439 protein-coding genes, 4 tRNA genes and 9 pseudogenes (2 of these 452 cut by a window edge) are annotated in these 453,508 nt (G+C 60.9%); 192 read left to right on the forward strand and 260 right to left on the reverse strand.

The annotated features are described in order from the left end of the window. The 5 genes from rluB to ACPFMA_RS20405 form a co-directional block, all read right to left on the reverse strand. Positions 1-61 carry the 5' portion of a 23S rRNA pseudouridine(2605) synthase RluB gene (gene rluB / locus ACPFMA_RS20385; protein ID WP_279900542.1) on the reverse strand. It extends 1,001 nt beyond the left edge of the window, so only the first 61 of its 1,062 coding nucleotides appear in the window; its start codon is at positions 59-61; its stop codon lies beyond the left edge, outside the window. A gap of 150 nt (positions 62-211) precedes the next feature. Next, a complete protein-coding gene (gene scpB, locus ACPFMA_RS20390; protein ID WP_064301960.1) occupies positions 212-997 on the reverse strand; it encodes an SMC-Scp complex subunit ScpB in 786 nt (261 codons plus the stop codon). Between the two features lie 15 nt (positions 998-1,012). Then, on the reverse strand, positions 1,013-1,711 hold the full coding sequence (locus ACPFMA_RS20395) for a segregation and condensation protein A (protein ID WP_205884583.1): 699 nt from the start codon (positions 1,709-1,711) through the stop codon (positions 1,013-1,015). A gap of 128 nt (positions 1,712-1,839) precedes the next feature. Next, entirely contained in the window at positions 1,840-2,469 is a 630-nt protein-coding gene (locus ACPFMA_RS20400; RefSeq protein ID WP_009405114.1) for an L-threonylcarbamoyladenylate synthase, read from the reverse strand. 13 nt (positions 2,470-2,482) lie between these two features. Next, complete coding sequence (locus ACPFMA_RS20405; protein ID WP_064301958.1) at positions 2,483-3,346, reverse strand: PHP domain-containing protein; 864 nt, start codon at positions 3,344-3,346, stop codon at positions 2,483-2,485. Positions 3,347-3,413: 67 nt separating this feature from the next. On the opposite strand from ACPFMA_RS20405, the gene ACPFMA_RS20410 reads away from it, so the two are divergent. The 6 genes from ACPFMA_RS20410 (at position 3,414) to ACPFMA_RS20435 (ending at position 7,472) form a co-directional block, all read left to right on the forward strand. Continuing rightward, positions 3,414-4,010, forward strand: coding sequence for a septation protein A (locus tag ACPFMA_RS20410; protein WP_064301957.1), 597 nt, complete (start codon positions 3,414-3,416; stop codon positions 4,008-4,010). 1 nt (position 4,011) lies between these two features. Beyond that, positions 4,012-4,311, forward strand: a complete 300-nt coding sequence (locus tag ACPFMA_RS20415; RefSeq protein WP_009405117.1) for a YciI family protein — start codon at positions 4,012-4,014, stop codon at positions 4,309-4,311. 123 nt (positions 4,312-4,434) lie between these two features. Then, on the forward strand, positions 4,435-4,827 hold the full coding sequence (locus tag ACPFMA_RS20420; RefSeq protein ID WP_037061779.1) for a hypothetical protein: 393 nt from the start codon (positions 4,435-4,437) through the stop codon (positions 4,825-4,827). Between the two features lie 7 nt (positions 4,828-4,834). Further along, positions 4,835-5,512 carry a response regulator transcription factor gene (locus tag ACPFMA_RS20425; protein ID WP_009405119.1) on the forward strand — a complete coding sequence of 226 codons (678 nt, stop codon included), beginning with the start codon at positions 4,835-4,837 and terminating at the stop codon, positions 5,510-5,512. Positions 5,513-5,638: 126 nt separating this feature from the next. Beyond that, complete coding sequence (locus tag ACPFMA_RS20430) at positions 5,639-6,076, forward strand: LTXXQ domain protein (RefSeq protein WP_425928549.1); 438 nt, start codon at positions 5,639-5,641, stop codon at positions 6,074-6,076. A gap of 61 nt (positions 6,077-6,137) precedes the next feature. Next, on the forward strand, positions 6,138-7,472 hold the full coding sequence (locus ACPFMA_RS20435) for a sensor histidine kinase (RefSeq protein WP_425928550.1): 1,335 nt from the start codon (positions 6,138-6,140) through the stop codon (positions 7,470-7,472). A 118-nt stretch (positions 7,473-7,590) separates the two neighbouring features. On the opposite strand, the gene ACPFMA_RS20440 is transcribed toward ACPFMA_RS20435, so the two are convergent. Continuing rightward, the gene (locus tag ACPFMA_RS20440) at positions 7,591-8,145 is read right to left on the reverse strand and encodes an NAD(P)H nitroreductase (RefSeq protein WP_009405122.1); all 555 of its coding nucleotides are present in this window, start codon (positions 8,143-8,145) and stop codon (positions 7,591-7,593) included. Positions 8,146-8,276: 131 nt separating this feature from the next. Here ACPFMA_RS20440 and ACPFMA_RS20445 point away from each other — a divergent pair, with 131 nt between their 5' ends. Continuing rightward, positions 8,277-9,731, forward strand: a complete 1,455-nt coding sequence (locus ACPFMA_RS20445) for a TrkH family potassium uptake protein (protein ID WP_009405123.1) — start codon at positions 8,277-8,279, stop codon at positions 9,729-9,731. Here the strand turns inward: ACPFMA_RS20445 and ACPFMA_RS20450 are convergent. Beyond that, positions 9,688-10,767 (reverse strand): AraC family transcriptional regulator, encoded by a 1,080-nt coding sequence (locus tag ACPFMA_RS20450; RefSeq protein WP_425928551.1) that lies wholly within the window; start codon positions 10,765-10,767, stop codon positions 9,688-9,690. The genes ACPFMA_RS20445 and ACPFMA_RS20450 overlap by 44 nt on opposite strands. A gap of 145 nt (positions 10,768-10,912) precedes the next feature. On the opposite strand from ACPFMA_RS20450, the gene ACPFMA_RS20455 reads away from it, so the two are divergent. After that, positions 10,913-11,224, forward strand: coding sequence for an Mpo1-like protein (locus ACPFMA_RS20455; RefSeq protein WP_425928552.1), 312 nt, complete (start codon positions 10,913-10,915; stop codon positions 11,222-11,224). A gap of 106 nt (positions 11,225-11,330) precedes the next feature. Here the strand turns inward: ACPFMA_RS20455 and ACPFMA_RS20460 are convergent, their stop codons facing one another. Continuing rightward, positions 11,331-12,152: a UDP-2,3-diacylglucosamine diphosphatase gene (locus tag ACPFMA_RS20460; protein WP_009405126.1), complete on the reverse strand. Its 822-nt coding sequence runs from the start codon at positions 12,150-12,152 to the stop codon at positions 11,331-11,333. Positions 12,153-12,284: 132 nt separating this feature from the next. On the opposite strand from ACPFMA_RS20460, the gene ACPFMA_RS20465 reads away from it, so the two are divergent. Both ACPFMA_RS20465 and ACPFMA_RS20470 read left to right on the forward strand, forming a co-directional pair. Further along, complete coding sequence (locus ACPFMA_RS20465) at positions 12,285-13,049, forward strand: AraC family transcriptional regulator (RefSeq protein ID WP_425928553.1); 765 nt, start codon at positions 12,285-12,287, stop codon at positions 13,047-13,049. Positions 13,050-13,127: 78 nt separating this feature from the next. Continuing rightward, entirely contained in the window at positions 13,128-14,009 is an 882-nt protein-coding gene (locus tag ACPFMA_RS20470; protein ID WP_064301951.1) for a DMT family transporter, read from the forward strand. On the opposite strand, the gene ACPFMA_RS20475 is transcribed toward ACPFMA_RS20470, so the two are convergent. Further along, positions 14,006-14,287 (reverse strand): SelT/SelW/SelH family protein, encoded by a 282-nt coding sequence (locus tag ACPFMA_RS20475; protein WP_064301950.1) that lies wholly within the window; start codon positions 14,285-14,287, stop codon positions 14,006-14,008. The genes ACPFMA_RS20470 and ACPFMA_RS20475 overlap by 4 nt on opposite strands. Before the next feature lie 68 nt (positions 14,288-14,355). Between ACPFMA_RS20475 and ACPFMA_RS20480 the strand changes: the two genes are divergently transcribed. After that, the gene (locus ACPFMA_RS20480) at positions 14,356-16,545 is read left to right on the forward strand and encodes a patatin-like phospholipase family protein (RefSeq protein WP_425928554.1); all 2,190 of its coding nucleotides are present in this window, start codon (positions 14,356-14,358) and stop codon (positions 16,543-16,545) included. A 99-nt stretch (positions 16,546-16,644) separates the two neighbouring features. On the opposite strand, the gene ACPFMA_RS20485 is transcribed toward ACPFMA_RS20480, so the two are convergent. Both ACPFMA_RS20485 and recQ read right to left on the reverse strand, forming a co-directional pair. Further along, complete coding sequence (locus ACPFMA_RS20485; RefSeq protein WP_009405134.1) at positions 16,645-17,085, reverse strand: MarR family transcriptional regulator; 441 nt, start codon at positions 17,083-17,085, stop codon at positions 16,645-16,647. Positions 17,086-17,199: 114 nt separating this feature from the next. After that, positions 17,200-19,335, reverse strand: a complete 2,136-nt coding sequence (gene recQ, locus ACPFMA_RS20490) for a DNA helicase RecQ (RefSeq protein WP_425928555.1) — start codon at positions 19,333-19,335, stop codon at positions 17,200-17,202. Positions 19,336-19,577: 242 nt separating this feature from the next. Between recQ and ACPFMA_RS20495 the strand changes: the two genes are divergently transcribed. The 3 genes from ACPFMA_RS20495 to ACPFMA_RS20505 all read left to right on the forward strand — a co-directional run bounded on the left by ACPFMA_RS20495 (position 19,578) and on the right by ACPFMA_RS20505 (position 21,973). Further along, on the forward strand, positions 19,578-20,165 hold the full coding sequence (locus tag ACPFMA_RS20495; RefSeq protein ID WP_009405136.1) for a YecA family protein: 588 nt from the start codon (positions 19,578-19,580) through the stop codon (positions 20,163-20,165). 10 nt (positions 20,166-20,175) lie between these two features. Next, positions 20,176-20,541, forward strand: coding sequence for a YbaN family protein (locus ACPFMA_RS20500; RefSeq protein ID WP_064302006.1), 366 nt, complete (start codon positions 20,176-20,178; stop codon positions 20,539-20,541). A 130-nt stretch (positions 20,542-20,671) separates the two neighbouring features. Further along, on the forward strand, positions 20,672-21,973 hold the full coding sequence (locus ACPFMA_RS20505; protein WP_425928556.1) for a transposase: 1,302 nt from the start codon (positions 20,672-20,674) through the stop codon (positions 21,971-21,973). Positions 21,974-22,013: 40 nt separating this feature from the next. Here the strand turns inward: ACPFMA_RS20505 and ACPFMA_RS20510 are convergent, their stop codons facing one another. Further along, the gene (locus tag ACPFMA_RS20510) at positions 22,014-32,030 is read right to left on the reverse strand and encodes a retention module-containing protein (RefSeq protein WP_425928557.1); all 10,017 of its coding nucleotides are present in this window, start codon (positions 32,028-32,030) and stop codon (positions 22,014-22,016) included. A gap of 510 nt (positions 32,031-32,540) precedes the next feature. On the opposite strand from ACPFMA_RS20510, the gene ACPFMA_RS20515 reads away from it, so the two are divergent. From ACPFMA_RS20515 to ACPFMA_RS20525, 3 genes are all read left to right on the forward strand, one after another. Further along, positions 32,541-33,914, forward strand: a complete 1,374-nt coding sequence (locus ACPFMA_RS20515; protein ID WP_064301947.1) for a TolC family outer membrane protein — start codon at positions 32,541-32,543, stop codon at positions 33,912-33,914. A gap of 35 nt (positions 33,915-33,949) precedes the next feature. Next, positions 33,950-36,103, forward strand: a complete 2,154-nt coding sequence (locus ACPFMA_RS20520; protein ID WP_425928558.1) for a type I secretion system permease/ATPase — start codon at positions 33,950-33,952, stop codon at positions 36,101-36,103. A gap of 140 nt (positions 36,104-36,243) precedes the next feature. Then, on the forward strand, positions 36,244-37,590 hold the full coding sequence (locus ACPFMA_RS20525) for an HlyD family type I secretion periplasmic adaptor subunit (protein ID WP_425928559.1): 1,347 nt from the start codon (positions 36,244-36,246) through the stop codon (positions 37,588-37,590). A gap of 89 nt (positions 37,591-37,679) precedes the next feature. On the opposite strand, the gene ACPFMA_RS20530 is transcribed toward ACPFMA_RS20525, so the two are convergent. The 5 genes and pseudogenes from ACPFMA_RS20530 to ACPFMA_RS20550 all read right to left on the reverse strand — a co-directional run bounded on the left by ACPFMA_RS20530 (position 37,680) and on the right by ACPFMA_RS20550 (position 42,420). Further along, positions 37,680-39,037, reverse strand: a protein-coding gene (locus ACPFMA_RS20530; RefSeq protein WP_425928249.1) for an IS3 family transposase whose coding sequence is annotated in 2 segments (ribosomal slippage) — positions 37,680-38,561 and positions 38,564-39,037 — 1,356 coding nt in all. Because the reading frame shifts where the segments join, the coding sequence is not laid out codon by codon here. Positions 39,038-39,145: 108 nt separating this feature from the next. Next, the gene (locus ACPFMA_RS20535) at positions 39,146-39,745 is read right to left on the reverse strand and encodes a tRNA-uridine aminocarboxypropyltransferase (protein WP_425928560.1); all 600 of its coding nucleotides are present in this window, start codon (positions 39,743-39,745) and stop codon (positions 39,146-39,148) included. 76 nt (positions 39,746-39,821) lie between these two features. Continuing rightward, positions 39,822-40,850, reverse strand: a complete 1,029-nt coding sequence (locus tag ACPFMA_RS20540) for a methyl-accepting chemotaxis protein (RefSeq protein ID WP_420058385.1) — start codon at positions 40,848-40,850, stop codon at positions 39,822-39,824. A 255-nt stretch (positions 40,851-41,105) separates the two neighbouring features. After that, positions 41,106-41,387, reverse strand: a pseudogene (locus tag ACPFMA_RS20545) (PAS domain-containing protein); the annotation flags it as partial. A gap of 139 nt (positions 41,388-41,526) precedes the next feature. After that, positions 41,527-42,420 carry a LysR family transcriptional regulator gene (locus ACPFMA_RS20550; RefSeq protein ID WP_009405144.1) on the reverse strand — a complete coding sequence of 298 codons (894 nt, stop codon included), beginning with the start codon at positions 42,418-42,420 and terminating at the stop codon, positions 41,527-41,529. Between the two features lie 232 nt (positions 42,421-42,652). On the opposite strand from ACPFMA_RS20550, the gene speB reads away from it, so the two are divergent. Together speB and ACPFMA_RS20560 are read left to right on the forward strand one after the other, a co-directional pair. Beyond that, positions 42,653-43,603, forward strand: coding sequence for an agmatinase (speB, locus tag ACPFMA_RS20555; protein WP_009405145.1), 951 nt, complete (start codon positions 42,653-42,655; stop codon positions 43,601-43,603). Between the two features lie 146 nt (positions 43,604-43,749). Next, on the forward strand, positions 43,750-45,129 hold the full coding sequence (locus tag ACPFMA_RS20560) for a sodium:solute symporter (RefSeq protein WP_064301942.1): 1,380 nt from the start codon (positions 43,750-43,752) through the stop codon (positions 45,127-45,129). A 164-nt stretch (positions 45,130-45,293) separates the two neighbouring features. Here ACPFMA_RS20560 and ACPFMA_RS20565 read toward each other — a convergent pair whose 3' ends face one another. Both ACPFMA_RS20565 and ptrR read right to left on the reverse strand, forming a co-directional pair. Continuing rightward, on the reverse strand, positions 45,294-45,416 hold the full coding sequence (locus ACPFMA_RS20565) for a PA1414 family protein (protein WP_256721154.1): 123 nt from the start codon (positions 45,414-45,416) through the stop codon (positions 45,294-45,296). A 112-nt stretch (positions 45,417-45,528) separates the two neighbouring features. Next, positions 45,529-46,422: a putrescine utilization regulator PtrR gene (ptrR, locus tag ACPFMA_RS20570; protein WP_064301941.1), complete on the reverse strand. Its 894-nt coding sequence runs from the start codon at positions 46,420-46,422 to the stop codon at positions 45,529-45,531. A 109-nt stretch (positions 46,423-46,531) separates the two neighbouring features. On the opposite strand from ptrR, the gene ACPFMA_RS20575 reads away from it, so the two are divergent. Continuing rightward, complete coding sequence (locus ACPFMA_RS20575) at positions 46,532-47,713, forward strand: MFS transporter (protein ID WP_425928561.1); 1,182 nt, start codon at positions 46,532-46,534, stop codon at positions 47,711-47,713. Here the strand turns inward: ACPFMA_RS20575 and ACPFMA_RS20580 are convergent. Further along, a complete protein-coding gene (locus ACPFMA_RS20580) occupies positions 47,658-48,590 on the reverse strand; it encodes a DMT family transporter (protein ID WP_064301939.1) in 933 nt (310 codons plus the stop codon). The genes ACPFMA_RS20575 and ACPFMA_RS20580 overlap by 56 nt on opposite strands. 109 nt (positions 48,591-48,699) lie before the next feature. Continuing rightward, positions 48,700-49,095 (reverse strand): hypothetical protein, encoded by a 396-nt coding sequence (locus ACPFMA_RS20585; protein ID WP_009405153.1) that lies wholly within the window; start codon positions 49,093-49,095, stop codon positions 48,700-48,702. Positions 49,096-49,213: 118 nt separating this feature from the next. Here ACPFMA_RS20585 and ACPFMA_RS20590 point away from each other — a divergent pair, with 118 nt between their 5' ends. Further along, positions 49,214-49,483: a hypothetical protein gene (locus tag ACPFMA_RS20590; RefSeq protein ID WP_009405155.1), complete on the forward strand. Its 270-nt coding sequence runs from the start codon at positions 49,214-49,216 to the stop codon at positions 49,481-49,483. 132 nt (positions 49,484-49,615) lie between these two features. Here ACPFMA_RS20590 and ACPFMA_RS20595 read toward each other — a convergent pair whose 3' ends face one another. Further along, positions 49,616-50,953 carry a DEAD/DEAH box helicase gene (locus ACPFMA_RS20595; RefSeq protein ID WP_037061786.1) on the reverse strand — a complete coding sequence of 446 codons (1,338 nt, stop codon included), beginning with the start codon at positions 50,951-50,953 and terminating at the stop codon, positions 49,616-49,618. Between the two features lie 128 nt (positions 50,954-51,081). On the opposite strand from ACPFMA_RS20595, the gene ACPFMA_RS20600 reads away from it, so the two are divergent. Continuing rightward, entirely contained in the window at positions 51,082-52,392 is a 1,311-nt protein-coding gene (locus ACPFMA_RS20600) for a mechanosensitive ion channel family protein (RefSeq protein WP_420058353.1), read from the forward strand. Here the strand turns inward: ACPFMA_RS20600 and ACPFMA_RS20605 are convergent. From ACPFMA_RS20605 to ACPFMA_RS20615, 3 genes are all read right to left on the reverse strand, one after another. Beyond that, positions 52,330-53,208 (reverse strand): carboxylate/amino acid/amine transporter, encoded by an 879-nt coding sequence (locus ACPFMA_RS20605; RefSeq protein WP_064301937.1) that lies wholly within the window; start codon positions 53,206-53,208, stop codon positions 52,330-52,332. The genes ACPFMA_RS20600 and ACPFMA_RS20605 overlap by 63 nt on opposite strands. A gap of 272 nt (positions 53,209-53,480) precedes the next feature. Continuing rightward, positions 53,481-54,080, reverse strand: a complete 600-nt coding sequence (locus tag ACPFMA_RS20610) for an FMN-dependent NADH-azoreductase (RefSeq protein ID WP_009405166.1) — start codon at positions 54,078-54,080, stop codon at positions 53,481-53,483. 100 nt (positions 54,081-54,180) lie between these two features. Beyond that, complete coding sequence (locus tag ACPFMA_RS20615) at positions 54,181-54,510, reverse strand: hypothetical protein (RefSeq protein ID WP_064301936.1); 330 nt, start codon at positions 54,508-54,510, stop codon at positions 54,181-54,183. 50 nt (positions 54,511-54,560) lie between these two features. Here ACPFMA_RS20615 and ACPFMA_RS20620 point away from each other — a divergent pair, with 50 nt between their 5' ends. The 4 genes from ACPFMA_RS20620 to ACPFMA_RS20635 all read left to right on the forward strand — a co-directional run bounded on the left by ACPFMA_RS20620 (position 54,561) and on the right by ACPFMA_RS20635 (position 58,762). Next, positions 54,561-55,484, forward strand: coding sequence for a LysR family transcriptional regulator (locus ACPFMA_RS20620; RefSeq protein WP_009405168.1), 924 nt, complete (start codon positions 54,561-54,563; stop codon positions 55,482-55,484). 12 nt (positions 55,485-55,496) lie between these two features. After that, the gene (locus ACPFMA_RS20625) at positions 55,497-56,312 is read left to right on the forward strand and encodes an alpha/beta fold hydrolase (protein ID WP_425928562.1); all 816 of its coding nucleotides are present in this window, start codon (positions 55,497-55,499) and stop codon (positions 56,310-56,312) included. Beyond that, positions 56,306-56,863: a peptidylprolyl isomerase gene (locus ACPFMA_RS20630; protein WP_425928563.1), complete on the forward strand. Its 558-nt coding sequence runs from the start codon at positions 56,306-56,308 to the stop codon at positions 56,861-56,863. The genes ACPFMA_RS20625 and ACPFMA_RS20630 overlap by 7 nt, the downstream gene beginning before the upstream one ends. 63 nt (positions 56,864-56,926) lie before the next feature. Next, positions 56,927-58,762, forward strand: coding sequence for an ABC transporter ATP-binding protein (locus tag ACPFMA_RS20635; RefSeq protein ID WP_009405171.1), 1,836 nt, complete (start codon positions 56,927-56,929; stop codon positions 58,760-58,762). A gap of 9 nt (positions 58,763-58,771) precedes the next feature. Here the strand turns inward: ACPFMA_RS20635 and ACPFMA_RS20640 are convergent, their stop codons facing one another. Beyond that, on the reverse strand, positions 58,772-59,896 hold the full coding sequence (locus ACPFMA_RS20640; RefSeq protein WP_425928564.1) for a GNAT family N-acetyltransferase: 1,125 nt from the start codon (positions 59,894-59,896) through the stop codon (positions 58,772-58,774). Positions 59,897-60,184: 288 nt separating this feature from the next. Then, the gene (locus ACPFMA_RS20645) at positions 60,185-61,498 is read right to left on the reverse strand and encodes an OprO/OprP family phosphate-selective porin (RefSeq protein WP_064301932.1); all 1,314 of its coding nucleotides are present in this window, start codon (positions 61,496-61,498) and stop codon (positions 60,185-60,187) included. 375 nt (positions 61,499-61,873) lie between these two features. On the opposite strand from ACPFMA_RS20645, the gene ACPFMA_RS20650 reads away from it, so the two are divergent. The 7 genes from ACPFMA_RS20650 (at position 61,874) to ACPFMA_RS20680 (ending at position 67,797) form a co-directional block, all read left to right on the forward strand. Continuing rightward, the gene (locus ACPFMA_RS20650) at positions 61,874-62,614 is read left to right on the forward strand and encodes an SDR family NAD(P)-dependent oxidoreductase (RefSeq protein ID WP_037061793.1); all 741 of its coding nucleotides are present in this window, start codon (positions 61,874-61,876) and stop codon (positions 62,612-62,614) included. 4 nt (positions 62,615-62,618) lie between these two features. Further along, positions 62,619-63,818: a hypothetical protein gene (locus ACPFMA_RS20655; RefSeq protein WP_279896807.1), complete on the forward strand. Its 1,200-nt coding sequence runs from the start codon at positions 62,619-62,621 to the stop codon at positions 63,816-63,818. Then, on the forward strand, positions 63,818-65,047 hold the full coding sequence (locus ACPFMA_RS20660) for a hypothetical protein (RefSeq protein ID WP_425928565.1): 1,230 nt from the start codon (positions 63,818-63,820) through the stop codon (positions 65,045-65,047). The genes ACPFMA_RS20655 and ACPFMA_RS20660 overlap by 1 nt, the downstream gene beginning before the upstream one ends. A 2-nt stretch (positions 65,048-65,049) precedes the next feature. Next, positions 65,050-65,673 (forward strand): 2OG-Fe(II) oxygenase, encoded by a 624-nt coding sequence (locus ACPFMA_RS20665; RefSeq protein WP_425928566.1) that lies wholly within the window; start codon positions 65,050-65,052, stop codon positions 65,671-65,673. A 65-nt stretch (positions 65,674-65,738) separates the two neighbouring features. Further along, a complete protein-coding gene (locus ACPFMA_RS20670) occupies positions 65,739-66,638 on the forward strand; it encodes a DMT family transporter (protein WP_425928567.1) in 900 nt (299 codons plus the stop codon). A 64-nt stretch (positions 66,639-66,702) separates the two neighbouring features. Then, complete coding sequence (locus ACPFMA_RS20675; RefSeq protein ID WP_420058361.1) at positions 66,703-67,464, forward strand: class I SAM-dependent methyltransferase; 762 nt, start codon at positions 66,703-66,705, stop codon at positions 67,462-67,464. Positions 67,465-67,506: 42 nt separating this feature from the next. Continuing rightward, the gene (locus tag ACPFMA_RS20680) at positions 67,507-67,797 is read left to right on the forward strand and encodes a hypothetical protein (RefSeq protein ID WP_158467721.1); all 291 of its coding nucleotides are present in this window, start codon (positions 67,507-67,509) and stop codon (positions 67,795-67,797) included. On the opposite strand, the gene ACPFMA_RS20685 is transcribed toward ACPFMA_RS20680, so the two are convergent. The 3 genes from ACPFMA_RS20685 to hrpA all read right to left on the reverse strand — a co-directional run bounded on the left by ACPFMA_RS20685 (position 67,748) and on the right by hrpA (position 74,565). Continuing rightward, the gene (locus ACPFMA_RS20685) at positions 67,748-69,160 is read right to left on the reverse strand and encodes a PLP-dependent aminotransferase family protein (RefSeq protein WP_009405184.1); all 1,413 of its coding nucleotides are present in this window, start codon (positions 69,158-69,160) and stop codon (positions 67,748-67,750) included. The genes ACPFMA_RS20680 and ACPFMA_RS20685 overlap by 50 nt on opposite strands. 205 nt (positions 69,161-69,365) lie before the next feature. Then, entirely contained in the window at positions 69,366-70,487 is a 1,122-nt protein-coding gene (locus tag ACPFMA_RS20690; RefSeq protein ID WP_279896817.1) for a beta-ketoacyl-ACP synthase III, read from the reverse strand. 166 nt (positions 70,488-70,653) lie between these two features. Next, entirely contained in the window at positions 70,654-74,565 is a 3,912-nt protein-coding gene (hrpA, locus tag ACPFMA_RS20695) for an ATP-dependent RNA helicase HrpA (protein ID WP_425928568.1), read from the reverse strand. 268 nt (positions 74,566-74,833) lie between these two features. On the opposite strand from hrpA, the gene ACPFMA_RS20700 reads away from it, so the two are divergent. From ACPFMA_RS20700 to ACPFMA_RS20710, 3 genes are all read left to right on the forward strand, one after another. Beyond that, positions 74,834-74,992 carry a hypothetical protein gene (locus ACPFMA_RS20700; RefSeq protein WP_170394921.1) on the forward strand — a complete coding sequence of 53 codons (159 nt, stop codon included), beginning with the start codon at positions 74,834-74,836 and terminating at the stop codon, positions 74,990-74,992. 79 nt (positions 74,993-75,071) lie between these two features. Continuing rightward, positions 75,072-76,436: a glutamine synthetase family protein gene (locus ACPFMA_RS20705; RefSeq protein WP_425928569.1), complete on the forward strand. Its 1,365-nt coding sequence runs from the start codon at positions 75,072-75,074 to the stop codon at positions 76,434-76,436. A 32-nt stretch (positions 76,437-76,468) separates the two neighbouring features. Then, positions 76,469-77,776 carry an NAD(P)/FAD-dependent oxidoreductase gene (locus ACPFMA_RS20710; protein ID WP_425928570.1) on the forward strand — a complete coding sequence of 436 codons (1,308 nt, stop codon included), beginning with the start codon at positions 76,469-76,471 and terminating at the stop codon, positions 77,774-77,776. Positions 77,777-77,878: 102 nt separating this feature from the next. Here the strand turns inward: ACPFMA_RS20710 and fadD1 are convergent, their stop codons facing one another. Continuing rightward, a complete protein-coding gene (gene fadD1 / locus ACPFMA_RS20715; RefSeq protein ID WP_064301924.1) occupies positions 77,879-79,576 on the reverse strand; it encodes a long-chain-fatty-acid--CoA ligase FadD1 in 1,698 nt (565 codons plus the stop codon). A gap of 297 nt (positions 79,577-79,873) precedes the next feature. Continuing rightward, positions 79,874-81,562, reverse strand: a complete 1,689-nt coding sequence (fadD2, locus tag ACPFMA_RS20720) for a long-chain-fatty-acid--CoA ligase FadD2 (RefSeq protein WP_009405195.1) — start codon at positions 81,560-81,562, stop codon at positions 79,874-79,876. A gap of 198 nt (positions 81,563-81,760) precedes the next feature. Between fadD2 and ACPFMA_RS20725 the strand changes: the two genes are divergently transcribed. Both ACPFMA_RS20725 and ACPFMA_RS20730 read left to right on the forward strand, forming a co-directional pair. Beyond that, entirely contained in the window at positions 81,761-82,705 is a 945-nt protein-coding gene (locus ACPFMA_RS20725; RefSeq protein ID WP_425928571.1) for a lysophospholipase, read from the forward strand. Between the two features lie 38 nt (positions 82,706-82,743). Further along, the gene (locus ACPFMA_RS20730) at positions 82,744-83,214 is read left to right on the forward strand and encodes a MaoC family dehydratase (RefSeq protein ID WP_009405197.1); all 471 of its coding nucleotides are present in this window, start codon (positions 82,744-82,746) and stop codon (positions 83,212-83,214) included. On the opposite strand, the gene ACPFMA_RS20735 is transcribed toward ACPFMA_RS20730, so the two are convergent. From ACPFMA_RS20735 to ACPFMA_RS20750, 4 genes are read right to left on the reverse strand one after another with little or no spacing between them, the layout of a single operon-like run. Next, positions 83,201-84,454, reverse strand: a complete 1,254-nt coding sequence (locus ACPFMA_RS20735; RefSeq protein ID WP_425928572.1) for an RNA polymerase sigma factor — start codon at positions 84,452-84,454, stop codon at positions 83,201-83,203. The two genes, ACPFMA_RS20730 and ACPFMA_RS20735, sit on opposite strands and share 14 nt — an antisense overlap. Continuing rightward, a complete protein-coding gene (locus tag ACPFMA_RS20740; protein ID WP_425928573.1) occupies positions 84,454-84,945 on the reverse strand; it encodes an SRPBCC family protein in 492 nt (163 codons plus the stop codon). The genes ACPFMA_RS20735 and ACPFMA_RS20740 overlap by 1 nt, the downstream gene beginning before the upstream one ends. 18 nt (positions 84,946-84,963) lie before the next feature. Then, positions 84,964-85,308, reverse strand: coding sequence for a YciI family protein (locus ACPFMA_RS20745; protein WP_425928574.1), 345 nt, complete (start codon positions 85,306-85,308; stop codon positions 84,964-84,966). Between the two features lie 19 nt (positions 85,309-85,327). After that, positions 85,328-85,753 (reverse strand): YybH family protein, encoded by a 426-nt coding sequence (locus ACPFMA_RS20750; RefSeq protein ID WP_425928575.1) that lies wholly within the window; start codon positions 85,751-85,753, stop codon positions 85,328-85,330. Between the two features lie 196 nt (positions 85,754-85,949). Here ACPFMA_RS20750 and ACPFMA_RS20755 point away from each other — a divergent pair, with 196 nt between their 5' ends. Further along, complete coding sequence (locus tag ACPFMA_RS20755) at positions 85,950-86,756, forward strand: AraC family transcriptional regulator (RefSeq protein WP_425928576.1); 807 nt, start codon at positions 85,950-85,952, stop codon at positions 86,754-86,756. Here the strand turns inward: ACPFMA_RS20755 and ACPFMA_RS20760 are convergent. The 4 genes from ACPFMA_RS20760 to ACPFMA_RS20775 form a co-directional block, all read right to left on the reverse strand. Further along, positions 86,734-87,378 (reverse strand): LysE family translocator, encoded by a 645-nt coding sequence (locus ACPFMA_RS20760; RefSeq protein ID WP_064301918.1) that lies wholly within the window; start codon positions 87,376-87,378, stop codon positions 86,734-86,736. The genes ACPFMA_RS20755 and ACPFMA_RS20760 overlap by 23 nt on opposite strands. A gap of 86 nt (positions 87,379-87,464) precedes the next feature. Next, on the reverse strand, positions 87,465-87,797 hold the full coding sequence (locus ACPFMA_RS20765) for a type II toxin-antitoxin system HicB family antitoxin (protein WP_420058371.1): 333 nt from the start codon (positions 87,795-87,797) through the stop codon (positions 87,465-87,467). Further along, positions 87,794-88,048 (reverse strand): type II toxin-antitoxin system HicA family toxin, encoded by a 255-nt coding sequence (locus ACPFMA_RS20770; RefSeq protein ID WP_425928577.1) that lies wholly within the window; start codon positions 88,046-88,048, stop codon positions 87,794-87,796. Before ACPFMA_RS20770 ends, ACPFMA_RS20765 begins: the two co-directional genes overlap by 4 nt. Before the next feature lie 57 nt (positions 88,049-88,105). Next, complete coding sequence (locus ACPFMA_RS20775; RefSeq protein ID WP_420058372.1) at positions 88,106-89,062, reverse strand: threonine dehydratase; 957 nt, start codon at positions 89,060-89,062, stop codon at positions 88,106-88,108. Between the two features lie 92 nt (positions 89,063-89,154). On the opposite strand from ACPFMA_RS20775, the gene ACPFMA_RS20780 reads away from it, so the two are divergent. The 3 genes from ACPFMA_RS20780 (at position 89,155) to ada (ending at position 92,431) form a co-directional block, all read left to right on the forward strand. Then, on the forward strand, positions 89,155-90,516 hold the full coding sequence (locus ACPFMA_RS20780; protein WP_425930614.1) for a PLP-dependent aminotransferase family protein: 1,362 nt from the start codon (positions 89,155-89,157) through the stop codon (positions 90,514-90,516). A 5-nt stretch (positions 90,517-90,521) separates the two neighbouring features. Further along, positions 90,522-91,181 carry a DNA-3-methyladenine glycosylase family protein gene (locus tag ACPFMA_RS20785; protein ID WP_420058373.1) on the forward strand — a complete coding sequence of 220 codons (660 nt, stop codon included), beginning with the start codon at positions 90,522-90,524 and terminating at the stop codon, positions 91,179-91,181. Positions 91,182-91,369: 188 nt separating this feature from the next. Further along, a complete protein-coding gene (gene ada, locus ACPFMA_RS20790; RefSeq protein WP_420058374.1) occupies positions 91,370-92,431 on the forward strand; it encodes a bifunctional DNA-binding transcriptional regulator/O6-methylguanine-DNA methyltransferase Ada in 1,062 nt (353 codons plus the stop codon). 107 nt (positions 92,432-92,538) lie between these two features. On the opposite strand, the gene ACPFMA_RS20795 is transcribed toward ada, so the two are convergent. Further along, the gene (locus ACPFMA_RS20795) at positions 92,539-92,784 is read right to left on the reverse strand and encodes a DUF2790 domain-containing protein (protein WP_009405210.1); all 246 of its coding nucleotides are present in this window, start codon (positions 92,782-92,784) and stop codon (positions 92,539-92,541) included. Between the two features lie 264 nt (positions 92,785-93,048). Between ACPFMA_RS20795 and ACPFMA_RS20800 the strand changes: the two genes are divergently transcribed. After that, a complete protein-coding gene (locus ACPFMA_RS20800) occupies positions 93,049-93,504 on the forward strand; it encodes a GNAT family N-acetyltransferase (RefSeq protein ID WP_420058376.1) in 456 nt (151 codons plus the stop codon). On the opposite strand, the gene def is transcribed toward ACPFMA_RS20800, so the two are convergent. The 4 genes from def to ACPFMA_RS20820 all read right to left on the reverse strand — a co-directional run bounded on the left by def (position 93,456) and on the right by ACPFMA_RS20820 (position 95,790). Then, entirely contained in the window at positions 93,456-93,995 is a 540-nt protein-coding gene (gene def / locus ACPFMA_RS20805) for a peptide deformylase (RefSeq protein ID WP_064301914.1), read from the reverse strand. The two genes, ACPFMA_RS20800 and def, sit on opposite strands and share 49 nt — an antisense overlap. Then, positions 93,985-94,959 (reverse strand): YihY/virulence factor BrkB family protein, encoded by a 975-nt coding sequence (locus ACPFMA_RS20810; RefSeq protein WP_420058377.1) that lies wholly within the window; start codon positions 94,957-94,959, stop codon positions 93,985-93,987. Before ACPFMA_RS20810 ends, def begins: the two co-directional genes overlap by 11 nt. 136 nt (positions 94,960-95,095) lie before the next feature. Continuing rightward, the gene (locus ACPFMA_RS20815) at positions 95,096-95,275 is read right to left on the reverse strand and encodes a CsbD family protein (RefSeq protein WP_420058378.1); all 180 of its coding nucleotides are present in this window, start codon (positions 95,273-95,275) and stop codon (positions 95,096-95,098) included. 92 nt (positions 95,276-95,367) lie between these two features. Further along, a complete protein-coding gene (locus ACPFMA_RS20820) occupies positions 95,368-95,790 on the reverse strand; it encodes a hypothetical protein (protein ID WP_425928578.1) in 423 nt (140 codons plus the stop codon). 165 nt (positions 95,791-95,955) lie between these two features. Between ACPFMA_RS20820 and ACPFMA_RS20825 the strand changes: the two genes are divergently transcribed. Next, positions 95,956-96,333, forward strand: a complete 378-nt coding sequence (locus ACPFMA_RS20825) for a hypothetical protein (protein ID WP_064301911.1) — start codon at positions 95,956-95,958, stop codon at positions 96,331-96,333. Between the two features lie 15 nt (positions 96,334-96,348). On the opposite strand, the gene ACPFMA_RS20830 is transcribed toward ACPFMA_RS20825, so the two are convergent. Continuing rightward, positions 96,349-97,185, reverse strand: a complete 837-nt coding sequence (locus tag ACPFMA_RS20830; RefSeq protein ID WP_425928579.1) for a CvfB family protein — start codon at positions 97,183-97,185, stop codon at positions 96,349-96,351. Between the two features lie 166 nt (positions 97,186-97,351). Here ACPFMA_RS20830 and ACPFMA_RS20835 point away from each other — a divergent pair, with 166 nt between their 5' ends. Further along, positions 97,352-98,218, forward strand: coding sequence for a DUF6279 family lipoprotein (locus tag ACPFMA_RS20835; RefSeq protein WP_009405217.1), 867 nt, complete (start codon positions 97,352-97,354; stop codon positions 98,216-98,218). Here ACPFMA_RS20835 and aceK read toward each other — a convergent pair. Then, positions 98,215-99,936, reverse strand: a complete 1,722-nt coding sequence (aceK, locus tag ACPFMA_RS20840) for a bifunctional isocitrate dehydrogenase kinase/phosphatase (RefSeq protein ID WP_425928580.1) — start codon at positions 99,934-99,936, stop codon at positions 98,215-98,217. The genes ACPFMA_RS20835 and aceK overlap by 4 nt on opposite strands. Positions 99,937-100,035: 99 nt before the next feature. On the opposite strand from aceK, the gene ACPFMA_RS20845 reads away from it, so the two are divergent. Then, positions 100,036-100,944 carry a DMT family transporter gene (locus tag ACPFMA_RS20845; RefSeq protein WP_425928581.1) on the forward strand — a complete coding sequence of 303 codons (909 nt, stop codon included), beginning with the start codon at positions 100,036-100,038 and terminating at the stop codon, positions 100,942-100,944. Here the strand turns inward: ACPFMA_RS20845 and ACPFMA_RS20850 are convergent. The 3 genes from ACPFMA_RS20850 to cysK all read right to left on the reverse strand — a co-directional run bounded on the left by ACPFMA_RS20850 (position 100,901) and on the right by cysK (position 104,333). Beyond that, positions 100,901-101,770: a DMT family transporter gene (locus ACPFMA_RS20850; protein WP_425928582.1), complete on the reverse strand. Its 870-nt coding sequence runs from the start codon at positions 101,768-101,770 to the stop codon at positions 100,901-100,903. The two genes, ACPFMA_RS20845 and ACPFMA_RS20850, sit on opposite strands and share 44 nt — an antisense overlap. A gap of 400 nt (positions 101,771-102,170) precedes the next feature. Continuing rightward, a complete protein-coding gene (locus ACPFMA_RS20855; protein WP_064301907.1) occupies positions 102,171-103,106 on the reverse strand; it encodes an aspartyl/asparaginyl beta-hydroxylase domain-containing protein in 936 nt (311 codons plus the stop codon). 252 nt (positions 103,107-103,358) lie between these two features. Next, positions 103,359-104,333 (reverse strand): cysteine synthase A, encoded by a 975-nt coding sequence (gene cysK / locus ACPFMA_RS20860; RefSeq protein WP_064301906.1) that lies wholly within the window; start codon positions 104,331-104,333, stop codon positions 103,359-103,361. 127 nt (positions 104,334-104,460) lie between these two features. Here cysK and ACPFMA_RS20865 point away from each other — a divergent pair, with 127 nt between their 5' ends. The 3 genes from ACPFMA_RS20865 to ACPFMA_RS20875 all read left to right on the forward strand — a co-directional run bounded on the left by ACPFMA_RS20865 (position 104,461) and on the right by ACPFMA_RS20875 (position 107,714). Beyond that, positions 104,461-105,534 (forward strand): DUF748 domain-containing protein, encoded by a 1,074-nt coding sequence (locus ACPFMA_RS20865; RefSeq protein WP_425928583.1) that lies wholly within the window; start codon positions 104,461-104,463, stop codon positions 105,532-105,534. Between the two features lie 137 nt (positions 105,535-105,671). Then, positions 105,672-106,517 (forward strand): AAA family ATPase, encoded by an 846-nt coding sequence (locus ACPFMA_RS20870; RefSeq protein ID WP_009399561.1) that lies wholly within the window; start codon positions 105,672-105,674, stop codon positions 106,515-106,517. Between the two features lie 18 nt (positions 106,518-106,535). Next, a complete protein-coding gene (locus ACPFMA_RS20875; protein ID WP_009399562.1) occupies positions 106,536-107,714 on the forward strand; it encodes a vWA domain-containing protein in 1,179 nt (392 codons plus the stop codon). Positions 107,715-107,801: 87 nt separating this feature from the next. On the opposite strand, the gene ACPFMA_RS20880 is transcribed toward ACPFMA_RS20875, so the two are convergent. The 6 genes from ACPFMA_RS20880 to ACPFMA_RS20905 are packed head-to-tail and all read right to left on the reverse strand — an operon-like array spanning position 107,802 to position 111,995. Next, positions 107,802-108,722, reverse strand: coding sequence for a biotin-dependent carboxyltransferase family protein (locus tag ACPFMA_RS20880; RefSeq protein WP_425928584.1), 921 nt, complete (start codon positions 108,720-108,722; stop codon positions 107,802-107,804). Then, positions 108,719-109,414 carry a 5-oxoprolinase subunit PxpB gene (pxpB, locus tag ACPFMA_RS20885; RefSeq protein WP_425928585.1) on the reverse strand — a complete coding sequence of 232 codons (696 nt, stop codon included), beginning with the start codon at positions 109,412-109,414 and terminating at the stop codon, positions 108,719-108,721. Before pxpB ends, ACPFMA_RS20880 begins: the two co-directional genes overlap by 4 nt. Continuing rightward, positions 109,411-110,163 carry a 5-oxoprolinase subunit PxpA gene (locus ACPFMA_RS20890; protein WP_009399565.1) on the reverse strand — a complete coding sequence of 251 codons (753 nt, stop codon included), beginning with the start codon at positions 110,161-110,163 and terminating at the stop codon, positions 109,411-109,413. The genes pxpB and ACPFMA_RS20890 overlap by 4 nt, the downstream gene beginning before the upstream one ends. 25 nt (positions 110,164-110,188) lie before the next feature. Then, positions 110,189-110,710 carry a DUF2937 family protein gene (locus ACPFMA_RS20895; RefSeq protein ID WP_064301902.1) on the reverse strand — a complete coding sequence of 174 codons (522 nt, stop codon included), beginning with the start codon at positions 110,708-110,710 and terminating at the stop codon, positions 110,189-110,191. 11 nt (positions 110,711-110,721) lie between these two features. Continuing rightward, positions 110,722-111,498: a class II glutamine amidotransferase gene (locus tag ACPFMA_RS20900; RefSeq protein ID WP_009399567.1), complete on the reverse strand. Its 777-nt coding sequence runs from the start codon at positions 111,496-111,498 to the stop codon at positions 110,722-110,724. A 14-nt stretch (positions 111,499-111,512) separates the two neighbouring features. Further along, positions 111,513-111,995 (reverse strand): hypothetical protein, encoded by a 483-nt coding sequence (locus ACPFMA_RS20905; RefSeq protein WP_064301901.1) that lies wholly within the window; start codon positions 111,993-111,995, stop codon positions 111,513-111,515. Between the two features lie 82 nt (positions 111,996-112,077). Here ACPFMA_RS20905 and ACPFMA_RS20910 point away from each other — a divergent pair, with 82 nt between their 5' ends. Then, positions 112,078-114,135: a S9 family peptidase gene (locus ACPFMA_RS20910; RefSeq protein ID WP_425928586.1), complete on the forward strand. Its 2,058-nt coding sequence runs from the start codon at positions 112,078-112,080 to the stop codon at positions 114,133-114,135. On the opposite strand, the gene ACPFMA_RS20915 is transcribed toward ACPFMA_RS20910, so the two are convergent. After that, complete coding sequence (locus tag ACPFMA_RS20915) at positions 114,132-114,413, reverse strand: hypothetical protein (RefSeq protein ID WP_009399570.1); 282 nt, start codon at positions 114,411-114,413, stop codon at positions 114,132-114,134. The genes ACPFMA_RS20910 and ACPFMA_RS20915 overlap by 4 nt on opposite strands. A gap of 129 nt (positions 114,414-114,542) precedes the next feature. On the opposite strand from ACPFMA_RS20915, the gene ACPFMA_RS20920 reads away from it, so the two are divergent. From ACPFMA_RS20920 to ACPFMA_RS20930, 3 genes are all read left to right on the forward strand, one after another. Continuing rightward, entirely contained in the window at positions 114,543-114,917 is a 375-nt protein-coding gene (locus ACPFMA_RS20920) for a YajD family HNH nuclease (RefSeq protein ID WP_009399571.1), read from the forward strand. A gap of 60 nt (positions 114,918-114,977) precedes the next feature. Next, positions 114,978-115,448, forward strand: a complete 471-nt coding sequence (locus ACPFMA_RS20925; protein ID WP_425928587.1) for an RNA methyltransferase — start codon at positions 114,978-114,980, stop codon at positions 115,446-115,448. Between the two features lie 67 nt (positions 115,449-115,515). Beyond that, positions 115,516-115,878 carry a YgaP family membrane protein gene (locus ACPFMA_RS20930; protein ID WP_009399573.1) on the forward strand — a complete coding sequence of 121 codons (363 nt, stop codon included), beginning with the start codon at positions 115,516-115,518 and terminating at the stop codon, positions 115,876-115,878. A 93-nt stretch (positions 115,879-115,971) separates the two neighbouring features. Here the strand turns inward: ACPFMA_RS20930 and ACPFMA_RS20935 are convergent, their stop codons facing one another. Together ACPFMA_RS20935 and ACPFMA_RS20940 are read right to left on the reverse strand one after the other, a co-directional pair. Then, complete coding sequence (locus tag ACPFMA_RS20935; RefSeq protein ID WP_425928588.1) at positions 115,972-117,192, reverse strand: hypothetical protein; 1,221 nt, start codon at positions 117,190-117,192, stop codon at positions 115,972-115,974. A gap of 36 nt (positions 117,193-117,228) precedes the next feature. Continuing rightward, on the reverse strand, positions 117,229-117,678 hold the full coding sequence (locus ACPFMA_RS20940) for a YcgN family cysteine cluster protein (RefSeq protein ID WP_009399575.1): 450 nt from the start codon (positions 117,676-117,678) through the stop codon (positions 117,229-117,231). Between the two features lie 154 nt (positions 117,679-117,832). Between ACPFMA_RS20940 and ACPFMA_RS20945 the strand changes: the two genes are divergently transcribed. Continuing rightward, positions 117,833-118,426 (forward strand): nitroreductase family protein, encoded by a 594-nt coding sequence (locus ACPFMA_RS20945; protein ID WP_009399576.1) that lies wholly within the window; start codon positions 117,833-117,835, stop codon positions 118,424-118,426. 94 nt (positions 118,427-118,520) lie between these two features. On the opposite strand, the gene ACPFMA_RS20950 is transcribed toward ACPFMA_RS20945, so the two are convergent. From ACPFMA_RS20950 to ACPFMA_RS20970, 5 genes are all read right to left on the reverse strand, one after another. Then, positions 118,521-119,453 (reverse strand): D-2-hydroxyacid dehydrogenase, encoded by a 933-nt coding sequence (locus ACPFMA_RS20950; protein ID WP_420058004.1) that lies wholly within the window; start codon positions 119,451-119,453, stop codon positions 118,521-118,523. A gap of 62 nt (positions 119,454-119,515) precedes the next feature. Continuing rightward, positions 119,516-119,809, reverse strand: coding sequence for a YcgL domain-containing protein (locus tag ACPFMA_RS20955; RefSeq protein WP_009399578.1), 294 nt, complete (start codon positions 119,807-119,809; stop codon positions 119,516-119,518). After that, complete coding sequence (gene rnd / locus ACPFMA_RS20960; protein WP_425928589.1) at positions 119,806-120,939, reverse strand: ribonuclease D; 1,134 nt, start codon at positions 120,937-120,939, stop codon at positions 119,806-119,808. The genes ACPFMA_RS20955 and rnd overlap by 4 nt, the downstream gene beginning before the upstream one ends. Positions 120,940-121,047: 108 nt before the next feature. After that, positions 121,048-122,682, reverse strand: a complete 1,635-nt coding sequence (locus tag ACPFMA_RS20965) for a phosphoethanolamine transferase (RefSeq protein WP_420058003.1) — start codon at positions 122,680-122,682, stop codon at positions 121,048-121,050. 195 nt (positions 122,683-122,877) lie between these two features. Continuing rightward, positions 122,878-123,243, reverse strand: a complete 366-nt coding sequence (locus tag ACPFMA_RS20970; protein WP_009399581.1) for a 5-carboxymethyl-2-hydroxymuconate Delta-isomerase — start codon at positions 123,241-123,243, stop codon at positions 122,878-122,880. A 113-nt stretch (positions 123,244-123,356) separates the two neighbouring features. Here ACPFMA_RS20970 and ACPFMA_RS20975 point away from each other — a divergent pair, with 113 nt between their 5' ends. Beyond that, on the forward strand, positions 123,357-123,587 hold the full coding sequence (locus tag ACPFMA_RS20975) for a YdcH family protein (protein WP_009399582.1): 231 nt from the start codon (positions 123,357-123,359) through the stop codon (positions 123,585-123,587). A 27-nt stretch (positions 123,588-123,614) separates the two neighbouring features. Here ACPFMA_RS20975 and ACPFMA_RS20980 read toward each other — a convergent pair whose 3' ends face one another. Then, positions 123,615-124,403: an aspartyl/asparaginyl beta-hydroxylase domain-containing protein gene (locus ACPFMA_RS20980; protein WP_425928590.1), complete on the reverse strand. Its 789-nt coding sequence runs from the start codon at positions 124,401-124,403 to the stop codon at positions 123,615-123,617. 145 nt (positions 124,404-124,548) lie between these two features. On the opposite strand from ACPFMA_RS20980, the gene ACPFMA_RS20985 reads away from it, so the two are divergent. The 3 genes from ACPFMA_RS20985 to ACPFMA_RS20995 are packed head-to-tail and all read left to right on the forward strand — an operon-like array spanning position 124,549 to position 127,737. Continuing rightward, a complete protein-coding gene (locus ACPFMA_RS20985; RefSeq protein WP_425928591.1) occupies positions 124,549-125,862 on the forward strand; it encodes a glycosyltransferase in 1,314 nt (437 codons plus the stop codon). A 55-nt stretch (positions 125,863-125,917) separates the two neighbouring features. Continuing rightward, a complete protein-coding gene (locus tag ACPFMA_RS20990; protein WP_425928592.1) occupies positions 125,918-127,039 on the forward strand; it encodes a DegT/DnrJ/EryC1/StrS family aminotransferase in 1,122 nt (373 codons plus the stop codon). Continuing rightward, positions 127,036-127,737, forward strand: coding sequence for a WbqC family protein (locus ACPFMA_RS20995; RefSeq protein ID WP_425928593.1), 702 nt, complete (start codon positions 127,036-127,038; stop codon positions 127,735-127,737). The genes ACPFMA_RS20990 and ACPFMA_RS20995 overlap by 4 nt, the downstream gene beginning before the upstream one ends. Before the next feature lie 3 nt (positions 127,738-127,740). Here ACPFMA_RS20995 and ACPFMA_RS21000 read toward each other — a convergent pair whose 3' ends face one another. The 5 genes from ACPFMA_RS21000 to ACPFMA_RS21020 are packed head-to-tail and all read right to left on the reverse strand — an operon-like array spanning position 127,741 to position 131,619. Continuing rightward, a complete protein-coding gene (locus ACPFMA_RS21000) occupies positions 127,741-128,469 on the reverse strand; it encodes a class I SAM-dependent methyltransferase (RefSeq protein WP_425928594.1) in 729 nt (242 codons plus the stop codon). Positions 128,470-128,471: 2 nt separating this feature from the next. Continuing rightward, positions 128,472-129,251 carry a phytanoyl-CoA dioxygenase family protein gene (locus ACPFMA_RS21005; RefSeq protein ID WP_425928595.1) on the reverse strand — a complete coding sequence of 260 codons (780 nt, stop codon included), beginning with the start codon at positions 129,249-129,251 and terminating at the stop codon, positions 128,472-128,474. An 8-nt stretch (positions 129,252-129,259) separates the two neighbouring features. Continuing rightward, on the reverse strand, positions 129,260-130,039 hold the full coding sequence (locus tag ACPFMA_RS21010) for a class I SAM-dependent methyltransferase (RefSeq protein ID WP_009399589.1): 780 nt from the start codon (positions 130,037-130,039) through the stop codon (positions 129,260-129,262). Next, complete coding sequence (locus ACPFMA_RS21015) at positions 130,032-130,955, reverse strand: hypothetical protein (RefSeq protein WP_425928596.1); 924 nt, start codon at positions 130,953-130,955, stop codon at positions 130,032-130,034. The genes ACPFMA_RS21010 and ACPFMA_RS21015 overlap by 8 nt, the downstream gene beginning before the upstream one ends. A 7-nt stretch (positions 130,956-130,962) precedes the next feature. Then, positions 130,963-131,619 carry an acetyltransferase gene (locus ACPFMA_RS21020; protein ID WP_064301885.1) on the reverse strand — a complete coding sequence of 219 codons (657 nt, stop codon included), beginning with the start codon at positions 131,617-131,619 and terminating at the stop codon, positions 130,963-130,965. 117 nt (positions 131,620-131,736) lie between these two features. On the opposite strand from ACPFMA_RS21020, the gene ACPFMA_RS21025 reads away from it, so the two are divergent. The 4 genes from ACPFMA_RS21025 (at position 131,737) to ACPFMA_RS21040 (ending at position 135,524) form a co-directional block, all read left to right on the forward strand. Next, positions 131,737-132,585, forward strand: a complete 849-nt coding sequence (locus tag ACPFMA_RS21025; RefSeq protein WP_064301884.1) for a phytanoyl-CoA dioxygenase family protein — start codon at positions 131,737-131,739, stop codon at positions 132,583-132,585. Further along, complete coding sequence (locus ACPFMA_RS21030) at positions 132,582-133,421, forward strand: hypothetical protein (protein ID WP_425928597.1); 840 nt, start codon at positions 132,582-132,584, stop codon at positions 133,419-133,421. The genes ACPFMA_RS21025 and ACPFMA_RS21030 overlap by 4 nt, the downstream gene beginning before the upstream one ends. 58 nt (positions 133,422-133,479) lie before the next feature. After that, the gene (locus ACPFMA_RS21035) at positions 133,480-134,958 is read left to right on the forward strand and encodes a PLP-dependent aminotransferase family protein (protein ID WP_420057992.1); all 1,479 of its coding nucleotides are present in this window, start codon (positions 133,480-133,482) and stop codon (positions 134,956-134,958) included. A 101-nt stretch (positions 134,959-135,059) separates the two neighbouring features. Next, positions 135,060-135,524, forward strand: coding sequence for a GNAT family N-acetyltransferase (locus ACPFMA_RS21040; RefSeq protein WP_420057990.1), 465 nt, complete (start codon positions 135,060-135,062; stop codon positions 135,522-135,524). 104 nt (positions 135,525-135,628) lie between these two features. On the opposite strand, the gene ACPFMA_RS21045 is transcribed toward ACPFMA_RS21040, so the two are convergent. After that, positions 135,629-136,861 carry an FAD-dependent oxidoreductase gene (locus ACPFMA_RS21045; RefSeq protein ID WP_425928598.1) on the reverse strand — a complete coding sequence of 411 codons (1,233 nt, stop codon included), beginning with the start codon at positions 136,859-136,861 and terminating at the stop codon, positions 135,629-135,631. Positions 136,862-136,971: 110 nt separating this feature from the next. Here ACPFMA_RS21045 and ACPFMA_RS21050 point away from each other — a divergent pair, with 110 nt between their 5' ends. Beyond that, a complete protein-coding gene (locus ACPFMA_RS21050) occupies positions 136,972-137,916 on the forward strand; it encodes a cupin domain-containing protein (protein ID WP_425928599.1) in 945 nt (314 codons plus the stop codon). A 61-nt stretch (positions 137,917-137,977) separates the two neighbouring features. Here ACPFMA_RS21050 and ACPFMA_RS21055 read toward each other — a convergent pair whose 3' ends face one another. The 8 genes from ACPFMA_RS21055 to dapA form a co-directional block, all read right to left on the reverse strand. Further along, positions 137,978-138,583, reverse strand: coding sequence for a hypothetical protein (locus ACPFMA_RS21055; protein WP_425928600.1), 606 nt, complete (start codon positions 138,581-138,583; stop codon positions 137,978-137,980). Positions 138,584-138,679: 96 nt separating this feature from the next. After that, positions 138,680-139,384 carry a hypothetical protein gene (locus tag ACPFMA_RS21060; protein WP_425928601.1) on the reverse strand — a complete coding sequence of 235 codons (705 nt, stop codon included), beginning with the start codon at positions 139,382-139,384 and terminating at the stop codon, positions 138,680-138,682. Continuing rightward, on the reverse strand, positions 139,381-140,025 hold the full coding sequence (locus ACPFMA_RS21065; protein ID WP_420057984.1) for a hypothetical protein: 645 nt from the start codon (positions 140,023-140,025) through the stop codon (positions 139,381-139,383). The genes ACPFMA_RS21060 and ACPFMA_RS21065 overlap by 4 nt, the downstream gene beginning before the upstream one ends. Positions 140,026-140,241: 216 nt before the next feature. Continuing rightward, a tRNA-Ser gene (locus tag ACPFMA_RS21070) sits at positions 140,242-140,331 on the reverse strand. Positions 140,332-140,424: 93 nt separating this feature from the next. Beyond that, positions 140,425-141,135, reverse strand: coding sequence for a phosphoribosylaminoimidazolesuccinocarboxamide synthase (gene purC / locus ACPFMA_RS21075; RefSeq protein WP_009399599.1), 711 nt, complete (start codon positions 141,133-141,135; stop codon positions 140,425-140,427). A gap of 29 nt (positions 141,136-141,164) precedes the next feature. Further along, positions 141,165-141,923, reverse strand: a complete 759-nt coding sequence (locus ACPFMA_RS21080; protein ID WP_064301879.1) for an MBL fold metallo-hydrolase — start codon at positions 141,921-141,923, stop codon at positions 141,165-141,167. Then, positions 141,924-143,036 carry an outer membrane protein assembly factor BamC gene (gene bamC / locus ACPFMA_RS21085; protein ID WP_009399601.1) on the reverse strand — a complete coding sequence of 371 codons (1,113 nt, stop codon included), beginning with the start codon at positions 143,034-143,036 and terminating at the stop codon, positions 141,924-141,926. A 17-nt stretch (positions 143,037-143,053) separates the two neighbouring features. Next, positions 143,054-143,932, reverse strand: a complete 879-nt coding sequence (dapA, locus tag ACPFMA_RS21090) for a 4-hydroxy-tetrahydrodipicolinate synthase (protein ID WP_009399602.1) — start codon at positions 143,930-143,932, stop codon at positions 143,054-143,056. Positions 143,933-144,190: 258 nt separating this feature from the next. Here dapA and ACPFMA_RS21095 point away from each other — a divergent pair, with 258 nt between their 5' ends. Both ACPFMA_RS21095 and ACPFMA_RS21100 read left to right on the forward strand, forming a co-directional pair. After that, positions 144,191-144,751, forward strand: coding sequence for a glycine cleavage system protein R (locus ACPFMA_RS21095; protein ID WP_009399603.1), 561 nt, complete (start codon positions 144,191-144,193; stop codon positions 144,749-144,751). An 11-nt stretch (positions 144,752-144,762) separates the two neighbouring features. Further along, on the forward strand, positions 144,763-145,236 hold the full coding sequence (locus ACPFMA_RS21100) for a peroxiredoxin (RefSeq protein WP_009399604.1): 474 nt from the start codon (positions 144,763-144,765) through the stop codon (positions 145,234-145,236). 52 nt (positions 145,237-145,288) lie between these two features. Here ACPFMA_RS21100 and ACPFMA_RS21105 read toward each other — a convergent pair whose 3' ends face one another. Then, positions 145,289-146,359 (reverse strand): AI-2E family transporter, encoded by a 1,071-nt coding sequence (locus ACPFMA_RS21105; protein WP_425928602.1) that lies wholly within the window; start codon positions 146,357-146,359, stop codon positions 145,289-145,291. A 10-nt stretch (positions 146,360-146,369) separates the two neighbouring features. Next, a complete protein-coding gene (locus tag ACPFMA_RS21110; protein WP_009399606.1) occupies positions 146,370-146,609 on the reverse strand; it encodes a sulfurtransferase TusA family protein in 240 nt (79 codons plus the stop codon). Positions 146,610-146,731: 122 nt separating this feature from the next. Here ACPFMA_RS21110 and ACPFMA_RS21115 point away from each other — a divergent pair, with 122 nt between their 5' ends. After that, positions 146,732-148,165 (forward strand): M48 family metalloprotease, encoded by a 1,434-nt coding sequence (locus ACPFMA_RS21115; protein ID WP_064301878.1) that lies wholly within the window; start codon positions 146,732-146,734, stop codon positions 148,163-148,165. 140 nt (positions 148,166-148,305) lie between these two features. Here ACPFMA_RS21115 and nadA read toward each other — a convergent pair whose 3' ends face one another. Together nadA and ACPFMA_RS21125 are read right to left on the reverse strand one after the other, a co-directional pair. Further along, positions 148,306-149,364, reverse strand: a complete 1,059-nt coding sequence (gene nadA / locus ACPFMA_RS21120) for a quinolinate synthase NadA (protein WP_064301877.1) — start codon at positions 149,362-149,364, stop codon at positions 148,306-148,308. A gap of 220 nt (positions 149,365-149,584) precedes the next feature. Continuing rightward, the gene (locus ACPFMA_RS21125) at positions 149,585-151,048 is read right to left on the reverse strand and encodes a YdgA family protein (RefSeq protein ID WP_425928603.1); all 1,464 of its coding nucleotides are present in this window, start codon (positions 151,046-151,048) and stop codon (positions 149,585-149,587) included. 191 nt (positions 151,049-151,239) lie between these two features. Between ACPFMA_RS21125 and ACPFMA_RS21130 the strand changes: the two genes are divergently transcribed. Then, positions 151,240-152,583, forward strand: coding sequence for a UDP-glucose dehydrogenase family protein (locus ACPFMA_RS21130; RefSeq protein ID WP_425928604.1), 1,344 nt, complete (start codon positions 151,240-151,242; stop codon positions 152,581-152,583). 20 nt (positions 152,584-152,603) lie between these two features. Here ACPFMA_RS21130 and ACPFMA_RS21135 read toward each other — a convergent pair whose 3' ends face one another. Then, positions 152,604-153,473 carry an isocitrate lyase/PEP mutase family protein gene (locus tag ACPFMA_RS21135; RefSeq protein WP_425928605.1) on the reverse strand — a complete coding sequence of 290 codons (870 nt, stop codon included), beginning with the start codon at positions 153,471-153,473 and terminating at the stop codon, positions 152,604-152,606. A gap of 422 nt (positions 153,474-153,895) precedes the next feature. Here ACPFMA_RS21135 and ACPFMA_RS21140 point away from each other — a divergent pair, with 422 nt between their 5' ends. The 3 genes from ACPFMA_RS21140 to ACPFMA_RS21150 all read left to right on the forward strand — a co-directional run bounded on the left by ACPFMA_RS21140 (position 153,896) and on the right by ACPFMA_RS21150 (position 156,973). Beyond that, positions 153,896-154,894: a response regulator gene (locus tag ACPFMA_RS21140; protein WP_037060347.1), complete on the forward strand. Its 999-nt coding sequence runs from the start codon at positions 153,896-153,898 to the stop codon at positions 154,892-154,894. Between the two features lie 3 nt (positions 154,895-154,897). Next, on the forward strand, positions 154,898-155,851 hold the full coding sequence (locus ACPFMA_RS21145; RefSeq protein ID WP_425928606.1) for a diguanylate cyclase: 954 nt from the start codon (positions 154,898-154,900) through the stop codon (positions 155,849-155,851). 339 nt (positions 155,852-156,190) lie between these two features. Beyond that, a complete protein-coding gene (locus ACPFMA_RS21150; protein ID WP_425930615.1) occupies positions 156,191-156,973 on the forward strand; it encodes an EAL domain-containing protein in 783 nt (260 codons plus the stop codon). 128 nt (positions 156,974-157,101) lie between these two features. Here the strand turns inward: ACPFMA_RS21150 and ACPFMA_RS21155 are convergent, their stop codons facing one another. The 13 genes from ACPFMA_RS21155 to ACPFMA_RS21215 form a co-directional block, all read right to left on the reverse strand. Next, positions 157,102-158,532, reverse strand: coding sequence for an aldehyde dehydrogenase family protein (locus ACPFMA_RS21155; protein ID WP_420057976.1), 1,431 nt, complete (start codon positions 158,530-158,532; stop codon positions 157,102-157,104). A 74-nt stretch (positions 158,533-158,606) separates the two neighbouring features. After that, positions 158,607-160,106, reverse strand: a complete 1,500-nt coding sequence (locus ACPFMA_RS21160; RefSeq protein WP_425928607.1) for a CoA-acylating methylmalonate-semialdehyde dehydrogenase — start codon at positions 160,104-160,106, stop codon at positions 158,607-158,609. A gap of 41 nt (positions 160,107-160,147) precedes the next feature. Next, positions 160,148-160,507, reverse strand: coding sequence for a RidA family protein (locus tag ACPFMA_RS21165; protein WP_009399638.1), 360 nt, complete (start codon positions 160,505-160,507; stop codon positions 160,148-160,150). Between the two features lie 46 nt (positions 160,508-160,553). Continuing rightward, complete coding sequence (locus ACPFMA_RS21170; protein ID WP_420057970.1) at positions 160,554-161,588, reverse strand: zinc-dependent alcohol dehydrogenase; 1,035 nt, start codon at positions 161,586-161,588, stop codon at positions 160,554-160,556. A 103-nt stretch (positions 161,589-161,691) separates the two neighbouring features. Beyond that, positions 161,692-162,483, reverse strand: coding sequence for an IclR family transcriptional regulator (locus ACPFMA_RS21175; RefSeq protein WP_009399642.1), 792 nt, complete (start codon positions 162,481-162,483; stop codon positions 161,692-161,694). Positions 162,484-162,575: 92 nt separating this feature from the next. Continuing rightward, entirely contained in the window at positions 162,576-163,745 is a 1,170-nt protein-coding gene (locus ACPFMA_RS21180) for an NAD(P)/FAD-dependent oxidoreductase (protein WP_425928608.1), read from the reverse strand. After that, the gene (locus ACPFMA_RS21185) at positions 163,742-165,223 is read right to left on the reverse strand and encodes a 2Fe-2S iron-sulfur cluster-binding protein (RefSeq protein ID WP_425928609.1); all 1,482 of its coding nucleotides are present in this window, start codon (positions 165,221-165,223) and stop codon (positions 163,742-163,744) included. The genes ACPFMA_RS21180 and ACPFMA_RS21185 overlap by 4 nt, the downstream gene beginning before the upstream one ends. Further along, on the reverse strand, positions 165,220-166,035 hold the full coding sequence (locus ACPFMA_RS21190; protein ID WP_420057966.1) for an ABC transporter permease: 816 nt from the start codon (positions 166,033-166,035) through the stop codon (positions 165,220-165,222). Before ACPFMA_RS21190 ends, ACPFMA_RS21185 begins: the two co-directional genes overlap by 4 nt. A 4-nt stretch (positions 166,036-166,039) precedes the next feature. Further along, positions 166,040-166,921 (reverse strand): ABC transporter permease, encoded by an 882-nt coding sequence (locus tag ACPFMA_RS21195; protein WP_009399650.1) that lies wholly within the window; start codon positions 166,919-166,921, stop codon positions 166,040-166,042. Then, on the reverse strand, positions 166,918-168,000 hold the full coding sequence (locus ACPFMA_RS21200) for an ABC transporter ATP-binding protein (RefSeq protein ID WP_425928610.1): 1,083 nt from the start codon (positions 167,998-168,000) through the stop codon (positions 166,918-166,920). The genes ACPFMA_RS21195 and ACPFMA_RS21200 overlap by 4 nt, the downstream gene beginning before the upstream one ends. Before the next feature lie 93 nt (positions 168,001-168,093). Beyond that, positions 168,094-169,104: an ABC transporter substrate-binding protein gene (locus ACPFMA_RS21205; RefSeq protein ID WP_425928611.1), complete on the reverse strand. Its 1,011-nt coding sequence runs from the start codon at positions 169,102-169,104 to the stop codon at positions 168,094-168,096. Positions 169,105-169,142: 38 nt separating this feature from the next. Further along, positions 169,143-170,174 (reverse strand): polyamine ABC transporter substrate-binding protein, encoded by a 1,032-nt coding sequence (locus tag ACPFMA_RS21210; RefSeq protein WP_420057961.1) that lies wholly within the window; start codon positions 170,172-170,174, stop codon positions 169,143-169,145. A 144-nt stretch (positions 170,175-170,318) separates the two neighbouring features. Beyond that, positions 170,319-171,656, reverse strand: a complete 1,338-nt coding sequence (locus tag ACPFMA_RS21215) for an NAD(P)/FAD-dependent oxidoreductase (RefSeq protein WP_425928612.1) — start codon at positions 171,654-171,656, stop codon at positions 170,319-170,321. 678 nt (positions 171,657-172,334) lie between these two features. Here ACPFMA_RS21215 and ACPFMA_RS21220 point away from each other — a divergent pair. The 22 genes from ACPFMA_RS21220 (at position 172,335) to ACPFMA_RS21325 (ending at position 192,726) form a co-directional block, all read left to right on the forward strand. Further along, complete coding sequence (locus ACPFMA_RS21220) at positions 172,335-173,219, forward strand: AAA family ATPase (RefSeq protein WP_009399663.1); 885 nt, start codon at positions 172,335-172,337, stop codon at positions 173,217-173,219. Further along, positions 173,212-173,961, forward strand: coding sequence for a hypothetical protein (locus ACPFMA_RS21225; RefSeq protein WP_425928613.1), 750 nt, complete (start codon positions 173,212-173,214; stop codon positions 173,959-173,961). The genes ACPFMA_RS21220 and ACPFMA_RS21225 overlap by 8 nt, the downstream gene beginning before the upstream one ends. Then, on the forward strand, positions 173,958-174,329 hold the full coding sequence (locus ACPFMA_RS21230; protein WP_009399667.1) for a hypothetical protein: 372 nt from the start codon (positions 173,958-173,960) through the stop codon (positions 174,327-174,329). The genes ACPFMA_RS21225 and ACPFMA_RS21230 overlap by 4 nt, the downstream gene beginning before the upstream one ends. A gap of 112 nt (positions 174,330-174,441) precedes the next feature. Beyond that, complete coding sequence (locus ACPFMA_RS21235) at positions 174,442-175,140, forward strand: DUF2786 domain-containing protein (protein ID WP_425928614.1); 699 nt, start codon at positions 174,442-174,444, stop codon at positions 175,138-175,140. Next, positions 175,137-176,483 (forward strand): replicative DNA helicase, encoded by a 1,347-nt coding sequence (gene dnaB / locus ACPFMA_RS21240; protein WP_425928615.1) that lies wholly within the window; start codon positions 175,137-175,139, stop codon positions 176,481-176,483. The genes ACPFMA_RS21235 and dnaB overlap by 4 nt, the downstream gene beginning before the upstream one ends. Next, positions 176,480-176,668, forward strand: a complete 189-nt coding sequence (locus tag ACPFMA_RS21245) for a hypothetical protein (RefSeq protein ID WP_080604760.1) — start codon at positions 176,480-176,482, stop codon at positions 176,666-176,668. The genes dnaB and ACPFMA_RS21245 overlap by 4 nt, the downstream gene beginning before the upstream one ends. Further along, entirely contained in the window at positions 176,658-177,185 is a 528-nt protein-coding gene (locus tag ACPFMA_RS21250) for a hypothetical protein (protein WP_425928616.1), read from the forward strand. Before ACPFMA_RS21245 ends, ACPFMA_RS21250 begins: the two co-directional genes overlap by 11 nt. Continuing rightward, positions 177,178-177,411: a hypothetical protein gene (locus tag ACPFMA_RS21255; RefSeq protein ID WP_425928617.1), complete on the forward strand. Its 234-nt coding sequence runs from the start codon at positions 177,178-177,180 to the stop codon at positions 177,409-177,411. Before ACPFMA_RS21250 ends, ACPFMA_RS21255 begins: the two co-directional genes overlap by 8 nt. After that, on the forward strand, positions 177,411-178,436 hold the full coding sequence (gene yejK, locus ACPFMA_RS21260; RefSeq protein ID WP_425928618.1) for a nucleoid-associated protein YejK: 1,026 nt from the start codon (positions 177,411-177,413) through the stop codon (positions 178,434-178,436). Before ACPFMA_RS21255 ends, yejK begins: the two co-directional genes overlap by 1 nt. Continuing rightward, complete coding sequence (locus ACPFMA_RS21265) at positions 178,433-179,314, forward strand: DNA adenine methylase (RefSeq protein ID WP_425928619.1); 882 nt, start codon at positions 178,433-178,435, stop codon at positions 179,312-179,314. Before yejK ends, ACPFMA_RS21265 begins: the two co-directional genes overlap by 4 nt. A 27-nt stretch (positions 179,315-179,341) precedes the next feature. Continuing rightward, on the forward strand, positions 179,342-179,689 hold the full coding sequence (locus ACPFMA_RS21270; RefSeq protein ID WP_009399681.1) for an Arc family DNA-binding protein: 348 nt from the start codon (positions 179,342-179,344) through the stop codon (positions 179,687-179,689). Between the two features lies 1 nt (position 179,690). After that, a complete protein-coding gene (locus ACPFMA_RS21275) occupies positions 179,691-181,397 on the forward strand; it encodes a ParB family protein (protein ID WP_425928620.1) in 1,707 nt (568 codons plus the stop codon). Between the two features lie 32 nt (positions 181,398-181,429). Next, positions 181,430-182,125, forward strand: coding sequence for a DUF2857 domain-containing protein (locus ACPFMA_RS21280; RefSeq protein ID WP_425928621.1), 696 nt, complete (start codon positions 181,430-181,432; stop codon positions 182,123-182,125). Then, entirely contained in the window at positions 182,122-183,435 is a 1,314-nt protein-coding gene (locus ACPFMA_RS21285; protein ID WP_425928622.1) for an STY4528 family pathogenicity island replication protein, read from the forward strand. The genes ACPFMA_RS21280 and ACPFMA_RS21285 overlap by 4 nt, the downstream gene beginning before the upstream one ends. Continuing rightward, positions 183,428-184,147 carry a prepilin peptidase gene (locus ACPFMA_RS21290; RefSeq protein ID WP_425928624.1) on the forward strand — a complete coding sequence of 240 codons (720 nt, stop codon included), beginning with the start codon at positions 183,428-183,430 and terminating at the stop codon, positions 184,145-184,147. The genes ACPFMA_RS21285 and ACPFMA_RS21290 overlap by 8 nt, the downstream gene beginning before the upstream one ends. Before the next feature lie 1,161 nt (positions 184,148-185,308). Beyond that, the gene (locus ACPFMA_RS21295) at positions 185,309-186,034 is read left to right on the forward strand and encodes a PFL_4669 family integrating conjugative element protein (protein WP_425928625.1); all 726 of its coding nucleotides are present in this window, start codon (positions 185,309-185,311) and stop codon (positions 186,032-186,034) included. After that, positions 186,031-186,576 (forward strand): DUF3158 family protein, encoded by a 546-nt coding sequence (locus tag ACPFMA_RS21300; RefSeq protein ID WP_425928626.1) that lies wholly within the window; start codon positions 186,031-186,033, stop codon positions 186,574-186,576. Before ACPFMA_RS21295 ends, ACPFMA_RS21300 begins: the two co-directional genes overlap by 4 nt. Positions 186,577-186,589: 13 nt before the next feature. Then, positions 186,590-187,096 carry a single-stranded DNA-binding protein gene (locus ACPFMA_RS21305; RefSeq protein WP_425928627.1) on the forward strand — a complete coding sequence of 169 codons (507 nt, stop codon included), beginning with the start codon at positions 186,590-186,592 and terminating at the stop codon, positions 187,094-187,096. Between the two features lie 199 nt (positions 187,097-187,295). Next, positions 187,296-187,682 (forward strand): hypothetical protein, encoded by a 387-nt coding sequence (locus ACPFMA_RS21310; protein WP_425928628.1) that lies wholly within the window; start codon positions 187,296-187,298, stop codon positions 187,680-187,682. Between the two features lie 411 nt (positions 187,683-188,093). Beyond that, a complete protein-coding gene (locus ACPFMA_RS21315) occupies positions 188,094-188,291 on the forward strand; it encodes a CrpP family ICE-associated protein (RefSeq protein WP_023660706.1) in 198 nt (65 codons plus the stop codon). Positions 188,292-188,411: 120 nt separating this feature from the next. Then, a complete protein-coding gene (locus tag ACPFMA_RS21320) occupies positions 188,412-190,322 on the forward strand; it encodes a DNA topoisomerase (protein WP_425928629.1) in 1,911 nt (636 codons plus the stop codon). A gap of 436 nt (positions 190,323-190,758) precedes the next feature. Further along, positions 190,759-192,726 (forward strand): DEAD/DEAH box helicase, encoded by a 1,968-nt coding sequence (locus tag ACPFMA_RS21325; protein ID WP_425928630.1) that lies wholly within the window; start codon positions 190,759-190,761, stop codon positions 192,724-192,726. A 99-nt stretch (positions 192,727-192,825) separates the two neighbouring features. Here ACPFMA_RS21325 and ACPFMA_RS21330 read toward each other — a convergent pair whose 3' ends face one another. The 3 genes from ACPFMA_RS21330 to ACPFMA_RS21340 all read right to left on the reverse strand — a co-directional run bounded on the left by ACPFMA_RS21330 (position 192,826) and on the right by ACPFMA_RS21340 (position 196,368). Then, positions 192,826-194,154, reverse strand: a complete 1,329-nt coding sequence (locus ACPFMA_RS21330; protein WP_425928631.1) for a jacalin-like lectin — start codon at positions 194,152-194,154, stop codon at positions 192,826-192,828. 541 nt (positions 194,155-194,695) lie between these two features. Further along, positions 194,696-195,976 carry an SH3 domain-containing protein gene (locus ACPFMA_RS21335; protein WP_425928632.1) on the reverse strand — a complete coding sequence of 427 codons (1,281 nt, stop codon included), beginning with the start codon at positions 195,974-195,976 and terminating at the stop codon, positions 194,696-194,698. A gap of 29 nt (positions 195,977-196,005) precedes the next feature. Beyond that, positions 196,006-196,368 (reverse strand): histone-like nucleoid-structuring protein, MvaT/MvaU family, encoded by a 363-nt coding sequence (locus tag ACPFMA_RS21340; protein ID WP_425928633.1) that lies wholly within the window; start codon positions 196,366-196,368, stop codon positions 196,006-196,008. Between the two features lie 839 nt (positions 196,369-197,207). On the opposite strand from ACPFMA_RS21340, the gene ACPFMA_RS21345 reads away from it, so the two are divergent. The 14 genes from ACPFMA_RS21345 (at position 197,208) to ACPFMA_RS21410 (ending at position 212,813) form a co-directional block, all read left to right on the forward strand. Further along, positions 197,208-198,239: a hypothetical protein gene (locus ACPFMA_RS21345; RefSeq protein WP_425928634.1), complete on the forward strand. Its 1,032-nt coding sequence runs from the start codon at positions 197,208-197,210 to the stop codon at positions 198,237-198,239. Positions 198,240-198,470: 231 nt separating this feature from the next. Continuing rightward, positions 198,471-199,610: a TcpQ domain-containing protein gene (locus ACPFMA_RS21350; protein WP_425928635.1), complete on the forward strand. Its 1,140-nt coding sequence runs from the start codon at positions 198,471-198,473 to the stop codon at positions 199,608-199,610. Then, a complete protein-coding gene (locus ACPFMA_RS21355; RefSeq protein ID WP_425928636.1) occupies positions 199,607-201,439 on the forward strand; it encodes a PilN family type IVB pilus formation outer membrane protein in 1,833 nt (610 codons plus the stop codon). The genes ACPFMA_RS21350 and ACPFMA_RS21355 overlap by 4 nt, the downstream gene beginning before the upstream one ends. A gap of 9 nt (positions 201,440-201,448) precedes the next feature. Beyond that, entirely contained in the window at positions 201,449-202,777 is a 1,329-nt protein-coding gene (gene pilO2 / locus ACPFMA_RS21360) for a type 4b pilus protein PilO2 (protein WP_425928637.1), read from the forward strand. After that, positions 202,767-203,312 carry a type IV pilus biogenesis protein PilP gene (gene pilP / locus ACPFMA_RS21365; protein WP_425928638.1) on the forward strand — a complete coding sequence of 182 codons (546 nt, stop codon included), beginning with the start codon at positions 202,767-202,769 and terminating at the stop codon, positions 203,310-203,312. The genes pilO2 and pilP overlap by 11 nt, the downstream gene beginning before the upstream one ends. 9 nt (positions 203,313-203,321) lie before the next feature. Continuing rightward, positions 203,322-204,878 carry a GspE/PulE family protein gene (locus ACPFMA_RS21370; RefSeq protein ID WP_425928639.1) on the forward strand — a complete coding sequence of 519 codons (1,557 nt, stop codon included), beginning with the start codon at positions 203,322-203,324 and terminating at the stop codon, positions 204,876-204,878. After that, positions 204,871-206,037: a type II secretion system F family protein gene (locus tag ACPFMA_RS21375; protein ID WP_425928640.1), complete on the forward strand. Its 1,167-nt coding sequence runs from the start codon at positions 204,871-204,873 to the stop codon at positions 206,035-206,037. The genes ACPFMA_RS21370 and ACPFMA_RS21375 overlap by 8 nt, the downstream gene beginning before the upstream one ends. A 34-nt stretch (positions 206,038-206,071) precedes the next feature. Then, positions 206,072-206,587 (forward strand): type 4 pilus major pilin, encoded by a 516-nt coding sequence (locus ACPFMA_RS21380; protein ID WP_009399124.1) that lies wholly within the window; start codon positions 206,072-206,074, stop codon positions 206,585-206,587. Positions 206,588-206,602: 15 nt separating this feature from the next. Further along, complete coding sequence (locus tag ACPFMA_RS21385) at positions 206,603-207,547, forward strand: ATPase, T2SS/T4P/T4SS family (RefSeq protein ID WP_009399122.1); 945 nt, start codon at positions 206,603-206,605, stop codon at positions 207,545-207,547. Beyond that, positions 207,537-208,886, forward strand: a complete 1,350-nt coding sequence (pilV, locus tag ACPFMA_RS21390) for a shufflon system plasmid conjugative transfer pilus tip adhesin PilV (RefSeq protein ID WP_425928641.1) — start codon at positions 207,537-207,539, stop codon at positions 208,884-208,886. The genes ACPFMA_RS21385 and pilV overlap by 11 nt, the downstream gene beginning before the upstream one ends. A gap of 116 nt (positions 208,887-209,002) precedes the next feature. Further along, positions 209,003-209,443, forward strand: coding sequence for a type IV pilus biogenesis protein PilM (pilM, locus tag ACPFMA_RS21395; RefSeq protein WP_425928642.1), 441 nt, complete (start codon positions 209,003-209,005; stop codon positions 209,441-209,443). An 887-nt stretch (positions 209,444-210,330) separates the two neighbouring features. After that, the gene (locus tag ACPFMA_RS21400; RefSeq protein WP_009399117.1) at positions 210,331-210,687 is read left to right on the forward strand and encodes a hypothetical protein; all 357 of its coding nucleotides are present in this window, start codon (positions 210,331-210,333) and stop codon (positions 210,685-210,687) included. Positions 210,688-210,795: 108 nt separating this feature from the next. Further along, a complete protein-coding gene (locus ACPFMA_RS21405; RefSeq protein ID WP_425928643.1) occupies positions 210,796-211,146 on the forward strand; it encodes a hypothetical protein in 351 nt (116 codons plus the stop codon). Positions 211,147-212,252: 1,106 nt separating this feature from the next. Then, a complete protein-coding gene (locus ACPFMA_RS21410) occupies positions 212,253-212,813 on the forward strand; it encodes a GNAT family N-acetyltransferase (RefSeq protein ID WP_425928644.1) in 561 nt (186 codons plus the stop codon). Between the two features lie 92 nt (positions 212,814-212,905). Here ACPFMA_RS21410 and ACPFMA_RS21415 read toward each other — a convergent pair whose 3' ends face one another. Beyond that, entirely contained in the window at positions 212,906-213,793 is an 888-nt protein-coding gene (locus ACPFMA_RS21415; RefSeq protein ID WP_425928645.1) for a LysR substrate-binding domain-containing protein, read from the reverse strand. A 90-nt stretch (positions 213,794-213,883) separates the two neighbouring features. Here ACPFMA_RS21415 and ACPFMA_RS21420 point away from each other — a divergent pair, with 90 nt between their 5' ends. Next, on the forward strand, positions 213,884-214,801 hold the full coding sequence (locus tag ACPFMA_RS21420) for an NAD(P)-dependent oxidoreductase (protein ID WP_425928646.1): 918 nt from the start codon (positions 213,884-213,886) through the stop codon (positions 214,799-214,801). Between the two features lie 206 nt (positions 214,802-215,007). On the opposite strand, the gene ACPFMA_RS21425 is transcribed toward ACPFMA_RS21420, so the two are convergent. From ACPFMA_RS21425 to ACPFMA_RS21525, 21 genes and pseudogenes are all read right to left on the reverse strand, one after another. Continuing rightward, positions 215,008-215,250, reverse strand: a complete 243-nt coding sequence (locus tag ACPFMA_RS21425) for a DUF2274 domain-containing protein (RefSeq protein ID WP_425928647.1) — start codon at positions 215,248-215,250, stop codon at positions 215,008-215,010. Then, positions 215,247-216,530 carry a TrbI/VirB10 family protein gene (locus ACPFMA_RS21430; protein ID WP_425928648.1) on the reverse strand — a complete coding sequence of 428 codons (1,284 nt, stop codon included), beginning with the start codon at positions 216,528-216,530 and terminating at the stop codon, positions 215,247-215,249. The genes ACPFMA_RS21425 and ACPFMA_RS21430 overlap by 4 nt, the downstream gene beginning before the upstream one ends. A 2-nt stretch (positions 216,531-216,532) precedes the next feature. Beyond that, positions 216,533-217,537, reverse strand: coding sequence for a P-type conjugative transfer protein TrbG (gene trbG / locus ACPFMA_RS21435; RefSeq protein WP_425928649.1), 1,005 nt, complete (start codon positions 217,535-217,537; stop codon positions 216,533-216,535). Next, on the reverse strand, positions 217,534-218,238 hold the full coding sequence (trbF, locus tag ACPFMA_RS21440) for a conjugal transfer protein TrbF (protein ID WP_425928650.1): 705 nt from the start codon (positions 218,236-218,238) through the stop codon (positions 217,534-217,536). The genes trbG and trbF overlap by 4 nt, the downstream gene beginning before the upstream one ends. 24 nt (positions 218,239-218,262) lie before the next feature. Beyond that, entirely contained in the window at positions 218,263-219,657 is a 1,395-nt protein-coding gene (trbL, locus tag ACPFMA_RS21445) for a P-type conjugative transfer protein TrbL (RefSeq protein WP_425928651.1), read from the reverse strand. Continuing rightward, positions 219,654-219,956, reverse strand: coding sequence for a hypothetical protein (locus ACPFMA_RS21450; protein ID WP_425928652.1), 303 nt, complete (start codon positions 219,954-219,956; stop codon positions 219,654-219,656). The genes trbL and ACPFMA_RS21450 overlap by 4 nt, the downstream gene beginning before the upstream one ends. Positions 219,957-219,967: 11 nt before the next feature. Beyond that, positions 219,968-220,705: a P-type conjugative transfer protein TrbJ gene (gene trbJ / locus ACPFMA_RS21455; protein WP_425928653.1), complete on the reverse strand. Its 738-nt coding sequence runs from the start codon at positions 220,703-220,705 to the stop codon at positions 219,968-219,970. Continuing rightward, positions 220,702-223,152, reverse strand: a complete 2,451-nt coding sequence (trbE, locus tag ACPFMA_RS21460; protein ID WP_425928654.1) for a conjugal transfer protein TrbE — start codon at positions 223,150-223,152, stop codon at positions 220,702-220,704. The genes trbJ and trbE overlap by 4 nt, the downstream gene beginning before the upstream one ends. 11 nt (positions 223,153-223,163) lie before the next feature. Continuing rightward, positions 223,164-223,448 carry a VirB3 family type IV secretion system protein gene (locus tag ACPFMA_RS21465; protein ID WP_425928655.1) on the reverse strand — a complete coding sequence of 95 codons (285 nt, stop codon included), beginning with the start codon at positions 223,446-223,448 and terminating at the stop codon, positions 223,164-223,166. Beyond that, a complete protein-coding gene (locus ACPFMA_RS21470; protein WP_425928656.1) occupies positions 223,445-223,828 on the reverse strand; it encodes a TrbC/VirB2 family protein in 384 nt (127 codons plus the stop codon). Before ACPFMA_RS21470 ends, ACPFMA_RS21465 begins: the two co-directional genes overlap by 4 nt. Continuing rightward, positions 223,825-224,871 (reverse strand): P-type conjugative transfer ATPase TrbB, encoded by a 1,047-nt coding sequence (gene trbB / locus ACPFMA_RS21475; RefSeq protein ID WP_425928657.1) that lies wholly within the window; start codon positions 224,869-224,871, stop codon positions 223,825-223,827. Before trbB ends, ACPFMA_RS21470 begins: the two co-directional genes overlap by 4 nt. Beyond that, a complete protein-coding gene (locus ACPFMA_RS21480; RefSeq protein WP_288511166.1) occupies positions 224,868-225,344 on the reverse strand; it encodes a CopG family transcriptional regulator in 477 nt (158 codons plus the stop codon). The genes trbB and ACPFMA_RS21480 overlap by 4 nt, the downstream gene beginning before the upstream one ends. Then, positions 225,341-227,350, reverse strand: coding sequence for a conjugal transfer protein TraG (locus tag ACPFMA_RS21485; RefSeq protein ID WP_425928658.1), 2,010 nt, complete (start codon positions 227,348-227,350; stop codon positions 225,341-225,343). Before ACPFMA_RS21485 ends, ACPFMA_RS21480 begins: the two co-directional genes overlap by 4 nt. Before the next feature lie 235 nt (positions 227,351-227,585). Next, entirely contained in the window at positions 227,586-227,849 is a 264-nt protein-coding gene (locus tag ACPFMA_RS21490) for an EexN family lipoprotein (protein ID WP_425928659.1), read from the reverse strand. Beyond that, positions 227,849-228,789: pseudogene (locus tag ACPFMA_RS21495) on the reverse strand (LysR family transcriptional regulator). Before ACPFMA_RS21495 ends, ACPFMA_RS21490 begins: the two are co-directional and overlap by 1 nt. Before the next feature lie 73 nt (positions 228,790-228,862). Continuing rightward, positions 228,863-229,789, reverse strand: coding sequence for an alpha/beta fold hydrolase (locus ACPFMA_RS21500; RefSeq protein ID WP_425928660.1), 927 nt, complete (start codon positions 229,787-229,789; stop codon positions 228,863-228,865). A 14-nt stretch (positions 229,790-229,803) separates the two neighbouring features. Next, the gene (locus ACPFMA_RS21505; RefSeq protein WP_425928661.1) at positions 229,804-230,250 is read right to left on the reverse strand and encodes a DUF1330 domain-containing protein; all 447 of its coding nucleotides are present in this window, start codon (positions 230,248-230,250) and stop codon (positions 229,804-229,806) included. A 4-nt stretch (positions 230,251-230,254) separates the two neighbouring features. Continuing rightward, positions 230,255-230,908, reverse strand: a complete 654-nt coding sequence (locus ACPFMA_RS21510) for a DUF2239 family protein (protein WP_425928662.1) — start codon at positions 230,906-230,908, stop codon at positions 230,255-230,257. A 12-nt stretch (positions 230,909-230,920) separates the two neighbouring features. After that, entirely contained in the window at positions 230,921-231,271 is a 351-nt protein-coding gene (locus ACPFMA_RS21515) for a GIY-YIG nuclease family protein (RefSeq protein ID WP_425928664.1), read from the reverse strand. After that, complete coding sequence (locus ACPFMA_RS21520; protein ID WP_425930616.1) at positions 231,271-231,654, reverse strand: DUF2239 family protein; 384 nt, start codon at positions 231,652-231,654, stop codon at positions 231,271-231,273. The genes ACPFMA_RS21515 and ACPFMA_RS21520 overlap by 1 nt, the downstream gene beginning before the upstream one ends. 225 nt (positions 231,655-231,879) lie before the next feature. Further along, positions 231,880-232,107, reverse strand: a pseudogene (locus ACPFMA_RS21525) (DUF3363 domain-containing protein); the annotation flags it as partial. Positions 232,108-232,170: 63 nt separating this feature from the next. Between ACPFMA_RS21525 and ACPFMA_RS21530 the strand changes: the two are divergent. Beyond that, positions 232,171-233,288 (forward strand): IS3 family transposase gene (locus ACPFMA_RS21530; protein WP_425928665.1). Its coding sequence is split into 2 segments (ribosomal slippage): positions 232,171-232,432 and positions 232,432-233,288, totalling 1,119 coding nucleotides; the frame shifts between segments, so codons are not numbered across the junction. A 26-nt stretch (positions 233,289-233,314) separates the two neighbouring features. Here the strand turns inward: ACPFMA_RS21530 and ACPFMA_RS21535 are convergent. From ACPFMA_RS21535 to ACPFMA_RS21565, 7 genes and pseudogenes are all read right to left on the reverse strand, one after another. Next, a pseudogene (locus ACPFMA_RS21535) lies at positions 233,315-234,763 on the reverse strand (relaxase/mobilization nuclease domain-containing protein); the annotation flags it as partial. After that, positions 234,762-235,493 (reverse strand): annotated as a pseudogene (locus ACPFMA_RS21540) (type IV secretory system conjugative DNA transfer family protein); the annotation flags it as partial. The pseudogenes ACPFMA_RS21535 and ACPFMA_RS21540, both read right to left, overlap by 2 nt. Before the next feature lie 233 nt (positions 235,494-235,726). Beyond that, positions 235,727-235,984 (reverse strand): EexN family lipoprotein, encoded by a 258-nt coding sequence (locus ACPFMA_RS21545; RefSeq protein ID WP_425930617.1) that lies wholly within the window; start codon positions 235,982-235,984, stop codon positions 235,727-235,729. Then, positions 235,985-236,941 (reverse strand): IS30 family transposase, encoded by a 957-nt coding sequence (locus tag ACPFMA_RS21550; protein WP_425930618.1) that lies wholly within the window; start codon positions 236,939-236,941, stop codon positions 235,985-235,987. 103 nt (positions 236,942-237,044) lie between these two features. Further along, the gene (locus ACPFMA_RS21555) at positions 237,045-237,989 is read right to left on the reverse strand and encodes a LysR family transcriptional regulator (protein ID WP_425928666.1); all 945 of its coding nucleotides are present in this window, start codon (positions 237,987-237,989) and stop codon (positions 237,045-237,047) included. Between the two features lie 90 nt (positions 237,990-238,079). Then, a complete protein-coding gene (locus ACPFMA_RS21560) occupies positions 238,080-238,958 on the reverse strand; it encodes an alpha/beta fold hydrolase (protein ID WP_425928667.1) in 879 nt (292 codons plus the stop codon). Next, complete coding sequence (locus tag ACPFMA_RS21565; protein ID WP_425928668.1) at positions 238,955-239,380, reverse strand: helix-turn-helix domain-containing protein; 426 nt, start codon at positions 239,378-239,380, stop codon at positions 238,955-238,957. The genes ACPFMA_RS21560 and ACPFMA_RS21565 overlap by 4 nt, the downstream gene beginning before the upstream one ends. A gap of 74 nt (positions 239,381-239,454) precedes the next feature. Between ACPFMA_RS21565 and ACPFMA_RS21570 the strand changes: the two genes are divergently transcribed. The 3 genes from ACPFMA_RS21570 to ACPFMA_RS21580 all read left to right on the forward strand — a co-directional run bounded on the left by ACPFMA_RS21570 (position 239,455) and on the right by ACPFMA_RS21580 (position 242,020). Next, complete coding sequence (locus ACPFMA_RS21570) at positions 239,455-239,838, forward strand: hypothetical protein (RefSeq protein WP_425928669.1); 384 nt, start codon at positions 239,455-239,457, stop codon at positions 239,836-239,838. A 435-nt stretch (positions 239,839-240,273) separates the two neighbouring features. After that, complete coding sequence (gene blaOXA, locus ACPFMA_RS21575; RefSeq protein ID WP_425928670.1) at positions 240,274-241,080, forward strand: class D beta-lactamase; 807 nt, start codon at positions 240,274-240,276, stop codon at positions 241,078-241,080. Positions 241,081-241,093: 13 nt separating this feature from the next. Further along, a complete protein-coding gene (locus tag ACPFMA_RS21580) occupies positions 241,094-242,020 on the forward strand; it encodes a polysaccharide deacetylase family protein (protein ID WP_425928671.1) in 927 nt (308 codons plus the stop codon). Positions 242,021-242,066: 46 nt separating this feature from the next. Here the strand turns inward: ACPFMA_RS21580 and ACPFMA_RS21585 are convergent, their stop codons facing one another. After that, complete coding sequence (locus ACPFMA_RS21585; RefSeq protein ID WP_425928672.1) at positions 242,067-242,312, reverse strand: hypothetical protein; 246 nt, start codon at positions 242,310-242,312, stop codon at positions 242,067-242,069. A gap of 100 nt (positions 242,313-242,412) precedes the next feature. Between ACPFMA_RS21585 and ACPFMA_RS21590 the strand changes: the two genes are divergently transcribed. Continuing rightward, positions 242,413-242,919, forward strand: a complete 507-nt coding sequence (locus ACPFMA_RS21590; RefSeq protein ID WP_425928673.1) for a 2-dehydropantoate 2-reductase N-terminal domain-containing protein — start codon at positions 242,413-242,415, stop codon at positions 242,917-242,919. A gap of 123 nt (positions 242,920-243,042) precedes the next feature. On the opposite strand, the gene ACPFMA_RS21595 is transcribed toward ACPFMA_RS21590, so the two are convergent. Genes ACPFMA_RS21595 through parA form a run of 6 tightly spaced genes read right to left on the reverse strand, consistent with a single transcriptional unit; the run spans position 243,043 to position 247,579 of the window. Further along, entirely contained in the window at positions 243,043-245,046 is a 2,004-nt protein-coding gene (locus ACPFMA_RS21595) for a DUF3363 domain-containing protein (protein WP_425928674.1), read from the reverse strand. Beyond that, positions 245,043-245,510 carry a hypothetical protein gene (locus tag ACPFMA_RS21600; protein WP_425928675.1) on the reverse strand — a complete coding sequence of 156 codons (468 nt, stop codon included), beginning with the start codon at positions 245,508-245,510 and terminating at the stop codon, positions 245,043-245,045. Before ACPFMA_RS21600 ends, ACPFMA_RS21595 begins: the two co-directional genes overlap by 4 nt. After that, the gene (locus tag ACPFMA_RS21605; protein WP_425928676.1) at positions 245,507-246,106 is read right to left on the reverse strand and encodes a S26 family signal peptidase; all 600 of its coding nucleotides are present in this window, start codon (positions 246,104-246,106) and stop codon (positions 245,507-245,509) included. Before ACPFMA_RS21605 ends, ACPFMA_RS21600 begins: the two co-directional genes overlap by 4 nt. Then, a complete protein-coding gene (locus ACPFMA_RS21610; protein WP_425928677.1) occupies positions 246,103-246,660 on the reverse strand; it encodes a DUF2840 domain-containing protein in 558 nt (185 codons plus the stop codon). Before ACPFMA_RS21610 ends, ACPFMA_RS21605 begins: the two co-directional genes overlap by 4 nt. Next, entirely contained in the window at positions 246,657-246,944 is a 288-nt protein-coding gene (locus tag ACPFMA_RS21615; RefSeq protein WP_425928678.1) for a chromosome partitioning protein ParB, read from the reverse strand. Before ACPFMA_RS21615 ends, ACPFMA_RS21610 begins: the two co-directional genes overlap by 4 nt. After that, on the reverse strand, positions 246,941-247,579 hold the full coding sequence (gene parA / locus ACPFMA_RS21620) for a ParA family partition ATPase (RefSeq protein ID WP_425928679.1): 639 nt from the start codon (positions 247,577-247,579) through the stop codon (positions 246,941-246,943). The genes ACPFMA_RS21615 and parA overlap by 4 nt, the downstream gene beginning before the upstream one ends. On the opposite strand from parA, the gene ACPFMA_RS21625 reads away from it, so the two are divergent. Beyond that, positions 247,578-247,718 (forward strand): hypothetical protein, encoded by a 141-nt coding sequence (locus ACPFMA_RS21625; protein ID WP_425928680.1) that lies wholly within the window; start codon positions 247,578-247,580, stop codon positions 247,716-247,718. The genes parA and ACPFMA_RS21625 overlap by 2 nt on opposite strands. Positions 247,719-247,880: 162 nt before the next feature. On the opposite strand, the gene ACPFMA_RS21630 is transcribed toward ACPFMA_RS21625, so the two are convergent. The 4 genes from ACPFMA_RS21630 to ACPFMA_RS21645 form a co-directional block, all read right to left on the reverse strand. Further along, positions 247,881-248,738, reverse strand: coding sequence for a replication initiator protein A (locus ACPFMA_RS21630; protein WP_425928681.1), 858 nt, complete (start codon positions 248,736-248,738; stop codon positions 247,881-247,883). Between the two features lie 26 nt (positions 248,739-248,764). Further along, a complete protein-coding gene (locus ACPFMA_RS21635; RefSeq protein WP_073646489.1) occupies positions 248,765-249,061 on the reverse strand; it encodes a helix-turn-helix domain-containing protein in 297 nt (98 codons plus the stop codon). A gap of 115 nt (positions 249,062-249,176) precedes the next feature. Further along, a complete protein-coding gene (locus ACPFMA_RS21640) occupies positions 249,177-249,944 on the reverse strand; it encodes a DUF2285 domain-containing protein (protein WP_425928682.1) in 768 nt (255 codons plus the stop codon). 369 nt (positions 249,945-250,313) lie between these two features. Then, positions 250,314-250,661: a DUF2958 domain-containing protein gene (locus ACPFMA_RS21645; RefSeq protein WP_425928683.1), complete on the reverse strand. Its 348-nt coding sequence runs from the start codon at positions 250,659-250,661 to the stop codon at positions 250,314-250,316. 265 nt (positions 250,662-250,926) lie between these two features. On the opposite strand from ACPFMA_RS21645, the gene ACPFMA_RS21650 reads away from it, so the two are divergent. The 3 genes from ACPFMA_RS21650 to ACPFMA_RS21660 are packed head-to-tail and all read left to right on the forward strand — an operon-like array spanning position 250,927 to position 252,270. Next, entirely contained in the window at positions 250,927-251,229 is a 303-nt protein-coding gene (locus ACPFMA_RS21650; RefSeq protein WP_425928685.1) for a helix-turn-helix domain-containing protein, read from the forward strand. Positions 251,230-251,266: 37 nt separating this feature from the next. Next, positions 251,267-252,034, forward strand: coding sequence for a hypothetical protein (locus ACPFMA_RS21655; protein WP_425928686.1), 768 nt, complete (start codon positions 251,267-251,269; stop codon positions 252,032-252,034). A 44-nt stretch (positions 252,035-252,078) separates the two neighbouring features. Next, positions 252,079-252,270, forward strand: a complete 192-nt coding sequence (locus ACPFMA_RS21660) for a helix-turn-helix domain-containing protein (protein WP_425928687.1) — start codon at positions 252,079-252,081, stop codon at positions 252,268-252,270. 11 nt (positions 252,271-252,281) lie between these two features. Here ACPFMA_RS21660 and ACPFMA_RS21665 read toward each other — a convergent pair whose 3' ends face one another. The 10 genes and pseudogenes from ACPFMA_RS21665 to ACPFMA_RS21710 all read right to left on the reverse strand — a co-directional run bounded on the left by ACPFMA_RS21665 (position 252,282) and on the right by ACPFMA_RS21710 (position 265,018). Next, positions 252,282-254,435, reverse strand: a complete 2,154-nt coding sequence (locus ACPFMA_RS21665; protein ID WP_425928688.1) for a DEAD/DEAH box helicase — start codon at positions 254,433-254,435, stop codon at positions 252,282-252,284. Continuing rightward, on the reverse strand, positions 254,435-255,289 hold the full coding sequence (locus ACPFMA_RS21670) for a HamA C-terminal domain-containing protein (protein ID WP_425928689.1): 855 nt from the start codon (positions 255,287-255,289) through the stop codon (positions 254,435-254,437). The genes ACPFMA_RS21665 and ACPFMA_RS21670 overlap by 1 nt, the downstream gene beginning before the upstream one ends. 13 nt (positions 255,290-255,302) lie before the next feature. After that, a complete protein-coding gene (locus ACPFMA_RS21675; protein WP_425928690.1) occupies positions 255,303-255,662 on the reverse strand; it encodes a M48 family metallopeptidase in 360 nt (119 codons plus the stop codon). Next, positions 255,659-258,607, reverse strand: a complete 2,949-nt coding sequence (locus ACPFMA_RS21680; RefSeq protein ID WP_425928691.1) for a type I restriction endonuclease subunit R — start codon at positions 258,605-258,607, stop codon at positions 255,659-255,661. The genes ACPFMA_RS21675 and ACPFMA_RS21680 overlap by 4 nt, the downstream gene beginning before the upstream one ends. Continuing rightward, positions 258,604-259,896: a restriction endonuclease subunit S gene (locus ACPFMA_RS21685; protein ID WP_425928692.1), complete on the reverse strand. Its 1,293-nt coding sequence runs from the start codon at positions 259,894-259,896 to the stop codon at positions 258,604-258,606. Before ACPFMA_RS21685 ends, ACPFMA_RS21680 begins: the two co-directional genes overlap by 4 nt. Beyond that, a complete protein-coding gene (locus tag ACPFMA_RS21690; protein ID WP_425930619.1) occupies positions 259,893-261,440 on the reverse strand; it encodes a type I restriction-modification system subunit M in 1,548 nt (515 codons plus the stop codon). The genes ACPFMA_RS21685 and ACPFMA_RS21690 overlap by 4 nt, the downstream gene beginning before the upstream one ends. A gap of 123 nt (positions 261,441-261,563) precedes the next feature. Beyond that, positions 261,564-261,725, reverse strand: a pseudogene (locus ACPFMA_RS21695) (helix-turn-helix domain-containing protein); the annotation flags it as partial. Between the two features lie 84 nt (positions 261,726-261,809). Then, positions 261,810-262,319, reverse strand: coding sequence for a RadC family protein (radC, locus tag ACPFMA_RS21700; RefSeq protein ID WP_425928693.1), 510 nt, complete (start codon positions 262,317-262,319; stop codon positions 261,810-261,812). Positions 262,320-262,655: 336 nt separating this feature from the next. Then, positions 262,656-263,822 (reverse strand): PDDEXK nuclease domain-containing protein, encoded by a 1,167-nt coding sequence (locus ACPFMA_RS21705; protein ID WP_425928694.1) that lies wholly within the window; start codon positions 263,820-263,822, stop codon positions 262,656-262,658. After that, entirely contained in the window at positions 263,819-265,018 is a 1,200-nt protein-coding gene (locus ACPFMA_RS21710; protein WP_425928695.1) for a tyrosine-type recombinase/integrase, read from the reverse strand. The genes ACPFMA_RS21705 and ACPFMA_RS21710 overlap by 4 nt, the downstream gene beginning before the upstream one ends. A 346-nt stretch (positions 265,019-265,364) precedes the next feature. Between ACPFMA_RS21710 and ACPFMA_RS21715 the strand changes: the two genes are divergently transcribed. The 10 genes from ACPFMA_RS21715 to avs3b all read left to right on the forward strand — a co-directional run bounded on the left by ACPFMA_RS21715 (position 265,365) and on the right by avs3b (position 280,072). Beyond that, positions 265,365-265,490, forward strand: a complete 126-nt coding sequence (locus ACPFMA_RS21715) for a hypothetical protein (RefSeq protein WP_425928696.1) — start codon at positions 265,365-265,367, stop codon at positions 265,488-265,490. Between the two features lie 323 nt (positions 265,491-265,813). Continuing rightward, positions 265,814-266,359: an STY4534 family ICE replication protein gene (locus ACPFMA_RS21720; RefSeq protein WP_425928697.1), complete on the forward strand. Its 546-nt coding sequence runs from the start codon at positions 265,814-265,816 to the stop codon at positions 266,357-266,359. A gap of 293 nt (positions 266,360-266,652) precedes the next feature. Continuing rightward, positions 266,653-266,973 carry a hypothetical protein gene (locus ACPFMA_RS21725; protein WP_425928698.1) on the forward strand — a complete coding sequence of 107 codons (321 nt, stop codon included), beginning with the start codon at positions 266,653-266,655 and terminating at the stop codon, positions 266,971-266,973. 540 nt (positions 266,974-267,513) lie between these two features. Continuing rightward, the gene (locus ACPFMA_RS21730; protein WP_425928699.1) at positions 267,514-268,119 is read left to right on the forward strand and encodes a DUF3275 family protein; all 606 of its coding nucleotides are present in this window, start codon (positions 267,514-267,516) and stop codon (positions 268,117-268,119) included. A gap of 64 nt (positions 268,120-268,183) precedes the next feature. Then, positions 268,184-268,438, forward strand: a complete 255-nt coding sequence (locus ACPFMA_RS21735; protein WP_009399102.1) for a hypothetical protein — start codon at positions 268,184-268,186, stop codon at positions 268,436-268,438. A 60-nt stretch (positions 268,439-268,498) separates the two neighbouring features. Next, complete coding sequence (locus ACPFMA_RS21740) at positions 268,499-269,101, forward strand: hypothetical protein (protein ID WP_425928700.1); 603 nt, start codon at positions 268,499-268,501, stop codon at positions 269,099-269,101. A 37-nt stretch (positions 269,102-269,138) separates the two neighbouring features. Then, complete coding sequence (locus tag ACPFMA_RS21745) at positions 269,139-270,578, forward strand: DUF6094 domain-containing protein (protein ID WP_425928701.1); 1,440 nt, start codon at positions 269,139-269,141, stop codon at positions 270,576-270,578. A 105-nt stretch (positions 270,579-270,683) separates the two neighbouring features. After that, positions 270,684-272,933, forward strand: coding sequence for an SNF2-related protein (locus ACPFMA_RS21750; RefSeq protein ID WP_425928702.1), 2,250 nt, complete (start codon positions 270,684-270,686; stop codon positions 272,931-272,933). A 235-nt stretch (positions 272,934-273,168) separates the two neighbouring features. Continuing rightward, positions 273,169-279,447, forward strand: coding sequence for a hypothetical protein (locus ACPFMA_RS21755; protein WP_425928703.1), 6,279 nt, complete (start codon positions 273,169-273,171; stop codon positions 279,445-279,447). Continuing rightward, positions 279,329-280,072, forward strand: coding sequence for an AVAST type 3 anti-phage proein Avs3b (gene avs3b, locus ACPFMA_RS21760; RefSeq protein ID WP_425928704.1), 744 nt, complete (start codon positions 279,329-279,331; stop codon positions 280,070-280,072). Before ACPFMA_RS21755 ends, avs3b begins: the two co-directional genes overlap by 119 nt. Positions 280,073-280,203: 131 nt before the next feature. On the opposite strand, the gene ACPFMA_RS21765 is transcribed toward avs3b, so the two are convergent. The 7 genes and pseudogenes from ACPFMA_RS21765 to ACPFMA_RS21795 all read right to left on the reverse strand — a co-directional run bounded on the left by ACPFMA_RS21765 (position 280,204) and on the right by ACPFMA_RS21795 (position 284,306). Beyond that, positions 280,204-280,599, reverse strand: coding sequence for an SOS response-associated peptidase family protein (locus tag ACPFMA_RS21765; protein WP_425930620.1), 396 nt, complete (start codon positions 280,597-280,599; stop codon positions 280,204-280,206). A 98-nt stretch (positions 280,600-280,697) separates the two neighbouring features. Further along, on the reverse strand, positions 280,698-281,246 hold the full coding sequence (locus tag ACPFMA_RS21770; RefSeq protein WP_425928705.1) for a GNAT family N-acetyltransferase: 549 nt from the start codon (positions 281,244-281,246) through the stop codon (positions 280,698-280,700). Positions 281,247-281,359: 113 nt separating this feature from the next. Further along, a pseudogene (locus ACPFMA_RS21775) lies at positions 281,360-281,512 on the reverse strand (transposase); the annotation flags it as partial. Positions 281,513-281,527: 15 nt separating this feature from the next. Beyond that, entirely contained in the window at positions 281,528-283,078 is a 1,551-nt protein-coding gene (gene tnpC, locus ACPFMA_RS21780; protein ID WP_425928706.1) for an IS66 family transposase, read from the reverse strand. A 63-nt stretch (positions 283,079-283,141) separates the two neighbouring features. Continuing rightward, positions 283,142-283,477 (reverse strand): IS66 family insertion sequence element accessory protein TnpB, encoded by a 336-nt coding sequence (gene tnpB, locus ACPFMA_RS21785; protein WP_003189483.1) that lies wholly within the window; start codon positions 283,475-283,477, stop codon positions 283,142-283,144. Beyond that, positions 283,474-283,794, reverse strand: a complete 321-nt coding sequence (gene tnpA / locus ACPFMA_RS21790) for an IS66-like element accessory protein TnpA (protein ID WP_425928707.1) — start codon at positions 283,792-283,794, stop codon at positions 283,474-283,476. Before tnpA ends, tnpB begins: the two co-directional genes overlap by 4 nt. Positions 283,795-283,853: 59 nt before the next feature. Further along, positions 283,854-284,306, reverse strand: a complete 453-nt coding sequence (locus ACPFMA_RS21795; protein ID WP_425928708.1) for an SOS response-associated peptidase family protein — start codon at positions 284,304-284,306, stop codon at positions 283,854-283,856. A gap of 41 nt (positions 284,307-284,347) precedes the next feature. Here ACPFMA_RS21795 and ACPFMA_RS21800 point away from each other — a divergent pair, with 41 nt between their 5' ends. From ACPFMA_RS21800 to ACPFMA_RS21840, 9 genes are all read left to right on the forward strand, one after another. Further along, on the forward strand, positions 284,348-284,776 hold the full coding sequence (locus ACPFMA_RS21800; protein WP_425928709.1) for a LexA family protein: 429 nt from the start codon (positions 284,348-284,350) through the stop codon (positions 284,774-284,776). Next, positions 284,766-286,040: a translesion error-prone DNA polymerase V subunit UmuC gene (gene umuC / locus ACPFMA_RS21805; protein ID WP_425928710.1), complete on the forward strand. Its 1,275-nt coding sequence runs from the start codon at positions 284,766-284,768 to the stop codon at positions 286,038-286,040. Before ACPFMA_RS21800 ends, umuC begins: the two co-directional genes overlap by 11 nt. Before the next feature lie 945 nt (positions 286,041-286,985). After that, positions 286,986-287,630 carry a hypothetical protein gene (locus ACPFMA_RS21810; protein WP_425928712.1) on the forward strand — a complete coding sequence of 215 codons (645 nt, stop codon included), beginning with the start codon at positions 286,986-286,988 and terminating at the stop codon, positions 287,628-287,630. Positions 287,631-288,060: 430 nt separating this feature from the next. After that, complete coding sequence (locus ACPFMA_RS21815) at positions 288,061-288,756, forward strand: methyl-accepting chemotaxis protein (RefSeq protein ID WP_425928713.1); 696 nt, start codon at positions 288,061-288,063, stop codon at positions 288,754-288,756. 10 nt (positions 288,757-288,766) lie between these two features. Beyond that, positions 288,767-289,522 carry a TIGR03759 family integrating conjugative element protein gene (locus ACPFMA_RS21820; protein WP_425928714.1) on the forward strand — a complete coding sequence of 252 codons (756 nt, stop codon included), beginning with the start codon at positions 288,767-288,769 and terminating at the stop codon, positions 289,520-289,522. Next, positions 289,507-290,067 (forward strand): lytic transglycosylase domain-containing protein, encoded by a 561-nt coding sequence (locus ACPFMA_RS21825; RefSeq protein ID WP_425928715.1) that lies wholly within the window; start codon positions 289,507-289,509, stop codon positions 290,065-290,067. The genes ACPFMA_RS21820 and ACPFMA_RS21825 overlap by 16 nt, the downstream gene beginning before the upstream one ends. Beyond that, positions 290,064-290,594 (forward strand): integrating conjugative element protein, encoded by a 531-nt coding sequence (locus tag ACPFMA_RS21830; RefSeq protein WP_425928716.1) that lies wholly within the window; start codon positions 290,064-290,066, stop codon positions 290,592-290,594. The genes ACPFMA_RS21825 and ACPFMA_RS21830 overlap by 4 nt, the downstream gene beginning before the upstream one ends. Positions 290,595-290,852: 258 nt before the next feature. Continuing rightward, the gene (traD, locus tag ACPFMA_RS21835) at positions 290,853-293,069 is read left to right on the forward strand and encodes a type IV conjugative transfer system coupling protein TraD (protein WP_425928717.1); all 2,217 of its coding nucleotides are present in this window, start codon (positions 290,853-290,855) and stop codon (positions 293,067-293,069) included. 10 nt (positions 293,070-293,079) lie between these two features. Further along, positions 293,080-293,829: a TIGR03747 family integrating conjugative element membrane protein gene (locus tag ACPFMA_RS21840; RefSeq protein ID WP_425928718.1), complete on the forward strand. Its 750-nt coding sequence runs from the start codon at positions 293,080-293,082 to the stop codon at positions 293,827-293,829. 402 nt (positions 293,830-294,231) lie between these two features. On the opposite strand, the gene ACPFMA_RS21845 is transcribed toward ACPFMA_RS21840, so the two are convergent. The 3 genes from ACPFMA_RS21845 to ACPFMA_RS21855 form a co-directional block, all read right to left on the reverse strand. After that, the gene (locus ACPFMA_RS21845; RefSeq protein WP_425928719.1) at positions 294,232-295,158 is read right to left on the reverse strand and encodes an FCD domain-containing protein; all 927 of its coding nucleotides are present in this window, start codon (positions 295,156-295,158) and stop codon (positions 294,232-294,234) included. Between the two features lie 347 nt (positions 295,159-295,505). Then, entirely contained in the window at positions 295,506-295,805 is a 300-nt protein-coding gene (locus ACPFMA_RS21850; protein ID WP_425930621.1) for an ATP-binding cassette domain-containing protein, read from the reverse strand. Between the two features lie 189 nt (positions 295,806-295,994). Next, the gene (locus tag ACPFMA_RS21855) at positions 295,995-297,317 is read right to left on the reverse strand and encodes a CitMHS family transporter (RefSeq protein ID WP_425928720.1); all 1,323 of its coding nucleotides are present in this window, start codon (positions 297,315-297,317) and stop codon (positions 295,995-295,997) included. A gap of 293 nt (positions 297,318-297,610) precedes the next feature. On the opposite strand from ACPFMA_RS21855, the gene acnA reads away from it, so the two are divergent. From acnA to ACPFMA_RS21885, 6 genes are all read left to right on the forward strand, one after another. Further along, entirely contained in the window at positions 297,611-300,238 is a 2,628-nt protein-coding gene (acnA, locus tag ACPFMA_RS21860) for an aconitate hydratase AcnA (RefSeq protein WP_425928722.1), read from the forward strand. Further along, positions 300,238-301,386: a 2-methylaconitate cis-trans isomerase PrpF gene (prpF, locus tag ACPFMA_RS21865; RefSeq protein WP_425928723.1), complete on the forward strand. Its 1,149-nt coding sequence runs from the start codon at positions 300,238-300,240 to the stop codon at positions 301,384-301,386. The genes acnA and prpF overlap by 1 nt, the downstream gene beginning before the upstream one ends. Before the next feature lie 71 nt (positions 301,387-301,457). Then, positions 301,458-302,678 (forward strand): lactonase family protein, encoded by a 1,221-nt coding sequence (locus tag ACPFMA_RS21870; protein ID WP_425928724.1) that lies wholly within the window; start codon positions 301,458-301,460, stop codon positions 302,676-302,678. 68 nt (positions 302,679-302,746) lie between these two features. Beyond that, on the forward strand, positions 302,747-304,000 hold the full coding sequence (locus tag ACPFMA_RS21875; RefSeq protein ID WP_425928725.1) for an OprD family porin: 1,254 nt from the start codon (positions 302,747-302,749) through the stop codon (positions 303,998-304,000). Between the two features lie 13 nt (positions 304,001-304,013). Next, a complete protein-coding gene (locus ACPFMA_RS21880; RefSeq protein WP_425928726.1) occupies positions 304,014-304,739 on the forward strand; it encodes an ABC transporter substrate-binding protein in 726 nt (241 codons plus the stop codon). Positions 304,740-304,827: 88 nt separating this feature from the next. Beyond that, positions 304,828-305,850, forward strand: a complete 1,023-nt coding sequence (locus ACPFMA_RS21885) for an alpha/beta hydrolase fold domain-containing protein (RefSeq protein WP_425928727.1) — start codon at positions 304,828-304,830, stop codon at positions 305,848-305,850. Between the two features lie 782 nt (positions 305,851-306,632). Here the strand turns inward: ACPFMA_RS21885 and ACPFMA_RS21890 are convergent. From ACPFMA_RS21890 to ACPFMA_RS21900, 3 genes are read right to left on the reverse strand one after another with little or no spacing between them, the layout of a single operon-like run. Continuing rightward, entirely contained in the window at positions 306,633-307,493 is an 861-nt protein-coding gene (locus tag ACPFMA_RS21890) for an SMP-30/gluconolactonase/LRE family protein (protein ID WP_425928728.1), read from the reverse strand. A gap of 39 nt (positions 307,494-307,532) precedes the next feature. Beyond that, complete coding sequence (locus tag ACPFMA_RS21895) at positions 307,533-308,006, reverse strand: DMT family transporter (protein ID WP_425928729.1); 474 nt, start codon at positions 308,004-308,006, stop codon at positions 307,533-307,535. 11 nt (positions 308,007-308,017) lie between these two features. Further along, the gene (locus ACPFMA_RS21900; RefSeq protein WP_425928730.1) at positions 308,018-309,418 is read right to left on the reverse strand and encodes an amidohydrolase family protein; all 1,401 of its coding nucleotides are present in this window, start codon (positions 309,416-309,418) and stop codon (positions 308,018-308,020) included. 143 nt (positions 309,419-309,561) lie between these two features. On the opposite strand from ACPFMA_RS21900, the gene ACPFMA_RS21905 reads away from it, so the two are divergent. Continuing rightward, positions 309,562-310,485 (forward strand): LysR substrate-binding domain-containing protein, encoded by a 924-nt coding sequence (locus ACPFMA_RS21905; RefSeq protein WP_425928731.1) that lies wholly within the window; start codon positions 309,562-309,564, stop codon positions 310,483-310,485. Positions 310,486-310,491: 6 nt separating this feature from the next. Here the strand turns inward: ACPFMA_RS21905 and ACPFMA_RS21910 are convergent. Both ACPFMA_RS21910 and ACPFMA_RS21915 read right to left on the reverse strand, forming a co-directional pair. After that, positions 310,492-310,625, reverse strand: a pseudogene (locus tag ACPFMA_RS21910) (hypothetical protein); the annotation flags it as partial. A 178-nt stretch (positions 310,626-310,803) separates the two neighbouring features. Further along, the gene (locus tag ACPFMA_RS21915; protein ID WP_064302250.1) at positions 310,804-312,012 is read right to left on the reverse strand and encodes an MFS transporter; all 1,209 of its coding nucleotides are present in this window, start codon (positions 312,010-312,012) and stop codon (positions 310,804-310,806) included. A gap of 88 nt (positions 312,013-312,100) precedes the next feature. On the opposite strand from ACPFMA_RS21915, the gene ACPFMA_RS21920 reads away from it, so the two are divergent. Continuing rightward, on the forward strand, positions 312,101-312,895 hold the full coding sequence (locus tag ACPFMA_RS21920; RefSeq protein ID WP_425928732.1) for an AraC family transcriptional regulator: 795 nt from the start codon (positions 312,101-312,103) through the stop codon (positions 312,893-312,895). A gap of 199 nt (positions 312,896-313,094) precedes the next feature. Here the strand turns inward: ACPFMA_RS21920 and ACPFMA_RS21925 are convergent, their stop codons facing one another. After that, positions 313,095-313,466 (reverse strand): histone-like nucleoid-structuring protein, MvaT/MvaU family, encoded by a 372-nt coding sequence (locus ACPFMA_RS21925; RefSeq protein ID WP_064302252.1) that lies wholly within the window; start codon positions 313,464-313,466, stop codon positions 313,095-313,097. 703 nt (positions 313,467-314,169) lie between these two features. Between ACPFMA_RS21925 and ACPFMA_RS21930 the strand changes: the two genes are divergently transcribed. After that, positions 314,170-315,444 carry a Vps62-related protein gene (locus tag ACPFMA_RS21930; RefSeq protein ID WP_276204504.1) on the forward strand — a complete coding sequence of 425 codons (1,275 nt, stop codon included), beginning with the start codon at positions 314,170-314,172 and terminating at the stop codon, positions 315,442-315,444. Positions 315,445-316,261: 817 nt separating this feature from the next. On the opposite strand, the gene ACPFMA_RS21935 is transcribed toward ACPFMA_RS21930, so the two are convergent. The 4 genes from ACPFMA_RS21935 to ACPFMA_RS21950 form a co-directional block, all read right to left on the reverse strand. Further along, positions 316,262-318,685, reverse strand: a complete 2,424-nt coding sequence (locus tag ACPFMA_RS21935; RefSeq protein WP_064302262.1) for a TonB-dependent siderophore receptor — start codon at positions 318,683-318,685, stop codon at positions 316,262-316,264. 106 nt (positions 318,686-318,791) lie between these two features. Next, positions 318,792-319,715: a FecR domain-containing protein gene (locus tag ACPFMA_RS21940; RefSeq protein WP_425928733.1), complete on the reverse strand. Its 924-nt coding sequence runs from the start codon at positions 319,713-319,715 to the stop codon at positions 318,792-318,794. Further along, positions 319,712-320,227 carry a sigma-70 family RNA polymerase sigma factor gene (locus ACPFMA_RS21945; protein WP_064302260.1) on the reverse strand — a complete coding sequence of 172 codons (516 nt, stop codon included), beginning with the start codon at positions 320,225-320,227 and terminating at the stop codon, positions 319,712-319,714. The genes ACPFMA_RS21940 and ACPFMA_RS21945 overlap by 4 nt, the downstream gene beginning before the upstream one ends. A 274-nt stretch (positions 320,228-320,501) precedes the next feature. Further along, a complete protein-coding gene (locus ACPFMA_RS21950; protein ID WP_425928734.1) occupies positions 320,502-324,125 on the reverse strand; it encodes a hypothetical protein in 3,624 nt (1,207 codons plus the stop codon). A 364-nt stretch (positions 324,126-324,489) separates the two neighbouring features. Between ACPFMA_RS21950 and ACPFMA_RS21955 the strand changes: the two genes are divergently transcribed. Genes ACPFMA_RS21955 through ACPFMA_RS21965 form a run of 3 tightly spaced genes read left to right on the forward strand, consistent with a single transcriptional unit; the run spans position 324,490 to position 327,070 of the window. After that, complete coding sequence (locus ACPFMA_RS21955) at positions 324,490-325,230, forward strand: hypothetical protein (RefSeq protein ID WP_425928735.1); 741 nt, start codon at positions 324,490-324,492, stop codon at positions 325,228-325,230. Positions 325,231-325,289: 59 nt separating this feature from the next. Next, positions 325,290-326,102 carry a hypothetical protein gene (locus ACPFMA_RS21960; RefSeq protein WP_425928736.1) on the forward strand — a complete coding sequence of 271 codons (813 nt, stop codon included), beginning with the start codon at positions 325,290-325,292 and terminating at the stop codon, positions 326,100-326,102. Further along, positions 326,048-327,070 carry a hypothetical protein gene (locus ACPFMA_RS21965; protein WP_425928737.1) on the forward strand — a complete coding sequence of 341 codons (1,023 nt, stop codon included), beginning with the start codon at positions 326,048-326,050 and terminating at the stop codon, positions 327,068-327,070. Before ACPFMA_RS21960 ends, ACPFMA_RS21965 begins: the two co-directional genes overlap by 55 nt. Positions 327,071-327,575: 505 nt before the next feature. On the opposite strand, the pseudogene ACPFMA_RS21970 reads toward ACPFMA_RS21965, so the two are convergent. Then, positions 327,576-327,872 (reverse strand): annotated as a pseudogene (locus tag ACPFMA_RS21970) (AraC family ligand binding domain-containing protein); the annotation flags it as partial. 26 nt (positions 327,873-327,898) lie between these two features. On the opposite strand from ACPFMA_RS21970, the gene ACPFMA_RS21975 reads away from it, so the two are divergent. Together ACPFMA_RS21975 and ACPFMA_RS21980 are read left to right on the forward strand one after the other, a co-directional pair. Then, complete coding sequence (locus ACPFMA_RS21975; RefSeq protein ID WP_425928738.1) at positions 327,899-328,039, forward strand: hypothetical protein; 141 nt, start codon at positions 327,899-327,901, stop codon at positions 328,037-328,039. Then, complete coding sequence (locus ACPFMA_RS21980; protein ID WP_425928739.1) at positions 328,036-328,638, forward strand: cytochrome b; 603 nt, start codon at positions 328,036-328,038, stop codon at positions 328,636-328,638. The genes ACPFMA_RS21975 and ACPFMA_RS21980 overlap by 4 nt, the downstream gene beginning before the upstream one ends. 51 nt (positions 328,639-328,689) lie before the next feature. Here ACPFMA_RS21980 and ACPFMA_RS21985 read toward each other — a convergent pair whose 3' ends face one another. From ACPFMA_RS21985 to ACPFMA_RS22055, 15 genes are all read right to left on the reverse strand, one after another. Continuing rightward, positions 328,690-329,676, reverse strand: a complete 987-nt coding sequence (locus ACPFMA_RS21985; RefSeq protein WP_064302266.1) for an amidohydrolase family protein — start codon at positions 329,674-329,676, stop codon at positions 328,690-328,692. Beyond that, positions 329,673-330,245, reverse strand: a complete 573-nt coding sequence (locus tag ACPFMA_RS21990) for a 3-hydroxyanthranilate 3,4-dioxygenase (protein ID WP_064302267.1) — start codon at positions 330,243-330,245, stop codon at positions 329,673-329,675. The genes ACPFMA_RS21985 and ACPFMA_RS21990 overlap by 4 nt, the downstream gene beginning before the upstream one ends. A gap of 19 nt (positions 330,246-330,264) precedes the next feature. Next, on the reverse strand, positions 330,265-330,690 hold the full coding sequence (locus ACPFMA_RS21995; protein ID WP_064302268.1) for a RidA family protein: 426 nt from the start codon (positions 330,688-330,690) through the stop codon (positions 330,265-330,267). Further along, complete coding sequence (locus ACPFMA_RS22000) at positions 330,683-331,477, reverse strand: 2-keto-4-pentenoate hydratase (RefSeq protein WP_064302269.1); 795 nt, start codon at positions 331,475-331,477, stop codon at positions 330,683-330,685. The genes ACPFMA_RS21995 and ACPFMA_RS22000 overlap by 8 nt, the downstream gene beginning before the upstream one ends. Continuing rightward, a complete protein-coding gene (gene mhpE / locus ACPFMA_RS22005; protein ID WP_425928740.1) occupies positions 331,474-332,502 on the reverse strand; it encodes a 4-hydroxy-2-oxovalerate aldolase in 1,029 nt (342 codons plus the stop codon). The genes ACPFMA_RS22000 and mhpE overlap by 4 nt, the downstream gene beginning before the upstream one ends. After that, positions 332,499-333,431 (reverse strand): acetaldehyde dehydrogenase (acetylating), encoded by a 933-nt coding sequence (locus tag ACPFMA_RS22010; protein WP_425928741.1) that lies wholly within the window; start codon positions 333,429-333,431, stop codon positions 332,499-332,501. The genes mhpE and ACPFMA_RS22010 overlap by 4 nt, the downstream gene beginning before the upstream one ends. A gap of 9 nt (positions 333,432-333,440) precedes the next feature. Continuing rightward, entirely contained in the window at positions 333,441-334,250 is an 810-nt protein-coding gene (locus ACPFMA_RS22015; protein WP_425928742.1) for a 2-keto-4-pentenoate hydratase, read from the reverse strand. A gap of 15 nt (positions 334,251-334,265) precedes the next feature. After that, positions 334,266-335,726 (reverse strand): 2-hydroxymuconic semialdehyde dehydrogenase, encoded by a 1,461-nt coding sequence (locus ACPFMA_RS22020; protein ID WP_425928743.1) that lies wholly within the window; start codon positions 335,724-335,726, stop codon positions 334,266-334,268. Between the two features lie 217 nt (positions 335,727-335,943). Then, positions 335,944-336,663 (reverse strand): SDR family NAD(P)-dependent oxidoreductase, encoded by a 720-nt coding sequence (locus tag ACPFMA_RS22025; RefSeq protein ID WP_425928744.1) that lies wholly within the window; start codon positions 336,661-336,663, stop codon positions 335,944-335,946. Further along, a complete protein-coding gene (locus ACPFMA_RS22030; protein ID WP_064302275.1) occupies positions 336,660-337,895 on the reverse strand; it encodes a dienelactone hydrolase family protein in 1,236 nt (411 codons plus the stop codon). The genes ACPFMA_RS22025 and ACPFMA_RS22030 overlap by 4 nt, the downstream gene beginning before the upstream one ends. 94 nt (positions 337,896-337,989) lie before the next feature. Continuing rightward, entirely contained in the window at positions 337,990-339,333 is a 1,344-nt protein-coding gene (locus ACPFMA_RS22035; protein WP_064302276.1) for an OprD family outer membrane porin, read from the reverse strand. Between the two features lie 130 nt (positions 339,334-339,463). Further along, a complete protein-coding gene (locus ACPFMA_RS22040) occupies positions 339,464-339,778 on the reverse strand; it encodes a Zn-ribbon domain-containing OB-fold protein (RefSeq protein WP_425928745.1) in 315 nt (104 codons plus the stop codon). Then, complete coding sequence (locus tag ACPFMA_RS22045) at positions 339,766-340,947, reverse strand: thiolase family protein (RefSeq protein ID WP_425928746.1); 1,182 nt, start codon at positions 340,945-340,947, stop codon at positions 339,766-339,768. The genes ACPFMA_RS22040 and ACPFMA_RS22045 overlap by 13 nt, the downstream gene beginning before the upstream one ends. Further along, positions 340,944-342,194, reverse strand: a complete 1,251-nt coding sequence (locus ACPFMA_RS22050; protein WP_240500612.1) for an MFS transporter — start codon at positions 342,192-342,194, stop codon at positions 340,944-340,946. Before ACPFMA_RS22050 ends, ACPFMA_RS22045 begins: the two co-directional genes overlap by 4 nt. Before the next feature lie 204 nt (positions 342,195-342,398). Beyond that, positions 342,399-344,012 (reverse strand): ATP-dependent acyl-CoA ligase, encoded by a 1,614-nt coding sequence (locus tag ACPFMA_RS22055; protein ID WP_425928747.1) that lies wholly within the window; start codon positions 344,010-344,012, stop codon positions 342,399-342,401. 114 nt (positions 344,013-344,126) lie between these two features. Here ACPFMA_RS22055 and ACPFMA_RS22060 point away from each other — a divergent pair, with 114 nt between their 5' ends. From ACPFMA_RS22060 to ACPFMA_RS22150, 19 genes are all read left to right on the forward strand, one after another. After that, a complete protein-coding gene (locus ACPFMA_RS22060; RefSeq protein ID WP_064302281.1) occupies positions 344,127-345,032 on the forward strand; it encodes a LysR family transcriptional regulator in 906 nt (301 codons plus the stop codon). Between the two features lie 175 nt (positions 345,033-345,207). Next, entirely contained in the window at positions 345,208-345,393 is a 186-nt protein-coding gene (locus ACPFMA_RS22065; protein ID WP_425928748.1) for a hypothetical protein, read from the forward strand. Positions 345,394-347,090: 1,697 nt separating this feature from the next. After that, entirely contained in the window at positions 347,091-347,408 is a 318-nt protein-coding gene (locus tag ACPFMA_RS22070; protein WP_425930622.1) for an RAQPRD family integrative conjugative element protein, read from the forward strand. 2 nt (positions 347,409-347,410) lie between these two features. After that, positions 347,411-347,644: a TIGR03758 family integrating conjugative element protein gene (locus ACPFMA_RS22075; RefSeq protein ID WP_240160536.1), complete on the forward strand. Its 234-nt coding sequence runs from the start codon at positions 347,411-347,413 to the stop codon at positions 347,642-347,644. Positions 347,645-347,662: 18 nt separating this feature from the next. After that, on the forward strand, positions 347,663-348,013 hold the full coding sequence (locus tag ACPFMA_RS22080; RefSeq protein WP_064302284.1) for a TIGR03745 family integrating conjugative element membrane protein: 351 nt from the start codon (positions 347,663-347,665) through the stop codon (positions 348,011-348,013). 13 nt (positions 348,014-348,026) lie between these two features. Continuing rightward, complete coding sequence (locus ACPFMA_RS22085) at positions 348,027-348,410, forward strand: TIGR03750 family conjugal transfer protein (RefSeq protein WP_064302285.1); 384 nt, start codon at positions 348,027-348,029, stop codon at positions 348,408-348,410. Positions 348,411-348,418: 8 nt separating this feature from the next. Next, a complete protein-coding gene (locus tag ACPFMA_RS22090) occupies positions 348,419-349,069 on the forward strand; it encodes a PFL_4703 family integrating conjugative element protein (RefSeq protein ID WP_425928749.1) in 651 nt (216 codons plus the stop codon). Further along, positions 349,066-349,965, forward strand: a complete 900-nt coding sequence (locus tag ACPFMA_RS22095; protein WP_425928750.1) for a TIGR03749 family integrating conjugative element protein — start codon at positions 349,066-349,068, stop codon at positions 349,963-349,965. Before ACPFMA_RS22090 ends, ACPFMA_RS22095 begins: the two co-directional genes overlap by 4 nt. Further along, the gene (locus ACPFMA_RS22100; protein WP_425928751.1) at positions 349,892-351,445 is read left to right on the forward strand and encodes a TIGR03752 family integrating conjugative element protein; all 1,554 of its coding nucleotides are present in this window, start codon (positions 349,892-349,894) and stop codon (positions 351,443-351,445) included. The genes ACPFMA_RS22095 and ACPFMA_RS22100 overlap by 74 nt, the downstream gene beginning before the upstream one ends. Then, on the forward strand, positions 351,423-351,872 hold the full coding sequence (locus ACPFMA_RS22105; RefSeq protein WP_009402040.1) for a TIGR03751 family conjugal transfer lipoprotein: 450 nt from the start codon (positions 351,423-351,425) through the stop codon (positions 351,870-351,872). The genes ACPFMA_RS22100 and ACPFMA_RS22105 overlap by 23 nt, the downstream gene beginning before the upstream one ends. Next, a complete protein-coding gene (locus ACPFMA_RS22110; RefSeq protein WP_425928752.1) occupies positions 351,872-354,865 on the forward strand; it encodes a conjugative transfer ATPase in 2,994 nt (997 codons plus the stop codon). Before ACPFMA_RS22105 ends, ACPFMA_RS22110 begins: the two co-directional genes overlap by 1 nt. Continuing rightward, on the forward strand, positions 354,862-355,179 hold the full coding sequence (locus ACPFMA_RS22115) for a hypothetical protein (protein ID WP_064302290.1): 318 nt from the start codon (positions 354,862-354,864) through the stop codon (positions 355,177-355,179). The genes ACPFMA_RS22110 and ACPFMA_RS22115 overlap by 4 nt, the downstream gene beginning before the upstream one ends. Beyond that, a complete protein-coding gene (locus tag ACPFMA_RS22120; protein WP_425928753.1) occupies positions 355,176-355,835 on the forward strand; it encodes a DsbA family protein in 660 nt (219 codons plus the stop codon). Before ACPFMA_RS22115 ends, ACPFMA_RS22120 begins: the two co-directional genes overlap by 4 nt. Next, positions 355,835-356,158: a hypothetical protein gene (locus ACPFMA_RS22125; protein ID WP_425928754.1), complete on the forward strand. Its 324-nt coding sequence runs from the start codon at positions 355,835-355,837 to the stop codon at positions 356,156-356,158. The genes ACPFMA_RS22120 and ACPFMA_RS22125 overlap by 1 nt, the downstream gene beginning before the upstream one ends. 140 nt (positions 356,159-356,298) lie before the next feature. Beyond that, positions 356,299-356,718 (forward strand): TIGR03757 family integrating conjugative element protein, encoded by a 420-nt coding sequence (locus ACPFMA_RS22130; RefSeq protein ID WP_425928755.1) that lies wholly within the window; start codon positions 356,299-356,301, stop codon positions 356,716-356,718. Next, positions 356,715-357,653, forward strand: coding sequence for a TIGR03756 family integrating conjugative element protein (locus ACPFMA_RS22135; RefSeq protein ID WP_425928756.1), 939 nt, complete (start codon positions 356,715-356,717; stop codon positions 357,651-357,653). The genes ACPFMA_RS22130 and ACPFMA_RS22135 overlap by 4 nt, the downstream gene beginning before the upstream one ends. A gap of 20 nt (positions 357,654-357,673) precedes the next feature. Further along, complete coding sequence (locus tag ACPFMA_RS22140) at positions 357,674-359,035, forward strand: integrating conjugative element protein (protein WP_425928757.1); 1,362 nt, start codon at positions 357,674-357,676, stop codon at positions 359,033-359,035. A gap of 2 nt (positions 359,036-359,037) precedes the next feature. Beyond that, a complete protein-coding gene (locus ACPFMA_RS22145) occupies positions 359,038-359,394 on the forward strand; it encodes a hypothetical protein (protein WP_425928758.1) in 357 nt (118 codons plus the stop codon). Continuing rightward, positions 359,391-360,932, forward strand: a complete 1,542-nt coding sequence (locus tag ACPFMA_RS22150) for a conjugal transfer protein TraG N-terminal domain-containing protein (RefSeq protein ID WP_425928759.1) — start codon at positions 359,391-359,393, stop codon at positions 360,930-360,932. Before ACPFMA_RS22145 ends, ACPFMA_RS22150 begins: the two co-directional genes overlap by 4 nt. A 48-nt stretch (positions 360,933-360,980) precedes the next feature. On the opposite strand, the gene ACPFMA_RS22155 is transcribed toward ACPFMA_RS22150, so the two are convergent. Next, entirely contained in the window at positions 360,981-361,307 is a 327-nt protein-coding gene (locus ACPFMA_RS22155; RefSeq protein WP_425928760.1) for a hypothetical protein, read from the reverse strand. Positions 361,308-361,419: 112 nt separating this feature from the next. Here ACPFMA_RS22155 and ACPFMA_RS22160 point away from each other — a divergent pair, with 112 nt between their 5' ends. The 6 genes from ACPFMA_RS22160 to ACPFMA_RS22185 all read left to right on the forward strand — a co-directional run bounded on the left by ACPFMA_RS22160 (position 361,420) and on the right by ACPFMA_RS22185 (position 366,965). Beyond that, the gene (locus ACPFMA_RS22160) at positions 361,420-361,698 is read left to right on the forward strand and encodes a type II toxin-antitoxin system ParD family antitoxin (RefSeq protein WP_425928761.1); all 279 of its coding nucleotides are present in this window, start codon (positions 361,420-361,422) and stop codon (positions 361,696-361,698) included. Between the two features lie 8 nt (positions 361,699-361,706). Then, positions 361,707-362,054, forward strand: a complete 348-nt coding sequence (locus tag ACPFMA_RS22165; protein ID WP_425928762.1) for a type II toxin-antitoxin system RelE/ParE family toxin — start codon at positions 361,707-361,709, stop codon at positions 362,052-362,054. Positions 362,055-362,177: 123 nt separating this feature from the next. Further along, positions 362,178-362,870 carry a hypothetical protein gene (locus ACPFMA_RS22170; protein ID WP_425928763.1) on the forward strand — a complete coding sequence of 231 codons (693 nt, stop codon included), beginning with the start codon at positions 362,178-362,180 and terminating at the stop codon, positions 362,868-362,870. 117 nt (positions 362,871-362,987) lie between these two features. Next, positions 362,988-363,614, forward strand: a complete 627-nt coding sequence (locus ACPFMA_RS22175) for a hypothetical protein (RefSeq protein WP_425928765.1) — start codon at positions 362,988-362,990, stop codon at positions 363,612-363,614. A gap of 127 nt (positions 363,615-363,741) precedes the next feature. Then, positions 363,742-365,625, forward strand: a complete 1,884-nt coding sequence (gene mobH, locus ACPFMA_RS22180; RefSeq protein WP_425928766.1) for a MobH family relaxase — start codon at positions 363,742-363,744, stop codon at positions 365,623-365,625. Further along, positions 365,622-366,965 carry a tyrosine-type recombinase/integrase gene (locus tag ACPFMA_RS22185; RefSeq protein ID WP_425928767.1) on the forward strand — a complete coding sequence of 448 codons (1,344 nt, stop codon included), beginning with the start codon at positions 365,622-365,624 and terminating at the stop codon, positions 366,963-366,965. Before mobH ends, ACPFMA_RS22185 begins: the two co-directional genes overlap by 4 nt. A 321-nt stretch (positions 366,966-367,286) precedes the next feature. On the opposite strand, the gene ACPFMA_RS22190 is transcribed toward ACPFMA_RS22185, so the two are convergent. The 18 genes from ACPFMA_RS22190 to ACPFMA_RS22275 form a co-directional block, all read right to left on the reverse strand. After that, positions 367,287-367,362: transfer RNA gene (locus ACPFMA_RS22190), tRNA-Lys, on the reverse strand. 61 nt (positions 367,363-367,423) lie between these two features. Beyond that, the gene (queC, locus tag ACPFMA_RS22195; protein ID WP_064302302.1) at positions 367,424-368,098 is read right to left on the reverse strand and encodes a 7-cyano-7-deazaguanine synthase QueC; all 675 of its coding nucleotides are present in this window, start codon (positions 368,096-368,098) and stop codon (positions 367,424-367,426) included. A 14-nt stretch (positions 368,099-368,112) separates the two neighbouring features. Next, complete coding sequence (gene queE, locus ACPFMA_RS22200; protein WP_064302303.1) at positions 368,113-368,760, reverse strand: 7-carboxy-7-deazaguanine synthase QueE; 648 nt, start codon at positions 368,758-368,760, stop codon at positions 368,113-368,115. A gap of 157 nt (positions 368,761-368,917) precedes the next feature. Then, positions 368,918-369,745: a tol-pal system protein YbgF gene (gene ybgF, locus ACPFMA_RS22205; protein WP_425928768.1), complete on the reverse strand. Its 828-nt coding sequence runs from the start codon at positions 369,743-369,745 to the stop codon at positions 368,918-368,920. 6 nt (positions 369,746-369,751) lie between these two features. Beyond that, positions 369,752-370,249: a peptidoglycan-associated lipoprotein Pal gene (pal, locus tag ACPFMA_RS22210; protein ID WP_003178634.1), complete on the reverse strand. Its 498-nt coding sequence runs from the start codon at positions 370,247-370,249 to the stop codon at positions 369,752-369,754. Between the two features lie 52 nt (positions 370,250-370,301). Beyond that, positions 370,302-371,552: a Tol-Pal system beta propeller repeat protein TolB gene (tolB, locus tag ACPFMA_RS22215; protein ID WP_205346411.1), complete on the reverse strand. Its 1,251-nt coding sequence runs from the start codon at positions 371,550-371,552 to the stop codon at positions 370,302-370,304. Between the two features lie 47 nt (positions 371,553-371,599). Next, the gene (tolA, locus tag ACPFMA_RS22220; RefSeq protein ID WP_009402101.1) at positions 371,600-372,688 is read right to left on the reverse strand and encodes a cell envelope integrity protein TolA; all 1,089 of its coding nucleotides are present in this window, start codon (positions 372,686-372,688) and stop codon (positions 371,600-371,602) included. Then, the gene (gene tolR, locus ACPFMA_RS22225; RefSeq protein WP_009402103.1) at positions 372,688-373,140 is read right to left on the reverse strand and encodes a protein TolR; all 453 of its coding nucleotides are present in this window, start codon (positions 373,138-373,140) and stop codon (positions 372,688-372,690) included. Before tolR ends, tolA begins: the two co-directional genes overlap by 1 nt. A 14-nt stretch (positions 373,141-373,154) precedes the next feature. Next, positions 373,155-373,850: a protein TolQ gene (gene tolQ / locus ACPFMA_RS22230; RefSeq protein WP_009402105.1), complete on the reverse strand. Its 696-nt coding sequence runs from the start codon at positions 373,848-373,850 to the stop codon at positions 373,155-373,157. Positions 373,851-373,852: 2 nt separating this feature from the next. Beyond that, on the reverse strand, positions 373,853-374,308 hold the full coding sequence (gene ybgC, locus ACPFMA_RS22235) for a tol-pal system-associated acyl-CoA thioesterase (protein ID WP_009402107.1): 456 nt from the start codon (positions 374,306-374,308) through the stop codon (positions 373,853-373,855). A 124-nt stretch (positions 374,309-374,432) separates the two neighbouring features. After that, a complete protein-coding gene (gene ruvB, locus ACPFMA_RS22240; RefSeq protein WP_009402109.1) occupies positions 374,433-375,485 on the reverse strand; it encodes a Holliday junction branch migration DNA helicase RuvB in 1,053 nt (350 codons plus the stop codon). Beyond that, positions 375,486-376,094: a Holliday junction branch migration protein RuvA gene (gene ruvA, locus ACPFMA_RS22245; protein ID WP_009402111.1), complete on the reverse strand. Its 609-nt coding sequence runs from the start codon at positions 376,092-376,094 to the stop codon at positions 375,486-375,488. Between the two features lie 66 nt (positions 376,095-376,160). Then, positions 376,161-376,685: a crossover junction endodeoxyribonuclease RuvC gene (gene ruvC, locus ACPFMA_RS22250; protein WP_009402113.1), complete on the reverse strand. Its 525-nt coding sequence runs from the start codon at positions 376,683-376,685 to the stop codon at positions 376,161-376,163. A gap of 80 nt (positions 376,686-376,765) precedes the next feature. Beyond that, positions 376,766-377,512, reverse strand: a complete 747-nt coding sequence (locus tag ACPFMA_RS22255) for a YebC/PmpR family DNA-binding transcriptional regulator (RefSeq protein WP_009402115.1) — start codon at positions 377,510-377,512, stop codon at positions 376,766-376,768. 122 nt (positions 377,513-377,634) lie between these two features. Further along, positions 377,635-379,410 carry an aspartate--tRNA ligase gene (aspS, locus tag ACPFMA_RS22260; protein ID WP_064302372.1) on the reverse strand — a complete coding sequence of 592 codons (1,776 nt, stop codon included), beginning with the start codon at positions 379,408-379,410 and terminating at the stop codon, positions 377,635-377,637. Between the two features lie 119 nt (positions 379,411-379,529). Next, positions 379,530-379,745 carry an FmdB family zinc ribbon protein gene (locus ACPFMA_RS22265; RefSeq protein ID WP_009402119.1) on the reverse strand — a complete coding sequence of 72 codons (216 nt, stop codon included), beginning with the start codon at positions 379,743-379,745 and terminating at the stop codon, positions 379,530-379,532. Between the two features lie 113 nt (positions 379,746-379,858). Continuing rightward, positions 379,859-380,212, reverse strand: a complete 354-nt coding sequence (locus tag ACPFMA_RS22270) for a ribbon-helix-helix domain-containing protein (RefSeq protein WP_009402121.1) — start codon at positions 380,210-380,212, stop codon at positions 379,859-379,861. Between the two features lie 259 nt (positions 380,213-380,471). After that, a complete protein-coding gene (locus ACPFMA_RS22275; RefSeq protein WP_009402123.1) occupies positions 380,472-380,945 on the reverse strand; it encodes a Dps family protein in 474 nt (157 codons plus the stop codon). 302 nt (positions 380,946-381,247) lie between these two features. On the opposite strand from ACPFMA_RS22275, the gene ACPFMA_RS22280 reads away from it, so the two are divergent. Further along, on the forward strand, positions 381,248-381,838 hold the full coding sequence (locus tag ACPFMA_RS22280; RefSeq protein WP_037061086.1) for a cold-shock protein: 591 nt from the start codon (positions 381,248-381,250) through the stop codon (positions 381,836-381,838). A gap of 70 nt (positions 381,839-381,908) precedes the next feature. Here ACPFMA_RS22280 and ACPFMA_RS22285 read toward each other — a convergent pair whose 3' ends face one another. Both ACPFMA_RS22285 and ACPFMA_RS22290 read right to left on the reverse strand, forming a co-directional pair. Then, on the reverse strand, positions 381,909-382,115 hold the full coding sequence (locus tag ACPFMA_RS22285; RefSeq protein WP_009402128.1) for a SlyX family protein: 207 nt from the start codon (positions 382,113-382,115) through the stop codon (positions 381,909-381,911). Positions 382,116-382,118: 3 nt separating this feature from the next. Beyond that, a complete protein-coding gene (locus ACPFMA_RS22290; RefSeq protein ID WP_064302307.1) occupies positions 382,119-382,544 on the reverse strand; it encodes an HIT family protein in 426 nt (141 codons plus the stop codon). Positions 382,545-383,325: 781 nt separating this feature from the next. Between ACPFMA_RS22290 and ACPFMA_RS22295 the strand changes: the two genes are divergently transcribed. The 3 genes from ACPFMA_RS22295 (at position 383,326) to ACPFMA_RS22305 (ending at position 387,482) form a co-directional block, all read left to right on the forward strand. Then, the gene (locus ACPFMA_RS22295; RefSeq protein ID WP_420057943.1) at positions 383,326-384,627 is read left to right on the forward strand and encodes an OprD family porin; all 1,302 of its coding nucleotides are present in this window, start codon (positions 383,326-383,328) and stop codon (positions 384,625-384,627) included. Between the two features lie 165 nt (positions 384,628-384,792). Further along, a complete protein-coding gene (locus ACPFMA_RS22300; protein WP_009402134.1) occupies positions 384,793-386,508 on the forward strand; it encodes a proline--tRNA ligase in 1,716 nt (571 codons plus the stop codon). A gap of 20 nt (positions 386,509-386,528) precedes the next feature. Further along, complete coding sequence (locus tag ACPFMA_RS22305; protein WP_064302309.1) at positions 386,529-387,482, forward strand: hypothetical protein; 954 nt, start codon at positions 386,529-386,531, stop codon at positions 387,480-387,482. Between the two features lie 45 nt (positions 387,483-387,527). Here ACPFMA_RS22305 and dinB read toward each other — a convergent pair whose 3' ends face one another. Next, positions 387,528-388,592, reverse strand: a complete 1,065-nt coding sequence (gene dinB, locus ACPFMA_RS22310; protein ID WP_064302310.1) for a DNA polymerase IV — start codon at positions 388,590-388,592, stop codon at positions 387,528-387,530. Positions 388,593-388,804: 212 nt separating this feature from the next. On the opposite strand from dinB, the gene ACPFMA_RS22315 reads away from it, so the two are divergent. The 4 genes from ACPFMA_RS22315 (at position 388,805) to ACPFMA_RS22330 (ending at position 393,247) form a co-directional block, all read left to right on the forward strand. Further along, positions 388,805-388,881: transfer RNA gene (locus ACPFMA_RS22315), tRNA-Met, on the forward strand. 135 nt (positions 388,882-389,016) lie between these two features. Beyond that, positions 389,017-389,093, forward strand: a tRNA-Met gene (locus tag ACPFMA_RS22320). 219 nt (positions 389,094-389,312) lie between these two features. Then, positions 389,313-391,952 carry a bifunctional lysylphosphatidylglycerol flippase/synthetase MprF gene (mprF, locus tag ACPFMA_RS22325; protein WP_425928770.1) on the forward strand — a complete coding sequence of 880 codons (2,640 nt, stop codon included), beginning with the start codon at positions 389,313-389,315 and terminating at the stop codon, positions 391,950-391,952. Further along, positions 391,952-393,247, forward strand: coding sequence for a virulence factor family protein (locus ACPFMA_RS22330; RefSeq protein ID WP_064302312.1), 1,296 nt, complete (start codon positions 391,952-391,954; stop codon positions 393,245-393,247). The genes mprF and ACPFMA_RS22330 overlap by 1 nt, the downstream gene beginning before the upstream one ends. 138 nt (positions 393,248-393,385) lie before the next feature. Here the strand turns inward: ACPFMA_RS22330 and ACPFMA_RS22335 are convergent, their stop codons facing one another. Next, positions 393,386-395,284, reverse strand: a complete 1,899-nt coding sequence (locus ACPFMA_RS22335) for a potassium transporter Kup (protein WP_420057939.1) — start codon at positions 395,282-395,284, stop codon at positions 393,386-393,388. 267 nt (positions 395,285-395,551) lie between these two features. Here ACPFMA_RS22335 and rimO point away from each other — a divergent pair, with 267 nt between their 5' ends. The 4 genes from rimO to tsaA all read left to right on the forward strand — a co-directional run bounded on the left by rimO (position 395,552) and on the right by tsaA (position 398,902). After that, positions 395,552-396,889, forward strand: coding sequence for a 30S ribosomal protein S12 methylthiotransferase RimO (gene rimO / locus ACPFMA_RS22340; protein ID WP_009395167.1), 1,338 nt, complete (start codon positions 395,552-395,554; stop codon positions 396,887-396,889). Between the two features lie 93 nt (positions 396,890-396,982). Next, the gene (locus tag ACPFMA_RS22345; RefSeq protein WP_425928771.1) at positions 396,983-397,693 is read left to right on the forward strand and encodes an rRNA pseudouridine synthase; all 711 of its coding nucleotides are present in this window, start codon (positions 396,983-396,985) and stop codon (positions 397,691-397,693) included. A 41-nt stretch (positions 397,694-397,734) separates the two neighbouring features. Beyond that, the gene (locus tag ACPFMA_RS22350) at positions 397,735-398,196 is read left to right on the forward strand and encodes a DUF1456 family protein (RefSeq protein WP_064302318.1); all 462 of its coding nucleotides are present in this window, start codon (positions 397,735-397,737) and stop codon (positions 398,194-398,196) included. 7 nt (positions 398,197-398,203) lie between these two features. Beyond that, positions 398,204-398,902, forward strand: coding sequence for a tRNA (N6-threonylcarbamoyladenosine(37)-N6)-methyltransferase TrmO (gene tsaA / locus ACPFMA_RS22355; RefSeq protein ID WP_425930623.1), 699 nt, complete (start codon positions 398,204-398,206; stop codon positions 398,900-398,902). A gap of 125 nt (positions 398,903-399,027) precedes the next feature. Here the strand turns inward: tsaA and fpr are convergent, their stop codons facing one another. Beyond that, positions 399,028-399,807: a ferredoxin-NADP reductase gene (gene fpr, locus ACPFMA_RS22360; RefSeq protein ID WP_009395171.1), complete on the reverse strand. Its 780-nt coding sequence runs from the start codon at positions 399,805-399,807 to the stop codon at positions 399,028-399,030. Between the two features lie 123 nt (positions 399,808-399,930). Between fpr and ACPFMA_RS22365 the strand changes: the two genes are divergently transcribed. Further along, positions 399,931-400,857, forward strand: coding sequence for a LysR family transcriptional regulator (locus tag ACPFMA_RS22365; RefSeq protein ID WP_425928772.1), 927 nt, complete (start codon positions 399,931-399,933; stop codon positions 400,855-400,857). Positions 400,858-400,873: 16 nt separating this feature from the next. Here the strand turns inward: ACPFMA_RS22365 and ACPFMA_RS22370 are convergent, their stop codons facing one another. The 3 genes from ACPFMA_RS22370 to ACPFMA_RS22380 all read right to left on the reverse strand — a co-directional run bounded on the left by ACPFMA_RS22370 (position 400,874) and on the right by ACPFMA_RS22380 (position 402,750). Continuing rightward, a complete protein-coding gene (locus ACPFMA_RS22370) occupies positions 400,874-401,236 on the reverse strand; it encodes a diacylglycerol kinase (RefSeq protein ID WP_009395173.1) in 363 nt (120 codons plus the stop codon). Positions 401,237-401,311: 75 nt separating this feature from the next. Next, complete coding sequence (gene erdR, locus ACPFMA_RS22375; protein ID WP_009395174.1) at positions 401,312-401,962, reverse strand: response regulator transcription factor ErdR; 651 nt, start codon at positions 401,960-401,962, stop codon at positions 401,312-401,314. Positions 401,963-402,039: 77 nt separating this feature from the next. Continuing rightward, entirely contained in the window at positions 402,040-402,750 is a 711-nt protein-coding gene (locus ACPFMA_RS22380; RefSeq protein WP_009395175.1) for a tRNA-uridine aminocarboxypropyltransferase, read from the reverse strand. Between the two features lie 216 nt (positions 402,751-402,966). Here ACPFMA_RS22380 and ACPFMA_RS22385 point away from each other — a divergent pair, with 216 nt between their 5' ends. Then, the gene (locus tag ACPFMA_RS22385) at positions 402,967-403,386 is read left to right on the forward strand and encodes a quorum-sensing-regulated virulence factor family protein (RefSeq protein WP_009395176.1); all 420 of its coding nucleotides are present in this window, start codon (positions 402,967-402,969) and stop codon (positions 403,384-403,386) included. Here the strand turns inward: ACPFMA_RS22385 and ACPFMA_RS22390 are convergent, their stop codons facing one another. Next, positions 403,387-403,587 (reverse strand): hypothetical protein, encoded by a 201-nt coding sequence (locus ACPFMA_RS22390; RefSeq protein WP_009395177.1) that lies wholly within the window; start codon positions 403,585-403,587, stop codon positions 403,387-403,389. Between the two features lie 300 nt (positions 403,588-403,887). Here ACPFMA_RS22390 and ACPFMA_RS22395 point away from each other — a divergent pair, with 300 nt between their 5' ends. Beyond that, on the forward strand, positions 403,888-405,006 hold the full coding sequence (locus ACPFMA_RS22395) for a TIGR00730 family Rossman fold protein (protein WP_064302321.1): 1,119 nt from the start codon (positions 403,888-403,890) through the stop codon (positions 405,004-405,006). A 6-nt stretch (positions 405,007-405,012) separates the two neighbouring features. On the opposite strand, the gene recX is transcribed toward ACPFMA_RS22395, so the two are convergent. The 21 genes from recX to ACPFMA_RS22500 all read right to left on the reverse strand — a co-directional run bounded on the left by recX (position 405,013) and on the right by ACPFMA_RS22500 (position 421,343). Further along, positions 405,013-405,480 (reverse strand): recombination regulator RecX, encoded by a 468-nt coding sequence (recX, locus tag ACPFMA_RS22400; protein WP_064302322.1) that lies wholly within the window; start codon positions 405,478-405,480, stop codon positions 405,013-405,015. Positions 405,481-405,488: 8 nt separating this feature from the next. Beyond that, on the reverse strand, positions 405,489-406,556 hold the full coding sequence (gene recA, locus ACPFMA_RS22405; protein WP_009395182.1) for a recombinase RecA: 1,068 nt from the start codon (positions 406,554-406,556) through the stop codon (positions 405,489-405,491). A 104-nt stretch (positions 406,557-406,660) separates the two neighbouring features. Continuing rightward, positions 406,661-407,143: a CinA family protein gene (locus ACPFMA_RS22410; RefSeq protein ID WP_009395184.1), complete on the reverse strand. Its 483-nt coding sequence runs from the start codon at positions 407,141-407,143 to the stop codon at positions 406,661-406,663. Between the two features lie 38 nt (positions 407,144-407,181). Beyond that, positions 407,182-407,679 carry a lysis protein gene (locus ACPFMA_RS22415; RefSeq protein ID WP_425930624.1) on the reverse strand — a complete coding sequence of 166 codons (498 nt, stop codon included), beginning with the start codon at positions 407,677-407,679 and terminating at the stop codon, positions 407,182-407,184. Continuing rightward, the gene (locus tag ACPFMA_RS22420) at positions 407,676-408,227 is read right to left on the reverse strand and encodes a glycoside hydrolase family 19 protein (RefSeq protein WP_425928773.1); all 552 of its coding nucleotides are present in this window, start codon (positions 408,225-408,227) and stop codon (positions 407,676-407,678) included. Before ACPFMA_RS22420 ends, ACPFMA_RS22415 begins: the two co-directional genes overlap by 4 nt. Continuing rightward, complete coding sequence (locus tag ACPFMA_RS22425; protein WP_420057930.1) at positions 408,224-409,279, reverse strand: phage late control D family protein; 1,056 nt, start codon at positions 409,277-409,279, stop codon at positions 408,224-408,226. Before ACPFMA_RS22425 ends, ACPFMA_RS22420 begins: the two co-directional genes overlap by 4 nt. A 58-nt stretch (positions 409,280-409,337) precedes the next feature. After that, positions 409,338-409,544, reverse strand: coding sequence for a tail protein X (locus ACPFMA_RS22430; protein WP_425928774.1), 207 nt, complete (start codon positions 409,542-409,544; stop codon positions 409,338-409,340). Next, complete coding sequence (locus tag ACPFMA_RS22435) at positions 409,519-410,364, reverse strand: phage tail protein (protein WP_425928775.1); 846 nt, start codon at positions 410,362-410,364, stop codon at positions 409,519-409,521. Before ACPFMA_RS22435 ends, ACPFMA_RS22430 begins: the two co-directional genes overlap by 26 nt. Positions 410,365-410,373: 9 nt before the next feature. After that, complete coding sequence (locus ACPFMA_RS22440) at positions 410,374-412,617, reverse strand: hypothetical protein (protein ID WP_425928776.1); 2,244 nt, start codon at positions 412,615-412,617, stop codon at positions 410,374-410,376. A 137-nt stretch (positions 412,618-412,754) separates the two neighbouring features. Then, positions 412,755-413,054, reverse strand: coding sequence for a phage tail assembly protein (locus ACPFMA_RS22445; RefSeq protein ID WP_009395200.1), 300 nt, complete (start codon positions 413,052-413,054; stop codon positions 412,755-412,757). Between the two features lie 17 nt (positions 413,055-413,071). Next, the gene (locus ACPFMA_RS22450) at positions 413,072-413,581 is read right to left on the reverse strand and encodes a phage major tail tube protein (RefSeq protein ID WP_279897019.1); all 510 of its coding nucleotides are present in this window, start codon (positions 413,579-413,581) and stop codon (positions 413,072-413,074) included. 13 nt (positions 413,582-413,594) lie between these two features. Beyond that, a complete protein-coding gene (locus ACPFMA_RS22455) occupies positions 413,595-414,761 on the reverse strand; it encodes a phage tail sheath subtilisin-like domain-containing protein (RefSeq protein WP_425928777.1) in 1,167 nt (388 codons plus the stop codon). Positions 414,762-414,850: 89 nt separating this feature from the next. After that, positions 414,851-415,282 (reverse strand): phage tail assembly chaperone, encoded by a 432-nt coding sequence (locus ACPFMA_RS22460; RefSeq protein WP_064302331.1) that lies wholly within the window; start codon positions 415,280-415,282, stop codon positions 414,851-414,853. Between the two features lie 9 nt (positions 415,283-415,291). Beyond that, entirely contained in the window at positions 415,292-416,809 is a 1,518-nt protein-coding gene (locus tag ACPFMA_RS22465; RefSeq protein WP_081263122.1) for a phage tail protein, read from the reverse strand. Next, complete coding sequence (locus ACPFMA_RS22470; protein ID WP_064302332.1) at positions 416,806-417,411, reverse strand: phage tail protein I; 606 nt, start codon at positions 417,409-417,411, stop codon at positions 416,806-416,808. Before ACPFMA_RS22470 ends, ACPFMA_RS22465 begins: the two co-directional genes overlap by 4 nt. A gap of 1 nt (position 417,412) precedes the next feature. Next, positions 417,413-418,294, reverse strand: coding sequence for a baseplate assembly protein (locus tag ACPFMA_RS22475; protein ID WP_420057924.1), 882 nt, complete (start codon positions 418,292-418,294; stop codon positions 417,413-417,415). Beyond that, positions 418,291-418,617, reverse strand: coding sequence for a GPW/gp25 family protein (locus ACPFMA_RS22480; protein ID WP_425928778.1), 327 nt, complete (start codon positions 418,615-418,617; stop codon positions 418,291-418,293). Before ACPFMA_RS22480 ends, ACPFMA_RS22475 begins: the two co-directional genes overlap by 4 nt. 121 nt (positions 418,618-418,738) lie before the next feature. Next, the gene (locus ACPFMA_RS22485) at positions 418,739-419,299 is read right to left on the reverse strand and encodes a phage baseplate assembly protein V (RefSeq protein ID WP_420057922.1); all 561 of its coding nucleotides are present in this window, start codon (positions 419,297-419,299) and stop codon (positions 418,739-418,741) included. Then, entirely contained in the window at positions 419,296-419,793 is a 498-nt protein-coding gene (locus ACPFMA_RS22490; RefSeq protein WP_064302336.1) for a hypothetical protein, read from the reverse strand. Before ACPFMA_RS22490 ends, ACPFMA_RS22485 begins: the two co-directional genes overlap by 4 nt. Then, positions 419,790-420,125 carry a phage holin family protein gene (locus ACPFMA_RS22495; RefSeq protein ID WP_009395213.1) on the reverse strand — a complete coding sequence of 112 codons (336 nt, stop codon included), beginning with the start codon at positions 420,123-420,125 and terminating at the stop codon, positions 419,790-419,792. Before ACPFMA_RS22495 ends, ACPFMA_RS22490 begins: the two co-directional genes overlap by 4 nt. Before the next feature lie 474 nt (positions 420,126-420,599). Continuing rightward, positions 420,600-421,343, reverse strand: coding sequence for a LexA family transcriptional regulator (locus tag ACPFMA_RS22500; protein WP_064302374.1), 744 nt, complete (start codon positions 421,341-421,343; stop codon positions 420,600-420,602). A gap of 175 nt (positions 421,344-421,518) precedes the next feature. Between ACPFMA_RS22500 and mutS the strand changes: the two genes are divergently transcribed. After that, positions 421,519-424,095 (forward strand): DNA mismatch repair protein MutS, encoded by a 2,577-nt coding sequence (gene mutS, locus ACPFMA_RS22505; protein WP_425928779.1) that lies wholly within the window; start codon positions 421,519-421,521, stop codon positions 424,093-424,095. A 140-nt stretch (positions 424,096-424,235) separates the two neighbouring features. Next, the gene (fdxA, locus tag ACPFMA_RS22510) at positions 424,236-424,559 is read left to right on the forward strand and encodes a ferredoxin FdxA (protein ID WP_009395216.1); all 324 of its coding nucleotides are present in this window, start codon (positions 424,236-424,238) and stop codon (positions 424,557-424,559) included. A 486-nt stretch (positions 424,560-425,045) separates the two neighbouring features. Here the strand turns inward: fdxA and rpoS are convergent, their stop codons facing one another. The 8 genes from rpoS to ACPFMA_RS22550 form a co-directional block, all read right to left on the reverse strand. Further along, positions 425,046-426,053 (reverse strand): RNA polymerase sigma factor RpoS, encoded by a 1,008-nt coding sequence (rpoS, locus tag ACPFMA_RS22515; RefSeq protein ID WP_009395217.1) that lies wholly within the window; start codon positions 426,051-426,053, stop codon positions 425,046-425,048. A 105-nt stretch (positions 426,054-426,158) separates the two neighbouring features. Next, positions 426,159-427,019, reverse strand: a complete 861-nt coding sequence (locus tag ACPFMA_RS22520) for a peptidoglycan DD-metalloendopeptidase family protein (protein WP_158467775.1) — start codon at positions 427,017-427,019, stop codon at positions 426,159-426,161. A 187-nt stretch (positions 427,020-427,206) separates the two neighbouring features. Then, positions 427,207-427,845: a protein-L-isoaspartate(D-aspartate) O-methyltransferase gene (locus ACPFMA_RS22525; protein ID WP_009395221.1), complete on the reverse strand. Its 639-nt coding sequence runs from the start codon at positions 427,843-427,845 to the stop codon at positions 427,207-427,209. Positions 427,846-427,883: 38 nt separating this feature from the next. Continuing rightward, positions 427,884-428,633: a 5'/3'-nucleotidase SurE gene (gene surE / locus ACPFMA_RS22530; protein WP_425928780.1), complete on the reverse strand. Its 750-nt coding sequence runs from the start codon at positions 428,631-428,633 to the stop codon at positions 427,884-427,886. Beyond that, on the reverse strand, positions 428,621-429,679 hold the full coding sequence (truD, locus tag ACPFMA_RS22535; protein ID WP_064303300.1) for a tRNA pseudouridine(13) synthase TruD: 1,059 nt from the start codon (positions 429,677-429,679) through the stop codon (positions 428,621-428,623). Before truD ends, surE begins: the two co-directional genes overlap by 13 nt. After that, positions 429,676-430,149, reverse strand: a complete 474-nt coding sequence (ispF, locus tag ACPFMA_RS22540) for a 2-C-methyl-D-erythritol 2,4-cyclodiphosphate synthase (RefSeq protein ID WP_009395225.1) — start codon at positions 430,147-430,149, stop codon at positions 429,676-429,678. Before ispF ends, truD begins: the two co-directional genes overlap by 4 nt. Before the next feature lie 71 nt (positions 430,150-430,220). Beyond that, positions 430,221-431,075 carry an S-formylglutathione hydrolase gene (gene fghA, locus ACPFMA_RS22545; RefSeq protein ID WP_425928781.1) on the reverse strand — a complete coding sequence of 285 codons (855 nt, stop codon included), beginning with the start codon at positions 431,073-431,075 and terminating at the stop codon, positions 430,221-430,223. Between the two features lie 8 nt (positions 431,076-431,083). After that, positions 431,084-432,196 carry an S-(hydroxymethyl)glutathione dehydrogenase/class III alcohol dehydrogenase gene (locus tag ACPFMA_RS22550; RefSeq protein ID WP_064303302.1) on the reverse strand — a complete coding sequence of 371 codons (1,113 nt, stop codon included), beginning with the start codon at positions 432,194-432,196 and terminating at the stop codon, positions 431,084-431,086. 106 nt (positions 432,197-432,302) lie between these two features. On the opposite strand from ACPFMA_RS22550, the gene ACPFMA_RS22555 reads away from it, so the two are divergent. After that, on the forward strand, positions 432,303-433,199 hold the full coding sequence (locus tag ACPFMA_RS22555; RefSeq protein ID WP_009395231.1) for a LysR substrate-binding domain-containing protein: 897 nt from the start codon (positions 432,303-432,305) through the stop codon (positions 433,197-433,199). 136 nt (positions 433,200-433,335) lie between these two features. Here ACPFMA_RS22555 and ispD read toward each other — a convergent pair whose 3' ends face one another. The 17 genes from ispD to ispC form a co-directional block, all read right to left on the reverse strand. Then, positions 433,336-434,043, reverse strand: a complete 708-nt coding sequence (ispD, locus tag ACPFMA_RS22560) for a 2-C-methyl-D-erythritol 4-phosphate cytidylyltransferase (RefSeq protein WP_064303303.1) — start codon at positions 434,041-434,043, stop codon at positions 433,336-433,338. Next, positions 434,040-434,318 carry a cell division protein FtsB gene (ftsB, locus tag ACPFMA_RS22565; protein ID WP_009395237.1) on the reverse strand — a complete coding sequence of 93 codons (279 nt, stop codon included), beginning with the start codon at positions 434,316-434,318 and terminating at the stop codon, positions 434,040-434,042. Before ftsB ends, ispD begins: the two co-directional genes overlap by 4 nt. A 156-nt stretch (positions 434,319-434,474) precedes the next feature. Continuing rightward, positions 434,475-435,764 carry a phosphopyruvate hydratase gene (gene eno, locus ACPFMA_RS22570; protein WP_009395240.1) on the reverse strand — a complete coding sequence of 430 codons (1,290 nt, stop codon included), beginning with the start codon at positions 435,762-435,764 and terminating at the stop codon, positions 434,475-434,477. Between the two features lie 149 nt (positions 435,765-435,913). Then, positions 435,914-436,759 (reverse strand): 3-deoxy-8-phosphooctulonate synthase, encoded by an 846-nt coding sequence (gene kdsA / locus ACPFMA_RS22575; protein ID WP_064303305.1) that lies wholly within the window; start codon positions 436,757-436,759, stop codon positions 435,914-435,916. A gap of 3 nt (positions 436,760-436,762) precedes the next feature. Beyond that, positions 436,763-438,391, reverse strand: coding sequence for a CTP synthase (locus tag ACPFMA_RS22580; protein ID WP_420057916.1), 1,629 nt, complete (start codon positions 438,389-438,391; stop codon positions 436,763-436,765). Positions 438,392-438,663: 272 nt separating this feature from the next. Next, on the reverse strand, positions 438,664-439,962 hold the full coding sequence (gene tilS / locus ACPFMA_RS22585) for a tRNA lysidine(34) synthetase TilS (protein ID WP_064303306.1): 1,299 nt from the start codon (positions 439,960-439,962) through the stop codon (positions 438,664-438,666). A gap of 66 nt (positions 439,963-440,028) precedes the next feature. After that, the gene (accA, locus tag ACPFMA_RS22590; protein ID WP_009395248.1) at positions 440,029-440,976 is read right to left on the reverse strand and encodes an acetyl-CoA carboxylase carboxyl transferase subunit alpha; all 948 of its coding nucleotides are present in this window, start codon (positions 440,974-440,976) and stop codon (positions 440,029-440,031) included. A 97-nt stretch (positions 440,977-441,073) separates the two neighbouring features. After that, entirely contained in the window at positions 441,074-444,598 is a 3,525-nt protein-coding gene (gene dnaE / locus ACPFMA_RS22595) for a DNA polymerase III subunit alpha (RefSeq protein ID WP_064303307.1), read from the reverse strand. 105 nt (positions 444,599-444,703) lie between these two features. Further along, entirely contained in the window at positions 444,704-445,333 is a 630-nt protein-coding gene (rnhB, locus tag ACPFMA_RS22600; protein ID WP_064303308.1) for a ribonuclease HII, read from the reverse strand. Next, a complete protein-coding gene (lpxB, locus tag ACPFMA_RS22605; protein WP_009395251.1) occupies positions 445,333-446,460 on the reverse strand; it encodes a lipid-A-disaccharide synthase in 1,128 nt (375 codons plus the stop codon). Before lpxB ends, rnhB begins: the two co-directional genes overlap by 1 nt. A 1-nt stretch (position 446,461) precedes the next feature. Continuing rightward, positions 446,462-447,238 (reverse strand): acyl-ACP--UDP-N-acetylglucosamine O-acyltransferase, encoded by a 777-nt coding sequence (gene lpxA, locus ACPFMA_RS22610; protein WP_009395252.1) that lies wholly within the window; start codon positions 447,236-447,238, stop codon positions 446,462-446,464. Next, positions 447,235-447,675 (reverse strand): 3-hydroxyacyl-ACP dehydratase FabZ, encoded by a 441-nt coding sequence (fabZ, locus tag ACPFMA_RS22615; protein WP_009395253.1) that lies wholly within the window; start codon positions 447,673-447,675, stop codon positions 447,235-447,237. The genes lpxA and fabZ overlap by 4 nt, the downstream gene beginning before the upstream one ends. Positions 447,676-447,786: 111 nt before the next feature. Further along, positions 447,787-448,842: a UDP-3-O-(3-hydroxymyristoyl)glucosamine N-acyltransferase gene (lpxD, locus tag ACPFMA_RS22620; RefSeq protein ID WP_064303310.1), complete on the reverse strand. Its 1,056-nt coding sequence runs from the start codon at positions 448,840-448,842 to the stop codon at positions 447,787-447,789. A gap of 1 nt (position 448,843) precedes the next feature. Further along, a complete protein-coding gene (locus ACPFMA_RS22625; protein ID WP_064303311.1) occupies positions 448,844-449,347 on the reverse strand; it encodes an OmpH family outer membrane protein in 504 nt (167 codons plus the stop codon). Between the two features lie 45 nt (positions 449,348-449,392). Further along, the gene (bamA, locus tag ACPFMA_RS22630; protein WP_064303312.1) at positions 449,393-451,744 is read right to left on the reverse strand and encodes an outer membrane protein assembly factor BamA; all 2,352 of its coding nucleotides are present in this window, start codon (positions 451,742-451,744) and stop codon (positions 449,393-449,395) included. Positions 451,745-451,819: 75 nt separating this feature from the next. Then, positions 451,820-453,172 (reverse strand): RIP metalloprotease RseP, encoded by a 1,353-nt coding sequence (gene rseP, locus ACPFMA_RS22635; protein WP_425928782.1) that lies wholly within the window; start codon positions 453,170-453,172, stop codon positions 451,820-451,822. 42 nt (positions 453,173-453,214) lie between these two features. After that, a protein-coding gene (ispC, locus tag ACPFMA_RS22640) for a 1-deoxy-D-xylulose-5-phosphate reductoisomerase (protein ID WP_064303313.1) crosses the window boundary here: on the reverse strand, positions 453,215-453,508 show its 3' end. It continues 897 nt past the right edge of the window; only the last 294 of its 1,191 coding nucleotides appear in the window; its start codon lies off the right edge, out of view; it ends in the stop codon at positions 453,215-453,217.

Here is a 453,508-nt window from a genome sequence, read left to right on the forward strand (position 1 = left end):
CTTTTTGCAGTTTTTCCCCGGCCGGACGTGGCGGGCTGTCTTGCAGGTCTTGTTCACTCATCTGGGCACCTCCCGGTGTAAAAAGTCGAATCTGGGTTCCTGATGCTGCGAGCACCAAAAAGGCCGCGAATCATACGCTGATCGCGGCGCAAACGCATCAGAGAGTAGACCGATATCGCGTTGCACGCCGGGCTTTGCGCCCGGCGGCGGTTCAGTTCCTCGGTTCTTCAGGCTCGGCCTCGGCCGGCTGCTCTTCGTCGCCGGCTTGCGGGAGATCGCGCAGCAGGTCGTCGAAGTCGGTTTTCAACCCTTCTTCCATGGCATCCAGCTCCACCAGCAGCGAACGGAAACTGGTTTCCTCCGCCGGCTGCTCGTCCGGGTCGGCGCTGGCGTCAGCGAGCGCCTGCAGATGGGCCGGAACCGGCAAATCGTCGAGATCGACCGGCGGCATGGGCGACGGCTCCATCTCGCGCAGCTCGGCCAGCGGTGGCAGTTCGTCGAGGCTTTTCAGGTTGAAGTGGTCGAGGAAGGCCTTGGTGGTGGCGAACATCGCCGGGCGCCCGGGCACCTCGCGGTAGCCGACGATGCGCACCCACTCGCGTTCGAGCAGGGTCTTGATGATGTTGCTGTTGACCGCCACGCCGCGCACATCTTCGATCTCGCCACGGGTGATGGGCTGGCGGTAAGCGATCAGCGCCAGGGTTTCCAGCAAGGCGCGGGAATAGCGCTGCGGACGTTCTTCCCACAGGCGGCCGACCCAGGGCGCGTAGTCTTCGCGGATCTGCAGGCGATAACCGGAGGCCACTTCCTTGAGTTCGAAGGCCCGGCCTTCGCAGGACTCGCGCAGCAGCTCCAGGGCCTGCTTGAACACTTCGGGCTCGGGACGCTCGGCTTCTTCGAACAGCTCGAACAGGCGATCCAGGGATTGCGCCTTGCCGGAAGCCAGCAGGAAGGCTTCCAGCAATGGCGCCAGGTCGTGGGGGTCAGTCAGGTTCATGGGGATGCTCGTGGATTACTCTGCCCGGGCCCGGACATGGATCGGCGCAAAGGGCTCATTCTGCACCAGTTCGACCAATTGTTCCTTGACCAGCTCGAGAATCGCCATGAAGGTCACCACCACCCCGAGCTTGCCCTCCTCGGCCTTGAACAACTCGCCGAAAGCAACGAAGCCAGCGCCGCGCAGGCGCTCCAGCACTTCGCTCATGCGCTCGCGGGTGGACAGCGCCTCGCGGCTGACCTGATGGCTTTCGAACAGGTCGCTGCGCCGCAGCACCTCGGCCATGGACATCAGCACTTCCTCGATGATCACATCAGGCAGCAGCTTGCGCGCCTTGGCCTGCGGGGCTTCCAGTTGCGGCACCAGCACATCGCGACCTACCCGCGCGAGCTGGTCGATATCCTCGGCAGCGGCCTTGAAACGCTCGTACTCCTGCAGGCGGCGGATCAGCTCGGCACGAGGATCGTCCTCTTCCTCCTCGGCGGTCTCGGCCCGTGGCAGCAACATGCGCGACTTGATCTCGGCGAGCATGGCCGCCATCACTAGGTATTCGGCGGCCAGCTCAAGGCGCACGGTCTTCATCAGCTCGACGTAGCCCATGTACTGGCGGGTGATTTCCGCCACCGGGATATCGAGGATATCCACGTTCTGCTTGCGGATCAGGTAGAGCAGCAGGTCCAGCGGCCCCTCGAAGGCTTCGAGGAAGACCTCCAGGGCATCCGGCGGGATGTACAGGTCCACCGGCATTTCGGTCAGGGCCTGGCCATAGACCATCACCAGCGGCAGTTCCTGCTGGGCGCCGGCCTGGGGATCGAGCGGCGCCTCGACGGTTTCGACCGCGCTCACGCTTCGACCATGAACGGGGTCGGGTCGCCGCAGCCGACCCGCACCACTTCAGGCTCGCCGTCGGCCAGGTTGATCACCGTGGAAGCCTTGAGGTCGCCGTAGCCGCCGTCGATGATCAGGTCGACGTGATGTTCGAGGCGCTGACGCATCTCGTAGGGGTCGGTCATCACTTCCTCGTCACCGGGCAGGATCAGGCTCACGCTCATCAGCGGCTCGCCCAGTTCCTCCAGCAACGCGAGGGTGATCGGATGCCTGGGTACACGCAGACCGATGGTCCGGCGCTTCTCGTGCAGGAGCAGGCGCGGCACTTCGCGGGTGCCGTTGAGGATGAAGGTGTACGGCCCCGGCACATGGGCCTTGAGCAGGCGAAAAAGCCCGGTATCGATCTTGGCGAACAGCCCCATTTGCGACAGGTCGCAGCAGATCAGGGTGAAATTGTGGTTCTTGTCCAGCTGGCGCAGTCGGCGCACCCGGTCGATGGCGCCCTTGTCGCCGATCTGGCAACCCATGGCGTAGGACGAGTCGGTGGGAAACACCACCACCCCGCCCTTGCGGATGATCTCCACCGCCTGCTTGATCAGGCGCGGCTGTGGATTCTCCGGGTGTATCTGGAAAAATTGACTCACGTTGTCTTCCTGTTCAGGCGTCCGCGGATGGCTGCTCATGTTTGAATCGACGCCACAGAGGTGGCAGATCCTCCGGCAAGGGCCGGTAGACACCGATTTCCGACCAGGTGCCCGGGCCATGGAAGTCGCTGCCGGCGCTGGCCAGCAGACCGAACTCGCGGGTCAGGATGGACAAGGTGCCGACCTGTTCCGCCGGCTGCATACCGTTGACCACCTCCAGAGCCTGGCCCCCCGCTTGAATATAGTCGGCAATCAGGCGGCGGCGCTTGCTGCGGGTAAGATCGTAATGCATCGGATGGGCCAGGCTGACCCAGGCTCCGGACTTGCGCAGGGTCTCGACGGTGTCGTCGAGGGTCGGCCAGTGCAGCTTGACGTCCCCCAGCTTGCCGGCGCCGAGCCATTTGCGGAAGGCCTCGGCGCGGTCCTTGACATGCCCGGCGCTGACCAGGAAATCGGCGAAATGCGGACGGGCCGGCGCGTTGCCGCTGTCGCCCAGGGCCTGCTGCAGCGCCCGCGCGCCGTCCAGCGCACCAGGCATGCCCTTGGCCGCCAGGCGCCGGGAGATCTCTTCGGCACGCAGCCAGCGGCCGCGGTGCAACGACTCCACCGCCTCGAGCAAGGGCGGCGCGTCCAGCGGGAAGCCGTAGCCCAGCACATGGATGGTGATGCCCGACCAGGTGCACGACAACTCGACCCCGCTGACCCACTGCATGCCGCGCTCGTGCATGGCCTGGCGGGCTTCGGGCTGGCCTTCGAGGGTGTCATGGTCGGTGAGCGCCATCACCCGCACACCCTGCTCGTAAGCGCGTGCGACCAGTTCGGTGGGGGTCAGCGAGCCGTCCGACGCGGTGCTGTGGCAGTGCAGATCAACATTCATGGGGTGACGCTTTTCCTCTCATTGAGGTTTGTTATTATGCCGGGACATCCCGCTCCTGGCTGCCACTGTGAAACAATTCATCGATTTCATCCCGCTGTTGCTGTTTTTCATCGTCTACAAGACCGAACCGCGACTGGTCGAGTTCGCCGGCCAGCACTTCGAGCTGGGGGGTATCTACAGCGCCACGGCGGTGCTGATCGTCAGTTCGCTGGTGGTCTACGGCGCCCTGTTCATTCGCCAGCGACGCCTGGAAAAAGGCCAGTTGCTGACCCTGGTGGCCTGCCTGGTGTTCGGCGGCCTGACCCTGGCCTTCCATAGCGAGACCTTCCTCAAGTGGAAGGCGCCGGTGGTCAACTGGCTGTTCGCCCTGGCCTTCCTCGGCAGCCACTTCATCGGTGACAAGGTGCTGATCAAACGCATCATGGGCCACGCCCTGACCCTGCCGGACGCCGTGTGGAACCGTCTCAACCTGGCCTGGATCGCCTTCTTCCTGTTCTGTGGCGCGGCCAACCTGTTCGTCGCCTTCACCTTCCAGGACTACTGGGTCGACTTCAAGGTCTTCGGCAGCCTGGGCATGACCGTGCTGTTCCTGGTCGCCCAGGGTATCTACCTGTCCCGACACCTGCACGACAGCGATCCCACCACTCCCAAACCCGAGGAATGACATGCTCTACGCCATCATCGCCACCGACGTCGCCAACTCCCTGGACGCCCGCCTGGCCGCGCGCCCGGCGCACCTTGAGCGCCTGCAGCAACTGAAGGCCGAGGGGCGCATCGTCCTCGCCGGCCCGCACCCGGCCATCGACAGCAACGACCCGGGCGCCGCCGGTTTCAGCGGCAGCCTGATCGTCGCCGAATTCACTTCCCTGGAAGCCGCCAAGGCCTGGGCCGAGGCCGATCCGTTCGTGGCCGCCGGCGTCTACGCCAACGTCATCGTCAAGCCGTTCAAGCAAGTCCTGCCGTGACGGGTGCGACGCGCCGCCCGGCGGCGGTGCGTCGTCGACGCTTTAAATCTTCCCTGTTGCTCATTATTCTCATCGCCCTGCCGACAACGTCCTGAACATTCGTCTTGAATTACAGGAGTCATGATGCGTCAAGGTCCGTTGTCCCTGCTGCTGTGCCTGTCATTGCTGAGCCCGCTCGCCCAGGCCGAAGAGTCCACGCCGTTGTCACTGAGTGCCGGCAGCCAGATCACCGAATTGCAGCAGCGCCTGCAGGACAGCGAACGCCAGCGCGAGGCCCTGGCCCAGCAACTGCACAGCGCCGACAACGAACGCGAAAGCGCCCAGCTGGCGCGCCTGCGCCAGGAAAACCAGCGCCTGAAGCTGGCGCTCAAGGAAGCCCAGGCCAGCATCGCCCCGCGCCTGCTGACCGAACAGCAGCAATGGTTCGTGACCGGCGGCGCAGTGGCCCTGATCGCCGTGCTTTGCGGTATCTTTGCCAGCGGCAGCCACAGACGGCGCAAGCAATGGTTGAACTGAGTAAGACATGAGCGAACTGCTACTGATTGACGATGACCAGGAACTCTGCGAACTGCTCGTCCACTGGCTGGGCCAGGAGGGCTTCCAGGTCCGCGCCTGCCACGACGGCCTGAGCGCACGCAAGGCCCTGGCCGAACAGGCCCCCGCTGCCGTCGTGCTGGACGTCATGCTGCCCGACGGCAGCGGCCTCGAATTGCTCAAGCAGTTGCGCAGCGAGCACGCCGAGCTGCCGGTCCTGATGCTGTCTGCCCGCGGCGAGCCGCTGGACCGCATCCTCGGCCTCGAACTCGGCGCCGATGACTACCTGGCCAAGCCCTGCGACCCACGGGAACTCACCGCCCGCCTGCGCGCCGTGCTGCGCCGCAGCCATGCCCCGGCGACCCCGACCCAGGTGGAGCTCGGCGACCTGAGCTTCAGCCCCGCCCGTGGCGTGGTCGAGATCGACCAACGCGAGCAGACCCTGACCCTTTCCGAAAGCCGCATCCTCGAAGCCCTGCTGCGCCAGCCCGGCGAGCCGCTGGACAAGCAGGAACTGGCGCAGATCGCCCTGGGGCGCAAGCTGACCCTGTACGACCGCAGCCTGGACATGCATGTCAGCAACCTGCGCAAGAAGATCGGCCCGCATGCCGACGGACGCCCGCGCATCGTCGCCCTGCGCAGCCGGGGCTACTACTACAGCTTGTGATGGCTATGTCAGCAGCAAGGCTCGTCCTCTTTACCCAGGCTTTACCGTCACCTGACCGCCGCTGACCTTGATCTCCATAAACTGGCCACATCCGGTAACGACCGGCCTTCAGAAAGGAGATACACCATGCGCAAGACCCTTATCGCCCTGATGTTCGCTGCCGCCCTGCCGACCGTCGCCATGGCCATGCCGGACGCCGGCCCAGGCCCGGGCCCTGACCACGGCCCACGCTTCAGCGAACATCACCGCGGTGGCGACCCGCTTGCCAGGCTGGACCTGACCCACGAACAGCGCCAGCAGATCGGCAAGCTGATGGGCCAGGAAATGAAAGACCGCCGCGACCTCACCCAGAAATACCTGGACAAACTGCCAGCCGCTGAGCAGAAAGCCATGAAAGACGAGCTCAAGGCCAAGCAGGACAAGACCCAGGCCGATATCCGCGCCCTGCTCAAGCCTGAACAGCAAAAGCAGTTCGACGAGATGAAGAAAAAACGTGAGGAACGCCGTGCCGAATGGCAGGAGTTCCAGGCCTGGAAAGCCGAACATGGCAAAAAGGCCCAATAATCCATGAACCCCGCCCGGCCTGCGCAAGCAGGCCGGGCTTTTCCTGTTCGAGGGACTGCCCTTGCGTTCATTGTTCTGGCGTATCCTGGCCAGCTTCTGGCTGGCCATCGCCCTGGTTGCCGGCCTGTCGATCCTGCTCGGGCACATCCTCAACCAGGACGCCTGGATCCTCAGCCGCCACCCCGGCCTCAATACCCTGGCGCAGAACTGGACCCAGCGCTACGAAACCCAGGGTCCGGAAGCGGCCCAGCAGTACCTGGAGCAACGCAAGCGGCGCTACCACATCGACACCCAGGTGCTCAACGAGGCCGGCGACTCGGTGGTGCCCGGCACCTTCCCGCGGCGGGCTGCGGTGTTCGAAGCGCGCCAGGGCAACGATCATCGGCCCCTGCCCTGGCGCCGCCTGACCGAGGAGTACACCAGTGCCAGCAGCGGCGAAACCTACCTGCTGATCTACCGCATACCGCATCCGGAGCTTGACGCCTGGCACCGCGACAGCCTGATCTGGCCGTTCAGCGCCCTTGGCATCGCGCTGGTGGTCCTGACCCTGTTCAGCCTGCTGGTGACCCTGTCCATCACCCGCCCGCTCAGCCGCCTGCGCAGCGCGGTGCATGACCTGGGCCAGACCACCTACCAGCAGAACAGCCTGGCCCGGCTGGCCGCGCGTCGGGACGAATTCGGCGTGCTGGCCAACGACTTCAACCGCATGGGCTCGCGCTTGCAGAGCCTGATCGGCAGCCAGCGCCAGTTGTTGCGCGACGTTTCCCATGAACTGCGCTCGCCCCTGGCCCGCCTGCGTATCGCCCTGGCGCTGGCCGAACGTGCCGAGCCGCAGCAGCGTGACACCTACTGGCCGCGCCTGACCCGCGAATGCGACCGCCTGGAGGCCCTGATCAGCGAGATCCTCGTGCTCGCCCGGGTCGATGCCGAGCAGGCACACGCCGAACCGGTGGACATCAATGCGGTGGTCAATGGCGTATGCAAGGATGCGCAACTGAGTGCGCCGGAGCAGTTGATCGAACTGCGGGAAACCCCGGGCTTGAGCCTGCACGGCTGGCCGACCCTGGTGGAGCGGGCGCTGGACAACCTGCTGCGCAATGCACTGCGCTTCAATCCTGAAGGCCAACCGATCGAAGTGGCGGCCGGGCGCGACGGTGACAGGATCATGCTCAGCGTGCGTGATCACGGGCCCGGGGTGGCGCCGGAGCACCTGGAGCAGTTGGGCGAGCCATTCTTCCGCGCGCCGGGGCAGACGGCGGCGGGGCATGGTCTAGGGCTGGCGATCGCGCGCAAGGCGGCGGAGCGGCATGGCGGGGTGTTGCAACTGGGCAATCATCCGCAGGGTGGGTTTGTGGCTACCCTGGTGCTGCCGATTCAGGGGAGCGCGAGCGCCTGAAACTGCAACGCCGCAGACCCTGTGGGAGCGGGTTTACCCGCGATCGCGATAGTGAATTCACCGACGCAATCGCGGGTAAACCCGCTCCCACAGGGTCTGCGGCGCGTTCAGAACTATCTCAGCCCCAGGCGCTGACGAAATCCTCGGTCTTGAGCACCGGCGCCGTGCGCGGCTCACCGATCGGCGTGCCCAGGTACAGGAAGCCGATCAGTTCCTCTCCCGCTTCCAGCCCCAGCCCCTTGGCGACATGCGCCGAATAGGCCAGCTCGCCGGTGCGCCATACTGCGCCGATACCCTGGGCATGGGCTGCCAGCAGGATCCCATGGGCCGCGCAGCCCGCCGCCAGTACCTGCTCCGACACCGGCACCTTGGGGTGTTCGCGGGTCCGGGCAATCACCAGCACCAGCAAGGGGGCGCGCAGCGGCATGGCCCGGGCCTTGTCCAGCGCGGCCTGTTCGGCATCGCCCTTCTGCGCTACCGCTTCGGCGAACAGCTCGCCCAGGCGGTTGCGCCCTTCCCCTTCGACGGTGATGAAGCGCCATGGCCGCAATTGCCCGTGGTCCGGCGCACGCAAGGCCGCCTGGAACAGCCCCTCGCGCTGCGCCGCATTGGGCGCGGGTTCGGTCAGGCGCGGAACGGAAACACGGTTGAGCAAAGCGTCGAGAGCCTCCATCGGCTACCCTCCAGTGGAAAAATGAGCGGCCATTCTAGGGTGCTCTTCGGCAAAGCGCACAGCGCCGTTTACTTAAAAGGGGCCGCAGGTAGAATGGCGCCCTTCCGTTTCGAGTCAGGGCTGAGTACATGGTGGCGTTGCCGACCTTAAGGATCATCGGTTTCATTATCGGCATCTTCCTGATCACCCTGGCGATCAGCATGACGGTCCCCATGGCCACGCTGATCATCTTCGAGCGCACCGGCGACATGCCGTCGTTCCTGTGGTCGAGCCTGATCACCTTCGTCGCCGGCCTGGCCCTGGTCCTGCCGGGGCGTCCGGAACACGTGCACCTGCGCCCTAGGGACATGTACCTGCTGACCGTCAGCAGCTGGCTGGTGGTATGCATCTTCGCCGCCCTGCCGTTCCTCCTGACCCAGCACATCAGCTACACCGACGCCTTCTTCGAGAGCATGTCGGGGATCACCGCCACCGGCTCCACGGTGCTCAGCGGCCTGGACAACATGTCGCCCGGCATCCTCATGTGGCGCTCGCTGCTGCACTGGCTCGGCGGCATCGGCTTCATCGGCATGGCGGTAGCGATCCTGCCGCTGCTACGCATCGGTGGCATGCGCCTGTTCCAGACCGAATCCTCGGACCGCTCGGAAAAGGTCATGCCGCGCTCGCACATGGTGGCCAAGTACATCGTGCTGGTGTACGTCGGCATCACCATCTTCGGCAGCCTGGCCTTCTGGTGGGCGGGAATGAGCCCGTTCGATGCGATCAACCATGCCATGTCGGCGATCTCGACCGGCGGTTTCTCCACCTCGGACATGTCCCTGGCGAAATGGGACCAGCCGGCAGTGCACTGGGTCGCGGTAGTGGTGATGATCTCCGGCAGCGTGCCTTTCACCCTGTACGTCGCCACCCTGCGCGGCAACCGCAGGGCGCTGATCCGCGACCAGCAGGTCCAGGGCCTGCTGCTCCTGCTGGTAGTAACCTGGATCGTGCTCGGCACCTGGTACTGGGCGACCACCAAGCTGCACTGGCTGGATGCCTTCCGCCATGTCGCCCTGAACGTCACCTCGGTCGTCACCACCACCGGTTTCGCCTTGGGCGACTACAGCCTGTGGGGCAATTTCTCGCTGATGCTGTTCTTCTACCTGGGCTTCATCGGCGGCTGCTCGGGCTCCACTGCCGGGGGCATCAAGATCTTCCGCTTCCAGGTCGCGTATATCCTGCTCAAGGCTTCGCTCAACCAGCTGATCCACCCGCGCGCGGTGATCAAGCAGAAATACAACGGTCACCGCCTCGATGAAGAAATCGTGCGCTCGATCCTGACCTTCTCGTTCTTCTTCGCCATCACCATCTGCGTGATCGCCCTGCTCCTGTCGCTGCTCGGTGTCGACTGGATGACCGCCTTGACCGGCGCGGCGAGTACCGTATCCGGCGTTGGCCCGGGGCTGGGCGAGACCATCGGCCCGGCGGGCAACTTCGCCACCTTGCCGGACGCGGCCAAGTGGATCCTGGCGGGCGGCATGCTCCTTGGCCGCCTGGAGATCATTACCGTATTTGTTCTCTGTATGCCGGCGTTCTGGCGGCACTGACAGCGTCCGGTTCCGCGTCGTCGTGGCTCAGGCCATGGCGACGGGCGCGATACTCGCCGGGAGTGAGGCCGAACCAGCGACGAAATGCGCGGAAGAAGTTGCTCGGGTCGGCGAAGCCCAGCAGATAGGCGGTTTCCAGCAAGGTCATGCCCGGCTGGGAGAGGTACTGCTCCGCCAGTTCGCGACGGGTGTCGTCGAGCAGCGCCTGGAAACTGGTGCCCTCTTCCTGCAAGCGTCGCTGCAAGGTGCGCTGGGACAGGTGCAGCGCCTGGGCCACCAGCTCGCGCTTGGGCTCGCCCTGGGGCAATACGCGACACAGCACCTGCCGCGCCTGGTGGGTCACCCGGCTTTCCGAGAAACGCGCCAGATATTCCCCGGCAAACCGGTCGTGCAACACCGCCATCGCCTCGTTGGCGGTAGGCAACGGGGATTGCAGGTCGGACGGCTCGAAGATCAGCGCATCGTAGGGTGCGTTGAACACCAGCGGCGAGTGGAAAGCGATACGGTAGGGCTCGATATCCTCGGGCTGCGGGCCCTGGATCAGCACCCGGCGCGGCTGGATGGTACGCCCGCTGAGCCAGCTGCACAGGGCCAGCGCGCAGGCCAGGGATGCTTCGGAACTGTGCCGGGTCGGTGGCAGGTGATCACCATGCACGGTGAGAATCAGGGCATGCCCCTCGGGGCCGAGCTGCAGGCTCAGGTCGGAGCTCTCGGCGATGATCCGCTGGTAGCGCACCAGGCGCTCGAAGCCTTCGGCCAGGGTGCGGCTGGACATCAGTGCATAACCCACCACATGGAAGGATGCCGGGCGCACCACCCTGGCCATGTTCAGGCCGATGGCGCGGTTGCCGGAAAGCTCCTCGGCGAGCAGCCAGAGGCGGGTCATGGAGTCCTGGGTGAAGCGCGCATCCGGGTCGCTCAGCGCGGCAAAGTCCAGGCCAAGCTTGTGGAACAGGGCCGGGCAGTCCAGCCCTTCGAGCTCGAGAGCCTTGACAATACCCGAGGCCCAGCTTGCTGAGGTGGTTCGCTCGTTCATTGGCTGGCTCTGGTTTGGGATAAGACGCAAGGATACTAAAGTGGCGCTTATTGTCACTTGCCGATACAGCAATTGACTCTAGACTGGGTTCAGGCTCCACGCCGTACCCGTTGAAAATCTACAAGAACAAGGAGGCATCAGCCCCGTGGAAAGCCCCCGCCGATTCGACAATTTCGCGCAGTTCTACCCCTACTACCTGAACGAACACGCCAACTCCGCCTGCCGTCGCCTGCACTTCATCGGTACCACGCTGGTCATCGCCCTGCTTGCCTACACGATCGGCAGTGGCACCTGGGTGCTGCTGCTGGCAGTGCCGTTCGCCGGGTACGGCTTCGCCTGGATCGGGCACTTCTTCTTCGAAAAGAACCGGCCGGCGACCTTTCAGCATCCGTTCTACAGTTTGCTGGGGGATTTCGTGATGTATCGGGACATGTTGCGCGGGAAAGTGAGTTTCTAAAGGCTTGCACCACACCCTGTGGGAGCGGGTTCACCCGCGATTACGATAGTGAGCCCTCCATCGCAATCGCGGGTGAACCCGCTCCCACAGAGGTCGCGGTGGCCCCTCAGCCTTGCACGGATTCGGCCACCCTGGCGGCTTCCTCCTCCGCCATCCGCGCCTGATCCTCGGCCAGCCGGTACAGCTCGATGGTCCCATCCCAGTGCTCGATCAGCGCCGTGCACGATTCCACCCAGTCCCCGCAATTGAGGTAGTCCACCTCCCCCACCTTGCGGATCTCGGCATGGTGGATATGCCCGCAGACCACGCCGTGGAAGCCCTGCTTCACGCATTCATGGGCGATGGCTTCTTCGAAATCGCTGATGAAGTTCACCGCCGTCTTGACCTTGTGCTTCAGGTACGCCGACAGCGACCAATAGCCATAGCCGTAGCGCGCCCGCCAGTGATTGAGCCAACGATTCAGGGTCAGGGTGAATTCGTAGGCCGAATCACCGAGGAACGCCAGCCAGCGGTGGTAGCGGGTGATCACGTCGAACTGGTCGCCATGGATCACCAGCAGGCGGCGCCCATCGGCGGTCAGATGCTCGGCCTGGTCCACCAGGTGGATATTGCCGAGGATCAGCCTGGAGTAGCGACGCAGGAACTCGTCGTGGTTGCCGGTGACATAGATCACCTCGGTGCCGCGCTTGCTCATGGTCAGCAACCGGCGGATCACATTGGTATGTGCCTGCGGCCAGTACATGCCGCCGCGCAGTTTCCAGCCATCGATGATATCGCCGACCAGGTAGATGCGGTCGGCGTGGTAGCGCTTGAGAAACTGCGACAGGTGCTCGGCCTGGCAATCCCGCGTGCCCAGGTGCACGTCGGAAATCCACAGGGTGCGGACACGCCGCTTGCGCGTGGGCTTTAGAAACGCGGCACTGTTCATGGGCGAGGCTCCGGCTGACTTTGGTCGACCTTGCCAGCCAGCGGTTAATCCGACATGACAGCCATGCGGCAATCCCATGACAGCCGCCGGGGCGTACAATGGCAGCTTTCGCCCAGCCGGACACCACGCCAGATGAGCAACGGCCCGATTCTTTCCCTGCGCCATTACCGCGACGACCTGATCGCCCACGCCCACGACCACCCGCAACTGGTGTTCGGCCTCGGCGGTCGCCTGGATTTCGAGGTGGACGGCCGTGGCGGACGGGTCGAGCGCCAGGACCTGATGGTGATTCCCGCAGGTGCCCACCACACCTGCGGCAGCCCTGTCGGCAGCCATTGCCTGGTGCTGGATGTGCCGGCGGAAAACTGGCTGGCGCAGAGCCTGGGCGAGCGCAGCAGCGACTGCCTGCGCCTGCTGGACCGTCCTGGCCCGCTGCTGCTGGACAACCGCCAGCAACAGTTGGTGGACTGGCTGGCCCATGGGCCGATGGACGATCCACTGATCACCCGCCAGGGCGCGGTACTGCTGCTGGCCAGCCTGAATCGGGGCAACAGCCCGCTGCCGCCGTCGCGGGAGCTGCCCTACGCGTCCTTCGACGCGCATATCGAGCAATACGCCGCCTATCCCTTGCAAGTCGCCGACCTGGCCCGTCTCGCCGGCCTGTCCGGCGCCCGCCTGCATGCACGTTTCATGGCCGAACGCGGGATCACGCCGATGGAGTACATCCGCCAGCGCCGTTTGCTGCGCGGCCGCCAGTTGCTGCAAGGCAGCAGCCTGCCCATCGGCGAGATCGCCAGCCGGGTCGGCTACAGTTCCCAAAGCGCCTTCGCCGCCGCCATGCTCAAGGCCTTCGGTCGCAGCCCCGGCGCATTGCGCCGCGAGTCCGGCGACAACTGACGCGAGTCCGGCGACAGACAGCCCCGCTGTCGGCGCCGTAGACTGGCTGTGTCGATACCGGACCCCGCAAGGACTTCCATGAACCACCGCACTGCCCTCGGCGCCCTGCATATCGGCGCGCTGTTCTTTGGCCTGACCGGCGTCTTCGGCAAGCTGGCCAGCGCCTCGCCGTCGATCATCGTCTTCGGTCGGGCCGCCTTTGCGGTACTCGCCCTGGGCCTGTTCGCCCGCCTCGCCGGGCCGGGCTGGAAAGCGCTGCAAGCACAGGACTGGCGTCGCCTCGGGCTGGGCGGCGTATTGCTGGCCGGGCACTGGGTAAGTTTCTTCATTTCGGTAAAAGTCGGCGGCGTAGCCATCGCCACCCTCGGTTTCGCCAGCTTTCCGGCCTTTACCGTGCTTCTGGAAGGTGTGCTGTTCCGCGAGCGGATTCGCAGCAACGAGCTGCTGCTGGTGGGGCTGGTGACCGTCGGCCTGATCCTGGTGACACCGGAATTCAACCTGGCCAGCGAGGCCACCGGCGGCCTGCTCTGGTCGCTGCTGTCCGGCCTGCTGTTCTCACTGCTGTCGCTGACCAACCGTGCCGGCTCCGGACGGATTCCCGCAGTGCAGGCGGCGATGTGCCAGAACCTGGTGGTTGCCCTGTGCCTGCTGCCTTTCGCCGCGCCCGGCCTGGGCCAGGTGCCGGCCCTGGACTGGCTGTGGATCGGCCTGCTCGGGGTGTTCTGCACCGGCGTCGCCCATAGCCTGTTCGTCGCTGCCCTCGGCGTGATCAAGGCGCGCACCGCCGCCGTGGTGTTCGCCATGGAGCCGATCTACGGCATCGCCGTGGCCTGGATGCTGTTCGCCGAAACGCCCACGCCGCGCATGCTGCTGGGCGGCGTACTGATCATCTTCGCCATCGTCGTTTCCAGCCGACTGGCGGCCAGTGGCGGATCAACAAAGGTGGCTGCGGAGCATTAGCGATCGTTGTGGCCCAGGTCGCGTTGCGGGTCGATCCGGTCACGCACACGCTGCTTCAGCACCTTGGCCTCGGGGAAGCCGCCATCGGCCTTGCGCTCCCAGATCTGCACACCGTCGCAGGTAATGCGGAAAGTGCCGCCGGTGGCCGGCTCCAGGGCCACACGGGCCAGGTCGTCGCTGAAAGTGCTGAGCAGTTCCTGGGCCAACCAGGCGGCGCGCAGCAGCCATTGGCACTGGGTGCAGTAGGTGATGACGATCTCGGGCTTGGAGGTGCTCACGGTGGCGGTCTCAAAGGAAAGTAAGTGGCGCTTATACTAGCGGTTTGCCCTTGGCTTCGAGAATCGCGATGCGCTGCCTGCTGCTGTTTTTGCTTTTCCTGCTCCCGTCCCTGCATCTGGTCGCCGCCGAAACTGCCCGGCCCAAGGTCGGCCTGGTATTGTCCGGTGGCGCAGCCCGCGGGCTGGCGCATATCGGCGTGCTCAAGGCCCTGGAGGAACAGGGGGTGAAGATCGATGCCATCGCCGGCACCAGCATGGGCGCGGTGATCGGCGGGTTGTATGCCTCCGGCTACAAGGTCGAGGAGCTCGAAAAGCTGGCGCGCAGCATCGACTGGCAGCAGGCACTGTCCGACGCCCCGCCGCGCAAGGACGTGCCGTTCCGGCGCAAGCAGGACGACCGCGACTTTCTGGTGAAACAGAAACTCAGCTTTCGCGACGACGGCAGCCTCGGCCTGCCGCTGGGCGTGATCCAGGGCCAGAACCTCGCCTTGCTGCTGGAAAGCCTGCTGGCCCATACCAGCGACACCCGTGACTTCGACAAGTTGCCGATTCCCTTCCGCGCCGTAGCCACCGATATCGCCAGCGGCGAAAAGGTAGTGTTCAGCCGCGGCCACCTGCCCCAGGTGATTCGCGCCAGCATGTCAATTCCGGCGGTGTTCGCCCCGGTGGAGCTGGATGGCCGGCTGCTGGTGGATGGCGGCATGGTCGACAACATCCCCCTGGATATCGTGCGGCAGATGGGGGTGGACGTGGCGATCGTCGTCGATATCGGCACCCCGCTGCGCAACCGCAAGCAATTGGGCACAGTGGTGGACGTGCTCAACCAGTCCATCACCCTGATGACCCGGCGCAACTCCGAGGAACAACTGGCGGCCCTGCACCGCGATGACATCCTGATCCAGCCGTCGCTGGCCAGCATCAGCGCCACCGACTTCGGCCGCGCCGAGGAAATGATGGACGCCGGCTACCGGGCCACACGGATCCTCGACAATCGCTTTGCCGCCCTGCGTCCGCCCGAAGGCAGCGGCATCGAGCTGGCAGTAGCGCGCTCGCCGGACCAGCGCACGCCGATCATCACCGCGATCAAGGTGGAAAACGACTCCAAGGTCAGCGATGACGTGGTTCGCTACTACATCCGCCAGACCATCGGCCAGCCGCTGGACCTGGGGCGCCTGCAGACCGACATGGGCACCCTCTACGGCCTGGATTACTTCGACCGGGTGCAGTACCGCGTGGTGCACAAGGGCAAGGACAACACCTTGGTGATCACCGCCCGCGGGCGGCGTGGTGGTACCGATTACCTGCGCCTGGGGCTCAACCTTTCCGATGACATGCGCGGTGACAGTGCCTTCAACCTCGGCGCCAGCTATCGGGTCAACGGCATCAACCAGCTCGGCGCCGAATGGCTGACCCGGGCGCAGATAGGTGATGTGCAGGAGCTGTACAGCGAGTTCTACCAGCCGATGGACGTAGGCTCGCGGTACTTCGTCGCGCCGTTCCTGGAGCTGGGCTCGCAGAATATCGAGGCGACGCTGGACAACGATCCGATCGCCGAATACCGCCTGGAACGCTACGGATTCGGTCTCAATGTCGGTCGGCAGATCGGCACCAGCGGCGAGGTGCGCCTGGGGGTAGGCCAGGCCTGGGGCCAGGCGAAAGTGCGGGTCGGCGACCAGGACCTGCCGGAGATCAACTTCAACGAGGGCTACTACGACCTCAAGTACTCGTTCGACACCCTGGACAATGTCTACTTTCCCCACAGCGGGGAAGACATCCGCCTGACCCTGCGCCAGTTCGAGCCCGCCCTGGGGTCGGACCAGCGTTATCGGCAGTGGGATCTGAAGCTGGACAAGGCCTTGAGCAGCGGACCGGATACCTGGGTACTGGGCGGTCGCTATGGCCGTACCCTGGATGATGCCGACGTAGTGGTGTCGAGCTTGGTCATGGGCGGGGCGCGGCAGCTCTCGGGCTTCCGGCAGAATTCGCTGTCGGGGCAGAACCTCAGCCTGATGCGCATGGTGTACTACCGCCGGCTGACCCCGCGGGCCTATCTGCCGCTGGATTTCCCGTTATACCTGGGCGGATCGCTCGAGCGCGGGCGGGTGTGGAACAACGACAACGAATTCGACAGCGGCTATATCAACGCGGCGAGCATCTTCCTCGGCTTCGACACACCGCTGGGGCCGCTGAGCTTCAGCTATGGGTTCAATACCGAGGATGAGAAGGCGGTGTACCTGAATCTTGGGCAGACATTCTAGGGCCTCATCGCCGGCAACGCCGGCTCCCACAAGGTTCGGCGATGCACGCGATCCCTGTGGGAGCTGGCGTTGCCAGCGATGAGGCCAGTGACTTCGAAATCAAACCTTGGACTTGTCCAGGTTCGCCAGGATCCGCGTATGCACCCGCATGCACACCGCCAGGTCCTCTTCATCGACACCGGTGAACAGTTCCACGCGCAGGGCATTGGCGATGGTTTCGATCTGGTCGATCAATGGCTTGGCCGGAGGGCACAGGACGATCTTCTTGGCCCGCCGGTCTTCCAGCACCGCATGGCGTTTCACCAGCCCCTGTGCTTCCAGGCTGTCGAGCAATCGGGCCAGGGTCGGGCCTTCGACGCCCACGCTTTGGGCCAGTTCACGCTGGGTCGGGGCTTCGTCGAAACGGGCAAGGTGCAGCAGCACCAGCCAACGCGCCTGGGACAGGTTCAGGCCCGCCAGGCGGCGGTCCAGCTCGGCGCGCCAGCCTCGAGACATGTGGGCAAGCTGCATCCCGAAGCGGTGTTGATCGGTCAATGGCATGGAAAACTCATGGTCAGAACTAATTATTAGTCAGCTAACCATGGCCTTTGCGCTTAGGCAAGGTTCATCTTGACGACGATCTTGACCAAACGTAAGAAATAGTGACAACCCTCGCTACATCTCGAATTCGGCCGCCAGGGCGGCACGCACGCAGTAGAGCACCCCGTCCGGTACCCGCGAACCGAACAGCGGCTGGATCTCGGACACCGGCGGCAGTTCGCCTTCACCATCGAGGAAGGCATCCTGCACTTCCATCATCAGGTCTTCGGGCAGGTCCAGGGCCTGCTCCAGCGACAGCTCCTGACGACCAATCGCCTCGGCCAGCAGGCTGTAGACGTTCTTCTCGCTGCATTTCAGTTGCCCGGCAATCTGCGCAGGCGTCATGCCAGCGCGGGCCAGGCTGACCAGCTCGTGGCGCAGGTCGGTGACCACAGGTGGCGTTCCGGCCTCGCCGCCGAGTACCTCGAGGAAGGCCTCGCCGTAGCGTTCCAGCTTGCGTGCACCGACGCCGCTGACCCGCGCCATCTCGGCCAGGGTGGTGGGCTGGCTGCGGAGCATCTCCAGCAGGGTCGAGTCGGGGAAGATGACGTAGGGCGGCACGCCGTGTTCCTCGGCCAGCTTGCGCCGCAGGGTACGCAGGGCTTCCCATTGCTCGCGCTCGTCACCACGCACCAGTTGGCTGGCCGGACTGCCACCGCTGCTGCTGCCCTTGCTGGTGGTCTGCGGCTTGAGGTCACGGCGCAGTTCCAGGGTCACTTCGCCGCGCAACAGCGGACGGCAGGTATCGGACAGGCGCAGGCCGCCATAACCGTCCAGGTCTACATCCACCAGGCCGCGGGCCACCATCTGGCGGAACAGCGAGCGCCATTCGCCTTCGGCGCGGCCTTTGCCGACGCCATACACGGAGAGTTTTTCGTGACCGAAGTTGCGGACCTTCTCGTTGTCCTTGCCCAGCAGCACATCCACCAGATGACCGACGCCATAGCGCTGGCCGGTACGGTAGATCGCCGAGAGGGCCTGGCGCGCCGGCTCGGTGGCGTCCCAGGTCTGCACGCCATCGACACAGTTGTCGCAGTGACCGCAGGGGTTGGGCAGCTCTTCATCGAAGTAGCGCAACAACGCCTGGCGACGGCAGCGGGTTTCCTCGCACAGCGCAAGCATGGCATCGAGCTTGTGCTGCTCGACGCGCTTGTGCCGCTCGTCGCCTTCGGAGTTCTGCAACATCTGCTTGAGCATGACCATGTCCTGCAGGCCATAGGCCATCCAGGCGTCGGCAGGCAGGCCGTCGCGACCGGCGCGACCGGTTTCCTGGTAATAGGCTTCCAGCGACTTGGGCAGGTCGAGGTGAGCGACGAAGCGCACGTTGGGCTTGTCGATGCCCATGCCGAAGGCGATGGTCGCAACCATGATCAGCCCTTCCTCGTTGAGGAAGCGACGCTGGTTGGCGGCACGGGTCTCGGCAGGCAGGCCGGCATGATAGGGCAGCGCCGGGAAGCCTTCGCCGCACAGGAACGCGGCGACTTCGTCGACCTTCTTGCGCGACAGGCAATACACGATGCCGGCATTGCCGCGACGCTCGCCGAGGAACGCCAGCAACTGCTTGCGCGGCTGCTCCTTGGGCACGATGCGATAAAAAATGTTGGGTCGGTCGAAACTGGAAAGGAACCGCTCGGCATTCTGCAGATGCAGGCGGTTGACGATCTCTTCGCGGGTGCGCATGTCCGCGGTAGCGGTCAGGGCGATGCGCGGCACATGCGGGAAGAGCTCGGCCAACTGGCCAAGTTGCAGGTACTCGGGACGGAAATCGTGACCCCATTGCGAAACGCAGTGGGCCTCGTCGATGGCGAACAGGGCGATGTCCAGGTCACGGAGGAAATCCAGCATGCGTGGCTGGACCAGGCGCTCCGGTGCGAGATACAGCATCTTCAGCTCGCCGCGACGAATGCGTCCGGCCAGCTCGCGCTGCTGTTCCGGGCTCATGGTCGAGTTCAGGGACGCGGCAGCGACCCCTAGCTCGTCGAGGGTCGCGACCTGGTCTTCCATCAGCGCGATCAGCGGCGACACCACCACCGCCAGGCCGTTGCGCAGCAGCGCCGGAACCTGGAAGCACAGGGACTTGCCGCCACCGGTAGGCATCAGCACCAGCGCATCGCCACCCTTAGCCACGCACTCGATGATCGCCCCCTGGCGACCGCGGAAGCTGTCGTAGCCGAAGATATCGCGCAGAACGCGCTGAGCCTGTTCGAGCATAACCACTCCAAAATCGTGAACCCATCCTGGCCATACAGGCTGGATCAAAACCCTTCGCCTCTCACGGAAAAAAACGCAAGCAGCTTTTACCGGGCAAATTCCGCACCCGGCGGAAAAAAGCCGAGAGTATACCCGAGCCCCTGCCTGCGCAGGGCGACCGCGCGATAGAGCGTCATCCTTTGCCTTGCGAGGCCCGCACAATGCTAGAATTCAATATTGTTCCATTTTCAAGGTAGCCCCTAATGTCCTTCGCTGAGCAATTGACCCGCCTGCAAGTCTTCCTCGACGCCGACGAGCTGCATGAAGAGGCGTTGGACTACGTTGCCGCCCACGGCTACCTGACCGCGCTATCGATCTGCGCCGAAGAGGTGCCCGAGCGGGAATGGATCGACGCCCTGTTCTCCGAGGAGCCCCACTACGCCAGCGACGCCCAGCGCGCCGAGATCGAAGCCACCCTGGTCCAGCTCAAGGGCCATATCGCCCGCCAGTTGGCCAGCGACGAGGAATTCGAGCTGCCATGCGACCTCGACCTTGGCGACGAGCCGGACGATTCCGACCTGCGCGGCTGGTGCATCGGCTTCATGGAAGGCGTGTTCCTGCGCGAGGAAGCCTGGTTCGAAAGCGCCGAAGAGGAAGTCAGCGAGATGCTCCTGCCGATCATGGTCGGTTCCGGCCTGTTCGACGAGCAGCCCGAGTTCGCCGACATTGCCAGTGATGCGAACCTGATGGACGACATGATCGTGCAGATCCCCGAAGCGCTGACTGCCCTGTACCTGCTGTGCCACGCGCCAGACGAAAAACCGGCCCTGCTCAAACCGCGCCACCACTGATTCCGTGGTGGTGCGCTACCTGCTGCTGGCCACTGGCTGGCTCAGCGTCGCGTTGGGGGTGATTGGCATTTTCCTTCCGGTATTGCCAACCACCCCTTTTCTATTGCTCGCGGCAGCCTGTTTTGCCCGCAGCTCTCCGCGCTTTCATGACTGGCTGGTAAATCACCCGCGGCTCGGGCCGTGGATTCGTGATTACCTCAGTGGCGAGGGCATTCCGCTCAAGGGCAAGGTCTACGCCATCGGCCTGATGTGGGCGAGTATCGGCCTCTCCTGCTACCTGGTGCCATCACCTTGGGCCCGGGGCTTCATGCTGACCAGTGCGGTGCTGGTTTCGATCTATATCCTCAGGCAGAAGACCCTGCGTCGGCGGGACTAGGTTGAGGGCCTCATCGCTGGCAAGCCAGCTCCCACAGGGATCCAACCTGTGGGAGCTGGCTTGCCAGCGATAGGCATAGGTATCTACACAACTCCCATCATGGTCTATAAAAGGACCGCATGGATTCGAAATGACCGGGCTCGATGCCCGACTGATCAAGCGGTACGACGAGTTAGTGATGGGACATACCAACGCACTGGCGGGCTTGGCCGCCGGAATGAAGGCCCTGCCGCGTAGCGACAGGGCCTTTGCGCAAACACAGGCCATGTGGCGGTTTCTGGGAAACGATCGGGTTAAACCCAGTGATCTGGTGAAACCCTTGCTGGCATTGGCTCATGAGGGATGCAGCGAGGATTGCGATGAGTACGCATTGGTCATGCATGACTGGTCGCGTATCAACTTCATGCACCACCACAGCAAGACTGATCGACTGCAGATGACCCACAAGGGCGATGTCGGTTACGAACTGCAAAGCAGCCTGCTAGTGAGTGATCGTAATGGATCACCCATCTGCACGCCCGCTCAAAACCTGTCTGTGAAGGACGGAATACTCAGCACCCGTACTGATGAGCTCATTGCTCATGGCAAGCACATGGACGAGTTGGTGGACCGTGCTGCATGGCTTGAACAGCAAGGCTTTACCAAACCGCTGGTGCATATCGTCGATCGCGAAGCAGACTCGGCGGGACATCTGAGGCAACTGCAAGCTGGCAACCATCTTTGGTTGGTGCGGGCCAGGATGAACTCCACGGCTCAGTACCAGAATCGATCCCTCTCACTGAAGCTCATCGCTGAAGACTTGCCCTTCAGAGCCGCCCGAGGCGTCGTTTTCAAGGGAAAGCCGGCGATACAGTGGGTCGCAGAAACAGACGTAGTACTGACCCGAAAAGCCCAGCCAGCGGCTAAAAGCAGAGCAGAACGATTCAAGCTCCGCCAGCCAGGAACGCCTCTTCCTGCGCGCCTGGTTGTCAGCCGAGTCATGAGCGAGGCAGGAGAGCTGCTAGCCACCTGGTATCTGCTGAGCAATGTGGGCGAGGACGCAAATGCTGAGCAGATTGCGCTTTGGTACTACTGGCGGTGGCGAATCGAGTCCTACTTCAAACTGCTCAAGGAAGGTGGACAACAGCTCGAAAGCTGGCAGCAGGAAAGTGGTGAGGCCGTGTTCAAGCGACTGCTTATCGCAAGTCAGGCCTGTGCAGTAGCTTGGCGACTGATGCGTGCCGAGGGTCAGTTTGCCGAGCAAACCCGAACATTCCTGGTGCGGTTATCTGGCCGCCAGATGAAACGATCCCAGCCTGTGACTGCTTCAGCGTTGTTGGCAGGGTTGTACATGCTGTTAGCCATGACAGAAACGCTGGAGCAGTACAGTCCTCAGGAGCTTGCCGCATTTGCAAATGAAGCTGTTGGCTGGCTACCGAGGCAAAGGCGTTAGAGATGTGTAGATACCCATGCAGCGATAGGGCCCTGAAGCCTTACACGCTATCCACCTTCAACGACTGGTCATTCAGCATCCCGTTGATGACGGTCGCCGTATCCGCCCCCGCCGCGATCATCCCGCCCGAGCCTGCCGTCACCCCGTAATGCTGGGCCAGGTCCACTCCTGCCAGGTCGATGGTCTGGGTAGCCGCCGCCCCGGCCACCGAACTGACCTCGATGGTCGACACCACACTGGCGCCACTGCCGGTCACCTTGAAGTGCAGGTAATCGTCCAGTGAAGCACTGGTGGCGTTCTCCCCCTGCAGCAGTTGGGAGAGATCCAGGTGATCGGTGCCAGGGGTAAAGTCGCTCACAACATCATGCCCGTTGTCGCCCAATTGCCACTGGAAGGTATCGGCCCCCGGGCCGCCGGTCAGGGTGTCATCCCCGCGCCCGCCGATCAGCAGGTCGTCGCCACCACCGCCACTGAGCACATCGTTGCCGAGGCCGCCGCGTAACACGTTGGCGTTGCCGTCACCGGTCAAGGTGTCGTTGTAGTCCGAACCGACCAGGTTCTCGATCGATACCAGGGTATCCAGCCCGGCACCGACGGTATTCTGCTGAGCGGCGATGGACAGGTTGACCGTGACCCCGGCGGTGGCGCTGGCATAGCTGGCCGTGTCGATACCGGCGCCGCCGTCCAGCAGGTCGTTGCCGGGACCGCCGATCAGCAGGTCATTGCCATTGCCGCCATACAGCGCATCGTTGCCGTCACCGCCGATCAACACATCGTTGCCATCGCCACCATTGAGCGTGTCATTGCCGCTGCCGCCAAGCAGGGTGTCGGCATTGACGGTACCGGTGAGGATCGAGCTGTCCTGGTAGTTGATATCCACAGCCCCGGTCGCCGTGCCGCCATGACCGTCGCTGACGGTGTAGGTACCGTTGTATTGCGGCGTGTTGTTGGCGGCGCCGGAATAATCGATGGTCATGGTCAACTGATAGTTTTCCGCGTTGTTGGCATTGCCTCCGCCACCGCTGTTGGTGAGATTGACCACATGGATGCTGTAGACCCCGTCATGGCTGGCGATGAAGGTTCCGCCATCGGCAATGGTCTGGTAGCTGCCGGTGGCGTCCTTCCACTCCATCAGCACATTGCCAGCCGGCCGGTCATGGTCGAGATTGAGAGACTCGCCCTGCTTGAGGGTAACGGTGATGGTGTCTTCGTCGTTGGCATTGGCCGTAGTCACCGCGCCCAGGTAGCCGCTGACAATGACCGCGGCGGTCATGGAAGAGGCTGTTCCGGTGAAGGTGCTGCGGGCGATGTCCTTCAACTGGTTCGCCGCATTATTGTTGGTCCCGTTGAATACGACCGTAGGCGTTGTATTACCCACGGTGAAGTCCGCGCCCCGCGCCGTCCAGCCGGTATTGAAGGAAATCGGGGAAGCACTCAGTCGGTCGTTGTTGGCATCGGTGTCGTTGGCCACCAGCGCCTCGGACGGCACAGTGATAGTGGCCGACAGGATATTGGTGATGACATGGTCGGCCCCGGCCACCGGCGCGGCATTGGTGTAGACATTGACCAGCAGGGTGGCATTGCTCAGGTCACCATCGTTGTCGCTGACCACAAAGCCGATGTTCTCCACCTGGCTGCTGCCATTGTCTTTCGGCGGCGTGTAGGTGAATTCGCCGGTGTCCATGTTCACCACGATCGAACCGCCGAGTACCGTCTTCACCGTGATGCTGTTGCTCGCGGTATCGAACATGCCGCGATCGGTTCCCCCGCTGGCAGCATAGGATCCCTGGTTGGAATTACCCTTCGGATCGTAGGTATAGGTGGTGCCATCGGTTACCAGTGACTTGATGAAACCGCCGTCGGCCCCGAAGTAGCCGCCAGTCATAAGGCTGCCAGTGACCGGTGCGCCCTGCACCGTGCCGGAAAGTACCGAGTTGAGCTGGTTGAGATCGGTGACAACGGTGGAGTTGGTGTCGGTGTGGGTGCTGCCGTCATAGGCCAGTGGGTTGAGATTGCTGGTATTGACCCCACTGCCCAGGCCGATGGCGTAGGACTTGATCCCGTTGGCATCCAGGAAGTTGGTCCAGGTGGTTTCGCGGGTACCGGAGATGGCATGACCAGACGTAGGCTCGCCGTCGGAGAAGAAGTAGGTAATATTCTGCGCGCCTACGATTTTTCCTGCGGTGGCAAACGCCGCCTGGGCCGTGGTGGTGGCGGAGTCATAGTAGGTGTTGCCGCCAGCGCTCAGGCCATTGACGATGGTCTTGGCATCCGCCACCGAAACCCAGACGGAAGACGGCTGGGAAGCACCACTCGAGAAGGTGACGATCTGCACCTTCACATCACCCAGGTCGTCATATTTGTCCAGCAACTGCGCGATGGCCTGCTTGGCCAGCTGGATACGGGTCAGTCCCGGTACGCCGGAGGCATCGTTCATGCTGCCGGACACGTCGATCACCAGCAGCAGGTTGGAATCCACCTGGCCCGGAGTGACAGAACGGGTCGCACCCACGGCCTTGGGTACGTCGTCGACGATGTTGATCTGGATGGTGCTGGTGGTGAAGTTGCCGAGCGCATCCGTCGCCTTGTAGGTGAAGGTCTCGCTCATCACATTGGCGCCATCGTTGGCACCACTCGGGGTCTTCGGCGCGGAGGTCAGGGTGTAGGTGTAGGAGCCGTTCGCCAGCAATTGGATCTGGCCGTAGGCACCCGTCGGACTGCCCAGCAGGCTGTAGGTAATGGCGCCGGAACCACCCGACACCGACCCCACCAGGGTCCCGCTGCCGGTTTCCGCGGTATTGCCCGGATCGCTGCCGATCACAGTCCCTGCGGCCAGGTCCTGGCCATCTTTCGTCAGGTCCAGTGCTTTTTCATACACCGTAATGTCCTGATCCTGTCCGGCGACCAAGCCGCAATCCTGCACATTGATGGTCAACGTCGTGGTGCTTTCATCACCATCGGAGTCGCGAATGGTGTAGGTGAATACATCCTGCGCCCCGGGCGGCGCCACCGAGTTCGGGTTGGCGTGATAAACCGCATTGCCTGCGGCATCCAGGGTCAAGGTCCCGTAGATGCCCGCAACGTTGGTGTTCAGCGAACCGATGGCTGCAGTCGCAGTGTTGGCGCCGGCGCGCACGCCCACCACCACATTGCTACCCGGATCGTCGGCGCCTCTGGTGTCATTCACCAGCACATTGCCACTGACCGTGCCGCCCTCCACCACCGAGGCCGAGTCCGCTCGCGCCGTCGGTACGTCATCGACGATGTTCACATCCAGGCTGCCACTGCTGGTACTGCCATCCGTATCGGTGGCAGTGACGGTGAAGCTTTCGGTCAGGTTGTTGATGCCTCCGCCCGTTGGATGGGCTTCGTTATCCAGCAAGGTGTAGCTGTAGGACACGACACCCGTACTGGCGTTGTACCCGGTGACCGTCAGGGTATTGCCCAACAACGTCGTGGTGCTTTGCGGGAAGGTTGCTGCCACGCCACCGCTGATTACATTGATACCGCCGACACTCAGGGTTTGCAGGCCGTCCGGTGCGGTAACCGTAAAGGTGCCGGATTGGGTTAGCGCTACTGCGTTGGGGCTGCTGCCGTCGCTCAGGTTCTTCTCGTAGACAGTTAGCTCACCACCAGACACGTCAAGACCGTTGAGGGTCACCGGATCGTTGAGGTTCTTGATGTTCAGCACCAGATTGGCGGTGCTGGTGTCGCCATCGGCATCGCTCAGCGTGTAGGTAAAGGTCTCGGTGCCCGTACCGCCGCCATGCAGGTTGTAGAAGTCCGGATCCGAAGGATTCAGCGTATAGGTGTAGGAGCCGTCCGCCGCCAGCACCAAGGTGCCGTAGGTTCCGGTGAAGGTACCTGCGGTGATCGGTCCGGTGACACGGTCGGCGCCCTGGACATCGTTGGTCAGCACATTACCCGTCAGTACAGTTGCTGCCTCGGTAGCCACCGATGCATTGGTGTCAGCCACCGCCGTCGGCACATCATCGACGATGTTCACGTCCAGGCTGCCGCTGCTGGTGCTGCCGTCGGTGTCGGTGGCGGTGACCGTGAAGCTTTCTGTCAGGTTGTTAATGCCACCGCCCGTTGGATGGGTTTCGTTGTCCAGCAAGGTGTAGCTGTAAGAGACCACGCCGGTACTGGTGTTGTACCCGGTGACCGTCAGGGTATTACCCAACAACGTCGTGGTGCTTTGCGGGAAGGTTGCTGCCACGCCACCGCTGATTACATTGATACCGCCCACACTCAGGGTTTGCAGGCCGTCCGGTGCGGTAACCGTAAAGGTGCCGGATTGCGTCAGCGCTACTGCGTTGGGGCTGCTGCCGTCGCTCAGGTTTTTCTCGTAGACAGTTAGCTCACCACCAGACACGTCAAGACCGTTGAGGGTCACCGGATCGTTGAGGTTCTTGATGTTCAGCACCAGATTGGCAGTGCTGGTATCCCCATCAGCATCGCTCAGGGTGTAGGTGAAGGTCTCGGTACCCGTGCCACCGCCATGCAGGTTGTAGAAGTCCGGATCCGAAGGATTCAGCGTGTAGGTGTAGGAACCGTCCGCCGCCAGTACCAGGGTGCCGTAGGTTCCGGTGAAGGTACCTGCGGTGATCGGCCCGCTGACACGGTCGGCGCCCTGGACATCGTTGGTCAGAACATTACCGGTCAACACGGTTGCCGCTTCCGTCGCCACGCTGGCGTTGGTATCCGCGACGGCTGTCGGCACGTCATCCACGACATTCACGTCCAGGCTGCCGCTACTGGTGCTGCCATCCGTATCGATGGCAGTGACGGTGAAGCTCTCGGTCAGGTTGTTGATGCCACCGCCCGTTGGATGAGATTCGTTATCCAGCAAGGTGTAGCTGTAGGAGACAACGCCGGTACTGGCGTTGTACCCGGTGACCGTCAGGGTATTACCCAACAACGTCGTGGTGCTTTGCGGGAAGGTTGCCGCCACACCGCTGCTGATTACGTTGATGCCGCCCACGCTGAGGGTTTGCAAACCATCGGGTGCCGTAACCGTGAAGGTGCCGGACTGGGTCAGGGCAGCAGCATTCGGACTGCTGCCGTCGCTGAGGTTTTTCTCGTAGACCGATAGCTCACCACCAGAAACGTCCAGCCCGTTGAGGGTGACTGGGTCGTTGAGGTTCTTGATGTCCAGTACCAGGTTGGCAGTGCTGGTGTCGCCATCGGCATCGCTCAGCGTGTAGGTGAAGGTGTCGGTGCCCGTACCGCCGCCGTGCAAGTTGTAGAAGTCCGGGTCTGACGGATTCAGCGTATAGGTGTAGGAGCCGTCCGCCGCCAGCACCAAGGTGCCGTAGGTTCCGATGAAGGTACCTGCGGTGATCGGTCCGGTGACACGATCGGCGCCCTGGACATCGTTGGTCAGCACATTACCCGTCAGTACGGTTGCTGCCTCGGTAGCCACCGATGCATTGGTGTCAGCTACTGCCGTCGGCACATCATCGATGATGTTCACGTCCAGGCTGCCGCTACTGGTGCTGCCGTCGGTGTCCGTCGCTGTGACCGTGAAACTCTCGGTCAGGTTGTTAATGCCACCGCCCGTTGGATGGGTTTCGTTGTCCAGCAAGGTGTAGCTGTAAGAGACCACGCCGGTACTGGTGTTGTACCCGGTGACCGTCAGGGTATTACCCAACAACGTCGTGGTGCTTTGCGGGAAGGTTGCTGCCACGCCACCGCTGATTACATTGATACCGCCCACACTCAGGGTTTGCAGGCCGTCCGGTGCGGTAACCGTAAAGGTGCCGGATTGCGTCAGCGCTACTGCGTTGGGGCTGCTGCCGTCGCTCAGGTTTTTCTCGTAGACAGTTAGCTCACCACCAGATACGTCAAGACCGTTGAGGGTCACCGGATCGTTGAGGTTCTTGATGTTCAGCACCAGATTGGCAGTGCTGGTATCCCCATCAGCATCGCTCAGGGTGTAGGTGAAGGTCTCGGTACCCGTGCCACCGCCATGCAGGTTGTAGAAGTCCGGATCCGAAGGATTCAGCGTGTAGGTGTAGGAACCGTCCGCAGCCAGCACCAGGGTGCCGTAGGTCCCGATGAAGGTACCAGCGGTAACAGGACCAACCACCCGGTCAGCCCCTTGCACATCGTTGGTCAGAACATTACCGGTCAACACGGTTGCCGCTTCCGTCGCCACGCTGGCGTTGGTATCCGCGACGGCTGTCGGCACGTCATCCACGACATTCACGTCCAGGCTGCCGCTACTGGTGCTGCCATCAGTGTCGGTAGCAGTGACCGTGAAGCTCTCTGTCAGGTTGTTGATACCACCGCCAATTGGATGGGTTTCGTTGTCCAACAAGGTGTAGCTGTAGGAAACCACCCCAGTCGCCGGGTTGTAGCCTGTCACTGTCAGGGTATTGCCCAAAGGAGTCGTGGCTGTTTGCGGGAAAGTGGCCGCCACGCCGCCGCTGATCACGTTGATGCCGCCCACACTCAGCGTTTGCAGGCCGTCCGGCGCGGTTACCGTGAAGGTGCCGGATTGGGTCAGGGCAGCAGCATTCGGGCTGCTGCCGTCGCTCAGGTTTTTCTCGTAGACCGATAGCTCACCACCAGACACGTCAAGACCGTTGAGGGTGACTGGGTCGTTGAGGTTCTTGATGTTCAGCACCAGGTTGGCGGTGCTGGTGTCGCCATCGGCATCACTCAGCGTGTAGGTAAAGGTCTCGGTGCCCGTCCCGCCGCCGTGCAAGTTGTAGAAGTCCGGGTCTGACGGATTCAGCGTATAGGTGTAGGAACCATCCGCAGCCAGCACCAGGGTGCCGTAGGTCCCGATGAACGTACCAGCGGTAACAGGACCAACCACCCGGTCAGCCCCTTGCACATCGTTGGTCAGAACATTACCGGTCAACACGGTTGCCGCTTCCGTCGCCACGCTGGCGTTGGTATCCGCGACGGCTGTCGGCACGTCATCCACGACATTCACGTCCAGGCTGCCGCTACTGGTGCTGCCATCAGTGTCGGTAGCAGTGACCGTGAAGCTCTCTGTCAGGTTGTTGATACCACCGCCAATTGGATGGGTTTCGTTGTCCAACAAGGTGTAGCTGTAGGAAACCACCCCAGTCGCCGGGTTGTAGCCTGTCACTGTCAGGGTATTGCCCAAAGGAGTCGTGGCTGTTTGCGGGAAAGTGGCCGCCACGCCGCCGCTGATTACATTGATACCGCCCACACTCAGGGTTTGCAGGCCGTCCGGCGCGGTTACCGTGAAGGTGCCGGACTGGGTCAGGGCAGCAGCATTCGGGCTGCTGCCATCACTGAGGCTCTTCTCGTAGACCGATAGCTCGCCGCCCTCCGCATCAAGACCGTTGAGGGTGACTGGGTCGTTGAGGTTCTTGATGTTCAGCACCAGGTTGGCAGTGCTGGTATCGCCATCGGCATCGCTCAGTGTGTAGGTAAAGGTCTCGGTACCCGTCCCGCCACCGTGCAGGTTGTAGAAGTCCGGATCCGAAGGATTCAACGTGTAGGTGTAGGAACCATCCGCCGCCAGTACCAGGGTGCCGTAGGTTCCGGTGAAGGTACCTGCGGTGATCGGTCCGGTGACACGGTCGGCGCCCTGGACATCGTTGGTCAGAACATTACCGGTCAACACGGTTGCCGCTTCCGTCGCCACGCTGGCGTTGGTATCCGCGACGGCTGTCGGCACGTCATCCACGACATTCACGTCCAGGCTGCCACTGCTGGTGCTGCCATCCGTATCGGTGGCAGTGACGGTGAAGCTCTCGGTCAGATTGTTGATACCACCGCCCGTTGGATGGGCTTCGTTATCCACCAGGCTATAGCTGTAGGAAACCACCCCGGTCGCCGGGTTGTAGCCCGTCACCGTCAGCGTATTGCCCAAAGGAGTCGTGGCTGTTTGCGGGAAAGTGGCCGCCACGCCGCCGCTGATCACATTGATGCCGCCCACACTCAGCGTTTGCAGGCCGTCCGGTGCGGTTACCGTGAAGGTGCCGGATTGGGTCAGGGCCGCAGCATTCGGACTGCTGCCGTCGCTCAGGTTTTTCTCGTAGACCGATAGCTCACCACCAGAAACGTCCAGCCCGTTGAGGGTGACTGGGTCGTTCAGGTTCTTGATGTCCAGTACCAGGTTGGCAGTGCTGGTATCCCCATCGGCATCACTCAGCGTGTAGGTAAAGGTCTCGGTACCCGTACCACCGCCATGCAGGTTGTAGAAATCCGGACCCGAAGGATTCAGCGTATAGGTGTAGGAACCATCCGCAGCCAGCACCAGGGTGCCGTAGGTCCCGATGAAGGTACCAGCGGTAACAGGACCAACCACCCGGTCAGCCCCTTGCACATCGTTGGTCAGCACATTACCGGTCAGCACGGTTGCCGCTTCGGTCGCCACGCCGGCATTGCTGTCAGCCACCGCCGTGGGCACATCGTCGACGATCACCACGTTAAGGTTGACGCTGCCGGTGCTGCCATCGGTATCGGTAGCGACCACGGTGAAAGTCTCACCCAGGCTATTGGCACCGCCACCTGCCGGGTGGGCTTCATTGCCATTCAAGGTGTAGCTGTAGGTCACCAACCCGGTCGCCGGGTCATAACCGATCACAGTGAAGGTATTGCCCAGCGGCGTGACCACCGACTGTGTCCCGGTGTTCGCCACCCCACCGCTGACGACGCTGATTCCACCCACGCTCAGGGTCTGCAGCCCGTCCGCCGCACTGACGGTGAAACTGCCACTCCGGGTCAGTGCCGCCATATCCGGGCTGCTGCCGGTGCCAAGGTTGTTCTCGAAGACCGTGGTGATCCCGCCGTTGGCCCCGAGTCCGCCGATAGTCACCGGGTCGTCGAGGTTGGTGATGTTCAGCACCAGGTTGGCGGTACTGGTATCTCCGTCTGCGTCGGTCAGGGTGTAGGTGAAGGTCTCGGTGCCCTTGCCACCGCCGTGCAGATTGACGAAATCCGGGTCCGACGGATTCAGGGTATAGGTGTAGGAGCCATCCGAAGCCAGGACCAGGGTGCCGTAGGTTCCGACGTAGGTCCCGGGAATGATCGGATTGGCCACCCGGTCGGCGCCCTGGATATCGTTGGGCAACACATTGCCTGTCAGCACGGTGGCGGCTTCGCTAGCGACCGACGGGTTACCGTCGTCCACCGCCTGCGGTACATCGTCGATGATGGTGACATCCAGGCTGCCGCTGGTGACGTCGCCATTGCTGTCGCTGGCCAACACCGGGATGCTTTCGCCCAGGGCGCTGCCGGCAGTGGCGAGGGTGTAGCTGTAGTTGACCACACCGGTGGCCGCGTCGTAGCCAGTGATGGTCAGGACATTTCCCAGGCTGGTGGTAAAGGACTGTCCCACGCCCGTGACGGCACCATTGGTCAACACATTGATGCCGCCGACATTCAGATTGAACACCCCGTCGAGGGCCACCACGCTGAAGGTGCCGGTCTGGGTGAGCGCGCCCGGATTGCTGGCAGAACCCAGCGGCAGGTTGGCTTCATTGACCGAAATCTCACCGCCCTCCACCGCCAGCCCTACCAGGGTGATGGGATTGTCGACGACCGGAAGCGGCTCGTTGTGGTCGATGAAGCCGGTGTCCAGCTCAGCCCTTTCAGCGGCGAACTGCAGGCCGGCCGTAGGAAAGCCGATCACCGGATCGACACGTCCACCGACCTCGGTCAGCAGCACGAAGCTGTGACCGCCGCCCAATGCCCCCGGAGCCCCGTTCGTAGGGCCGGCCGCCGTGGCCTCGGCATCCTGGGTCGGGTCACCACCGGCGGCAATGGCTTGCTGGAGTTTCTCGACTTCGGCGAGCTGCGCTTCGCTCGGTGGGACCGCCTCCGGCGCCAGCACATGGGGTGCCTGGTGAGCTAACAGACCATTGGAAAGGCTCAGGCTGCTGTCACGCCCCAGGGTCAGCTCCCCGCCATTGGCCAGATGGACCGCCACCGCGCCTGTAGCACCGGTTTCCAGTCGCTCGCCGACGAACAGCCGATCGCCCTCGATCAACAAACGCCGGGTACCGTCGGCCTCGACCGCGAACACCTGACCGATCACCTTGCTGACCACACCAATTGACTTGGCCATCTAGCCACTCCTCCACTGTCGACGTTCTTCGCAGAAAAGCCTGTGGTGTCTCGTGGTTGAACACCCGGAAGGTGCCCGACTCGAAGTAGCTGCGACCGTCAAGACGGCGGGTTTTCAACCAGACCCGGATGCCTTGCATGGATCGCTGCGATGGAGTGACAACCGATAGTGGCGATTGGCTTCATGCCAAATTTCTGTCGCAAATCCCAAGGTTGTCTGACTCCGCTCCACGCCTTTCTTGCCCATGGTCGAAAGACGACCGAAGTTTTTCTGACGCCAGTAAAAAAGCGCTTTAGCGCGCTATTTACGTGGCCTGCGGGTTAAACAATGTGCCGCTTTCCTTAGACCGCATAAGTTTTTTTTCGCATAACGCTTATGAAAATTTCTTCTTAGCTTTTCGCCCAAATGTTCTTAGCTCTGTTGTTACAAGCGTGAAACGGTTAAACCACAATTTTTCGCCATTTTTTTGGCGATTGCAGATCCAAAAATGGACTCAGGGAGAAGTACCCCATGCGCGTTTTGAACCCCATCACCAGTGCAGTTCTACTGGCCATCGTCTGTGCCAACGCCCAGGCCATGTCAGTGCAGGAAGCCGTGCAAAGCGCTGTGGATTACCACCCGGAAATCAAGTCGGCAGGCAACAGCAAGCTGTCTGCCGATGAAGATGTGAAACAGGCTCGCGGTGGCTACTACCCCACCGTCGATCTGGTTGCCGGTTATGGTCGAGAACGTTCGGACAACCTGAACACCCGGGGCCTCAACCCTGACGGCACGCGCAATCACAACAAGGAAACGCTCAACTACACCCAGTCGGAACTGAGACTGCGGCAGATGCTCTTCGATGGCTTCAATACCTCCAACGAGGTGGCCCGCACCCAGGCCTACGCCACGTCCCGGGCCTATTACACCCAGGCCACCGCGCAAACCGTGGCGCTGCGGGCAGTGGAGGTGTATCTGGAAGTGCTCAAGCGTCGTGAGTTGCTGACCCTGGCCAAGAACAACCTGCAGGCGCACCTGCGGGTCAACGACCAGATCGGCCTGCGCAGCGAGCGCGGCGTGGGCAGCACTGCCGACCTCGATCAGTCCGTGGCCCGCCGCGCCCTCGCCGAGAACAACCTGAATACCGCGGAGGTGGACCTGCAGGATGCCGAAGCCAACTTCTACAGCGTGGTGGGCCGTTTCCCCGATGAGCTGGAAACGCCCGCCTCGATCAAGGGCCTGCTCCCTGCCAGCCTTCAGGAAGCACGCACTGCCATGCTGCAGGACAACCCCTACTTGAAATCGGCCCAGGCCGATATCCAGGCCGCCGAACAGCAATACGAACAAGCCAAGTCGGTGTTTTATCCACGTCTTGACGCCATAGCGTCCACCGGAGCCAACAACAACATCGGGGGCGAGCCAGGCCATAGCAATACCGACTGGAGGGCCGGCGTGGAGATGACCTGGAACCTTTACCGCGGCGGCAGCGACAAGGCCCGCCTGCAATCGGATGCGCACAAGATCAACCAGGCCATGGACATTCGCAACAACGCCCTGCGCCAGCTCACCGAAGACCTGTCGCTGGCCTGGAACGCCTTCAACAACGCCCAGAAGCAGACCCCGGCGGCCAGGCAATATGCCGAGACCACCACCCGGGTGCGCGCCGCCTACCAGGACCAGTTCGGCCTCGGCCAGCGCACCCTGCTCGACCTGCTCGACAGCGAGAACGAGCTGTACAACGCCAATCGGCGCTATGTCGAAGTCCGCTATATCGAGGAGTTCTCCGCTTACCGGCTGCTGGCCAACATGGGTGACCTGCTGACAAAGCAGAAAATCTCCCTGCCGCCGGAAGCCATCGCCCAGAGCGAAGTACGCAACAACGTGCAGTTACCTGACATGCGTTGACCCTGTTCCGCCGCAGCGGCGGGAGGTAGGCCATTGTGACCAGCATGCAACCGACAAGCTCGGCGGACCCGCGCCAGAGTTTCGATGATCCGTTGCTCGATGGGCTGTTGATTCTTTGCAAGCTCCACGGTTGCACGGCCAGCCGCGCCAGCCTGAGCAGCGGCCTGCCCTTGCCGCAGCAGCGTCTCGATCTCGAACTGCTGCCTCGCGCTGCGGCCCGTGGCGGCTTGCAGGCGAGGGTGCTGCGCCGCGAGCTGGAGGCGATTTCCGCGCTTAACCTGCCAGTGCTGCTGTTGTTCAAGGACGGCCGCTGCGCCGTGCTGCGGCGCTGGAAGGACCCCGACCAGGCGCTGATCCTGCCCTGTGAAGCCGACGGCGGCGAGCAGTGGGTCAGCCGCCAGGAACTCGCCGACGCCTACGCCGGCCACGCCCTGTTCGCCCGCCCCCGCCATGAACTGGAACAGCAGCGCGACCCGCTGGTACCCAGGGTGCACGCCTGGTTCCGCGATACGCTGCGTCAATCCCGCTGGCTATACAGCGACGCCCTGCTGGCCAGCCTGCTGATCAATCTGCTGGGCCTGATGGTGCCGCTGTTCGTCATGCAGACCTACGATCGTGTGGTCCCCAACCAGGCCACCTCGACCCTGTGGGTACTGGTGATAGGTCTACTGATCGGCACGCTGTTCGAACTGGTGTTGCGGGTGGTCCGCGCGCACCTGCTGGACCAGGCCGGTAAGAAAACCGACATGATCCTCTCGGCGACCCTGTTCGAACGCATCACCGGCATGTCGATGAAGGCCCGCCCGGACACCATCGGCGGCTTCGCCCAGAGCATCCACGACTTCCAGGGCCTGCGCGAATTCCTCACTGCGGTGACCCTGACCAGCGTCATCGACCTGCCCTTCGTCGTGCTGATGCTGGCGGTCATCGGCCTGCTCGGCGGCTGGCTGGTGCTGATCCCGCTGATCGCCTTTCCCCTGACCGTGATCTTTGCCCTGCTGATCCAGATACGCCTGCGCGATACCGTGCAAAAAAGCCTGGCCCTCGGCTCGGTACGCCAGGCGCTGTTGATCGAAACCCTCGGCGGCCTGGAAACCCTCAAGGCCAGCGGCGCCGAAAGTGAACGCCAGTATCAGTGGGAAAGCACCCACGGCGCGCTGACCCAACTGGATGCCCATGCCCGCCAGCTCTCGGCGCTGGCCAGCAACGGCACCCTGTTCATCCAGCAATTCTGCGGCATGGCCACCATCGTGGCCGGGGTCTATAGCATCATCGCCGGCAACCTCAGCGTCGGCGCGCTGGTCGCCTGCTACATGCTCGGCAGCCGGACCCTCGCCCCGCTGGGGCAGATCGCCGGGCTGATCACCCGCTACCAGCAGGCACAACTGACCATGCGCAGCACCGACGCACTGATGGCCCTGCCCCAGGAGCGCCGCACCGACCAGCAACCGCTGGAGCACACCCGCCTGCACGGTGCGCTGGAGTTCAACCGGGTGACCTTCCGCTACCCCGGCCAGGCCAGCCCGGCGCTGAACAGCGTCAGCTTCAGCGTCAAGCCCGGCGAGCGCATCGGCATCATCGGTCGCAGCGGTTCGGGCAAGAGCACCCTGGCGCGCCTGGTGATGGGCTTCTACGAGCCGGACGACGGCCAGGTACTGCTCGACAACCTGGACCTGCGCCAATTGGATATCGCCGACCTGCGCCAGCAACTGGGCTACGTCGCCCATGACCTGCCGCTGCTGGCCGGCAGCCTGCGCGACAACCTGACCCTCGGCGCACGCTATGTCAGCGATGCACGCATGCTCGAAGTCGCTGAATTGACCGGAGTCAGTGAACTGGCCAGGCAGCACCCGCGCGGTTTCGACCGGCCTGTGGGCGAGCGTGGGCAACTGCTTTCCGGAGGCCAGCGCCAGGCCGTGCTGCTGGCTCGGGCAATGTTGCTGGAACCGCCGCTGGTGGTCCTCGACGAACCCACCAGCCACATGGATAACAGCAGCGAAGAGCAACTGCGCCAGCGCTTGCACGGCTGGGTCGAGGGCAAGACCCTGCTGCTGGTGACCCACCGCACCGCCATGCTCAGCCTGGTGGATCGCCTGCTGGTGCTGGACAACGGCAAGATCGTGGCGGACGGCGCCAAGGATGCGGTCATCGATGCGCTGCGCAAGGGACGGGTCGGGCAGGCCCTGTAAAAGAACACGCGTACCCTGTGGGAGCGGGTTCACCCGCGATGGCGTTGGTGAACTCTCCACCGCAATCGCGGGTAAACCCGCTCCCACAAGGTCCGCGCTGAACCGACTATCGTTTCATTGCTACACAAGAGGCACGCACCATGTCCTCGCTGCGCAGCTACTTCCACAGCTTCAACAAGACCGCCGAACACGACTACCTGCCGGACCTGGCCCGGGCCACCCTGCAGGACTCGCCACGCCGCTCCCGGCTGACCGTGTGGCTGGCGGCGGCGCTGCTGCTGATAGCGCTGGTCTGGGCCAGGTTCGCGGTGCTCGACGAAGTGACCACCGGCGAGGGCAAGGCCATCCCGTCGAGCAAGGTCCAGGTGATCCAGAACCTCGAAGGCGGCATCGTCACCGAAATCCTTGTGCGCGAAGGGCAGATGGTGAACAAGGGCGATACCCTGCTGCGCCTGGACGACACGCGCTTTCGCTCGAACAAGGGCGAGAGCGAGGCCGACCGCTACGCCCTTACCGCCCAGGTCGATCGCCTGGCGGCGGAGGCCGAGGGCAAGCCCTTCCAGGTCTCCGAGGAAGTACGCAGCAAGGCGCCGCAGGTGGCCGAGGACGAGATGGCCCTGTACCAGTCACGCCAGCGCCGACTAAGCAGCGAGAAGCAGACCCTCAACGAACAACTGCGGCAAAAGACCCAGGAGCTCGCCGAGTTCCGCTCCAAGGTCGAGCAATACCGTTCCGGGCTGGCCCTGCTGCAACAGGAGCTGGACATGTCCACGCCATTGGTGAAGACCGGCGCCATCTCGCCGGTGGAGATCCTGCGCCTCAGGCGCAACGCAGTGGAAGCCCGTGGCTCGCTGAACGCCACCAGCCTGGCGATTCCCCGGGCCGAGGCAGCGGTGGCCGAGATCAAGAGCAAGATCGAGGAAACCGATGCCAGCTTCCGCTCGGAGGCGGCCAAGGAACTCAACGACAAACGCACCGATCTGTCGAAGATCACTGCCACCAGCGTCGCCATCGACGACCGGGTCAACCGCACCACGGTGGTCTCGCCGGTCCACGGCATCATCAAGATGCTCAAGGTCAACACCATCGGCGGCGTCGTGCAGCCGGGCAGCGACATGGTGGAAATCGTGCCGGTGGAAGACAACCTGCTGATCGAGGCCCGGGTGCGGCCACGGGACGTGGCGTTCCTGCATCCGGGGCAGAGCGCGATGGTCAAGTTCAGTGCCTACGACTACTCCATCTATGGCGGGCTCACGGCGAAGCTGGAACTGATAGGCGCCGACACCATCACCGATGACAAGGGCAATGCCTTCTACATGATCCAGGTACGCACCGACCGGAACCACCTGGGCGGCGACAACAAACCGCTGCTGATCATCCCGGGAATGGTGGCGACGGTGGATATCATCACCGGGGAAAAGAGTGTGCTGGATTACCTGCTCAAGCCGGTGCTGAAGGCGCGGACCGAGGCCTTGAGGGAGAGGTAAGGGCTGGAAATCGTCTGTGTTGCTGATGGCCTCATCGCCGGCAACGCCGGCTCCCACAAGATGGACTGCCCCCGAAAAGTTGGACAGTTTTAGCTAGCAGCTTGAGCCCTGTAATCGACAGGGCTTAGGCCGTTTAACCTCAGCTTGATGCGGTCATGGTTGTAGTAGCGGATGTACTCGTCCAGACCGGTGGTCAGCTCTTCGATGCTCTCAAACCGCTTCAAATAGAAAAACTCAGACTTGAGCGTGCCGAAGAAGCTTTCCATAGCGGCGTTATCCAGGCAATTTCCTTTGCGCGACATGCTCTGCTTTACCCCACGCTGCTCAAGTTTTTCGCGGTATTGGCGCTGCTGATAATGCCATCCCTGATCAGAGTGGATGACCAGCTTCGGCTCCTTTCCCAAGCTACTCAGGGCTTTTTCCAGCATGTTCCCCACCAGCTCATAGCTTGGGCGGCGAGCGATCTCGTAGGCCACGATCTCACTGTTGTACAAGTCCATCACTGGTGAGAGATAGAGCTTTTGCTGAGCCACTTTAAACTCCGTTACGTCAGTTACCCACTTCTGATTGGGCCGCTGGGCAATGAAGTTTCGCTCCAGCAGATTCTCGGCAATCCTGCCTATTTCTCCTCGATAGGACCGATACTTTTTAGGCCGCACGACCGCCCGCAAACCTTGGTCGGCCATCAGCCGCTCCACAACCTTCTTGTTCACCAGGATGCCTTGATTCTTGATCGCAAGCGTCACACGCCGATACCCATAGAGCCCTTTTTCCTTGTGATAGACCTGACCCACCAGCTCTTTCAGATCGGCGTGTTTATCCGGCTTTTGAAGGCTTTTGAGCTGGTAGTAGAAGGTGCTGTTCGACAACTCGACCAGGGCCAACAACGCTGACAGCGGGAATCGGGTTCGGAGTCTGGAGACGATCAGCGTTTTTTCTCTTGCCTTCGTTCCTTCTCCTCTCTCAAAGCCTTCAGCTCCTTTAGGACAGCGTTCTCCATGCGCAGATACTCGAGTTCTGCCATGAGCTGATCTCGCGGCTTCAGCGCGTCGTCAGTGTCAGTGGGTTTGAGTGGCTTGATCTTCTTGGACACGTCGGCAGACTTTTTTCGTTGAGTGGCAGTAGAGGTGGCAAGGTTGCCACTGTAGTACTGGTGCTCCCAAATGCCTACCCGGGAGGACTGTCCCAAGCCGAAGTGAGCTGCCGTTTGACGCAGGGAAAGCCGATGCTCGCGCATGTACTGCACGACCCTGCGCTTGAAATCGATGTCGTAGCGCTGACCGTGAGGTATGGGACTGATAGTGGAACGGGCTTTATAGCTCGCCACCCAGCGCCTCAGCAGGCTGAAATCGATACCGAAATGCTGGGCTACCTTTCGGAAACCATCGGTGCCCTCCAGGTAGGCAGTGATGGCTGTGAGCTTGAACTGCTCGGTGTACTTACTCATAACTCCCCCAAGGGTTGGATTAGTCTCCAACTTCTTGGGGGCAGTCCAAGATTCGCGGCGTACAAAAACCTGTGGGAGCCGGCGTTGCCGGCGATGGGGCCCGAGAGATCAGCGCAGATGATTGCGCTCGAACGTCTCCATCCCCATCGCCGCAATCTGCCCCTCGATCAACACCTCGAACGGCCGCAGCAACTTATCGAAGCGCCCCGCGCCCTCCAGCACATTCAGCGCCTGGGCCACCGCCTCCACCGTCGACAGCGCTCCCGCTTCCGGCGCCTTGCGCAAGCGGTAGCGGGACGGCCGCACCTCGGCCAGGGTGACCCGCGGCAACCCTTGCAGCAATGGATTGAGGTACAGCAGCTTGCGTGCCTTGCGCCAGGTTCCGTCCGGTACGATCAACAGCCACGGCCGTTCATCCACCGCCCCGGAATAAGCGGCCAACGCCTCGGCGCCATCGCCCGGAAACAGCAATCCGGGGCGGTACCCCGGCGTGGCGATCAGCTCCGACAGGTCGTCGAACACCTCCCCCACCCGCAGTTGCGCATTGCGCAGCCCCAGCGCCGCCAGACGCGCGGTATTGAGTGCGTGACGCACCTCATCGGGATGCTGCAACAGCACCACCCGGGTACGGCTGTCGAGGCACGGGATCGAAGGGCAAAGGCAATGGCTTCGTGGACGCAGGCAGCGTTCGCACTGGATTCTGGACATCGGGTTCTCCTGGGGCGGTGAATTTTGCCACAGCAGTCCCGGAAAGCACCCACATCCGTGTGGGCCGGTCGAAGATCTAGCGGTTGAAACGTTCAGCAAGGTCGTGCAGATACCCCGCCATGCGCTCCAGTTCGACACTTATTTCAGCGCCCTGGCGGGCCTGGCCGGCACTGCGGTCGCACAGCTGGGCGATGCGCACGATCTGCTGGTTGATATCTTCCACTACATGGCTCTGCTGCTCGGACGCCGTGGCAATCTGCTGGCTCATGCCGGTGATCCGACTAACCGCCTCGCGGATTCCGCCCAGTGCCTGTTGCACCGCTTCAACGCTCTGCACGCTGTCGCGGGAGATCTGCTCGCCCTTGCTGGCACTGCTCACCGCCCGGTCGGCTCCCGCCCGCAGCGAAGCGATGATCTGGTGGATTTCCTCGGTCGAGGCACGGGTGCGCTGGGCCAGGGAGCGCACTTCGTCGGCCACCACGGCAAAGCCGCGGCCCTGCTCACCGGCCCGCGCCGCCTCGATGGCCGCGTTAAGCGCCAGCAGGTTGGTCTGCTCGGCAATCGACGTGATCACATCCACCACACTGCCGATGGATTGGGTCTGCTCGGCCAGGGCGTTGACCGCCGCACCAATCTCGTGAACCGCCTCGGTCATGCTGCCCATGGCCTTTAGGCTCTGCTGGGCAAGGTCGCTGCCCTGGCGCGTCAACTCATCGGCGTCGGAGGCTGCATGCGCGGTGCTCTGCACGTTATGGGTCACTTCCTGGATAGTCGCCGCCATCTGCGCCACGGCGGTGGCCGACTGGTCGGTTTCGCTGCGCTGGCGGTCGAGCATCTGCGCCTGGGAGTCGGAAAGTTCCGACGACTGCGAAGCCCGGGTCTTCACACTGACGCCGGCATCCACCAAACGTGTCAGCGCCGTCTGAAGACGCGCCTCCTCGCTGATCATCGCCAGATCGAGTTGCCCCTGCGGGCCAAGGTTACGGCTGTAGGTCAGGGCCACCAGCGGGCTGGTGAACGCCTTCGGATGCTCGGCCAGGGTGCGGCGGATGACGCGATTCTGGCGGTTTTCCAGAAGGAACCAGGCCCCCAGCAGGCTCGCCATCAGCAACCCAAGGGCCGCGTACTGCGGCAAGGTCAGGTAGCCGACCACCGAGACCAGCCCGGCCAGCAGCAAGGGCCAGCCATGCTCCAGCACATCGCCGACCCGGGCCGCCCAAGGCGTGGGCGAACGCCCGGCACGCAAGCGCGCATACAGCGCCGAGGCCCGCCCGACCTGCTCCCGGGTTGGCAACGAGCGCACCGACTCGTAACCGCTGATCCGGCCGTTTTCGTAGATCGCCGTGACATAGGCGCTGACCCAGTAGTAATCACCGTTCTTCGCCCGGTTCTTGACCACGCCCATCCACGGCCTGCCCTCCTTGATCGTCTCCCACATATGGCCGAACACCGCTGGCGGCATATCCGGGTGGCGCACGATGTTATGGGGCTGGCCGATCAATTCTTCGCGGGTGAAGCCGCTGATGGCGACGAAGGCGTCGTTGCAGTAGGTGATCCGGCTGTTCAGGTCGGTGGTGGAGATGAGCCGCTGTTCCTGCGGAAAGGTTCTTTCATGCTCAGTGACGGGCAAGTTATTGCGCATCTTGGGCGATCCCTGCTGATGAGATGGATGGGAAATTCATCACAGCAAGAAAAGGAATAGCAGAGCATTCAACTGGATGTCGGCAATAGGCCAGTGTTTTTTACCCTAGACACAAAGTATTAATGATCCCATGTCCGCATCACGCCGGGGTCAACTGTGCGCGGAGCAGGTCGCGGAAGGTCTGGATCAAGGGTTCGCGGCTGCGTCCTCGACGAATGATCATGGAAAAAGGCGCCTGATAGCCGAAGGTCGCCGGAGAAAGCACCCGCAGGTCGCCCTTGTCCACCCAGGCCTGGGCATAGTGTTCGGGTAGATAGCCAATGTAAGCGCCGGAAAGAACCAGAATCAGTTGCGCTTCCATGCTTTCTACGGTGGCCGCACTGTGCTTGAAGCCGTGCCGGGCCAGTTCTGCCTGGCTCCAGTAGCCACGTCCGACCATGCGCTGCTGGGTGATGACCTGCTCGGGAATGCGTCGCTCGTGGTACAGCGGATGACGGTTACTGCAATACAGCCAGTGCTGCTCGCGATACAGCGGCTGGTAGACCAGGCCACTCATTCGCGTGGAAAAGGCGCCGATGGCCAGGTCCAGGCGGTTATCCTGCACGCCCAGTTGCAACTCGTAGGGGCTGGACACCGAGAGGTGCAGATGCACCGCCGGGTGTTCCTGGCTGTAGGCGCCGATGGCCTCGGCCAGGGGCAAGGCGCGGTCGCCGACGGTCGAATCGATCACCCCGAGATTGAGCGTGCCGCGCAGTTCGCCCTTGAGCGCCGCTGCGTATTGCTCGAAGCCGTCCAACTCGGCGAGCAGGCGCAGGGTCTCCTGATGGAACAGTTCGCCCTTGCTGGTCAGGCTGAAGCCGCCACGACCGCGATGGCACAGCACTATGCCCAACGCCCCTTCCAGCTGGCTCATGTAGGTGCTGATCGCCGAGGTGGACAGGTTGAGGTCGCGCTGGGCGTTGGCGAAGCCCTGGTGGCGCACCACGCTGGCAAAGATGCGCAGCAGCTTCAGGTCGGGCAGGTTCGAGGCCATGGCGAGGTATCCGCACGTCGGAAATCGCCACAGTCTAACCGCGCCCAGGCGAATAGTTCAGCGATAGTTCAGAAAAACCTGAACTAAGTATTTGCCGGTAGCGATTCTTCTGCCGCACTACCTTTTGCAGACTGCGCCGCACAGCAACTGTTCCAGGACTATTCCGGCTGGCTGGCCGGTGTCGAGAACAGATATCAACAACTAGAACAATCGAATCGATGAGGCCCGAACCGTGGACAAGATTCTTCACCAACCACTGGGCGGCAACGAAATGCCGCGCTTCGGCGGCATCGCTACCATGCTCCGCCTTCCGCACCTGCAAAGCCCTGCCGGCCTGGACGCTGCCTTCATCGGCGTGCCGCTGGACATCGGCACCTCCCTGCGCTCCGGCACCCGCTTCGGCCCGCGGCAGATCCGCGCCGAATCGGTGATGATCCGCCCGTACAACATGGCCACCGGTGCGGCGCCCTTCGACTCGCTGTCGGTCGCCGACATCGGTGACGTGGCAATCAACACCTTCAACCTGCTCGACGCCGTGCGCATCATCGAAGAAGCCTACGACCAGATCGTCGAGCACAACGTGATCCCCCTGACCCTGGGCGGCGACCACACCATCACCCTGCCGATCCTGCGCGCCCTGCACAAGAAGCACGGCAAGATCGGCCTGGTGCATATCGATGCCCACGCCGACGTCAACGACCACATGTTCGGCGAGAAGATCGCCCACGGCACCACCTTCCGCCGCGCCGTGGAAGAAGGCCTGCTCGATTGCCAGCGCGTGGTGCAGATCGGCCTGCGCGCCCAGGGCTACACCGCCGAGGATTTCAACTGGAGCCGCAAGCAGGGCTTCCGCGTGGTCCAGGCCGAAGAGTGCTGGCACAAGTCGCTGGAGCCGCTGATGGCGGAAGTCCGCGAAAAGGTCGGCGGCGGTCCGGTGTACCTGTCCTTCGATATCGACGGTATCGACCCGGCCTGGGCGCCGGGCACCGGCACCCCGGAAATCGGCGGCCTGACCACCATCCAGGCCATGGAAATCATCCGTGGCTGCCAGGGCCTGGACCTGATCGGCTGCGATCTGGTGGAGGTTTCCCCACCCTACGACACCACCGGCAACACCTCGTTGCTGGGTGCCAACCTGCTCTACGAAATGCTCTGCGTGCTGCCCGGCGTAGCCCGTCGCTAACGGAGCTTCACCCGGCAGGAGCCATGACGGCGGCCCCTTGAGCAGGGGCCCCGCTGCTACGAAGAAGTGACTACGAAGAAAAGACCCGCCGCGCCTTGTCGCAGGCGGGATCGATCTCACATAAAAAAGATAACTGGAGACACCCCATGGCCCTGGACATATTCGTTGTACTGATATACGCCGCCGGCATGCTGTTGCTGGGCTGGTACGGCATGCGCCGCGCCAAGACCCACGAGGAATACCTGGTGGCCGGACGCAACCTCGGCCCCAGCCTGTACATGGGCACCATGGCCGCCACCGTGCTGGGCGGCGCTTCCACCGTCGGCACCGTGAAACTCGGCTACGTCCATGGCATTTCCGGCTTCTGGCTGTGCGCCGCGCTGGGCCTGGGCATCATCGCCCTCAACCTGTTCCTCGCCAAACCCCTGCTGCGCCTGCGCATCTTTACCGTGACCCAGGTCCTGGAGCGCCGCTACAACCCGATGGCGCGCCAGGCCAGTGCGGTGATCATGCTCGCCTATGCGCTGATGATCGGCGTGACCTCTACTCTGGCCATCGGCACCGTACTGCAAGTGCTGTTCGAACTGCCGTTCTGGGCAGCGATCCTGCTCGGCGGCGGCGTCGTGGTGGTGTACTCGACCATCGGTGGCATGTGGTCGCTGACCCTGACCGATATCGTCCAGTTCGTGATCAAGACCGTCGGCCTGATGTTCGTCCTGCTGCCGATCTGCCTGTATCGCGTCGGCGGTTGGGACCAACTGGTAGCCAAGCTGCCGGAAGCCAGCTTCAGCCTGACCACCATCGGCTGGGACACCATCATCACCTACTTCCTGATCTACTTCTTCGGCATCCTGATCGGCCAGGACATCTGGCAGCGGGTGTTCACCGCCCGTGACGAGAACGTCGCCAAGTACGCCGGCACCACCGCAGGCGTGTACTGCGTGATATACGGCCTGGTCTGCGCGGTGATCGGCATGGCAGCCCATGTGCTGTTGCCGGACCTGGGCAACGCCAACAACGCCTTTGCCGCTATCGTCAAAACCGCGCTGCCGGATGGTATCCGTGGCCTGGTGATCGCTGCGGCCCTGGCGGCGATGATGTCCACCGCCAGTGCCGGCTTGCTGGCCGCCTCCACCGTACTGACCGAAGACCTGCTGCCGAAGCTGCGTGGCGGCAAGCAATCGAGCCTGGCGGTGAACCGCCTGTTCACCCTGCTGACCGGTATCGCCGTATTGGGTATCGCCCTGGTGGTGGAAGACGTGATCAGCGCCCTGACCCTGGCCTACAACCTGCTGGTGGGTGGCATGCTGGTGCCGCTGATCGGAGCCATCTACTGGAAGCGCGCGACCACTCGCGGCGCCATCGTCAGCATGAGCCTGGGCTTCGTTACCGCCCTGGCGTTCATGATCAAGGACGGCATGGATGCGAACACGCCGATCTACTACAGCCTGGCGATCGGGCTGGTGAGCTTCGTGGTGGTGAGCCTGATGTCGCGGCCGGCGGTGAATGCGGCCAAACTGGCTTGAGCTGAAACAGCTTGAAATGAAAAGGGCCTGCTTCAAGCAGGCCCTTTTTCTTTGCTTGGCGCAGACCTGTGGGAGCGGGCTCACCCGCGATTGCGATAGTGGCCTCAATACCGCAATCGCGGGTAAACCCGCTCCCACAGGGCCCGTGTCGCTCTTCAGAGATCTCAGCGCCGCGGCTGCCGCCTGCGCTTTTCTTCATCGGCAGGAATCGGTACCGGCTGCATCGGCGGGATCAGGCCCAGGGCCACAGCAAGGTCGTGGAGCCAGTTCATCATCAGGTTTTTCATGGAATCCCCCTTGAGGGTCATCGTGGCAATCCAATGGCTACGATGTTTCAAACACATCATAGGCCCAAATCCTACAAGCCGCTCGAAGAAATCAACAGTTTCCTGATCCGGATCAAGCGCTGAGCGCCTGGCCGACAGGCGGTCCCTGGCGGCTCTCTTCCTGAAGGTTCACCCAGGCATCCAGGTTCGCTCCGCGCATGCCGCGACGCCAGACCAGCCAGGTAGTCGCCTGGTCGAACGGCGTCTGCAAGCGATGCACCGCAACATTCTCCCGGCCCGGCAGGCTGTCGAGCATGGATTGCGACATCAAGGCCACTCCGGATCCGGCAACCACGCACGCCAGCATGCTCGGGTAGGACTCGATTTCCATGGCCCGGCCCATGGCCGCATGATCGTGGGCATACCAGGCCTCCAGGCGCATGCGATAGGAGCAACCCTTGCGGAAGGTGAACACTGCCCGCCCGGCCACGTCGCGGGCGCTGCGCACCGGCGGATGATCGGGTTCGGTGAGCAATACCAACGTTTCCTCGCACAGCGGCACGCCATCCAGGCCCGACAGCGACAGCGGCCCGTCCAGCAGCGCGGCGTCGAGGCGGCCGGCCAGCAGGCCTTCCAGCAGCTCGCCGCTGGGCGCGGTCTGCACCTGCAGGTTCACTGCCGGATAGGCCTTGTGATAACGCGCGAGCAAGTCCGGCAGATGGATCGCCGCCGTGCTGTACATGCAGCCCAGCACGAACTCCCCCGCCGGCTGGCCACCCTGCACCGCAGCGAAGGCCTCGTCATGCAGGGTCAGCATGCGTCCGGCGTAATCCAGCAGCACCTTGCCGGCGGGAGACAGTTGCAGGCGCTGGCGCTCCCGGTGGAACAGCTCGACGCCAAGTTGCTCCTCAAGCTGACGCAGGCGCGTCGAGAGGTTCGACGGCACCCGGTGCAACTGTTCGGCGGCGCGGGTCACCGAGCCGGTCTCAGCGACAGCCTGGAAAATGCGCAACTGGCTCAGCTCCACACCGATTCTCCAAAATTGAACAAGTAGCTCAGTATTATTCAATTTTTCAGAATGACAACCACCAGTAGTCTGACGGCATCGAACGATTCCTCTGACAGGAGCACCGGACATGTCGCCAACCCTGCGTTTGATCGCCAGCTTCGTGGCCTTGATGATGGCCATGGGCATTGGCCGTTTCGCACTTACTCCGCAACTGCCGCACCTGGTGAGCGAAGGCCAGTTGAGCCTGACCACCGCCGGGCTGGTGGCCGCCGCCAATTACCTCGGTTATCTGCTGGGTGCGCTGGACGCGATGTTCGCCCGGCGTCCAGACCAGGTACGCCTGCGCCTTAACCTTGGCCTGTGGTTGTGCGTGCTGCTGACCCTGCTGTCGTTCGAGGCCGATGGTTTCATCGTCCATGCCCTGCTGCGCTTTGGCACCGGCGTGGCCAGTGCCTGGGTGCTGGTGATGATCACCAGCCTCAGCCAGCCCCTTGCGGCACGCAGCAATCTGCCGCGACTCGGCGCGCTGGTATTCGCCGGGCCAGGCCTGGGGATCATGCTCACCGGCCTGCTGGCGCTGGTGTCCAACCTGTTTGGCCTGGGCTCGGCACCGCTGTGGCTGATCTACGCCGGCGCTGCACTGGTCATGCTGCTGGCGGTGCGGCCGATGCTGCCGCAACCCGAGGACACCCCGTTGCAACCTGCCAGCGGCCTGACCGTCCATCCCACCCGGGGCATCGCCCGCCTGGGCCTGATCTACGGACTGTACGGCATCGGCTACATCATCCCGGCCACCTTCATGTCGCAGATGGCCAACGCGCGGTTTCATGGGCAGTGGATGGCCGACCTGTTCTGGCCCGGCTTCGGTCTCGCAGCAGCGGTTGGCGTGATGCTGCTGAGCCTGCGTCGCCCGACAGCGAACGGCACGCCGCGCTGGCTGATGCTGACCCTGTGGCTGCAGGCCGCCGGCGTATTCGCCTGCCTGATGGGTGATGGCCTGGGCCTGGCCCTGGGTGTGATCCTCTGCGGCACGCCATTCCTGGCCTGCATGCAATTGGTGATGCAACGTTCGCGGGAACTGGCACCGCACGCCACCCAGCGCAATGCCGGCTTGCTGACCGCCTGCTTCGCCCTCGGCCAGTTGGGCGGCCCGTTGCTGGCGGCGCTGAGCAACCAGCTTGCCGGCAGCCTGCAACCGGCACTGCTGGCGGCCGGCAGCGGCTTGCTCCTGGCCGGCCTGCTGACCTTGCGGCCTACCGTTGTCCCAGCAGCGTGCGCAACCGCCTGCGCACCCACTGCTCGGCGCTGACCAGGACAATGCCCAGCAGCACGCAGATGGCGCCGAGGACGAAGTTGGCGCTCAAGGGTTCGTCGAGCAGCAGCACACCGAACGTCACGCCGAAGATAGGCGTGACGAAGGAAAACACCGCCAGGTTCGAGGCCAGGTATTTGCGCAACAGCCAGAACCAGGTCAGGTAGCTGAAGAATGACACCACCAGGGCCTGGAACAGGACGCTGCCGATGGCGATGGGGGTCAGGGCCACGTGGGTGATCTTGCCGCTGAACGCCGCAATCAACAGCAGGCCGACGAAGCCCACTGCCAACTGGTAGAACAGGGTCAGGGTCGCCGGCGCTTCCGACAGCCGCGAGCAACGCACCACCACGGTGGTAGCGCCCCAGGCTGCGCCGGCCAGCACGCCAAAGGCATCGCCCAGCAGCATCGGACCATTGAGGTCCTGCAACGACAGGCCACCGGCGAACGCCACGGCGATCCCGCAGAACGACAGCAGGATGCCCAGCCACTGCAAGGGCCGCAGGCGTTCGCTGGGCAGGCTGAAATGCAGGCCGAGGGCGGTGAATACCGGGGCGGTATAGAGGAATACCGACATATGCGCCGCCGAGGTCAGCAGCAAGCCTTCGGCGATGAACAGGAACTCCAGGCCGAACAACGCGCCGGCCAGCAATCCGGCCTTCCAGGTCGTACCGAGCTGCTCCCAGCCGCCGCGCCAGCACATCAGTAGCCCGACCAGCAGCGCAGAAATACCGGAACGGGTTGCCGCCTGCATCACCGGTGCGATGTCGGCGGCAGCCATTTTCACTACGACCTGCTGGATACCCCAGATCAGGCACAAGCCCAGCATGACCTGGAAGGCGAAGGCATCGGGGTTGCGGCGGGCATCGCTCATCGCTCACCCCCGGACTCTGGCAACGGCATGACCACCTCTTGGCAGCGAAGAATTGGCGCCAATTATCAGTGAGGCTCGCCAGCCATTACCAGATATGTCTGCACCATTTTCAGGCGATCTGCGCTTTCGACGCGACCTCTTCGAACGTGGCCTCATCCAGGGCGTCGGCCTGTTCGTTGAGCACCTGGCGCGGATGGTCGTTACCGGGGATGCTGCTGTCGATCAGGCTCAACAGGCGCGAGCCGCGCTCGGTCAGCACGTAGTTCTCTCCGTTGCCGCCCTCGCTTTCCGGGCGATCGGCGATATAGCCACGTTCCAGCAGCAGGCGTTCGTAGTCGCAGGCGCGGGTTTTCAGGTGATCGACGTCCGGCACCGGCTCGCCTGCCGCCGCCAGTTGCGCGGCGTGCTGTTCGGCGTAAGGGCGCGGAGTGAAATGCTGGTCGGCGCTGTTCTGCACTTCGTGGAGCAGGCGTTCGATCAGGTCCCAGTCATACACAGTGCTCATGGCAAAAGGCCTCGCGTGGTGACAGTCAAGGTTGTGACCGACCCGGTTCGCCGCGGTTCGACTGAACTTTCCAGACGGCGCCGGCCTCAACCGGGAACCTGGACAAGGAGGCTCGACCATGAAAACCCTGATGACACTCACCGCCACCGCCAGCCTGCTGTTCGCCCTGCCAGGCTGGGCCTGCACGCTGGAGGAGGCAACGGAGAAACGTGAGGAGCTGGCCAAGGAAGTGACCCGGCTGACCGAGCAGAATCCGCAGAAGGCCAAGGAGATCAACGAGGAATTGCGGGGGATGAAGCTGGGAACCGAGTCGAAGGATCTGCCGGACAAGTGCCAGTTGATCGACAAGCGGTTGCAGGAGTTGCGCGAGGCGGAGAAGAAAACCTGATCGTCTGGGTGAACACGGCCCCTGTGGGAGCGGGTTCACCCGCGATTGCGTCGGTGAATCGAGTACCGCAATCGCGGGTGAACCCGCTCCCACAGGGGGCCGAGTAAGTCAGAAAATCACGCGTACGATGGATTACTCGGCTGCCGGAGCGCGCTTCTTCAGCGGCGCCAAGCCATCGGAACTGGCTAGCGGCGCATTCGGACGCGGCTTGGCGGTAGGCTTGCGCTTGGCCACGGCCTTCTTGTCACCCTTCTTGTCGGTCTTTTTCTTTTTCGCCCCTGCCGCCTTGCCCGAGGCCTTGACCTTCTTCGGCCCGCTGTAGGTGCCCTTGACTTCCTTGATCACCCGGCGCTCGAAGCTCTGCTTCAGGTAGCGCTCGATGCTCGACATCAGGTTCCAGTCGCCATGGCAGATCAGCGAAACCGCCAGGCCATCGGCACCAGCGCGGCCGGTACGGCCGATACGGTGCACGTACTCGTCGCCACTGCGCGGCATGTCGAAGTTGATCACCAGGTCCAGGCCGTCGACATCCAGGCCACGGGCCGCCACGTCGGTGGCCACCAGCACTTTCGCATTGCCGGTCTTGAAGCGTTCGATGGCCAGCTTGCGGTCTTTCTGGTCCTTGTCGCCGTGCAGGACGAAGGCCTTCACGTCCTTGGCCACCAGGTGGCCGTAGATGCGGTCGGCCATGACCCGGGTGTTGGTGAAGATGATCGCCTTTTCATAGGTTTCGTTGGCCAGCAGCCACTGGGCGATCTGCTCCTTGTGCTGGTTGTGGTCGGCCGTGATGATCTGCTGGCGGGTGGTTTCGTTGAGCTGGCTGACGGCGTTGAGCATCAGGTGCTCGGGGTCCTTGAGCACCTTGCCGATCATGTCGCGCAGGCCGGCGCCGCCCGTGGTGGCGGAGAACAGCAGGGTCTGGGCACGGTTCGGGCACAGGCCGCAGAGACGTTCGACGTCCTCGGCGAAGCCCATGTCGAGCATGCGGTCGGCTTCGTCGAGAACCACCACCTGCACATGCTCCAGGTCCAGGTTGCCGGCGTTCAGGTGCTCCAGCATGCGCCCCGGAGTGCCGACCAGGATATCCGGGACCTTGCGCAGCATCGCCGCCTGTTCCTTGAAGTCCTCGCCGCCGGTGATGATCCCCGACTTGATGAAGGTGAACTGGGCGAAACGCTCGATTTCCTTGAGGGTCTGCTGCGCCAGCTCACGGGTCGGCAGCAGGATCAGGGCGCGGATTTCCACACGCTTCTGGTTAAGGTCGACCAGGCGGTTGAGCACCGGCAGGACGAAGGCCGCGGTCTTGCCGCTCCCGGTTTTCGCCGTCACCCGCAGGTCACGTCCTTGCAAGGCCAGGGGAATGGCCGCGGCCTGCACCGGCGTCGGCTCGACAAAGTTGAGTGCGGCGACGGCTTTGAGCAGGCGTTCGTGCAGGGCGAAATCGGAGAACACGGATGTAACCTCGGGCATGTGCAGAAATTCAGCCACATAGGGTAACGTTTTCCACCGCCGGAGCCGAATTTCTTTTTGCCCCGAGGGTGCCTGCGCGGCTCTAATGGACGGCCTGTTTTTCCCGTTCGCGAGATTTTCCGTCCTCCATGGCTATCCAACAATTCTGGCAAGACGCCCTCGACCTCTGGGGCACCCTCGACCAGCACCCCTTGCTGCACGCCGGTCTCGGCCTGACGACGCTGCTCATCGTCGCCCTGCTGCTGGGCCGTGTGGCACGCTTCGTCATCCTCCATGCGGTCAAGCTGCTCAGCCGACAACCGGCGCTGCACTGGCTCAAGGACCTGCTGCACAACAAGGTGTTCCACCGCCTGGCGCAGATAACCCCTTCGCTGGTAGTGCAGTTCGGCCTCAAGCTGGTGCCCGGGCTGAGCGCCACCAGCCAGCACTTCCTCGGCAACGTCGCGCTGGCCTTCACCATCCTGTTCCTGCTGTTCGCCGTCGCCGCCCTGCTCGACGCGCTGCTGGACATCTATGCCCGCACCGAACACGCGCGCACCCGCTCGATCAAGGGCTATGTGCAACTGGCGAAGATGGTCTTGTACGTGTTCGGCGCGATCGTCATCGTCGCCACCCTGATCGACCGCTCGCCACTGTTGCTGCTGTCCGGTCTCGGTGCGATGTCGGCGGTGATCCTGCTGGTGTACAAGGACACCCTGCTGTCCTTCGTCGCCAGCGTGCAACTGACCAGCAACGACATGCTGCGGGTCGGCGACTGGATCGAGATGCCCCAGGTCGGCGCCGACGGCGATGTGGTGGATATAACCCTGCATACGGTGAAGGTGCAGAACTTCGACAAGACCATCGTCTCCATCCCCACCTGGCGCCTGATGAGCGAGTCGTTCCGCAACTGGCGCGGCATGCAGCAATCCGGCGGACGGCGGATCAAGCGCAGCCTGTTCATCGATGCCGGCGGGGTGCGCTTCCTGACTGCCGAGGAACAGCATCGCCTGGGCGACGTGCGCCTGCTCAAGGACTACCTGGCGCAAAAGCGCAACGAGCTGCACCGCTGGAACGAATCCCAGGGCCAGGTCGCGGAACTGGCAGCCAACCGCCGCCAGCTCACCAACATCGGCACCTTCCGCGCCTTCGCCCTTGCCTACCTGAAGAACCACCCTGATGTGCAGCAGGGCATGACCTGCATGGTCCGGCAGATGCAGACCACCGCCGAGGGCGTGCCGCTGGAAATCTACTGCTTTACCCGCACCACGGTGTGGGCCGAGTACGAGCGGATTCAGGGGGATATCTTCGATTATCTGCTGGCGGTGTTGCCGGAGTTTGGCCTGGCCTTGTACCAGCAGCCCAGCGGCAGCGACCTGCGCGCCGGGCTGGATGCCCTATCGACCGGCCTCGCCGGCGAGCGCCGGGCGTTGCGTACCGAGGCGACTGAGCCACAGTGAGGCAAGAATGATGCTCCCGCCGATGAACAACCGTCCCAGCGGCTCGTCCTGATTCCAGATCAGCAAATTGAGCAGCAGGCCCACCGGGACATGCAGGTTGTTCATCACCGCCAGGGTGCCGCCCGAGACCAGGCAGGCGCCCTTGTTCCACCAGTACAGGCCCAGCGCCGTCGGACACAGCCCGAGGAACAGCAACACGCCCCATTGCACATCGGTGGTGGGCAGGTGCTGGGCGTTGCCGAAGGCGAGGAAGGCCGGCAGCACGACGATCAACGCCCCCAGGTAGAAATAGCCGAAGCGCCGGTAATGCGGGAGGTCGCTGGGATGGCGGGCGACCAGGTGCTTGTACAGGACCTGGCCGGCGGCATAGGTGAAGTTGGCCAGCTGCAGGAGCAGGAAGCCGATGAAGAAGTCCGGGTTGATGCTGTCGAAGCGGATCACCGCCGCACCCGCCACCGCCACCAGCGCGGCGAGCAGGGCCCAAGGGTTGAAGCGGCGGTTGAGCGCGTCTTCGATCAGGGTCACGTGCAGCGGGGTGAGAATGGTGAAGAGCAGGACTTCCGGCACGGTGAGCACGCGGAAGCTGAGGTAGAGGCAGACGTAGGTGATGCCGAACTGCAAGGCACCGATCACCAGCATGGCGCGCATGAAGCGCGGCTCGACCTGGCGCCAGCGGGTCAGCGGGAGGAAGATCAGCAGGGCCAGGACGACCCTGGCCAGCACGGCGAAATAGCTGTCGACATGGCCGGCGAGGTATTCACCGATCAGGTTGAAGGAATACGCCTGGATCAGCGCGACGATCAGTAGGTAGCCCATGGTTGCCTCTCGGGGATCAAGGCGGCGACCTTAGCGGGTTGGGCGGTCGGGATGCAATTGAGATGCAACGCTTTGGTTGCCATGACGCGTACCCTGTGGGAGCGGGTTCACCCGCGATTGCGGTGGTGAATCCACTATCGTAATCGCGGGTGAACCCGCTCCCACAGGGTACGCGTCGCCCATAAAAAAGCCCGGCCGAGCGCTAGGCTTCGACCGGGCAGTACACCCAAAGGAGCAAAAAAGGGGTGTCAGTCAGGGAATGTTCTTTGGCCTCAGGCGACCGCGGCCAGCTTGGCCTTGGCCTGGTTCAGGCCCTTCTCGTGGAAGTCGCCGCCCATGTTCAGGCCTTCGGCATGGATGAAGGTCACGTCGTGGATGCCGATGAAGGCCAGCACCTGGCGCAGGTAGGGTTCCTGGTGATCGCTGGACGCACCGGCATGGATGCCGCCGCGAGCGGTCAGCACATAGGCGCGCTTGCCGGTCAGCAGGCCTTGCGGGCCGGTTTCGGTGTACTTGAAGGTCACGCCGGCACGCAGCACGTGGTCCAGCCAGGCCTTCAGGGTGCTCGGGATGGCGAAGTTGTACATCGGGGCGGCCAGCACCAGCACATCGGCGGCCAGCACCTCATCGGTGAGTTCGTTGGAACGGGCCAGGGCCTGGAGTTCCTCGGCGCTGCGCTGTTCCTGCGGCTTCATCCAGCCACCGAGCAGGTTGGCGTCCAGGTGTGGCACCGGATTTTGCGCCAGGTCGCGCAGGGTGATGCTGTCGGCGGGGTTGGCGGCCTGCCACTGGGCAACGAAATCACGGGTCAGTTGACGGGAGATCGAATCCTGCTGGCGGGCGCTGCTTTCGATGATCAGTACGCGGGACATTGAATTTTGCCTCCATCGGCAAGGTCGCTAAGTCGATGGAGGCAAGATTAATGATTGACCTATCGATAAAAAAGCGTAAAAAATCGGTTAAATCTATCAGTTAATTTGTTTCTTGCACTTTGCAGTCCACCAGGATGCGCATCTTGATGATCTGCTTGTTGAAGTTGGCCGTGACATCCACGCTCTTCTTCGCCGGCACATCGACCCTGCGGTTACGCGGGGTTTCCGGGCCGTTTTTGAACATCACCCGGCACGAGGCGGCGTTGTCGCCATAGTTGTTGAGGGTGATGGTGGTCATGTCGTTGGCGGTGTCGTAGGCGGTGGTATCGAGCTTGATGCCCTCGGCCAGCTCCTTCTTCACCTCGATGGGGTAAGCGGCCAGCACGGTCAGCGGCAGCAGGGCCAGCAACGCAACAGAATATTTCTTCATTCGGCGCTCTCCTTGAGAAGAGCGCCAGCTTAGGACAACAGGAGCCGAAGATGAAAGCGCCGCGCGTTACCCTGGATCAGTGGCGAACCCTGCAGGCAGTGGTCGATCATGGCGGCTTCGCCCAGGCCGCCGAAGCCCTGCACCGTTCGCAATCCTCGGTGAGCTACACCGTGGCGCGGATGCAGGATCAACTGGGCGTACCGCTGCTGCGCATCGACGGGCGCAAGGCGGTGCTGACCGATGCCGGCAACGTCCTGCTGCGTCGCTCGCGGCAACTGGTCAAGCAGGCCAGCCAGCTGGAAGACCTCGCCCACCATATGGAACAGGGTTGGGAAGCCGAGGTGCGCCTGGTGGTGGACGCCGCCTACCCCAACGCGCGCCTGGTCCGCGCCCTGAGCGCCTTCATGCCGCAAAGCCGCGGCTGCCGGGTGCGCCTGCGCGAGGAAGTGCTGTCCGGGGTCGAGGAGGTGCTGCACGAGGGTATCGCCGACCTGGCCATCAGCAGCTTCAGCATCGCCGGCTACCTGGGCGCCGAATTGAGTGCGGTGGAGTTCGTCGCCGTGGCCCACCCGGAGCATCCGCTGCATCGCCTCGGCCGGGTGCTCAACTTCCAGGACCTGGAAAGCCAGTTGCAGGTGGTGATCCGCGACTCCGGTCGCTCCCAGCCGCGCGATGTCGGCTGGCTCGGCGCCGAACAGCGCTGGACCGTGGGCAGCCTGGCCACGGCCGCGACCTTCGTCAGCAGTGGCCTGGGCTTCGCCTGGCTGCCGCGCCATCTGATCGAACGCGAGCTGCGCGAAGGCGTGCTCAAGCCGCTGCCGCTGGACCAGGGTGGCAGTCGCCACCCGCTGTTCTACCTTTACTCGAACAAGGACAAACCCCTGGGCCCGGCCACGCAGATCCTCATCGAGTTGCTGCGCAACTTCGATACCGCGCCGCTGGACGTTCCCTTCGCCGCCCCGGCCCAAGCCTGACAGGTACCGCCCATGGCCCGCTTCGAACATGAAGGTTGCTCCCTGCACTACGAAGAATATGGCCAGGGCCAACCCCTGGTACTGCTGCACGGCCTGGGCTCCAGTTGCCAGGACTGGGAGCTGCAGATTCCCGAACTGGCCGCCCGTTACCGCCTGATCCTTCTCGACCTGCGCGGCCATGGCCGCTCCGACAAGCCCCGCGAGCGCTACAGCATCGCCGGCTTCAGTGCCGACCTGAGCGCCCTGCTGGACCATCTCGACACAGGCCCGGTGCACTTCGTCGGCCTGTCCATGGGCGGCATGGTCGGCTTCCAGTTCGCCGTCGATCATCCTGAACGGCTGCGCAGCCTGACCATCGTCAACAGCGCCCCGGCGGTAAAGGTCCGGACCCGTGACGATTACTGGCAGTGGACCAAGCGCTGGACCCTGGCCCGGGTCCTGCCCTTGCGGACCATCGGCAAGGGCCTGGCGGCCCGGCTGTTCCCCAAGCCGGAGCAGGCCGGCCTACGGCAGACGATGGCCGAACGCTGGGCCCGCAACGACAAGCGCGCCTACCTGGCCAGCTTCGACGCCATCGTCAACTGGGGCGTGGAGGAGCGCATCGGGCGGATTACCTGCCCGACCCTGATCATCAGCGCCGACCACGACTACACCCCGGTGGCGCTCAAGGAGCGATACACCGCACTGATTCCCGGCGCACGACTGGCGGTGATCGCCGATTCCCGGCACGCTACGCCGCTGGACCAGCCTCATGTCTTCAACCAGACCCTGCTGCAGTTCCTCGCTGCGGCTCCAACCACCTCTCAAGGATCATTGAGTACATGCTGAAGAAAATCCTCATGGCCGCCTGCTCGGTCGCCTTCGCTACCGGCGTCATGGCATCGGACAAGACCCCGCACGTTCAGCTGAACACCAGTTTCGGCGAGATCACTATTGAACTTAACGCCGAAAAAGCGCCGGTCAGCACCAAGAACTTCCTGCAGTACGTGGACAGCGGCTTCTACAACAACACCATCTTCCACCGCGTGATCCCGGGCTTCATGGTCCAGGGCGGCGGCTTCACCGACCAGATGGTGCAGAAGGACACCAAGGACCCGATCCGCAACGAGGCCGGCAACGGCCTCATGAACACCCGCGGCACCTTGTCCATGGCCCGTACCTCTAACCCGAACTCGGCCACCAGCCAGTTCTTCATCAACGTGGCCGACAATGATTTCCTCAACCCGGGCCGCGACGCCGGCTACGCGGTATTCGGCAAGGTGACCAAGGGCATGGAAGTGGTCGACCAGATCGTCAACTCACCAACCACCGTGAAGAAAGGCATGCGCGACGTGCCCGCCGATCCGGTCTATATCAAGTCGGCCAAGCGCATCGACTGACCGTGGTGTCACAGGGACGTGACCCCGCGGGCAAGGCGCCCGCCCCGACTACAGGAGTGCTGCATGCTGTTCCGTCGTTTCGAGCAGTTGATCGACATCTTTCGCGAGGCGCCCACCGCGGCGCCTCCTTCACGGGTCCTGCCCTTCTATCTCTACTACCTGCGCCAGGTCTGGCCGGCCTTCGTCGCCCTGATGGTGCTGGGCCTGATCGTCGCGCTGATCGAGGTGGCACTGTTCAGCTACCTGAGCCGGATCATCGACCTGGCCCAGGGCACTCCCAACGTCAACCTGTTCAGCGAGCACGCCGGCGAACTCATCTGGATGCTGGTGGTGGCGCTGATCCTCAGGCCGCTCTTCGTCGGCCTGCATGACCTGATGGTGCACCAGGCCATCAGCCCGGGCATGACCAGCATGATCCGCTGGCAGAACCACGCCTATGTGCTCAAGCAAAGCCTGAACTTCTTCCAGAGCGACTTCGCCGGGCGCATTGCCCAGCGCATCATGCAGACCGGCAATTCGCTGCGCGATTCGCTGGTGCAGGCCATGGACGCGCTGTGGCACGTGAGCATCTACGCCATCAGCTCCCTGGTACTGTTCGCCGAAGCCGACTGGCGCCTGATGATCCCCCTGCTGACGTGGATCGCCTGCTACATCCTGGCGCTGCGCTACTTCGTGCCGCGGGTGAAGGAGCGCTCGGTGGTGTCGTCCGAGGCCCGCTCCAAGCTGATGGGACGCATCGTCGATGGCTACACCAATATCGCCACCCTCAAGCTGTTCGCCCACACCGATTTCGAGCAGCAGTACGCGCGCGAGGCGATCCGCGAGCAGACCGAGAAGACCCAGCTCGCCAGCCGGGTCATCACCAGCATGGACGTGGTCATCACCAGCCTGAATGGCCTGCTGATCGTCACCACCACCGGCCTTGCCCTATGGCTGTGGACCCAGTCGCTGATCAGTACCGGCGCCATCGCCCTGGCCACCGGCCTGGTGATCCGTATCGTCAACATGAGCGGCTGGATCATGTGGGTGGTCAACGGCATCTTCGAGAATATCGGCACCGTGCAGGACGGCCTGGAAAGCATCGCCCAGCCGGTCAGCGTCAGCGACAGGCCGAACGCCCCGGCGCTGAAGGTCGAGCGTGGCGCGGTACGTTTCGAGAATGTCGACTTCCACTACGGCAAGAGCGGCAGCCGGATCATCAGCAACCTCGACCTGGATATCCGTCCGGGCGAGAAGATCGGCCTGATCGGCCCGTCCGGCGCGGGTAAATCGACCCTGGTCAACCTGCTGCTGCGCCTCTATGACCTGGAGGGCGGACGAATCCTCATCGACGGCCAGGACATCGCCGGGGTGACCCAGCAGAGCCTGCGCGGGCAGATCGGCATGATTACCCAGGACACCTCGCTGCTGCACCGGTCGATCCGCGACAACCTGCGCTACGGCAAGCCCGACGCCAGCGACGAGGAGTTATGGAACGCGGTGCGTGGTGCACGGGCCGACGAGTTCATCCCGCTGCTCAGCGACGCCCAGGGCCGCACCGGCTTCGACGCCCATGTCGGCGAGCGCGGGGTCAAGCTGTCCGGCGGCCAGCGCCAGCGCATCGCGATCGCCCGGGTGCTGCTGAAGAATGCGCCGATCCTGATCATGGACGAAGCCACCTCGGCACTGGACTCCGAGGTCGAGGCGGCGATCCAGGAAAGCCTGGAAACCCTGATGCAGGGCAAGACCGTGATTGCCATCGCCCACCGCCTTTCGACCATCGCCCGGATGGATCGCCTGGTCGTCCTGGAAAAAGGCCGGATCGCCGAGATGGGTAGCCACGCCGAACTGCTGGCCCAGCGCGGACTCTATGCTCGCCTGTGGCACCACCAGACCGGCGGTTTCGTCGGCGTCGATTGAACGGATCGTTCAGCCCTGCCGATACGGCAAGGCCGAACGCGCCTCCTCTGCATAAGCCAGTACACCGACACGCTCCTGACCCAGGAAATCCTCCACCGCCGTGCGCAGGCCCGGGTGCAGCAGGTAGTGCCAGGAGCGGGTGATCACCGGTTCGAAACCGCGGATCAGCTTGTGCTCGCCCTGGGCACCGGCATCGAAGCGCTGCAGACCTTCGGCGATGGCGTAGTCCATGCCCTGGTAGAAGCAGGTTTCGAAATGCAGGCGGTCGAACTCGGCCAGGCAGCCCCAATAGCGCCCGTAGAAGCTGTCACCAGCGACCAGGCTGAATGCCATCGCCACCTCGCGCCCGCCCTGCACGGCCATTACCACGCGGATCGCCTCGGGCATGCGCTCGGCCAGCAGGCTGAAGAAGTCACGGGTCAGATAGGGGGCGCGGCGGCGTACCGCGTAGGTGTTGGCATAGCAGGCGTAGACGAAGTCCCACTGCGCCTCGCTCAGTTCGGCGCCGTGATACCAGCGGAAGTCGAACCCCTGCCCCGCCACCTGCTCGCGTTCCTTGCGCATCTGCTTGCGCTTGCGCGACGCCAGGGCGTCGAGAAAATCCTGGAAATCCCGGTAGCCCCGGTTGCGCCAGTGGAACTGGCAGCCGAGGCGCTCCAGCCAGCCGTCGCGTCCTTGCAGGATGGCGTCGGCGGCGGAGTCGGTGAAATTCACGTGCAGGCCGGACTGCCCCCGTTCCAGCAGTGATGCCTCGACCTCGTCCAGCAACAGCGCCAGCGCCTGGGGTTCGCCCAGCAGGCGCGGCCCGCCGACCGGCGAGAACGGCACGGCGCAAAGCAGTTTCGGGTAGTAGCCGATCCCGGCTCTGGCGCAGGCATCGGCCCAGCCATGGTCGAACACGTACTCGCCGAAGGAATGGGTCTTGGCGTAGGCCGGCATGGCGGCCAGGACGTTGCCGCTGTCGTCGGCAAACAGGCGGTGGGACGGGGTCCAGCCGGTGCGCGGGGTGACGCTGCCGCTGTCTTCCAGGCTGCGCAGAAACGCGTGGCGCAGGAACGGCTGGTCCGCCGGGACCAGGGCGTCCCAGGTGGCGGCATCGAGTTCGGCGAGGTGGTTCAGGATGAGCGTCGGCATTGCAGGAGTTTGCCGGGTTGTGTGCAGGAAAAGAAGATTTGTGTTGTAGCTGGTGGCCTCATCGCTGGCAGTTCACCCGCGATTGCGGTAGTGAATTCAAAATAGCAATCGCGGCGGTTCGGCGCTCCGATGAACCCGCTCCCACAAGGTCCCTGCAAATCAAAGAGTTATGTTTTGTTCTATGAGAGCTGGCTTGCCAGCGATGAGGCCCGGGAGAGCAATACAAGCCCAAAAAAAAGCCCCACCGAAGTGGGGCTGAACATTTAACGGATGAAGGAGCGTCGTTGCTTAGAACACGTACTGTGCGCGCAGTACGAAACCGTCGCCATCGTCGTCGCCATTGGCGTTCTGGGCATTGTCGACCTTGGCCTTGATGTAGGTACCGCTCAGCTTGATCGACTCGTTGGCGTACCAGTTCAGACCCAGGTTATGTACCTTGCCTTCGATGTCGCCAACTCGGGCATAGGCGCCGTTGTCGTCCTCGGCTTCGATATGGTCGTAGCGGTAGAACACTTCCCAGGCACCGATCTGCTTGTTCTGCGGCTTGATCGCGTCGAACTTGCCGAGCTTGTAGCCACGGGCCTCGCCGGTAAGGGTGTAGGCCACCTGCGCGGTGTAACCGGTGGCCTTGATGTCCTGGTAGGCCGCGGCGTCAGCCTCGACCTTGCGCTTGAGGTATTCGCCCTGCACCGAGAACGGGCCGGTGGCGAAGGCAGCTTCCAGGCCCCAGGCGCGGTCGGTGTCGTAGGCGCCGGCCGGCGTGTTGTTGGCGCCAGCCAGGGTCAGGCGGTTGCCGTTGGTACCGGCATCCTGGCCACCGTCGGTGCTCACGCCACGCATGCCCAGGCGGCTGCGGATACGGCCGTCGAACGCGGTGTCGGACAGGTCGCGTTGCGCCAGGTTCAGACCGAAGTGCAGGACGTTGCCGTCGCTGTGCAGTGGCGCAAAGACGCCACGGAAGTTGAACTGCTTGGTGCTGTCGCCATCCTTGTCGGCGTTGGTGGCGTCCTTGGCGAACACACCACCGGACAGGTAGACGGACTCACCGATGTTGCTCGAAGCCTGGATACCCAGGCCGCCGTTGTGGCTGTTGACCCAGTCGGCCAGGTCATAGGCTGCGGTGCGCTCCGGAGCGGTGACCCACTTGGAACTGGTGGCTTTTTCCAGGCCGAACTCGGGGTCGAAGCGACCGACCTTGATCGACACTGGCTTGAAGCCGTTGTAGGCCAGCGAGGCTTCGTCGAAATAGCCGTCTTCGGAACGGTTGTCACCACCGGCGTTGTGGGAGAAGTCGTAGTTGACCTGGTAAGCCCAGTCGGTAGCCAGGACACCGCCGATCTCGAGGAAGGCGCGACGGAAGTAGCCAGCATCGGCGGTGTTGCCGTTGTTGGTGTAGAAGCCGTCGAAGCGGCTGTAGTCGGCCTGGATACGACCACCGATCTTGAAGCTGTATTGCTTGTCAGTAGTAGCGACCTCGAGGCCACCCTTGGTCTTGACTACGATATCGGCGCCGTCGGTGGTCACGGTACCCGCGAAAGCCTGGGCGGTAACGGCCATGGCCAAGGCGCTGGCTACGAAACCTGCGAAGTGCTTACGGATCATCGATGAAGCTCCCCTAACGTTTTATGGTCTTGATTACGTTGAAAAAACACGCGGCCAGGGCCGCTTGTGCTGGGGAGGAATCTTGGCGGGGGGTTATTTCAGATCAGTGGCTTTTATATAAATGTTTTGTGACAAGGGAACTTTTTTACTCCGAACAGGAATATGGCAAAACGCCTTGACGGGACGCCCGCCACCGTCCTGATCCCGCCCCGCCAACTGTCATGGTCCGGCGACCAGACAGTTCGGCGCGCAGCGCTCCGGCTGTACCGGTACATCCCCCCGCGCTCTTTCTAATCTGCACCCGTTCATCAGGCACGGACGCTTACAGGTAGCAACACCACCCCACCTAAAAGTGCAAGTTAGAAGGAGCACCAATTGAAAACTGATGAAACGGTCGTCGTCACCGGAGTGACGTCTGGCATCGGGCTGGCTTGCGCCAGAACGTTGCTAAGGCAGGGAAGCAAGGTTATCGGAATCGGCCGTCGTGAAGACCGCCTGAATGCATTGGCGGATGAATTCCACGGAAGTTTCCACCCTCTGCAGTGTGATGTTCGCGACAAACAGTCGTTGAATGAACGGATCAATGAATTACCCGAAGCATTTGCAACGATCAGCAAACTTGTAAATGCCGCCGGCCTGCTGCAAGGCCACGGTAAGTTACTGGATATCACGGACGAGCAGATTGCAACCATGCTCGATACCAATGTCCACGGCTTGATCAACGTGACCCGTGCGCTATTGCCGAGGCTGATCGCCAGCGGCCAGGGCCACGTGGTCAACCTGAGTTCGATCGGGGCCCATGTGCATTACCAGGGCGGCCACGTGTACGCCGCCTCCAAGGCCTTCGTCGACCATTTCGGCCGCTGCCTGCGCACCGAACTGGTGGGCAGCCGGGTACGCCTGACCACCATTGCGCCGGGCAAGACCCGCTCGGAGTTCGCCCTGGTGCAGAACGAAGGCGACCAGGCCCGCGCCGACCAGGTGTACAGCAGCCTGACCCCGCTGCAACCGGAAGATGTCGCCAACGCGGTGGTCTGGGCCCTGCGCCAGCCCCCCCACGTGAATATCAACCTTATCGAACTAACGCCTGCTGACCAGGAACTTTCGTATCGGTGATGCCATGAGCCAATCTCTCGCGAAGTATTACGTCAGAAACAAACTTACCCATAAGTTGATCAGCAAGCGCGTGTTGTCGCCGATCTCGCTATCGCAACAACCACCGGCCGATCTGGTCAAGGCATTGTGCATTGAAGAAGAAGTGTCCCGGCTGTCCGCCGTCTATGCCAACTTCCAACGCGAAGATGATGAACAGACCGGACTTCCACGCTATATGCCGTTCTACCGTTTCATTCAGTCGAAGTTTCCGGGCTTTCAATGGCAAGTTCGCAATGACGAAGGCCGCAAGACCCTGATTCTGGATAAACCCTATATCAACCAAAGCCGTCCTTCGTTGCTCAACCTGCTGCTTTGCGCCGTCAACGACAACACGGTAACCACCCCGGCGCTGAAGGTTCGCTACCCAGCCATGACAGTGCTGCCGGACGCCCTGGTGATCGACCTGGAGAAAGCCTTCGAACGCCTCTCCTTCACCACCTCGGCGCCGCACTTCATGGCCCGTTTCGCCGAAACACTGGCCAAGGGCCTTGCCGGTGAACCCATCACCCTGGTTTCGCCGGTCTGCCCGGACTACGGCTACGAAAGCAAGAACGGTCGCCTGCGCTACACCTTCGAGCACCTGGGCGAGGGCATCGGCCTGGTCGCCGGGCGGGTGGTCAAGACCTTGCCGGTGCTGCAAGCGGTCCTGAAGAAGCACGGCATTGATGCGCGCATCGCGGTCGGCGCCGGCGATTTCGAAGGCTTCGACGCCTCGACCCTGAACCGCCTCAAGGAAACCCGCGAGGGCTTCGCCCGCAAGCTGCGCATCAGCCAGCAGAAGATCCTCGACATCCTCGGCCCGGACACCGAGTCGATCATGATCGCCGAGGCCGCCGGTGGCGAAGCACAGTGGCGCGCCATGACCGCCGATGCCGAGCAGCGCCTGGCCAGGCGCGACAACGGCTGCATCGTCGACAGTGACCTGGACTACGCGGCGATCTTCAATGCCCGCCTGCCGCTGTACCAGGCCTGGCACCAGCAGCGCAGCAACGAGGAACTGATGCAGATCCTCTACGCCCAGGGCGCCGAATACGCGGCCATCGGCAAGGTGTTCGCCGCGCAATGGCAGAACCCGATCGTGATCGGTGCCGACCATAACCGCATGCAGCCGTTCTACTGGTTGTACAGCGACATCCCGGTCCTTTACCTGACGCGGGTGTACTGATGAACCAGCACGACAACGCCACCCATTACTGCCAGTACGGGCCGCAGGGCAACCTGCGCGCGGCCTACGCCCGGCTGCCGTTCCAGCCGCTGTGGACCTGGCTGACCGGCAAGGGCCAGGCGCAACCGGCCGACGTGCTGAAGCAACGGATGGAGCAGACCGGCGAGCGCTTCCTGCTGGCCCACCTGCTGTTCACCTGGACCGTGATGATCGGCCTGGTGCTGCTCGGCAAGGCGGTGCTGGAAGGCGCTTTCCACCCGCTGCTCTCGGTGCTGCTGGTGCTTGCGGCCTGGGTGCTGATGGTCAACCGCCTGCGCAGCATGCAGGCGACCTTCCATTACCTGACCCACGGTGCGGTGCTCAAGGACAAGGCGCGGGCCCAGCGTTACGCGCGGCTGTTCCTGAGCACGCCGCTGCTGTACCAGGACTGGGACACCTACAACCAGAGCCATGTCCGTGAACACCACAATATCCATGTGCTGTGCACCGACATCGACCCGGACCAGCGTTTCATCCAGGCCCAGGGCTTCTACCCGGGCATGCCGGAGCTGGCCTACTGGTGGCGGGTGATCTGCACGCCGTTCCGTCCGGCCTACCTGCTGCGCCAGTGGCGCGCGACGCTGCATGACTGCTTCGTGCGTCCGCCACGGGACGAAGTGCGCTTTCGCCTGGCGTTCTGGGCGGTGCTGCTGGTGCTGCTGTGGGCCACCGATAGCCTGATGGCCTTCGCCCTGATCTACGGGATCCCGCGGGCGGTGCTGTTCGAGCATTCGATGTGGTTGCAGCTGTTCACCGAACACCTGTGGTTCTACCAGCGCGAGGATGGCCGGGCCGACAAGCCGCATTACGGCCGCCTGACCTGGGGCCGCTTCCAGGGCCGCACGCCGCCGAGCGGTGGCGTCGTCGCCTGGAGCACGTGGCTGCTCAAGGCGCTGCTGCTGGATGTACCGGTGCGCCTGTACGTCTACCCGCAGGACCTGCCCAACCACGACGCCCACCACCGTCGCCCGAACGTGCATTACCGGCATATCGCCAACTACCGCGCCAGCATCGAAGGCCAGCCTTCGAGCTACGGCCCCTTCCTCGAAGTCTGGGGCTTCATGGCCGGCCTGTACCTGATTCGCGACCACATGTGCCGCGGCGTGCGCGAGCCTTTCGGCCCGCTGCACACCGAGGCCACCCAACCCCAAGACACGCTGTACCCCACGCCCAGTTCTCAAGGAGCCTGATCATGCAAGAGACGATTAAAGCGGCAAGCCAGCAACTGAACAGCACCGCCTACGCAGCCCTCAACGCTGCCCAGCTGTTCTCCCGGGAAGACCTGGCCTACATGGAAGAAGCCTGCCAGGTGATCCCCAAGACCATCATCGAGATCGGTGACGTGGGCGAGCAGAACTTCCTCTCGGTCGGCCGTTTCATGGAAGACCAGAAAGGCCAGTTGCCGGTGTACCGCAACGATCCGTGGGGCAAGCGCGTGGTGGAGATCCTGTCCTCCGGCAAGAGCCGCGAGTTCTTCAACGGCATCATGGGCGAAGAGTGCTTCATCCGCCGTTGCCAGGCCAACCAGCTGGAGGCCGGCAACTTCATCGGCAAGCACATCGACACCTACAGCAACCTGGAGTACCGCTACTCGGTGGTGATCCAGTTCGGCAAGGACTACGGCGGTGGCGAGTTCTTCGTTGACTACGAAGGCAAGGAGCACCAGCTCAAGACCGGCTATGCCGATGTGCTGATCAACCGCTGCGAGATTCCCCACGGCGTGCGCAAGGTGGAAAGCGGGACGCGCACCTCCCTGGTGTTCTTCCTCAGCACCAGCCCGCTGGACAAACCGAACCTGAACAACAAACAGATCTGACCGGCGTGCGCATCCGCCCATGACGGGCGGATGCCTTACCGGTAAAGCCACAAGGAACCGCTGCAATGACGCAAAGTACAGTCGCCAGTTTTCAAGACACCAAGAACCAGGACCTGCAGGCCTACTTCCTCGGCCTGATTTCCGTCGCCGCCTTCGCCATGACCCTGCCGGCGGCGAAGATGCTCGCCGGCGACCTGAGCGCCCTGCAGGTCGGCTTTTTCCGCTCGGTACTGGCTGCGCTCGCGGCGATTCCGTTCCTGATCATCGGCCGGGCGAAACTGCCCAACGGCTCGCAGATCAAGCGCATGCTGCTGACCTCCACCGGCATCGTCTACGGTTTTCCGATCCTCACCGCACTGGGCATGCAGTACGTGCCGGTGAGCCACGGCGGCGTGGTGCTGGCCGCCTTGCCGCTGTCCACCGCGATCTTCGGCACCCTGATCACCGGCACCCGGCCGTCGAAAACGTTCTGGCTGGTGTCGAGCCTGGGCTTCCTCACCGTGTTCGCCTACACCGTGATCAAGTCCGATGTGAAGGACATCTACATCGGCGACCTGGCCCTGCTCGGCGCCGTGGTCCTGGCCGGCTTCGGCTACGCCCAGGGCGGTGCGCTGTCCAAGGAGCTGCCGGGCTGGCAGGTCATGTGCTGGACCCTGGTGGTCAGCCTGCCGGTGCTGCTGCCGGTCAGCCTGTACCTGTATGACGGCGAGACCATTGCCAACCTGCCCGGCCAGGGCATCGCCGCCTTGCTGTTCCTGGCCCTGATCAATTCGCTGCTGGGCTTCTTCTCGTGGAACCGTGCCATGGCCCTGGGCGGCATCCAGCGCATCAGCCAACTGCAGCTGCTGCAACCCTTCTTCACCTTCGCCTTCTCCATCTGGCTGATGGGCGAAGCCTGGAACTGGCTGACCCCGGCGGTGTGCGCCATCGTCATCGTGCTGGTCTGGCTGTCCAAGCGACTCTGAACATTTGCGCGTGTCGGGCGACCGGCACGCGCCTTTTTATCCCGCAACAGACGGAAACATCGAGATGAGTGCTCCGAGTTTTTTCCGCCCCGGCAGCGAGCCGCCGGACACCCCCACGCACTGCATTGCCCGCTACGTCGATGGCGTACTGGGCCTGTTGGCGCTCAAGGCCGACGAACAGGTGCTGGATATCGGCTGCGGCGACGGCTGCCTGAGTGCGCAACTGGCCAGCCAGGGCGCCGGGGTGGTGGGCTTCGACATCAGTCCGGAGCGGGTGGTGGCAGCCCGTGCCCGCGGTCTCGATGTGAAGCGTGGCAATGCCGAGGAGCTGTATTTCCATCAGGAGTTCGATGTGGTGTTCAGCCATGACGCCCTGCACGAGATGCACCAGGCCAATGAAGTGGCCATCGGCGCCTTCATGGCGCTCAAGCCGGGCGGACGCTTCGTCGGCGAGTTCCCGGGCAGCGGCCATGCCGCGCTGATCCGTCGCGCCCTGCACGGCGCACTGGAACGCCGCTCGATCGACGGCAGCGAACTGGAGCGCTGGTACCTGCCCGGCGCCCATGAGTACCAGCAGGTGCTGGAGCAGGCCGGGTTCCATGTCAGCCATATCAGCTGGTTCGAGCAACCGCTGGTGCTGGATGTGCCGATCGCGCAGTGGATCAATGAATGCTGTGGTCACTTCCTGCAGGTGGTACCAGCGCCGATGCGCACGGCTTTCCTTGAAGAGGTAACGGAAGAACTGGTCCGCGATCTGCAAGACAGCAGCGGACGCTGGACCGTGGATGCGACGCGCCTGCGGTTCAAGGCACACAGGAAGGCCTGAGCCATGGCCAACACTTCAATCAGTCGAAGCGGGATCAACGTTATGCCCATGCAAACCAATGGATTGGCGCTCAAGTCCTTTTATGCCGACAGCCGGATCTGGTCGGGCAAGGATGGCAAGCCGCTGTACTGGATCGACGATCTGAGCCTGACCGTGAACGGCATGGAGATCCTCGAGGATTCCTTTATCCCGACCCTGGGCGACAACGACGTGGTGCAGATCCTCAACGGGGTGATCTATTCCTATGAGGACCTGGGACAGGTGAGTACCTTCGCCGATTACTTCAAGCGCTGGCAGTTTCGCTGCATAGATGGTCAGCGACAAATTGTCTGAAACGAATGTCGTTGCAATGACTGACATTCAAGCGGATGTACTGGTCGTACCCGCGGGTGTTGCTGAACAGTGACCCCGGGGCCAGGAAGATCCGCGCATCGTGCGCCTCTTCGATCAGGCGGCGAAGATCCACGTGCGCAGGGAAGCGCGCCCAGATAAACAAGCCCTCCACCACGCCCTCGTCGATTTCCACCCCCACTTTGGTCAGCCAGTCGCGCGCGCGGATGCGTTCGTGCATCACCCGCTGGCGCAAGGCATCCAGATGATGCTGGTAGCGCCCGGATTCCAGGGTGTAGGCCACGATGGTCTCGTCCAGCGACGAGCCGCACAGCACGTTGTACATCTTCTGTTCCACCAGGCGCTCGACGAAGACCGGCGGGGCCACCACGTAGCCCAGGCGCAGCGCCGGGCTGAGCACCTTGCTGAAACCGCTCAGGTAGAAGGTCCGGTTCCACTCGTCGAGGCTGCTCAGGCGCAGGGTCTGCTTGGTGCACAGGGCGCCGAAGATATCGTCCTCGACGATATGGAAATCGTATTTCTGCGCCAGCGACAGGATGCGGAAGCCCTTGGCCGGCGAGGTGTTACCGCCGGTCGGGTTATGGATCAGGGTCTGGGTCAGGAACAGCTTGGGCCGGTACCTGGCGACCATTTCCTCCATGACTTCCAGGTCCGGGCCATCGTGGGTGCGTGGCACGGTGATGATGTTGAAATCGCGGTCCTTGATCAGCTTGAGCTGCAGCAGCAGGTAGCTGGGGTCCTCGACCAGCAGGTAATCCCCGGGCTCGAGCATCATGTTGCGGATCAGCGAGAACGCGTGGGTAGCGCCGATGGTCACCACGATCTGGGTGCTGGAGGCATTGATCTGCAGCTCGCGCAGCTTCTTGGCGATCACCGAGCGCAGCTCCTGGCTGCCGGCGGCCGGGGCCGGGACGCTGCAGGACAGGGTATTGCGGATCAGCCGGCCGGTGACCGACGCCGGCACCGCATCGGCCAGCCACGAGGGCGGCAGGTAGCCGGAGCTGACCGGGAAATCGTATTGCGAAGGGTCCAGCGCACGGTACAGGAACCCGGCATGCAGGCTGGAGGGCGGGATCATCCGCTCGGCGTCCTTGCCGGTGTCGGCGGGGCCGGAAGCGAGGATGTAGTAACCCGCGCCCGGGCGCGACTCGATGATCTGCCGGGCCACCAGGTCTTCATAGGCGCTGCTGACCGTGAAGATACTCACGCCCAGCTGTTTGGACAGAGCCCGGACCGATGGCAGGCGGCTGCCGCGGACCCACTGGAAGGCCTCGATGCGGCTGATGATTGCGTTGCGAATCTGGTCCACCAACAGCACTTTGCTGTTGCGATCTATCTCGAACATTTTGCTTAACCCTGCTGAAACCGATGCCGCTTCGAAAGCTTATGGCTTTTTGCCGGCAGATTACACCAGTCCTCCTGGATTCCGGATCAATGACGTGGCGTAACGCGTACCTTGTGGGAGCGGGTTCACCCGCGATTACGACGGTGAATTCACTACCGCAATCGCGGGTGAACCCGCTCCCACAGGGTACGCGTCGCTCGGGAGATCAGCGCTTGCGCAGGATCACGCTGCCGATGGAATAACCGGCACCGAACGAACTGAGCACGCCCAGCGCGCCCTTGGGCAGGTCATCCTGGTGGCTGTGCAGGGAAATCACCGAACCCGCCGAGCTGGTGTTGGCATAACGGTCGAGAATCACCGGTGCTTCCTCCTCCAGCGCGTCACGGCCCAGCAGCTTCTTGACGATCAGCTGGTTCATGCTCAGGTTGGCCTGGTGCAGCCAGAACCGCTTCACGTCGCTGACGTTGAGGTTGTTTTCCGCCAGGTGCGTGCCGATCAGTTCGGCGACCATCGGGCAAACCTCGCGGAACACCTTGCGGCCTTCCTGGACGAACAGCTTGTCCGGCGCGCCGATGCCCTCTTCCGCCGCACGGTTGAGGAAGCCGAAGTTGTTGCGGATGTTGTTGGAGAACTGGGTCAGCAGCTTGGTGCTGACGATCTCGAACTGATGCGCCGAGGTGGCCAGGTCGGCGCGCTCGACCAGCACGGCGGTGGCGGCGTCACCGAAGATGAAGTGGCTGTCGCGGTCGCGGAAGTTGAGGTGGCCGGTACAGATTTCCGGGCTGACCACCAGCACCGAGCGGGCCTGGCCCAGTTGCACGCTGTTGCAGGCGACCTGGATGCCGAAGGTGGCCGAGGAACAGGCGACGTTCATGTCGAAGCCGAAGCCGTTGATGCCCAGGGCCTGCTGCACCTCGATGGCGATGGCCGGGTACGGACGCTGCAGGTTGGAGCAGGCGACGATCACCGCATCGACGTCGGCAGCGGTGCGCCCGGCGCGTTGCAGTGCCTGCTCGGCGGCGGCCACGGCCATCTGGCAGAGGATCGACGGCTCGTCGTTGCTGCGCTCGGGCAGGCGCGGCTTCATGCGCTGCGGATCGAGGATGCCGTCCTTGTCCATGACGAAACGGCTCTTGATCCCCGAGGCCTTTTCGATGAAGGCCGCGCTGGACTCGGCCAGGGCCTGGACCTCGCCGCGCGCGATGGCCTCGGCGTTGTCGGCGTTGAAACGGGCGACGAAGGTGTTGAAGGATTCCACCAGCTCTTCGTTGGAAATGCTGTTGGCCGGGGTGTACAGGCCAGTGCCGCTGATGACGACGTTATGCACGATCGATCCTCTGTTGGGTTCTTCAAGTTGGCACCAAGGTACCAGCTTGCAAATGCAACGACCCCTTGGGGCAGAGCCATTGCCGGCTGTTCGGGTATCGGTTGCCGCGACCGGAACGGGCGTCCGGTCGCGGTAAATGCTGCCAAGTGTGCCACAACTGCGCCGGTCAGGCTTCCACCTGGCTCCATTGCTTGCCCAGGCGCTTGTCGGAAATCGGCACCTTGGTCCCCAGTTGCTGGGCGAACAGCGAGACCCGGTATTCCTCCAGCCACCAGCGGTACACCTGCAACTGCTCGTCGCGCTTGCCTTCCTGGGCATGCTTGTCGGCACGGGCCTTGTATTGCGCCCAGAGGTTACCCAGCTCGCCACTCCAGACCCGGTCCTTCTGCACCTGCGCGCCAAGTTTTTCCAGGCGCAGTTCGATCGCCTTCAGGTAGCGCGGCAATTCCTTGAGCCACAGGCCCGGGGTCTCGCGGACGAAGCCCGGATAGACCAGGTTGCCAAGCTGCTGCTTGATATCGTTGAGCGCCACCGCCTGGGCCAGGTCGATCTTGCCCTTGAAGCGTTTCTGCAGGCCGTGCCACAGCTTGAGAATTTCCAGGACCAGCCGGGCCAGGCGCTCGGCATGCCCGGTCCAGTCGCCGCGCTTGCGTTCGGCCAGCGAGGCCAGCGCCGCCCCATCACGTGGCAAGGCGCTTTCGCCCTCCAGCACGCAACTGTCGAGGCTGGCCAGGAGGATGTCCTCGACCAACGATTCGACGCGCCCCAGCTCGCGATAGAGCAGGCCCAGCTCGGTCAGGCCCGGCAGCTTGCCGCGCAGGAACTTCGCCGGTTCGGCCAGTTGTTGCAGCAGCAGGCGCTGCAAGGCGCGGCGATGCTGGAAAGTGGCCTCGGCCTGGGTCGAGAAGCGTCCTTCCTTGACCGTACCGCCCTCTTCCACCAGCGCCGGGTAGACCGTCATCGACAGCCCGGCGATCTTTTGCTGGGCGGTCTGCTCGACCTTGCCGAAGCCCTTGGCCTCCACTGGTTTCTGTGTCTTCTCCGACTGCGGCACGGCCAATGCGGCCTGGCTGGCCGCGGCAAAGCGCGCGGTCAGCTCGGCCAGGTCGCGGCCTTCGCCGAGGAACTTGCCCTGGCCGTCGACCACCTCGATGTTCATCTTCAGGTGGTTTTCCACCTGCTCCGCCGCCTCGGCCCAGGCTTCGTCGCTGACCCGCGCGCCGGTCATGCGCAGCAGCTCGCGACCCAGTGCCTGGTGCAGCGAGCCCTCGGCGAAGGTCATGCGCGCCAGCGCCGCCTTGACGAAGTCCGGCACCGGCACGAAGTTCTTGCGCAGGGCCTTGGGCAGGTTGCGCACCAGGGCAATGCACTTGGCTTCCAGCAAGCCCGGCACCAGCCATTCGAGGCGCTCGCCCGGCAGGCTTGGCAGCAAGGGCGCCGGCACCCTGACGGTCACGCCATCACGGGCATGGTTGGGCTCGAAGTGATAGCTCAGCGACAGCTTCAGGTCACCCAGGCGCAAGGTGTCGGGGTACTGCGCGGCGGTGACTTCGCTGGCCTCGCGGGCCAGCACGTCCTCGGCGCGCATGATCAGCAACTGCGGGTCTTTCTGGCTGTTGACCCGGTACCAGCTGTCGAAGGTGGCGGTCTGGTGGATCTCCGCCGGCAGGCGCGCCTCGTAGAAGCCGTAGAGGGTTTCTTCGTCGGCGAGGATGTCGCGGCGCCGCGCCTTGGCTTCCAGTTCGTCGAGTTCCTCCAGCAGCTTTCTGTTCGCCGCCAGGCACTTGGCGCGGGAGTTGATTTCGCCGCCCACCAGGCCCTCGCGGATAAACAGCTCGCGGGACGCCTGTGGATCGATCGGCCCGTAATGCACCGGACGCCGGCCGACCACGATCAGGCCGTACAGGGTGACCTGCTCGAAGGCCACCACCTGGCCGCGCTTCTTCTCCCAGTGCGGCTCGAAGTGGTTTTTCTTCAGCAGATGGCCGGCCAGCGGCTCGATCCAGTCGGAATCGATCTTCGCCACCATGCGCGCGTAGAGCTTGGTGGTTTCTACCAGTTCGGCGGCCATGATCCATTGCGGACGTTTCTTGCCGATGCCCGAGGACGGATGCACCCAGAAACGTCGCTGGCGGGCGCCGAGGTAATCGCCTTCCTCGGTCTTCTGGCCAATCTGGCTGAGCAGGCCGGAGAGGATCGCCTTGTGCAGCCGCGGGAAGTCCGCCGGTTCCTTGTTGATGCCCAGTTGCAGGTCACGGCAGATCAGCCCGAGCTGGCGATGGGCGTCGCGCCACTCGCGCAGGCGCAGGTAGTTGAGGAAGTTCTTCCGGCACCAATTGCGCAGCGGGCTGGAGGTCAGTTCCTGGCGCTGCTCTTCGAAGCCGCGCCACAGGTTGACCAGCGCGGCGAAGTCGGAGTCGGCGTCCTTCCACTGCGCGTGGGCCTGGTCGGCAGCCTGCTGGCGCTCCGGCGGACGCTCGCGCGGGTCCTGCACCGACAGGGCGCTGGCGACGATCAGCACTTCCTGCAGGCTGCCCTGTTTCGCGCCTTCGAGCAGCATGCGGCCCAGCCGCGGGTCTACCGGCAGGCGCGCCAGCTGGCGGCCCAGCGGGGTCAGCTGGTTCTCGCGGTTGACCGCGGAGAGTTCCTGCAACAGGTTGAAGCCATCGCTGATGGCCTTGCCATCCGGCGGCTCGATGAAGGGGAAGGCGTCGATCTCGCCGAGGCGCAGATGGAGCATCTGCAGGATCACCGCGGCCAGGTTGGTGCGCAGGATTTCCGGGTCGGTGAAGGCCGGCCGCGCGTTGAAATCCTCTTCGCTGTACAGGCGCACGCAGATGCCGGGTTCGACCCGGCCGCAACGGCCCTTGCGCTGGTTGGCGCTGGCCTGGGACACCGCCTCGACCGGCAGGCGCTGGACCTTGGCGCGATAGCTGTAGCGGCTGATGCGCGCGGTACCGCTGTCGATCACGTAGCGGATGCCCGGCACGGTCAGCGAGGTTTCCGCGACGTTGGTCGCAAGTACCACCCTGCGCCCCGGATGGGACTGGAAGATGCGCTGCTGCTCGGCCGGCGACAGGCGCGCGTACAGCGGCAGGATCTCGGTATGGCGCAACTGCGCCTTGCGCAGCACCTCGGCGGCATCGCGGATCTCGCGTTCGCCGGGGAGGAACACCAGCACATCGCCCGGGCCCTTGCCGACGCTGCGCTCGTGGGCGGCGATCTCGTCGAGGGTGGCAAGGATCGCCTGGTCCACGGTGAGATCGTCCTCGACCCGGTTGCCCTCCTCGTCCTGCTCGCTGGTCAGCGGGCGGTACCAGGTTTCCACCGGGAAGGTACGGCCGGACACCTCGATGATCGGCGCATCGTCGAAGTGCTTGGAAAAGCGCTCCAGGTCGATGGTCGCCGAGGTGATGATCACCTTCAGGTCCGGGCGGCGGGGCAGCAGGGTCTTCAGGTAGCCGAGGAGGAAATCGATGTTGAGGCTGCGCTCGTGGGCCTCGTCGACGATGATCGTGTCGTAGCGTTCGAGGAAACGGTCGTGCTGGGTTTCGGCCAGGAGGATACCGTCGGTCATCAGCTTGACCAGGGTATTGGCGTCGCTCTGGTCCTCGAAGCGCACCTGGTAGCCGACCAGCGCGCCCAGCGGCGTCCCCAGTTCTTCGGCAACCCGGCTGGCGACGCTGCGCGCAGCGATCCGCCGTGGCTGGGTATGGGCGATCAGGCCGAACTGGCCGCGCCCCAGCTCCAGGCAGATCTTCGGCAACTGGGTGGTTTTCCCCGAGCCGGTCTCGCCGGCAATGATCACCACCTGGTTTTCCGCTACCAGCTTCTTGATCTCGTCGCGCTTGGCGGCGATGGGCAGGCTGTCGTCGTAGCGCACCGTGGGCACGCTGGCCTTGCGCGCCACGGCCTGGTCGCAGGACGCCTGGACCCGCTGCGCCCACTGGGCCAGCTTTGCATCGTCGGGACGCTTGCGCAGTTCGTGAAGTTGCCGGCGCAGGCGATGGCGCTCGGCGATCATGGCGTGATCGAGGTTTTTCAGCAGTTGCCCGATGGCGGCGTTCTGGTCAGTCATGAGGTCTTTGGCGGCGCAGGCGTGTCCTGCGGGAGATGATCGGCTTGGAATAGCGGAGGATTGTCGCAGATTTGCCAGCTGTTAGGCACCGCGGACCCTGTGGGAGCGGGTTTACCCGCGATTGCGGTAGTGAACTCACCATTGCAATCGCGGGTGAACCCGCTCCCACAGGGTCCGCGTCAAGCCTTTCGATTGTTTAGCCAATCCTTGACTGAAGTTACACAAACACCAATTTAATGAACCATCGCCAGCATGGGAGTATCAAGGCATGACTTTGTCCACCAGCATGCCCCGCCCCCACCAGGCCCCTTCGTTCCCGAAGGTGCGGGCCCGTCGCGGGGAAAACCCGCTGGTGCATGTCATCCTCGCTTTCTGGGCCCTGTGGCATTGCCGTCACGCCCGCCCGCCAGATACCGCTCTCGCCTGACCGATAACCCTGGCCGTGCTCTTGCATCGGCCTCCTTGTCGATTCCCAGCGCGCCCTCGTGGCGCAAGCGAGAACATCCATGCACTTTGCCCCCATCGAGCAGGCCCGCGCGTTCCTGGACGCCAATCCCGATATCGAAATGATCGAGCTGTTCATCCTCGACGCCAACGGCGTGCCCCGCGGCAAGCTGCTGCACCGCGAGGAGCTGCTGGCGGTCTACGAAAGCGGTCGCCCGCTGCCGAGCACCATCCTCGGCCTGACCCTGCACGGCGAAGACGTGGAAAACTCCGGGCTGGTGTGGGATGTCGGTGATATCGACTGTCGTGCCTACCCGCTGGAGGGCAGCCTGGTGCGCCTGCCGTGGCGGCAGATCCCCACTGCCGCGCTGCAGGTCAGCATGCACCCGGAACAGGGCTTGCCCGCTGCCAATGCCGATCCACGCCATGTGCTGCTGCGGGTGATCGATGCGCTGAAGGCCGACGGCTATCACCCGGTGATGGCCTGCGAGCTGGAGTTCTATCTGCTTGACCAGAAACGCGACGGCAACGGCCGCCCGCAACCCGCTCTCGACGCCGATGGCGGACGCCCGCGCAGTACGCAGGTCTATGGCCTGCGCGAGCTGGAGCAGATCGAACCCTTCCTCGCCGACCTGTATGCCGCCTGCAAGACCCAGGGCATTCCGGCGCGCACGGCGATTTCCGAGTATGCCCCCGGCCAGGTGGAAATTACCCTGGAGCACGGCGATGCCCTGCTGGCCATGGACCAGGCCGTGCGCTACAAGCGCATCGTCAAGGGCGTGGCGCACAAGCACGGCATGCAGGCCTGCTTCATGGCCAAGCCCTTCGCCGACCTGGCCGGCACCGGCATGCACCTGCATGTGAGCCTGGCCGATGCCGAGGGCAACAACCTGTTCGCCAGCGAAGACCCGGCCGGCACGCCGCTGCTGCGCCAGGCAGTGGGAGGCATGCTCGCCGCGCTGCTCGATTCGTTGCTGCTGTTCTGCCCCAACGCCAACTCCTACCGGCGCTTCCAGGCCAACAGCTACGCGCCGCTGGCACCAACCTGGGGTATCGACAACCGCACCGTGAGCCTGCGCGTGCCGGGAGGCCCGGCGCCGACCCGGCATATCGAACACCGCATCTGCGGCGCCGACGCCAACCCCTACCTCGCCGCCGCCGCCCTGCTCGGGGCGGTGCACCACGGCCTGCGCCAACAACTGGATCCGGGTGCGCCGGTGGAAGGCAACGGCTATGCCCAGGCCACCACCTTGCTGCCCACCGACTGGCTCAGCGCCCTCACCGCCCTGGAGCGCTCGAGCTGGGCCCGGGACACCCTGGGCGAGGAATTCCTTGGTGTGTACCTCGCGGTCAAGCGTGCCGAGTACCGCCAGTTCATGGCCGAAGTCGGCGAACAGGACTGGCGCTGGTACCTGACCCAGGCCTGAACCCTTTCCTCTTTTTTCGAAGGACCCGAAACATGAATGCAGCCCTGAACCACGGCAGCGCCCAGCGCGCCGCGTCCTATTACAGCGCCACCCTCAACGATGCCACCCAGTACCCGACCCTGGAAGGCACGGTAGAGGTCGATGTGGCGATCATCGGTGGCGGCTTCACCGGTGTCGCCAGCGCCGTCGAGCTGGCCGAACGCGGCCTGAAGGTCGCCATCGTCGAGACCAACCGCATTGGCTGGGGCGCCAGCGGACGCAACGGCGGGCAGGTCACCGGCAGCCTGTCCGGCGACGAAGCCATGCGCAAGCAGATGCGCGCCCGGCTGGGCGACGACGTCGACGATTTCATCTGGCACCTGCGCTTTCGCGGGCACCAGATCATCGAGCAGCGGGTCGAGCGCTATGGCATCGATTGCGACCTCAAGCGCGGTCACCTGCATGCGGCGATGAAGCCATCGCACATGAATGAACTCCAGGCCTTCGCCAGCGAAGCCCAGCTTCGAGGCATGGGCGACCAGGTGCAATTGCTCGACCGTGAAGGCGTGCGCCGCCACCTGGATTCGCCGCTCTACCTCGGCGCGCTGAAAAACCTGCGCAACCTGCACCTGCACCCGCTCAATCTATGCCTGGGCGAGGCCCGTGCGGCTCACAGCCTGGGCGCGCTGATCTTCGAGAACTCGCAAGTGCTGGAGATCGTCCATGGCCCGCGCCCGGCGGTGGTTACCGCCAAGGGCCGGATCGAAGCGAAACAGGTGATGCTCGCGGGCGATGTCTATCACAAGCTGGAAAAGCGCCAGCTCAAGGGCAAGATCTTCCCGGCCATGGGCGGCATCGTCACCACCGCGCCGCTGGGAGACCTGGCGCGCCAGCTCAACCCGCACGACCTGGCGGTGTACGACTGCCGCTTCGTGCTCGACTACTACCGCATGACTGCCGATGGCCGCCTGCTGTTCGGCGGCGGCGCCAACTATTCGGGACGGGATTCGCGGGATATCGCCGGGGAACTGCGGCCCTGCATCGAGCGCACCTTCCCGGCGCTGAAGGACGTACCGATCGAGTTCCAGTGGAGCTGTGCGATGGGCATCGTGGTCAACCGCATCCCGCAACTGGGCAAGCTCTCGGAGAACGTCTGGTATTGCCAGGGCTACTCGGGGCACGGCATTGCCACCAGCCATATCATGGGCGAGATCATGGCCGAGGCGATCACCGGGACGCTGGAGAAGTTCGACACCTTCGCAGGCTGCCGCCACGTGCGGGTACCGATGGGGGATCTGCTGGGGAATCCGCTGTTGGCGGCGGGGATGTGGTACTACCAGATGCTCGAGAAATTGCGTTGATCTTTCGGGCCTCATCGCCGGCAACGCCGGCTCCCACAAGGTTCTGCGGTGTCCGCGAAACCTGTGGGAGCCGGCGTTGCCAGCGATGAGGCCCGAAAGGGCTCAGGCGATCTTCTTCAGGCCCAGCTTCTTCAACTCTTCATCGCGCAACTCTCGCCGCAGGATCTTGCCGACGTTGGTGGTCGGCAGGGCATCACGGAACTCGACGAAACGCGGCACCTTGTAGCCGGTGACATTGGCGCGCATATGCTCCATCACCTGCTCGCGGGTCAGGGTAACCCCCGGCTTGGCCACGATGAACACCTTGATCACCTCGCCCGACTTCTCGTCCGGCACGCCGATCGCAGCACATTGCAGCACGCCCGGCAGGGTCGCCAGCACATCCTCGAGTTCGTTCGGGTACACGTTGAAACCGGACACCAGGATCATGTCCTTCTTGCGGTCGACGATGCGCATGTAGCCATCGGCCTGGATCACCGCGATGTCGCCGGTCTTCAGCCAGCCCTCGGCGTCGAGGATCTCGTCGGTGGCCTCCTGGCGCTGCCAGTAGCCTTTCATGACCTGCGGGCCCTTGATGCACAGCTCGCCGATCTCGCCGAACGGCAACTCGTTGCCGGCATCGTCGATCACCCTGCACAGGGTCGAAGGTACCGGGATGCCGATGGTGCCGACCTGGATGTTCTGCGCCGGGTTCACCGAGGCCACCGGGCTGGTTTCGGTCATGCCGTAGCCTTCGCAGATGGCGCAGCCGGTCACTTCGCGCCAGCGCTCGGCAACCGAGAGTTGCAGGGCCATGCCACCGGACAGGGTGACCTTTAGCGCGGAGAAGTCCAGGCGACGGAAGTCCTCGTTGTTGCACAGGGCGACGAACAGGGTGTTGAGCCCGACGAAACCGCTGAACTTCCACTTCGACAGTTCCTTGACCATCGCCGGCAGGTCGCGCGGGTTGCTGATCAGGATGTTGTGGTTGCCGATCAACATCATCGCCATGCAATGGAAGGTGAAGGCATAGATGTGATAGAGCGGCAGCGGGGTGATCAGGATCTCGCAGCCCTCATTGAGGTTGGAGCCCATAAGCGCCTTGCACTGCAGCATGTTGGCGATCAGGTTGCGGTGGGTCAGCATGGCGCCCTTGGCCACACCGGTGGTGCCGCCGGTGTATTGCAGCACCGCGACATCGTCGTGGGACGGCGAGGCTTCCCTGACCGCCTTGCCCTGCCCTTTCGCCAGTGCGTCGTTGAACTTCACGGCGTTCGGCAGGCTGTAGGCCGGGACCATCTTCTTCACGTACTTGATGACGCTGTTGATCAGCAGGCGCTTGAGCGGCGGCAGCAGATCGGCGACTTCTGTGACGATGACGTGCTTGACCGACGTCTTGGGTACGACCTTTTCCGCCAGGTGCGCCATGTTGGCCAGGCACACCAGGGCCTTGGCGCCGGAGTCGTTGAACTGGTGTTCCATTTCCCGCGCCGTGTAGAGCGGGTTGGTGTTGACCACGATCAGCCCGGCGCGCATGGCACCGAAGACGGCGACGGGATATTGCAGAACGTTCGGCAGTTGAACGGCGATGCGGTCTCCGGGTTGCAGGTCGGTATGCTGCTGCAGGTAGGCAGCGAAGGCCCCGGACAACTCGTACAGCTCGCCATAGGTCAAGGTCTTGCCCAGGTTGCTGAATGCCGGTTTATCGGCGAAACGCTGGCAGGACTGCTTCAATACTGCCTGGATATTCGGGTACTCGTCCGGGTTGATTTGCGAGGCGACCCCGGCCGGGTACTTATCCTTCCAAAAGTTTTCGATCATGGAAGCCCACTCCTCCAGCAACAGCGAATTCTTCACCGCGTCGATGCGATTATTATTGATATTTGATGTCGATTTATTGCAAACCGACCGATCCGAAGCGCGCCGAGAGTAACAGCTTTACCAGGGGTCGCCTAGAGCTAAAGCGGCCCGGCGAGTCACTAAAATGACTCTTGATAATTTATTGGTCACTTTTAGAGTAAATGGTCTAAACCGAACTGCTAGCTTTAAGTCAAAAGCTGCAAGAGAGCGTGCGCGACCGCTCTATCTTGCAGCTTTCGGCTTATAGCTTGTAGCTGCTCAAGCCGGTTCGCGCAACTCGCGACGCAGGATCTTTCCTACCGGCGTCATCGGCAACGAATCCCTCAGGACGATGTGCTTGGGCACTTTGTAGCCGGTGAAGTTGGCCTTGCAGTAAGCCTTGAGTTCTTCCAGGGTCACGCCGCCCTCCCTCGCCACCACGAACAGCTTGACCGCCTCGCCGGAACGTTCGTCCGGCACGCCGATGGCGGCACAGGCGGCGACTTTCGGGTGGGCCATGACCACGTCCTCGATTTCGTTCGGGTACACGTTGAAGCCCGAGACGATGATCATGTCCTTCTTGCGATCGACGATGCGGGTGAAGCCGTCCGGATCGATCACCGCGATATCGCCGGTCCGGAACCAGCCCTCGGCATCGAATGCCTCGGCGGTGGCGTCCGGACGCTGCCAGTAGCCCTTCATCACCTGGGGGCCCTTGATGCACAGCTCGCCGCGCTCGCCCAGGGGCATTTCGTTGCCCTGGTCATCAGTGACCTTGAACGCCGTGCCCGGTACCGGAATGCCCACGGTGCCCAGGCGCGCCAGCTGGCCATAGGGATTGGTGCTGGCCACCGGCGAGGTTTCGGTCAGGCCGTAGCCCTCGACGATGCGGCAACCGGTGAGGCCTTCCCAGCGCTCGGCGGTGGCCTTGACCAGCGCGGTGCCGCCGGAGTTGGTGACCTTGAGCGCGGAGAAATCCAGGTCCTTGAAGGCAGGGTTGTCCATCAGCGCGACGAACAGCGTGTTGAGCCCGAGCAGCGCGGAGAAGCGCCACTTTTTCAGTTCCTTGACGAAGCCCGCAATGTCCCGCGGATTGGTGATCAGCACGTTGTGGTTGCCGGTCACCATCATGCACATGCAATTCGCGGTGAAGGCATAGATGTGGTACAGCGGCAGCGGCGCGATCATCACTTCCTGGCCATCCTTGAGCAGCTTCTGCCCGTCAGGCCCCAGTTGCGAGAAACAGGCCAGCACCTGGAGCATGTTGGCGACCAGGTTGCCGTGGGTGAGCATCGCCCCCTTCGCTACCCCGGTGGTGCCGCCGGTGTATTGCAGCACGGCGATATCGTCGTGGCCGGCCTGCACCGGCTTCAGGGCATGCCCCTTGCCCTGGCGCAGCACCTGCTTGAACGACAGCGCCTGGGGCAGGTGGTAGTCGGGAACCATCTTCTTGACCTTGGCGACGATAGTGTTGACCAGCCAGCCCTTGGCGGTCGGCAGCATGTCCCCCATCTTCGCTTCGATCAGGTAGTCCAGGCCGGTATCGGGCAGCACTTCCTGCACCAGCTTGCCGAACATGTTCAGGTACACCAAGGCGCGGGCGCCGGAATCCTTGAACTGGTGGCGCATCTCCCGGGCGGTGTACAGCGGGTTGGTGTTGACCACGATCAGCCCGGCGCGCAAGGCACCGAACACGGCGATGGGGTATTGCAGGACGTTGGGCATCTGCACCGCGATGCGCTCTCCCGGCTTGAGGTCGGTGCATTGCTGCAGGTACGCGGCGAAGGCGGCGGAATAACGGTCCAGTTCGGCGTAGGTCAGGGTCACGCCCAGGTTGCTGAAGGCCGGTCGGTCGGCGAATGTCTTGCAGGAGCGTTCGAATACTTCGACTACCGACTTATAGGTGCTCATGTCGATCTGCGAAGGTACTCCCGGCGGGCGCTTGTCGTTCCAGAAATCGGCGTGCATTTATTATTGTCCTCGGTCCTGAGCCTGTGCGGTCCGGATTGCTGCTTGCAAAACGGCGTTCTGCCGACGTTAGCAGCTCTGTCACAGGTGGCAAATATGCCAAGGCTCGTCATAGATCCTGTGAATCTCCATCTACCGGGCTAGCCGATTTGGCAAGCGGCTATACACTCAGTGGCATCCATTGCCCCGGAAAACACGATGCTCCATGACGCCTTCTGGCTGCCGGCCAGCAACCATTGCAGCCTGTACGTCCGCCACTGGCTGCCCGCCACGCCGGTGCGCGCGGTGGTACTGCTGGCCCACGGCATGGCCGAGCATGCCGGACGCTACCGGCGGCTCGGCGAGGCCTTGAGCAGCGCCGGTTTCGCCCTGTATGCCCACGACCAGCGCGGCCACGGCCGTACCGCCGAGCAGGGCACGCTTGGCCTGTTCGCCACCGAGAACGGCTGGAATACCGTAGTCAACGACCTCGGCCTGCTCAACCAGCACATCGGCCAGCAGCATCCGGGCCTGCCGGTGTTTCTCTTCGGCCACAGCATGGGCAGCTACATTGCCCAGGCCTACCTGCTGCACCATAGCGGCAGCCTGCACGGCGCGATCCTCAGTGGCTCCAATTTCCAGGCGCCGGCGCTGTATCGCGCGGCGCGCCAGATCGCCCGCCTGGAAAGCTGGCGACAGGGCCCGCTGGGCCGCAGCGCGCTGATCGAATTCCTCTCCTTCGGCTCGTTCAACAAGGCCTTCAAGCCCAATCGCACGGCCTTCGACTGGCTCAGCCGCGATCCGGTGGAGGTCGACAGGTACGTCAACGACCCGCTATGCGGCTTCCGCTGCTGCAATCGCCTGTGGATCGACCTGCTCGGCGGGCTGGAGCAGATCAGCCGCCTGCGCAACCTGGCGCAGATCGACCCGAACCTGCCGATCCTGGTGATCGGTGGCGAATGTGATCCGGTCAGTGCCGGCAAGCGTCTGAAAGATCTGACCGGCGCCCTGCGCCTGTCCGGGAACCAGCACGTGCACCTGCGGCTCTATCCGCAGGCCCGCCACGAGCTGCTCAACGAAACCAACCGTGACGAGGTCACCGCGCAGTTGATCGACTGGCTCGAAAGCACCCTGGCCCTTGGCCGGCCGGTGCGCAGCGAGTGATACTGCCGCCCCCGTCGCGTATCGAAGGAATCCCCTGAATGACCCAGGTCACCAACACGCCTTACGAATCCCTCGAAGTCGGTCAGAAGGCCAGCTTCAGCAAGACCGTCGAAGAACGTGACATCCAGCTGTTCGCCGCGATGTCCGGTGACCACAACCCGGTCCACCTGGATGCCGAGTTCGCCGCCAAAAGCATGTTCAAGGAGCGCATCGCCCACGGCATGTTCAGCGGCGCGCTGATCAGCGCCGCCGTGGCCTGCGAGTTGCCCGGCCCGGGCACCATCTACCTGGGTCAGCAGATGAGCTTCCAGAAACCGGTGAAGATTGGCGACACCCTGACCGTGCGCCTGGAAATCCTTGAAAAGCTGCCGAAGTTCCGCGTGCGCATCGCTACCCGCGTGTTCAACCAGAACGAAGAACTGGTGGTGGACGGCGAAGCCGAGATCCTCGCGCCACGCAAGCAGCAGACCGTCGAACTGGTCAGCCCGCCGCCGATCACCTTCGGCTGATTGCCTGCAGAACCTGAAGGCGGCGCTCGATAAAGCGCCGCTCGGGCGCTTGCCGGGTCAGGCCAAGTGCGGTGCGATACGCTTCGCGGGCCTGATCCTGGCGTCCAAGCTGCCGGCACAGCTCGGCCCGCGCGCAATGCGCCGGCTGGTAGTCGCGAAGGTCTCCCCGCTGCAGAATCCCCTCGATCAACGCCAGCCCTACCAGCGGACCGTCCCTTTGCGCCACGGCGGCCGCGTGATTGAGCTCGATCACCGGCGAAGGCCAGCCACGCAGCAGCACCTCGTAGAGCCCGACGATCTGCGCCCAGTCGGTATCCTGCGCCGTGGCGGCTTCGGCATGCACTGCCGCGATCGCCGCCTGCAAGGTGTACGGACCGAACCTTTGGGTGCACAGTGCCTGTTGCACCAGGGCACACCCTTCGGCAATCAGCACCTGGTCCCACAGGCTGCGATCCTGGGCGTCGAGCAGGACCAGCTCGCCCTCCCCCGCATTGCGCGCCCGGGTCCGGGAGGCCTGCAACAGCATCAGCGCGAGCAGGCCGAGCACCTCGGGGTCGGGCAGCAACTCACGTAGCAGCCGCCCAAGACGAATCGCCTCGGCACAGAGCTCATCGCGTACCACCGTCTCACCGGAAGACGCCGAATAGCCTTCGTTGAACACCAGGTAGATCACCCGCAGCACGCTGTCGAGGCGCTCCGGCAGTTCATCGCGCGCCGGCACCTGGTAGGGAATGCCGGCCTCACGGATCTTGGCCTTGGCGCGGACGATGCGCTGGGCGATGGTGGCTGGCGCCAGCAGGAAGGCCCGGCCGATCTCCTCGGTGGTCAGGTCGCAGACCTCGCGCAAGGTCAGGGGCACTTGGGCGTCGGCGGCCAGGGCCGGGTGACAGCAGGTGAAGATCAGGCGCAGGCGGTCGTCTTCCAGTTCCTCGACATTCATGTCGTCCGCCTCCAGCCGCTCAAGGGCCTGGCGCAAGGCCTCGGGCGAGCGCTCGAAACGGGCACGCCGACGCAGGCCATCGATGGCCTTGAAGCGTCCGGTGGAGACCAGCCAGGCCCTGGGGCTGGCGGGAATGCCATCGCGCTGCCAGCGCTCGACGGCAATGAAGAAGGCTTCATGCAACGCCTCCTCGGCCAGGTCGAAATCCCCCAGCAGACGAATCAAGGTGGCAAGGATCCGTCGCGATTCGTCCAGGTACACCTGATCGATGGCGGCTCGCACCGCCTCGCTGCCGGGCATCATGCCTCCAGCGGACCGGTCACCAGTTCCACCAGGCGGTCGAGGCTCTCGCCCCAACCGCGGTGGAAACCCATTTCCTCGTGGGCCTGGCGGTCTTCGGCGCTCCAATGCCAGGCACGGGCGGTGTAGAGGGTCTTGCCGTGGATATCGTCGAGGGTGATCACCGCGGTCATGAACGCCCGCGCCGAGGGAACCCAGCCGGGACCGAAGGCGTCGGTGAAAACGATCCGCTCCGGCGCGACGATCTCCAGGAACACGCCCTGGTTCGCGTACTCGCTGCCGTCCGGGGCACGCAGTACGGTACGAAACAGACCGCCGACCCACAGCTGCATCTCGCACACCGGGGTGGTCATGCCATGGGGCCCCCACCAGCACCGAAGCAGTTGCGGATCGGTCCAGGCGCGGAACACCCGGGTGCGAGGTGCGTCGATCAGGCGGCTCAGGGACAGTTCATGCCGCGCTTCTCCCGCACCGGATTGCTGAGGATTCATGGGTGTTGTTCTCCTCGTTCAGGGTTGCAGCTCGCGCATCGGCCGGACCTCGACGCTGCCCACCCGCGCGGCCGGAATGCCGCGGGCGATGTTCAGCGCTTCGTTGAGGTCGCGGGCTTCCACCAGGTAGAAGCCGGCCAGTTGCTCCTTGGTTTCGGCGAAAGGGCCGTCGGTCAGGCTGGTCTGCCCGCCACGTACCCGCACCGTGGTAGCGGTCTGCACCGGTTTGAGTGCTTCGGCGGCGAGCATCCGGCCGCTGTCGTGGATGGCATTGGCGTAGGCCATGCACTCGGCATCCGCCGGGCTCTCGGGCAGACCGTGCAACAGGGTTTCATCACAGTAGACCAGGCACAGGTATTTCATGGTGTTCTCCGACGCGGGGTCAGGGCTTGAGATCGAACAGGGCCTTCTGGGTTTGCATGTCGAAGGGCGCGGACCAGTGTTCATGAATCACCTGCCACTGCCCGCCAGTGCGCCGGTAGGCCACCGAAGCGCGCATGAAACCGCACTGGCTTTCGTCGTCTGCGGGCCCGCAGCGGTTGAGCCAATGGGCCAGGGCCAGGTCACCGCTGGCGTGCACGGTCAACTGCGCTACCTCGAAGACCATCGGCCCGCTGCACAGGCCCATGCACATCTCCCAATGCGCCGTGTAGTCGGCCTTGCCCTTGAATTGCAGGGCCTGGATGGCGTCGAAGGCGACGATATCGTCAGCGTAGACCGCGACGATGGCGGGCAGGTCGCGCTCGCGCACGGCCTGGATCCAGCGGTCGATGAGTTGACGGATTTCCTGTTCGGCTGCGCTGTTCATCGGTATGTCCTCATGGCAGTGATTGGCGCCGGGAAAATCCGGCGCCTGCAGCATTGGTCGAACGGGAGCGCGATGAATCGACAGCCCAAGGAAAAAAGCGAAAAAAATCTACCCGCCTCGGCCGTAATCATCGCTTGCGGTACCTGCCGCTTCCCGGCTAGTGTCGCCGCGTTGCGTGCTTCGGAGACCTCGGCAGATGGCATTGATCAGCCAACCTTTGCGGGCCTGTGGACTGGTCGAATCGTCCTGGGTACGGGCCACCGGCGCCGCCTGTTTCGAGCGCCATACCCACGACGAGTATGTGCTGGGCGCGAACCTGTGGGGACATGAGCGGATCTGGCTGGAGGGACGCACCCTGGAGGTACCGGTTGGCGCGATCACGTTGTACAACCCGCTGGCGGTGCAGGCGTCGGAGTTCGCGGCGCCAGGGGTGGAATACATCAGCCTGCACCTGGCGCCACAGGCACTGGAGCAGGTAGCGCGGGAGAACAACCTGAAGCCCTTTTGCGCTATGCCGCGCTTCGAACAGGGCGTGTTCCAGGATGCCGGGCTGTACCGCGCCATCGTCGATTTCGCCAGGATCGACGATGAACAACCGGCTCATCGCGAAGAAGCCCTGCTTGCGCTGCTCGGACAATTGCTCCAACGCCCCACCGGCCCCGCCGGAGAACAAAGCCAGGCCCTGCGCCTGGCCATACAATGCATGCGCGACACCCCGCACGCGCGCCTGGCCCTTGAAGACCTGGCTGCGGTGGCAGGGCTGAGCAAATACCACTTCGTGCGCTGCTTCAAGAATGCTACCGGGCTGGCCCCGTTGCAGTACCACATGCAATTGCGCCTGAGCGAAGCGCGCCGGCGCTTGCGGGCTGGCGAGCATCCCGCCGAGGTGGCACTGGGCCTGGGCTTCTATGACCAGAGCCACTTCATCAACGCATTCCGCCGGGTCATGGGCATGACCCCCAATCACTATTGGCAGGCGTTCAAAGCGCCGGGGCAAGGATGAATTCGTTGTAGCCAGACACGATCACGTAGACCGCGAAGTAGCAGAAGATCCCTGCCGACGCCAGGTATGACCAGGTCAGCAGGCGGTCGCCGAGGAGCCTGCCGCCATGGCTGGCGGCGCCGCACAGGGTCACGCACCAGAGCACCCCGGCGCAGAAGAACCCACCGAGGAACAGGCCCGCTTGCAGCGCCCCGCCTGCGCCCGAACGGGAGATCAGTACCCCGCCCACCGCCGCGAACCAGAGAATCGCGCTGGGCGAGGACATGGCCAGGAAGATGCCGCGCAGGAACTCGCGCCAGGGCGATTCGCGCACCACTTCCCGGGTAGTGTCCAAGTGGGCATTGCCGCGCAGGGCCGCCCACAGCATCTTCACCGCGAACCACACCAGCAGCAGCGAACCGCCGATCCACAGGGCCCAGCGCACGCTCTCGAATTGCAGGAGCACGGTCATCCCGGCCAACGCGGCCAGGGCATAGAGCAAATCACCCACGCAGGTCCCCAGCCCCAACCACATGCCCTGCCAGAAGCCGCGCTGCATGGCCAGGGTGATCATGGCGATATTGGCGATGCCGATGTCGAGACAAAGGGAAAGGGAGAGGAGGAAACCGTTGGAAAAGGGCATGAAGGAAGGGTCCGCTACCGGCTGATGATCGAGGCAGCCGGTATTTAAGCGGATTGGGGTGGGGGTGTATTGGAAGAAATTGCGGATCAGGCCAGCGCGGCTCGCTCGAATACCTCGTCGGCCCACTGGTTCAGGCTTTTGCCTTGCTTCTGGGCCGCTATCGTCGCAGCTGCATGGACTTCCGGACGAATACGCAGCATCACCTTGCCCGAGGCAGGCTTTTCCGGAGTTACGCCCTGCTCCGCACAATCCGCCAGATAGTCTTCCAGCGCCAGGCGGAACTCCTCGTGAAGCGCACTGACCGAACTGGCGTGAAAACTGATGATGTCCCGGATACCCAAAACCCTGCCAACGAAGATGTCGTCGCGGGGATCATATTCGACCCGGGCCGAATAGCCCTTGTAAGTCATGCTGCTCATATATGAACTCCTGCCTGCAGAAGAAACTCCCGAGCCTCTTCGACCTGATAACGCTTGGCCTCCTTCCCTGGATGCGGCCGATGGCAACGCCAGTGGTGCTGCCCTAGCACAAGCTTCACCCTCGACCCCGCGCGTTCATGCACCGAACCTCCCAGATAAATGATCAGGGCTTCGATATCGGCGAATACCAGCGAGGTGCTGGTAGGCGACCGAAACAGGGATTCAAGGGTTTTGCGATGTCGATTCTGCATCGGTGAATGCTATCAAAATAAGATAGCACCTTTTCCCTGGAGTTCATTCAAGACTTTTCAGCCCTCCCCCAATACCCGCGCAAACATTCCCCTGTCGATATTCGCCCCGCTCAACACCACCGCCACCTTGCGCCCCTGCTGTCGCCCGCATTCCTGATACAGCGCGGCCAGCCCCGCCGCGCCGGCACCTTCGGCGGTGTTGTGGGTGTCTTCGTGGTAGATGCGGATCGCCTGCCCGATCTCCTCGTCAGTGACCCGGACAATCCGCGCCGCGCCCCGGCGGATGATTTCGAACGCTTCCGGCTGCGGTATCCGGCAGGCCATGCCGTCGGCGAAGGTATCGGCGGTTTCGGTGGTGACGATCCGCCCCGCCTCGACACTGCGGGCAAAAGCATCGGCCGCACTGGAGACCACGCCGATGATCTGCGTATCCAGGCCGAGCAGGTCACGGGTGCGGATCAAGCCGCAGATCCCCGAGCCCATGCCGATCGGCACATACACCGCATCCAGCCCGGCCACCGCCTCGAACAACTCCAGGGCATAGGTGGCGACCCCGCGGATCAGGTCCGGATGAAACGGCGGCACGCTTTCGAATCCGCGCTCCTGCGCCACCCGCGCCGCCTCGGCCCGGGCCTGGTCGAAGTCGGCGCCATGCTCGATCAATTCGGCGCCCAGGGCGCGCATCGCTGCGTTCTTTTCCGGGGAATTGCCTTGAGGGACGACAATCACGATAGGCACCCCGGCATTACGCGCCGCCAGGGCCATGCTCTGGCCATGGTTGCCCCGCGTCGCCGTGACCAGGCCGCGGGTCTGCGGCGCCCGCGCCAGCAGCGACTGCACGTAGAGCAAGCCGCCGCGTACCTTGAAGGCGCCGGTCGGTGCATGGTTTTCATGCTTGACCCACACCTCGCAACCCAACCTTTCCGCCAGGCGTGGCCAGGCATATTGCGGGGTGGCGGGCACCTGGGCACGGACCAGACGGGACGCTTCGCGCAGGGCAGGCAGGTCGAACATGAAACACCTCGGATCGGCTTGGAATTGACCCGATCCTGGGCGCCGCGCATTGTATGGGTCAAACCTTATATTGCATGGCCAACAATAAAATCATGTGGACCCCGACCCTCCCCGACGACGCGCAACCCCGCTACCTGGCCCTGGTCGAGGCGATCGCCCGGGCCATCGAACAGGGTGAACTCAAGGTGGGCGAACGCCTGCCACCGCAACGTCGCCTGGCCTGGGCCCTGGGCCTGAATCCGAGCACCACCCAGCAGGCGTATCGCGAGGCGGCGGCGCGACACCTGGTGTCCGGCGAGGTCGGCCGGGGCACCTACGTGCTGGCGGGGAGCAAGGAGGCGACGCTGTTTCGGCTGAAACAACGCGATCATGAGAGCACCTGCATCGATCTATCGACAAACGTCCCGGTCGTGGACGAGCAAGGGCAGGATCTCGAACAGGCCCTGCGCCATGTTCTCCACCAGGGCCCGGCCCACGGCCTGGAACATTACCTTGGCGCCGAACAGTTGCTGCTGGGCCGGCTGCAGGGTGCGAGCTGGCTTAACCTGCGCGGCCTGCAACTGACGGCCAGCCAGATACTGCTCTGTGGCGGCGCGCAACAGGGCGTGTTCAGCGTCCTGCTGTCACTCTGCCAGCCCGGCGAGGCGGTGATGGTCGAAGCCCTGACCGCCCCGGGGATCAAGGCGGCCTGCCGGCAACTGCGCCTGCCCTTGCACGGCATCGCGATGGACCACCAGGGCATCCTTCCCGACGATCTCGACCGCGTGGCCCGTGCCAGCGGCGCCCGGGTAGTGGTCCTGACCCCGGCGCTGCACAACCCCACAGGCGCTAGCATGGGCGAACGACGCCGGCGTGATATCGCCGCGGTGGTCGAGCGTCTCGACTTGCTGCTGGTGGAAGACGACGTCTATGGCGCCCTGGGCGACGAGCCACCGCTGCTGCCGCTGCTCGGCGCCCGTGGCCTGCTGGTCAGCAGCCTGTCGAAAACCGTCTGCGCCGGCATGCGCCTGGGTTGGATCGCCGGCGATGAGCATTTGCTGGCGCAGGTCGATCCCCATGCCCAGGCTACCCACTGGCAGATCGCCCCGCTGATGCTGGGCATCGCCGGACGCTGGATCGACGACGGCACTGCCGCGCGCAAGCTGGCCTGGCAGCGCGAAGAGGTGACCCAGCGCTGGCGCCTGGCCCAACGTCTGCTCGGGGTCGTCATGCAACCGGCAACGCCATCGCCGCATATCTGGTTGAACGGGCCGCGCCCCGGTGATGTGCTGGCTGCCGCCTGCCGCGGCAAAGGCGTCGAGGTGGTGCCGGCCCAGGTGTTCGCGGTCAAGCAGGGGCAACTGCCAGCCGTGCGTGTCAGCCTCACCGCCGCGCGCAGCCGGGCCGAGCTGAAACAGGCGCTGGAACGCATCGCGACGGTGTTCGAGGAATTCACAGCGCAGGATCCGGAGTGACAACCATGCCTACCCGCCTACACTCCAGCGCCATGGACGAACGTGAAGCTTTCTACCAACAGGCCAGCGAACACCTGCGCCAGCAGGGTCCCGCCTGGGCTGCACATATCGAGGCCATTGGCCCTTGCCAGCATGTACCGCTGCCTACACGTGACCCGTACCAGGCACTGGTGCGCGCCATCGCCTACCAGCAGTTGCATGCCAAGGCCGCGGAGGCGATCCTCGGGCGATTCCTGGCGCTGTTTCCCGGGCAGGCGTTTCCGTCTCCCGAACAGTTGCTGGCGACCACCCCGGAACAACTGCGTGCCTGCGGCTTCTCGGGGCGCAAGATCAGTACCGTGCAGGCCGTGGCCCAGGGCCGGCTGGACGGCCTGGTGCCGGATCACGACGAGGCCCGGCTATTGGAACATGAGGTGCTGATCGAGCGCCTGACCCGGCTGCCCGGTGTTGGTCGCTGGACCGTGGAGATGCTGCTGATCTATACGCTGGAGCAGATGGATATCCTGCCGGTGGACGATTTCGGGGTGCGCGAGGGGTATCGGCGGCTGCATGGGCTGGAAGCGCAGCCGACGCGCAAGCAATTGCTGGAACTGGGTGCGGCGTGGAGTCCGTACCGGACGGTGGCGGCGTGGTACCTGTGGCGGGTGCCGGCGAGGGGAATTTGAAAGCAAGCGGCGGAGTTTTTGAAAAGTTCCGCCACTTTAGGCTTCAAGCCAGTTACATCCCTGAAGCACGACCGCGCCCCCTGTGGGAGCTGGCTTGCCAGCGATGAGGATGGTGGATTCACTATTGCAATCGCTGGCAAGCCAGCTCCCACCGGGACGGTGGCGACCTGACTATTGGAGACATGCCCATGCGCCGTGAAAAAACCGCCATCACGGAATCCGACCCTCGCTGGCAAGCACTGCTCACCCGCGACGCCTCCGCCGACGGCACCTTCGTCTATGGCGTGCGCACCACCGGCGTGTACTGCCCACCGTCCAGCCCAGCGCGCCGGCCGAATATCGAGAACGTGGAATTCTTCGACACGCCCGCCGCCGCCGAAGCCGCCGGCTACCGACCGAGCAAGCGCCGCGGCAGCGACCAGGGCGAGCTGGCACGCCAGCACGCCGCCCAGGTAACCCGGGCCTGCCAGTTGATCGAGAGCGCCGAGGTCGAGCCCAGCCTCGAGCAACTGGCCGGCCAGGTGAACATGAGCCCGTATCACTTCCATCGTGTGTTCAAGCGCGCCACGGGCCTCACGCCCAAGGCCTACGCCAGCGCCCACCGCGCGCGCAAGCTGCGCAACCAGCTGCACCACGCCAATTCCATCACCGAAGCGGTGTACGAAGCGGGGTTCAACGCCAATAGCCGTTTCTACGAGTCGAGCAATGCCCGTCTCGGCATGACGCCGGGCACCTACCGCGCGGGTGGCGTGCATACCGACATCCACTTCGCCATCGCGCAGTGCTCGCTGGGCGCGATCCTCATCGCGCAAAGCACCAAGGGCATCTGCGCGATACTCCTGGGCGATGATCCCCAGGCACTCTTGCAGGACCTTGAAGATAAATTCCCCAAGGCCAACCTGATCGGCGCCGATCAAGGATTCGAGCAGTTGGTGGCGCGGGTGGTGGGCTTCGTCGAAGCCCCGGGCATCGGCCTCGACCTGCCCCTGGACCTGCAAGGCACGGCCTTCCAGGAGCGGGTCTGGCAGGCGCTGCGCGAGATCCCGCCGGGCAGTACCGCCAGCTACGCCGAGATCGCCGAGCGTATCGGCGCACCGAAGGCGGTACGCGCAGTGGCCAAGGCCTGTGGCGCCAACAGCATCGCGGTGGCGGTGCCCTGCCATCGGGTGGTGCGCAGCGACGGTAATCTGTCTGGCTATCGCTGGGGTGTGGAACGCAAGCAGCAACTTCTGGAGCGAGAGCGGCGCTGAAACCTATTCATTACATTAATCACATCAATCTATTTATTCGAACTATAAAGTCCACCCATTAAAAAGCCCCGCGACTGGCGGGGCTTTTTAAACGACTTGAAAGGTTTTCAACCCTGGCTGCAACCGTCGCCCATCACCCGGTATTCGATAGTGTGGCGCTTGCCTTGATGATCTTCATAGACCATGGTAGCCGGAACCACCTCGCAGACATTGGCGACTTTCGACAGGCTGATGACCTTGGCGATATCCAGCTTGGTGCCGTAGGTGTACTGCTCGACCTGGGGCTGTGCTGCCTGGTCGGCAAGGGCGAACGAAGAGACGGCGAGCAGGGCTGCTGCAATTAATGCTTTCATGATTGTGGGCCTTTAAAGCAATCGAACCAACAGATTGACTTCATATGCCTGAGTGGCCGGAGAAGTTGTCATTTCAACTAAGCAAACATGACACGAAGTACCGATCCCGTTGGAACTTCCGAGTGGGGATGCACTTAGTCTACTGATCTGCTAAGTTCCTTGAATCACCAAGACTGACATTCACTGTTACGAAACTCGCAATAATTGCGCTCAACCCTTGCCCGAGGGGATACGCTGCAAATCCCGCCCCGGAGCCCTTCGCCTGTGCCAGAACGCCATCCAGCCCGCTGCAGCCGTCTTACCGCCACCGAGCGACCTCTACTGAACAAGTTCTACAAGACCCAGGGGTCGGCCATGCGCGCCAGCGAAGGTGGCGAAGCCTGGGTCGTGCGGACGGGGGAGATCGTTGCCGCGCTGAATCTCACACCGGTGCCGGGCGGACAATGGCTGACCGGCCTGCTGGTGGCTTTTTCCTGGCGGGGGACAGGGATGGCGAGACGCTTGATCGAAACGGCCTGCGCCGAACAGTGCACCTGGCTGTTCTGCCATCCGGACCTGCAAGGCTTCTATGAACGCCTGGGCTTCGAGGTGACCGAAGCGCTGCCACAGGCGCTGGCCGATCGCCTGGCCCGCTACCGGCGCAGCAAGTCGCTGCTGGCGATGTACCGCAGTCAGTCGTCGGTGGCCGGGTCGAGCCCCGGGAACAGCACCTCGGTGTAGCCGAAACGGCTGAAGTCATGGATGCGCGAAGGGTACAGGCGGCCGATCAGGTGGTCGCACTCATGCTGTACCACCCGCGCGTGAAAACCCTCGGCGGTTCGCCGGATCGGTTGGCCGTGGGGATCGACGCCTTCATAGAAGATGCTCTTGTAGCGGCTCACCACGCCACGCAGCCCGGGTACCGACAGGCACCCTTCCCAGCCTTCCTCCAGCTCGGTGCCCATGGGCGTGATCAGCGGATTGAGCAGGATGGTCTGCGGCACCGGCTCGGCATCCGGATAGCGCTCGCTGCGCTCGAAACCGAAGATCACCAGTTGCAGGTCGACGCCGATCTGCGGCGCCGCCAGGCCCACGCCACCGACATGGCGCATGGTCTCGAACATGTCGTCGATCAGTTGCTGCAGCTCGGCACTGCCGAACAGCTGTTCGGGGACCGGCGGGGCGATGCGCAGCAGGCGCTCGTCGCCCATCTTGAGGATTTCACGAATCATGGGTGGTTCGGCTCGCAGGTTCTGTTTCGACGGCCGGGGCGTGATCGCGACCCAGCCCGGAAACCTGGTTTGTAGCACGTTCCGGGGCGCCGTCGCCGGGATGTTTTTCCCCCGGGTCCTTGCCCTCCTGCGACATATGCTCGATTACCGCGTTCATCTCCGCGCCCAACAGCAGCACCGCCGCAGAAATGTAGAAGTACAACAGCAGGACGATGATCGCCCCGATGCTGCCGTACATGGCGTTGTAGTCGGCGAACGTCTTGACGTAGTAGCCGAAGCCCAGGGAGGCGATGATCCACACCACCACCGCCAGCACCGACCCCGGGGTGATGAAGCGGAATTCCTGCTTTACATCGGGCATCACGTAGTAGATCAGCGCCACCGCCACCATCATCAGCACAACGATGGCCGGCCAGCGGGCCACGGTCCAGATGGTCACGATGATGTCTTCCATGCCCACCTGCGATGCCACCCAGCTCATCACCTGCGGGCCCAGGACCATCAGCGCGGCGGCGGCCAGGAGCATGCCGGCGATGCCCACGGTGTAGAAGATCGACAGCGGGATGCGCTTCCACACCGGACGCCCTTCGATCACATCGTAGGCGGCATTCATCGCGCTCATCATCAGGCGCACGCCGGCGGAAGCGGTCCACAGGGCGATGACGATACCCACCGAGAGCAGGCCGCCCTTGGATTGCTGGAGCTGGTCGATCACCGGATTGACCTGCTCCAGCGCCTGCGGTGGCAGGACCAGTTCCGATTGCAGGCGCAGCCAGGAGAAAAAGTCCGGCAGGTGCAGGAAACCGATCAGGGCAATGAGGAACAGCAGGAAGGGGAACAGCGAAAACAGCATCTGGTAGGCCAGTGCCGAGGCGTAGGTGGACATCTCGTCGTCGAGAAACTCCTTGACGGTTCGCACCAGTACGCGGTGGACCGGCAGACCGCGTAAATGGGTAAGTCTCATTGGCGTCTCCTTGCGCTGCCCCAGGCTCAGTTACAAAACAGTCTAATAGACCCTGTTCACAAGGTCGCGATTCCGTCTGCCGGGTAAAAAAAACGGCCATCCAGGGATGGCCGTCTCTTTATGGCCCGCAGGCCGGTCAAGGCTTTTTCACGGCATCCTTGACCTTGCCCACGGTTTGCTGGGCTTCGCCCTTGAGCTCCTGGGCCTTGCCTTCGGCGCGCAGGCGATCGTTATCGGTCACCTTGCCCACGCCTTGCTTGATATTGCCGACCGCTTCGTTGGCCATGCCTTTGACTTTGTCTTTGGTGCCACTCATGGGATTTCTCCTTGAAGGTATGTCGGAATCGACAATGAGTGGAGTATCAGGCGAAGCGGGGAGTTTCATTTATTTTTCGACAATGTGCCCCATCAGCGCTCCGCCTCGCACCGTCTGCGCAGGTCTGAGTTTTCTATCGAGGAGCAGCTGCCATTGCCAGTCTTGGCACGACAGTAGTTACGCTGATCACGATCGCTGATCGAGGAACAACTGCCGTTGCCGGTTTCGGCGTTGCACATGCTGCGCAAGTCCGCGTTTTCGATCGACGAGCAACTGCCATTGTCGCGCTTGGCATCACAATAGCGTCGCTGGTCGGCATTTTCGATCGATGAACAGCTACCGTTCCGGGTTTCGGCGTCGCACATCCTGCGCAGGTCAGCGTTGCTGATGGAGGAACAACTGCCGTTACCGGTTTTGGCGTCACAGTAGCGGCGCTGATCGGGATCGGAAATACCGGAACAACTGGCGTGGGCAAAACCACTGAACAGCAACAACAGTGCGAAAAATACTCGCATTTCAGTCTTCCTTAGAAAGGGATTACGGTGGCCGGCAAAAGCGGCATCAAATTGACATCAACCCGACGAAAAGTTCCACCTACAGCAAAGGCCGCTGCTTTATGTTTCCGTCCATTACCCGCAAAATACCCGACCTTTCCAAGCGTTACTCGCAGGACACCCCGCATGAAACTCGACAAGACCACCGCCATCGCCCGCCGCAACGAGGCGCTGGGCACTTCCGTACTGAACAGCGACAACACCCTGTTCGCCGTCCTGGACAGCAAGCGCAGCCTGTGGTGGTTCGATATCCCGGTGGCCTGGCTGCGCAAGAACAGCGACTTCGTCAACCTGCTGCTGCACAGCCCCGAGACCGACAAGCTGCAGCATCTGAAGATTCCGGTGCGCGACCTGCGCACCCATCAGGAAAAGATGGAAGTACGCAATCCGGGCAAACGTCGCTCCACCATCAGCCTGGCCCTGTCGGCCGACCGTGACTCGCTGCTGCGCGACCTGCGGCCCGGTGGCGAGAACCTGGACTTCTCCGGCTATCGCCAGCGCTGAACCGGAGCTGCCGGATCAGGGCAGCTCGATGCGGTTGTCATGGATGACGATCTGGCCGCTCTTGTACAAGGCGCCGATGGCCTTCTTGAAGTTGCCCTTGCTGACCCCGAACAGGTCGCTGATCACCTGCGGGTCGCTCTTGTCGCTCACCGGCAGCACGCCATCGGCGGCCTTCAGCCGGGCGAGGATCTGCTCGTGCAGGCTGCTGGCGGCGCCCTCGCCCACCGGCTGCAGGCTCAGGGCGATCTTGCCGTCGTCGCGGATTTCCTTGATGTAGCCCTTTTCCTGCTTGCCTGAACGAAGGAACTTGAACATCTCGTTCTTGTGGATCAGGCCCCAGTGCTGGTTGTTGATGATGGCCTTGAAGCCCATCGGGCTCTGTTCCACCACCAGCAGGTCCACTTGCTGGCCGACCCGGTAGTTGGCCGGGGTCTTGTCCAGGTAGCGATCGAGCTTGGCGGTCGCGGTGATGCGCCGGGTGCGACGGTCGAGGTAGACGTGCACCACGCAGTACTCGCCGGCGCGCATCTGGCGTTTTTCCTCGGAGTACGGCATCAGCAGGTCCTTGGGCAGGCCCCAGTCGAGGAAGATACCGATGCTGTTGATCTCCACCACCTTGAGGCTGGCGAACTGGCCGACCTGGACCTTTACCTTGTCGGTAGTGGCGATCAGCTTGTCCTCGCTGTCCAGGTAAACGAAGACATTCAGCCAGTCGTCCACCTCGCTTGGCGTGTCCTTGGGGATGTAGCGCTTGGGCAGGAGGATCTCGCCCTCCGGACCGCCATCCAGGTACAGACCGAAGTCCGTGTGCTTGACCACCTGCAAAGTGTTGTAACGCCCAACTGAAGCCATGTTCGAAATCCTCGCTGCGAGGCGCGCATTCTACACGCGATCGCGGCCGATCACCCTGCGCTTCGGCACTTTCAGTGCTGGAAACAGCCACGAGGGCATCGCCTTGAACCCCTCGGGTCAAAGCTGCTCTATAAACACTGAGTACGCCAACGCAAGGACGCCGACCATGTCCGCTCGTCTATCACGCTGCCTGCGCCCGTTCCTGCTGGTTTTCACCAGCCTCCTGCTGCTGTCCTGCACACGCCTGGACCTGGCCTACCGCAACCTGGACGTGCTGGTGCCCTGGTCACTCGGCGATTACCTGGACATGAACCGCCAGCAGAAGAACTGGCTGAACGAGCGGCTCAAGGAAGAACTGTCCTGGCACTGCAAGACCCAGTTGCCCGGCTACCTGGCCTGGCTCGACAACATCCGCCAGATGGTCACCAGCAACCAGGTCACCGACCAGCAGTTGCAGCAACGCACCGTCGAAGCCCGTGCGGCCATCGCCCGCGTCGCCGAGCAGATCACCCCGTCGGCCGCGCAATTGCTGCGTGGCATGGATGACCAGCAGGTGCGCGAGATGCGCGAGAACTTCGCCAAGGACATCGAGGAGCGCCAGGCCAAGTACGTGAAGACACCGTTGTCGCAGCAGATCGCCGAGCGCGGCGAACGCATGGAGAAACGCCTGTCGCCCTGGTTCGGCGGGCTCAGTCCGCAGCAAAAGGCACGCGTGGCCTCATGGTCGGCGCAACTGGGCGAGCAGAACCGCGCCTGGATCGCCAACCGTGCCCACTGGCAGGCCCAGTTCAGCAACCTGATGGACCAGCGCCACAGCGACAACTTCGAACCGCGCCTGGGCGAACTGCTCAAGGACCGCGAGCGCTTCTGGACCCCGGAATACCGCGTCGCCTTCGCCAATACCGAGGAGCAACTGCGCAGCCTGCTGGTGGACCTGATGGCCCAGAGCAGCGAGCAGCAGCGCCAGCAGCTGGATCAGCGGCTGGGCAAGGTGCGCAAGGATTTCAGTGAGCTGAAGTGCCTTAAAAGCTAAAGGGTCCGATCCTTGCGCCGGTACGGGAACACATCGATCACCTTGCCGGCGCGGATCTTGTCCTGCAGCCGCTTCCAGTAATCGGCGTCGTATAGCTCGCCATGCAACTGGCTGAACAGCCGCCGCTGGCCGATATCGGCGAACAGGAACGGCGGGAATTCTTCCGGGAACACATCATGCGGGCCGATGGAATACCACGGCTCGCTGGACATTTCGTCCTCGGGGAAACGTGGCGGCGGAATATGGCGGAAGTTGGCCTCGGTGAGGAAGGTGATCTCGTCGTAGTCGTAGAACACCACCCGGCCGTGACGGGTGACACCGAAGTTCTTCAGCAACATGTCGCCCGGAAAGATATTCGCCGCCGCCAATTGCTTGATCGCCAGGCCGTAGTCGTCCAGCGCCTCGCGGACCTGGGCGTCGTTGGCGTTTTCCAGGTACAGGTTAAGCGGGGTCATGCGCCGTTCGGTCCAGCAATGGCGGACCAGCACGGTATCGCCTTCCAGTGCAACGGTGGACGGCGCCACTTCCAGCAACTCCGCCAGGCACTCTGGCTCGAACTTGCTCACGGGGAAGCGGAAATCGGAGAACTCCTGGGTATCGGCCATGCGCCCGACCCGGTCGACGCTTTTAACCAGGCGGTATTTCTCGATCACCGTGGCGCGGTCGACGTTCTTCGATGGCGAGAAGCGGTCCTTGATGATTTTGAACACGGTATTGAAGCCCGGCAGGGTGAACACGCTCATGACCATGCCGCGCACGCCCGGGGCCATGATGAAGCGATCGTCGGTGCTTGCCAGGTGATTGATCAGCGCCCGGTAGAACTCCGACTTGCCGTGCTTGTAGAAACCGATCGAGGTGTACAGCTCGGCAATGTGCTTGCCCGGCAGGATGCGCTTGAGAAAACCGACGAACTCCGCCGGCACCGGTACATCCACCATGAAGTAGGAACGGGTGAAGGAGAAGATGATCGACACATCGGCTTCGTCGGTGATCAGCGCATCGATCTCGATACCCTGGCCCTCGCGGTGCAGCAGCGGGATCACCAGCGGCCACTGTTCGTCGCGGGTAAAGATGCGCCCGACCAGGTAGGCGCCCTTGTTGCGGTACAGCACCGGGGAAAACAGCTCGACCTGGAGTTCCGGATCCTTGCATACCCAGTCAGGCAGGTGCTCGCGCAATTGCGTCTCCAGCCGCGCCAGGTCGCCGGGCAGGTCGGCGTAGGGCACGCCGAACCGATAGTCTTCGAAAATCGTCGCCAACAGGCCGGCCAACTGCCCGTCGGGCCGGTAGATGCGGGTCTGCGCCGCGCGCTCGTGAGCCCGTAGCGAAGGCCGGGTGGTGTGGATGAACATGCAGCCGTCACTGATCAGGTCGTGGCTGAACAGGCTGCAGAAGATCGAGTTGTACCAGGTTTCCGCCAGCTCATCGTCCAGGCGCGGGTCGATCAGCCTGATGTAGGCGCTTTTCACCAGCGGCCACAGCGAGACGTCCAGCAACACCTCGTCCTCGAATGCCTCGCGCAGGCCCGCACTGACTTCGGACACCTTCTCCTCGTAGAGGTTGATCCGCGCCGCCGCCGCGCTCTGGATCTGCTGCCAGAGGGCCTGTTCGAAACGCTCGCGGGCGCCGTCGGTGATCTGGCGGAAATGCTCGCGGTAATTGTCGAAACCTTCGAGGATCATCCGGGCGATATCGGCGGCCGGCCATTGCTGGGGCATATCAGGACCTCTGGCAGAAGGACGAAAACCTGAGAGTAACCGGGGCGCTTCGTGCTGCACAGGGGTACACTCCGTTCCCCGTTCGCCCCGGAGAATCCCGTGAGCCCCATTGCCCTGTCCCGCCTGCTGATCCTCGCCGCCGTCTGGGGTGCCAGCTTCCTGTTCATGCGCATCATCGCGCCGGTGCTGGGCACGGTGCCGACGGCGTTCTTCCGGGTGACCATCGCCTGCGCCGGCCTGCTGGTGATCCTCGCGCTGATGCGGGTGCGCTGGGACTTCCAGGGCAAGTTCAAGGTCGCCCTGGTGCTGGGCATGATCAACTCGGGGATTCCCGCAACCTTCTATTCGGTGGCCGCGCAGGTGCTGCCCGCCGGTTACTCGGCAATCTTCAACGCCACCACGCCACTGATGGGCGTGCTGATCGGCGCGCTGTTCTTCCATGAAGCGATGACCCTGCCCAAGCTGTCGGGGATCTTCCTCGGCCTGCTCGGCGTGGGGATTCTCAGTGGCGCGGGCCCGGTGGCCTTCGACCTGAAACTGCTTCAGGGTGCCCTCGCCTGCCTAGGCGCGACCACCTGCTACGGCTTTTCCGGCTTTCTCGCCAGGCGCTGGCTGGACCAGCGCGGCGGCCTGGACAGCCGCCTGTCCGCGCTGGGCAGCATGATGGGCGCGAGCCTCCTGCTCACGCCCCTGTTCGCCTGGAGCGTTGCCACCCAGCCACCGGCCAGCTGGGGTGGCTGGCCGGTGTGGCTGTCGCTGCTTGGCCTGGGCCTGCTGTGCACCGCCTTCGCCTACATCCTGTACTTCCGCCTGATCAGCGAGATCGGCCCGGTGAAATCCTCCACCGTGACCTTTCTGATTCCCGTCTTCGGCGTGCTCTGGGGTGCCTGGCTGCTGGACGAACCGCTGTCCAGCGCACACCTCTACGGCGGACTGCTGATTGGCCTGGCCCTGTGGCTGGTGCTCAAGCCCGCGCGGGCTGGCGGAACACGAACAGCAGGCCGATGACGATCAAGGCCATGCCCAGCAGGCTCAGGGCCGCGAGGCGGTTGCCGAAGATCAGGTAATCCATCACTGCGGTCACCGCTGGCACCAGGTAGAACAGGCTGGTGACATTCACCAGGTTGCCGCGGGCGATCAGCCGGTAGAGCAACAGGGTCGCCAGCACCGAGACCACCAGGCCCATCCACGCCACCGACAGCAGGAACTGCGGGTTCAACTTCACCTCGAGTGGCTGGAACGGTGCGAACAGCGCGCATATCAGCAGCCCCGCCAGATACTGCAGCGGCAGGGTGCCAAGAGGCTCGCGGGTGATGCGCTTCTGCATGATCGAGCCACCGGTCATGCTCACCAGCGCCAGCAAGGCGAAGAGCATCCCCGACCAGGACATACCGCCCAGGCCGATGCCCTGCCAGACCACCAGGACCAGCCCCGTCAGCCCCAGGCACAGGCCGAACAGACGCCCCAAGGAACGCCGGCGCTCCATCAGGACCACGGTCAGGATGGGCTGGACACCCATGACCGTGGCCATGACCCCAGGGGTGACCTTCAGGTCCAGCGCCAGCAGATAGAAGATCTGGTAGGCGCCGAGCAGAATCCCGCCGGTCACCAGGGCCTGGCGGATAGCCGCAGGCTCGCGCGGCCAGCGCAGCTTGAGCAGCGGCCCCAGGAGCACCAGGGCGCCCAGGGCGAGAAGGAAGCGAATCAGCAGAAAAGCGAAGGGCGTAGCCTGGGCCAGCCCCAGTTTCGAGACAATCGCGCCACTGCTCCAGAGCAGGACGAACAGGCTCGTGGTGGCCGCCGAGGCCACGGAAGTCTTGTGCAGGAAAGACATGGATTTGCCACCTGTATTCGGGCAAGAAAGCCGATCGGACGAACTGCGAGGGCGCAGCCGGCCGGATTCAGAAACGTTGCGTGTGCAGCGGGCGTCAGCCCACTACCACCACTGCCACGACGGTTCCGACAGGTGGGGACTGGCTGATGGCCGGCTGCAGGAACCCGCGCACGACAACCACCGCGTCGGGCGCGGTAGCGAGTACTGGGGTTACAGGGGAAGCTGGCATGAGCGAGTCTTCGGGTGAGATGTAGAGGCTCAGGACTATAGGCCTGGCACTTTGATAGTGCAAGTCTTGGAAAGCGACGTAAAACCCTGTGGGAGCGGGGTCACCCGCGATTACGGTAGTGAACTCACCGACGCAATCGCGGGTAAACCCGCTCCCACAGGGTCCGTGTCGTCAGAACAACCAGCGGTACAGCAAGTAAGCCACCACCACCGCCAGCACCGGCCGCAGCACACGGTAAGCCTTGGGATTGGCACGCTTGAAGGCTTTCACCCGCGTGCTGATGACATTGCTGAACTTCTTGCTCCAGGCATAGGCCTGGTTGATCCCGCCGACCCGCTCGTCATCGGTGTTCTGCGGTGCGGTGGCACGGCCAAGGAAGGCGCTGACCTTGCGGTTGATCCTGGTCATGAGCGGGCTGCTCAGCGGCCGCTCGACGTCGCAGAACAGGATCACCCGGGTCATGTCGGTTTCGTTCTTGACCCAGTGCACATAGGTTTCGTCGAACATCACGTCCTCGCCGTCGCGCCAGGCGTACGGCTGGCCATCGACGTAGATGCGGCAGTTGTCCGAGTTCGGCGTGGTCAGGCCCAGGTGATAGCGCAGCGAACCGGCGAACGGGTCACGATGCGGGTTGAGGTGGCTGCCGCCCGGCAGCAGGGCGAACATCGCCCCCTTCACGTTGGGAATGCTGTTGACCAGCTCGACGGTCTTCGGGCACAGCAGCTCGGCCGACGGCAGGGCCTTGTCGTACCACTTCAGGTAGAAGCGCTTCCAGCCCTTCTTGAAGAACGAACCGAAGCCGGCGTCGTTGTCCTTCTCGGCGGCGCGGATATAGCCCTCGTCGAACAGGTGCATGGCCTCTTCGCGGATGGTCTGCCAGTTGTTCTTCAGTACATCCAGCTCAGGGAAGCGCTCGCGGTCCAGGTACGGCTTGGACGGCACTCCGGAGAACAGGTACATCAGCGAGTTGTAGGGGGCGAACAGCGCCGAATGGTTGACGAACTGGCGCAGCACCGGCAACCGGGCCTTGCCGCGCAGGTGCACGAACAGGACGCTGCCGAAGAACAGCAGCAGCACGCCTGCCTTGGCGACAAAGGAAAAAGTCATTCAATGCTCCTGGAAGTCTCGTTCAGGCTCAGGGCCGGAAATTGGCCATGATAAACCGAACAGGCCCCGGCAAGAACAACCGGGGCCTGATAGACAGTGTTGGGGATTTTGCAACAAACCCGGCAACAGGGCATTGCCGGGGATCAACAGCGCGACGCGCACCTTGTGGGAGCGGGTTCACCCGCGATCGCGTCGGTGAATCCACTATCGTAATCGCGGGTAAACCCGCTCCCACAAGGTTACGCGGCGCTCTTACTGCTGGTTCTCCTGGTCGGTGAACAAGTCACTGAACAGCATGCTCGACAGGTAGCGCTCGCCCGAGTCCGGCAGGATCACCACGATGGTCTTGCCCTGCATTTCCGGCTTTTCGGCCAGGCGCACGGCAGCAGCCATGGCCGCGCCGCAGGAGATCCCGCAAAGAATCCCTTCTTCCTGCATCAGGCGCAGGGCCATGGCCTTGGCCTCGTCGTCGCTGACCTTTTCCACCTGGTCGACGATGGACAGATCGAGGTTCTTCGGCACGAAACCGGCGCCGATGCCCTGGATCTTGTGCGGGCTGGGCTTGATCTCCTCGCCGGCCAGGGCCTGGGAGATGACCGGCGAAGCGATCGGCTCCACGGCAACGGACAGGATGGCCTTGCCCTGGGTGTTCTTGATGTAGCGCGACACCCCGGTAATGGTGCCGCCGGTACCGACGCCCGCCACCAGCACATCCACCGCACCGTCGGTGTCGTTCCAGATTTCCGGACCGGTGGTCTTCTCGTGGATCGCCGGGTTGGCCGGGTTATCGAACTGCGCCGGCATGAAGTATTTCTGCGGATCGCTGGCGAGGATCTCGTTGGCCTTCTCGATGGCGCCCTTCATGCCCTTGGCCGGCTCGGTCAACACCAGTTCGGCGCCCAGCGCCTTGAGCACCTTGCGGCGCTCGATGCTCATCGACGCCGGCATGGTCAGCAGCAGCTTGTAGCCACGGGCGGCGGCGACGAAGGCCAGGCCGATGCCGGTGTTGCCCGAAGTCGGCTCGACGATGGTCATGCCCGGCTTGAGCCGGCCGCTGCTTTCGGCGTCCCAGACCATGTTCGCGCCGATCCGGCATTTGACCGAATAACCCGGGTTGCGCCCTTCGATCTTGGCCAGGATGGTCACCCCGCGCGGGGCGATGCGGTTGATCTGCACCAGCGGCGTGTTGCCGATGGAATGGGCGTTGTCAGCGAAGATACGGCTCATGGCAGGAGGTCCTTTTGGCACCGAGCTAAAAAACCAAGGGTAAGCCTGCCATGGGGGTGCGTCTACCCCGGTCGAACTCCATGCAAGCGAGCGCGGTCAACCTTTCATCCGGGATCTGGAGACTCCGATGAAACGTCGCTATAGCTGGCCCTTGACCACGCTGGCCGGCCTTATCGTGCTGTTGCTGGCCCTGCACCTGTCGCTGCCCTGGCTGGTGCGCGACTACCTGAACGGCAAGCTTGCCGACATGGGCGATTATCGCGGCCAGATCGCCGACGTTGACCTGGCCTGGTGGCGCGGAGCCTACAAGATCAACGGCCTGACCATCGTCAAGACCACAGGCAAGGTGCCGGTGCCGTTGCTCGATGCACCGGTGATCGACCTGTCGGTGAGCTGGCATTCGTTGTGGTACGACCATGCCGTGGTCGGCGAAGTGACCTTCCTCAACCCCGAACTCAATTTCGTCGACGGCGGCAGCAAGCAGGCCTCGCAGACCGGCCAGGGCACCAACTGGCGGCAACAGCTGGAAAAACTGCTGCCCATCACCCTCAACGAGGTGCTGATACAGGACGGCACCCTGACCTTCCGCAACTACAACTCCAAACCGGCGGTGGACCTCAAGGCCACCCAGCTCAACGCCAGCATCCACAACCTGACCAATGTGGTGGACAAGCAAGGCCGGCGCGACGCCACCTTCGACGGCAAGGCCCTGCTGGTGGGCGATGCGCCTGTCGAAAGCCAGGCCACCTTCGATCCGCTGAGCAATTTCGAGGATTTCCAGTTCCGCCTGCGGGCCACCGACATCCAGCTGCGCCGCCTCAACGATTTCGCCAGCGCCTATGGCAAGTTCGACTTCAAGGCCGGCCACGGCGACGTGGTGATCGAGGCCCAGGCCGAGAAAGGCCGCCTGACCGGCTATATCAAGCCGCTGCTGCGCGATGTCGAGGTGTTCGACTGGCAACAGGACGTGGAGAACAAGGACAAGAACATTTTCCGCTCGGTCTGGGAAGCGCTGGTCGGCGCCACCGAGACGGTGCTGAAGAACCAGCCGAAAAACCAGTTCGCCACCCGGGTCGAACTGTCCGGCAGCGTGCACCAGAGCGATGTCAGCGCCTTCGAAGCCGTGCTGCAGATCCTGCGCAACGGCTTTATCCAGGCCTTCAACGCACGTTACGAGCGTTCCGCGCCCAAGTCTGACTGAGTCACCGAGTGACGGCCCATTCAGAGACTGAATGGGCCGTCTGCGTTCCCACTGTGTAGGGCGGCGGGTATAGTCGCGTATGACATTTTTCTGCCGGATGGATCATTCCCGGCATCCGTATTCATGAGGATGGATAGATGAAGTTCGAAGGCACCAGCGCATACGTCGCCACAGACGACCTGAAACTGGCGGTCAACGCGGCGATCACCCTGGAGCGGCCACTGCTGGTCAAGGGCGAGCCGGGCACCGGCAAGACCATGCTCGCCGAGCAACTGGCCGCCTCCTTCGGTGCCAAATTGATCACCTGGCATATCAAGTCCACCACCAAGGCCCACCAGGGCCTCTATGAGTACGATGCGGTCAGCCGCCTGCGCGACTCGCAACTGGGCGTGGACAAGGTCCACGACGTGCGCAACTACCTGAAGAAGGGCAAGTTGTGGGAAGCCTTCGAATCCGAGGAGCGGGTGATCCTGCTGATCGACGAAATCGACAAGGCCGATATCGAGTTCCCCAACGACCTGTTGCAGGAACTCGACAAGATGGAGTTCTACGTCTACGAGACCGACGAAACCATCAAGGCCAAGCAGCGTCCGATCATCATCATTACCTCGAACAACGAGAAAGAGCTGCCGGACGCCTTCCTGCGCCGTTGCTTCTTCCACTACATCGCCTTCCCCGACCGCGAGACGCTGCAGCAGATCGTCGATGTGCACTACCCGAACATCAAGAAGGACCTGGTCAGCGAAGCGCTGGACGTGTTCTTCGACGTGCGCAAGGTCCCGGGCCTGAAGAAAAAACCGTCCACCTCCGAACTGGTCGACTGGCTGAAGCTGCTGATGGCCGACAACATCGGCGAGGCCGTGCTGCGCGAGCGCGATCCGACCAAGGCCATCCCGCCGCTGGCGGGTGCCCTGGTGAAGAACGAACAGGACGTGCAACTGCTCGAACGCCTGGCCTTCATGAGCCGCCGCGGCAACCGCTGAGGCCAGGGGGCGAACGCCATGCTGCTCAATCTGTTCAATGAAATGCGCGCCGCCAAGGTGCCGGTGTCGGTGCGCGAACTGCTCGACCTGATCAACGCCTTGCAAAAGCGCGTCACCTTCGCCGACATGGACGAGTTCTACTACTTGTCGCGGGCGATCCTGGTCAAGGACGAACGGCATTTCGACAAGTTCGACCGGGCCTTCTCGGCCTACTTCAAGGGCCTGGAGAACCTCGACCAGCACCTGGAGGCGCTGATTCCGGAGGATTGGCTGCGCAAGGAGTTCGAGCGCCAGCTGACCGATGAAGAGCGCGCGCAGATCCAGTCCCTGGGCGGTCTGGACAAGCTGATCGAAGAATTCAAGAAGCGCCTGGAAGAACAGAAGGGACGCCATGCCGGCGGCAACAAGTGGATCGGCACCGGCGGCACCAGCCCGTTCGGCTCGGGCGGTTTCAACCCCGAGGGAATCCGCGTCGGCGAGGCCGGCAAGCGCCAGGGCAAGGCGGTCAAGGTCTGGGACCAGCGCGAGTACAAGAACCTCGACGACCAGGTCGAGCTTGGCACGCGCAATATCAAGCTGGCCCTGCGCCGCTTGCGCAAGTTCGCCCGCCAGGGCGCGGCGGACGAGCTGGACATCGACGGCACCATCGACCACACCGCCCGCGACGCCGGGCTGCTCAACATCCAGATGCGCCCGGAGCGACGCAACAGCGTGAAACTGTTGCTGCTATTCGATATCGGCGGCTCGATGGATGCCCACGTGAAGATCTGCGAGGAACTGTTCTCGGCCTGCAAGACCGAGTTCAAGCACCTTGAGTATTACTACTTCCACAACTTCGTCTACGAATCGGTGTGGAAGAACAACCTGCGCCGCACCTCGGAGCGCACCTCGACCCTGGACCTGCTGCACAAGTACGGCGCCGACTACAAGGTGGTGTTCGTCGGTGACGCGGCCATGGCGCCGTACGAGATCACCCAGCCGGGTGGCAGCGTCGAGCACTGGAACGAAGAGGCCGGGTATGTGTGGATGCAGCGTTTCATGGAGAAATTCAAGAAGCTTATCTGGATCAACCCGTATCCGAAGGACACCTGGAACTACACGGCCTCGACCAACATCGTCCGCGAATTGATCGAGGACCGCATGTATCCGCTGACCTTGCGCGGGTTGGAGGAAGGTATGAGGTTCCTCTCCAAGTAGGAGGGTGTTCTTGAGGGCCTCATCGCTGGCAAGCCAGCTCCCACAGGGATCGCTGAACCTGTGGGAGCTGCCAGCGATGAGGCCCTATCAGCCAGCAAACCTCTTGAGCCAGGCCTGCATTTCAGCCCAGGCCAATTCCTGCACCACTGCCCTGAACCTCACCCGCTCCCCGGGCAAGCACTGCGCCAGCCGCGCCAGCGCCAACGGCGTCAACGCCCCCAACCGCGGATACCCGCCAATCGTCTGCCGGTCATTGAGCAACACGATCGGCTGCCCGTCCGGCGGCACCTGCACCGCGCCCAGCGGGATGCCCTCGGAGATCATCGGCCTGCCCTGATAGCGCAAGGCCGGCCCGAGCAAGCGAATGCCCATGCGATCGCCGCGACTGTCCAGTTGCCACGGGCTGTTGAACGCATCGAACAGGCTTTGCCCGCTGAATTCGCCCAATTGCGCGCCCATCACCAGGTCCAGGCACGCCTCGCCTTCCAGTGGCGGACGCAGCAACTCGGGCACGCCCCCCCGCCCCGCCGCCGCCCCTGCAAAGCGCAACTCATCGCCCTTGACCAAGGCACGACCTGCGCCATCCGGCCCACCCAGTTGCTCGCGAACCACGGTTGCGCAACTGCCCAGCACCCGGGGCGCATCGAAACCACCCGGCGCCGCCAAATAGGCCCGGGCACCGAGCAACGGCTGGCTGAACTGCAAGCGCTGCCCCTGGCGCAATACAAAGCTGCGCCACGGTTTCAGCGGCTCGCCGTCGATCCGCGCGTCCAGGTCCGCGCCGGCCAGGGCCAGAACACAATCCGCCTCAGCCTCCACGGCAAAACCGCCCAGGGTGATTTCCACCACTGCCGCTTGCGCCGGGTTATCCAGCAGCCAGTTGGCCCAGCGCGCCGACACCCAGTCCAGCGCGCCGCCCTGCGTCACGCCAAGATGACGTACACCGAAACGGCCCTGGTCCTGAAGCTGACACAGGGGCGTGCTGGCCTCGATCCGCAGGTGGTTCATGGTTGTTCCTCCAGCGGCGAGTCGTCACCTCCCAGCCTGATGAATTCATCCCGCCCGATAGCCACGAAACGTACCCGGTCGCCCGGCTGCAACAGGCTGTAGCCATCACGGTCACGGTCGAACAGCGCAGCGGGCGTACGCCCGATCAGGTTCCAGCCCCCCGGCGACAAGGCCGGATAGGCCGCCGTCTGCCGCTCGGCAATACCCACGCTGCCCGCCGCTACGCGCTTGCGCGGCGTCGCCAGGCGGGGCGAGGCCAGGGATTCCTCGACCAACCCCATGAAGGCGAAACCGGGGGCGAAACCAAGGGCAAACACCTGGTATTCGCGCCCGGTATGCCGCCGGACGATCTCGCTTTGCGCGACGCCACAACGCGCCGCCAGCACCTTGAGTTCCGGGCCGACACTGGCGTCGTACCACACCGGAATGTCCATGCGCCGCCCTGCCCCGCCACTGTCCGGCTGCAGATCGCGCAACGCTTCGCCGATCAGGCTGCGCGCCTCGCCAGGTGAGCAATCGAACTGGACCATCAGCGTGGTGTAGGACGGCACCAGTTCCACCAGGCGCGTGCCGAACACCTGCCGCAAGCGCCGGCTGGCCGCCAGCATCCAGGGCATGTGGGCTTCGTCGATGGACTCGAACAGGCGCAGCATCAGGCAGTCGATGGCGACCGCTTCGATCCTTGGCTTCATGGGGTCTTCAGGGCATCCAGGGCCTGGCGGATCTGGCGCACGGCGGCCAGCGAGCTTTGGTTGTCGCCATGCACGCAGAGGGTCTGGGCGTGCAGCGTCACGGCGCTGCCGTCGATGGCGGTGAGCGGTTCGCCACGAGCCAGGCGCAGGGCCTGTTCGACGATCAGCGCCGGGTCGTGATGCACCGCCCCCGGCAGGCGGCGGGAAACCAGATGGCCGTCAGCGTCGTAGGCTCTGTCGGCGAAGGCCTCGAACCACAGCGGCACACCGATTTCAGCGCCCAGGGCCCGGGCAACGGTATCGTCGGCCGTGGCCATCAGCATCAGCGGCAACGGCGGGTCATAGGCGGCCACGGCTTCGAGCACGGCGCGCAGCTTGCGGTGGTCGGCCATCATGTCGTTGTACAGCGCACCATGGGGTTTGACATAGGACAAGTGCGTGCGCTGGACCCGGCAGATGCCGTCCAGCGCGCCGATCTGGTAGTGCAGCAGGTCGCGGATTTCCTCGTTGCTACAGGCCATGGAGCGGCGGCCGAAACCGGCCAGGTCCTGGTAGGACGGGTGGGCGCCGATCCGCACCTGGTGCTGCACCGCCAGGGCGACGGTCTGGCGCATGATCCCGGGATCGCCGGCATGGAAGCCGCAGGCGATATTGGCGCAATCGACGAAGGGCATGACCTCGGCGTCCAGACCCATGGTCCAGTTGCCAAAGCTCTCGCCCATATCGCAGTTCAATAGCAGACGGCTCATGGCGGGCTCCGTTGAAGAGATGAAGTTAACGCCAGCTTGGCTGCACGGCCTTGCGCCGGCCACCCATGATCACCCAGCCGATCAGCAGCAGAATGCTCTCCACCACCAGGGCGAAGATCAGCGCACAGCCCACGCCCCAGGCCGCGGCCTCGGGCGTGAGCAGAATCTGGTAGCTGTAGCCCTTGAAGGTTTCCTCGCGGATCGCCGGGTCGGGCTGGGTCAGCACATGCCAGGTGCGACTGGCCCAGCCGGCCTGCAACGCCTGCCATTCGCTTTCCAGCATGCGGTTGCGGGCGACCAGGCTGTCGATGCTCTCGGCATCGCTCTGGAACACCGGGTCGTCACTGGCGCGGTAATGCCGCACCAGGGCCTGGAGATCCCCGTTGAAGAAACGCTGGGCGGTCTGCTGGAAGCCCTTCAGGCCCTCGCGGGACTCCAGCAGGTGGGCTTGCACGCGCTGGCTGTAGTCATTGACCAGGCCGGGCACCTGGACGCCCAGCAACAGACCACAGGTGAACAGGATCAACCGCAGGTAGCTTCTCAGCATTTGGCTCGTCCTTAGCGGGTCTGGCCCTTGGCGATGCATTCGCCCTTGCGCCACAGGCCCCATTGGCCGGGCTCGTAGCGGTTCCAGGTTTCGTTTTCGGTCAGCGCTTCGGTGGTGATGACCGTGACCACATCGTTGGGCGTGGTTTCGGCATGGAAGTCGACGATCATGTCCACGTCCTTGAGCCGCGCCGGGCCGAATGGCGCACGCCGGGTGATGTGCACCAGCTTGGTCGAACAGAAGCAGAACAGCCAGTCGCCATCGCTCAGCAGGCAGTTGAACACGCCCTTGCCACGGTATTCGGCACAGGCCTGCTCCAGCACCGGCAGCAGTTGCTCGACGTCCACCGGCTCGGGAAAGGCTTCACGGATGCGGTTGAGCAGGTCGCAGAAGGCCGCTTCGCTGTCGGTGTCGCCGATCGGCCGGTAGAAGCTGGTCAGGCCATTGAAATCGGCGAGTTGGCCGTTGTGCGCGAAGCACCAGTTGCGCCCCCAGAGTTCGCGGACGAAGGGGTGGGTGTTGGACAGGCAGACCTTGCCGACGTTGGCCTGGCGGATATGGCCGATCACCACTTCGCTCTTGATCGGATAGCGCTGTACCAGGCTGGCGACTTCCGATTCGCAGCTTGCCGCCGGGTCCTGGAATACCCGCAGGCCGCGGCCTTCATAAAAACCGATGCCCCAGCCGTCACGGTGGGGGCCGGTACGGCCACCACGCTGCATCAGGCCGGTGAAGCTGAAAACGATGTCGGTGGGGACGTTGGCGCTCATGCCCAGGAGTTCACACATGCTCGGGCCTCCAGTTACAGACGTGGTTCGAGACGCTGGCGCGCCCCGCCCAACGGCGCCTCGGGTGGCTCGTCGCGATAGCGCGCACGGCTATCGGCGGGCTCGGCCAGGATTTCCTCGGCCTCGCGCTTCTTCGCAGCTTCAACACGTTCGCGGCGCGCCCGGGCGCGAGCCTCCAGGGGCATGCGGATGGCGACGAAGATCAGGTACAGGGCGAAGGCGATCATGCCGTACATCGCCAGGTCGGCGGCAGCGCGCCAGACGTTGTTGCCGACCTTGAAGGCCAGGTCCAGGGCGCTGATGGCGATGGCCGGGGCGAAGATGTCCTTGGCCGGATCGACGATGGTCGGGGTGAACAGCAGCACGGCCAGCAACACCCGCAGCGGCTCGCGCAGCCAGCGCCACATCCAGCCGGTCAGGCGAAAGCCCACCCACAGGCAACCCAGGGCGGCCAGGGCATACAGGCCCCAGGCGAACAGATAGTCGTTTTCGGTCATGGCGTCCGTGGTAGGTAGGCAAACAGGCGCTTATGATAGCGATTTTTCCGCGCGCAGGCGCCCCCCAGCCAAGGAACCGCATATGTCCTCTTCCGCCCGAGCCCTGTCCGCCCCGATCGCCCGCCGGGGCGAAGGCGCGGATCCCTATGCCTGGCTGCAGGAACGCGACGCTCCCGAGGTGATGGCCTACCTGGAGGCGGAGAACGCTTTTCAGGAGGCGCAACTGGCCGGCCACGCCGGGTTGCGCGAAACCTTGTTCGAGGAAATCAAGGGCCGCATCCTCGAAACCGACCTGTCCCTGCCCTCGCCCTGGGGCCCGTATCTGTACTACACCCGCACCACCGCCGGCGACGAATACGCCCGACACTATCGCTGCCCGCGCCCGGCCGATGATTCCAACACGGTGGACGAAAGCCGCGAGGAACTGCTGCTCGACCCCAACGCACTGGCTGCCGGCGGCTTCCTCAGCCTGGGCGCCTTCAATGTCAGCCCGGACCACCAGCGCCTGGCCTACAGCCTGGATACCAGCGGCGACGAGATCTACACCCTGTACGTCAAGGAGCTGGCCAGCGGCGCGATCAGCGAACTGCCGTTCGACGACTGCGACGGCAGCATGACCTGGGCCAACGACAGCCAGACCCTGTTCTTCACCGAGCTGGACGACACCCACCGGCCCTTCCGCCTGCACCGCCACCGCCTCGGCAGCGCCAAGGCCGAGCCGGTCTTCGAGGAACACGACGGGCGCTTCTTCCTGCACTGCTACCGCTCGAGCTCCGAGCGCCAGTTGCTGCTGTCGCTCAACAGCAAGACCACCAGCGAAGCCTGGGTACTGGATGCCGACACCCCGAACGGCACGTTCGCCTGCCTGGCGCCACGGGTCGAAGGCCATGAATACGACGCCGACCACGGCAAGCTCGACGGTGAGTGGCGCTGGTTCGTGCGCAGCAACCAGGACGGCATCAACTTCGCCCTCTATCACGCTCCCGGTGACCGCGTGCCCACCCGCGAGCTGTGGCAGGTACTGGTGCCCCACAGCGACACGGTGATGATCGAGGGCCTGACCCTCAATGCCGGCGCCCTGACCCTGAGCCTGCGCGAGGGCGGCCTCCCGATCATCGAAGTGCGTCCCTGCGGGCTGCCGGCCTACCGGGTGCAACTGCCGGACGCTGCCTACAGCCTGTACGTACAGGACAGCCTGGAGTTCACCAGCACGCGCATTCGCCTGCGCTACGAAGCCCTGAACCGCCCGGCCCAGGTGCGCCAGCTGGACCTGGCCACTGGCGAGCAGGTGGTGCTCAAGCAAACGCCGGTGCTTGGCGAGTTCGATGCCGACGCCTATGTCAGCCAGCGTCTCTGGGCACAGGCCAGCGACGGCACGCGGGTGCCGATCAGCCTGGTCCAGCGTCGCAGCGACCTTGGCCAGCCGGTGCCGCTCTACCTGTACGGCTACGGCGCCTACGGCGAAAGCCTCGATCCGTGGTTCTCCCATGCCCGCCTGAGCCTGCTGGACCGCGGCGTGGCCTTTGCCATCGCCCACGTGCGTGGCGGCGGCGAGCTGGGCGAAGCCTGGTACCGCGCCGGCAAGCAGGAACACAAGGCCAACACCTTCAGCGACTTCATCGCCTGCGCCGAACACCTGATCGCGTCCGGCATCACCCGCGCCAGGCAGCTGGCGATCAGCGGCGGCAGCGCCGGCGGCCTGTTGATCGGCGCGGTGCTCAACCTGCGTCCCGAGCTGTTCAAGGTGGCGATTGCCGAGGTGCCGTTCGTCGATGTACTCAACACCATGCTCGACCCGGACCTGCCGCTGACCGTCACCGAATACGACGAATGGGGCAACCCCCAGGAGCCGGAGGTCTACGAGCGGATCAAGGCCTACGCGCCTTACGAAAACCTGAAGGCCCAGGCCTACCCGTCGCTGCTGGTGATCGCTGGCTATAACGACAGCCGCGTGCAGTACTGGGAAGCGGCCAAGTGGGTGGCGAAGCTGCGGGTCACCAAGACCGACGGCAATCCGCTGCTGCTCAAGACCGAGCTGGGCGCCGGCCATGGCGGCATGAGCGGCCGCTACCAGGGCCTGCGCGACGTGGCCTTGGAGTACGCCTTCGTGCTGAACGAGCTGGGTGTGGCGAGCGCCTAGTCCTTGGTCTTGTCCATGGTCTTGTCCGGCGTCGGCATCAGCCCCGGCAGCGGTTGATCCTTGGGCGGCGATGGCAATGGCATGGGCGGCAGCAAGGGGCCGCCCGGCCTGCCGTCGCCGGCCTTCGGCGGCATCGATGGGGTGATCTGCGGATAGGGCGTGGGCGTCGCGGTACCCGGCGCCCCGGGCACCGGCGCGATCACGCGCGGTTGCAGGTCGTCGGCCTGGGCGGTGGCCAGGCTGGCGACGCAATACAGCAGGATGCTCGTCAGACGCATGCAGGGCTCCTGGTCGAGGTCATGCCATACAGACTACTCCGCCATGTAGCGGATTGCCTGCCCAGGAAGCGGTACTGGCGCTAAACTGACGGCGAAACCGTGCCAACCCAAGCCTGAACAGGTAAGAACATGACTGACGCCTCCTCCGCCGCTGCCACCGCGCGGCTCGACCGCATCCTCGCCGACGCCAAGCGCGACGACGAACGGGGCTACCGGCAGAAAGCCCTGCGCATGTACCCGCATGTCTGCGGCCGCTGTGCCCGGGAGTTCTCCGGCAAGCGCTTGAGCGAACTGACCGTGCATCACCGCGACCATAACCACGACAACAATCCCCAGGACGGCTCCAACTGGGAACTGCTGTGCCTGTACTGCCACGACAACGAGCACTCGCGCTATACCGACCAGCAGTACTTCAGCGAAGGCTCGCTGAGCACGCCATCCATCGCCAAGGCCACGCACAACCCCTTCGCCGCCCTCGCCGGAATGCTCAACAAGAAGGACTGAAGTCGCAGCACGCCGCGCCGAGCCCGTATAATCGCGTCTTTTTTGCGAAGGGCCCGGCACGTGGCGAACAAAAGGTACAGCTGCATCGGCCTGTACAACCCCAAATCCCCTGAAAACGTCGGTTCGGTGATGCGCGCCGCCGGCTGCTATGGCGTGAACTCGGTGTTCTACACCGGCAAGCGCTACGAACGCGCTCGCGACTTCGTCACCGACACCAAGCGGGTCCACTACGACATCCCGCTGATCGGCATCGACGACCTGCAGAAGATCATTCCCCTGGGCTGTACCCCGGTGGCCGTGGAACTGGTGGACGGCGCTCGGCCCCTGCCGGAATACACCCATCCGGACCGTGCCATCTACATCTTCGGCCCCGAGGACGGCAGCCTGGACGACGAGGTCCGCGCCTGGTGCGAGGAGACCATCTACATCCCGACCAACGGTTGCATGAACCTGGCCGCCACGGTCAACGTCGTGCTTTACGACCGCATGGCCAAAGGGCTGAACACCCGCTCCGGGCCGCGCTTCAGGTAAGCGATTGAACGCCGGGCGCAAGCCGGCGGTCTGCTGACTATCACGTCACTCAAGAGGAGAAGCGCTCATGCGCCAGAAGCCAGAGATTCCGGCAACGCCCTTTCAGAGCAAACCCGAGCACAACGTCCAGGGCTGGGAGCGAGCGGGCTCGGTATTCACCGGGGTAGTGATGCTGGGCAAGGGCCTGCGTCGTGGCGGTCTGTTCGGGCTGGTCCAGATGGCCATTGGCGGCGCCGTACTGGCCCGCGGGGTCACCGGGCATTGTTCGGCGAAAAGCCTGCTGGAGAAGGGACGCCAGGACCTGGACGGGATCCGGGCGAAGATCGAGCGCACCGGAAGCGAGCTGAAGTCGTTGAAGGATGCGGCGGAGGCGGCGACCAAGAGTGCCACCGTGACCGGGAACGATTCGCTGGTCAGTCCAAAACCCTGAGATTCGAGGGCCTCATCGCGGGTGAACCCGCTCCCACAGGTTACGCGTACCTTGTGGGAGCGGGTTCACCCGCGATAGGGCCCTGAAGGGCGGTCACTGAAGCAGCGGAGTGCGCAAAACCTCCGACTCCCGCCCCATTACACTCTCGGCCAACTGCACGAACTCCGCCGTGCTGACACTGTTCATCCGCATCAACGCCCGCACCAGATCGTCCAGCGACTGCTTGTTGTGGGTATGAACACGGATTTCCCGATCCAGCGCCTGCAACAGCAACACCGCGCGGGCGATGGTCGCCGCGTTGGCCTGCTCGCCGCGCAGGCTGGTCACCGCCTTGCCTTCCTTGTTCAGGCGCTTCTGCAATGCCTGGTAGCGGTCATCACTGATCCCGCCGGCACGACGCAGCAGCTCGGTAGCGTAATACTCCGCCAGCCCCTCGCCGATCCAGTCGCTGCCTTCGCGGTCGTTGATCCGCGCAAACACCCGCACCAGCTCGCGCAACAACGGGCTGCTGCCGTTTTCGCTGACCAGCGCACTGGCACTGTTGAGGTAGATGGAGTCGTGCGCCGCACGCGCGCCTCGCCATAGATGTTCACGGGCGCCGACCAGCAGCAGCTTCGTTGGATTGCGCGGGAACACCGCCTGGTACTGCGGCCAGACGAACGTCAGCAAGGTCAATGCATCCATGCGGCGCTGCCCCTGCCCGACCGGACCGGCCACGCTGACCTCGGTCTCGCCCAGGCGGGCACGTCGTACCCCAACCGTACCGGCGAGCATCCAGCCGGTCGGACGGTCGAACAGGCGCGAAACGTTGTCGATGCGAAAACGCTGCTTGCCAATCCGCGGCCATGCCGTCTCGATGCTGTTCCAGCCGGCAGGCAGATCGACGCTCAGGCGAGCCACCAGTTCGGTGCCATCCTGCTGGTCGAGACGCGCTGGCGGCACCAGGTCATCACCGCGGAACAGCGCCCAGTTCGCCGCGATACGGCTGTCGTAGCTGCCGTTCTTCAGCTTGTGATCAAGCCGTACCTTGTAGCTCAGGCTGGACTTGCCCGGTGCCGGCTGCCAGACCCCACGCTGGCGGTCCGCCGCCGGTTGCCACGGACCGTCGGCCTTGAAATCGCTATACAGGCCTTCCTTGCCCAGGTCGAAATCCAGGCTGCGCACCTGGGCGCCATCGGCCAGGGTCAGGCGCACTTCGGCCTGGCCGCTCTGGGGCAGCAGGCGCACGTGGTAATCCAGATCGACTTTCCTGGCCCAGGCGGCATCGCTCGCCAGCAGCAACAGGACCCACGCCAGAGGGTGACGCACAGGCATTGCCCGACTCCTTGCACGAACGCGAAACGCGCCAGCTTAGCTGGCGCGGAATATCAGATAGTCTTCCCAGTCATCTTCGGCGACGCTGTTCTCGCTGAGCATGCGCCCCGCCTGCGAAATGCGCTGCTTGTGCACCTGCTCGCGGTCGCCGCAGACCAGGTGGTGCCAGTCCGGCAGGTCCTTGCCCTCGCTGACCAGGCGATAACCGCAGGTGGGCGGCAGCCACTTGAACTGGTCGGCCTTGCCCGGGGTGAGCTGGATACAGTCGGGCACATGCTCGAAGCGGTTCGGATAATCGCTGCAGCGGCAGGTGTTCAGGTCCAGCAATTTGCAGGCGATGCGCGTGTAGTAGACGCTGTTGTCGTCTTCGTCTTCGAGCTTTTGCAGGCAGCACAGGCCGCAACCGTCGCACAGCGACTCCCATTCGGCGGCGTCGAGCTGATCGAGGGTCTTGCGGGTCCAGAACGGCGCGGAGCTTGCCTGCATGTTGCGATGATCCTGTTTCAAAATTCTTCGGCCCTGCGGGGCGGCGCCAGTCTAGGACGTGCGTTGCGCCTTTGCCAGACCGCTTGTCAGGGTGTGGCCGACAGTTGTAGTTTTGCAAACCATTTCAGTTCTCGCCCCTGTCCAGGAATCCGTCATGAGCGCCAACCCTCGTATCGCTGACTATGCCATCCATGAACAGTTCATCCAGCGCTGGTCGCCCCGTGCCTTCACCGGCGAGCCGATTTCCGAAGAAACCCTGCTGAGTTTCCTCGAGGCCGCGCGCTGGGCGCCTTCGGCCTACAACTCGCAACCCTGGCGCTTCCTCTACGCCCGCCGCGATACGCCGAACTGGGAGCGTTACCTGGGGCTGCTCAACGAATTCAACCGCAGTTGGGCGCAGCATGCATCGGCACTGGTGATCGTGATCTCCAAGACCACCTTCACCGCACCGGGCGCCAGCGAGGAAACCCCGGCCCTGTGGCACACCTTCGACACCGGCTCGGCCTGGGGGCACCTGGCGCTGCAAGCCAGTATCAGCGGCTGGCACACCCACGGCATGGCCGGCTTCGATCAGGAACTGACCCGCAAGGAGCTGAAGATCCCCGAGGGCTATGACCTGCACGCGGCAGTGGCGATCGGCAAGCTGGGTGACAAGGCGACCCTGGCCGAATACCTGCAAGCCCGTGAAGTACCGAGCCCGCGCCGGCCGCTGAACGAGCTGGCGGCCGAGGGTGACTTCACCCTGTAAGCCTTATGGCCTGATCGCCGGCAACGCCGGCTCCCACAGGTATCGAGTACACCACCGAACCTTGTGGGAGCCGGCGTTGCCGGCGATAGCGGCCTCAATAGCCCCGCGAAAAATCGACCTCTCCGCGCAATCCGTCGCCCCGCCCGTAAGCCCCCAGGTTCTCAACGAACAACCGCACCATCGCCGCCGGCGAGGTCGGCGCCGAGCTGTGCCCGGTCAGCAGCAGCCCTAGCGCGGTCCAGAACGGATGATTGCGCGGCAACGGCTCCTGGCGGCACACATCGATCACCGCCCCGGCCAGATGGCCCTTGGTCAGCGCCGCCACCAGGTCGCCATCGACCACCGCCACACCGCGCCCGGCGTTGATGAACAACGCATCCGGGTTGAAGCGCTGGAACAGCGCAGCGTCATAGATATCGCGGGTCGCCGGGGTATCCGGCAGCAGGTTGACCACATAGTCCACCTGCCCCACCAGCCGGCCGATCTCGTCCAGCCCGGCCACTTCGATGAAGGGCTCGAGCGGGCGGGGCGAACGGGCGATGCCATACAGCGTGCAGCCGAACGGCATGAGGAAACGCGCCACCTCGCAACCGATGTCACCGGTCCCGACGATCAGCACCCGACGCCCGTCCAGGCTGCGTCCCGGACGCCCGTCCCACTTGCGCTCGACCTGGCTCATCAGGCGGGTCAGCACTTCACGCTCGTGACCGAGCATGTAGGTCAGCACGTACTCGGCCATGACCTGGCCGAAGATACCCACGGCCCGGGTCAGCCGGTATTCGCGGGGCAGGCCCTCGGCCAGCAGCGGCGTGATGCCGGCCCAGGTCGACTGCACCCAGCCAGGGCGGTGCCCCTGGCGCAGCAGGGAGGCCAGCAGGTCGGGCTGGCCCAGCCAGACCGGGCACTGCGCTGCCTGCGCCGACAATTCGGCGGAATCACCGCTGGTGAGCACTTCGAGTTCGGGCAATGCCTCGCGCAGCAGACGGGCATAGAGAGCGTGATCCTGTTCGGCGATCAGAACGCGCATATCGATTACAACCTTGCAGAACGGCGGGAGGGCCGGTCGGGACCGGCCCCGTCAGGGCGGGATCAGACCGGATCGTTGCGACGCAGCAATTCGTCCGGCAGGTGCTCGATGTATTCCTCTTCGGCAGGCGGCATCTGCAGGTGGAAGCCCTGGCTATCGAGGTTTTCCAGGACCTTGGCGATGTCCTCGCTGGCCAGGGTGCGCTCCGGCGTCAGCACGACGTCGAAGGCGTGCTGCGGCGTGCCGAACAGCGGTAACAGGGCATCCGGCACCCGGTTCAGGCCATCGGCCTTGAGCAGGTAAAGGTACATGCCCGGCTTGCGCGGGCTGCGGTAAATCGAACAGATACGTTTCAAGCGGATTCTCCGGCATCGGCCAGGCAGTCGAGGAGGGCCTGGCCCATCCGCTCGCGGCGCCAGCCGCGCAGCGAGTCGGGCAATTGGTACGGTCCGTCGGGGTAGCCGCTCTTGAGCAGCGCCTCGAGGGTTTTCTTGCGCAGCATCAGCTCGGGCGCGATGTTCAGGCGTTCACCCTCGGCCTGGCCGATGGCACGCAGTTTCTTCAGCAGCGCGGCGGCTTCGATCGGCAGCGGCTCGGGCACTGCCGGCGGCCATTCTTCCGGCGGCAGGTTGCCCGTGCGCTTGATCAGGTCGAGCAGGAACTCGCCATCCTGGCGGATGGTGCGCGGGTGCATGTCTTCGATACGGGCCAGGGCTGACAGGTTGTCCGGCTGGGTCCGGGCGATCGGCCACATGGCATGCTCGCGCAGGATGCGGTTGCGCGGCACGTCGCGCTCGCGGGCTTCCAGTTCGCGCCAGGCGCACAGCTCGCGCAGCACGGCAAGCTGGGCCCGGGACAGCTTCCAGGCCAGCTTGGCGTCGCGGTACAGCTCGTAGGGGTCGATTTCCCGGCACAGTTGAATCACCAGCTCGGCGCCGTCCTCCAGCACCCAGGCATTCTTGTCGTCGCTCAGTTGCGGGCGCAGGCGCTCGTACAGCTCGGCCAGGTGCACGGCGTCTTCCGCGGCGTAGCTGACCTGGGTTTGCGAGAGCGGGCGTTGCAGCCAGTCGGAACGGGTCTCGCCCTTCGGCAGTTCGATGCCCAGCACGTCCTGGACCAGGCGCGAGTAGCCCATGGAAAAGCCGAGGTTGAGATAGCCGGCCGCCAGTTGCGTGTCGAACAGCGGCACCGGCAGGCTGCCGGTCAGGCGGGCAAGGACTTCGAGGTCTTCGCTGCAGGCATGCAGGACCTTGGTCACGCCCTGGTCTTCGAGCAGGCCGGCCAGGGGCTGCCAGTCGTTGATCAGCAGCGGATCGATCAGGAAGGCACGCTGGCCATCGCCGACCTGGATCAAACCGGCTTTGGGGTAGAAGGTGTCGACCCGCATGAACTCGGTGTCGAGGGCCACGAAGGGCAGTTGACGCCATTGCCGGCAATGTTCCGCCAGGGCGCTGTCGTCGGTAATCCAGTGAATTTCGATGGCCACAAGGCTCTCCCACATACAATGGCGCGCAGTATATACGGCACGGGCCACCGCCGGGAAACCGCTCGACGGTAGCCTTTCCAGAGTAGGCGGCGAGCCCGTGCCGCGCTTTTACAGTGATGCCTGGACCGGACGGCAGCCGGCGAACAGGTCCAGTTGCGGGTTGTACAGCGAGGTCCGCACCTGCAGCAGGCCGAGCATGGAGTGGAACAGGTTGTCCTGGCTCAGCGGCCGGTCGCGGCCCTGTTGCAGGCAGTCGGTATCGACGCCGAAGCTCTTGCGGTAGTTGTCCGAGAACCAGGCCAGCATCGGCACGTGCTTCTGCTGCTCGGGGGCCAGCATGTAGGGCGTGCCGTGGAGGAACAGGTTGTACTCGCCCAGGGATTCGCCGTGGTCGGAGAGGTAGATCATCGCCGTGTCGACCTGGTCCTGCTTGCTGCGCAGCACATCGATCAGTGAGGCCAGCACGTGGTCGGTGTACAGCAAGGTGTTGTCATAGCCGTTGACGATGCTCTGGCGGTCGCACTGGTTCAGGGCGTTGCTGCGGCAAACCGGGGTGAAGCGCTCGAACGACGCCGGGTAGCGCTTGTAGTAGTCCGGACCGTGGCTGCCCATCTGGTGCAGGACCAGCACGGTGTCTTGCTTGAGGTCGTCGATACGCGCGGCGAGGTCCTTGAGCAGGATTTCGTCGTGGCATTCGTTGTCGGCGCACAGGGCCGGGTCCTTCAGGTTGCTGACGTCCTCGACGTGCACGCGGTCGCAGGTGCCCTTGCAGCCCGACTGGTTGTCGCGCCATTCCACCACCAGGCCGGCACGCTGCAGCATGTCGAGCAGGCCTTCCTGATTCTTCGCCTTGGCCGCGTCGTAGTCCTTGCGGGTCATTCCGGAGAACATGCAGGGCACGGAGACCGCGGTTTCGGTGCCGCAGGAGGTGACATTGCTGAAGCTCAACAAGCCCTGCTCCTTGCTCAGTTGCGGCGTGGTATCGCGGTTGTAGCCCAGCAGTCCGAAGTTCTCGGCGCGGGCACTCTCGCCCACCACCAGTACCGTCAGGGATTTGCGTGGATGGCCGGCCCAGGCAGGGGCCAGCGTGGCATCCTCGCCGATCTTGCGGAACGGCTGCGAGGCGACCCCGACCTTTTCCCGGGCGTAGTTCACCGAGGCGCCGATGTAGTTGCTCGGCACGATCATCAGGCGCAGCTCATGGTGATTGCGAAACAGCGAGGCCAGCCCCTGGTAATTGACCATGGCCACGGCAGCCAGCAACGCCGCACTGGCCAGCACGACCAGGAGTTTCTGCAACAGCTCGCGGGGCAGGCTGCGGAAGCGGATCGGTGTCCTCAGCAGGATGAAGGTCGGTAGTACCCCGAGCAGCAGGATATGAACGAACAACTTCAGCGATAGCAGGTCACGCACTTCCGTGACATTGGTTTCCACGGTATTGCGCAACATGCCGATATCGATCAGCACGCCGTACTGGCTCATGAAATAGGCGACGCCGGCACTGATGATGAATAACGTGGCCAATACCGGTTTAAGAACTTTGCGAAACGCCAGCAGGGTCAGCACGATATTGAAGGCGCACAGCAGCAGCACGCCGAAAGCCAGGCGCAGCAGCACGGCATGGGCGTCCCCCTGCAACACCGTGGAAATGTGCTCCCAGAGTACCGAGTTGAAGCCGATCAACAGGTAGGCGCTGGCCAGCAGCGTCACCCATTCGGGACGCAACGACTTGAGTTTCAGCATGACGATTCGCTTATAAAAAGATCCATCCGCTGATGTCTTTGCGACATCAGGTTGTTCGCGGGGTGGACTTTAAGCAGCCATTCATCAATTTTCCGTGAAAAAAACGCCAACAAACGATGGCCGGGAATGAACTTTTATTAATGCGCGATTTTCACCTCAGCCGCCGTTCGCAAACGGCGGCCTGGCCAACCGGTTTCAGGCAGGGAAACGGACCTTGGCGTAGGAGTCGCGATCGATGTCCAGGATCTCCACGCACAGTTGCGTATCGATACCGGCCGGGACCGCCAGCACATCCTTCAGCGCCTCCAGCAGGCTGGCGGACAACTGGCGCTTGATCTCCGGCGAGCGACCGCTGAGCAGCGCCAGCTTCACATGGACGAAGGCACGCTCGACCGGCGCGATGCCGACGCGAAAGGTTTCATGGGCCACGGCGCGGCTCTTGATATCCACCTCGTCGCCGAACTGGCCACTGGCGACCAGGGCGCTGTTCAGGCGCAGCAGGGCCTTGTCGGTATCGAGGTCACGCAGGTTGGCGCTGTATTCCAGATGAAGCTGGGGCATGGGGGGACTACCGGTCGCGGAAAAAGATCCGACAGACTAACCCCGACTGTCCAACACGGCAAAGGCATCTACGCTGAAGGTTCATGCCCCGACCTGACTGAGGAGTTGAAGCTATGCCGGTCAAACACAATCTGTACGCCGACCTGGGAGTGACCGCGGAAGAATTCGAGGCGCTGAAGAAAGGCAGTGCCCACCTGGCGGAGCTGGAAACCCGCTACCTGCAAAAGGACAAGGAGGTCGTCGAAGCCGAACAGAGCGCCGCCGCAGATGACATCGTCACCCGGCTGCGCAAGGAGCGCCTGGAGATCAAGGACAAGATCGCCAGCCTGGTGAAATCCGCCTGACCCCGCCCCCGCGCTGACGCCCCGGTGTCAGCGCACCACCTGGCGCTGCCGACGCAGCGCCGCCCGCACCTGGTCCGCCCCGAACACGAAGCCCTGGGCCTGGCCCAGCTCCAGAATGCGGCTGATCAGCACCTCGCGATCCTGCAGCGGGTCGAGTGCTGCAGCCTGCTGTGGATGCTGTTCCAGCCAGCGGGTGAACCCGGCATAGGCCCTGTTGAAACGACCCTCGCCGGCGGCCGGTGTGGTCGCCAGCCCCGCGTCGATCGCCGCGTCCACCCAAGGGCCAGGACGGCAGTCGATAACCAGGTGGATGCGCGGCCTGTCGCCATGATTGTTGACGCTGTGCGGGCGATACAGGTCGAGAAACCAGCACTCCCCGGCACGCATCGGCACGCGCTGGTCCTCCAGCATGAAATCCACCTCCTCCGGCGCCAGCAACGGCACATGCAGGCGCATGTCGGCCTCCGGGCCACCCAGATCGTAGTCGCGGTGTTCGCGGATATGGCTGTGGGGGCCGAGGCGCAGCAAACGGGCGTTGCGGATCTCCACCTCGAGCCCGGCCAGGCCCCGGGCCCAGCGTGGATCGTCCAGCCACGGCTGGCGCTTGATCGCCGGGCCCTCGCCGTGCACCAGCGCCACCTGGGACTCGGTGGTTATCAGCCCGACGCCACTCCAGTCACCCTGGTAGTAATCGCGGTTGAAATGGGGTTGCCAAAGGGTGTCGTCGAGGTCGGCCAGGGCAGCCAGCATCGGCGCCGGGTCGATGACCAGGGGCAATCGGGAAAAGCCGGGGCGGCTGCGTTGCACGGGTTGCATGGGCGACTCCGATTCCATTGGCTGTCACATATTGTCTTGGAGCAAAACGCCATCACCCTGCCAGTTGCAGGATTCCCCCGCAAGGATCATGTTTACACCCCATCGGCCGATACACTGGCCAGGCACTCTTTTCGAAGCGAACCCCATGCAGTCCATCTACCTGAACCTCGGTTGCCCCGATCACCCACGCCAGGGCTTCTTCAATATCGACCTGGAGGCCGCCCATGCCGACTACCAGCTCGATCCGGGTGCTGCCCTGCCCTGGGAGCGCGGCACGGTGCCGGGGATCTACAGCGCGCATCTGCTGGAGCGCCTGAATCGCAACCAGGGTATCCGCCTGCTGCTCGAATGCCGCCGTGTCCTGCAGCCGGGTGGCGTACTGCGCTTGGTGACCAGTGACCTGCAGGCCCTCGTGGAGGACTACGTGGCTGATCGGGTTCACCCCGAAACACCCGGTATCGGCCGCGGCGAGCGCTTGAACCGTGCCCTGCGCCAGCACGCCTGGACCTGGGACCGTGACGACCTGACCCGTGTCTGCAAGATGGTCGGCCTGGTCCCGGTAGACGGCATCGTTGCGGGCCACAGCAGCGACGCCAACCTGGGCGGCCTGGAAAGCGCAGCGGCGGGCCGGGTGGTCCTGGAATTCCGCAAACCGCAACGCCAGCTCGCCGCCGATGCCGAGCCGCTGGTCAGCATCGTCATGCCGACCTACCGGACCGCGCATTTGCACCAGGCCCTGGAAAGCGCCTTGAACCAGACCTACCGCAATATCGAAGTCCTGGTCTGCGACGACTGCCCGAGCGACGCCATCGAGACCATCGTCGCCGACTATGCCCGCTTCGACCCGCGCCTGCGCTATGTGCGCAACCCCGACGCGGGCAAGGACATCGGCCGCCTCAACCATGTGCTGTGCATGCAGCAGGCCCGCGGCGAGTACATCAAGTTCCTCAACGACGACGACCTCCTGGATATCGAATGCGTCGAGCGCCTGCTCGGGACCTTCCGCGATTACCCGGACATCACCCTGGCAACCTCCAAGCGCCAGCGCATCGACGGGTTCGGCGCACCGCTGGCCGATATTCCCGCGACCCAGGCCCCTGTGGCTGCCGACTCGATGATCGAGGGCCTGTCCATGGGCACCGCGTTGATGCTGTCGCAGCTCAACTTCATCGGCGAGCCGAGCACGGTGATGTTCCGCCGCGACGACATGATCGACGTCACCCCGGACTTCATGTCGGTGGACCAGCAGCCGATTGCCTGGGCGTCCGACGTGGCGATCTTCCTCAACCTCGCACTGCGCGGCAATACCGTGTATCTGGTGCGGCCACTGAGCAGCTTCCGCATCCATGGCGAACAGACCCAGGTAGTGTTCGGCGCTGCAGCACAAGGCGAGTCACGCCGCTGCTGGGGCATCATGAAGGACTTCTGGACCCGGCATGAATTCGACAAACCCTTGTGAGCATCAGGTGCCAAGGGGCCCCGATGAACAGGACGATCGGAGCGATAGGCAGCCCATGAAAAAGCGCAATCCGATCTTCGTCACCCAACCCGCCCTGCCCGCGCTGGACGACTTCATCCCGTACCTCCGGGAAATCTGGGACAGTCGCATCCTGACCAACGGCGGCAGCATGCACCAGCGTCTGGAAAGCGCGCTGTGCGAGTACCTGGGCGTCGCGCATGTGTCGCTGTTCTGCAACGGCACCCAGGCGCTGATCACGGCGATCCAGGCGGCAGGCCTGGAAGGCGAAGTGATCACCACGCCCTATTCGTTCGTCGCCACGGCCCATTCGTTGCTGTGGAACAACCTGCGGCCGGTGTTCGTCGACATCGACCCCGATACCCTGAACCTGGACCCGGCCCGCGTCGAAGCAGCGATCACCGCCCGCACCACGGCGATCATGCCGGTGCATTGCTACGGGCATCCCTGCGATGTGCGGGCGATCCAGCAGATCGCCGAACGTCACCGACTGAAAGTGATTTATGACGCAGCCCATGCCTTCGGCGCGCGCGACGAGGCCGGCAGCCTGCTGCAGCATGGCGATATGGCAGTGCTGAGCTTCCATGCCACCAAGGTGTTCAGCACCTTCGAGGGCGGCGCCATCGTCTGTCGCGACGAGGCGACCAAGCGCCATATCGACCAGTTGAAGAACTTCGGCCTGTCCCGCGATGGCAGCACCGTGGAGTTCACCGGCAACAACGGCAAGCTCAGCGAAGTGCACGCAGCCTTCGGCCTGCTGCAACTGCAAGGGCTCGACCAGGCCCTGGACAAGCGTCGCCTGATCGACCAGCGCTATCGCCGGGGCCTGGCCGGAGTCCGCGGCATCCGTTGCATCGACGGCGTCGGCGAAGCCCTCGGTAATCACGCCTATTTCCCGATCCTGGTCGGCGCGGACTATCCGCTGCAACGCGATCAACTGTTCGAGCATCTCGCCGCCCACGGCATCAATGGCCGCCGCTATTTCCAGCCGCTGATCAGCAGCCTGCCGATGTACCGCCACGACCCGTCGTCCAGCGCCGACAACCTGCCGGTGGCGCACCGGGTGGTGGAGCAGGTGATCTGCCTGCCGATCTACCCCGACCTCGACCACGACAGCGTGGATTTCATCATCGAGCTGGTCGCCGGGGCGGCTGCATGACCGCACTGGCGATCATGCAGCCGTACCTGTTCCCCTACATCGGCTACTGGCAACTGCTGCAGGCTACGGACCGCTTCGTGGTCTACGACGATGTGAACTACATCAATCGCGGCTGGATCAATCGCAACCGCATCCTGATCAATGGCGAACCGGGGCTGTTCACCCTGCCGCTGCTGCAGGCCTCGCAAAACCGCAGGATCGACGAGATCGACATCGCCCCCGCCGCCCAGTGGCAACGGCGCCTGCTGCGCAGCCTGGAAATGGCCTACCGCAAGGCGCCCTGCTTCGAGCAAGTGTTTGCCCTGGTGGAGGGAATACTGCGTCATGAGGACCGCAACCTGGCCGGGTTCCTGAGCCACCAGGTGCAGGTACTGGCCCGCTTCATGGGTGTGCAGGCGCAGATCGTGCCGAGCAGCAGGTGCTACGGGAACGGCCATCTGGCGGCGCAGGAACGCATCCTCGATATCTGCCGCCAGGAAAACGCGAAGCGCTACATCAACGCCCAGGGCGGGCGCTCGCTGTACGAGCCGCAGGCTTTCGCCGAACGCGGGATCGAGCTGCGCTTCATCGCCATGCGCGCCCTGCCCTACCGCCAGCGCAGCGAAGGGTTCACGCCTGGCCTGTCGATCATCGATGCGCTGATGGAAGTGGGCCCCGAGGGGATCGGGGCCCATTTGCGGTCGTTCGACTGCACGTGAGGATCAGGCTTCGCACACCACGTAGATGCTGGCGGTAAGGTCGGGGTACTTCATTCCCAACTGGTAGCAACCCTCGAAGAACGCCTGGTCGATGATGCCGGCGCGATGCGCTGCATCGAACTGGAAATTGGCCAGCGGCTTGAACAGGATGCCTCCCCGCTGCCCGATGCGGAAACCGGCCTGCCGCACCTCGTGCTCAAGCGTATCGAGGCTGTAGGTGCAGCGGTGGCCATGCTTGCGCTCGCCTTCGGTGACTGCCGCGTTGAAGTCGATCAGGCCCATGCCTACGGCAATCTGCCGGGATGCCGCATTGGCATTGGGCACCACGACGAACAGGCGGCCGCCGGGCTTGAGCCATTCACGAACGCGTTTCAGCACCGGCTGCGGTTCGCTCAGGTGTTCCAGCGTGTGGACCAGGAAAATATTGTCGAAGCGCTGCCCGGGATCGGCCTCTTCGAACCGGCCCAGGATGAACGTCGCCCGCGCATCGTCGACGTTCCTGCGGGCGATCTCGATAAGGTCGGACGCGCCTTCGAGCACCGTCACCTCGTCGAAGACCTGCAACAGCTTCCTGGTGAACTCGCCGTGGTAGCAGCCCATCTCCAGGGCATTGCCGGGACGGAACTGTCCGGCCAGCGCGCGGATCATGTAGTCGCGGTGGATATAGTCGAAATCGTAGGCGTAGCGCCGGTCTTCGGTGTCCTGGTACTCGGTGTTGAGATCGCGTGACATGCTCAGCCCTGGTTGGAGTGGTACATGCGCTTGGCCGGCGGCTGGTACCACTCGTCCAGCGTGGCGGGAACCCGCGCGTTATAGCCGATGACCTGGCGCAGGCGCTCGTCGAACTCCGGGCCGCGGTCGTAACCCAGGGCCCTTGGATAATCGAACTGTTGCTTCATGAACGGCCTTGAGAACATCGGCGTTACCGAGCGACGCAAGTGATCGGTGATATTGCTGCCGCCCGCGTGCCAGACGTTGGAGTTGAACATCAGGATGCTGCCTGCCGGCGCAATGGCCTGCTCGGCGTGGGCCCGGAAGTAGTCGTCGGTCGGTTTGCCCGGCGCTTTGTGCGAGCCGGACAGCATCCAGGTGGCGCCATTGTCGGCGGTGAAATCATCGAGCATCACCAGGGTGTTGAGCAGCAGCGCGGTTTCCCCCGAATAGGAGCGGATATCCCGGTGCACCCGCTGCGCGTAGGACTGGCTGTCCCGCGTGTTGATCGCCCCACCGAACGAATTGAGGATGAACTGGCCGCCGAAATAGCGCTCGATGAACGGATAGATCGGATAGGCGCGCAGGCAGTCGAGAAAGCTGTCGAACTGCCCGACCAGGTGGTGCACGGTGAAACTGGTGTCCTGGTCGATGCCATTCTTCACCTGGTACTCGCGGCAGATCGCATAGGCCTTGTGGATGTCCTCGCGCATCTGCTCGACGATGGCCTGCGGGATGGCCCGTTCGAAGATGACCCAGCCCTGCCCGGCCATGCACGCGTCGAATTCCTCGATGCTGATCATGGCGGCTCCTACTTGATGGTGACGATGCACTTGGAGGGGTACAGCTCGCACTTCTCCAGGCTGTACTCGTGGGGCTGGAATACCTCCTTGAACGCCAGCGCCTCGCCCGGCGATTCCGCCCAGGTCAGCTCGTCCATCAGCAGCACGCTGCCGCTGACCAGATGCGGCCTGACCGCCTTGAGCGCCGCCAGGGTCGGCTCGTACAGGCCCATGTCGAAGTAGGCGAACGCGACAATCGCCGAAGCGTTGGCCGTGAAATACTCGGGCGCGGTCTGGCAAACGTCACCCGCCACCAGTTGATGGATGCCGCGCTTGTGGCCAAGGACATTGTTGCCCTCGTGCACCTCCAGCAGTTCGGCAAGATGATCCTTGTAGCTGGCCTGGGTCGAATAGGAGTTCTCGACCCATACGCCGCTTTCCTGGCGATCCTTTTCGCCCGGCGCGGAATAGCCTTCGAAGGTATCGAAACCGACGATCCGCCGTTGCTTGTTGAACGGCTCGTACATGGCGCGCAGGTTCTCCAGCAGGACCAGGTTATGGCCATACCAGGTGCCGAATTCACAGATGATTCCCGGAATGTGCTTGAAGCGCTTGTACAGGTCGCTGAGGACGATGAACTTCACCAGCACCGAGCTGCGGGTATACAGGCCGATATTGAACAGCAGGTCGTCATCCGACAGCGGGCTGTTCAGGTACAGGTCGCGCAACCTGTCGCGGAACGCGTATTGCAGGTCCGAGGCGGTGGATTCCAGCTTGTAGACATCATCCTGGATCTTTTCGTTACTCATCATCACTCCACTGGGCCAGGCCGAAGCCGCTGGTCCCGAACCGGTTGCCGTTGTACAGCATGTATTTGTGCCCGCCGCTCTCGAAGATGAACGGGTAGCAGGTCATCTGCGAGTCCCAGCCCTCGACGGATGGCGGGATGCCCTCGTCATCGAAGCGGGTCCAGGTCCGGCCGTCGACGGACTCGGCGTAGCGGATGCGGTAGGACCCGGCGCCGTCGCGATAGTCCTCGGAGGCGCGGGAGCAGAACCACATCTTGAACAGGCCATCCTCGCGGATCACGCACGGACGCGAGAACGCCTCGGTGGGGAAGCGCGATTCCAGGCACTGCTCGGGGAAGCGGGTGTATTGGTAGCCGTCCTCGGATTCGGCGTACTTGATCACGTAGAGCGGCTCGTACTTGCCGTTCACCTCCAGCCAGCGGGTGCCGGAGACGTACCACATTTTCCACAGGCCCTCGTCGAACAGCACCGTCGGGGTGACTGCCAGGTATGGCTCGGTGGCGGTGCGGTCCATGATCGGACCTTCGAAAAGCTTGCGGAAACTCAGGCCATCATCGTCCGAGACGGCCACGCCCATGGCGTTGTGGTAAGGCACGGTGAGCCGCTGGTTCCAGCCACTGTAGTAGAGGTAGGTGCGACCGTCGCGCTTCAGCGCATAGCTGGGCATCACGCCCTCGTCGTCGAAGGTGCCGGGAGCACCGAAGCCCAGGCACGGCTCGCGATGGCGGGCGACCACCCGCAACGGGTCGTGCCGGTCCAGGTCCACCGCATAGCAGAGGCTCTTGCCCTGGGCATTGCGGGTGGAAATGAACACCCGCACGACATCGTCGAGTACCAGGCTGGTGGGTACCTGAGCGTGGGAGCCAACCCAGTCGCTGTCCGGGTCGAAGATTCTGCCGAGTTTTTTCCAGGCCATGTTCTACCTAAAAATCCAGGTCCTGGCTGCTCTTCACGGCACGCGCGGGTGCGCCGATGTAGAGCTGCCAGGGTTGAGTGTTTTTCGAAATCAGCGCGCCCATCGCCACGCAGGTGCCTTCGGCGATGGTGCAGTCGTTGGTGATGGTCGAATTGACCCCGAGCCAGGCGTAGGGCTCCACCACGCAATGTCCGGACAGGACCACGTGGGAGGTGAAGAACACGTGGTCGCGAATCTCGCCGTGATGACCGATATGGTTGCCGCTCCACAGCACCACGTTATTGCCGATGGTGGTGAAGGGCTGCAGGGTGTTGTCTTCGAGAATGAAGCAGTTCTCGCCGATCGGGTTGTCGTTCACCGTGGCATTCGGGCTGACATAGGAAATGAAGTCGTAGCCCTTGTCCTTGCCCTGCAGGTAGACGGACTCGCGCAGGCGATTCATCCGGCGCCCGGTCATCGGCGCGAACAGCTTGTACCCGCTGCTGGGAAAGTACTCGTGGAGCGATTCGAAAGGCACCACCGGCAGCCCTTCGAAGCGTTTCGACTCGGGGATATAGCGCTCATGCACGGTGAAGGCGACGACCTCCACGGTCGGGTCCTTCTTCAGGTAGTAATGCGCCAGCTGCGCAGTATCCAGAATTCCGAAAATGACAACTTTCTGCATCGTGACGTCCCGCGGGTACAAAAGTGAGTCAGGTCAAACCGACGTGAAAGAAGCGCTGTGTATACTGCCGGCCACGATAGCACTGTCGCTGGCACAACGAAAAAGGACACCGGGAAGATGGGCAGGATTCTTGATCACGATCAAATCCGTTTTTACCAGGACAACGGTTATCTGATCGTCGAGGACATTTTCGATGCGCGACACCTCGACGAAACCCTCGAGCATTTCAACCTGTCCTTCGCCCAGCAACTCCAGCGCCTCGGGCTGCCCGTCGCCACAGGGCCGCTGGTGGACGCCCTGCACGACAACATGGCCAGCCTGCTCGGCGCCAGCATCCCGCTCTATCTCGCCACGCTGCGCATGTGCGCCAAGCTCCATGGCGTGTATCGCCTGATGACCGAGGAGCGCCTGCGCCAGGCCTGCGCCGACCTGGGTATCGCCACCCCGCTGTTCCAGACCACCCCGGTGCTGCACCTGATGTCCAGGCGCCTGGTGATCCCGGGCGGTTACCAGGGCTTCGATGTGCATCAGGACTGGACCTCCGTCCAGGGCAGCCTCGACACCATCACCACCTGGATTCCCTTCATGACCATCGATGAACGGTTGTTCACCATGGAAGTGGTACCCGGAAGTCATCTGCTCGGCCTGCTCGGCGGCAACCAGGAGCAGCATGTGCTGCGCGTGGATCCCCGGCACTACAGCGAGGACAGCTTCGTTCCTGTCTGTGTCGGCAAGGGCGGCGTTTGCTTGATGTCGAACTTCACCATTCATCGATCTTCGCGCGAGGGCGACGAGCGCATGCGCCTCTCGATCAGCGGTCGCTACGAGAACGCCAGCGAACCGACCTTCATTGCGCGGGAGTATCCGTTCACCCAGCACAAGTCGATGCAGCGCGGCTTCATCACCGAGAACTTCCCCAGCGTCGAACAGGTACGCCGGACCTACGCCCGGAGCACCGAGCAATGAGTGATTCCAATCCGTTTCCGGCCCTGATCGAGTACTTCGCCGCCAAGCGCGCGATGTTGCAGCAGGACAGTCCGGTGCTGACCAGCATCGCCCTGGGCTCGTCCCATGGCGACTTCGCCTTCGATCCGCGCTACAGCCCGGGTTCGTTCAACCTGTGCAGCCGCTCCCAGGATTTCCGTCATGCCCTGGCGCTCTACCAGCACGCCGTGAACCAGGCACCGCGACTGGATACGGTGATCGTGTTCTATTCGCTGTTCTCGCCTGGCAACCTGCTGGAGCAATCGCCCAGCGAGAAGATTCTGGCACCGCTGATGAACGAGATTTTCCAGTTGGGGCTGAGCTACGAGGATCCGCTGCTGATACAGATCGCCAGCCAGTTGCAGGGCCGCCTGGTAGCACCGGGCGATACCCTCGGCGGCGTCGCCGGCTTCCTGCCGGACCAGCAGAAAGCCTTCATGCCGGCCAGCCAGGGCGCAGCGCAGCGGGTCGCCGACCACATGCGCCTGAATGCCCGCGAAGACGGCAACCAGTACCTGGCGCAATTGCTGCTGTTGGCCGCCGAGCTGCGGCACAGGGTCATCGTGGTCATCCCGCCGATGCACGAGGCGTACCGCGCCGCTGCCGGTCACGACAGCGCCTTCCTGTTCCGCGGAGTCTTCGAACTCCAGCAGTTGCTCGGCACCCTCGCCCCCGGCCTGGACATGCAGATTATCGATCTCTATGCCGACCCCGCCTTCCATGCCGGCCACTTCGGCGACTTCGACCATCTGCTGCCGCAAGGCGAAGGAGCGATGCTGCTATCGCGCCGGATAGGCCAGGCCCTCGGAGCGGCGTGAGCGAAGTTTCGAGCGCCTGCGCCAGGCCGGTTCCAATCCATGGATATCAAGCAGACCAATGTTCAAGAACGCCCAACTGGAATCGGTAAAGGCCTGGCTCAACGACCCGGCCAATGGCGCGCTGCCCCTGCATGTGCGTATCCAGCGCGGGATTCGCCAGTTGATCCTCGATGGGGCATTGGGGGTGAACAAGCCCTTGCCGGCCACCCGTCCGTTGGCGCTGTCGCTGGGTGTGTCGCGGGATACGGTGGAATCCGCGTACAGCCAGCTGCATGCGGAAGGCTTCATCGAGCGCCGGGTTGGCAGCGGCAGCTTCGTTTCCGAACGCACCCGGCACCTGCCACCACGAAAACGCCAGGGTTCCAGGGCGAGCGTCGTACAGGCCGAGTTGAGCCAGCGCGGCGCCGCCATCTTTCGCGACGGTGGTGTGCAAAACTTCCAGTACCCCCACCCTTTCGCACCCGGTCTCGCAGAGACACGTAATTTCCCGTTACCGATCTGGGAACGGCTCGAGCGCCAGGTCATCAAGGAACATGGCACCCGCGCCCTGCTGCACAGTGCTCCCCAGGGCATGGAGGTGCTGCGCAGCAGCATCGCCGATTACCTCAACCTTGAGCGCGGGGCACGGGCCAGCACAGATCGGGTGTTGATCCTGACCAGTTCCCAGCAGGCCCTGAGCCTGTGCTCGACCGTGCTGATGGATATCGGCGAGCGCGTGCTGGTGGAGGATCCCATGTACCACGGCGCGAAAAAAGCCATTGGTGCGGCCGGCCTGGAATGCATACCGGTGCCGGTCGACGGGGACGGCATGCAGGTCCCGGCCATGGCCGCATTGGCCGGCGATGCCCGGGCGCTGTTCCTTACCCCGTCCCACCAGTTTCCCACTGGTACCACCCTGTCCCTCGACCGCCGCCTGGCCGCCATCGAGTGGGCCCGCCAGCAACGGGCGTGGATCATCGAGGACGACTATGACAGCGAGTTCCACTATGAAGGCCGCCCCACCACCTGCGTCCAGGGGCTGGATGCCCACGACCGGACCCTCTACATCGGCACCTTCACCAAATCCATGTTTCCCGGCCTGCGGATCGGCTACATGGTTCTGCCGCCGCAACTGGTCGGCCCGATGACCGCGGCGCGGACGCTGCAGGACGGCCATAACCCCTCGATTTCGCAACTGACCCTGGCGCGCTTTATCGAAGGCGGGCATCTCGGTGCCCATGTCAGGACCATGCGCGCCCTCTACAAGGCTCGCCGGGACATCCTCGCGGAGTTGGTGGAGCGGCATCTGGCCGATTTCCTCGCCCCACGGGTGCCCGATGGAGGCATGCAGATGCCCTGCCTCTTTACCCGTCCCATGGACGAGCGCGCGGTGGTCGCTGCCGCCAGAACGGTGGATGTGGACCTGCTGGGGATAGGCAGCCTGTATGCGCGACCACGCAACGACACGGGATTCCTGATGGGCTTCGCCGCCCATACGCCAGCGGAACTGACGGCTGCGGTGGGTCGGCTGAAGAAGGTGCTGGAAAAAATGGTCTGACTGCCTATCTGCAATTGGCAGGCTATCCCAGGCCATTTCAGGACTATAAAACGCAACCGGGCAACACGCCCGTTTCGATCAGTCCGGATAGGAGTCTTCCCATGGCCGCAGTACAACAGTCGATAGCAATTCGCCCCCTGGAACCGGGCGACCTCGAGCAGTGGAGCGATTACTGGCGCAGCTACCAGACCTTCTACAAGGTAGACCTGGGCGCAGAGATCACCCGGCTCACCTGGGAGCGCTTCTTCGACCCCAGCGAGCCGGTGCATTGCGCCGTCGCCGCGGATGGCGAACGCATCCACGGCTTCGTCACCTACGTATTCCATCGCTCCACCTGGGGCAAAAACGATTTCTGCTACCTAGAAGACCTCTACGTCAGCGCGGAGGTACGTGGGCAACTGATCGGCAAGCGCTTGATCGAATACGTGCAGGGACAGGCGCGGGAGAAAGCGTGCGACCGGCTGTACTGGCATACCCAGGAAAGCAATCGCACGGCGCAGCGCCTGTATGACTGGATCGCCGAAAAGCCGGGAGTGATCGAGTATCGGATGGGGCTCGACGACTGAGTGATTCGTTACGCCTAAGGCGTGGAACTCCTGTGGAGTCCATCCGGCACTACAGTGCGGGCGAGCTCCACAGGGGCCGGGAGGTCGAGGGCCCTCACGTTCCGTCAGGCCTGGTGCAACTCCTGCATCATCAACGACATCTTCTCCGCGTCGGCCAGGTAGTCCCGGCGGATCATCCTGTCGAGGAAACCCGTGTGATCGAACACCAGGTCTCGCAGTTTGGCCAACGGATAAGGCAGCCGGTGAAAGACATGGCCCAGTTTCCTGGCCAGTTCTACATGGTGGTTAACGTAGGCGACACGCTGCGCTTCGAACTGGCGCAAGCTCGCACTGATCTGTCCGGCATCGACAAGGTCCGCTCCCGCCAGCGCCTTGCCAAGGAAGTAGCCATCCTCGATGGCCATGCCCATACCGTAGGCGGCGTAGGGTGAAACCGGATGCACCGCATCGCCCAGGCAGACCACCCGGCCTTCGCTCCAGTGCTGTAGCGAGGGGCGATTGTAGATATCCCACTTGAAGATCCGGGTTTCCACATCGGTGGACCTGAGCAAGCGAGGCAGCGGATCCGGGAAGTCGCGCAGGATCCTGCCCAGGTGGCCGGCAACGTCGGACGGGGCCGGGGCGTTTTCCCGGCAGGGCTCCACGACCCACCACTCGTAGCCCGGCTTGCCGTCGTGGAGCATGGGAAAGAAACTGGCCTGGTATTTGTGCGAATGGACGATCCTCCCGGTCTGTGGCGCAATACCTTCGACAGGATCGCACCAGGCCAGCCAGACGCGCAGGCCCACGTGGAACAGTTGCGGATCGCCGAACAGTTGCCGCGACACACCCGAACGGACGCCATCGGCACCGACCAGGATATCGGCATCGATAGCCTTGCCATCCTTGAAGTTCACCGTCACGCCATCGGCCCTTTGCGTGTAATGGTCGAACTCCGAGTCCGGCACCAGCATCCCGTCGGGCATGAGCTCCAACATCCGGGCAAAGGCATTGGATCGCAGCATCCCGTAATGCCAACCGTTGATTCCGAAGGATTCTTCCACCGAGCGATTGAACGGCAGGCGCGACCGCAAGCGATTCTTGTTATTGCGAAATTCGGTGACGGTAAACGAGCCGAAGTTGTTCAGATCGACACCATAATGGCGCAACACCGCCAGCACCGGCACGCTCAGCAGCACGGCACCTCCCAGCGGCTTCGGCTCTGGCTGCCTTTCATAGACCCGGACATCGAAGCCCTGACGATGCAAGGCCAGGGCGGCAGAAATCCCCCCCGGCCCGGCGCCGATCACTGCGACGCGTTTCCCGGCACGCCATTGCAAGTTCGAGTCATTGCGCATATCCAGCTACTCCCGTTGTTATTGTCGGGATAGTCTGAAGGCCTGCGCCCGGACAAAAAACGCGTAAATCTCCATATAACCGGATAAATCCTCTTGATTGCGTACCGCCCATGGACTTATTGAGCCACTTCCTGTCGATGCTCAGGATCGAATCGACCAGCCTCTCCAGTTGGCACCTCAGGGCTCCATGGGGTGTACAGGTCCGCGACTACCAGCCGGGCTTCTGCTTCATCGTCACCGAAGGCAGCTTCGTGGTCGAAACTGCCGACGGCCAGCGCCTGCATCTCGCCCAAGGTGACACACTGCTGGCCGCCAAAGGCGCCGAGTGTCGCCTGCTGTCGAAACCGGGGGTCGCCACGACAGATCTTCACCAACTGAGGTGGAGTGAATCGCGCTCACCCAGGCTCGACCGCAGCCTGCAGCCCGGGTCGGCGATTTCCGTCGTCCATGGCGGCGACGGCGAGTTGTGTCGTCTGCTCGGATTGGCCTTCAGCATCCAGGGCGGACAGGGCGCATTCATCCTGTCGGCACTGCCGGAGTTCATCGTCTTGCGGGATAACGACGCCAGCATTCTCAACCTGACCCGCCCGGCTATCGAGACCTTGCTGGTCGACGGCAAGCCAGGCTATTACGCAGTCGCCAGGCATATGGCGGAATTGATCATCGTCGGCCTTTTGCGCCACTTCATCCTCACCGACTCCGGTTTCTCGCCAGGCTGGATGAAGGGCTTGCAGGACCCATACATCTGCAAGGCCATGCTGGCGATACACGAAAAGCCGGATCATAAGTGGAACGTTCAGCAACTGGCGGCAACCGCCAATCTATCGCGCTCGTCATTCGCCGCACGTTTCAGGCGGCTCGTTGGCCAGTCACCGATCGACTATCTGAATGCATGGCGCATTACCGTCGCAACTGAGCTGTTGCGGGATAGCAAAGACTCGATAGGGCAAATCGCCGCGACGGTGGGGTATCAATCGGATCGCGTGTTTCGCCAGGCATTTCATGAGCGCATGGGCATGTCGCCCAAGCATTATCGTAATGAGCAGAAGGCTTGAGTGTTCTTTCGACAGGCATGGCGGATACGACTGCAAGTCGCTCAGTTCCTGCTTGACCGGGTCAAACCGAGGTAGCTGAAAAGGGGAATTCGTGAAGGTTTGCGCAGTCCGACCTTAGCTCTACGGTCGGCTCACCATGCGCCATGGTCAGCACACTAGCGTCATCATTAACGCTCTGTAAATCGATACCGCAATGCAGGTGTTCATACCAGTAGCCGTCACTGCAGAGCAGCAGTCGCGCATCCGTCAAGAAATGCGTCGTCAGGCATTCCGGGGAGTGAAAGCGCCTGGCGTTCAGAGAGCGTGTCAGCAAATGCCGTGACGCCTGAATGCCCGATACATCTTCCTGCCATATGGCTTGGCTGTGCAGGTTATGCGGGCGGTTCAGCCAGTTGATGGGCCCTCCAGGTCGCTGGATTCCAATCAGGCAATCACCAATGTGCGCGACATGGATCAACTGCTGGGGCAGGTCGACGAGCACGCAGCAGTAGCTGGCGATTGCATGAAGGTAATCTTGGCGCAACCGCTGCTGTTCGGCGCGCATGATATCAATCAGCCTAGCTGGATTCAGTTGTTGCGCCTCGCCAAGCGCGACATCGATAACGGTACGAGCCCAGTGCCGGGCGAGGCCTTGCCCATCGCCTTTCTCGGCAGCGTCCACAAGCATTGCCAGTACATGGTTTCCCTTTCGCCCGAAAGCCGCAGCATCGTTGTTGCTGAACCTCTCCCTACCCCGACTGCTGGTCCAGCCTATCCTCATCAGTCATGTCACCCCTGCGATCGACTCCAACCGTTCGAATAACAAAGCCTCGCGCTCAGCGTCACCTCTGGCCTGGGCACTGACTGCATATTCGAAATTGCCATCGCGGAGCAACTGACCAATCTGACGGCGGATATACCCGCGCACCTCGACGGCAGCCAATTCGATTTCGTCTTGCAGCTCTGCACGCCCGTCAACCAGGTTGAGGATGTCCTCTATGTCACGACTGGACAGGGCATCCCCCCGGCCACGCCCTTTCCATGCCTCCAATTTAGTGGCTACGAAATACACGGGACTGACCAGGTTGATAGCGATTCCCTGGTCAAGGTAATGGACCGTGGAAGTGCTCATGGCGTCGCTGTACCAGCGGTTGCCGAAGCCAAGGGAGTTGTCGTCAGGCATGAAGTCAACGCGAAGGTCGCCAAGCTTCATTGCGCAGACGGGGAAGTCATCGTCATCTGCATGCGGGCTAACTCGGAAACCGCGAGCACTAAGAGTCTCCTGCAAGCGGGCGAAGCCTACAGGTCCCATAACGTGGACGATAAGGTCAACATCGTCGGTGCTGCGCACTTGCTCCCGGGTGAACGCATCGGTCAACAACAAGCCAGTGGTGCAACCACCAACGAAGGTCATTTGCTGGCAAAGTTCCGGCCCCAATGCTTTGGCAACCTCGCACAACATACTCTGAAGGGTATTGAAAACGCTCATGAAACCTCCAAGCGATCCTGCAATAACTGAGCTGCAAGGTTTCGTTCACGAGGCTGTCCCAAACGTATGGCATCGACAAGCGCCAGCAAGGCATACATTTCGGGATCTCTTCGAGCCGCATCGGCCGCAGTCTTGAACAGCGGTTCGACCTTCATGCCCATGGTATTGCCACGGGCGTATGACCAGACCTGAACATGTTCACCGGCACTAATCAGGCTTTTATCCAGGACCGGCGCTGCAAAACCGGTTGCAATGCCACGGGTAAGCTCTCCGGCTCGGACTGGAAAAACATATTTCAGGCCATAACGGATGAACTCGAACAGCGCTTTGGTGTTTGCGCGTGGAACGCCCTGCTTGCGGTCAAGCTTGACCAGGCCTATCTCGATGCAGTGCTTCAAAGAGATGTTGATCTGGGTTTTGCTGATGCCAGTCTGCTGCTCTAGTGCACGGGCAGTGTAGGAAGGCGAATGGGTGATATCTTCCCCGGGACCTGACTCACCTTGATAAGGGGGAGATGGGTCATCACCAAAATCCTCCCAGTCCTTCCAGTCATGCGGCCAAGCCGCGATAGCCTTACCGCGCGCCTCATGCCGCTGGAGGCAGACCAACTTGAGTAGCAAGCCTATGTCTTGACCTTTCATAGAATTCTCTTACTTGCAGTCCCTAGTCCCGGGACACGGGACAAAAAGAACACGTAACGCCGAGTACCGCAAGCTTAAGATGTAAATATTTTAAATATGATCGCCATGTGCCTCAGCGAAACAATCAAGGTTGCTTGCAACGCTATGTAATTCCCAACCACACCCCAAAACGACAAAGCCCCTGAAACTTCACAGTTTCAGGGGCTTTGACATGTATGGCGGAGAGATAGGGATTTGAACCCTAGGTACCCGCGAAGGTACAACGGATTTCGAATCCGTCCCGTTCGGCCACTCCGGCATCTCTCCAGTGGCGCGCATCATACCAGCACTTTCTGCAAAGGCGAAGCCTTTTGATGAAAAAAATCGCGTGCTTTCAGATGCTTGCGCGAACGTGCCGGATTACAGCGGCACGCCCAGGCGCTTGGCGACTTCTTCGTAGGCTTCGATGACATCACCCAGGCCCTGGCGGAAGCGGTCCTTGTCCATCTTCTTGCGGGTTTCCTTGTCCCACAGGCGGCAGCCGTCCGGGCTGAACTCGTCGCCGAGGACGATTTCGCCGTGGAACACGCCGAACTCCAGCTTGAAGTCGACCAGCAACAGGCCGGCGTCGTCGAACAGCTTGGTCAGCACTTCGTTGACCTTCAGCGACAGCGCTTTCATCTTCGCCAGCTGCTCGGCAGTACCCCAGCCGAACGCCACGACGTGGGATTCGTTGATGAACGGATCGCCCTTTTCGTCGTTCTTCAGGAACAGCTCGAAGGTCGAGGGCTCCAGCTTGATGCCTTCCTCGACGCCAAGGCGCTTGACCAGGCTACCGGCGGCGTAGTTGCGCACCACGCATTCGACCGGGATCATGTCGAGCTTCTTGACCAGGCATTCGTTGTCGCCCAGCAGCTTGTCGAACTGGGTAGGGATGCCGGCTTCTTCCAGTTTCTGCATGATGAAGGCGTTGAACTTGTTGTTCACCATGCCCTTGCGGTCGAGCTGTTCGATACGCTTGCCGTCGAAGGCCGAGGTGTCGTTACGGAACAGCAGGATCAAACGGTCGGCGTCGTCGGTCTTGTAAACCGACTTGGCTTTGCCGCGGTAGAGTTCTTCACGTTTTTCCATGATGGGCTCCGCTTGCTAAATGAGAGGGGCTAGACGATTTCGCGCCAGTCGAGCCCACAATCCTGGTTGGCCACTTGCAGCCAGTCCGGGTCGCACCCGAGGGTATCGACGAAACATTGCCGGGCCAGCTGTGGCAGGTTGTTCTTGCTGCTGAGATGGGCCAGCACCAGGTGCTGCAGATTCTCCCATCCCAACTCCGCCACCAGGTTCGCGGCCTGGTGGTTGTTCAAATGTCCGTAGTCGCCACCCACCCGCTGCTTGAGAAACATCGGGTAATGCCCGCGGGCCAGCAGGTCGCGACAATGGTTGGATTCGATCATCAGGGCATCCAGGCCCCGGTAATGCTCCAGCAGCACCGAGTCGTAGCAGCCCAGGTCGGTCAGCACGCCAAGGCGCCTGCGGCCGTCGCTGAACACGTACTGCAAAGGCTCCAGCGCGTCATGGGTCACACCCACCGCGCGGATGCTCAGGTCACCCACCACGAAGGTATCGTTCGCCGCGAGCAGCCCGGTTGCCTCCAATGGCTTGCGCAAGCCGCGCAAGGTGCCTCGACTCAGGTACACCGGAACATTGTAGCGCCGTGCCAGCAAGCCCACCCCATGCACGTGGTCGGCATGTTCATGGGTTACCAGCACGGCGCTCAGGCTGTCCGGGGCAACGCCGAGCCGCGCAAGACGCCGCTCGGTTTCACGCAGGGAAAAGCCGCAATCGACCAGCACTCGCGTGTTGCCACTGCTGACCAGCGTGCCATTTCCCTGGCTGCCGCTTCCGAGAACCGCGAAACGCACTTAACCCAGGTTGTCCTGGATGACGCTCAGCACACGACGGGCCACGTCAGCCGGGGCCACGGTATTGATGTTCTTCTCGACGGTGACCTGCACGCTGTCACCTACCTTGCTCAGGCGTACCTGATAACGCTCGGCGCGGGCTTCGACCTCTTCCTTGCTCGGCTCGCTGCCGAACATGCGGCTGAAGAATCCAGGCTCGCTCTTGGGCTCGGCTTTTTCGGCAAGGTTGATGTAGTACAGGCCAAGGCTGCGGTTGATGTCTTCGACGCGCCATTCGCCGTGCTCCAGGGCACGACCGACGCTGGACCAGGCGCGATCGAGGTCGGCTCCGAGGCTCAGCACCGGGTTGCCGCTGCCGTCCTCGCTCAGGCTGACACGGCTCGGCGCATCGAAATCGCGGGCCGCGAGCAGGGACACCGAACCACCCTTCTCGGCGCTGCGGGTCATGCTGGCGAGCATTTCGTCGACCAGCACCGCGTCGACGCCGGTATTGCTGGAGCGCGCCGGGAAGTCCTGCTCGGCGGTGCTGCCGGCCGGACGCTCGACGGTGACCACGTAGACCTCGCTGGTGTTGCGCTGCACGCCCGGCTCGATACGCACACGGGCACGGATCTCGCTGTCACGGCTGCTGGCGGCGCCGCCCAGGCGATCGGCCATGGACGCGGAAAGCTCGTCGAAGCGCTGCCAGGTGGTGTTGAACTCGCCGGTCTGCGGACGCTCTTCGGCAATGCGGAAACCGTTGTCCTCGAAGAACTGCCGGGCCACCGGCCAGGTTTCCGCCGGCGAACGCTGGGCCAGGACCCAGCGCGCGGCGCCGCTCTTCTGCAGGCTGAAATCGCTGACATCGGCGGTAGCCGCCAGCGGCAGCGGACGGGGAACCTCGAATTCGCCCTTGACGGTGTCGTCGGCGACGTTGCGCGGAATCGGCAACAGTGGATCGAGACGCTTGACGTTGCTCGCATCCGGAGGCAACTGCATGGGCGGCTTCTGGGTCGCCTCCAGGTAGTCGCTGCCACGGTCGCGGAAATACCCGTCCTCGCCCCACAACCAGGCGCAACCGCTGGTGCTGGAAATGATCAGGGCAAGGGCGGAAAGACCAGCCAATCGCTTCATGCGGAGTACGTCCTCAATTAAACCAGTACGCCGCACTGGCGCATGGCCTGGCGCAGCGTGTCATGACAGGATGGGCTCAGCCAGGTCAGCGGCAGGCGAATGCCGTTGTCCATCAGCCCCATTTCATTCAGGGCCCACTTCACCGGAATCGGGTTGGCCTCGATGAACAGGTTCTTGTGCAGCGGCATGAGTTTTTCGTTGATGGCCCGTGCGGTTTCGGCATCGCCACGCAGGGCGGCTTCGCACAGGTCGGCCATTTCGCGCGGAGCGACGTTGGCGGTGACGGAGATGTTGCCCTTGCCACCGAGCAGGATCAGCTCGACGGCGGTCGGATCGTCGCCCGACAGGACGATGAAGTCGTCGCCGACACCTTCGATGATCGCCTTGGCGCGGGCCAGGTCGCCGGTGGCTTCCTTGATGCCGATGATGTTCGGCACGCTGGACAGGCGGATCACGGTCTCGGCCAGCATGTCGCAGGAGGTGCGGCCCGGCACGTTGTAGAGGATCTGCGGGATGTCCACGGCTTCGGCGATGTGCTTGAAGTGCTGGTACAGGCCTTCCTGGGTCGGCTTGTTGTAGTACGGCACCACCAGCAGGCAGGCATCGGCACCGGCTTTCTTGGCATTCTGGGTCAGGTGGACGGCTTCGCTGGTGGAGTTGGCGCCGGTGCCGGCAATGACCGGGATGCGGCCGGCGACCTGCTTGACCACGAACTCGATGACCTGGATGTGCTCATCGACGCTGAGGGTCGCCGACTCGCCGGTGGTGCCGACGGCAACGATGGCATGGGTCCCGTTCTGCAGGTGGAAGTCCACGAGTTTGCTGAGGCTGTCCCAGTCCAGACGCCCATGTGCATCCATGGGTGTGACCAATGCCACCATACTGCCCGCAATCATGAAGCTGCTCCTGCCGGAAAAAGAGAGCGGTAATGGTACTGGCGCCATCGGCCTTGCACAAGCGACGCGGGCGCCTGGAGCATTCCCCTTCGCGGCCATTTTCGCTACCCTTCGTCCTTTGATCGGTACACAGCGGCCCGCCGGGCTGCCAACCATGCGTTCCGGCAGGGTCCGCCCCTCGATCCAGAACCCCTGGAGCATGCGAACCAGCCTTTTTCCGCGCGTCAGGTACCGACCGCTCATCGCTTTAGGAATGCTATGTCCACCCCCACCGTCCGCGAACAATTCCTTGTCGTCAGCGCCCTGGGCCCGAGCCCGATGGAGCTGACCAACATCCTCTGCCGCGCCAGCAACGACAGCCGCTGCGCGGTGGTCACCTCCCGCCTGACCCGCCACGGCGAATGCAGCGCGCTGATCCTGCAGATCAGCGGCAACTGGGACGCCCTCGCCCGCTTCGAAGGCGCCCTGCCGAGCCTGGCGAAGAAGCACGGTTTCATCGTCAACGTGGTGCGCAGCACCGAGCTGGAAGTGCGTCCGCTGTCGCTGCCGTACGTCGCCTACGTCAGCGCCGCGTACCGCCCGGACATCATCAACGAGCTGTGCCAGTTCTTCATCGACCACCGGGTCGAGCTCGAGAACCTGACCTGCGACACCTACCAGGCGCCGCAGACCGGCGGCACCATGCTCAATGCCACCTTCACCGTCACGCTGCCCGCCGGCACCCAGATAAGCTGGTTGCGCGACCAGTTCCTGGACTTCGCCGATGCACTCAACCTGGATGCCCTGATCGAGCCGTGGCGTCCGCAGAACCCGATGTAAGGAGCCGCCCCATGGCCGTCGAACTCGATAAACCCGTCGCCGACTTCCAGGTCCAGGCCACCAGCGGCCAGCAGGTCAGCCTCGCCGATCTCAAGGGCCGCCAGGTCGTGCTGTACTTCTATCCGAAGGACAGCACGCCGGGCTGCACCACCGAAGGCCAGGATTTCCGCGACCAGCATGCTGCCTTCCAGGCCGCCGGCACCGAGGTGTTCGGCGTGTCCCGCGATGGCCTGAAGTCCCATGAGAACTTCAAGGCCAAGCAGGCCTTCCCCTTCGAGCTGATCAGCGACAAGGACGAAAGCCTCTGCCAGCTGTTCGATGTGATCAAGCTGAAGAAGCTGTACGGCAAGGAATACCTGGGCGTCGACCGCAGCACCTTCCTGATCGACAAGGACGGCGTGCTGCGCAAGGAATGGCGCGGCGTCAAGGTGCCTGGCCATGTGGCCGAGGTACTTGCCGCGGCCGAAGAGCTCAACAAGGCTTGAACGGAAACGGGGCATGATCGACATGCCCCGTTTTCATTTCACGCTGTTCATTTCATAGCAGCGGCGCCACCGCCGGTTCCCGCCTCGGCCAGGCATCCAGCACGGCCTTGAACAGCGTCGCCAGCGGAATGGCGAAGAAGATTCCCCAGAAACCCCACAGCCCGCCGAACAACAGCACCGCGCAGATGATCGCCACCGGGTGCAGGCTCACCGCCTCGGAGAACAGCAGCGGCACCAGCACGTTGCCGTCCAGCGCCTGGATGATCGCGTACACCGCCATCAGGTAGATGAACTGGTCACCCCAGCCCCACTGGAACAGTGCGATCAGGGTCACCGGCACGGTGACCACCACCGCGCCGACATAGGGCACCACCACCGACAACCCCACCAGCAGCGCCAGCAGGGCCGCGTAATTCAGGCCCAGGGCAACGAAGGCAATGTAGGTGGCCACGCCGCAGATCAGGATCTCGATGCCCTTGCCGCGGATGTAGTTGGCGATCTGCCGGTTCATTTCCTCGGCGACCCGGGTCATCAGTGTGCGCTCGCGCGGCAGGTAGCTGACGACCCAGCGGGCGATGGTCTCGCGGTCCTTGAGGAAGAAGAACACCAGGATCGGCACCAGCACCAGGTAGATCATGACGTTGACCAGCAGCGGCAGGCTGGACAGGGAGAAGGTCAGTGCCCACTGGCCGAACTTGCCGATTTCGCCGCGCATCGCCTCGATGGCCTGCAGCACCTGGTCGTCGGACACCAGGTGCGGATAGCGCTCCGGCAGCAACAGCAGCAACGACTGCCATTTGCCGAGCATGCCCGGCAGTTCGTTGAACAGGGTGATCAACTGGTGCCAGAGCAACGGCACCAGCACCAGCAGGAACACCGCCAGCGCGCCCATGAACAGGGTGAAGACCAGGCCGACCGCGACCTTGCTCGGCACCTTGAAACGCTCCAGCGCATTGACCAGCCCCTGCATCAGGAACGCCAGGACCATCCCCGCCAGCACCGGCGCGAGCATGCCGCCCAGGGTCAGGACCGCGGTGAAACCGAGAAACAGCAGAACCGCCAGCACCACCGCTTCCTCATCGGAGAAGTAACGGTGCAGCCAGCTGCGAAGCACTTTGAACATCGGAAAGGACTCAGGCCTTTTTCAGCCAGTAGGTGTAGGTCCCGCCTTCGGCGGTTTCGTGAAGCAGGGTATGACCGGCAAGCCTGGCGAAAGTGCGGAAGTCGCGCTGCGAGCCGCCATCGGTGGCGATGACCTTGAGCACTGCGCCCGAAGCCAGGCGATTGAGTTCCATCTTGGCCTTGAGCAACGGCAACGGACAGTTCAGGCCGCTGGCGTCCAGTTCGGCATCGGGATTGGGAATAGCGGTCATTGCAGCACTCCAGAAGAATCGGAACGGGCCGGGCGAGCCGGCAAGCCTCGCAGAATTGCGCCACTGGTCGCAACCGTGCCGGGCGGCTACAGTAAGGCTTTTTGTCGACCAGAGCTCCGTGCATGACTTTTCTGCGCCCTACCCTGCTGACACTGGCCTGCCTGCTGGCGCTTCCGAGCCACGCCGACGACCTGCCGTCACTCGGCGACGCCAGCTCGGCCATCGTCTCGCCGCAACAGGAACACCAGCTAGGCCGCGCCTGGCTGAGCCTGCTGCGCGGCAACGTCAGCCAGTTGTCCGACCCACAGCTCAAGGATTATGTCGAAACCAGCGTCTACAAGCTTGCCGAAACCAGCCAGCTGCAGGACCGCCGCCTCGAATTCATTCTGATCAACAGCCCGGAACTCAACGCCTTCGCCGCACCTGGTGGAATCGTCGGGGTCAACGGCGGCCTGTTCCTCAATGCCCAGACCGAGGGTGAATACGCCTCGGTCCTGGCCCACGAACTTGCACACTTGTCGCAGCGCCACTTCGCTCGTGGCGTCGAAGCCCAGCAGCGCATGCAGTTACCGATGATGGCGGCCTTGCTCGCCGGCATCGTGGTCGCGGCGTCCGGTGCCGGCGACGCCGGTATCGCCGCCATCGCCGGCACCCAGGCCGCAGCCATCCAGGAACAACGGCGCTTCTCCCGGCAGAATGAACAGGAAGCCGACCGCATCGGCATCCTCAACCTGGAAAAGGCCGGCTACGACCCGCGCAACATGCCGACCATGTTCGAGCGCCTGATGCGCCAATACCGTTTCGACGCCAAGCCGCCGGAATTCCTCCTGACCCACCCGGTTACCGAAAACCGTATCGCCGACACCCGCAACCGCGCGGAACAGGCGCCGCCGGGCGGTATCGAGGACAGCGCGCGCTACCAGTTGATGCGCGCCCGGGTGCAATTGTTCTATGAAGGCACGCCGGGCCTGGCAGCCAAGCGCTTCCGCGCGCAACTGGACGAAAACCCCAAGCTGGACGCAGCGCGCTACGGCCTGGCCCTGGCCCAGATCAAGGGTGGCCAGCTCAACGAGGCGCGGGAAAACCTCAAGCCGCTGCTGGCCAAGGCGCCCAACGACATCACCTACAACCTGACCCAGATCGACCTGGAGATCACCAACAATCGCCTGGCCGACGCGCAACAGCGGGTCGATCGCATGCGCCAGTTGTATCCCGGCAACTACCCGCTGAAACAGGTGGCTGCCGACCTGCTGCTCAAGCAGAACAAGCCGGCCGAGGCAGAAAAGGCGCTGGAAGCCCTGGTCAAGGAGCGCAGCGACGACCCGGATGTCTGGTATGACCTGGCCGAAGCCCGCGGGCTGTCCGGCAACACCATCGGCCTGCATCAGGCCCGGGCCGAATTCTTCGCGTTGACCGGGGATTTCGACCAGGCTATCCAGCAGCTGGACTACGCCAAGCGGCGGGCCGGTACCAACTTCCAGTTGGCGTCACGGATCGATGCCAGGCAGCGGGACATGCTGGAGCAGCAGCGGATGGTCAAGGATATGATGCGCTGATCGTTACAAGAAGCGAAAACGACGCGGACCCTGTGGGAGCGGGTTCACCCGCGATTACGATGGTGACTCCACCACAGCAATCGCGGCGGTTCGGCACTCCGATGAACCCGCTCCCACAGGGTCCGCGTCGTTTTCGGATCTTAAGCGTTACCAGACAGTTTCAACCGCGCCGCCGCGGTGAAATCCAGCATCCGCTGCAACGGCCGGATCGCCTGCGGCACCAGCGCCGGCTCGACGAAGATCTCGTTGCTGCCTTCGCGCAGGCATTGCAGGGTGCGCTCCAGCGTGTTCATCGCCATCCACGGGCAATGGGCACAACTGCGGCAGGTCGCGCCATTGCCCGCCGTAGGCGCCTCGATGAACTCCTTGTCCGGACACAACTGCTGCATCTTGTAGAAGATGCCGCGGTCGGTAGCGACCACGAAACGCTTGTTCGGCATACGCTGCGCTGCGGCAATCAGCTGACTGGTGGAGCCTACCGCGTCGGCCAGCTCGATCACCGCCTCCGGCGATTCCGGGTGCACCAGGATCGCGGCGTCCGGGTACAGCGCCTTGATATCGGCCAGTTGCCGCGACTTGAATTCTTCGTGAACGATGCAAGCGCCATCCCACATCAGCATGTCGGCACCGGTCTGCTTCTGGATGTAGCGCCCCAGGTGCTGGTCCGGCCCCCAGATGATGGTTTCGCCGTTGTCCATCAGGCTTTCGACGATCTCCAGCGCGCAACTTGAAGTCACCACCCAGTCGGCACGGGCTTTTACCGCCGCCGAAGTGTTGGCGTAGACCACCACGGTACGCTCGGGATGCTGGTCGCAGAAGGCCGAGAACTCGTCCACCGGGCAACCGAGGTCGAGGGAGCAGGTGGCTTCCAGGGTCGGCATCAGGATGCGTTTTTCCGGGGTGAGGATCTTCGCGGTCTCGCCCATGAAGCGCACGCCGGCCACCAGTACGGTACTGGCCGGGTGGTTCTTGCCGAAGCGGGCCATCTCCAGGGAGTCGGCGACGCAGCCGCCGGTTTCCTCGGCCAGGGCCTGGATCACCGGGTCGCAATAGTAGTGGGCGACCAGCACCGCATCCTGCGCCTTCAGTTCGGCGGCGATGGCGGCACGGTAGTCGGCCTCTTGTTCAGGGGTGAGGGGCTTGGGCTGCTTGGCATCCAGGTGGGCCTGGACCAGAAGGCGTTCGGAAATCTGCGTCATGTTCGCAAGACCTGCAGGCGCTGATGCGCGTAAGTCGAGAGTATCATCGGGCACGGACAAATCGGGTAACAGCTCGACTGTTGCACGGGTGGCAAAGTCCGCTGCGACCTCGGTTTTATGAGTGGCCGAAGGCTACAGACAATCGGATGAATTCTAAAGGCTTTTTTAGCTTGCCAGGCAGGCGGGCGACGCTCGACACAGCGCCCGCCAGCCCGCGTGGTTACTGTGCGGCGCCCGTGAATCCGGCAGTACGCTGCTGGACCAGGGCAGCAAACTGATCGACGGTCATCTTCTGGCCGTTGAAGTCCACCTGGCCGTCGGCGTAGCCCAGTTGCACGAGAATGTCATCTCCCTTGATCGCCGCCAGCTGGCTCTGCGCCGCGATCATCCCGACCATCTCGCCGGACGCCGAGGCCTGGCGCACTTGCTCGGCGTCCAGCCCTTCGAGCCTGGCGCGCAGGGCCGCGAGGTCGCCGATCATCGGTTTGGAGATCTTCAGATTGGTCTGCAGCGACTTGACCGACTGGGCGAAGGCCTGCTCCAGCGGGACACCTTCCGGGCCCTTGGCGGACAGGTCGAGATCGAGATCGAAGCGGCTTTCGCCGTTGGCGGTCTTGAACGACAGCTCCTGCAGAGTGACCCGAGGACCGCCCGCCAGCAGCTTCAGCAAGGGCGCCTGCAACTGCGGGTCATCCAGCATCAGTGCGCCGGTGTCCGGGGTCAGGCCCAACGCCATGCTTTGCAGTTGCGGCAGGTTCTGCTCGTACCATTGCACCAGGTTGCCGACCGCCTCCGGATTCAGGCGCGCGACATGCCAGGCTACCCGTGCGCTGCCGATGGGGTTCCCGGAAAAGGTGATATCCGCAAGGCTGGCCTGCTGCTGCAACGACAGACCGCTCTGCTCCAGGCGATAGACATCGCGCTGTTCGAACTTGCCGAAACGCAGTGATTGATTGTCACCGAACGACAGCGAGCTCTCGGCCACGTCCAGGTTCATCGAGCCGACGAAATAGCCGTAGCTGCTCATGGTGAAGTCGGTGGACAGCGCGATGCCCTTGAGCGAGATACTGACCGGGGCTTCACCACCCGTCACCATCGCCACACGGCCCAGCTCACCGCGAAGACGCAACCCCTCGCCTTCGAGCGTCGAATCCATGTCCAGGGTCAGGCCGGAGAACGACAGGGAGGTATCGTCCTCGCCGACGGCTTCGAACGGCGCCAGGCGCAGCTCGTTGCGGATCGCACCGCCGTAACCGACGCTCATGCTGCCTTGCAGCGGTGCTTGCTCGCCGGTCACGGCAAACCAGGGCGCGCTGTCGTCGGTGTTTTCCAGTACGTAGTTGCTGGCAGCCATCACCGGCGCCAGTTGCAGGCGCTTGACCCGCGACCAGGGAAACGGGCCATGCTCCAGTTGGTCCTTGAATTCGAGCTGGAGGTGTTCGCCCTCGGCACCGTCGAGGGTCAGGCGATAACGCGCCTGGCTACTGAACACCCCGGAGTCCAGGGACAACAACTCGACCTTGCCGCTGCCACTGCCGCTCAGGGCTGCGGCCAGTTGCCGGTTGGTCTGCGCCAGCGAGGCCTCGAGCACCTCGGGCAATTGCTTGCCGGTGTACCACGCGATAGAGGTACAGGCCGCTCCCGCGACCACCAGCCCGCCGATGACTAACAGTGCTTTCTTCATGAAGTGTTCCAGTTGCATTCCCTGATTGATTGAGCGACTGCACGGGCGTTCCGCCCCGTATTGCCGGGCAGCGAGATTATCACCCCCGCGTAGCACGCTCATACAACTGTCATCGGACACTGCCATGTTCAGCGCATCAACCCGCCCTGTGCGGCGGGACGCACGGCATCGCACCGAAAAGGGAGCTTCTTATGAAAGTTGCAGTGTTCGGCACCGGTTACGTGGGCCTGACCCTCGCCGCCTGCCTCGCCGAGGTGGGCCATGCGGTGTGCTGCGTCGATGTGGATGCCCGGCGCGTGGCGAGCCTGTCCGAGGGGCACTGCCCGATCTTCGAACCCGGCCTTCCAGTGCTGCTGAAAAACGGCCGGGCCAGTGCCCGCCTGGCCTTCACCACCGACGCCGCCCGGGCCATCGACGCGGCGACAGTGATCTTCATTGCCGTCGGCACCCCTTCATTGCCCGACGGCAGCGCCGACCTGAGCCAGGTCTTTGCCGTGACCGACAGCATCGCCCGGCATGCCCGCGGCGATAAGATCGTGGTCAACAAATCCACTTCGCCGGTCGGTACCGTCGATGCGATCAAGGCCCGTCTGGCCCGACACGACGCCAGCACCGCCACGCGCGTGGACGTGGTGAGCAACCCGGAATTCCTCAAGGAAGGCTCGGCGGTGCTCGACTGCATGCGTCCCGACCGCATCCTCATCGGCGGCGCCAGCCTGGCGACCCAGGCGCTGCTGCGCGAGCTGTTCGCCCCGTTCAGCCGCAACCACGACAAGTTCATCTGCATGGACGCCCGCAGCGCCGAGCTGGCCAAGTACGCGGCCAACTGCATGCTGGCAACCAGGATTTCGTTCATGAACGAGATGGCCAACCTGGCCGAGCACACCGGCGCGGACATCGAGGCGGTGCGCCGGGCAATCGGCTCCGACCCGCGTATCGGCTACGACTTCATCTATGCCGGCTGCGGTTTCGGCGGCTCGTGCTTCCCCAAGGACCTTTCCGCACTGCAACGCATCGCCGAGCAATACGACTACCAGCCGCGCCTGCTCCAGGCCGTGGACGCAGTGAACCAGCGGCAGAAACATCGGCTGTTCGAGAAGATACTCGGTCACTACGACGGCGACCTGGCAGGCAAGACCTTCGCCGTCTGGGGCCTGGCGTTCAAGCCCAACACCGACGACATGCGCGAGGCCTCCAGCCAGGTGCTGCTGCGCTCGCTATGGCAGGCTGGAGCCAATGTCCAGGCGTTCGACCCACAAGCCCACGCCGAAGCCCGCCGCCTGTTCGGTGAACGCGACGACCTGCGTTTGATGGACAGGAAGGAAGACACCCTGGCAGGCGCCCATGCCCTGGTGATAGTCACCGAATGGCAGGATTTCAGGGTTCTGGACAACGGCCTGGTCAGGCAGCGCCTGCTCGACGCCACGGTGTTCGATGGCCGCAACCTTTACGAACCGGCACAGATGGCCGAGGCAGGACTGGTCTACTACAGCATCGGTCGCCCCGACGCCGGGGCGCGTCGGGCGCCCCGGTGATCCCGGGATAAGGAAACGTCCTACTCGTTGACGTCCATGTACTCGCGGGCCCAGACAATGTAGTCATTCGGCTGGGTGTAGGTGTGAGTCAGCTCGGTGGCGCTCAGGTCCGAGGCGGCGCTGGTGATCCGGCGCTGCTCGCGAAGGCAGTCGTAGGTAGCCTTGATCGCGGCGAAATAGGCGCCATGGCCATCGACCGCGATGCGCACACCCAGTTGCGCCAGGCGCGCATCGTCGTGCAGTTGCGGGTTGCCATAGGTCACCAGCATCAGCGGTACGCTGAGGTGGCGGGCGATTTCTTCCAGGTGCTCGAAATCGCGCACGCCAACCATGCACACACCGTCGGCGCCAGCGTTCTGGTAGGCCACCGCGCGGGCGATGACTTCCTCGGTCGGGATGGCCGCGGCGTTGGTCCGGGCGATGATCACCAGCTCCGGATCGACACGGGCTTCAAGGGCCGCACGGACCTTGCCGACGCCTTCCTCGATGCTGATGAGGTCGGTGGATTTGCGCCCGAACTGGGCCGGCAGCAGGGTGTCTTCGATGGTCAGTGCGGAAACCCCGGCGCGCTCCAGTTCGATCACCGTGCGCATCACGTTCAGGGCGTTACCGTAGCCATGGTCGGCGTCGGCAATGAATGGCAGCTGGGCGACACGCCCGATGCGGGTGGCCTGCTCGGCGAACTCGCTCAGGGTGATCAGGGCAAAATCCGGTGCTGCAAGTACCTGTAGCGACGCCACCGAGCCCCCGAGGATACCCACCTCGAAACCGAGGTCGGCGGCGATACGCGCGGACATCGGATCGAACACCGAGGCGGTGTGGTAACAGCGGGGGGAAGCAAGGAGTTTACGAAACGCACGGCGCAGTTCTTGGTGGGACGCTTTGGGCATGATCAATCCACTTATTTCGACTTCATTCTGCCCCGCAACATACCACTGCTTGATGTCGCTCTGACAGCAGGAAAGGTCCTTGTCCGACAAATTGACGAAACGTTTCATCTCCCCGGGCTTGCAGGGAAACCGGATGGCGAATGACGCCCCGACGCCGACCGGCCAAGGCCGGGCCTGGGTGGATCGAGGCTGGCGAAACAGGAATTTTTTCAGCGTTTCATAAAAAAAGCGCCGAATGAGTATGAACTGTGCATGGGTTTTTCCCTCAACACTGACTCAGGCCAATCCTGAATCCACGATCAGGGATTACCGTAATGGATCCACTTGAGGCATCAGAGATTCCCTGAGTCATTAAGCATAGAATTTGTATGGCTATGGCATAATGAAATCATTCCGCAACTCCAGATAACGAGCCGTGACTTGTGTCAGTAACTACCCTAACCGTATGTGACGACTCCACCGTTGCCCGCAAGCAGGTATTGCGGGCCCTGCCTTCCGACTGGCCGGTTTCGGTCACCGAAGCCGCCAATGGCCACCAGTGCATGGACGCTGTGCGCAAGGGCCTGGGCCAGGTCGTGGTGCTGGACCTGAACATGCCGGAGATGGATGGCTACCAGGTACTGCATGCATTGCGCGACGAAGGCTTGAAGGCCAACGTCATCGTTATTTCCGGGGACGTTCAGCAGGAGGCCCTGCGCCGCGTGCAGGAGCTGGGCGCCCTCGCCTTCCTGAAGAAGCCCTTCGAACAGGACCAGTTGCGCGAAACCCTCGACCGCCTCGGCCTGCTGCGCCTGGCAGGCCAGGCGGCGCATAGCCATCGTCCGCAGACCCACGCTGCCGTCAGCTTCAACGAGGTCTTCCGCGAGACCGTCAACGTCGCCATGGGGCGGGCCGCCGCCCTGATCGCCAAGGTGCTCGGCGTGTTCGTCCAGTTGCCGGTCCCTAACGTGAACGTCCTCGAGGTCGGCGAACTGCATATGGCCCTGGCCGACGCCGGGCGCAGCCAGCAACTGACCGCCGTGTGCCAGGGTTTCATCGGCGGCGGTATCGCCGGCGAGGCGCTGCTGATGTTCCATGACGCCGAAATCGCCGATATGGCGCGCCTGATGAAGCACCAGAGCAGCCATGCCTCCGACCTGGAAATGCTCCTGGACCTGTCCAGCATCCTGATCGGCGCCTGCCTGAGCGGCATCGCCGAGCAGGTCGATGTGGTGTTCTCCCAGTGCCACCCGCAGATCCTCGGCCAGCACGCCAATATCGAGGAGCTTATCCGGGTCAACCAGGGGCGCTGGAAGAAGACGCTGGCGGTGGAGATCAGCTATCGGCTCGAAGGGCATGACATCAGCTTCGACCTGTTGCTGCTGTTCACCGAGGACTCCATCGAACGCCTCACCCATAAACTCGCGTACCTGATGAACTGAGCCATGAACAAACCTCTTGATCTGACCGAGTTCCACTGGCTGCTGGCGATCGTGCAGAGCATCGATGTCGGCGTCGTGGTGCTCGATCGCGACCACTGCGTGCAGGTCTGGAACACCTTCATGGAGAACCGCTCCGGGGTGCCGCCCAAGGATGCCATCAGCCAGTCGTTCTTCAGGCTGTTTCCCGAAGTCAACGAAGAGTGGTTCCGGCGCAAGCTCGACAGCGTCGCAACCCTGGGCACGGCAGCGTTCACCGTATGGGAACAACGCCCCTATCTGGTGCGGTTCAAGAACTACCAGCCGATCACCGGGCAGGAAGACTTCATGTACCAGAACACCACGCTGTTCCCGCTGCGCTCCACCGACAGCAGCATCAGCCACTTCTGCCTGGTGATCTATGACGTGACCGACGTCGCCACCAACCGGCATATGCTGCAGTCAGCCAATGCCCAGTTGCAGAAGCTGTCCAGCACCGATCGCCTGACCGGGCTATACAACCGTGGTCACTGGGAAGACAGCCTCAAGGTCGCGTATGCCCGCCATCAACGGCATGGCAACCCCACCAGCCTGGTGATGTTCGACATCGATCACTTCAAGCGCATCAACGACACCTACGGCCACCAGGCCGGCGACAAGGTGATCGAGCAAGTCGCCGCCCTGCTCCGCCAGTACGTGCGCGACACCGATGTGGCCGGACGCTACGGCGGCGAGGAATTCGCGGTGGTGCTGTCGGACACCGACAAGCTCGGCGCAACGGCCTTCGCCGAGCGCCTGCGCAAAGCCGTGGAGGAACTGGAAGTCCAGCACGAGGGACAGAGCATCCGCTTCACCATCAGCCTGGGTGTCGCCGATCTCGCCCGGCCCTCGGACAGCCATGCCGATCTGATCGCCTGGGCCGACCAGGCGCTGTATGCGTCGAAGAAGGGTGGGCGCAACCAGGTCTCGGTACACGCCTAGGTATCTGCCTCACCTGCGCTTTCCAGACTGACCTGTACCTGGCGCAAAAACCGGTCGAGCGCCGTGGACCGGGTGCTACGCGAGTGCCAATGCAACGACGCAGGTTCGCGATAACCCGCAACGTTAAAACTGGACTCCTATCAACCTCAACGTCGGCCAAGGCCAAAATGAGTCGATTCTAGAAACGGGAAAAATCAAATCAGTACTGAACGATTGGGATATAAATCAAGTCTCTAAATCCACCCCTTCCTTGCAGTCCGGGTCGAACAGGAAAATCCTGAAGACCTGGAAGACCCTGTGCGAGGCTGGTCGACATTTCGAACCGACGAGATTGGCTATATGCGAACCATCCCACTGAAATCGTTCAAGCCAATCGGATGTGCCGAGTGCCGCAACCCTGACGGCCTGGGATTCGACTTCACCATGGCGTTTCAACCCATCTTCAACGTCACCACCGGAAAGCCTTATGCCTACGAGGCTCTGGTTCGGGGCCTTGATGGGCAGTCGGCGGCCAGCATCCTGGCCAGGGTCAATGAAACCAACCGCTATCGGTTCGACCAGGCGTGCCGGGTCAAGGCGATCGAGTTGGCGGCACAACTCGGCATGCCGGCGATACCGGACTGCAAGCTGAGCATCAACTTTCTTCCCAACGCGGTCTACCGCGCCGAGACCTGTGTCCGCGCAACGCTGGAGGCCGCCAGTGAATGGGCATTCCCCATCGACCGGATCATGTTCGAAGTCACCGAAGGTGAGCAGGTCGAGGATCCCGATCATCTGAAATCCATCTTCCTCGAATACGAGCGCCAGGGGTTCACCACAGCAATCGATGATTTCGGCTCGGGGTATTCAGGCCTCAACCTGCTGGCCATGTTCCAGCCCCAGGTGCTGAAAATCGACATGGCGCTGACCCGCGGCATCGGCCAGGACAGTGTGCGACGCGCCATTGTCGAAGGGATCGTCCTGGTTGCCAGGCGCCTGGGCATCACCGTCATCGCGGAGGGTATCGAAACACGCGAGGAACGAGACGCCCTTGCAGCACTGGGTATCGAGTTGATGCAGGGGTACCTGTTCGCGAAACCGAGCATCGGCGTATTGCAATCGATGCCAACGGAGCTGATCTGAACGCTGGCTGGCCTCCGGAAACCCCATGAACGAAAAAGCCCGCTGACCGTCACCGGCAGCGAGCCATTTCATCTTTCAATCGCCTTGAAGCGCGCCCGGGTTTGCTGATCAAGCGAGCTGCCGGCGAGTCACTGCTGTCCCCAGCCGACGATGCCCTTGATCTCCAGGAAGTCATGGATGCCCCACCCCGCATACTCGCGTCCGTTACCCGACTGCTTGTAGCCACCGAAGGGTGCGAAGGTGTCCCAGCTTGGGTAGTTCAGGTAGACCGAGCCGGCCCGCATGCGACCGGCGACGGCGCGGGCTTTTTCGAGATCCCGTGACTGCACGTAGGCCGCCAGGCCGTAGACCGTGTCGTTGGCCATCTCGATCGCCTGTTCCAGCGTGTCATAGGGCATGATCGACAGCACCGGACCGAAGATTTCCTCGCGGGCGATGGTCATGTGCGGCGTGACGTTGCCGAACACGGTCGGTCGCACGTAATAGCCCTTGTCCAGCCCGTCAGGCCGCCCGAGGCCGCCGGCGACCAGCGTGGCGCCCTCTTCGATGCCGCTGGCGATCAGCCCCTGGATCTTGTTGAACTGTGCCTCGCTGATGACCGGCCCCAGATTGGTTTTTTCGTCCAGCGGGCTGCCGGTGACCAATTGCCCGGCAGTCAGCCTGGCGATCTCCAGCGCGCGGGCATGCAGGCTGGCCGGCACCAGCATGCGGGTCGGCGCGTCGCAGGATTGCCCGGAGTTGGAGAAACAGCCCTGCACGCCCTTGGCCACCGCCACGTCGAGGTCGGCGTCCTCGAGCAGGATATTGGCCGACTTGCCGCCCAGTTCCTGGGCCACGCGCTTGACGGTATCGGCCGCCGTCTTGGCGACGATGATGCCGGCGCGAGTGGAGCCGGTGAACGAGACCATGTCCACTTTCGGGTGGCTCGCCATGTGCTGGCCCACGTCGGGACCGGTGCCGTTGAGCAGGTTGAACACCCCCGCCGGCACGCCGGCCTCATGCAGGATCTCGGCAAAGATGATGCCGGTGAGCGGCGCGATTTCGCTGGGCTTGAGTACCACGGTGCAGCCGGCGGCGATGGCCGGCGCCACCTTGCAGACGATCTGGTTCAGCGGCCAGTTCCACGGCGTGATCAGGGCGCACACGCCAATGGCCTCGCGCACCACATGGGTGGCACCGTGCTGCTCGCTGAACCGGAAGTTTTCCAGGGCGCTGATGGTGGATTCCAGGTGCGCGCGACCGCTCCAGATCTGCGCATCACGGGCAAAATGCAGCGGTGCCCCCATCTCCTGGCTGACAGCCTTGACCAGGTCTTCGTAGCGCAGGTTGTACACACGCAGGATTTCCTTGAGCAGGGCCAGGCGTTCAGCAACGGACGTATTCGAAAACGCCGGGAAGGCCCGGGCAGCGGCCTCTACCGCCTTGTCGACATCCCGGGCGTCGCCCACGGCGATCTGGACGAACGCCTGCTCGGTGGCAGGATCGATCACGTCCAGGGTGTTGCCGGCCTGCGGGGCTACCCACTGGCCGTCGATGTAAAACTTCAATGCGTTGTTCATGTCTGTCTCCACGTGAGCAGGACGCCGCGTGAGGCTCATCGCCCACGCGACAGGATTGACCCGACCTTGGCCACTCAAGCGTTGCTGGGGAACGCGAACTGGGCGGTTTCATGGCTGGCACGGCGCGGCCAGCGCTGGGTGATGGCTTTCTTGCGCGTGTAGAAACGCACACCGTCAGGGCCGTAGGCATGCAGGTCGCCGAACAGCGAACGTTTCCAGCCACCGAAGCTGTGGTAGCTGACCGGCACCGGCAACGGCACGTTGACACCGACCATGCCCACCTCGATCTCGTCGCAGAACAACCGGGCCGCTTCGCCGTCGCGGGTGAAGATGCAGGTGCCGTTGCCGTATTCGTGCGCGTTGATCAACTGCATCGCCGCTTCCAGGCTCGGCACGCGGACGATGCACAGCACCGGGCCGAAAATCTCGTCGGTGTAGATGCTCATCTGCGCGGTCACCCGGTCGAACAGCGTGCCGCCAACGAAGAAGCCCTGTTCATGGCCGGCCACCACCAGGTCGCGACCGTCCACCAGCAGCGTGGCGCCCTGGGCGACGCCTGCGTCGATGTAGCCCTTGACCTTGTCCCGCGCAGCGCCGGTCACTAGCGGCCCCATGTCCAGGCCGCACGAGGTGCCCGCGCCGATCTTCAAGGCGCGCACCTGCGGCACCAGTTTTTCCACCAGCGCATCGGCGATCGCATCGCCCACGCAGACCGCCACCGACAACGCCATGCAGCGTTCGCCACAAGAGCCATAGGCCGCGCCCATCAGCGCGCCGACGGCATTGTCGAGGTCGGCGTCGGGCATCAGCACCGCGTGGTTCTTCGCCCCGCCAAGGGCCTGCACGCGCTTGCCGCGCCTGGTGCCTTCGCTGTAGATGTATTCGGCGATGGGCGTGGAGCCGACAAAGCTCAGCGCCTTGACGTGCGGCGACTCGATCAGGCCGTCGACCGCTTCCTTGTCGCCATGCACGACGCTCATGACGCCAGCGGGCAGCCCCGCCTGGATCAGCAGTTCGGCGATGTACAGGGTGGAACTGGGGTCGCGCTCGGAAGGCTTGAGGATGAAACAGTTGCCGCAGACGATGGCCAGCGGGTACATCCACAGCGGCACCATGGCCGGGAAGTTGAACGGCGTGATGCCGGCGACCACGCCCACCGGCTGCAGGTCGGTCCAGGCGTCGATGTGCGGGCCGACATTGCGGCTGTAGTCACCCTTGAGCAGCTCGGGTGCGCCGCAGGCGAACTCCACGTTCTCGATGCCACGCTTGAGTTCGCCTGCTGCGTCTTCGAGTGTCTTGCCGTGCTCTTCGCTGATCATCGCCGCGATGTCGGCTTCGTGTTGCTCCAGCAATTGCTTGAAGCGGTACATGATTTGCGCACGCTTGGCCGGCGGCGTATTACGCCACGCCGGGAAGGCAGTCCTGGCCGCCTCGATGGCCTGCTGCAGGGTGGCCGCATCGGCCAGCGCCACCTGCCTGACCACGGTGCCGGTGGACGGGTTGTAGACGTCAGCAGTGCGCCCGGTCCCCTGGACCCGCACACCGTTGATGAGATGAGGAACGATACTGCTCATGCATATTCTCCGATGCCGAAAGCCGGCTGTTCAGGGGCCGGTCAGGCCTTGACCGCTGCCTGCAGGGCGATTTCGACGAGGATGTTCTCCGCCGCCATGTTGGCCTCCACGGTGGCCCGTGCCGGCAGCGCGTCCTGCGGGATCCACTCGCGCCACACGGCGTTCATGGCGGCAAAGTCCTGCACGGCATGCTTGAGCCAGATCTGCGCGAACAGGATGTGCGACTTGTCGGAGCCGGCTTCGGCCAGCAGTGCATCGATCCGCGCCAGGACCTGGGCAGTCTGCCCGGAGACATCCTGGGTGCGGTCGGCCGGCACCTGGCCGGTGATGTAGACGATGCCGTTGTGCACCAGCGCGTGGCTGAGCAGGCCGGGGTTGGGTTGCAGACGAGTGATGGTCATGAGGTGATTCCTGTTGGGTGGTTGAATGCTGTTGAAGGTGAATAGCTCAGGCAATTTTCAGCACCGTGCGGCCCACCAACTGGCCCTGACGCATGCGCGCAAAGATGTCGTTGATGTCGTCCAGGCGCTCCAGGTTGACCTGGGCCTTGACCTGGCCGCGGGCGGCGAAGGCCACCGCCTCGTTGAGGTCCTGCCGGGTGCCGATGTTCGAGCCGGTGATGGACAGCTCCCAGCCGCTGATGCTGGAGATCGATGCGCGCACCGTATCGGCATCGCCACCGGGCAAGCCGATGAACACCGCCGTGCCGCCAGGGCGCAGCATCTTCACCGACTGCTCGAAGGCGGCATTGGCAGTGGCCGTCACCAGTACCGCGTGGACGCCACCCGGGATGTGCCGCTTGAGGGTTTCCACCGGGTTGTCGAGGGCGTCGACCAGGCACTCGGCACCATAACTGCGTGCCAGTTCCAGCTTGTCGGCGGACACATCGATGGCCGCCACCCGCAAGCCCATGGCGACGGCATACTGCACCGCCACATGGCCCAGGCCGCCGATGCCCATGACCGCCACCCACTGCCCCGCCCGGGCACGGGAGCGCTTCAGGCCCCGGTATGTAGTCACTCCGGCGCAAAGGATGGGCGCCAGGGCGTACAGATCGACCCCCGGCTCGATGGTGGCGACAAAGGCGGCCGGCGCCACCATGTACTCGGCGTAGCCGCCCTGCTTGCTGTAGCCGGTGGATTCGCGCTGGGCGCAGATGGTTTCCATGCCGCCCAGGCAGAACTCGCAGGTGCCGCACGCGCTGTACATCCACGGCATGCCGACGGCTGCGCCGATCGGCGGTTCGCTGACACCGGCACCATGGGCCGCCACATGCCCGGTGATTTCATGACCGGGGATCAGCGGCAGCGTCGGCAATGCGGACCAGTCGCCGTCAATCGCATGCAGGTCGCTGTGGCACACGCCACAGGCCGCGATACGAATGAGGATTTCGCCGGGGCCGGGCTTCGGAATCGGCACTTGCTCGATACGCAGCGGCTCACCTACAGCGTGCAGGACCGCAGCCTTCATGGTCTGACTCATAACTCTCTCCTTCACGTACGCCTGGGTTTCGGGCAATGGGACACCTATACCGCCGGCCAGGGCCGGCAGCAGGGTGTGCGGGTGCAAGGGGTTCCCCGGGGCGTCAGCCCACGGGGCGTAAACTGCGCGTCGCGCTGGCTATGTTTCGGGCGGTGTTGATGACCTTGGGCGCCAGTTGGCTACGCGCGTCCTCGAGGGTCCAGCGGCTGAACGGCACGGAAATGTTGACCGCGCCCAACGGATAGCCATCGGCATTGACCACGGCGGCGGCAACGCTGATATCGCCGGCGAAGTACTCTTCCTGGGCATAGGCATACCCGGCGCTGCGGGCTTCGGCGACCAACGCACGCAGTTGGTCCAGTTCCGTCACCGTGCTGGCGGTATAGCCCTGACGCTCGGAGGCCATCAGGATCGCGTCGGACTCGTCTTCCGGCAGCGCTGCCAGGTAAGCACGGCCCGCCGATGTGCAGTACATGGGCAGGTGCCGGCCCAACGGCATGTGGATGGCAATCTGCTTGTGGCTTGGGAAACGTGCCACGTAGAGCATGTCCAACCCGCAGGGTTCGAGCAGGTTGCAGCTTTCCTCGACATTGCGGTTGAGCTCATGCAGATACGGATTGGAGCGCTCGATCAATTCGCTGGTCTGCAGATAGCCGGTGCCCAGGTCCAGCGACTTGGGCGCCAGGCGAAGACGCTTGGTCACAGGCTCCTTGTACAGATAGCCCAGCGCTTCGAGGGTAAAGGCGGAACGCTGCACGGTGCTTTTGTTCAGCCCCGTGTGTTCGGCCAGCTCGACCAGGCTCATGCTCGGCCGCCCGGCTCGGAATGCCGTCAGGATCGAAAGCCCTTTCGACAGGGCAGTGATGAAAAGTGGCGAGTCTTCCAGGGAACTCATGGATTTATCCTTATTCTGCAGCATCGGCATACGCATCACGGTACGTTTCAGGTTATGCGGGTTCGAGGGCGTACGGTACCCGTTTGGCTCGCTCATTCGAAATGACTCAGTACGATGCCAGGTTCTACCACTGGCCGGTTCAGTTCGAATCGGTCCACGGCGAACGGGCGCATGCGCTCGTCCACCTGCCCGCTGACAATTGCCTTGGCCAACAGCTCGCCGGCAGCCGGAGCGCCTGCGTGGCCATAACACCAGCCAGCGCTGACAAACAGCCCCGGCAACGCATGATGGGCGCCCAGCAGCGGCCCGAAATCCTTGGAGATGTGTACCAGCCCCGCCCATTGGCGCAGGATCCGGGCGTGGCCCAGTTGCGGAAACATCTCCAGATACGCCCGCGCGGTGGCTGCCATCACGGGCACATCGGCATTCAGGGTGTGTTGCGGGCGCTCGGCCACCTCGGCCCCTCCCACCACTTCCCCACGCGCGGTCTGATGCATATAGCAAAGCCGATCCAGCAACGCCACGGCCGGACCGATCAGGGGCCGCGTGGGTTCCAGCGCCATGGCCTCCAGGCGCATCGGGTAGCCATCCAGCGGTACTCCGGCCATCTGCGCCAGGGCATTGCTCTGGGCACCACCGGCCAGTACCAGGGTGTCGCTGGCAATCCGCTGGTCGCCGACCCGCACCCCGGCAACCCGCCCGGCGCTCTGGTCGATGGCGGTGACGCAGGTGCGATAGTGAATGCTTACGCCCCGGGCCTCGCACGCCCGGCGATAGGCGTGCATGGCGGCATGATGAGGCGCCACGCCACTGTCAGGCAGGTGCAACGCCGCGCTCACCCGTTCATGGGCCAGGGCGGGTAGCACTTCACGCAACCGGCCCGGTGTCAGCAGGTGGGAATGGATCCCGCATTCCTTGTGCACGGCCAGCGTGCGGTCGAGCAATCCGGCCGTGGCACTGCGCTCGCCCACCATGGTGTAGCCGCGGCGGGAATACATGACGTTCTCGCCCAGGCGCCTGGACAGGCCTTGCCACAATTCGCAGGAATGGGCGAAGAAACGTGTCCACTCGGGAGAGCTGAAGGCACCGCGAATCAGCGTACCGTTGCGGCCCGAGGCACCGCCCTGCCAGTAGCCGGCGTCGAGCACGAGAATGTCGCGCACGCCCAGTTCTGCCAGATAGAACGCCAGCGACAGGCCCTGGATCCCTGCGCCGACAATGATGATCGATGCCTTGGCAGGCAAAGGATTAGGCGTATTCATTTCAAAGGCTCGACTACATCGGCCAGGCCCGCGGCCTGAGCGACGCTCAGGGCCCGGCGTGGCGGGCGCAGCGTCGGCCTGGCCAGCAGCTCCAGGGCGATACCGCTTCGGGCACTGACCCAGGCGCGCAGCGAATCCCAGCAGGGTTGTCCCTGGCAAGGGCCCATGCCGCACGAAGTCAGGCGTTTGATCACTTCCAGATCGGTGATGCCCTGCTCTACCAGCGCTTGCACCTCATGGCTGGACACGTCGAAGCACGGGCACAACAAGGTGTGACGGGACGCTGGCGCCGCCACGGGCACCGGCTGGTCCGGCTCGGCGGCAGCCCCCACCACTTGCCAGTCGCAAGGGCGTTGCTCGCGCAACTGCAGCAAGCCTTCGGCGCGACCCTGGAAGGTCAGGCTGGCCTCTGTCAGCCAAGGGCCGGAATGTACCAGCGCATCGCAGGCAATGCGCTCGGCAAAATACGCTGCCTTGACCCTGTTGCGCCCCGCTACCCGACGCAAATCGCCCAACGGGCGCACCGCCACGACCTTCACGCCCAACTGGCGCAAGCGCCTGGCCAATGCCTCCTGATCACCGTTGCCCACCACGACCACCCGCTCGCCCGGCGCCACGGCCTGCTCACTGGCCATGATCAGGGCCGTGCGTGCCTCCATCACCCCCGGCAGCCACATACCGGGGACCACCGGCGGGCAGGCGCGCCGTCCGGTGGCGAGGACAATCTCCTCGGCTTCGAGCGCCAGCGCACCCAGGCTTGGGTCATGGGGCGCGCCCAGCAGCAGCTCGCCCTCGCGGTAGGCACCAAAAACCTCGACGCCCGTGACCAGTGTCACCCGCTCATCCAGGACTGGCCGAGCCAGGCCGGCGGCCCGGGCATACCGCGCCAGGTCATGACCACGGGTGACCAGCACCACATCCAGCCCTTGCGCAGCCGCCTCATTGGCCGCCGCGCAGCCGGCGGGCCCGCCACCGATCACCAGGCGCCCGGCGCTCAAGCGACGGGCCGGCGGCACTGCGACCTCCCCGGTGGGGGTGGCCGGCCTGGCCGACCCGGCGAGAAACGCCAGGATCGCTTCCCAACGCTGGAACAACGCCGTTCCACTGGGCACCAGGTTGGTGTGCTCGAAACCGCCCTGGATCCAGCCCGACGGAATCAGCCGCGACAGGCGCAACACATCGAACGCCGGGCTCGGCCAGCAGTTCTGCATCTCCACCCGCACTCCGGCCGCCACCGGGAACAAGTCCAGACGCACGTTGGGCACGCCATCCACCCGCGCGAGCACCCCGCTCAGGTAATTGCCCGAGTAGCCCAACGGCCGGTGGGATTTGCGCGTCCAGGCCAGCACCTTGATGCCGTTGGCCAACAAGGCCGCGGCCAGGCTTTCGCCCCGGCGTCCCTGAACCGGGCGACCGTTCCAGAAGAACCCGACCACCTCGCCGCTGGCGTGTTCGAGCCGCAGGTCGACACCCCTCATGCCGCCGCCCTCCGGGCCTTGCGCTGGGCCATGATGCTGATGCACAGCATGCTGATCGACAGCAGCGTCATCAGTGTCGCCACCACCGCGATCAGCGGATCGATCTCCGAGCGCAGCGAACTGAACATGCGCTTGGTCAGGGTGGAACTGTCACCGCCACTGATGAACAGCGAGATCACCGCTTCGTCCAGGGAGATGGCAAAGGCGAACATGGCGGCGGCGATCACCGAAAAGCGGATCTGCGGCAAGGTCACGTCGAAGAACGCCCGCAGCCGGGTCGCCCCGAGAATGCATGCGGCCTGCTCCAGGGTCATGTCGTAGCTGCGCAGGCCGGCGCTGACGTTGATTACCACGTAAGGCAGCGCCAACAGCGTGTGCGCCAGCACCAGGCCGGGGATGGTGTTGTTCATGTCCATGCGGGCATAGACGAAGAACAGGCCGATGGCGATGAAGATCGTCGGCACGATCATCGGCGCCATCAGCAGGCCACGCAGCACGCCCGTCAGCCGCGATTGGGTGACATGCAGCGAATACGCGGCCGCCGTGCCCAGCGTGGTGGCCAGCAGCATGGTCAGCGTCGCGGTGATCAGCGACACCACCGTCGCGCTGCGCCACTCCAGGGAGGCGAAATAGCTGAAGAACGGCTCGATGCTCAGCGACTTGGGCGGAAAACTCAGGTAGCGCGCATCGGACAGCGACATGGGAATCACGATCAGGGTCGGCAGGACCAGGAACAGCATGGTCGCCAGGACCAGCACGTACAGCCAGGAACCACGCAGGGCAGCCATCAGGGTTTGCTTGAATCCGATCATGATTTCACTCGCTGCGCCGGCTGAGGCCGGCGCCCTTCTTGACGATGAACAACATGAGCAGGGTGGCCAGCAACAGCACCACGCCCAGCGAAGACGCCGCTCCCCAGTTGGCATACATCGAGACATCGCTCTCGATCCGCATGGAGATCATCTGCACCTTGCCACCACCCAGCAGCGCAGGCGTGACATAGAAGCCCAGCGTGATCACGAATACCAGGGTGGCACCGGCCGCCAGCCCCGGCAGCGACAACGGCAGGAACACATCGCGAAAGGCCCGGGAAGGCGACGCGCCGAAGGTGGCCGCCGCCTGGTTGTAGATCGGGTCGATGCTCTTCATCGCGGCATACAGAGGCAGGATCATAAATGGCAGCATGATGTGCACCATGCCGATCACCGTGCCGGTCAGGTTATGCACCAGTGCCAGCGGCGTGTCGGTCAGGCCCAGGCTCATCAGCAGGTCGTTGGCGATACCGCGACGCTGCAGGATGATCAGCCACGCATAGGTACGCACCAGCAGCGAGGTCCACAGCGACACCAGCAGCAGCCCCATGGCCAGGTTGGCCAGCCAGCGCGCGCCCTTGACCATGAAGTAGGCGTAGGGGTAGCCGATCAGCACGCAGGCGATGGTGACAATGATGCTGATCTTGAAGGTCTGCACGAACGTCAGCACATAGATCGGCTCCAGCAGCCGGGTGTAGTTCTCCACCGTCAACTGGCCGTTGGCATCGAACAACGACAGCCAGAACAACCAGCCGATCGGCAGGACGAAGGTCAGCAGCACCAGCAGCAACGCAGGCAATCCCGAGCCGAACAGATACCAGCGGTGACGCCGCTCGGCACTGCGCAAGCGACGGGCATTCAACGCGTCCAGATCGCCAATGCTCATGGTTCGTCTCCAACCACCAGGGTGTCCTGCGGGTGCAGGCCAAGCACCACGGCCTCGCCACGGGCTGGCAGGCGGCCGCTTTCGGAGCTGCGGGTCGGCCGGCGGATGGCGACCGACATGCCCTCGCCCAGGTCGATCTGCACCAGTTGGCTCTCACCCTGGAAAATCACATCGGTGACATGGCCGTAAAGTTGGTTGTACCCAGTGGCATCGGCCGAAACGAATTGCAGTTTTTCCGGACGAACCACCAGGCTAGGGTTCTTGAGCCCGGCCACCGCGCTGACAGTGGCCAGGGAACGCCCCTGGAATCGAGCGCCCCCTTCGTGCGGCACCACCGGCAGGCAGGACGACTCGCCGACGAACTCTGCAACGAAGCGATTGGCCGGGCGCTCGTAGAGGTTCACCGGCGTATCGATCTGGCGAATCCTGCCCTTGCTCATCACCGCAATGCGGTCGGACATGGTCAAGGCTTCGCGCTGGTCATGGGTCACGTAGACTACGGTCATGCCCAGGCGCTCATGCAAGCGGCGCAGTTCCAGTTGCATGGTTTCCCGCAGGCGTTTGTCGAGCGCCGACAGCGGCTCATCCATCAACAGGATCTTCGGCTCGAAGACGATGGCCCGGGCCAGGGCAATCCGCTGGCGCTGACCACCCGACATCTCGGTGATATTTCGCTCGATCAAATGGTCGAGCTCTACCGTGGCCAATGCCTGCTCCACCCGCTGGCGAATTTCAGCGCGTGCGTAAGCGCGCAGCTTCAGCGGGTAGGCGACGTTCTGGAACACGTTCATGTGCGGGAACAGTGCGTAGCTCTGGAACATCATGCCGACATCGCGTTTGTGGGGCGGCTCGAAAATCATCTCCCGACCGCCAAAGCGAATACTGCCGGCGTCAGGGCGAACAAAACCGGCCAGCGCCATCAGCAGCGTGGTCTTGCCGGACCCCGAGGAACCGAGCAGAGAAAGGAATTCGCCACTCTTGATCGAGAGTGAGACATCATCCAACGCAGCAAAGCTGTCGTAGGTCTTGGTAAGGTTCTCGATGTCGATCGACATCGAAAGTTTAGGGTCTTCGGACATACACACACTCGGCACAAACGGGCAACTTCAGCCCTTTTTATTGAAGCAGGGACGCCGAGGCGCCCTTCCTTACTTCGCGTCTGGCAGCAACCGTCAATGCGCCAGGAACAAGGCGAAGCGCTGGCGAACGGCAGCTTGATTGCTTATCCACCACTCGGGAGACACCGAGACCACCTTGTCGATGTTCTGCGGCGAGGTGGGCAGGCGTGCCGCCAGCTCCTCGGTGATCGCCGGCTCCTGGTATGCCTGGCTGTTGACCGGCGAGTAGGGAATGAGCGTCGCCAGGGCTGCCTGGCTCTGCGGCGTCATGATGTGGGCGATCAGCTTCATTGCCAGGTCCTTGTTGGCCGCCCCCTTGGGAACGATCAGGCAGTCATGGCTCAACAGGGCGCCGTCGAAGCTGTAGTTCACCTTCTCGCCGCTGGACTTGACATCATTCACCCGTCCGTTCCAGATCGCCAGGAAGTCGACCTCGCGGCTGCGCAACAGCTGCGCCGAGTCGGCACCGGCACTCCACCAGTTGACCACCTGTGGCTTGATCCGCTCGAGCACCTTGATGGCGCGCTCGACATCCAGCGGATACAGGTCTTTCGGCGCAACGCCGTCACCCAGCAACGCCGCCTCCATGGTCAACCAGGGTTGCCGATACAGGGCACGGGCGCCCTTGACCTGCGGATCGAAAAACTGCTGCCAGTTCTTCGCCACGGGAGCACCGGTGTCATCGGCCCAAGCCACGACGGTGGCGTAGGCATGGCTGGCGATCCAGTGACTGCTGACCACGCTCTTGTCGACGTGAGTCGCATCGATCACCGAGTAGTCGAGGGGTTCGACCAGGCCTTCCTGCTGGGCCTGGGCGCACTCCGTGCTGCCCAGCTCCACGACATCCCATTTCGGCTTGCCCGACATGACCTGGGCGCGCACCGCCGCCAGGCCATCCATGTTGTCTTCTTTGATCGTCACGCCCAGCACCTTGGCCGCAGGCTCCAGGTAGGCCTTGCGCTCGGCATCCTGCAATGCTCCACCCCAGCCCGAAAACGTCAGGCTGTCGGCCAGCGCGGTACAGCTTGCGGCCAGGGCCAATGCGGCCACGACGGCCGTATGCAAAGTTTTCCTCTTGAAACCGGACATACCCGAGCCTCCCATCAATTCTGGATGAACAAGTCAAAACGACGCTGGACTTCCGCCTGGTGCGCCTGCCACCAGACCGGGTCGAAGAACACCACCTTGTCGACGTTCGCAGGTGCGGTTGGCAAGGTCGCGGCCATGGCGGGCGGGATGATGTCGGTGTCGTAGGCCTTGACGTTGATGGGCGGGTTTGGAATCAGGGTGACCAGTGTCGCCTGGCTTTCCGGCTTCATGATCTGCGCAATCAGCTTCATGGCCAGTTCCTTGTTCGGCGCGCCCTTGGGCACGACCACACAGTCGTAGTCGAGCAGCGCGTGATCATAGGTGTAGTCGACGTTCTCGCCGGACTTCTTCAGGTCTTCGACCCGCGAGGCCCAGATCGCCAGGGCATCCACTTCGCGGCTGCGCAGCAATTGCGCGGAGTCGGTACCGCTGCGCCACCAGTTGACCACCTGCGGCTTGATACGCTCCAGCACCTTGAAGGCACGGTCGACATCCAATGGATAAAGAGCCTTGGGGGACACACCGTCAGCGATCAGGGCCAGCTCCAGCGTGGTATAGGGCTGGCGATACATGGCGCGGGAGGCCTTGACCTGGGGATCGAAGAACTCCTTCCAGGTTTTTGGCGCATTGCCGTTGGCATCGTTGGCCCAGGCCAACACGGTGGAGTAGGCATTGCTGGCGATCCAGTTCTTGCCGTAGAAATTGGCTGCCACGCCTTCGGTGCTGATCACCGAGTAATCGAGGGGTTCGGTCAGGCCCTGTTCCTGGGCGAGCACGCAATCATTGGAGGCCAGCTCGACCACGTCCCACTTCGGCTTGCCCGACATCACCTGGGCACGCACTGCGGCCAGACCGTCCATGTTGTCTTCCTGGATCCTGATCCCCAGGGCCGCCTCTGCCGGTTTGAGATAGGCCTTGCGTTCAGCGTCCTGCAACGCCCCGCCCCAACCAGCGAATGTAACGGTACCCGCAGCCTGCACAGGGGCCACGGAACACACGGACAAGGCCAGCGCCACGCCAGCCAAGCGCTTATTGATCGAATGCATTTTCAACTCCTGAGTTATTTTAGTTAGACAGTTGAATCGAACGCGGGGCGAAATCACCCGAACCACTCTTTTTATAATGACGGAGGCAGCACTTGTGCCTCTCTAATTCCGGCCTCTACCGCAAACATACGGGATGCGAAAAGCCTATTGGGAATCCTTGAAGCGATACCAGGCGTAGGTCATGCGTTGCCCCAACCGCAGGAACGGCTGGAAGGGGAAACGCTTGGGAACCTGGTGCAGGAAATCGATCGAGGTGGGCTGCGTTGTCCCCGTCAGCATCTGCGCCAGGCGCTTGCCGGTCTGCACCGAGAACGACACACCGCTACCGGCATAACCACCACCGGCGTACACGTTGTCGAGCCCCGGCACCCGGCAGATGAAGGGCAGCGAGTTTTCGCTGACCGCGACCCAGCCGCCCCAGTTGTAATCCACTTCAATACCGGCCAGTACCGGAAACTTGCGGCACAGCGCGTCGTGCAGGTTCTGCCTGTGACGAGGATCGTCCGCCTCCCGACCGGTGATGGCGCTGCGTCCACCGAACAAAATGCGGTCGTCCGGCAGGCGTCGGTAATACGAGAGCAGGTTGCGGGTATCGAACATGCATTCGCTGCCTGGAAGGCTGAGCCGCTTCTCTTCCGAAGTCAGGGGGCGGGTCACGATGATTTGCGAATGAACCGGCAGCACACGTCCGGCAGTGGCCCTGTTCAGTGCTGGCGAGGTGTAGCCATTGGTCGCCACCACGACCTTGCGGGCCGTGACCACACCACCAGGCGTGACCAAACGATGAACACCGTTGCTGCTGTGCCACTCCATCACCGGTGACGAGGTATGCACCCTGGCACCGGCCGTGCGCGCCATGCGGTGAAGCCCCCAGGCCAGCTTGAGTGGGTGCATGGAAAACCCGTCCGGCATATACAAGGCACCGAATGCTTCGGCGCCGCTGTGCACCGAATGCACCTGGCTGCCACTGACAAACTCGGCGCGGTAGTTCAATACATCGTTGTACAGGCCCACCTCGTGCTTGAGTGCCTCGACGTGTGACGCATGGCTCGCCACCTTGTAGACGCCATCGGGCTGAGGATCGCAGGCGATCGCTCCGTCGCGGATCAGTCCGCGAACGGTGTTGAGCCCGTCGGACATCTCCTCGAAATAGGCCTTGGCCCTGGTTGCGCCGTAGCGCTTGATCAACTGTGCCAGCGGCACACGACCACCGGAAATACGCGCAAAACTGCCATTACGACCGCTGCACCCCCAGGCCACCTGATTCGCCTCCAGCACCACGGCATTGATCCCATGATCACGAGCCAGATGCAGCGCGCAACTGAGCCCCGTGTAGCCGGCCCCGATGATGGCAACCTCTACATCGACTGCACCCGAGATCGGGCCATCGTCATCCGGGGCCTCACCCGCTGTATCAACCCAATAGGAGGGCGAATGTGGCATTCCTGCGCCAGGGGTAGCATTGACAAGAGGATCGTACAATTTAGACTCCGTATCGCTGTGCGATTCTACAAAATCACTTAATAAAAATAATCCACCACATATCGATCCATGTCAATCGAATGAATGGTAGCGCTGTTCTTTTTGTGATTTAGGAAGGGAATCGCCAGAAATGAGCCGTGCTGTTCGTCTGCTCGTTGATAGCCACGAGGCGATGCTGCGGGGATGCAGGAATGACTATGCGTAGCTGATAGCGCTGGCTGGGAGGCCAGAAAGGAGAAAGGGCAACGGCACGCCATCGGCGTCGCCGTGCTTATGAAGCTTGGTAGCGAGACAGCCGCGTCTGCGGCCTGGGATGGGATCTTTGTCGGGTTGTGTTTTTCGTATTTTCTTTCACGAGCCTACGAGAGCGGCCCATAAACGAAAAAGCCCGCGAACCAGTAAAGGTCGCGGGCTGTTTCATATCTACGTCACACCGAAGCGCCTCTAAGGTTCGCCTCGGACGGCGGTACGACTGGACTGGCTCTGACAGAGCATTTGCTTCCTAGTACATACGAACCGCTGTGAAAATGGTGGGTCGTGTAGGATTCGAACCTACGACCAATTGGTTAAAAGACAATTGGGATCTAGGCCGGGATGTCCACCTAGGGAGGGGTTTTAAGCTCCATTCCAACGCCTAGACACGCAGCCTCTAATGAAATCCACATTAGAGGCATGGCAATGACACACCCGAAGAAAGCAAAACGAGCAGGCCAGGTTTCCACCAAAGGCGGCACCGGAAAATCCACCGGCTCCACCAACCTGGGCGCATTCATCGCTGACGCAGGCCTGCGTACGCTCCTCATCGATCTGGACCCAGTCCAGCCCTCAGCATCCTCCTACTATCCTCTCGAATACACCGCTCCGGGCGGAATTTTCGAGTTGCTGTCCTACAACGAGACGGGCAGGGACAAGATCATCTCCCGCACCTCGATCAAGAACCTGGACGTCATCATCTCCAACGACGCCAACAACCAACTGAACAACCTCATACTGCAGGCACCCGACGGGAGACTTCGACTAGCGAACCTGATGTCGGCTTTCGATGCCGATTACGACCTCATCCTCTTCGATACCCAGGGCGCCCGCTCGGCCATGCTGGAAATGGTCGTTCTTGCATCCGATATTATCCTCTCCCCCCTCCCCCCGAACATGTTGGCCGCGCGCGAATTCAGCCGTGGGACCATTCACATGATGGATGGCCTGCGCAGTTACGCACGCCTCGGCCTCACCATTCCGCACATCAACATCATCATCAACGGACTGGACGAAACTGCTGACGCGCGCGAGATCCACCGCACCGTCCGTGAAATTTTCGACGGGAACCCTGACTACACCGTCCTTCAATCAATCATTCCCGACGCCGTCATCTTCAAGAAAGCCGCAAGCCAAGGTGTACCGGCGCACCGGCTGGAATACCGCCAACCTTCGAACCGTAAGTCACCGGCGGCGCTGAACATTATCCGCAGCTTGGCGATCGAGGCCTTTCCAGAGTGGACGGACCGCTTCGAAGCAATGACCGAAGAGCGAGTAGCCGAAATCGTCAAGGAGGCACGTCGTGACTAAGCCTCAAATATCTCAAGCAGTTGGTTTTACCCCTGACGAGGTTGCCCGGCTCGGGAACATGTTCAGTTCCCAAAACCTGCGCAGCGTTCAGACAAAGCTCACCGCGACAGCGACCGAGTTGCGGAACCTTGCAAACGGACGCCAGCGCGGCGAAGGTCTCATAGCAAATTTGGGCGCACTTCTAACTCCAGATCAGTGCCAACTGCTGTTGGATGCCTCCCGACTTGTAGAGTCGGTCGGCCAGAGCGTGACCCATGCAAAAGAAAAGCGGGTTCGGACCGAGAAAAATACGAAGCGCCGACAAGATGCGCGGGACGCACTGGCGAAGCAGTTGGTTGCCCGTACATTCCCATTGCCCACCGACGCCCATAACGAGCTGCTGGACACCATTAAAGCTGCACTCATCCTGAATCGTGCACGGCAGTTCTACACCACCTACAACCCTTCTGAATTCAACGTTTACCTCAGAAACGAGCTGAAAACACCTGATCGGCTCTTCGGACAATCGGCTGAGCAACACCGTGTCGGCAATATCAGATCACTCCGTTACTTCATGATCAGCGACCTGACCAGCCACCTTGCTTATGACGATGGTTCATCGGTTGAGGAACGCCTGCGACTTCTTCAGGAAAAGGTGGCCGAAGCTGTTGCCGTGACAGCCTTGACGGCAGACGAAAGCGAGACACTGCGCCAGTGGAAAGCGGCCTTGCTCCAAAGTAGTGGACAAGGGGAAGCGCCATGAAGGTATCCCTCCCTAAAACACTCACGCTGGGAATGCTCCAGGATCGCCTAGCAACGATCAGGCAGGAGCACCAAGAACCCGCCTGGGCGCCTGTAAAAGTGGAGCTGAATGGAATGCCATTCCAGCTCAACACCGGCAATTTCACGGTGGGCGACGATGGCACTTTTGCGTTTGATCTGTGCCTTCCCAATGCAGCTGTGGCGGCTATCCAATATGTCCTAGAACATCCATGTGAGTCCCCCATGGAGTTCCTGCGCTGCTGGAACGAGGGCAATTTTGCAGCTCTCCGCGCTGAGTGGCCAGCTGTGCCTGCGGAGGTTTTCATCGGTGCGGACCCTCTCTACAAGAATGCAGGAGGCGATGAATGAACATCGTCCCCATTCGCCTACGTGAGCTGTTTGACTTCGGTTCGCTGAAAACCCTAGCCGCGTTCATATCTTCCTTGATCAGTCGGCCTCTTCGCCTCAGGGAGGGTTCCTGATGGACAAGGAAAAGATCCTCGACAAAGTCACCAAGCTGATGGCCTTGGCCTACAACCCAGGGGCAAACACCAACGAGGCAGCAACCGCATTGCGCCAGGCCCGATCTCTCATGGCCCGGTACAACATCGAGTCCGACGAGCTTCGTGCCAGTCTCGTACTTGAAGCAAGCATTCCAACGGGGACTCGTCGCTCGCCAGCAGACTGGCTGCACTCTCTAGCCGCAACGTGCGCGACCGCGTTCGACTGCAGCCACCTTTCCTATTACCACCCATCGAAGGGGTACTGCTTCAAATTTCTGGGCAAGGGGATAGGTCCGGATCTGGCTGCCTATGCCTACAGCAGTTTGATCCTGCAGTTGCAAAAAGCCCGTCGCGAGCATGTTTCGCAGCAGAAACGATGCCAGCTGAAAACCAAACGTCGTCGTGGGCAACTATTTGCCGAAGGATGGATCGCTGCGGTGGCATTCAAAGTTCGAGAGTTTGCCGGTGACCTAGATCCAGAGACCCAGGCTGATATCACCGCGTACTTAAACCTACATCACCCACAGTTGGAACGTTCCACTATCACGCCGAGCGAAGCCAAAGGCCATGACAGTAGCTCATTGCAAGCTGGAATTCAGCAGGGCCAGCGGGCACAGCTCCACCGTGGAGTCGGTCGCGATACACAGCCAGCCATTGCCCTCGGAGGTTCCAGATGATCGATCTGAACCTCTCACCACCTCATTCGATCGAGGCCGAGCAGGGGGTCTTGGGCGGGCTGATGCTCGATAACGATGCCTGGGACCTGGTTGGTGATCGGCTACAAGCTGACGATTTCTTCCGGGGCGAACACAAAAAGATCTTCAAGGCGATCCAGAGCCTGTCTGAAAAGAACAGCCCGTTCGATGTGGTGACGATTGCCGAGGTCCTGCCGATTCCTGAAGAAGTCGGTGGCTTGGGGTACCTCGGCGAACTCGCGAAGAACACGCCCTCCGTCGCAAACATCGTTCACTACGCGGAGATAGTTCGAAACCGCTCGCACCTTCGCCGCCTCATGTCGTTGTGCTTCCAAGGCTCCCGCGAGGCTGCTGATCAGCAAGCAGAAGCGACGGCGGTCCAGGAATTGCTCGAGCAGAAGCTCTATGCCTTAGGCGAAGGCCGCGCTGTCGGCGAATTTGCTGACTTGAACAGCGCTCTTCTAGCGGTCGTTGAAAAGATCGATGCTCACTTCAATGGCAATGTAACCGTCACGGGCGTCCCGACTGGGATCACTGACCTCGATGAAATGACAGGGGGTCTCCAACCCGCAGATCTGATCATCGTAGGTGCACGCCCCTCCATGGGTAAGACCTCCTTCTGCTTGAGCGTAGTAGACGCCGCTCTCACAAGCTCGCCAGACAAAATCGTCGTGATCTACAGCATGGAGATGCCAACTGAGGCGTTGATTTATCGGATGTTGGCCATCCTGGGACACATCGACTTGAGCAGACTGTTGAAAGGCAAACTGCTGGATGAGGACTGGCCAAAACTGACTGCTGCGGTTCACAGGATGAATAGCTACGGCAACCGCCTGGTCATCGACGACAGCGCGAATCTCACCCCTGCAGCAATGCGTGCGAAAACACGGCGTGCGAGCCGGCGGTTTGGAAAGCCATGCCTGATCATGGCCGATTACCTGCAGCTAATGCACTGTCCCGGGCAAGAAAACCGGGCAAATGAGATCGGGAAGATTTCAAACGGTCTCAAGGCAATTGCGAAAGAGTTCCACTGCCCCTTGATCGCCCTATCACAGCTCAACCGCGAGCTGGAGCGACGGCCAAACAAGCGTCCAATCAATGCCGACCTCCGCGATGGCGGCGCCATTGAACAAGACGCCGACGTGATCATCTTCGTCTACCGGGATGAGGTCTACAACAAGGACTCCGAGCACAAGGGCATCGCCGAGCTGATCCTCGGCAAGCAGCGCCAAGGGCCGACTGGATATGTCCGTGCAGCCTTCATTGCCAATCAAACCCGCTTCGCAAACCTCACTGCCGATCACTGGCAAGGAGCCTCAGCATGACGCGCGTTCAATCACCAGCGCTCACCCACATGTGCCGCAACTGCGGCCGGCATTTTTCCCTGCACCAGGTGCGCGAAGTTCATGCTGCAGAGCACACGCCAGAAGGTGAAGCAGAGGTCCTAGTATGCCCGGTCTGCGGCAGCTACGACCTCGATCCTCTTTCGGAGGTGCCCAATGCAGGCTGAGCAGATCTACCCTTCGATCTCTGCGATCGTAAATACCGACCAATCGGCTTTGGCCTTTGCGCACCGGTCAGGTGTAAACGCGGTTTGGCTGGAGGCTCTCGGCCAGGTTGTCTCACGACTCACCCAGTTCGGTGAGGCCACGGTGCCTGTTGAGTTGAATGAGGCTCTGCAAGAGCTTGCACGGCTGAAGTACATCGAGCTGGAGAGCGATTGTGCTGGAACGCTGGCAGCCACCCTTCTTGGCCAACCAGCCTTGCTGACCAATTACTTCTGGTCCGTATGGGTACCAAGGCACCTCCTGAGCTGCGGTCTGAAGGTCGCAGTAACCCCCCATCTGACCAACTCCGTGGACGAGGCCAATCACTGCACCGTGGTCTTCCGCATTCCTGGATCGCGCGAAACAGCACGTGAGTTCCTCACCGACCTGGCGACCCAATACCCCGGCTGCACCCCGGAGATCGTGGCCATCCAAGCCGGTGATGCACTTTGCCAGAAGGAGGTCGGATCCAATGCGTAACCTCCTTCGCGGCGCGCACGACAGTGTCCGTCGGCTTGCCGAATTCGCCCTCTCCGAAGGCTGGACTCTCTCCCGCTCCAGCAGCGGGCATCTGAAATTCAGCAAGTCCGGCTTTACACCGATCTTCACGTCCTGCACGCCCAGCGATCGCCGTACCGAACGTAATACTCGGGCGCTGCTCCGCCGGGCCGAGACCCAAAACACCGCCTCCCGGGGGATTCAATAATGCCGATTCGACATGCAATCTTTCACCAGCTCGATAAGCAGCCCGACGGCAACCCGGCCATCCTTCACGCGCATGACTCAGAGCTCCCGGCCACGGATGCCGTCGAGGCTCTCCAGGCTGACCTGAACGACAGCTACAACGCCAAGCAAGGCAAGGTGTGGGGCTTCTTCCACGGGGAGTCGGGAGCGTACCCATTCAGCGGCTGGCTGAAACAGTACCTGGATGAGAAGCAAGACTTCACCGGCTTCACCCGTGTGTCTGTCGAGCACCTGCAGAAACTGATTGAAGAGATCAACCTGTCCACCGGTGGCCACGTGCTCTTCAGCCATTACCAGCAAGGCCTGACTGAATACCTGATGATCGCAGTCCTCCAGCAGGTCCAGACCGTTGGCCTGGATGATGATCTCAACGTTGTCGTCTCCCGCTACCTGGACACCAATAATTTCTCCTGCGCAGCCCGGATAAACCTGAGCGAGTGGCAGAACAATCCAAACTCGAAGCAGTACATCTCAATCGTCAAAGGGAAGACTGGCAGGAAGAGCTCGGACTACTTCCGCGACTTCATCGGCTGTCAGGAAGGCGTCGACGGACCAGGTGAAACCCGCACGCTCCTCAAGGCGTTCACCGAGTACGTCGAGAAAGAGGACCTGCCTGAAGAAAGCGCGCGTGAAAAAACTCATGCGCTCCTTGATTACGCCACGACTCAAACGAAGCTCGGCCAGCCCCTCCATCTGCAGGAACTGTCAGAAGTCCTCGATGAAGATCGACCCCAGGCGTTCTACGACCACATCCGCAACAGGGATTACGGCTTGTCACCCGAGATTCCGGCTGACAAGCGGGTGCTCAACCAGTTCCGCCGTTTCACCGGCCGAGCCGAGGGTCTGTCGATCAGCTTTGAAGCGCATCTGCTCGGATCCAACGTCACCTACGACGCCGGCACCGGTTCCCTGACGATCAAGAACTTGCCCACTCAGCTCAAGGACCAGCTGAAACGTCGTGTCACGGAATCGGGAGAGCTTCAATGAAAGAAGTTCAGCGCCCGATACTGAGGTATCACGGGGGGAAGTGGAGACTTGCTGAGTGGATCATCCAGCACTTAGCTCCCCACCACACGTACGTAGAGCCGTTTGGTGGTGCAGCATCTGTTCTGCTGCGCAAGCCTCGAAGCTCTGCGGAGATCTATAACGACCTGGACAGTGAAGTAGTCAACCTGTTCCGTATGGCCCGGGACCGTGGTGATGAACTTCGCAACGTCCTCGCACTGACCCCCTTCGCCCGGGAAGAGTTTGCTGCAAGCTACAGCGAGACGGCAGATCCTCTTGAGCGTGCCCGGCGGATGGTACTCCGCTCCTTCCAAGGGTTTGGTAGTGCAGCTGCCAGCGGGGAGCGCACGGGGTTTCGCTCAACGTCAGTTCGATCAGGCACCTCACCTGCGGTGGACTGGCGTAACTACCCTGATGCTTTAGCCACAATCATTGAGCGCTTACAGGGAGTCGTGATCGAGCATCGCGACGCTCTGGCGATCATGGAGCACCACGATCGGCCGAGCACTCTGCATTACGTGGATCCACCCTATGTTCACTCCACTCGTAGCACCAAAGTTCGCCACACCTCCACCGGCAAATCCTATCGGTACGAATTGAGTGACGAAGAACACCTGCAGCTCGCCACCTTCTTGCAGAGCAGACAAGGGATGGTGGTGCTCTCAGGTTATCCCTGCGCCCTTTACGACGATCTCTACAAAGACTGGTACCGGGTAAGTAGGCAGGCATACGCCGACGGTGCGCGAGGGCGGACCGAATGCCTCTGGCTGAACCCCTCAGCCTTTCAAGGCCTGTCTCAGTTCGATTTTTTCGCTGCTGTTCCAGACCACAGCTACCGCCCCTTCATTGCCCGGCGCTGAGCGCTCCCGCATTTTTTGGAGAACATCATGAATGCAACCAACTCCCGTACCGCCGACAAATTCGTAGTTCGCCTGCCGAATGGCATGCGTGAGCAAGTCGCGGAAGTGGCCCGCAAGAACCATCGGTCCATGAATAGCGAGATTATCGACCGCCTCGAACAGTCACTGAACACCCAGTTCGAGCCGGCTCAGCCGATTCTGGACGGTTCCCTCAATGCCGAAGAACTGAAAGCCGAGCTGACCCGCGCATACCGGGTCATCGATCGCCTGCTGCAAAACGCCGCTCCTACCCAGGACGATATCCAAGAGGTGCTGCACCTGGTCCGCAAGCAAACTCCACTGGGCCAGTCTCACGTCGCGACGGTAGGAGCTTGATATGGCCGTTACAGACCTGAAATCCAAGCTCCTGGCTCCAGGCTTCAGCCCCACAGCCTCCAGCGCTGCCATGACCGACCCTATCGCTGATACACCTATGGTGCTGAGCGTCGACGTTGTTCTCCCTTGGGAGGACAACCCTCGGACCACACGCAATCCCCGGTACGACGAGCTCAAGGAATCGATTCGCAACCGGGGCCTCGACACCCCCCCGCCGATTACACGCCGTCCAGGTGAGGAGAAGTTCCGGATCCGCAACGGTGGCAATACTCGACTCACGATTCTAAAGGAGTTGTTTCAGGAGACTGGTGATCCCAAGTTCCAGACGATCAATTTCTTGTTCCGCCCTTGGGACCAAGCCCGCGGCGAGATCATCATGCTTACCGGGCACCTGGCTGAGGATCTCAAGGGTGAACTCAAGTTCATCGAACGCGCCGTGGGTGTAGGGAACGCAAAAGCGCTGTATGAATCCGAGAGTGGGGAGGTGATTGGGATTCGAGAGCTCTCTCGCCGCCTGACGAAGGACGGATACCCAATCTCCCCTTCTCATATCAGCAGGATGCTGGACACCCTGCAATATGTGTTGCCAGCCGTCCCTGGCTTGCTCTATTCAGGCCTCGGTATCGACCGTATCACTAAGATAATTGCGCTGAGAAAATCTGCGTTGGCATGCTGGGAAAAGCATTACAGCAATGAAGGCGTCGACTTCGAAATGCTGTTCCAGGACGTCCTTGCTCAGTTCGAAGGTGAAGCAGAAGAGTTTCTGTTCCAGCGTTTCCAGGACGAGCTCATCGGCACGATGAAGAAATCGCTCCCACTGGGATATGAGGACATTCTGCTAGAGATCACCCAACAGCAGGACAGACTTCGTCGCTCAACGCCGGTGGTTGAGCTGCCTGCAGCAGCTCCTGCTCCTGCCACTACTCCCCCTCCTCCAACTGCTGGTGGAGACTCAGCACCTCCCCCTCCACGCCAGGCGTCTGGAAATACCGGAGGTTCTCAGAACCCCGCATCTGCACCACTTCCTCCACCTGGTCCGGCGCCGGGCACCTCGCTCACCTCTGAGGAGCAGCAGGCAAGGATTGCAGGGCATATTGTTTCCCCTGCGAACCTCAGCCAGCGGGTGATAGAGACAAAAGCGAAGCTGGCCGCACTCAGTGGCGAGACACTGCCCGACTTCAACTCGAACTGCTTGGTCGCGATCCCTGTCCAGGCCGGTGGACTGCACCCCATCACAGACCTTTGGTACATCGAACGGCAGACTGAACACCCTGCAGAGTTACGCAAGCAGGTAGCCCAGCTGGCAGTGGAGATTCTCGAGTCCGTCAACGGCCCTGGCGATATCCAGGCAATCAATGGCGGGATCGGTTTCAAGTACAAACAGCCGGACACCGAAGTTGAAGTCACTGCAACAGCTCAACATACGCTGACACTGCTTCAGTCATTGAGCGGGGCCATGGCCATCGCTCTGAAGATGCTGAACGAGCAACCAGATCCTGCCAGCGCATTAGCTGAGTTTGAGTTTGCAGCCGGCCTAGGCCAACTGCTGCTGGGCCAGCCCCTGAGTGCTGAACAGTCCCCAGGAGACGACGGCCGTTTGAGCGACGGAGCGCTGGTCAAGTTGTTCCGCATCATTCGGCTAGCTCGCAGGTTGATCGACTTGGAAATCGAAGAGTTCAAACGGTCCTCGGAAGCCCAGGGCAACTGAACACTCGATGAGATGAATGGGAGGGAGTCTCAATGTCCAAGTCAACACTTAACGAAGCAGTTCTGTCGCAGCTTCTTGACCTGATGCGCAATGGTCAACTTCAGCGCTGTGTGGAGATGGGGGTGGAACCTGAGGTGCTGGGCCAGATCCAGCATCCCACAGTTCTCAGCTTGCTCCGCAACACACCGGTCAGTTGGGTCAACGTGTCTATCAACAGTTCGATGATCCTCAAGCTTCTGACCGGGGCTGCGCGCTCAGAAGAGGAAACACGTCTTATTGATCGAGCGATCCGCCTGGGGGCCACTACCAGCTTGCTCAACAAGTTCTTCGGGCTCACCCCTCAAGAGATCGCACTGCAGCGCACCGTTATTGGGGTTCGAGCCCCGCGCGGACGGTGGCCCGAGCTTTCCGAGGATCAAGACCATCATATTTGGCATCGCTGGACCAAGTTGATGGATGAAAACCAAGTGGAGCTCGAGGACAGCCTGGCCATGCTTGACGTTGCCATGCTGGTTGCTGAAGAGCTGAGCACCGATGGCTTAACACTTGCGCAGATCTGGTCTCGTATCACTCAGTGGATCGAACAAGGCCTGTACCCAGGCAGCAAGGAAAAGTCCCGACTATCTGAACGTCGACAACTCACTCTGCTGGACGAGGGTGGCATACGCCGTGTCGAAGAAAGCTGCCCCGCCTCTGCCCACTTTGGAGAAGGCGAACATAGAAAATGAAGCTCTCCCGGTTCCCGATTTCCACGCTCCTAGATTCGGCCTCGGGGCAACTCGAGGCCCATGTACAGAAGAAGAGAGCTGAGGACACCGCCCCTACTGCAACACCTGCTACACCCTACTCCGGGATCATATTCAGCGGTAATCCGCATGAAACGGTCCCGCGTAAGCTCCTGCTCGACAATCGGCTGACCCCCTTGGAACGCAATTGTTGGCAAGTTTTCCGACTACTTGTCAATGAGGATGGAATCACTGCCTTCCCCACCTATGACCAGCTACGGCCGTACCTGGGCATGATCCCAGGGAAACATGCTTCTAGAGAAACCGTGGCAAAGGCATTGACCGTGCTCCGTCTAACCCGCTGGTTAAGCTTGGGCAGGACAGTCCGCAATGAGATCAACGGACGGGTCCAAGGGAATGTCTATCTGCTCCACGACGAGCCTGTAACACCGGCGGAAGCGCTGGAGTTCGACAAGGACTACATGACCTTGCTGATGGATTCCATGGAGCATCAGAACAACGCGATCAAGGACATCGCGGCCATCACCTGGCGCGAATTCACCAGCGATCCCGACGTGGGCCGACGACTCCCTTCGCGCATTGACACGATTAGCGATCGGCTGAATGCCCAGACTTGGGCTGTAGAGATCAAGCAAAATGCGCTGCCCGCTCCTGAGTTCGGAATCCGTACTCAGCGAGATTTAGCCCCGGAAAGACTGAGTTCGGATTCCGAACTCAGTGCGAACTCAGCGAAACAGGTGGTCCTGCCACTCAGTCCGGAATCCGAACTCAGGCTAAAACCGCTGAGTACATCCTCAGTTCGGAATCCGAACTCTGATAGTACGTATACAAATACAGACAAATCAGTATCTAAAAGCTCTGTACAACCGCGCGCGAGCGCAGGGGTGAATTGGTTGCTTGCCCTGGATCTTCTCAAGCCAGAGGATCGTGTGAAGGCACGAGAAATCATGGGGACGGTACCGGAGCTTGTCCGAGAGGCGGTGATCAATCAGTGGAAGCATCGCTGCGCAAACGGAAAGGTGGCCAAGCCCCTGGCATACCTGACAACGCTTGCTGGCAAGGCCATCCGAGGCGACTTCAACGCGGAGTGGAGCCCTTCCGCTTCCGCTCCCGCTGCCACTCCCACCCCAACGCCTCCAGCAGCACCGAGGGTCGCGCACCCGATCCAGACAATCACTCAGAAGCCGGCACCGGCACCGACAGCGACCATGATGCAGACAGCGAACTCTGCGCTCGCCTCGCTCCAAGCTCTGCTTGACCCACGTCGGCGCGCGGAGCCCACCGATGAGTGATTGGATGAGTTCTGAGATCACACTGGGACTTGGCTCCATCCCGTTGGGCATGCTGGTAGGCCGCCTGTGTGCCTGGGTCGCCCGCTGGCTGCCGGCCCTCCTCGAGCACCAATGGCAGCGTGATGCCCGTGAGGTACTGCGATTGGATCCCGAGAAACCTTCCGACCTTCAAGCGGCCAGAGCCCCATCGCTCAGAACCTGGACCGCGCAGATCAGCTGCGCCGCCTTGTCCCTCGTGGTGACAATGCATTGTGGGCCAACTATGCAGGCCTTCTGTACCCTGCTGTTCTCCTGGCTGCTTCTGACTTTGAGCTTAATCGACTTTGAGCACCAATTGCTGCCAGATGCGCTGGTAATGCCAGGACTATGGGCTGGCTTAGTCCTCAACTCCTTCGGATTGTTCATAGCACTGCAGGACGCACTTTGGGGATGTGTTGTTGGCTTTGGGAGCCTCTGGTCTGTGAGTCAAATAACCGGACTCATTACTGGACGAGAGAGCATCGGAAGAGGAGATATCAAGCTATTCGCCTTGATGGGCGCATGGGGCGGCATACAGCTTCTTGGTTGGACACTGGTTTGCTCTCTGCTAGGTGCGGCTCTCGCCTCCTTGTTTCTCATGCTCCTCGGAAAACTACCTACCGACACAAAAATTCCATTTGGGCCGTTCATCTCCGCCGCAGGCTGGAGCGGATTTCTTATTCTCATTCATTGATTAGCAACCCTGGGAACACCACTCGGATGAGTAGTGCAAGCGGCACTACCTGGCAGTGTTGCGGCCCGCAACACCACCGACCTGGCCAGCGGCGTCGACGGCCAACCGAGTGTTGCCACCGGCACCACCTGGGAGTGTTGTGGCCCGCAACACCCAACGACCTAGCCACCGGCGGCGACGGGACAGGTGAGTGGTGCTACTAGCACCACCTGCCAGTGTTGCGGCCCGCAACACCCAACGACCTGGCCACCGGCGCCGACGGGACAGGTGAGTGGTGCTACTAGCACCACCTGCCAGTGTTGCGGCCCGCAACACCACCGACCTGGCCAGCGGCGTCGACGACCAACCGAGTGTTGCCACCGGCACCATCTGGGAGTGTTGTGGCCCGCAACACCCAACGACCTAGCCACCGGCGGCGACGGGACAGGTGAGTGGTGCTACTAGCACCACCTGCCAGTGTTGCGGCCCGCAACACCACCGACCTGGCCAGCGGCGTCGACGACCAACCGAGTGTTGCCACCGGCACCACCTGGGAGTGTTGTGGCCCGCAACACCCAACGACCTAGCCACCGGCGGCGACGGGACAGGTGAGTGGTGCTACTAGCACCACCTGCCAGTGTTGCGGCCCGCAACACCACCGACCTGGCCAGCGGCGTCGACGACCAACCGAGTGTTGCCACCGGCACCACCTGGGAGTGTTGTGGCCCGCAACACCCAACGACCTAGCCACCGGCGGCGACGGGACAGGTGAGTGGTGCTACTAGCACCACCTGCCAGTGTTGCGGCCCGCAACACCCAACGACCTGGCCACCGGCGCCGACGGGACAGGTGAGTGGTGCTACTAGCACCACCTGCCAGTGTTGCGGCCCGCAACACCCAACGACCTGGCCACCGGCGCCGACGGGACAGGTGAGTGGTGCTACTAGCACCACCTGCCAGTGTTGCGGCCCGCAACACCACCGACCTGGCCAGCGGCGTCGACGGGACAGGTGAGCGCTGCTACTGGCACCACCTGCCAGTGTTGCGGCCCGCAACACCAGGATGGTGTGCACCGACTAGGACAAATCCAGCACCCCGGGTTCTTCATTTATTACTGCGCCCCCAACAGCCTAAAAGCAGCATGGACATCGTTCGCCCACCTTATATAAGGAAACCATGTCCATGGCTGACAACTATCAGCTCAACATCGGCTCCCTCAGGAGCCAGGTCCAGCTGACTCTCCACACTCACCATGCCGCCCGAATCTGGCTGGGTCGCCAGAAGACCGACGACAAACACAGCATCCTAGGGCTGGCTGGCTTCTGCCTTAAGATCAACCAGATCGACCGTGGAGCGGCCCAGGACGACCCGTACTCCGACTGGTGGATGATCAGGATCGAGGAGAAAATCCAGGAAGTAGATGATGCCCTCAAGGCCATCGACAGCCGCCTGGATGGAGTAATGGCCCAGTTGCCGAAGGCGCTCGAAATCGGCGAGAACCTCTCCATCCAGCCGCTGAAACTGCCGCTCTTCATTTCCAACCCGCTGGGCTTCAAGGGCGTCCATCTGCTGACTCAGTACGACGAAGTCGTCCGTAGGATCCTGCTGGCTCAGCACGTCGCCATGATCGGTCGCCGCGATGGCGAGATCTGGATCGATGAAGGTGCTCACTTGCTGCGCAGTCTTTTTGGGCTGGCCCAGCTCCATCGCTTCTCCGGCGCATCGCGCGACGACTTCGCCGCCAACAATGCCCGAGCTGAAAACGCGCGCGAAATGTACAAGCGCCACGGCGATATCCCCCAGGACATCCTGGAAGGCACCCGCCGCTCGAACTTCGCCCCGCCCATCCGCCGTGGCTCCGCAGGCCCGGTCGAGGATGTGGATGACGAATTCGAAGGCGAGGCATGACGCTCATGCGATCGGACACCCGACCAACGGAGGCACTGCAACAGGGTGCCTTCAAACCGCTGCAACAGGGTGCCTATCAGGGGCTGCAACAGAGTGCCTCACTAAAAGGCCTTTTAAAGCCCTTTAAAGGTAAGGGGGAGCTGGTCCAGCTGGCGGAGCATTGCGCATCGCTGGAGGCGGGGCTGCGCGCTCTGACACAGGAAGTGCTGGCCCAGGTTCGCCAACATCCATTCGCCCTGCTGCCAGTCCGGCTCATCGAGCAAAACACTGCCGCTGGCACAACCTTTCTTCGCTGGCAAAGCGTGCAAGGTCGGCGCATGGGTGTCGGCATGTGGGCTCAGATGGTACACGCCCCCAAAACACCAACCCACTTGCTGCAGGACCTGTTTGCCCTGGAGCAACACCGAATCACCCTGAACATGCAGATCAGCCTCATCCACTCAATCGGCAAACAGGCCGCCGAGTGCGCTGAAAAGATGGGGCAGGCCGAGGCCGAATATCAGGCTCGACTGCAGCAGGTCATGAACCCACCTCAACACTGAACGGAGATAGACCATGGGTACACCAGTAGTTTGGGAAGGCAACGTCGGTAACGCAGCTGAGCACCGTTCGTTCGCCAACGGCAACAAAGATCCGCGGCACATGCTGCGACTCAATGTGATGTTCGACAACTCGATCCCTGACGGCCAGGGTGGCTACAAGGATCGGGGGGGCTTCTGGGCCAACGTCGAATGGTGGCATCAGGATGCCGAGCGGTTTGCGGCTCTGTTCCAGAAGGGCATGCGCGTGGTGGTGATCGGTCGCGCGATCATGGATAGCTGGACGGATAAACAAAGCGGCGAGGAGGTATCTGCGCTCAAGGTCGAGGCCAGCCGGATCTCGATTCTTCCACACCGACTCGAACACGTAACTCTGTCTGGCGGCGGTCAGCGTCCGACCAACCAACCGCAGGGTCAGCCACGCGGTCAAGCCACCGGCGGCCAGGCTCAAAACGTTCCTCAGCCTTCCCCCGAAGACATGCGCCACTACAACGACGGGTTTGACGACGACATTCCCCTGTAGCCCCCCCCTTAATTTGGCGCGCCACATCGCGAAGCTCCTGGTGACAAGGACGTCACTTCGAGTTTCACCTCCCTTCGATGAGGCATCTCCACGGCATTCTAGCCACAGCCTGGCAGGCGATTTTTCAGGCGCCTCTCGTGAAGTCACTGGGGGCAAGGACGGATCGTCGTCACCTCATTCCGCTTCGAGGTATCGGCCCATGCACCACGCCTACCCGGAATATCCATCCGTCAAAGCGACTGTAGACCCCTCGCGCTACATGGATGCCGTTCGAGCTCTCAATGGGGTCCGCCAGGTCTTTTGCGACGGCGAATCCATCATGCTGCCGGAGGCCGAAGTGGAGGCCATCGAAATGCTTCGCCTCCGGTTCAATGCCACCTTGGAGTACGGGCAGGCGGAGGAGTATGAGTTTGCGACCAAGGCCCGGGATGCAGGAGTGAAAGCTGAGCTCCTTCGACTTGGGCAGGCAGTTTGCGACATCACAGGTCAACACGCTGAGGTGATGGTTCGTGCCGCACTGGAGGACCCCAGCGCGACGCTGCTGGCATGGTCGGCACTCTACCGCTCAAGCATGATTCCCCACTAGCTGTGGGGCATTGGCGTGACAGCTATTTTCAGGCGCGCCACTCGTGAAGTTTCCGGAGTCAAGGAGGGATCGTCGCAGCCCCCTCCTCTGGACCTGCCGTCTGATGCCTCGCATTTCTGGCGATAAGGACCTTCTGTTGCGGCCGCAGCTCGTGAAGCTCCTACGACGAGGACGCGAACTCGTAGCCGAAGGGGCGCTGCAAGCAGCGCTTGCCCAGGTCAGGGGCACATTTGAAATGCCAGCGTTGGCAAATTACCATTTCCTGAGGGCATCTCCGTTCTACGGCTGCTAACTTGTATCGAAGTGAGCCACAGGGTCGTAAAAAACGCCCTTTCGGGGAATTGCTGGTGGCCAGGTCGTTTGAGGCGTGACTCGCCCGGCGTGAACAGTGGCGCTGATGGAGAACAATCGATGCAGAACGAAGATGCCCAGGAGCGAAAAGCGGACAGGCGCCAGTTCAATAACCCCCATCCTGCGGTGGAGGCCGCTGGGGTTGAAGCCGCCGAGAAAGGGCTGCCCATATATGCCTGCCCCTACAAGCACCCTGCCATGCTTGCCTCCTGGCTGAAAGGGTACAAGCGCGCCCAGCAGCTCACTCTCAATTTTTGACCCTTCCTCCGTGGGCCTGAGCCCTACCGAATTCCCTCCCTTCCAGTTGACCATTTCGCGTTGTGCCGTCCCCGGTCGGCGGCAAGAGTGCTCCCTGATTTATCTGTGCAGGGGCACCCTATGAAACTCATGATCATCGAGGCACCGGGCAAGCTGAAGAAGCTTGGGCCCATGATGAAGAAGATCCGCTCTGGCGAGCACTGGGTGGTGGTGGCATCTGGTGGTCACATCCGGGATCTCCCCCAGTCGGGTCAGGACGACACGATGATCACAACCGGCGTCTTGAAGACCCTTCGTCCGGTCTACGAGATCCTGCCCAAGAGTGCCCGCAACGTCAGCACCATTCGCAAAGCGCTCAAGGACGCCACGGAGGTGTACATCGCCACCGACCCGGATCGGGAGGGGGAAAGTATCGCCTGGCACATACAGCAGGCGCTGGGGATCCGCGAGTACAAGCGAGTCACGTTCAATGAGATCACCCAAGCCAGAGTACGAGAGGGGCTGGCCAATGCACGGAGAATCGATGGGCAACTCGTTGCCTCACAAGAGTGCCGGCGAGTGCTGGACCGCCTAGTGGGCTACCTGGTCACGCAGGAGCTTCGCAGGGTCCTGGGCCAACCTACCTCCGCTGGTCGAGTTCAATCACCTGCCCTCTACCTGGTGGTGTTGCGCGAGCGAGAAATCAGGAACTTCAAGGTGGTCCACCACTTCGGGGTAGAGCTGACCTTCAAGGACGAAGCCACCGGTATGGACTGGACTGCCGTATGGCAACCCATCCCCGACTTCGCGAGCAAAGAAAACCCCTATATTCAGGATGGCACACTCGCGGCAAGGGTTGCCGCAACGCGCGCGGTCATTGTCGAGTCATGTGAAGACGGCAAGAAGCGGCGCCCGCCGCCCCCACCGTTCATTTCATCCACCCTGCAGCAGGCGGCCAGCGTAGCGCTGAAATGGGACCCGGACAAAACCATGCAGGTCGCGCAGCGCCTGTACGAGCAGGGCGTGATCACCTATCACCGGACGGATAACCCCAACTTGGCCGATGAAGCCATGCCAGATATCCAGGCAGTGGCTCGCAGGCAAGGCCTCGACGTTGTTGACGAGCGCCGGACGTTCAAGGCTGCGGATAGCGCCCAGGAAGGTCACCCCGCAATTGCGCCAACCGCGTGGGAGGATGAAGTCGCAGGCGAGTCTGCTGAAGAGCAAGCGCTGTACAAGCTCATCCGGATCAGGGCGCTGGCCAGCCAGCTCGCAGACGCCATCTACGACGTGCGCATGGCCAAACTGCTGGCCAGGGGGCCGGATCAGAGGCCTCTGCGCTTCGCCGCGACTGGCAGCACTGTCGCCTATCTCGGCTGGATGAAGCTTTTGCAGAAGGACGAGACGGATGAAGAGTCGACCGACATCCCCAAGAATCCGGTGCCGGTGCTCGAACCCAAACAGATCCTCAGCGTGCTTCAGGGTGAGGTGCTCAACCAGAAGACGAAGGCGCCGGCACGCTTCACCAAGGCAAGCCTGATCAAGGAGCTGGAGCGACTGGGAATCGGACGCCCCAGCACGTTTGCATCGATCATCAAGAACATCACCGGCAAAGGCCTGGTCGTTGAGGAGAAGCGCAAATTGGTCCCAGGCCCGTTGGGAGTGAGCACCATCGACCAGTTGGAGGGCCGCTTCAGCTTCGTCGAACTGGCGTTCACCAGCACGCTGGAGAAGGACCTGGACCGAATCGCACGCGGGGAGGAGCAGTACGGCTCGGTGGTCGCCAAGTTCTTTCAGCATCTCCAGACGGAGCTCGCAGCCCTCCGCCAGGCGCCCACAGTGGCGATGAAGGCGCGTTCACCTGAAGCTTCATCAGGCACCCAGGGCGGCCATTCCTGCGGCAAGTGCGGGATGCCACTGGCGCGCCGCCAGAAGCGCGGTGATGGGGGTTACGACTTCTGGGGATGCACCGGGTACAAGGTGAACAACTGCCGTGTGAGCTACCCCTCGGTGAGCGGCAAGCCGGATATGTCCAAGCCCAGGGGCATGTAGCCGAAATGCTTCGGGGGCGGTAATCCATTTCTCCTGTAGCCGCTTTCCCCCAACTGCCAATCTGCTCGCTCTTACGGGTGCGGGCAGGCGCACCTTGAATGATGACGAGTTGACTACTCATCCTCCCGGAGGTGCTTTTGGCCCGTTCCAAGAAAGTAATTGACCGGTTGAAGGCCGAGCAGGCGGACAATCCGAAGGTCCCTCATTATGAATCCCGGCCAGGCGAGTCGTGCTGGCCGTTACAACCTGACGACATCAAAACCGCTGGGTACTGGAAGCAGGAACGCAGACCTGTGCCGAAGGGCTCAGAGCCTGCGGCGTACGTAATCAGTGGCCAGGGAGGGTCGCTTCATGGCTCAGTACTCTTAACCCGATGGGTGCCTGCCTTCCACCTGGACCAGACAGTGCCGATGAAGTCCAAGAGCGCGGACGCCAATTGAAACGACCACGCCTCCTCAATAGCCAACCAGTGTTGCTCGAAGCCGCCGTGTTCGACGGCTACGACATGGGCATCCTCATGCCTTACATTGAAGGCGCAAACAAGGTCATGTTCGCACGGAGCGGGTTCTTCATTCGCCGCAGTGATCACCCGCTCTGCCGCTACTGGCGCGTGCCCAAGGCCAAGCTCATCGACGAGCTGGACCTGGTGTACCACCAGCTGATCGAGCTGGCCGGTGGCAAGGTCACTGAGTCATGGCAGGCCTTCCGCCAGAAGATCGAGAGCGCGCTGGCCAACCCACGCCGGGACGCGTTCATCTCGGGAATGCTACTGCGAATTGCCCCGCTCGCCGACGGCGGTGTGCTGCTGTCCGGAGATTATCATCCTGGAGTAGTTGCAGTGGCCCGCCGGATGCGGGGAGTGTTCCTGGGCAAATCCAGCTCGTGGCGAGTCAACGCCACCGCCGAGATCCTGCGCAGCAACCTGGTCCTGGAGCTCGGTCTTGTGGAGGAGCAGTTCGAAGTCCTGGACGTTGTACAGAAGCTCCTGGGCGATGGATCTGTGGTTCCAGCAGCAGACATCCCACGCATCAGCCTGGGCGGTGCTCCTCAGGAACCCTCGACAGCCACCAGCGGTGAGGAGAGCTCCAACGACATCTACCTCGCTGCCGTCTCGCCGATCGAACGCACCGAGTTCTCGGATGCCACGATCGCCCAGGCCCTGGTTGGCTACTCCCTCCTCGATCACCAGCCTGCTGGCATTGCCCACCTGCTCCAGCGCACCAGCGCACTGCTGGCTGACGATATGGGCCTCGGCAAGACGCGCCAGGCCATCATCGCGGCGCATATCAGTGCAGCCGGTCGCCCGATCTTGGTGGTTACCCTGTCTTCGTTGCTGATCAACTGGCAGCGCGAAATCTTAGCGGTCTACCCCGACGCGACAGTCGCTGTGCAGAAGCACGACCCGCTGGTCCAATGGATGCTGATCAACTACGAGCGCCTCGGCGACTACGTGCTGCTTGCTGAGCATTACCACGTTCTAGTGGTCGACGAGGCGCACCAGTTGAAGGAGCCGACTGCCGAGCGTACACGTCATGGCTTCGATATCGCAGCCAAAGTGCCGAATCGCTATCTGCTGACAGGCACGCCTGTCCTCAATCGCGAGACGGAGTTGCACACCCTGCTACGTCTATCGGGGCACCCGGTCGGCCAGTTGCCCCTCAGCGATTTCTGCGAACGCTTTGCCGGCAGCCCTGAGTTCCGGCAAAACCTCCGCGCTGAACTTGGCGACTGGATGCTTCGCCGGCGTAAAGATGTCCTGCCCGGGCTCAAGGGTAAACACCGGCAGCTGCTGCCTGTGGCGATGGGTGTGGAGGAACGGAAGAAGTACGACAGCATTCGCCTCGATGACAGGCCCATCTTTGCCAGGCTGGGCGCGCTTCGCCATTATCTGGAACAGGTGAAGGTCAGAGTCGCTATGGATCTGCTGGGCGAGCTGGACCCCGAAGACAAGGTCATCCTGTTCTGCGAGTTCAAGCCTACCGTGGCGCGCCTTAAGGAACTGTGCGATGCAGACGGTATCGGCAACGTCACCCTGGTCGGTAGCGACTCGCTATCCAAACGCCAAAAGGCGATCGACAAGTTCCAGGGTGATCTCGAGTGCAGGATTTTCATCTGCACCACCCAAGCTGCCGGTACCGGGAACAACCTCACTGCCGCCAACTACGTGTTCTTCCTGGGTTTGCCTTGGACACCAGGGCAACAGGACCAAGCCGAAGACCGGGCTTATCGGAATGGTCAGCTCCGAACCGTGATCGTGAAGATCCCCCTTGTCGAGAACAGTATCGATCAGCAGCTGTGGCAGATGCTCTTAGCGAAGCGTCAGGTCAGCTTGGAACTCATTGAGCCAGAAGAGCAGCAGGACGCGCTGGCTAAGGCTATGCTCGCCGCGAGTATCAGCTCCTAGATTCGATCCTTTCCCACCGCATATCGTACTTCCCTCCGACACTTAAATCATTGGAAAGCACTGCCATCTGTGCTAGATAGCAGCGCTTACAATCAGCAGTTAGGACTGTTTTAGATCCCCTACAATGTAGATATCCCGAACAAATGGAGCATCATTTGTTGCCGTCGTATCGCCGTTCTGAGCTAGCAAAACCTGGTCGGTGCCTATAATATCCTTGACCTGCCAGCCAGTTGGAATATTTATTACCACTCGCTCACCACTTGGATTTATTTCGGGCTGACGCTCTTCAGCAAAATGAAATTTTTCAGTCGAGGTTTCAATTACCAAATCAACAATACATTTTTGCCCGCTATACTCTGCTGGCTGCCAACTGATACTTTTTATATGCCCCGTTATTTTAACCTTTTTGGCATCTCCGCCTTTGCCCCCCCAAACAAGACCGGGATCATTGTTTCTTAATCTTGTTTGAATTGAGTCCACCACCCAGCCGCTGTGGACGGTTATTTCTTCGAGACAACCATTGGAAGACTCTGAGAACGTTGCAAATGCCTTATTAAGTTCTTCATTGAGAACTTCAAACTTGGCGTCATCTACAATATAGCTGCCTCGATCTCGAGTGCCATTTTTGACGTAGACAGACTGAGAGAGGGATGCAAGCTCTTTGGTGCCAGCTTGAAGATCATTTATTAGTTGCTGCAAAATTTTATCTATATCTACCTTGAATCCTTGCTTGGCCGCAAACTCCAACTGAGCAATTGTTGTTTGATAGGCTTGAGCATATATACCCATTTGCGCTTCAAAGTAGCTCGCAATATGGCGAACAATTGAGGCCTTTCGGATTTGCTCCTTGAGTTCGTCGGCCGATATTTTATCTTCGTAATACTCTAGTAGTATAAATGTTCCAACTGAAAAAATTATTCCTGTGGCCGAGGCGGCGGCGGCTCTCCCTACAAAGCGCCAGCCTCCGTGCCTGCGCCATAGCGGCAGCCCTGCTCTAATATTTGCCATTTGGGCTTGTCCCACATATACAGCTCCACGTGCACCTACTCCTGCGGCATTGACTGCAGCAACAGCACCAGCCACGGTAATGGCACTATCAACCCAAGGAGTAAGGGCGCGCCAAGTTAAAAAGGAGCCTCCAGCATACCCCACTGCACTTAACATATATTTTATTCTATACAATGAGCCTGATGGCGTTGGAGGCATAACTGACAACGCCGGAACCCAATGAAGCGGCATTCGGGGAAACTCAAATATAGGGCCAGTTTTCTGCAGTTGTGTTTGCTTTTCTAATAGTGAGTCAAGCTTTTGAATTGACCCAACTAAATTTTCTGCATGCTCGGCAATAAGCGTGTTCGATGCACTAATATATCCATGAAGCTGACCTACCCGCACCTCGCGAACCCTATTATCCTCGAACAATCCCATAACTTCATATCCTTATGATTTTAGTATGTTTAAGCACTCAAGAAATGCCTTTACAATATGCAGCTATCGGAGGCAAGTCAAGACATGAATTTGGAATTCAATTTGCTCGCTTACCTTTGATTTGGAAATTAACTTATGACACATGAAAACACCATAGCCTCACAGAAAATCAAGACATAAACGCATCCAATCTAAACATTCATCTTCCTCGACTCTATCCAGCTCAGATTTTCATTTAGGAAACTGATTAAGATTGGTGTTCGCCCCCATTGACGATAGGCGACAATCTAATAAGCTGCTGAAAAGTACAGGACTCACGCAACCTCTCTCTAGAATGAGGTGACAAGCGCCGTCATAAATAATACAAAATAAACTGTTTAATATCAGTTTGTTATGTGACTTTATGACAGTCTTTGGCAAGCGGCAACCCGTTCACGAACGGTCAGTTTTTTACCGCTCTGGTGGCCTTTGGCAGTCTGAGGCGCGCTCTACTGCATCTTTCTACTGCCGGCAAGTCCCGTCAGGACCAGCGAGAAAATGGTCACGCTTGTGTCTTATCAGCGATCGGTGCAGTGCGGGAACGATACAGCCACCCTTCCGTTTCCTCGTCATCCAGATCGACAGAGACTTTGATCCAACCATCTCGCTCTTCCAGCACTTCGACCCGGTCACCCAAATGCAGGCGCCCGGTCTCATCGGATCCTGAGCCAGGGCCGGCGCGCAGAACCGCTTGCTCACGAATGACCACACGGTAGGACTTAAGCAGCGCTCGATGCTCCGTTGAAAGCTCCTTAATGACGTCCTGAATCTCTTGAGCCGATGTCACTCCCTCAAGTTTCTTCTCAAGGTACTCGTACGCTTGCGCGACGCTCACGAGGAAGACAAGGCTACCAGCCAGCCATTTAAGGACTCTCCAAACAGTTACGAGCTGAGCGAAAGCCTGTTTCGAAAGCTGCGTTATCTGGCCGCCGCGACTCAGTAAGTCGACAACCTCCTCTTCTGCGACCTCTGCCCGTTCATCGTCCAAGCGATCGACGGGGTCGGATTGGCTGTGGGCGAGCAACTCCTCGAGAGACTGCAACGTCCGCTCCGCGCCTTCTGCTACAAGGAGCCTGGCCAGCGAGGAGCTTTTGATGACATTGTCATATGAGGCGAAAACACCCTCCAAGGCACTACTGAACCTCCGACCCTGAGCACTGAGGAAGCCCAGCTCTGCAGGCAGCCTCCCAATAAGCGGCAGTGCCTTTACTGCAAACAACTGCGCCTGGAATCCAACAGCCGATGAGAACACCCGTGTAGCGTCCAAATGAGCTTTGAAGCCTTCCAGCGACGAGAGCGTGCGCACCGCTGCCAACTGAGCTCCCACCTTGTCGATAGACGGGAAGACATTTGCAGTAAGCAACTGAGTAACCAGACCGCGCGAAGAAACCAAGGCCTGTAGAGGTTCCAACTGAGCACGAATACCCTCCAACGAGGGAAGCGCTTGGACGCCGGCCAGGGGGAGACCAATGGCCTCCTTCCAGGCCATAGGTCGAAGCATGGCAAGTTGCTCGCGCGGGCCAAACAGCGGTGACACCGAAGCGAGGGTCTCCCTTAGCTCTCGAAGAGGATTTATGACTGGCAGCACCCGAGCGGCTACAAGCTGTGAGCTGAACCCTTTCCATGACTCGAGCTGAGCTGAATTTAACTGAGCGCGAAGGTCACCATGCAGAGAAACGGATGCCCCCTCCAAGTTGACTAGGGAATCGCTGGCCTTCTCGGCGACGCTTTCTTGGCCCTGGGCGGGCTGATCATTCCCAGCGTTGTCATCCGACGGTGTCATGGCGAACTCCAATCCTGAAAATTTCGAACTCAAGCCTGCCAGCTTTCTACCACTTCGGCGCCGTACTTGGACTTCCATTCCTTCAGCACCTTGTGATTGCCGCCTTTGGTTTCAACCACTTCGTCGTTATGGGGGTTCTTGTAGCGCTTTAACTCGCGCGGCTTTCGAGTGACCTTAGCCGCGAAAACTGAGGCTGCCGGACGAGCAGTCTGCGGGTCAAGGACGGCGATGACGTTACGCAGGCTGTAACCGTACTCGGCCAGTAAATCACGCAACTTTTTCTCAAACTCGATCTCACGCTTAAAGCCGTCATCATTTTTGAGAGATTCTAGCTCCGCGAGGTGGGCTGCTAGCTGCTGTTCCAGGGCGCGGAATTCTGCAAGGCGGGACATGGGGAGCTCCTATTCATGGGATGCCCACATCATCCGGCTTGCCTGCTCAAATCACAACATCAGCACCATCAATCGAATCGACAAGCATCGATTAGTCAGTCGACTCCGAAGCGCATGAGTTCCCTCTAATTCCGGAGTTGAATTCTGACTGCGGGGCCCGGCGGGAATCGTCGCGACTTAGTCGAGAATCTCAGGGTGGGTCTCCAAATCTTCTGGAAACGGCGCGCGGCTCGGTAGCGGTTGTAGGAGAACACGGTCTGGGCAGCAAGAAATATGAACATCACCTCAATGCCCGCACCCACGAGGAAAGCCCAAAAGGCCCCGCCTTTCAAAATGATCGCCAGTCCAGAGATACATCCGATCCCCTGACGCAGTGACCCGGAGCGTTAGCCGCGGCTGGTCCGGCGTGCCCCATAGAAACGGCGCGATCTGACGAATTTGCCAGTCATTCCAATGACCGGTAGGTGCCAGGCGGATCAAGTGGGGAATTGCACCTGACTTGACCAAGCGTTTACATCCCACTTGACCACCTATCTACATTCGACTTTGACCAGCCATTTGCATCGGATTTGACCAGCGCACGGATACGTCTTGACCGGCAGGTATCGACCCACAGCGGACCGTCGTAAGCGTACGCATCTGGTGCTTTTCAGGTGGTGGCTGCGGTTCATCTCTGCCTCTTGAAAGCCCAGCATTTCGCTGAATTTTCTGACTAGCCGTATGAATTTCGATGACCGCTTGGTGCCCGGCCAGAATCTGGAGCCACCTGTTTTTGTTGTTATGGGATTAGGGTATTGTGCGTTTCCTATGGCGCCGAGGGGCTCAGGGAGAAAAGACCAATGTCGGGTAAGGGCGTACCTACGCTGGATAGAGCTAAGGTTCTGGAAAATGCTGTAACGTCAATTCAACTAGGGATTGAGGATTACCAGCTCACGCAGGGTGATGACGGTAACCCCCTCCGAGCCGTTTCATCCGCTCGTAACCTCTTTGCAGGGGTTTTGCTGCTTTTCAAGTACAAGATTGCAATGCTCGCGGACTCTCCCGAACATGCGGCCAGCCTCATCTACAAGGCAAGGAAGTTCAAACCCTACCTTGACCAAAACGGCGTAATCGAGTGGCGTCCGGAGCTTGAGCGAAACAAGACAATCGACGTAGCAGACATTGAACTGCACTTCGAGGGTCTTGGCATCCGCACTGATTGGGCCGCCGTGAATACCTTGCAACGATGCCGGAACGATCTGGAACACCTCCACCCCAAGCATCCCCTGGAGGAGATCAATAAATTCTTGCTCGATCTGTTCCCACTCCTTCGGGACTTCATTACATACGAGCTATCAGAAAATCCGGCGGCCTTGCTAGGTGAGACCTGGGAAGTCATGCTGAGAAATCATCAGTTCTTTGCCCAGAATCTGGAGGAGGTACAGCACCAGTGGGAAGACCTGGGTGTCATGGCGCATACCCGCGAGTTGTTCAAGACTTGTTCATGCCCTGCCTGTGGTTCCCCGCTGCTTGAGCCTAACCGGGAAGACCTCCAGGCTGGAGTGCCCTTCGACTATTCGGAGTTCCGATACAACTGCCTCGCATGCAACCAGTCAGATTCGTTTATTGAGTTGATGGAAGAGGAGTTGCGAACCACCCGAGAGAACCCGTTCGACGACGAGGAAATCATCACAGACTGCGGTAGTTGCGGCGCTCCGATGTTCGATCTATCCGAAGGGCATTGCCATCTCTGTGGCTATGCTTATCAGCCACCGAAGTGCTCCGGGTGCCACACCCCCCTAGAAGGCTACGAAGCGGAGAATGGATCTCTATGTGATAGGTGCTCGGAGTACGCCCATTACGATGATGAGTACGAGCCTCACATAAGCTAGCCATTGTTACCCACTAAAGCGCTTCTGAGCTTACTCGGGCAAGGGCAGCTCTGGGTCGATAGCAGCCTTTCGCAGCGCCCCCCCCCAATGACGCGCCAATCAGCCGACGATCTGAGTAGCTTCCCACGTTGGTTCAGCGCGCCGAAAATTCAAACGCTGCGTAATATTTATTTCCTACTGCGAGTAAAACGTTCGGCTGTCACCGTACCCCCAATGACCAAAGGGGGCCTCATGATTAGGCAGTTGACCACTCTCTCGTTAGCCGCACTCGTTGCGGGTTGTGCGATTCAGAAGGCTGAGCAGCCGCCGAAGCCGGCATTCGATAGCAGCCGTAATCCCGAATGGCTGTCTCCTGACATCTACCCAAACGGAGCAAGTCCGGAGAAGGAGCCGGTCGTTCGGTATGGCCGCTACACCTTGGTGAGCACCCAACCCGACGCAAGCCAGCGCGACCTGATGGCACAGATCATCGACGTGACCATCCCATCCAGCATGAACCCGAGTGTTCGGGACGCCATGCTCTACGTGGTCGACCGGTCAGGCTATGCCCTCTGCCCGCCCAGCTCCCAGCACGTCGACATTCTGTACACCCGTCCTCTGCCGGCGGCTCAGTACAAGCTCGGCCCGATGACGCTGCGGAACACCCTGCAGGTCCTCGCGGGCCCGGCCTGGCAGGTGAAGGTCGATGAAGTGAATCGCCAGGTGTGCTTCGTGCTTCGCCCTGGATACCAGTTGCCAACCCCATCGGCGCCGACGGGCCAGCTCTACGCCGATCAAGCGCGGGCACCTTCCACCAGTTCCGCCACGCCGGCAACGGCGTCAGGCGTTGTAGTCGCCGCTGTACCTGCTCCTACCCCAATCATCCCTACTCCCCCCGCTGTCGCAGTTCCAGCGCCAGTTGGCCCCGCGCTCCACCCAGTGGCAACTGCCAAGGATGGCTCTATCCCGGCTGCGATGGTAACCACCGCGGCTAAACCTTCGACACCTGCGCCCCCAGCACCGAATGCGCCCAACCAACTTGCAGCATCCAAGCCAGCGGCTGCCGTGACCACTACAGCAGTGGTGGCCCCGGCCATCGAGGTCAAGCCCGTCACACCACCCCGGCCGCTGTCCCAAGTATGGACGGCCGAAGTTGGATCAACCCTGCGCGATACCGTTGAGGAATGGGCCAAAAAAGCCCGGTGGCGGGTGATCTGGGCCCAGGAAGACCTCAACTATCCGATCGAGGCACCGCTGCACTTCGAAGGCCCGTTCCAGGAAGCCATTAAGCAGCTGTTCCCGCTCTACGACAATGCACCGCGCTCCTTCGTAGTTGACGGAAGCGAAGGCTCCCAGAGCGTGTTGTACGTCGCAGAGAGGAAAAAGAAATGATCAAGTCACCTCGGGCGCACTGGGCACTTGCCCCTGTTGCAGTGGCGCTCTTAAGCAGTTGCGCAGTCCAACGAGTCAATGAGTCCTTTGACCGTGCTGAACAGCAAGGGCATACCACGGGGCAATACGCAAAATTCCTGCAGAACCAGCAACCGGAGCAAAACCGGGAGACCGTCGTCTTCAGCCATAAACCCTGGGTTTCCACTCAGCCCCTGGAGATGAAACGCGGCCTACCTTTCGCCTTAGACCGCGACATTGCCTATCGACCGGCTTTCGCAGTCAGCATCACAGAACTGGCCCAGTACATCACGAAGCAAACCGGACTCCCGGTTGTGGTCGCCCCGGATGCCGTCAATCCGTCGATCTTGTCCACAACTACCTCAACTGGCTCAGTCACTAACGCCCCTGCTCCATTGCCAGTCAACAACCCAGACAGCTTGGCCGGATTAATGCCTGCCGGCGTGACAGGAAGTGTCCCTTCCGGATCTCGAGGCGTTGACTCCTTGCTCACCGGTGCAGGGCTCATTAATGACATCAAATACTCCGGTCCAGTCTCCGGGCTTTTGAATCAAGCTACGTCCCGACTCGGTCTTTCCTGGCACTACGACCCTCAGATCAAAGGAGTGAGAATCACCTATTTCGACACCAAGGTGTTTGACGTTTGGGCTTTTGGCGACGACCAGGTGATCGAAAGCACGGTCAGATCCGGATTGGTGACTTCGACAGGTGGTGGCTCGAGTGGCGGGACCTCCTCCGGCTCTGGGGCTACAGGTGAATCTGGAAGCAATCAAAGCACCACCGTGCTGATCAAAACATCGTTGCTCAGCGACATCGAGAACAACGTCAAGGCGATGCTAAGCACTCAGCCCCAAGGCAGGCTGTTCATGGCCCGTTCAACGGGCACCCTGACGGTAAGCGATCGCCCAGAGGTTTTGCAGCGAATCACGACCTATCTGCAGAGCACCAACCGCAGCATCACGCGGCAAGTGCTTTTCAACGTCAAGATCTTTGAGGTCAACCTGGTCGACCGCGACCAGACGGCCGTGGACTGGGCAGCAGTCTACAAATCGGTTTCAGGAAAATGGGGGTTTTCACTGACGAACCAGGTAACCGGCATCGCGTCAGACGCCGTGTCTGGATCAGTTAGCATCCTTGATACCTCCAGTTCACCATGGGCTGGATCCAGCGCAGTTATGCAAGCGCTTTCAGAACAAGGGCGAATTTCGGGTATACGGTCCCCATCAATCACAACGCTTAACCTTCAACCCGCACCTGTACAGATTGGCAACGTACAGAGCTATATCGCCTCTAGCACAACCAGCACCACTGCATCTGTTGGCTCGAGCACCTCGTTGACGCCGGCGACTATCACCAGTGGTTTCAACATGACCTTGATCCCCAAGGTCCTGGACAAAGAAAACATGCTGCTCTGGGTCAACCTGGCCATGAGCAGCAAGCCAGAATTCCAAACCTTTACCAGCAACGACTCCAGCGTTCAGACAGCAAACTACGACACCAAAAACACCGCCCCCAAGGTTCTCCTTCGGAGTGGGCAAACGCTGGTCCTCACGGGATTCGAAGAGACCAGTGAGAACGCAACAAAGCGCGGCGTTGGTAGCGCCAGTTTTTTTGGACTGGGTGGTGGAAGCACCCGCAGCAGCCAGCAAACTGCCTTGGTCGTGCTGATCACACCAGTCGTCATGTCGGACAACCTCAGCGGCAGTATCCCCAATCGCCTTGCTCCGGTCATATCTGTCGCCTCCTTAGTCACCCGCCCTCAATCACAGCGGAGCTGTAAAGCACATGCCCGCGGCTGTGCCGGAATTTGAGGAGAGCCGATGAACACAGAAGCAACAGCCTCTCGGACCTCCCGCGTACAAATCCTCCAGCACAAAGGTAGAACTTTTGTAACCGGCCTTCGCTGGCATCCGCTCGGTAGCATCACTGGCCACATGAAAGAGGCGCGCCAGTTCGGCAAGGAACACCAACTGGATATCGTCACGATCAGACGCACGCCTCGAATCATCCAAGCAGGATTTGTGTCCCGATCGGATGGGGTGACAAAGGGTATGTACTCCCTTGCCTCCACGCTAGCCGGTCAGCTCGGGGAATCCTGGATCGCAGCATGGAAGGTCTCCCAGGATGAAGACAGCTATGCCGTCGTAGCCGTCCATAAGGGAGGAATCATCCCTGGCTGCGACCTGATCAGCACAGCCACTGAAGTGCGCAAACGGGTAGCCCAGCAGCGAAGCCGCGGAATTGAGTTCGAGCAGTGGTATCTACCGCCCGAGTTCGAAATGGGGGGGCAGCCACTCGATATCGAGGAGTTCCTCGCACCCTCCAAACTCAAAAGAGAATATCGCCTACGCCCGTTGGTATTCGGCCTATCTCGTGCCGAGCTGGTTCAAATGGTAATCGTGGCTCTGATGGTCGCCGGTGGGGTAATTGGGTACACCCAATGGAAAACCTACGTAGACGCAGAGGAGCTAAGAAAACGTCTCGCAGCAGAACAAGCGCGGTTGGATGCTTTGGCACGAATGGAGGCGGAAAGCGGCAGCGTGCAACCTGCCCAGGCACTTGAGCATCCATGGGCAAATCAGCCATCGGTCCTGAGTTTCTTAGAAGGCTGCAGCTCAGTCATCTATCACTTACCGCTGAGCATTAAGGGGTGGAGCTTCACTGATGCTCAGTGTGACAGCGAGCATGTCGTCGCTACCTACAAGCGATCAGGGAACAGCACCTCAGTCGAATTGATGAATGCCATCGGCGAAAAGTTTTCAGCCCGGCCGGCATTCTTTGAGCAAGGCAATGCAACAGCCTTGAGGTATGACATTTCGCTGCCAGTTGCTGGAGACGAGCCGCTGCAGGACTCCCCCGAGGTTTTATCCAGACTGAGCTCCTGGCTGCATGGGTTTTCACAAGATCCAACCGTTACCGAAGTTCCAGTCGTGGTTCCACAGGAACCTGCACTCCCTGGCCAGCCAGCCCCTCCACCTCCCCCGCCTCCTCAGTGGAAACACTTCGAGATCAGGTACACGACCGGCGTTACTCCATACGACTCGATTGGTTCGGTTCCGATCAGTGTTCTGAGACTTCGAGAAATCAAAGCTGAACTACAAACCAGCCACCTCATGTGGACTGTGACAGGTGACCTGTATGCCAAATAACCCCCTGGTACTGGCGTTGCTATGCCTGCTGGCTGCTGAAGCGGTGGCTTCACCAGTAGATCTATCAGGAATCGACGTTGGCGAACTCGGCAGGATTCAAAGTCGGACCATTCTTCTCAAAGCACAAGCGGAGATGGCGAAAGCTGAACGTGACGCGAACGACGCAGGCGCCACGGTACAAGCAGTTCATGGTGCTTCCCCTGCTCGCATTGAATCGCAGACTTCTGACGGGGGAAAGCAGCAACCCCAGAGTATCGACCTTCCGGTAGTCAAAGCGATCACTGGATCATCAACCAAGCTGCAAGCAGCTCTGCTCTTCAGTAGCGGGGTTGAAGTTGAGGCTGGAATTGGTCGTGAGCTTCCTGACGGTTTTCGAGTGCAGCAAATTACGCTCGAGGGTGTGACTCTGGAACGGAAAGGCCAGCGCTTTCCATTGGGCTTCTCGAATCAGATGCCAGTCCCTGTGAGCCCCAAATCGCCTGCGATGAGCCAGCCAGCAGCCCCATTGCCCGGCGTAACGCAGAATTATCCCTGAGAGCAGGCAATGAATACCAACGTAGCCGAGCCTGTCTCCAAAAGTGTTGAGTTGCCTCCTGGAACGAATCTAGGCGTCTATTCTGCGTCGGGGAAGGTCTTAACAGGTCCTGGTGGACGCTTCGAACTCAAGCCAGAGCTGAGGCTATTCTGTGCTCTAACCGATGACGGAACGCTTCACCTTTCGGCGCAACACTTGAGCGACCCATACATTATGGCGTTCATGGACCGACTGGAACATGAGTCGTTCGAATTTACGGTATCCGCTTGTTCAATGACGGATATCAAAGCCATCTACCAGAATTCCACTCAGGTAAAGAACAGAACAGCCTCAGCCGGTACCGACCGCCAGGCGCAAGTGCTACACATTTTGGATGACGCACATCAAAGCGGAGCGAGTGACGTCCATCTTGTGGTAGGACACGAAATCACAAAAATCTTCTACCGGATCCACGGCTTACTTTGGGAGGCTCGCCAGGAAAAGAGCCAAGTTGGATTAGAATTATGTTCCGCACTCTACAACAGCATGTGCGATGTAACAAAAGATCACTACCAACCGCAAATACCACAAGATGCACGCGTTGCTCGCAGCTTTGTACAAGAGTTGGGATTATTTGGTGCGCGAGTTGCTACACGCCCATTGGTTGATGGTCCATTGATGGTCATGCGTCTTTTGTATGACGATAAAACGAAGGCGACTTTAGAGTCTTTGGGGTGGTTACCAAGCCAGCTGGCCCAGCTTGCAAGGCTGAGAAGTCTTCCCTACGGAGTAAACTTATTTACTGGACCAACCGGGTCAGGCAAATCGAAATCACTGCAACAAAACCTGGACAAGCTTTACGAGGAAACACAGGGCACAAAGCACATCTTAAGTTTAGAAGACCCGCCTGAATATCCATTGAAAGCCAACCAGTCGCCATTGGGCCCTAACGAAACTTGGGCGGATGGCATTAAAAACACAGTGCGACTAGACCCCGACGTCCTTTTATTTGGTGAGATGCGAGACTCCGAATCTGCTGTGGCAACCTACCAGGGCGGACTGACCGGGCATTTGGCTTGGTCAAGTTTACATTCGAATAACGCACCAGCGTCACTGCAGCGTCTAATTGACATGGGCGTGCCAAGCTACCTAGTGACAGATCCTGCTTTAACTACTGGCCTCATAAACCAGTCGCTACTACCTGTTCTTTGCCCAAGCTGCCGAATCCCATTAAGAGAGAACTTAGGCATATTGGAAAAAGGTCTTCTCGATCGCCTTAAAAAACTTGATCTTGTAGACCAAGTCAATCTGCGCGGGGAAGGTTGTGCGTGCTGCAAAAAAATGGGGGTCATTGATCGCACAGGTGTAGGCGAAATCATACTACCTGATTTGTCTTTCATGCGAACCTTTGAAAAAAGCGGAACTGGAGCAGCTCGGAGATATTGGGTGAACGAGATGGGTGGGATCACCAAGATCGCTCATTCCATCACTAAAATTGCAAGCGGCATTGTAGACCCTCGGCTTGCAGAGAGAATAGTCGGCCCTCTGGACTTTGATCGACAACTAGTTGAGCTATCAAATGTTTGACATCTTTAGGGATTTCATTTCAGGCGTAAAGGAAGCTAGCCATGCTTGGGTAGAGTCTTTCTACGCTATGCAATTTGGCAAAAAAGAGCGCATACAGTTTTATGAAAGTCTTATGGGAGTTTTGGAAGACGGCATTCCTATAGATGTAGCGTTGGAAACCGTTGAAAAAGCATTCAGCAATGACGGCAAAGAACTGCATCCTGTTTCAATCATCTGTGGCGAAATCACAATGTCAGTTCGCTCAGGGAAATCTCTTGCACAGTCATGCAGGTCTCGCGTTCCTCCTGATGAAGCTTCTCTCATTGAAACCGGCGAGGAAACAGGAAATCTGGTGCAGTCTTTTCGAGACTGCGTGAGGATTATTGAGATCCGTCAACGAATCGCAAGGCTGGTTCGTTCAGTTGTATCTCTGCCCTCGTTAACCTGGAGTCTGATGTGGGCCCTACTGTATGTGATCGCACTGTGGATGGTTCCTTCAATGTCGCGCCGGTCTGATCCAGATAATTGGACCGGAATACCCGCGCTCCTGTATCACATGTCGAACTTTGTAAGCAGCTATGGCGTATTCCTACTTTTATCTCTCGTTGCAGCAATAACACTTTCACTTTCCACCTTATCCATATTCTGCGGATTAAAAGTTCGCCCTGACAGCCCAATCTGGAAAATCAAAGCCAGCAACTTCCTACAACGCGCTCGCTTATTAGTCGAGCCTGCCCCTCCGTGGTCTATTTACAAAGCCCTCCATGGCTCCATATTCCTACTAAACATGTCAGTCATGCTAAGAACAGGAATAAACCAACTTGACGCCCTGGCCATTCTAGAAAGAAGCGCCTCACCCTGGATGCAGGAGCGCTTAGCGGCGATTCACTACGGTGTTAGTTCAGGGAAGAACTTCGGTGAAGCATTGAAGCTCGCTGGACACCAATTTCCAGACACCATGGCCATTCACTACCTCGGAGTACTCGCTACCAGGAAAGGGTTCGCTGAGTCGATGGAACGCTTCGCCAACCGCTGGCTTGAGCAAACACTACTTCGAGTCGAGGCCACCTCCAATTTCATCATTGCAATGTCATCAGTATTCATGGGCGTGCTCATGATCTTGGTCGTGATAGGGATTTTCCAGATGGCAGGCGGCGCTATGGAATCAGCAACACTTTAATTCAACCAACTGAGACACAACAAGGAAATAACATATGAAAAATTTCAACGTAAAGAAACAAGACGGCTTTCTCTCAATCGACGGTGTTTTCTGGCTCATGTTGATAGCCATAGCTTTAGGTTTCATTCTATGGATGGGCTGGAAAATGGTAGGAAACTCCGACGTGGCGATCGAACAGAGTAATGTCAGCTCTCTGATTGCCAACACGAAGAAACTGAAGGGATCTACCGGCTATGGCGCCTCTGGCCAGAACCTGGTTCCTTCGCTAATCAACATTGAAGGCACTGGATCCATGGGGATTTCCGGAACCAGTCTTGTGAACCAATGGAACGGTTCTGTAACCGTGGTCAGCAATGGCATGACCTTCACCATCACCGAAGCCAACGTTCCTAAAAGTGGCTGTATCACCCTTGCAACAAAAGTCGCTAAGGACAAGCAGACCTCGACTGTGATCAACGGCGGAACAGCAACCACCGGGGAGATTCTGGCCAGCTCCGCCTCGACGAGTTGCTCAAATGATGCGAACACAATCGCCTGGACTACTTACTAACTCAAGGGGTCTGACGTGAGTGAAATCTCCGAAGCCACATTCGTCGACCTCTACCTCGGCGACGGTTTCGCAGACGTGAAGGGGCTGCTCGGGCAGCCCACTCGTGTTTCCGTGCCTCTTAATTGGCACGAGGATGTTGAGGAGCTTCGAGCTCTTTGCCAGGCACACTTTGACACAACTGACGAACCGGAATTTTCTCTTATTTTCCATGGATTGGTGTATCGAGTAACACAACTACTTGACCTTAATGCTAAACCGCTATTTGTTTTGAACAGATCAGCGGTAAAAATTATACCTATTGATGATATCGGTCTTCCTGAAAACATTCTCACTGATATGTTTAGACCGACACTTCGCGGACTGGTATATGTCTGTGGCGAAATGGGTACCGGAAAAACATCCACTGCTGCATCGATGCTGGTAGCGAGACTAAGCCGTCTCGGCGGTGTAGCCTTGACTGTCGAAGACCCTCCTGAGCCACTCTTACATGGAGAGCACGGACTGGGAAGATGCATTCAAATACCAGTCTCAAGGAAAAAAGGGGGATATGAAGAAGCGCTCATACGAGCACTGAGAACTCGTGCAGACATCCTTTTAGTTGGAGAGGTGCGTGATACTCCAACCGCAGCTCAGGTCGTCCAAGCAAGTATCAATGGAAACTTCATATTTTGCACCGGTCATGGAGGGTCCGCCCTTCATGGTATTGAGCGCCTGGCATCGCTAGCTGAGCCAAAAATTCCCAATGCGTTGCACATCTTGTCTCAAGGCTTGATAGCGGTGATCCATCAGACACTCCTGCCAGATCCAACCGGCTTTAAAAGGTTAAAACTGCAATGCCTTTCACTTACTGGTGACGATGCGCCAGGCATTCGAGAAAAGCTGCGTCATTGGGAACACTTACAGAAGATCGAACAGGACATAGCCAATCAGTCCACCAGGAGTCTCTGGAATGATCAATAAACGCGACCAGCTGGGTATGCTAAGCATTGACGGCGTATTCGTACTCATTCTTGTCAGTATCTTGCTCACACTGGGCACCTACTGGACGAGCAAACAGATGGCCGCCCAGGATCATCGAATCGCAGCAGATAAGCAGCGGATAGTTGCGGAAGCTGTCAGCAAATATTTAAAAGACAACTTTTCCGCTGTACTTGCCAGCGCCAGCCCAACTTCTCCCGCTGAAATCACAATCGCAATGCTCAGAAACACAAATTACCTGCCACATGGTTTCTCTGACACTAATGGATTTGGTCAAGCTATTGTTGGACTAGCGCGAAAACCAAATCCTGACCAGCTTGAGGTTATTGTCCTAACCACTGGGGGCCAACCTATCTCTGAGATTGGAGTAAGAGAGGTAGCTGAGAGTCTTGGTGGACCTGGCGGATTTATTTCGTCGTCGAATCCGAGCGTAGTTCAAGGAGTACGAGGTGGGTGGCAGGTTGCGTTGAGTAACTATGGCGTTAATCCAGGTCCCGGCCATACAGCAAGCGCTTTATTTCTAATGGATGGCGAGCTAGCGAACGACTACCTGTACCGTAATGCCGTGCCCGGTCAGCCTCAGCTGAATAAAATGAATACGGCCCTCAACATGGGAGATAATGACATTAACAGCGTTGGGGCAATCACCGCCAACGGAGCTATCACTACTAGCCAGAGTGTTAATGCGACTGACGTGGTCGCGACCGGAACTATTACTGGCGGGCAGGCCAATATAACTGGAGAAACTTATACTACTGGCTGGTTTAGGACTCGAGGCGACACTGGATGGTTCAGTGAAAAATGGGGCGGAGGCATCTATCAAACCGACCCTGACTGGGTAAAAGTCTATAACGACAAAGGCTTCAAAACTGGCGGAGCTGTTGATGCCGGATCAATAGTATCTAACACTACCATTACAGCAACAGGCCGCCTCGCCACTAGCGAATTTATTTCTATTGGAGGAATCGCAACCGAAGGAACTCCTTGTAGCGATAGGAAGCTGCTTGCAAAAACCTCAACTGGCGGAGCCCTCACATGTCAATCCGGAATGTGGACCAGCATCGCTACTGAGATAGCCTACTACGAGTTTGACATGGCGGGTGTCGGTTACCGCTACCGAGGTATTGGCAAAGTAATAGATGGTAAATTCTGGGGAGACGCATGGTGCACTGCCAATGTCTACTGTGGCACAACTGGATATAACTACTGCGGCTCGAACACCGCGTGCGTTAACGCCAGCGGGCAATATGCAAACAATACCGGAAAAGTCGGTCTGGCAAGCATGCCAGTATACAACTTAAGCAAAATGCCAGGCTGGTGAGTACTTGAATAATCAATGAGCTAGCTCCCTGATAAGTCACTTGCATCAGAAGCTACACGTTGCTTTGAAACCAGGCACTACGTGCAGTTTCGCCAAGAAACCCTTAGAGATACATCATGTCATTACAATGGATAGTGTTAACATTTTTGCTCCTTGCTGTGGGTGTGATTGATCACTACCAGGATCAGTCAGCTCGCGAAGCAGACTCTGCCACTATTGATGCAGTTTGCAGAGGCCTGCTTGTGTACCGTTCTGCAGCTGCTGAATTTGCAAAGGACAACCCATCCTTCACTGGTTATCCGGATGAGGATGACCTCAATCTGCCAGGCTGGTACTCAAAACCAACAGGTGTGGCAGCTTTTATTGCTGCCGGTCAAAGCTTCACCTATTACACAGGACATGCAGCAGCAGGATTGCCAGCGGAGCTCGTCAGAGCCACCAGGTCAGCATCGGTTGGCGTAAACCGCTCAGGGATCCTGGTATCACCGTCAACAGGCCAAACGGACATCAGCATACCCGCCTCAGTTCCTGAAGGTGCGGTGGTAGCCGTCAACTAAAGTTAACCAGCCAGAAACCTCAGCTGCTTGCATATGCGCCTGTGCGACAACATAATGACATCACTCAGATGTTCAACCCCGCTGGCTACTGACGGTCATCAGTAGCGCCCAGGTGTTGCGGTTCGCCTCAACACCAAACCGTAAGCACGCTATAGCTCCGGGAAGGGCGTGCGGATCTGGTTGAAGCTCTCCCTGTGTCTCCCTGCTCTCTCTAGTCGCGCAGCCGTCTAACTCGTGATGATCGAGTTCACAGGCACATAGGGTTTCAAGAGGTTCGGTGCTTCTTTGATCCAAGGGCCACATTGGTAATGTGGCCCCTCCTCTTTTCCTCCCTTTGGGTAGCCTGATGGACTTGTAGAAGGTCCATCAGGCTACCCAATGGGTACTCTCTCCTTTGCCGGTGGCCCGCCGGCGATAAGCCGGGCTCCTTTTGTGCGCGGATGCGTGCCTCATGTTTGCTGGCCAAAGCCACGAGAATGGCCAGGTGATAAGAATCGAGACGATCAATGCCCAGGGATCGACGATTCCGACACAGGTGGCTCCTTCAACTTTTTTCCAATTCACGGCTGGATCACCGTCGAGGTCTGATCCAGCCGGCCTTCTCCTTCCCGTGCTTCCCTTCCATCCCCCTCCCGCTTGACACAACCCCTCCCCGCTCCGATTATTAAGCCGTGATCTGCTGACGTCGTCAGCAACATGCCCAATGCAGCTCGGATCCGTAATGCTGCAGCACGCCTATCGTGTGATCCTCCCGAAGGTCGTTTCAGCTTCTGGCAGCACGACCGGTCGACTTTTCGTCGATAGAAGCTCCTTCCGCAAACCCAGTGGGGAATCACTTCCCTACCGGGCAAAGTGTTCCCCTGCATTTTTCCAAGCAGGAGACACCCATGACCCTACTTTCTGAATTCGAACTTCACGAAGACGCGCCTGTTTACCAAGGCACAGCCTCACCTGAAGCCATTGAAATCACTGTCGGCAAGCTATACAGCGAAGTAGTACATCGCTACTCCACCTATGAGGCAGTAGTTCGCTCGCATTTCTGCCAAAGGATGCGAGAAGCTTACGGCGACGACGAAAACCTCGATCCTGAAGTTCAGTATGCGTTCGCTTTTGCCAGACACACCTACGACTACGTCTCTGAAGAAGAGTTGCTCGAGATTGAAGCCGAAGATAGTAACAACGGTATTTGCTCCCACGGCCTCAATTGGTTGACCTGCCCTTGTGGCTGCTTTGAAGTCGATTGAAGCGTCCCTCGATTTACCCAGTGTTCCACACGCCGCAAAAAACCAACGGGGAAACTACTCCCCTTGGGGTCAGTGTTTCTCCGCATTTCAAACCGCAGGAGAACCATCATGACCGCAGTATCCGTACCATCGACCAGCTTCCGTTTTGGCTACGCGCTCGGCACCCTCACCCGAGAGTTCATGCGCTCTATGAAGCGGACAACGCCAGATGTCCGAACCCAGGCCCAGCCTGCTATTCATCTCGCGAACATTAAGCCCACCCGCAACGACTGGGATGAGCTCTGCCGCATACCTACCCTCGCCCGCCGCGGCGTTGATCTAAACCGGTGGTTCGATGCCAATACCAAAGCGGTACCACCGTCCAAGCGCCGCGCCCGCCAGCGCAAGCCAAGCAAACCCAAAGCACTAGATCTACGTCTGGGCTCGCTGGACGATCTCATAGCTCCAGTTGCGATCTAATCCCCTTCAACCTCACCCAGTGCCAGGTACCCCACCTGGCAAGGTGAGGGCCTGGCGATCAAAGGAACGCCATGGCATCAAAAAAGGGCCGGCGTCAAGCGATTATTGAAATCAGCCTGATGTCTGGAAGTCTATACGGGACGCGGGTCTAGCTCTACTGTGGGGCCCTTTGCGAGGCGGTGGCGTTGTGGGCTAGGAGCCACATAAGAGCGTCGCGGTAGAAAGCCGGAGCGTGCTGCATCGGGCCTGCTCCTCAACAGGCGATGGCGCTTATTTGTATCATCGTAACCAATCGGTCACAGCCCGCCAGAATGAAGACGCGCCGCTTCCGGCTACGCGTCCGCGGACTGGCCATCAACCGAAACCCGCCTCGCCAGCCTGGCTTCGTTGGGGGGCGGCTTAGCCGCCCCATTCCTCCTGAATCCTGATCCTGGCTATGACGCTTCGAGCATGTGGCAGATCGAGGACCGTCGCAGCTACCCCCTAGCCGTCGCTCTGCGTGCTGTGCTGTGCTGTGCGGCGTAGTGATCAAGATCAGTGATCAGGTTATCGCCACCTCATTCAGGGACGCTCACCGGCGCGGACCGGATTTAAACCCATAGGTCTTCGCCCGCCAAGCGACGAACAGACAAATCATCAATATCAGCAGCACTACCCAAGGGAAAGACTTAGCAGCTGCGGACTCAAGCGGAAGCCCGCCAATAATCCCGCTGGCAGCTAACGAGAGATTGAACACCGGTTCCAGCATGGATTGTGCAACGGCGGCCCCGTTGCCTGCTGCATCAGCCAATGTGGTTTGCAACCATGTTGGCGCACCGCTAAAGCTCAACCCCCAGACCGCCACGCCAACACATATGGCCGAAAGTGATGTGCCTCCCGAGCCGCTGCTCAACCAAAAGCTTTGGCCTGCGCCACCACGTCATCCATCCACATCGGCTCAGCTTAAACCGCTGGCAAAATGCGAATGCCACTGTCATCCCGGCATTGGCTTGAGATGCCATCCAATTTTCCGATACGCTGCTGTGGCTGCGCTATGGGCGGGACCGCGCAGTTCATAACGGCGCAGATCCTCCTGCACGGCGTGTGAATCTAAGAAGGAAATGAGAATGGTAGTCCTGCAAGCAGCACCGGCTTTGATCGGCGACAAGTCAAAGCCACCCCGTCTGATACTGCGCCCACGCTGCCCGACCGACGCGGACGCCTTATTTTCAACGATGGCCGATCCAGCCATGATGCGGTGGTGGTCTCGCCCGCCCTTTGCGCATGTCGAGCAGCTGAGGGAGACATTCGCCAACGACGATCAATCGAACTGGCGCTCATGGGCGATTGTACGGGCAGGCGAAGACCTTGCCGTTGGGTTCGTTGCGGCGGGCCAGAAACGCGAAGGCGTGTCAGAGATCGGCTATCTACTCGCGCGCGAAGCGCAGGGGCATGGGTATGCACGCGAAGCTGTCACCATACTGATCGACCAATTATTCGCTGAGGGACAACGGCGCATTTTCGCCGATACCGATCCAGACAACCAGCCGTCGATCGCACTGCTTAAGGCGCTCAGCTTCTCGCTGGAGGGGCAACTGCGGGCCGAATGGCGTACGCATATTGGCGTTCGGGATTCTCTGATTTACGGGCTGCTGGCCGAAGAATGGTCATCCCGAACTGCGGGGTAGCCCGCGTCTTAAGTTTGGTCGGAACGGGTTAAGAAGTATCCGTGCGTTCATGTACCGGGATAGGTGCCAGATCATCAACGCGTCGGCGCCGTTCACCATGTCGGTAGTTGGCAACCGACGCCTTGGCTTTCGATTGTAGCCTTGAGAATATCCGCCAGATCTCGAGCCGCATCGGACAGATGATCCTGTTTCAACATCCGTAACTCAAGAGGTGGCAGTGCCGGCAAGCAATTGTCGAGCCGGCGTATTCCATGCGGCAAGCCATGGGCTGTGCGCACCGTGACGCCCAATCCAAATCGTAAGGCAGCCCAAACACCGGGCAGGCTGGGCGTGGTAAGCGAAAGGCGCCATCGGATGCCGGCCTGATCGAGCGAGCGAAGAGCAGCCTGCCGGAACAGGCAGGGGTGATCAAAGAGCACAAGCGGCAGACCGCCGGAGGCATCACGAAGCGGTTCAATATCTTCATCTTTGGAAAGCCAAAGCATCGGCATCGTCGCCAGGTGCTCTCCATTCCCCGGACGATCCGCTCCGGCGAAAGCAAGAGCAACATCGAGCCGTCCGGACTTTACTTCTTCTTCAAGCGCGTAGTTTCTGCCCGCACGAACCACGACATGCACATTCGGCCGTCTCTCTGAGAAGGTCGCGAGAGTACTGGGCATAATGTCCTCGAAGAAATCCTGTGGCAGGCCCAAACGAATGGTAGGCAGCGCCACCAACGCGCCCAACGCCATGGCCGCCTCATCATGCATGGCTACGATCCGACGCGCGTAACTGAGGAGAGTGTCGCCTGCTTCCGTCGGCACTAGACCGCGACCACGCCGGTGGAACAGTACATGACCTGCCTGCTCTTCGAGGCGCTTCAATTGCATGCTGACGGCAGACTGTGATCTACCGAGATGTACGGCGGCGCGTGCGAAACTCCCGAGGTCGGTGCCCACGATCATCGTACGCAGCGCTTCAATGTCGAACTGCGATGTCATCGATCCGATTTCCTGAACTATCACTTCAATAATATCAAATTTTCGAATTCATCAGAATGCATTAATCTCCAGAGAAAACAGGAGACACAAATGAATAAGTCGAAGCCGATCGGATTTATCGGGCTTGGCACGATGGGACTGCCAATGGCCCTGAATCTTGCTCGGGCGGGAACGAAGCTGATCATATGGAATCGTTCTTCGGAACGGTGCGGGCCGCTCGTGGAACTCGGCTCAACCGCAGTGCCCAACGCCACTGACGTCTTCGCGCAATGCGAGAGCATCATCTTGATGCTTGCCGACGAAGCTGCCATTGATGCCGTGCTTGGCCGCGGCTTACCCGATTTTGCCAATCGCGTGTCCGGACGGCAGATCGTAGCGATGGGCACTGTTAGCCCCGGTTATTCGCTCGCTTTGGCGAACGAGATTCAGAAGGCAGGCGGGCGTTATGTGGAGGCACCCGTCTCGGGATCGCGTACACCTGCAGAGTCGGGTGAACTTGTCGGGATGCTTGGAGGAGAGAAGGAAGACCTGGCCGACGTCCGGCCTCTACTTGCACCGCTTTGCCGGCAGATCTTCGATTGTGGCCCGGTACCCAACGCTTTGCGCATGAAGCTCGCGGTAAATCTGTTTCTGATCACCATGGTCACCGGGCTCGCTGAGGCCGCGCATTTTGCCGAACGCCACGGCCTCGATCTGGAGCGTTTCACGGCGATTCTTGACACCGGCCCAATGGCTAGCAACGTATCGCGGATCAAGGCCGCGAAGGTGGTGCGTCGGGATTTCGAGCGCCAAGCGGGGATTTCCGATGTTCTGAAGAACAGTCGCCTTGTCATTGAAGCTGCTCGGGAGGCAGCTATAGCCTCGCCTCAGATGGAATCCTGCCTCACGCTTTACGAAGAGACGGAAGCCTTGGGCCTTGGCGCCGATGACATGATCGCCGTTGTTCGAGCAATCGAAGATCGAACCGCAGCGATTTCGCTAGCGAGAAGCACCGAGATCAAGGTGTGAATATAGATCGGAAGCGGGCCGGACTTAGCTTTTGCTGGCGGCAGGGCGTCATATAGCGCGATGGCGCACAGCATTGACCCCGGCAGGCGCCGTATCGCACAGGGTATAGGCAATGTTGAAGTAGTGCAGCACTACTAGCAGAATCGACAGTCCGCGCACCATGTCGACGCCGTCATCGCGTGCCGCAGCATTCATGATCGGCGTTGTCAGCTTGGCCTGGGCGGCGCGGCTTTGGCCGCACCGCCCTTCTTGAATCCTCGATCCCCAGCCATGAATGCTTCGAGCATGTGCGGGATCAGCGTCACCGCATCGAGCGCCTCACCATGCGCCTGCGCGTGCAGCGCGGCGTAGCGGTCGAGGTCTGCTTTTAGGCTGGCTGGGCAAGCGAAGGTTAGCTTCGTGGATTCAGTTTTCGGGAGCGGCCCGAGCCGCAGCTTGCGCGTCGTCATCGTGATGTCCCCTTGTTGAAGAACAACGGCTGGTAGGGTCGCAACACCAGATCGCGGTTGGCGATGATGCGAACCGGCAGGCCCGGCCGCTCGGTCAGCGTCGGCTGGATGTTCATGTTGCGCCGGGTCATCTCCTGCCCGACCTGATTGATGCTGTCTTGCGCGCTGTCGCGCCCGGCGATGATGATGCGGTCGCCATCCTGGCGGTTCTCCGGCGCGGCCAGCTCGGCGCCGACGCCCAGCAGCGTGGTCAACGCCGCGCCGGCGAACATACGCCCCCAGTGGTAGTCCACGTCGTCTTCCAGTCCGGCATAGCCGGCCGGGTCGGCTCCGACCAGGTTGTCGAGCGTGAGCGAAGACGTGTCGGGCAGAATGATCCGGTTCCAGACGACTTGAACGCGGCTCTGCCCGTAGCTGACCTGGCTGTTGTAGCGGCCGAGGATGCGCGAGCCCTGCGGGATCAGCAGGAAGCGCCCGGTAGCCGTGTCATAGACCGGCTCCGTCACCGTGGCGATCACGTCGCCCGGCAAGTCCGACTTGATGCCCGTGACCAGCGCCCCGGCGATGACCGTCCCGGCCATGACCTGATACGGCGAAGCCGGCAGGGTCAGGTTGCCGGAATTACGGGTTTCCGTGGTTCCGGCTTTCTGGAACGCCTCTTTCTGGTCTTGCCGGTTCTGCACGGCGGTCGGGTCGGCAGGCTGGGCCGCCGTCGAGGCCGGCCCCGCCGCCATCGGGTCGAACGCCGCATTGGCAGCGAAGCCCTGCGCGGGGGCGGCCTGCGACTGCGCCACCGGCGCGGCCTTCTGCGTGCCAGAGCGGAAGAACACCGACGAAGCCGCGGCCGCTTCGGCTTCCTTGCGCAGCACATCGTTCGGGTCGTGGCCAGGCGCCGCATAGGCGGCCGTCACCGGCTGCTGCGACTTGACGATTGCCGGGCCAAGATCACCCGGCAGCGGCGGCCCCAGTTCGGGCACCGTGGGCGGCAAGGTCGGCGGCAGCTTGGAGTAGTCCGCCGGCAGCGCGTCCAGTCCTTCCGACTTGGAGACGCGATCGACGTTGTAAAGCTCGGTCTGCTCGTTGGCCCCGCGCCGCTGCGGTTGCAGCGACCACATCAGCGCGCCGAGTACGGCGACCGAGAGGCCGCCGGCGAGAATGGCCAGCGTGCGCCGGTTCAGGCGCGTGACCGGGCGCGGCTGGGCGCGCAGCGCCACCGCCTCGGGCGCGATCTTGCCCGCCGCCTGCGGCGCGGCGAGGTCGGAAGTGTCGTCCTGGCTCATGGTCAGTTCCTCCGCGCCACGCCGTCGGTGCGCTCGATCCGCACCACGTCGCCACCATCGCCGCCTAGGCGCAGTTCGGCCGCGCCAAAGAGGCGATCCACGATGTAGTACGGCGAACGGAAACGGTAATTGACGAGCTGACCGTCACCCTGCGCGCCGATGACGAACAGCGGCGGCAGTTCGCCTTGGGCGATACCCGGCGGGAACTGGATATAGACCTTCTCGCCATCGTCAAACGCCCGCAATGGCTTCCACGGCGGATTGCTCCCGGACACCGCGTAGCGGAAGCGGATCTTCTCCAGCGCTAGGCCGGTATCGACCGGCGCGGCTGTCTGTGCGGCCTGCGCCTGGCGCTGCAAGGCCAGCATCCGGTCTTTCGGGTAGTCCCAGGACACCGAGGCCATCCACGCCTTCTCGGTCGAGGTCAGTTCCAGCAGGTACGTCCGCCGGCTGGTGGTGATCACCAGATTGGTCTTCAATCCGGAACGGATAGGTTTCACCAGCACATTGACGCGCAGATCGGCACCGCTACCGCTGGAGGTGTCGCCCACGATCCAGCGCACGGTATCGCCAGCGGCGACCGTCACCAGTTCCTCGCCGGGCTGGAGCGAAGCCACCGTGACGCGCCCCGGCGCCGCATAGACCTGATACAACGCGCCGTCGCTGTACGGCCACACCTGAATCGCATTGACGTAGCCCTCGCGGGTCGGCGCGATGCGCGCTTCTGCATTGGCGCGCGATACGCGCACCTTCTCGTCGGTCGGCTCCGGCACGGTCGCTGCCTCGTCCACCTCCGGCAGCGGCTTCAACTGCGCCGGCAGCGCCAGCGGCTCGGGCACGGCGACAATTTCGACCGGCTTGGGCGGTTCGGGCAGCGGCTGCGCCTGCACCGGCTCATCGAGCGAGATGGTCGGCGGCGGCTTGCCCTGCGAAGCGCAGCCCAGCAATGACAAACTGGTGGCCGCGAGCATCAGCAGGAAAGGGTAAAAGCGGAAAGGCAGGTTCATGGCTTGGCTCCTTCGGAAGAATCCAGTTCGCGGCTCCACGACAGGCCGTTGACGTAGATACCCAGCGGGTTCTTGCGCAGGCGCTGTTCGGTGCGCGGGGTTTGCAGGACGATGGAAAGCACGGCGTTCCAGCGTTCGGTGCCAGCGGGTGCGCCATTGACGAACCGCTGTTCCGTCCAGCGGACGTTGAACGAGGCATCGCTCGCGCGCGTGACGCTTGTGATCTGCACCGTCACCGATTCGCGGCCGACACGGGCGAACGGATCGTTCTTGCTCGCGTAGTCGTTGAGCACGGCCGCGCCCTTGTCGGTGGTGTAGTCGTAGGCATCGAGCCAGTTCTGCCGCACCACGATGGGGTCGATGGACAGCGAGCGCACCAGCGTCACGAACCGCGCCAGGTGATGCGCAATCTGCGCTTCGGCGGGTCGGTACGGCGTGGCGGCCTCGCCCACGGTACGCACCTGGCCGGACTGATCGACTTCGATGACGTAGGGGGTGACGATGGACTGCGCCGAGCGCCACACCAGGCCGCCAGCCATCAGCAAGGCCAGCACCAGGCAGCCGAAGGCCATCAGCCGCCAGTTCTTCGCCTGCACGCGGGCCGAGCCGATACGCTCGTCCCACACTTGGGTGGCGGCTTGATACGGAGTGGCAGGCTGCGGCGTATCGGCATAGCGCACCTGCGGTCGTTTGAATCGCATGGTCAGTTCTCCTTATAAATCGCTCTAGTCGTCGGAGCCGCGCAAGCTCGGGCCTTGCCCGGAGCCGCCACCGTCGCCACCGCGCAACGTGTGTGCGGCAGTGGTCGCGGCATGGGTGATCTGCTGGCGGCGGTGCATCCGCTTGGCCCATGCGGGCTGCTCTTGCTTCTGCGAGTTGGCGGCGCTGTCTGTGGCTTCGCCTGCGGCCGCCTGGCCGGAGCCAGCCGCACCGGACGCAGCGCCGCCACCGGCTTCTGTGCCGTTCCATCCAGCGCGGAAAGAGCCGGTCATCTTCTGCGCAGCGCCGGAAGCCCCGGATGCGGCGCTGCGCCCGGCAGCCTGCGCGCCGGTCTTGGCGACATTGCCCAAGCCGGCCATCGCGCCCTTGGCGCCGCCGCCCGCAGCGGCGGAACCGGCCTGGAATGCCGAGCGTGCGCTACCGGCCGCCGAGGTGGCAGCCCGCGCACCGGCGCCGGCCAGCTTCGCGGCTACCGGTGCCATGCGTGCCCCGGCCACGACCGCACTGCCCACGCCGGTCGCGGCGGCACCGATGGCAACGGCCGTACCGGCGGCACCGACCGCGGCACCCGCCATCGCGCCCGCGCCAAGCTGCGGCGCGCCGGACACCAGGCCCGTGGCGATGCCGGGGCCGAAGATGCCCAGCGCCAACAGCGCAAGCGAGGCCAGCATCACGACAAGGGCGTGGTCGATGGAGGGTTCGTCGGGATGAACCTGGAACTCCGCAAACAGGCCCGAGCCGATGCCGACGATGACGGCCAGCACCACGACCTTGATGCCCGACGACACCACATTGCCGAGCACTTTTTCGGCGAGAAACGAGGTCTTGTTCCAAAGCGCGAACGGCACCAGCACGAAGCCGGCGAGCGTGGTCAGCTTGAACTCGATCAGCGTGATGAAAAGCTGGATCGCCAGCACGAAGAAACATAGGATGACGGTGAGCCAGGCGAGAAACATCACCACGATGGGGTCGATGTTCACGAAGACTTCGGGGAAGCCCGCCATGTCGCCGATCTGCTCCAGAATAGGTGCGCCCGCGTCGATACCCGTCTTAGCCAGTCGACCCGGTTGCAGGAAGTTCTCCATCGTCATGGCCGAGCCGGTGGCCGTCAGGCCCAGGCCGGCGAACGAGCGGAAGACGATGCCAGCCAGCCAATTGAAGTTGCCGATGATGTAAGCGAAGGCGCCGACGTAGAGCACCTTGCGCAGCAGCTTGGCGATCACGTCCTCGCCCTGGCCGGTGGCGTGGCTCATGGCCCAATACAGGCCGGCGATGGTCATGTCGATGACGATGAGCGTGGCCGTCAGGAACGCCACTTCGCCTTGCAGCAGCCCGAAACCGGAGTCGATGTAGCGCGAGAACGTATCGAGGAAGCGGTCGATGATGGTCACGTCGTTCATGGCGCGTCCTCTCCAATGGGTTCATCGAAACTCGCCGGAATCGGCGGCAGCTCGGCCAGCGTCCGGTATTCGTCCGGCCCGGCCTGACCGGAGAAGAAGCGCCGCCGGAACGCTTCGGCGGCGGCGCGGCAGTCGTCTTCGCCCACGGCCTGCCGGTCGTCCGCGCACTGCGCACGCAACGCCTTGAGCCGCACGGGATCGGCGGTCAAGGCGTCGGCCAGGCTCTCGGCCGACTGCCGGCCGCACGCGGTCAGCAGCAGGGCCAGCAGCGAAACAGATAAGACGGGAGCGCATCGCATGGCCGCCTCCGTCAGTTGTTGTAGAAATTGATGGACTGCGGCGTATACGGCGTGCCGCTGCCGAGGAAGCGCCGGCGCACTTCGCGGGCGCGCTCGGTCGCCGCCGCCTGCCGCGCCAGTTCCAGCGACGCCGCGCGGTCTTGCGTGATCTGGAGCTGCTGGGACTGGATGGACTGCTTGGCTTGCAAGGCAAGAAGCTGGTTGGTCGCCTGCTGCGCCTGCAAGGCGCCGGTGGCCGACTGGCTCTGGCTCACGAGGTCGGCCAGCGCGCTTTCGTCTTGGGCGAGGTTCTGCGACACCTGCGCCTGCATCCGCATCGCGGTATGCAGGCCGTCAAGGGTGTTCTTCCAGCGTTCGCGAGCGTCCTGCGCCATGCGGTCGCCGCTGATGGTCGCAGCGTACTGCTCCGGGTACAGACGGGCAAACGTGGCATCCATGCTCTGCACGTCGTAGGCCAGTCCCTGCGCCTCGGCGAGCAGGCGTTCGGTAGTGGCCAGCGTGGAGCGCAGGCGGTTGACGATGTTGAAATCGAGGCTCGTCAGATTGCGGGCCTGGTTTATCAACATCTGCGCCTCGTTCTGAAGCTGATTGATCTGGTTGTTGATCTGCTCCATCGTGCGGATTGCCGTCAGCGTGTTCTGCACAAGGTTGGCGGGGTCGATGAACGTGATCGCCGATGCGGGCTGCACGGCCAGCAGCGACACGGACAGCACGGCGACCAGGGATACAGAAAGAGCACGGGTCTTCATGGCGAAACCTCCAGCGGTTGAGAAGCGAGGAAAGAAGCCGCCGCCGGTGAGGACGGCAGCAGGTCGGCGGCCCAGTCGAGGCCGCGATGGCGCAGCCACGCGCCGGCGAAGCCGGGAGCGCCGGCCTGCGTCAGCACGCGATCCATGTCGCGCTGGTCTTGCGGTGTGGAAGCGCCCGCGAAGGCGAGCGCCGCCGGCCCCAGGTCGAGGTCGAACAGGCGATTGCCGAGGCGCGATTGGTAGTAGTAGTCACGCTTGGGCTGGGCGGTAGCGACGATCTCGATTTGGCGGCTGTTGAGGCCGAAGCCCTCGTAGATCGTGCGAATCTGCGGCTCGGTCGCCTGCGGGTTCGGCAGGAAGATGCGGCTGGCGCAGCTCTCGATGATCGCGGGCGCGATGCTCGAATCCTTGATGTCGGCGAGCGACTGCGTGGCGAAGATCACCGACACGTTTTTCTTGCGCAGCGTCTTCAACCACTGCCGGATGCGCACGGCAAAAGACGGCTCATCGAGGAACAGCCACGCCTCATCGAGGATCAGCAGCGTGGGCGCACCGTCGAACCGCTCATCGAAGCGGGCGAACAGATAGCGCAGCACCGCTTGCACGGCGGCGGGGCTGTGCATCAGTTCTTCCATCTCGAAGCCCTGCACGTCACCGAAGCCGAGACGATCGGTGTCCGCGTCCAGCAGCTTGCCGTGCGCGCCACCGAGCACATAGGGCGCGAGTGCCTGCCGTAGCGCGTTCGATTGCAGCAGTACCGAGAGCCCGGTGAGCGTGCGTTGCTCAACAGGCGCCCCGGCCAAGCTGCCCAGCGCCGACCAGATGACCGCCTTCTCGTCCGGGCCGACCGTCACGCCCTCATGCAGCAGGCGGCCTTCCACCCATTCCCCCGCCCAGGAGCGATAGCTTTCCCGGTCGATGCGCGCGAGTGGCTGGAAGGCAATGCCGCCATCGGCGCCCAGGTCGTAGTGCTCGCCGCCCAGGCCCAGGATGGTGGCGCGCATCGAGCGGCCCATATCGAAGGCGAACACGCGCGAGCCGCGATAGCGGCGGAATTGCTGCACCAGAATGGCAAGCAACACCGACTTGCCCATACCGGTCGGGCCGGCGACCAGCGTGTGGCCTACGTCGCCGATGTGCGTCACCAGCCGGAACGGCGTGGCGCCATCGGTGCGGGTAACGATCAGCGGCGGGCCGTCAAGGTGGTCGTTCTTCTCCGGCCCGGCCCATACCGCCGACAGCGGCATCATGTGCGCCAGATTCAGCGTCGAGACAATGGGCTGGCGGACATTCGCGTAGGCATTGCCGGGGATGGACGACAGCCACGCATCCACGGCGTTCAGCGTTTCGGGGATGGTCACGAACCCGCGTCCTTGGATGACGCGCTCCACCATGCGCAGCTTTTCGTCGGCCGCGGCCGGATCGGCATCGAGCACCGTCACCGTGGCAGTGAAGTGACCGAAGGCCACCTGATCGCCACCCAGCTCCTGCATCGCGGCATCCGCGTCGGCCGCCTTGTTGCTGGCGTCGGTATCCACCAGCGGGCTTTCTTGCTGGAAGATGGTCTCTCGCAGCAACGCGATGACGTTCTTGCGCTTGGCGAACCACTGGCGGCGTAGGCGGCCCAGCTCTTTTTCCGCTTCGGCTTTGTCCAGGCAAAGAAAGCGCGTGCTCCAGCGGTAGGCGAAGCCCAGGCGGTTGAGGTCGTCCAGCAGGCCCGGCCAGGTGGAAGTCGGAAAGCCCCGCACCGACACCACGCGCAGGTGCTGGTCGCCCAGCATCGGTGCCAGGCCGCCGACCAGCGCGGAGTCGGCCAGCAGCGCGTCGATATGGAATGGCACTTCGGGTACGCCCACGCGGTAGCGCCGCGTGGACACCGTGGCGTGCAGGTAGGTCAGCGTCTCGGCGTCATCGAGCCAGGCGATCTCCGGCATCACGCCATCGAGCAGGTCGAACACGCGATCGGTTTCCGCCACGAAGGCATCGAGCCGGCCGCGCCAGTCCACGCCGTCGCCCGGCGCGTTTTCATAGAGCAGCTTGGCCGCGCGGGCGCGGGATTCCTCCGGCGGTAGGTAAGCCAGCGTCAGGTGATAGCCGCTCTCGAAGTGATGCCCCGATTCCTCGAAGGCGGCGCGGCGTTCCTCGTCCACGAGCCAGGACAGCGGTTCGGGAAATTCGGAATGTGGGTAGACCGCCGCCGACCGGCGCTCGGCTTCGATGAACAAGGCCCAGCCCGATCCCAGGCGGCGCAGCGCGTTGTTCAGGCGCGCCGACGTGGCGATCAGTTCGCCTTGCGTGGCGCTGTCCAGATCCGGCCCACGAAAGCGCGCCGTGCGCTGGAAACTGCCGTCCTTGTTCAAGACGACACCCGGCGCGATCAGCCCGGCCCAGGGCAGCCAGTCGGCCAGCAGCGCGGGCCGCTGGCGGTATTCGGCAAGGTTCAGCATGGCGGCGTCCCCTATACGTCCAGCAGCGGTTTGTGCTTGATGTGCCGGGCGAAGACCTGCATGAACTGTGGATCGACGCGCGCCCCCCACACCGCCAGCGAATGGCCGACGATCCAGAGCACCGCACCGGGAATCCACAGTTGCAGGCCCAACCCGACGGCGGCAGCCAGCGTGCCGTTGGCAATCGCCACGGTGCGCGGCGCACCGCCCATCAGGATCGGCTCGGTCAGTGAGCGATGCAGCGGAATCTCGAAGCCGGACGCGAAGCCCGGCGTTCCTTCGTTGGCGGCGCTCATACGACGGCCCCGCCGGAGAAGCTGAAGAACGACAGGAAGAACGAGGACGCCGCGAACGCGATGGACAGACCGAACACGATCTGGATCAGCTTGCGGAAGCCGCCGCTGGTATCGCCGAAGGCCAGCGCCAGGCCGGTGGAAATGATGATGATGACCGCGACGATGCGCGCGACCGGTCCCTGGATGGATTCGAGGATGGAGGTCAGCGGGCCTTCCCAGGGCATGCTGGAACCGGCGGCCTGAGCGGTGCCGGCCAGGAACAGCAGCATCGCAGCCAGCAGCAACCCTTGCACCGCAGGGTGGGCCAGGCTGCGCAGCCGCGCCATTCGTGGAAGCGGATTTACGGAAATGTGGAAAGCATGAATGTGCATCTGCGTCATGGCAGTTCTCCAGAGGGTTCAGGGGACGGGGAAGAAACTGGCGGCAGCTCGGGAAACGGCGTTTCCAGCGCATCCGCCATGCGATAGCCCACGCCGTCGAAACCGACGACGCGGACGATGCTTTCGACGTGGCGCTTGCGGCCACGCCCGGCGATGTGGATGACGACGTTGATGGCCTCGGCGATCAACGCTCGCGGCGGATTCACCGCCACTTCAAGAATCAGTTGCTCTAGGCGCAGCAGCGCGCCCAGCGCGGAACCCGCATGGATGGTGGCGATGCCACCCGGATGGCCGGTGCCCCACACCTTCACCAAGTCCAGGGCTTCGCCGCCACGCACCTCGCCGACGATCACGCGGTCGGGGCGCAGGCGCATCGTGGCGCGTACCAGCTCCTGCATCGACACGACGCCTGCGCGCGTGCGCAGCGGCACATGGTCACGAGCGGCGCATTGCAGCTCGATGGTGTCTTCGAGCACCAGCACGCGATCGCCCGTGGCGGCGATCTCGGCCAGCAGCGCGTTGGCGAGCGTGGTTTTGCCGGTACTGGTGCCGCCGGCGATCAGGATGTTCTGGCGCTCGCGCACGGCGCGGCGCAGGAAGTCCGCCTGGCCGGCAGTCAGGATGCCGTCGGCCACATAGCGATCCAGGCCGATGATGCTCACGGCCCGCTTGCGCAGCGCGAAGGCTGGCCCCGGTGCGGCGGGCGGCAAGATGCCCTCGAAACGCTCGCCCGTCTCGGGCAGCTCGGCGGTCAAGAGCGGTTGGCCGCGATGCACTTCCGCACCGAAGTGAGCCGCGACCAGGCGAATGATGCGTTCGCCATCGGCCTCGGGCAGTTCGACGCCCAGCGGCGCACGGCCCGACGACAGCCGATCCACCCAGAGGGTGCGATCAGGGTTGAGCATGATTTCCACCACGTCCGGGTCTTCCAGCGCCGCGGCGATCAACGGCCCCATTGCCGTGCGCAGCATCTGGATGCGGCGATCCTGTGAAGTGCTGGCCGACGAGCGTGGTTCGGGAGGGATCTGAGGAATGGCACTCATGACGCACGCTCCGCAGTGCGTGCACGGGCTTCGGCCAGCGCCGCCGCGTCATCCATCCGCATCGGGTCGGGATGCAGTTCTTCCACCACGTCGCGCACCAGACTGCGGCCGCGCAGCAGGTGCCTGCCAAGCTGTTCGATGAACTGCTCGAAACGCGCCTTGCCCTGCGCGCGGGCTGCGTCTTGATGTGCCTCGGGCACCGGCGTGCTGACCGTGAGGAAATAGCGGATGAACAGCGCCAGCGTTTCGATCTGGATGTTCTGGTCGCGCTCCAGGCGCTCGGCCTGCCGAGACAGGCGATCCAGTCGCTTGGCGATGGCGGCCTCGCGCTGGTCGCCCGCGTCCGGCGACAGCCAGGACGCCAGCGCCGCCGCGACGATGCTGGATTTCGATACGCCTTTCTTGGCGGCGAGTTCTTCCAGCCGCTTGGCGTGCTCGTGCTGGATGAAGAGGTTGAGGCGGTACTGGCTCATAGCTCGATTCCGTCGTTGGGGTCGAGAGAGGCCAGCCGCGCTGTGCGCTGCATGGCGGGGTCGAACTGGCCGGGGAGCGAGGCCAAAGAAGGCAGCGGCAGGCCGTCGTCGTCATCGAGCAGCGCCAGGACATCGGGCGCATCCAGCTCGGGGTCGTAGGCGACGGATTCGGAGAGTTCGGGTTGGCGGCGCGGGCCGCCGTCGTCGGTGCCGCCCAGCTCATCGGCGGATGCCGTGACTGATGCGGCGGGCACGGCCGGAATCGCCAGGCCGCTCCAGTCGTCGGCGCGGGCCGGTGGCACGTCGGCGTACTGCCCAGCCGCCAGCGCGGGTGGTGGCAGCACGCGCTGCTTGAAATTGGCGTCGGCGTAGTAGCGCAGCTTCTTGGCCTTGATCGGCGCCACGCTGGACACCATCACCACCGATTCATCGGGTGGGAGTTGCATCACTTCGCCCGGCGTCAGCAGCGGGCGTGCGGTTTCCTGCCGCGACACCATCAAGTGCCCGAGCCACGGCGCGAGCCGGTGGCCGGCGTAGTTGCGCTGCGCGCGCAGTTCGGTGGCGGTGCCCAGCGTTTCCGAAATGCGTTTGGCGGTGCGTTCGTCGTTGGTGGCGAACGTCACCCGGACATGGCAGTTGTCCAGAATCGAATGGTTCTGGCCGTAGGCCTTGTCGATCTGGTTGAGCGACTGCGCGATGAGGAAGCTGCGAATGCCGTAGCCGGCCATGAAGGCAAGCGCCGTCTCGAAGAAGTCGAGCCGGCCCAGCGCCGGGAACTCATCGAGCATCAGCAGCAGCTTGTGGCGGCGCGCGATGCCATCACTACCGTCGAGCGATTCGGTGAGCCGCCGCCCGATCTGGTTCAAGATGAGCCGGATCAGCGGCTTGGTGCGGCTGATGTCGGACGGCGGCACCACCAGGTACAGCGACACAGGTGATTCTGACGCGATCAGGTCGGCGATGCGCCAGTCGCAACGCGAGGTGACTTCCGCCACGGTGGGGTCGCGGTACAAGCCCAAGAAGCTCATCGCGGTGGAGAGCACGCCCGACCGCTCGTTGTCCGACTTGTTGAGCACTTCGCGAGCGGCGGAAGCGACAACCGGATGCGGCGCGTCACCGAGATGGCGCGTGGTCATCATCCGGTGCAGCGTCAGCTCGAACGGGCAAGCTGGGTCGGAGAGGAAGTTGGCGACGCCGCGCAGCGTCTTGTCCTCGCCCGCATACAGCACATGCAGGATGGCGCCGACCAGCAGCGCATGGCTGGTCTTCTCCCAATGATTGCGCTTCTCCAACGCACCTTCGGGGTCAACGAGAATGTCCGCGATGTTCTGCACGTCGCGCACTTCGTGCGCGCCGCGCCTCACTTCCAGCAGCGGGTTGTATGCGGCTGACTTCGCATCGGTGGGGTTGAACAGCAGGCAATGCGAGAAGCGCGAACGCCAGCCGGCGGTGATCTGCCAGTTCTCGCCCTTGATGTCGTGGATCACTGCCGATGCAGGCCAGGACAGCAAAGTCGGCACCACCAGGCCCACGCCTTTGCCAGAGCGCGTGGGTGCGAAGGTCAGGACGTGTTCCGGGCCTTCATGGCGCAGGTACTGTCCGTCATGCAGGCCGAGAAAGACGCCGGCCGACTGCATCAGCCCGGCCTTGCGGATGTCGGCGGTGTTGGCCCAACGCGCCGAGCCATAGGTCGTGACCAGACGAGATTGCCGCGAGCGCCACACTGACATGGCGATGGCAACCACTACGGCGACCAAGCCGCTGCCGCCCGCAATGGCGCCGCCTATGTCGAAAACGTGCGGCGCGTAGGCATCGAAGAAGAACCACCACTCGAACAGCCGCCACGGGTGATAGACCGGCATACCGAAGAAATCGAACCAGGGCGAGCCAAGGCGTAGTTGGTAGGCCAGAGCGGCGGCTGTCCATTGCGTTGCACTCCACACACCCGCGATCACGATGCTGAAAACAACCGCGATCTGCCCGAACAGCACGCCCTGAGCTTGCATTGACTGGCCTCCGATTTCCTCTGCGCTGATTCCTCGTTCACACGCGGCACAAGGACGTGCCGCATGACGCGAGAATCGGTGCTGGGTCGGTGCCGGTCAAAGACCGTTATCGGGAGAAAGGTCTAGAAAAAAGGAAGAATTCGCGCAGCGTCGAGCCAAAGAAAAACGCCGCAAGCTCAGGCGCATTGCGGCGTGTATGGCGAGAAAACGGAATATGTTGTTGAATCGACCGCGATCAGAACTTAGGCGGCTCCTTCGGCGGTGTGTATGGGGTCTTGCCATCGCCATAGAACCGCTTGCGCGTAGCCTCGGCGACTCGATTGCACAGCACGTCGCCAAGGCTGGCGCGATCAGTCTTGCACTGCTGGCGCAGCTCCTTTAGCAGTGCCGGACCGGCGGCCAGTTCCTCCACGGTCGGCACCTCGGCCTGCTTGGGCGTTTCCGATTGGCCGCAAGCGGTTAATGCCACGGCCAGCAGGAACAGAATGGAGTTTCTCATCATGCGGGTTCCTCCAGGGAGTCGGCATCAAGACCCGGCGTGGGCCTGCTACCTTCGGGTGATTCGATGGCCTGCACACGGTCGATGAAGCGGGCGAGCATTTCCGAAGGCTCGCCTTCCGGACGCAGCAAGTAGGTCGTCAGCAACGGTGAACGGCCTGTCAGTGGCCGTGCCACTACGCCAGGTTCCTGGCTGGCCAAGATGTGCGCGCAGCCCGTCAGCCCCAGGGCGATGCCTGCGGACACCAGCGCCATCATCAGGTCGCAGGACGCCACCCGTTCGGCCACCAGCGGTTCCATGTCCACACGGCGCAGCACACGATCCACTTGCCGGGCATGGCCCTCGCACGCCTGCGGATCGCACAGCACCAGGGGATAGCGCAGCAGTTCTTCCAAGGGGATGCGCTTGTGGGCCAGCAGGGGATGCCGTGCCGGCACGGCCACCATCAGCGGATCACTCCATACCGGCTCGGCAATGAGGCCATCACCGACCTCATCAGCGCGCGCAAAGCCCACGTCGTACAGGTCGCCGTGCAGCCCTTTGATCTGTTGCGACAGCGGCACCTCGAAGAAACGGATTTCAACCTCGGGTTCTTCCTGCCGACACAGTGCCAGCAAGGCCGGCAGACGCGAGGGCGTCATACCGTCGGATAGTGCAATGCGCAATTGGCTGTGGAAACCGTTGGCGGCGGCCTTCACGCTGTCGCGCGCTTGCTGCAAGGCAGAGAAGACACGCGGCACATGCTCAAGAATAGCTTGCCCGCACGGGTCAGCCGAGTGCTGCGTGTGGTGCGGGCAAACAGCACCACGCCCAGTTCTTCCTCCAACTCCTTGATGGCCCGTGATAGTGGGGATTGCTCTATGTGCAGCCGCTCGGCAGCACGGGCGAAGTGAAGTTCCTCTGCAACTGCGAGAAAGTATCGAAGATGGCGTAGCTCCATTGTTGACTCCAACCGAAAAGGCGGGCGGCGCCTTGTCCAACCTCTCAGGCGAAGCCATGCTGATCCGAAACTATTAGCCCATCGTCATACCTGTGGTCTGCACTCCTGGGTGCTGCCGGCGTGCAGTCCTGTCAATCGCATCCGCTACGGCGGGATATAGCGCGGAGGGGAAATCGTGACCCATACCGTCAACAGGCATGAATTCGGCTCCGGGGATGGATATGGCTGTATCCCTGCCGCAATCTAGAGGTATCAATGGATCATCAATCCCGTGTACAACCAGGGCCGGAGCTACGATGCGAGCAAGCCTTGAGCGGATGTCGCCGGTTGCAGCTATCGCAGCAATCTGCCTTCCGAACGCAGCCGGATCATAGGCACGCTTGGTTTCCTCCAACACCAGGATTCGGTGTGCTTCTTCATTGAGGGGATAACCAGGACTTGCGATGCGCCGCGCAAACGCAAGGCTGTGCTCCAGAAATCCTGCTTCATCCTCGAAGGGGTGAGGCGCACGTTTCGTTAGCATGGCCATGATTTCTGGCGCAGCAGAGGGAAGATTCGGATTCCCCGTGCTGGACATGATGGATGTCAACGACAAAATTCGTTCCGGATACTCGCTGGACATCAATTGGGCAATCATCCCGCCCATTGATCTTCCGACGACGTGTGCCTGGCCGATCTCGAGGGCGTCGAGGAGCCCAATCGCATCCCCGACCATGTCGTAGAGCGTGTAAGGAACATCCGGCGTTCGGCCAGCCGCGATTGCGCTTGCCAAGGCCGAGAAATCTGGCGTCGAGGAATGCGTGAAATGCGTCGATATACCTGCATCGCGGTTGTCGAATCGGATCACGCGAAAGCCTTTAGCCGCCAGGCGTCCACAGAATGGCGTTGTCCACCGAATCATCTGAGCGCCAAGACCCGATATCAGCAGAATGGCCTCGGCGACTTCGTCGCCGAAACTGTCATAGCCAACGGTGATGCCGTTTGTTTCTACGAATTCCATTAGCCTTATTCCTTCTACAATTGGGCATCACCAACTTGAGTGACGGGAAGAATGCGTGAGTCTTCTATCGCAGCCGTTCTGTGGCCCATTCCAGCGAGGTAGTCTTTGTTGCCTGCAAACGCGAGGAACGACTGAGCGCTGCTTTGACGAACCATCATGAGCAAATCCCATCGCTCATGTTCGGGGCCAATCAAGAGGGGGCCGCCGGCACCGAGAAACAGAAGTTCACCACCGCTTTCATGCAGGAATGGGAGCGTGTGGCTGATGTAGCGATCAAAAGCCTCGGCACCGCTGATCGGCGTCTTTGGTGCCAGCTCTGGATTGGCGGAATAGTCGGCGGTTTCGCGGAAGCGCAACAGGTTCAGCATGACGACATTGCCCTGCATTCCTCGCGTGACGAACGCGCGCCCCGATTCCTGCGTGGGCTCCAAATAGCGCGGATGTAGAAAGGGAGTAGTCATTTTCTTATTCCTTAACGTCAGCGGCCGGAACATCGGTCGATGACTCTCTCGGTTCCTCTACGAATGCAAGTCGCATGGCGTGATCACGTATATCGCGAGGCCACGCAGCGATGAGAACCCGAACCCTGAGCGGCTCATTGGCGAAAAGTGCTCGCGTCGCCTCCTCGAAGCCCGGTAGGTCGCCCGCGATGGTCTGCATGAATTGATAGGCCCGCTCGTGCGCCATGCGAACTTTGTCCTTTTCACTGTTGGCTCGTCGCGCTTCCTCGACCAACTTTCTCAAGGCCACAGAGGCTCCGCCGGGTTGCGCGGCAAGCCATTCCCAGTGGCGAGGAAGCAAAGTCACTTCGCGCGGAACCACGCCCAACTTGGGACGCCCACGGCCTCTGGGGCCGGGAGATTCCGACTCGTCGCTCCGGCTAGAGTGTTTCACCTCGGAAAGTGCTGCGGTGGTCAGTCGAGCAACCACCACCTCATCCGAACCTCTGGTATCTACATCGACCGAACGGCCGGTCGCATCATCGAAGATCAGAATGGGGCCGACTGTGCCGCTTTCACGTGCTTTCTTAACCGCCAAGGCATTCGCTTGCAGTGACCCTGTAGCGATGCGTCGGTGACCATCGAAGCTTGTATAGGAATTGGAGATTGGTTCATTCATAGACGGAGAATGTCAAAGGTACGAGGCGGGCGAGCCAATCGGGACTTTTATTCGCCAAACTGCCATGCACCTGTCCAATTCGGATGGGTAGTCGAAGCCGGGTTCTGGGCGCTCCTTGATCTGCTCTAGCACTTCAAACGCGAATTGGGCTTCCCCGAGCAAACGCCAATCCGCCATCAATTCCTGATTTCGGTGGACGCCCAAGCACAGTTCCATTCGATGACGATTCAATGCGCCGATTAAATTAGCGCTTTTTCCTATCAACTGTTTGCCCGTCATTTTGTTCTTAATGGAGAAGACTCCCATTGATGGGAATGAGCGTTTATAGGTATTGGTAAGCTCTTTACGTTTGGCTTTTTCCATTAGAGTCTTCTCGAATCTGAGGTGGACGTGTGCCCGATACATGCTTCTGTAGCCTGTGCCATAACTTTTCTTGCGACCTCCGAAGGCCATTTCGAGATCACTTCTTTCAGCAATTGGAGGTCGCCAGAGAACAAGGCCCGGCTTGCATCTTCGAAAAAGGGTCTGTCGCCTGCCATATCGCGCATTAGGAAGTAGCACTCTTCCCTCAATTTCTGCGCTCGATACTTCCCATGCCGGTCACGACTTGCATCTTCAACCAGCAGGCGCAACGTTGCGCTTATGCCGCGTGGTTGGTCAGATAGCCATGCCCAGTGGCGTTCAAACAAAGCAATGTCTCGGCTGGTCGTCAAGGACGTTTTTCTCTGAAAGGATTGACTTGGCATCCTTGACTGCTTGGTTTCAAAAATTGGACAGGCAATAGGTTTCAAAGCGCCTCCGGTGTTGGCATATAGACAGCTCCCCAGGGCGACTACGTGGTGACCTTGAAAATCCTCTGTGAAGTGCGTGACTAATACTATCCGGATAAAAATCACCAGTCAATAACATCCGGATATAAATCAACTGACCGTTGCAGCTTTGCAACGATGGGTTGGCTCAATAGGAGGGCATTAGCCGACGGAAAGGCCGCGCTGTCGGCCGATCTCCCACGACACCCTGCCGCCGCGCACCGTGGCGGCAAGCTGCTGCCCTAGCCGCTGCTCGATCACCGGCTTCCACGGCACCAGTGAGAACCCCATGCCGTCATCAAGCATCGCGTAGCGCCCACTGGCGAGCATGACGCTGCGCCGGTAGACGCCAGCTACGCGCTGCCCGTCCGTCACCGGGCGATGTGTAAGCCTCCCCTGAAGTTGGACAGTGATTTGTAGAAGCTTCTGGCACACTTTGACCAGGAGACCCACATGCGCAAATCCAAATTTACCGAAAGCCAGATCATGGCTGCCCTCAAGCAGTTCGAGTCCGGCGTGCCCGTCAATGACCTATGCCGTCAGGTCGGCGTGAGTCCGGCGACCTTCTACAAGTGGAAGGCAAAATACGGCGGCCTGGATGCCTCCGAGTTGTCGCGGCTGCGTGAGCTGGAGGAGGAAAATCGCCGGCTCAAGCAGATGTACGCCGATCTGAGCCTTCGGGCCCACGCGATGGAACTCGTACTGTCAAAAAAGTACTGAGCCTCGATCAGCGACGTGATGTCGTCGCGCGACTGATCGAGGCAGATTCCATTCCGGCCTGCGTGGCCTGTCGTGTGGTGGGCTTGCCGCGCAGCAGTTGGTACTACGTGAGGCGTGGCCGGCCGGCGGCGGACGATCCGGCGATCGAGGCCTTTTTGCGCGATTGCGTCGCGCGCCGTCCGCGGCGGGGCTTTCATAAATGCTTTATGCGCGCACGGCGAGCAGGCCATCGATGGAACCACAAACGGGTGTATCGGGTGTACAAACGGCTTGGCCTGAACCTGCGTCGCAGGGTCAAGCATCGTCTGCCTGCCAGGATCCAACAGCCCTTGGTCGCCCCACTGGCGCCGGACCATGGCTGGTCGATGGATTTTACCAGCGACCGCCTGACCAACGGCCGTACCTTCCGTACCTTGAACCTGATCGATGAATTCAACCGCGAGGCCTTGGCCATCGAAGTCGACACATCACTCCCTTCGTCACGGGTCATCCGTGTGCTCGAGCAGCTCAAAACCTGGCGGCCACTCCCCATGTCGATACGCGTCGACAATGGGCCCGAATTCATCGCTGACGCACTGGGGGAATGGTGCGAAAAACACGCTATCCACTTGAATTTCATCCCCCCTGGAAAGCCACAGAAAAACGGTTATGTCGAACGCTTCAATCGCAGTTTCCGGGAAGACATCCTGGATTGTTACCTCTTCGAGTCACTGGATGAGGTTCGTGAGATGGCCTGGGACTGGCAAATCGAGTACAACGAAGAACGATCCCACGACAGCTTGAACAACCTAACCCCCGTCGAGTACCGGCAACGGTACGAGGCTCAACTCGCCGAAGTTTCTCGTTATTGATGTCCAAACTGCGGGGAGGCTTACAGATGCTCCAGGCCGGTATCGGCGGCAATGTCCTTGGCGGCCTGCGCCAGCTCCCGATTGCGCAGCATGGCCAGCAGGTTGCGCGCCAGGATCACACGCTGCCCGCGACGCTCGGCCAACCCCTGTTCGAGCAGAAAGTCGGCGCGCTGCTGCATGGCCTGCTTGGTGTCGCCTCCAAAGCCCAAGTCACCTATTCCCCGCCCGCCGCTGATCAGTTGCTGGTCAAGCCAAGTCGCGCCTATGAGGCGGGCCTGCCGCTCGATGGGCAGATGCGATTTCAGCTCCACAGCCACGCCGCCCAGGCGCTGCGCGTCGTACTGGCGGCCACGCTTGGCCAGGTCGTCCGGCACCTTCCATAGCCCTTCGGCCACGCGCTCCACGATGCCGGCCCGGCGCAGGGCTTCCAGCCGCCGGACGTCGGCGGCGACGACTTCCTGCGGGTCGCGTCCGGGCGTGGCCCGGCCCTGTTCGATGGCCAGGTGGTGATCGGCGCGGTACAGGCCATCGCTCGCCAGCGCGGCGGTGTTCTTGTCGGCCGCGCGCACGTCGGCCGATCCCTTCACTTCCACCACCGCGCCGGTGGGGTAGTTGGCCAGCTCGTCACGGGCGTTCAATGCGACGTAGTGGGCCTTCCCGTCCACGCCGTCGATCACCAGAAAGCCGCGGTCATGCAGCTCGTCGGCCAGCCCCTTGGCAGCGACGCGACCGACGATGGTGCGGCCGTCGTCGCCCGGCTCGAACACCGCCAGCTCGCGCGGTTCGCCGCGCATGGCCCGCTGCATGGTACGGATGATGTCGCCGCGCTCGCCCAGGGCGCGCAACGTCTTCTCCGCGTCCGCATGGACGGCCCAAGTGCCGGGCTGCACCTCGTCGGCCAGGCCCAGGCGCTGCAAGCGTTGCAGGCGGCCGATCAGCAGCAGGCGTTGGCGCTGCAAGCGGGGTTCGTTGAGCCGTTCGACATGCATCCGGCCATCCTCGCCGGCCTCGCGTTGCAAGGTGCGATCTAGGCTCGTCCACCGCTCCTGTTCCACCTCGCGCTGCAAGGTCTGCTGGATCTCCAGTTCGGTGCGCGGCCCCAGCCACTCCGTCGCCAGTTCGGCGGCGCGATGGCGGAAGCCGTGGGCGATGTAGTCGCCCGCGATGATGAGGTCTTTGCCGGTGTCGTCGCGCCCGCGCACGATCAGGTGGGTGTGCGGGTTGTCTGTATTCCAGTGATCTACCGCGACCCAATCCAGCCGCGTCCCCAGGTCGGCTTCCATGCGGTTCACCAGATGCCGGGTGTAGGTGCGCAGGTCGTCCAGTTCGGCCCCGTCCTCGGGCGAGAGGATGAAGCGGAAATGGTGTCGGTCGTCGGCGCAGCGTTCCTTGAAGGCGTTAAGGTCGGCGGCATCGGTCTGCGGGCCGTAGGCTTGGCCCGGCTCGCCGTCCCGGCCCACGCCGTCGCGCTCAATGGTTGCGCTTCTCCAGTGCGCCTTCGGGATCGACAAGAATGTCCGCGATGTTCTGCACGTCGCGCACTTCATGCGCGCCGCGCCGAACCTCCAGCAGCGGGTTGTAGGCTGCTGACTTCGCATCGGTGGGGTTGAACAGCAGGCAATGCGAGAAGCGCGAACGCCAGCCGGCCGTGATCTGCCAGTTCTCGCCCTTTATGTCGTGGATGACGGCGGACGCGGGCCAGCTCAATAAAGTGGGCACAACAAGGCCAACACCTTTGCCTGAGCGCGTGGGCGCGAAGGTCAGGACGTGTTCCGGGCCTTCATGGCGCAGGTACTCGTTGCGATACTTGCCGAGGAAGACGCCGGCCGGCTGCGTCAGCCCGGCCTTGCGAATGTCGTCCGCTTCGGCCCAGCGCGCCGATCCGTAAGTGGTGACGAGGCGCGCTTGCCGCGAGTGCCACACCGACATGGCGATGGCGACCACCACGGCCAGCAGGCCGCTGCCGCCAGCGATGACGCCGCCAATGTCGAAGACATGCGGCGCGTAGGCATCGAAGAAGAACCACCACTCGAACAGCCGCCACGGGTGATAGACCGGGTTGCCGAAGAAATCGAACCAGGGCGAGCCAAGGCGTACTTGATAGCCCAGAGCGGCGGCTGTCCATTGCGTTGCACTCCATATGCCGGCGATCACGATGCCGAAGATGGCGGTGATCTGCCCAAAAAGCACGCCCTGAGCTTGCATTGACTGGCCTCCGATGTTCCTGCGCTTTTCCTCGTTCAGAAGCGGCACAAGAACGTGCCGCATAGCGCGAGGATCAGTGCCGGGCCAGTGCCGGTCAAAGACCGTTATCGGAAGCAAGCTGATGAAAAAAGCAATGGTTCAGGTTGGGTGGAACCCAATAGAAATGCCGCAGGTGCGGGCGCACTGCGGCGTGTTTGCAGAGAACGGCTGATTATTTAGCGAAGGACAGGCGATCAGAACTTCGGCGACGTCTCCGATGGCGTGTACGGTGTCTTCCCATCGCCGTAGAACCGCTTGCGCGTGGCCTCGGACACTCGGTTGCACAGCACGTCGCCCAGTGTTTGGCGATCGGTCTTGCACTGTTGGCGCAGTTCCTTCAACCGTGCCGGATCGGCGGCCAGTTCTCTCACCGTAGGCACGTTGGCTGGCTTGGGTGCCTCCGATGGGTCGCAGGCCGTGAGCGCCGCAACCAGTAGCAAAGGGGGGTGAATTCAACTCCGGTTCGCAACAGCGTGATTGAAACCCTCGGCGAAGATGTCGAGGGGCGTTTTGTATCGGTGCCGCTTGCGCGGCCGTGTGTTGAGGCGCTGCTCGATGTGGCGTAGCTGCGCGGGGGTGATCGTAGCGAAATCCAGGCTGCGTGGCAGGTACTGGCGGACCAGGCCGTTGGCGTTCTCGTTGCTGCCACACTGCCATGGCGAGTATGGATCGGCAAAGTAGACCTCGGCCTGCAGGGCCGCTGCCAGCAACCGGTGTTCGGCGAACTCCTTGCCGTTGTCGGCCGTCAGCGTGTACACCATGTGGCGGAAGCGGCCCAGGCGCTGGACGATGGCGCGCATCACGTTGCCAGCCGTGCAGTCCGGCGAGCACGCCAGCAACTGCAGGCCGGAGCCGCGCTCGGTCATCGTCACCACCACCGCGGTGCCGCTGGCGGCATGCATGGTATCGATCTCCCAGTCGCCGGTACGGGCACGGCTCTCCACAACGTCGAGGCGCTCGCGCCAGCTGCGCCGGCCCGTCAGCTGGCCGCGACCGTCACGCAGCCGGCGTTTGCGACGTCGCCGTCGAGGGCGGCGCAGGCCTTGGTACAGCGTGCCGCCACGGCGCTGATCGGCGTAGATGTGGCCGTAGATCCATTCGTGGCTGGCAAGGCCGGTGCTTCCGGCGATCTGCTCGGGGCTCCAGTCTTGGCGCAGGCATTGCTCGATCAACGCGATGGCCTGCGGCATGACCCGTGGCCGGCGGCTTGCGTGCGTGCGCCGGCGCTGGCTCAACCGCTGCGCACGCTGCGGCTCGTAGTGCCCGCCACTAGCATTGCGCCTGAGCTCGCGGCTGATGGTGCTGGGCGCACGCACAAGCGTCTGGGCAATCTCGCGCAGGCTGTTGCCGGCCTCGCGCAGGCTGTGGATGCGATATCGTTCGTGCTGGTCCAGGCGGCCGATGGCCATGAGCAACTCCACTTGGCGGTGAAGTGGCTCAGGTCTGGTCGCCTGGGCCACTTCACAACCTCAGGTGTTGCGATTGGGAGTTGAACTCACCGGGTCATTCGCTTCATGGCTCGATGTCCTCCTGGAGATCAGGTTCAAGTGGCGGCGTGGGCCGTGCGCCTTTGGGCAAGTCGATGGCATGCACTCGCTCGATGAATCGGGACAGCACTTCCGAAGACTCGCCCTCGCGACGCAATACATAGGTCGTCAGTACGGGGGAGCGGCCCGCCAAAGGACGCGCGACCACGTCCGGCGCACGGCTGGCCGCGATGTGGGGTGCGCTGGTCAGCCCCAGCGCAAAGCCTGCCGAAACCAGCGCCATCATCAGATCGCAGGAGGCCACGCGCTCGGCAATCAGCGGCTCCACGTCCGACCGGCGCAGCACCCGCTCGACCTGGCGCGCGTGCCCTTCGCACGCCAGTGGGTCGCACAGCACCAGCGGGTACCGCATCATTTCCTCCAGGGGAATGCGCTTGTGCTTGAGCAAGGGATGGCGCGCTGGCACGGCAACCATCAATGGATCGCTCCATACCGCTTCGGCCGCGATGCCTTCGCCTACCTCATCGGACTGGGCGAAACCCACGTCGTACAGGTCGTCGTGCAGCCCCTTGATCTGCTGCGACAGCGGCACCTCGAACAAACGGATATCAGTCTCGGGTTCTTCCTGCCGACACATGGCCAGCAAAGCCGGCAGGCGCGACGGCGTGATGCCGTCGGATAGCGCGATGCGCAACTGGCCGTGGAAGCCATTACTCGCCGCCTTCACGCTGTCGCGTGCTTGTTGTAAAGCAGTAAACACGCGCGGCACATGCTCAAGGAACAGCTTGCCCGACCGCGTCAGCCGCGTGCTGCGGCTGGTGCGGATGAACAACTGCTCGCCCAGCTCTTCCTCCAATTCCTTGATGGTGCGCGACAGCGGTGATTGCTCGATATGCAGTTTCTCGGCGGCGCGTGCGAAATGAAGTTCCTCGGCCACTGCTATGAAGCATCTTAGATGTCGCAATTCCATCGGTGGACACCTTTGTCAACATGAATATGTCTCGCTTGCTTCCGACAACTATTGCCTCTGTGGAGAAACTCACTTGGGCAGACATCAATCTCATGACTTCAGCGTGGTTCGTTCCAGAAAATCCATGACGTGCGGCGCCTGGTCCGGGAGAAAGTGATAGCCCGCTTCGATGAACCGGATTTCCGCGTGAGGAACGGTCCGCTGCAACCTGTCCCTTGTGTCTCGCGAGTCCAGTAGGACGTCCCGCTCACCTATGATCGTCAGGATCGGCATGCCGAGTTCACGGAGTTGGGCATCTGTTAGTTGTGGAATGCGGATCACCCGCGGCTTGGCGGCCAGTCCTACGCTTTTCATAAGTTCTGCGAGCGGTTGCATTTCCTGGGGCAAGACCTTGGGAGCTGGACCGAACACCAGTTTCCATATTCGCCGCTTGCCCCAGGAACCGAGCAGGAGGAGCGGCAGTATCTTCAGCAGGAGATTCTTCTGTCGGCCGATTCCGGACGGACACATCAGCGCCAACGCGCCAACGCTTGCCGGCCTTCTGCTGGCATAGTCAAGAGCCAGCCATCCGCCGAGTGACGTGCCGACGATGGCAACGCGCGTTTGCCCCGATACCAAACCCAGCCGTTCGAGAACCTCGTCGAGCCACAACGCATGGGCGTCGCTGGCAAGGTCGGGCCGAACTCTTGCACTGAGGCCAGCCTCGCCGATCACGTCGATCGCGAACAGTCTGAACTTCGTTGACCACAATGCCACATCGGGTAGCCATGCAGCCGAGTTGGCCATTGAGCCGTGGAGCAGTACGACGGGAGGCGCACTTTCCGGCCCGCAGATCACGACGAACGTCGAACCCTGACGAGTGGATATGTGCAGTTCGGTCTTCGGAACCGGCCATCGCTCCAGGACTCGTCTGTATTGGCCCTCAACAGCCGCAGCCGCCTCGGCGCTTCGATAAACCACGTCATTCATAAGCTGTTACTCATATGAAACTGCAACATCTCTAAGAGCTTGGCCGCGCTGGATGGATCACCGATCACTACGACCTTCATGCTCTTGGCGAGCGGATCGAACGCCGTTTGGAGATGCAGTGGCGCTGCGCCGGCAGGGCGGGACAAGGCAGCGGACTGGAGGAAGGTTGCCAGTCGCTCGGCCTCATCCCCCGGGATATGGGGGATGTCAACGATGCAGGTAGTCCGCACGATTGCCGTCGCAGCTTCGGACACGACGCTCGGGACGCCGGCAAAGGCATCCAGTTCGGAGCGAACGATGCGGTAGGACTTTCCAACGCGCGTCGCCGGGAGCCGTCTGTCGCGGATGTAGCGCAGTACAGTCTTGGGGTGCAGATTCAGGTGCTCGGCCGCTTGCTCGACGGTGACAAGCCTGGCAGTCATTACTAAAACATCCCTATTGAGAATTAATTGAGGTACAATAGGTAATTATAGAGAGTGTCTAGCGAGTACACAACATGGACAACAGGCTTGAGAACATCGGCATACAGATAGATGCCGGACAGGACGTGAAGGATCGACTGCGCGCCGATCTGCGGGTTGCCATGAGGGGCAGGCACGCCTTCGAGGCAAAGGTCATCCGGGTGCTCGTCGCGGCAATCGACAATGCCGAGGCACCGCCCGTCCAGGCCGGGCAGACTGCGTTTATCCCGCATCGTTTCCATACCGGATCGGCAGAAGTGGAGCGACTTCTACTGAGCGAGTCTGATGTGCGTCAAGTGCTGTTGATGGAGATTGATGAACGCGAGCGCGCGGCGATGGAACTGGAGCGTCTGAACATGACGGAGCGCGCCAAAGCCCTGCGCGCAGAGGTGCTATTCGCCAGGCGCTATCTGGAGTGATGGGAATCGGGACACTTGCGCCGCTATTCATGCCAATTCTGCGCTGCCTGCGCCAAGCCGGCATTGCTGCTCTTGGCCAGGCGGCGCGCTCAAGATCTCTTGAAAGCCTCGTTGAACCAGTCTCGCCACTTGGGTTCGCTCGATGCAGCGTGCTGCTCGGCTTCGTCGCGATAGAGATAGAACGCCATGCTGACGTTGGTGGCGTTGCCGACTTCTTAAACTGCGCGGCGCTGATTTCTTTGTTCTTGTTTCGACCCATGCAGCGTCAAACTCCTATCAGGTATTTGGCGCCGACATCGTTTGTTGACCGCTCTAAACTCGAGGGCCGGACACCAAGCTCGACCAGGCCGGCATCTTCGATTCCCGGGTGCCACAGGATGCTCCAGAAGCACGCTCGGCACCGTGCTTCTCTCCCTTCTTTCGGAAACAAACAACATGTGCAATCGCGTCCTCCAGGTCGCTGCGGTAGCAGTGGTCTTCCTTTCTTCAGCGCCTTTCGCGACCGCGCATGAGCTGTGCACGCTGATCGCCGATGCCGATTCCGGCAAGGTGCTTCTGCAGCGCGGCTCCGCCTGCTCCGGGCGCGTGACGCCTGCCTCGACTTTCAAGCTGGCCATCAGCCTCATCGGCTACGACGCGGGCGTGCTGAAGGATGTTGCACAGCCTGCCTTGTCGTATCAAACGGGATATCCGGATTGGGGTGGTGATGCCTGGCGGCGCGACATCACGCCGACCACATGGATCAGGGACTCCGTCTTCTGGTACTCGCAGCAGGTCGTGAAACGCGTGGGGCAGGAGCGCTTCGCGCAGTATGTAAAGGCCTTTCAATACGGCAATGCCGATGTCTCTGCCGTGCCGGTCGATGATCCTGGACAGAACGGCGCCTGGGTGATGAGTTCACTGCGCATCTCCCCCAAAGAACAGCTTGCGTTCATGCGCAAGATCGTGCGCCGCCAGTTGCCGGTGAGTGCGCATGCCTTCGACATGACCGCCCTCATCGCAAACTACAGTGCACCGGTCGACGGCTGGGCCGTGCATGGCAAGACGGGCACCGGATCGCCGGGCCGCGACAACCGCTATGACGCAAGCCGCGCTTATGGCTGGTACGTGGGCTGGGCGACCAAGGGCGCGCGAAGGCTGGTATTTGCGCGCCTGATCCAGGACGAGCAGGCTCTCAAGCCCAACGCGGGCCTGCGTGCGCGCGACGAACTGCTTCGGCTCCTGCCAGCCATCGACCATTGAGACGGGTGTCGCGATGACTGCATTGCGCCGCGCGCTTGCCGCGCTTCTCATCTTTCTTGGATCGTCCTGCGTCCAGGCCCAGACCGTGGCGCTGACATTCGACGACGGGCTCGATCCCCTGAAGGAGCCCGCGGCCCCGTCGTGGAACCGGCAGATCCTGGAGACGCTCCGCGATGCAGGCGTGACGTCCGTGGTGTTTCCCACACTTGTGCGCACCGGCCGGGCGCAGGGACTGGACCTCATCCGGGACTGGGCGCGCGCGGGCCACGCGGTAGGCAACCATACGTCTCGGCACCGCAGCCTGGGATCGCCCCAAGTGCCGCTCGCGGATTTCATCGGCGATGTCGAGGAGGCCGACGTGGTGCTGAGCCGACTCCCTGGCTGGACGAAGATGCTGCGCTTTCCATATCTCAAGGAAGGCAACACGCTCGCGAAGCGGGACGGCATGCGACTCTGGATGCAGGCCGCAGGCTACAGGGCAGCACCGGTTTCGATCGACGCGAGCGACTGGTACTACAACCAGGTCTATGCGGCCTGGCTGAACGAAGGAAATGCCGACAAGGCCGATCGTGTGAAGGCAGCGTACATCGAGCATCTGCTGGACCGTGCCGCCTACTACGATGGTCTGGCCCGGCAGGTCCTCGGCCGCAGCCCTGCCCATGTGATGCTGCTGCACACGAGCAGGATCAACGCCGCTGCGCTTGGGGAGTTGATCGCGGCTTTCCGGGTGCGAGGGTGGGCTTTCATAGCCGCCAAAGCCGCCTTCGAGGATCCGATCTACACCGTGCAGATCGATACCTTGCCGGCGGGCGAAAGCGTCGTCTGGGCCAGCGCCAAGGCTGCGCAGGTTCCAGGGCTGCGCTATCCGGCCGAGGACTCGGTCTATGAGGAGCCCAAGCTGCGCGCGCTGGAACTGGTACCGGCGCGCATGCTGCCGTAGTGCACCGGCAAAGCGTGTGACGATGACATGGTTTTGTTAGCTGCTCTTAGCCGCAGCGTGATGTAGCGTTGCCTGTCATCCTGCTCGACGCGCTCGACAGTGGCTCCGGCGTTTGCTGAGCCGTTCTTTCTTCGCCGGCGTTTGCGCCAGCGAGACTGAGCCCTTCGGCCAGCCGCTTCCAGACATTCAGTTGGGGGGCCTCGCGCTCCAGGCGTTCGGCTTGGCGCGAGAGGCGATCCAGGCGCTTGGCGTGCTCATGCTGGATGAACAGATTGAGGCGGTACTGACTCATAGTTCGATCCCGTCGTGCTGGTCGAGGGACGCCAGCCGGGCCGTGCGCTGTAGGGCCGGATCGGACGAGTCAGAAGCAGATCACTCGCACGGCTGATCTTGTGTTTCTGGCAGTCAAAGCCACGCAGATTGAGGCGGCAGCAGACTGGCTGGCCACGCTGGTCGGGCCGCAAACCGTTGTGCGTGTTTTGCAGAATGGGATCGAACAGGCGGAAATAGTTCGATCACACTTGCCACGCGGGGACATCGTTCCCGCTGTCGTATGGTTTCCGGCACAGGCACTTCAAGGGACGCGGTGCGCCGTGGACTTGGCCGAAAACTTCAGCGCCCTGGCTTGGCGCAAGCTATTGCAGAACGCGGTAGCAGGCCTAATGGCGCTCACGCACCGCCGTTCGGGCATATTCAGCCGATCTGATATCGCTGGCCTGACCCTTGCCTATGCGCGAGAATGCCTGGCCGTGGCCCGGGCTGAAGGCGCCGAACTCGGCGACGAAGTGCCGCAGGAGATTCTCGAAAAATTCCAGGCGGCACCGGCGGACATGAGCACCTCCATCCTCACGGATCGGGAAGCAGGACGGCCACTCGAATGGGATATCCGCACGGCATGATCGTGCGTCGCCGCCGGGTTCATTGCGTTCCGACGCCGATCAGCGACATCCTGGTGCCGCTGCTCGCGGCTGCGAGCGACGGTCCAGGCTAAGGTGCATTTGCTCGCTTGAATACACACCGTTTCAACCAACGGTTGGCCCACGCCGCCTCCCAATCTCCCAGGACACGCCACCGCTACGCATGGTCGCGGCGATCTGCTGCCCCAGCCGCTGTTCGATCACTGGCAGCCACGGCACCAGCGAGAAGCCCATGCCGTCGTCCAGCATCGCGTAGCGCCCACTGGCGAGCGTGACGGAACGCCGGTAGATGCCGGCCACGCGCTGACCGTCGGCGACGGGTCGATGCTCCAGGCCGGTGTCGGCGGTAATGTCCTTGGCGGCCTGCGCCAACTCCCGGTTACGTAGCGTGCCCAGCAGGTTCCGGGCGAGGATCACACGCTGTCCCCGCCGCTCGGCCAGCCCCTGCTCGGCGAGGAAGTCGGCACGCTGTTGCAAGGTGTTCTTGACCTCGCCACCAAAGCCCAAATCACCGAGCCCCTTGCCGCCACCGATCAACTGCTGATCCAGCCAGGTCGCGCCGATCACACGGGCTTGTCGCTCGATGGGCAGGTGTGATTTCAACTCCACCACCACGCCGCCCAGCCGTTGCGCGTCGTACTGGCGACCACGTTCGACCAGGTCGTCCGGCACCTTCCATAGCCCATCGGCCACGCGCTCCACGACGCCGGCCCGGCGCAGGGCTTCCAGCCGGCGGACGTGGGCCGCGACAACCTCCTGTGGGTCGCGTCCGGCCTTGGCCCGGCCCTGTTCGATGGCCAGGTGGTGATTGGCGCGGTACAGGCCATCGCTCGCCAGCGCGGCGATGTTCCTGTCGGCCGCCCGCACCTCGGCGGAACCGCGTACCTCCACCACGGCGCCGCTCCGATAGTTCGCCAGTTCGTCGCGAGTATTGAGCGCGACGTAGTGAGCCTTGCCGTCCACGCCGTCGATGACCAGATAGCCGCGATCATGCAGTTCGTCGGCCAGCCCCTTGGCAGCGACGCGGCCGACGATGGTGCGGCCACTTCCACCGTCATCACGGCCCGGTTCGAACACCGACAGCTCACGCGGTGGACCGCTCATGGCCCGCTGCATCGTGCGGATGATGTCGCCGCGCTCGCCCAGGGCGCGTAAGGTTTTCTCCGTATCGGCATGAACAGCCCAGGTACCGGGCTGCGTCTCATCGGCCAAGCCCAGGCGCTGCAAACGTTGAAGGCGGCCGATCAGCAGCAGGCGCTGGCGTTGCAGCCGGGGTTCGCTGAAGCGTTCGATCCGCACCCGGCCATCCTCGCCGGCCTCGCGCTGCAAGGTGCGATCCAGGCTCGTCCATCGCTCCTGTTCCACCTCGCGCCCCAAGGTCTGCTGGATCTCCAGTTCGGTACGCTGCCCCAGCCATTCTGTCGCCAGCTCGGCGGCCCGGTGGCGGAAGCCGTGGGCGATGTAGTCGCTGGCGATGATGAGGTCTTTGCCAGTGTCGTCGCGCCCGCGCACGATCAGGTGTGTGTGCGGGTTGTCGGTGTTCCAGTGATCCACCGCCACCCAATCCAGCCGCGTGCCCAGGTCGGCTTCCATCCGGTTCACCAAATGCCGGGTGTAGGTGCGCAGGTCTTCCAGCTCGGCGCCGTCCTCCGGGGAGATGATGAAGCGGAAATGGTGCCGGTCGTCTGCGGCCCGCTCTTTGAAGATATCGAGGTCGGCGTCATCGGTCTGCGGACCGTAGGCTCGGCCCGGTTCGCCATCGCGGCCCACGCCGTCGCGCTCGATGTAGCGCAGGTGCTTGGCGAGCGACTGCGGGCTGGCATTGCGCTGGTTGACCAGCAAGGTCTTGATCGTCACACGCCGCGACATGAGCGTCAGCTTCGCGCCCGCGAAACGCGCTGCCGTATGGCCGCGCCCCAGGCGCGAGCCGGGGCGCTGGCCGGCGCGTGCGCCGCTGCCGGCTGCGGAATGCCGCATCGAGGACTTGCCGCCGCTGGCCTTGCCGGCCTGCTTGAGCACCTTGGAAACGAAACTCTGATCATGGCCCTTGCCCCGGTTCTTCGGGGCGCTGAGACGCACGCGGAAATCGTCGTCGTGGCGGTCGGTCATGGCTGCGCTCCCTGCAAGCCGCGGCGTGTTCTGTCGTGCGAAGCACGCGGACATGCCTGCATTGGCGCGACCTTCGCGCCGAACGCGGCACGGCGGCGCAGCCGCTCCGTGCTGCGTTCCCCCCATATGCAGACAGGCTTTCGACGCGGCCCGGTGCCGCGTCCTTTTGTCTTGCCTTCCGCCTTTGCCTGTCGCTGGTGCTCCAGGCGTCGGCGGTCCGGCGGTGCTGTGCTGCTTGCAGCCAGACCGCCGGCGAACGCGCAGAGGGACACGCCGATGGCAGCAGGCTGGGTGCGTTCGAGGCAAGACGCCTGCACACTGGATGGCAGCGCCGAAGGCAGCGCGAAGTGCGGTGCGAATGCACCCGCGCTGCACGCGCGACGACATGCGGAAAGCCACCGGATCGACATGCGCGATGGCACGATGGGATGCACGGCAACGTGCAGCGAATCGGCGGCCATCATGGGCGTGTCTCCAGCCAGACCGGATGTGCGATGCCGATCACGGCGGATGCGCTAACTGGCCCGAAATACCGGCTGTCGAACGACGCCGGATTGGTGACACTCAACAGGAACAGTTCGCCAGGCCCAAGGTGGCGGCATTGCGGCCAAAATGACAGCGGCCGACCCAGCCGGTCGACAGGCAGCACGGCGGCCACCGGCACGCCGTCGATGCGTACCTGCCCGGCGACGATGCAGACGTGTTGCGGCGCGACCGCGCCCACACGTTTGAGCAGCGGAATTTGCGACGGCAGGTAGCCGCGCTGCGCAGCGAGCGCGGCAGCATCGGCGGGCAATCGGGTCAGGACGATGCTGCCCACGGGCAAAGTGCGTGGAAGCGAGGCGGCCCGATGGTCAAGCGGCTGCACGTGATACCAGCCGACCGGAACGCTGTCGGACGGGTTGTAGATCAGGCGCGGTAGCGGATGCACCAAGGCCGCCCAGGCCAGCGCAGCGAGGCCGACGGCGGCGAAGCCCGCCAGCATGATGCGAGCGCGTCGGCGTGAGCGAAGATGCGACTCAATTTCGGGTGTGCGTGCGGTGGTGGGATGGACGGTCATGGCAGCGCCCTCCCTGCCAGCCACGCGGCATGCCGCTCGGCGGTGTATTCGGGCAGCGGCACGCGCGCCGCGAGCCGGTTGCCCAGCGTGCGCCAGTACGCGGGCGACACGTCGATGGCGGCGATGCCCAGCGCCTCGATGGCGTCGATGCGCTCCAGCACGGCGCGCACGCTGGCGTCACCCTCGGCGTGCAGCAGCAAGCGCGCACCGGGCCGCACGCCGGGGATGCGCTGCAAGGCATCCAGCGGCGTGCCAGCCTGCATCACCATGAGCTGCCAGCGGATCGTGCCGTAGTCGTTAGCTTCCCAGCGCACGCGGCAGAACATTGCACGCGGCAGGAACACCGCGCAGCGCCGCCAGCGGTCGAGCCGCAGCGTGCGCGCCGGTTCGCCGAAGCGCAGGTAGAGTTTGAAGCGCGGTTCGATGTAGGCCAGCGATACGCGCGTCAGCGGCACGTTGCCGGCCTGGCCGGCGAGTACCGCGAGCGACGGCGCAGCCGGGGGCGATGCGGCGACCGTGGCCGTGTTCGCGGCGGGTGCAGCGGATGCGTTCATGGCGTGTTCTCCGTGCGGTGCTCGGGAAACTCCCGCTCCAGCAAAGCGCGCAGCAGTTCGGCCACGGTCACGCCCTGGCCGAAGGCGGCGATCTTGATGCGCGCGCGTAGCGCAGGCGTCACGTCGAGGGTCAGGCGTGCGGTGTAGAGGTCGGTTTTCTGCAAGGCGTCGGCATCGCCCTGGCGAATCCACGCCTCGGCGTGCGGATTCGCCGGTGGACGCGCACCGATGCCGACACGCTTGCCCGCGCGTTTACGGACGGGTTTGTCATTGCGGCCGCTCATGTCGGCCACCACAGCAGTTCGTCCACCAGGGCGGTGATTTCACGAGCAGCGGCACTGTCCGGCGCCGTCTCGCGGGCAAGCCGGCCAGCGGCCACGCTGTCGGCGAAGACGATGCGCTGGCGCACTTCGGCGCGTAACGCCGGCAGCGGCTGTTCGGCCAGCGATTGACGCGCCTCCCGACCGATCACCGTGGTGCTGACGCGCCGGTTGATGACAAAGGCCGCGCGCAGCGCAGGACGGAACACCTGCGCCTCGCGGATCAGCGCCACCATCTCGGCGCTGGCCCAGAGGTCATACGGGCTGGGCTGTACGGGAATCAGCACCCGCTCGGCCGCCAGCAGCGCGGAGCGCGCCAAGGCGGCGATCCTGGGCGGGCCATCAATGACGACGTGATCGGCCCGCCTGGCGAGTTCTGGCGCTTCCTGGTGCAGGGTTTCGCGGGCCAGGCCCACGGCGCTGAACAGCCGGGGCAAGCCTTGCTGGCTTCTGCGCTGCGTCCAGTCCAGCGATGAACCTTGCGGGTCGGCATCCAGCAGGATGACCGACTGGCCGCGCAGCGCCAGTTCTCCGGCGATGTGCGTGGCAAGCGTGGTCTTGCCCACGCCGCCTTTCTGGTTGAGCAAGGCGACGATCATGGCGCAGCCCTCCGATCTGGAAAGCCAGCCGGGTCTTGCCTTGCCGAACGGGGTTGGATTTCAAGCCGTTTTTGCCTTCGGATTGGCGGTGCTTTTGGGCGTTCGCCAGTTGTCCACCGAAACGGCGCTTCTCTACTAAAAGTTAGAGAATTTAAGTTAGGTATGTTAGAGGGAACGAAAACCCGCGCCGTTATTGGCTTTCCGGCGTTTTCGTACTCCTGATAGCACGATAGTCGTACTCCCGATAGCACGATACCCCTTACTCCTGATAGCACGACACTATTCACAGCTTGTCCACCAGTTATCCCCGTGCCGTGGGCGGCACGGGCCGGAAGGTCAGCAATTCCACGTCGTCCTCGGGTATCCGCACGATGCCCAACTCGTACCCTGGCAAGGATTGCCGGGCGACCAGGGCACGCAAGTCGTAGGCAAAATCCGAGAATCGCGTGCTGCTGCCCGATTTCTGGTGCAGGTAGCGGAAATCGAACTGCCAGCCGTATTCCTGCCTGCCGCCGTGCTTGCGCACCAGGCGGTACAGCCAGCGTTCGATGCCGCCCGTGAGCCGGAAATACGCTGGGTCGATGGTCAGCACCAGGGCGGCGTCGAGCACGCCCGCGTAGAACCAGTCCGGCAGGATCAGTTCGATGCCCAGCGGCGTGCCACTGGCGTCGGCCAGCTCCTTCCACTCGTTGATCCACGAGAAGCGATGCAGCCGCCTTCCCGTCGTTTCGCGGATGGAAGTCGCCACCGTGGTCGATTGCAGCCGGTCGAGCGCTGCCTTGAGGCGCTGGTAGTCGCGTGAGCCGGTGCCGCGCCCGATGAAGCGCAGGATCTCGTAAGGCGTGGCGTGCATCAGCCGCGACGGCCGCAGGCCCGCGTCCTTTGCCTCCACGATCTGGCTGGCGGCCCAGATCAGGATGTCGGCATCCCAAATCGTGGCAATGCCGTGCTCCTGTGTGCCTTCCACGCGAATCGTCACGTTTCCCGCCCGGAAGTCGATGGGCTTGACCCGCTTGGATTTCGCCAGCGAGAAGAACGGATAGGCCATCAAGTCCTGGCTGTCGCGCGGCGCCATGTCGCCGGGCAAGGCGCGGAACAGGTCGAGCTGTTCGCGCTCCTGCACGGGCCGCTGCCGGGACGGCAGCGCGGGACTGGACATGACGGCGGCCACCCGTGAACCTGCGATCAGCGGCGATCACGGTAGTCACCCGCATGGCGCTCGGCGTACTCAGGGTCGGACGTGGCATCGAAGCTGCGCGCATCGGCCCAGGCGTCGAGGTCGGCCACCGCGTACATGACGCGCCGGCCGAACTTGCGGAACTTCGGCCCGCCGCCGATCACGCGCTGCTTCTCCAGCGTGCGCGGAGAAAGGCGCAGGTAGTCGGCGGCTTCGTCGTTGGTCAGATAGCGTTGGGGCTGCGCGGGCGCAGCGACAGCAGCGGAAGGAGCGGTTACAGAGGGCCGCAAGGGAGCAGGTCGCATGGGATTTACCTCCATCAAGCCCGGCCACACCACGTGGCCGGATGGAGGCACTTTCGAGAAATTCAGGCTTCCTGCTAAGGGACGAATTGCAGGGAGTGCAAAACGTCCCCCCTCACTACGATGCAACTGGCGCAAGCTGCGCCAGGCTGCGATAGCCGCCGCGCATCAGCGCCTCGCCACGACGCACCAGCCGCCGCACGCGGGCACGCAAGGCGCTGTCGGCGTGCCAGTCGGCTGCCACGGCATCCACACCGAACAGCCCTTCGGCGACCTCGCGCAAGGACGCGCCCGCCAGGGTCGCGTCGAGCGCCTGGATCGTGTGCAGTTCCTGCACCGCCGCGAGCGTGGGCCTGGAACGGGCCACTGCCGCAGGCACGGCATCCGGCAGCGCCGTCAGCTTGTCCAGTTCGGCCACCAGTGCCCGATAGCGCGCGCAGGGCGTGGCGCAGGCGCGGGTGGCATAGAGGTAGGCCATGCCGTCTTCCAGGCCCGGCGCCAGCGCAAGCCGCAGGCAGCAGCCGGGCCAGTGCGACATCAGCACCAGACGCTTGCCGTCGTGGATCAGATGCTTGCGGCCGGGGACGCGCCAGAACTCGAAGGCATAGGCTTCGGGTGGCGGGTCGGCGTCGGGGTAAAGCTGCACCACGCCGCTGTGATCGGGAAACCAGGCCGGATGCGCGTCGCGCGCGTCCAGGGCCGGGTCTTCCAGCAGGCGCAGGCCCCAGCGGTGCGCCGCGTCCGGCCGACGACGACGGCGCAGCCAGTCGCGTCGGTAGTCGGGATTGCGGCGCAGGTACTCCCAGGCCAAGGCCGGGCCATCAAGATGCAGCGTGTAGAGATACGCAGCGGTCGGATACCAGTGTTCGGCACTCGGGCCAGCCATGACGCAACCTCCTATCAGTCAGCAGGAACGTCTCCACGGTTTTCGGCGTGCGGGAGCTACTGGTTCAACATCAAAACGTCATCGTGATCGGGTTAAGCTGAAACTGCGGGTGTCAAGTCCGATTGGCTCCGGTGCATTGCGAAAATCGTCTGAATGCGACGGCTACGCCGCCTGGAATTGACGGTCAGCAGCCGATACCGTGCCGCAGCACGGGCCAACAACCATGACTGTTTACAACAGGCTTGCACCGCTTCGGTGCAAGAGTGCGGATTCAGACCGGGCGGGTCTTGAGTGAGACTGAAATAGTCACAATGCGCCCCGGCTGGATGGACTGCACAGCTCTGTCGCGGCAGACCGCGCAGGGGTCGATCAGTCCGGTATCGAACCGTCTTCCTGCGCGAGCCGGACGTACTCCGACAGCGAACGCGTCGGCTGAAAGTAACGATCGCGCGTCACGGACTGCTTGCGCGGCCCGACGATGGACGCCAGGTCGGACAGCTTGACCGTGCCCAGCGCCGGCATCCCGATGCCCAGGTCAATCAATCCATAGCAGGTGTCGCCATCCGCAGGATCGAGCGACACCAGCAGCCAGGTCGCGTGCGCGTCCGGCGTGAACAGCCGCACCACGGGCAGCGGGTCGATGACTTGGCCGGCAGCGCCGGCCTGGCCGTTGGCTAGCAAGCGCGTGCGGTCGTCGGTGGTGATGAGCGGTTTCATGGCCGCACTCCCACGGATGCGCAGAACCGCTGAGACGCTTTCCCGCCTTCCCACGAAAGCACAGAAGCGCATGACCACGCATCCACAGAAGTGTAAAGGCACGAAGGCGTATGTGCGGAGGTCAGGAAAGACACGATTCAGGCTCTCCGGTTTGGAGGAAACCCGCCGATACGGATTTCCGTAAAGGCACAAAAACGGGCGAAATTGGATGAATGAGTTAAATATAACGTGGTTTTAATTGTTCTGCGAATCGACGCTTCTGTCTATGCAGAAGCGAACCGTCCAGCGCGGCCGACCGGCCGGCTCCACCACCTTCGATGCCGAATTGGCCCAAGCCTTCGGCGCGGCGGTGCGTGCGCTGCGAACGGAACAGGGTGTTGCCCAGGAGACGTTAGCCAACTTGGCCGGCATCGAGCGCTCGCACATGGGCAAGATCGAGCGTGGAGAACATGCGCCGAGCCTGGCGGTCATCTTCAAGATCGCCAGGGCGTTGGAGTGCAATACGGCAAGACTGATGTCTGAAGCAGAGCGACGGTTTCAGGTGCCTATTTCGGTGCCCAAACCCTAAAAAAATTTGAAAGCCATTTAGATTTTGGGGGTATGTAGTGAGTATTGCCGACAGCCGACAATTTATAAAATCGGTAAGATTAAATCCAGAAAATTTCTTTCTTATTCACTATTCTTGTCAAAATCTCTACGACGAAAATGAAGCATTGTCACCACGCATCACCTCCATTGCGATTAACCACTATGCCAGCGGGCAATCAGTGAGCTTTTCAACGCACTCAATTGCCGAGGAGTTGCGAATAGCTCGAAGCGATGTGATTCAAAGATTTGATGAAGTAGAAATTGAATTATTGACTCAATTTTATAGATTTATTCGAGATCGCCGCGATAAATACTGGGTGCATTGGAACATGCGGAATCTCACCTATGGTTTCGAGCACTTGGAACATCGCTACCGTGCGCTAGGAGGTACAGATGCATGTGTCATTGCCGTAGAGCGAAGGTTGAATTTGAATGATTTAATAGCCGACCGCTATGGATCAGACTATGCCAAGCATCCAAAAATGCTGTCACTGATGGAAATTAATGGCGGGAGGCATAGAGATTTTCTTGACGGAAAGGAAGAGGTTGATGCTTTTGAGAACAAAGAGTTTTTACGAATGCACAACTCCACACTATCAAAGATTGGATTTTTTAGCTCTGCCATGCGCAAATTGGTTAACGGAAAGCTTAATACGGCATCAAGAGGGTTCGGTATAGCAATTGATAAGCTTTTCGAAAGTCGAGGGGCAAAAATTATTGGACTATTGGGTACGATAATTACCATCCTTGTTGGCTTGTGGCAGGCCATATTGTGGTTAAGCTGAAATAAGAGCGTAGCTAACAAAAATACCTTGACCACCTGGCAGCAGTGCGTGCGCTGCGCACGGAACGCGGCATCGCCCAGGAAACGCTGGCCAACCTGGCCGGCATTGAGCGCTCGCACATGGGCAAGATCGAGCGCGGCGAGCATGCGCCGACCCTGTCCATCATCTTCAAGATTGCCAGGGCCCTGGAATTCAGCGCAGCGGTACTGATGGCCGAAATGGAAAGTCAGTTATAGATTCCGCATGGTCAGATAGATTGCTGCACGTCTTCAATCAAGCTTTTCTCGAAAGAAGTTAACGGCAAGTCGTTGACTTGCAACCGCGACAAGTTGCTCAATGCCTTGTCCAACATCCCATCGGAGTTCAGAACAGTCTCCAGCTTTTTTGCTATTGGAAATGGAAGACCATACTCATCCAAGGCAATCAATGCAGCATCGGAAAAAAGACTTTCTACCTTCCCGCTAAAGAAACTGTATTCGGACTTCAACGTAGGTTTACCAAGGCGCTCAACGAGGGAGTTTTGAATTCTGCAGACGCCCATTGCCAATCTTGGGAATCGGTACTGTGGCCACTGCCTGATGAACTCCAAGGAAGCCTCAACCGCGTCATCTGGATCTGTACCCTTATCAATTTCTTGCGAGATAACAGAACTCAATGACGTATTCCGCATTTGGTTGATCTTAAACGCGAGCTGCTTTCCCGAGCTAATTCCCCCAACTCGCCCAGTTTCATTTATGAAAAATTCCCATATTTTTTCGCAGAGATTAAGCAGTTGCTCCCAGTCAGGGTAGCCACTCCAGGATAGCTTTCGAAGCTCTGTTGGGTTCTCCACCAAATAGCGAGCCAATGCGATCTGATCCTGTGGCTCAATACCGGTATTTTGACGAATTACGTCGATACCAAGAATCTGTTGTTGGTAATATGGCTCTAGCCGCTTTCGTGAATTTCCGCGCAGATCTGACTCGTCGAGCTGAATAAGCAAGCTTTCACTCGTATTTTGGGAGTCTTGGGAAAAAACAGGAACTTCCACTAAAGGAAGTTCTTGCTGGGGCGGCTCATGGAAAACATAGACGTTGCCAATAAAATGTTTAAACATCCTCCCGGAGCGGCCGCGAATGTTATTGAAAGTGAAGAAGTCGTATTTTTGTTTTGCAATTTTGTTGTCGAAAATAATTACATTTTTTGCTTTTGTATTTACACCTTCGATAAGGGTTGATGTGCAAACAAGAATTGGTAAACTACCCTCGTTGAATCCTTTGACACAAAGCTGCGCAAGTGCTCGCGGCATACGGCCGTGATGCATGCCTACGCCATTACGAAGACCTTTAACTAAAGTCCATTCGGGATGATAGTTTTCTCCCGCCCATTGGGCGGCATCTTCCATGCCTGCATTTGGTCTATCTAATTTTTCAGACAACATTTCCACAATCTTACGTGCTTTGTTTGGAGACGCACAAAAAATTAGCGTGGGGCCATCCATTTCGTTGCACAGGCCAAGTAGTTTCTCCATGTCCTGCCCCTTCTTAGGCCGGACCGGAATCAACTCGGTCACCACAGTGGCAAAGTCTGTTCTAATGAACTGACATTTAAATCTTTCGGGAAATCCGTCTGGGATGTTCTGTATATTTGGGCCAAGAAGATAAAACTGACGAGACTGCTTTGTGAGTTTATAGAAAGCATGATTGAGCGTCATTGCCCGACTGGAATCCTCACGAGGATCAAGCTTATAAAACTCATCAAGCACAAAAAGATCAATTTCGGGTAGATTCGGAAAATCTACCGCACGCTCTTGCGTTAAAACGAAGACATTTTTAGTGGTAACCTCTTGTGATGCGTGAGTAATTACCTTGTGGCTTTCTTTTAGTCCAGAAAGGCGACGCCTTGTTTCGTCAATAAGCGCAATCGTAGGCACTACAATCACGACATTATTAAATCGACCACTTTCTATCAGTGCATCAACCAGCGCGCTTTTTCCAAAACTCGTTGGCGCGCTCAGTACAATGCTCTCGCCGTCGATGATACGCCTAAAAACCTCCGCCTGAACTCTATGAAACACCAGCCCTTCATTTTCGCCAAGCTTCTCTATATCCTGATCTACTGATGCAGTGATGAGACTTGGGCGATGAAACTCTCTGGCCAGCGCATCCTTGATTGACAGCGATTCGGCATGCAGATATGGATAAAGACCATAGTGGCGTATCAAGCCATTTAGGATTTCACTAAATTCTTCAAACTGATCGCGCTTATCCAGTACGCGCAAAATCAATGACTGGACAACCCCATCGCTGTGACCTTGGGATCGACTAGCAAGCGAACAGATGGATTGAAGGATTTCAAACGCACTGGAGTTGCTAGTCTGATTGCTCTTCAAGAGCTTTTCGATTTCATCAGGCTTTAGCATTATTGAAGCCCCTTCAAACTTCCGTCCAAACACTCAATGAGTGCCTTCTTTGCATTCAGTGGAATCAGGAATAAATGCACTTTTAGCGGTAGAGATAGTCCAGAAAGCTTCTCTTCAAGACTATCCCTGACAGCCATAACTTCTTCTACAAGCGCCTGGTTGTACTGCGGCGTCACCTTGGTGTGCCCCTTCAAAGCATTACTGTCGTAAGTAATTAGCACTGGAATGCAGGCTGCGTCAAAGACCTCGTCCAATGAAGTATTCGCATCAAGAAGCCTGGCAAGCTTGGAGTAATGGGGAGAGCTTTTATCTAACTTATTTGCGATCAGGGCCACTTCATTTTTCATGTAGTCGATTTGCGTGTGATCCTGAATTTCTTTCACAACATCTCGTATTGCTCGGCTTGCGTCATCGTAAAATTTCACCTCCCCAAGCCACAGCTGCAATTTGTCGTCAACTTCGACCACATGTACGGCGTCATAGCCTTTGACAGTGTTATTTACTGAATCCTTCCAGTAAATTTTGCTAATGGCCGGGATAGATCTGTGAACTTGGCGTAGCGCGATATGCAGGAATAGCTCGCCAAACTCCCCCCGCAGCTTGTATTTGTCGGTTTGATAGACCAATCTTGCTGCTTTCCTGAGAAGCTTTACGGCTGTCCCGGGCCTGAAATCCTCCAGTTCTTCTGCTGACAAGCAAAACTCAGGGAGCCACTCCATAGCATGCTCAGCCAATGCGTCGGCGCGCCACTTCCCCCCCTCGTAACCTGCACACAAGGCACAAACAGCGGGAGTTTGGGATATGTCATGTACCTTGACGGATAAGAATGGCGCTGGCGGATCGGGAAACGGCATTGACTGACCCTTTTTAGTATTGGGGAGAAGAGGAATTCTTTGCTGTTCGTCTCAAACCACCGCAAGTATTACTAGGCCCTGCCATATCGAATTGACGCCAATCCGGTACATGGGCACTCATCAATGCCTTAAAAACCTTCCCATGCGTTGAATAGCGAAGATGCAACAGCTCATGGACAATGACGTAGTCTTGAAAGCACTCGTCTCGATCAAGCAGGTCGATGGCTAAAGTAATGGTTCCTGACGATGAGCATGAGCCCCATTTCTTACGCATATCTTGGACACGGACAACACGAGGGTTCACCTTCAACTTGATCGCCCATGTCATAGCACGACGCTTCAGGTCCTGCGCTGGATAGCCTGAGCGCTTCATTTGTCGCCCTCCATAAGCAGTATCTGGATGACGAGATCAACAACGCGCGCCCGGTCAGTCGCAGCCAAAGCCAGAAACGGCTTATACATTGCCGCCCGTAGCCGCCGCTGCTCGTCAGCATTAACCTGTGCATTCGGGAATCGGCCAAGTAAATCCTCAGCATCCTTGGCCAGAAGCATAGGATCGAGGGCTTCCGCCTTGACGGAAGTGTCGTCACGCAGAACCCAGGCAACAGCAAAAGCTCGAGCCGACAAGCCGCTGTCACGGGCTGCCTTCATGGCCGCTTCCTTTTCCGTAGCCAGTGCCGCCAACTGATCCATTGCTGCCAGACCGGTGGTCTTTCGCTCCTCCAAATCCTTCAAAATGCGTTCGGCTCGGTCTTTCAGCGGTTGAAGCACGGGCGCGGCGGCAGGGTCTACGTCGATTTCCTGCTGCAAGCCGCGCACGAGGTTGAACACTTTGCCCTCATCGCTGCCCTTGTCGCCGCGCAAGGATTGCAGCGTGGCCACATCGAAGGTGACACTCTTGGTGAGCCGCCCCAAGCCTTGCTGTTCGGCGCTTTCTTCGATCAGCCGGCGTGTTTTGTAGGCTAGGTCGGCGATGAATCCGACCTTCTCCGCATAGGCATTGCGTACCGCTGCATACAATTGACTCAACTGCTTGTAGCTGGCGATGTGGTCGCGTAGCTCTGGCGAGGGCGAGAGTATTTCCCACAGCGCCTCGATTCCCTTGTATTGGTCGAAGAAGGCCTTACGTGCTTCCGGTTCAAGGAAGCGCCCGAATACCAACTTTTCCAGCCGTTCGTCCGGCGCGCCCTCTACATTGACATCGAGGTATTCCTGCTTGGCCTGCGCGATGCGCTGCAGAAAATCCTGCAAGAGCACATCCAGGTCCTCAATCACGCCGCCCACGTCGCTGGAATCAAATTTCAGCGCCTTCTTCAACTCACGCAGTACACCGACGAAATCCACCACCAGCCCCACGCGCTTCTGCACGCCGTTGGCATCAACATAAGGCCGGTTCACGCGCGCAATGGATTGCAACAGCACATGGTCGCGCATAGGCTTGTCGAGGTAGAGGCAATACAGCGGCGGTGCGTCGTAGCCGGTGAGCAGCTTGTCGGTGACAATCAGAATCTTCGGGTTCTCGGCGGGCTTTTTGAATAGCAGGCGCACCTGCTCCTCGGCCTCGTCAGAAAGCTGCAACTTCGCCACCAGCGGGCGGTCAATCGCATCTGCTGCGTTCTGGGTATAGACTGGCGCACTCCATTCCGGCGGCAGCAGCTTATCCAGAGCTTGTTTGTACTTGGCGCAGGCTTCCCGGTTCACAGCCACCACGAACGCTTTGTAGCCCAGCGGCAGCACGTTTTCCTTGAAGTGCTCTGCAATGAAGGCCGCCACCTTTTCGATACGGTCGTCAGCAGTCAGAAAGGTGCGCAGGCCCACGGCGCGGTCAAGCACCTTGTTGAGCTCTTCCACATCCGAGACGCCTTCGCTTTCGGCCAGTGCGAAGAACTCCTTGTCCAGTCGTTCGGCGGGCACAGTCATTTCGCTGGGGGCCATTACATGCTTGATCGGCAGCGTGGTTTCGTCGGCGATGGATTCGGCAATCGAATACTTGTCCAGATAACCGGCTTCGTCCTGCGTGCCGAAAATCTTGAACGTACCCTCGCCTTGTGCGCTGCGCGCGATCGGCGTGCCAGTGAAACCGATGATGGTGGACATCGGCAGCGCCGCCATTAGATAGGTGCCCAAGTCCTTCGCCACCGAGCGGTGAGCCTCGTCGATGAAGACATAGACGTTGTCGCGAGCACAACTATCTTTCTTGATTTCATCGAACTTATGGATCATCGTGATGATGAGGCCGCGAAAATCTGCATCCAGCAGTTGTTGCAGCTTTGCCTTGGTATTGGCGCGCTCTACCGCGATATCCTGCGCCTGCATCTCGCCCAATAGCCGTTCCACCCAGCCCTTCAACTGGCCTTCCAGTTCAGTGCGATCCACGACCAGTAGAACGGTGGCATTTTGGAAGCGCGCCTTGTCCTCCAGAATTTGCCGAGCTGCCGTCAGCAGCGTGAAGGTCTTGCCCGAACCTTGCGTGTGCCAGACCAGCCCGCGCGTCTTGGCCGGGTCTGCACAACGCTCAAGGATGGCGTCAATAGCGCGACGCTGGTGCTGGCGCAGTACGGATTTTCGGGTTTCGCCGTCCTGCACGTAAAACAGAATCCAGTGCTGCAAAGTGCGCAGAAACTCGCTCGGCTCGAAGAACGCCTGCACCGCGAAGCGGTAGCTTTCCTCCGGCGCCTGTTTCCAGCGCGCCATGTCGCGACGGTTAGCGTTCCACGTCACGCCGTACCAGTAGTCGAGCAGGTGTGTCACGTTGAACAACTGCGTGGTCGCCAGCAGCTCCGGCGTTTCCAGTTCGTAGCGGCGCAGTTGCTTGATGGCGCGCTCGATCGCACCGCCGTCCTTTGGGTTCTTGTGCTCAACGATGACCACTGGCACGCCGTTGACCACGAACATGACATCGGCGCGGTTGCCCTTGGGACGAGCAGGCGACTTGATCCTCCATTCCCACGTGACGTGAAAGACGTTTTCTGCGGCATGGTCAAAGTCGATCAACGTCACCGCTCGGTGCCGCTTTTCGGCCTCGTCGTACCACGCGCGTTCGCCGCGCAGCCACGACAGCAGCTCGCGGTTGCCTTCGATGCTGGCGGGCAGCGCGTCCAGTGTTTCGACGATGGCGCGCACCGCATCCGCCGTCAGCCACGGGTTGAAGGCGGCCAGCTTGTCTTCCAGCACGTCGCGCAAGAAGGTGCCCGCATCGCCGCCGCGTTTGGTGCGGGCATCGTCGGGCGCGAGGGTCGTCCAGCCGATTTCCGCCGCATGCCGCACCATCGGGAACTGCACGGTGCCCGCTTCGCTGATTTTCAGGGGCTTGCTCATGCCGTGGCCTCCAGGGTTTGCGCCGGAGCCACAGGCAGCACCGACAGGTCAAGGTCGGCGACGCGGATTTCGCCGGTCATCAGCTTGTGCAGCAGGGACTGGAACAGTTCTTCCAGCACGGTGCGCTTGCGGCGGTGCAGGGCGATCTTGCGGTCGAGGGCGTCGAGGATGGCGACGATTTCGCACTGCTCGTCGAGCGACGGCAGTGGAACGGGCAAGTCTTTCAGGAACGCGCAGGTCAACGCGCCTTTCGTGCTGCCGCCGCCTGATGCCACCTGTCGCAGATAGTCGTATTGAGTTTCGAGATAGCCCCTGACGAATCCCGGCTCCGCTTGCCCGGTATCGGTCTGAACATAGGCAACATGCTGGCTGATGGTGGCTTCGATGTTGAGAACTGCGCAGTGGCCGAGCGTCTTGCCTTGGCCGGTAATCGCCATCAAGACAGCGCCCGGCTTGACCCTCGGCAGATGGCATTCATCCAATGCCGTTTCGGTGACGAACTGATCTGCCTGCTCAATCTCGCGGTCATAGACCTTCGCGCTCGTCAGCCACGGGAACTTGCCGCCAGTCCAATACGCGGGAACCGTCCGCTTGGGTGTCGAGCCGTTGCCGATTTTTCCGAGTGAACCAAGTGGCACGACCTCCCAGCTTTCCGGCACCAGTCCAATCTCGGTTTCCTTCTGCGCCTCGCCGCGCAGGCCGCACGTGAACAGGCGGCTCATGGCGGCGCGCTTGAGTTCGTTCGTCGTGTCTTCGGCAGCACGCTCCGTGTTGATGCCCGTGCGACACTGGTCGAGCACATCCGCGATGCTGCGCTGCTCGTGTGAAGGCGGCAGCAGAACCGGGATGCGGTCAATCTTGGCTTGGTTGAGCGTATTGCCCTTGACCTGTCGGTCTTGATGGTCGGCGTAATCAACCTGCGAAAGGAAATAGCCCAGATAACGCTGGTCAACGCCATCGCGCGGATAAATCGAGATGATGGCTTCGTTGTGGCAAGCGGGGATGCCCAGTGTGGCGACGCGACCGATGGTGAGCTTGAAACTCATCAGCAGTGTGCCCGCAGGAACCACGCGACCGCGAAACACATCTTGGAAGGCCGCTTCAGAAACGGATTCCTTCGTCGTCGTGATGCTGCCGTAGTCCTCCATGTCGGAGATGGCAACCCACGGAGTTCGATTCGCACCGTCTTTCCAATACGCGGCTTTTGCCCGTGCAGGCGTGCGACCAGTCGCGTAGCGCGCGACCTGACTGAACGGTTTTTCGGTCCAGCCTCGCGGCAATTCGCTCATTTGGCGACTCCGGCAAGCAGGCGGTACAGCGAGCGGTTCACTTCGGCGGTCTGCTCGTCCAAACGTGCAAGCTCGGCGACAAGCTGCGGCAAATCGCGGTGTGCCGCATCCTCACTCTGACCAACCCAGCGGCTCGGACTCAGGTTGTAGTCCGCTTCCTCCGCCCGCTGCGTGGTGATGACAGCGACTTCGCCCTCGACCGCTTCGCCCTTCAGATACATCGCCGCCAACGCACGGATGTCCTCCTCCGGCAGATAGTTCTTCGGCTTGCCCTTGCGGAAATGCTTGCTGGCGTTGAGCAGATGAATCTTTCCCTTGCGCGCGGCGGGCTTGCGCTTGTTCAGCACCACGATCACGCCCGCCGCCGTGGTGTTGTAGAACAGGTTTTCGGGCAGCAGGATCACGCCATCGATGAGGTCGTTGTCCACGAACCATTTGCGGACGTTGCGCTCCTTGTCCTCGTTCTTGCTGCCGCTGCCGCGCGTCACCGCGCCGGTGTCCAGCACCACGCAAGCGCGGCCATCGTCGTCCAGCGCGGCAAGCGTGTGCTGCAACCACGCCCAGTCGCCCTTGCCGCTGGTGATGCCGCCCGCCGTCTGGAAACGCTCGAACGGATCGTTCTTGAACAGGTCGGGCGTGAAAGGCTGGTTCCACATCGGGTTGGCGACCACGATGTCGTGGCCGCGAATCCTGCCCGCTGCGTCTCGGAACTTGGGATTGATCATGGTGTCGCCACGCGCCAGCTCCACCTCCATATCGTGGATGATGGCGTTCATGCGCGCCACGGCGTAGCTTTCGGCCTGCAATTCCTGGCCACTCAACTTCACAGGCACGCGACTGGTGGGGTCGAGTTCGCGGGCAACGAGCTGCATTTTGATCAAAAGGCCTGCCGAGCCGCAGGCGTAATCGTGGCAGGTTTCGCCGGGGCGCGGGCGCAGGATGTGCGCCATCAGGAAGCCCACCTCGGTTGGCGTGAAGAACTCGCCCGCGCTCTGGCCGGAGCCTTCGGCGAACTTGCGCAGCAGGTATTCGTAGGCGCGCCCCAGAAAGTCGGGCTGCACGTCTGCCAGGCCAAGGCGATAGCGTGGATCGGAGAAAGTCTCGACCACGCCGCGCAGTTTGGCAGGGTTGATGTCACGCTCACCGTTGCGCTCGGCAGCGAAGTCCACCACGTCTAGCACGCCGGAAAGGTCAGGGTTGTGCTTCACAACGGCACGCACGGCGCGGGTGAGGTGTTCGCCGATGTCGCGCGGGGCGGTGCTGCGGCCTTTGTCGTCCACCGGCCAGTCGTAGGATTCGCGCCCGCTGAGGACGGCCCACCGCGCTTCGGGCGGCAGGTAAAAGCGCAGCAACGAATGGTCGGCTTCGGCGATCTCCAGTGCGGTGGCACGGTCGCCGTAGTCCTCGGCCAGACGCGCGATCTCGTCATCGAACACATCCGAGAGGCGCTTTAGGAACAGCAACGGAAGCAGATAGTCCTTGAACTTGGCGGCGTCCTTTTCACCCCGAATGGAGCAGGCTGCATCCCACAGCATTTGCTCCATAGGCTTCGTGGTCGGGGCGGCAGCAGGTCGCCGCCCCCGGCGAGGTGTCGCAGAAACAGAAGTCTGCGCTTCATCTGCGACGGACGCCTCCGAAACACCAGCTTCCAGTGCGAGAGCTGCAATTGCCTGTTGCGCTGCACGTTGCGGCTTGCTATTGCCGCCCTCCCAGCGATTGACTGTGGCAAATGAAACCCCAAGACGCTCAGCAAGTTGCTCTTGGGTAAGATTGAGCTGCGAGCGAATAGCGCGAAGCGTCGTGGCAAAATTGGGGGCTGTATTTGTCATGTTTGATATATTTGCTATATAGCGAATATTTGTCAAGAAATTCTTTGCTGCGCAATAAAAAAGGGAGCCAAAGCTCCCTGTAGCTCAGATCAGTCCGTGTTCTGCAAACGACACAGTGTCCGCGCCAGCCACGATGACATGATCCAACGTCCGTACATCGATCAGCACCAGCGCCTCCTTGAGCCGTTGGGTCAACGCCCGGTCGGCCGCGCTTGGCTCAGGATTCCCACTCGGATGGTTATGCGACAGGATGACCGCCGCTGCGTTGAGCCGTAGCGCCTCTTTGACCACTTCACGCGGATACACCGATGCACTGTCGATGGTGCCCCGGAACATCTCGGCGTATTCGATCAGCCGATGGCGCGTATCCAGAAACAGTACCGCAAAGACTTCATGCTCGAAGCTTGCCAGCTTGTTGCGCAGGTACTCCTTGACCAGCGCCGGCGAAGTGAACTCAGCTCCACGCTGCATCTTCAGCTCGATGGCCTGGCGTGCCGCTTCAAGAATTTGATCCACCGATGCCGGCAGATAGCGCCCCTGGGCATCACACACCAACAAAGCGTCATCGAACGAGGAAAAGGACAGTTGCGACATGATCGTGCTCCGGTTGCTCGGGCGGAATTGCCCGGAACCGTGGCCAGCACGGCGCAGCGCAAAGCAGTCAGGGGGCGTAGCCGACCGCCAGGGCGCAAGCGTGCAAGCACGCGCAGCCCTTGACGCTGCGAACGCCGTGATACGGTGAAGGGAACAGCAAGACCGCCTACACCCCACTCAGCCACACACCCGCTGTTGGCAAGTGCGCAGCACGCGCAGGCCCGGAGCAACGATCCAGGCCGGAGGCGTCAAGGGATCAGCGCCGAATGGCTGTGATTCGGCACGAAGCACAGGGCGCAGCCCGCGAGCCCGACGGCGGTACGCCGGGACGCACGACTATGGTTTGTCGCCCTTAAGGGACAGCATTCCGCGAGATTCGAGCAGACGCCGTGCGTTCTCCAGCTCTTTTTGCAGCAACTCGGCATCCGGCAACACCGTCCGGTAGTTGGCCGCCATCACCTTGGTCGGCAAGCCATCCAACGCATACCGCGCCAGGGCATGGCCCTTGTCGGCACACAGGATCAGGCCCACCGGCGGATTCTCATCCGGGTAAGCCCAATGCTCCTTGGCATAGTTGCAGTACATGTGCATCTGCCCCACGTCCGCATGGGTCAAGCTGCCCAGCTTCAGGTCGATGATGACCAGGCAGCGCAGCTTGCGATGGAAGAACAGCAGATCCACCCGATACCACGTCTGGTCGATGCGCAACCGTCGTTGCCGCCCGACGAAGGTAAAGCCTTCGCCCAGTTCCAGCAGGAAGTCTTCCAGCCGCTGAATCAAGGCGGCTTCCAGATCGGATTCCGAATACTCATCCTTGAGATCGAGGAACTCCAGCACATACGGGTCTTTGATCGCGTCATTGGGCGTGACAGCATCCTCGGGCTTGGCCATCGAACCCTTGACCAGCATCGCCGCCTTGTCTTTGGACAAGGCCGTGCGTTCATAGAACTGGCTTCCGATCTGCCGGTCGAGCTGGCGCACGCTCCAGCCACCGCGCAGTGCTTCGGTCTCGTAGAAGCGGCGGGCATGGTCATCCTTGACCGACAGCAGCCGCACATAGGCTGACCACGGCAGGGTGAAGACCTGGGCCAGTTCGGAGAGGTCGAATTTCCGAGACACTGTCTGGGATTTCTCGGCAGGTAACTCATTTCCCAATTTCCCAGACACTGTCTGGGAAATCTGTGGCTGAGGGTATGCGAGGAAGAAACGCCGCATGCTCTCCAGGTTGTTGACACCGAACCCACGCCCGAATCGGGCCGTCAAGTCGGCGGACAGGCGCTCCATCAACTGCTCGCCGTAACCGGCCCGTCGTCTGCCTTTCTGCTCTGCTTCGACGATTCGGCGGCCGATCTCCCAATAGCTGGCGGTCATCAGCGCATTGACACTGCGCGCCGCTGCCTGGCGCGCAGCATCCAGTAGCTCCACGATGCCGCCGTGGATGCCGGCATAGCCAGCCGGTAAGGCGGCCGGTTTCCGCGTTGCCACAGGCGTCTTCCTTGTCATGCTGTTACCTCCATGGAACGGGATGCCCCGGTAATCGCCAGCCGCCGATTCGCCACCAGTTCGGCCGCATCCCGCACCGGCTTGTCCTCGATATGAACATAGTGCATAAACATCGCCACGGTCTTGTGACCTGTGAGCTTCATGCCCACCTTGGTCGGCACGCCCGAGTTGGCAATGTCGGTTGTTGCCCTGTGGCGGATGCCGTGTGTACCGACATGCGGCACGCCTGCGGCCTTGAGTACGCGCGTCCAGCCGCCGTAGTGCTCGCCGTGGGTCAGGTACCGGTTCGGATCGTTGGGCGACGGCAGGACGTAGGGGCAGCCCTCCCGGCGCGGCGCGGTGGACAGCAAGCGATAGGCTTCCTCACTCATGGGCTTGGAGATGCCGCCGGTCTTGCTGTCGGGCCACACCACGCGCCGGTTCTCGAAGTCCAGCCAGTCCCATTCCAGCGGGCAGATTTCCGAGCGCCGTGCGGCGAACTCGAATTGCAGGCGGATCGCCAGCGGAATGACATAGTTCTCCAGTCCTTCGGCTTCCAGCTTCTCCAACTGGCGGAAGATCCGCACCAGTTCATCGTCCACGATGAGCCGGGTTTCCTTGCCGGGCGGATACATCGGGACATGGCGGCACGGATTCGTGCCGTCCGGACGCAGCCCCCACACTTCGGCCAGGTTGAACATCTTGCGCAGCACACCGAATGTACGGTTCGCTTCGGCCGGCTTGTAGGCCAGCTTCTTCATCAGCGTAGCCACATCCGGACGCTTCACGTCCTGCACCTTCATCCGGCCCATGATGGGAATGATGTTGCGGTCGATGACGCCCTGATAGCCGCGCTGCGTGCTGGGCTTGTTGCGTTGCTTGGAGTAGTCCTCCATGAAGGTGTGGCAATACTCCTTCATGGTCGGGGCTTTGCGGGAGGCGTTCTTGGCCGCGCTCGGGTCGCCGCCCTTACGGACCTCGGCCAGCCACTCCTGCGCCATCGTGCGTGCCTGTTCGACGGTCAGTTCCCCGTACTGGCCCAGGGCGGGCTTGCGGCGCTCGCCGGCGTTGGTGCGGTATTGAAGCATGAAGACCTTGCGGCCCGCCGGGGTGATCTTGCACAGGAAGCCGGGCACCACGGTATCCCGAAGTTCGACGGCCTGCGCCTGGGGCTTTGCCGCATCGACTGCGGACTTGGTGAGCTTGATTCTTGCCACGATGACTCCTCGGAAAACCCGGTTTCCAAGAGCCACATGGGAGCCACGCGACCGGAAGCCGGGTCAAATTTCGGAAAGCACCGGCATATATTGAACTCACCTAAGTGATTGATAAACCTGCTGTATCGAGCCTTGGCGTAGTCCAGCGAATAGCGGTACTGGAGTCATCGTGAAACAAAAAAACGCGCAGCTGTAGCAGACGACCTACGTAAGATCGGGACCACTGCCGTCGCGGCCGCCCTCGTAGGTATCTTCCTCAGCACTAGCCGTCTCCTGACCGCTTTCGCCCTCGTGGTAGGTGTTGTAATCTGGATTACAGGCATCTACCTCACCCCGGAGGAATGACATGAGCCAAACCACATTCGGCATCCTCATGTTCACCGCTCTGCTGTTCATCTGTTCTGGTATGGCAGTATGGGCTGACTGGCCCAACATCAAACGCCGGTGCCAGAAGATTCTCAAAGCACATTGATCATCGACCTTCTCAACTAAACCCTCCGCCTGGAGGGTTTTTTCTTTTAAGGCTTGACAATGGGTTTCTTCATTTACATTCTTGTGATCGTGAGCTGCTGACGTTGTCAGTAACCCAAGCCCGAGCAGTCATGATCTGGAAGACTGCTACACCCACTGCGGTGTTGATCTCCCCAAAATCGCCAAGCTTCCGGAAGCGCGATTGATCAATCTCTCGATTGATGGAAGCCTACCCAACTCGCTCCATCCCAACCCACGCGGGGAATACTTTCCCCCATGGGCGAAGTGTTTCTCCGCTTTCGCTTTTGAAACTGGAGAATCACCATGAGCAACCAATCCAACGAAGCCAAATTCTTCGACCTGCACACCACTGGCATCGGATACCTCAACCGTATCCGTCAAGTCAGTCCCCGCAAGGGCAAACCGTTCACCTGTGTCACCGTCGCGGCATTGCACGGCGCAACTGAAAAAGCTGAGTACTCCTACATCGACTGCAACGTTGTCGGTGCCGAGGCAGAATCGCTGGTTAAACGCTGCCAGCAAGCTGTTGAAGCCAATAAGAAGGTGCTCGTCTCCTTCCGAATAGGCGACATCTGGGCTGATGCTTTCACCTATGAAAAAGGTGACAAGAAAGGTCAGGCCGGCGCAAGCCTCAAGGGCCGCCTGCTCTACATCGGCTGGATCAAAGTTGACGGCAAGCTGGTCTACGAAGCGAAACCGAAAACCATCAACACCCCGGTGGACAATCACGAGCTTCCCGCTCCTGAGCAACCTCTGAACCAGGAACCGCCAGTAGCCGACCAGTTTGGTGAACAGCGCCAACCTAACTTCGGTGATGATGATCCGCAGCAGGCCGACCAGGCTGCTTAACCTCTATCAAGGCGCTGATTTCAGCGCCTTTGTTTTCTGCCAAGAGGGCATGCGAGCAACTGCGATGTTTGTGCCTACCGCCCGGCCAACGAATTCGGTATTGGTTCACTGTCGTCGACAGTGCCTCCCGGAGCCAGGGTTTAAGGCTCCAGCGCATTGCGCTAACCCACCCAAGATCGCATAGCACTCGGCGGCGCGATCACATCACCTGGTGATGGAGTGCTTTCTACTTTACCTACCCGCGAGGATCTCATCCTTGCGGACTGAGGCCTCGCTCATTCTGGAGACCTCTGATGTCCATACCCTCCGCCTCGACCGAGGCATATCTCACCCTTCCGGTTGTCCTGGACAACACAGCGTGGATGCGCGCGATCTATCTCGAAAACCCAGCACGGGTAGCCGAGATGAGCCAGCGTCTTGCCACCGTCGTCCAAACGGCATGGCAGGAGCTCAAGCAACAACCTCTGGCCACGGCACTCAACTTCGGCGTGTACACGAAACAACATACCGGCAGCCAGCGGGACTGGGTCGAACTCGCCTTGCGAGTTGTCACGCCCGACAATGAGCCGGCCTATATCCATATCAAGCTGCAGCCTGCTGCCGCCCCAGCCTGACACAACCATCTTTTACTCACCCAGAGGGGTCACCCTCTGGGGTGGCTTCTCTCCAGGAGCACGCCCCATGACACAATCCCCCAACCCCTTTCACATCACTTCAACAGCTCACCTTCTAGCCCATCCCTGCTGCAGCCCAGCTTTCGAAATCGACTCAGCCCACTTGCCCGAGGCAGACTGGGAAGACCTGCAGACACTCGTTGAAACCGCAGATACATCTTTGCTTCAGTTCGAGTGTTTCACGCTACCTCTTAGTGAAGCCATCGGCTTCAAAATCTTCAGCACGCCCTAGACCGATGATCATCTCGGAAAGTACTGGGGATACGATCTGCAATCACTTCAAGCTCTCCAGGCAGAAGAAGGTTTCAGTGATGAAACCATCAGATTACTCACACTTGCCGCTCAAGCAGATGTGAGGTTTCTCGTGATCGACCCCAATAGCAACGTTCTCAACGGTCTGCCTCTATTCGGCTGCTGACCACCTTCCACCCTCGCGGGGAACGCCCGCCGGGAGTTCCCCATGTTTTACGGGGAGCACACATGATCTCTATCACAGGCCAGTTGGCCATCCGCACCATCTCCGGCCGACTTGGGCTCTTTAATGTCGGCCGCCTGAGCACCTCGATTGGTGAATTCACGATCAAAGACGCCCTCTTGGACCAGTACCAGGAGGGCAAGTACAGAGGTGACTTCGCGATCAAGCAGATTCGCCCCTCGTACTACTCCCATGGCGGCCGACTCGTTGTCGAAATCAGAGCCGAACTCGAGGGCATGACCCTAGATGACGTCACAGGCCTCAGCCGGGAGGACGAAGAACACCTGCCGACCAATGTTCCTGACCCCTTGGAGGAGAATGGGCTTGCGCCCCCATTGGCACCGCCCCGACATACTCCAGTTGCTCCCCCACCATCACCCCAAACCGATGCTCTTGCTTCGAATGAGCCATTCGGGATGGATCAGCCGACATCGTTAACTGCTGACGATCCAGACGCCGAGCTGTTCGGCACGGTCTGGCCGTTGAGCGAAACCGTAAGGCTCGACACCACGGTAGATCGACAACGGTTGCGCGCTCAATGCACGCGGCTAGACCAACTCGGTTTCACCATGGACTTCAAAACTCAAACCTGGTCCAGGGTCTCGCCATAAAGCGCCCTGCACCACACAGCTTGGAGCCTCCTTGGGGTTCCTCTTCAGCATCGGGAGCGAATCCATGAATCCTTTTTTTAAAGGCGTGCCTGACGACTATCTGTACTTCGTCGAAGACTCATTAACAAACGATAATGAGTCGACCGATGAAGAGCTCGTTGAATATTTCATCGGGGAGTTTTATCTCACATCGGAACAGGCTGACGCTGCTGTTGGGCTTCGCTCACAGTATCTGAGTCAGCGCTTCAAAGAAGGGCATGGCCCTTTGCATCGGCTTGATCCCTTGCCCTTCGATCCCACTACCCGTACCTACCATTAACTCAATACTACCCAGGGGGCATACGCCCTCTGGAGCGTACGCCTCCAATTCGGAGGTTTAATGACACCTATTCCCCTGTACCAAATCGAGGAGTGCCCAGACCTGTACGTCGACGCTTGTGTGTGCGATGAGCAACGTAACCTGGTGTTCTTGTCGGCCTGGGGTCGTGACACCGCACTGCAGGAATTTCTGGCCAGGCTCACACTGGGCCGGGAAGAGAATGGGCTTGAGCAGTTTCACATTCTCATCGACGGGCGGAGCATTCCTGTCTTTCCTAACCACGACCTGCTGGAAAAGCGCACCACACGGCAATTCCGCGGCACCCTATTCGGCAGCATGTTGCACCTTTGGCTGTTCGACCGACGCGCCTCGGTGCCCGACCAGGCCAATCACTTCGCCTTCGCCCTCCTAGAGCGCATTGAAGCCCCACACCAACGGCTCTGGGCGCTGGTGATCGAGACCTGCCCGCTTCCCCTTCTCCTCCACTGGCGCGAGCCCGTGATGGAAGTCCTCACCCAGCACCAGATGCTGATTGCCCTCCCAGGAGCGATCGGCAACGTCTGCGCCTGGCGACTCGCCATGAAGCTCGAGGTACTCGAGCCTGCACTCGGAGAGTTGATTCGCCAGGGCGTACTCACCACTGAAGCTCAGGCGCCTGCCTGAGCTCATTCACCAACTCAACCAACTCAAAGGACGCCCTATGGCCCTCATGTTTCCGCGCTTGGCGCGCAACTTTGCCCGTAACGGCTACTACCCCACCGATGAAATCACTCTTGAACGCACGCTGCAGGCACTCACTCCCGCCACTTCTGGCAGGATGAGGATCTGCGACCCCTGTGCAGGTGAAGGTGTTGCCCTTGCTGAAGCGGCTCACTTCCTGGGCCGCGACCAGGTCCAAGCGTTCGCCGTCGAGTACGATCGCGAACGCGCGGATCACGCGCGCGGACTGCTCGACCGGGTGCTGCACAGCGACCTCTTCGACACCTTGATCAGCCGACAGTCGTTCGGCTTGCTCTGGCTCAACCCACCCTACGGCGACCTAGTCGCAGATCACTCCGGTGCCTCTCAGTACCAAGGCAGCGGCCGTCGGCGTTTGGAGAAAGCCTTTTATCAGCGCTGCCTCCCACTTCTGCAGTACGGCGGCGTGATGGTGCTCATCGTTCCTCACTACGTCCTCGACGATGAGTTGACCGGATGGCTGAGCAATCACTTCGCCGAGCTACGTGTGTATGGAGCCGCAGACCCCACCTTCAAGCAGGTGGTGATCATCGGTATCCGCGTACGTCGGCAGGACCTGGCCCGGGCTTCCACCAACCAGGTAAGGTTTCGCCTGCAGGCGATCGGGGCCGGCCAGGAACAGGTCGAAGAGATCCCAGCCATCTGGCCGTGGGAGCCGTACCTTGTCCCGTCAGCTGCTGGCGAGCTGGAGCACTTCTACCGCATTACCCTGGAGCCGGAGCAATTCGCCGCCGAGATCCTGCGGTTGCGGGGCCTCTGGCCCGACTTCAACTTGCACTTCGGGCAAGCCGGACTTCCCCCCCGAGCACCTGTCCGCGAGCTGTCGCGCTGGCACCTCGCACTGGCTCTGGCCGCCGGCGCCATCTCCGGTGTAGTACGTTCGAAGTCGGGGCGGGTCTTGGTCGTGAAGGGTGATACCTACAAAGACAAGGTGCGCAAGACCGAATTCACCGAGGACGAGAAGGGTAACGTCTCAGAAGTCAGAACCCTCACAGATCGCTTCATCCCGATCATCCGCGCCTGGGAAATGACGACCTCCTCGGTGAACCACGGCCAGGTGCTGATCATCAGCTCCTCGCCGGCGAGCATCGACGAGGCGCCTGCAGCTGAAGAGCTTGTTGCAACGTCACTGTTCAACCCAGGACAGATCGTGATGACCGCCGCTATCAGCAACCTGGTGGAAACTGGGCAGCTGAATCCCGCCTCTGTGCTGAAACGCCATCTTGCAGGCGACTGGGGCGAGCTATGCGATGACGATAGAGCCTCCAACCAGCTCGCACTTACCCACGGAGACCGTTTGTTCTCAAGCTACGACATCGACGTCGGGGACGAGTCCAGGCTCTGGATCATCACCGAAGCCGATCGTAGCTACACCACCCTGCTACTTCCCAGCGACTACTGACCCCACGCCACTCACGCCGCAACGGCGTACACATCACAACCCCGTAGGGTATGCCCATACCCGCCGCGGTTTGTGCATGCCCTGCGTTACCTCCAGGAGATGCACATGAACGCACTGACCCAATCGGCTGCCTCGGCCAACTCCCCCCTGAACATCAACCTGACCGATTTCATCGACGAGTTCGGCGACGAGCTCCTGAAGTCACTCAACCGCTCAAACCCTCCGGTTTATACCGGTAGCGTCAACGAACAGCGCCAGGCCGTGATGGCGAATCTCAAGCGCACGCCATTCGTCGCGCAAGCCGAAGTTGTTCAAGCCATTACGGCGCTACTGCTCGATCGCAACGAGCAAGCCGCGATAATCAACGCCGAGATGGGTACCGGGAAGACGATGATGGCCATCGCAGTCGCTGCCGTGCTCCACGCGGCAGGCTACCGTCGTACCCTCGTCGTCTCGCCACCCCACCTGGTCTACAAGTGGCGACGCGAAATCCTAGAAACGACGCCTGGCGCCCGCGTCTGGGTACTCAACGGCCCGGATACACTGGTGAAACTTCTCAAGCTGCGTGACCAGCAGTGGCAATCCTATGACGGCCGGCCGGAGTTCTTCATCCTCGGCCGTGTACGGATGCGGATGGGCTTCCACTGGAGGCTCGCCTGCTGGAAGCGACGTGCTGCAGGCGGCCAACTGTTGGCCGCATGCCCAGACTGTGGCCAGGTCCTCGAGGATCTGGAACGCAACCTGGTCACCGTGGACGAGTTCAAGCGCGGAGACCGCCGTCGCAATTGCACCGCCTGCAACGCTGCCCTCTGGACGCTTATGCGTCCAGGCAAAACCGATGGTGGCGACCGACGCTCGACGATCCTGAAGTCGATGTGTCGAATCCCAACGATCGGCCCGGTTCGGGCAGAACGTCTGCTGAATGACTTCGGCGAGGACTTCCTGGCCTCGATGCTGGTCGACAACGTCTCGGAGTTCATCAATCTGATGGACGCGAAAGGCAACTTCGTCTTCAGCGACCGCCAGGCCAAGCGCATGGAGCGAGCAATGGCAAACATCGAGTTCGGGTTCGGCGAAGGCGGCTACCAGCCGACAGAGTTCATCAAACGCTACCTACCCGATGGTTTCTTCGACCTGCTGGTGGTCGACGAGGGGCATGAGTACAAGAACAGCGGTTCGGCCCAGGGCCAAGCCATGGGGGTGTTGGCCGCGAAGGCGCGTAAAACCGTGCTTCTCACCGGGACCTTGATGGGTGGTTACGCCGACGACCTGTTCTACCTTCTGTTCCGCATCCTCACCCGGCGCATGATCGAGGACGGCTACCGACCCAACGCACGCGGCAGTATGGCTCCTGCAGTCATGTCGTTCATGCGCGATCACGGCGTGCTCAAGGACATCTACACCGAGCGCGATGGCGATTCGCACAAGACCGCCAAGGGCAAGAAGCTGTCGGTACGCACCGTGAAAGCCCCAGGCTTCGGCCCTAAAGGCATCCATCGGTTCGTGCTGCCATTCACCGTGTTCCTGAAGCTCAAGGATATCGGTGGCAATGTGCTGCCCAGCTACCAGGAGGAGTTCATCGACGTGCCCATGGCGCCGGAACAGGCCTCGGCCTACCAGCGCTTGGCGGCCACGTTGACCGCTGAGCTCCGTCAGGCTCTTGCCCGGAGAGACACCACACTCATGGGGGTAGTGCTCAACGTGCTGCTGGCCTGGCCGGACTGCTGCTTCCGATCGGAGATGGTTAAACATCCGCGTACCCGTGACACACTGGCCTTAGTGCCGGCGCTCTTCGGTGACGATGAACAGATGCCTAAGGAGCAGGCGCTGCTGAACCTATGCCTCGAGGAGAAGGCGAAAGGCCGCAAGGTCCTTGCATATACCGTCTACAGCGGGACGCGCGACACTACGTCCAGGCTGAAGAAGGTCCTCGAGCAGGTAGGTCTGCGCGTTGCGGTACTGCGGGCCACGGTTGAAACGGCTCGGCGCGAGGACTGGATTCTCGACCAGGTCGACCGCGGTGTCGACGTGCTGCTCACCAACCCGGAGCTGGTCAAGACCGGGCTGGACCTGCTGGACTTCCCAACCATCGCCTTCCTGCAGACGGGGTACAACGTGTACACCCTACAGCAGGCCGCGCGGCGCTCGTGGAGGATCGGGCAGAAACACCCGGTCCGCGTGGTTTTCTTCGGCTACGCCGGCAGTTCGCAGATTACCTGCTTGCAGCTGATGGCAAAGAAGATCGCAGTGGCGCAGAGCACTTCGGGTGATGTACCAGAGTCCGGGCTTGACTCCCTGAACCAGGACGGCGACTCGGTTGAAATGGCATTAGCTAGACAACTCATAGCTGCATGAAAAATGGCCACCAATCGGTGGCCATTTTTGTCCTAGATAATAATGTTCCTTGTGCATAATCAAATTCGCAGCAAACTCTAACAATGAGGTTTCTGAAGCGGATTGATCTGGACAGTACTAATGGCACTCGGCTACCGTCGTAGCTTTATAAGGGGCACGATGTTGTCTTGTCTCAGGATGGCATGTAGGCCTTGGCGAGAGTCGCCATTGCGGCAGCAAATTAGGGACAGGTGAGTTGATTTCAAGGCAAATTGATACTTTTGACGTGGGCCCCAGCCGAGACGGCGACCAGTTTCATTACTCACGCGCGTCCCGTCTTTGTCTGGAACTCCTGGTAGCATCCTCCGACCTCCAGGTCGTCTCCGTTGAAGGCATTTCGAAGAAGGACTCCGTCAACGCGGGCATCGAGTCCATTGATCTCGCGCTCTACTACGGCAGTTCCAACCTATCTACTGCAAGGCTCGTACGGTATCGCCAACTCAAACATTCGACCCTCCACGCCGACAAGGAGTGGACGGCGAGCGGCCTGCGGAAAACGCTCAAGGACTTCGCTGACCGCTTTACCGCGTTGGTAGACCAATTCGGTATCAAAAATGTCTGCGAGCGCTTTGCATTCGAGTTCGAAACAAACCGCCCTCTCTCGCCTCAGGTGGATCAAGTGCTGACAGCCCTGAGGCAGGGCAGTCATGGACCCAACACGCGCTACATCAGCCGCGTAACGGGGCTGACGCCTGCCGACCTCCAGGCGTTCGCCTCATTGTTCAAGCCGATCACGCGCGTCGAGGGGTTTCTCGAGCAGCGTGTGTTGCTCAACCAGGATTTTCGGGCCTACCTCCCAGATAACGATAAAGATGCGGCTATCGCACTACGGGACCTCGTCGCGCGCAAAGCTACGACCGAGTTTAAGGCAAATCACGAGATCCGCCGTGAGGATGTCCTTGACGCAATCGGCGTCCGTTTAGACGACCTGTTCCCGGCGACGAACGTCCTTGAGTCTCCCTCAGTGGTGGTACCCCGCGCACAGATGTCGGATTTGGTCACGGCGATAATCCAATCGTCGGCAGCGATCATCGTGTCTGCAGATGGCGGCTATGGTAAATCTATCGTCGCCACCCAGATCGGCAATGCTTTTCCAGAAGGGAAAGCCTTCGTCTATGACTGCTTCGGCAATGGCGGTTACCGAAGCGCGACCGGTCTGCGGCATCGCGCCAAGGACGGGTTGGTACAATTGGCAAACGAAATGGCCGCTCAGGGTCTATGCCACCCGCTGATTCCAACCCCGAAAGCCGATGACGCTGCTTATGTGCATGCGTTTATGGCGAGAATAGCCCAAGCCAGCGCCTCCTTACGGAGTCAGGCCACCAGTTCGTACCTGGTTCTGGTACTCGACGCGGCGGACAACGCGGAGATGGCAGCAAAAGAGTTTCACCACCCGCCTAGCTTCCCGCGCCTGCTGCTCGCCGAATCGTTTCCCGACAACGTTCGTCTAGTGCTCACCGCACGCCCTCATCGGGTCGACAAGCTTCAGCCCCCGCCGGGAGTGGTCAGCTTTGTCCTCAATGGATTCACCGAGAAGGAGACGGGTGATCTGCTCAGGACCCGGTTCCCGGACGTGCAGGAGATGGACATACGGGAGTTTCATCGACTGACATCGCACAATCCACGCGTGCAGCGCGCGGCTCTGGACCTGCACCCGAGCGCGCCTCTAGAAGCGGTCTTGCGCAGACTAGGCCCTTCGCCTCGCACGGTCGACGATACCATTGGCGATCTTCTAGAGCGGGCCGTAACGCAGGTCCGACACGGGGCAGCAGAGGTCGAGCGGCCTCAGATCGATCGCATCTGCGCGGCGCTCGCTACGTTACGTCCGTTTGTGCCGATCAGAATCATCGCGTTGACAGCGGGCGTCGACGAGGGGTTGGTTCGAAGCTTCATTCATGACCTAGGCCGGCCACTGCTGCTCCGTGACGACTCCGTACAGTTTAGGGATGAGCCAACGGAAACTTGGTTTCAAGAACGTTTCCGGCCTGAGCGAGGAGAACTGGAGGCATTTGTCGGCCGTCTGAAGCCTCTTGCGCGAGAGAGTCGCTACGCTGCCTCCGCGCTGCCCGCACTTATGCTGAGTACGGATTGCTTCGATGAACTGGTTCGACTGGCTCTTGACGACGACGCACTACCTGAGAACGACGAGATTGCCCGACGTGACGTCGAGTTGCAGAGGTTAGAGTTTGCAACACTCGCCGCTTTAAGGGCGCGCCGATACTCGGATGCCGCCAAGCTCGCATTGAAGTCCGGCGGACGAGTAGCGGCCGATACCCGCCAACAGACGCTCCTCAGCGGTAACGTGGACATCGCAGCCCGGTTCCTTGATGGGAGCCAATTATTGGAGCAGGTCTCAAGGCGACAGATTTTCGGTGGCAATTGGACCGGCTCGGAACATGCTTATGAGGCGGCGCTGCTATCTGGACGGAAAGGCTTGGAGGGTGAAGCACGCGCTCAGCTGCGATTAGCCTATGACTGGCTCGACCACTGGCTGCGCAACCGGCATATGGAAGATCTCCAAACGTCCGTCGAAGATATGGACATCCTCGAGCTGCAGTGGGCGGAGCTGAATGTCCATGGAGCGACGTCCTGCGCCGGCCAGTTGCGGCGATGGCAGCCACGTGAACTGTCCTATCGCGTGGGACGATTGCTCGCAAAGCGTCTGGTTGACGGGGCCCGGTGGGCAGATGCTGATGCTTTGGCTCAGGCGGCCGGCAATGATATTGGGCTAGTACTTGCATTAGCCGATGAACTCAGGACCGTAGAACGGCATGTACCGAAAGCCGCCGCTGCACGCACCATGTGCCTGCTACTGCATTCACGAATCAAACTTGACGCACCGAGCGACTGGCGAAGCGAGAGCACGCGAATTGGTGCGGTCGCGTCGATGGTCGATACAGCAAGACACTACCGCTTGGCATCTAAGCGCGTGCTAGTAGGCTTCTTGCGGCGTTACCTGCCTAAAGACGTGCCTCGCACTCTCGAGTCGGAGCATTTAAAAGACGATCGGTTTGTATATCTGCGGGCATACGCATTGCTGGCAGCGCTTTTGGGCAAGCCTCTGACGCTTGAGCTAATTTATGGCGTAAAGCGCAAGTCGCGCAAACAGCCGAGGGGCGACAATCGCTTCAGCGGCAGGGACTTTGAGAATATTAAGGCGCTGTTGCCATGGCATGAATTGAGCGTGAAGGTCCGGTCCGGCAAGGTCTCTAAAGTTGAATTCGATTCCTTGAAAGCTGAGGCGCTGAAGCATTGGGCTCACCATCGGCGAGACGTCTACCAAGGCTGGTCCGTAACCGCAGACGAGGTCGCGCGGCTATGGTCAGAGTGCATAGTTTTGCTTGGCGGGGACGAGGCGCTCTGGGCGTGCTTATCGCAATGGCAGGACAGTCTACGTTCTCCCCTTTTCATTCCGACCCAGGCGGCCCTCTCGCGTTGCGCGGCATTAACGGGCGGCCCCCCTCAAATCGCCCTATCCTTTGCACGTAAGGCGCGTGATCGGATCGGAGAGGAAGCCGAGCTCGCAGAATCCATGGCCGATGGCTACGTCCTTCTCGCTCGGGCCGTTATTGGAGCCAGTGAGGATGAGGCTCAGCAGTATTTCAATGAGGCCGTTCGCGTCGCCAGCAAAATTGGCCAGGAAAACCTCGAACGATGGCACGCTCTTTTACACCTAAGTGGCGCTTGTGCCTCGGACAGGGTCGATGATCCCGAGCTCGCGTATCGATTTGCGCGTGCTGCAGAACTTACACGATCATACGTCGACCGCGACAAACACTTCGATTGGGAGCACACAGTCGAGGCGATCACCACTCTGTCGCCGCGCTCATCGCCGGCAATAATGAGCAGGTGGCGTGACCGTCAATTCGGTGAGCCTGAGCGCTTTTTCCCTCAGCTTGTCGAAATCCTCTGCAAACGGGGCGACTTGGATGCCCAGGACGCAGCGGCCCTGATCTGCTTCGAAGGCTACTGGAATTGGATAAGCGTTACCGCGTCCGCGCTCGACTCGGCCAAGACCGGTTTAGAGAAAGAAAAGCTACTGGCCTATTTTTACCACTACCTGCGTTTCTCCAAGAATTGCAGAAAGTCTCTAAATGACATCGCCGATGCTATTCAAGCACGTGGTCTGAACCCGCAGCCATTTCGTGAGCTGCAAAAAAACGCCCCACAGCCTGAATCAGATCGCCATTCTCGGAAGGCGGCGTCGACCGGCGGGCACAATTCCAGTCCGGACTGGGGCAAGGTTTTTCTAGGCATTGACCTCCTTAATGCATCAAGTCTCATAGAGAGCCAGGCGCGTATACCAAAGGGCGGCTTCGAGCGTTGGCGCGAGGAGTGGGTCGGCGAAGCTGTTGCGCGCTTACCCGCCGGTAGGGAACGTGCGTTCATCGAGAGCCTTGAAAAAGTCTACGACTGGAGCCCCTATACCGTCCGTGGGCTCCTGCAGCAGATCCCTGATTCGTGGGCGGATCGACTCGCGGCGCGACAGGCTTTGGCTACGTTCGTACGTCGCATGGCTAGCAATCATGCAAGCTCACTCGGCATCTACCGCCACTATCAACCTTTACCCTACGACCTTATTTTTGAGAAAACGGGGGTCACGCGCCAAGAGTTGTGGCGAGCGGCGCTAGAGGCTATCGCCAATACGAGCCTGCCGGAAAATTCACGCGATCTGTTCCAACTCGTCGCTGCCCTCGCTCAATTCTTGTCCCCCTGCGAAGCGCGATCCGTTCTGGGCTATGGTCTGGAGCACCTGGAGGAGGCACTCGGCTGCGAGCAGGGCGACGGACCATGGCATCCGCGTTTGGCACCTGCCGGTGGAAGTCGCGAAAGCATAGCAGGCTATATCTGGGCGGCCCTCGGGGCCTGTGAGTCGGGGCGTCGATGGCAAGCGGCCCATGCTGTCCGGGCTCTTTGTCGGTTGGGCCGCGAAGCTCTCTTGAGGGACATCCTCGCGCTCGCGACCGGCGGTGGAACGGCTGCTTTTACCGACGCAAGCCTCCATTTCTATCAAATGCACGCAATGCAGTGGTTATTGATTGCCCTCGACCGTGCTTCTCGTGAAAGCGGAGACATCGTTTCGCACCACGCCGCCTGGCTGATGTCGGTGGCATCGCGGCAGAACCGTCATGTGATCAGTCGCGGCATTGCAGCTCGCGCTCTCTTGGCCTTGACCGAAGGTGGCCATATTACGTTGGATTCGGTGGACCGTGATGCGCTATTGCGGATAAACATGTCTACGCTTCCGACGCAGTTTTCCGCCTACCACACCCGGACTCACCGCAGTCCACAAAGCCTGGAGCATCCATGCGACTTCATATTCGGCCACGATTTTTCGAGGAGTTGGATCGATTCGCTGGCGAGGTGTTTTGCAGTTACCTCCGACGAAATCAAGGCTATCACGTGCCGAGTTATCCGCGAGGACTGGGGACGCCGAGAGAATGGCCATTATGATCAAGATAAGCGTGCCATGCGTGGACAATTCAAGGAGCATGTAAGGCACCGCGGCAACGAACTAGGTGGACAGGACAATCTCTCATTCTATCTTTCTTATCATGCTTTGATGGAGTCTGCGGGACATTTGCTGGAAACCCAATCGCTCCACGAGGATCCAGAAGATTCATGGGGATCTTTCTCCCGTTGGCTAGAAGACACAGCCTCCCTCAATGCCAAAGGCGACTGGCTGGCAGATCACAGACAGATGCCTCCACTTGAGGTTATCAAGTTCCCGCCACATCAAGAGGGAGTGTGGCCCATTCCTATAAATGAGGAATATGCGCTTTCGCGCCTAATGGCCCACGCCGGAGCGGTAGTGGTGGCAGGTCGATGGACACAGTACGAGGGGCGTAATAGAGAAACACTCCGAGTGGTTAGCGCACTCGCATCTCGCAACCGCGTGGGCGCATTGTCCCGTGCCTTGGCGACGACCCGAAATCCATACGATTATGCACTACCCGAGTATCGGGATTCCCATGAGATCCGCCACGGCGACTTTGTATTGGAAGGATGGGTGGCAGAGTCGGGTACAGAGTCCGGTGCTGATTCGGATGATCCCTGGAGCGGTGGATTGACGCGGCTCTTTCCAGACCTTGCCGGCCCTATGGCGGCCGAGCTCGAAATTGTCCAGGACGAAACATCTGGTACGTGGCATCAGCATGACGGAACTTGTGTTGCTTGGGTCGAGCGATGGAGCGAAAGCGCCGACGATGATAGTGGTCGTACCCCTAGCGGTGAACGCCTCGTAGTCGACAGAAAATTTCTGAAAGAGGCCCTGGATCGACGGAATCAAGCATTGATTCTTGAAGTCACCTGCCACCGCTACGTGGTGCCCTTCAACTACGAAAGCAGGAGTAAAGATGACGAAGAAGAGCGGTCCACCACCATCATCACAATCGAACAAGCGGATACCCCCAGTATTGTCGGTCGCAACGCTTGCACTAGGCGAAAAGCTCGTAACCGAACTAAAGCTCAATGATTCAACTGATACGTTAGCGCGATGGATGGCACATTACGTCGCTGAGCTAATGTTGCGCGCCGAGCACGCCCCTCTTCCCAACCGTGAAGAAACGGAGAGGGCGTGCGCCAGCGCTATCTTAGATTTGTGGGCACAAACACGATCTTGTCCCACCAAAAGTACGGCTTTTGAGTCCATTGACCGGGTGATCGAGTGCATGGATTCCTTGCATCCGGAAGCGGGGCCACATTACCGCAATAAACTCTGGCGGGCCCTAGAGGCACGTACTAGCGACGATAGCACTGAAATTGATAGTCTTTTGAAGTCGGCCCTGTGGGTCGATGCCGCGGCTCGCAACCTCATCCATCATCTCCTTGCGCACGCATCACATGTGGCGGGACGAGACAACGCCGAGTGGTTAGAACTGGCTCAAAATCTTGACGAGGATGACCCTGTCACTGGTTTACGGATAAGAATCGTGAGGGCGGGACAGGAAGAGATGGAAACTAAAAATCATCGTATTGAGCAACTTGAAAAGCGCATTGAGCAGCTCGAGCATTTCTCCGTTGCGGCCCAAGCACTCAAGACGGACCTTGAGGATGCGTTAGCGGCTGCTAAGGATAGGCCGGCAACGAAGCCTCACTAACGTCTACAAACTTGTTTGGATTGCCCGACACTGATCTCTGTCCACACGCAGACCCTTCGGTCGGTACGATATCGGTTTACAGTTCATAGAGCGCTTGGTCATTTGCCGCCAAGCCCAGTTCGGCCTGGCAACTATCCTGGAGGCGGGACGTTCACCTGCTGTGCCACTGCCAGACACTCTGCGAGGTAGCAGCGCATAAATTGGGCGCTCGCTACTGCAGGTGCGACCAACCAGTTTTGGTAATCGCTTCTTGGTAGAATCACTACCATTCTTTTCTCGTCTGTAGGCTTGTGATAATTGCGCATGAATTCATGCTCGTCGGCATTTACGGTCAGCATCGTGTAAGAGCGCAAAATTTCCCGAGAGCTAGGATCACACCACTCCTCCCACAACCCAGCGATACCCATGATTTCCCCATCCGCCTGAACGATGCGAGTCGCTATCGCTCTTCCAGAGCGCCAGTCTGGCTCGTAAATCGCAGTTGCCGGGATGATGCAATGCTGAGCTTTAGTAAGCGTACGGCCAATACGCTCGCTTTCTAATGAACGCCGCCCCTTGTTGCACCCAGGGCGGATGTGATCACCGGACGCTTACGGGCAACACTTCGCTTCTGTGAGCTTAAAGCCTAAGTACCCGACATCCATGTGCTTTTTTCAGCAACATACAGCATGTGCATTTGGCCAGGGTCGGTCGGCATATAATCGGGATGAGGGAACTCCCCGCCTTCAACTCTCGCCATCCCCAGCCGCTGCATTACAGTCTCAGAGCGCTTGTTCGCCAATGCGGTGAAGGCGTAAACGCGGGGCACATCCAAGGTGCCAAACGCATAATTGAGGACCGCGCGAGCTGCTTCTGTCGCATAACCGTTGCCCCAATAATCTCGACCAAGGCGCCACCCCACCTCTAAAGCCGGCCCGAATGGAAAATCAATCCCAAGCCAATGTAGGCCAACTGCGCCTATCAACGAGCCGTCCTCGATACGCTCGGCAGCCCAAAAGGTCGGCTCGCCGCCTTCGGAAAGCCGCGTCAGTTGGTCAACGATATTGCTGGTCTCTGACGCGGTCTTCGTGCCGCCGAGGAACCGCATCACCTCAGGATCAGCATGAATTACGCTCAACAGGGGCTTATCCGCCTCTCTCCAATCCCTAAGCTTCAACCGCTTTGTTTCAATCATTCTTCCCCCATAGCGAACAGGCTTGCCCCCAACTGCCACGATATCGCTGAGCCCTCAGCAAGTCCTGATCTAAATTTTTCGAGAGGCTGCAACGGCATCAGGCCGACAGCATTCTAGGTTCTGTACGAAAAATACTGCCTTGGGCATCGCAGCGCGCAAGCCAGCGTGACCATCGCGCCAAAACTTCTGGCGAGCTTGTCGTAGCGGGTGCCGATCCTCCGGCTCTCTTTCACCCAGCCAAACATAGGCTCGATGATGTTCCGTTGTAAGCGTCTGCCCAACTAACTTTGCCTAAGCAAGGCCTGTACCCACCGATGCGGTAGCAGTTGCCCAATCTCACTGGCCCGTTGCGTCGGCAACCGCCTCAGAACATCTTTGAGATAGGCATACGGATCATGCCCATTCATGCGCGCCGACTGAATCAGGCTCATAATCGCCGCAGCCCGTTTGCCACTGCGCAACGACCCGGCAAACAACCAGTTCGAGCGCCCGAGTGCCCATGGCCGTATCTGGTTCTCGACCTGATTGTTGTCGATGGGCACAGATCCATCGTCCAGGTAGCGCGTCAGCGCTACCCAGCGTTTTAGGCTGTAGTCGAGGGCTTTGGCCGTGGCTGATCCGTTGGGCACGAGGTCGCGCTGGGCCAACATCCACTCATGCAGTGTTTTGCTGATCGGTACCGCCAACTCCTGACGTATTCGCCACCGATCTTCATCGCTCATGTCCCGAGCCTGGCGCTCGATCTCGTATAAACCGCCAATCGAATGCAACGCCTGTTCGGCCAACTGGCTTTTGTTCGCGACATGCAGATCGAAAAACTTGCGACGGGCGTGGGCCATGCAGCCGATTTCAGTGATGCCTTGTTCAAAACCAGCCTTGTAGCCAGCAAAGTCGTCGCAGACCAGCTTGCCGTTCCAGTCGCACAGGAAGTTGCGCGCATGTTCGCCTGCACGGCTTGGGCTGAAATCGTAAACCACGGCTTTGAGCGCCGAAAACGGCGTAGTGCTGTAGGCCCAGACGTAGGCCCGGTGGGTTTTCTTCTCGCCCGGCGCAAGCATTTGAACCGGTGTTTCGTCAGCGTGAATCACGCCCTGGTTCAGCACCGCTTCACGCAGTGCATCGACCAAAGGTTGGAGCCGCACGCCGGTTTGTCCGACCCACTGGGCCAAGGTCGAGCGAGCAATTGCCAGCCCGGCGCGGCCAAAGATTTTCTCCTGCCGGTAGAGCGGCAAGTGATCGGCAAACTTGGCCACCATCACGTGGGCCAGCAGGCCTGCGGTTGGAATACCTTTGTCGATGACCTGCGCTGGCACCGGCGCCTGAATCAAGGTTTCGCACTGACGGCAGGCCCATTTGCCACGCACATGTTGCTCGACCGTGAACACGCCCGGCGTGTAATCCAGCTTCTCGCTGACGTCTTCACCAATACGCTGAAGTTGGCAGCCACAGGCGCAATGAGTGTTTTCTGGCTCGTGGCGAATCACGGTACGCGGAAAATGCGGTGGCAATGGCGCACGTTTGGGTGATTGCCGTGGCTCGGCCTGTGACGAAGCTGGGAGGAGCTGTTTTAGCTCAGCTTCGATAGCTTCAAGGTCTGTATTGAGCAGGTCATCCAGCAAGCTGCCTTGCGCCGGACTGATTTGCTCGCTGCGCTTGGCAAACTTGTGGCGTTTGAGCAGGGCGATTTCGTAAGTGAGCTGTTCGATGATGGTTTCATCGTTCTGGATCTTCCTGCTCATCGCCTCGACTTGGGACTGCAACTGCAACGCCTGTGCCGCCAAGGCACGAAGCTGTTCCGGGGTCATCTGATCGAGGTTAGGCGAGAAAGTCATGGCGCCGATTGTGTCAGAGCAGGCGCGAAACGACGACAAGCAGACCGGCCAAATGGCCGGCGGTTACAGCATGCTGATCACACCGCCTGAGCCGACCCGCTGCCACGGCAGGCCCAGTACCAATGCCTGGAGTTGCTCGCTGTCGAGTTCGACTTCGCAACCATGGCGAATGCCGGGCCAGTGAAACTTGCCTTGATTCAATCGCCGTGCGGCAAGCCAGACTCCCACGCCGTCGTGTACCAGCACTTTCATCCGGTTAGCCCGGCGATTGGCGAACAGATAAGCGCAGTGCGGCTTCGCCGCACCGAACACCGCGATCACTCGGGCCAATGCCGTTTCGGTGCCGGCGCGCATGTCCATCGGCTCGGTGGCCAGCCAGATTGCATCGATGCGGATCATTGAGCGACAGCCCGGATAAATTGCGCGCAGCCCTCGGGATCTGAGGTTGGCCATTTCACAGTGATCACTTGGCCGGCCATGGGCAACTCGATGATCACTGACGCTTCGGCTGGCCGTTTAGGTGCGGCTTTTAGCGGGACGAATGCCGGTAGTGAAGTTGCTGTGGGCTGATCTCGATAGAGCGGCATCCATTTACGGATGACGTTGGCATTGATGCCGTGGCTGATGGCGACACTGGAAATGGATGCGCCAGGTTGCAGGCATTCCTGAACGACCTGGGCTTTGAACGGTTTCGGATAAGAGTTTCGTTGGCGCATTGAAATCCTGGCGATAAGGGCGATCGCGTCCGCTTAAAAATACGCGGACACCATCGCCCTTAAAGCTGGAGTTCGGAAGGTGAGTTCGCCGGACGCTTACGAGCTTTACGCCACGCATTCCGGTACGACGGCTTCTCGGCCACGGTCTCAGAACGGGCGTTGTAGGTTCGGCGAGCGATCTTCGTGTCGTCGCTCCAACTGGGTATCAAGCCAAAGGAGCCTCTAAGCAGCTCGATTCGGTGTTCTCTACTGGCAGCTTCGGCCTGGCTCACGGTACTACGTAAGAAAGGCCCCAAATAGCCAGGCCATAGATCGAGGGGTTCCTGGACCTCAACATCAAAACCAAAGGCTAGAGCGAGCTGCTTCGAGCTGGGGGCCTCATAGTGACTACACATTCTTGATCCTCCTCGAGTCGCCCCAGGTATGTAGCTCCAGACCGAGCTGCTGCTGGTGGACCTTCGCGCCTGTCTGAAATTTCCGACACCACATTGACCAGAATGGTCCTTCGGCATTTTACTGTACACACATACAGTAAATTTTGAGTCGTTTTCCGATGACCGTCACCAACCTCGGCCAGCCAAAGCCTGGAACAGCCCGGTTCCCAATGTACTCATTTCGTGTCCCGGCAGGCTTTCCGTCACCTGCCGCCGATCACCTTGAAGCTCATATTTCACTGGACGAGCTGTTCGATCTCCGAGCACCCCACGTGTATCTCGTCAAAATCGAGGGGGACAGTATGCAAGGAGCCGGAATTTACTCTGGCGATATTGTCATCGTAGACCGTAGCCGCGAAGCGGAACACGGCGATATCGTCATCGCCGCAATCAACTCAGAACCCGTCTGCAAACGCCTATTCAGCAAGGATGGAATGGTCGTCTTGCAGTCTGAGAATCCTAAATATCCGCATCGACATGTCCTGGAGGGAGACGAGCTCGTGGTGTGGGGTGTGGTTCGATTCAGCGTGCGCGACCATGAAAAATGACAGAGTCTTTGCGCTAATTGATTGCAATTCGTTCTATGCCAGCTGCGAGCGTGTGTTCAGACCTGATTTGACGAAAACGCCGATCGTGGTCCTCTCGAACAACGATGGATGCGTGATAGCACGCAGCGCTGACGCAAAGCCGTTCGTGAAGATGGGCGAGCCATACTTCCAAATCAAAAACAAACTTCAGCAGCACGGGATAGTCGCGTTTTCTTCGAATTATGCGCTTTACGGCGACATGAGCGAGCGCGTCATGGCTGTGATCGAGTCGCTAGTCCCGATAGTAGAGGTGTATAGCATCGACGAAGCGTTCGCTGACCTGACAGGTATCTCACACCTGGATAGCCTTGGCCGGCAGATTCGCAAGCAAGTATTGCGTTGCACGGGCATTCCCGTCGGCGTCGGCATCGCAGGTACAAAGACGCTAGCCAAGCTCGCTAACCACACGGCGAAACGTCTCCAAGCGCACACGGGCGGAGTCGTCAACATCTGCGAGCCGCACAAGCGCGACTGGGTTTTACGGAATACCAGCGTGTCTGAAGTATGGGGTGTTGGACGGCGGATGCATGCTCATTTTGAGGATATGGGCATTAAGACAGCGATGGACCTGGCCAATGCCAACCCATCGATGCTCAGGAAGAAATTCAGCGTAGTTGTCGAGAAGACCGCGCGCGAGCTCGCAGGCATCCCATGCCTCGACCTCGACGAGCCGAATACACCGAAGCAGGAAATCTGCTGTAGCCGGATGTTCGGCAAGCGCCTTGAAACGTTGCCTCCGATTAAAGAAGCCGTAGCGACCTACATGATGCGCGCGTCGGAGAAGCTTCGGGCCCAAAGCTCAGTCTGCAAGAAGGTAAGGGTGAGCATTAGAACGGGCATGTTCAACCCGGATGAAGTCAAGTACGCCAATGGGGTAATCGTAGAGATGCCCTATCCGACTGACGACGTCCGGCTACTCACCAAAGCTGCAACCGGTGCGTTGGATAAGCTTTTTCGCCCAGGCTACAGGTATAGCAAGGCGGAAGTTCTGCTCATGGAGCTTTGCCACCGAGGCGAGTACACGACTGACCTATTTGCCAAAGAGCAGCCCGTCGAGGCGACGCGCTTGATGAACGTGGTCGACCAGATCAATGGGCGCTGGGGCAAAGGCACGGTGCGGACGGCAGGCGTTCCAGCCATTCCAGCTTGGGGTATGCGGCGAGACTTGATGAGTCAGTCATATACCACCCGGATTGACCAGTTGTGGGAAGTTTCGTGTAACTGAGCGCCGGATGCGAGAACTGCGCGCCGCTTGACCAGTTGTTCGCATTAGTCGCAACCAACTCATCTCAGCTACGGCCGCTGCAGTTCAGCCCCTGAAATTAGCGTTTCAAAATTTTCATACCGAACCAAGCGAAATTTAGATCTTGGCTTAGGAAGGCAATACCACGGCGTGGCTTTACCACGGAATGACTAGATCCAAACAACCAATCGAGTGTACTTACGAGCGCGAAACTCGCATTTGGATTGTTTATCTAATGCGATTGGGACGAAACGCGTTCGCTAACAAAAAAGACATGAAATACTTTGAAACAACTCAAACTGAAAAGCCGCCCTGCTATTTCGTCCTGTTTTACGCGAGTGAAACACCCGTGGAAACCTCATGAAAGACGACCAGCACTGAACGTACGATAGAGGGTTGGTTAACTGGGCTTATAAATTCAATCAATGATACGAATGCCCCTGAGGCATAATCAAGAAGGATGGCATGTAGGCCATGAACATACAAAGTGGAGTTCCAAAATGAGGAAGGATAGTGCAGGCTGGACTTTTATTATTGCGATGCTTTTTAGCGCAAGTTCGCATGCAGAGCTTGGGATGTTCTCGCGTGCGAATTGCGCAGGTTTTAATGAGTCCGTAAGCTGGGACCCCGTACTGACTTGGTCGATGGCAACCGATTCAAATCAACATAATGCTATCACCGGCGAAATGCGTAGTTTCACGGATGACCAAGGCCAGCCTACTGGTCGATCGTACGCAGGTTGCCAGTTCTGCGGTAGCACTGGATGGCAAGTGGATGGTTACCACTATGCAAATGAACAGGAAAGAGCTGCTCAGAACGAAACCCTTATGCAGTTTTGTGAAGGGGGATGGGTTCCGCAGACTCAAGTTTATGACATGGTATGCAAGTACACCTATGCAACATCCTGCAATTTGACGGAGTGGTGATATGAGACGTGCATTTTTATTATTAAGTTTTGCTATCTTACCATCGGTTGCTTCTGCCGAGTTGCTGATTGAGCCCCTTACCGGAAACGCTAAAGCCGAGCGCTTTGAAAAAATGCGCTCCGCTGCAAACTCGAGGTCAGCCAAAGAGGCTGACTTCCCATCTTTTCAGCAGTTCAGCAAGTCTGTGACTGAGGCAAAATTCGACTTCGGCATATCTGAAAAACAGCTAACTCAGGTCTCTGCCTCTAGAGTAATGGTGGAGAGATTGAGTTGCAAACTGAATGACCAGGTACCGTCTGGCGTTGCAAAAAAAGGCGGCGGAATGAATGGTGTAATGTCCATATATTTATGCCCAAACGGATATCTAGTAACCTATGAAAACGAATACAAATCGCCATTGACGCAGCGAGTTACTGTTTACGATGATGATTACGCGAAACGGCGAGTTGGTGATGAACCTTTGATCAAGGAAACTGTGGCAACGCGGGGCAATACTCGATTTACTAGCCTCCGATGGCTGAACTCCGAAAATGAAATAACGTATGAATTTTTTGCTGACCTCAAGGTTTCCCATGACAGCCAGCTAGAGAAATCTCTCAAGGAGGGTTTAAAAGAGGTTGCAATCAGACTCAGCTCATCAAAGTAATATGTACGAGCATTAGGTGCACCGGTTTAGAGTGGTGCACCTCTTATGGGGCTCTGGCCCCCTCTTGAGACAGCGCCGAATAACTTTCCAGTCATTCATCCCCTGATTGCAGGCGACCTCGGCTCAATCAGTTTCAGCCCCACACAACAGAAATAACCAGAGGCAACTCTGGATTTTCTGCATCACAGACTTACCTCTACCCCCTCAAAAGTTGCCGCCGGGTTATCCACAGACTTGCAAGGCACACAGCGTGGTCAGCTACGCCGTGTGCTCAACCGCCCTCTGGAATCGAGTTCTCACACGATCAAGCTGCCGCGTCTTCCTGAGGGACGGCTCTACTAGGAAAAAATCTGAGGACTCGGGCTAAGCATTTTCTACTGAATCAGACTCAGGCTTGCGCGAGGGTGTACTCGGCTTCGAGAGGACCCCCATGAAACTGCCGATCCGAAACTATCTGCCCATCGCCTCAGGACTGCTCATCCTGGGCGGCATCATCGCGTTCCAGCAATATCAGCTGTCGACTCTTTCTCGCGCTGTAAACGGAGCTGCAGAGAAGATTTCCATCGACGCACTCCAGAACAGGGTGAGCGCGATCGACGATCGTCTCGACACTGTGTCAGGCAAACCCCTGGTCACGATGGAAGACTTCCGTGTTAGCCAGCAAGCACTCTCAAGCCGGATCGACGCTGTGCAAGCCATGGCAAAGCAGGCTCACGAAGCTGCAGCTGAAGTCACTCGCTCATCCGCGACTGCGGGCGATCTCCTGGTCCTGAAAGCCGACCTTGAGTCGCTTGACGACAAACTGCAGAAAATGAGTAAGCCGCAGGCTCAAGCGCCCGCACCAGCCCCCAAAGCCTCCTCCAAACCGAAGCCGAAGCCTGCACCGATTAAGGCCCCGCCCATCCCGCAGACCCCTCCACCTTTTCAGATGGTCGGCCTCGAGTACCGAGGCGGAGAGCGTTTCCTGTCTATTGCCCCCACCGGTAGCACCCGACTGAGTCAGATCTACCTGATTCGGCCTGGCGAAGTGGTCAGCGGCAGCACGTGGCGCCTCAAGGCTGTAGATGAACGAACCGCAACCTTCGACGCCGGCGGGACAACCCGAATCCTGAGCATCCAGCCATGAGTAAAGCATCATGAATCTACCGATCGTTCGAGCCATCGCCTGCGCCTGCGCATTTACTGGACTGGGCATTGAGGCCGCTCCGCTTCCTTCCGCAGTTGGAGGGGCCACCTCGAGTATTCAACAGCTCACCAGCGAAGCCACCCTGTCGCAGAACAAGCCTGATGAAAAAGCCGCGCAGGAGTGGGGCCTGACCTCCAAGGAGTACGAGCGCTATCTAGAGGTGATGCAGGGTCCGCGGGGGGTTTATTCGCCAGGGCTTGACCCACTCACGGCGCTGGGCATCGAGGCCCGATCAGATACCGAACGCCGTCGGTTCGCCGAGTTGCAGATCCAAGCAGAGCGTCAGCGAGTCGATCGGGAACTCGCCTATCAGCGAGCCTACGATGAGGCTTACCAACGCCTATTCCCGGGCATCAAAGCCATTGAGATTTCGGCCTCCCCTTCGGCGCAGGCCGGATCGAGCGGCCCAGCGTTGGAGGGCAACGGGCGCCTGGCACTCTTCGTCAAAGACGACTGCGTACCCTGCATCGACCAGGTCAAACGGCTGCAGGCGTCCCAGACGCCGTTTGACCTGTATTTCGTCGGCAGCCAGAACGACGATGAACGGATCCGCCGCTGGGCAATTCTGGCGGGGATTGACCCGTCCAGCGTCAAAAGCCGACTGATTACACTCAATCATGACCAGGGCCGCTGGGTGCGCCTCGGGCTCGGCGGCCCACTGCCAGCCGCCGTGACGCAGGTGAATGGATCATGGCGTCGGCAATGAGAGGCTCGCGGCTCTGCGCTCTGTTGATGCTGCTGCTCGCCGGGAACGCATGGGGCGTAGAGGATCCGCCAGCAGCTTACAAGGCGATCGGCATCAGGCACGGGGTCCCGCCCGTTGTTCTCTATTCGGTGGCACTGCAAGAAAGCGGCACGCGACTGCGCGGACAGCTTGTTCCGTGGCCATGGACGTTGAATGTCGCCGGTACCGGTTATCGCTTCGCCACACGAGCAGATGCTTGCCGAGCGCTGGTGGTCGCAATTGCGACGGCTGGGCCCGCTCGCGTCGACGTGGGACTGGGACAAACCAATATTCGCTCGAACGGGCATCGCTACAGCTTTCCCTGCGAAGGGCTGGATCCCTACAAGAACCTCGCGGTGACCGCCCAGATTCTGGCTGAGCAAAAGGCCAAGGGGGGAACCTGGATCGATGCTGCAGGGCGATATCACCGCCCGGCCGGCGGCGCGCCGGCAGCGAAGTACCGTGGCTACTTCGCGAAACATCTCAGCCGGGTCACCGGCATCAACTTCGAGGTACAAACCCCATGACATATCACCACTCCTGGCGAGCACACGTCGTGCAGGCTCTAGCCTTCGCGATCGTGGCCAGCCTGGCCCTACCCAGCAATGCGATCCAGCAAGCGGTGCTCACAGTAGTGGAGGACCATGGCGGATCATCCGCACTGCCCTACTACCAGGACATTGAGCCCGAGCCTGCGCACACCCCTCCGGTTGTGACTGGCGTGCGGACCGGTGGGGCGTTCCCGGTGTCGACTCCAGAACTGAGCCCGGGCCCAGTACAGGGGCGGGTCATCAACGCAGCTGGCCTCCAGCCGATGTTCATTGTTGGGGATGATCCAACTTCGCAGGCCTGGCTCAACCAGAAATTGTCGGAACTTCAAGGCCTGCAGGCAGTGGGACTCGCAGTGAATGTCGGCAACGCTGCACGACTGCAGGAAATCCGCCGCTGGGCCCCCGGGCTGCTGGTGATGCCCGTTCCCGCGAGCGATATCGCTGGTCGCTTGGGGTTGCAGCACTACCCGGTGCTGATCACAGCTACAACCCTTCAGCAGTGAGACCCGGTATGCGCCCAACACGACCTGTATCGCCGGTGTTCACACTGATCATCAGCCATCCGCTGCACCGCCCCGGCCGGGAGCAAATGATCGAGCAGGTCCGCCACGTGAGCGAGCTCTACGGTGCTCGCTTGACGGGAGTCTCCGAGTTCAACGAACACGCATTCGCCCAGCGTCTTGCCCAACGGCTGACACCAGACCAGGTTGAGCAAGCGCGCGCCGAAGTCGACGCCAGGACATACACCGCGAGGACCCGAGATGACGACATACACCCTTGAATCTCTGCTCCGGCCGCCGGTAGAACTTTTCACCACTGCTGTCTGCTATGTAGCTGCAGCGCTTTGCATTGGCGCGCCCTGGGCTTTTGCCCTGACTCCGCTATTCGGGATTGTCGCTGCCCTGGGCTTTATCTACTTGGGCACCATTCGGCTGCGGCAGGCACGGAGGGTCCTTCGGTACCAGGCGAACCTCAGACGGCTTCCCCACTATACGATGACCAGCGCTGAAATACCGATCAGCAACGAGCGCCTGTTCATCGGCCGCGGATTCCGGTGGACACAGAAGCACACGCAACGCCTGGCCGACACCTACCTTCCCCAGTTCGCGGCCTACGTCGAGCCGAAGAACCTTTATATGCGTGCGCGCTGGCTGGAAGAACGTCTGGAGTTCGCTCCCTTCCCACTGAAGTTGATCACCAAGGTCACTGGCTGGGACTCGAACTGGAACCCCGCCAGGCCGCTGCCACCCGTGGGCGGCCTACCCAGACTGCATGGGATCGAGCCTGATGAGCAGAACGTCAGCTTGCCTCTAGGTGAGCGTGTGGGCCACACATTGGTGTTGGGGACAACTCGGGTAGGCAAGACTCGCCTGGCTGAAGTCTTCATCACGCAGGACATTCGCCGAACGCATCGACGCGGGCCGCGAGTCCGTATGGGGCGCCGGAGCCAAACCTTCCATCGCTGGAGCCGGCGCCGGCGTGCAGAGGCACAGGCCGACCACGAGGTTGTGATCGTCTTCGATCCGAAAGGTGATGCGGATCTGCTCAAACGCATGTACATCGAATGCAAGCGCGCCGGCCGCCTCGACGAGTTTTATGTGTTTCACCTGGGCTGGCCAGACATTTCTGCGCGCTACAACGCCATCGGCCGCTTTGGTCGGATCAGCGAGGTGGCCACACGTATCGCTGGCCAGCTCTCCGGCGAGGGCAACTCTGCTGCGTTCCGCGAGTTCGCCTGGCGGTTCGTCAACATCATTGCCCAGTCGCTGGTCGCACTCGGCCGCCGCCCTGACTACGAGCAGATTCGCCGGCACGTCATCAACATCGACGAGCTGTTCATCGAGTACGCACAGAAGTACTTCGCGGAACATGATCCGAAGGCCTGGCAAGCCATCGTTGAGGTGGAAGGCAAGATCGATCGCAAGAATCTGTCGTTCGCGATGAAAGACCGCCCGCTGCGAGTCGTGGCCATCGACATGTACCTCACCCAGAAACGCATCAACGACAGCGTCATGGACGGCCTGCGCAGCGCTGTGCGCTACGACAAGACTTACTTCGACAAGATCGTCGCGTCACTGCTGCCGCTGCTGGAAAAGCTGACCACGGGCCGTATCGCCGAGCTGCTCGCCCCCGACTATCTGGATCTCGCTGACCAGCGACCGATATTTGACTGGATGCAAGTGATTCGAAAGCGGGCGGTCGTCTACATCGGCCTCGATGCGCTGTCCGACACCGAGGTCGCTGCGGCGGTGGGCAACTCGATGTTCAGCGACCTGGTCTCCGTCGCCGGCCACATTTACAAGCACGGTATCGACGATGGTCTGCCCGACCATATGGCCGGTGGCAAGGTTCGCATCAACCTCCACGCTGACGAGTTCAACGAACTGATCGGGGACGAGTTTATTCCCATGGTGAACAAAGCTGGCGGTGCCGGTATGCAGGTCACCGCATACACCCAGACCATGAGCGACATCGAAGCGAAAATTGGCTCGAAAGCCAAGGCCGGCCAGGTGATTGGTAACTTCAACAATCTGTTTATGCTCCGCGTCCGTGAGACTGCAACTGCCGAGCTTCTGACCAACCAACTGCCGAAGGTGCAGATCTACAACAGCACGCCGGCGAGCAGCGCAAACGACTCGGTGAACGGCAAGACCGCATTCACCTCCAGCTCGCATGACCAGGTGCAAATGGCGAGCGTGCCGATGATTGAGCCTGCGCACGTGGTCGGGCTACCCAAGGGCCAGGCCTTCGCACTTATCGAAGGGGGGAACCTTTGGAAGATTCGCATGCCGCTTCCCGCGAATGACCCGGACGACGTCATGCCCGGCAACCTGCAGGACCTGGCGGCGGGTATGCGGCGATCGGCGGCGTCCTCAAGCGACTGGTGGGAAGCACCTGGCTACCAAGATCTGAAATCTACCTTGCCCGACGACCTAGTTGAAGATTTCCGCCAAGTGTCGACCAATGACGCAGCCTGAGGTGTAGCCCATGGCAGACGACGTTTCAAAGAAGGCCGAACAGCAACAGGAGCGACAGGAATCGCTGTTCAGCAAGATCATCTTCTTCCCGTTCAACTTCCTGGGGGTGATGTTCGGGTCGCTCATCGTGGCAATTCTGGTCGACTGGGTATGCCTGTACTTCTTCTGGCCGGAAGCGGGCTGGCGTCACGGTCAGCAGATGCTCTTCAGCGAGATCAGTTGGCTGTCCAAGGGGCTTGTTCATAGCGCCATCGTTCAAGAGCCGGGGCGCACTGCGACATGGCTGGTCACCACAACCTATGACTGGCTGATTGTGAAGACTGGAATGCTCAGTTGGGTTCAGGGGATGGAGGCGATCGCCCATGCCGGCCCGCGTAACGAGATGGATATGCGCTACTTGGCCGCGCAGAGCATCACAACTGTCCAGAACTACACCCTTGCTGCGCTCTTCACCGTCCTGGTGTTTTGCGTCCGGCTGGTCGTGCTGCTGATGACCACGCCGCTTTTCGCCATGGCGGCGCTCACAGGCCTGGTCGATGGCCTGGTGCGTCGAGATCTGCGGAAATTCGGGGCCGGTCGTGAGTCCAGCTACCTCTATCACAAGGCCCGCGGAACGATCATGCCGTTGGCCATTTTCCCTTGGACCCTCTACCTGGCGTTACCAATCAGTATCAACCCGATGCTGGTATTGCTCCCCTGCGCTGCCTTGCTCGGAGTATCTGTAAGCATTACGGCCGCGAGCTTCAAGAAGTATTTGTGAGGAAGAGTACGATGCAATGGGGTTCACGAGCCATCCAATCGGAGGCTCCGAAGCTCCCTATCAAGGCCAGCATTGACGATCCTATCAAGCGTTGTAACTTCCCTCAGTTCCGTGACCGCCACATGCTTACCTCCGCCCAGGAGCAACGTGGGTGATTGTCATCAGCAGATGTATCACTTCTCGAGGGGCGCGCAAGACGCTCCAAGTACCAGCTGGATGGCCGGTGCTTAGAAGCAGTGCCTGATCCAGAGCTTCAGATCTGGGTCCGTAGTCGCCCATTCGGAGAATGGCGATCGCCGGGCTGCTGACTAGGACATACATTCATCGGCGCCTGGCATGCGTCGATAATCGCCAAAAGCGACTTAATTTCCGAGACAGGACACTAGCGTTCGCTATGCCGGTTCAGGCCGACTCAAAAGCAGCGTCAATTGGCACTTCAACTGCCTCGAACATCTCCGCTACGACTTTATGACGGCGAGCTTGCTCTAGGTGTTTACGCATATGGTCAGCCGCCGCGAGGCGATCACCTTGCTCAATACAGGCAAGAATCGCGAGATGCTCCACAGCCTGCTCACGGCGAGGCGAACGTTTGCTTGCCTGCCGGTACTCCACCAATCGGCGAAGCTGATCGAGACGGCGAACCGTCTGGATGTGGAATCTGTTGCCGGAAAAACCGGCAAGCGTCTCATGAAACTGAGCATTCGACTCGAATAGCTCCTGGGGTGTCATGGTCAGGTAACCGCCATCTGCAATGAATTGCTGCTGTTTTTTACAGCGAGCCAGAGCTTCCGTATCGACCATGAATGTAGGGGCAAGCAGGCCTGCTGGCTCAATAATCACTCGGAACGAATAGCTCTCTTCATAGGCTTCGACCGAGTCAATCATCGGCAGAAACTGCCAACCCTGACCGGCCCGCTGCTCGATCCACCCCTCTTGCTGAATCCGCATCAAAACACCGCGAAGCATATAGCGCGAAATGTTGAATAAACGCATCAGGTCAGTCTCAGCAAACTGCTCAGGAATCTGCCCATTGAGACGCATCACCGCGATCTGCTGATAGATCGGATCATCGAAGGAAACCGACAGAGCCTGGGCAATGTCGGCCAGATCATCATAAGGTTTTGCCAGAAAAAAACCGCGGTTGCGGTCCTGGTTAAGCATGCCGCGCTCGGCGAGGTAATTCAGAGCAATCTTGATAGGGGTGCGCGACGTCTTCAGAACCTTGGCCAGCCCCAGTTCCGAAACGTGATGCCCTGCAGCTAGTTGTTCTTGGCGAACATAGGTCACTATATCGCGGGCTACGCGGGCTTGAAGCGCCGTCAGATTCATAACTTTTCCGAGTCAAGGCCTAAAATTCCAGGCGGGTACACTAAACGAGCCCCGCCGGTCCTACATTAAGCCTTTTGCGGCCCTGTTTCAAAATCGAGTTCGATCTTAACTGTTGCACGGACGATTGGCTTGCGAGTCATAGCCAATGCAATGACCGCGTCATGCCTGTGCAACAGACACAAGGTAAACGTAGACGCCTCTGTTACGCTAATTCCGCCCTACTTGCCGGCTACAAATGCTAGTCCAGTCGGACAATGTGCTTCGGATCTATGGCCGCAGCAACCGCCCATAATGCTAGTCCCGTTGCCGCCCGAGGTTACCTCGGCCTTCGCCCTGCGCTTATTTTTTTAAACTGGGCACAGGCATATACGCTGTAGGCCCTGCTTCAGCTCGCGTCGCGTCGGATTACGCAGAAAACAGCTGCTGCGCAGCTTCTCCTCGACGGGCAGGCGGGCGAATAAATGCTGCCCCTTCAGACCGTGAACGATTCTCTTGCGTGCCAGCTCATGGACATAAAATCGGTTGTCCTGCCCCTGAAAGCGAATAGGCACGCAGCTGACCTGCGAGAATCGCGCTGGGACCAGCCCGGATATCGCCTTCAGCGTTTGGCTCTTTCCCGTACCGTTTGCGCCAGGCAGCGCGATAATGACACGCTACCCGACTGGCAATTAAACGCCGGCAGTGATGAGAATCGCATCGTCGTAGATGACTTCGATATCATTGACCTCCAGCAGCGCCTAGTGCGCAAAATGAACAACAACCGCATGGTTCATGGATGCCTTCCTCGCGAAGCGCGTGCTCCAGAGCTCATTTTCAGTAAGCTCCTATCTGCCGGCTCATGAAGCTATGTGATAGAGCGGGAATGCTCCAAACATCGCGCCACCTACCAACATCGCCATACTCACCAAGAGGGCCCACTTCAGAGCAAAGCGCTGATGGTCACCCAAGTCGACTTTGGCCAACGCCACCAGCAGGTAAAGCGAAGGCACCAGTGGGCTGAGCAGGTGTACCGGCTGCCCCACAACCGAGGCCCGAGCGATTTCCAACGGCGTAATGCCATAGGTAGCGGCAGTCTGGGCAAGCACCGGGAGGATCCCAAAGTAGAAGGCATCGTTGGACATAAAAAAGGTGAACGGGATGCTGACCAGTGCTGTGAATACCGCCATGTAAGGTCCGAAGGCATCCGGGATAACAGCCAGCATTCCCTTCGCCATGGCATCGACCATCCCTGTACCGGAAAGAATGCCGGTGAAGATGCCCGCAGCGAAAATAACCGAGGTAACTGCAAGAACGTTACCGGCGTGAGCGGAAATCCGCTCTTTCTGCTGCTCCAGATGCGGATAGTTGAGCATCACCGCAATGGCGAAGCCGACCATGAACAGCACCTGAATCGGTACCGCGCCCATCACCAAAAGGCTAATCATCGTGGCGGTAAGCAGCAAGTTTGGCAGGAACATGTGCGGGCGGCGGTTACGGTCGCATTCTTCATGCGAACCATTACCCAAGGCGATCGCACCGTTGTGGAAATCATCCACTGCAATCACCCCAAGCCGTGCACGTTCCCTCCGACCCAGCATGATCGCAATGAACAGCAAGCACCCACAGCCCAGCAACATCGACGGAACCATGGGCAGGAAGATATCCATCGCATCGACATGCAGCGCAGCTGCAGCACGTGCGGTTGGGCCACCCCAAGGGGAGATATTCATGATGCCGTTGGCGATGTTGACCACACAGGTCAACCCGAGAACGCTCATGCCCAAACGCTGATAAAGCGGAAGGAATGCGGCAATCACGATCATGTAGGTGGTGGAGCTGTCACCGTCAAGCGATACCAACATCGTCAGGATGGTGGTCCCGACCAGCACCTTGAGGGGATCGCCTTTGACGATTTTCAGAATGCACCGCACCAGTGAATCGAACAAACCCGCGTCGATCATGATGCCGAAGTAAAGAATCGAAAAAGTCAGCATGACGCCAGTAGGCGCCAAGGTTTTGATGCCATCGAGCATCATGGTACCCAAGCCGGCATAGAAGCCACCGATCAGGGCAAACACGATGGGCACCACGATCAGGGCAACCAGGGCGGTAAGCCGCTTGGTCATGATCAGGTACATGAAACAGGTGACCATCGAAAAACCGAGTACGGTCAGAAGCATGTCGCTCTCCTTCTTGTTTTAGCGCCGCGAACCAGGCTTTAGCGGTACGAGGAGGAAAAAGCGGGCTGATGCCGAACGGATTTACGATAGGTCTGTTTGCATTTCATCTTGATTTTCCTCGTTTTTATATTTGTGCGGGAACTTTGATTTGGCAGGCAGATAAGTGGTCGCGCCTCAGCGTAGAGGCAACCACCCGGCGCACCATCAGTGCACATCTGCCGAAGTTAAATTGACTCAAGTTTAGACAAAGTGCAATATCGCCTCACAAAAAACACGCCTGTGAGGTCCCCGGCATGAGCAAGCAAATTGGCCAAACCCTGGCCGTCAACGGTCGCGAGTACCGCGTCTGCAACGTATCGGAAGCTGTGGCAGAGATAGGCGGCGACTTCGCCCGCCTGCCGATGAGCCTCCGGATCCTCGCTGAGAACGTCCTGCGTACCGAAGCAGAGCCGAACGAGGCGCTGACGGCGATTTGCACTCGCTCTAAAAACAGCGACATCCCATTCCGCCCCGCTCGTGTGGTTCTCCAGGACCTCCTCGGCACCCCCGCCCTGGTCGACCTGGCCGGCTTGCGTGACGCCGTAGCAAAAGCAGGCGGCGATCCACGCCAGGTAAACCCGGTCACCCCAACTCACCTCGTCGTGGACCACTCGCTGAACGTAGAGCGTTGGGGTGATGCCAGCGCACTGGCCGATAACGAAGCCATCGAGCGCCAGCGCAATGCCGAGCGCTTTGCATTCCTCGACTGGTGCAACAAGGCCTTCAACAATCTGTCGATCGTGCCTTCAGGCAATGGCATCCTTCATCAGATCAACCTGGAGCGCCTGACCACCGTCATCGGCACTCGCGAAGTCGAAGGTGAACTGTGGGCGTTCCCGGATACGCTGGTCGGCACTGACAGCCACACCACCATGATCAACGGCATCGGTGTGCTGGGCTGGGGTGTGGGTGGTATCGAAGCCGAAGCTGCAATGCTGGGCAAAGCCCTGATGATGCGGGTTCCAGAAATCGTGGGTGTTCGGCTGGAAGGCGCCCCGCCATCGGGCTACATTGCAACCGACATCGCGCTTGCCTTGACCGAAAGCCTGCGCAAAGCCGGCGTGATCGGTAGCGTGCTGGAGTTCCATGGCCCAGGCGTCGCAGCACTGTCCCTGGCAGACCGCGGCACCCTGTCCAACATGGCGCCCGAATTCGGCGCTACCGCAGCAATGTTCGCGATCGACGAGCGCACCCTGCATTACCTGCGCCTGAGCGGCCGCGGCGGTGAGATTGCCGAGCTGACCGAGGCGTATGCCAAGCACCAGGGTCTGTGGCATGACAGCCTGGAATCTGTCGTGTACGACCGCGTTGTCAGCCTCGACCTGAGCAGCGTTGGTCGCGCGATCGCCGGCCCGAAACAACCTCATCAGCGCATCCTGCTGGGTAAAGGTGAAGCCGCGAAGGACATCCCAACCGGCTTGGACAATGGCTCGGTCGTCATCGCCGCCATCACCAGTTGCACCAACACATCCAACCCTCGCGGCGTGATCGCTGCGGCCCTGGTCGCTCGCAATGCACTCAAGCGAGGCCTGCATCGCGCACCATGGGTGAAGACCTCTTTCGCGCCGGGCTCCAAGGTTGTCGCCGACTATCTGGATCGCGCCGGCCTGAATGTTGATCTCGACAACCTGGGTTTCAACGTCGTCGGCTACGGCTGCACCACCTGCAACGGCATGTCCGGCCCCTTGCTGAGCAAAGAGATCGAAGACGAAATCCGCGCGCGCAAGCTGGAGACAGTTGCCGCCACCTCCGGCAACCGTAACTTCGAAGGCCGCGTGCACCCGCTGGCCCGTGAAGTCTTCATCATGTCCCCTCCCCTAATCGTGGCGTACGCGATCGCTGGCACCTACCGCATCGACCCGCAAGTGGATGCACTCGGAACCGACGCCGAAGGCAAGCCGGTTTACCTCAGCGAGCTATGGCCTTCGGATCAAGAGCTGGACGAGATCGAGAAGAAAGCACTGTCGGCCGACCTGTTCGACAAGGCCTACAGCTCGGTACCTCGCGAAGCGGGTATCATCGCCTCTGACCTGCGCGCCGGCGTTACCGATCAGTACGCCTGGGACCAGAGCAGCACTTACATCCGCAAGCCGCCGTACTGGAGCGATGAGTTGACGGCTACTGACCCTCAACGCGACCTGAAAGACATGCGCGTTCTGGTGATGCTGTCGGACAACATTACTACCGACCACATCTCGCCGTCGGGCGCCATCCTGCCGGACAGCGACGCCGGTTCGTACCTGAAAGGCCACGGCATCGGTGTTGATGATTTCAACTCCTACGGCACTCGTCGCGGCAACCACGAAGCCGCGCAGCGCGCCACTTTCGCAAGCCCACGCCTGAAGAACGAGCTCATGACCGACGGCCGTGAAGGTCCTTGGACCCTGCTGCTGCCCGAGAATCGCGTAAGCACCGTATTCGAAGCCGCACAAGCCTATGCCGATCGTAAGCAGCCGCTGATCGTTGTGGCAGGCAAGGAGTACGGCAGCGGTTCGTCGCGTGACTGGGCAGCCAAAGGCCCTCGCCTGCTGGGCGTACGCGTTGTCGTGGCCGAGAGCTTCGAGCGCATCCACCGCACCAACCTGGCTGGCCTGGGCATCCTCCCGCTGCAGTTCCCAGAAGGTGTAACTCGCAAGACGCTGGGCCTGACCGGTCACGAGAAGTTCTCGGTGGAAGGCATCAACGACACCTTCGCGCCTGGCGACAAGTTGCAACTCGTCATTGAGCGTGCAGATGGCACCACTGAAAACGTAACCGTCACCAGCCGCCTGGATACGCATGAAGACGTGCGCTACTTCCGCCGCGGCGGCCTGCTTCCGCAGTTGCTGGTGGAAAGCATGGACAAGGCTGCTAAAGCGAAGCAACTGGAAGGAGCAGTGTAATGACCCAAGTTCGAATCCCTGCCGTATTCATGCGCGGTGGCACCAGCAAGGGTGTCTTTTTCCTTGAGCAAGACGTTCCGGCTGCAGGCCCAGAGCGCGATGCAATGATGCTCCGCGCCATTGGCAGCCCGGATCCTTATGGCAAGCAGATCGACGGCATGGGTGCTGCCACCTCCAGCTCCAGCAAGGTCGTCATCATCGGTAAATCGGGTCGTACCGATTGCGATGTCGATTACTTGTTCGGTGCCCCGGCAATCGAAAACCCAGTGGTCGACTGGTCCGGTAACTGCGGCAACCTGAGCGCAGCCGTTGGCCCATTCGCCATTCGCCAAGGGCTCGTCGATGCGCCTCGTGACGGCATCGCCACCGTTCGCATCTGGCAGGCCAATATTCAGAAACGCATCATCGCCCATGTCCCAATGAAGGGTGGCGAGGTCGTTGAAGAAGGTGATTTCGTGCTGGATGGCGTCGCCTTCCCTGCTGCCGAAATCGTCGTAGAGTTCCTTCAGCCTGGCGGTTCGGGCGGCAGCATTCTGCCAACCGGCAATGTCGTGGATGAACTGGATATCCCTGGCTTCCCAGGCTTGCTGGCAACGCTGCTCAACGCAGGCAACCCGACGATCTTCGTCGACGCCCAGCGCGTTGGCCTGACCGGGACCGAGACCCAAGACCAGGTCAACGGCAACGCCGAACTGCTGCAGTCTCTGGAAACCATCCGCGCACACTGCACCGTGGCCATGGGCCTGGCGGCTACTGCCGAGGAAGCAACACGCCTTCGCCCCCACACACCGAAGCTCTGCCTGGTAGCTCCGCCGCAAACCTACGGCGCCGCCGGCGGCAAGACAGTCGAAGCCGGCGAAATCGATGTGATCGCTCGCATCCTTTCCATGGGCAAACTGCACCACGCAATCACCGGCACTGGCGCTGTAGCCGTTGCCGTGGCAGCCGCTCTGGAAGGCACGCTGGTCAACCGTATCGTCGGCGATATCGGTGAACGCCAGGTCAACATGGGCCACACCGCCGGCACCGTTGCCGTAGGCGCGCAGACCACCCAAGTCGATGGCAACTGGATTGTGGACAAGGCCGTCATGAGCCGAAGCGCCCGTCGCCTGATGGAAGGTTGGGTGTTCGTACCTTCGAAGTACTGATTGCTCAGCTACCGCCGACCTTTAAAGGTCAGCGGTACTCATCACAACAAAAACAACGATGAGATTTTGCTATGTGCCCATCACCGCTCTCACCCGCCATTACACGACGCACGCTGCTCTCTTCTACTTCCATCGTCGCTGCGGCAACCATTCTGGGCCTCGGCGCGGAGGCGGCAGATGCCAAATCAGAACTTGAGAAGAACGCTATGCAGCCTGCCAACGCGAACAAAACCCAAATTGTCTATGTGGGCTCCAGAACCACTCGCGAGCGAAACGCCCGCGGTGCAGGCATCACGGTTTATCGACATGACCCACAGACAGGTCGCTCCGAATGGATTCAAACCGTCGGCGATCTGACCAATCCATCCTTCCTGTGCCTCGACCAAACCCAGAGCCTGCTGTTCTGCGTGCATGGCGACCAGTCCACTGTCAGCTCATTCCAAATTGAGCCAGCCAGCGGAACGCTCGCCAAGGTGAGCTCGGTTAGTTGCGAAGGGAACAACCCTGTCCACCTTACCGTGGACAAGAGCAATAATTTCCTCGCTGTGGCCAACTATGCCACCGGCAGCATTGTCATTCTGCCGTTCGATAAGACCGGCCACCTGCAACCCGTCATCAGCAAATACGACCTTCCGGGCAACCCTGGCCCGCACAAGATCGAGCAGGCGAGCTCCCACCCGCACATGATCCCACGCGATCCATCGGGCCGCTTCCTGGTGGTCCCGGACAAAGGACTGGATAAAGTCTTTGTGTTCGATTTGAAGCAGAACGGGACCGCACTGAAGCCTGAACTGGCGCATGAAATCAAGACACGCGAGGGGGCCGGACCTCGACATGTGGTGTTCTCTCCGACCGGGTCATTTGCTTACGTTGTGAACGAACTGGACAGCACGATCACCAGCTACCGCTACAACCAGAATGACGGCTCCCTGGTTCCATTCCAGATGGTTCCAGCCCTCCCTCAGGACTTTGTAGGGGACAGCCGTGCAGCAGCGCTGGTCATGGCACCGGATGGAGTACATTTGTTCTCTTCCAATCGCGGGCATGACAGCGTGACCATTTATTCGGTGGATCAGCCTACCGGCAAGATCAACCCGATCGGCAACGTCCCTAGCCAAGGCAAGAAGCCACGCTTCATGACGACATCTCCTAACGGTCGGTTCCTGTTCGTCGCTAACGAAGACAGCGACAACATCAAGACCTTCTCTATTAGCCCGAAAGGCGAACTGGCTTTGCTGGAGCATCAGATCGAGACCGGCAGCCCGGTCTGCATGATTTTCCGCACCGCCTGAACCTCTTTTTCTGACCCTGGCGCGCCGGGAGGCACGTCTACACCCCACGCCAATTGATGGAGCAGCAAATGCATAACAAAAACAAAATGGCTTGCAAGCTTCTGGCCGTAACGCCTTGCCTGGCCGCAGCTACGGCCTATGGGGATGGCTTTATCGACGACAGCAAGGTCACCTTGCAAACGACGAACTTCTACATCAACCGCGATTTCCGTGACGGTGCTGGCCAGTCAAAGCGCGAAGAATGGGCCCATGGTTTCATTCTCGATGCGAAGTCCGGATACACACCAGGGCCAGTCGGTTTTGGGGTAGATGCTCTGGGCATGCTCGGTCTGAAGCTGGACTCAAGTCCCGATCGAACCGGTACCGGCCTGCTGCCGACCCATGATGATGGTCGCGCAGCCGACGAGTTCAGCCGCCTGGGCCTGACTGGCAAGATGCGCCTATCCGAGACAGAGCTTAAATACGGCACTCTGATCCCCAAGCTGCCCACGGTTCAGGCCAACACTGGCCGCCTCCTCCCCCAGACCTTTGAGGGCGGCCTGCTCACCAGCAAAGAATTCGATTCGCTGTCCTTCATCGGTGCCCGCTTCGAGCGCCAGACCGATCGCGACTCGACAGACCGCGTACCGATCACGCTAAACAACAAAAACCGTCGCTTCACAGGCAATGCCGAAGGTGACGCCTTCTGGCTGGGCGGTTTGGATTACCAGTTCACAAAAGACCTGCTGCTGACCTATCAGTATGCAGAGCTGGAACAGGTCTACCACCAGCACTTCGTGGGGGCGAACTATTCGATTCCAGTGGGCCCCGGGAAGATCAAAGCTGATCTTCGCTACATGGATAGCGACGATGACGGTCGAGCTTTGGGCGGACGTATTGATAGCAGAGCAATTTCTGGCATGTTCACCTATAGCTTGGGCGGACATGCGCTTGGTCTGGGACTGCAAAAGATGAACGGTTCCACTTCCATGCCCTATCTCGATGGAACCGATCCTTACCTGGTCAACTTCGTCCAGCTCAACGATTTCGCCGAGCCCGGTGAACGTTCTTGGCAGCTGCGCTACGACTACAACTTCGCGGCGCTCGGCATTCCTGGCTTGACCTTCATGACCCGCTACCTGCGAGGCGACCAGGCCGACGCAGCGACCATCACCGGTGAGGGCAATGAATGGGAGCGCAACACCGAACTGCAGTATGTGGTGCAATCCGGTGCCCTGAAGAACGTATCGGTCCGGTGGCGTAACGCGAGCTATCGATCGAGCTTTGCACGTGGCGCGGATGAAAACCGCCTGATCGTGTCCTACACATTCCCAATTTTCTAACCCTGGAGAAGGTATGAGCCCTATTGCCCAGCAGGTTCTCAAGGACCTGGCGCCCAACGGCATTCTGCGTGCGGCGATCAACTTCGGTAACCCAGTGCTGGCTCAGCCAGGCGCTGACGGAGAACCGCATGGTGTTTCTGTTGCCTTGGCCAAATCGCTGGCCGAAGAGCTGGGTGTAGGGCTCAAGCTGCGCACATACGACGCGGCGGGGAAAGTGTTCGCTGCACTTGAAGAAAACGCGTGGACGCTGGCCTTCCTGGCCATCGAGCCTGTCCGCGCCGCCCAGATCAGCTTCAGTGAACCCTACGTACTTATCGAAGGGACCTATCTGGTAAAGGCCGAGTCGCCCTATTCCAAAACCGAGGACCTGGATCAACCTGGACTTCGGATTGCGGTAGGCAACGGCGCTGCTTACGACCTGTACCTGTCACGCACGTTGCAGCATGCAGAGTTGCACCGCTCTGACACGTCTGCAGGTGCTGTTGACCTCTTCATTGACCAAGGCCTGGATGCTGCCGCCGGGGTCAGACAACCGCTGGAACAAGTCGCAGCCAAGAATCCGAATTACCGGGTAATGCAGGGAGCCTTCACTGCTATCCGTCAAGCAGTCGCAGTTCCTCACGGCCGTGATGCTGGAGCAGCCTATGTTAGAGACTTCGTCGAACGACGATTGGCCGAGGGCTTCATCCGGGGTGCATTACTTGCCAGCGGCCAAACCGACGTCAGCGCACCCCGTTGAGGTCGATACTGGAGACGAGGCCTCATATAATCTGATGGGCTTTCACTGGTCCCAATCTGTAAAACTGACAGTTACAGGGTAATCGTTAGTGCCATCAATCAATTTTTTGGCAAGTTCGGTTTTCCAGATCGTTCGCGAATCAGCAAAAGAGCATCCCAATAGAATGGACAGTTGGATTGACGCAAAGACCAGCGCTTCGATGGTGTACAAAGACGCAATGCCGCCCTGGATTGTTGAGTTTGACAATGGCGTAACCCTTAATGGAGCAATGCCCTACGCACGGATCGAGGGATATCGTCCTCTGACACTGGACCTTTACCTACCGCCCAGCCCGCGTCGGTCCTCTCCTTCCCCGTTGTTGATTTATATACATGGCGGCGGATGGCGACGAGGCGACAGTCATCGGTCAGGAGTGTTCAGCGATTTCCCGCAGCTGCTGGCAGAGATAGCCGCCCGCGGATATGCCGTGGCGTCGATCAACTACCGACTGAGCGCGGAAGCGAGGTGGCCTGCACAGCTCGACGATGCCAAAGCCGCCCTGCATTATCTGGCGGGAATGGCTGAAGACCTTCAAATTGACACTAGCAATACCTACGTCTGGGGAGTGTCCGCTGGCGCGCACATCGCTGCAAGCTTGGGCAATCCATGGACAGATCGTGACTCCCGAGCAGCCAGGCCTGGGCCCGGTGTCCTGAAGGTCCAAGCCGTAGCGGTCTGGTACGGCGTGTTCTGCTTTCAAACCCTTCAATACCAAGCTGAAAGCCTCGGATTGTCTCTGCCCCCCCAGCAGCTCGCCCCAGAGGTGCAATTGCTGGGTTATCCAACCGGGTCATCAGATGTTCCTAAAGGGGCCAGTCCAGCGTTGGAAGTTTCCGAGGAAACAGCACCCACCTTAATTTTGGTAGGGGACAAGGATGAAAAAGTCCCTTATCTACAGAGTATTCAACTGAAGGAAGCACTGGAAACCGCTAACGTTTCACACCACCTTATTGTTTATCCCGACGTGGGCCATAGTTTCATCTGTAATCATCACAGCGCGATTACGCATGAAACAAACCTGAAAGCCCTTAACACTACGATTCAATTCTTCGACGCTCGAGCCTTCACGTAATAAACAATTAGCTTGCATCTTGATTCGCAGATCAGGCACCGATGATTACCATCAGATACACTAGAATACATCGGGGCTTCCGCCGCCTGCGAAACACTTCTGACCTGCCCACGTCCGATCGCCGCATAACTGGCATTGAGCCAACTTTTCCAGCGCTCAGCGATTGATGACTTCTGCTATCTGGCAAACACTCGGGTCGAAAGTAATAGAGGAAAATCCATAATGAACCAAGCTACTGGTTAACCCAAGGCTAAGCGGCCCAATAGGCTTTACTCTGGCAATGACTCACCGTCTCTACTCTCACGGAGGCGAGATGCGCATATCCATGACCGACCGCTCTAGGTCGCTAGCTATTCAGTAAGACGCTTAACTCAGGGCCTAGCGCACTAGGATTTCTATACTCCCGTAACTAACCGGGAGGGCCGCATGGCGAATTAAGGGGAAAGAGTAAAGGCTGGTGGGCCATTGATACAGCAGATTATTCAGGCATTACAGCGGTATCAACATGGCGTAGCTCTCGAGCGTCTACCCGATGAGATCGGGAGCCGAGAAGACTGGCACAGTCGTTGTTCCCGGCTGTCTCGGATAATCAAATTCAATCGCTTGGTGGACCAATTAAAATCTCTTTACTAAAATTTCAGATGCCTAGTGCCGTTCGATCCAGGGCAGCTATTCACGACTCATAACGGCCAGCCCAAAAGGCGACTACCGGTCAGAAGCAGTCATTCCGGTACTTTTACAAAGTTGGCATTTAGAACACCGCGCAGGCTGGGAGTCGCCATTCAGTTCAAGCGCCCTGAAAATCGCTCTTCAGGCAGCCCCTCGGCGACAATAGCTTCGGCTTTTATCAGCGCCCCATCTGAATTTTTCGGCTTATCCAGCCCTATCGAGGCGCTGGTGCTGTACAGCGTTGCATAACCGGGGCCTGCGAATACCGGGCAAGTGGTTTGAATACACGGGGAGTCAATCACGCGATCGACTTTTCCATCGGGCGCATAACGCACCACTCTGCTGCCGCCCCATTCGGCATTCCAGAGAAAGTCTTGCGCATCAATGCACGAACCGTCTGGAGCGCCCTGACTGTCGACTGTCGTGAACATGCGCTGGTTTTCCAGCGATGGGTAATCGCAGCAGGAAATGCACCCCTGTAGGGAATCGGCGTAGTACAGGGTAGAACCGTCCAAACTGAAACAGATGCTGTTCGGAATCGCTACTGCGGGAAGGTCGAGCGTTTCTGTTTCGAGCGTCGCCGCATTGAGTCGGTGAAATCTGCCAATCGTTTGCACGTGCTCAGTTGCGTCCATAGTGCTGAAGACAAAGTTGCCCATGCGGTCGCAGCGGCCATCGTTGATACGGGTTCCGGGTACACCCGGCGTGGCTGCAATTCTGCTGAAACGACCAGTGCTCAGTTGGTAGTAGCCCACGCAGGATGCAAACCCCATTAGCAATACATCTTCGTCTGCCGTGAGGGCAAATGAGCCTAGCGACTCGGGCAGTGACCAGCGCTGCACTTTACCGCTTGTGGGGTCCAGAGCACGCAACTCGCAGCCGAGAATGTCGGTCCAGAACAGACGTTCGATTCTTTCGCACCAGACAGGGCACTCGCCAAGCAGGCTGGCGGTGTCGGTTAGGGTTTTAAACATGGCGGCGTCCCACGAAACAGGATGGGGTAAACAAGACAATCAGTTGGAGAAAAGCGCTGACCACCGGTCACCGAACAGGGCGATGACCAAGCCTGAGAGCATTACCATCACCCCGGCCAGTTTGAAAACAGACACGGGCCTCTCGATTGCCCCGAGCAGTCCGAAGTGATCGATAACTAGGGACGACATGATCTGCCCGGCGATGGCGAGGCCAAGCAGCGCTGAAAGGCCAATTTTTGGCGCGAGTACAACGTAGCTAAGCAACGCGCCGGCACCTAGCAGACCACCCAGAAGGCTCCACAGTGGCTGGGCAGGGATAGCCGTCATTGACGCCACTATTCCGCCACGCATCAACGAAAAGATGCCCAGGCATAGCGCGCCGGCAGTAAAAGAGAACAATGCCGCCGCTACGGAATCTCCACCCACACCTTTAGCGAGTTGGCCATTCAGCGTGGTCTGCAGGGTGATGCCAAGCCCAGCGCAGATAGCCAGCAGGTAGTAAGCTGCATTCATTTCGCACCTCCTTACTTGGCTGACTCAAGCGGCAAGAATGCCTCGGCAAACATGTCCGGCTGATAGCCTGCAGCAGCAAACAGATGCTCACGGGATTCATCGATCGCCGCACGCAGCCTTTCGCTATCAACCCCCTTAACCTTGCCGCCTTGCTTGACGATGCGCCCACCAATCATGACGGTGTCGACATTGCTGCGTTCTGCCGCATGTACCACGGTGCCAAAGGCATTGCCTGAGGGATAAAGGTTGATGTCCTGCGTGTTGATAAGGATCAGGTCCGCCTGTTTGCCTGGAACCAGGCTGCCGACTTTGTCCTGCAAGCCAGCACAGGTGGCGCCGTCGACAGTCGCGGCTTTTAGCAGGTCATGGGCGGGCAGGGTCACCACCGGATGATGGTCTACGTCGCAGCAGCGCTGCTGATGCATGCCCATGACGCGTTGCAGATAAAACGCAATCCGCATTTCCATGAACATGTCGCCGCTGTAGGACGTTTCGTTATCGACGCTCAGCCCCGGGCTGATGCCATGACGCTGAGCCGCCTGCATGGCGAACATTCCATCTTCAATGCCATAGTGGGCATCCGAACGCGGGCATACGTTGACCCGCACGCCGGCCTCGCGAAGGATCTTCCACCCGGAGTCCGGCAGCGCGGTGCAGTGGTTGAAGATGTTGTCCGGCCCCAGCAGGCCTTGCCGATGCAGCGCCTCGAGTTCAGTCGCCATGGTTTCCCCAAAGAACTCAGTGATGATCGGCAGCCCCAGGCGCCGAGCTTCAGCCCACAGCTCAGGCTCCAGCTGCGCCATCACAGCCAGCGAGAGCAACGGGTTGTCACCGTTCTTGACGTATTTTTCCTGGAGACGCTCCAGGTTGCCGGGCCAGTGTGCTTTGTCCCACTCGCCCGCAACCGGCGCCCCCGAGGCGTGTACAGCGCGTATGCCTGCATCGAGCAGCGCCTCGACCGCGGCATCAGAGTGCGCACCGGTGCGGCTGTTGTGCGAGTTGTCGACCAGGGTCGTAATACCAGCATCGATGCAGCCCAATGCACTCAGCAGATTGCCGATATACATGTCAGCCGGGCGATAGTATTTGGCGAACGAGAAGTGCGTGGCGTTGCAGTAGTCCTCCAGTGTGGCGGCATTCGGATTGATTCGCCGTAGCTGCCCCTCCCAAGAGTGACGGTGGGTATCGACCATGCCCGGCATGGCGATCATGCCGGATGCCTCGATCACAACAGCGTCGCCGGCTTCGAGATTTTCACCAATGGCCGTGATGGTGCTGCCTTCGATAAGGATATCGCCGCGCGCCAGATTGCCGATGTCGCCGTCCATGCTCAGCACAGTGGCGCCGCGGATAAGCGTGCGGGCGGCCGGAGCGGCCGGGGCCTGCACGATGCTGCGGTTGTATTCAGCCATTTCAGTACACCTCTTCAAATTGCGTTGGAAGCAATGTACGCAAGGCGATACTGTGGGAAAAAGATGATAAAGCTGTTTTTATTATTCAATTTCTACGAATAATAAAGCCTTTCCCGATCACGGCTTTGAGGCTGCTAACAATCATGGATCGTATTCAAGCGATGCAGGTTTTCGTGCGTGTGGCTGAGGCAGGCAGCTTCATCCAGGCGGCGCAGACCCTCTCTTTGCCAGCCTCGACAGTGACCAGCAGCGTCAAGAATCTTGAGAAGTACCTGCAGGTGCGGCTGCTGAACAGGACAACCCGGCGAGTCAGCCTGACACCTGAGGGCGCTCAATACCTGGCGCAGTGTCGAGAAATACTTGAGCTGATCGAACACACGGAGACCAGCCTGACGGATTCCGTCAAACGGCCGCAGGGGCGTTTGCGGGTGGATATGCCGGGTGGCATTGCACACTTCATCGTCATGCCCAATCTGCAGGATTTTTACCGGCGCTACCCGGATATCTACCTGATGATCGGCGTCAACGATCGGCAGGTTGATCTGGTTCAAGAGGGGGTCGATTGCGTCATTCGCACTGGCGAACTCGATGACTCAACGCTGGTTGCGCGCCCACTCGGCCGGTTTCGCTGGGTGACCTGTGCGTCTGCCGCTTACCTCGAGGAAAACGGTATTCCGCAGACACCGCAGGATCTGTCTCACCACCGGTCTATCCACTACTTCTCGAGCCGCGCAAGGCGAGTGGGCGAACTGCACTTTGCCCGGGGTAGCGAAAAGATTTCGGTTGCAGTGAACGGTACAGCGGCAGTCAACGAGACGGGGCTCTACATCAAGTTGTGCCTTGAAGGCTTCGGGTTGGTGCAACTCGCCGAGAACGTGGTTTGCGAACATCTGCGAGAAGGGCGGTTGGTCGAAGTGCTTGCTGACTGGCAGCCCGCCTCGGTTCCTGTGCACTTGCTATACCCGCATCAGCGCTTTCTTTCACCAGCCGTGAGCGCATTTGCTGACTGGATCGCCGGGCTGGTTCGCGACCGCGGTCCAGCCAGAGGGCAGTGCCTGCCGGGCTGAGCGATCGGGGTCGTCGAAGGCTTCCTCGGGCACGTTCCAGGCCAGCGATAGCATGTATTTCTTGCCCTGCAACAAGCGCCACTGCCGTACTTCCTAGAGGCGTCGGTACGTGAGCGGCCATCGTTGGCATACAGGACGCCAGGTGCTCGGCAGCCAGGGTGGCGAACATGTTGTTGAGTTCGGTTTTGGAGATGACAAATGGCTTGGCGCCGTTGATGATCAGTACGTTGCTCATGGGTTTACTTTGTGGTCACAGCGGAGTTCGTAGTAGGGCAGCTCGGTGGTGATCCGCACCTACCTGCCATGTTTGCAAGCAAGCTAGCCGGCTTGCACGATGGTGCTTTTGCAATGAGCGGGCTCGAGTTGAACGTTGCGCCCGGCCAGCATGCCGGTAAATGCGCCTGCAATAGAGATTGCGGCTGTGATCAACAGCGGTGCTGTCCAGCCACCGCTCCAGTCGTGCAGCTGGCCCAGCAGCAAGGGGCCTGCGGCTGCCATCAGATAGCCGACGCACTGCGCCATTCCTGACAGTGCCGCGGTGTCGCCGGAGTTTCTGGTACGCAAACCGATGAAGGTCAGACCGAGCATCATGCTGGCGCCAGAGCCGAAGCCCAGGAACGCGGCCCACAGTATGGCGTAGCCCGATGCGTAGATAAGTCCGATCAAAGAGATGGCGGTCACCAAGCTGACGGTTGCGGCTGCCAGCCGCTGGTCTTTGAGACGGCGAAGCGTGGCCGCCAGAATCAAGCCGGGAATGGCCGTGGTCAGTTGCAGCGTGCCATGTACTGCTCCTGCTTGCTCGGCGGATATTCCATGGTCCATCAGAATGGTCGGCAGCCAACCGACGGCGACATAGAAAGGCATCGCGTTCAGCCCCATGAACAGGGTGACCTGCCATGCCAGCGGCGAACGCCAGACGGCCAAGGTTGGCGCTTGTTTCGGGCCGGACAGATTCACGTGCTTGTGTTTTTTCAACTGCGGCAGCCACACAACCAGCGCCAACAGCGGGGCGGCGACCAACAAGCTCAGGGCAATCGGCCATCCCCATGATTGGGTCAGCGGAATGATCACGGCTGAGCCAACAGCTCCCGCTGCGCCCATCGTGATGGAGTATGCGCCGGTCATGGACGCCATTTTCGTTGAGAAGTCGCGTTTGATCAGGCCGGGCAACAGCACGTTGCCCAGGGCGATCCCGGTGCCTATGAGTACTGTACCGGCGTACAACGCCCATGCGCTGCCTGCGGAGCGCAGCAAGATGCCCGATGAAATGACCAGCAGTGCACCGAACAGCGTGCGCTCGATGCCGAACCTGCGGGCGACCGACGCGCTGAGTGGGGAGAAAGCGGCAAAAGCCAGGAGCGGCAGGGAAGTCAGCAGGCCCAGCGCTGAGGCGCTCAAGCCAAAATCATTCTGGATGAGCGGCAAAACGGGCGCGATACTGGTAAAGGGAACGCGAAGGTTTACGGCAATAAGCAGAATGCCTGCGACGAGCGCGATGGCATGCCACTTGTTTTTCGTGTCTGACATATTCTGTAGCTGTCCTCTGAAAAGAAGACAACTGTAGAACGCTTCAGAATTATCTAATATAGATATCAAGACACTTGATACCTAAATTATGCCAAGCTCAAAAAAAGTCGTTTCCTCGCCGGAAGATTTCGATTCAGATCTCTTCGCTCAGGCGGCGATTGCCCTCAAGGTTGCGCCTGACCTCAATGATTCCGGAACCCGCTCACATGACCACCGTAAAGGCCAGCTGATCCTGTCTTTGCACGGTGCGGTGAGCTGTGAGGTGCAACATGCACTCTGGCTTGTGCCTCCCCAGCACGCGGTATGGATCCCCGGCGGTACACCGCACAGTTGCCGCGTGACTGAAAATGCTCGTACCTGCTTTCTGTTCGTCGAGCCCGGTGCAGCTGCCATGCCTGAAGAATGTCGCACGGTTGCCATCACACCCCTTGTGCGCGAAATGATCCTGCATCTCGCTGAACAGGAACCTGCTTACCATTCCGAGGGCAAGACCGCGCGGCTGGTTGCCGTGCTGCTTGAGCAGCTTTCCGATGCCCCGCTGAAAGAGCTGCACTTGCCGATATCAGACCACCCCAAGATCAAACGAATCGCCGATACGCTGTTCGCAGACCCCGGCGACCGAACCACATTGCGCGAGTGGGCCACTCGGCTTTCAACCAGCGAGCGAACTCTTGCAAGACTGGTACAGAGCACGACCGGGCTGAGCTTCGGACGCTGGCGCCAACAGTTGCATTTGATGATCGCACTGAGCCATTTGGCGGAAGGGGTAACCGTGCAGCGTGTGGCAGGTATCCTGGGCTATGACTCTGTCAATGCCTTCATCACAATGTTCAAGAAAGCCTTGGGAAAACCGCCTACGCAGTATTTTTCCTCTCTGCGCTAGTATGCGGCTTACCGAAATGCCGTACGCACCCGATCTCATTGTACTCATGACAGGATGCGAGCAGCAAAGCCTGAGGCCTCCCTGTACCTGCTATCTTCAATTAAAACGACTGGCCTGAATCTGCCGTTCACCCTGACCGCGACCGGCCAGGAGCTGCTATCAAGAATCTACGAAATGATGGGAGATTCAGTGTCGCCAGTTAGTTGGACAGCCATGACTCGACTGTCTCTGCCCCATACTCGGATTTCCAGGCCTTCAAGCGGCTATGGTTACCGCCCTTGGTCTCGATGATTTCACCGTTATAGGGGTTCTTATAAACCTTGACGACGCGGGGTTTGCGAACGATGCTTGAAGACGTGACTGCCGGTGGCGCTTTGCGACCAGCCGCAGCAGGATCAATCAGGTTGATTACATCGCGGAGGCTGAAGCCGTAATCCGCGAGTAAGGCACGCAGTTTCTCTTCGAACTCAATTTCTTTCTGCAGCGCTGAGCTGCCTTTCAAGGCCTCCAGCTCTGCCAGTTGTTCTGCCAGTTGCTGTTCAAGTTTCCGAAACTCAGCCAAGCGTGACATCGCTCGTTTCCTTATTGTGAGGACTATTTGGAGGGATGCAGGATCATAAATGATTCACGAAAAAAAGAGAAATTATTGCTATCTGATCGGACCCTCTCGGGCTGCGCTTTTTCCACGATTTGAATCGCCCCTAGTTTCGTAGACAACTTGAACGGCTACAAAGGGTCGAAAGCGGTTAGTCGCTAATGACTGCTATCGACCCAAAGCCACCGTTCGGGGAAGACCCCAATCGGCCATTAGCTCTCCGTTGCGGCACGCAGCTAACGGGTATATTGCAGTCCCTAAAGTCCTCAGAGTTACTTCCGGTAGCTGCCACTCGGCACTGCGGAAACCTGCCGCTAAGCGCTATGGCTTCGGGCGTTCGGATGTTGTCTCACATGAGTGTGGGGTTTCGGCAGTTTACGAGCCTTTCGGCAATTGGATAAGGTTTTGTAAAAGCTGGTAGCTTACCGTTATGAACATGCCGAACGATCAAGCCGGGGCCAATATATCGGCCATCAAGAATAAAACTTGACCGCCAACAATAATTCTTTGACAAACCCCTTACTAGCGCAGAAGGCCGTGATATAAGAATTCGTAGCTTTCCCAATGGAAGCCAAAAGCCATCAAGCGCAACTAACTGTACCGTATCATTAATTTTAAAGTTTGCAGGCAAAGTTTCATCACCATGGAGGTTTGACAGTTGAGTAATTCAATTTTTCAGGTGGCGGGCATGGAGTTCCAGTTCGTTAGCAGCTTCAACCCAGTCTGGACGACGGCCAACGACTATTACACCGGGAATCCAGGTTCGTTCTGGGAGCCAGTGCGCCCCGACTCGTCCTGGAAGGCTTTCGGATCCTTGTGCGTGCCGCAAACCGATAACCCTTCAGGTACCAGTGTCATGTTGCTGGCGCGCAACCTCGCATCGGACGACCAGTCGCCGCCGCCGCTGGCCCCACCCTCTAGCTTCACGCAGCTTTGGACCGATCGCGGCACTGGCAATACCGGCGGTAATGGTGCCTGCTGGCAGATCATCGCCCCCGATGGCTACACCGCGCTCGGCAGCGTTTTCAACAATGCCAACTACAGCACGCCCGATCCAAGTGAGTATGTGTGTGTCCGAAATGACCTCGTTGCACAGTTGGGCACAGGTGAAGGCGTGTGGAACGATCAGAATTCGGGAGCGACGTGCGGCAACTTGCAGTGCTATGACGTGTTCCCCAGCTTCTCTCCTCCCAGTGCGGCCTCACCCGGCACCCAGGTCACGCAGGGCTCGTGGGCGCTTGGTTCCGGCAGTTTCCTGTCCAGCAGCCAATATGGCGTTCCCACGACCCTTACCAATGTGCTGGTGCTGCCAAACGCAGGAACGGCGAGCCCGGGACCGGGCGAAAATCCGCCCTCGCTGGGGACAGGGGTGAACGTTGCACCCGCTTCGGCGTGGCAATTGACGGCCAGCCTTCCGGTCCTCTTTCCCATGGTCAACGACCCCGCCAAGAACCTGGACTGGCAGATTGACAACCCGCTTTATTCCCTTGAAATATGGGGGCAGTGGACGGCTATCACCTCGCTTACCACGAGCACCGACAGCGGCTCGGTCACGCAAACCATTACTTCTGGTGTCGAGCAAAGTTCGAGCAACGACTGGAGTAATGAAGTCGGGGCAAACCTTGAGGTGTCGGCCTCAAGCGATATCGGCCTTACGGGCGTTGTAAAGGTGAAACTGGGCGTCAAGATTGGCGCATCGTTCTCGCACACCTGGAGCGGTTCTGAAGGCACCATTTCGTCCCAGTCCACGAGTCTCAGTATTGAAGTCAATATTCCCCCACGTTCATTTGGCGTTCTCTGGCAATTGAACTACAGGACCTATCTACGTCGTCAGGACAATACCTATGTTGGCGAGGTGAACAGCACTTCACTACTGGACGGTTATGGCCTAAACATCGGCACAAGCAGTTACGAAATTGCAATTACCCCCTACCCTGCCCAAAAGACCGGATGAATTTGATCTTCATTTGCAACGCGAGATAAATACCCGAAGTAGTCTCCCGGTCCGTTCAATGCGAATCGGGAGAGCATTTTCCAACTTTCCGATTGCAGACAGTCATGCAACTTCTCGTCCCGCCAATCCGTAGGCATCCACGCTTTTCTAGAAACTGTGGGAAAACGCGGCACGGCTTCCATGCGCTTGTGGTGAGTCCTGCATCTTGAATTGAGATACCTCTTTGCCCCGCTCTCAATCCCGTCATCTCCACGCGGGTAAACCCGCTCACATACAGTGTACTGCGGGCCACACTGACAGCTTCGGGTCATTAGCGACCGCTGCTCTGGCTATGGATAGACAAGCAGGGCTGCAATCAGCGCTGCTGGAATGACTGAGAGTCGCTTGCCTGAATGCTTCGACGGTTGCCGTCAGGAGCTAAGGTGTTCAGGCCAGTCCTCCCTCACCTTCTGATTTGAAACGGTCTCAGGCGAACGTCCGCAAACGACCCATTGCTGCCGGTGAGCCGAACAGCAATCTTTGTGGGAGCGGGCGCGCCCGCGAAAATCCAACGCGGAGCTTGGCACCGGCTACGCTGGTGTTCGCGGTCACGCCCTAATGCCAGTCAGTTAAGCAATTTGGGGCCGCGTTGCGGCCCATCGCCGGCAAGCCTGCTCCCACAGGGATCGCATCAAGGCTGACAGGTGTTGGCCCTAAGCGGATTGAACGGTTCCATCTTGCTCTTGGCGAACACCGTCAGCACCGCGTGCGATGCTGCCCCATGCCAAGGCACGTGCCGGTCTAATGCAGTGCTGGTGGCGGCAGGCGTCTGTGCGTTTTAGAACGCGTATCGCGTACTGAACATTACGTTACGCGGCTCACCGTAGTAGCCGGTGAAGAAGGTAGGATCCAGCGAGCTGAAGTATTTTTTGTCGAACACGTTGTTGACATTGACGGTAGCGCTCAGGGCCTTGGTGATGTCGTAACGGGCCATCAAATTGAACACAGCATACTGTTCCTGAGTTGCCTTGCCCTGGCGGGTGGTCAGGCTCTGGCCACTCTGCCAGTTCACGCCACCGCCAACGGTCATGCGGTTCAGCTCCCCGGGCAGGCGATAGGTAGTCCAAAGTTTGACCAGGTTAGCCGGCACTTCTGTTCTGATCCGCTCGTGCTCGGCATCTTTGGTAATGCTGTGGCTGTAGCTTGCGCTGACATTCCAGTCGGTCAGCACCTCGCCATACACCTCCATGTCGATACCGCGTGTCTTCGCGCCGGCGACGGCCCGATAGGCTGACTCGCGGACAGTGCCTTCGACGGTCTCGCCAGTGGCCACACCGAGGTTGTCCTGTTTTATTTCATAAAGGGCCACAGCTGTATTGACCCGGCCATTGAGGAACTCGCTTTTCAGGCCAATTTCATAGTTGTCACCTTCGCGAGGCTCAAGGTTTTTGCCGCCCTTGTCGCGAATGGACTGTGGCTTGTAAATCTTGGTATAGCCGGCATAGACCGAATGAATATCGTTGAGGTCGTAGACCACACCGGCATAGGGCGTGACGAAGCCGCTTTCGCGGGTCTCGGCCGAGTTGGACGAACGAGTGTAAGGCGGGTTGTAAATGGCCTTTTTCTTGTAGCTATAGTCGCCAACGCGAGCACCGAAGATGATCGAAAGGTCGTCGGTTGGTTTGAAACGGGCCACCATGTACGCCGCATCCTGGCGGATAGTGGTGTCGTCGTTCATCAACTTGCCTACCGAGGTCGGGCGATCGGTGTAGTTGTCCCAGTCGTAGATATTGTCGGGGCGCATTTCCAGATCATCATCGTCCGGGTCGCTGTAGTCATGGAACTCCGAAGCACTCAAGCCGAACACCAGCTCATGCTCGCGGCCAAAAAGCTGGAACGGCCCCTGGGCCATTGCGTCAATACCCAGCTGACGCTGGGAGCCATAGCCATCCCCACCATATAAGTAGGCGCCCTCTCCCGTTTCACGATCCGGTGTGCCACCGCTTAACGAGGCCAGCGAGTAATCCCGGGTACTGTACATGTTGTTCACGGCCACCTTCAATTTCCAGTCGTTGACCAGGCCTTGCTCAAGCGTCGCGAAGGTATTGAGCGTGTTCTGTTGGCGATAGCTCCAGCGTGAACCGGCGTTTGTAGAGCGTGAGAAATCGGTTTGTTCACCGTTGCTGTAGAACAGTGGGAAGCTGGCGAATGATACGCCGCGCGGGTCGTTTTTCTGATAGTCGAACCCTACGGTCAACAGGGTGCTGTCGGTGAGGTCCGCCTCAACAATCCCGTAATAGGTCTGCTTTTCCTGTTGGTAATGATCGATGTAACTGTTGCCCTGCTGATAAGCCATGACTGCCCGCCCGCGCAAGCGTGCGTCTTCAGTCAGGGGGCCGGACACATCCACTTCAGTACGGTATGTTTCCCATGAGCCGGCTCCGGCACTTACTGAACCCTGGAACGCCGCTGTAGGCCGCTTACGGATCAGGTTGACGCTGCCGGAGGGGTCGCCAGCACCCGTCATCAGTCCGGTGGCCCCCCTGACGATTTCCACCCGGTCATAGATCGAGGTATCGATCATGCTCTGCGGACTCGCGCTGGTCTGCACGATCAACGTGGTAGGAATGCCATCAAACTGGTAACTATCAATTGAGTAGCCACGCGAATAAATATTGACCCGCTCACTGTCGATGTTCTGCACTGAAAGGCCAGGCGTCTGCTTGAGTACATCGCTCAATGTATTCAACTGCTGGTCCTCGATTCGCTGGCGAGTCATCACACTGACCGTTTGTGGCGTTTCGCGCAGCGATAAGGTGAGTTTGGTCGCACTGTTGCTGGACCCCGTCGTATAGGAGCCGGTACCTTCTGTGGTCGCACCAAGGCCTGCTGCATTGATATTGGTAGCGCCAAGCTCCATGGCCCCGCCAGTTTCTGTTTTGGTCAGCACGAACCTTTTCTCGCCCGCCTGCACTACACGCAAGCCACTCCCTTGAAGCACCCGAGCGAAGCCCTGTTCCAGTTCGTAGCTGCCTTGCAGCCCTGGCGACTCCAACCCTGCGGTATCTTGCGAACTGAACGTGATCATCACCCCGCTCGCAGCAGCAAATTCGCTGAGCGTTGCCGCCAGGGTACCCGCGGGAATGTCGTAGTCGAGAGGCTTTGCCCAGGCAGGTGTCACCGCAAGTATCGAGCCGGCAAAACACAGCGCAAGTGCAGTTTTCTGGGCACTGGGAGGGAGAAAGGTGGTGCGGACTTGCATGAAAGATTTCCTGTCAGCGTTGGCAATGTGTGCGTCTGATGCGCACATGCAGGTAGAGCCGAAGCAGGAATGAAAATCTGTTACCCCTTCATTAAAAAAACTCGGGTCATACCGCCCTGCTTTCCACTCTCACCCAGTAACGGGTCAGGCGGCGCACCTGAACGGGTAGCGAGTCCTCCAGATTAGCGAGAACCCCCTCACTGTCATCGAGCAGAAATGTTCCAGTGAGCCGCAGCCCGGCAATTTCTGGTGAACAGCTGAGCAAACCTGGGCGATATCGGGATAGCTCGGCCAGTAGCTCGTCCAGTCGCCAGTCCAGCGCGACAAGCATGCCGCGCGTCCAGGCTGAAGCTTGTTCTGCGGCCATTCTCAATGGCCCGATACCGGTTGCGGTAAAGCTCACGGCCTGCCCCGCTTCGACGCGCAGCGCCTGGCCAATGGCCGATAGTGGCCGAACTTCCACAGCGTGCGCTTCAACGGCAACCCGAGTGATGCCATCGTCCTGACGCACGGTGAAACGGGTACCCAGTGCCTGGATGCGCCCCTCGGCAGTCTGCACGCTCAATGCGCGGGCGTCTTTTGCGGTCTCGACCAGTAGGGCGCCTTGGCGCAAGACGATCAGCCGCTTCTGCGAGTCGAATTGCACATCGACCCGCGTGTCGGTATCCAGCACCAAAAGGCTGCCATCGGACAGGGTAATCTTCTTGCGTTGGCCTACGCTCGTGCTGTAGTCGTTGCCCAAAGCGGATAACCCATAGCTGGCCCACCCCACAACACCGACGCCAAGTAACAGCGCAAGCGTTTTTACGGCCGCGCGCCTCTGCTGCCGAGCTTGCTCAATCGTGGTAGCGGCAAAATCAGAGGGTGCCAGGCTGAAGCGTTGATGCAACTTTTCAATGCGTGCCCATGCCTTTGCGTGCGAAGGGTCGGCCACAAGCCACACCCGCCACTCGGTCCGTGTGGCCTCCGAGGCGGCGCTATCATGCAGGCGTACATACCATTCAACCGCCTGGGCAAGGACCTGTTTCATTCTTCATCCATCAACAGGCAATGCATCAAGCCTTTCGCCAGGTGCTTGCGCACCGTGCTGACCGACACGTCAAAACGCTGCGCGGTTTTTTCGTAAGTCAGCCCATCCAGTTGCACGGCAAGGAAAATTTGCCGGGTGCGCTGACCGAGCCCATCGAGCATGCGATCAATGGCCAGAAGGCTGTCCAGAATGATCGCGCGGGTTTCTGCAGACGGCGCATGAACTTCTGGCCTGGAAGCCAGTACATCGAGGTAGGCCTGTTCCAGGCTACGCCGGCGATGGAGATCGATGACCAGACCACGCGCAATGGTTGCCAGGTAGTGACGCGGCTGTTGCAGGGAATCAGCCGTGCGGGCAACCATGACCCGAATAAACGTATCCTGAGCAAGGTCAGCCGCATCGGCTGAGTTGTTCAAGCGCGCGCGCAACCAGCCGCGCAGCCAACCATTGTGCTCGCGATATAGGATGTGGAGGTGTTCGTTGGCAGCGGTTTGCGTGTCCGATGTGGACATCTTCTATACCCAACCTGAAAACGCGAATAGGAATTCATCTCGATTGTAAGGGTGTTGGGCCTCATTGGGAAGTGAGTGCGGGAGTACTGAAGCAATCCTCCTGACTAAAGATTTTCGGCGAGTGGCGGCGTCCGCTATCTACTTTGAGAGCGCCGTAGCCAACGGCAGCTATGGGTCGGAAGCAGCCGGTCACCACTGCCTGCGTCCGACCCATAGCTGCCTTTCGATGAGAGCGGCTAAGGGCCGAAGCAGCCGCTATAATGTGTCTACGAAACTAGGGCCTCCTCAGGTCAACAATCAAGAACGCCACTGCGACTTCCCTATGGTCGAAGCGGTAGGTTGCGACATACCCACTCGTCTCGTAATCCGGAGGTCCCAGAGGCTCGCAGTCAAGGTATAAAAGACCTGAAGGTACCTCGTGCTCGAGCATCTCCCCAACATACTTGAAAATAGGATTTAGCTCCTTCGCATACGAGTAAATGACGTGGAAATACAGGTCACAGACTCCGTATGACACCAGCTTGTCGAAGTGCTTTTTAATGTTAGTCCGATCTAGTCCTGAGCAGACGAGCGCTTCGATTATCGATATTTCCTGACCGGAGACTCGGATCACCGCATCCCTTTCGCCTGGATTGCCGTTTGCGGTTACTCCTCCAAGCGATTGGTCAGCCACATCCCATTTAGTCACTGTGAGCAAAGCCGCGAGTACTTCTCGCATGGCGGTGTTGAGGTCATCCTCAAACCTTGCCAAGTTCATTGATCCCTTCCGTTCGCGGAGCATTGCACCCATATGTTGAAGCGCGCCAACGGCACGTGAAACTTGCCCGATGAGATAACCTCGAACCCCGCCGCCAGGGGGGCCGAGGATGTCTCCAATCTGGGAGGGCAGAAGTACAATAAGCTGTTGCAAAGCTGCTCGGATAGAGAAAATCGGATCGACGACGGCCGATGCTGAAGTGATATTGGGCGCGGGGTCTCCAGCTTGAAGGTCGTTCTTGAGTGCGATAAGTCGGTCGTCAGTTCCGAACTCAGAGATGGCGGCGTCTAAAATCGCCATTGCCTCAGCACGGAAGCCCAACTCGTTCTTTGAAACTACGGCTATGAGTTCGAGTTCTGGGCTTCGCCTCTGCCGACGACGAGCCGCCACGCTCTCTAAAGCATCTTCCGGCTTTTGCAATGCCAACATGAGCAGCGCGCGGTTGGCTAACAGACTGCTGCTAACTGAACTCTCGCCCACAGCGACCTCAGCATTGATTTCCGCTAGCAGGTCTTCGCCGGTCACACGATCTGCACCACTCAACGGATGCAGAGTGGGTCCTACAAGCTGCTGAATAGCAACTGCAAAGACGTTCTCTTTATATGCGGGGGCCGCACCAGGACGTGCAGCCAGGCGTTGTAGAGCGACTTGAGCACCCGCCAAATTGCCGTTCGGGCGTAGCAGTTGGGAGGTTGCCCTGTAAAATTCCAGTTTGTCTTGCGCCTGTTGTCTCGTGAGCCTATCCAGTGCTGGCGGAACAACAGTTCCATCAAGTGCAGCCCAGTTCTTCTCCTTTAGAAACAGTCGAAGCTCAAGGGCAAAAAGCTCAAGCCGGAACTCAGGTGGTGCGCGATCCAGGTCCTGCTCGGCCTCATCCAAGTGCTCACGGGCAAGCGCATATTCGCCAGCGAGCAACAAGGACTCAATGCGGTGCTGCAGCTCGGGCCAAGTCCAAAGCGCAGATGCCTCCTCTGGCTTCAGTTGCCGTAACCTCGCTCGGATGCTGGGCTTTGCCGCCGCAGGTAGGTGCTGGCAAAGCTCGGCTAGTAGCACCGGATCGTCTGACTGAGCAAGCGCCTGCAGCATGGATTCCTGGTGACTGCCATTAAACCGTCGCCATGCTGCTGAGAGATCCTCTGCCGGCGAGGCCGCTTCCCGTTGAAATAATGGGCTGGGGCTATACCTGTCTGTGAGGGCTCCGATGCGCCCTTTTTCGTCATGCTCAATAACACTGCGTGCAATGAGCCGTTGGAGTGCGTCGCAGAGCTCCGGCGGTACTGTTTCGCCGTCCCAGCCGGCAGCGGCGCGCGCGAGCAACCGCACGTGCACTCTTAGAGTTTTGGCAATGGAACAGCGCAAGGATGGCTTTTGATCATCCGGCGTGTTTCGCAGTAGCTGTGCGCTATCGAATGGGGTTAGCAGTGCATCTCTATCAGACGCAGTGTAAGCGAATGCAGTCGTGACGAGATGAGCGGCAAGACCTGCGGAGAGACTGGCTGCGTCGGTCCATTCCAAGTGCATGTCGCGCGCAAACTTTGAATAAAGCCGCACGACTGGGAAAGCGTCGGCAATCGGCGCGCTCGAAAGGTAGTTCAGTCCGTCCAGCACTCCTGCAAAGCATGCTCTGGGCACATTGTCCTTGTAGGCTGCCTGATCTACGAGCTGCTGCAGCACGGCAGACTGGAGGTCTTCGCTTTCCCTTGAAACCATCTTGAGAAGCTGCCGCCCAATAGGTCTCCTCGCGTCTGCAATTGCTCTTTTGCTGTAAGTGTCGCTGGCATAGCACCAAGTTACCAAAGATGCGTATTCCACGAGATCAAGCGTGCCCTCACGCAAGTGATAAGCCAAAAGAGATAGCGTGTCTTGAACTGCAAATGCCTTAGCTTGGGCTTCACGACTCAGGTTGCGATCACTATTCCGTATGGATTCCGGGCGCCACTCAATAGCCAGTTTGGCTGCTAGGCAGGCCGTGCGCTGATGCATCAGCATGTCTACTAACAGCGCTGGTGCGGAGCTGATTCGGAATAGCAAGTGCTGCAATGCCACCGGATGGGCTGCAGCGCACGATAGGACCGTCGTCGCTGCAGCCATGATGTTAGGCCCGATGTCAGTGTTCTCAAGCTCGGAGCAAAGCAGAACAAATGCAAAGCTAGCCGTGTTTGAGCCCAGCCGTTCCATCATCAGATGTTCGACGTCGCGGCGCATCATCCAGTCAACTCTAGACACCAGAGTACTGGGCGGTGCTATCTCCGGAGCTCCGGCATATGGCATTTGGTCCAGCGGAATCGCAAATGTATTTTCGAGCACCGCTGTGTAGCGTTCGGCATCGTTGTCCCATGTACCCCAAATGGTCTGGCGTTCCAATACACGGTGAGCTGCCTCACGGCAGTAACGCATCTCAGTGGGGCCCCAGCCACTGTCCCATCTACCGTAACTGTCGAGGGCGTCACACCATACGGACCACTCCCCAAAGGCTCTATCGACAGCCTCGGGATCCGCATCTAGTAAAGCCGGCGCACCGCAAGCCTCGTGTTGGGCAGGAGGCGTTGCATCAACTGTGCTGACGCTGCCGTCAGCGGAATGCTGCGGGAGCTTCGGGCACAGTCGCTCCCAAAGCCGGCCTGCAAGCCAGTCCGGATCTTTGGTTGGTATATGGGCCTCAAGCCAACCCTTAGCCAATATCCTGTCTGCCAGCGCTTTAGCGTGGGGTGGGGGTATACCAGTCCTCGCAACCAGGTGGGGTTCGCCGAGCCCCGTCAGAAAGGTCTTCGTGCTCGGGCTCGGATAAGTGATGTAAGAGCGGGTGCCGGGAGGCGCGCTCTGCATGATCCAGCGGCTGCCATCGAAAGACACCCAACCATTATTCTTGAGGTCGTCGAACATCGGGCCGCTGTCTGCAGCGCGACGCTCCGATTCGTCCCAGGACTTGGCGACATCCTCAGCGCCCCCTCGATACTCCAACCGATAGTGCTGACATAAGTCGAGAATGCTCAACTCGTCGATTACATCGTCCGACCCAGCAATGGGGCGTTGATAACTCGACCTAGGCAACCAACGCCCGAACATCTGCCTCAGCTCAAGACGCATATGCAGCGGTGCCCACATACCTTCCGGTGGGCGCACCTCTTCGAATCCGGTCACGACTCTCCCTCCATGTTGTCCTGGCCATGAATGGTACTGTACGAAGCGGTGGTATCACGAGAAATGGCGTAGCCAATACACGCCTAGCTGACTAGGCCTTGTTTCCCTAGAAAGTTTGAAGCTAAGTGACTCGGCCTATAGAGACTGAATCGCACAGTCAGAAACCCTCGGCTGCTTTTGGCCGTTAGGGCCAGGACTCGACCGGTGGCTTCCGACCCAGAGCGGAAAATCGCGATTGGCTCCATAAACCGCGCCCTATCCCCCCCCTGCCTTTACGCTCACCGGGTCTAAATTGAGGTGGTGATGCGCGCTCAGCCTGATAAGCTGTGAACCTGTTCGCTTTGACAAGGCTAGCCGCCCCAAGATGAACTTTATTCCAAGCTGTGACCACAGAAAAGATGCCATCAGATCTCTCTCTGAAATCTACGCGGTTTCCACGAAGGAAATAGAAAGAGTTCTTCAGAATTCCGAAGTGCTAAAAATTGCAGAGGTGTATTCCCAAATTAATTCGCAGGGGTTCCACTTTGTTGTATGCCACTTACTAAATGCTTCCCCTCGCCCCGACATTATCTATGCTTGTTACTACCATTCGACGAGCTACGATGGCTGTCCTTCGTGGTTTGATGAAGGGCTACTTAGTTCGTCGCAAGGCGCGGAGCGATTTTTAGAAAAAATCATAGAATGGCTCCCTGTTGAGAAGCAAGTTTCTGCAAAGACGGCGGTTAAAGTTATCGTGAAGCGCCGTAGCGAATACGAAGGTGCCACCGCTGAGACGTGTGGTCCATATGCATGGGATACTTTTACTGCTGCCAGCTCTAGTCCTAACGGAGTTCGCTATCGGGTTCCAGAAACGATCCAGGATTTGTGGTCCTCCAGCTTCTGTGGGGGCGGTGGGTTGATCGACTTGAGGGAAGTCATCGGAGAAAGACTGAAACCTGTAGTAGTTAAGTTTAAAGTGAAAATTTCGAGTATCGATAACTACTGCGCAACCCTTTGGGCCTATTTGCTATCGGATAACGGTGAGTGCCACCTTACTCATACATTCATGGGAGATGGACAAACTGTAGTTAAGGATGACATTATTGCACTGATGGACGTTTCGTAGCAAATGACTTGGGCGATACAGTCGGCACACCTCTAATCAGTCGGAATGGAAGCAGGAAATTGTTGAAATTTTCTTTTGATGATTTGCGAAAATACACTGCCTTGGCATCTGTGTTTTTTTGTGCATTACTCTTATTGGCTTTGGGCCCTTCGTTTCAACAACATGTCTTGGCTCTGCTAACTAGCCCCGACTCTAGCCTGTATCAAAGTGTTTATAAGGATGCTTTAATACAGTTCCCAGACTTTAAAAAATGGGTTGCTGGGATTAATTATTTTTTGTACAGCTTTGGCGCTGCGGCGTTGACTTGGTGCGTAGTAAAAAGCCGTTCAGTGCGTGGTGCCGTTGTTCTTTCCTCAGTAGTTCTTTTTGTATTTTTAAATGCTTTGGATGTCGGCGTTAATTTCTGGTATGGGAATTTAAATTATACTCATTTGTCGGAATGCGTGGTTGGTAATTTAATTGGTGCGCCCCTAACTTCTGCTGTGTTGGTTGTAATTGTATGGTTGTCTCAGAAGGCCAAGGCAAGTGTTGGTGAGCATGTAAAAATTTCTGAGTTTGTGTCGGCCGTTTTGCCAGCCGTATGCGGAGGATTGGTTTTCCTTTTTCAGTATTATGTGCTTGCGCTATTTTTTAATCCGACACCCTCCTATGTGGAGGCAAAGACGTCACCAAAGTCTGGTGCTGCTTACATTATTGATAAGGATGTTAAAGAACGGCGGCTAGCGAAGGAGGCGGAAAGTTGTGCTTGCGATCCGAAAGAAAAGGGGGGGATGAGGAAGATTTTTCTTTGCTTAAGGGTGGGTTTAAAGGTGAGCTTATGCTTCAGGCTATTTCGGAAGATGCAAAGCTTAGGTGGAAGGCATCCAAGTTAGAAAGTTATGAGCTCATTGTAAATGCTGTAGATGGGTGTATGGAAGATGGCGCGTTAAATGCCAAAGCTAAAAAGTGGAGCGCGTTAAAATTAAAAGACGTAGAGGATTTTTCGCTAGCCATCGATAGTGGAATGGTTACTCTGAGCGCGAAAGCGGATAGTGGGCAAGTCGATGTGCTAAACTCTCAGATATTCCCTACATGGAGTGTCAAAGAACCTGAAGGCCATTCGTTGCATAGGTTCGTTTCTTCGAGTGAAAAAGTGAATTACTGGGGTCCAGAAGGCTCTAATAAATTTGTAGTGCAATTGCCTTTGTTGGAAGTGAGCGACAGGTCTGATGTTGCATCTAAGCAAAAAACCATAAAGATAAATGCGAATGGTACTAGCTATATATTTTCATTCAAGCCAGCCAGTAAAGAAAGCGTAACAAAAGCCTGCTCTTCATTTGACTTGTCGGCTCCGTCGTTGTCTCCAAATGTTAACGTGTCGAAGTCTGGCTTGGTTCAAATTATTGTTGAGCTTCGTCGTCTGGGAAGGGTTAATACTTTCAGTTTTGCTAAAATTAGTCCGTTCGAAATTACTGGTGTATATGGTTGGTTGTCAGTAAGCAAGCTTTCGGCAGACCGCGTCGCAGGTTTAGTATCTCCAGGGATTGTGCAGGGGTTGCAAATTGCCGGAAATATTGATTATCTTCGCTTAAATGGGGAGGAAGTAAAAAACCTGGACAGTCGTCAGTTTTCATTTTATAACGGCTCCCTCAAAGTTAGAGTCGATGATGAGGGGGATTTTGTTTATCAAGGTGTAGCCGATTGGGTATGGGCTGATGGGAAACGACTGAATAGGACACGCTGGGAGAGTTTAGATGGAGCCACTCAAGGGATATTGTTGACTCTAGCTGGATTGCTGATTATTGCTTTCTTTAGAGTTCTCCATATTTGTATGCGTGACAATGACTCCTACAGGTTTTGATTAAGTTTAGTACTTGATTGAGATATCAAACTGCGAGGGGGGGCTAAGTTGCCCGGTGGCCGGCCCCATGGTAGTTATTGAAGGGGCATGTCTTGAATTTCCGCTCTGGCCGCTAGTTGCCCCTCGCTACAGGTTGCTCGCGGTCATATGCGGACGTCTGGTGGGTAAAGCTCTGGCCCGCCATGGCCTGCTCCCCCTCTTGTCGGGTGACAAACCGAGCCTCCGCTTATGGCCGATTGCAGCCTTCGACCAAGGGCCGCTACCGACCCACAGCGGCCATTCAACTGCTGGCGCTATTTATTATTCTCTTGCCCTCGCCGTTCCTTGGTGTAACGCCATTTGCCATTCGCCTCCTACTTGGCGCCATATCGGGCTGCTCAAAGATTCGCTACCGCCGCTCGGATCAAGAACAGCGCATCGATAGGTGGTCAGCACCGCTGTTCTGGAGAGGATGCGTATCTGAAAATCGTTGATCTGACGCTGGACAGAGTCTTGTTCCAGGTGGGTCCAGTGCCTGCGCGAAGGCCTCGCTGGCGCGGTAGAGGCGCGGGTCGCTGGACAGCCCGCCGGCAATGAATGGCAGCGGCTCGCCACCGAGCACGTTCTGGATCAGCGAAGAGTCGATGTAGGGCATCCGGTAGCGAAAGCCGATATCCGTGCCGGCCATGCCGTCGTGTACTTCGTCCGGGTGAAGCACCAGTGTATTGCCCGGCACGCCATGGCACAGCGCCCCTTAGTAGTGAAAGCGCTGAACACCGGCAAGGGTACGACCTATCGAGTAGGCATCGTGCCGGTGGCTGTCGCGATATCAACTTCGACCCCACCCTGGTGCCGTCCGGCATCGAGCTTTCGAACGATCCTGTGCTGGCAGCGCGGGCGGGCATCTACTCGCACTCTTACAATGCGCGTCTGCGCGAAATCGCGCTCGGCAAGGTCACCGACGCCATTGGCGAAAAGGATGACAAATGATGCAATACCTACCAACCGACCGTACGGCCAGCCCCCGTCACTTCAACTTGACCGCCAGGCTCCTGCACTGGGTGATGGCTATCGCCATCCTGGCCATGCTGTTCATCGGGGTCGCCATGATGTCCTCACTGGCCCTTCGTCCCGTATTGATCGATCTGCATCAGCCTTTGGGGATCGCCATCCTCTGCCTGGCACTGGTGCGCTTGGTCAACCGTCTTTACCGGCCGGCGCCGGCACTGCCCGCGAGTGTTCCGCGCTGGCAAGTCGCAGCCGCACATTTGTCGCACGCCTTGCTCTACCTGTTGATGGTCGGGTTGCCCTTGCTCGGCTGGGCGGTGCGTTCGGCAGGCAACTGGCCCGTCATCCTGGTGGGCGACTGGAGCCTGCCTGCGATCGTGCCTGAAAATCCGGTGCTCTACGCATGGCTTCGGCTGGCGCATGGAACACTGGCGTGGCTGCTCTTCGCGATCATCCTGGGGCATCTTGGTGCCGCTTTGATGCACGCCTGGGTTCATAGAGACGGTGTCTTTTCCAGCATGGCCCGGGGAAGCAGCAAACAACAAACCCAACCTGAATCCGGCTCAAGGCCAACGTCTTGAATCGATAGCGTTCAGCTGTCACTGACCGCTATCGGCTTGCGCGAGGCAGCCTCAGATGCCGAAGAAGCCACGAGCGTTATCCGCACAGATGCGCGCCTTCTCCTGATCGCTCAACCGGGGATGCTCCAGCACACCGGCGCCAATGGCCTGTTCGCCCAGCGGGAAGGGAGAATCTGAACCGAGCATGACGCGATCCTCCCCCATGACATCCACCAGCAAACGCAGCGCACCAGGGTCGAAGACCGCGGAGTCGACGAAGAAGCGTTTGACATAGCTGGACGGCAGCTGCGGGCAATCTTCGCGGACAATGTCCCTGTGGCGCCAGGCGTTGTCGACTCGTCCCAGGAGGAAGGCGAAGCCGCCGCCGCCATGGGCGAAACAGATGCGCAGGGATGGCGGCAAGCGTTCGAAAGCGCCGGAAAGAATCAGCGACAGAATGCCCAGTTGGGTCTCCGCCGGCATCGCCACCAGCCAGGGCAACATCCATTTTTTCATGCGCTCGCGGCCCATCATGTCCCACGGGTGCACCAGCAACGGGATGTTTTCCAGCGCACAGTGGTGCAGGAAGGTGACCAGGCCTGCGTCGTCCAGGTCGTGGTTGCCCACATGGTTGCCAATCTGCACGCCGATATGTCCCGAGGCCTTGGCCCGGCTAGCCTCGCGACAGGCCGCATCGATATCCTGCAGGGGCACCTGGGCCAGCACCTTGAGGCGAGCGGGTGATACGGCCGCCATCTCCAGGGCTCGATCGTTCATCATCTGTGTCCACGGCAGCGCCTGCTCGATGGGCTGGTCGTAGCCGAACATCACTGGAGTCGCGCACATCACTTGCACGTCCAGCCCTTGTTCATCCAGGTGCTCGATACGGCGCTGCGGATCCCAGAGCACATCATGTACCGGACGGAACGGTTTATCACCGAGCATGATCTGCCCCTGACGCCCCTCGGTATGTAGCCAAGGGCCACGCTGGGGGTTCAGGCGTGCCGCCTCGGCCTGGGTGATACGGGGAAAAAAGTGCGAATGGATGTCGATTTTCATACGCCATGGATCTCCCGCAGGGTCTTGTGCCAGGTCTGCCAGTCGCGACCTGGGTGGATTTCGCCACAACCCGGGCAACGACGCTCCTCGTCGGAAGTGGCATAGAACTGGTCGTATACCGGTGGAAGATCGGCAACGATGCTCTTCAGCCTCAATTCGTAGCGTCGAACCACGGTGCCGCAGCGTGCGCAGGACCACTGCAGGGCGTCGTACTGCCCTTCCGGGCGGCGATGCTCCACCACCAGGCACAGGCTGCCGGGCTCGGGACGCTGCGGCGAATGGATAACGTGCGGGGCCATCAGGTAGATATCGCCTTCCTTGAGGTCGACACGCTCGTAGCGCCCTTGGTCCCAGATGTTCAAGTACGCATTGCCCTTGAACTGGTAGAAAAATTCCTCCACTGGGTCGTCATGGAAGTCGGTGCGCTGATTGGGCCCGCCGACCACGGTGACCATGTAATCGCTGCCCTGCCAGATCTGCTGGTTGTTCACCGGCGGCTTGAGCAGGTGCGCGTGCTCGTCGATCCAGCGGTTGAAGTTGAAGGGTGCGCCGAAGTGATGCTTGTCCATTGTTCTTTCTCCCAGCAGTTCAGTGGCGACGCGGTGCGTACGCTATGGCCTTGATCTCGATACGCAGATGAGGGTGCGGCAACTGGTGTACGGCTACGGTGGTCCGGGTCGGGCCGCTTTCGTCAAAGAACTCGGCGTAGACCTCGTTGTATCCGCCAAAGTCGTTCATATCGACGAGGAAGCTGCTGATCTCCACCACGTCCGCAAGGCTTGCACCTGCAGAGGCGAGGATGTCGCGCATGTTTTCGATCACTGCGCGGGTCTGTGCCCGAATGTCCAGCCTGGTGGTGCCCAGGGCATCCACCTCGACGCCTACGAAACTGTTGTCCGGGCGTCGTGAGCTGGTACCCGAGACGAAGAGAAAATCCCCCGCACGCTTGATATGCGGGAAGCGCCCACGCGGTGTGGCCTTGCCGGCGACGACCGTGGCCTTGACGTCACTCATGGCTGGCACCTCCGTTGCTACCGCGAACGCTGAAGCTGCTCTGCCCCACGCCATGGACGTCAACACTGACATGCACGCCCGGGTACAAAGCCACCGCAGCGGTAGCGGCGCCTGCCATCACCAGGCTACCTGCGGGCAATTCCAGTTCGGCGGCATGGAGCAGACGCGAGGCCTGCACCAGGCTGCGCAGAGGATTGCCGAGGATCGCGGCAGTGGAACCGGCCTGAGCCACACGGCCATCCAGGCGCAGCACTACACCTGCGTTGTCCAGCCCCGAGAAGTCCCGCGACCAGGGGCCAAGGGTGAGACCCGCCGAGGAGCAGTTGTCCGCCACCACATCCTCCAGGCTGAACTTGAACGCCTGGTAGCGGGAATCGATGATCTCCAGCGCGGGAGCCACCGCCTCGACATAGTCGGCCACTTCCAGGAGGGTCAGCGGGCGATCGATGGCGCGCCGCGTGAGAAAGCAGACCTCCGGCTCGACCCGCGGGTGGATATAGCGGGCCAGGTCCACCAAGCCGCCGTCCTCTTCCACCATGGTGTTGCTGAGCCAACCCCAGATCAGGCTATCGACCCCCATTTGCACCATCTTCGCGCGGCTGGTGAACCCCAGCTTGATGCCAATGCAGTACTCACCATCGGCATAACGGCGCTGCATGGAAGCGCGCTGGATGAGATAGGCGTCATCCAGGGAAAAGGCGGTGCTGCCGCTGAACTGTGCCAGTGGTTCGGCGCTTCGCGCAGCCTGGTCGAGGGCTTCGGCGATACGAGCAATATCGGTATTCATGCACGCTTCTCCAGTGATGGCTTCAATAAGTCGAGTGCGACGTCAACGATCATGTCTTCCTGGCCACCGACCATCCGCCGCTTGCCCAGCTCGACGAGGATGTCCACGGCCTTGATGCCATAGCGGGCAGCGGCCACTTCGGCATGGCGCAGAAAGCTCGAATAGACCCCGGCGTAACCCAGGGCCAGGGTTTCACGGTCCACCCGTACCGGGCGGTCCTGTAGCGGGCGCACCAGGTCGTCGGCGGCATCCATCAGCGCGTACAGGTCGGTACCGTGCTGCCAGCCGAGCTTGTCGGCAGCGGCGATGAACACTTCCAGCGGTGCGTTGCCGGCGCCGGCGCCCATGCCGGCAAGGCTGGCGTCGATGCGGTCGCAGCCCTCCTCCACCGCAGCGATGGAGTTGGCCACGCCCAGGCTGAGGTTATGGTGGGCATGGATACCGGTGTGGGTGGCCGGGTCGAGCACGGCCTTCAGCGCGCGCAAACGCGCACGGATATCGTCCATGTTCATCGCCCCGCCCGAGTCCACCACATAGATGCAGGTGGCACCGTAGCCCTCCATCAATTTGGCCTGCTGCGCCAGCCCTTCAGGCGTTTGCATGTGGCTCATCATCAGGAAGCCCACGGTGTCCATGCCCAGCGTACGGGCATACTCGATGTGCTGGCGCGAAACGTCCGCCTCGGTGCAGTGGGTGGCCACGCGGACAATGCGGGCTCCGGCGTCGTAGGCGTTCTTCAGGTCATGGAGGGTGCCGATCCCTGGCAGCAGCAGCGTGGCGATCCTGGCGTGGTTGACCGCGTCGGCAGTTGCTTCGATCCATTCGAGGTCGGTGTGGGCACCGAAACCGTAGTTGAAACTGGAACCCCGCAGGCCATCGCCATGGGCGACTTCGATGGAGTCGACCTTGGCCCGATCCAGAGCCGTGGCGATGGCGCGAACGTCATCCAGTGAATACTGGTGGCGGATGGCGTGCATGCCATCGCGCAGGGTCACGTCGCTGATATAGAGCTTCCTGCCGTTCATGCCGAGGCCTCCATTGCTTGTCCCATGCGCTCGGCGGTGGCCAGCGCGGCGGAGGTCATGATGTCGAGGTTGCCGGCGTAGGCCGGCAGGTAATGGGCCGCGCCTTCGACCTCGAGGAACACGGAGGTCTTGAGCCCGGTAAAGGTCCCCTGCCCGGGGACCTTGAGGCCGTGCACCTCTTCGAACTGCACCTGCTGTTTGAGGCGGTAGCCCGGCACGTAGGCCTGCACCGCGGCCGCCATTTCCTCGATGCTCGCCGCGATGCGCTGGCGCTCGGCGGGCTCGCTCAGCATGTACACGGTGTCGCGCATCATCAGCGGCGGCTCGGCGGGGTTCATGATGATGATCGCCTTGCCCCTGGTCGCCCCTCCGATCACCTCGATGGCCTTGCTGGTGGTCTCGGTGAACTCGTCGATGTTGGCCCGGGTGCCGGGGCCGGCGGACTTGCTGGCGATCGAGGCGACGATCTCGGCATAGTGCACCCTGGCCACCCGCGATACCGCCGCGACCATCGGAATGGTGGCCTGGCCACCGCAGGTGACCATGTTGACGTTGGTCGCCTGCAGGTGTTGCTCGAGGTTGACCACGGGCACGCAGTACGGGCCGATGGCGGCCGGGGTCAGGTCGATCATGCGCAGGTCGGCCTTGTGCCGGCGCAGCAAGGCGTCGTTGGTAACATGGGCCCCGGCGCTGGTGGCGTCAAAGACGAACTCGATGTCCTTGAACACCGGCAGGCGGATCAGCCCTTCCACCCCTTCGTGGGTGGTGGCCACGCCCAGGCGGGCGGCACGGGCCAGGCCGTCGGAGGCCGGGTCGATGCCGACCATCGCGGCCATCTCCAGGTACGTGGCGTTGCGCAGGATCTTGATCATCAGGTCGGTGCCGATGTTGCCGGAGCCGATGATGGCGACTTTGCGTTTCTGGCTCATAAGGCCTCCTTACTCGGCTTGGGCAAAGGACGCGGTGACGCGGCCCAGGCCCTGGATCTCAGCGGTAAAAACATCGCCCGGGGTCACTGGCACCATCGGCCCCAGGGCACCGGTCAACACCACGTCACCCGCGCGCAGTGGCTCACCGAGACGGACCATGGTATTGGCCAGCCACACCGCTGCATTCAGGGGGTTTTCCAGGCAGGCCGCGCCAGCGCCAACCGATACGGGTTCGCCGCGCAAGCTCAAGCACATGCCACAATTCACCAGGTCCAGTTGCCCCAGGGACACCGGCCGGCTGCCGAGCACGAACAGCCCGGACGAAGCGTTGTCGGCGACCGTGTCGAGCAAACTGATGTCCCAGTTGACAATACGACTACCGACAATTTCGATGGCCGGCAGGGCGAAGGCAGTAGCACGGATAATGTCGGCCAGGGTGTTGCACTCAAGGCACAGATCGCGCTCCAGAACCAGGGCGATCTCGGCCTCTACCTTGGGCTGCTGGCAGTCACTCCAGGTGATGGGCTGGCCATCACCTCGCGCCATCTGAGCGAACAGCCGACCGAAGTCTGGCTGGTCCACCCCCAACTGGCGCTGGACAGCACCGGAGGTCAGGCCGATCTTGTGACCTACCGGGTTCCAGCCAGCGGCAATGTCGGCGGCGTTGTTGTACTGCTGCACGGCGTAAGCCTGCGTTAGTGCGGGCCCGCCCTGCTCGGCGGCCGCACGCTCGATGAGCTCGCGTACTGGCGCGCACGGCCTGCCCTGTTCACGAGCCTGGCGCAGACAGGCTGCTGCTTCGGCGATTGCTGGATGCATGGCGTACTCCTGTCCTTACGGATTGACACAAATGGTGGTGAGCTCGGAATAGAAATCCAGCGAGTGGCGACCGCCTTCGCGGCCAAGCCCGGACAGGCGGGCACCACCGAACGGCGTACGCAGATCACGCAAGAACCAGGTATTGACCCACACCATGCCAACATGGATACGTCGCGAGAAACGGTGGGCCCGCTTCAGGTCGCCGGTCCACAGCGAAGCGGCCAGGCCGTAGGCCGAATCATTGACGCGCTGCAGCACTTCCTCATCGCTGTCGAAGGGGGCGATGTGGCAGACCGGACCGAACACTTCTTCGCGCATGCAGCGAGCGTCATCGGCAAGCCCGGTCCAGATGGTCGGCTGGATAAAAGCCCCGTGGTCGCGCTCGTCGCCGAATTCCGGCACACCGCCACCACTGACCACCGTGGCGCCCTCCGTTAGCGCCAACTGGAAGTAGCCCAACACCTTGTCGCGGTGCTTATGGGAAATCAGCGAGCCCATGTTCACGCCGTCTTCGTCGGGATAGCCGATCTTCAGCTTTTCGGCACCGGCCTTGAGCGCCGCGACAAAGCGCTCGTAGATCGACCGCTCGACATAGACCCGCTCGGTGCACAGGCACACCTGGCCAGAGTTGGTGAAACTGGAACGCAACACACCGGCAACGGCCGCGTCAAAGTCGCAATCGGCGAAAACGACTGCGGCATTCTTGCCACCCAACTCAAAGGACACCTCGCGTACGCCCTCGGCAGCGGCGCGCATGATGGTTGAGCCGGTGCGCGACTCACCCGTGAAGGTAATGGCATCGACATCAGGATGGCGGGTGAGAAACTCTCCGGCAGAGGCAGGACCAAAGCCATGCACAAGGTTGAATACCCCTACGGGTACACCGGCCTCGTGCATGACCTCGGCCAGCAGCGTGGCACTGGAAGGCGTATCCTCCGACGGCTTGACCACCACGGAGTTACCACAGGCCAGCGCAGGCGCGACTTTCCAGGTAAGCAGCAACAGCGGCAGGTTCCACGGCGAGATGATGGCCACCACGCCGTGCGGCTTGCGCACGGTGTAACTGAAGACATCCGTGCCATCGCCGGTGCGCATTTCAAAGAGCTCGCTACCGCCCTGTCGCACCAGATCCGCGAAGGTACGGAAGTTCTGCACGCCCCGTGCAACATCCAGGCTGCGCGCCTGATGCACGGGCCGACCGGTATCAGCGACTTCGGCAGCCACGAAGTCTTCGAATCGACGCTCGATGCCGTCGGCGATACGCCCGAGCAACTCGGCTCGCTGGGCAGCGCTGAATCCACCCCAAGGCCCCGACTGGGCGAGTTTCGCCGCTTCGACGGCAGCATTCACTTCATTTTCGCCAGCCTCGCACACCTGGCCCAACAAGCTCCCGTTGACCGGCGATATATTGTCGAATCTACGGTTACTGTCGACGAACGTTCCAGCAATATAGTGGCGATATAAAAGTTTGGACACAGCAACCCCCTGAGCAGAATGTTTTCCGCAAGTCTTTGAAGGCCACCTATTAATTAAATAGAACGACCTTCATCTCGTATAAGAAGCAGGCGTAACTACGCTCACCTTGCAAACTTGAAAGGCATGCTTTAAGCAATTACGCACCAACATGAACTTGGCAAAAACGTGTTAATTCGAATGCCTGATCATCCGGAGCCGCCGCAAGGGCAACAGCCGGTCACAGGTAGCGGGCGAAGTCGGCCTGTACCCTTGCCCGATCAGCCGCGAGCTTTTGCGCAACCTGCAGTGCCATGGGGTCTGGATAGACTTCAGGAGCACCGCTGGCCAACCCCGTCACAATCGCTTCGGCCACTTCCCGTGGGCTGGCCTTGGCACCCGCGACGCCATGGCTCATCGCCGTATCGATCACGCCGGGGAGCACGGCCATCACTTGCACCTGGCCGGCCAGTTCGGCCCGAGCCGCCTCGGTCAGGCGCAGCGCGGCCGCCTTGGACGCACACAGCGACCCCATCGCTGGCAGGGCCACCCGCGCCAGGATCGACAGGACGTTGACCATGGCGCCCGCTCGCTCGACCAGCGTCGGTGCAAAGGCACGCATCATCGCCAGCGTGCCGAAGTAGTTCACGGCCATCTCCTGGGCAGCGGCATCGGGCTCGTCGGTGCCCAGCAACCGCTGCTGCCGGTTGACGCCAGCGTTATTCACCAGGATATCGATCCCGAGCTGCCCTGCGGCCCGTGCTACGTGCTGCGGCTGCGTCACGTCCAGGGGCACGACCTCTACCTGCGGGTGATCGAACACCAGGCGTTCAGGGTTGCGGCAGGCAGCGTAGACACGCCGTGCCCCGGCGGCCAGAAAGGCCTCGATCAACGCAAGGCCCAGCCCACCGTTGGCGCCAGTGATCAGCACGTCCTTGCCCGCGGCAGTGGTAGCGCTCACAGGTGCTCGCTCGTGGCCCAGCGGGCCATCAGCGTGTTCGAAGGCAGCGATTCATCCAGCAGTTTCCTGGCCGTTTCGATGCCCGCCACCGGAAGCCCTTCGGGATCGAGCAGGCCGAGCTGTACCAGCACCGAAGCCTGGTCCCAGTAGATGTGCTCGTGGTAGAGCTTGTCGCCGCGGAAGTTGACCACCGCCACCATCGGGATTTCCACGTATTTGCCGGTGGGTGCTATCCCAGGCAGCATGTAGTCCATTTCGCACGTGTGGGTGAAGGCCATGATGAATTCATCCACCACCTGGTAGGCGCCGACCGTGCGAGAAATCGGAATCATCCTGGTGTCCTCGGGGTTGGCGTGGACAAAGTGATGTTGGTAGAAACGCCCGAGTTGCTTGCTGCCCACCCCACCGGTCAGGGTCGGAATGTGGTTCACGTAAGGCTCGGCGACCATGGTCGCCAGGGTAGCCGGCACGTCTCGGGTAACGAACTCGTGGTGGATGTGCTCGTCCCACAGGTCCGAAAGGTTGTAGGCCGGCCCGATGTATTTCTTCAACGCGCCAATGGTGCGCCCATGGGCCATGAGGGCCGAGGGTTTGTGGAAGTGATCGCTGCCCAGGCGGGCAAAGGCATGGTCGGCACCTTCGTAGGTATACAACTCTACGTCTGGACGGCCACCCAGCACCCCGGCGATCTGCGCACGGGTCGCTCCGTCGCACATGCCGTCGAGTTCGCCGTGGTGCAGGACCAGTCCGCCGCTCAGGCCATTGGCTTCATCCAGGTACTTCTCGATGCCCATGCCGTAGTAGCCCACCGCAACGGCGACATCGGTACGGGTGGCGGTAAGGTAGGCCAGCTTGCCCCCCAGGCAGTAGCCCACAAAGCCCAGGGCCGGCCCGCTGACCTCGTCCAGGGTCCGCAGCGTGTCGAAGGCGGCCGCGATGTCGTCCACGGCCTTGTCGAGGTCCAGTGCGGTGTAGAGGCTCAAGGCCTTGTCGAAATCCGCAGGGGTGTAGCCCAGGTCGATTCCCGGCTGCAGCCGCCAGAACAGGTCCGGCACCAGCACTACATAGCCTTCCTCGGCATACATCTGCGCCACTTCGCGCATGTTGGCGTTGACGCCGAAAATTTCCTGGCCCAACACGATGCCGGGGCCCTTGCCTTGAGGCGGCAGCGCCAGATAACCCTTGAAACTTCCAGCCTGGTCTCGCGCCAGAATATCGATGTATTTGCTCATCTCATTACTCCTTTTACGGTAAGCGGATTAGGTGTTGCCCAACAGGAATCCTTTGCCGAAGCAGCCGTTGATGAAGCGCTGCCAACGGCGCCCTCTACAGCAGCTTGAAAGGGAATTCGGTGATCAGGCGAATCTCGTCCATGTCACCGCGTGGTTCGGCCGAATTACCACGGTGCACGCCGTAGCGCGCCCTCAGGCTGAGGTTTTTTGCCGGCCCGCTTTGCACCACGTATTGCATCTCGATATTGCGTTCCCAGTGGCGCCCGCCATCCTCAAAGCCGAGGGAATAGTAGGAACTCTCCGGCACGATGTTGGAGCCTTTGCCACCTTGGCCCTGGATGTAGCGAATCATGAACCTCAGGCCAGGTAAGCCGCGCGCGGTGAAGTCATAGTCGTAGCGAACCTGCCAGGACCGATCGTTGGGCGCGTTGAAGTCACTGAGCTGTACGTTGTTAGCCAGCTGGGCCACGGTGGTTTGCCCGTCACGGAACGCCATGTAGTCGAAGGGCGTGTCGCCTTGCACCTTCTGGTAGGCAAGCATGATGGAATGAGCGCCGAACTTGACGCCCGGGGCAAAGGACCAGGTCAGGTTATCGATGGGCCCGCCATGGGCGGCACCGATGTCGACCGTGCGGTAGAGGCTGAAACTCAAGGTTGGGGTCAGCCCCTCGACCACGGTAGGCAAGTAGCGCAACCCCAGGTAATCCTGGCGCCAAAGATCCTCGGCACGTTGAGTGCCGAGGTAGCCTTTGACTGCGCCCTGCTCGTAATTCAGGCTCAGGTAATCGACCGTATTCGTCTGCGTGGCGCCATACAGCGAACGCAACGTGCTGTCGTTGCGGTTCTCCGAAGGCGCCTTGCCGGCGGTGATGTGGGCGGCATCGAAGGTCAGCGGTTGCAGGTCGCGGCTGGTGAGCTGCCATGCCGTCACCGTTTGCGGCAACAGGCGCCCGGTACCACCATCGGTGAAGAACACCGGGGACGTGCGCAATTCCATGGAGCCGTACTTGAGCACCGTTTCACCGGCCTTGAGCTTGAGCGCACCACCGCCCACGCTGTACTCATCGGCCACCTCCCCGTCGTTCCTGACGTGCAGCAGGTTGGTGCCGGTCCTGCCACGGCCACTGTCCAGCTTCAAGCCCGCATACAGATGCGCGTCGAAACCCAGGCCGACGACACCAGGCGTGAACGCGGAGATGTAGTCCAGTGTCAAGCCTTGGGCCCACTCCGCGCGATAACCGTTGACGGTGCCGGGTCGGCGGTTGGCACCACCGTTGCGGAAGTCACGGTTGAGATAAAAGTTCCGGGTTACACCGGACAAGGTTCCCTGCTGAAAATAGGTTGAAACATCGGCCCACGGGTCATCCGCCAAGGCCTGCTGGCAAGCCAGCGCCAGCCCTAGGCCGGACGCGAGCCGGTAATCGATTGCTGAAGGCATAACCACACTCCTGGGTACTCGTGTACACCACGCGCAAGGCCGTGGGGCCGTGCATGGTCAGTGGCTGACTGGCTGAGCGCAGGCCGACAGCGCCCGCCTTGGCAGGCGATGTCGGCTCTAACAGTGCTGTTTACAGGTCGCGGCAGGCCGGCTGGGCTACGATTCGCCGCTGTTCATCGATGGCGAGTTCGACCAGGGTGCCGGGGGGCAAGGGCCCTGCGGTCAGGGCAATGACCACTGGCCCTTCGCGCAGCTCGACGCTGGCCAGGTGAAGGTGCTCTCCTCCAGCCATGCCGACCCGCGCGCGCACCACGGTGGCCTGGGCAACCCGCCCGGCCTCGGCAGCCACGTCCTGCCATTGCGCCTCACCGCATCGCGGGCAGCAGTAACGCGGCGGGAAACTGGACTGGCCGCAACCTGCACATTGCTGGATCATGAACGCCATGCCACACCCCCTTGCCACCGTTCGAGCACCACCGCGTTGGCGCACATGCCATAGCGGTACTGGACCATGCCATAGCCGGTCACCACCGCCAGGCGAGCATCGCTGACCTGGCGTTCACCGGCGTTGCCAAGCAGTTGGGTGATGGCTTCGACCAGCCCATGCATGCCCCCCGCCGCTCCCGCCTGGCCGGCCGAGAGCTGCCCGCCGGATGTATTGACCGGCAATTCGAAACGGCCTATGCGTCCGAGCGCGCGCCGGTAGTCGCCGCCGGGGACAAAGCCCAGGTCGGCGAGCTGGATCAGGGCCATGACCGGATAGTCGTCATACACGCAAGCCAGATCCATTGCATCAGGCCCGGTATTGGCGCGGTCCCACAGCGTGTCGGCAATCTTTGCCAGAGGAGTCTGCAGGCCATCGCCCGCCTGGTGGTCATCGTTGTGGAGCGCCTTCACCGCGCGCACCGCCACGTTGACCCTGTTCCGAGCGAGATCGGCCCGGGTCAGCAGGATGGCGTTGGCGCCATTGACCACCGGCACGCAGTCATACCGGCATAGCGGGTCGGCCACCATGGGCGCGTCAAGGTATTGCTCCAGGGTCAGCGGCTCACGGTAAACCGCCAGCGGGTTGCGCTGCGCCCAGGCTCGCTGGGCGATGCACAGTTGTGCGTAGTCTTCGCGGCCAAGGCCGGTGCGTTGCGCATGACGCTGGGTGAGCATCGCGAACACCCCATTGGGGCCTCCGTGCTGAAGCGGCTTGAGGTATTCCTCGGTGGTACGGTTGTAATGGTCGACCAGGGTCTTGAAGTCCTCCGGGGTGAACGTATCGCCCGCCACCAGCACGATCACGTTGGCATCACCGTGCTGGATGGCACGCACGGCGTGCTGCAGCATATTGATCGCGCTCGCCCCGCCATTGCGATCATCCATGCACCAGCTCAGGGTCAACCCGAGGCGCCACGCCAGGTCGATGGCGTTGTCCGGCCTGTGGGTGAAGGACGCCACGCCCAGGCCGTCCACCTCATGGGCTGCCACGCCTGCCTGGCGCAGCAATTGCTGCACTGCCCTGCCGAGCAGTTGCGACGTCGACTCACCCGTGCCGCGCCGGTTGTAAGGCACCTCCAGTGCCCCAGCGATCAGCGCCACGGCGTCGTTGCTTGCTGACGGATTCATGGCCGCCCTCCCTTGGCCCGTACGCGGGTCTCCTTGGTGAAACACAGCGAGATGACCGTGACCAGCCCCAGCCCCATCATCATCAGGGACACTGGCCAACTGGCCTGGTAATGCGCCAGCAAGGCGGTGGCGATCATCGGCGACAGGCCGCCAGAGAATACGGAGGCAACCTCATGCCCCAGCGCCATCCCGGAATAGCGGACCTCAGTGCTGAACAGTTCGCCCATAAGGCTGGGCTGGGTACCGATCATGGCGCCATGGCAGATGGCATTGCCGAGCAGGAAGGCCAGCCAGATCCAGGCGGGATCACGGGTCTCGAGCAGCCAGAAGAAGGGAAAGGCCACCAGCACCATCCCTACGGCACCCACCATGTACACCGGCTTGCGCCCTATCCGGTCCGACAGACGCCCCCAGAACAGCATCGCCACCAGTTCCACGCAGGTGGACACCGTGACCCCCGCCAGCATCACGCCATTGGGCACACCGAGAAACTTGCCGTAGACCAGAGCGAACGCCAGCATGAGGTAGGAGCCGCCGTTTTCGGCCACCCGCAGCCCCATAGCCATCAGCACTTCCCGCGGGTGTTTGCGCAACACTTCCAGTACGGGCATATGCGCCGTCTTGCCGGTTGCCTCGGCTCGCTGGAAATCCTGGCTTTCGGGCAGTGAACGGCGGATGTACACGCCCAGGCCGAATATGACGATCGAGATCAGGAACGGGATGCGCCAGCCCCAACTGCGAAAATCCTCCTCTGGCAGCAACTGGACCACATAGAACGCCGCTGCAGACAAGACAAACCCACCGCCCACGCCGATCTGGCTGATCGACGCAAAGAAACCGCGGCGCTCTGGCGGTGCCGACTCGCTGATCATCAGCACGCCACCGCCCCACTCGCCGCCTGCCGCGATCCCCTGCAGGACACGCAACAACAGCAACAACGCGGGTGCCCACACCCCCGCCTGAGCGTAGGTGGGCAGCAGCCCGATCAGGAAGGTGGCGCCGCCCATGATCGAGAGCGTCCATACCAAGGCTTTCTTGCGCCCGTACTTGTCGCCGATATGGCCAAAGACCACCCCACCGAAAGGCCGAGCGAGGAAACCCAGGGCGAACCCGGCCAAGGCCGCGATGGTACCGACCAGCGGATCGGTGCCCTGGGGGAAGAACAATTCCCCGAATATGAGCGCCGCCGCTGTGCTGTAGAGAAAGAAGTCGTACCACTCCAGCGCATTGCCTGTAACAGAAGCCACGACAATCTTGCGAAAGGTTGTACGGTCGATCGGTGCGCGGTTTTCAACCGCAGTGGGAATGGGACTGTGTTCTGACTGGGTATCAGAAACTTCAAGCGAATGCGTGCCCGTCATGGCGGTCTCCGTCAATGACTGAATAATTATGAACGCTGTTGTTATTGTTGTTGCATCGTTTGTTATTGCACGGCAGTCAAAACCAAGTAATCAGGCGCGTTTAAGCCTATAACCGGAGCACTCTAGGTCCCACGCAGTGGCGGTAACACCGAGTGCTCTCAATTTATATTTCTGCACTTTGCCGTTTTCGGTTTTCGGCAACTCGATGACGAAGTCCAGGTACCGCGGCACGGCGAAATACGCCAGCCGGGATTCACAATATTGGGTTAGTTCCAGTGGGTCGAGCCGAGCCCCTTGCTTGATGACGATCGACGCCATGACTTCATCTTCGGCCAGTTCCGACTTCACCGCATAGACCGCTGCAAGTTCCACGGCGGGGTGGCTCGACAGCACCTGTTCCACCTCGAACGAGGAGATATTTTCACCCCGGCGCCGGATCGTGTCCTTCAAGCGATCGACAAAGCGGAAATAGCCGTCGCTGTCGCGCACCACCCGGTCGCCGGTGTGATACCACAGGTTGCGCCAGGCTTCGACGGTCTTTTCCGGCATCCCGAAGTAGCCGCAGGCAAAAGCGAAGGGCTGCTCGGCGCGCAATAGCAGCTCTCCCGGCTCGCCATCGGCTACCGGCCGATCCTGGCTGTCTACCACGCGAGCGCTGAAGCCCTTGGCCAATCGGCCCATGAAACCAGGCCGCTGCGTCGCCAGGGGCCCGCCAATCACAGCGTTGGTTTCGGTGGCGCCATAACCATCGATCAGGCCGATACCGGTGCGCTGGATGAACGGCGCATGGAACTGTTCCGGCACACCCGGCGCCAGCGCGACACGTACGCTGTGCATGCGCTCCTGCTCACCGTGCGGGCGGCTGAGCAGGATAGGCACCATGGCCCCGAGCAGATACGTCACCGTGGCCCCGGTTTGCGCCAGCGCCTGGTAGAAGCCGCTGGCGGAGAAGCGCTTGTCCACCACTAACTGGGCGTCGTGCAGCAATGCCTGGAAAAAAGCGTTCAACGCATTGGTATGGAACAACGGCAGACAGGTGTGCAGCACATCGCCGGGCACGACCTGTAGGTCGCCTCCAGTATTGATGCCCCACCAGTAGAACTGCGCGTGTGGACAGATTACCCCCTTGGACAGCCCGGAGGTGCCGGAGGTGTAGAGGATAACCAGCGGGTCGCCATCCTCCAGCACCGCGGGTGCAGCTTTGGACGCACTGACAGGCGGCATCGACTGCACGCGCAGACGCCCCTGCCATACCGCGTCAACAGCGCACTGGGGCGAAACGATCCACAGGGTTTCGACGGCAAGCGTTGTGTAATCCTGTGCCGCGAGCACCTCCAGGTGGGCCTCTTCACTGACCAGCAAGCGCGCACCGCTATTGGCCAGCACATGAGTCAGTTGCATGCCGCGACAGGCCGTGTTGATAGGCACCGCAATCGCACCCAGCCAGCCGCACGCCAACAGCACCTCAAGGAACTCAGCGCGGTTGGCGCACATCAACGCCACCCGGTCGCCGCGTTGAATGCCATGTTCCACCAGGGTTGCTGCACGCCTGGCTATCGCATCGACAAGTTGCGCCGCGGTCCAAGTGCAACTACGGTCGGAAAAAAGTGCAGTATCAGGGCTGCGTTCAATACGCTTGGACAACAACACCGGAAGTGTAAGTGCGCCGCCACTTGCTAGTTGCTTGCAAAAACTTTCGTCCATTACCCAACGCCTCGAATTGTTGTATCACCTCGTTGTTGTTCCGAAGTCTATGAACCTGTAACCTATAAGTCAACTTCATGACTATTATATAGATAATAAACAGGATTTATTCGAATGCGCCATTTGAATGACGTCGATCTGAACTTGCTCAGGGTTTTCCAAGCCATCATGGAGGACCGTAGTCTGACCCTCGCGGCGGGTCGCCTGGGGATAACACAACCGGCTGTCAGTTATGCCTTGGGGCGTCTTCGCAAGCTGTTTGATGACGCGCTGTTCGTGCGCACGCCGGAGGGCATGATGCCGACCCAGACCGCCGAGCGCATCGCCCTGCCGATCGGGCGGGCACTGACGGCCGTACGCGACGCTCTGAATGAAACCGAACCATTCGATCCTGCCACCAGCGACCGAGAGTTTCGTTTGTGTATGTCAGACATTGGCGAACAGGTGTTCCTGCCGGCGCTGTGCGAACGGCTTCAGACCCTCGCGCCGCGCATCAAGCTGGCATCTGAGCTGGTACCCGTCGCCATGGTGGTCGAGCGGATGCGCATGGGGCAGCTGGACTTTGCTATCGGCAACCTGCCCACGCTGAAAACTACCACCCGGTATACTTCCCTGTTCCACGAGCAATACGCCTGCATGACTCGCAAGCGTGACGGGCTGCCGGCAGACAGGATCAGCGTGGAACATTTTCTTGCCTTCTCCCACGTCAGTATCACCTCCACCGACAGCAGCCACGTGGCCATCGAGGACACCTTGGCATCATGCGGCCTGAACCGCCACATCGCCTTGAGAGTTCCCCACTTCACAGTGGTGCCACAGATCCTCAGACGTACCGGGTGGATGGTCACCCTACCCGAAGGCGTCGCCCGGGCCCTGAACCATTCCCAAGACTTCGTTATCTACCCGCTGCCAGTGGAAATGCCTGGGGTCGAATCCACTGTTCATTGGCATGGTGCATACGACGCCGATGCTGGCAATCGATGGTTCAGGACATTTCTGTTCGAAACCTTGCGCAGGTAAGGCTGTGCAAGAACAGGTCCGGAAGATGAGAAGCAGGAATCCGTGCCAGTGCCCGCGCTTGGAGCGGTATGGTGAATGAACTTTGTCTGGTGGCGCTGCGCCTACCGCGCCTGGGTTAAGGCAATCGGATAACGCTAGAACAGATCGGTGCGCTGCCAATTTCGCGGACCTGGTCATGCTCGACAAGAACCCATTGGAGGTCGAGCCCATGGCCATCAGGGGCATTAAGGCCGTCGAGACGATCAGGGTGTTTGCCTTTGACTTCGCTTTCCAGGCAGGTGGTGGTGCTACGGTCCAGCCCAATTTGCCGAGGTGGTCTGGTGAGTCCTTGTCCACGGGGAAGCCCTTCGAGGTGCTGTGATTGGGGTGGGTGTGCAGGTGCCAGCGGCGATGGTTTGGGCAAGTACTTGTGTTGTGCCATTGCCGGCCTCTTCGCGGGTTTATCCGCGAAGTAGACCGCGCGGTGTATGGCACGGGCGCTGCCCGTGATCGGGGGCAAGCCCGCTCACAGGGGGCCTGCAATCCCTTGGAATGAGCATGGGTTAGTACAGGGCCAGAGGCTGCGTTCGGCTCTTGAGCTACACCTGAACCAACGCGCACTCCAACAGCAAGCGCACGGCGTCGAGCTCGTGCATCACGCTTAGCTGCATGGTCGTTGCGGAGAATTTGGGGAGGAAGGTGATCGACCGGTTGGCTACCGCCAGGCCACACGGGGTGCATTAAATCGCCCCTTAGCTGCCGCTCAAATATGGCTGCAATCGGCCAAAATCGGTCGGTAATATCCCGCCATTTATCTCAGTTTTCTGCCAGGCGATATAGTGCTTGCGCATGGGGTACTGTTAAACCGGCACGTTGCAGATTTCGGCGACTTTGGGAGCTGGCCAGCGCGGTCGCAGCGACCCAGCGGCAGCCATGCTTCTTTGCTTCCCAGACGTCCGTTGGGCGCCAACCCTGCAAAAGAAGCCTGGTTCAGCAGCCGGAGCTCCTGCTTGGGATGAAAGGCGCCCGCGTGCAAGTCTGCGAAATCAGCTAGCGTCTTCGATGTGACTTTTTCAATTTCAAATGACTGACAACTCAAAACCACCTTTCCAATGGCACAAGCAAATTGCAAATGAGTCCCGCCTCTCAAACGCACAAGCCGTGTTTCGCCCACATGAGCGTATTGCTCAATTGCTGATGGTTTTCCGATAAGAGGGGTTACGGCTGAATGCTCTGCTGATGCCTTGAGTAGTTTCAACACCGGTAGGGGATCACTGGCGAGCTCACCGTAGATGCGATTGAACACTGGGCTAGGCGATGCGCTCACTTGAAAGCATGGAAAGCCAGCATTGGAAAATACATGTGCGCCATAAGGGTTTCCGCTCACCTCTGCCAGGCTTTCAACGCGCGAGCGCAAATACTCACTTTCTGCGGTCTCTATTTTATGAGCTAGGTCTACATCTATGGCCGTCGTCCTTTTGAAGATTGCCAAGAAAGTAAAGCGTATAGACAAATGAGTTTGCGCACAGATACGTACCAGTTTCCTGCTCGGCTCCACTGCCTGCTTTTGGTCGATAGCAGCCGGTCAAGACTGACCGCTTCCGCGCCGAGGCCTTCACGACCAATAGCTAAAGCGCGAATCCATATGGTTACATCAAGAAGAGGCACGCAGCGAAGTAGGCAATCACTGGCAGAAAGCCAAGGAGCAGTGGTGCCGTAACAAGCATGTCCAGATTCGCACCATGGATAGCTGCGGTCTGAAGTCAATTAAATATTTCGAGTTTATCTAAGAAAATAATCGACACTTGAGCAGCCAGCTCGCTTTGCAGAGGAAAGACCCACCTAGGAATTACCCGACCAACCCATCCGGTTGTGTCTGCTTCAAAGAATCGCCTCAAAAGTCGAACGGCGGTAAGGGTACGTCTCCAAAGCGTGACGACATTAAAAAAATCCAGTGACCTCAGATAAGTATTTCTTGAGGAAAGGCGTCCCCTGGTCTCGGCATCCTAAGGCCCACAGTCAGTCTTGCCAGAGCCAGCCGTGAACAAGCCATCCCTCCTCCTTACATCTCCTCATCGAATTCTGATTGGCGCGCTGATCAGCGTCAGCGGCGGCTTTTCCCTCATGCCCAATGCCCACGCGGCCGGCGCATCAGAACAGGCCAACATCGAGGTGATGATCCGTCAGCTGAATGCCCTAGAAGATTCAGCGCGGCGCAGTGCCACGATCGCCAGCGAACCTGGTCAGCGGTACTACTTCGACTATAACCGGCTGGCCGGCGACATCCAGCGCGTTCGCCAGGGTCTGCAGGATTACCTGACCCCAAGCCGCGCACAGCCACGGGATCCGGCAGAGCTGACGGGCAAGTACACACTCACCGGCGGGCGGATGCCATGAGCATGAGCGGGACTCAAGTCGCAGCGTTCAACGCGGCTAGCGGTGTCACGCCCCAAGCCAGCACTGTGCTGTTCGTAGGCACTGTCATCGCGCTATCGACGCTGTGGGGGGCCTGGGCGCTGTACAGCATCTACCGCGGCTGGGCGACCCAGAACATTGACAAACACATTGCAGGATCGTCGACCGTCCGGGTCATCGTCCTGCTACTGATCCTCTCTGCACTCGTTCTCAGCTAGCTATCAAGGAGCTAATCGATGTCCGTTCAAAACACCACCAAATCACTGATCAGCGCTGCCTCAGTTGCAATGCTCTTGCTACCCGGGCTTGCGACAGCAGCTCTGCCAGGATCCCAGGCACCAACCCGGGGTGAAGGCACCAGTTGGCTGCAAACCATCCAGAACTATGGGTATGACGGATTCATGCTGCTCGGGCTGTTCTTGCTCGGAGGCATGATGGTGGGAGTCGCCTCCCATGCCTATGGCGTTTACCACGACATCCACGAGGGAAAGAAAAAGTGGCGGGATCTGGGGCTCACCGCCGTGGTCGGGATCTGCCTGATCGGCGTTGGCATCTTCATGGTCACCAAGGCTACTGGCGTCCTCTAACTGGTGGTGCGATATGGCTGAGACCACTTACCTGAAGGATGGAACGCTGGACTTCCTCCCACACAATCTCAACAGACAGCCCATCGTCATGGGCGGCCTCACTGCTGATGAGATGTGGGGCACGGTCGGCGTTTGTGGGGGGGCCGGAATGATTCTGGGCATCCCTGTGTCGTTCTTGTTCGGCAACCCAGCTCTCTTTATCGCTTGCGCGCTTGTAGGTGGAGCGCTGGGCTTGACCGTGGCAAGCCGGATCCTCCGGAAGATGAAGCGCGGCCGGCCGGATACCTGGTTCTACCGCCAACTCCAGTTCTACAAGGCCCAACACCTCCCCTTCCTCGGTGGCCCCCAGTTGGTCATCCGGAAGGGTGCGTGGACGTGCCGCCGTACAGGAAAGTAGGGATCTTCATGAGTTTTCGAAAACGAGTGGATGCTCAACAAGCACACATTCTCAGCTTGCGCATCGCGGTCATTGTGCTGGGCGCAGTCAGTCTTTTCGCGTTCTACGGCTGGCACAAAGCTCCCGAAGACTTGACGGTGCATGTGCCCCCGGACCTCCGCTCCGGCAGTACTCGCAAATGGTGGGAGGTGCCGCCAGAGAACGTCTACGCCTTCGGCTTCTATATCTTCCAGCAGATGCAGCGTTGGGAGAAGAACGGGGACGACGACTACCAGGACAACATCGAGCGTCTGGCCTCCTACGTGACGCCTGGCTGCAAGGAATACCTGAAGAAAGACTATGAGATGCGTCGTAATGCTGGTGAGCTGCGCCGGCGTGAGCGGAACGTTTCGGAAATCCCTGGGCACGGGTTGACCGACCCTGGCGTGCTTAGAGTAGAGGAAATCGGACTCAATGAGTGGACGGTCAACCTGGACCTGCTTGCCGACGAATCAGTGAATGGGGAACGGGTTAAACGCGCCATGACCCGCTACCCACTGTCTATTGTCCGGGCCGACGTCAACCCAGAGAAAAATCCGTTCGGGTTGATGTGGAACTGCTACGCCTCCAACCCGCTACGCATCGAGGTTGATCTGCAAGCCGCCGGGGTTAAGCCATGAACGTGCGCACCTGGCTCCTTGCTCTGGGCCTCCTCGCAGTTGCCGATGTAAAAGCAGTCGAGCTGTTGCAGTGGGACCGTATCCCCATGGCAATCCCGCTGATTGTGGGGCAAGAGCGAATCGTTTTCGTCGACCAGAACGTGCGCGTAGGCATGCCTCCCCAGCTGGTTGGCCAGCTACGGGTCCAGAGCACCGGCGGTGCCGTCTACTTGTTGGCCAGCCAGGAAATTCCACCGACCAGGCTGCAACTGCAGAACGTGGCAACCGGCGAGATAATGCTTGTGGATATTGCCGCGACACCGGCGACAGAGGGCCAAGCCAAGCTTGAACCCGCGAAGATCATTCCCGGTGCGGCCCCCTCGAGCTATTACGGCGATACAAACTACACACCCGCTCTGACGAAGCGATCCTCGACATCTGCGCCGCCGGAGGACGAGGATGTTCCGCCCGCTCCCCGCCACGAAACGCCAGCCCCAGTGGCTCTCACTCGCTATGCCGCACAAATGCTATACGCCCCGCTTCGGACCGTTGAGCCAGTGGCCGGCATCAGCCAGGTGCGAGTTGATCGGGGCATTGACCTGAGCACCTTGTTGCCAGTGTTGCCAGTGGAGGCATCGGTGCTGGGGGCCTGGCGCCTCGACAACAGTTACGTCACAGCAGTAAAGCTCAGAAATCTGAGCGCCCAGCAGCTGACGATGGATGCAACAGAGCTGATGGGGAACTTCACCACTGCAACATTCCAACACCCGTACCTTGGTGCTCGCGGTAACGCCAGCGATACCACCACGCTTTACTTGGTGACTCAAGGCAAAGAACTGAAAGATGCCTTGCTGCCGTCCTCGGTCAGTCAGGTTGATCCGAAAGCAGGAGGGCGCCGTGGGCAGTCTAAAAAGTAATCCACTCCTCAAGTACCTGCTCATCCCGGTGCTGATCATCGCGCTCATCATCCTGTTCAAAGGTGGGAGCAAAAAAGACGAAGCCGCAGTTCCTGAAGAAGAGACAATCAAGATCGGCAGCGACACCGCTCGCAAGCTAGGGGTGGACGGTGATACCCCTGCCGACACCCTTCGCACAGTTGTCGCCGAAAGCCGGGAGGTGAAAGACCAGATCGCAAAGGTGCTCACGGATAACAAAGAACTCAAGGACCAGAATGCAGAGCTACAGCTCCGACTCTCGCGTATTGATCAGAATGTCGACAATAAACTGAATGATGCGAAGGGCGAGCTTCAGGAGCAGGTAAAAAACCAGAGCATGGGCCTGCTGGATCAAGTCCAGCGTCAGTTGGATAACCTGTCGCAGAATCCGAATAGCGCTGGGCAAGACCTCCCCATAGGACTAGGAGTGCAACCAGGTGACGGCGCGGGTTTCGACAAAGCGACGAAGTCCAATGGGCTCGTCTGGGTCGAACCAAATGATGCGACTGCGATAGACGCTAGCGGGAAACCGCTTCAGCCAGGCTCCGCCCAGGCAGCAACCAGCTTCAATTTTCCCACCAGTTTCGGCAGCACCCTGGACAAAGGCCAGACCGTTCTCAGCTCAACAGCACAGAACGTCGGCGCTGAAATATCTCCCCAGGACACCCGTAAGCAAGTCCGCAAGGCCTATACCTTGCCCCAGAACTCCACCTTGGTGGGATCGGTGGCCATGTCGGCGCTCATTGGGCGCGTACCGATCGATGGAACAGTCAATGACCCCTTCCCCTTCAAGGTCCTGATCGGCCCGGACAACCTGACCGCAAACGGCATCGAACTCCCTGACGTCGTCGGCGCCGTCGCCAGCGGTACCGCATCCGGCGACTGGACGTTGTCCTGCGTGCGCGGTCAAGTCCGGAGCCTGACCTTCGTATTCGCCGACGGCACGGTCCGATCGGTCCCTGCACCGGCAGAAGAGGCCAACGGCAGCCAGAACAACAACCAGAACAGCAGCAACGGGAACGGGCAGCCTGCGATCCAAGGTGGACTCGGCTGGATCAGCGATTCCTACGGTATTCCATGCATCTCCGGCGAGCGCCGATCCAACGCCAAGGAGTACTTGACCAACCAGTCCTTGGTGACGGCCGCGGGCGCCGGCATAGCCAAATTGTTGAAGGCAGATGAGCAAAATAGCTCGACGACTTTTAGCAGCGGAGGAACGTCATTCGGGACCACTGGTTCCTCGGGGAACTCCGCCATGGGGGCAATCCTCACCGGTGGAGTTAGCGATATCCGTTCCTGGATGAACAAGCTCTACGGCGAAGCTTTCGCCGCCGTGTACGTCCAACCAGGGGCAAAGGTCGCCGTCCACTTGGACCAGCAGCTCGCCATCGATTACGAGATCAACGGCCGCAAGGTCGACTACAACGCCGGAGCCAACCATGTATCCGCAAACCTTGACTAAGCCCCAGCTGCAGGCCGGGGCCTGGCTCGTGCTCGCCCTAGTTCTAGGCGGATGCACGACTGATAAAGACGAGCTGCTCCCTCATGGGCAAGCCAACATGATGGACGTGTGGCAACACGGAACGTCTGGCGGGGGCTCTGGCAGCTCTAACAGCAGAATGCTACTGGATGCACGCCAAGAGCTTCGCCGGCCGCTCGATGAGGCACAGGTGGTTCGCCAACAAGCAGGTGCAGGCACGTTCACCCGTACGCCCCACAACGAGATTTACAGCCAGTTCAAGCGACTGCCGAACCCTGACCTGGTGATGTACGTGTTCCCGCACTTGGCTGGGACGGACCCGGTACCGGTACCTGGCTACACCACGGTATTCCCAATGTATCAACGCGTGCAGTACGCCATGCCAGGCGAGCGGACGGAGGAGTACTGATGCAGTTCTTCAGCAAATGGCTGGACAAAGGCTCTGCAACGCAGCTCGAGCCCGTGCTCGGCCAGACAACAACCGATCCCGACCTGGTCGACGACCATCCCGCAACAGCCAGCACGGCCACCAACGAGGAAAACCGCCTGGCTGCAAATGACCGGTACATTGCCCGTCTGGAGTCGATGGGCATCCCTTCCCCTACCGACTGGCAAAACCCTAAACGTCGGCCGGCGACGAAAGCTGACGTGTCGCGCATGTACGAGGTCAACCCGTCGTTCGTAGACATGCTGCCATGGGCCGAATATCTGCCAGAGGAAGAAGCCATGCTCCTCGAGGATGGCATTAGCAGGGCGGCGTTTTTCGAGTTGGTCCCGATCGGGACCGAGGGGCGCTCCGACGACTGGCTTCAACAAGCTCGCGATGCGTTGCAAGGCGTCCTGCAGGACAGTTTTGACGAGCTTGAAAGCTCGCACTGGGTCGTACAGCTTTACGCCCAGGACGAAACGGACTGGGGTGACTATCTGCAGAAACTCCATGCCTACGTTCAGCCCCGGGCTGAAAACACAGACTTCACCAAGTTGTATCTCGCGCTGTTCCGCCACCACCTCGAGTCCATCTCCAAGCCCGGTGGGTTGTTCGTCGACACAGCCGTCAGCAACCTTCCATGGCGTGGGCAGACCCGGAAAGTCCGCCTGGTGGTGTATCGCCGGGTAAAGAAACAGGACCTCGTGGTTCGCGGACAGGAGCCTGCCGCATACCTCAAAGCAATCTGCGATCGCCTCAAGGGGTCTCTGGCCAACGCCGGCGTTACAACCAAGCGCATGGATGGCCACGCTATCAAGCGCTGGCTTGTGGGTTGGTTCAATCCATACCCAGATCACCTGGGCACGACTGATCGCGATATCCGTCGATTCTACGACACGGTCTGCCACCCACCCCGCGGGCTCGACGAGGGTGAGCTGCCGGTGGCCAGCGGTACCGACTTTTCGGAGAATTTGTTCTTTCGAGAGCCGCGTTCGAATGTCGACAGCGGTCTTTGGTCGTTCGACGGCATGCCGCACCGCGTTGTGATACTTGATCGCCTGAAAAATGCCCCCCTCACTGGACACCTGACCGGTGAGACCAAGCAGGCAGACTCATTGAACTCGCTGTTTGACCGCCTGCCTGAGGATACCGTGCTGTGCATCACCATGGTGCCGACTCCGCAGGATCTGCTGGAAGGGCATCTTGAACAACTCTCCAGGAAGGCCATCGGCGACACCCAGGCATCCAGCCACACCCGGGATGACGTACAAACGGCACGGTCCATCCTCGGGCGCAAGCACAAGCTCTATAGGGGAAGTGTTGGTTTCTTCCTGCGCGGTCAGGATAAAGCCGTGCTCGAGGAACGCACGACCAGTCTGTGCAACGTCCTCCTCGGCGCCGGCATGCAGCCAGTCCAGCCACAGGACGAGGTAGCTCCCCTGAACAGCTACCTGCGGTTGTTACCCTGCAATTTCGACCCGAATGAAAATCGCGCCTTGGATTGGTACACCCAGCTGATGTTCACACAACACATCGCGAACCTGGCACCGGTGTGGGGGCGCTCCACTGGTACAGGTAACCCAGGTTTCACGCTGTCCAACAGGGGAGGTGCAACGCTGACCTTCGACCCATTAAACAAGCTCGATCGCCAGATGAACGCCCACCTGTTCTTGTTCGGGCCCACGGGCGCCGGTAAGTCTGCAACGGCCAACTACCTGATCATGCAAGCCATAGCACTGTATCGCCCGAGGTTCTTTATTATCGAGGCCGGCAACAGCTTCGGGCTGCTGGGTGATTTCGCCAAGCGGCTCGGCCTGACCGTCAACCGAGTTCGGCTAGCCCCAGGCAGCGGCGTGAGCCTTGCCCCCTTCGTAGACGCGGTGCAACTCGTCAAAAACAAGGACCAGGTAAAGGTTCTGAATGCGGCGGACGTGGATGCCTCAGACCAACATCTGGCCGACGCCCTGGCGGGGATGGAAGACGAGCAGCGGGACATCTTGGGCGAGTTGGAGATCACTGCCCGATTGATGATCACAGGCGGCGAGTCCAAGGAAGACGCTCGGCTCACTCGTGCTGACCGCAGTGCCATCCGCCAGTGCATCCTCAACGCGGCCGAGCTATGTGTCAGCGAGAACCGTCCAGTACTCACTGAAGATATCAGCGCAGCGCTGCAAGCGATGGCCAGTGACGACAAACTCCCTGAAAGCCGGCGCATCCGATTCATGGAAATGGCAGAGGCCATGGGGATGTTCACCATGGGTACAGAAGCCGAGATGTTCAACCGTCCAGGCACCGCTTGGCCGGAGGCCGACATCACGATCGTGGACTTGGCTACCTATGCGCGTGAGGGCTATCAGGCCCAAATGGCCATCGCCTACATCTCACTGCTCAACACCATCAACAACATCGCGGAGCGAGACCAGTTTAAAGGTCGACCGCTGATTGCCTTCACCGACGAAGGCCACATCCCATTGAAAGTGCCACTGCTCTCCCCTTACTCGGTGAAGATCACCAAGATGTGGCGAAAACTGGGCGCCTGGTACTGGATGGCAACCCAGAACGTCGACGACATCCCCCCAGAAGCATCCGCGCTGCTCAACATGATCGAGTGGTGGATCTGTTTGAACATGCCGCCCGACGAGGTGGAAAAGATTGCGCGCTTCCGTGAGCTCACACCGGCACAGAAGACGATGATGCTCTCGGCAAGGAAAGAGAACGGCAAGTTCACCGAAGGCATCATCCTGGCCAAGCGGATCGAGATGCTGTTCCGGGTAGTGCCGCCCAGCTTGTGCCTCGCCCTGGCCATGACTGAGCCAGAAGAAAAGCGGCAACGTTATGAAATCATGCAGGCGCTTGGCTGCGATGAACTTCACGCCGCACTGCAGGTGGCAGCAGAACTGGACCGCAAGCGCGGTATTCACCCCTTCCCCATCACCTTTCCCCAATCTAAGAAGGCCGTGGAGCGCGTGGCATGAGAGTCATGAACATCCTGACCCAGAATATCATCGATAACCTGACCCAACTGCTCAAAGACCCGGGACGCGATACACTTCAGTCGCTATCGGTCTGCGCCCCGGTGCTGATTGATGAGTTACAACAAATTAAAAAAAACGCCATTGATCGGCGAGATATCATGCCGCTGATTCAAGGAGCATTGAATGAATGGCTGAAACAGCACCCACAACCGGACGGTGCCCTCCGCGACTTAATGGAGACTTTGCAACGCCACTCAGCTTTTAAATCCCCAGGCGATCCCATAACGCCAAGCGCGATGGAGTCTCCACAATGAATCCATCACATAAAATTATTACCGTACTTGGGTTGGGTGTTGTACTCACGGTTGTCTTTACGCTTAAGGCTATTTCTTCACATCTTTCTTTATATCGTTCGACCGTGGAGGACGAATGGTTTTACGGAAAGGCTTCCGCTCGCTGGACTATTACAGAATACGCCGACCTCGAATGCCCTTATTGCAGGGTATACACCCCGCAATTGAAGCAATGGGTGAGCGAGCAAGATAACGTGAAGCTCGCTTGGCATCACTTCCCCCTCGATACCCATGGTGCTGCAGCAGTATCGGAGGCACGACTCGTCCAATGCGCAGGAACCTTAGGGGGGGCTTCGGCGTTCTGGCAAGCGATCGACCAGGTCCTGCTACGCAGCCGCAGCAATGGCCAGGGCCTAGCAGGTGGATTGAAGCTACCCGGAGTCTCCGCGGAGGATCTCTCCCATTGCGCTAGGACAGAAGTTATCCGTGCAGCGGTTGATCGACAGCTGGCTCAGGCAAAAAGCCGCGGCATTGCCGCTACCCCCACGATTGAGGTCACTGACAGCCTGACAGGACACAGCATCCGCATGGAGGGCCCGGTGGATAGCGTCGCGCTGTTGTCGGTCATCGATGACCTCGCCGCCCAAGCCCCACTGCGCAAGGGCTTGTCGAGGTAATGATCAAACTCACGGTCTCGCGCAACGACAACAATGAAGAAGAAAGCAACCTACCAAGCAGATTCTTTCCAAGCGCAGGCTCTGGCCATGGATGGTTTCATCTTGAGCCGGCCGGGGAAGAATTCCCTTCACAAAATGAGCTAAGCAGGGCTCTCCAGGGGTGGAACGACGATTGCGTGCTCATGGACTATGACGAGACCATAGGTAAAGGTCGGTTCGTAATAGTCGACTGGTATGCCCCAGCCCCTGGGACCGTGATCGAGCTGCAGCTCGATAGGAATCTGGAAGAACTTGCACCTGATGACGAGGAATGGTTCGACTAGCTCACACCTCTAACGCTCTGCTTAGCCCCTACGCCTATCGCCAGAGAAATCCAAACACCGTCAGGTATCTATTTCCTACTGCGCTTGAAGGGCCGATCCGTTTTCCTGTATCGGCCTCCCCTACCCTTAGGTGCAGTCCCATGTTGAATATCCCTCCGCCTTCATCGCGAGCATTGCGATTGCTCGTCCTCGCCTTAGCCAATGGCACCGCGCATGCCGAGACCTGGGCCATCACAGACACGGCGCACCCACTTAACTCCGTACCGGCAGATGTGCGCATCATCAAGCTCGATGATCAACAGCGCATCGAGGAGCAGTTGTCCAGGAAGTTACCACCCAACCCGCACCAAGCCGCGCTCGCCGCTAGGCAATTGATGGGCACGCCGGCCGGAGCTGCCCTCATGCAACAGTTGGCTACCGCCCAGCAGGGCAATGCTGATGCCTGGACTGTCGGGGTCTCAAAGTTGCCGGCAGTCGTCGTCGATCGCCGGTATGTGGTGTACGGCCAACCAGACGTGGCTGCAGCCATTAAGGCAATCAACCAAGCAAGGGGGCGATGATGAGACGAATCCCGCGACTCACCTTGGCTGCGCTTCTAACCTCGGCGCTACCTTTTTCAGCCTCCGCGGCCATCAGCTCGGCGGCGATTCTCGCCTCCACCACCTCGCCTATCTGCCTTGAATACAAAGTAGTCGGCATCTGCTACTGGCTGCTATGTACGAACTTCGGCTGCAAAGTCAAAACCTCCACCAAAGTACGTCACTACATTCCAGATGCGGTGGTGTCTGCCTACGCCAATACCGGGGAAAACCCGTGGACAGAGGTGAGCTCCACGGGGGCTCCGAGCGCGTCCGCGCAGGCCGGTAATGATGGAACAACCAACCACAACGCAGAGAACAACATCACGAAGTTCAAGGAGGCAGATGTCATTGGCCACCCTGGAGCTGCGGTGTTCAGTCGGTTCGTCAGCTCATTTGGCTATTCCTGCCACGGTGCGACTACACCCTATGTGCCCTACATGCTCAGCACTTTGGATTCTCTCGCTTGGCGGTATGGGGTTCCCGAGTCAGTCTATCCAGAGGCATTGACACCGGGCATGCGTGACGTCGGCGAAACTCAATCTGCCGACATGTGGGGAAGCATCTATCCACGCAGCGGATTCATCCACCAGGTCGAGGATTTTAAAGCCGGAGCAGTCATTGCTCAGCGCGCGGGCGATATCACGACACGCTCCGGGCAACCCCACGTATACCTACCGATGCTCGCTCAAGCTGAGCCAGGCTACTGGCCCGCTGGTGAATTGAAAGAAGGCGATGCTCGCACAGGTAAATGGCAGCAACTCACGCCGACTATGAGCCCAACATGCGTTGTCTTTCCTTCCCCACCCCCTAACGTCGACGCGGTTGATGAAGCCTACGCCTGGGCCCTCTGGCGTCCCTACTCATGCTGCGAGCGCAAGGGACAAACCTTCCTGGGAAGCACCGATTTCCAATGAGATATGACCTGGAGAAATCTATGAGCAAACTGACCGCTGCGATCGCCTTGGCCGCCGGCATGGGGGTCTCTTGGTGCTGGGCGGAAGCCGCCGACCCGATCAAGGTTGAATCCCAGGGAAGCGTGATTGGAGATGACGTGCTCTACAGCATCGGTGGTGGCAGCGCTGTTCAGATGGGCAGCGCTGGCCAAATGGAGAGCATCACCGTCGGCGCCGGTTGGCAGAACAATCTGGTCTGCGGAAATATGGATCTTAGCAACACTCTGCAGAACCAGCTGAATGGCGCAACGCAGGGTTTCCAGCAGATCATGAGTAGCGTAATCCAGAACGCGACCGGCGCCGTCACGTCACTGCCAGCTCTGATCCTGCAGCGAGCCAATCCCGCACTCTACAACCTGCTGACGAATGGGATCCTGCAGGCTCGCCTCGATTACGACCGATCGAAGGGTACTTGCAGGGCGATGGCCGAACGAATGGCCGACATTGCGGGCGGCCAGATGGGGTGGGGCAAGGTTGCTGAGGGTCAGAAGATGGGGCAAGCCTTGGCATCCAGCAACGATGCAGTGGCAGTGATCGACAAGGTCGAGGAAGCACCAGGATCGAATGGCGTGACTTGGGTCGGCGGAAAACAGGCCGGTGGCAATGGGCAGCCGCCCATCAAGGTAGTTGGGGACGTCGCCAAAGCAGGCTACAACCTCCTCAACAACCGTGCAGCTCAGGACACCTCGAGCATCCCGCAGTCCAACTGCTCCAATGGGCTGGTATGCGGAAGTTGGGAATCTCCGGCCGAAGCGGCCCAGTTCGCAAATCGGGTCCTGGGGGAGCAACAACTGCAAACCTGTGAAGGCTGCACCACCACCTCGACTCCGGGTGTGGGCTTGACGCCGCTGATCCAGGAAACCTATGACAAGAAACTTGCAGCCCTGCAGGAGCTCTTGAAGCCCGGGACACAGATCACCTCGGAGAAGCTGCGTGAGGCAAGTAGTGACTCCCTTCCCATTACCCGCGGCGTCATTACAGCCCTTCGTGACGAGCGGGATCAGGCGGTGTTGGCCTCCCGCCTGGCATCCGAGGTCGCCCTGGCTGATGTTCTGGAGAAAGGTCTGCTGCTGCAGCGCATGCTGATTACAGGCAGCAAGGAGCCCAACGTGAATGCGAACAAACTGGCTGTTGAGGCCACACTCGGGCAGGTCGACACGCTTCAGCAACTCATCTCCAACCTCAAGACCGAGCTCGACATGCGGCAGCAGCTCGCCAACAACTCCCCGATGAAAATCATTGAACGGGGTAAGTCGCGCGCCGAAAACTCTCGCTCGATCTACGAAGCGGCGCCTGAACAGGATCGCCTGATTCAGTTGCAGAAGCCTGCCGGCAAGGAGTGAATATGTCGGAAGATGTCGAGAAAAAATCACACCCCCTCAAAGTCCTCTTGGGAGGCGTGTTGTTGAGCGTGGCGATACTACTGCTGAGCATTCTGCTCGGCATCATCGCGGTCAATCATATGGGCGTGTTCGACACCTGGCTGAAATGGCGTGAGGGCAATTACTTACCACTGTTGCTGTGGCGACTCGCCCTATACGGCAGCATCATTTTCGCCTGGGTGAAGTTGAAGGCGCGCTTACCGGGGAACGAAGAAAATCAGCCATCCAAAGGGGTTCAGCGGATCGAGTTCCTGGTCCTCCTGTTGTTCGTGATCATCGAGATCTCGAAGGCGCCGATCACCTGGTCGGAGGTCCTATGACGCTCTACACGAACGACTACCTCGAGTATTACCTCACCCTGGTAGGGTGGATCATCAACAACGGGATCTGGGACATGATCTCCGACACGGGGCTGTTCGCCCTGCCCTTCATAATCATCGTGGCCCGAGAGTGGATCAAGGTACGAGGAGAAGGTGCCGACGAAGGCAACAAGGGTGTGCTGTCCCTGGCTCGCATTGAAACCCAGCTGTACGTAGGGTACGTGGTCGTTTCACTGTGTGCTGTGCCAGCCATCTCGGTGGGGTTTGACACTCTGCAGTTCGACCAGGCGCGAGGGAAACAATGCCAGGTGCTGATGCCGGCGCCCTCGGAGACAGGCTGGAACACCACCTTCAGTTCGTTGGCCGGCAAGAGCGCGAAGGTGCCTGTGTGGTGGGCGCTCGTACACGCGCTGTCCAAGGGGTTGAATAGCGGTGCTGTTGCAGCAATCCCTTGCGGTACGGATCTGAGGCAAATGCGCATGGAGGTCGACGCGATGAGGATCGGCAATCCCCTGCTCGCGCAGGAGGTGGCAGACTTCACCCATGATTGCTTCGGTCCTTCCCGTGCGCGCCTGTTCATGCGTCAGCCGGACATTAGGTCGATCGCCAAAGACCAGAAGGCCCTGCAGGACCTGAACTGGATCGGGTCCCGTTACCTGCTCAACACTGCCGGTTACTACGACACGGATTACTCCAGAACGCCTCGTACATCATGGCCGTATGACACGAAACGCGATGACGGGATGCCCCAGGTGACCGGGGGTGGTGGGTACCCCACCTGCAGGCAGTGGTGGTCAGATGGGAGCATCGGCTTACGGGACCGACTGAAAGCCCAGGTCGAGCCAAGCCTGCTGAACCAGTTCCTCGGGTGGGCAAAGTGGTTGTCCCAAGAGGAAGTAACCGACTCGATGATTCGCCAGCTCGTGTCGCCATCCAGCCAGGTCAACGGGGACGTCTACACCGACTATGGCGGACAGGTCGATGGAACAGTCTGGAATGGCCTTGCTCGTGCAGGCGGAACACTAGGGGTCGCCGTTGGCTCGCTGGCATTCTTCCCGGCGATGGACATGGTGCGCCAAGCCTTACCGATGGTCGTGGCCTTCCTCAAGATGGCCATGGTCATCTGCATTCCATTGGTACTGATCATCGGCGCATATCAACTTAAAGTTGCCATGACAATGTCAGTAACGATGTTCGCTTTAATCTTTGTAGACTTCTGGTTTCAGCTGGCGAGATGGGTCGACAGCACAATCATTGACGTTCTGTATGGGTCGGGATCGCCGCACTTATCCTTTGATCCTGTAATGGGCTTGAACACCACTACTCAAGATGCAATTTTGAACTTTGTCATGGGTTCGATGTTTATCATTCTCCCAACCTTTTGGGTACTGGCTCTTGGCTGGGCTGGAGTGCAAACAGGGACCATTCTAAGTGGGCTGTCAGAAGGGACTGGAGCAGTGCAACGGGCAGGTCAAAAAGCAGGAACCCTAGTTGAGGGCGGAGTTAAGTCAGTTGCTGGAGGAGCTTCAAAGAGCTGAGCGCATCATGGTGATACTGGCTTGATACACTAAGTACTGAGCCAGCATCTATTTAACTGATCTACCATAAGAATCAAGGGGCCTTTCGAAAACATCTCGACCATATGGCGCCTCTTCATCCTCGGAAAAGAGTTCAACCTTAACGAGGTCAACTTTGGAAAGCGCATACAGTCCGAGAGTTAGAGAAAAGACTGTCAGCAGCACCGACATAACCCAACTAATCGAGTTTGCTAAAATGAGCACAATAACTGCGGCTAGGAATAACCGTTTAACCCAGCGCAATGTCGGATTCATGTCATGCATGAAGAAACGTGCCACGCCTCCCAGAGCCCGGCCTAAGCGGAAGGCAATCGAGTGTTTGGCGGCAACAGTCATGATCCATCTCCTTGCTCGGTGAGAGCATCTTGCCATCAGATATACGACACCTTTGGCATTTTCGCAAGGGGCATGGCATAAAGCGCCATCACCACTCATCAGGTCCACATTCATGGCCACCCACAACGTCGTCGTTCCTAAGCCGATGGAGCAGTCCATAGATGATCTCGTCAACACAGGTCGCTACCAGAACTTCAGCGAGGTCGTACGGGCAGGCATACGGATGTTGCTCGAGCACGAAGCAGCTGAGGCAGCCCGGCTCGAAGCCCTGCGAAACGCTACATCACTTGGCATCATGCAGGTCGAAGCGGGCCAGTACGAAGAAGTTGATCCAGCCAACCTCACGGACTACCTCGACAACCTTGGAAGCCGAGCGAGCAGTAAAGCATGAGTAGGGCCATGATTCGCATACCTCCCCAAGCATGCACCGACATCGCCGATACCCTCCGTTTTACCCAAGTGAGATTAGGCGAGTCTGTCAGGAATCGGTATCAAGACCTGCTACAGATAACATTCCATCGCATTGCGGAACAACCAGCGCTCCCCGGCAGCAGAATGCGCGATGAGCTTTCACCAGGTCTCCGCAGCCTGCATCTTTCATTCAACGTGCTGAAGACTACTGAAGGTCGCGCAATCAGTCCCCGTCACGTTGTCTTCTATCGCATAGGGACAGATCAGGTTATTGAGATCATCCGAATCTTACATGATGCGATGGAGGATACCAGGCACTTGCAGCATCTACTGTAAGGTGCAGAGCGCTCAAAGGGAGACGGTTTGAATGTCACACAGCAGAAACCCCACAGCCTCAGGGCATCGATGCTAAACGACAAGATGTTAACTTTAGAAGTGGCCAATCAGAATAGATTAATCATGACAGACGAAATCCAGAAAAGCATAGACTACCATTACTCCCTGATAGCCAACGTCATCAACCGAGATAGCCGCGCAAAAATAAAAGACATAAAAGACTACAGAGAACTTATTGACAAAACACTCCGCCCTCTAGACGAAAAATACACAAACCGCTACAAAGCCGAAGAAAATGACGACCCTGAAACGATAGCAATCTTAAACAACATCACACGAAGAAGACACTACAGCAGACATAATGAAATCCTGATAAAAACTTTAGTTCTGAGCATTTTTAGCACCTTTGAATCGATATTCGTTACCGCCAGCACATTCATTATTGCGATAAACGAGCAGACAGAAACTTTTAAAAAAGAACTAAAAACACCAAAATACCGCTTCAAAAAGAACATAACGCGCCACAAGCTATTTCTCACAAGATTCGGCATCGAACTCGACTCGGAACACTGGCGTGCTATTGAAAATCTTAGCAACCTAAGAAATATCATCGCACATGCTGACTGCCAAATAACCGACGAGTACAAAAATACCGCTAAGACACTCGCAAACTCATCTACACACATACACAACAAAAAATATTGGCTAGATATTGATGCTGCCTATATCGACGAAATAATCCCTATTGTAGAGTCGACATTTTATCTTTTCCAAAAACAAATTCTTAAATTACCTCCACTGAAAGCCCGAGCTTAAGCCCACTGCAAAAGGGATAAATGGGCCAAAAATGGAAAAGCAATTTAATGGATAATGGAATGGATCACAAGGGTAAAAGCCCTACCCAAAAGGTCACAACTGTATAAAGGAAAAGCTATGAAAAAGGCACCGGTATGGTTTGAAAAGACTGTCGAATACGCATATGTGGCTCGGCTAGTTCTCAGTCAAAAAATGGGATTTGCAGCTCCGCTGGCGGGTGTACACGAGAGATATGCAGGCGACGCAGTATTCGGCGTGGCGGAGAAGTTTGTTCTAATTGAATTCAAGAGAACTCGTGAGTTCCTACCATCTGAAATATCTTTATTTCTGGATTATGAAAAAGCAAAAAAAGAGCTTTCAAACTACACTCACCACTATTTTATCTATGGCGCACTTGAACAGGGTGCTCTCCAATTGAGAGCCGAGCTTTATTTCGACACCAACGAAGAAAAGTGTTATTACAATCCTATTGACATTCTGGCCTGCGGCATTCCAAAACAGGAGTTTGATACATACATTAAATTGTTGGCAGCACATAAAGTTCCAGATGGGCGTGCAGGGAGCGCGGGAGGGATGACACCAGAAACGTTTTCAACGGTCCTCGGAGTTAGCCAAAAGGGAGATGTAGTAGAAACCCATGCGCTGCATGAATATGCACCGGATTTGTTCCCCGCACCTCCTAGACCAGACCATACTCCTAGCCCGCAACAGAAGCAGGCGCCCACTCCGACCCTCAAGTTTTAGTGAGTTTCTGCCCATGAATGATGGCCATCTGCCAAGAAATCCATAACCGCAGAAATTCGCTTTTCCGTTGATGCCATCTTGGCATTAGGAGAAAAGCCCGCTCCATGCACACGCCATGGAGCAACCTATGCAACTCCTCTCCTGGTTCAGCCGCAAACCGGCTCAACCAACACCAGAAGCCTCACCGCGGGGCTTCCACCTCCCCACGAAGGCTGCTGCTCTGCTGCAGAGCCCACTTCGTCAGCAGCTCCTGGAGAATATCTGGCGCAGAGCTTCGCTCTCACGAGCTCAGTTCAACACTCTCTACCTCAAGCCGCTCGAACGCTACGCAGAGCTGGTGCAACTGCTCCCTGCTTCAGAAAACCATCACCATGCCCATCTTGGGGGCCTCCTGGACCATGGCCTGGAGATCATGGCCTACGCCCTCAAGATCCGTCAGACGCATCTTCTGCCGATCGGAGCGCCACCGGAGTCGCAGTCGGCCCAAGCTGAAGCATGGACCGCAGCAGCAGCCTACGGAGCACTCCTACATGACCTGGGGAAGATCGCTGTTGATCTCCGCGTGGAACTGGAGGACGGCCGACCGTGGCATCCGTGGCATGGTCCCATCAGCCGCCCCTACCGCTTCAAGTACGTCAAAGGTAGGGAGTACCAGTTACACGGGGCTGCTTCAGCCTTGGTGTATTTACAGGTCCTGGACACCGGGATTCTCGACTGGCTAAGTAGTTTTCCTGAACTATGGAGGCAGCTGATCTACCTGCTCGCAGGCCAATACGAGCATGCAGGCATCCTCGGCGAAATTGTCGTCCAGGCGGACAAAGCATCGGTTGCCCAACAACTGGGAGGAAATCCGGAGCGCGCGCTCACAGCCCCCAGACAATCACTGCAGAGGCAACTCGCCGACGGCCTGCGATTCCTGGTGCGGGAGAAACTCAAGCTCAATCACCCGGACGGACCTGCAGACGGCTGGCTGACTCAGGATGCGCTTTGGCTGGTGAGTAAGCCTGCAGCAGATCAGCTCCGGGCATACATGCTGACCCAGGGCATAGAGGGAGTGCCAACCTCCAATGCACCATTCTTCAACATGCTGCAGGACCAGGCGATCATCCAGACCAATGCGCAGGATAAAGCTATCTGGAAAGCCACCATCGACAACGGCCGCGGTTGGAAGAACAGCTTCACGTTCCTGAAAATCTCGCCGGCACTCGTATGGCCAAATCCGGACGACCTACCTCCTCCATATGAGGGCAACCTAACCCTTGAGCAGGAACCGGTTGCAGTCACCCAGGCGGGCAGCGGTGAGAATAACGTCTGTGAGATACCGAATGAGCCAGTCGACGGTACAGGCCTAGCCCCTCGAGTACCGGCACAGCCCAGACCGCTGGTGCAGCCGGGTCCATCGACTGATCTCCAATCATCTGAGCGCGACGAACTGCTGTCGCTGTATAGTGATATCACTGGGCCATCAGTTGAGCCAAGTGCTAGCTATGGCTCAGCAGCCGCCTTCCCTCTCGATCATGGACATGAGGAGGATGAAACGGCTGAGGATTCTATAGCAGCCACAGCAAGGAATGCTGCACGGAACGATGTCACCACAATGCCTACCAGTAATGCGCTAGGAGGGGCTTTCGTCGCTTGGGTTAAAGCAGGTGTTGCCTCTCACAAATTGATCATCAACGATACCAAAGCCCTAGTCCACACAGTTGACGACACTGTAATGCTAGTCACCCCAGGGATCTTCAAGCGATATGTGCTTGAACATCCAGGGCTCGAAAAGAGCATCGGAAAATCTGGATCAGCAACTTGGCAGTACGTACAACGCGCTTTTGAAAAAGAAAAGACTCACGTCAAAACCAATGATCAGTTGAATATCTGGACCTATGATGTGATAGGTCCAAGAAAAACATCTCAGTTGAGAGGCTATGTTCTCAAAGATCCAGGGTTAGTATTTTCAGAGCAGCCTATGAACAACCCTAGTTTACGAAGGGTGACGGAAGGGGCTGCCAAATGACGCCCCAGAAACTGCTGAACGATTATCTGGCCGACCACGATTTGAGACAGGCTAGCGCTAAGACATATGGTGCAGCGATCAAATCGCTTGAAAAACATTTTGGACAATGTGCAGAAGTCGAGTCGATTGATCGGCGTGCCATTCTCGCCTGGCGAAACAAGGTCGTCGATGGAGGACTATCAAAGCGTAGCTGGAATACCTATTCAAATCATCTGCGCACGATATGGGGTTACGGGATTGAGTATGGAATACTCTCAGACTCCATTGCCAACCCATTTAAAAAGACCACACTTATTCCACCAAAGCGGCCCAGCAAGATAATTGGAGGCGATGCGATCAAAAGCGCACGAAGGTGGCTCACCAGCCTCGTAGCCCAGGAGGAGAACACTGGAGCTCGCGCGAAAATCACGCCGGCCTGGTTTTGGCTCGCCACGTTCGAGATTTTTTACTATACAGGTATCCGCCTGAACGCGTTGCTCTGCATCAGATTAAAAGATATTGATTGGACCAAGAAGCTCATATATGTGAATGCTGAAACAGAGAAAACTCACAGAGGATTCTGCATTCCCATAATGAAGGGGCTTGAGCCACATATAGAAAGAATCGTTACTGCTGCCAGAAACATGGGTTTCAGGGATGAAGACCAGCTATTCAATGTAAACCGTTTTTCGATCCATTACAGATCTAAAACGATGAACATTCATCAAATTGAGGATATGTTCAAAAAGCTTACCCATGCGTTTGGCATTAGGATGACGCCTCATAGATTTAGGCACACTCTGGCGACCGACTTAATGCGGCAACCAGAACGCAATATACATCTGACAAAAGCACTACTAAACCACTCGAATATAGCGACGACGATGAGTTATATCGAAGTCGATTATGAACATATGCGAGCTGTACTCGACGAACGGAGCCTGCACCAAGGAGCGATTAGACTTGAACGCCGAGAAGATCCCTTCCGGCCAGATCCCTCTCAACCAAAAGCGTTACCACAGCAAGTGGATCTTAGTGGCCAAAATTCTTCAGATTCTGATGAAGACGCTACGAAAGTTGCCAAAGAAAAAACTGGTGATTTGAGTGACATCCAGGTTTCTTCAGCGCACGAATTATTTCTAGCGCTGCCAAAACAGAAGCGCCCAAGGAAATATCCGCTGGAGCAGATCTCCACACCGACGACCGGGCTCTCCCACGAACTGGGATGGGATGGACCAGGTACCTTATGGGCTGACCTCGGAATCCCTCCGTGCAGTCCCTCTGAGGACTCTTTCGACCCTGGAGCGCTGATGGAGCAAGTGTCACCTCTCAGCACCGCTGGGTCGTACAGGTGGACCTGACGCCTCATCGTTAGCCATTTTATTTTTGCGAAGGATGCCAGGGGAGGTAGGACCGACCGTGGCCAGAAATCGACGATCTGCGTCAGCTGAGCGGATGTGCTTTAAGAGATTGTCCCGTTTCACTACAGGCGAGCAGCATGCCAGTCCAGCTAGCCGGCGTGTTGGGAAAGCTAAACGAAAAAGCCCGCAGACCGGTGCAGGCCGCGGGCTATTTCATATTGACATCACGCTGAAGCGCGCCTAAGGTTCGCTCCAGACGGCTGCAAGACTAGACAATGGCTGGCAAGCCCCCCTCTCTAGTACTCACGAACCGCTGTGAAATGGTGGGTCGTGTAGGATTCGAACCTACGACCAATTGGTTAAAAGCCAACTGCTCTACCAACTGAGCTAACGACCCGTTGGATGGCGCGTATAATACTGATTTCTAACGGGAAATCAACACCCCATCGCAAAATAATTTAAAAATATCGCGTCGGGTCCTGAATACCGGCCGCTGCGAAGCCTTCGGCACGCAGACGGCAGCTATCGCACTTGCCGCAGGCACGTCCGTCATCGTCCGCCTGGTAGCAGGACACGGTGAGGCTGTAATCCACTCCTCGTGCGATTCCCGCCTGGACGATTTGTGCCTTGCTGAGGTTCTGCAAGGGTGCCTGGATGCGGAACCCCTGCCCTTCCACACCAGCCTTGGTCGCCAGGTTGGCCATGCGCTCGAAGGCTTCGACGAACTCGGGACGGCAGTCAGGGTAGCCGGAATAATCCACGGCGTTGACACCGATGAAGATATCCCGTGCCTCCAGCACTTCCGCCCAGCCTAGGGCCAGGGACAGGAACACCGTGTTGCGCGCCGGCACGTAGGTTACCGGAATGCCTTCACTGGGAGCCTCAGGAACATCGATGCTGCTATCGGTCAGTGCCGAACCGCCGATACCGTTGAGATTCAGGCCGATCACCTTATGCTCCACCACACCCAGGTCACGGGCGACCCGGGCGGCGGCATCCAGCTCGGCGCGGTGGCGCTGGCCGTAATCGAAGCTCATGGTGTAGCACTGGTAGCCCTCGGCCTTTGCCATGGCGACCACAGTGGCCGAATCCAGCCCGCCGGACAGCAGAATTACCGCACGTTTCTCAGTCATTGCAGAAGCTCCTCTCAGCGTCCCGGCTCATCGTTCCAGAGCAGTTTGTGCAACTGCATCTGCAAGCGAACCGGCAGGTTGTCGGCGACGATCCAGTCAGCCAGATCAGTGACGTTCAGTTCATGGTGGCTGGGCGAGAACAGCACTTCGCCGGCACGCTTGTCGAGCCCGTACTGGATCAGCTTGGACACCGCCCAGTCGTAGTCCTCCCGCGAGCAAAGCACGAACTTGACCTGGTCGTTGGCGGTCAGCAGTTCGATGTTCTCGTAGCGGTTGCGGTGGACTTCGGCGGAACCAGGGGTCTTCAGGTCCACCACGCGACTGACCCGCTCATCGACGGCGGAGATATCCATCGAACCACTGGTTTCCAGGGAGACCTCGTAGCCGGCGTCACACAGCTGCTTCAGCAGGGGAATGACGTTCGGCTGGGCCAGTGGCTCGCCACCCGTTACACACACGTAGCGCGGGCGATAGCTGGCGACCTGCTCCAGCAGCGAGTCGAGGGTGCGAAGAGTGCCGCCACTGAAGGCGTAGGCGCTGTCGCAGTACTGGCAGCGCAGCGGACAGCCGGTGAGACGCACGAATACCGTGGGCAGCCCAGCGGTGCGCGTTTCACCCTGCAAAGAGTAAAAGACTTCGGTGATGCGTAATGTGTCTTGCATAGTCGCCACGGGCTGGACAGCTGAACAGGCTGTCCGCCTCCGTCAGGCACCGCCGCGAACTCGACATAGCGTTATTCGCGGCAGCGTTTCAATAAAAGGGGGCAGATTCTAACGAAAAAACCCGCGACAGGCGCGGGTTTCTTTCAAACGCTGTGATTCAGAGCTTCTGCAGGTCGCGTTGGGCGAGCTGGGCAGCCGAAGTACCAGGATACTGGGTCACCACCTGCTGCAGGATGCCCTTGACCCGATCGGTATGACCGAGACGACGCTCCACGTCGGCCAGCTTGTACAGCGAGTCCGGCACCTTGTTGTGCTTCGGATACAGCTGGCTGACCTTGGCGAAGGCCTGGCCTGCGCCTTGCAGGTCGCCTTTGGCCAGGTTCACTTCACCCAGCCAGTATTGGGCGTTGCCAGCATACTGGCTGTTCGGGTACTTGCGCAGGAAGGCATTGAACGCCTGGGCGGCTTTGTCGAAATCCTTGGCCTTGATCAGGTCGAACGCCGCATCGTAGTACAGCTTTTCCTTCGCCGGATCACCCGGTTCGCTGCTTGCGGCCGGCTGGTTGGCCGCTGCCGCAGTGTTGCCGGCGGCTGGCGCAGTCGCGCCACCGTCAGCGGAATTCTCGGGGGTTGCAGACGGAGCCGGAGCCGCGCCGCTTGAGATACGCCGATCCAGGTCCTGGTAACGCTCCAGGCCCTCCTGTTTCAGGCGGGATACTTCATTCTGCAGGATCTCGATGGTGTTCTGCTGCCGATCGATCTGTTCCTGCATTTGTTGCAACTGCATGAAAAGCTGGCCCTGCGCCGAGGCAGGGGTCGAAACCCCTCCCCCGGCGTAGGCGCCGTTCGTACCGTAACCTGCCGGCGGATAACTGCTTGCGCTGTTATATCCACCAGCATTGTCATCGACAACAGGAACCTCGGCCGCTGCCATGAGAGGCAGGGCGAGAGCCAGGACGGTTACAGCACGACGGCACGCTCGCATATCGAATTACTTACGCAGTTCGACGCGACGGTTTTGAGCCCAGGACTGCTCGTCGTTGCCGGTGGCAACTGGACGCTCTTCGCCGTAGGAAACCAGTTCCAGCTGGGCTGGGGAAACGCCTTGCAGCACCAGGTAGCGCTGAACGGCCTTGGCACGACGCTCGCCCAGAGCCATGTTGTACTCGCGAGTACCGCGCTCGTCGGTGTTGCCTTCCAGGACGACGCGAGCGCCGTTGGCTTTCAGGTCCTTGGCGTGAACGTCCAGGGCGCGCATGGCTTCTGGCTTCAGGTCCGAGCTGTCGTATTCGAAGTAGAAGGTGGTGATTGCGCGCAGAGCAGCTTCTTCGCTCAGGCTGCCGTCGACAGCACCGGTGTTGGCGCCGTAGCCAGCGTTTGGATCAACAGCGCCTTCGCCAGCGTTGTCACCGCCTTTCGAGGAGCAACCTACAGCTACGGCCATGGCCAGAGCCAGCGCAGCAAACTTACCAAACTTCAGCATTTCCATCGTGAAACTCCTAATGAACCCCAGTGTGTTAAGTAAAACGTGTATCGCCGCATCAGTTCAGGTAAGGGGACCAGGACGGTTCTCTGACTTCGCCTTGAGCGGTAGGAAGCGGGAGCCTCACGCGTCCATTGAGAGAGACGAGCATCAAGACTCCCCGGCCCTGCTGGCGGGTGGCGTAGATTAGCATGGTGCCGTTTGGCGCAACAGTGGGAGACTCATCAAGGTTGGTATCCGTGAGGATCTTTACACTGCCGCGCTGCAGGTCTTGCGCAGCCACTTTGAAGTTGGTGAAACCGTCCTGGCGGTGGATCATCACCAGAGTCTTTTCATCCGCCGAAAGTTTCGGGTTGGCGTTGTAGTTGCCGACGAAAGTCACGCGCTCGGCGCCGCCGCTGCCGATAGTAGTCTTGTAGATTTGCGGCTTGCCGCCACGGTCCGAAGTGAAGTACAGGGTCGAACCATCCTTGCCGAAGAAAGGCTCGGTGTCGATGGCCGGGTTGTTGGTCACACGGGTCAGCTGGCGCGAGCCCATGTCCATCACGTAGATCTCCGGGTTGCCGTCGCGCGACAGCACGAACGCCAGGCGGTTGCCGTCAGGCGACCAGGCCGGAGCACCGTTCAGGCCTTCGAAGTTGGTGATCTGCTCGCGGCGGCCGGTATCGATGTGCTGCACGAAGATACGCGGGCGACGCTGCTCGAAGGACACATAGGCGATGCGCTTGCCATCCGGCGCGAAGCGTGGCGACAGGATCGGCTCGCGGGATTGCAGCAGGGTCACTGCACGAGCGCCGTCGTAGTCGGAGCGCTGAAGGGTGTAGCGGGTGCTGTTGGCGGAGAAACGCTCGGCCGTCACGTAGAGCATGCGGGTCGAGAACGCGCCCTTGATGCCGGTGAGTTTCTCGAACGACTGGTCGGCGATGTAGTGGGACATGTCGCGCAACTGGTCGACGGTGCCCGAAACGCTGCCGGTCAGCACTTGCTGCTCGGTGGCAACGTTGAACAGCGCGTACTGCACCTGCAGGCGACCGCCCGCCGGCACGATGCTGCCGACCATCACGTACTGCGCACCCAGCGCTTTCCAGTCGCGGAAGATGACTTCGCTGGCCTGGCTCGGCTGGCTGATCATGTTCTGCCGCGGAATCGGCGAGTAGTAACCCGAGTTGCGCAGGTCATTGCCGATGATGTCGGCCATGTCCTCGGGCAGGACGCTGCCGCCCTGCAGACCGAAAGGCACTACGGCGATCGGGGTGGCCCGGTCGCTGCCGCTGGTCACCAGAATGTTCTTTTCTTCTGCGTTGGCCATCCCTGCTGCACAGCAGAGAACGACCAGCAGTCCTCTAAGAAGGTTAATCACAAGGCTAGGTCCTCAGGTGTGAATGTCATCTTGAATGAACGATACGGATTGAATTCGCTCGGTTTCAAACCCTGCATTTCGGTCAGGCGCCCGATGTTCTTGACAGCCGCCACGGCGGAGCTGTCGAACGGACCGTCACCACTGGAGCGTGCGACGCTGACGTTGGTGATGGTGCCATCGGGCAACATGTTGATCTGCAGGACCACTGTCATGTTCTTGCGCGCAGAAGGTGGTCGCGCCCAGCCTTCGGCTGCCCGTGCCCGGATCAGGTCGTCGAAGTCGCCGGCGACCTGGTCGCCCTGCTCGTCCGCCAGTGCCTGCTGGCGCTCGGTGGTGTCGGACAGCAGCTCGGCCAGGGCCTGGGCTTTCTTGTCTTCCGCCGCCTTGCGGGCTGCCTCGGTGGCCTTTTTCTTGGCCGCGTCGGCTGCTGCTTTCTTCTTCGCTTCCTCGGCTGCCTTCTTCTTCGCTTCTTCAGCGGCGGCCGCTTTTTTCTTCGCGTCCTCGGCGGCCTTCTTCTTGGCGTCCTCGGCTGCTTTTTTCTTGGCCTCTTCAGCCGCTTGCTTCTTCGCCTCTTCTTCAGCCTTTTTCTTGGCTTCGTCCTCGGCCTTCTTCTTGGCTATATCGGCGAGCTGCTTCTCTTCGGCCTTCTTGGCTTCCTCGGCTTTCTTCGCCGCCTCGGCCTTCTTCGCCTCGTCAGCCGCCTTGGCCTGCTCGGCCTTCTTCGCTTCTGCAGCCGCGCGCGCTTCCTCGGCCTTTTGAGCCGCCTCTTCTTTCTTTTGTTCCGCGGCCTTCACAGCCTCCTGTTTCTGCTGCTCGACCTTCTTCTGCTCCATCTGTTCTTCTTCGGTCTGGCGCGAAGCGGTCTTCTTCGCTTCCCCGGCAATCTTCTGATTGGTCTGGGTAGTGGCCTGACTCTTGGATTTCAGCTGGTACAGGGTAGCCTGGACGATAGGCTTGGACGGCGGCAGTTCAGGGGTCATGGCGAAGCTGACGAACAGCATGCCGAACACCAGGACGTGCAGCGCGATGGCCCAGATGCTGGGCCAGAAGTAGCTTTCCGAGGCGGATGGCTCTCGCTGTTGCATCAGGGCGCCTCGGTAATCAGGCCAACGTTACCGACACCGGCCTTCTGCAACCCGCCCATGGCGCCCATTACCGCACCATAGTCGACAGCCTTGTCGCCACGGATGAAGACCTGGGTCTGTTTGCCCTGATCACGGCCGGCGGCGATGATCTTGGTCACCGCGTCGGTCATTTGCGGCAAGGTCATGGCCTTGTCCATCTGCTTGTCGGTGTCGACTTCGCTGCCAAGGTTCCAGTAGTAGGTTTTGTCGGCCTTGATCGAAATGGTCAGGACCTGGACGTTGTTGTCCTGCGGCAAGGCTTCGCTGGAAACCTTGGGCAGATCGACCTTCACGCCCTGGTTGAGCATGGGTGCGGTGACCATGAAGATGACCAGCAGTACCAACATCACATCGATGTAGGGCACCACGTTCATCTCGGCGACCGGCTTGCGTTTCTGGCGAACTCGGGCCATGGGTGTCTACCTGATCACTCTTCGCTGGTGTGCACTTTGCGGTGCAGGATGGCCTGGAACTCGTCGGCGAACGTGTAGTAGCGACCGATCAGCACTTCACTGCGGGCAGAGAAACGGTTGTAGGCGATAACCGCCGGAATCGCGGCGAACAGGCCGATCGCGGTGGCGATCAACGCTTCGGCGATGCCCGGGGCAACGGTGGCCAGGGTGGCCTGTTGTGCAGAGGCCAGGCCACGGAAGGAGTTCATGATGCCCCAGACGGTACCGAACAGGCCGATGTACGGGCTGGTGGAGCCGACGGTGGCGAGGAACGGCAGGCTCTGCTCGAGTTTTTCTTCCTCGCGGGAGATGGCCACGCGCATGGCACGACCGACGCCTTCCATCACCGCGTCAGGATCCACGCCCGGCTGCTGGCGCAGACGGGAGAACTCCTTGAAGCCGGCACGGAAGACCTGCTCGACCCCGGAATCCGGATCGGGGTTGCTCCCGGCCTGGCGATACAGCTTGGACAGGTCGATACCCGACCAGAAGCGCTCTTCGAAGCTGTCCAGGGCACGACGACCGGCGCGCAGCATGGTGCTGCGCTGAAAAATCATGATCCATGAAGTCACCGATGCGGCAACCAGTGCCAGCATGACCAGCTGCACCACGATGCTGGCATTGCTGACCAGGCTCCACATGGAGGTATGGTCGACGACGTTAGCTTCCACGCTTAATCTCCTGCGTTTGAATGAATGCCCGGACTGCCCGCCTCGACGAAGGCCGCTCGCAGTTCGGGGGGAATAGCCCGGGGTTTGAAGGTATCGGCGCGCACACAGGCCACCAGGAACTGCCCTTCGCAGAGCAGCGTTGCATCACTTTCGCGCCAGACCTGCTGCACGAAGCGCAGGCTGGCACGGTTCAATTCAAGCACTTGCGCGGTCACCCGCAATTCGTCGTCCAGTCGTGCCGGCGCGTGGTAGCGCGCTTCGCTGGAGTGAACCACGAACAAGGTGTTCTGCTGCGCCAGTTGCGACTGGGCAAAGCCCAGGTCGCGCAGCCTTTCGGTGCGGGCGCGCTCCATGAATTTCAGATAATTGACGTAATACACCACGCCGCCCGCATCGGTGTCCTCGTAATAAACGCGACAGCGATGTGCGAACGGCTCGACCCCATTTTGCGCGCGCATACTCTAGTGCTAACTCCTCAGCTTGCCAATCCGCCCAACCAACTGTTTTTGCGGATCATGTCGTATTGCTAGCGCCGTCACGGCCAGTCGGCGATTAGGACCACAAATCCGCAAGATAAATCTGTCACGCATCATCCGAATCAGAAAAATCGCTACCGGATGCTTCACCCAACTGTTTCGGAATGTTCAGACCGAAGTGCAGATAGGCATGACGGGTCACCACCCGCCCCCGGGGCGTACGCATGATGTAGCCCTGCTGGATCAGATAGGGCTCCAGCACATCCTCGATGGTGTGGCGTTCCTCGCTGATCGCCGCCGCCAGGCTGTCCACGCCTACCGGGCCGCCATCGAACTTCTCGATCATGGTCAGCAACAGGCGGCGGTCCTGATGATCGAAGCCACGCTCGTCGACATCCAGCAGGTTCAGCGCCATATCCGCCACGCCCTTGGTGATCTCGCCCTTGCCGCGCACTTCGGCGTAATCGCGCACCCTGCGCAACAAACGGTTGGCGATCCGCGGCGTTCCACGGGCACGGCGGGCAATTTCGAAGGCGCCCTCTTCCTCGATGGGCAGCCCGAGAATGCCGCCGGAACGGCTGACGATGGTGGCCAGGTCGGCGTTGCTGTAGAACTCAAGACGCTGGACGATACCGAATCGGTCACGCAGCGGATTGGTCAGCATCCCGGCACGGGTGGTGGCGCCGACCAGGGTGAATGGCGGCAGGTCGAGCTTGATCGAGCGCGCCGCAGGCCCTTCGCCGATCATGATGTCCAGCTGGAAGTCTTCCATGGCTGGATACAGCACTTCCTCGACCACCGGCGACAGGCGATGGATCTCGTCGATGAACAGCACGTCGTGCGGTTCGAGATTGGTCAGCAGCGCGGCCAGGTCGCCCGGACGCTCCAGGATCGGCCCGGACGTGCTCTTGATCGACACGCCCATTTCCTGGGCGATGATATTGGCCAGGGTGGTCTTGCCCAACCCCGGCGGGCCGAAGATCAGGGTATGGTCGAGAGATTCGCTACGGTTGCGCGCGGCCTGGATGAACAGCGCCATCTGCTCGCGCACCACCGGCTGGCCGATGTATTCGGCCAGGCGCAGCGGGCGTATCGCCCGGTCCTGGACTTCTTCCCGGTCGCGCCCGGTGGCGGTTATCAAACGGTCGGCTTCGATCACTTAAATCATCCCTTTCAGGCTGCGCCGGATCAGCTCTTCGCTGCTCAGGCCCTTGGCATCCACGGCGGCCACCGCGCGGCTGGCCTCCTGGGGTTTGTAGCCCAGGGAAATCAGGGCGCTGACCGCGTCGGCTTCGGCGCTGGATACGGTCGCCAGTGGCGCAGGACCATTCGGCACCAGTTGGAACATGCTCGGCACCGTCTCCCAGGCCTTGAAGCGATCCTTCAGCTCGACCAGCAGACGCTCGGCGGTTTTCTTGCCGACTCCCGGCACCTTGACCAAGGCCGACGCATCCTGCGCCTGGACACAGCGCACCAGTTCATCGACATCCAGGCCGGACATCAGCGCCAGGGCCAGCTTGGGACCGACGCCATTGAGCCGGATCAATTCGCGGAACAGCTCCCGCTCGCGCTTTTCAAAGAAGCCATAAAGCAGGTGGGCATCCTCGCGCACGATCAGGTGCGTGTGCAAGGTTACGGTTTCTCCCACCTTCGGCAGGCGATAGAGGGTCGTCATCGGCACTTCCAGCTCGTAGCCGAGGCCATTGATGTCGACAATCAGGTGCGGCGGCTGCTTTTCAGCCAGGGTGCCGCGCAAACGTCCAATCACGCTCGGATCCTTTCTCGTGAGCGCCGCGGTCAACCGGCAGCGCTTCTATATAAAGCAGGGATGCTATCAGAGACGCAGCCGTCCGTTGCGACTGCGCGCCACACCCAGGCCGTGCGGCACCAGGCTGGAACGGGTATGGGCGTGACACAGGGCGATGGCCAAGGCGTCGGAGGCATCGATCTGTGGCTTCTGCGTCAGCTTGAGCAGATGCATAACCATCATCTGCACCGCCTCCTTGTTCGCGCCGCCACTGCCGGCCACTGCCTGCTTGACCTGGCTGGCCGTGTATTCGGCAATTTCCAGCCCGGCCTCGGCCGCCGCGACTATGGCCGCGCCCCGGGCCTGGCCGAGCTTGAGCGCAGAATCGGCGTTGCGAGCCATGAACACCCGCTCGATGCCCATGGTTACCGGGCCATGCTGACGGATGATCTCGCTCACGCCACGAAAAACGATTTGCAGGCGCTCATGCAGCTCGCCGCTGCCCGTGCGGATGCATCCCGACGCCACGTACTCGCAGCCGCGTCCGGTATGGCGAACCACACCGTAACCGGTTATCCGCGAGCCGGGGTCGATACCAAGAATCAGAGTCATTGCACCTGCGCCGTGTTGCACATACAAAAAGCCGGCCCCGCCTCCAGGGCGGGACCGGCCTCGGACAATGCAGAAAAACCTTAGCCGAGCTGTTCCATGATCTCGTCAGGAATTTCAGCATTGGAATAGACGTTTTGCACGTCGTCCAGGTCTTCCAGCATGTCGATCAGCTTCAGTACCTTCTGCGCACCGTCCAGGTCCAGCTCGGCGCTGGTGGTCGGCTGCATCACGATTTCCGCGTCAGAGGCCTTGAAGCCCGCGGCTTCCAGGGCGCTGCGCACGGCATAGAAGCTGGCGAACGAGGTGAACACATCGAAGGAGCCGTCGCCATTGCTGACCACGTCATCGGCGTCGGCTTCCATTGCCGCTTCCATCAGGGCGTCTTCATCGACGCCTTCGCCGAAGCTGATCTGCCCCTTGCGTTCGAACAGGTAGGCGACGGAGCCGTCGGTACCGAGGTTGCCGCCGCACTTGCTGAAGGCATGACGCACGGCCGCTGCGGTCCGGTTGCGGTTGTCGGTCATGGCCTCGACCATGATCGCCACGCCGCCCGGGCCGTAGCCCTCATAGCTCAGTTCCTCGACGTTGTCCGCTTCGGCAGTGCCAGCGCCACGGGCAATGGCACGGTCGATGATGTCGCGGCTCATGTTCGCACCCAGCGCCTTGTCCAGCGCCAGGCGCAGACGCGGGTTGGACGCAGGATCGCCACCGCCCTGCTTGGCAGCGACGGTCAGCTCACGAATCCACTTGGTGAAGATCTTGCCTCTCTTGGCATCCTGGCGCTCTTTGCGGTGCTTGATGTTCGCCCACTTGGAATGACCCGCCATAACTGACTCCAAAAATCCTTGAAACAAAATCAAGTGCCTTACCGCCCGATGCGGAAGACACGACTGAATCGGGGTGCCTTAAAGCAAAGACGCATCCCGTGGGATGCGCCTTTCAGACCGGCTTACTCGGCCTTCTGCTGCTCACGCAGGCGAATGTGCAGCTCGCGCAGCGCCTTGGCATCGACCAGGCCCGGGGCCTGGGTCATGACGCAGGCAGCGCTCTGGGTTTTCGGGAAGGCGATCACCTCACGGATCGACTGGGCGCCGGTCATCAGCATGACCAGGCGGTCCAGACCGAAGGCCAGGCCGCCGTGTGGCGGTGCGCCGAACTTCAGGGCGTCGAGCAGGAAGCCGAATTTCTCTTCCTGTTCCGCCGCCTCGATACCCAGCAGACGGAATACCGCCTGTTGCATTTCCTTGCGATGGATACGGATCGAACCGCCACCCAGCTCGGTACCGTTCAGCACCATGTCGTAAGCGCGGGACAGCGCGGTAGCCGGGTTGGCTTCCAGCTCTTGCGGGGTGCACTTCGGTGCGGTGAACGGGTGGTGCAGCGCAGTGAAGCTGCCGTCTTCGTTTTCCTCGAACATCGGGAAGTCGACGACCCACATCGGCGCCCACTCGCAGGTGTACAGGTTGAAGTCGGCACCCAGCTTGATACGCAGCGCGCCCAGGGCCTCGCTGACGATCTTGGTCTTGTCGGCACCAAAGAAGACGATGTCGCCATCGACCGCGCCGACGCGATCCAGGATCACGTTCAGGTTGGCCTCGGGAATGTTCTTGACGATCGGCGACTGCAGGCCTTCGACGCCCTTGGCGCGCTCGTTGACCTTGATGTAGGCCAGGCCCTTGGCACCGTAGATGCCGACGAACCGGGTGTACTCGTCGATCTTGCTGCGCGGCATGCTCGCGCCGCCCGGCAGGCGCAGGGCGGTAACGCGGCACTTCGGATCGTTGGCCGGGCCGGCGAACACTTTGAAATCGACATCCTTCAACTGGTCGGCGACATCGACCAGTTCCAGTGGGATACGCAGGTCAGGCTTGTCGGAACCGTAGCGGCGCTGGGCTTCCTCGAAGGTCATGTGCGGGAATTCGCCGAATTCCAGGTCCAGGACTTCCTTGAACAGCTTGCGGATCATGCTTTCGGTCAGGCCCATGATCTCGGACTCATCGAGGAAGCTGGTCTCGATGTCGATCTGGGTGAACTCGGGCTGGCGGTCGGCACGCAGGTCTTCGTCACGGAAGCACTTGGCGATCTGGTAGTAACGGTCGAAGCCGGCGACCATCAGCAACTGCTTGAACAGCTGCGGCGATTGCGGCAGGGCGAAGAAGCTGCCGGCGTGGGTACGGCTCGGTACCAGGTAGTCGCGTGCACCTTCCGGGGTGGCGCGGGTCAGGATCGGCGTTTCGACGTCGAGGAAACCGTTCTCGTCGAGGAACCGGCGGATGCTCGAAGTGATGCGCGAACGCAGGCGCAGTTTCTCGGCCATCTCCGGACGACGCAGGTCGATGAAGCGATAGCGCAGGCGGGTTTCCTCGCCGACGTCGGAGTATTCGTTCAGCGGGAACGGCGGGGTTTCCGCTTCGTTCAGCACTTCAAGGTCGTAGCCCAGCACTTCGATGGCGCCCGACGCCATGTTCGGGTTGACCGCGCCGGCAGGACGCAGGCGCACGCGGCCGGTGATCTTCACCACATACTCGCTGCGCACGCGATCGGCGGCGGCGAAGCTGTCGGCGCGATCAGGATCGAACACGACCTGGGCCATGCCTTCGCGATCGCGGATATCGAGGAAGATCACCCCGCCGTGGTCGCGACGACGATGAACCCAGCCGCAAAGGGTGATTTCCTGACCGTCCAGGCTCTCGTTCAGTTGGCCGCAATAGTGGCTGCGCATCATGATGGTGGTTTCGCTTCTCGTCATTCGTGAATTCGTTCAGGCCCGGGCTTGTACGATGGGTACGGGCCCTGGCGGCCGCAAAGGGTCAATAGTGCAAGACCCGGGCAGTACAGTTCAACTCAGTCGCCGTTGCCGGCCAGATTCTTTTTCGCACCGGTCTTGAAATCGGTTTCGTACCAGCCCTTGCCGCTCAGGCGAAAACCGGGGGCGGACAGGACCTTTTTCAGTTCGGGCTGCTGGCAGGCGGGACAGTCGGTCAGCGGCGCCGCGCTGATTTTCTGCAGCACTTCCATCTGGTGGCTGCAGGAACCGCATTGATAGTCGTACAGAGGCATGAGGTGTATCTCGGGTGAGTCCTGCGCGGACCGCTGCCACGCAGTAAAAAGCGGGATTATATATGGTTAGCCGGGGCTGTGCAGCCCACGGACGACACCTGCGTGGCGAACGGTCATCGGACCGGATCGCCCTCCTCGTCCGCCTCGTCGGCCGCATTGAGCAGGAACACCACGCAGATGACCCGCACCAGCCCGCTGAAGTTCTTGACCCCGCCATGGCGCAGATGAACCTCCCGGTCGACATGGGACAGCACCGAGTTGACCGTGCAGCCGTTGGCCCGGGCAATCCGCTCCAGCACGGCCCAATAGATGTTTTCCAGGCGCAGGCAGGTTGCGAAACCGTTCAGTCGCACCGAGCGCGACAAGGGCTGGGCCAGTTGCATGTTGAAATCCGACTCGAACGGGTCGATATCGATGCCCCGCGGCTCGCCGGGCTTGCACAGGCTCTGATTCAGGGATCGGGACATTGCCACACCACTCACCAGGACAGGAAGGAAAGCGCGGGCGAAGGCACCGCGCACGTCCCGTCATGAAGCGCCGATGGATCCGGCTGCACTAGCAGACGACCGCCCTCGTGATGTAGGAGGCATCAGCAAACCGCGGCCTATCGGATAACCGGAGAAAACGCTTCCAGGCCTTGCGAAACGTGGCCGGCAGGCACAAAAAACCCGGCGCCTTTTCGAGGACGCCGGGTTTTGTGCTTAACCTGGACAGGTCAGCCGTGAATCATTTCTCTTCGAGCAGGACGCGCAGCATCCATGCAGTCTTCTCGTGGACCTGCATGCGCTGGGTCAGCAGATCGGCGGTCGGCTCGTCGCTGACCTTGTCGGTCAACGGAAACAGGCTGCGGGCGGTACGTACAACAGCCTCCTGGCCTTCGACCAGGTACTTGATCATCTCGTCCGAGCTCGGCACACCTTCGGTTTCCTTGATCGAGGCCAGGCGCAGGTACTGGGCATAGGTGCCGGGGGCCGGGAAGCCCAGGGCACGGATCCGCTCGGCGATCGAGTCGACGGCCAGCGCCAGTTCGTTGTACTGCTCTTCGAACATCAGGTGCAGGGTGCGGAAGCTGGGACCGGTCACGTTCCAATGGAAGTTGTGGGTCTTCAGGTACAGCACGTAGGTGTCGGCAAGCAGGCGGGACAGGCCGTCGGCAATGGACTTGCGATCTTCTTGGCTGATTCCGATATCGATTGCCATCTGAAAATTCCTTCCTCTGATTTTTCGGTTCAAACGCTCTGGTGTCACTGTATCAAGAGTTTTCACAGCGCGCAGCCCAGACCCCGCGACACAGCGCTGCAGGCCTCGCGAGCCGGGCGTCCCGCTGATTTGAGAAGCCCCGGGCTTTGCGGTTAAATAGACGGCGTGCCGCCATGGCCAAGTCTCAGCGCCATGGCGCATAGGCTGGAAACGCCACGCTTTTGCGCTTTTTCCATGTACCGCGCACCGTGGCTCCAGCTCTTACTGTGATCCGCCTGAATAATGATGCGAGCCAAACCAACATGTTCAAGATCGTCCACCTCCTGACGGGCGCAGCTGCCTTGCTGCTGTCCTTCATACCCAGCCTCAGGGCCGATACCACGCCCTATCTGCAACAACCCGACGCCATCTACCTGGCACTCCTGGGCCTGGCCAACCTGATCCTTGCCCCGATCGTTCCGCAGTACTACAAGGGCGTACGCCAGTATCTGCAGATCGCCGCCAGCGTATTCCTGGTGCTTGCAGTGATCCTGCAGGCGCTGGCGCTGCTGGCGTTGCCCGACATGGATGCCCTCGCCGCCCTGCTGGTTGCGCTGCTCGCCGCGGTGCTTCACCTCGGTGCCGGCTTCATGAGCCAGCCCAAGGCCCGCAGCACCGGCAACACCCAGTACGACATGAGCAACCGCGATACCGGCACGGTAAAGTGGTTCAACACGTCCAAGGGCTTCGGCTTCATTTCCCGGGACTCGGGAGACGATATCTTCGTGCACTTCCGCGCGATTCGCGGCGAAGGCCACCGGGTATTGGTCGAAGGCCAGCGTGTCGAGTTCTCGGTCATGAATCGGGACAAGGGGCTGCAGGCCGAAGACGTGATCGCTGCACCTCGCCGCTGATCACTGACCGCTGCAAACGAAAAAGCCGCGAAGCCTTGTAGGCTGTCGCGGCTTTTTCATGGAGGAAACTTCAGTAATGCGGCGGCGGCGCTTCCTCTTCGCCTGCCCCATATTGCCCCATCACCTCCTCATAGCGTTTGAGCAGGGCGGCCATCTGCAACTGCAGGCGCTCCACGACACGCTGCTGCTCGACGATCACATCGTTCAGGGCCAGCAACGTGTCATCCTGGAAGGCCAGACGACTCTCCAACTCCATTACCCGCTCTTCAAGGTTCATTGCTCAAGCCTCCACGAACCGGAAGTCATCACCCAGTACTGCCGCGATGCGCTGGCGGACTTCATTCAACTGATCGGCCGTATATCCGATTGCAGGTTTTTGCCCCCAAACCGGCGCCGGCCATGCAGCGTCATTACGACGGCGAACGATCACATGCATATGTAGCTGGCTGACGACATTACCCAGCGCGGCCACATTCATCTTGTCTGCGGCAAAACATTCCCCAAGCGTTTTACTCAGGAAATCGGTTTCCTTCCAAAGTTGCAGGCGGTCACTGTCATCCAATTGAAATATTTCACTGATGCCAGGGCGACGGGGCACCAGGATGAACCAGGGATAGTTAGCATCCTTACTAAGTAACAAACGGCAAAGAGGAAAGTCCCCCAATGCGAAAGTGTCTTGTTCAAGACGCGAATCCAATGCAAACACGGGGCAATCTCCTCATCATTCAGTGCAGCCCACCTGCGCGACATAGGAGCGCAGGATACTCCTGTTACCGGTATCGGGCACGGGCGGACAACGAAGCACCGAAAAGCAGCCCGCAAAACCGGACCGCCGAAGCGTTTCACCCCGTGTTTCAGGGCATCGGTAACAAAATGCTACTTTCCGCACCAAAATGGCGCTTCGCGACCTACCGAGGAGCGCCGGACATCCACAAACTACCCACTCAAGGCCCTGCGACGGTAACGTTCTGACTTCGAGGTCGATTTTTCCCTTATTCCAGAAAAATACCGACAAAAGAGCGGAGCGTTCTTTGAGCCCCGGTTTTTCGGACCTTTTCCGGTGCCGGACTGGAAAAAGTGAAAATTTCGTCAACACTTGGCGGCTTTGAGCACGCTTGTTGCATTGCACCTTGGCATGGTCGGCATGTCGTCTGCATACACAGCCGGGGTGCGACAAATAACAACAGCTGCACGGGCGACCAGGGAGTTTGGGGATCGCGGATCCAGGGTTATGAAGCATGGTCCCGGGTCCGACCGAAACAGCGCTGGAGTTGTACGATCCGTCCTACGCGGAACGTAATTTGCGACATGGATATAAGTATTTGCGACACGACCGTAAAGTTACCGAAAGGTTCAATTCGCAAGTATCGCTAATGACAGTCAGCGTGATATACATTTCCGCCGACTCAAACAAGAAAGAGCAGCCCCGATAAAAAAACCAGGTGGGGCAGCAGCAATCTTCCTAAAAACCAAAGGAGCAAATCACGATGCGCGTGATGAAGTGGAGCATGATCGCCCTGGCCGTAGCTGCCGGGACCTCGCAACTGGCTGTAGCGTCCTCGCAGGACGAATCCAAGGGTTTCGTTGAAGATAGCACCCTGAATGTCAAAACCCGCGCCATGTACATGAACCGTGACTTCAAGCACGGTGCAGGCAACATTGAAGATCTCAGCAAGGCCAGCGGTTACAAGAGCGGCTACCGTGAAGATAGCGGCGCATCGCTGCTGGGTGTTTTCGAGTCCGGCTTTACACAAGGCACCGTCGGAGTGGGCCTTGACGTGATCGGCATGGGCTCCGTCCGCTTCGATGGTGGCGAAGGTCGTCAAGGCAATGGCCTGTTCCGCTCTGACAGCGACGGAAAACCAGAGAAATCCCAAGGCAAGGCCGGCGCTGCAGCGAAATTCCGCATCTCCGATACCACACTGAAAATTGGTGACCAGTTCGTCGCCAGCCCGGTCTTCGCAACCGACGACAGCCGGCTGATGCCTGAACTGGCTCGCGGCACCTTGATCACCAGCAAAGAGATCAAAGGCCTTGAACTGAGCGCCGGTCGCTTCACCTCGCTGAGCTCCCAGACCGGCATGGGTCACGACAGCATTCGGGGCAAAGGCCTCCCAGGCCTGACCGCCGCCAACATTGCCGGCGCAACCTATGCCTTCACCGACAACTTCACTGGCACACTCGCCGCGTCGGATGTCGAAGATCACTTCAAGAAACAATATGTCAACCTGAACCTGACCACTCCACTGGGTGACAAACAGGCACTGAACTTCGACTTCAACGCCTATCGCACCAAGGATGACGGCAAAGCGCTGTCTGGCGAACAGGACAACAAGATCTGGAGCTTGGCAGCAGCCTATAGCCTGGAAGGCCATAAATTCACCCTGGCCTACCAGCGTTCCAGCGGCGACACCGGCTACAACTACGGCGTAGACGGTAACGGCACGGTCTTCGTTGCCAACTCGATCCAGATCTCCGACTTCGTTGGTCAGGAAGAGAAATCCTGGCAAGCTCGCTACGACCTGAACATGGCCTCCTACGGCGTGCCGGGCCTGAGCTTCATGACTCGCTACGTATACGGTGACAACATCGAAACCGCAGAGGGTGAAGGCAAAGAGCACGAGTGGAACTTCGAGACCAAGTACGTTCTGCAGGAAGGCCCGGCCAAAGACCTGTCCTTCCGCGTTCGCTACGCCGTGTACCGTGCCAACGATGCGTATGAAAACATCTACGCCTCGGACAACAACGATCTGCGCCTGATCGTCGAGTACCCACTGAGCATCCTGTAAGCCTCCCGGCCCGCAGACCTCAGTACGAAGAAGCCCGGCCCTGCCGGGCTTTTTCATTTGTGTCATCGACTTACGACAGATTAGGTTTCCTGCGTCCTATACGTTACCGATTCCCCCCCGTACAATGCGGGGTCATTTCAGTTAAGCAACCGACAACGGCCTATCATGCGCACCAGTCAATATTTGCTCGCCACACAGAAAGAAACCCCTTCCGACGCGGTCGTCATCAGCCACCAGCTCATGCTGCGTGCCGGCATGATCCGCAAGCTCGCCTCCGGCCTGTATACCTGGCTGCCGATGGGCCTGCGCGTGATGCGCAAGGTCGAAGCCGTGGTTCGCGAGGAAATGAACGCCGCCGGTGCCCTGGAAGTGCTGATGCCGGCCATCCAGCCGGCTGAACTGTGGCAGGAGTCCGGTCGCTGGGAACAGTACGGCCCCGAGCTGCTGCGCCTGAAAGACCGCCATAACCGCGAATTCTGCGTCGGCCCGACCCACGAAGAGGTCATCACCGACCTGGCGCGCAACGAGCTGAGCAGCTACAAGCAGCTGCCGCTGAACATGTACCAGATCCAGACCAAGTTCCGCGACGAGATCCGTCCGCGCTTCGGCCTGATGCGCGGCCGCGAATTCATCATGAAGGACGCCTACTCCTTCCATGCCGACCAGGCTTCCCTGCAGGAAACCTACGACCGCATGCACCAGGCCTACTGCAACGTGTTCACCCGCCTGGGCCTGAACTTCCGTCCGGTGCAGGCCGATACCGGCTCCATCGGCGGCAGCTACTCCCACGAGTTCCATGTGCTGGCCGAGTCCGGTGAAGACGACGTGATCTTCAGCGACAGCTCCGACTACGCCGCCAACATCGAAAAAGCCGAGGCCATCCCGCGGGAAACCGTGCGCCCTGCGCCGACCGAAGCCCTGCGACTGGTCGATACCCCGAACACCAAGACCATCGCCGCCCTGGTCGAAGGCTTTGGCGTGCCGATCGAGCGCACCATCAAGACCCTGATCGTGCATGGCGCGGAAGAAGGCAAGCTGGTGGCACTGGTGGTCCGTGGTGACCACGAGCTCAACGAAATCAAGGCGACCAAGCTGCCCCAGGTCGCCGAACCGCTGGTCATGGCCAACGAAGAAGAGCTGCGTGCAGCCATTGGCGCCGGCGCCGGCTCCCTCGGCCCGCTGAACCTGCCGCTGACCTGCATCATCGACCGTTCGGTCGCCCTGATGAGCGACTTCGCCATCGGCGCCAACATCGATGACAAGCACTACTTCGGCGTGAACTGGGAACGCGATCTGCCGGTTCCGGAAGTCGCCGACCTGCGCAATGTGGTCGAAGGCGACCCTAGCCCGGACGGCAAGGGCACCCTGCAGATCAAGCGTGGTATCGAAGTGGGTCATATCTTCCAGCTGGGCACCAAGTACAGCGAAGCGCTGAAGTGCCAGGTCCTGGGCGAAAACGGCAAGCCGGTCACCCTGACCATGGGCTGCTACGGCATCGGCGTTTCCCGCGTGGTCGCTGCCGCCATCGAGCAGAACTACGACGACAAGGGCATCATCTGGAGCGACGCGCTGGCGCCCTTCCATATCGCCCTGGTACCGCTGCGCTATGAAACCGAGGAAGTCCGTGCGGCCACCGACAAGCTGTACGCCGAACTGACCGCCGCCGGCTTCGACGTGCTGCTCGACGATCGCGACAAGAAGACCAGCCCTGGCATCAAGTTCGCCGACATGGAACTGATCGGCATTCCGCACCGTATCGTCGTCAGCGATCGCGGCCTGGCCGAGGGCAAGCTGGAGTACAAGCACCGCACCGAGAGCGAGGCCCAGGCCCTGCCCGTGGCGGACGTCGTATCGTTCCTGCAAGCCCGCATCCGTCGCTGATAGCCAATGCCAGAGTAGCCATGTTCAAGCGAAGTACCTTTACCTTCGGCGGCGCCGCCTTGTGCGGCGCCCTGCTCCTGGGCGGTTGCGCCAACCAGATGTCGCAGCGCAGCGACCACGAGGAACGCATCGAGCGCAAGCTGCTCGAGCACAGCCTGCAGATCGATGTCGGAGAGCCCAAGGTACTCGAGCTGCCGCAACGCCGTGTGCGCATCCATGAGCAGAAGAACTTCGAAGTGACCGAATTCGAAGTGACCCGCCGCTACGATCGCTACACCCCGTATCAACCCTGGCGGGAAATCTACGAGATTCCGCTGGGTGCGGTGGCGGTGGTCGCCGGGGTCGGCGCCAACGTGGTGAACGTTTTCGCCCTGGGCAACCTTCCCGACAGCGTCACTCATGACTGGCTCAGTTATGGCATCGCCGGCCTCAACCCGTTCATGAACGTGCAGTCCAATGGCCGGGCGCAGCAGAACCTGGCCGGCATCGATGAAGTGCAGAAGGACAAGCGCCAGGAATACAGCAGCGTTCCCTGGAGCGAGCGGCCGGTCGAGGTGAAGGCTGGCAAGAGCACCTACGAGCTGACCACCGATCGCAATGGCGTCCTGCGCCTGAACCTGCTGGACAGCCCGTTCAGCGAACAGAACCTGACTCACGTCGGCACCCTTCACCTGTCGGTAGTCGATGACGACAGTGCGGTACGCGCCGACGCCAGCCTGCTGGTGAGCGGCACCCTGCGCAACAAACTGGTAGAAGCCCATGACCTGATCTTCGACGACCTCGAGGACGACGATGTCAGCCAGTGGGTGCACCGGGTCAAGCGCCTGTCGGACCTGGGCCTGGAAGAGGAAGCCAGCGAACTGGAACAGAGCCTGATCGAGCTGACCCGCAACGATCCGGAGTTGCAACAGGAATTCCTGCAGTCGCTGAGAAAGGATGCGCATCGCCTGGTCGCAGATCCTGCCGCCCAGTGAGTGAAATACCCTCCGCAAAAGCACCGTTAAGGTGCTTTTTGCATTTCAGGAGGCGGGAAACAGCTCCAACTGTTCATGAGCGCCGCGCAGGTCCTGCAAGCGCACGCCGATCCCCAGCAGGCGAACCGGCCGCCCACCGCGAGCGAAGGCCTGGCCGAGCAACTGCTGGTAACTGTGCAAGTCTCGCCCTGCCCCCGCCTGCTCCAGGGTGGTCTGGCTGAAATCATGGAACTTGACCTTGACGAATGGCTTGCCAGGCCGATAGCTGCTGTCGATTCGCTGCATGCGGCCATTGAGCGATTCAAGCAATTCCGGAAGCTTCTCCAGGCAACTGGCCAGATCCGGCAAATCCTGATCGTAGGTGTTTTCCACGCTGATGGACTGGCGCCGGCTGTCGTTCTGTACCGGGCGCTCATCGATACCGCGGGCCAGATTGAACAGGCGCTCGCCAAACCCGCCGAACTCCCTTACCAGCGCCAATCGCTCCCACTGACGAAGGTCGAGGCAAGTCACGATGCCCAGGCGATGCAGCTTGTCCGCGGTAACCTTGCCCACGCCGTGCAGCTTGCTTACCGGCAAGCCTGCGACGAAGCCTTCCACCTCCGCCGGGGTGATCACGAAGCAGCCGTTGGGCTTGCGCCAGTCGCTGGCGATCTTGGCCAGGAACTTGTTGGGCGCCACTCCGGCGGAAACGGTGATATGCAGGCGCTGGGCGATCTTGCGCCGGATATCCTGGGCGATCAGCGTGCCACTACCCGAACAGCGCTCGCTGTCGCTGACATCCAGATAGGCTTCATCCAGCGACAGCGGCTCGATAAGGTCGGTGTATTCGCGAAAAACGTTGTGGATCTCCCGCGACGCGTCCTTATAGGCATCCATGCGCGGCTTGACGATCAGCAGGTCCGGGCATAGACCCAAGGCGTGCCGCGACGACATCGCCGAGCGCACGCCGAAGGCCCGGGCCTCATAGTTGCAGGTGGCAATCACGCCACGACGCTCGGCCGAGCCACCAACGGCAAGTGGCCGCCCGGCCAGGCGCGGGTCGTCACGCATCTCGATGGCCGCGTAAAAGCAATCGCAGTCGATATGAATGATCTTGCGTTGGCGCATGTATGACCGTTAATGCGGAAAAATCGTACGCGCAGTATCTCACTCGCCTTGCCCGACCGCATCACCCCTCTATACCGCCCCGATCAGCGCGGTGCGTGCCCCGCCGCCGGGCCCAGGCCCCTCCCAGAATGCTAACCATTTGAAGAAAAAAGGATTTTTTTCAGCTTTTGCTTGACAGGGAAACGCATCCCTGTAGAATTCGATCCCACAGGCGCGGGATGGAGCAGCCTGGTAGCTCGTCGGGCTCATAACCCGAAGGTCGTCGGTTCAAATCCGGCTCCCGCAACCAGATACAGGAAAAGGCCAATCGAAAGATTGGCCTTTTTCATTTGCCTGCGATTTGGCCAGCATCAGGTTTTTCAGGAAAATCAACAATTAAGCATTGACAGCAGGAAGCAAGGCTGTAGAATGCGCACCCATCAGACGCGGGATGGAGCAGCCTGGTAGCTCGTCGGGCTCATAACCCGAAGGTCGTCGGTTCAAATCCGGCTCCCGCAACCAGATACAGAAAAAGGCCAATCGAAAGATTGGCCTTTTTCGTTTGCGCGGGAAAATTCCCCCACCTCTCGCCCTGGCGCCGGCAACGTAAATATTCTTTAACTATCATGACCGGCACGGATCCGCCTGAACGCTAGTAATATTCAGACATTATTTTTCCATAGGGATTGGTAAATTGACTGGATACGCCCATCCTGTCGCGCACAGTCCCCGAGGTGATTGATGCGCCCTACCGCTGAAACCGACATTCCTGTTACTGCCGCCCATCCTATCGCCGACAGCCGCCTGCGCTGGCTCGATCTGCTGAGCAAGTATCGCCAACCCATCGGCCTGGCCGTGACCCTGGTGCTGTTCGGGATCGCCCTGATCGCCTGCCGGCACCTGCTCAGCGAGCTGGACATCTACGCCCTGCACGACCAGTTGCTGAGCGTGCCATTGCCTGCACTCGGCGGCGCCTTGCTGGCAACCGCGATCGGCTTCGTGATCCTGCTTGGCTATGAGTGGTCGGCCAGCCGTTATGCCGACGTCAAACTGCCCGCTGGCAGCCTGGTCATGGGCGGCTTCTGCGCCTTTGCCATCGGCAACGCCATTGGTTTGTCGCTGCTTTCCGGCGGCTCGGTGCGTTACCGCCTGTATGCCCGACAGGGCGTCGGCGCCGCCGAAGTGGCGCGCATGACCTTGTTCGCCAGCCTGTCCCTGGGCTGCGCACTGCCGCCGCTGGCAGCGCTGGCAACCCTGAGCAACCTGCCCGCTGCGGCCGAAGCGCTGCGCCTGCCTGCGGGCGTGCTGGCCACTATCGCCGTTACGGTGCTGCTGCTCAGCGCAGCCCTCGCCTACGGCCTGTATCGTCGCCGCTTGCCTGAACAGCCGTTCGCCCATGCCCTGCTGGCCCGGGTCGGTCGTCGTACCCTGCGCTTGCCGGGCGCCAGGCTGGCCCTGCTGCAACTGGTCATCACAGCCCTGGACGTGGCCGCCGCCGCCACCGTGCTCTACCTGCTGCTGCCCGAAGCCCCACCTTTCGGCGCCTTCCTGCTGGTCTACCTGCTGGCCCTGGCGGCAGGCGTCCTCAGCCATGTGCCTGGCGGCGTCGGTGTATTCGAAGCGATTCTGCTGGCCGCCTTTGCCAACCAGTTGGGCGCCGCGCCGCTGGCCGCCGCGCTGCTGCTGTATCGCCTCATCTATGTGGTGCTGCCGATGCTGGTGGCCTGCGTGATCCTGCTGGCCAGCGAAGCGCGCCGCTTCCTCTTTGCGCAACAGGCGATCAAGGTCGCCTCGGGCCTGGCTGCGCCAGTGCTCGCCGTACTGGTATTCCTTTCCGGCGTGGTGCTGCTGTTCTCGGGAGCCACCCCGGAAATCGATACCCGTCTCAAGCACCTGGGCTTCCTGATCCCGCACCGCCTGATCGATGCCTCGCACTTCGGCGCCAGCCTGATCGGCGTGCTCTGCCTGCTGCTCGCCCAGGGCCTGCGCCGTCGCCTCTCGGCAGCGTGGATGCTGACCACCATATTGCTGCTGGTCGGCGCCCTGCTGTCCCTGCTCAAGGGCTTCGACTGGGAAGAAGCCAGCATCATGATCTTCACCGCGAGCCTGCTGGCCTTGTTCCGGCGCTCGTTCTACCGTCCGAGCCGCTTGCTGGAACTGCCCTTCTCGCCTGTCTACCTGGTAGCCAGCGCCTGCGTGGTCGGTGCGTCGATCTGGCTGTTGCTGTTCGCCTACCAGGACGTGCCCTATAGCCATCAACTGTGGTGGCAGTTCACCCTCGATGCCGATGCCCCGCGCGGCCTGCGCTCGGCGCTGGGCAGCGCGGTGCTACTGGTCGTGCTGGCCCTGACCTGGCTGCTGCGCACCGCCCGCCCGACGATCCACCTGCCGACCGCCGAAGAACTGCAGCGCGCCAACCGCATCCTGCTGGCGTCGGACCAGCCCGACGGCGGCCTGGCCTTGACCGGCGACAAGGCGCTGCTGTTCCACCCCAACGATGATGCCTTCCTGATGTACGCGCGCCGTGGTCGCAGCCTGGTCGCGCTGTACGACCCGATCGGCCCGACCCAGCGTCGCGCGGAGATGATCTGGCAGTTCCGCGACCTCTGCGATGTTCATCACGCCCGCCCGGTGTTCTACCAGGTGCGCGCCGAGAACCTGCCGTTCTACATGGACATCGGCCTGACGGCGATCAAGCTGGGCGAAGAGGCACGGGTCAACCTGCCGCGCTTCGACCTGGAAGCCAAGGGCAAGGAGATGAAGGACCTGCGCTACACCTGGAACCGAGGCAGCCGCGATGGCCTGAGCCTGGAAATCCACGAACCCGGCCAGGCGCCGCTGGAAGAACTGAAGGTCATTTCCGATGCCTGGCTCAGCGGCAAGAACGTGCGCGAGAAAGGTTTTTCCCTGGGCCGCTTCAGCGAAGACTACCTGCAACACTTCCGCATCGCCCTGATCCGCTTCCAGGGCCAACCGGTGGCCTTTGCCAACCTGCTGGAAACCCATAGTCGCGAACTGGCCAGTCTCGACTTGATGCGCGCCCACCCGGAGGCGCCGAAGCTGACCATGGAATTCATGATGATCGGCCTGATCCAACACTATAAACAGCATGGATATGCCCGCTTCAGCCTTGGCATGGTGCCCCTGTCGGGCCTGCAGCCGCGGCGCGGCGCACCACTGACCCAGCGCCTGGGCTCGATGGTGTTCCAGCGCGGCGAGCAGCTCTATAACTTCCAGGGCCTGCGCCGCTTCAAAGACAAGTTCCAGCCAGACTGGGAACCCCGTTACATGGCCGTCCCTGCCGGACTCGATCCGCTGGTCGCACTGGCCGATACCGCCGCCCTGATCGCGGGCGGTCTTACAGGATTGGTGAAACGCTGATGATTCGACGTTACTGGCATTACCTGCTCGGCGCGCTGCTCGCGGCGCTGCTGGCAGCGGCGGCAGGCTTCTGGCTGTGGACGCGCCCGGCTCCGGAGGCGCATCTGGAGCACATCACCCTCGGCGACGGCAGCGCTGCCGTGCGCGCCACCCCCGGCACCAACGCTCGGGCCCGGGTGCTGATCGCCTCGCCACAGGACCAATTGCTGAGCGACAAGCAACTGCTGGACCTGAGCCAGAGCGGTGAAGCACAGCTGGTCCAGGTCACCCTGCCGCTGGGCGACTGCACCCAGCAGCAGAAAGTCGTGCAGCTCGCCACTGAGCAACTCAAGGGCGCGCCCACCCTGGTCGCCGGCATCGGCCCCGGCGCCAACCTGGCCTGGGACTGGCTGGCCGCGCAAAAGGACGACAAGGCCCAGGCCATTTCCGTGGGCTTCAACCTGGAACGCCCGGGCTGCACGCTTCCGCTCGCCAAGTCGGCCCCCCATGGTCACTGGAACGTGGCATGGAACGACAACCCGGACGATGCCAGCGCCGCTTTCGTGCGCGACCAGGCCAACGCCGAAACCAGCATCTCCGACTACGATGTGCACCTGCCGCAGGTGCTCAAGGCGCAACTGACCACCGCCCTGCTGGGCGAGGACGGCAACGCGATGAGCATTCCGGTGGTGGAGGTGCCCGCCGGGCAGACGACCGACACCGTGACCCTGTTCCTTTCCGGTGACGGCGGCTGGCGTGACCTGGACCGCGATGTCGCCGGCGAGATGGCCAAGCTTGGCTATCCAGTGGTGGGCATCGACACCCTGCGTTACTACTGGCAGCACAAGACCCCGGAACAGAGCGCCGTGGACCTCTCCGAGCTGATGCAGCACTACCGGCAGAAGTGGGGCACCAAGCGCTTCGTGCTGACCGGCTACTCGTTCGGCGCGGACGTCCTGCCGGCGATCTACAACCGCTTGCCGGAAGCGGACCAGAAGCGCATCGATGCCGTTATCCTGCTGGCTTTCGCCCGTAGCGGCAGCTTCGAGATCGAAGTGGAAGGCTGGCTGGGCCAGGAAGGCAAGGAGGCCCCGACCGGCCCGGAAATGGCGAAGATGCCGGCGGCCAAGGTGCTCTGTGTGTATGGCGTGGAAGAAACCGATGAAAGCGGCTGCACCGACAGCACGGCAGTGGGCGAGAAGCTCAAGCTGCCAGGCGGGCACCACTTCGACGAGAACTACCCGGCATTGGCGCGCAAGCTGATCGGAGAGATCGAAAGCCGCCAGGGAAAGACCAGCGTGGCTGAGCAGAATTGATGTCCCACTGAAGTCCCTATCGCTGGCAACGCCAGCTCCCACAGAATCCGCGCCAGACCCAATCATCTGGCCAACACAAAACCCTGTGGGAGCCGGCGTGGCCGGCGAAAGGCCTGCAAAGCAGGCCCCAAATCCATCTCAGATCTCGACCTGGGTGCCCAGCTCGATCACCCGGTTCAGCGGCAGATTGAAGAACCGCAGGTTCCCGTTGGCATTCTTCAACAGGAATGCGAACAGATTCCCCCGCCACCGCGCCATCCCTTCCAGCCGCGAGGCGATCACCGTCTCCCGGCTGAGGAAGTAGGTGGTGCGCATAGGGCTGAAGTCCAGCTCGTCCAGATGGCACAGGCGCAGCGCCGCCGGTACGTCCGGCTCGTCCATGAAGCCGAAGTGCAGCAGCACGCGGAAGAACCCGTCGCCATATGCCTCGACCTCGAAACGTTCCTGCTCCGGCACCCGCGGCCGGTCTTCGCTGACCACCGTCAATAGCACCACCTGGCTGTGCAGCACCTGGTTATGCAGCAGGTTGTGCAACAGCGCGTGGGGAACCGCATCCGCCCGCGCAGTAAGGAACACTGCGGTGCCCTCCACCCGGTGTGGCGGCTGCACGCGAATACTGCCGATAAACACCGGCAGCGGCAGTGCGCCCTCGTCGATGCGTTCGACAAGAATCTGCTTGCCGCGCTTCCAGGTGCTCATCAACAACAGCAGCACCGCACCGGCCAGCACCGGGAAGGCACCACCCTGGACCACCTTGGGCAGGTTCGCGGCGAAGAACAGGCCATCGACCAGCAGGAAGCCGAGCAGGATCGGCACTGCCAGCAACGGTGGCCATTTCCACAGCAGCAGCATCACGGTGGACACCAGCAAGGTGGTCATCAGCATGGTCCCGGTCACCGCCACGCCGTAGGCCGCGGCCAGGGCGCCGGAAGACTCGAAACCTATCACCAGCAGGACCACTGCCACCATCAGCGTCCAGTTCACCGCGCCGATATAGATCTGTCCCTGCTCGTCGCTGGAGGTGTGCTGGATCTGCATGCGCGGGATATAGCCGAGCTGGATGGCTTGGCGGGTCAGGGAGAACGCGCCGGAAATCACCGCCTGGGACGCGATCACCGTGGCCAGGGTCGCCAGGGCGATCAACGGCAGCAGTGCCCAGCCCGGCGCCAGCAGATAGAACGGGTTGCGCGCGGCATCCGGGTTCTGCAGGAGCAAGGCACCCTGGCCGAAATAATTGAGCACCAGCGCCGGCAATACCAGGGCGAACCAGGCCCGGGCAATGGGCTTGCGGCCGAAGTGGCCCATATCGGCGTACAGCGCCTCGGCGCCGGTCAGCGCCAGCACCACGGCCCCGAGAATGGCTACGCCCATGCCGGGATGAACGATGAAGAAACGCACCGCCCACACCGGGTTGAAAGCCTTGAGCACCTCAGGGCTCTGGCCAATGCCATGCAGGCCGAGCAGCCCCAGGACCACGAACCAGGCGACCATTACCGGACCGAACAGGATGCCGATCTTCGCCGTACCGTGTTTCTGCACCAGGAACAGCGCCACCAGGACGACCAGGGCAATCGGCACCACCCAGTGATCGATGCCGTCGAAGGCCAGCTCCATGCCCTCTACCGCCGACAGCACCGACACCGCCGGGGTGATCATGCTGTCGCCATAGAACAGCGCAGCGCCGATAAGGCCGCAGATCACCATCATCGCCCTGAGCTTCGGCCGTGACGCCGAGGCCCGGGTGGCCAGCGCAGTCAAGGCCATGATCCCGCCCTCGCCCTGGTTATCGGCACGCAGGATGAAGGTCACGTACTTGATCGACACCACCCAGATCAGCGACCAGGCGATCAGGGAAAGAATGCCCAACACACCATCATGGTTGACCGGCACCCCATAACCGCCGGTAAAGACTTCCTTGAGGGTATACAAGGGGCTGGTCCCGATATCGCCATAGACCACCCCGACAGCTGCCACCAGCAGGCCCAACGACTTGGTCGCCCCATGCCCCGCAGCGGCTTCACTGCTCGCCTGACCCATCAACCACTCCCGCAAAAAAGAACCGGAAACCGGTGAATCTCGTACCAGACGTCATGATTTTTCTCGTCGGCCGAACCGCGTTGCGCCTGTCATGAATTGACACAGGCGCAACGCGGCGAAGCATAGCGCAGCGTTCGTCGTTTTTCTGCTGGTCAAGCAGGCGAACGCTCGCTAGAATTGCGCACTTTTTGACCAGAGGCGCCTGGAAGCGCCCGCCAGGGTTGCCTCCTTCTTCTATCCGGCAGCCCCTCTACACCGAGGTTAACCATGTCCACGACCGATACTCCCACCACGCCGAAGGTAGGATTTGTCTCACTCGGGTGCCCGAAGGCTCTCGTCGACTCCGAGCGCATCCTCACCCAACTGCGGATGGAAGGCTACGAAGTCGTGCCCACCTATCAGGACGCTGACGTGGTGGTGGTCAACACCTGCGGCTTCATCGATTCGGCCAAGGCCGAGTCCCTGGAAGTGATCGGCGAAGCCATCAAGGAAAACGGCAAGGTCATCGTCACCGGCTGCATGGGCGTCGAGGAAGGCAACATCCGCGATGTGCATCCGAGCGTTCTGGCCGTGACCGGCCCGCAGCAGTACGAGCAGGTGGTCAGCGCCGTGCACGAGGTGGTTCCACCGCGTCAGGACCACAACCCGTTGATCGATCTGGTGCCGCCACAGGGCGTCAAGCTGACACCGCGCCACTACGCCTACCTGAAGATTTCCGAAGGCTGCAACCATAGCTGCAGCTTTTGCATCATCCCGTCGATGCGTGGCAAGCTGGTCAGCCGCCCGGTTGGCGAAGTGCTCAGCGAGGCCGAGCGCCTGGTCAAGGCCGGGGTCAAGGAAATCCTGGTGATTTCCCAGGACACCAGCGCCTACGGCGTCGACGTCAAGTACAAGACCGACTTCTGGAACGGTCGCCCGGTCAAGACCCGCATGCTGGAATTGTGCGAAGCCCTGAGCAGCCTGGGCGCCTGGGTTCGCTTGCACTATGTCTATCCATACCCGAACGTGGACGACGTGATCCCGCTGATGGCTGCCGGCAAGATCCTGCCGTACCTGGATATCCCGTTCCAGCACGCCAGCCCGAAAGTGCTCAAGGCCATGAAACGCCCGGCCTTCGAAGACCGGACCCTGGCGCGCATCAAGAAATGGCGCGAACAGTGCCCGGACCTGATCATTCGCTCCACCTTCATCGTCGGCTTCCCCGGTGAAACCGAAGAAGACTTCCAGTACCTGCTGGACTGGCTCACCGAAGCACAGCTCGACCGCGTTGGCTGCTTCCAGTACTCACCCGTCGAAGGCGCGCCGGCCAACGACCTGGGCCTGGACGAAGTCCCGGACGAGATCAAGCAGGACCGCTGGGACCGCTTCATGGCTCATCAACAGGCCATCAGCAGCGCCCGCCTGCAACTGCGCATCGGCCGTGAGATCGAAGTGCTGATCGACGAAGTCGAGGAGCAAGGTTCGGTGGGTCGCAGCTTCTTCGACGCACCGGAAATCGATGGCAACGTGTTCATCGATGGCAACCATGGCTACAAGCCCGGCGACAAGGTGCGCTGCCGGGTAGTGGATGCCGATGAGTACGACCTCTGGGCCGAGCCTGTCTAAGGCCTCCAGCGGAAAAAACCAGGCCCCTTTCCGGGGCTTTGTTTTTTCTGCGGTTACAATGCCACCCATTCCCCCCGCAACACGGCCCTCCCAATGTCTGAAACCACCCGTCTCTCCAAACGCCTTATCGCCCAACTGGGTTGCTCCCGTCGCGAGGCCGAACTCTATATCGGCGGCGGCTGGGTCACCGTGGACGGCGAGGTCATCGACGAGCCGCAATTCCAGGTCGACCAGCAGGTCGTCGCCCTGCTGCCCGGCGCCAAGGCCGATGCACCCGAGCCGGTGACCCTGCTGCTGCACCAGGAAGCCGGGCAGACTGCCGAAAGCGCTCGCCTGGGCATGACCGCAGCCACCCTTTCACCCGCCCACAGCGAGGGCCGCCGCGTATTGCGCGGGCATTTCGCCCGCCTCAAATGCCTCGCCGAGCTGCAAGCGGGCGCCAGCGGCCTGCAGGTCTACACCCAGGACTGGCGCACCGAGCGCAAGATCACCTCCGACCTGCGCAAGCTGGAACAGGAATATGTGGTCGAGGTCGGCGGCGAAATCATCAAGCACGGCCTGGAGCGCCTGAACCGCGGCTTCGAGTGGAAAGGCCATGAACTGCCTCCGGTCAAGGCCAGCTGGCAGAACGAAACCCGCCTGCGCCTGGTGCTGAAGAACCCTGCGGCCGGCCTGATCGACCTGCTGTGCCGCAGCGTCGGCCTGCAGGTGGTCGGCATGCGCCGCATCCGCCTTGGCGGCGTGGCCATGGGCAAGCTGCCCGCCGGACAATGGCGCTACCTGGAAAGCAAGGAAAAATTCTGAGCTACGCCGTACTGGCGAGACTCCCGAACAGGACTCCATACATGATCCACAATGACGTACTGCGCAGCCTGCGCTACATGCTGGATATCACCGACACCAAGATGGCCCAGATCGCCCGCAGCAATGGCTTCAAGCTGAGCGACGCAGACATGGCCGGCTACCTGAAGAAAGAGGATGACAAGGACTTCGTGCACTGCCCGGACGAAGCCATGGCGCACTTTCTCGACGGCCTGGTGATCTTCCGCCGCGGTCGCGATGAAAGCCGTCCGCTGCCGCCGATCGAGCTGCCGGTCAGCAACAACACCATCCTCAAGAAGCTGCGGGTAGCCTTCGAACTCAAGGACGACGATATCCTCGCCCTGCTCAAGGCGGTGAACTTCCCGGTATCCAAGACCGAATTGAGCGCGCTGTTCCGCAAGGTCGGGCATGACAACTTCCGTCCTTGCGGCGACCAATTGCTGCGCAATTTCCTCAAGGGTCTGAGCCAACGGATCCGTGGCTGATACGACGATGGACTACAAGGTCTCGCCGGTCGGTTTCATGCGCTCCTGCTTCAAGGAGAAGTTCGCCATACCGCGTCAGCCGCAACTGGCGCCAGCGGCCCGTGGCGTGCTGGAGCTGGTGCCGCCGTTCGATTCCGGCGAGGCTGTGGCCGGGCTGGAGCAGTGCAGCCACGTGTGGCTGCTGTTCCTGTTCCACCAGACGCTGGAGGACAAGCCGCGCTTGAAGGTTCGCCCTCCCCGCCTCGGCGGCAATGCATCCATGGGCGTGTTCGCGACCCGGGCGACGCATCGTCCGAACGGCATCGGGCAGTCAGTGGTCAAGCTGGAAAAGGTCGAGCCAGGACGACTGCTGCTGTCGGGCATCGACTTGCTGGACGGTACGCCCGTTCTCGATATCAAACCCTATGTGCCCTACGCCGACAGCATCGCCGGGGCGAGCAACGGCATGGCCAGCGCTCCGCCTATGGCGATCGCCGTGGAATGGAGTGATGAGGCGCTGGTACAGGCGCATGAGCATGCACAACGGCTGGCCGAGCCGCTGGTGGCGCTGATCGAGCAGTGCCTGGCCCAGGATCCGCGGCCGGCCTATCAGGTGCCGCCGCCGGAACGAGTGTATGGGGTGAAGTTCTGGGATGTGCAGGTCAGGTGGCACTATCCGGAGCCGGAGAGGATCAGGGTGCTGGAAGTGGTGGCTGATCCTGTATAGATGTTTTGAGCGGCGCTGCCGAACCCTGTGGAAGCTGGCTTGCCAGCGATGGGGCCCGAAAGCACACCACATAAATCCCAGACAAAAAAAAGCGCAGGCCAAGGCCTGCGCTTTTTTATATCAGCTTACTTCTCGACGAAAGCACGCTCGATCAGGTAGTCACCCGGCTCGCGCATGCGCGGCGAGATCTTCAGGCCGAAGCTGTCCAGCACTTCGCTGGTCTCGTCGAGCATGCTCGGGCTACCGCAGATCATCGCGCGGTCGTCCTGGGGGTTGATCGGCGGCAGGCCGATGTCGCTGAACAGCTTGCCGCTGCGCATCAGGTCGGTCAGGCGACCCTGGTTCTCGAAGGGCTCGCGGGTTACGGTCGGGTAGTAGATCAGCTTTTCACGCAGCGCTTCGCCGAAGAACTCGTTCTGCGGCAGGTGCTCGGTGATGAACTCGCGGTAGGCGACTTCGTTCACGTAGCGAACGCCGTGGACCAGGATGACTTTCTCGAAACGCTCGTAGGTTTCCGGATCCTGGATGACACTCATGAAGGGCGCCAGGCCGGTGCCGGTGCTGAGCAGGTACAGGTGCTTGCCCGGGTTCAGGTCGTCGAGGACCAGGGTACCGGTAGGCTTCTTGCTGATGATGATCTCGTCGCCTTCCTTCAGGTGCTGCAGCTGGGAGGTGAGCGGACCGTCGGGCACCTTGATGCTGAAGAACTCCAGGTGCTCTTCCCAGTTCGGGCTGGCGATGGAGTAAGCACGCATGAGCGGGCGGCCGTTGGGCTGTTGCAGGCCGATCATCACGAACTGACCGTTCTCGAAGCGCAGGCCCGGGTCGCGGGTGCACTTGAAGCTGAACAGGGTGTCGTTCCAGTGGTGAACACTGAGGACACGTTCGTGGTTCATGTTGCTCATGTTAAGGGGGCTCCTGAGAAAAACGCAGCGCTAAAACCGAGAGCGCGATTGCGCGATAGTTTAATGCGGAGGACAATATCTGTTAAATGAATTATCAAGATATGTCTTATCGGTTATATAGATATGCGATTTACCCTACGTCAGCTTCAGGTCTTCGTCGCCGTCGCGCAACATCAGAGCGTCTCGCGTGCCGCCAGCTTGCTGGCGTTGTCGCAATCGGCGGCCAGCACTTCCATTACCGAGCTTGAACGGCAATCCAGCTGCCAACTCTTCGACCGTGCCGGCAAACGCTTGAGCCTCAATGCCCTGGGCCATCAACTGCTGCCCCAGGCGGTGGCACTGCTGGACCAGGCCAAGGAAATCGAGGACCTGCTCAACGGCAAGTCCGGTTTCGGCTCACTGGCGGTCGGCGCGACCCTGACCATCGGCAATTACCTGGCGACCCTGCTGATCGGCAGCTTCATGCAGGTACACCCGGAAAGCCAGGTCAAGCTGCATGTGCAGAACACTGCACATATCGTGCAACAGGTGGCTCACTACGAAATTGATCTGGGTCTAATCGAAGGCGACTGCAACCATCCGGACCTGGAAGTACAGCCTTGGGTGGCGGATGAGCTGATCGTTTTCTGCGCCCCGCAACATCCCTTGGCCAAGCGCGGCAGCGCCAGCCTCGACGAACTGACCCGAGAGGCGTGGATCCTTCGCGAGGAAGGCTCCGGTACCCGCCTGACCTTCGACCAGGCCATGCGCCACCACCGTTCGGAACTTAATATCCGTCTTGAGCTGGAACATACCGAGGCGATCAAGCGCGCCGTGGAATCCGGGCTGGGCATCGGCTGCATTTCCCGCCTGGCCCTGCGCGATGCTTTCCGCCGCGGCAGCCTGGTACCGGTGCAAACCCCGGAACTGGACCTGGCGCGGCAGTTCTTCTTTATCTGGCACAAGCAGAAGTACCAGACCTCGGCGATGAGGGAATTCCTCGAACTGTGCAGGAGCTTTACCGCCGGGGTGAGTCGTAGCGATGAGATCGTGCTGCCCAGTATCGCCTAGGCTCTGTACGAAAAACCTAGAGCAGGATCACCCCCCACACCAGCCCGACCATGGTCAGCGCCACGAACTGGGCGGCGCTGCCCATGTCCTTGGCGTTCTTCGACAATGGATGGCGATCGAGGGAAATACGGTCGATCGCCGCCTCTACCGCGGAGTTGAGCAGTTCGACGATCAGGCCCAGGAGGCACACCGCGATCAGGATGGCCCGCTCGGCACGACTGACATCCAGCCAGAATGCCAACGGCACCAGGATTACATTGAGCAGCACCAGCTGGCGGAAGGCCGCCTCGCCAGAGAACGCCGCACGCAGGCCATCGAGGGAGTAGCCCGCCGCATTGAAAACACGTTTGAAACCGGTCTGACCTTTGAAGGGCGACATAGAAGAACCACTTCCGACTGTGGAAAGCGCTGCAGACTAGTGCACCGCGAGTCAAAAAACCGTGAAGGTCGTTAATCAGCTGGAGGAAACCGACTCCAGTTGCTGCAACAGCAGTGCGGCCTGGGTCCGTGTGCGCACACCCAGCTTGCGGAAGATGGCCGTGACGTGGGCCTTGATGGTCGCCTCGGAGACATTCAGCTCATAGGCGATCTGCTTGTTCAGCAACCCTTCGCAAACCATGGTCAGAACGCGGAATTGCTGCGGTGTCAGGCTGGCCAGGCCTTCGCTGGCAGCCTTGGCCTCGGCGGAGACATCGACCTTCTCGAAGGCCTGCGGCGGCCACCAGACCTCGCCATCGAGCACCTTGCGCACAGCATCCTGGATGTCCTCCAGCGGGCTGGACTTGGGAATGAAACCACTGGCGCCGAATTCCCGGGACTTGACGACGACCGCCGCTTCTTCCTGGGCCGACACCATCACCACCGGAATCTGCGGATACTGCCCGCGCAGCAGCACCAGACCGGAGAATCCATAGGCACCGGGCATGTTCAGGTCGAGCAGGACCAGGTCCCAATCGGATTTTTCGGCGAGACGGGTTTCCAGTTCGGCGATGCTGGCGGCCTCCACCAGACGCACGTCAGGGCCCAGCCCCAGGGTCACGGCCTGGCGCAGGGCGCTGCGGAAAAGCGGGTGGTCATCGGCAATCAGGATTTCGTAGGTGGCCATCGATCTAATGAACCTGTTCTGTGCTGGATCCGGAAGTTTCATCATTATGAAGCAAAGTGCAACATTTGCCCCTTGGACTATAGGAAGGGCCTAAGGCGCTGATGGACAGCATCGTCGATGTCCAGCGGCAGGCGGAACTTGGCCCCCAGGTAGTGAGCACTGAAAACATCGAGGTAGGCATCCAGTGCCTGCGCGGCATCCTGGTCGCCGGCCAGCTCCAGGCACATCGCCGCCACTTCTGCGGTACAGAAATGGTCGTCGCGCTTCGAGCGGCGCAGACGGTATCGGGAGATCTGCTCGGGCTCCAGGCTCAGCACCGGGAAACGGTCCAGGTAAGGACTCTTGCGGAACATCTTGCGTGCCTCGGTCCAGGTCGCATCCAGCAGGATGAACAACGGCCGCTTGCCCGGCTGCGGACGCACCTCGGTGACCACGCGCGACGACTCGACGAACTCACCCGGGAACACGATATAGGGTTGCCAGTCGGGCTTTTCGAGCAGGGCGAGCAATTGTTGGTCCACCATCGTACGCTGCCAGCCGAAGGCGCTGGTATCGTCGATTACGTCGGCAATAAGCCAACCGGTGTTGGTTGGCTTGAGTGGCTCAGTGTCATGCATCAGCAGGCACATCGCCGACGCCGCCGCGACCCGTGGGCGCCATGCGCACAGGCAATAATCGAAGATCACCCGGCAATCAGGACAACGCGGAGCGCGGGAACCACGGGCGACAAAGGGTTTGATACTTAGGGCCAGGCGCTCGGCGCGCAGGCGTGAGACAGCGTGGCTCATGAAGACATTCGACGAGAAAGGATAACGACAGGCAACGGCAAGCGCTCGGACGGGCGGAATCGGCGGGAGTTTACGGCACAACGCTTTACCGTGCAGGGAAATCTCCGACTCCACTATAATCCCGGGCTTATTGATGGTTGCGAATGACTGCGCTCGTGACGGAACACGACGTGCGGATGCGGGTCAAAGCGCCAGTTACCGAATCTGGAGAAGTGAATGCTGCGTTTCATCGCCCCCACCCTGAGCTTGCTGCTGGTCCTGCCGATCGCCGCCAATGCCGCGTCCAAGCAGGAATACGAATTGAGCCAGATGCTCGAGAAAGTCGCACGGGACAGTAGCGTCGGAACCCCACGCGCCATCAACGAAGACATCCTCGACCAGGGTTACACCGTCCAGGGCCCGCAACTGATCAACCATTTGAGCGTCCGCCCCAGCCACGCCGAGCAGATGCGCGCCAATCCGGACAAGGTACGTGACCAGTTGGGCGCCAGTGTCTGTACCAACAATGGCTATCGCCAGTTGCTGGCACGAGGGGCTGTATTGACTTACCAGTTCACCGAATACAAGACCAACCGTCCGGTGGCCGTGGAGAACTTCAACGCGCAAAGCTGCGGCATCAATGGCAAGAAGAAGTAACTACATCAATTGACTGCTTTCGCGCCGTTGTTCCTCATCGGCGCGCAACTCCGCGACCAGCGCCTGCAGATAGCGTGAACGGCGCTCGCCGCCTTCCAGCCGGCGCAGGCATTCCTCTTCGAACGTCAGGTTGTTGGCCCGGGCGGCATTTTGCAAAAGCCGGAACAGCTGGCTATCGACCTCCAGACTGATACGTTGCATAGGCAGCCTCCCTGAGCCGCATATCGCCAAGGTTCAGTTAACCAGAGCATTCGGAATATTGGATCCTATCTGACGAGCGGCGCATATCGTTGCCGAGGGAAACACGACGACGATCTGTCATGACCTCATGCGTACATGGGCGATGAAGCGCAAACACATGGTAGGGTCTAGATTGATTACAAACATCTTTCCAATACCGGACAGACACAGGAGGCTGTCCGCGCCCGGTCCGTGCCGCGACAAAATCCCGAAAAAGAGAACACAAAGGGATAGGTCATTGCTGCAAAAAGGAGACGTTTGATGCCTTATCTACCCAACGAGCTGCTTGCCAGCCACTTCAGGAACCAGGGAATCGACCTGGACCACATCGACCGGCAACTGAGCCTGGTCGCCGCCGACAGCCCCAACCTGCCGCTTTACCGGGACATGATGCTCACCGTGCTGCGCATGGCCCACGACGACAGCAACCGCTGGAACGCCAAGATCACCCTCCAGGCCCTGCGTGAACTCGACCACGCATTCCGGGTGATGGAACAGTACAAGGGACGCCGCAAGGTCACCGTATTCGGCTCGGCCCGCACCCCGGTCGAACACCCCATGTACGCCCTGGCCCGGGAGCTGGGCGCGACTCTGGCCCGCTCGGGGCTGATGGTAATTACCGGCGCCGGGGGCGGCATCATGGCCGCTGCGCACGAAGGCGCCGGCGTGGACAACAGCCTGGGCTTCAATATCACCCTGCCCTTCGAGCAGCACGCCAATGCGACGGTGGACGGCACGGACAAGCTGCTGCCGTTCCATTTCTTCTTTATTCGCAAACTGTTCTTCGTCAAGGAAGCCGATGCACTGGTGCTGTGTCCAGGCGGGTTCGGCACCCTGGACGAAGCATTGGAAGTGCTGACCCTGATCCAGACCGGTAAAAGCCCGCTGGTGCCGGTAGTGTTGCTGGATGCGCCCGGCGGCAGTTTCTGGGAGGACGCACTGGCCTTCATCAAGCGACAACTGGAAGAAAACCGCTACATCCTGCCCACCGACATGAAACTGGTACGTCTGGTCAACAGCGCCGAAGAGGCGGTCGCCGAGATCAACCAGTTCTACGCCAACTATCACTCCAGTCGCTGGCTGAAAAACCAGTTCGTGATTCGTATGCAGCATCCCCTGAGCGAAGCGGCACTGCTGGACATGCAGGAGAGCTTTGCCGACCTGCGCCTTAGCGGAGATTTCAGTCAGCACGGCTATACAGGGCCGGAACAGGACGAGGCCGGGTTCAGCCATTTGCACCGTTTGGTATTTGCGTTCAACGGACGCGATCAGGGCCGTTTGCGGGAACTGGTGGACTTCATCAACCTGCCGGAAAACCGTGAATCCCAGCCATCCATGCCTGCCGCACAGCGCACACGGCAACCATCCAGGGTCACCTGAGCGCTATCAATCGTCGAAGCTTCGGCCGCTGAGCAGGCGGCCGACCCTCTCCATGGAAAAACCGCGATAGACCAGGAAGCGGGTCTGTCTGGCCCGCTCGCGTGGGTCACTCGGTAACTGACCGGAAAACTTGCGCTGCCAGAGATCAACCAGTTGTACCTGCCAATCAATGTCGGCGTCACGCAATGCCTGCTCGACATCGCCCCGAGGTAGGCCGCGCTGGGTCAGCTCCTCGCGAATACGCGAGGGTCCAAAGCCCGAACGCGCCCGTGAGCTGATATAGCTTTCCAGATAACGGGTTTCGCTCAGCAGCCCCTCGTCCGCCAGGCGGTCGAGTTCGTGCTCGATCATTTCAGGAGGGGCGCCGCGCTGACGCAACTTGCGCGTCAGCTCGGCTCGACCGTGCTCGCGGCGTGCGAGCAGGTCCATGGCTGTCCGCCTGACGGCGACGGGGGTGTCGAGTACAACGGACATGCGCGGGCTCAGAAGTCGGCGTCAGCGTCGGCCATGTCTTCCGCAGATTCGTTTTCTGCTGCGGCTTTGCCGGCAGCATCGACGGCACCCGGGTTCAGCAGTTTTTCGCGGATCTGCTTCTCGAGGGTCTCGGCGATTTCCGGGTTCTCGGCAAGGAACTTGGCCGAGTTGGCCTTGCCCTGGCCGATCTTGCTGCCCTGGTAGCTGTACCAGGCGCCGGATTTCTCCAGCAGACCGTGCAGCACGCCCAGGTCGATGATCTCGCCGTTGCGGTAGATGCCCTTGCCGTAGAGGATCTGGAACTCGGCCTGACGGAACGGAGGCGCGACCTTGTTCTTGACGATCTTGACGCGGGTTTCGCTGCCGACCACTTCGTCGCCTTCCTTCACCGCGCCGGTACGACGGATGTCCAGGCGCACCGAGGCGTAGAACTTCAAGGCGTTACCACCGGTGGTGGTTTCCGGGCTGCCGAACATCACGCCGATCTTCATGCGGATCTGGTTGATGAAGATGACCAGGCAGTTGGCGTTCTTGATGTTGCCGGTGATCTTGCGCAGGGCCTGGGACATCAGGCGGGCCTGCAGGCCCACGTGCATGTCGCCCATCTCGCCTTCGATCTCGGCCTTAGGCACCAGGGCCGCGACGGAGTCGACGATGATCACGTCGACGGCGTTGGAGCGCACCAGCATGTCGGTGATTTCCAGGGCCTGCTCACCGGTGTCCGGCTGCGAGACCAGCAGGTCGTCGACATTGACGCCCAGCTTGCCGGCGTATTCCGGGTCCAGCGCGTGCTCGGCGTCGACGAAGGCGCAGGTGGCGCCGGCTTTCTGGGCCTGGGCGATGACCGAGAGGGTCATGGTGGTTTTACCGGACGATTCCGGACCGTAGATCTCGACGATACGGCCTTTTGGCAGGCCGCCGATGCCGAGGGCGATATCCAGGCCCAGGGAGCCGGTGGAAATGGCCGGGATCGCCTGACGTTCATGGTCGCCCATGCGCATGACCGCGCCTTTACCGAATTGACGTTCGATTTGACCCAGGGCCGCAGCCAAGGCACGCTTCTTGTTGTCGTCCATTGAAGTCCTCACGTAATCGATAGGGCCTGACGGCCAGAAACAACTGTATAAGTAGCCAGTATTATTCCACAGGGTTTTGTTTCCGCCTACCCCCGATTCGTGAATTACTCCGCACCAAGCTGTAACAAGCCCTCTAGCGCGGCTATTACCGTTTGTCGGCGCACGCTTTCGCGATCGCCGTCGAAGTGCCGGCGCTCGCTGCTGACGTGCTCGCCGTCGGCCCAGGCCAGCCATACCGTGCCCACCGGCTTGGCGGCTGAGCCACCGTCGGGCCCGGCCACGCCGCTGACCGCCACGGCGAACCGCGCGCCGCTGGCAGCACGGGCGCCGCGGACCATGGCCTCGACCACCTCCTGGCTGACCGCGCCGACCTGGTCGAAAAGCGCTTCCGGCACCTGCAACTGACGGGTCTTCTGCGCATTGGAATAGGTCACGTAGCCCGCCTCGAACCAGGCCGAACTGCCGGGCACGCGGGTGATGGCCTCGGCGATGCCGCCACCGGTGCAGGACTCCGCGGTGGTGACCTGGGCATTGAAATGACGCAGACGTCCGCCCAGGCGGATGGAAAGAACGGTGATCGGGTCCATGGCAAGCTCCTTGGGAAAACCGCCCTACCCTACACCACTCAGAAGGCCAGTGCGCGTACGTAGGCCTGGCAGGCATGCAGGGCGATCAATCCTTCGTCGCCGTCGGCGGTGATGGCGATAATTCGTTGAGCATGCGCCGGGTCAAGTCGGGCTCGCGAGGGGCCATGAACCAGGCTGCCGGCGGGGGTGGTGGCAGGCACAATGGTGGAGTCGGTGTCGCTGGCGAGGAGGACTGACAACCGCAGATCAGCAGTAGCCAGGCGGTCGCGCAGGCGCGCCTGAGTCTGTCGGGCATCGATAAGCTCCCGGGAATGGGTCTGGTCAGCGGACTGGATGCGTTGTTCAAGAGCCTGGCGACGGCCCTGCTCATCCTGCAACCGTGCGGCAAAGGCCTCGGCCTGTTGCCGACGCTCGTCGGCGTATTCGTTTTCGCGCACGGCCATGGCCCGCTCATGACGCCAGGCCTGGACCTGCCAGGTCAGTGCACAGGCCGCCAGCACCAACAGGGCCAGCGCGATCAGCCGTGCACCGGTCAACACAGCACCTCCCGTGCCCGGGCCCAGAGCTTGAGGCGATCCTCCAGCCCGTTGAGCCCGCCATTGATGTGCCGGGTAATGCGATTGAACTCGCCCAGGTCGGCCAAGCGATTGAGCCCGCGCGAATGCCAGAACCAGGCGGCAGACTCCGTCGCCCACTGGGGTTCCTCAAGCATCTGCGGACGCGCCAGCAGGCGCTCGTCCTGGAACAGCGCCATGCTGCAGGCACGGTAGTTGTTGCGTCCGGTGATCTGGATCAGGCCGCGGCCGCAGTAGAGTTGGCCATCGCCGTCGGCCTCGGGGGTGTTACCCAGGCGCAGGGCCAGGGTGCCGGTGTCGTAGCGCGCCAGGTACTGGTCCTGGCCCAGTTCCTTCACGTAGCGCAGTTGCCCGGACTCGTGACCGATCTGGGCGAGAAAGGCGGCCATGCGGCGTGGTGTGTCGATAGACCAGTGCGCCATGGCAGCATTCAATGGCGCAACGAAAACGCCCGCTGAGGTGCGGGCGTTGGGATAGATGCGGAACAGCTCGGATTCTGTCAGGTTCATTTGGGCTCCTTGCTCTGCGTAACCTTGAGCGGCTTGCTCTGCCGGGTCTTTTGGCTTTTCGCCGTGGACTTGCCCTGGTTGGTGCCGTTGCATTGCACGGTGGTGTCCCAACCCGAAACGGTGAAGGTCTGGGTTACCGTGTCGATCAGGTAATCGCCATCCAGCCCATCCTTGAAACCCTGCACCCGCAGCATGCGCTCGGCAAACAGGTCGGTGCGTCCGGCCATTTCCAGGGACACCGTGGCGGTACTGCGCTTGAAGGCCTCCATGCGGGCCTTGGCTGCCTGTTCCGCGGCGCTTCTGTTCGGATAGATATGCCGCTCGGTAAAGACCGCACCGACATCATCGGGCTTGTCTTCGTTTTCCACCCGGACGGCCTGCTGCTGGCCGCTGGCCGGGTCCTGGTAATGGGTCTGGGCCGCCTTGTACGTAGCCCGGTCCTTCAACTGGAACTTCCAGCGGCGCACATCATGCAGCGCTACCCCGACCACCCCGAGGTCCTTGCCACTGGCGCTCTTGCCAGCCTGGCGGGGCAACACCAACAGCGCACCGTCGGCGATCTTGGCGGTACAACCGTATTGCTGCGCGATGCGGGTAATAAAGTTGAAATCCGATTCCTTGACCTGTTCGACCCGAGGAATGGCGGTGGTCACCGGGCACTGTGGCTGCCAGCCATTGCGCGCGGCGATGTCGCGGACAATCTGCTGCAGCGTCCTGTTCTCCCAGCTACCACTGCGAATGGTCTTGCCGGTCCCGCGCATATCCGCTGCCTTGCCGCGGATTTCCATGGTCTGGGCCGGTCCGCTGAGATCGATCTGATCCACCGTATAGCGCCCCAGCCGTGTCAGCTCCTGACCGGAATAGCCGAGGTAGACCTCCAGTTGCGCTCCCCGCGCCGGCAGGGCCAGGGCACTGTCACGGTCATCGAGCCTGAGCTCGAAGTCATCGGACTCCATCCCCGTCTTGTCGGTAGTACGCAGGAGCAGGACACGGTCGTTGATCAGCGCCGTTATGTCCTCGCCGTCGGCGATGATGCGAAACACAGGTTGCATGTTCAGGCTCCCGAAAAAGCAGACCCCGCACGAGGCGGGGTCTGATACTGCAAATGACTCAATCCCACAGCATGAGCGTGGAGTCGCTGGTGCCGGACAACACCGGCAGCCTGATCAGCACGCCAGCGCGAAACGGCTGGGCTTCGTCGGCCAGGCCCTGGTTGGCTGCCAGCACCGCCTCGACACTGCCGCGCAGATGCCCGTAGTAGTGCTGGCACAGGGTATCGAGCAGATCCCCTTCAGAGGTTCGGCATATCGTCGCCATAGCTCACGAACTCCAATGTGAAGGCTTGCTTGCCCGGGATGCCGCCTGCCAGGAAGCTGTCCTGGGCTTCGGTCACGCTGACCAGGCACCAGTTGCCGAGGATCTCCCCGTAGCCGGTAGTGAGGCTGAAGGGCTTCAGTTGCTGGCCGATGCTGCGCAGGCGCTCCAGTTGACCGAGCCCGCCCTTGAACGAAGGAAAGATCGCGCCTTCCAGGGTGATCTTGTCATCCCCCATGGCCACGGCCTGCTGCGCCCGGCTGCGCGACAGGCGATCCTGACCGGCCCAGTTGAACGCCTTGGTGCGCTTGAACTGGTTGAACGCTGCGGTATCAAGGTTGAAGTAAAAAGCTTCCGCGCCGTTTTCCAGCGGTTGCAGAACCAGCAGGTGTGGAAAGGGCTTGACCGCTTCTTCCGCCGGCGTCGTCCGGGGCGCGAAAGCGCCGGTCGGCAGGATAGCGCCCAGCGACGGGCTGACCTTGCCGGCAACCCGGTTGATCGCTGCGGCGGCCTTGCCGGCTTGCTCGGAGAAACTCTCCAGCCGGCCCTCGACCTCGCTTATGACACTGACCGCCCGGTTGTACGTCGCCGCAACCGTCCCCACCGTCGATTGCGCCACCTCGATGGCGCGCAGGGTGCGTTGCAGCTTCTGGCCGATGATTTCGCCCACGAAGGGCAGGTTTTCCAGCTCGGTGGCCGCACCGGTGATATCGCTGACGGCGCCATTCAAGGGCCCCAGCATTTCATCGGCACTGCGCCGGCCGGCCTCGCCCGCCGCTACCAGTGAGCGCAGGCTGGATTGCATCGATTCCATATAAGCCATGATTGCTCCTCAGGCGACAAAGGTGACGGCAGGTGTGTCCCAGATATGTCCGCCGCTGTTGGCCTGCGCGGCGTAGCCGTTGAACAGGCGCTGGATCTCCGGTTGCAGGATCCGAACCAGTTCGGCAGGGTCGGTCACGCTGCCCTGGATATTGATGGCAATGGTGGGCGACACCGCAAAATGCTGCGGCGTGCTGGTAGTGATCGACACGGGCGCGGGAGCAGTGGGCGCCGGCAAGCCGGCAGCCGACGGACCGGCTTCGCCCAGGGAGCGGACCACGTCACCGCTTTTCAGAGGCAAGGGAGGTCGCTCACCTGCCGGTTGCCCAATCGCCGGATTGGGGCTGTCGATCCTCGCGCCCCGGAACGGGATGACCGGTGCCAAAGGACGAGCGCCCTGCCCCGGACCACCCGTTTCGCCGGGCGCCTTGAGCAACAGGGCAGCCGCCTCGGGCGCCTTGACGACCGTCAGCAACTTGCCGGCATCCGCCCCGGGCAGTTCCGCCAGAGGAGGCCTGGCGCCAGACGTATCCGGCCTGGCCTCGTCGCCCCAGAGTTCATTGACCTTGCGCCCCGCAACCTTTCCGAGCTTGCCACCGATGTAACCACCGGCTAGCGCCCCGACAGGCCCGAGGAACGCGCCAAGCAGGCCCACGGCCAATGCCCCCGCGGCCTCACCATAGCCTTCGGCTTTTTCCCGGCCGGTTTCGGCGTTCTGGTAAGTATCGAGCGCCATGACCGCGCTGCCTGCTACCGCCAGGGCACCGCCCAAGAGTTTTGGCACAAGCGGAACCTTGGAAGGGCGCGGAACTTCTGGCAGAAGCGTCCCGACCTTGGCCACAGCCTGCCCGACACGCGCGCGCCACCCAGGCGCCCCGGGTGCCGGCTTGAACACCGTCGCAGCGGCCTCCGCCAGCACCTTGCCGCGCGGTCCCGCGACCGTCCGTACCGCCTCCAGCAATGCCTTGCCCTTGGCCAGCGCGGCGAACGAGGTCAGCAAAGCGGCCCCACCCACCACGACCCCGCCAAGCACGGTTACCACCGCGCCCAACTGCTCGACCACCCTGCCCAGGACGTTGGCGCCGGTGGTCATCAAGGAAGTCCATTGCGAGTAGAGCGGTGCCAGGGCTCCGCCTACCGCAACCGAGACCCCGTCGTAGGCGGATTGCTGCGCCTTGCCTTGCCACTCGAGCGTTTGACGGCGGTCCGCCAGATCATTTTCGATGTAGTTCGGGGTCGGCCCCTTGGCGCTCGACGGCATGAACGCCTGGCCGTACCGGCCCATGTCGGCCGCGGAATTGCCTCTCTCGCGCTGGTACTCGAGAAAGAGCGCTTTGGAATTGCTGACGATGTCGTTGTAGTTCCCGGTCTTGCCGGATTCCTGTTGAAGAATCGCCGAGAGACGAATGGCGTCCTGCGGATCTCCTCCCACTTGCGGAAGCAGCCGCGTGATCGCCTCGGCTGTCTGGGAAATGCCAAGCGATCCGGCGCCAGCCTGGCCGACAAGGGTATTGAGCAGGCGTTCGAGCGCATCGCTGCCCTGCCCCGGGGAAAGGGTACGAAACAGTCCGGCAGTCACGCCTTCGCTCACCTGCTGGCCATCGCTGAACCTGGCGGCAAGACGCCCCTCCGGCACCAGCGCGTTGAGGCCCATGCCGGCATCGAACATGCCCAGGAGCTGGCTGGCCGCTTCGGTTTTGCTCAGGCTGGTGCCATAGGTCATCCTGCCGATCTGCGCCTCGATCCTTGCCCTCTGTACCTCTCGCTGCGCGGGATCCTTCTCTCCCTGGATCACCAGCTTGCTGACGATGCCCTCGTAGGTGGCGAAACGATCCACTGCACCGTCCGCCGACTGCAGGACGGTTCGGGATGCATCGTTAACCCGTTCCTGCGCATCCTCCCTGCCGGGTGACTGCCCGGCAGCCGGAAAACGCACGGCCCCCATGGCCTTGCCCAGCTCGTCGTAGGATTTGGTCAACCTGGGCAAGGTCTCCAGTTGGGTGGACAACCTCTTGCCGATCTCCCCCAGGGAGGCCTGCCATTTCTGCGCCGACTCCGCCGCCGCGTCGTTGGTCATTCTCAAGGCCGAGGCAAGCGGTAACGCCTGCTCGGTGGCGCGCCTCAGGGCCTCGCCGATGCGCAATGCCAACGACTCGATCCGCACCACCTGGGCCTCGACCAGGTCGAAGACCTGGCCAAGGACAGGTTCGACGGCACCTCCTATGTTTATCTGGACTTTCAGTTCGCCCGCCATATGTCCTCCATGCGCGCAAACCGGCTCACTCTGTGAGCCACCAGACCATGTCGGAATACGACATGGTCATGATCTCGGTGGCAGAGAAATTCAGCTCTCTGGCGAGCCGCTTCGCTGCCGCTTTCTGACGCGAGGGATCAAAGCTCGTCGTCCTGCACCAGGCGAAAATAGCCGGCCTGCAGACGGCTGTAGTCCTTCAGGGCCAGGCCTTCCAGATCCTTGACAGCGACTTCGGCGAGGGAGGCGAACAGGTTCAGCTCCCGGGTTTCGTCGTCGGCACCGCCCGATTGCGCGGCGCGCAGGTCACGCACCGTGGGCGCCCGCAGCGACAGGCTGTCGACCTGAATGCCGTTGGCCTCGGTGGCGCGGCTCAACTTCACCACCACGCTGTCCGCGCTGACGGTCAGCCAGGCGGGTACCTTCGTTGCTTGCTTCATACGAGCTTGTCCTTGTGTCAGAGGCCGAGGGCGGTACGCTGGGCGGCGAGTTGGTCAACGCCGTTGACCACGCGCTTCATGCCCAGCGGGTCGATCTCGTACAGCAGCCGGCCATCGATCTCCAGCTTGTAGTAGGTCAGGGACACGACGTGATTGGTCTCCGGCTTTTCGGAGGCTTTCCAGTCGCCCATCTCGACCTCCTTGAGCATGCCGCGCAGGGTCACCACCACCGGCGTGATCGCCCCTTTCAGGCCCTTGAATGCACCACGGAACGTGCCGTTGAATGCCGAGCTGTCGGCCAGGCCGAAGAACTTCAGCGCTTCACGGCGAACGCCGGTGGTCTTGAAGCTCGCGCTCAGCGCCTCCATGCCCTGGTCGATCTCGATCGCGGTATCCATGCCACCGACACGGTGGCTCTCGACCTTGATGGCGAGCTTGGGCAGGGTCAGGCTGGTGACGTCGCCCTGGAAGCTGACGCCATCGACGAACAGGTTCAGGTTCGCCAGGGTTTGCGGAATCATTGCCATCTGTTGTTTCTCCTTAAGCGTTTTGGTCGAGGACTTCGGTCAGCCACTGGTTGGTGACCTCGACGCGGAAGTTGGGGTTTTCGGCAGGCGGTACGTCGGTGAAGCGGATGTTCCAGTAGACCTTGCCCTGCTCCAGCTGGCTGGCGGTGTTCAGGTCCGGGTCGGCGTAGACCTCGAAATTGATGATCGCGCCCTGGGCCTTCAGGTCGCGCATGAAGTTCTCCAGGCCCTCGGTCACGTCCTTGACGTAGGTCGCGGTGATCGAGCGGTCAACTGCCCATTTGTGGCCGTAGAGGATCGCGTCCATGACGATGTCCATGGTCCGCACGCGGGTGACGAAGGCCCATTTCGGATCGCTGGACAGGGTACGGTTGCCCCACAGGCGGAAGCCGTCATCACGGATGATGGTGGTGATGTTGGCGTTGTTCAGCAGATTGGCCCGGCAGCTTTCATCACCGTCGAGGAACTCCACGGCACGGGTGGTACCGGTGATGCCGACGAACTCCTTGTTCGATGGCGAGGCCCAGAAGCCGTATTCGTTGTCGGTCCAGGCGAACAGACCGGCGACCCAGGCCGAGGCCGGTGCATCGACGGTGGCGTCGGCGCCGGTGTCCCAGTACTGCACGCCCGGATCGACCATGAACGCGCGCTTGGCGCCGAAGTTTTCCGCATAGGCCAGTGCGGCCTCGTCGGTGGTGCCCGGACCGTCGATGATGGCCAGGCCGCGCAGCTTGTCGGCCAAGGCCACCAGGGCGGTGCCGACAGCCTGGGTGGCACTGTGTTTCGGGGTCACCAGCAGACGTGGCTGGGCGTTGAAACGGCTCTTGCCGTCGAGCAGCGCCTGCAGGCCAGTACGCTTGCCGTTGGCCTCGACGCCGCCGATGATCGCCGAGGTCTGCTCGGCGGCATCGCTCAGCCTGGCCACGCCGCAAGCGACGATGACCGCCTTGGCCCGGGCAAAGACAGCCCGGCAGGACTTGGTAATGGCGGCATCGGCGCCGAACGCGGCAACGGCTTCACGCTCGCTGGTGATCAACACCAAGTCGTTGGCCTTGGCCGTGGCGGTCGGGCCTTCGGTGAAGGTGTCGACCAGGCCGATGATGGAAGAAGACGGCAGCGCGATGCTGCGCGCACCGGTGTCGACGTTGGTTACGGTGACGCCGTGGAAGAATCCACTCATAGGTATTTCTCCAGATGTGAAAAGGCCCCGTCGGTGCGGGGCCTTCGTAGTGTGTTGCGGGTAAGAAAAAGCCCCGGCGGTGCGGGGCTTCATTGGGTTTGAAGAGAGATCCAAAGCGGCGCTTCAGGCCGCTGCTCACTGTCGGGGAATGCCTCGGAAGCAGGCCAGTCGCGCAGGTGCTGCCGGTATTCCAACAATGCGGAATACTCCTCAAGCGAATTCGACGTGGTCAGCTCGAGGCTGCGCTCTTCGCTGTAGCGCGCGACGAGCCATTGCGTTTCATTGAGCTGACGGTCCCGCCAGGCACGCTCGATTGCGGCGAGTTCCCCCACCGATAGCGGTGGGCGCTCGACCAGGACAGGCAAGCCTTGCTCGTCGTGATCGCGGACTTTCGAGGGATCGGGGTTGCGAATGACCTGGTCATAGCAATCGTCCGAAATAAGGACCGCATCTTGCGGAATGTCGCTATGCAGCCCTTCCAGATAGGTAGCTCCGGTACTGCAGCTATAAAAACGTTTCACGGTGATCTCCTAGTAACCAATGGCGAACCATACACATCCTGAAAGCACTGAGGCGCCGACCCATGTACTCGCATTGCGGTTGTAGGCACCGATATTCAATGCGTTGAAGCCAGTGCTCGTAACGTCGCGGAATTGCCAGAATGTCATGGTGGCTCCGCCAGTCCCGGTCCGGTCATGCTCCAGCAAAGCCAGGCACTTGGTCGGAAAGGCGATGGGGAAGGAAATGGTAGTGTTGTCCGTGACATTCGGGCCGGTACCAAACTGGATGACCAATCCACCCAGCCAGCTCGGGAAAGCAATGTAGCTATTGGTTCCAAAGGACGACGAGAAGCCCCAACGAAGTTTCTTCGGCGTGACGATCGTGGCGTCATCTGTACCGGCATTGACTTGTGCCTGAGTAGCGACCTTGGCAGTGAGCGTGTTCTGGACGAACTCCGTATTGGCCACCTGGAACGAACTATTGCCGAGATTCGCCGTGGAACAGGTCGGCACGCCGGTCATCTGGGCATCCGCCACGTTGAGTTTTCCAACCATCGCATCCATGACGAACTTGGTGCTGGCAACCTGATCGGTCGACGTGCCGGACGCAGCGTTTGGCACTCGCGGGGTGCCGGTAAACGTCGGGCTGGCGAGGTTGGCCTTGAGTGCCGGGGTGAAATTCGCCTCGGTCCAGAGCTTTCGGAACGTACCAGCGCCTTGGTAGCAGGTACGAACGAAGAACTCCTCCTGTCCGTTCAGCGCGCCGAGAAAGTCCACGCACTGTTCGCCTCCCCCCCATGTAACGTGCAGACCGGCCGCGTAGGTAATTCCCGTCGGTCGATCGTCGGTGGCTGCGATAGTCGAAATGAAGCGGGTTTCAGGGATCGCGCTGATACGGCCTTGAACGGCGCCAGCCTGGCTGAGCAGCCCCCCTGCCCCCTTGGGCATGGCATCGGTGATACCATAACCGGCCAGCGTGGTCGGGTTGGACCCGTCCTGTACCACGCCGCGATCATTGATCCGCACCTTCGTGTAGGTGCCGGCCACCTTGTTCTTCGGCAGCACGCTGATGATCGAGCTGTCGACATACTCCCGCGTCGCCAGCACCACGGCCGGGTCGATCTTGAGTTGCACGTTGGCGGTACTGGTCACCACCAGGTTCAACCGCACCACCTGGGTCTTGCCGGTGCCTTGCGCCAGCAGCGGCTTGTAGCTCGGCGCGCAGTTGGCCACGGCAACCAGGTCTCCGGCCGCATCGTAGAGGCCGATCTCGCGGATCCACCAACCGCCGACGTCCGGCGGAATCACCTGCTCGGCGATGATGATGCTGGCATCCTTCGGGTCCACCGAAAGCTGGTTGAGTGGCGCCCGACGGCGCTCGTTGATCAGTCTGGTCTGGGTGCGCGAAGGCACCGGGTCGGTATTGTTGGCATCGCCAACGCCCATCTGGGCGAAGGTCCAGGCCACGCCCAAGGCATTCGCATTGGCCTGCTTGGCCTCCCCCACCGCAGTGAGGATCGCGAAGAACTGGCTGTTCTGGTCAGTCATGAGTAAACGTCCAGGGTTTCGATTTGATGATCACGGCCAATGAAGCCGTGGTTGCCGCGAACCTCGATATCGCGCAAGGCAGGCGGGTAGATGTCGATGACGTCGCCTTCGCTGAGGCCGAGGGCGCTGCGCAGGTAACCCTTGCTGTCGAGGGTGATGGCAAGGCCGATCAGATGCCGGCTTACCGGCCTGGCGTCGTCGATCAGCGCGGTGAGTTCGTCGTAGGTTTCTTCGCTGATACCGGACTCGGAAACACCGATCTTCAGCGCGAAGGTGCCCGGCACTCCCGGCGGTACGGTGTTGAACCATTCGGCGACTTCGATCAGGTAGCCGAACGGTTCGACCACCCGCCGCAATGCACCCAAGGTGCCCTTGCGAGCGTGGACGCTGAACGAACCCCGGATCACCGCGCGCTTGACCGATTCCGGCCAGTTCTCGTCCCAACGGTCCACCGACCAGGCCAGCGCCAGTTGGTGCAGCAAGTGCGCGGGGCAGGTGTCGGGGTTGTACAGGGTACGCAGGGGAATCTCGGTCACCTGCGCAGAGGCCTCTTCGAGCGCCCGCTCCAGCAACGTGCTGTTAAGTGGCAGGAGACTGGTCATTTCAGCCTCCCGCGATGACGTTGAACCCCGTGCACCAGGCCGCCTGGCCCTTGCTCGGACGGATGTCCTGCCAGTCGACCAGTTCGACACGGCCAACACCGCTGATATGCAGTTGGGCGTCGATCCCCGAGCGGGCGACTTCCACGCCGAGACGCCGGCGAGGATTGATCCAGGCCTGCAGGCGGCGTCGACATTCGACCAGGGTCGCCTCGGTTTCCGGGCCATTGCTGGCCATGTGCAGGATCGCGTCGATCCGGTAGGGCAGTATCTCGGCGCTGCGCACAGTCAGGCGGTCTGCCACCGGCCGTACTTCGTCATCGTTGAGGTAGGCGGCGACCTGAGCCAGGAGTTCCGGGCTGGCGACGCCGTCGTCGTCGAAACTGAGCACCGTCACGTCCACCACAGCCGGCGACGGGCTTTCAGCCGTGGCATCGGCGACCTGGCCGGAAGCATTGCGGGCGTGCAGGATGTAGCTGTTGCGCGGGCCAGCGGTAGTCAGTCCTTCATAGACCAGTTCGATGCGCTCGCGCAGCGCGTCGTCTTCTTCCAGTACCTGCTCGGTTGGAGGCACGGTGCTCGGGTCAGCGGCACGTACCACCAGGCGTTGCAGTTGCACGTTGGCGGCCAGTTGGTCCAGGTCGCTACCCTGCGCATACGCCAGCAGCAGTGCCTTGGCCGCATCGTTGACCCGGGCCCGGTTGAGCAGGGTGCGATAGGCACCGACCTCCAACAGCTTGGTCACCGGGTCGCTTTCCAGTTGCGCGGTCCAGCTGTCGCCCATGTGCGCCCGAAAGGTCGCCAGGTCAGCCTGGAAGATGTCCTCGAAATCCAGGTCTTCCAGGACCTGCGGCGCGGGCAGCGCCGAAAGGTTCACGATGCTCATGCCGTCACCTCCAGGATCTGGCTGTCACCCATGTATTGCCCGGTGATTTGCAGGCTGATCTGTCCGTTCACCACTGCAGTCACCCGCACCCGTTCCAGCTTCAGGCGAGGCTCCCAGCGCACCAGCGACCTGGCTACTTCAGCCTGTACCGCGCTTTTCCAGCCTTCGTTGACGGGAAGGTCGACGAAGCGGCGCAGCTTGCTGCCGTAGTCGGGACGCATTCGCCGGCTGCCCAGCGGTGTGGTCAGGATGTCCTCGATGGACTGGCGCAGGTGGGCGAGACCGGAGAGCGGTTGACCAGAGCGGCGATCCATTCCGATCATGGCGCTACTCCTGTGCTTGATTGGGGTTGTGCACCGCGGCGTGGACGCCGGGTGCGAAATACTTGTTCGTGGGCGCCATGGCGTTCCTCCGTGGCATGAAAAAGCCCGCAGCAGGCGGGCTTCAGTGCTTGTGGTTCGGCGTGTTGCCTGCGGTATCGATGATCGTGCCGCCGCCGTGGATATTTCCCGTTACCTGTAACGCGCCGTTGATCTGCACCGGGCCATTCAAGGTCAGGCTGCCAGAGGTCAGCGTGATGGAATCGGGGGTGGCCGTCAGCGTGGTGCCGCCGACCTTGAGAGTGATGCTGCCGCGGGGCAGTTCGACGGTGTAGGCACTGGCCTGCCAGTCGTAGACCAGCGAGCCGCCATCGTCGAAACGCCAGGTTTCGACATGCTCGCGGTTGTCCGGCGCGCTGCCGGCGTTGCCATAAAGGCCGGGTATGAAGGTGCCCTGGGCCGGTTCGCCACTGGGACTGATGAGCATGCCTTGCTCGTCCAGGCTCGGTGCCCGCCAGTGCCTGGCCTTGCCGGCAGCATGGCTGTGCCAGCGCAACCAGGCGCTGGTCCAGCCGGCGCCGTCGGAAACCCGTACCCGTGCCGCCGCGAGATCGACTGCAACCACCCGGCAGGGAATCAGCAGGCCGGCGATCATGCGGTCGTGCATAGCGCTGACGTAGCTCATGCGAAATCCTCCGGGGCCTTGTAGCCGCTCTCATGTTCTGGTCCGGTGTCAGGGTCGAAAGCAATTACCAACGACCCGGGCGGCTGGTTCGGCCAGGGCCATTGCACCTCGCCGAGGTGCAGCGCCTGTTGCCATTGCACCGTCCAGGTCGAGGATGAGGTGGTCGTCGGCATCGCCTGGATGGCCACGGCTTCCTCGACGAAATCGATGTCCCAGTACTGCTTGCGCAGCAGCACCATCAACTGTGTCGCCAGGATCACGGCGTCCAGCGCCGCCTGCCCATCGCAGCTGATACGGGCTTCGAACGTGGCTACGAGCCGGGAATGACCGTCCACAGGATCGGCGCCCGGCTTTATATCGACGATGCCGTGAAACAACGCAGGTAGCGGTGTGTCCTGTTGCACGCCGGCATAGCTGCCGACCGTCGCCAGTTGCGGCATCGCCGCGTGGATGGTTGCGCTGATGGCCTGATGCAATGCATCGAGGTCGCTCATGATCTCTCCTTGCTGTCGGTGCCGAGCCCCAGGCGCTTGGCGGCCCAGCGCTCGTACAGCCCCATGGTGATGTCCGCGCCACCTACGGCGGTCAGGCAGCCCAGGGCACTGGCCGCCCACATCGACAGGCCGCTGGCGTACAGCAGCATCACGGTAGATACGCCGCAGACCATGCAGGCCCCCGAACGCAGTACCAATCGCCTGAGCAGGGCGCCGCCGCGCGCCCCTGCCTTGTCCGCTCGCCACATCTCGCCGGAAACCCCGCCCAGCAGCGCCAGGACGATCACCAGCCAGATCGGCATTTCCAGTAGCGTTTGTTGTTCGCTTGTCACGGTCCTGCCTCCTTTCTGCTTCCCGCACGGCGCCAGCCGAACGGGGAATGGGACCGAGCATTCACTCGGCATTCCAAAAAGCCCGGGCATGCCCCGGGCTTTTCAGTAATGCGTCGTAGAGATGCCCGCCACTACTGGTGCGCTGGGCATCTGCGCTTCAAGTTGTTGACTCCGGCCGCGGCCACCTGCCCGCCGGATAACTGCTTCTGGTGCTTTACGCTGCACACCCGGGTCAGTTGCCAACCCTCTGAACAGTCGAGGCCTGTTCATCGCTGCCTTTCTCGTCGCCGGTATCTGACCGGCTTGAGACAAAAGATATGCATGTATGCATATACAGTCAATGCATTTTTGGAAAAACTTGCACACAGGGATTTGCTTAAATGCATGGAAGCCTTGTCCTACCTGCCTCCAGGCAGTTTCCGACAGGCGAAAAAAAACCCGCCGAAGCGGGTTTTCGATAACTCGGGAAGGCGATCAGCGGGCGTACATGCCCCACCAGAACACATGACCGAGGATGGAAATCTGCTCTTCCTGCATCTGCTGGAAGCTGTAGTCCTCGTCGGGATGTTCGTCGCGATTGAAGCTGCGCAGACGGATGCCGGTGGGCATGCGATACAGCTGTTTTACGCGGAGCTGGCCATTGTGATTGATGGCATAGAGATCACCATCGATGATGTCGCCAATCGAGCACTTGCCCGTATTGACCCCCACGGTGGCGCCATCACGCAGCACCGGCAGCATGCTGTTGCCACGCACCGTCACGCACTTGGCCTGGTCGAACTGCACCCCGTTATGGCGCAGGCTGCGCTTGCCAAAGCGAAGGCGGGCGCGTTCGCTTTCCTCGATGACGAATCTTCCTGATCCTGCTGCCAACTCGACCTCACGGAGAAAAGGAACGGACACCTCGTCGTCCTCGACGGGGGTTTCATCGTCCCACAGGCTGATATCGCGCAATTCATCGTGCCCTGGCTCCCGCTCGGGCACCTGGCTGTCGCCCAGCTCGGCGCGCCCGCGCAACTGATCGGTGCTCACCCCGAAGTACCCGGCGATCTTCGACACATGCTTGTCCGAAGGATCGACGATCTTCTCGCTGAGAATCCGCGACAGGGTAGATTGAGGCACGCCGGTACGACGGTGCAGCTCCGTGGCGGAGATTCCGTGGCGATCCAGCAGTGATTTAAGGACGGTTGCTACATTGCGCTTGTGCATGGCGTGCATAGTGCCGAGGGTTGAATGGAAATGCAATTGCAAAAATGCATCGACCCACAGGCCGGCCAAGGTCGACGCAGCATGATGCAGACCCGTCGCCCTTCGGTCTCGGCACCTGCTGGAGAATCCCTGTACTATTAGCCGTTTCATACCCTTTCGACGACACCCTGCTCCAAGGCCTTGAATGTCCGATCTTTCCGCACACACTCCGATGATGCAGCAGTACTGGAAGCTGAAGAACCAGCATCCGGACCAGCTGATGTTCTACCGCATGGGCGATTTCTACGAGATCTTCTACGAAGATGCGAAGAAAGCCGCGAAACTGCTGGATATCACCCTGACTGCGCGTGGCCAGTCGGCAGGCCAGTCGATTCCCATGTGCGGTATTCCCTTCCACTCGCTTGAAGGCTATCTCGCCAAGCTTGTGAAGCTGGGCGAGTCGGTGGTGATCTGCGAGCAGATCGGCGATCCGGCTACCAGCAAAGGGCCCGTTGAGCGCCAGGTGGTGCGCATCATCACTCCGGGTACGGTCAGCGACGAGGCGCTGCTGGACGAGCGCCGCGATAACCTGATCGCGGCGGTGCTCGGCGACGAACGCTTGTTCGGCCTGGCAGTGCTGGATATCACCAGCGGCAATTTCACCGTGCAGGAACTCAAGGGTTGGGAAAACCTGCTGGCCGAGCTGGAGCGGACCAATCCGGTGGAACTGCTGATTCCGGACGATTGGCCACAGGGCCTGCCGGCTGAAAAACGCCGCGGTTCCCGCCGTCGCGCTCCATGGGATTTCGATCGCGATTCCGCGCGCAAGAGCCTGTGCCAGCAGTTCGCGACCCAGGACCTGAAAGGCTTCGGTTGCGACAAGCTGACCCTGGCCATCGGTGCTGCCGGTTGCCTGCTGACCTATGCCAAGGAAACCCAGCGGACCGCCCTGCCCCATTTGCGCAGCCTCAAGCATGAGCGCCTGGACGATACGGTCATCCTCGATGGCGCCAGCCGCCGCAACCTGGAACTGGACGTCAACCTGGCCGGCGGTCGCGACAATACCCTGCAGTCGGTGATCGATCGCTGCCAGACTGCCATGGGTAGCCGCTTACTGACCCGCTGGTTGAACCGCCCGCTGCGCGATCTGAAAGTGCTCCAGGCGCGCCAGGGTTCGATCCGCTGCCTGCTCGACAACTACCGTTTCGAGCGACTGCAACCGCAATTGAAGGATATCGGCGATATCGAGCGGATCCTCGCCCGTATCGGTCTGCGCAATGCCCGTCCCCGCGACCTGGCACGGCTGCGTGATGCCCTCGGCGCCCTGCCCGAGCTGCAGAACGCCATGGCCGAGCTGGAGGCACCGCATCTCGCGCGCCTGGCAGCCATCGCCGGTACTTATCCGGAGCTGGCCGACCTGCTGGACAAGGCAATCATCGACAACCCGCCTGCGGTAATCCGCGACGGCGGCGTACTGAAGACCGGCTACGATGCCGAGCTCGACGAGCTGTTGTCGATAAGCGAAAACGCCGGGCAGTTCCTGATCGATCTGGAAGCCCGGGAGAAAGCCCGTACCGGCCTGGCCAACCTCAAGGTCGGTTACAACCGCGTCCACGGCTACTTCATCGAACTGCCAAGCAAACAGGCCGAACAGGCCCCGGCCGATTACATCCGCCGCCAGACCCTCAAGGGCGCCGAGCGCTTCATCACGCCCGAGCTGAAAACCTTCGAAGACAAGGCGCTGTCGGCCAAGAGCCGCGCCCTGGCGCGGGAAAAGATGCTCTACGACGCGTTGCTGGAAACCCTGATCAGCCATCTGGCACCGCTGCAGGACACCGCCGCCGCGCTGTCCGAGCTGGACGTGCTGAGCAATATGGCCGAGCGCGCGCTGACCCTGGACCTGAACTGCCCGACCTTCGTCGACGAGCCGTGCATGCAGATCAGCCAGGGACGTCACCCGGTGGTCGAGCAGGTCCTCACCAGTCCCTTCGTGGCCAACGACCTGGCCCTGGACGACAGCACCCGCATGCTGATCATTACCGGCCCGAACATGGGCGGTAAATCCACCTACATGCGCCAGACCGCGTTGATCGTGCTGCTCGCTCATATCGGCAGCTACGTGCCGGCGGCCAGTTGCACACTGTCGCTGGTGGACCGCATTTTCACCCGTATCGGCTCCAGCGATGACCTGGCCGGTGGCCGTTCCACCTTCATGGTGGAAATGAGCGAAACCGCCAACATCCTGCACAACGCCACCGATCGCAGCCTGGTGCTGATGGACGAAGTGGGCCGTGGCACCAGCACCTTCGATGGCCTTTCGCTGGCCTGGGCTGCCGCCGAGCGCCTGGCACAGCTGCGCGCCTATACGCTGTTCGCTACCCACTACTTCGAACTGACCGTATTGCCGGAAAGCGAACCGCTGGTGGCCAACGTGCACTTGAATGCCACCGAGCACAACGAGCGCATCGTTTTCCTGCACCACGTCCTGCCCGGACCGGCCAGCCAGAGCTATGGCCTGGCAGTGGCGCAGCTGGCTGGCGTGCCGACGCCGGTGATCCAGCGCGCCCGCGAACACCTGGGCCGCCTGGAGACTTCCAGCCTGCCCCATGATGTGCCCAAGGCCGCGACCAACAGTCGCAGCGCGCCAGCCGTCCCGCACCAGAGCGATCTCTTCGCCAGCCTGCCCCATCCGGCCATAGAGAAGATCGGCAAGCTCGACGTGGACAACATGACCCCGCGCCAAGCTATCGAAATGCTCTATGAACTGAAGACTCTGTTATAACGCGCGGCCTCACAAGCTGCTAGAATCCCGCGCGGTTTGGCGGAGCGTCGAGTTATTAGCCTGGCTCGCCGCAACCTACCAGACCGAGCGGCCCTGACTGGAAAGGGCATCGCTGCCGTCGCCTGAGGAGAAAATTAGAAATGACCTTCGTCGTCACCGACAACTGCATCAAGTGCAAGTACACCGACTGCGTAGAAGTCTGTCCGGTGGACTGCTTCTACGAAGGCCCGAACTTCCTGGTCATTCACCCGGACGAGTGCATCGACTGTGCGCTGTGCGAGCCTGAATGCCCTGCCCAAGCCATCTTCTCGGAAGATGAAGTCCCTGACGACATGCAGGAATTCATCGAGCTGAACGCCGAGCTGGCAGAGATCTGGCCCAACATCACCGAAAAGAAAGACGCACTGCCGGATGCCGAAGAGTTCGACGGCGTCAAAGGCAAGATCAAGGATCTGGAGCGCTAAGTCCCGGACTCGCTCCCGACCAACGAAAAAGGCCCTCGCGGGCCTTTTTTCATTTTCACCGGGCAAAAAAAGGGGCGGTTTGACCCGCCCACATTTTTTCCGTAGTCCCTGTATTCCCTATCATCATCCTGATGAATCGCATCCTGCGATGTCCTTGGTCGTCATCCTGACAACCTGTGTCAGTCCGTAGACACAGGGCAAATATTAACGCGTAGAACGCTCGTCGCAACTGGCAATGGCTCTCAAAAAAAGACAGCTGGGTAGCCTGAGCAGGAAATAAAATTCTTTATTTTCATAGAGTTAGAAAATATTCCAATCACAAGCAAGGCAGTTTTTACGCTTCTTTACTGCAATCGCTTACATACGCTGTAAGCGATTGCTTACGCAAAAAGACTCACCGCTGACAGAACTGACTGACGATCCTCAGATACAAACGCAAACGCCCCGATCTGGTCGGGGCGTTTGCGTGCAAGGCGAACGTTCTAGTTATTGAAACAGCGACTCGCTGGACAGGCCGTTCTTTTCCAAGATCTCGCGCAGACGCTTCAGCCCTTCGACCTGGATCTGCCGCACCCTCTCGCGAGTCAGGCCGATCTCCAGGCCGACATCCTCGAGCGTGCTGCTTTCATGACCACGCAAACCGAAACGACGGATGACCACTTCACGCTGCTTGTCGGTCAGTTCGCTCAGCCATTGATCGATGCTCTGGGAGAGATCGTCGTCCTGCAGCAGCTCACACGGATCGGTTGGCCGATCGTCCGTGAGGGTATCGAGCAATGTCTTGTCCGAGTCGGGCCCGAGGGATACGTCTACCGAGGACACCCGCTCGTTCAGGCCGAGCATACGCTTGACCTCGGCCACCGGTTTTTCCAGCAGGTTGGCGATTTCTTCCGGGGAGGGTTCGTGATCGAGCTTCTGGGTCAGCTCCCGAGCCGCACGCAAATAGACGTTCAGCTCCTTGACCACATGAATCGGCAGGCGGATGGTGCGGGTCTGGTTCATGATCGCCCGCTCGATCGTCTGGCGAATCCACCAGGTTGCATAGGTGGAGAACCGGAAGCCACGCTCCGGGTCGAACTTCTCGACCGCACGGATCAGCCCCAGGTTGCCCTCCTCGATCAGGTCGAGCAGCGAAAGCCCCCGATTCACGTAGCGGCGGGCTATCTTCACCACCAGGCGCAGGTTGCTCTCGATCATCCGCTTGCGACCTGCAGGATCGCCACTTTGCGACAGGCGCGCAAAATGAACCTCCTCTTCAGGCGTCAGCAGCGGGGAAAAACCGATTTCATTGAGATAAAGCTGAGTCGCATCAAGTGCCCGGGTGTAATCGATGTACTTGTGCTGTTTTAGCGAAGAGCCCTGTCTGGCTCTGGTCCGAACCGAAGGTACAGCAGGTTCGTCTGACACCACATCCGTTTCCAAAACGATGCCGGTCTCCATGAGAAGAACCTCATCGTCGATGTCAAACTCCGGCGCTTCTTTGCTGAGAGCCATTGTTATAGTCCTTTGCTGAGTTCGAACTCAGACTCGAGCGTACCTTGTCCATGGCATCGCTAGAGCCTGTCCCCATTACGCTAAGGAACAGGCCGGAATCAACAATCAACGGTTTGGCAGGAACTGCAACGGGTCTACCGGTTTACCCAGGCGGCGAATTTCAAAGTGAAGCTTCACGCGATCGGTGCCCGTGGACCCCATTTCGGCAATTGTCTGCCCTACCTTGACTTGCTGTCCCTCCCGAACCAAAAGCCTACGGTTGTGACCGTAAGCACTCACGTAGGTTTCGTTGTGCTTGATGATTACGAGTTCACCGTAGCCCCGTAGACCACTACCGGCGTACACCACCGAACCATCAGCGGCAGCAAAAACAGGCTGTCCCAAATCTCCGGCGATATCAATGCCTTTATTCAAACTACCGTTTGAAGCGAATTTTCCAATCAGAACGCCGTTCGCCGGCCATGCCCAGCCACCGCTGGAGCGCTCTGCTGCGGGAACCTGGGTCGGCGCCGTGGAGGGTGTCACCACCGGTGTAGTCGCTGCCGTGCTGGTACTTTTCGCTGGCGGCGGCGTACCGGCCGGACGTCGGGTAACCGTGGTCTTGCTCGACGGAGAAGTGGAAGTCACGACACGGGAAGAGCCGGAGGATGGCTCGTCGAAGCGGATCGCCTGGCCCGGGCGGATGGTATAGGGCGGCTCGATGCCGTTGCGCGCAGCCAGGGACTTGTAATCCCAGCCATAACGGAAGGCGATGGAGAACAAGGTATCACCAGGACGCACCACATATTGCCCGGAAGTTACCGCAGGGCGCTTGGGCGCTGCGTTATTACGGTCCACGACCCGTGCGCCACTGGAAGAAGAAGAAGTGCTGGAGCAACCCGTCACCAACATGCCAACGGCAAGTGCAACCACCAGAAGCCTGATGCTTGAAAGACCCATACGCTGCCGAATGACTGTTGAACTCACCCGCCGCTCCCTTAAATGGTGATCGAGTTTGAAAATGCAATAATGTTGCAATTATAACCATGCACCGGACACTTGCGCGCGATATACAAACGCAAAACGTGAACGGTTGCCGCTCCGGACAGGGGGCATCCGCCTCATAGACCTGACGCCACGCCGAGAATTCGCCACTCGCGAAAATAAAGAAGCGTCAGGAGAGTGTGCCGTTGAGCAGCGGAACGAAACGTACCGTTCCCAGCACTCGTCGGGAAAAACCGTGCTCTTCGCGCACGATCAGCAGAAGTTGTTGCACTTCCCCGACATTCCCCACCGGAATCACCATACGCCCGCCCGGAGCCAGCTGGTCCAGCAATGCCTGGGGAACTTCCGGCGCCACTGCGGTAACGATAATGCCGTTGTAGGGCGCCAGGGCTGGCCAGCCTTCGCTGCCGTCGCCCCAGCGAAACACCACGTTGCGCAGGTTCAGTTCGGTCAGGCGTTCCTTGGCCCGATCCTGGAGCACCTTGATCCGCTCCACGGAAAACACGCGCTCCACCAGTTGCGCCAATACGGCGGTCTGGTAGCCGGAGCCGGTGCCGATCTCCATGACCTTGTCCAGCGGACCTGCTTCCAGCAGCACCTCGCTCATATGCGCAACCATGAAAGGTTGCGAGATGGTCTGGTTATGGCCGATCGGCAGGGCAGTATCTTCATAGGCGCGATGCGCCAGTGCTTCATCGACGAACAAATGCCGCGGTGTGCGACGCAGTACATCCAGTACCCGCGGGTTCGAGACCCCTTCCTCGCACAGGCGCTGGATCAACCGCTCGCGGGTGCGCTGGGAGGTCATGCCGATACCGCGGCGCATCATATCGTCCTGATCGCGCATCAGAGCACACCCTCCAGCCAGCCATCCAGGCGATCGAAGGCATCATTGAAGGTTCGGTCCAGTTGCAGCGGGGTGATCGACACATACCCCTGCATGACCGCATGGAAGTCGGTACCCGGCCCGCCATCCTCGACATCACCGGCAACCGCGATCCAGTAACCCTCCTTGCCCCGCGGGTTGACATCCTTGATCGGTGCGGCGGCGCGAGCACGATGCCCCAGGCGGGTCAGCTGCATACCGCGAATATGATCCAGCGGCAGGTTGGGGATGTTCACGTTGAGCACGGTTCGCGGCGGCAACTCCAGGCGCGGGTGCGCTTCGACCAGCTTGCGCGCGACGTAGGCGGCTGTCGGCAGGTTGTCGGGCAGACGCGACAACAGCGAGAAGGCAAACGAGGTATTGCCGAGGAAACGCCCTTCCAGCGCTGCAGCCACGGTTCCGGAGTAAAGAACGTCGTCGCCGAGGTTGGCCCCCAGGTTGATCCCCGACACAACCATGTCCGGGGTCTGCGGCAACAAGCCGTTGAGACCGAGATGAACGCAGTCGGTCGGGGTGCCGTTGATGCTGATGAAGCCGTTGGGCAGGGTGTGCGGATGCAGCGGACGGTCGAGGGTCAGCGAACTGCTGGCACCGCTCTTGTCCTGGTCCGGGGCGATCACCACGCACTCGGCATAATCCGCCAGCGCGCCGTGGAGCGCAGCGAGTCCGGGCGCGAGAACGCCATCGTCATTGGAAATCAGAATACGCATGGGCTGTCCGTCTGCCCTGCCGGGACCAGATCGACGAGTTCGCGCACCACCACGGTGGCGAAACATCCGGCCGGAAGGACGAATTCCAGTTGCAGGATATCAGGCTCGGGATAATGCCACGTCAGCCGACCAATGGGCAGTCGCAGAATGCGTCGTTCCTGCTTCATCGCGGCGTGCCCAAGCCATTCGCAGAGTGCCGGATTCTCCTCGCCGACACGCTGTTCGAGGGCGCCGGCCGCGCCCTGCGTGGCTGGAAGCCCTTCACCCCAGAGCGGACCGGTGGGATGCAGGTCGAGAATGCCGAGGCGAGGATCGCTGCATTCCGACTCACCTGCCGGAAAGAAGCTACGGCTATCAGTGAACGCCAACAGGTCGCCGATCTGCGCACGCTGCCAACTGCCATCCTCGACACGCTGGGCGAGGACACGGTTGAACAGGTAGCTACGCGCGCTCGACAGCAACCGCGAGCGCAGGTTGCGCTGCTCCGGCAACGCCTTGCGTTCGGCCCAATGGCGCGCCTCCTCGACGTTGCCTCCGTCATGACCAAAGCGCTGCGCCCCGAAGTAGTTCGGGACGCCTTGGGCGCGCAGCCGTTCGAGACGGGCATCGAGCGCGGCGTGATCGGCCTGGAGCCGGGTCAGGCGCAGGGTGAAGCCGTTGGCCGAATGGGCACCGCGTTGCAGCTTGCGTGAATGCCGGGTGCGCTCGAGGATGCGCAGGCTTTCATTTTCGGCGGCAGTGAAATCGGGATCGGCCTTGCCCGGCAGATGCAGGCTGAACCACTGGCGGGTCAAGGCCTGGCGATCCTTGAGGCCGGCATAGCTGATGGTCTTCAGCGGCACACCGGCGGCACGGGCCAGGCGGCGGGCAGCTTCCTCGGTATTGAGATCGCGCTTTTCCACCCACAACCACAGGTGTTCGCCCTGGCCGGACAGCGGGATGTCCAGCACTTCATCGACCTGGAAATCCTCCGCCACCGCTTTCAGTACCGCGCTGCCCAGCGCCGGCCCGCTGGCGCGCGGGCCGAGCAGTTCGAGTTCGTTCATGCTGGCAGCAACAAGGCGACGGCGTGTACCGCAATACCTTCCTCACGACCGGTGAAACCGAGCTTCTCGGTGGTGGTGGCCTTGACATTGACCTGGTCGAGCCCGACCTGCAGGTCGGCCGCGATCAACTCGCGCATGCGTTCGATGTGCGGTGCCATCTTCGGCGCCTGGGCGACGATGGTGGCGTCGACATTGCCGACCTTCCAGCCCTTGGCCTGGACGATGGCGACCACATGACGCAGCAGCACGCGGCTATCGGCGCCCTTGAATTGCGGATCGGTATCGGGGAAATGACGACCGATGTCACCCAGTGCGGCAGCGCCGAGCAAGGCATCGCTCAGGGCGTGCAGCAGCACATCGCCGTCGGAATGGGCCAACAGCCCGTATTTGTGCGCGATCTGCACGCCGCCCAAGGTGATGAAATCGCCCTCCGCAAAGCGGTGCACGTCGTAGCCGTGGCCAATACGCATAAAAAAACGCCCTGATTGAGTCAGGGCGTGATTCTACCTGCTTTGCCGGGCGTTGGGCTTGAATTGTCGCCTCAAGCGCGCTCTACACCCAGCGCTGCGGCATGATGCCGCAAGTGATCATCGATGAAACTGGCGATGAAGTAGTAGCTGTGGTCGTAGCCTGGCTGCAGACGCAGTTGCAGCGGATAGCCCGCAGCTTGCGCAGCCTGTTGCAACACCTGCGGCTTGAGCTGGTTTTCCAGGAAATCGTCGCGATCACCCTGGTCCACCAGCAGCGGCAGGCGCTCGCTGGCCTGGGCGATCAGCACACTGGCATCCCACTCGCGCCAACGCGCGCGGTCTTCACCGAGGTAGCGGCTGAAGGCCTTCTGCCCCCAAGGGCAATCCATCGGGTTGCTGATCGGCGCAAAGGCCGACACCGACGAATAACGCCCGGGATTGCGCAAGGCGCAAACCAGCGCACCGTGCCCGCCCATGGAATGACCGCTGACGGAGCGCTTGTCCGAAGCCGGGAAATGCGCCTCGATCAAGGCCGGCAGTTCGTTCACCACATAGTCGTACATGCGGTAGTTGGCTGCCCACGGTTGCTGGATCGCATTGACGTAGAAGCCGGCGCCAAGGCCGAAGTCCCAGGCACCGTCCGGATCGCCCGGCACCTGGGGACCCCGCGGACTGGTGTCCGGCGCGACGATGATCAGCCCCAGCTCGGCGGCCAGCTTGTGCGCACCGGCCTTCTGCATGAAATTCTCGTCGGTGCAGGTCAGCCCGCTCAGCCAATACAGCACTGGCAGCTTGCCACCCTGCTCGGCCTGCGGTGGCAGGTATACGGCGAAAACCATGTCGCAGCCCAGTACGTCGGAGCGATGACGGTAACGCTTGTGCCAGCCACCGAAGCTTTTCTGGCAGGAAATGTTTTCCAGGCTCATGAGCGACCTCAGAAGTGGATGACGCTGCGGATGCTCTTGCCTTCATGCATCAGGTCGAAGGCCTTGTTGATGTCTTCCAGGCCCATGGTATGGGTGATGAAGGTATCCAGCGGGATCTCGCCCTTCTCGGACATCTCGACATAGCTCGGCAGCTCGCTGCGACCACGCACGCCACCGAAGGCGGAACCGCGCCAGACGCGGCCGGTCACCAACTGGAACGGACGGGTGGCGATTTCCTGGCCGGCACCGGCCACGCCGATGATCACCGACTCGCCCCAGCCCTTGTGGCAGCACTCCAGCGCCGCACGCATCAGATTGACGTTGCCCACGCACTCGAAGGAGAAGTCCACGCCGCCATCGGTGAGGTCGACGATCACTTCCTGGATCGGACGATCGTAGTCCTTCGGATTGACGCAGTCGGTGGCGCCGAGCTGGCGGGCGATCTCGAATTTGCCCGGGTTGATGTCCACGGCAATGATGCGCGAGGCCTTGGCCTTGACCGCACCGATGATGGCCGACAGGCCGATGCCGCCCAAGCCGAAGATGGCCACGGTGTCACCTGGCTTGACCTTGGCGGTGTTGAGCACCGCGCCGATACCGGTGGTCACGCCGCAACCGAGCAGGCAGACCTTCTCCAGCGGGGCTTCCTTCTGGATCTTGGCCACGGAGATTTCCGGCAGCACGGTGTATTCGGAGAATGTCGAGGTGCCCATGTAGTGGAAGAGCTGCTGCCCCTTGTAGGAAAAGCGCGTGGTGCCGTCCGGCATCAGGCCCTTGCCCTGGGTGGCGCGGATGGCCTGGCACAGGTTGGTCTTGCCCGACAGGCAGAATTTGCACTTGCCGCATTCCGGGGTGTACAGCGGGATCACATGATCGCCCACGGCCAGGGAGGTCACGCCCTCGCCAACGGCCTCGACGATTGCACCGCCTTCATGACCGAGGATCGACGGGAAGATGCCTTCCGGATCGGCACCGGAAAGGGTGTAGGCGTCGGTATGGCAGACACCGGAAGCGACCACGCGCAGCAGCACCTCACCGGCCTTGGGCATGGCTACGTCGACTTCGACGATTTCCAGCGGTTTCTTGGCCTCGAAGGCTACGGCGGCACGGGACTTGATCATCAATCTTCTCCAATGAAAGGACATTTCAGACAACCAGTGTAATTCAAGGCTTTTTGATGAATAATCCGGCCAAAGACAAAACATTATTGCCACACAGGGATAATCAATGAGTAGCCGCTGGGAAGGCATAGACGAATTCGTCGCCGTGGCCGAATCCGGGCAGTTCACGGCAGCCGCCGACCGCCTTGGGGTGTCCTCCTCCCACATCAGCCGCCAGGTCGCGCGGCTTGAAGAGCGCCTGCAAACCCGCCTGCTGTACCGCAGCACCCGCCGCGTCACCCTGAGCGAGGCAGGCCAGACCTTTCTCCAGCATTGCCAGCGCTTGCAGGACGGCCGCGAGGAAGCCCTGCGCGCCATGGGCGACCTGACCAGCGAGCCCAAGGGGCTGTTGCGCATGACCTGCGCAGTCGCCTACGGCGAACGCTTCATCGCGCCACTGGTTGCCAGTTTCATGAGCCAATACCCGCAACTGAGGGTGGATATCGAGCTGACCAACAACACCCTTGACCTGCTCCACGAAGGCATGGACCTGGCAATCCGTCTCGGTCGCTTGCAGGAGTCACGGCTGGTAGCTGCGCGATTGGCGCCACGGCGCATGTACCTGTGCGCCTCGCCGGATTACCTGAATCGTTATGGCCGTCCGCACAGCCTGTCCGAACTGGCGCGACACAACTGCCTGATCGGCAGCTCCGATATCTGGGTGATGCAGCAGGATGGGCGGGAAGTTACCCAGCGGGTCCAGGGCAACTGGCGCTGCAACAGCGGGCAGGCGGTGCTCGACGCGGCCTTGCAGGGCATGGGGTTGTGCCAGTTGCCGGACTACTACGTGCTGGAGCACCTGGGCAGCGGCGCCCTGGTGTCGCTGCTGGAAACCCACCAGCCGCCCAACACCGCGGTGTGGGCGCTGTATCCGCAGCAGCGGCACCTGTCGCCGAAGGTGCGCAAGCTGGTGGATCACTTGCGCGAAGGGTTGGCGCTGAGACCGGAATATCAGAATACATAACTCATTGATTTGGCAAAGACCTGTGGGAGCGGGTTAATCGGACCGCCGAACCGCCGCGATTGCGGCAGTGAGTTCACCGACGTAATCGCGGGTAAACCCGCTCCCACAGGTCTGCGTCGATTGCGCAAATCCTGCTTCAGCAGCGCTGGGACCAGCGCTGACGCAGCCATTCCAGATCTTCGGGACGGGTAACCTTGATGTTGTCGTTGCGCCCTTCGATCAGCCGCGGCGCCTGGCCGGACCACTCGATGGCAGACGCTTCGTCGGTGATCGCCACATCCGCCACGAGGCTGTCGGCCAGGGCCCGGTGCAAGGCGCCAAGCCGGAACATCTGCGGGGTATAGGCCTGCCAGATGGTACTGCGATCGACCGTGACCTCGACCCGACCATGGGCATCGGCGCGCTTGAGGGTATCCCGGGCCGGAACGGCGAGCAGTCCGCCCACCGGATCATCCGCCAGTTCCAGGAGCAGGCGATCCAGGTCATCACGCGACAGGTTGGGCCGCGCAGCATCGTGGACCAGTACCCAATCGCCGTCCGCCGCCCCTTGCGCATGCAGGAGCAACAGGGCGCTGAGCACCGAGTCGGCACGCTCGCGGCCACCGGCAGCGCGCTGTATACGTGGGTCGCTGGCGCAGGCGAGGCCGGGCCAGAAAGGATCGTCAGCAGCAATGCTGACCACCACCCCTTTCAACGAGGGATGGTCGAGAAAACAGTTGAGGCTGTGTTCGAGAATCGTGCATCCGCCCAGTTGCAGGTACTGCTTGGGCCGGTCGGCGGCCATGCGCGCACCCACGCCGGCGGCGGGGATCACTGCCCAGAAGGCAGGCAGGGACGTGCTCATTGGGCCAGTTGGTAGAGGGTTTCACCCTCCTTCACCATTCCCAATTCGTGGCGGGCCCGCTCTTCGACGGTTTCCATGCCCTTTTTCAATTCCAGCACCTCGGCATCGAGCACGCGGTTGCGCTCCAGCAGACGCTCGTTCTCGGCGTGCTGGTCGGCGATCTGTTGCTTGAGTTCGGCCACCTGGGCCAGGCTGCCATTGCCCACCCACAGCCGGTACTGCAAGCCACCGAGCAGTGCGAGAAGGACAAGGAACAACCAGTAAGGACTACGCATCAGGACATCCAGTGGCGAAAGACCGCGTGTGCGAAGGGCTGATGGCACGAAGCCTGACCGAAGCCAGGCTTTGTGATTCAAGCATTCGCAGCGCCCGTGAAAGACACCAGGACAAAGCCCTGGGTTTCACGGTGCTGTCTTTTTACCATCTATCGCTTAGCCGCGAAACTCGTCGCGACCACGGTACACCGCCTTGGCGCCCAGTTGCTCTTCGATACGCAGCAGCTGGTTGTACTTGGATACGCGGTCGGAACGGCACAGCGAACCGGTCTTGATCTGACCAGCGGAAGTACCTACGGCCAGGTCGGCGATGGTCGAATCTTCGGTTTCGCCCGAACGGTGCGAGATCACCGCGGTGTAGCCAGCGGCCTTGGCCATCTGGATGGCTTCCAGGGTTTCGGTCAGCGAGCCGATCTGGTTGAACTTGATCAGGATGGAGTTGGCGATCTTCTTGTCGATGCCTTCCTTCAGGATCTTGGTGTTGGTCACGAACAGGTCGTCACCGACCAGTTGAACCTTCTCGCCGATCTTGTCGGTCAGGACTTTCCAGCCAGCCCAGTCGGACTCGTCCAGACCGTCTTCGATGGAGATGATCGGGAAGCGCTCGGTCAGGCCTTTCAGGTACTCGGCGAAACCTTCGGCGTCGAACGACTTGCCTTCACCGGACAGGTTGTACTTGCCGTCTTCGAAGAACTCGCTGGCGGCGCAGTCCAGAGCCAGGGTCACGTCGGTGCCCAGCTTGTAGCCGGCGTTGGCCACGGCTTCGGCAATGGCGCCCAGGGCGTCTTCGTTGGAGGACAGGTTAGGCGCGAAACCGCCTTCGTCACCGACCGCAGTGTTCAGGCCACGGGCCTTCAGCACGGCCTTGAGGTGATGGAAGATCTCGGTGCCCATGCGCAGCGCGTCGGAGAAGGTCTTGGCGCCAACCGGCTGGACCATGAACTCCTGGATATCGACGTTGTTGTCGGCGTGCTCGCCGCCGTTGATGATGTTCATCATCGGTACCGGCATGGAGTACTGGCCAGGGGTGCCGTTCAGGTTGGCGATGTGCGCGTACAGCGGCAGGTCCTGGTCCTGGGCGGCAGCCTTGGCAGCGGCCAAGGACACGGCGAGGATGGCGTTGGCGCCCAGCTTGGCCTTGTTCTCGGTACCGTCCAGCTCGATCATGGCGCGGTCCAGGGCTTTCTGGTCTACCGGGTCCTTGCCCAGCAGCAGGTCGCGGATCGGGCCGTTGATGTTGGCGACGGCTTTCAGCACGCCCTTGCCCAGGTAACGGCTCTTGTCGCCATCACGCAGCTCCAGTGCCTCGCGGGAGCCGGTGGAAGCACCCGACGGCGCGCAGGCGCTGCCGATGATGCCGTTGTCGAGCAGCACGTCCGCTTCCACGGTCGGGTTGCCGCGGGAGTCGAGAACTTCACGACCTTTGATGTCGACGATTTTTGCCATTGTTGTAAGCACTCCAGAATTGACGAAAACAACGCAGCTTGAAGAATCCGCTCTTTCGCAGGCACGGGGCACGGGCAGGCCTGACGCGGAGAACCCCCGACCGCGAGGTCAGGGGTGAAACGGGCGGTACTTTACCGGAGAAACGCAGCTTATGCGGTTTCTACCGTCGGAAAACTCTTCACCAGGTCATCCAGTTGCTTGAGCTGGGTCAGGAAAGGCTCCAGCTTGTCCAGGCGCAGGGCGCAGGGACCGTCGCACTTGGCGTTGTCCGGGTCCGGGTGGGCCTCGAGGAACAGGCCGGCCAGGCCCTGGCTGAGACCGGCACGGGCCAGTTCGGTGACCTGGGCACGACGACCGCCGGCCGAATCGGCACGACCGCCCGGCATCTGCAGGGCGTGGGTCACGTCGAAGAACACCGGGTACTGGAACTGCTTCATGATGCCGAAGCCGAGCATGTCCACTACCAGGTTGTTGTACCCGAAGCTGGAACCGCGCTCGCAGAGGATCAACTGGTCGTTACCCGCTTCCTCGCACTTGGTCAGGATGTGTTTCATTTCCTGGGGGGCGAGGAACTGGGCTTTCTTGATGTTGATCACCGCACCGGTCTTGGCCATTGCCACCACCAGGTCGGTCTGGCGCGAGAGGAAGGCCGGCAGCTGGATGATGTCGCAGACCTTGGCCACGGCTTCGGCCTGGTAAGGCTCGTGCACATCGGTGATGACCGGAACGCCGAAGGTCTTCTTCACTTCCTCGAAGATCCGCAGGCCTTCTTCAAGGCCGGGACCGCGGTAGGAATTGATCGACGAGCGATTGGCCTTGTCGAAGCTGGCCTTGAACACGTAGGGGATACCGAGTTTCTCGGTAACCCGCACGTATTCCTCGCAGACCTTCAGGGCCAGGTCACGGGACTCCAGGACGTTCATGCCGCCGAACAGGACGAACGGCTTGTCGTTGGCGATCTCGATGTTACCGACGCGAATGATCTTCTGGGTCATGGATCAGGCCTTGTTCTTCTGCGCCAGGGCCGCCTTGACGAAGCCGCTGAACAGCGGATGACCGTCACGCGGGGTCGAGGTGAACTCGGGGTGGAACTGGCAGGCGACGAACCATGGGTGATCCTGGGACTCGACCACTTCCACCAGTGCACCGTCGCCGGAACGACCGGAAACCTTGAGGCCGGCTTCGACCAGTTGTGGCAGCAGGTTGTTGTTCACTTCGTAGCGATGGCGGTGACGCTCGACGATCACGTCCTTGGCGTAGCAGTCGTGAACCTTGGAGCCGCTTTCCAGCTGGCATTCCTGGGCGCCCAGGCGCATGGTGCCGCCCAGGTCGGACGCTTCGGTACGGGTTTCCACGGCGCCGGTGGCATCGGCCCACTCGGTGATCAGGCCAACGACCGGGTGGCCGCTGTTGCGATCGAACTCGGTGGAGTTGGCGTCCTTCCAGCCCATGACGTTACGGGCGAACTCGATGACCGCCACCTGCATGCCGAGGCAGATACCCAGGTACGGCACCTTGTTCTCGCGAGCGTACTGGACGGCGGTGATCTTGCCTTCCACGCCGCGCAGACCGAAGCCGCCCGGCACCAGGATGGCGTCGACGCCTTCCAGCAGACCGGTGCCCTGGTTCTCGATGTCTTCGGAATCGATGTAGCGCAGGTTGACCTTGGTACGGTTCTGGATGCCGGCGTGGCTCATCGCTTCGATCAGCGACTTGTACGCGTCAAGCAGTTCCATGTACTTGCCGACCATGGCGATGGTGACTTCGTGCTCGGGGTTCAGCTTGGCATCGACGACCTTTTCCCATTCGGAGAGGTCGGCACCGTTGCATTGCAGGCCGAAGCGCTCGACGACGAAGTCGTCCAGGCCCTGGGCGTGCAGCACGGCAGGAATCTTGTAGATGGTGTCGACGTCTTCCAGCGAGATGACCGCACGTTCTTCGACGTTGGTGAACAGGGCGATCTTGCGACGGGACGACACATCGACCGGATGGTCGGAACGGCAGATCAGCACGTCAGGCTGCAGGCCGATGGAGCGCAGTTCCTTGACCGAGTGCTGGGTCGGCTTGGTCTTGGTCTCGCCGGCGGTGGCGATGTACGGGACCAGGGTCAGGTGCATCAGCATCGCGCGCTTGGAGCCGACTTCGACGCGCAGTTGACGGATGGCTTCGAGGAACGGCTGCGACTCGATGTCGCCGACGGTGCCGCCGATCTCGACCAGGGCCACGTCGGCATCGCCGGCACCCTTGATGATGCGACGCTTGATCTCGTCGGTGATGTGCGGGATGACCTGGATGGTGGCGCCCAGGTAGTCACCACGACGCTCCTTGCGCAGCACGTGCTCGTAGATGCGGCCGGTGGTGAAGTTGTTGTTCTGGGTCATGGTCGTGCGGATGAACCGCTCGTAGTGGCCCAGGTCCAGGTCGGTCTCGGCGCCGTCGTGGGTGACGAACACTTCACCGTGCTGGAACGGGCTCATGGTGCCCGGGTCGACGTTGATGTACGGGTCCAGCTTGAGCATGGTGACCTTGAGCCCCCGCGCCTCCAGGATGGCCGCCAATGAAGCCGAGGCAATGCCTTTCCCCAATGAAGAAACAACACCGCCCGTGACGAATATGTAGCGCGTCATGAAAAACCCTAGAAGTCTGCGTTAAAGCGGTCTGCGCCGCCGGGGAAAGCGAAGGAAGGCCGAAGCCCCCGATCACCTGCGTCAATCACAGTGCATCCGAAAATACTGCCGCGTCTGTACAGACCGGGGGTTGAAATCCCGGTACGGAGCTCGCTACACATTTTGAGAATCGCCCAGCAAAAAACTGCTTGGTAATCGGCAACTCCTGCGGCTCGAATCGGGCTCACAGAAGCTGTATCAAGAAGGGAGCGTAGTCTACCCGAAGATGCCCATCACCTCAAACCTTGCTCACTCGTCGGTACCTGCCACACAAGTTGCAAATCGCCATCAACGAGGTCCGGCAGGTTGGCCACGGCGACCAGTCGATCACCGGCGAACAGCAGTGGCAAACGGCCGCGAACGAAGGCGGGAACCCCGCGTTCATTGAGCAAACGCTTGAGATCGCGATGGCCGCGACCGGCGATATGCATGCTTTCGCCGCCTTGGCGGTAGGCGATTCGCAGGGTCTCCCCGGGCTTATTCCCTTTCAGGATAACGAATCCGTTGCCAGGCAGTTCCAGCGCCAGTGGTGGATCTTTCCAGCATTCCGCGCCATCGGGAGCGCCGAGCCACTCGCCACTCAACCAGTAGATGCGCTCACCGGCCCGGTGCAGCTCGCCATCGGCGAGTTTCCAGATCGGTGAAGCATCGGGGCGGGCATCGCGCAGAGCGTCCCAGCCGGCCCAATGATCGGCATCGGGCAGGCGAGTGAAATACGCAAGCCAGAATCGCAGGGCATTACGCTGGCGCGCTGGAGAAAGCCGGAGCAGACCCGGTAAATGCAGGGAGGGAAGACCGAGCCAGGGAAAATCGCCCTGCGTCTGGGCCTGCGCCAGATCGCCCGAGGCCAGTGCATCGAGCAACTCGCCCGCCTCGGCGAGATGATCGGCAGTACGGGCCAGCGTTCGACTGACCTGTGGCCAGCGTGAAGACAGGGCCGGAAGCACCTCTTGTCGCAGGTAATTGCGCGTGAATCGGATATCGCCATTCGACGGATCTTCGATCCAGTCCAGGCCACGATCACGGGCATAGCGCAGAAGCTCGTCACGAGAGCTGTCGAGCAAGGGCCGAAGCAGCCAGGCGTCACCCAACTGCCGCAGTCCGCGCATTGCCATCAACCCACGCAGTCCGGCACCACGAAGCAGGCGCAACAACAGGGTTTCGGCCTGGTCCTCGCGATGCTGGCCGGTCAGCAGGACCTCACCGTCCCGAAGGACTTCACTGAAGGCGGCATAGCGGGCATTGCGCGCGGCCTGTTCGAGGCTGGCGCCCTCTTCCACTGTCACATGGCGTACCAGCAGCTCGACGCCCAGCGAGTCGCACAGGCGCTGGCAGTGTTCCGGCCAGGCATCCGCGACCGGTTGCAAGCCGTGATGGACATGGATGGCGCGCAGTGCCGGGCGATCCGTCATGGCGGCCAGCAGGTGCAGGAGTACGGTGGAATCCAGACCGCCCGACAAGGCCACGCACCAGCCGGGAGCGTTCTGCCAGGGGGCTAGCTTGTCCTTCAGGCGGGCGACGAGGTCGGTCATGTTCAGGGTCCGACAAAAGCAATTGGGGCCGCTTTGCGGCCCCAATTTCTGACAGATGGCTTCAGGTCAGAGACCGTAGCTCATCAGGCGGTCGTAACGGCGCTTGAGCAGCGCGTCGTTGTCGAACTTCTTCAGCATGTCCAGCTGCTCGAGCAGCTCACTGCGAACCGAGGCTGCCATGGCTGCCGGATCACGGTGCGCACCGCCCAGGGGTTCGGAGATGACCTTGTCGACAATGCCCAGGCCTTTCAGGCGTTCGGCAGTGATGCCCATGGCCTCGGCGGCGTCGGCGGCCTTTTCGGCGGTTTTCCACAGGATCGAGGCGCAACCTTCCGGCGAGATCACCGAGTAGGTCGAGTACTGCAGCATGTTGAGCTGGTCGCAGACACCGATGGCCAGCGCACCGCCAGAACCACCCTCGCCGATAACGGTGGCGATGATCGGGGTCTTCAGGCGCGCCATGACCCGCAGGTTCCAGGCGATGGCTTCGCTCTGGTTGCGCTCTTCGGCATCGATGCCCGGATACGCACCCGGGGTATCGATGAAGGTCAGGATCGGCATCTTGAAGCGTTCAGCCATTTCCATCAGGCGACAGGCCTTGCGGTAGCCTTCCGGACGCGGCATGCCAAAGTTGCGGCGAACCTTCTCGCGCACTTCACGGCCCTTCTGGTGGCCGATGACCATTACCGGACGGTCGTCCAGGCGGGCGATACCGCCGACGATCGCGGCGTCGTCGGCGAAGTGACGGTCGCCGTGCAGTTCGTCGAACTCGGTGAAGATGTGCTCGATGTAGTCCAGGGTGTACGGCCGGCGCGGATGGCGCGCCAGGCGGGCGATCTGCCAGCTGGTCAGATTGCCGAAGATGCTCTTGGTCAGCTCGCTGCTCTTGTCCTGCAGACGGCCGATTTCATCGCCGATGTTCAACGAGTTGTCATTGCCTACCAGGCGCAGCTCTTCGATCTTGGCTTGCAGGTCAGCAATCGGCTGTTCGAAATCCAGAAAATTCGGGTTCATAGGCATCCGTCTTGGGTCGACGGCCAGGCGGCCGGCCGGTTGATCCGTTTGGCGCCCTACCTTAAGGGAGAGGCGCGTTCAGGTCGAGTTTAAAAATTCATCGATAGTGCAAAAAGACGTTCTCACGGCCGAACTGGTCACGCAGGGCCTGAATCAAGCCATCGGCCGGGTCGATCCGCCAATCCTCGCCGAACTGCAACTGGGCCTTCGCGTCACTGCCGGTGTATTCCATGCTCACCGGGCAGGCGCCGCGGTGGCGCTTGAGCAGGTCGCCCAGCCAGGCCAAACGATCGCCCTTGAGCGCATCGGCGTGCAGCTTCAGGCGCAGGCTGTCGGCCAGGTTGGTGCGCGCATCCTCCATGCTCATCACCCGCTTGACGCGCAGGCGCAGGCCGCCCGAGAAGTCGTCATTGCTGACCTCGCCCTCGACCACCACCATGGCATCGTTCTGCAGCAGCGCTTGCGAGGCCATGAAGGCATCGGCGAACAACGAAGCCTCGATCCGCCCGGAACGGTCATCGAGGGTGACGAAGCCCATCTTGTCGCCTTTCTTGTTCTTCATCACCCGCAGAGCAATGATCATGCCGGCGACGGTCTGGGTATCGCGTGCCGGCTTCAGGTCGACGATACGCTGGCGGGCGAAACGGCGAATCTCGCCTTCGTACTCGTCGATGGGGTGGCCGGTGAGATAAAGGCCGAGGGTGTCCTTCTCGCCGCGCAGACGTTCTTTCAGGGTCAGCTCGCGGGCCTTGCGATGGTTGGCGTAGACATCGGCATCCGGCTCGTCGAACAGGCCGCCGAAGAGGTCCGAGTGACCGCTGTCATGGGTGCGGGCGGTCTGCTCCGCCGATTTGATCGCTTCTTCCATCGCCGACAGCAGGACTGCACGGTTGCGATCGATATTGGCCTGGTAGGCCTTGATCTCGTCATGGAAGAACGGCCCGAGGCGGTCCAGCGCACCGCTGCGCACCAGGGCGTCGAGGGTGCGCTTGTTGATGCGCTTGAGGTCGACCCGCGCGCAGAAATCGAACAGGTCGCTGAACGGACCACCTGCGGCCCGCGCCTCCATGATCGCTTCCACCGGCCCCTCGCCGACGCCCTTGATCGCACCGAGGCCATAGACGATGCGTCCGTCGTTGTTCACGGTGAACTTGAAGTCGGAGAAATTCACGTCCGGCGCGTCGAGGCGCAGCTTCATGCTGCGCACTTCCTCGATCAGGATCACCACCTTGTCGGTGTTGTGCATATCCGCCGAGAGCACCGCGGCCATGAACGCAGCCGGGTGGTGGGTCTTCAGCCAGGCAGTCTGGTAGGAGACCAGGCCGTAGGCGGCGGAGTGGGACTTGTTGAAGCCGTAGCCGGCGAACTTTTCCACCAGGTCGAAGATGTTGCCCGCGAGGTCGGCGTCGATTCCGTTGTTGACGCACCCCTCGATGAAACCGCCGCGCTGCTTGGCCATTTCCTCGGGCTTCTTCTTGCCCATGGCCCGACGCAGCATGTCCGCGCCGCCGAGGGTGTAACCGGCCATGACCTGGGCAATCTGCATCACCTGTTCCTGGTACAGGATGATGCCGTAGGTCGGTGCCAGTACGGGCTTCAGGCCATCGTACTGGTAATCCGGATGCGGATAGGCCAGCTCGGCGCGACCGTGCTTGCGGTTGATGAAGTCGTCCACCATGCCCGATTGCAGCGGGCCGGGACGGAACAACGCCACCAGTGCGATAAGGTCTTCCAGGCAGTCGGGCTTGAGCTTCTTGATAAGCTCCTTCATGCCGCGGGATTCGAGCTGGAATACCGCTGTTGTTTCTGCCCGCTGCAGCAGTTCGTAGGTCTTGCGGTCGTCCAGCGGGATGAAGTCGATGTTCACATCCGGCAGGCCGGCCTTGGCCTGCTCGCGGTTGATGATCTCCATCGCCCATTTGATGATGGTCAGGGTACGCAGGCCGAGGAAGTCGAACTTCACCAGGCCGGCGGCCTCGACATCGTCCTTGTCGAACTGGGTTACCAGGCCGCCGCCTTCTTCGTCACAGGCGATCGGCGAGAAGTCGGTGAGCTTGGTCGGCGCGATGACCACGCCCCCGGCGTGCTTGCCGGTACCCCGGGTGACACCCTCGAGCTTGAGGGCCATGTCCCAGATTTCCTTGGCGTCCTCGTCGGTCTTGAGGAAGTCCCGCAGCATTTCTTCCTGTTCGTAGGCCTTTTCCAGGGTCATGCCGACTTCGAACGGAATCATCTTCGACAGACGATCCGCCAGGCCGTAGGACTTGCCCTGTACCCGCGCCACGTCGCGCACCACCGCCTTGGCCGCCATGGTGCCGAAGGTGATGATCTGGCTCACCGCATTGCGCCCGTAGGCCTCGGCCACGTAGTCGATCACCCGGTCGCGGCCATCCATGCAGAAGTCGACGTCGAAGTCGGGCATGGAAATACGTTCGGGGTTGAGGAAGCGCTCGAACAGCAGGTCATAGGCCAAGGGGTCGAGGTCGGTGATCTTGAGCACATAGGCCACCAGCGAGCCAGCTCCCGAACCACGGCCCGGGCCCACCGGCACGCCGTTGTTCTTGGCCCACTTGATGAAGTCCATAACGATCAGGAAGTAACCGGGGAAACCCATCTGGATGATGATGTCCAGCTCGAACTTGAGCCGATCCAGATAGACCTGGCGTTTCTCTTCGTAGTCGGGCGTGGTTTCCTTTGGCCAGAGCACGGCCAGGCGCTCTTCCAGGCCTTCATGGGAAACATGGCGCAGATAGTCGTCGATCCCCATGCCGTTGGGCGTGGGGAAATCGGGAAGGAAGTATTTGCCCAACTGGACGGTGATGTTGCAGCGCTTGGCGATCTCGACGCTGTTTTCCAGGGCCTCGGGCAGGTCGCTGAACAGCTCGGCCATTTCCTCCGGGCTCTTCAGGTACTGCTGGTCGCTGTAGTTGCGCGAACGGCGTGGATCGTCGAGGGCACGGCCTTCGCCGATGCATACGCGGGTCTCGTGGGCATCGAAATCGGATTGCTTGATGAAACGCACATCGTTGGTCGCCACCAGCGGCGCCCCCAGGCGATCGGCCAGGGCCACCGCGGCATGCAGATACTCTTCGTCGCCAGCGCGATTGGTGCGCTGCACCTCGACGTAGAAGCGGTCGGGGAACATCGCCATCCAGTCCTGCAGCAGCGCCTCGGCTTCAGCCTCGTTGCCGTTCATCAGGGCCATGCCGATATCGCCTTCCTTCGCTGCGGAAAGGGCGATCAGGCCTTCTGCAGCCTCGGCGATCCATTCCCGCTGGATGACCACCAGGCCATTGCGCTGGCCGTCGGTCCAGCCACGGGAGATCAGTTCGGTGAGATTGCGGTAGCCCTTGGCATCCATCACCAGGAAGCAGATACGTGCCAGGGGCGCTTCCGGGTCGTCGCCGGCCAGCCACAGGTCGGCGCCACAGATCGGCTTGATGCCGGCGCCCATGGCCGTCTTGTAGAACTTGACCAGCGAACACATGTTGCTCTGGTCGGTCACCGCCACCGCCGGCATGTTCATCCCGGCCAGGGCCTTGGCGAGCGGCTTGATCCGCACCAGTCCGTCGACCAGCGAGAATTCGGTATGCAGGCGAAGATGAACGAAGGAAGCCGACATGTTGATCCTATAGCAGCGCAAAACGACAAGGCCCGGATTGTACCGGGCCCCGATCAAAACAACAGCCGGTGCGAAGTGATCCGGACTGGTGGTGGAAGTGTGGGCTCAGACCAGGATGGACTGGCCGCCGAGCAGCTCGCGCGCCTCGTACGCCGCACGTACCGGGGCGAAGGAGCGCCGATGGATCGGCGTCGGCCCCAGGCGGGCCAGTGCTTCAAGATGTATCGGCGTAGGGTAGCCCTTGTGCCCGCCGATACCGTAACCCGGGTAAATCAGCTCGAAAGCGGACATCTCGCGGTCGCGGGTGACCTTGGCCAGGATCGACGCCGCCGCGATTGCGGGCACCTGGCTATCCCCCTTGACCACCGGGGAGGCCGGAACCTGGAGTTTCGGGCAGCGGTTACCGTCGATCAGCGCCAGTTTCGGAGTCACGTGCAGCCCTTCGACGGCTCGCTGCATGGCCAGCATGGTGGCATGCAGGATGTTCAGTTCGTCGATTTCATCGACTTCGGCGCGGGCGATGCAGAAGCTCAAGGCTTTTTCGCAGATCTCGTCGAAAAGCTTCTCGCGCCGCGCTTCGGTGAGTTTCTTCGAGTCGTTGAGGCCAAGAATGGGGCGCGCAGGGTCGAGGATCACCGCAGCAGTCACCACCGCGCCGCACAACGGGCCGCGGCCGACTTCATCGACACCGGCGACCAGGTCTTCGACCAGATTGAAGTCAAGTCCCATTTGCATTATCGATCTTCCAGCAAAGCCAGCACGGCATCGGCAGCCTGGTTCGAGGCGTCCAGACGCAAGGTGCGATGAATACGGTCGAAACCGTCGGTCTGTTGCGCACCATCGCCAACCAGCGGCGCCAGGGTTTGCGCAAGCGCCTCCGCAGTGGCGGCATCCTGCAACAATTCCGGCACCAGCAGACGCTGGGCCAGCAGGTTGGGCAAGGACACGTAAGGGCTTTTTACCAGGCGCTTGAGAATCCAGTAGCTCAATGGCGCCAGGCGGTAGGCTACCACCATCGGCCGCTTGAACAGCAAGGCTTCGAGGGTCGCAGTGCCCGAGGCGATCAAGACCGCGTCACACGCCGCCAGGGCCTGATGGGAGCGGCCATCGAGGAGTGTCAGCGGCAGGTCACGACCGACCAGCATCTGCTCCAATTGTGCACGGCGTGCGGCATTGGCGCAGGGCGAAACGAAGCGTACACCAGGGATCAGTTCGCGAAGGCGCTGTGCAGTATCGAGGAACAAGGCGCCCAGACGCCCCACCTCGCCGCCGCGACTACCCGGCATCAGCGCTACCAAAGGCCCGTCGGGCAAGCCCAGCGCCTGGCGCGCAGCCTGACGGTCGGCTTCCAGCGGTATGGTGTCGGCCAGCGGATGCCCGACGAAACGAACCGGCACGCCCTGCTCTTCGTAGAACTTCGCTTCGAAGGGGAACAGGGTCAGCATCAGGTCGCAGCCCTCGCGAATCTTCAGCACCCGCTTCTGCCGCCAGGCCCAGACCGACGGGCTGACATAGTGAACGGTCCTGATCCCGGCCCGACGCAGCTTCAACTCGATATTGAGGGTGAAATCCGGTGCGTCGATGCCGATGAAGACATCGGGTTTTTCCTCGATCAGTGTCTGGATCAACAGTTTGCGACGCTTGAGCAACTCTGGCAGGCGGCCGAGCACCTCGACCAGGCCCATGACGGCAAGGCGCTCCATCGGGAAGTAGGAGGACAGGCCTTCGGCCTCCATCAATGGACCGCCGACGCCGATGAAACGGATATCAGGATGGCGTGCCTTGAGCGCTCGCATCAGCCCCGAGCCGAGAATGTCGCCGCTGGCCTCGCCAGCCACCAACGCTACGCAGAGTGCCGACATATCAGCGGGTGATGCCGCGGGCGGAATTCTGGATCGACTGACGGAACAGTTCGACTTCGGGGAACTGCTGCGCCGAGGCTTCCAGTTCGATGACAGCCTGCTCGACGGTCAGGCCCTGGCGGTAGACCACCTTGTAGGCGCGACGCAGGGCGTGGATGGCATCCTCGCTGAAACCACGGCGGCGCATGCCTTCGAAGTTCATGCTGCGCGCTTCGGCGGGGTTGCCGAACACGGTGACGAAAGCCGGGACATCCTTGCCGATCGCCGTCCCCATGCCGGAGAAACTGTGGGCACCGATATGGCAGAACTGGTGAACCAGGGTGAAACCCGAGAGGATCGCCCAGTCTCCCACATGCACGTGGCCGGCCAGCGCGGTGTTGTTGACCAGGATGCAGTGGTTGCCGATCACGCTGTCGTGGCCGATGTGGGCATAAGCCATGATCAGGTTGTGATTGCCGATCGTGGTTTCCGAACGGTCCTGGATGGTGCCACGGTGGATGGTCACCCCCTCGCGAATGACATTGTCGTCACCGATCACCAGGCGCGTGGGTTCGCCTTTGTACTTGAGGTCCGGGGTGTCTTCACCGACCGAGGAAAACTGGTAGATGCGGTTGTTGCGGCCGATACGGGTCGGCCCCTTGAGCACCACATGCGGACCGACGACGGTTCCTTCGCCGATCTCGACATCCGGGCCGATGATCGACCAAGGACCGACCTCGACACCCTCGGCCAGCCTGGCCGAAGGATCGATGATTGCCCGAGGGTCAATCAAACTCATAGTTTACGTTCCGCGCAGATGATCTCGGCGGAGCACACCGGCTTGCCGTCGACCGAGGCCTGGCAGTCGAACTTCCAGATCTGGCGTTTGCAACTGATGAACTTCGCTTCGAGGATCAGCTGATCGCCCGGCAGCACCGGCTGGCGGAAGCGCAGCTTGTCGGAACCGACGAAGTAGTAGAGGGTGCCGTCCGTCGGCTTGGCATCGAGCATCTTGAAGCCGAGAATGCCGGCAGCCTGAGCCATTGCCTCGATGATCAGCACGCCCGGCATGATCGGGTGCGCAGGGAAGTGACCATTGAAGAAAGGTTCGTTGATGCTGACATTCTTGTAGGCACGAATGCGCTGACCCTCGACGTCCAGTTCCACTACCCGATCCACGAGCAGGAACGGATAACGGTGGGGCAGGTATTCGCGAATCTCGTTGATGTCCATCATTTCTGGGGGAAGCCTGTAGTAAAGATAGGAAACACGTGCATGGCGCCGTGCACCTTGGGCTATGCGGGACCATCACTGGACAGTCCCGCGGCCTTGATCAGGAAAAAGGTGTCAGCCATCAGATGAAGGCTGGCCGCCCGAGGTCACGGCATCGACGCGCTTTTCTACCTGTTGAAGTCGTTTGGCCATGTCGTCCAGCTGGCGAATCCGCGCGGCGCTCTTGCGCCAGTCGGCCAGGGTCTGCATCGCCGTGCCGGAGGAATAGCCGCCTGGTTCGGTGATGGAGCGGGTGACCATGGTCATGCCGGAGACGAAAACGTTGTCACAGACATCGATGTGACCCACCATGCCCACGCCACCGGCGATGGTGCAGTGCTTGCCGATCTTCGTGCTGCCGGAGATACCGACACAGGCCGCCATGGCCGTATGGTCGCCGACCTGGACGTTGTGGGCGATCTGGATCTGGTTATCGAGCTTTACGCCATCACCGATACGGGTGTCGGCCAGCGCGCCCCGATCGATCGCGGTATTCACCCCGATCTCCACGTCGTCGCCGATGGTCACCCCACCGATCTGGGCGATCTTCTGCCAGATACCCTTCTCGTTGGCGAAGCCGAAGCCCTCGCCGCCAAGCACCGCACCGGACTGGATGACCACGCGCTTGCCGATGCGCACGTCGTGGTACAGGGTCACGCGCGGTGCGAGCCAGCCACCCTCGCCGATCACACTGCGGGCACCGATGAAGCAATGGGCACCGAGGGTGACATTGGCCCCGATCACCGCGCCGCTCTCGATGACCACGAAAGGACCGACACTGGCACTGGCATCGACCTGCGCGTCCGCCGCCACCACGGCGCTGGGATGAATCCCCGCCACAGCCTTGGGTTTGGGGTCGAACAGGTGGGAAATGCGGGCGTAGGCCAGGTAGGGATCGGGCACGAGCAGCGCGTTGCCGGAGAACCCTTCGGCATCGGCGGCACGCAGCAGCACCGCGGCAGCCTGGGTATCGACCAGGTATTTGCGGTACTGGGGATTGGCGAGGAAGCTCAATTGGCCAGGGCCGGCTTCCTGAAGGGTCGCGAGGCCGGAGATTTCGAGCTCGGCGGGACCTTGCAGGGTCGCGCCGAGGAACTCGGACAACTGGCCAAGTTTCATGGTCGCCGTCATATCAACGGGACTGGTTCATGCGCTCGATGACCTGGCGGGTGATGTCGTACTGAGGCTTGACATCGATGACCGCGCCACGCTCGAGAACCAGGTCGAAGCCGCCTTTCTTGATGACTTCCTCGACAGCGCCATCGAGCTTCGGCTTGAGCTGCTTGAGCATGTCACGATCGGCGACGGCCTTGGCCTCGTTCAGTTCCTTGGACTGGAACTGGAAATCACGGGCCTTCTGCTTGAATTCCAGCTCCAGGCGCTCGCGTTCGGGCTGGGCCATCTTGTCGCCGCCCTTGACCAGGCGGTCCTGGATGCCCTTGGCGCTGCTTTCCAGGTTCTTCAGCTTGGTCAGCTGCGGACCGAATTTCTTCTCGGCATCGACCGCATACTGCTTGGCCGAGTCGGACTCGAGCAGGGCCATTTGATAGTTGAGAACGGCAATCTTCATTTCGGCAAACGCCGGGGTCGCGACCAGGGCCGCAGCCAGTACCGCCAGTTGAGTCAGCTTACGCACGATGCACTCCTACAGAATCCGTTGTCGTTTACGTGGACCAGACCTTTAGAAGGTCTGACCCAGAGAGAATTGGAACACCTGGGTATCGGCATCGTCCGGTTTCTTCACCGGCATCGCCAGGCTGAAGCTCAACGGACCCAGTGCTGTGATCCAGGTCACGCCCAGGCCGACGGAACTGGCCAGGCCGGAAAGGCCGACCTTCTCGCAGTCAGGCTTGGAACCGCAGTTGGTATCGAAGACGTTACCCACATCCCAGAATACCGAGGTACGCAGGGAGCGCTGGTCCTTGACGAACGGCAGCGGGAACAGCAATTCGACGCCGCCCTGCACCAGGACGTTGCCACCGAACGGCAGTGGATCCTGATCCGGGTCAAGTGCGGTACCGGGATTGGTTCCCTTGCTCGGCGTACTGCGCGGGCCAAGGCTGCTGTCCTTGAAACCACGAACCGAGTTGAAGCCACCAGCATAGTAGTTTTCATAGAACGGCAGGCCCGAGGTCGAACCATAGCCGTCGCCGTAGCCCAGCTCGGTATGCAGGCGCAGGGTGTAGTCGTTGGTGATCGGCTTGAACAGCTGGCCACGGTAGTCGAGCTTGAAGAACGACAGGTCGCTGCCCGGCGTGGTCGCTTCCAGGGTCAGGCTTTGCGAGTGACCGCGGGTCGCCAGCACGCCCTTGTTCAGGGTCGATTCGGACCAGCCGGCCGAAGCCTTGAAGTTCAGGAAGCTGTCGTCACCTTCATCGCGCAGGAAGTCGAAGATCTCATCGACGGTGTAGGTACCGGTCTTGATCTTGTCCTGCTGCACGCTCAGGCCGAAGGTCAGGCGCGACGTCTCGCTGATCGGGTAGCCGACGTTGACACCGGCACCCAGGCTGTCCACCGCATAGCTCGCCACGTCGACATCGAGGTCGTCGTAGTTGGTGGTGCGATAGAAGGCGTTGTAGCCCAGGCTGACGCCGTCGGCGGTCCAGTAGGGGTCGACGAAGCCGAAGTTGTATCGGCTCTGGTACTCGGAACGGGTCAGGCCGATGGAGACCTTGTTACCGGTACCCAGGAAGTTGTTCTGGCTGATCGAACCACCGAGGATCAGGCCCGCGCTCTGGGCAAAGCCGACGCTGGCGGTGATCGAGCCGGAAGCCTGCTCTTCCACGGTGTAGTTCACATCGACCTGGTCGTCGGTACCCGGAACGGCCGGGGTCTCGACGTTGGCTTCCTTGAAGAAGCCCAGGCGCTCAAGGCGGGTCTTGGACTGGTCGATCAGGTAGGTCGAAGCCCAGCCACCTTCCATCTGGCGCATTTCGCGACGCAGCACTTCGTCTTCGGATTTGGTGTTGCCACGGAAGTTGATGCGGTTGACGTAGGCACGCTTGCCCGGATCGACCACGAAGGTGATATCGACGGTGTGGTCTTCGTCGTGGGGTTGCGGCACGCCGTTGACGTTGGCGAAGGTATAGCCTTCGTTGCCCAGGCGGCGGGTGATCAGCTCGGAAGTGGTGGTCATCACCTTGCGCGAGAATACCTGGCCCGGCTGGGCCAGCAGCAACGCCTTGACCTGGTCTTCCGGAACCTTGAGGTCGCCGGAGAGCTTGACGTCGCGGACGGTGTACTTCTCGCCTTCGTTGATGTTGACGGTGATGTAGACGTGCTTCTTGTCCGGGGTGATGGAGACCTGGGTGGAAGCGATATCCATGTTGATGTAGCCGCGGTCCAGGTAGTAGGAACGCAGGCGCTCAAGGTCACCGGAGAGTTTTTCACGGGCGTACTTGTCGTCGTTCTTGAAGAACGACAGCCAGTTGGTGGTCTTGAGTTCGAACAGGCCTTGCAGGTCTTCGTCGGAGAACACGGTGTTGCCCACGACGTTGATGTGCTGGATCGCAGCGACCGTGCCTTCGTTGATCTTGATCTTCAGGCCGACGCGGTTGCGCGGCTGTGGCACCACCTCGGCGTCTACCTCGGCCGAGTAGCGGCCCTGGGCGACGTACTGGCGCTGCAGCTCGTTGCGCACGCCTTCGAGGGTCGCGCGCTGGAAGATCTCGCCTTCGGCCAGGCCGGACTGTTTCAGGCCCTTCATCAGGTCTTCGGTGCTGATCGCCTTGTTGCCCTCGATCTCGATGCTGGAGACCGACGGACGCTCGACGACGTTGATGATCAGGACGTTGCCGTCGCGGCTGAGGTTGATGTCCTGGAAGAACCCGGTCTTGAACAGCGAGCGGGTCGACTCCACCAGGCGGCTGTCATCAGCCTGGTCACCGACGTTCAGAGGCAGGGCGCCGAAAACGCTGCCGGCGGAAACCCGCTGCAGACCGTTGACGCGAATATCGGAGATGGTGAAGGACTCGGCGTGAACTTCAGCGATCATCAGTGCGGCGAGAGCCGCAGTTAGCAGCAGACGTTTCATGAAGTCCTTTTTTATTCCAACTGGCAATGAACGACCCGCCGCAAGGGCGCGGCAGAATCGCAATTGAGCGAAGCGTTACAGTCGACCCAGATCGTTGATCAGGGCGAGCAACATCACCCCGACTACCAAACTGATACCGATCTGGACCCCCCAACCTTGCACCCGGTCCGACAGCGGACGACCACGCACCCACTCGACCAGGTAAAACAGCAAATGCCCCCCATCCAGTACCGGAATGGGCAGCAAGTTAAGAACCCCCAGGCTAATGCTCAGATAGGCCAGGAAATTCAGGAAATCTCCGAGGCCGGACTGGGCCGAAGCGCCCGCCACTTTAGCAATGGTTATCGGTCCGCTCAAGTTTTTTACCGAGAGCTCGCCGAAGAGCATTTTCTTCAGCGAATCAAGGGTCAGGACGCTCATGTTCCAGGTCCTGGAAAGGCCCTCGCCTACCGCTTCCAGCGGCCCGTAGCTGACTTCGCGAAGCATCGTGGCGGGCCACTCCACCGCAGCGACACCGGCTCCGAGGTAACCGGCGGCGGCCTTGCCCTCGCCGCGGCTGGCCAGGGTCACCGGCACATCGAGGCGGGCACCGTCGCGCTCCACGGCCAGTACCACGCGACTGCCGGCACGACTGCGCACGCTATCGACCACCTGCTGCCAGTCGTTCAGCGCCTGCCCGTCCAGGGCCAGCAGGCGATCACCGGTTTTCAGACCGGCGGCCTGGGCCGGACCTTTCGGGTCGAGCTCAGCAAGCACCGGGGCCAAGGCCGGGCGCCACGGGCGAATACCCAGGGAATTGATCGGATCAGGCTCGTCGGCGCCCTTGAGCCATTGCTCGAGCGCCACCGTATGGGTGCTGCCGGTAGAGGCGCCGTCGTCGCGAACATCGATACGCAGCGAACCGCTCTCACCCAGGCGCCGCACCAGCTGCAGATTGACCGCAGCCCAGCCGCTGGTCGGCTTGCCATCGATGGAAACGATCTCCTGACCGGCACTCAAGCCTGCTACCGCGGCCAGGCTCCCCGGCTCGACGGCACCGATGACCGGGCGCACCTGCTGGCTGCCGAGCATGGCCAGGATCCAGAAGAACAGGATGGCGAGCAGGAAGTTGGCGATCGGCCCGGCAGCGGTGATGGCGATACGCTGGCCAACGCTCTTGCGATTGAAGGATTGCTCCAGCAGCGCCGAAGGCACGTCGGCCTCGCGCTCGTCGAGCATCTTCACGTAGCCGCCGAGAGGAATGGCGGCGATCACGAACTCGGTGCCCTGGCGATCATGCCAGCGCACCAGCGGCGTACCGAAGCCGACGGAGAAACGCAGGACCTTGACGCCGCAACGCCGAGCCACCCAGAAGTGCCCGAACTCGTGGAAGGTAACCAGTACACCCAGTGCGATCAGGGTGCCGATGATCATGTAGAGCGCGCTCATGTCTTTCTCCGAATAACCTTCAACCGGGCCGGGTTCGACAGCTCATCGGCCGTGACGCGTCAACCACTCTCCCGCCAGTTCCCTGGCGCGCTGGTCAGCGGCGAACACTGCATCGAGCGAGTCCAGCGCAACCACCGGTTCGCGTTCGAGCACCTGCCCGATCATACTCGCGATCTCCGGGAAGCGGATGCGCCCCCGAAGAAAGGCATCCACCGCGATCTCGTTGGCCGCGTTGAGCACCGCCGGGGCGCTGTTGCCTGCCTCGGCCGCTTCACGGGCCAGGCGCAGGCAGGGGAAACGCCGCTCGTCAGGCGCCTCGAAATCGAGGCGGGCAAT

The organism is Pseudomonas sp. NyZ201 (assembly GCF_049860765.1).
GTDB classification, from domain to species: domain Bacteria; phylum Pseudomonadota; class Gammaproteobacteria; order Pseudomonadales; family Pseudomonadaceae; genus Aquipseudomonas; species Aquipseudomonas bharatica.

Coding starts and splice junctions, on each gene's coding strand:
- scpB (WP_064301960.1), bottom strand. CDS start 997: ATGAACCTGACTGACCCCCACGACCTGGCGCCATTGCTGGAAGCCTTC.
- ACPFMA_RS20405 (WP_064301958.1), bottom strand. CDS start 3,346: ATGAATGTTGATCTGCACTGCCACAGCACCGCGTCGGACGGCTCGCTG.
- ACPFMA_RS20415 (WP_009405117.1), top strand. CDS start 4,012: ATGCTCTACGCCATCATCGCCACCGACGTCGCCAACTCCCTGGACGCC.
- ACPFMA_RS20420 (WP_037061779.1), top strand. CDS start 4,435: ATGCGTCAAGGTCCGTTGTCCCTGCTGCTGTGCCTGTCATTGCTGAGC.
- ACPFMA_RS20425 (WP_009405119.1), top strand. CDS start 4,835: ATGAGCGAACTGCTACTGATTGACGATGACCAGGAACTCTGCGAACTG.
- ACPFMA_RS20430 (WP_425928549.1), top strand. CDS start 5,639: ATGCGCAAGACCCTTATCGCCCTGATGTTCGCTGCCGCCCTGCCGACC.
- ACPFMA_RS20440 (WP_009405122.1), bottom strand. CDS start 8,145: ATGGAGGCTCTCGACGCTTTGCTCAACCGTGTTTCCGTTCCGCGCCTG.
- ACPFMA_RS20450 (WP_425928551.1), bottom strand. CDS start 10,767: ATGAACGAGCGAACCACCTCAGCAAGCTGGGCCTCGGGTATTGTCAAG.
- ACPFMA_RS20460 (WP_009405126.1), bottom strand. CDS start 12,152: ATGAACAGTGCCGCGTTTCTAAAGCCCACGCGCAAGCGGCGTGTCCGC.
- ACPFMA_RS20465 (WP_425928553.1), top strand. CDS start 12,285: ATGAGCAACGGCCCGATTCTTTCCCTGCGCCATTACCGCGACGACCTG.
- ACPFMA_RS20470 (WP_064301951.1), top strand. CDS start 13,128: ATGAACCACCGCACTGCCCTCGGCGCCCTGCATATCGGCGCGCTGTTC.
- ACPFMA_RS20480 (WP_425928554.1), top strand. CDS start 14,356: ATGCGCTGCCTGCTGCTGTTTTTGCTTTTCCTGCTCCCGTCCCTGCAT.
- ACPFMA_RS20485 (WP_009405134.1), bottom strand. CDS start 17,085: ATGCCATTGACCGATCAACACCGCTTCGGGATGCAGCTTGCCCACATG.
- recQ (WP_425928555.1), bottom strand. CDS start 19,335: ATGCTCGAACAGGCTCAGCGCGTTCTGCGCGATATCTTCGGCTACGAC.
- ACPFMA_RS20495 (WP_009405136.1), top strand. CDS start 19,578: ATGTCCTTCGCTGAGCAATTGACCCGCCTGCAAGTCTTCCTCGACGCC.
- ACPFMA_RS20505 (WP_425928556.1), top strand. CDS start 20,672: ATGACCGGGCTCGATGCCCGACTGATCAAGCGGTACGACGAGTTAGTG.
- ACPFMA_RS20510 (WP_425928557.1), bottom strand. CDS start 32,030: ATGGCCAAGTCAATTGGTGTGGTCAGCAAGGTGATCGGTCAGGTGTTC.
- ACPFMA_RS20515 (WP_064301947.1), top strand. CDS start 32,541: ATGCGCGTTTTGAACCCCATCACCAGTGCAGTTCTACTGGCCATCGTC.
- ACPFMA_RS20525 (WP_425928559.1), top strand. CDS start 36,244: ATGTCCTCGCTGCGCAGCTACTTCCACAGCTTCAACAAGACCGCCGAA.
- ACPFMA_RS20535 (WP_425928560.1), bottom strand. CDS start 39,745: ATGTCCAGAATCCAGTGCGAACGCTGCCTGCGTCCACGAAGCCATTGC.
- ACPFMA_RS20540 (WP_420058385.1), bottom strand. CDS start 40,850: ATGGCGAGCCTGCTGGGGGCCTGGTTCCTTCTGGAAAACCGCCAGAAT.
- ACPFMA_RS20550 (WP_009405144.1), bottom strand. CDS start 42,420: ATGGCCTCGAACCTGCCCGACCTGAAGCTGCTGCGCATCTTTGCCAGC.
- ACPFMA_RS20560 (WP_064301942.1), top strand. CDS start 43,750: ATGGCCCTGGACATATTCGTTGTACTGATATACGCCGCCGGCATGCTG.
- ACPFMA_RS20565 (WP_256721154.1), bottom strand. CDS start 45,416: ATGAAAAACCTGATGATGAACTGGCTCCACGACCTTGCTGTGGCCCTG.
- ACPFMA_RS20575 (WP_425928561.1), top strand. CDS start 46,532: ATGTCGCCAACCCTGCGTTTGATCGCCAGCTTCGTGGCCTTGATGATG.
- ACPFMA_RS20580 (WP_064301939.1), bottom strand. CDS start 48,590: ATGAGCGATGCCCGCCGCAACCCCGATGCCTTCGCCTTCCAGGTCATG.
- ACPFMA_RS20585 (WP_009405153.1), bottom strand. CDS start 49,095: ATGAGCACTGTGTATGACTGGGACCTGATCGAACGCCTGCTCCACGAA.
- ACPFMA_RS20590 (WP_009405155.1), top strand. CDS start 49,214: ATGAAAACCCTGATGACACTCACCGCCACCGCCAGCCTGCTGTTCGCC.
- ACPFMA_RS20595 (WP_037061786.1), bottom strand. CDS start 50,953: ATGCCCGAGGTTACATCCGTGTTCTCCGATTTCGCCCTGCACGAACGC.
- ACPFMA_RS20600 (WP_420058353.1), top strand. CDS start 51,082: ATGGCTATCCAACAATTCTGGCAAGACGCCCTCGACCTCTGGGGCACC.
- ACPFMA_RS20605 (WP_064301937.1), bottom strand. CDS start 53,208: ATGGGCTACCTACTGATCGTCGCGCTGATCCAGGCGTATTCCTTCAAC.
- ACPFMA_RS20610 (WP_009405166.1), bottom strand. CDS start 54,080: ATGTCCCGCGTACTGATCATCGAAAGCAGCGCCCGCCAGCAGGATTCG.
- ACPFMA_RS20615 (WP_064301936.1), bottom strand. CDS start 54,510: ATGAAGAAATATTCTGTTGCGTTGCTGGCCCTGCTGCCGCTGACCGTG.
- ACPFMA_RS20620 (WP_009405168.1), top strand. CDS start 54,561: ATGAAAGCGCCGCGCGTTACCCTGGATCAGTGGCGAACCCTGCAGGCA.
- ACPFMA_RS20625 (WP_425928562.1), top strand. CDS start 55,497: ATGGCCCGCTTCGAACATGAAGGTTGCTCCCTGCACTACGAAGAATAT.
- ACPFMA_RS20630 (WP_425928563.1), top strand. CDS start 56,306: ATGCTGAAGAAAATCCTCATGGCCGCCTGCTCGGTCGCCTTCGCTACC.
- ACPFMA_RS20635 (WP_009405171.1), top strand. CDS start 56,927: ATGCTGTTCCGTCGTTTCGAGCAGTTGATCGACATCTTTCGCGAGGCG.
- ACPFMA_RS20640 (WP_425928564.1), bottom strand. CDS start 59,896: ATGCCGACGCTCATCCTGAACCACCTCGCCGAACTCGATGCCGCCACC.
- ACPFMA_RS20645 (WP_064301932.1), bottom strand. CDS start 61,498: ATGATCCGTAAGCACTTCGCAGGTTTCGTAGCCAGCGCCTTGGCCATG.
- ACPFMA_RS20655 (WP_279896807.1), top strand. CDS start 62,619: ATGAGCCAATCTCTCGCGAAGTATTACGTCAGAAACAAACTTACCCAT.
- ACPFMA_RS20660 (WP_425928565.1), top strand. CDS start 63,818: ATGAACCAGCACGACAACGCCACCCATTACTGCCAGTACGGGCCGCAG.
- ACPFMA_RS20665 (WP_425928566.1), top strand. CDS start 65,050: ATGCAAGAGACGATTAAAGCGGCAAGCCAGCAACTGAACAGCACCGCC.
- ACPFMA_RS20670 (WP_425928567.1), top strand. CDS start 65,739: ATGACGCAAAGTACAGTCGCCAGTTTTCAAGACACCAAGAACCAGGAC.
- ACPFMA_RS20675 (WP_420058361.1), top strand. CDS start 66,703: ATGAGTGCTCCGAGTTTTTTCCGCCCCGGCAGCGAGCCGCCGGACACC.
- ACPFMA_RS20680 (WP_158467721.1), top strand. CDS start 67,507: ATGCCCATGCAAACCAATGGATTGGCGCTCAAGTCCTTTTATGCCGAC.
- ACPFMA_RS20685 (WP_009405184.1), bottom strand. CDS start 69,160: ATGTTCGAGATAGATCGCAACAGCAAAGTGCTGTTGGTGGACCAGATT.
- hrpA (WP_425928568.1), bottom strand. CDS start 74,565: ATGACTGACCAGAACGCCGCCATCGGGCAACTGCTGAAAAACCTCGAT.
- ACPFMA_RS20700 (WP_170394921.1), top strand. CDS start 74,834: ATGACTTTGTCCACCAGCATGCCCCGCCCCCACCAGGCCCCTTCGTTC.
- ACPFMA_RS20705 (WP_425928569.1), top strand. CDS start 75,072: ATGCACTTTGCCCCCATCGAGCAGGCCCGCGCGTTCCTGGACGCCAAT.
- ACPFMA_RS20710 (WP_425928570.1), top strand. CDS start 76,469: ATGAATGCAGCCCTGAACCACGGCAGCGCCCAGCGCGCCGCGTCCTAT.
- fadD1 (WP_064301924.1), bottom strand. CDS start 79,576: ATGATCGAAAACTTTTGGAAGGATAAGTACCCGGCCGGGGTCGCCTCG.
- fadD2 (WP_009405195.1), bottom strand. CDS start 81,562: ATGCACGCCGATTTCTGGAACGACAAGCGCCCGCCGGGAGTACCTTCG.
- ACPFMA_RS20725 (WP_425928571.1), top strand. CDS start 81,761: ATGCTCCATGACGCCTTCTGGCTGCCGGCCAGCAACCATTGCAGCCTG.
- ACPFMA_RS20730 (WP_009405197.1), top strand. CDS start 82,744: ATGACCCAGGTCACCAACACGCCTTACGAATCCCTCGAAGTCGGTCAG.
- ACPFMA_RS20735 (WP_425928572.1), bottom strand. CDS start 84,454: ATGCCCGGCAGCGAGGCGGTGCGAGCCGCCATCGATCAGGTGTACCTG.
- ACPFMA_RS20740 (WP_425928573.1), bottom strand. CDS start 84,945: ATGAATCCTCAGCAATCCGGTGCGGGAGAAGCGCGGCATGAACTGTCC.
- ACPFMA_RS20745 (WP_425928574.1), bottom strand. CDS start 85,308: ATGAAATACCTGTGCCTGGTCTACTGTGATGAAACCCTGTTGCACGGT.
- ACPFMA_RS20750 (WP_425928575.1), bottom strand. CDS start 85,753: ATGAACAGCGCAGCCGAACAGGAAATCCGTCAACTCATCGACCGCTGG.
- ACPFMA_RS20755 (WP_425928576.1), top strand. CDS start 85,950: ATGGCATTGATCAGCCAACCTTTGCGGGCCTGTGGACTGGTCGAATCG.
- ACPFMA_RS20760 (WP_064301918.1), bottom strand. CDS start 87,378: ATGCCCTTTTCCAACGGTTTCCTCCTCTCCCTTTCCCTTTGTCTCGAC.
- ACPFMA_RS20765 (WP_420058371.1), bottom strand. CDS start 87,797: ATGAGCAGCATGACTTACAAGGGCTATTCGGCCCGGGTCGAATATGAT.
- ACPFMA_RS20770 (WP_425928577.1), bottom strand. CDS start 88,048: ATGCAGAATCGACATCGCAAAACCCTTGAATCCCTGTTTCGGTCGCCT.
- ACPFMA_RS20775 (WP_420058372.1), bottom strand. CDS start 89,062: ATGTTCGACCTGCCTGCCCTGCGCGAAGCGTCCCGTCTGGTCCGTGCC.
- ACPFMA_RS20780 (WP_425930614.1), top strand. CDS start 89,155: ATGTGGACCCCGACCCTCCCCGACGACGCGCAACCCCGCTACCTGGCC.
- ACPFMA_RS20785 (WP_420058373.1), top strand. CDS start 90,522: ATGCCTACCCGCCTACACTCCAGCGCCATGGACGAACGTGAAGCTTTC.
- ada (WP_420058374.1), top strand. CDS start 91,370: ATGCGCCGTGAAAAAACCGCCATCACGGAATCCGACCCTCGCTGGCAA.
- ACPFMA_RS20795 (WP_009405210.1), bottom strand. CDS start 92,784: ATGAAAGCATTAATTGCAGCAGCCCTGCTCGCCGTCTCTTCGTTCGCC.
- def (WP_064301914.1), bottom strand. CDS start 93,995: ATGATTCGTGAAATCCTCAAGATGGGCGACGAGCGCCTGCTGCGCATC.
- ACPFMA_RS20810 (WP_420058377.1), bottom strand. CDS start 94,959: ATGAGACTTACCCATTTACGCGGTCTGCCGGTCCACCGCGTACTGGTG.
- ACPFMA_RS20815 (WP_420058378.1), bottom strand. CDS start 95,275: ATGAGTGGCACCAAAGACAAAGTCAAAGGCATGGCCAACGAAGCGGTC.
- ACPFMA_RS20820 (WP_425928578.1), bottom strand. CDS start 95,790: ATGCGAGTATTTTTCGCACTGTTGTTGCTGTTCAGTGGTTTTGCCCAC.
- ACPFMA_RS20825 (WP_064301911.1), top strand. CDS start 95,956: ATGAAACTCGACAAGACCACCGCCATCGCCCGCCGCAACGAGGCGCTG.
- ACPFMA_RS20830 (WP_425928579.1), bottom strand. CDS start 97,185: ATGGCTTCAGTTGGGCGTTACAACACTTTGCAGGTGGTCAAGCACACG.
- ACPFMA_RS20835 (WP_009405217.1), top strand. CDS start 97,352: ATGTCCGCTCGTCTATCACGCTGCCTGCGCCCGTTCCTGCTGGTTTTC.
- aceK (WP_425928580.1), bottom strand. CDS start 99,936: ATGCCCCAGCAATGGCCGGCCGCCGATATCGCCCGGATGATCCTCGAA.
- ACPFMA_RS20850 (WP_425928582.1), bottom strand. CDS start 101,770: ATGTCTTTCCTGCACAAGACTTCCGTGGCCTCGGCGGCCACCACGAGC.
- ACPFMA_RS20855 (WP_064301907.1), bottom strand. CDS start 103,106: ATGACTTTTTCCTTTGTCGCCAAGGCAGGCGTGCTGCTGCTGTTCTTC.
- cysK (WP_064301906.1), bottom strand. CDS start 104,333: ATGAGCCGTATCTTCGCTGACAACGCCCATTCCATCGGCAACACGCCG.
- ACPFMA_RS20865 (WP_425928583.1), top strand. CDS start 104,461: ATGAAACGTCGCTATAGCTGGCCCTTGACCACGCTGGCCGGCCTTATC.
- ACPFMA_RS20870 (WP_009399561.1), top strand. CDS start 105,672: ATGAAGTTCGAAGGCACCAGCGCATACGTCGCCACAGACGACCTGAAA.
- ACPFMA_RS20875 (WP_009399562.1), top strand. CDS start 106,536: ATGCTGCTCAATCTGTTCAATGAAATGCGCGCCGCCAAGGTGCCGGTG.
- ACPFMA_RS20880 (WP_425928584.1), bottom strand. CDS start 108,722: ATGAACCACCTGCGGATCGAGGCCAGCACGCCCCTGTGTCAGCTTCAG.
- pxpB (WP_425928585.1), bottom strand. CDS start 109,414: ATGAAGCCAAGGATCGAAGCGGTCGCCATCGACTGCCTGATGCTGCGC.
- ACPFMA_RS20890 (WP_009399565.1), bottom strand. CDS start 110,163: ATGAGCCGTCTGCTATTGAACTGCGATATGGGCGAGAGCTTTGGCAAC.
- ACPFMA_RS20895 (WP_064301902.1), bottom strand. CDS start 110,710: ATGCTGAGAAGCTACCTGCGGTTGATCCTGTTCACCTGTGGTCTGTTG.
- ACPFMA_RS20900 (WP_009399567.1), bottom strand. CDS start 111,498: ATGTGTGAACTCCTGGGCATGAGCGCCAACGTCCCCACCGACATCGTT.
- ACPFMA_RS20905 (WP_064301901.1), bottom strand. CDS start 111,995: ATGACCGAAAACGACTATCTGTTCGCCTGGGGCCTGTATGCCCTGGCC.
- ACPFMA_RS20910 (WP_425928586.1), top strand. CDS start 112,078: ATGTCCTCTTCCGCCCGAGCCCTGTCCGCCCCGATCGCCCGCCGGGGC.
- ACPFMA_RS20915 (WP_009399570.1), bottom strand. CDS start 114,413: ATGCGTCTGACGAGCATCCTGCTGTATTGCGTCGCCAGCCTGGCCACC.
- ACPFMA_RS20920 (WP_009399571.1), top strand. CDS start 114,543: ATGACTGACGCCTCCTCCGCCGCTGCCACCGCGCGGCTCGACCGCATC.
- ACPFMA_RS20930 (WP_009399573.1), top strand. CDS start 115,516: ATGCGCCAGAAGCCAGAGATTCCGGCAACGCCCTTTCAGAGCAAACCC.
- ACPFMA_RS20935 (WP_425928588.1), bottom strand. CDS start 117,192: ATGCCTGTGCGTCACCCTCTGGCGTGGGTCCTGTTGCTGCTGGCGAGC.
- ACPFMA_RS20940 (WP_009399575.1), bottom strand. CDS start 117,678: ATGCAGGCAAGCTCCGCGCCGTTCTGGACCCGCAAGACCCTCGATCAG.
- ACPFMA_RS20945 (WP_009399576.1), top strand. CDS start 117,833: ATGAGCGCCAACCCTCGTATCGCTGACTATGCCATCCATGAACAGTTC.
- ACPFMA_RS20950 (WP_420058004.1), bottom strand. CDS start 119,453: ATGCGCGTTCTGATCGCCGAACAGGATCACGCTCTCTATGCCCGTCTG.
- ACPFMA_RS20965 (WP_420058003.1), bottom strand. CDS start 122,682: ATGCTGAAACTCAAGTCGTTGCGTCCCGAATGGGTGACGCTGCTGGCC.
- ACPFMA_RS20970 (WP_009399581.1), bottom strand. CDS start 123,243: ATGCCCCAGCTTCATCTGGAATACAGCGCCAACCTGCGTGACCTCGAT.
- ACPFMA_RS20975 (WP_009399582.1), top strand. CDS start 123,357: ATGCCGGTCAAACACAATCTGTACGCCGACCTGGGAGTGACCGCGGAA.
- ACPFMA_RS20980 (WP_425928590.1), bottom strand. CDS start 124,403: ATGCAACCCGTGCAACGCAGCCGCCCCGGCTTTTCCCGATTGCCCCTG.
- ACPFMA_RS20985 (WP_425928591.1), top strand. CDS start 124,549: ATGCAGTCCATCTACCTGAACCTCGGTTGCCCCGATCACCCACGCCAG.
- ACPFMA_RS20990 (WP_425928592.1), top strand. CDS start 125,918: ATGAAAAAGCGCAATCCGATCTTCGTCACCCAACCCGCCCTGCCCGCG.
- ACPFMA_RS20995 (WP_425928593.1), top strand. CDS start 127,036: ATGACCGCACTGGCGATCATGCAGCCGTACCTGTTCCCCTACATCGGC.
- ACPFMA_RS21000 (WP_425928594.1), bottom strand. CDS start 128,469: ATGTCACGCGATCTCAACACCGAGTACCAGGACACCGAAGACCGGCGC.
- ACPFMA_RS21005 (WP_425928595.1), bottom strand. CDS start 129,251: ATGATCAGCATCGAGGAATTCGACGCGTGCATGGCCGGGCAGGGCTGG.
- ACPFMA_RS21010 (WP_009399589.1), bottom strand. CDS start 130,039: ATGAGTAACGAAAAGATCCAGGATGATGTCTACAAGCTGGAATCCACC.
- ACPFMA_RS21015 (WP_425928596.1), bottom strand. CDS start 130,955: ATGGCCTGGAAAAAACTCGGCAGAATCTTCGACCCGGACAGCGACTGG.
- ACPFMA_RS21020 (WP_064301885.1), bottom strand. CDS start 131,619: ATGCAGAAAGTTGTCATTTTCGGAATTCTGGATACTGCGCAGCTGGCG.
- ACPFMA_RS21025 (WP_064301884.1), top strand. CDS start 131,737: ATGGGCAGGATTCTTGATCACGATCAAATCCGTTTTTACCAGGACAAC.
- ACPFMA_RS21030 (WP_425928597.1), top strand. CDS start 132,582: ATGAGTGATTCCAATCCGTTTCCGGCCCTGATCGAGTACTTCGCCGCC.
- ACPFMA_RS21035 (WP_420057992.1), top strand. CDS start 133,480: ATGTTCAAGAACGCCCAACTGGAATCGGTAAAGGCCTGGCTCAACGAC.
- ACPFMA_RS21040 (WP_420057990.1), top strand. CDS start 135,060: ATGGCCGCAGTACAACAGTCGATAGCAATTCGCCCCCTGGAACCGGGC.
- ACPFMA_RS21045 (WP_425928598.1), bottom strand. CDS start 136,861: ATGCGCAATGACTCGAACTTGCAATGGCGTGCCGGGAAACGCGTCGCA.
- ACPFMA_RS21050 (WP_425928599.1), top strand. CDS start 136,972: ATGGACTTATTGAGCCACTTCCTGTCGATGCTCAGGATCGAATCGACC.
- ACPFMA_RS21055 (WP_425928600.1), bottom strand. CDS start 138,583: ATGCTTGTGGACGCTGCCGAGAAAGGCGATGGGCAAGGCCTCGCCCGG.
- ACPFMA_RS21060 (WP_425928601.1), bottom strand. CDS start 139,384: ATGAGCGTTTTCAATACCCTTCAGAGTATGTTGTGCGAGGTTGCCAAA.
- ACPFMA_RS21065 (WP_420057984.1), bottom strand. CDS start 140,025: ATGAAAGGTCAAGACATAGGCTTGCTACTCAAGTTGGTCTGCCTCCAG.
- purC (WP_009399599.1), bottom strand. CDS start 141,135: ATGGAAAAACGTGAAGAACTCTACCGCGGCAAAGCCAAGTCGGTTTAC.
- bamC (WP_009399601.1), bottom strand. CDS start 143,036: ATGAAGCGATTGGCTGGTCTTTCCGCCCTTGCCCTGATCATTTCCAGC.
- dapA (WP_009399602.1), bottom strand. CDS start 143,932: ATGATTGCGGGCAGTATGGTGGCATTGGTCACACCCATGGATGCACAT.
- ACPFMA_RS21095 (WP_009399603.1), top strand. CDS start 144,191: ATGTCCACCCCCACCGTCCGCGAACAATTCCTTGTCGTCAGCGCCCTG.
- ACPFMA_RS21100 (WP_009399604.1), top strand. CDS start 144,763: ATGGCCGTCGAACTCGATAAACCCGTCGCCGACTTCCAGGTCCAGGCC.
- ACPFMA_RS21105 (WP_425928602.1), bottom strand. CDS start 146,359: ATGTTCAAAGTGCTTCGCAGCTGGCTGCACCGTTACTTCTCCGATGAG.
- ACPFMA_RS21110 (WP_009399606.1), bottom strand. CDS start 146,609: ATGACCGCTATTCCCAATCCCGATGCCGAACTGGACGCCAGCGGCCTG.
- ACPFMA_RS21115 (WP_064301878.1), top strand. CDS start 146,732: ATGACTTTTCTGCGCCCTACCCTGCTGACACTGGCCTGCCTGCTGGCG.
- nadA (WP_064301877.1), bottom strand. CDS start 149,364: ATGACGCAGATTTCCGAACGCCTTCTGGTCCAGGCCCACCTGGATGCC.
- ACPFMA_RS21125 (WP_425928603.1), bottom strand. CDS start 151,048: ATGAAGAAAGCACTGTTAGTCATCGGCGGGCTGGTGGTCGCGGGAGCG.
- ACPFMA_RS21130 (WP_425928604.1), top strand. CDS start 151,240: ATGAAAGTTGCAGTGTTCGGCACCGGTTACGTGGGCCTGACCCTCGCC.
- ACPFMA_RS21135 (WP_425928605.1), bottom strand. CDS start 153,473: ATGCCCAAAGCGTCCCACCAAGAACTGCGCCGTGCGTTTCGTAAACTC.
- ACPFMA_RS21145 (WP_425928606.1), top strand. CDS start 154,898: ATGAACAAACCTCTTGATCTGACCGAGTTCCACTGGCTGCTGGCGATC.
- ACPFMA_RS21150 (WP_425930615.1), top strand. CDS start 156,191: ATGCGAACCATCCCACTGAAATCGTTCAAGCCAATCGGATGTGCCGAG.
- ACPFMA_RS21155 (WP_420057976.1), bottom strand. CDS start 158,532: ATGAACAACGCATTGAAGTTTTACATCGACGGCCAGTGGGTAGCCCCG.
- ACPFMA_RS21160 (WP_425928607.1), bottom strand. CDS start 160,106: ATGAGCAGTATCGTTCCTCATCTCATCAACGGTGTGCGGGTCCAGGGG.
- ACPFMA_RS21165 (WP_009399638.1), bottom strand. CDS start 160,507: ATGACCATCACTCGTCTGCAACCCAACCCCGGCCTGCTCAGCCACGCG.
- ACPFMA_RS21170 (WP_420057970.1), bottom strand. CDS start 161,588: ATGAGTCAGACCATGAAGGCTGCGGTCCTGCACGCTGTAGGTGAGCCG.
- ACPFMA_RS21175 (WP_009399642.1), bottom strand. CDS start 162,483: ATGAGTTCCCTGGAAGACTCGCCACTTTTCATCACTGCCCTGTCGAAA.
- ACPFMA_RS21180 (WP_425928608.1), bottom strand. CDS start 163,745: ATGAATACGCCTAATCCTTTGCCTGCCAAGGCATCGATCATCATTGTC.
- ACPFMA_RS21185 (WP_425928609.1), bottom strand. CDS start 165,223: ATGAGGGGTGTCGACCTGCGGCTCGAACACGCCAGCGGCGAGGTGGTC.
- ACPFMA_RS21190 (WP_420057966.1), bottom strand. CDS start 166,035: ATGATCGGATTCAAGCAAACCCTGATGGCTGCCCTGCGTGGTTCCTGG.
- ACPFMA_RS21195 (WP_009399650.1), bottom strand. CDS start 166,921: ATGAGCATTGGCGATCTGGACGCGTTGAATGCCCGTCGCTTGCGCAGT.
- ACPFMA_RS21200 (WP_425928610.1), bottom strand. CDS start 168,000: ATGTCCGAAGACCCTAAACTTTCGATGTCGATCGACATCGAGAACCTT.
- ACPFMA_RS21210 (WP_420057961.1), bottom strand. CDS start 170,174: ATGCATTCGATCAATAAGCGCTTGGCTGGCGTGGCGCTGGCCTTGTCC.
- ACPFMA_RS21220 (WP_009399663.1), top strand. CDS start 172,335: ATGACACACCCGAAGAAAGCAAAACGAGCAGGCCAGGTTTCCACCAAA.
- ACPFMA_RS21230 (WP_009399667.1), top strand. CDS start 173,958: ATGAAGGTATCCCTCCCTAAAACACTCACGCTGGGAATGCTCCAGGAT.
- ACPFMA_RS21235 (WP_425928614.1), top strand. CDS start 174,442: ATGGACAAGGAAAAGATCCTCGACAAAGTCACCAAGCTGATGGCCTTG.
- dnaB (WP_425928615.1), top strand. CDS start 175,137: ATGATCGATCTGAACCTCTCACCACCTCATTCGATCGAGGCCGAGCAG.
- ACPFMA_RS21245 (WP_080604760.1), top strand. CDS start 176,480: ATGACGCGCGTTCAATCACCAGCGCTCACCCACATGTGCCGCAACTGC.
- ACPFMA_RS21250 (WP_425928616.1), top strand. CDS start 176,658: ATGCAGGCTGAGCAGATCTACCCTTCGATCTCTGCGATCGTAAATACC.
- ACPFMA_RS21255 (WP_425928617.1), top strand. CDS start 177,178: ATGCGTAACCTCCTTCGCGGCGCGCACGACAGTGTCCGTCGGCTTGCC.
- yejK (WP_425928618.1), top strand. CDS start 177,411: ATGCCGATTCGACATGCAATCTTTCACCAGCTCGATAAGCAGCCCGAC.
- ACPFMA_RS21265 (WP_425928619.1), top strand. CDS start 178,433: ATGAAAGAAGTTCAGCGCCCGATACTGAGGTATCACGGGGGGAAGTGG.
- ACPFMA_RS21270 (WP_009399681.1), top strand. CDS start 179,342: ATGAATGCAACCAACTCCCGTACCGCCGACAAATTCGTAGTTCGCCTG.
- ACPFMA_RS21275 (WP_425928620.1), top strand. CDS start 179,691: ATGGCCGTTACAGACCTGAAATCCAAGCTCCTGGCTCCAGGCTTCAGC.
- ACPFMA_RS21280 (WP_425928621.1), top strand. CDS start 181,430: ATGTCCAAGTCAACACTTAACGAAGCAGTTCTGTCGCAGCTTCTTGAC.
- ACPFMA_RS21285 (WP_425928622.1), top strand. CDS start 182,122: ATGAAGCTCTCCCGGTTCCCGATTTCCACGCTCCTAGATTCGGCCTCG.
- ACPFMA_RS21290 (WP_425928624.1), top strand. CDS start 183,428: ATGAGTGATTGGATGAGTTCTGAGATCACACTGGGACTTGGCTCCATC.
- ACPFMA_RS21295 (WP_425928625.1), top strand. CDS start 185,309: ATGGCTGACAACTATCAGCTCAACATCGGCTCCCTCAGGAGCCAGGTC.
- ACPFMA_RS21300 (WP_425928626.1), top strand. CDS start 186,031: ATGACGCTCATGCGATCGGACACCCGACCAACGGAGGCACTGCAACAG.
- ACPFMA_RS21305 (WP_425928627.1), top strand. CDS start 186,590: ATGGGTACACCAGTAGTTTGGGAAGGCAACGTCGGTAACGCAGCTGAG.
- ACPFMA_RS21310 (WP_425928628.1), top strand. CDS start 187,296: ATGCACCACGCCTACCCGGAATATCCATCCGTCAAAGCGACTGTAGAC.
- ACPFMA_RS21315 (WP_023660706.1), top strand. CDS start 188,094: ATGCAGAACGAAGATGCCCAGGAGCGAAAAGCGGACAGGCGCCAGTTC.
- ACPFMA_RS21320 (WP_425928629.1), top strand. CDS start 188,412: ATGAAACTCATGATCATCGAGGCACCGGGCAAGCTGAAGAAGCTTGGG.
- ACPFMA_RS21330 (WP_425928631.1), bottom strand. CDS start 194,154: ATGGGATTGTTCGAGGATAATAGGGTTCGCGAGGTGCGGGTAGGTCAG.
- ACPFMA_RS21335 (WP_425928632.1), bottom strand. CDS start 195,976: ATGACACCGTCGGATGACAACGCTGGGAATGATCAGCCCGCCCAGGGC.
- ACPFMA_RS21340 (WP_425928633.1), bottom strand. CDS start 196,368: ATGTCCCGCCTTGCAGAATTCCGCGCCCTGGAACAGCAGCTAGCAGCC.
- ACPFMA_RS21345 (WP_425928634.1), top strand. CDS start 197,208: ATGTCGGGTAAGGGCGTACCTACGCTGGATAGAGCTAAGGTTCTGGAA.
- ACPFMA_RS21350 (WP_425928635.1), top strand. CDS start 198,471: ATGATTAGGCAGTTGACCACTCTCTCGTTAGCCGCACTCGTTGCGGGT.
- ACPFMA_RS21355 (WP_425928636.1), top strand. CDS start 199,607: ATGATCAAGTCACCTCGGGCGCACTGGGCACTTGCCCCTGTTGCAGTG.
- pilO2 (WP_425928637.1), top strand. CDS start 201,449: ATGAACACAGAAGCAACAGCCTCTCGGACCTCCCGCGTACAAATCCTC.
- pilP (WP_425928638.1), top strand. CDS start 202,767: ATGCCAAATAACCCCCTGGTACTGGCGTTGCTATGCCTGCTGGCTGCT.
- ACPFMA_RS21370 (WP_425928639.1), top strand. CDS start 203,322: ATGAATACCAACGTAGCCGAGCCTGTCTCCAAAAGTGTTGAGTTGCCT.
- ACPFMA_RS21375 (WP_425928640.1), top strand. CDS start 204,871: ATGTTTGACATCTTTAGGGATTTCATTTCAGGCGTAAAGGAAGCTAGC.
- ACPFMA_RS21380 (WP_009399124.1), top strand. CDS start 206,072: ATGAAAAATTTCAACGTAAAGAAACAAGACGGCTTTCTCTCAATCGAC.
- pilV (WP_425928641.1), top strand. CDS start 207,537: ATGATCAATAAACGCGACCAGCTGGGTATGCTAAGCATTGACGGCGTA.
- pilM (WP_425928642.1), top strand. CDS start 209,003: ATGTCATTACAATGGATAGTGTTAACATTTTTGCTCCTTGCTGTGGGT.
- ACPFMA_RS21400 (WP_009399117.1), top strand. CDS start 210,331: ATGACCCTACTTTCTGAATTCGAACTTCACGAAGACGCGCCTGTTTAC.
- ACPFMA_RS21405 (WP_425928643.1), top strand. CDS start 210,796: ATGACCGCAGTATCCGTACCATCGACCAGCTTCCGTTTTGGCTACGCG.
- ACPFMA_RS21410 (WP_425928644.1), top strand. CDS start 212,253: ATGGTAGTCCTGCAAGCAGCACCGGCTTTGATCGGCGACAAGTCAAAG.
- ACPFMA_RS21415 (WP_425928645.1), bottom strand. CDS start 213,793: ATGACATCGCAGTTCGACATTGAAGCGCTGCGTACGATGATCGTGGGC.
- ACPFMA_RS21420 (WP_425928646.1), top strand. CDS start 213,884: ATGAATAAGTCGAAGCCGATCGGATTTATCGGGCTTGGCACGATGGGA.
- ACPFMA_RS21425 (WP_425928647.1), bottom strand. CDS start 215,250: ATGACGACGCGCAAGCTGCGGCTCGGGCCGCTCCCGAAAACTGAATCC.
- ACPFMA_RS21430 (WP_425928648.1), bottom strand. CDS start 216,530: ATGAGCCAGGACGACACTTCCGACCTCGCCGCGCCGCAGGCGGCGGGC.
- trbG (WP_425928649.1), bottom strand. CDS start 217,537: ATGAACCTGCCTTTCCGCTTTTACCCTTTCCTGCTGATGCTCGCGGCC.
- trbF (WP_425928650.1), bottom strand. CDS start 218,238: ATGCGATTCAAACGACCGCAGGTGCGCTATGCCGATACGCCGCAGCCT.
- trbL (WP_425928651.1), bottom strand. CDS start 219,657: ATGAACGACGTGACCATCATCGACCGCTTCCTCGATACGTTCTCGCGC.
- ACPFMA_RS21450 (WP_425928652.1), bottom strand. CDS start 219,956: ATGCGATGCGCTCCCGTCTTATCTGTTTCGCTGCTGGCCCTGCTGCTG.
- trbJ (WP_425928653.1), bottom strand. CDS start 220,705: ATGAAGACCCGTGCTCTTTCTGTATCCCTGGTCGCCGTGCTGTCCGTG.
- trbE (WP_425928654.1), bottom strand. CDS start 223,152: ATGCTGAACCTTGCCGAATACCGCCAGCGGCCCGCGCTGCTGGCCGAC.
- ACPFMA_RS21465 (WP_425928655.1), bottom strand. CDS start 223,448: ATGAGCGCCGCCAACGAAGGAACGCCGGGCTTCGCGTCCGGCTTCGAG.
- ACPFMA_RS21470 (WP_425928656.1), bottom strand. CDS start 223,828: ATGACGCAGATGCACATTCATGCTTTCCACATTTCCGTAAATCCGCTT.
- trbB (WP_425928657.1), bottom strand. CDS start 224,871: ATGAGTGCCATTCCTCAGATCCCTCCCGAACCACGCTCGTCGGCCAGC.
- ACPFMA_RS21480 (WP_288511166.1), bottom strand. CDS start 225,344: ATGAGCCAGTACCGCCTCAACCTCTTCATCCAGCACGAGCACGCCAAG.
- ACPFMA_RS21485 (WP_425928658.1), bottom strand. CDS start 227,350: ATGCAAGCTCAGGGCGTGCTGTTCGGGCAGATCGCGGTTGTTTTCAGC.
- ACPFMA_RS21490 (WP_425928659.1), bottom strand. CDS start 227,849: ATGAGAAACTCCATTCTGTTCCTGCTGGCCGTGGCATTAACCGCTTGC.
- ACPFMA_RS21500 (WP_425928660.1), bottom strand. CDS start 229,789: ATGGAATTCGTAGAAACAAACGGCATCACCGTTGGCTATGACAGTTTC.
- ACPFMA_RS21505 (WP_425928661.1), bottom strand. CDS start 230,250: ATGACTACTCCCTTTCTACATCCGCGCTATTTGGAGCCCACGCAGGAA.
- ACPFMA_RS21510 (WP_425928662.1), bottom strand. CDS start 230,908: ATGAATGAACCAATCTCCAATTCCTATACAAGCTTCGATGGTCACCGA.
- ACPFMA_RS21515 (WP_425928664.1), bottom strand. CDS start 231,271: ATGGAAAAAGCCAAACGTAAAGAGCTTACCAATACCTATAAACGCTCA.
- ACPFMA_RS21520 (WP_425930616.1), bottom strand. CDS start 231,654: ATGCCAAGTCAATCCTTTCAGAGAAAAACGTCCTTGACGACCAGCCGA.
- ACPFMA_RS21550 (WP_425930618.1), bottom strand. CDS start 236,941: ATGGCCATCGGCCGCCTGGACCAGCACGAACGATATCGCATCCACAGC.
- ACPFMA_RS21555 (WP_425928666.1), bottom strand. CDS start 237,989: ATGGAATTGCGACATCTAAGATGCTTCATAGCAGTGGCCGAGGAACTT.
- ACPFMA_RS21560 (WP_425928667.1), bottom strand. CDS start 238,958: ATGAATGACGTGGTTTATCGAAGCGCCGAGGCGGCTGCGGCTGTTGAG.
- ACPFMA_RS21565 (WP_425928668.1), bottom strand. CDS start 239,380: ATGACTGCCAGGCTTGTCACCGTCGAGCAAGCGGCCGAGCACCTGAAT.
- ACPFMA_RS21570 (WP_425928669.1), top strand. CDS start 239,455: ATGGACAACAGGCTTGAGAACATCGGCATACAGATAGATGCCGGACAG.
- blaOXA (WP_425928670.1), top strand. CDS start 240,274: ATGTGCAATCGCGTCCTCCAGGTCGCTGCGGTAGCAGTGGTCTTCCTT.
- ACPFMA_RS21580 (WP_425928671.1), top strand. CDS start 241,094: ATGACTGCATTGCGCCGCGCGCTTGCCGCGCTTCTCATCTTTCTTGGA.
- ACPFMA_RS21585 (WP_425928672.1), bottom strand. CDS start 242,312: ATGAGTCAGTACCGCCTCAATCTGTTCATCCAGCATGAGCACGCCAAG.
- ACPFMA_RS21595 (WP_425928674.1), bottom strand. CDS start 245,046: ATGACCGACCGCCACGACGACGATTTCCGCGTGCGTCTCAGCGCCCCG.
- ACPFMA_RS21600 (WP_425928675.1), bottom strand. CDS start 245,510: ATGATGGCCGCCGATTCGCTGCACGTTGCCGTGCATCCCATCGTGCCA.
- ACPFMA_RS21605 (WP_425928676.1), bottom strand. CDS start 246,106: ATGACCGTCCATCCCACCACCGCACGCACACCCGAAATTGAGTCGCAT.
- ACPFMA_RS21610 (WP_425928677.1), bottom strand. CDS start 246,660: ATGAACGCATCCGCTGCACCCGCCGCGAACACGGCCACGGTCGCCGCA.
- ACPFMA_RS21615 (WP_425928678.1), bottom strand. CDS start 246,944: ATGAGCGGCCGCAATGACAAACCCGTCCGTAAACGCGCGGGCAAGCGT.
- ACPFMA_RS21625 (WP_425928680.1), top strand. CDS start 247,578: ATGGCGCAGCCCTCCGATCTGGAAAGCCAGCCGGGTCTTGCCTTGCCG.
- parA (WP_425928679.1), bottom strand. CDS start 247,579: ATGATCGTCGCCTTGCTCAACCAGAAAGGCGGCGTGGGCAAGACCACG.
- ACPFMA_RS21630 (WP_425928681.1), bottom strand. CDS start 248,738: ATGTCCAGTCCCGCGCTGCCGTCCCGGCAGCGGCCCGTGCAGGAGCGC.
- ACPFMA_RS21635 (WP_073646489.1), bottom strand. CDS start 249,061: ATGCGACCTGCTCCCTTGCGGCCCTCTGTAACCGCTCCTTCCGCTGCT.
- ACPFMA_RS21640 (WP_425928682.1), bottom strand. CDS start 249,944: ATGGCTGGCCCGAGTGCCGAACACTGGTATCCGACCGCTGCGTATCTC.
- ACPFMA_RS21645 (WP_425928683.1), bottom strand. CDS start 250,661: ATGAAACCGCTCATCACCACCGACGACCGCACGCGCTTGCTAGCCAAC.
- ACPFMA_RS21650 (WP_425928685.1), top strand. CDS start 250,927: ATGCAGAAGCGAACCGTCCAGCGCGGCCGACCGGCCGGCTCCACCACC.
- ACPFMA_RS21665 (WP_425928688.1), bottom strand. CDS start 254,435: ATGCTAAAGCCTGATGAAATCGAAAAGCTCTTGAAGAGCAATCAGACT.
- ACPFMA_RS21670 (WP_425928689.1), bottom strand. CDS start 255,289: ATGCCGTTTCCCGATCCGCCAGCGCCATTCTTATCCGTCAAGGTACAT.
- ACPFMA_RS21675 (WP_425928690.1), bottom strand. CDS start 255,662: ATGAAGCGCTCAGGCTATCCAGCGCAGGACCTGAAGCGTCGTGCTATG.
- ACPFMA_RS21680 (WP_425928691.1), bottom strand. CDS start 258,607: ATGAGCAAGCCCCTGAAAATCAGCGAAGCGGGCACCGTGCAGTTCCCG.
- ACPFMA_RS21685 (WP_425928692.1), bottom strand. CDS start 259,896: ATGAGCGAATTGCCGCGAGGCTGGACCGAAAAACCGTTCAGTCAGGTC.
- ACPFMA_RS21690 (WP_425930619.1), bottom strand. CDS start 261,440: ATGGAGCAAATGCTGTGGGATGCAGCCTGCTCCATTCGGGGTGAAAAG.
- radC (WP_425928693.1), bottom strand. CDS start 262,319: ATGTCGCAACTGTCCTTTTCCTCGTTCGATGACGCTTTGTTGGTGTGT.
- ACPFMA_RS21705 (WP_425928694.1), bottom strand. CDS start 263,822: ATGACAAGGAAGACGCCTGTGGCAACGCGGAAACCGGCCGCCTTACCG.
- ACPFMA_RS21715 (WP_425928696.1), top strand. CDS start 265,365: ATGAGCCAAACCACATTCGGCATCCTCATGTTCACCGCTCTGCTGTTC.
- ACPFMA_RS21720 (WP_425928697.1), top strand. CDS start 265,814: ATGAGCAACCAATCCAACGAAGCCAAATTCTTCGACCTGCACACCACT.
- ACPFMA_RS21725 (WP_425928698.1), top strand. CDS start 266,653: ATGTCCATACCCTCCGCCTCGACCGAGGCATATCTCACCCTTCCGGTT.
- ACPFMA_RS21730 (WP_425928699.1), top strand. CDS start 267,514: ATGATCTCTATCACAGGCCAGTTGGCCATCCGCACCATCTCCGGCCGA.
- ACPFMA_RS21735 (WP_009399102.1), top strand. CDS start 268,184: ATGAATCCTTTTTTTAAAGGCGTGCCTGACGACTATCTGTACTTCGTC.
- ACPFMA_RS21740 (WP_425928700.1), top strand. CDS start 268,499: ATGACACCTATTCCCCTGTACCAAATCGAGGAGTGCCCAGACCTGTAC.
- ACPFMA_RS21745 (WP_425928701.1), top strand. CDS start 269,139: ATGGCCCTCATGTTTCCGCGCTTGGCGCGCAACTTTGCCCGTAACGGC.
- ACPFMA_RS21750 (WP_425928702.1), top strand. CDS start 270,684: ATGAACGCACTGACCCAATCGGCTGCCTCGGCCAACTCCCCCCTGAAC.
- avs3b (WP_425928704.1), top strand. CDS start 279,329: ATGACGAAGAAGAGCGGTCCACCACCATCATCACAATCGAACAAGCGG.
- ACPFMA_RS21770 (WP_425928705.1), bottom strand. CDS start 281,246: ATGATTGAAACAAAGCGGTTGAAGCTTAGGGATTGGAGAGAGGCGGAT.
- tnpC (WP_425928706.1), bottom strand. CDS start 283,078: ATGACTTTCTCGCCTAACCTCGATCAGATGACCCCGGAACAGCTTCGT.
- tnpB (WP_003189483.1), bottom strand. CDS start 283,477: ATGATCCGCATCGATGCAATCTGGCTGGCCACCGAGCCGATGGACATG.
- tnpA (WP_425928707.1), bottom strand. CDS start 283,794: ATGCGCCAACGAAACTCTTATCCGAAACCGTTCAAAGCCCAGGTCGTT.
- ACPFMA_RS21795 (WP_425928708.1), bottom strand. CDS start 284,306: ATGCCGAAGGACCATTCTGGTCAATGTGGTGTCGGAAATTTCAGACAG.
- ACPFMA_RS21800 (WP_425928709.1), top strand. CDS start 284,348: ATGACCGTCACCAACCTCGGCCAGCCAAAGCCTGGAACAGCCCGGTTC.
- umuC (WP_425928710.1), top strand. CDS start 284,766: ATGAAAAATGACAGAGTCTTTGCGCTAATTGATTGCAATTCGTTCTAT.
- ACPFMA_RS21810 (WP_425928712.1), top strand. CDS start 286,986: ATGAGACGTGCATTTTTATTATTAAGTTTTGCTATCTTACCATCGGTT.
- ACPFMA_RS21815 (WP_425928713.1), top strand. CDS start 288,061: ATGAAACTGCCGATCCGAAACTATCTGCCCATCGCCTCAGGACTGCTC.
- ACPFMA_RS21820 (WP_425928714.1), top strand. CDS start 288,767: ATGAATCTACCGATCGTTCGAGCCATCGCCTGCGCCTGCGCATTTACT.
- ACPFMA_RS21825 (WP_425928715.1), top strand. CDS start 289,507: ATGGCGTCGGCAATGAGAGGCTCGCGGCTCTGCGCTCTGTTGATGCTG.
- ACPFMA_RS21830 (WP_425928716.1), top strand. CDS start 290,064: ATGACATATCACCACTCCTGGCGAGCACACGTCGTGCAGGCTCTAGCC.
- traD (WP_425928717.1), top strand. CDS start 290,853: ATGACGACATACACCCTTGAATCTCTGCTCCGGCCGCCGGTAGAACTT.
- ACPFMA_RS21840 (WP_425928718.1), top strand. CDS start 293,080: ATGGCAGACGACGTTTCAAAGAAGGCCGAACAGCAACAGGAGCGACAG.
- ACPFMA_RS21845 (WP_425928719.1), bottom strand. CDS start 295,158: ATGAATCTGACGGCGCTTCAAGCCCGCGTAGCCCGCGATATAGTGACC.
- ACPFMA_RS21855 (WP_425928720.1), bottom strand. CDS start 297,317: ATGCTTCTGACCGTACTCGGTTTTTCGATGGTCACCTGTTTCATGTAC.
- acnA (WP_425928722.1), top strand. CDS start 297,611: ATGAGCAAGCAAATTGGCCAAACCCTGGCCGTCAACGGTCGCGAGTAC.
- prpF (WP_425928723.1), top strand. CDS start 300,238: ATGACCCAAGTTCGAATCCCTGCCGTATTCATGCGCGGTGGCACCAGC.
- ACPFMA_RS21870 (WP_425928724.1), top strand. CDS start 301,458: ATGTGCCCATCACCGCTCTCACCCGCCATTACACGACGCACGCTGCTC.
- ACPFMA_RS21875 (WP_425928725.1), top strand. CDS start 302,747: ATGCATAACAAAAACAAAATGGCTTGCAAGCTTCTGGCCGTAACGCCT.
- ACPFMA_RS21880 (WP_425928726.1), top strand. CDS start 304,014: ATGAGCCCTATTGCCCAGCAGGTTCTCAAGGACCTGGCGCCCAACGGC.
- ACPFMA_RS21890 (WP_425928728.1), bottom strand. CDS start 307,493: ATGTTTAAAACCCTAACCGACACCGCCAGCCTGCTTGGCGAGTGCCCT.
- ACPFMA_RS21895 (WP_425928729.1), bottom strand. CDS start 308,006: ATGAATGCAGCTTACTACCTGCTGGCTATCTGCGCTGGGCTTGGCATC.
- ACPFMA_RS21900 (WP_425928730.1), bottom strand. CDS start 309,418: ATGGCTGAATACAACCGCAGCATCGTGCAGGCCCCGGCCGCTCCGGCC.
- ACPFMA_RS21905 (WP_425928731.1), top strand. CDS start 309,562: ATGGATCGTATTCAAGCGATGCAGGTTTTCGTGCGTGTGGCTGAGGCA.
- ACPFMA_RS21915 (WP_064302250.1), bottom strand. CDS start 312,012: ATGTCAGACACGAAAAACAAGTGGCATGCCATCGCGCTCGTCGCAGGC.
- ACPFMA_RS21920 (WP_425928732.1), top strand. CDS start 312,101: ATGCCAAGCTCAAAAAAAGTCGTTTCCTCGCCGGAAGATTTCGATTCA.
- ACPFMA_RS21925 (WP_064302252.1), bottom strand. CDS start 313,466: ATGTCACGCTTGGCTGAGTTTCGGAAACTTGAACAGCAACTGGCAGAA.
- ACPFMA_RS21935 (WP_064302262.1), bottom strand. CDS start 318,685: ATGCAAGTCCGCACCACCTTTCTCCCTCCCAGTGCCCAGAAAACTGCA.
- ACPFMA_RS21940 (WP_425928733.1), bottom strand. CDS start 319,715: ATGAAACAGGTCCTTGCCCAGGCGGTTGAATGGTATGTACGCCTGCAT.
- ACPFMA_RS21945 (WP_064302260.1), bottom strand. CDS start 320,227: ATGTCCACATCGGACACGCAAACCGCTGCCAACGAACACCTCCACATC.
- ACPFMA_RS21955 (WP_425928735.1), top strand. CDS start 324,490: ATGAACTTTATTCCAAGCTGTGACCACAGAAAAGATGCCATCAGATCT.
- ACPFMA_RS21965 (WP_425928737.1), top strand. CDS start 326,048: ATGCTTCAGGCTATTTCGGAAGATGCAAAGCTTAGGTGGAAGGCATCC.
- ACPFMA_RS21980 (WP_425928739.1), top strand. CDS start 328,036: ATGATGCAATACCTACCAACCGACCGTACGGCCAGCCCCCGTCACTTC.
- ACPFMA_RS21985 (WP_064302266.1), bottom strand. CDS start 329,676: ATGAAAATCGACATCCATTCGCACTTTTTTCCCCGTATCACCCAGGCC.
- ACPFMA_RS21990 (WP_064302267.1), bottom strand. CDS start 330,245: ATGGACAAGCATCACTTCGGCGCACCCTTCAACTTCAACCGCTGGATC.
- ACPFMA_RS21995 (WP_064302268.1), bottom strand. CDS start 330,690: ATGAGTGACGTCAAGGCCACGGTCGTCGCCGGCAAGGCCACACCGCGT.
- ACPFMA_RS22000 (WP_064302269.1), bottom strand. CDS start 331,477: ATGAATACCGATATTGCTCGTATCGCCGAAGCCCTCGACCAGGCTGCG.
- mhpE (WP_425928740.1), bottom strand. CDS start 332,502: ATGAACGGCAGGAAGCTCTATATCAGCGACGTGACCCTGCGCGATGGC.
- ACPFMA_RS22010 (WP_425928741.1), bottom strand. CDS start 333,431: ATGAGCCAGAAACGCAAAGTCGCCATCATCGGCTCCGGCAACATCGGC.
- ACPFMA_RS22015 (WP_425928742.1), bottom strand. CDS start 334,250: ATGCATCCAGCAATCGCCGAAGCAGCAGCCTGTCTGCGCCAGGCTCGT.
- ACPFMA_RS22030 (WP_064302275.1), bottom strand. CDS start 337,895: ATGAGCAAATACATCGATATTCTGGCGCGAGACCAGGCTGGAAGTTTC.
- ACPFMA_RS22035 (WP_064302276.1), bottom strand. CDS start 339,333: ATGCCTTCAGCAATCGATTACCGGCTCGCGTCCGGCCTAGGGCTGGCG.
- ACPFMA_RS22040 (WP_425928745.1), bottom strand. CDS start 339,778: ATGGCGTTCATGATCCAGCAATGTGCAGGTTGCGGCCAGTCCAGTTTC.
- ACPFMA_RS22045 (WP_425928746.1), bottom strand. CDS start 340,947: ATGAATCCGTCAGCAAGCAACGACGCCGTGGCGCTGATCGCTGGGGCA.
- ACPFMA_RS22055 (WP_425928747.1), bottom strand. CDS start 344,012: ATGGACGAAAGTTTTTGCAAGCAACTAGCAAGTGGCGGCGCACTTACA.
- ACPFMA_RS22060 (WP_064302281.1), top strand. CDS start 344,127: ATGCGCCATTTGAATGACGTCGATCTGAACTTGCTCAGGGTTTTCCAA.
- ACPFMA_RS22065 (WP_425928748.1), top strand. CDS start 345,208: ATGCTCGACAAGAACCCATTGGAGGTCGAGCCCATGGCCATCAGGGGC.
- ACPFMA_RS22075 (WP_240160536.1), top strand. CDS start 347,411: ATGAGCGGGACTCAAGTCGCAGCGTTCAACGCGGCTAGCGGTGTCACG.
- ACPFMA_RS22080 (WP_064302284.1), top strand. CDS start 347,663: ATGTCCGTTCAAAACACCACCAAATCACTGATCAGCGCTGCCTCAGTT.
- ACPFMA_RS22085 (WP_064302285.1), top strand. CDS start 348,027: ATGGCTGAGACCACTTACCTGAAGGATGGAACGCTGGACTTCCTCCCA.
- ACPFMA_RS22090 (WP_425928749.1), top strand. CDS start 348,419: ATGAGTTTTCGAAAACGAGTGGATGCTCAACAAGCACACATTCTCAGC.
- ACPFMA_RS22095 (WP_425928750.1), top strand. CDS start 349,066: ATGAACGTGCGCACCTGGCTCCTTGCTCTGGGCCTCCTCGCAGTTGCC.
- ACPFMA_RS22100 (WP_425928751.1), top strand. CDS start 349,892: ATGCCTTGCTGCCGTCCTCGGTCAGTCAGGTTGATCCGAAAGCAGGAG.
- ACPFMA_RS22105 (WP_009402040.1), top strand. CDS start 351,423: ATGTATCCGCAAACCTTGACTAAGCCCCAGCTGCAGGCCGGGGCCTGG.
- ACPFMA_RS22110 (WP_425928752.1), top strand. CDS start 351,872: ATGCAGTTCTTCAGCAAATGGCTGGACAAAGGCTCTGCAACGCAGCTC.
- ACPFMA_RS22115 (WP_064302290.1), top strand. CDS start 354,862: ATGAGAGTCATGAACATCCTGACCCAGAATATCATCGATAACCTGACC.
- ACPFMA_RS22120 (WP_425928753.1), top strand. CDS start 355,176: ATGAATCCATCACATAAAATTATTACCGTACTTGGGTTGGGTGTTGTA.
- ACPFMA_RS22125 (WP_425928754.1), top strand. CDS start 355,835: ATGATCAAACTCACGGTCTCGCGCAACGACAACAATGAAGAAGAAAGC.
- ACPFMA_RS22130 (WP_425928755.1), top strand. CDS start 356,299: ATGTTGAATATCCCTCCGCCTTCATCGCGAGCATTGCGATTGCTCGTC.
- ACPFMA_RS22135 (WP_425928756.1), top strand. CDS start 356,715: ATGATGAGACGAATCCCGCGACTCACCTTGGCTGCGCTTCTAACCTCG.
- ACPFMA_RS22140 (WP_425928757.1), top strand. CDS start 357,674: ATGAGCAAACTGACCGCTGCGATCGCCTTGGCCGCCGGCATGGGGGTC.
- ACPFMA_RS22145 (WP_425928758.1), top strand. CDS start 359,038: ATGTCGGAAGATGTCGAGAAAAAATCACACCCCCTCAAAGTCCTCTTG.
- ACPFMA_RS22150 (WP_425928759.1), top strand. CDS start 359,391: ATGACGCTCTACACGAACGACTACCTCGAGTATTACCTCACCCTGGTA.
- ACPFMA_RS22155 (WP_425928760.1), bottom strand. CDS start 361,307: ATGACTGTTGCCGCCAAACACTCGATTGCCTTCCGCTTAGGCCGGGCT.
- ACPFMA_RS22160 (WP_425928761.1), top strand. CDS start 361,420: ATGGCCACCCACAACGTCGTCGTTCCTAAGCCGATGGAGCAGTCCATA.
- ACPFMA_RS22165 (WP_425928762.1), top strand. CDS start 361,707: ATGATTCGCATACCTCCCCAAGCATGCACCGACATCGCCGATACCCTC.
- ACPFMA_RS22170 (WP_425928763.1), top strand. CDS start 362,178: ATGACAGACGAAATCCAGAAAAGCATAGACTACCATTACTCCCTGATA.
- ACPFMA_RS22175 (WP_425928765.1), top strand. CDS start 362,988: ATGAAAAAGGCACCGGTATGGTTTGAAAAGACTGTCGAATACGCATAT.
- mobH (WP_425928766.1), top strand. CDS start 363,742: ATGCAACTCCTCTCCTGGTTCAGCCGCAAACCGGCTCAACCAACACCA.
- ACPFMA_RS22185 (WP_425928767.1), top strand. CDS start 365,622: ATGACGCCCCAGAAACTGCTGAACGATTATCTGGCCGACCACGATTTG.
- queC (WP_064302302.1), bottom strand. CDS start 368,098: ATGACTGAGAAACGTGCGGTAATTCTGCTGTCCGGCGGGCTGGATTCG.
- queE (WP_064302303.1), bottom strand. CDS start 368,760: ATGCAAGACACATTACGCATCACCGAAGTCTTTTACTCTTTGCAGGGT.
- ybgF (WP_425928768.1), bottom strand. CDS start 369,745: ATGCGAGCGTGCCGTCGTGCTGTAACCGTCCTGGCTCTCGCCCTGCCT.
- pal (WP_003178634.1), bottom strand. CDS start 370,249: ATGGAAATGCTGAAGTTTGGTAAGTTTGCTGCGCTGGCTCTGGCCATG.
- tolB (WP_205346411.1), bottom strand. CDS start 371,552: ATGGCCAACGCAGAAGAAAAGAACATTCTGGTGACCAGCGGCAGCGAC.
- tolA (WP_009402101.1), bottom strand. CDS start 372,688: ATGCAACAGCGAGAGCCATCCGCCTCGGAAAGCTACTTCTGGCCCAGC.
- tolR (WP_009402103.1), bottom strand. CDS start 373,140: ATGGCCCGAGTTCGCCAGAAACGCAAGCCGGTCGCCGAGATGAACGTG.
- ybgC (WP_009402107.1), bottom strand. CDS start 374,308: ATGCGCGCGCAAAATGGGGTCGAGCCGTTCGCACATCGCTGTCGCGTT.
- ruvC (WP_009402113.1), bottom strand. CDS start 376,685: ATGACTCTGATTCTTGGTATCGACCCCGGCTCGCGGATAACCGGTTAC.
- ACPFMA_RS22255 (WP_009402115.1), bottom strand. CDS start 377,512: ATGGCGGGTCATTCCAAGTGGGCGAACATCAAGCACCGCAAAGAGCGC.
- aspS (WP_064302372.1), bottom strand. CDS start 379,410: ATGATGCGCAGCCACTATTGCGGCCAACTGAACGAGAGCCTGGACGGT.
- ACPFMA_RS22265 (WP_009402119.1), bottom strand. CDS start 379,745: ATGCCTCTGTACGACTATCAATGCGGTTCCTGCAGCCACCAGATGGAA.
- ACPFMA_RS22270 (WP_009402121.1), bottom strand. CDS start 380,212: ATGTCCCGATCCCTGAATCAGAGCCTGTGCAAGCCCGGCGAGCCGCGG.
- ACPFMA_RS22275 (WP_009402123.1), bottom strand. CDS start 380,945: ATGGCAATCGATATCGGAATCAGCCAAGAAGATCGCAAGTCCATTGCC.
- ACPFMA_RS22280 (WP_037061086.1), top strand. CDS start 381,248: ATGTTCAAGATCGTCCACCTCCTGACGGGCGCAGCTGCCTTGCTGCTG.
- ACPFMA_RS22285 (WP_009402128.1), bottom strand. CDS start 382,115: ATGAACCTTGAAGAGCGGGTAATGGAGTTGGAGAGTCGTCTGGCCTTC.
- ACPFMA_RS22295 (WP_420057943.1), top strand. CDS start 383,326: ATGCGCGTGATGAAGTGGAGCATGATCGCCCTGGCCGTAGCTGCCGGG.
- ACPFMA_RS22300 (WP_009402134.1), top strand. CDS start 384,793: ATGCGCACCAGTCAATATTTGCTCGCCACACAGAAAGAAACCCCTTCC.
- ACPFMA_RS22305 (WP_064302309.1), top strand. CDS start 386,529: ATGTTCAAGCGAAGTACCTTTACCTTCGGCGGCGCCGCCTTGTGCGGC.
- dinB (WP_064302310.1), bottom strand. CDS start 388,592: ATGCGCCAACGCAAGATCATTCATATCGACTGCGATTGCTTTTACGCG.
- mprF (WP_425928770.1), top strand. CDS start 389,313: ATGCGCCCTACCGCTGAAACCGACATTCCTGTTACTGCCGCCCATCCT.
- ACPFMA_RS22330 (WP_064302312.1), top strand. CDS start 391,952: ATGATTCGACGTTACTGGCATTACCTGCTCGGCGCGCTGCTCGCGGCG.
- ACPFMA_RS22335 (WP_420057939.1), bottom strand. CDS start 395,284: ATGGGTCAGGCGAGCAGTGAAGCCGCTGCGGGGCATGGGGCGACCAAG.
- rimO (WP_009395167.1), top strand. CDS start 395,552: ATGTCCACGACCGATACTCCCACCACGCCGAAGGTAGGATTTGTCTCA.
- ACPFMA_RS22345 (WP_425928771.1), top strand. CDS start 396,983: ATGTCTGAAACCACCCGTCTCTCCAAACGCCTTATCGCCCAACTGGGT.
- ACPFMA_RS22350 (WP_064302318.1), top strand. CDS start 397,735: ATGATCCACAATGACGTACTGCGCAGCCTGCGCTACATGCTGGATATC.
- tsaA (WP_425930623.1), top strand. CDS start 398,204: ATGGACTACAAGGTCTCGCCGGTCGGTTTCATGCGCTCCTGCTTCAAG.
- fpr (WP_009395171.1), bottom strand. CDS start 399,807: ATGAGCAACATGAACCACGAACGTGTCCTCAGTGTTCACCACTGGAAC.
- ACPFMA_RS22365 (WP_425928772.1), top strand. CDS start 399,931: ATGCGATTTACCCTACGTCAGCTTCAGGTCTTCGTCGCCGTCGCGCAA.
- ACPFMA_RS22370 (WP_009395173.1), bottom strand. CDS start 401,236: ATGTCGCCCTTCAAAGGTCAGACCGGTTTCAAACGTGTTTTCAATGCG.
- erdR (WP_009395174.1), bottom strand. CDS start 401,962: ATGGCCACCTACGAAATCCTGATTGCCGATGACCACCCGCTTTTCCGC.
- ACPFMA_RS22380 (WP_009395175.1), bottom strand. CDS start 402,750: ATGAGCCACGCTGTCTCACGCCTGCGCGCCGAGCGCCTGGCCCTAAGT.
- ACPFMA_RS22385 (WP_009395176.1), top strand. CDS start 402,967: ATGCTGCGTTTCATCGCCCCCACCCTGAGCTTGCTGCTGGTCCTGCCG.
- ACPFMA_RS22390 (WP_009395177.1), bottom strand. CDS start 403,587: ATGCAACGTATCAGTCTGGAGGTCGATAGCCAGCTGTTCCGGCTTTTG.
- ACPFMA_RS22395 (WP_064302321.1), top strand. CDS start 403,888: ATGCCTTATCTACCCAACGAGCTGCTTGCCAGCCACTTCAGGAACCAG.
- recX (WP_064302322.1), bottom strand. CDS start 405,480: ATGTCCGTTGTACTCGACACCCCCGTCGCCGTCAGGCGGACAGCCATG.
- recA (WP_009395182.1), bottom strand. CDS start 406,556: ATGGACGACAACAAGAAGCGTGCCTTGGCTGCGGCCCTGGGTCAAATC.
- ACPFMA_RS22410 (WP_009395184.1), bottom strand. CDS start 407,143: ATGGACCCGATCACCGTTCTTTCCATCCGCCTGGGCGGACGTCTGCGT.
- ACPFMA_RS22420 (WP_425928773.1), bottom strand. CDS start 408,227: ATGAACCTGACAGAATCCGAGCTGTTCCGCATCTATCCCAACGCCCGC.
- ACPFMA_RS22425 (WP_420057930.1), bottom strand. CDS start 409,279: ATGCAACCTGTGTTTCGCATCATCGCCGACGGCGAGGACATAACGGCG.
- ACPFMA_RS22430 (WP_425928774.1), bottom strand. CDS start 409,544: ATGGCGACGATATGCCGAACCTCTGAAGGGGATCTGCTCGATACCCTG.
- ACPFMA_RS22435 (WP_425928775.1), bottom strand. CDS start 410,364: ATGGCTTATATGGAATCGATGCAATCCAGCCTGCGCTCACTGGTAGCG.
- ACPFMA_RS22440 (WP_425928776.1), bottom strand. CDS start 412,617: ATGGCGGGCGAACTGAAAGTCCAGATAAACATAGGAGGTGCCGTCGAA.
- ACPFMA_RS22445 (WP_009395200.1), bottom strand. CDS start 413,054: ATGAAGCAAGCAACGAAGGTACCCGCCTGGCTGACCGTCAGCGCGGAC.
- ACPFMA_RS22450 (WP_279897019.1), bottom strand. CDS start 413,581: ATGGCAATGATTCCGCAAACCCTGGCGAACCTGAACCTGTTCGTCGAT.
- ACPFMA_RS22455 (WP_425928777.1), bottom strand. CDS start 414,761: ATGAGTGGATTCTTCCACGGCGTCACCGTAACCAACGTCGACACCGGT.
- ACPFMA_RS22465 (WP_081263122.1), bottom strand. CDS start 416,809: ATGACTGACCAGAACAGCCAGTTCTTCGCGATCCTCACTGCGGTGGGG.
- ACPFMA_RS22470 (WP_064302332.1), bottom strand. CDS start 417,411: ATGACCAGTCTCCTGCCACTTAACAGCACGTTGCTGGAGCGGGCGCTC.
- ACPFMA_RS22475 (WP_420057924.1), bottom strand. CDS start 418,294: ATGAGCATCGTGAACCTTTCGGCGCTGCCCGCGCCGCAGGTCCTGGAA.
- ACPFMA_RS22480 (WP_425928778.1), bottom strand. CDS start 418,617: ATGATCGGAATGGATCGCCGCTCTGGTCAACCGCTCTCCGGTCTCGCC.
- ACPFMA_RS22485 (WP_420057922.1), bottom strand. CDS start 419,299: ATGAGCTACGTCAGCGCTATGCACGACCGCATGATCGCCGGCCTGCTG.
- ACPFMA_RS22490 (WP_064302336.1), bottom strand. CDS start 419,793: ATGAGCGACCTCGATGCATTGCATCAGGCCATCAGCGCAACCATCCAC.
- ACPFMA_RS22500 (WP_064302374.1), bottom strand. CDS start 421,343: ATGCACGCCATGCACAAGCGCAATGTAGCAACCGTCCTTAAATCACTG.
- mutS (WP_425928779.1), top strand. CDS start 421,519: ATGTCCGATCTTTCCGCACACACTCCGATGATGCAGCAGTACTGGAAG.
- fdxA (WP_009395216.1), top strand. CDS start 424,236: ATGACCTTCGTCGTCACCGACAACTGCATCAAGTGCAAGTACACCGAC.
- rpoS (WP_009395217.1), bottom strand. CDS start 426,053: ATGGCTCTCAGCAAAGAAGCGCCGGAGTTTGACATCGACGATGAGGTT.
- ACPFMA_RS22525 (WP_009395221.1), bottom strand. CDS start 427,845: ATGACCTCCCAGCGCACCCGCGAGCGGTTGATCCAGCGCCTGTGCGAG.
- surE (WP_425928780.1), bottom strand. CDS start 428,633: ATGCGTATTCTGATTTCCAATGACGATGGCGTTCTCGCGCCCGGACTC.
- truD (WP_064303300.1), bottom strand. CDS start 429,679: ATGAACGAACTCGAACTGCTCGGCCCGCGCGCCAGCGGGCCGGCGCTG.
- ispF (WP_009395225.1), bottom strand. CDS start 430,149: ATGCGTATTGGCCACGGCTACGACGTGCACCGCTTTGCGGAGGGCGAT.
- fghA (WP_425928781.1), bottom strand. CDS start 431,075: ATGAGCCTGGAAAACATTTCCTGCCAGAAAAGCTTCGGTGGCTGGCAC.
- ACPFMA_RS22550 (WP_064303302.1), bottom strand. CDS start 432,196: ATGATCAAGTCCCGTGCCGCCGTAGCCTTCGAGGCCAAGAAACCGCTG.
- ACPFMA_RS22555 (WP_009395231.1), top strand. CDS start 432,303: ATGAGTAGCCGCTGGGAAGGCATAGACGAATTCGTCGCCGTGGCCGAA.
- ispD (WP_064303303.1), bottom strand. CDS start 434,043: ATGAGCACGTCCCTGCCTGCCTTCTGGGCAGTGATCCCCGCCGCCGGC.
- ftsB (WP_009395237.1), bottom strand. CDS start 434,318: ATGCGTAGTCCTTACTGGTTGTTCCTTGTCCTTCTCGCACTGCTCGGT.
- eno (WP_009395240.1), bottom strand. CDS start 435,764: ATGGCAAAAATCGTCGACATCAAAGGTCGTGAAGTTCTCGACTCCCGC.
- kdsA (WP_064303305.1), bottom strand. CDS start 436,759: ATGACCCAGAAGATCATTCGCGTCGGTAACATCGAGATCGCCAACGAC.
- ACPFMA_RS22580 (WP_420057916.1), bottom strand. CDS start 438,391: ATGACGCGCTACATATTCGTCACGGGCGGTGTTGTTTCTTCATTGGGG.
- tilS (WP_064303306.1), bottom strand. CDS start 439,962: ATGACCGACCTCGTCGCCCGCCTGAAGGACAAGCTAGCCCCCTGGCAG.
- accA (WP_009395248.1), bottom strand. CDS start 440,976: ATGAACCCGAATTTTCTGGATTTCGAACAGCCGATTGCTGACCTGCAA.
- dnaE (WP_064303307.1), bottom strand. CDS start 444,598: ATGTCGGCTTCCTTCGTTCATCTTCGCCTGCATACCGAATTCTCGCTG.
- rnhB (WP_064303308.1), bottom strand. CDS start 445,333: ATGCAAATGGGACTTGACTTCAATCTGGTCGAAGACCTGGTCGCCGGT.
- lpxB (WP_009395251.1), bottom strand. CDS start 446,460: ATGTCGGCACTCTGCGTAGCGTTGGTGGCTGGCGAGGCCAGCGGCGAC.
- lpxA (WP_009395252.1), bottom strand. CDS start 447,238: ATGAGTTTGATTGACCCTCGGGCAATCATCGATCCTTCGGCCAGGCTG.
- fabZ (WP_009395253.1), bottom strand. CDS start 447,675: ATGATGGACATCAACGAGATTCGCGAATACCTGCCCCACCGTTATCCG.
- lpxD (WP_064303310.1), bottom strand. CDS start 448,842: ATGACGGCGACCATGAAACTTGGCCAGTTGTCCGAGTTCCTCGGCGCG.
- bamA (WP_064303312.1), bottom strand. CDS start 451,744: ATGAAACGTCTGCTGCTAACTGCGGCTCTCGCCGCACTGATGATCGCT.
- rseP (WP_425928782.1), bottom strand. CDS start 453,172: ATGAGCGCGCTCTACATGATCATCGGCACCCTGATCGCACTGGGTGTA.